The organism is Nocardia sp. Tas62D01 (genome assembly GCF_055232035.1).
Genome location: NZ_JBUYUZ010000001.1, coordinates 2164717 through 2619212, shown reverse-complemented (window position 1 = coordinate 2619212; position 454496 = coordinate 2164717). Strand labels below are relative to the sequence as shown.

Annotated in this window: 410 protein-coding genes, 3 tRNA genes and 27 pseudogenes (2 of these 440 only partly in view); 220 read left to right on the top strand and 220 right to left on the bottom strand. The window is 66.5% G+C overall.

Translation table 11 applies throughout. The features are described 5' to 3' along the window. Together ACV7NQ_RS12785 and ACV7NQ_RS12780 are read left to right on the top strand one after the other, a co-directional pair. Window positions 1-2552: the 3' portion of a DNA-directed RNA polymerase subunit beta' gene (locus ACV7NQ_RS12785; RefSeq protein ID WP_463359833.1), read on the top strand. It extends 1402 nt beyond the left edge of the window; only the last 2552 of its 3954 coding nucleotides appear in the window; its start codon lies beyond the left edge, outside the window; it ends in the stop codon at window positions 2550-2552. 173 nt (window positions 2553-2725) lie between these two features. After that, window positions 2726-3016 carry a glycerophosphodiester phosphodiesterase gene (locus ACV7NQ_RS12780; protein WP_463359832.1) on the top strand — a complete coding sequence of 97 codons (291 nt, stop codon included), beginning with the start codon at window positions 2726-2728 and terminating at the stop codon, window positions 3014-3016. Window positions 3017-3021: 5 nt separating this feature from the next. On the opposite strand, the pseudogene ACV7NQ_RS12775 reads toward ACV7NQ_RS12780, so the two are convergent. Beyond that, a pseudogene (locus tag ACV7NQ_RS12775) lies at window positions 3022-3267 on the bottom strand (aldo/keto reductase); the annotation flags it as partial. 100 nt (window positions 3268-3367) lie between these two features. On the opposite strand from ACV7NQ_RS12775, the gene ACV7NQ_RS12770 reads away from it, so the two are divergent. Then, entirely contained in the window at window positions 3368-4243 is an 876-nt protein-coding gene (locus ACV7NQ_RS12770) for a helix-turn-helix transcriptional regulator (protein WP_463359831.1), read from the top strand. A gap of 11 nt (window positions 4244-4254) precedes the next feature. Here the strand turns inward: ACV7NQ_RS12770 and ACV7NQ_RS12765 are convergent, their stop codons facing one another. The 9 genes and pseudogenes from ACV7NQ_RS12765 to ACV7NQ_RS12725 all read right to left on the bottom strand — a co-directional run bounded on the left by ACV7NQ_RS12765 (window position 4255) and on the right by ACV7NQ_RS12725 (window position 9507). Next, on the bottom strand, window positions 4255-4713 hold the full coding sequence (locus tag ACV7NQ_RS12765; RefSeq protein ID WP_463359830.1) for a hypothetical protein: 459 nt from the start codon (window positions 4711-4713) through the stop codon (window positions 4255-4257). A 42-nt stretch (window positions 4714-4755) separates the two neighbouring features. After that, window positions 4756-4902: a hypothetical protein gene (locus ACV7NQ_RS12760; RefSeq protein WP_463359829.1), complete on the bottom strand. Its 147-nt coding sequence runs from the start codon at window positions 4900-4902 to the stop codon at window positions 4756-4758. A gap of 437 nt (window positions 4903-5339) precedes the next feature. Next, complete coding sequence (locus tag ACV7NQ_RS12755; protein ID WP_463359828.1) at window positions 5340-6329, bottom strand: pirin family protein; 990 nt, start codon at window positions 6327-6329, stop codon at window positions 5340-5342. A 43-nt stretch (window positions 6330-6372) separates the two neighbouring features. Further along, window positions 6373-6684 carry a GNAT family N-acetyltransferase gene (locus tag ACV7NQ_RS12750; protein ID WP_463365645.1) on the bottom strand — a complete coding sequence of 104 codons (312 nt, stop codon included), beginning with the start codon at window positions 6682-6684 and terminating at the stop codon, window positions 6373-6375. 12 nt (window positions 6685-6696) lie between these two features. Then, window positions 6697-7167, bottom strand: a pseudogene (locus tag ACV7NQ_RS12745) (carboxymuconolactone decarboxylase family protein); the annotation flags it as partial. A gap of 84 nt (window positions 7168-7251) precedes the next feature. Then, window positions 7252-7545 carry a putative quinol monooxygenase gene (locus ACV7NQ_RS12740; RefSeq protein WP_463359827.1) on the bottom strand — a complete coding sequence of 98 codons (294 nt, stop codon included), beginning with the start codon at window positions 7543-7545 and terminating at the stop codon, window positions 7252-7254. Window positions 7546-7574: 29 nt separating this feature from the next. Continuing rightward, the gene (locus ACV7NQ_RS12735; protein ID WP_463359826.1) at window positions 7575-8591 is read right to left on the bottom strand and encodes an aldo/keto reductase; all 1017 of its coding nucleotides are present in this window, start codon (window positions 8589-8591) and stop codon (window positions 7575-7577) included. Beyond that, the gene (locus ACV7NQ_RS12730) at window positions 8588-9043 is read right to left on the bottom strand and encodes a MerR family transcriptional regulator (RefSeq protein WP_463359825.1); all 456 of its coding nucleotides are present in this window, start codon (window positions 9041-9043) and stop codon (window positions 8588-8590) included. Before ACV7NQ_RS12730 ends, ACV7NQ_RS12735 begins: the two co-directional genes overlap by 4 nt. 95 nt (window positions 9044-9138) lie before the next feature. Further along, window positions 9139-9507: a VOC family protein gene (locus ACV7NQ_RS12725; protein WP_463359824.1), complete on the bottom strand. Its 369-nt coding sequence runs from the start codon at window positions 9505-9507 to the stop codon at window positions 9139-9141. A gap of 58 nt (window positions 9508-9565) precedes the next feature. Here ACV7NQ_RS12725 and ACV7NQ_RS12720 point away from each other — a divergent pair, with 58 nt between their 5' ends. Then, on the top strand, window positions 9566-9769 hold the full coding sequence (locus ACV7NQ_RS12720) for a hypothetical protein (RefSeq protein WP_463359823.1): 204 nt from the start codon (window positions 9566-9568) through the stop codon (window positions 9767-9769). A gap of 17 nt (window positions 9770-9786) precedes the next feature. Here ACV7NQ_RS12720 and ACV7NQ_RS12715 read toward each other — a convergent pair whose 3' ends face one another. Continuing rightward, window positions 9787-10278 carry a SixA phosphatase family protein gene (locus ACV7NQ_RS12715; RefSeq protein ID WP_463359822.1) on the bottom strand — a complete coding sequence of 164 codons (492 nt, stop codon included), beginning with the start codon at window positions 10276-10278 and terminating at the stop codon, window positions 9787-9789. A gap of 143 nt (window positions 10279-10421) precedes the next feature. Here ACV7NQ_RS12715 and ACV7NQ_RS12710 point away from each other — a divergent pair, with 143 nt between their 5' ends. Further along, a complete protein-coding gene (locus ACV7NQ_RS12710) occupies window positions 10422-12092 on the top strand; it encodes an FAD-dependent oxidoreductase (RefSeq protein ID WP_463359821.1) in 1671 nt (556 codons plus the stop codon). Between the two features lie 66 nt (window positions 12093-12158). Here the strand turns inward: ACV7NQ_RS12710 and ACV7NQ_RS12705 are convergent, their stop codons facing one another. The 3 genes from ACV7NQ_RS12705 to ACV7NQ_RS12695 form a co-directional block, all read right to left on the bottom strand. Then, the gene (locus ACV7NQ_RS12705) at window positions 12159-12932 is read right to left on the bottom strand and encodes an acyl-[acyl-carrier-protein] thioesterase (RefSeq protein ID WP_463359820.1); all 774 of its coding nucleotides are present in this window, start codon (window positions 12930-12932) and stop codon (window positions 12159-12161) included. A gap of 529 nt (window positions 12933-13461) precedes the next feature. After that, complete coding sequence (locus ACV7NQ_RS12700) at window positions 13462-14589, bottom strand: transglycosylase SLT domain-containing protein (RefSeq protein WP_463359819.1); 1128 nt, start codon at window positions 14587-14589, stop codon at window positions 13462-13464. Next, window positions 14586-14882, bottom strand: a complete 297-nt coding sequence (locus ACV7NQ_RS12695; protein ID WP_463359818.1) for a type VII secretion target — start codon at window positions 14880-14882, stop codon at window positions 14586-14588. The genes ACV7NQ_RS12700 and ACV7NQ_RS12695 overlap by 4 nt, the downstream gene beginning before the upstream one ends. A gap of 148 nt (window positions 14883-15030) precedes the next feature. Here ACV7NQ_RS12695 and ACV7NQ_RS12690 point away from each other — a divergent pair, with 148 nt between their 5' ends. The 3 genes and pseudogenes from ACV7NQ_RS12690 to ACV7NQ_RS12680 all read left to right on the top strand — a co-directional run. Further along, the gene (locus ACV7NQ_RS12690; RefSeq protein WP_463359817.1) at window positions 15031-16005 is read left to right on the top strand and encodes an NADPH:quinone oxidoreductase family protein; all 975 of its coding nucleotides are present in this window, start codon (window positions 15031-15033) and stop codon (window positions 16003-16005) included. A 26-nt stretch (window positions 16006-16031) separates the two neighbouring features. Further along, window positions 16032-16472, top strand: a complete 441-nt coding sequence (locus ACV7NQ_RS12685) for a DNA glycosylase AlkZ-like family protein (RefSeq protein WP_463359816.1) — start codon at window positions 16032-16034, stop codon at window positions 16470-16472. After that, window positions 16445-16549: pseudogene (locus ACV7NQ_RS12680) on the top strand (hypothetical protein); the annotation flags it as partial. The gene ACV7NQ_RS12685 and the pseudogene ACV7NQ_RS12680, both read left to right, overlap by 28 nt. 157 nt (window positions 16550-16706) lie before the next feature. Here ACV7NQ_RS12680 and ACV7NQ_RS12675 read toward each other — a convergent pair. Further along, window positions 16707-17249 (bottom strand): Lrp/AsnC family transcriptional regulator, encoded by a 543-nt coding sequence (locus ACV7NQ_RS12675; RefSeq protein ID WP_463359815.1) that lies wholly within the window; start codon window positions 17247-17249, stop codon window positions 16707-16709. A 148-nt stretch (window positions 17250-17397) separates the two neighbouring features. On the opposite strand from ACV7NQ_RS12675, the gene hppD reads away from it, so the two are divergent. The 9 genes from hppD to ACV7NQ_RS12630 all read left to right on the top strand — a co-directional run bounded on the left by hppD (window position 17398) and on the right by ACV7NQ_RS12630 (window position 25468). After that, window positions 17398-18600 (top strand): 4-hydroxyphenylpyruvate dioxygenase, encoded by a 1203-nt coding sequence (gene hppD, locus ACV7NQ_RS12670; protein ID WP_463359814.1) that lies wholly within the window; start codon window positions 17398-17400, stop codon window positions 18598-18600. Window positions 18601-18664: 64 nt separating this feature from the next. Continuing rightward, window positions 18665-19192 (top strand): DUF3558 domain-containing protein, encoded by a 528-nt coding sequence (locus tag ACV7NQ_RS12665; protein WP_463359813.1) that lies wholly within the window; start codon window positions 18665-18667, stop codon window positions 19190-19192. A 26-nt stretch (window positions 19193-19218) separates the two neighbouring features. Further along, the gene (locus tag ACV7NQ_RS12660) at window positions 19219-19770 is read left to right on the top strand and encodes a DUF3558 domain-containing protein (RefSeq protein WP_463359812.1); all 552 of its coding nucleotides are present in this window, start codon (window positions 19219-19221) and stop codon (window positions 19768-19770) included. A gap of 271 nt (window positions 19771-20041) precedes the next feature. Continuing rightward, on the top strand, window positions 20042-20416 hold the full coding sequence (gene rpsL / locus ACV7NQ_RS12655; protein ID WP_019049359.1) for a 30S ribosomal protein S12: 375 nt from the start codon (window positions 20042-20044) through the stop codon (window positions 20414-20416). 1 nt (window position 20417) lies between these two features. After that, window positions 20418-20888, top strand: a complete 471-nt coding sequence (rpsG, locus tag ACV7NQ_RS12650; RefSeq protein ID WP_040739280.1) for a 30S ribosomal protein S7 — start codon at window positions 20418-20420, stop codon at window positions 20886-20888. A gap of 138 nt (window positions 20889-21026) precedes the next feature. Beyond that, window positions 21027-23129: an elongation factor G gene (gene fusA / locus ACV7NQ_RS12645; protein WP_463359811.1), complete on the top strand. Its 2103-nt coding sequence runs from the start codon at window positions 21027-21029 to the stop codon at window positions 23127-23129. Window positions 23130-23245: 116 nt separating this feature from the next. Beyond that, entirely contained in the window at window positions 23246-24436 is a 1191-nt protein-coding gene (gene tuf / locus ACV7NQ_RS12640) for an elongation factor Tu (protein ID WP_463359810.1), read from the top strand. Window positions 24437-24578: 142 nt separating this feature from the next. Continuing rightward, entirely contained in the window at window positions 24579-24896 is a 318-nt protein-coding gene (locus tag ACV7NQ_RS12635; protein WP_463359809.1) for an antitoxin VbhA family protein, read from the top strand. A gap of 32 nt (window positions 24897-24928) precedes the next feature. Further along, window positions 24929-25468, top strand: coding sequence for a Fic/DOC family protein (locus ACV7NQ_RS12630; RefSeq protein WP_463359808.1), 540 nt, complete (start codon window positions 24929-24931; stop codon window positions 25466-25468). Between the two features lie 41 nt (window positions 25469-25509). Here the strand turns inward: ACV7NQ_RS12630 and ACV7NQ_RS12625 are convergent, their stop codons facing one another. Next, window positions 25510-26163: a TetR/AcrR family transcriptional regulator gene (locus ACV7NQ_RS12625; protein WP_463365644.1), complete on the bottom strand. Its 654-nt coding sequence runs from the start codon at window positions 26161-26163 to the stop codon at window positions 25510-25512. A 5-nt stretch (window positions 26164-26168) separates the two neighbouring features. Further along, complete coding sequence (locus ACV7NQ_RS12620) at window positions 26169-26525, bottom strand: SPW repeat domain-containing protein (protein ID WP_463359807.1); 357 nt, start codon at window positions 26523-26525, stop codon at window positions 26169-26171. Window positions 26526-26699: 174 nt separating this feature from the next. Between ACV7NQ_RS12620 and ACV7NQ_RS12615 the strand changes: the two genes are divergently transcribed. The 3 genes and pseudogenes from ACV7NQ_RS12615 to ACV7NQ_RS12605 all read left to right on the top strand — a co-directional run. After that, a complete protein-coding gene (locus ACV7NQ_RS12615; RefSeq protein WP_463359806.1) occupies window positions 26700-27926 on the top strand; it encodes an NAD(P)/FAD-dependent oxidoreductase in 1227 nt (408 codons plus the stop codon). A gap of 83 nt (window positions 27927-28009) precedes the next feature. Then, window positions 28010-28771: a glutamate racemase gene (locus tag ACV7NQ_RS12610; protein ID WP_463359805.1), complete on the top strand. Its 762-nt coding sequence runs from the start codon at window positions 28010-28012 to the stop codon at window positions 28769-28771. Between the two features lie 74 nt (window positions 28772-28845). After that, window positions 28846-29625: pseudogene (locus ACV7NQ_RS12605) on the top strand (DNA alkylation repair protein); the annotation flags it as partial. 186 nt (window positions 29626-29811) lie between these two features. Here ACV7NQ_RS12605 and ACV7NQ_RS12600 read toward each other — a convergent pair. Together ACV7NQ_RS12600 and mftR2 are read right to left on the bottom strand one after the other, a co-directional pair. Continuing rightward, window positions 29812-30867: a 2Fe-2S iron-sulfur cluster-binding protein gene (locus tag ACV7NQ_RS12600; protein WP_463359804.1), complete on the bottom strand. Its 1056-nt coding sequence runs from the start codon at window positions 30865-30867 to the stop codon at window positions 29812-29814. Between the two features lie 61 nt (window positions 30868-30928). Further along, a complete protein-coding gene (gene mftR2, locus ACV7NQ_RS12595) occupies window positions 30929-31567 on the bottom strand; it encodes a mycofactocin system transcriptional regulator MftR2 (RefSeq protein ID WP_463359803.1) in 639 nt (212 codons plus the stop codon). A gap of 320 nt (window positions 31568-31887) precedes the next feature. On the opposite strand from mftR2, the gene mftA reads away from it, so the two are divergent. From mftA to ACV7NQ_RS12565, 6 genes and pseudogenes are all read left to right on the top strand, one after another. Then, a complete protein-coding gene (gene mftA, locus ACV7NQ_RS12590; RefSeq protein ID WP_463365643.1) occupies window positions 31888-31986 on the top strand; it encodes a mycofactocin precursor MftA in 99 nt (32 codons plus the stop codon). A gap of 14 nt (window positions 31987-32000) precedes the next feature. After that, a pseudogene (mftB, locus tag ACV7NQ_RS12585) lies at window positions 32001-32195 on the top strand (mycofactocin biosynthesis chaperone MftB); the annotation flags it as partial. A gap of 189 nt (window positions 32196-32384) precedes the next feature. Beyond that, window positions 32385-33614, top strand: a complete 1230-nt coding sequence (mftC, locus tag ACV7NQ_RS12580; protein ID WP_463365642.1) for a mycofactocin radical SAM maturase — start codon at window positions 32385-32387, stop codon at window positions 33612-33614. Window positions 33615-33847: 233 nt separating this feature from the next. After that, window positions 33848-35248 (top strand): mycofactocin biosynthesis glycosyltransferase MftF, encoded by a 1401-nt coding sequence (mftF, locus tag ACV7NQ_RS12575; RefSeq protein WP_463359802.1) that lies wholly within the window; start codon window positions 33848-33850, stop codon window positions 35246-35248. Between the two features lie 47 nt (window positions 35249-35295). Next, window positions 35296-36780, top strand: a complete 1485-nt coding sequence (mftG, locus tag ACV7NQ_RS12570) for a mycofactocin dehydrogenase MftG (protein ID WP_463359801.1) — start codon at window positions 35296-35298, stop codon at window positions 36778-36780. Window positions 36781-36898: 118 nt separating this feature from the next. After that, the gene (locus ACV7NQ_RS12565) at window positions 36899-37135 is read left to right on the top strand and encodes a hypothetical protein (protein WP_463359800.1); all 237 of its coding nucleotides are present in this window, start codon (window positions 36899-36901) and stop codon (window positions 37133-37135) included. A gap of 21 nt (window positions 37136-37156) precedes the next feature. Here the strand turns inward: ACV7NQ_RS12565 and ACV7NQ_RS12560 are convergent, their stop codons facing one another. After that, window positions 37157-38497, bottom strand: coding sequence for a helix-turn-helix domain-containing protein (locus ACV7NQ_RS12560; RefSeq protein ID WP_463359799.1), 1341 nt, complete (start codon window positions 38495-38497; stop codon window positions 37157-37159). Between the two features lie 260 nt (window positions 38498-38757). On the opposite strand from ACV7NQ_RS12560, the gene ACV7NQ_RS12555 reads away from it, so the two are divergent. The 4 genes and pseudogenes from ACV7NQ_RS12555 (at window position 38758) to ACV7NQ_RS12540 (ending at window position 40828) form a co-directional block, all read left to right on the top strand. Continuing rightward, the gene (locus ACV7NQ_RS12555; protein WP_463359798.1) at window positions 38758-38946 is read left to right on the top strand and encodes a hypothetical protein; all 189 of its coding nucleotides are present in this window, start codon (window positions 38758-38760) and stop codon (window positions 38944-38946) included. Window positions 38947-38950: 4 nt separating this feature from the next. Next, window positions 38951-39217: a hypothetical protein gene (locus ACV7NQ_RS12550; protein WP_463359797.1), complete on the top strand. Its 267-nt coding sequence runs from the start codon at window positions 38951-38953 to the stop codon at window positions 39215-39217. 91 nt (window positions 39218-39308) lie between these two features. Beyond that, a pseudogene (locus ACV7NQ_RS12545) lies at window positions 39309-39890 on the top strand (SDR family NAD(P)-dependent oxidoreductase); the annotation flags it as partial. Then, window positions 39779-40828, top strand: a complete 1050-nt coding sequence (locus tag ACV7NQ_RS12540) for a serine hydrolase domain-containing protein (protein WP_463359796.1) — start codon at window positions 39779-39781, stop codon at window positions 40826-40828. The pseudogene ACV7NQ_RS12545 and the gene ACV7NQ_RS12540, both read left to right, overlap by 112 nt. A 233-nt stretch (window positions 40829-41061) precedes the next feature. Here ACV7NQ_RS12540 and ACV7NQ_RS12535 read toward each other — a convergent pair whose 3' ends face one another. Continuing rightward, window positions 41062-42306 (bottom strand): TetR/AcrR family transcriptional regulator, encoded by a 1245-nt coding sequence (locus ACV7NQ_RS12535; RefSeq protein WP_463359795.1) that lies wholly within the window; start codon window positions 42304-42306, stop codon window positions 41062-41064. Window positions 42307-42388: 82 nt separating this feature from the next. Between ACV7NQ_RS12535 and ACV7NQ_RS12530 the strand changes: the two genes are divergently transcribed. Next, window positions 42389-42580: a hypothetical protein gene (locus ACV7NQ_RS12530; protein ID WP_463359794.1), complete on the top strand. Its 192-nt coding sequence runs from the start codon at window positions 42389-42391 to the stop codon at window positions 42578-42580. A 6-nt stretch (window positions 42581-42586) separates the two neighbouring features. Here the strand turns inward: ACV7NQ_RS12530 and ACV7NQ_RS12525 are convergent, their stop codons facing one another. From ACV7NQ_RS12525 to ACV7NQ_RS12500, 6 genes are read right to left on the bottom strand one after another with little or no spacing between them, the layout of a single operon-like run. Then, window positions 42587-44524 (bottom strand): acetoacetate--CoA ligase, encoded by a 1938-nt coding sequence (locus ACV7NQ_RS12525; RefSeq protein ID WP_463359793.1) that lies wholly within the window; start codon window positions 44522-44524, stop codon window positions 42587-42589. Between the two features lie 30 nt (window positions 44525-44554). Further along, window positions 44555-45379 (bottom strand): HpcH/HpaI aldolase/citrate lyase family protein, encoded by an 825-nt coding sequence (locus ACV7NQ_RS12520; RefSeq protein WP_463359792.1) that lies wholly within the window; start codon window positions 45377-45379, stop codon window positions 44555-44557. Then, window positions 45376-45888: a MaoC family dehydratase gene (locus ACV7NQ_RS12515; RefSeq protein ID WP_463359791.1), complete on the bottom strand. Its 513-nt coding sequence runs from the start codon at window positions 45886-45888 to the stop codon at window positions 45376-45378. Before ACV7NQ_RS12515 ends, ACV7NQ_RS12520 begins: the two co-directional genes overlap by 4 nt. Further along, on the bottom strand, window positions 45885-47045 hold the full coding sequence (locus ACV7NQ_RS12510; RefSeq protein WP_463359790.1) for an acyl-CoA dehydrogenase family protein: 1161 nt from the start codon (window positions 47043-47045) through the stop codon (window positions 45885-45887). Before ACV7NQ_RS12510 ends, ACV7NQ_RS12515 begins: the two co-directional genes overlap by 4 nt. Then, window positions 47042-49117, bottom strand: a complete 2076-nt coding sequence (locus ACV7NQ_RS12505) for an acetyl/propionyl/methylcrotonyl-CoA carboxylase subunit alpha (RefSeq protein ID WP_463359789.1) — start codon at window positions 49115-49117, stop codon at window positions 47042-47044. Before ACV7NQ_RS12505 ends, ACV7NQ_RS12510 begins: the two co-directional genes overlap by 4 nt. Before the next feature lie 5 nt (window positions 49118-49122). Continuing rightward, window positions 49123-50721 carry a carboxyl transferase domain-containing protein gene (locus tag ACV7NQ_RS12500; RefSeq protein ID WP_463359788.1) on the bottom strand — a complete coding sequence of 533 codons (1599 nt, stop codon included), beginning with the start codon at window positions 50719-50721 and terminating at the stop codon, window positions 49123-49125. Window positions 50722-50814: 93 nt separating this feature from the next. Between ACV7NQ_RS12500 and ACV7NQ_RS12495 the strand changes: the two genes are divergently transcribed. Continuing rightward, window positions 50815-51408, top strand: a complete 594-nt coding sequence (locus tag ACV7NQ_RS12495) for an SACE_7040 family transcriptional regulator (RefSeq protein ID WP_463359787.1) — start codon at window positions 50815-50817, stop codon at window positions 51406-51408. Between the two features lie 27 nt (window positions 51409-51435). Here the strand turns inward: ACV7NQ_RS12495 and ACV7NQ_RS12490 are convergent, their stop codons facing one another. Beyond that, window positions 51436-52182, bottom strand: a complete 747-nt coding sequence (locus ACV7NQ_RS12490; protein WP_463359786.1) for a 3-hydroxybutyrate dehydrogenase — start codon at window positions 52180-52182, stop codon at window positions 51436-51438. Further along, complete coding sequence (locus tag ACV7NQ_RS12485) at window positions 52179-53630, bottom strand: MFS transporter (RefSeq protein WP_463359785.1); 1452 nt, start codon at window positions 53628-53630, stop codon at window positions 52179-52181. The genes ACV7NQ_RS12490 and ACV7NQ_RS12485 overlap by 4 nt, the downstream gene beginning before the upstream one ends. A gap of 142 nt (window positions 53631-53772) precedes the next feature. On the opposite strand from ACV7NQ_RS12485, the gene ACV7NQ_RS12480 reads away from it, so the two are divergent. Then, window positions 53773-54696, top strand: coding sequence for a LysR family transcriptional regulator (locus ACV7NQ_RS12480; protein WP_463359784.1), 924 nt, complete (start codon window positions 53773-53775; stop codon window positions 54694-54696). On the opposite strand, the gene ACV7NQ_RS12475 is transcribed toward ACV7NQ_RS12480, so the two are convergent. Beyond that, on the bottom strand, window positions 54693-54977 hold the full coding sequence (locus tag ACV7NQ_RS12475; protein WP_463359783.1) for a hypothetical protein: 285 nt from the start codon (window positions 54975-54977) through the stop codon (window positions 54693-54695). The two genes, ACV7NQ_RS12480 and ACV7NQ_RS12475, sit on opposite strands and share 4 nt — an antisense overlap. A 331-nt stretch (window positions 54978-55308) precedes the next feature. On the opposite strand from ACV7NQ_RS12475, the gene ACV7NQ_RS12470 reads away from it, so the two are divergent. Together ACV7NQ_RS12470 and cobM are read left to right on the top strand one after the other, a co-directional pair. Further along, a complete protein-coding gene (locus tag ACV7NQ_RS12470) occupies window positions 55309-55734 on the top strand; it encodes a PPOX class F420-dependent oxidoreductase (protein WP_463359782.1) in 426 nt (141 codons plus the stop codon). 14 nt (window positions 55735-55748) lie between these two features. Next, window positions 55749-56504 carry a precorrin-4 C(11)-methyltransferase gene (cobM, locus tag ACV7NQ_RS12465; RefSeq protein ID WP_463359781.1) on the top strand — a complete coding sequence of 252 codons (756 nt, stop codon included), beginning with the start codon at window positions 55749-55751 and terminating at the stop codon, window positions 56502-56504. 79 nt (window positions 56505-56583) lie between these two features. Here cobM and ACV7NQ_RS12460 read toward each other — a convergent pair whose 3' ends face one another. Further along, complete coding sequence (locus ACV7NQ_RS12460; RefSeq protein ID WP_463359780.1) at window positions 56584-56745, bottom strand: hypothetical protein; 162 nt, start codon at window positions 56743-56745, stop codon at window positions 56584-56586. 778 nt (window positions 56746-57523) lie between these two features. Between ACV7NQ_RS12460 and ACV7NQ_RS12455 the strand changes: the two genes are divergently transcribed. Then, the gene (locus tag ACV7NQ_RS12455) at window positions 57524-58450 is read left to right on the top strand and encodes an NHL repeat-containing protein (RefSeq protein WP_463359779.1); all 927 of its coding nucleotides are present in this window, start codon (window positions 57524-57526) and stop codon (window positions 58448-58450) included. Window positions 58451-59366: 916 nt separating this feature from the next. Then, entirely contained in the window at window positions 59367-103010 is a 43644-nt protein-coding gene (locus tag ACV7NQ_RS12450) for a non-ribosomal peptide synthase/polyketide synthase (RefSeq protein WP_463365641.1), read from the top strand. Between the two features lie 30 nt (window positions 103011-103040). On the opposite strand, the gene ACV7NQ_RS12445 is transcribed toward ACV7NQ_RS12450, so the two are convergent. From ACV7NQ_RS12445 to ACV7NQ_RS12435, 3 genes are read right to left on the bottom strand one after another with little or no spacing between them, the layout of a single operon-like run. After that, complete coding sequence (locus tag ACV7NQ_RS12445; RefSeq protein ID WP_463359778.1) at window positions 103041-103619, bottom strand: ATPase; 579 nt, start codon at window positions 103617-103619, stop codon at window positions 103041-103043. Between the two features lie 30 nt (window positions 103620-103649). Then, window positions 103650-104132: an anthrone oxygenase family protein gene (locus tag ACV7NQ_RS12440; protein ID WP_463359777.1), complete on the bottom strand. Its 483-nt coding sequence runs from the start codon at window positions 104130-104132 to the stop codon at window positions 103650-103652. Continuing rightward, window positions 104129-104689, bottom strand: coding sequence for a peroxiredoxin-like family protein (locus tag ACV7NQ_RS12435; RefSeq protein ID WP_463359776.1), 561 nt, complete (start codon window positions 104687-104689; stop codon window positions 104129-104131). The genes ACV7NQ_RS12440 and ACV7NQ_RS12435 overlap by 4 nt, the downstream gene beginning before the upstream one ends. Window positions 104690-104761: 72 nt before the next feature. On the opposite strand from ACV7NQ_RS12435, the gene ACV7NQ_RS12430 reads away from it, so the two are divergent. Beyond that, window positions 104762-105373, top strand: a complete 612-nt coding sequence (locus tag ACV7NQ_RS12430) for a TetR/AcrR family transcriptional regulator (protein ID WP_463359775.1) — start codon at window positions 104762-104764, stop codon at window positions 105371-105373. A 50-nt stretch (window positions 105374-105423) separates the two neighbouring features. Here the strand turns inward: ACV7NQ_RS12430 and ACV7NQ_RS12425 are convergent, their stop codons facing one another. Further along, on the bottom strand, window positions 105424-106563 hold the full coding sequence (locus tag ACV7NQ_RS12425) for a GDSL-type esterase/lipase family protein (RefSeq protein WP_463359774.1): 1140 nt from the start codon (window positions 106561-106563) through the stop codon (window positions 105424-105426). Window positions 106564-106673: 110 nt separating this feature from the next. Here ACV7NQ_RS12425 and ACV7NQ_RS12420 point away from each other — a divergent pair, with 110 nt between their 5' ends. Next, window positions 106674-107150: a MarR family winged helix-turn-helix transcriptional regulator gene (locus ACV7NQ_RS12420; RefSeq protein ID WP_463359773.1), complete on the top strand. Its 477-nt coding sequence runs from the start codon at window positions 106674-106676 to the stop codon at window positions 107148-107150. 1 nt (window position 107151) lies between these two features. On the opposite strand, the gene ACV7NQ_RS12415 is transcribed toward ACV7NQ_RS12420, so the two are convergent. Then, on the bottom strand, window positions 107152-107823 hold the full coding sequence (locus tag ACV7NQ_RS12415) for a TetR/AcrR family transcriptional regulator C-terminal domain-containing protein (RefSeq protein ID WP_463359772.1): 672 nt from the start codon (window positions 107821-107823) through the stop codon (window positions 107152-107154). Between the two features lie 96 nt (window positions 107824-107919). Between ACV7NQ_RS12415 and ACV7NQ_RS12410 the strand changes: the two genes are divergently transcribed. Further along, window positions 107920-108942, top strand: a complete 1023-nt coding sequence (locus tag ACV7NQ_RS12410; RefSeq protein WP_463359771.1) for an NAD(P)-dependent alcohol dehydrogenase — start codon at window positions 107920-107922, stop codon at window positions 108940-108942. Between the two features lie 185 nt (window positions 108943-109127). After that, window positions 109128-109292: pseudogene (locus ACV7NQ_RS12405) on the top strand (alpha/beta fold hydrolase); the annotation flags it as partial. 386 nt (window positions 109293-109678) lie between these two features. Here ACV7NQ_RS12405 and ACV7NQ_RS12400 read toward each other — a convergent pair. The 4 genes from ACV7NQ_RS12400 to ACV7NQ_RS12385 all read right to left on the bottom strand — a co-directional run bounded on the left by ACV7NQ_RS12400 (window position 109679) and on the right by ACV7NQ_RS12385 (window position 114789). Beyond that, window positions 109679-111817, bottom strand: coding sequence for a 5-oxoprolinase/urea amidolyase family protein (locus ACV7NQ_RS12400; RefSeq protein ID WP_463365640.1), 2139 nt, complete (start codon window positions 111815-111817; stop codon window positions 109679-109681). Continuing rightward, window positions 111769-112377: an urea amidolyase associated protein UAAP2 gene (locus tag ACV7NQ_RS12395; protein ID WP_463359770.1), complete on the bottom strand. Its 609-nt coding sequence runs from the start codon at window positions 112375-112377 to the stop codon at window positions 111769-111771. The genes ACV7NQ_RS12400 and ACV7NQ_RS12395 overlap by 49 nt, the downstream gene beginning before the upstream one ends. Before the next feature lie 8 nt (window positions 112378-112385). Beyond that, the gene (locus ACV7NQ_RS12390) at window positions 112386-113138 is read right to left on the bottom strand and encodes a DUF1989 domain-containing protein (RefSeq protein WP_463359769.1); all 753 of its coding nucleotides are present in this window, start codon (window positions 113136-113138) and stop codon (window positions 112386-112388) included. Between the two features lie 100 nt (window positions 113139-113238). Then, complete coding sequence (locus ACV7NQ_RS12385; RefSeq protein ID WP_463359768.1) at window positions 113239-114789, bottom strand: amino acid permease; 1551 nt, start codon at window positions 114787-114789, stop codon at window positions 113239-113241. 223 nt (window positions 114790-115012) lie between these two features. On the opposite strand from ACV7NQ_RS12385, the gene ACV7NQ_RS12380 reads away from it, so the two are divergent. Continuing rightward, window positions 115013-115681: a TetR/AcrR family transcriptional regulator gene (locus tag ACV7NQ_RS12380; protein ID WP_463359767.1), complete on the top strand. Its 669-nt coding sequence runs from the start codon at window positions 115013-115015 to the stop codon at window positions 115679-115681. Between the two features lie 3 nt (window positions 115682-115684). Here the strand turns inward: ACV7NQ_RS12380 and ACV7NQ_RS12375 are convergent, their stop codons facing one another. The 6 genes and pseudogenes from ACV7NQ_RS12375 to ACV7NQ_RS12350 form a co-directional block, all read right to left on the bottom strand. Then, window positions 115685-117157, bottom strand: a complete 1473-nt coding sequence (locus ACV7NQ_RS12375) for a TerD family protein (protein WP_463365639.1) — start codon at window positions 117155-117157, stop codon at window positions 115685-115687. A gap of 86 nt (window positions 117158-117243) precedes the next feature. Further along, on the bottom strand, window positions 117244-117774 hold the full coding sequence (locus ACV7NQ_RS12370; protein WP_463359766.1) for a hypothetical protein: 531 nt from the start codon (window positions 117772-117774) through the stop codon (window positions 117244-117246). Between the two features lie 119 nt (window positions 117775-117893). Further along, a pseudogene (locus ACV7NQ_RS12365) lies at window positions 117894-118188 on the bottom strand (Dyp-type peroxidase); the annotation flags it as partial. 51 nt (window positions 118189-118239) lie between these two features. Further along, window positions 118240-118566: a cupin domain-containing protein gene (locus tag ACV7NQ_RS12360; RefSeq protein ID WP_463359765.1), complete on the bottom strand. Its 327-nt coding sequence runs from the start codon at window positions 118564-118566 to the stop codon at window positions 118240-118242. A 183-nt stretch (window positions 118567-118749) separates the two neighbouring features. After that, window positions 118750-119253, bottom strand: a complete 504-nt coding sequence (locus ACV7NQ_RS12355; RefSeq protein ID WP_463359764.1) for a dihydrofolate reductase — start codon at window positions 119251-119253, stop codon at window positions 118750-118752. Then, window positions 119250-120053 carry a thymidylate synthase gene (locus ACV7NQ_RS12350; protein ID WP_463365638.1) on the bottom strand — a complete coding sequence of 268 codons (804 nt, stop codon included), beginning with the start codon at window positions 120051-120053 and terminating at the stop codon, window positions 119250-119252. The genes ACV7NQ_RS12355 and ACV7NQ_RS12350 overlap by 4 nt, the downstream gene beginning before the upstream one ends. A gap of 49 nt (window positions 120054-120102) precedes the next feature. Between ACV7NQ_RS12350 and cobF the strand changes: the two genes are divergently transcribed. From cobF to ACV7NQ_RS12330, 4 genes are all read left to right on the top strand, one after another. Then, on the top strand, window positions 120103-120846 hold the full coding sequence (gene cobF, locus ACV7NQ_RS12345; protein WP_463359763.1) for a precorrin-6A synthase (deacetylating): 744 nt from the start codon (window positions 120103-120105) through the stop codon (window positions 120844-120846). Between the two features lie 169 nt (window positions 120847-121015). Further along, the gene (locus tag ACV7NQ_RS12340) at window positions 121016-121882 is read left to right on the top strand and encodes an Fpg/Nei family DNA glycosylase (protein WP_463359762.1); all 867 of its coding nucleotides are present in this window, start codon (window positions 121016-121018) and stop codon (window positions 121880-121882) included. A 133-nt stretch (window positions 121883-122015) separates the two neighbouring features. Continuing rightward, window positions 122016-122621, top strand: coding sequence for an MspA family porin (locus tag ACV7NQ_RS12335; protein ID WP_463359761.1), 606 nt, complete (start codon window positions 122016-122018; stop codon window positions 122619-122621). A gap of 35 nt (window positions 122622-122656) precedes the next feature. Further along, window positions 122657-123472 (top strand): MspA family porin, encoded by an 816-nt coding sequence (locus ACV7NQ_RS12330; RefSeq protein ID WP_463359760.1) that lies wholly within the window; start codon window positions 122657-122659, stop codon window positions 123470-123472. A 67-nt stretch (window positions 123473-123539) separates the two neighbouring features. Here ACV7NQ_RS12330 and ACV7NQ_RS12325 read toward each other — a convergent pair whose 3' ends face one another. The 4 genes from ACV7NQ_RS12325 to pdxR are packed head-to-tail and all read right to left on the bottom strand — an operon-like array spanning window position 123540 to window position 128140. Further along, window positions 123540-125051: a carboxylesterase/lipase family protein gene (locus ACV7NQ_RS12325; protein WP_463359759.1), complete on the bottom strand. Its 1512-nt coding sequence runs from the start codon at window positions 125049-125051 to the stop codon at window positions 123540-123542. A gap of 14 nt (window positions 125052-125065) precedes the next feature. Then, window positions 125066-126508: a dihydrolipoyl dehydrogenase family protein gene (locus ACV7NQ_RS12320; RefSeq protein ID WP_463365637.1), complete on the bottom strand. Its 1443-nt coding sequence runs from the start codon at window positions 126506-126508 to the stop codon at window positions 125066-125068. A gap of 8 nt (window positions 126509-126516) precedes the next feature. Then, a complete protein-coding gene (locus ACV7NQ_RS12315; RefSeq protein ID WP_463359758.1) occupies window positions 126517-126762 on the bottom strand; it encodes a DUF2630 family protein in 246 nt (81 codons plus the stop codon). Between the two features lie 10 nt (window positions 126763-126772). Further along, window positions 126773-128140: a MocR-like pyridoxine biosynthesis transcription factor PdxR gene (gene pdxR / locus ACV7NQ_RS12310; RefSeq protein WP_463359757.1), complete on the bottom strand. Its 1368-nt coding sequence runs from the start codon at window positions 128138-128140 to the stop codon at window positions 126773-126775. 81 nt (window positions 128141-128221) lie between these two features. On the opposite strand from pdxR, the gene ACV7NQ_RS12305 reads away from it, so the two are divergent. Both ACV7NQ_RS12305 and ACV7NQ_RS12300 read left to right on the top strand, forming a co-directional pair. Then, window positions 128222-128911, top strand: a complete 690-nt coding sequence (locus tag ACV7NQ_RS12305; RefSeq protein ID WP_463359756.1) for a pyridoxamine 5'-phosphate oxidase family protein — start codon at window positions 128222-128224, stop codon at window positions 128909-128911. 10 nt (window positions 128912-128921) lie between these two features. Beyond that, the gene (locus ACV7NQ_RS12300) at window positions 128922-129224 is read left to right on the top strand and encodes a PucR family transcriptional regulator (protein ID WP_463359755.1); all 303 of its coding nucleotides are present in this window, start codon (window positions 128922-128924) and stop codon (window positions 129222-129224) included. A gap of 97 nt (window positions 129225-129321) precedes the next feature. Here ACV7NQ_RS12300 and ACV7NQ_RS12295 read toward each other — a convergent pair whose 3' ends face one another. Together ACV7NQ_RS12295 and ACV7NQ_RS12290 are read right to left on the bottom strand one after the other, a co-directional pair. Then, window positions 129322-130617 (bottom strand): hypothetical protein, encoded by a 1296-nt coding sequence (locus ACV7NQ_RS12295; RefSeq protein ID WP_463359754.1) that lies wholly within the window; start codon window positions 130615-130617, stop codon window positions 129322-129324. 5 nt (window positions 130618-130622) lie between these two features. Then, complete coding sequence (locus ACV7NQ_RS12290) at window positions 130623-131393, bottom strand: crotonase/enoyl-CoA hydratase family protein (RefSeq protein WP_463359753.1); 771 nt, start codon at window positions 131391-131393, stop codon at window positions 130623-130625. Between the two features lie 62 nt (window positions 131394-131455). Between ACV7NQ_RS12290 and ACV7NQ_RS12285 the strand changes: the two genes are divergently transcribed. Both ACV7NQ_RS12285 and ACV7NQ_RS12280 read left to right on the top strand, forming a co-directional pair. After that, a complete protein-coding gene (locus ACV7NQ_RS12285) occupies window positions 131456-132097 on the top strand; it encodes a TetR/AcrR family transcriptional regulator (RefSeq protein ID WP_463359752.1) in 642 nt (213 codons plus the stop codon). Between the two features lie 16 nt (window positions 132098-132113). Beyond that, complete coding sequence (locus ACV7NQ_RS12280) at window positions 132114-133733, top strand: acyl-CoA dehydrogenase family protein (protein WP_463359750.1); 1620 nt, start codon at window positions 132114-132116, stop codon at window positions 133731-133733. Between the two features lie 187 nt (window positions 133734-133920). On the opposite strand, the gene ACV7NQ_RS12275 is transcribed toward ACV7NQ_RS12280, so the two are convergent. After that, window positions 133921-135108 (bottom strand): aminoglycoside phosphotransferase family protein, encoded by a 1188-nt coding sequence (locus ACV7NQ_RS12275; RefSeq protein ID WP_463359749.1) that lies wholly within the window; start codon window positions 135106-135108, stop codon window positions 133921-133923. A gap of 20 nt (window positions 135109-135128) precedes the next feature. Next, a complete protein-coding gene (locus tag ACV7NQ_RS12270) occupies window positions 135129-135452 on the bottom strand; it encodes a GTP-binding protein (RefSeq protein WP_463365636.1) in 324 nt (107 codons plus the stop codon). A 447-nt stretch (window positions 135453-135899) separates the two neighbouring features. Between ACV7NQ_RS12270 and ACV7NQ_RS12265 the strand changes: the two are divergent. Next, a pseudogene (locus ACV7NQ_RS12265) lies at window positions 135900-136073 on the top strand (DNA alkylation response protein); the annotation flags it as partial. Between the two features lie 17 nt (window positions 136074-136090). Here the strand turns inward: ACV7NQ_RS12265 and ACV7NQ_RS12260 are convergent. Further along, entirely contained in the window at window positions 136091-136495 is a 405-nt protein-coding gene (locus tag ACV7NQ_RS12260; protein WP_463359748.1) for a nuclear transport factor 2 family protein, read from the bottom strand. Between the two features lie 71 nt (window positions 136496-136566). Between ACV7NQ_RS12260 and ACV7NQ_RS12255 the strand changes: the two genes are divergently transcribed. From ACV7NQ_RS12255 to ACV7NQ_RS12245, 3 genes are all read left to right on the top strand, one after another. Continuing rightward, a complete protein-coding gene (locus ACV7NQ_RS12255) occupies window positions 136567-137490 on the top strand; it encodes a LysR family transcriptional regulator (protein WP_463359747.1) in 924 nt (307 codons plus the stop codon). A gap of 37 nt (window positions 137491-137527) precedes the next feature. Continuing rightward, complete coding sequence (locus tag ACV7NQ_RS12250) at window positions 137528-138217, top strand: nucleoside/nucleotide kinase family protein (protein ID WP_463359746.1); 690 nt, start codon at window positions 137528-137530, stop codon at window positions 138215-138217. Window positions 138218-138322: 105 nt separating this feature from the next. After that, window positions 138323-138739: an SRPBCC family protein gene (locus tag ACV7NQ_RS12245; RefSeq protein ID WP_463359745.1), complete on the top strand. Its 417-nt coding sequence runs from the start codon at window positions 138323-138325 to the stop codon at window positions 138737-138739. Window positions 138740-138749: 10 nt separating this feature from the next. Here the strand turns inward: ACV7NQ_RS12245 and pgi are convergent, their stop codons facing one another. Then, window positions 138750-140387, bottom strand: coding sequence for a glucose-6-phosphate isomerase (gene pgi, locus ACV7NQ_RS12240; protein WP_463359744.1), 1638 nt, complete (start codon window positions 140385-140387; stop codon window positions 138750-138752). 110 nt (window positions 140388-140497) lie between these two features. On the opposite strand from pgi, the gene ACV7NQ_RS12235 reads away from it, so the two are divergent. Next, window positions 140498-141952, top strand: coding sequence for an NAD-dependent succinate-semialdehyde dehydrogenase (locus ACV7NQ_RS12235; RefSeq protein ID WP_463359743.1), 1455 nt, complete (start codon window positions 140498-140500; stop codon window positions 141950-141952). A 128-nt stretch (window positions 141953-142080) separates the two neighbouring features. On the opposite strand, the gene ACV7NQ_RS12230 is transcribed toward ACV7NQ_RS12235, so the two are convergent. After that, window positions 142081-142374 (bottom strand): chorismate mutase, encoded by a 294-nt coding sequence (locus tag ACV7NQ_RS12230; protein ID WP_463359742.1) that lies wholly within the window; start codon window positions 142372-142374, stop codon window positions 142081-142083. 386 nt (window positions 142375-142760) lie between these two features. Here ACV7NQ_RS12230 and pcrA point away from each other — a divergent pair, with 386 nt between their 5' ends. Further along, window positions 142761-145310, top strand: a complete 2550-nt coding sequence (pcrA, locus tag ACV7NQ_RS12225; RefSeq protein WP_463359741.1) for a DNA helicase PcrA — start codon at window positions 142761-142763, stop codon at window positions 145308-145310. Between the two features lie 424 nt (window positions 145311-145734). Here pcrA and ACV7NQ_RS12220 read toward each other — a convergent pair whose 3' ends face one another. Both ACV7NQ_RS12220 and ACV7NQ_RS12215 read right to left on the bottom strand, forming a co-directional pair. Continuing rightward, window positions 145735-146787 carry a M23 family metallopeptidase gene (locus ACV7NQ_RS12220; protein ID WP_463359740.1) on the bottom strand — a complete coding sequence of 351 codons (1053 nt, stop codon included), beginning with the start codon at window positions 146785-146787 and terminating at the stop codon, window positions 145735-145737. Between the two features lie 273 nt (window positions 146788-147060). Further along, window positions 147061-148224 carry a M23 family metallopeptidase gene (locus ACV7NQ_RS12215; protein WP_463359739.1) on the bottom strand — a complete coding sequence of 388 codons (1164 nt, stop codon included), beginning with the start codon at window positions 148222-148224 and terminating at the stop codon, window positions 147061-147063. Here ACV7NQ_RS12215 and ACV7NQ_RS12210 point away from each other — a divergent pair. The 3 genes from ACV7NQ_RS12210 to sucD all read left to right on the top strand — a co-directional run bounded on the left by ACV7NQ_RS12210 (window position 148216) and on the right by sucD (window position 150860). Further along, a complete protein-coding gene (locus ACV7NQ_RS12210) occupies window positions 148216-148377 on the top strand; it encodes a hypothetical protein (RefSeq protein ID WP_463359738.1) in 162 nt (53 codons plus the stop codon). The genes ACV7NQ_RS12215 and ACV7NQ_RS12210 overlap by 9 nt on opposite strands. A gap of 390 nt (window positions 148378-148767) precedes the next feature. After that, window positions 148768-149934 (top strand): ADP-forming succinate--CoA ligase subunit beta, encoded by a 1167-nt coding sequence (sucC, locus tag ACV7NQ_RS12205; RefSeq protein ID WP_463359737.1) that lies wholly within the window; start codon window positions 148768-148770, stop codon window positions 149932-149934. Window positions 149935-149945: 11 nt separating this feature from the next. After that, entirely contained in the window at window positions 149946-150860 is a 915-nt protein-coding gene (sucD, locus tag ACV7NQ_RS12200; protein ID WP_463359736.1) for a succinate--CoA ligase subunit alpha, read from the top strand. Between the two features lie 57 nt (window positions 150861-150917). Here the strand turns inward: sucD and ACV7NQ_RS12195 are convergent, their stop codons facing one another. Beyond that, window positions 150918-151862 (bottom strand): undecaprenyl-diphosphate phosphatase, encoded by a 945-nt coding sequence (locus tag ACV7NQ_RS12195; protein WP_463359735.1) that lies wholly within the window; start codon window positions 151860-151862, stop codon window positions 150918-150920. A gap of 101 nt (window positions 151863-151963) precedes the next feature. Between ACV7NQ_RS12195 and ACV7NQ_RS12190 the strand changes: the two genes are divergently transcribed. From ACV7NQ_RS12190 to ACV7NQ_RS12145, 10 genes are all read left to right on the top strand, one after another. Next, complete coding sequence (locus tag ACV7NQ_RS12190; protein ID WP_463359734.1) at window positions 151964-152314, top strand: hypothetical protein; 351 nt, start codon at window positions 151964-151966, stop codon at window positions 152312-152314. A gap of 188 nt (window positions 152315-152502) precedes the next feature. Next, window positions 152503-153570, top strand: coding sequence for a DUF5336 domain-containing protein (locus ACV7NQ_RS12185; protein ID WP_463359733.1), 1068 nt, complete (start codon window positions 152503-152505; stop codon window positions 153568-153570). Between the two features lie 101 nt (window positions 153571-153671). Continuing rightward, on the top strand, window positions 153672-155060 hold the full coding sequence (locus ACV7NQ_RS12180; protein ID WP_463359732.1) for a cell division protein PerM: 1389 nt from the start codon (window positions 153672-153674) through the stop codon (window positions 155058-155060). A 60-nt stretch (window positions 155061-155120) separates the two neighbouring features. Continuing rightward, on the top strand, window positions 155121-155267 hold the full coding sequence (locus ACV7NQ_RS12175; RefSeq protein WP_463359731.1) for a hypothetical protein: 147 nt from the start codon (window positions 155121-155123) through the stop codon (window positions 155265-155267). An 88-nt stretch (window positions 155268-155355) separates the two neighbouring features. After that, the gene (gene purN / locus ACV7NQ_RS12170) at window positions 155356-155988 is read left to right on the top strand and encodes a phosphoribosylglycinamide formyltransferase (RefSeq protein WP_463359730.1); all 633 of its coding nucleotides are present in this window, start codon (window positions 155356-155358) and stop codon (window positions 155986-155988) included. A gap of 77 nt (window positions 155989-156065) precedes the next feature. After that, entirely contained in the window at window positions 156066-157643 is a 1578-nt protein-coding gene (gene purH, locus ACV7NQ_RS12165; protein ID WP_463365635.1) for a bifunctional phosphoribosylaminoimidazolecarboxamide formyltransferase/IMP cyclohydrolase, read from the top strand. Window positions 157644-157690: 47 nt separating this feature from the next. Then, complete coding sequence (locus ACV7NQ_RS12160; RefSeq protein WP_463359729.1) at window positions 157691-158191, top strand: hypothetical protein; 501 nt, start codon at window positions 157691-157693, stop codon at window positions 158189-158191. A gap of 96 nt (window positions 158192-158287) precedes the next feature. Beyond that, complete coding sequence (locus tag ACV7NQ_RS12155) at window positions 158288-159190, top strand: DUF4158 domain-containing protein (RefSeq protein ID WP_463359728.1); 903 nt, start codon at window positions 158288-158290, stop codon at window positions 159188-159190. 399 nt (window positions 159191-159589) lie between these two features. Continuing rightward, window positions 159590-160303 carry a hypothetical protein gene (locus tag ACV7NQ_RS12150; RefSeq protein WP_463359727.1) on the top strand — a complete coding sequence of 238 codons (714 nt, stop codon included), beginning with the start codon at window positions 159590-159592 and terminating at the stop codon, window positions 160301-160303. Then, window positions 160290-160775, top strand: coding sequence for a hypothetical protein (locus ACV7NQ_RS12145; protein WP_463359726.1), 486 nt, complete (start codon window positions 160290-160292; stop codon window positions 160773-160775). The genes ACV7NQ_RS12150 and ACV7NQ_RS12145 overlap by 14 nt, the downstream gene beginning before the upstream one ends. A gap of 336 nt (window positions 160776-161111) precedes the next feature. Here the strand turns inward: ACV7NQ_RS12145 and ACV7NQ_RS12140 are convergent, their stop codons facing one another. The 5 genes from ACV7NQ_RS12140 to rpmB all read right to left on the bottom strand — a co-directional run bounded on the left by ACV7NQ_RS12140 (window position 161112) and on the right by rpmB (window position 163035). After that, window positions 161112-161573 (bottom strand): hypothetical protein, encoded by a 462-nt coding sequence (locus tag ACV7NQ_RS12140; protein WP_463359725.1) that lies wholly within the window; start codon window positions 161571-161573, stop codon window positions 161112-161114. A 449-nt stretch (window positions 161574-162022) separates the two neighbouring features. Beyond that, window positions 162023-162277 (bottom strand): 30S ribosomal protein S18, encoded by a 255-nt coding sequence (gene rpsR / locus ACV7NQ_RS12135; RefSeq protein WP_463359724.1) that lies wholly within the window; start codon window positions 162275-162277, stop codon window positions 162023-162025. A gap of 35 nt (window positions 162278-162312) precedes the next feature. Then, window positions 162313-162618, bottom strand: coding sequence for a 30S ribosomal protein S14 (rpsN, locus tag ACV7NQ_RS12130; RefSeq protein WP_463359723.1), 306 nt, complete (start codon window positions 162616-162618; stop codon window positions 162313-162315). Next, the gene (gene rpmG / locus ACV7NQ_RS12125; RefSeq protein WP_280449278.1) at window positions 162618-162788 is read right to left on the bottom strand and encodes a 50S ribosomal protein L33; all 171 of its coding nucleotides are present in this window, start codon (window positions 162786-162788) and stop codon (window positions 162618-162620) included. Before rpmG ends, rpsN begins: the two co-directional genes overlap by 1 nt. Window positions 162789-162798: 10 nt before the next feature. Continuing rightward, window positions 162799-163035, bottom strand: a complete 237-nt coding sequence (gene rpmB, locus ACV7NQ_RS12120; RefSeq protein WP_227996914.1) for a 50S ribosomal protein L28 — start codon at window positions 163033-163035, stop codon at window positions 162799-162801. A gap of 101 nt (window positions 163036-163136) precedes the next feature. On the opposite strand from rpmB, the gene mrf reads away from it, so the two are divergent. From mrf to rpmF, 3 genes are read left to right on the top strand one after another with little or no spacing between them, the layout of a single operon-like run. Further along, the gene (gene mrf / locus ACV7NQ_RS12115; protein ID WP_463359722.1) at window positions 163137-164447 is read left to right on the top strand and encodes a ribosome hibernation factor-recruiting GTPase MRF; all 1311 of its coding nucleotides are present in this window, start codon (window positions 163137-163139) and stop codon (window positions 164445-164447) included. Continuing rightward, window positions 164444-164728: a type B 50S ribosomal protein L31 gene (locus tag ACV7NQ_RS12110; RefSeq protein WP_463359721.1), complete on the top strand. Its 285-nt coding sequence runs from the start codon at window positions 164444-164446 to the stop codon at window positions 164726-164728. Before mrf ends, ACV7NQ_RS12110 begins: the two co-directional genes overlap by 4 nt. A gap of 1 nt (window position 164729) precedes the next feature. Continuing rightward, entirely contained in the window at window positions 164730-164903 is a 174-nt protein-coding gene (gene rpmF / locus ACV7NQ_RS12105) for a 50S ribosomal protein L32 (RefSeq protein WP_463359720.1), read from the top strand. A 149-nt stretch (window positions 164904-165052) separates the two neighbouring features. Here rpmF and ACV7NQ_RS12100 read toward each other — a convergent pair. The 3 genes and pseudogenes from ACV7NQ_RS12100 to ACV7NQ_RS12090 form a co-directional block, all read right to left on the bottom strand. Further along, window positions 165053-165276: pseudogene (locus ACV7NQ_RS12100) on the bottom strand (hypothetical protein). A gap of 529 nt (window positions 165277-165805) precedes the next feature. Further along, the gene (locus ACV7NQ_RS12095; protein ID WP_463359719.1) at window positions 165806-166330 is read right to left on the bottom strand and encodes a hypothetical protein; all 525 of its coding nucleotides are present in this window, start codon (window positions 166328-166330) and stop codon (window positions 165806-165808) included. Beyond that, entirely contained in the window at window positions 166327-166623 is a 297-nt protein-coding gene (locus ACV7NQ_RS12090; protein ID WP_463359718.1) for a glycoside hydrolase family 25 domain-containing protein, read from the bottom strand. Before ACV7NQ_RS12090 ends, ACV7NQ_RS12095 begins: the two co-directional genes overlap by 4 nt. A 202-nt stretch (window positions 166624-166825) precedes the next feature. Here ACV7NQ_RS12090 and ACV7NQ_RS12085 point away from each other — a divergent pair, with 202 nt between their 5' ends. Further along, the gene (locus tag ACV7NQ_RS12085; RefSeq protein WP_463359717.1) at window positions 166826-167638 is read left to right on the top strand and encodes a VOC family protein; all 813 of its coding nucleotides are present in this window, start codon (window positions 166826-166828) and stop codon (window positions 167636-167638) included. A gap of 56 nt (window positions 167639-167694) precedes the next feature. Here the strand turns inward: ACV7NQ_RS12085 and ACV7NQ_RS12080 are convergent, their stop codons facing one another. Genes ACV7NQ_RS12080 through ACV7NQ_RS12060 form a run of 5 tightly spaced genes read right to left on the bottom strand, consistent with a single transcriptional unit; the run spans window position 167695 to window position 172700 of the window. After that, a complete protein-coding gene (locus tag ACV7NQ_RS12080; RefSeq protein ID WP_463359716.1) occupies window positions 167695-168510 on the bottom strand; it encodes an MHYT domain-containing protein in 816 nt (271 codons plus the stop codon). Beyond that, window positions 168503-169117: a GTP-binding protein gene (locus ACV7NQ_RS12075; RefSeq protein WP_463365634.1), complete on the bottom strand. Its 615-nt coding sequence runs from the start codon at window positions 169115-169117 to the stop codon at window positions 168503-168505. The genes ACV7NQ_RS12080 and ACV7NQ_RS12075 overlap by 8 nt, the downstream gene beginning before the upstream one ends. Continuing rightward, on the bottom strand, window positions 169107-169484 hold the full coding sequence (locus tag ACV7NQ_RS12070) for a DUF742 domain-containing protein (RefSeq protein WP_463359715.1): 378 nt from the start codon (window positions 169482-169484) through the stop codon (window positions 169107-169109). Before ACV7NQ_RS12070 ends, ACV7NQ_RS12075 begins: the two co-directional genes overlap by 11 nt. A gap of 7 nt (window positions 169485-169491) precedes the next feature. Beyond that, window positions 169492-169899, bottom strand: coding sequence for a roadblock/LC7 domain-containing protein (locus ACV7NQ_RS12065; RefSeq protein WP_463359714.1), 408 nt, complete (start codon window positions 169897-169899; stop codon window positions 169492-169494). Further along, a complete protein-coding gene (locus tag ACV7NQ_RS12060; protein ID WP_463359713.1) occupies window positions 169896-172700 on the bottom strand; it encodes a sensor histidine kinase in 2805 nt (934 codons plus the stop codon). Before ACV7NQ_RS12060 ends, ACV7NQ_RS12065 begins: the two co-directional genes overlap by 4 nt. A 348-nt stretch (window positions 172701-173048) precedes the next feature. On the opposite strand from ACV7NQ_RS12060, the gene ACV7NQ_RS12055 reads away from it, so the two are divergent. The 8 genes from ACV7NQ_RS12055 to ACV7NQ_RS12020 all read left to right on the top strand — a co-directional run bounded on the left by ACV7NQ_RS12055 (window position 173049) and on the right by ACV7NQ_RS12020 (window position 181239). After that, complete coding sequence (locus ACV7NQ_RS12055) at window positions 173049-173735, top strand: response regulator transcription factor (RefSeq protein ID WP_463359712.1); 687 nt, start codon at window positions 173049-173051, stop codon at window positions 173733-173735. A gap of 12 nt (window positions 173736-173747) precedes the next feature. Then, window positions 173748-175229 carry a HAMP domain-containing sensor histidine kinase gene (locus ACV7NQ_RS12050; protein ID WP_463359711.1) on the top strand — a complete coding sequence of 494 codons (1482 nt, stop codon included), beginning with the start codon at window positions 173748-173750 and terminating at the stop codon, window positions 175227-175229. A gap of 93 nt (window positions 175230-175322) precedes the next feature. Further along, window positions 175323-176768, top strand: coding sequence for a S1C family serine protease (locus ACV7NQ_RS12045; RefSeq protein ID WP_463359710.1), 1446 nt, complete (start codon window positions 175323-175325; stop codon window positions 176766-176768). A 131-nt stretch (window positions 176769-176899) separates the two neighbouring features. Next, complete coding sequence (locus ACV7NQ_RS12040; protein ID WP_378688601.1) at window positions 176900-177394, top strand: MogA/MoaB family molybdenum cofactor biosynthesis protein; 495 nt, start codon at window positions 176900-176902, stop codon at window positions 177392-177394. 693 nt (window positions 177395-178087) lie between these two features. Next, window positions 178088-178765, top strand: a complete 678-nt coding sequence (locus ACV7NQ_RS12035; protein ID WP_463359709.1) for an MspA family porin — start codon at window positions 178088-178090, stop codon at window positions 178763-178765. Between the two features lie 62 nt (window positions 178766-178827). Continuing rightward, window positions 178828-179508 (top strand): MspA family porin, encoded by a 681-nt coding sequence (locus ACV7NQ_RS12030; RefSeq protein ID WP_463359708.1) that lies wholly within the window; start codon window positions 178828-178830, stop codon window positions 179506-179508. A 324-nt stretch (window positions 179509-179832) separates the two neighbouring features. Beyond that, entirely contained in the window at window positions 179833-180507 is a 675-nt protein-coding gene (locus ACV7NQ_RS12025; RefSeq protein WP_463359707.1) for an MspA family porin, read from the top strand. A 63-nt stretch (window positions 180508-180570) separates the two neighbouring features. Next, window positions 180571-181239 (top strand): MspA family porin, encoded by a 669-nt coding sequence (locus ACV7NQ_RS12020; RefSeq protein WP_463359706.1) that lies wholly within the window; start codon window positions 180571-180573, stop codon window positions 181237-181239. Window positions 181240-181515: 276 nt separating this feature from the next. Here ACV7NQ_RS12020 and ACV7NQ_RS12015 read toward each other — a convergent pair whose 3' ends face one another. The 3 genes from ACV7NQ_RS12015 to ACV7NQ_RS12005 all read right to left on the bottom strand — a co-directional run bounded on the left by ACV7NQ_RS12015 (window position 181516) and on the right by ACV7NQ_RS12005 (window position 183202). Then, window positions 181516-182151 (bottom strand): SAF domain-containing protein, encoded by a 636-nt coding sequence (locus tag ACV7NQ_RS12015; protein ID WP_463359705.1) that lies wholly within the window; start codon window positions 182149-182151, stop codon window positions 181516-181518. 79 nt (window positions 182152-182230) lie between these two features. Further along, window positions 182231-182527: an FmdB family zinc ribbon protein gene (locus tag ACV7NQ_RS12010; protein ID WP_463359704.1), complete on the bottom strand. Its 297-nt coding sequence runs from the start codon at window positions 182525-182527 to the stop codon at window positions 182231-182233. A 69-nt stretch (window positions 182528-182596) separates the two neighbouring features. Beyond that, a complete protein-coding gene (locus ACV7NQ_RS12005) occupies window positions 182597-183202 on the bottom strand; it encodes a 5-formyltetrahydrofolate cyclo-ligase (protein ID WP_463365633.1) in 606 nt (201 codons plus the stop codon). Between the two features lie 109 nt (window positions 183203-183311). Here ACV7NQ_RS12005 and ACV7NQ_RS12000 point away from each other — a divergent pair, with 109 nt between their 5' ends. The 5 genes from ACV7NQ_RS12000 to ACV7NQ_RS11980 all read left to right on the top strand — a co-directional run bounded on the left by ACV7NQ_RS12000 (window position 183312) and on the right by ACV7NQ_RS11980 (window position 188062). Beyond that, window positions 183312-184283, top strand: a complete 972-nt coding sequence (locus tag ACV7NQ_RS12000; RefSeq protein ID WP_463359703.1) for a UTP--glucose-1-phosphate uridylyltransferase — start codon at window positions 183312-183314, stop codon at window positions 184281-184283. Window positions 184284-184435: 152 nt separating this feature from the next. Next, entirely contained in the window at window positions 184436-185695 is a 1260-nt protein-coding gene (gene glp / locus ACV7NQ_RS11995) for a molybdotransferase-like divisome protein Glp (RefSeq protein WP_463359702.1), read from the top strand. Between the two features lie 12 nt (window positions 185696-185707). Continuing rightward, window positions 185708-186358 carry a GNAT family N-acetyltransferase gene (locus ACV7NQ_RS11990; protein WP_463359701.1) on the top strand — a complete coding sequence of 217 codons (651 nt, stop codon included), beginning with the start codon at window positions 185708-185710 and terminating at the stop codon, window positions 186356-186358. Between the two features lie 414 nt (window positions 186359-186772). Next, entirely contained in the window at window positions 186773-187903 is a 1131-nt protein-coding gene (gene sepX / locus ACV7NQ_RS11985) for a divisome protein SepX/GlpR (protein WP_463359700.1), read from the top strand. Window positions 187904-187989: 86 nt separating this feature from the next. Further along, window positions 187990-188062: transfer RNA gene (locus ACV7NQ_RS11980), tRNA-Ala, on the top strand. A 192-nt stretch (window positions 188063-188254) separates the two neighbouring features. Here the strand turns inward: ACV7NQ_RS11980 and ACV7NQ_RS11975 are convergent. From ACV7NQ_RS11975 to ACV7NQ_RS11945, 7 genes are all read right to left on the bottom strand, one after another. Next, window positions 188255-188590, bottom strand: a complete 336-nt coding sequence (locus ACV7NQ_RS11975) for a YnfA family protein (RefSeq protein WP_463359699.1) — start codon at window positions 188588-188590, stop codon at window positions 188255-188257. A gap of 279 nt (window positions 188591-188869) precedes the next feature. After that, on the bottom strand, window positions 188870-189337 hold the full coding sequence (locus tag ACV7NQ_RS11970; RefSeq protein ID WP_463359698.1) for a TetR/AcrR family transcriptional regulator: 468 nt from the start codon (window positions 189335-189337) through the stop codon (window positions 188870-188872). Between the two features lie 162 nt (window positions 189338-189499). Beyond that, on the bottom strand, window positions 189500-190447 hold the full coding sequence (locus ACV7NQ_RS11965) for an NADP-dependent oxidoreductase (protein WP_463365632.1): 948 nt from the start codon (window positions 190445-190447) through the stop codon (window positions 189500-189502). A 154-nt stretch (window positions 190448-190601) separates the two neighbouring features. Beyond that, window positions 190602-191012: a hypothetical protein gene (locus ACV7NQ_RS11960; RefSeq protein WP_463359697.1), complete on the bottom strand. Its 411-nt coding sequence runs from the start codon at window positions 191010-191012 to the stop codon at window positions 190602-190604. Between the two features lie 192 nt (window positions 191013-191204). Further along, window positions 191205-191624, bottom strand: a complete 420-nt coding sequence (locus tag ACV7NQ_RS11955) for a hypothetical protein (protein WP_463359696.1) — start codon at window positions 191622-191624, stop codon at window positions 191205-191207. Between the two features lie 717 nt (window positions 191625-192341). Further along, window positions 192342-192731 (bottom strand): DUF3592 domain-containing protein, encoded by a 390-nt coding sequence (locus ACV7NQ_RS11950; RefSeq protein WP_463359695.1) that lies wholly within the window; start codon window positions 192729-192731, stop codon window positions 192342-192344. Between the two features lie 115 nt (window positions 192732-192846). Continuing rightward, window positions 192847-193707, bottom strand: coding sequence for a DUF2637 domain-containing protein (locus ACV7NQ_RS11945; RefSeq protein WP_463359694.1), 861 nt, complete (start codon window positions 193705-193707; stop codon window positions 192847-192849). On the opposite strand from ACV7NQ_RS11945, the gene ACV7NQ_RS11940 reads away from it, so the two are divergent. The 3 genes and pseudogenes from ACV7NQ_RS11940 to ACV7NQ_RS11930 all read left to right on the top strand — a co-directional run. Further along, window positions 193706-195871, top strand: a complete 2166-nt coding sequence (locus ACV7NQ_RS11940; RefSeq protein WP_463359693.1) for an acyltransferase family protein — start codon at window positions 193706-193708, stop codon at window positions 195869-195871. The two genes, ACV7NQ_RS11945 and ACV7NQ_RS11940, sit on opposite strands and share 2 nt — an antisense overlap. A 71-nt stretch (window positions 195872-195942) precedes the next feature. Continuing rightward, window positions 195943-196335: an alpha/beta-hydrolase N-terminal domain-containing protein gene (locus ACV7NQ_RS11935; RefSeq protein WP_463359692.1), complete on the top strand. Its 393-nt coding sequence runs from the start codon at window positions 195943-195945 to the stop codon at window positions 196333-196335. An 869-nt stretch (window positions 196336-197204) separates the two neighbouring features. After that, window positions 197205-197624: pseudogene (locus ACV7NQ_RS11930) on the top strand (response regulator); the annotation flags it as partial. Here ACV7NQ_RS11930 and ACV7NQ_RS11925 read toward each other — a convergent pair. The 3 genes and pseudogenes from ACV7NQ_RS11925 to ACV7NQ_RS11915 all read right to left on the bottom strand — a co-directional run. Beyond that, window positions 197611-197838 (bottom strand): annotated as a pseudogene (locus tag ACV7NQ_RS11925) (response regulator transcription factor); the annotation flags it as partial. The pseudogenes ACV7NQ_RS11930 and ACV7NQ_RS11925 overlap by 14 nt on opposite strands. A gap of 431 nt (window positions 197839-198269) precedes the next feature. Next, the gene (locus tag ACV7NQ_RS11920) at window positions 198270-198578 is read right to left on the bottom strand and encodes a DUF3467 domain-containing protein (protein ID WP_463359691.1); all 309 of its coding nucleotides are present in this window, start codon (window positions 198576-198578) and stop codon (window positions 198270-198272) included. A gap of 99 nt (window positions 198579-198677) precedes the next feature. Next, window positions 198678-199187 (bottom strand): hypothetical protein, encoded by a 510-nt coding sequence (locus ACV7NQ_RS11915; protein ID WP_463358445.1) that lies wholly within the window; start codon window positions 199185-199187, stop codon window positions 198678-198680. Window positions 199188-199784: 597 nt separating this feature from the next. Between ACV7NQ_RS11915 and ACV7NQ_RS11910 the strand changes: the two genes are divergently transcribed. The 3 genes from ACV7NQ_RS11910 (at window position 199785) to ACV7NQ_RS11900 (ending at window position 201555) form a co-directional block, all read left to right on the top strand. Then, entirely contained in the window at window positions 199785-200195 is a 411-nt protein-coding gene (locus tag ACV7NQ_RS11910; RefSeq protein WP_463359690.1) for a hypothetical protein, read from the top strand. Between the two features lie 256 nt (window positions 200196-200451). Then, window positions 200452-200622, top strand: coding sequence for a hypothetical protein (locus ACV7NQ_RS11905; protein WP_463359689.1), 171 nt, complete (start codon window positions 200452-200454; stop codon window positions 200620-200622). Window positions 200623-201402: 780 nt separating this feature from the next. Beyond that, complete coding sequence (locus ACV7NQ_RS11900) at window positions 201403-201555, top strand: hypothetical protein (RefSeq protein ID WP_463359688.1); 153 nt, start codon at window positions 201403-201405, stop codon at window positions 201553-201555. A 69-nt stretch (window positions 201556-201624) separates the two neighbouring features. Here the strand turns inward: ACV7NQ_RS11900 and ACV7NQ_RS11895 are convergent, their stop codons facing one another. After that, complete coding sequence (locus ACV7NQ_RS11895) at window positions 201625-202110, bottom strand: hypothetical protein (RefSeq protein WP_463359687.1); 486 nt, start codon at window positions 202108-202110, stop codon at window positions 201625-201627. Between the two features lie 341 nt (window positions 202111-202451). Between ACV7NQ_RS11895 and ACV7NQ_RS11890 the strand changes: the two genes are divergently transcribed. Beyond that, window positions 202452-202901 (top strand): hypothetical protein, encoded by a 450-nt coding sequence (locus ACV7NQ_RS11890; protein WP_463359686.1) that lies wholly within the window; start codon window positions 202452-202454, stop codon window positions 202899-202901. 322 nt (window positions 202902-203223) lie between these two features. Here the strand turns inward: ACV7NQ_RS11890 and ACV7NQ_RS11885 are convergent, their stop codons facing one another. The 5 genes from ACV7NQ_RS11885 to ACV7NQ_RS11865 all read right to left on the bottom strand — a co-directional run bounded on the left by ACV7NQ_RS11885 (window position 203224) and on the right by ACV7NQ_RS11865 (window position 207054). Further along, window positions 203224-203784: a hypothetical protein gene (locus ACV7NQ_RS11885; RefSeq protein WP_463359685.1), complete on the bottom strand. Its 561-nt coding sequence runs from the start codon at window positions 203782-203784 to the stop codon at window positions 203224-203226. A 427-nt stretch (window positions 203785-204211) separates the two neighbouring features. Then, window positions 204212-205438 (bottom strand): IS110 family RNA-guided transposase, encoded by a 1227-nt coding sequence (locus tag ACV7NQ_RS11880; protein ID WP_463359367.1) that lies wholly within the window; start codon window positions 205436-205438, stop codon window positions 204212-204214. A gap of 261 nt (window positions 205439-205699) precedes the next feature. Beyond that, window positions 205700-206044, bottom strand: a complete 345-nt coding sequence (locus ACV7NQ_RS11875) for an ester cyclase (protein ID WP_463359684.1) — start codon at window positions 206042-206044, stop codon at window positions 205700-205702. Then, window positions 206041-206478, bottom strand: a complete 438-nt coding sequence (locus tag ACV7NQ_RS11870; protein WP_463359683.1) for a MarR family winged helix-turn-helix transcriptional regulator — start codon at window positions 206476-206478, stop codon at window positions 206041-206043. The genes ACV7NQ_RS11875 and ACV7NQ_RS11870 overlap by 4 nt, the downstream gene beginning before the upstream one ends. Before the next feature lie 255 nt (window positions 206479-206733). Continuing rightward, entirely contained in the window at window positions 206734-207054 is a 321-nt protein-coding gene (locus tag ACV7NQ_RS11865) for an alpha/beta hydrolase (protein ID WP_463359682.1), read from the bottom strand. Here ACV7NQ_RS11865 and ACV7NQ_RS11860 point away from each other — a divergent pair. From ACV7NQ_RS11860 to ACV7NQ_RS11845, 4 genes are all read left to right on the top strand, one after another. After that, window positions 207045-207446: a helix-turn-helix domain-containing protein gene (locus ACV7NQ_RS11860; protein ID WP_463359681.1), complete on the top strand. Its 402-nt coding sequence runs from the start codon at window positions 207045-207047 to the stop codon at window positions 207444-207446. The genes ACV7NQ_RS11865 and ACV7NQ_RS11860 overlap by 10 nt on opposite strands. 707 nt (window positions 207447-208153) lie before the next feature. Then, entirely contained in the window at window positions 208154-209257 is a 1104-nt protein-coding gene (locus ACV7NQ_RS11855; RefSeq protein WP_463359680.1) for a CapA family protein, read from the top strand. Between the two features lie 957 nt (window positions 209258-210214). Next, on the top strand, window positions 210215-210727 hold the full coding sequence (locus ACV7NQ_RS11850) for a hypothetical protein (RefSeq protein WP_463359679.1): 513 nt from the start codon (window positions 210215-210217) through the stop codon (window positions 210725-210727). A 438-nt stretch (window positions 210728-211165) separates the two neighbouring features. Further along, entirely contained in the window at window positions 211166-213028 is a 1863-nt protein-coding gene (locus tag ACV7NQ_RS11845; protein WP_463359678.1) for an ABC transporter ATP-binding protein/permease, read from the top strand. A 24-nt stretch (window positions 213029-213052) separates the two neighbouring features. Here ACV7NQ_RS11845 and ACV7NQ_RS11840 read toward each other — a convergent pair. Further along, a pseudogene (locus ACV7NQ_RS11840) lies at window positions 213053-213133 on the bottom strand (heavy-metal-associated domain-containing protein); the annotation flags it as partial. 497 nt (window positions 213134-213630) lie between these two features. Next, window positions 213631-215103 carry an AIM24 family protein gene (locus ACV7NQ_RS11835; protein ID WP_463365631.1) on the bottom strand — a complete coding sequence of 491 codons (1473 nt, stop codon included), beginning with the start codon at window positions 215101-215103 and terminating at the stop codon, window positions 213631-213633. Window positions 215104-215408: 305 nt separating this feature from the next. Between ACV7NQ_RS11835 and ACV7NQ_RS11830 the strand changes: the two genes are divergently transcribed. Beyond that, on the top strand, window positions 215409-217520 hold the full coding sequence (locus tag ACV7NQ_RS11830) for a prolyl oligopeptidase family serine peptidase (protein WP_463359677.1): 2112 nt from the start codon (window positions 215409-215411) through the stop codon (window positions 217518-217520). Between the two features lie 60 nt (window positions 217521-217580). Here ACV7NQ_RS11830 and ACV7NQ_RS11825 read toward each other — a convergent pair. Continuing rightward, a pseudogene (locus ACV7NQ_RS11825) lies at window positions 217581-217797 on the bottom strand (UTRA domain-containing protein); the annotation flags it as partial. 11 nt (window positions 217798-217808) lie between these two features. Between ACV7NQ_RS11825 and hutI the strand changes: the two are divergent. Both hutI and ACV7NQ_RS11815 read left to right on the top strand, forming a co-directional pair. Further along, a complete protein-coding gene (hutI, locus tag ACV7NQ_RS11820) occupies window positions 217809-218990 on the top strand; it encodes an imidazolonepropionase (protein ID WP_463359676.1) in 1182 nt (393 codons plus the stop codon). A 227-nt stretch (window positions 218991-219217) separates the two neighbouring features. Next, a pseudogene (locus ACV7NQ_RS11815) lies at window positions 219218-219547 on the top strand (arginase family protein); the annotation flags it as partial. Window positions 219548-219634: 87 nt separating this feature from the next. On the opposite strand, the gene ACV7NQ_RS11810 reads toward ACV7NQ_RS11815, so the two are convergent. Continuing rightward, window positions 219635-219844, bottom strand: a complete 210-nt coding sequence (locus tag ACV7NQ_RS11810) for a TOBE domain-containing protein (protein WP_463359675.1) — start codon at window positions 219842-219844, stop codon at window positions 219635-219637. A gap of 350 nt (window positions 219845-220194) precedes the next feature. Here ACV7NQ_RS11810 and ACV7NQ_RS11805 point away from each other — a divergent pair, with 350 nt between their 5' ends. Beyond that, window positions 220195-220848: a hypothetical protein gene (locus ACV7NQ_RS11805; RefSeq protein WP_463359674.1), complete on the top strand. Its 654-nt coding sequence runs from the start codon at window positions 220195-220197 to the stop codon at window positions 220846-220848. A gap of 359 nt (window positions 220849-221207) precedes the next feature. On the opposite strand, the gene ACV7NQ_RS11800 is transcribed toward ACV7NQ_RS11805, so the two are convergent. Next, the gene (locus ACV7NQ_RS11800; RefSeq protein ID WP_463359673.1) at window positions 221208-221933 is read right to left on the bottom strand and encodes a uracil-DNA glycosylase; all 726 of its coding nucleotides are present in this window, start codon (window positions 221931-221933) and stop codon (window positions 221208-221210) included. Between the two features lie 26 nt (window positions 221934-221959). Then, complete coding sequence (locus tag ACV7NQ_RS11795) at window positions 221960-222148, bottom strand: hypothetical protein (protein ID WP_463359672.1); 189 nt, start codon at window positions 222146-222148, stop codon at window positions 221960-221962. 230 nt (window positions 222149-222378) lie between these two features. On the opposite strand from ACV7NQ_RS11795, the gene ACV7NQ_RS11790 reads away from it, so the two are divergent. The 7 genes and pseudogenes from ACV7NQ_RS11790 to ACV7NQ_RS11760 all read left to right on the top strand — a co-directional run. After that, the gene (locus tag ACV7NQ_RS11790; protein ID WP_463359671.1) at window positions 222379-222822 is read left to right on the top strand and encodes a GyrI-like domain-containing protein; all 444 of its coding nucleotides are present in this window, start codon (window positions 222379-222381) and stop codon (window positions 222820-222822) included. Next, window positions 222819-223268 (top strand): effector binding domain-containing protein, encoded by a 450-nt coding sequence (locus ACV7NQ_RS11785; protein WP_463359670.1) that lies wholly within the window; start codon window positions 222819-222821, stop codon window positions 223266-223268. The genes ACV7NQ_RS11790 and ACV7NQ_RS11785 overlap by 4 nt, the downstream gene beginning before the upstream one ends. 254 nt (window positions 223269-223522) lie before the next feature. After that, window positions 223523-224200, top strand: a complete 678-nt coding sequence (locus ACV7NQ_RS11780; RefSeq protein WP_463359669.1) for a hypothetical protein — start codon at window positions 223523-223525, stop codon at window positions 224198-224200. Next, window positions 224197-226350 carry an Rv1355c family protein gene (locus tag ACV7NQ_RS11775; RefSeq protein ID WP_463359668.1) on the top strand — a complete coding sequence of 718 codons (2154 nt, stop codon included), beginning with the start codon at window positions 224197-224199 and terminating at the stop codon, window positions 226348-226350. The genes ACV7NQ_RS11780 and ACV7NQ_RS11775 overlap by 4 nt, the downstream gene beginning before the upstream one ends. A gap of 43 nt (window positions 226351-226393) precedes the next feature. Then, entirely contained in the window at window positions 226394-228256 is a 1863-nt protein-coding gene (locus tag ACV7NQ_RS11770) for a putative bifunctional diguanylate cyclase/phosphodiesterase (protein WP_463365630.1), read from the top strand. 111 nt (window positions 228257-228367) lie between these two features. After that, window positions 228368-229495 carry a glycosyltransferase gene (locus tag ACV7NQ_RS11765; RefSeq protein WP_463359667.1) on the top strand — a complete coding sequence of 376 codons (1128 nt, stop codon included), beginning with the start codon at window positions 228368-228370 and terminating at the stop codon, window positions 229493-229495. 323 nt (window positions 229496-229818) lie between these two features. Then, window positions 229819-230140, top strand: a pseudogene (locus ACV7NQ_RS11760) (Rossmann-fold NAD(P)-binding domain-containing protein); the annotation flags it as partial. Here ACV7NQ_RS11760 and soxR read toward each other — a convergent pair. After that, window positions 230109-230594, bottom strand: coding sequence for a redox-sensitive transcriptional activator SoxR (gene soxR, locus ACV7NQ_RS11755; protein ID WP_463359666.1), 486 nt, complete (start codon window positions 230592-230594; stop codon window positions 230109-230111). The pseudogene ACV7NQ_RS11760 and the gene soxR sit on opposite strands and share 32 nt — an antisense overlap. A 111-nt stretch (window positions 230595-230705) precedes the next feature. On the opposite strand from soxR, the gene arcA reads away from it, so the two are divergent. Continuing rightward, window positions 230706-232007, top strand: coding sequence for an arginine deiminase (gene arcA / locus ACV7NQ_RS11750; protein ID WP_463359665.1), 1302 nt, complete (start codon window positions 230706-230708; stop codon window positions 232005-232007). Window positions 232008-232014: 7 nt separating this feature from the next. Beyond that, on the top strand, window positions 232015-232374 hold the full coding sequence (locus ACV7NQ_RS11745) for a GntR family transcriptional regulator (protein ID WP_463365629.1): 360 nt from the start codon (window positions 232015-232017) through the stop codon (window positions 232372-232374). A gap of 5 nt (window positions 232375-232379) precedes the next feature. Here the strand turns inward: ACV7NQ_RS11745 and ACV7NQ_RS11740 are convergent, their stop codons facing one another. After that, window positions 232380-233981: a dolichyl-phosphate-mannose--protein mannosyltransferase gene (locus ACV7NQ_RS11740; protein WP_463359664.1), complete on the bottom strand. Its 1602-nt coding sequence runs from the start codon at window positions 233979-233981 to the stop codon at window positions 232380-232382. 280 nt (window positions 233982-234261) lie between these two features. Here ACV7NQ_RS11740 and rsmI point away from each other — a divergent pair, with 280 nt between their 5' ends. Next, window positions 234262-235131 carry a 16S rRNA (cytidine(1402)-2'-O)-methyltransferase gene (gene rsmI, locus ACV7NQ_RS11735; RefSeq protein WP_463359663.1) on the top strand — a complete coding sequence of 290 codons (870 nt, stop codon included), beginning with the start codon at window positions 234262-234264 and terminating at the stop codon, window positions 235129-235131. On the opposite strand, the gene ACV7NQ_RS11730 is transcribed toward rsmI, so the two are convergent. After that, window positions 235089-235397 (bottom strand): NAD(P)-binding domain-containing protein, encoded by a 309-nt coding sequence (locus ACV7NQ_RS11730; protein WP_463359662.1) that lies wholly within the window; start codon window positions 235395-235397, stop codon window positions 235089-235091. The two genes, rsmI and ACV7NQ_RS11730, sit on opposite strands and share 43 nt — an antisense overlap. Window positions 235398-235552: 155 nt before the next feature. On the opposite strand from ACV7NQ_RS11730, the gene ACV7NQ_RS11725 reads away from it, so the two are divergent. Beyond that, window positions 235553-236305 carry an isocitrate lyase/PEP mutase family protein gene (locus ACV7NQ_RS11725; RefSeq protein ID WP_463359661.1) on the top strand — a complete coding sequence of 251 codons (753 nt, stop codon included), beginning with the start codon at window positions 235553-235555 and terminating at the stop codon, window positions 236303-236305. Between the two features lie 92 nt (window positions 236306-236397). On the opposite strand, the gene metG is transcribed toward ACV7NQ_RS11725, so the two are convergent. Next, on the bottom strand, window positions 236398-237963 hold the full coding sequence (gene metG / locus ACV7NQ_RS11720) for a methionine--tRNA ligase (protein ID WP_463359660.1): 1566 nt from the start codon (window positions 237961-237963) through the stop codon (window positions 236398-236400). 692 nt (window positions 237964-238655) lie between these two features. After that, window positions 238656-238952 carry a DUF6968 family protein gene (locus tag ACV7NQ_RS11715; protein WP_463359659.1) on the bottom strand — a complete coding sequence of 99 codons (297 nt, stop codon included), beginning with the start codon at window positions 238950-238952 and terminating at the stop codon, window positions 238656-238658. Between the two features lie 405 nt (window positions 238953-239357). On the opposite strand from ACV7NQ_RS11715, the gene ACV7NQ_RS11710 reads away from it, so the two are divergent. After that, window positions 239358-239708, top strand: coding sequence for a hypothetical protein (locus tag ACV7NQ_RS11710; RefSeq protein ID WP_463359658.1), 351 nt, complete (start codon window positions 239358-239360; stop codon window positions 239706-239708). Here ACV7NQ_RS11710 and ACV7NQ_RS11705 read toward each other — a convergent pair. Continuing rightward, entirely contained in the window at window positions 239668-240372 is a 705-nt protein-coding gene (locus ACV7NQ_RS11705) for a MerR family transcriptional regulator (protein WP_463365628.1), read from the bottom strand. The two genes, ACV7NQ_RS11710 and ACV7NQ_RS11705, sit on opposite strands and share 41 nt — an antisense overlap. Window positions 240373-240470: 98 nt before the next feature. Here ACV7NQ_RS11705 and ACV7NQ_RS11700 point away from each other — a divergent pair, with 98 nt between their 5' ends. Continuing rightward, the gene (locus ACV7NQ_RS11700; RefSeq protein WP_463359657.1) at window positions 240471-240950 is read left to right on the top strand and encodes a DUF6194 family protein; all 480 of its coding nucleotides are present in this window, start codon (window positions 240471-240473) and stop codon (window positions 240948-240950) included. 85 nt (window positions 240951-241035) lie between these two features. Here the strand turns inward: ACV7NQ_RS11700 and ACV7NQ_RS11695 are convergent. Continuing rightward, a pseudogene (locus ACV7NQ_RS11695) lies at window positions 241036-241283 on the bottom strand (transposase); the annotation flags it as partial. Window positions 241284-241389: 106 nt separating this feature from the next. On the opposite strand from ACV7NQ_RS11695, the gene ACV7NQ_RS11690 reads away from it, so the two are divergent. Next, the gene (locus ACV7NQ_RS11690; protein WP_463365627.1) at window positions 241390-243123 is read left to right on the top strand and encodes a pyruvate dehydrogenase; all 1734 of its coding nucleotides are present in this window, start codon (window positions 241390-241392) and stop codon (window positions 243121-243123) included. A 239-nt stretch (window positions 243124-243362) separates the two neighbouring features. Further along, window positions 243363-243992 carry a hypothetical protein gene (locus ACV7NQ_RS11685; RefSeq protein WP_463359656.1) on the top strand — a complete coding sequence of 210 codons (630 nt, stop codon included), beginning with the start codon at window positions 243363-243365 and terminating at the stop codon, window positions 243990-243992. Window positions 243993-244114: 122 nt separating this feature from the next. Here ACV7NQ_RS11685 and ACV7NQ_RS11680 read toward each other — a convergent pair whose 3' ends face one another. Then, window positions 244115-245263, bottom strand: a complete 1149-nt coding sequence (locus ACV7NQ_RS11680; protein WP_463365580.1) for a lipase family protein — start codon at window positions 245261-245263, stop codon at window positions 244115-244117. Window positions 245264-245833: 570 nt separating this feature from the next. Here ACV7NQ_RS11680 and ACV7NQ_RS11675 point away from each other — a divergent pair. Further along, a complete protein-coding gene (locus ACV7NQ_RS11675) occupies window positions 245834-246007 on the top strand; it encodes a hypothetical protein (RefSeq protein ID WP_463359655.1) in 174 nt (57 codons plus the stop codon). A gap of 395 nt (window positions 246008-246402) precedes the next feature. Here the strand turns inward: ACV7NQ_RS11675 and ACV7NQ_RS11670 are convergent, their stop codons facing one another. Then, entirely contained in the window at window positions 246403-247017 is a 615-nt protein-coding gene (locus ACV7NQ_RS11670; protein WP_463359654.1) for a carboxymuconolactone decarboxylase family protein, read from the bottom strand. An 84-nt stretch (window positions 247018-247101) separates the two neighbouring features. On the opposite strand from ACV7NQ_RS11670, the pseudogene ACV7NQ_RS11665 reads away from it, so the two are divergent. Next, window positions 247102-247972: pseudogene (locus ACV7NQ_RS11665) on the top strand (sigma-70 family RNA polymerase sigma factor). Between the two features lie 192 nt (window positions 247973-248164). On the opposite strand, the gene ACV7NQ_RS11660 reads toward ACV7NQ_RS11665, so the two are convergent. From ACV7NQ_RS11660 to ACV7NQ_RS11650, 3 genes are all read right to left on the bottom strand, one after another. After that, entirely contained in the window at window positions 248165-249421 is a 1257-nt protein-coding gene (locus ACV7NQ_RS11660) for a cytochrome P450 family protein (protein WP_463359653.1), read from the bottom strand. Between the two features lie 286 nt (window positions 249422-249707). After that, window positions 249708-250463: a hypothetical protein gene (locus ACV7NQ_RS11655; protein WP_463359652.1), complete on the bottom strand. Its 756-nt coding sequence runs from the start codon at window positions 250461-250463 to the stop codon at window positions 249708-249710. Further along, on the bottom strand, window positions 250409-251032 hold the full coding sequence (locus tag ACV7NQ_RS11650; protein ID WP_463359651.1) for a transposase: 624 nt from the start codon (window positions 251030-251032) through the stop codon (window positions 250409-250411). Before ACV7NQ_RS11650 ends, ACV7NQ_RS11655 begins: the two co-directional genes overlap by 55 nt. Before the next feature lie 538 nt (window positions 251033-251570). On the opposite strand from ACV7NQ_RS11650, the gene ACV7NQ_RS11645 reads away from it, so the two are divergent. Then, window positions 251571-252398: a TatD family hydrolase gene (locus ACV7NQ_RS11645; RefSeq protein WP_463359650.1), complete on the top strand. Its 828-nt coding sequence runs from the start codon at window positions 251571-251573 to the stop codon at window positions 252396-252398. Between the two features lie 234 nt (window positions 252399-252632). After that, on the top strand, window positions 252633-253763 hold the full coding sequence (locus tag ACV7NQ_RS11640) for a transglycosylase family protein (protein ID WP_463359649.1): 1131 nt from the start codon (window positions 252633-252635) through the stop codon (window positions 253761-253763). Here ACV7NQ_RS11640 and ACV7NQ_RS11635 read toward each other — a convergent pair. Beyond that, the gene (locus tag ACV7NQ_RS11635; protein WP_463359648.1) at window positions 253760-253972 is read right to left on the bottom strand and encodes a hypothetical protein; all 213 of its coding nucleotides are present in this window, start codon (window positions 253970-253972) and stop codon (window positions 253760-253762) included. The genes ACV7NQ_RS11640 and ACV7NQ_RS11635 overlap by 4 nt on opposite strands. 36 nt (window positions 253973-254008) lie before the next feature. Between ACV7NQ_RS11635 and ACV7NQ_RS11630 the strand changes: the two genes are divergently transcribed. From ACV7NQ_RS11630 to ACV7NQ_RS11620, 3 genes are all read left to right on the top strand, one after another. Next, a complete protein-coding gene (locus ACV7NQ_RS11630) occupies window positions 254009-254155 on the top strand; it encodes a hypothetical protein (protein ID WP_463359647.1) in 147 nt (48 codons plus the stop codon). 71 nt (window positions 254156-254226) lie between these two features. Next, on the top strand, window positions 254227-255108 hold the full coding sequence (gene rsmA, locus ACV7NQ_RS11625) for a 16S rRNA (adenine(1518)-N(6)/adenine(1519)-N(6))-dimethyltransferase RsmA (RefSeq protein WP_463359646.1): 882 nt from the start codon (window positions 254227-254229) through the stop codon (window positions 255106-255108). A 209-nt stretch (window positions 255109-255317) separates the two neighbouring features. Then, window positions 255318-255479, top strand: coding sequence for a hypothetical protein (locus ACV7NQ_RS11620; protein ID WP_463359645.1), 162 nt, complete (start codon window positions 255318-255320; stop codon window positions 255477-255479). 176 nt (window positions 255480-255655) lie between these two features. Here ACV7NQ_RS11620 and ACV7NQ_RS11615 read toward each other — a convergent pair whose 3' ends face one another. The 3 genes from ACV7NQ_RS11615 to ACV7NQ_RS11605 all read right to left on the bottom strand — a co-directional run bounded on the left by ACV7NQ_RS11615 (window position 255656) and on the right by ACV7NQ_RS11605 (window position 256918). Further along, a complete protein-coding gene (locus tag ACV7NQ_RS11615) occupies window positions 255656-255883 on the bottom strand; it encodes a hypothetical protein (protein WP_463359644.1) in 228 nt (75 codons plus the stop codon). Beyond that, the gene (locus tag ACV7NQ_RS11610; protein ID WP_463359643.1) at window positions 255883-256089 is read right to left on the bottom strand and encodes a heavy-metal-associated domain-containing protein; all 207 of its coding nucleotides are present in this window, start codon (window positions 256087-256089) and stop codon (window positions 255883-255885) included. The genes ACV7NQ_RS11615 and ACV7NQ_RS11610 overlap by 1 nt, the downstream gene beginning before the upstream one ends. Window positions 256090-256306: 217 nt before the next feature. Continuing rightward, a complete protein-coding gene (locus tag ACV7NQ_RS11605) occupies window positions 256307-256918 on the bottom strand; it encodes a TetR/AcrR family transcriptional regulator (RefSeq protein WP_463359642.1) in 612 nt (203 codons plus the stop codon). Between the two features lie 77 nt (window positions 256919-256995). Here ACV7NQ_RS11605 and ACV7NQ_RS11600 point away from each other — a divergent pair, with 77 nt between their 5' ends. Next, the gene (locus ACV7NQ_RS11600) at window positions 256996-257748 is read left to right on the top strand and encodes an SDR family oxidoreductase (RefSeq protein ID WP_463359641.1); all 753 of its coding nucleotides are present in this window, start codon (window positions 256996-256998) and stop codon (window positions 257746-257748) included. A gap of 50 nt (window positions 257749-257798) precedes the next feature. Further along, window positions 257799-258734 (top strand): 4-(cytidine 5'-diphospho)-2-C-methyl-D-erythritol kinase, encoded by a 936-nt coding sequence (locus ACV7NQ_RS11595; RefSeq protein WP_463359640.1) that lies wholly within the window; start codon window positions 257799-257801, stop codon window positions 258732-258734. A gap of 1076 nt (window positions 258735-259810) precedes the next feature. On the opposite strand, the gene ACV7NQ_RS11590 is transcribed toward ACV7NQ_RS11595, so the two are convergent. Together ACV7NQ_RS11590 and ACV7NQ_RS11585 are read right to left on the bottom strand one after the other, a co-directional pair. Then, window positions 259811-260380 (bottom strand): SMI1/KNR4 family protein, encoded by a 570-nt coding sequence (locus ACV7NQ_RS11590; protein ID WP_463359639.1) that lies wholly within the window; start codon window positions 260378-260380, stop codon window positions 259811-259813. A 420-nt stretch (window positions 260381-260800) separates the two neighbouring features. Continuing rightward, entirely contained in the window at window positions 260801-261736 is a 936-nt protein-coding gene (locus tag ACV7NQ_RS11585; protein ID WP_463359638.1) for an FAD-binding protein, read from the bottom strand. Window positions 261737-261949: 213 nt separating this feature from the next. Here ACV7NQ_RS11585 and ACV7NQ_RS11580 point away from each other — a divergent pair, with 213 nt between their 5' ends. Further along, window positions 261950-262930 (top strand): transposase, encoded by a 981-nt coding sequence (locus tag ACV7NQ_RS11580; protein ID WP_463359637.1) that lies wholly within the window; start codon window positions 261950-261952, stop codon window positions 262928-262930. A gap of 157 nt (window positions 262931-263087) precedes the next feature. On the opposite strand, the gene ACV7NQ_RS11575 is transcribed toward ACV7NQ_RS11580, so the two are convergent. Continuing rightward, window positions 263088-263549, bottom strand: a complete 462-nt coding sequence (locus ACV7NQ_RS11575) for a transposase (protein WP_463359636.1) — start codon at window positions 263547-263549, stop codon at window positions 263088-263090. 339 nt (window positions 263550-263888) lie between these two features. On the opposite strand from ACV7NQ_RS11575, the gene ACV7NQ_RS11570 reads away from it, so the two are divergent. After that, window positions 263889-265676 (top strand): ABC-F family ATP-binding cassette domain-containing protein, encoded by a 1788-nt coding sequence (locus ACV7NQ_RS11570; protein ID WP_463359635.1) that lies wholly within the window; start codon window positions 263889-263891, stop codon window positions 265674-265676. A gap of 86 nt (window positions 265677-265762) precedes the next feature. Here ACV7NQ_RS11570 and ACV7NQ_RS11565 read toward each other — a convergent pair whose 3' ends face one another. Beyond that, the gene (locus ACV7NQ_RS11565) at window positions 265763-266662 is read right to left on the bottom strand and encodes an Abi-alpha family protein (protein ID WP_463359634.1); all 900 of its coding nucleotides are present in this window, start codon (window positions 266660-266662) and stop codon (window positions 265763-265765) included. Further along, entirely contained in the window at window positions 266653-267969 is a 1317-nt protein-coding gene (locus ACV7NQ_RS11560; RefSeq protein WP_463359633.1) for a hypothetical protein, read from the bottom strand. The genes ACV7NQ_RS11565 and ACV7NQ_RS11560 overlap by 10 nt, the downstream gene beginning before the upstream one ends. Before the next feature lie 370 nt (window positions 267970-268339). On the opposite strand from ACV7NQ_RS11560, the gene ACV7NQ_RS11555 reads away from it, so the two are divergent. Together ACV7NQ_RS11555 and ACV7NQ_RS11550 are read left to right on the top strand one after the other, a co-directional pair. After that, the gene (locus tag ACV7NQ_RS11555; RefSeq protein WP_463359632.1) at window positions 268340-269218 is read left to right on the top strand and encodes an Abi-alpha family protein; all 879 of its coding nucleotides are present in this window, start codon (window positions 268340-268342) and stop codon (window positions 269216-269218) included. A gap of 141 nt (window positions 269219-269359) precedes the next feature. After that, window positions 269360-269968, top strand: coding sequence for a nuclear transport factor 2 family protein (locus ACV7NQ_RS11550; RefSeq protein ID WP_463359631.1), 609 nt, complete (start codon window positions 269360-269362; stop codon window positions 269966-269968). A 1-nt stretch (window position 269969) separates the two neighbouring features. Here the strand turns inward: ACV7NQ_RS11550 and ACV7NQ_RS11545 are convergent, their stop codons facing one another. Beyond that, window positions 269970-271613, bottom strand: coding sequence for a peptide chain release factor 3 (locus tag ACV7NQ_RS11545; protein ID WP_463359630.1), 1644 nt, complete (start codon window positions 271611-271613; stop codon window positions 269970-269972). Window positions 271614-271954: 341 nt separating this feature from the next. On the opposite strand from ACV7NQ_RS11545, the gene ACV7NQ_RS11540 reads away from it, so the two are divergent. Both ACV7NQ_RS11540 and pth read left to right on the top strand, forming a co-directional pair. Next, on the top strand, window positions 271955-272557 hold the full coding sequence (locus ACV7NQ_RS11540; RefSeq protein ID WP_463359629.1) for a 50S ribosomal protein L25/general stress protein Ctc: 603 nt from the start codon (window positions 271955-271957) through the stop codon (window positions 272555-272557). 24 nt (window positions 272558-272581) lie between these two features. Next, on the top strand, window positions 272582-273163 hold the full coding sequence (gene pth / locus ACV7NQ_RS11535) for an aminoacyl-tRNA hydrolase (protein WP_463359628.1): 582 nt from the start codon (window positions 272582-272584) through the stop codon (window positions 273161-273163). 261 nt (window positions 273164-273424) lie between these two features. On the opposite strand, the gene ACV7NQ_RS11530 is transcribed toward pth, so the two are convergent. The 3 genes and pseudogenes from ACV7NQ_RS11530 to ACV7NQ_RS11520 all read right to left on the bottom strand — a co-directional run bounded on the left by ACV7NQ_RS11530 (window position 273425) and on the right by ACV7NQ_RS11520 (window position 276551). Then, window positions 273425-275071 carry a fatty acyl-AMP ligase gene (locus tag ACV7NQ_RS11530; protein WP_463359627.1) on the bottom strand — a complete coding sequence of 549 codons (1647 nt, stop codon included), beginning with the start codon at window positions 275069-275071 and terminating at the stop codon, window positions 273425-273427. Window positions 275072-275209: 138 nt separating this feature from the next. Beyond that, window positions 275210-275341: pseudogene (locus tag ACV7NQ_RS11525) on the bottom strand (ribonuclease Z); the annotation flags it as partial. A 25-nt stretch (window positions 275342-275366) separates the two neighbouring features. After that, window positions 275367-276551: an aminotransferase class V-fold PLP-dependent enzyme gene (locus ACV7NQ_RS11520; RefSeq protein WP_463359626.1), complete on the bottom strand. Its 1185-nt coding sequence runs from the start codon at window positions 276549-276551 to the stop codon at window positions 275367-275369. Window positions 276552-276723: 172 nt separating this feature from the next. On the opposite strand from ACV7NQ_RS11520, the gene egtA reads away from it, so the two are divergent. From egtA to egtD, 5 genes are all read left to right on the top strand, one after another. After that, a complete protein-coding gene (gene egtA, locus ACV7NQ_RS11515; RefSeq protein WP_463359625.1) occupies window positions 276724-278064 on the top strand; it encodes an ergothioneine biosynthesis glutamate--cysteine ligase EgtA in 1341 nt (446 codons plus the stop codon). Between the two features lie 61 nt (window positions 278065-278125). Then, window positions 278126-279469, top strand: a complete 1344-nt coding sequence (gene egtB, locus ACV7NQ_RS11510) for an ergothioneine biosynthesis protein EgtB (protein WP_463359624.1) — start codon at window positions 278126-278128, stop codon at window positions 279467-279469. After that, a complete protein-coding gene (locus ACV7NQ_RS11505; protein WP_463359623.1) occupies window positions 279466-279591 on the top strand; it encodes a hypothetical protein in 126 nt (41 codons plus the stop codon). The genes egtB and ACV7NQ_RS11505 overlap by 4 nt, the downstream gene beginning before the upstream one ends. Further along, a complete protein-coding gene (gene egtC / locus ACV7NQ_RS11500) occupies window positions 279584-280441 on the top strand; it encodes an ergothioneine biosynthesis protein EgtC (RefSeq protein WP_463359622.1) in 858 nt (285 codons plus the stop codon). The genes ACV7NQ_RS11505 and egtC overlap by 8 nt, the downstream gene beginning before the upstream one ends. Beyond that, a complete protein-coding gene (gene egtD / locus ACV7NQ_RS11495; RefSeq protein ID WP_463359621.1) occupies window positions 280438-281409 on the top strand; it encodes an L-histidine N(alpha)-methyltransferase in 972 nt (323 codons plus the stop codon). Before egtC ends, egtD begins: the two co-directional genes overlap by 4 nt. Window positions 281410-281413: 4 nt before the next feature. Here the strand turns inward: egtD and ACV7NQ_RS11490 are convergent, their stop codons facing one another. The 6 genes from ACV7NQ_RS11490 to ACV7NQ_RS11465 all read right to left on the bottom strand — a co-directional run bounded on the left by ACV7NQ_RS11490 (window position 281414) and on the right by ACV7NQ_RS11465 (window position 286075). Further along, window positions 281414-282046, bottom strand: coding sequence for a DUF2461 domain-containing protein (locus tag ACV7NQ_RS11490; protein WP_463359620.1), 633 nt, complete (start codon window positions 282044-282046; stop codon window positions 281414-281416). Between the two features lie 217 nt (window positions 282047-282263). Beyond that, the gene (locus ACV7NQ_RS11485) at window positions 282264-282950 is read right to left on the bottom strand and encodes a hypothetical protein (RefSeq protein WP_463359619.1); all 687 of its coding nucleotides are present in this window, start codon (window positions 282948-282950) and stop codon (window positions 282264-282266) included. A gap of 119 nt (window positions 282951-283069) precedes the next feature. Next, a complete protein-coding gene (locus ACV7NQ_RS11480; RefSeq protein WP_463359618.1) occupies window positions 283070-283330 on the bottom strand; it encodes a hypothetical protein in 261 nt (86 codons plus the stop codon). Window positions 283331-283462: 132 nt separating this feature from the next. Further along, window positions 283463-284443 carry a ribose-phosphate diphosphokinase gene (locus ACV7NQ_RS11475; RefSeq protein ID WP_463359617.1) on the bottom strand — a complete coding sequence of 327 codons (981 nt, stop codon included), beginning with the start codon at window positions 284441-284443 and terminating at the stop codon, window positions 283463-283465. Further along, entirely contained in the window at window positions 284443-285930 is a 1488-nt protein-coding gene (glmU, locus tag ACV7NQ_RS11470; RefSeq protein ID WP_463359616.1) for a bifunctional UDP-N-acetylglucosamine diphosphorylase/glucosamine-1-phosphate N-acetyltransferase GlmU, read from the bottom strand. The genes ACV7NQ_RS11475 and glmU overlap by 1 nt, the downstream gene beginning before the upstream one ends. A gap of 74 nt (window positions 285931-286004) precedes the next feature. Beyond that, window positions 286005-286075 (bottom strand) — tRNA-Gln (locus tag ACV7NQ_RS11465). Between the two features lie 301 nt (window positions 286076-286376). On the opposite strand from ACV7NQ_RS11465, the gene ACV7NQ_RS11460 reads away from it, so the two are divergent. From ACV7NQ_RS11460 to ACV7NQ_RS11430, 7 genes are all read left to right on the top strand, one after another. Beyond that, on the top strand, window positions 286377-287030 hold the full coding sequence (locus ACV7NQ_RS11460) for a TetR/AcrR family transcriptional regulator (protein ID WP_463359615.1): 654 nt from the start codon (window positions 286377-286379) through the stop codon (window positions 287028-287030). Between the two features lie 215 nt (window positions 287031-287245). After that, complete coding sequence (locus ACV7NQ_RS11455) at window positions 287246-287893, top strand: TetR family transcriptional regulator (RefSeq protein WP_463359614.1); 648 nt, start codon at window positions 287246-287248, stop codon at window positions 287891-287893. A 93-nt stretch (window positions 287894-287986) separates the two neighbouring features. Further along, complete coding sequence (gene mfd, locus ACV7NQ_RS11450; protein WP_463359613.1) at window positions 287987-291601, top strand: transcription-repair coupling factor; 3615 nt, start codon at window positions 287987-287989, stop codon at window positions 291599-291601. Continuing rightward, window positions 291598-292329 carry a nucleoside triphosphate pyrophosphohydrolase gene (locus ACV7NQ_RS11445; RefSeq protein WP_463359612.1) on the top strand — a complete coding sequence of 244 codons (732 nt, stop codon included), beginning with the start codon at window positions 291598-291600 and terminating at the stop codon, window positions 292327-292329. Before mfd ends, ACV7NQ_RS11445 begins: the two co-directional genes overlap by 4 nt. Before the next feature lie 923 nt (window positions 292330-293252). Next, on the top strand, window positions 293253-293534 hold the full coding sequence (locus tag ACV7NQ_RS11440) for an NlpC/P60 family protein (RefSeq protein ID WP_463359611.1): 282 nt from the start codon (window positions 293253-293255) through the stop codon (window positions 293532-293534). 186 nt (window positions 293535-293720) lie between these two features. Continuing rightward, a complete protein-coding gene (locus ACV7NQ_RS11435; protein WP_463359610.1) occupies window positions 293721-294068 on the top strand; it encodes a DoxX family protein in 348 nt (115 codons plus the stop codon). A 1017-nt stretch (window positions 294069-295085) separates the two neighbouring features. Beyond that, entirely contained in the window at window positions 295086-296075 is a 990-nt protein-coding gene (locus ACV7NQ_RS11430) for a phosphodiesterase (RefSeq protein WP_463359609.1), read from the top strand. Here ACV7NQ_RS11430 and ACV7NQ_RS11425 read toward each other — a convergent pair. Further along, complete coding sequence (locus ACV7NQ_RS11425) at window positions 296023-297447, bottom strand: stealth family protein (protein WP_463365626.1); 1425 nt, start codon at window positions 297445-297447, stop codon at window positions 296023-296025. The genes ACV7NQ_RS11430 and ACV7NQ_RS11425 overlap by 53 nt on opposite strands. An 875-nt stretch (window positions 297448-298322) precedes the next feature. Here ACV7NQ_RS11425 and ACV7NQ_RS11420 point away from each other — a divergent pair. Together ACV7NQ_RS11420 and ACV7NQ_RS11415 are read left to right on the top strand one after the other, a co-directional pair. Then, entirely contained in the window at window positions 298323-298808 is a 486-nt protein-coding gene (locus tag ACV7NQ_RS11420) for a hypothetical protein (protein ID WP_463359608.1), read from the top strand. A gap of 75 nt (window positions 298809-298883) precedes the next feature. Next, entirely contained in the window at window positions 298884-299459 is a 576-nt protein-coding gene (locus tag ACV7NQ_RS11415; RefSeq protein ID WP_463359607.1) for a TerD family protein, read from the top strand. Window positions 299460-299517: 58 nt separating this feature from the next. Here ACV7NQ_RS11415 and ACV7NQ_RS11410 read toward each other — a convergent pair whose 3' ends face one another. From ACV7NQ_RS11410 to ACV7NQ_RS11385, 6 genes are all read right to left on the bottom strand, one after another. Beyond that, complete coding sequence (locus tag ACV7NQ_RS11410; protein WP_463359606.1) at window positions 299518-300918, bottom strand: MATE family efflux transporter; 1401 nt, start codon at window positions 300916-300918, stop codon at window positions 299518-299520. Next, complete coding sequence (locus ACV7NQ_RS11405) at window positions 300915-301949, bottom strand: PLP-dependent cysteine synthase family protein (protein WP_463359605.1); 1035 nt, start codon at window positions 301947-301949, stop codon at window positions 300915-300917. The genes ACV7NQ_RS11410 and ACV7NQ_RS11405 overlap by 4 nt, the downstream gene beginning before the upstream one ends. Window positions 301950-301988: 39 nt before the next feature. Further along, complete coding sequence (locus ACV7NQ_RS11400; RefSeq protein ID WP_463359604.1) at window positions 301989-303587, bottom strand: type III PLP-dependent enzyme domain-containing protein; 1599 nt, start codon at window positions 303585-303587, stop codon at window positions 301989-301991. Then, window positions 303578-304588, bottom strand: a complete 1011-nt coding sequence (locus ACV7NQ_RS11395) for an ornithine cyclodeaminase family protein (protein ID WP_463359603.1) — start codon at window positions 304586-304588, stop codon at window positions 303578-303580. The genes ACV7NQ_RS11400 and ACV7NQ_RS11395 overlap by 10 nt, the downstream gene beginning before the upstream one ends. Continuing rightward, window positions 304560-305741, bottom strand: coding sequence for a TauD/TfdA family dioxygenase (locus tag ACV7NQ_RS11390; protein WP_463359602.1), 1182 nt, complete (start codon window positions 305739-305741; stop codon window positions 304560-304562). The genes ACV7NQ_RS11395 and ACV7NQ_RS11390 overlap by 29 nt, the downstream gene beginning before the upstream one ends. A 512-nt stretch (window positions 305742-306253) precedes the next feature. Beyond that, on the bottom strand, window positions 306254-306622 hold the full coding sequence (locus ACV7NQ_RS11385; protein WP_463359601.1) for an antibiotic biosynthesis monooxygenase family protein: 369 nt from the start codon (window positions 306620-306622) through the stop codon (window positions 306254-306256). Between the two features lie 73 nt (window positions 306623-306695). On the opposite strand from ACV7NQ_RS11385, the gene ACV7NQ_RS11380 reads away from it, so the two are divergent. The 9 genes and pseudogenes from ACV7NQ_RS11380 to ACV7NQ_RS11340 all read left to right on the top strand — a co-directional run bounded on the left by ACV7NQ_RS11380 (window position 306696) and on the right by ACV7NQ_RS11340 (window position 314366). Then, a complete protein-coding gene (locus ACV7NQ_RS11380; RefSeq protein ID WP_463359600.1) occupies window positions 306696-307178 on the top strand; it encodes a MarR family winged helix-turn-helix transcriptional regulator in 483 nt (160 codons plus the stop codon). Window positions 307179-307381: 203 nt separating this feature from the next. Continuing rightward, window positions 307382-308107: a lytic transglycosylase domain-containing protein gene (locus tag ACV7NQ_RS11375; protein ID WP_463359599.1), complete on the top strand. Its 726-nt coding sequence runs from the start codon at window positions 307382-307384 to the stop codon at window positions 308105-308107. A gap of 129 nt (window positions 308108-308236) precedes the next feature. Then, window positions 308237-309523 (top strand): phosphopyruvate hydratase, encoded by a 1287-nt coding sequence (gene eno, locus ACV7NQ_RS11370; RefSeq protein WP_463359598.1) that lies wholly within the window; start codon window positions 308237-308239, stop codon window positions 309521-309523. A 16-nt stretch (window positions 309524-309539) separates the two neighbouring features. Then, entirely contained in the window at window positions 309540-310184 is a 645-nt protein-coding gene (locus ACV7NQ_RS11365; RefSeq protein ID WP_463359597.1) for an FtsB family cell division protein, read from the top strand. Then, entirely contained in the window at window positions 310181-310711 is a 531-nt protein-coding gene (locus tag ACV7NQ_RS11360) for a DUF501 domain-containing protein (RefSeq protein ID WP_463359596.1), read from the top strand. The genes ACV7NQ_RS11365 and ACV7NQ_RS11360 overlap by 4 nt, the downstream gene beginning before the upstream one ends. 51 nt (window positions 310712-310762) lie before the next feature. After that, window positions 310763-311710, top strand: coding sequence for a Ppx/GppA phosphatase family protein (locus ACV7NQ_RS11355; RefSeq protein WP_463359595.1), 948 nt, complete (start codon window positions 310763-310765; stop codon window positions 311708-311710). A gap of 116 nt (window positions 311711-311826) precedes the next feature. Next, a pseudogene (locus ACV7NQ_RS11350) lies at window positions 311827-313332 on the top strand (APC family permease). Between the two features lie 124 nt (window positions 313333-313456). Then, window positions 313457-313530, top strand: a tRNA-Leu gene (locus ACV7NQ_RS11345). Window positions 313531-313661: 131 nt separating this feature from the next. Then, window positions 313662-314366 (top strand): hypothetical protein, encoded by a 705-nt coding sequence (locus tag ACV7NQ_RS11340; protein WP_463359594.1) that lies wholly within the window; start codon window positions 313662-313664, stop codon window positions 314364-314366. Here ACV7NQ_RS11340 and ACV7NQ_RS11335 read toward each other — a convergent pair. The 4 genes and pseudogenes from ACV7NQ_RS11335 to ACV7NQ_RS11320 form a co-directional block, all read right to left on the bottom strand. Then, window positions 314363-315238 carry an LLM class F420-dependent oxidoreductase gene (locus ACV7NQ_RS11335; RefSeq protein ID WP_463359593.1) on the bottom strand — a complete coding sequence of 292 codons (876 nt, stop codon included), beginning with the start codon at window positions 315236-315238 and terminating at the stop codon, window positions 314363-314365. The genes ACV7NQ_RS11340 and ACV7NQ_RS11335 overlap by 4 nt on opposite strands. 250 nt (window positions 315239-315488) lie before the next feature. Then, window positions 315489-317678, bottom strand: a complete 2190-nt coding sequence (locus tag ACV7NQ_RS11330) for a GAF domain-containing protein (protein WP_463359592.1) — start codon at window positions 317676-317678, stop codon at window positions 315489-315491. Window positions 317679-317752: 74 nt separating this feature from the next. Then, window positions 317753-317992: pseudogene (locus ACV7NQ_RS11325) on the bottom strand (VIT1/CCC1 transporter family protein); the annotation flags it as partial. A gap of 52 nt (window positions 317993-318044) precedes the next feature. Next, complete coding sequence (locus ACV7NQ_RS11320) at window positions 318045-319019, bottom strand: aldo/keto reductase (RefSeq protein ID WP_463359591.1); 975 nt, start codon at window positions 319017-319019, stop codon at window positions 318045-318047. Window positions 319020-319227: 208 nt separating this feature from the next. On the opposite strand from ACV7NQ_RS11320, the gene ACV7NQ_RS11315 reads away from it, so the two are divergent. Then, window positions 319228-319653 carry a response regulator transcription factor gene (locus tag ACV7NQ_RS11315; RefSeq protein WP_463359590.1) on the top strand — a complete coding sequence of 142 codons (426 nt, stop codon included), beginning with the start codon at window positions 319228-319230 and terminating at the stop codon, window positions 319651-319653. Here the strand turns inward: ACV7NQ_RS11315 and ACV7NQ_RS11310 are convergent. Next, window positions 319631-321250 (bottom strand): protein kinase domain-containing protein, encoded by a 1620-nt coding sequence (locus tag ACV7NQ_RS11310; RefSeq protein WP_463359589.1) that lies wholly within the window; start codon window positions 321248-321250, stop codon window positions 319631-319633. The genes ACV7NQ_RS11315 and ACV7NQ_RS11310 overlap by 23 nt on opposite strands. 331 nt (window positions 321251-321581) lie before the next feature. On the opposite strand from ACV7NQ_RS11310, the gene ACV7NQ_RS11305 reads away from it, so the two are divergent. From ACV7NQ_RS11305 to ACV7NQ_RS11290, 4 genes are all read left to right on the top strand, one after another. Beyond that, window positions 321582-322316, top strand: a complete 735-nt coding sequence (locus ACV7NQ_RS11305; RefSeq protein WP_463359588.1) for an MIP/aquaporin family protein — start codon at window positions 321582-321584, stop codon at window positions 322314-322316. Between the two features lie 97 nt (window positions 322317-322413). Next, on the top strand, window positions 322414-323868 hold the full coding sequence (locus tag ACV7NQ_RS11300; protein ID WP_463359587.1) for a catalase: 1455 nt from the start codon (window positions 322414-322416) through the stop codon (window positions 323866-323868). Window positions 323869-324064: 196 nt separating this feature from the next. Further along, window positions 324065-325210, top strand: coding sequence for a hypothetical protein (locus tag ACV7NQ_RS11295; RefSeq protein ID WP_463359586.1), 1146 nt, complete (start codon window positions 324065-324067; stop codon window positions 325208-325210). A gap of 10 nt (window positions 325211-325220) precedes the next feature. After that, window positions 325221-325772 (top strand): hypothetical protein, encoded by a 552-nt coding sequence (locus tag ACV7NQ_RS11290; RefSeq protein ID WP_463359585.1) that lies wholly within the window; start codon window positions 325221-325223, stop codon window positions 325770-325772. Between the two features lie 371 nt (window positions 325773-326143). Here the strand turns inward: ACV7NQ_RS11290 and ACV7NQ_RS11285 are convergent, their stop codons facing one another. From ACV7NQ_RS11285 to ACV7NQ_RS11270, 4 genes are all read right to left on the bottom strand, one after another. Beyond that, window positions 326144-326857, bottom strand: a complete 714-nt coding sequence (locus ACV7NQ_RS11285; protein WP_463359584.1) for a DsbA family oxidoreductase — start codon at window positions 326855-326857, stop codon at window positions 326144-326146. Window positions 326858-327269: 412 nt separating this feature from the next. After that, a complete protein-coding gene (locus ACV7NQ_RS11280) occupies window positions 327270-327845 on the bottom strand; it encodes a TetR/AcrR family transcriptional regulator (protein WP_463359583.1) in 576 nt (191 codons plus the stop codon). After that, the gene (locus ACV7NQ_RS11275; RefSeq protein ID WP_463359582.1) at window positions 327838-328689 is read right to left on the bottom strand and encodes an alpha/beta fold hydrolase; all 852 of its coding nucleotides are present in this window, start codon (window positions 328687-328689) and stop codon (window positions 327838-327840) included. Before ACV7NQ_RS11275 ends, ACV7NQ_RS11280 begins: the two co-directional genes overlap by 8 nt. Window positions 328690-328756: 67 nt before the next feature. Next, window positions 328757-328942, bottom strand: a complete 186-nt coding sequence (locus tag ACV7NQ_RS11270; RefSeq protein WP_463359581.1) for a GPP34 family phosphoprotein — start codon at window positions 328940-328942, stop codon at window positions 328757-328759. A 29-nt stretch (window positions 328943-328971) separates the two neighbouring features. On the opposite strand from ACV7NQ_RS11270, the pseudogene ACV7NQ_RS11265 reads away from it, so the two are divergent. Next, window positions 328972-329052: pseudogene (locus ACV7NQ_RS11265) on the top strand (RNA polymerase sigma factor SigF); the annotation flags it as partial. A gap of 15 nt (window positions 329053-329067) precedes the next feature. On the opposite strand, the gene ACV7NQ_RS11260 reads toward ACV7NQ_RS11265, so the two are convergent. The 4 genes from ACV7NQ_RS11260 to ACV7NQ_RS11245 are packed head-to-tail and all read right to left on the bottom strand — an operon-like array spanning window position 329068 to window position 330706. After that, the gene (locus ACV7NQ_RS11260) at window positions 329068-329541 is read right to left on the bottom strand and encodes a DUF5994 family protein (RefSeq protein ID WP_463359580.1); all 474 of its coding nucleotides are present in this window, start codon (window positions 329539-329541) and stop codon (window positions 329068-329070) included. A gap of 3 nt (window positions 329542-329544) precedes the next feature. Further along, window positions 329545-329988 (bottom strand): DUF5994 family protein, encoded by a 444-nt coding sequence (locus ACV7NQ_RS11255; RefSeq protein ID WP_463359579.1) that lies wholly within the window; start codon window positions 329986-329988, stop codon window positions 329545-329547. Between the two features lie 40 nt (window positions 329989-330028). Further along, a complete protein-coding gene (locus ACV7NQ_RS11250; RefSeq protein ID WP_463359578.1) occupies window positions 330029-330202 on the bottom strand; it encodes a hypothetical protein in 174 nt (57 codons plus the stop codon). A 36-nt stretch (window positions 330203-330238) separates the two neighbouring features. Then, window positions 330239-330706, bottom strand: coding sequence for a hypothetical protein (locus ACV7NQ_RS11245; protein ID WP_463359577.1), 468 nt, complete (start codon window positions 330704-330706; stop codon window positions 330239-330241). A 115-nt stretch (window positions 330707-330821) separates the two neighbouring features. On the opposite strand from ACV7NQ_RS11245, the gene ACV7NQ_RS11240 reads away from it, so the two are divergent. Beyond that, complete coding sequence (locus tag ACV7NQ_RS11240) at window positions 330822-331550, top strand: TetR/AcrR family transcriptional regulator C-terminal domain-containing protein (RefSeq protein WP_463359576.1); 729 nt, start codon at window positions 330822-330824, stop codon at window positions 331548-331550. A 43-nt stretch (window positions 331551-331593) separates the two neighbouring features. On the opposite strand, the gene ACV7NQ_RS11235 is transcribed toward ACV7NQ_RS11240, so the two are convergent. From ACV7NQ_RS11235 to ACV7NQ_RS11220, 4 genes are all read right to left on the bottom strand, one after another. Next, window positions 331594-332844, bottom strand: coding sequence for a fatty acid desaturase family protein (locus tag ACV7NQ_RS11235; protein ID WP_463359575.1), 1251 nt, complete (start codon window positions 332842-332844; stop codon window positions 331594-331596). Window positions 332845-333034: 190 nt separating this feature from the next. Further along, on the bottom strand, window positions 333035-334342 hold the full coding sequence (locus ACV7NQ_RS11230; protein ID WP_463359574.1) for a glycoside hydrolase family 130 protein: 1308 nt from the start codon (window positions 334340-334342) through the stop codon (window positions 333035-333037). Beyond that, window positions 334342-335349: a glycosyltransferase gene (locus ACV7NQ_RS11225; protein ID WP_463359573.1), complete on the bottom strand. Its 1008-nt coding sequence runs from the start codon at window positions 335347-335349 to the stop codon at window positions 334342-334344. Before ACV7NQ_RS11225 ends, ACV7NQ_RS11230 begins: the two co-directional genes overlap by 1 nt. Next, complete coding sequence (locus tag ACV7NQ_RS11220) at window positions 335346-336557, bottom strand: glycosyltransferase (protein ID WP_463359572.1); 1212 nt, start codon at window positions 336555-336557, stop codon at window positions 335346-335348. Before ACV7NQ_RS11220 ends, ACV7NQ_RS11225 begins: the two co-directional genes overlap by 4 nt. Window positions 336558-336923: 366 nt before the next feature. On the opposite strand from ACV7NQ_RS11220, the gene ACV7NQ_RS11215 reads away from it, so the two are divergent. Then, a complete protein-coding gene (locus ACV7NQ_RS11215; RefSeq protein WP_463359571.1) occupies window positions 336924-337898 on the top strand; it encodes a glycosyltransferase family 4 protein in 975 nt (324 codons plus the stop codon). Window positions 337899-337903: 5 nt separating this feature from the next. Here ACV7NQ_RS11215 and ACV7NQ_RS11210 read toward each other — a convergent pair whose 3' ends face one another. Both ACV7NQ_RS11210 and ACV7NQ_RS11205 read right to left on the bottom strand, forming a co-directional pair. Then, the gene (locus ACV7NQ_RS11210) at window positions 337904-339244 is read right to left on the bottom strand and encodes a serine hydrolase domain-containing protein (RefSeq protein WP_463359570.1); all 1341 of its coding nucleotides are present in this window, start codon (window positions 339242-339244) and stop codon (window positions 337904-337906) included. Between the two features lie 139 nt (window positions 339245-339383). Further along, window positions 339384-339812, bottom strand: a complete 429-nt coding sequence (locus tag ACV7NQ_RS11205; RefSeq protein WP_463359569.1) for an SDR family oxidoreductase — start codon at window positions 339810-339812, stop codon at window positions 339384-339386. On the opposite strand from ACV7NQ_RS11205, the gene ACV7NQ_RS11200 reads away from it, so the two are divergent. Then, window positions 339802-339993: a hypothetical protein gene (locus ACV7NQ_RS11200; RefSeq protein ID WP_463359568.1), complete on the top strand. Its 192-nt coding sequence runs from the start codon at window positions 339802-339804 to the stop codon at window positions 339991-339993. The genes ACV7NQ_RS11205 and ACV7NQ_RS11200 overlap by 11 nt on opposite strands. Here ACV7NQ_RS11200 and ACV7NQ_RS11195 read toward each other — a convergent pair. After that, window positions 339916-340128, bottom strand: a pseudogene (locus ACV7NQ_RS11195) (SDR family NAD(P)-dependent oxidoreductase); the annotation flags it as partial. The gene ACV7NQ_RS11200 and the pseudogene ACV7NQ_RS11195 overlap by 78 nt on opposite strands. A 575-nt stretch (window positions 340129-340703) precedes the next feature. On the opposite strand from ACV7NQ_RS11195, the gene ACV7NQ_RS11190 reads away from it, so the two are divergent. From ACV7NQ_RS11190 to ACV7NQ_RS11170, 5 genes are all read left to right on the top strand, one after another. Continuing rightward, window positions 340704-341342, top strand: coding sequence for a transposase domain-containing protein (locus tag ACV7NQ_RS11190; RefSeq protein ID WP_463365625.1), 639 nt, complete (start codon window positions 340704-340706; stop codon window positions 341340-341342). A 20-nt stretch (window positions 341343-341362) separates the two neighbouring features. Further along, window positions 341363-342223, top strand: a complete 861-nt coding sequence (locus ACV7NQ_RS11185; RefSeq protein ID WP_463359567.1) for a transposase — start codon at window positions 341363-341365, stop codon at window positions 342221-342223. Window positions 342224-342681: 458 nt separating this feature from the next. Continuing rightward, window positions 342682-344958, top strand: coding sequence for a DUF4328 domain-containing protein (locus tag ACV7NQ_RS11180; RefSeq protein ID WP_463359566.1), 2277 nt, complete (start codon window positions 342682-342684; stop codon window positions 344956-344958). Between the two features lie 372 nt (window positions 344959-345330). Next, on the top strand, window positions 345331-345900 hold the full coding sequence (locus ACV7NQ_RS11175) for a helix-turn-helix transcriptional regulator (RefSeq protein WP_463359565.1): 570 nt from the start codon (window positions 345331-345333) through the stop codon (window positions 345898-345900). Between the two features lie 248 nt (window positions 345901-346148). Beyond that, window positions 346149-346271, top strand: a complete 123-nt coding sequence (locus ACV7NQ_RS11170) for a hypothetical protein (RefSeq protein WP_463359564.1) — start codon at window positions 346149-346151, stop codon at window positions 346269-346271. 44 nt (window positions 346272-346315) lie between these two features. On the opposite strand, the gene ACV7NQ_RS11165 is transcribed toward ACV7NQ_RS11170, so the two are convergent. After that, window positions 346316-347026, bottom strand: a complete 711-nt coding sequence (locus tag ACV7NQ_RS11165; RefSeq protein ID WP_463359563.1) for a TetR/AcrR family transcriptional regulator — start codon at window positions 347024-347026, stop codon at window positions 346316-346318. Window positions 347027-347124: 98 nt separating this feature from the next. On the opposite strand from ACV7NQ_RS11165, the gene ACV7NQ_RS11160 reads away from it, so the two are divergent. Both ACV7NQ_RS11160 and ACV7NQ_RS11155 read left to right on the top strand, forming a co-directional pair. Further along, entirely contained in the window at window positions 347125-348735 is a 1611-nt protein-coding gene (locus tag ACV7NQ_RS11160; RefSeq protein ID WP_463359562.1) for an FAD-dependent monooxygenase, read from the top strand. 173 nt (window positions 348736-348908) lie between these two features. Beyond that, window positions 348909-349190 carry a hypothetical protein gene (locus ACV7NQ_RS11155; protein WP_463359561.1) on the top strand — a complete coding sequence of 94 codons (282 nt, stop codon included), beginning with the start codon at window positions 348909-348911 and terminating at the stop codon, window positions 349188-349190. A 21-nt stretch (window positions 349191-349211) separates the two neighbouring features. Here ACV7NQ_RS11155 and ACV7NQ_RS11150 read toward each other — a convergent pair whose 3' ends face one another. The 4 genes from ACV7NQ_RS11150 to ACV7NQ_RS11135 all read right to left on the bottom strand — a co-directional run bounded on the left by ACV7NQ_RS11150 (window position 349212) and on the right by ACV7NQ_RS11135 (window position 351737). After that, window positions 349212-349733, bottom strand: a complete 522-nt coding sequence (locus ACV7NQ_RS11150; RefSeq protein ID WP_463359560.1) for a hypothetical protein — start codon at window positions 349731-349733, stop codon at window positions 349212-349214. Window positions 349734-349936: 203 nt separating this feature from the next. Beyond that, a complete protein-coding gene (locus ACV7NQ_RS11145; RefSeq protein ID WP_463359559.1) occupies window positions 349937-350599 on the bottom strand; it encodes a DUF305 domain-containing protein in 663 nt (220 codons plus the stop codon). 84 nt (window positions 350600-350683) lie between these two features. After that, window positions 350684-351094 (bottom strand): DUF6153 family protein, encoded by a 411-nt coding sequence (locus tag ACV7NQ_RS11140; RefSeq protein WP_463359558.1) that lies wholly within the window; start codon window positions 351092-351094, stop codon window positions 350684-350686. Window positions 351095-351161: 67 nt separating this feature from the next. Then, entirely contained in the window at window positions 351162-351737 is a 576-nt protein-coding gene (locus ACV7NQ_RS11135) for an AMIN-like domain-containing (lipo)protein (RefSeq protein WP_463359557.1), read from the bottom strand. A 139-nt stretch (window positions 351738-351876) separates the two neighbouring features. Here ACV7NQ_RS11135 and ACV7NQ_RS11130 point away from each other — a divergent pair, with 139 nt between their 5' ends. From ACV7NQ_RS11130 to ACV7NQ_RS11120, 3 genes are all read left to right on the top strand, one after another. Continuing rightward, window positions 351877-352212: a COG4315 family predicted lipoprotein gene (locus ACV7NQ_RS11130; RefSeq protein WP_463359556.1), complete on the top strand. Its 336-nt coding sequence runs from the start codon at window positions 351877-351879 to the stop codon at window positions 352210-352212. Between the two features lie 124 nt (window positions 352213-352336). Beyond that, window positions 352337-353485, top strand: coding sequence for a class I SAM-dependent methyltransferase (locus ACV7NQ_RS11125; RefSeq protein ID WP_463359555.1), 1149 nt, complete (start codon window positions 352337-352339; stop codon window positions 353483-353485). Window positions 353486-353657: 172 nt separating this feature from the next. Continuing rightward, complete coding sequence (locus tag ACV7NQ_RS11120) at window positions 353658-354521, top strand: Bax inhibitor-1/YccA family protein (protein ID WP_463359554.1); 864 nt, start codon at window positions 353658-353660, stop codon at window positions 354519-354521. 64 nt (window positions 354522-354585) lie between these two features. On the opposite strand, the gene ACV7NQ_RS11115 is transcribed toward ACV7NQ_RS11120, so the two are convergent. The 3 genes from ACV7NQ_RS11115 to ACV7NQ_RS11105 form a co-directional block, all read right to left on the bottom strand. After that, a complete protein-coding gene (locus ACV7NQ_RS11115; RefSeq protein WP_463359553.1) occupies window positions 354586-355806 on the bottom strand; it encodes an acetyl-CoA C-acetyltransferase in 1221 nt (406 codons plus the stop codon). Window positions 355807-355875: 69 nt separating this feature from the next. Continuing rightward, window positions 355876-356766 (bottom strand): SGNH/GDSL hydrolase family protein, encoded by an 891-nt coding sequence (locus tag ACV7NQ_RS11110; RefSeq protein WP_463359552.1) that lies wholly within the window; start codon window positions 356764-356766, stop codon window positions 355876-355878. A gap of 65 nt (window positions 356767-356831) precedes the next feature. Then, on the bottom strand, window positions 356832-357293 hold the full coding sequence (locus tag ACV7NQ_RS11105; RefSeq protein WP_463359551.1) for a hypothetical protein: 462 nt from the start codon (window positions 357291-357293) through the stop codon (window positions 356832-356834). Between the two features lie 152 nt (window positions 357294-357445). On the opposite strand from ACV7NQ_RS11105, the gene ACV7NQ_RS11100 reads away from it, so the two are divergent. Then, a complete protein-coding gene (locus tag ACV7NQ_RS11100) occupies window positions 357446-358837 on the top strand; it encodes a cystathionine beta-synthase (RefSeq protein WP_463359550.1) in 1392 nt (463 codons plus the stop codon). Window positions 358838-358949: 112 nt separating this feature from the next. Here the strand turns inward: ACV7NQ_RS11100 and ACV7NQ_RS11095 are convergent, their stop codons facing one another. Continuing rightward, window positions 358950-360116 carry an acyl-CoA dehydrogenase family protein gene (locus tag ACV7NQ_RS11095; RefSeq protein ID WP_463359549.1) on the bottom strand — a complete coding sequence of 389 codons (1167 nt, stop codon included), beginning with the start codon at window positions 360114-360116 and terminating at the stop codon, window positions 358950-358952. A 62-nt stretch (window positions 360117-360178) separates the two neighbouring features. On the opposite strand from ACV7NQ_RS11095, the gene ACV7NQ_RS11090 reads away from it, so the two are divergent. Further along, window positions 360179-361324 carry a cystathionine gamma-synthase gene (locus ACV7NQ_RS11090; RefSeq protein ID WP_463359548.1) on the top strand — a complete coding sequence of 382 codons (1146 nt, stop codon included), beginning with the start codon at window positions 360179-360181 and terminating at the stop codon, window positions 361322-361324. 106 nt (window positions 361325-361430) lie between these two features. Here ACV7NQ_RS11090 and greA read toward each other — a convergent pair whose 3' ends face one another. Both greA and ACV7NQ_RS11080 read right to left on the bottom strand, forming a co-directional pair. Then, window positions 361431-361925: a transcription elongation factor GreA gene (greA, locus tag ACV7NQ_RS11085; protein ID WP_463359547.1), complete on the bottom strand. Its 495-nt coding sequence runs from the start codon at window positions 361923-361925 to the stop codon at window positions 361431-361433. Window positions 361926-362246: 321 nt separating this feature from the next. Beyond that, a complete protein-coding gene (locus tag ACV7NQ_RS11080) occupies window positions 362247-362702 on the bottom strand; it encodes a DUF4307 domain-containing protein (protein WP_463359546.1) in 456 nt (151 codons plus the stop codon). 105 nt (window positions 362703-362807) lie between these two features. On the opposite strand from ACV7NQ_RS11080, the gene mca reads away from it, so the two are divergent. From mca to ACV7NQ_RS11065, 3 genes are all read left to right on the top strand, one after another. Continuing rightward, on the top strand, window positions 362808-363692 hold the full coding sequence (gene mca, locus ACV7NQ_RS11075) for a mycothiol conjugate amidase Mca (RefSeq protein WP_463359545.1): 885 nt from the start codon (window positions 362808-362810) through the stop codon (window positions 363690-363692). Then, window positions 363692-363961, top strand: a complete 270-nt coding sequence (locus ACV7NQ_RS11070) for a hypothetical protein (RefSeq protein WP_463365624.1) — start codon at window positions 363692-363694, stop codon at window positions 363959-363961. Before mca ends, ACV7NQ_RS11070 begins: the two co-directional genes overlap by 1 nt. A gap of 423 nt (window positions 363962-364384) precedes the next feature. Then, window positions 364385-364957, top strand: a complete 573-nt coding sequence (locus tag ACV7NQ_RS11065; protein WP_463359544.1) for a TIGR03086 family metal-binding protein — start codon at window positions 364385-364387, stop codon at window positions 364955-364957. A gap of 33 nt (window positions 364958-364990) precedes the next feature. On the opposite strand, the gene ACV7NQ_RS11060 is transcribed toward ACV7NQ_RS11065, so the two are convergent. The 3 genes from ACV7NQ_RS11060 to ACV7NQ_RS11050 all read right to left on the bottom strand — a co-directional run bounded on the left by ACV7NQ_RS11060 (window position 364991) and on the right by ACV7NQ_RS11050 (window position 366458). Continuing rightward, window positions 364991-365551 (bottom strand): GyrI-like domain-containing protein, encoded by a 561-nt coding sequence (locus ACV7NQ_RS11060; RefSeq protein ID WP_463359543.1) that lies wholly within the window; start codon window positions 365549-365551, stop codon window positions 364991-364993. Window positions 365552-365613: 62 nt separating this feature from the next. Further along, a complete protein-coding gene (locus ACV7NQ_RS11055) occupies window positions 365614-366111 on the bottom strand; it encodes a VOC family protein (protein WP_463359542.1) in 498 nt (165 codons plus the stop codon). Next, window positions 366108-366458: a hypothetical protein gene (locus ACV7NQ_RS11050; RefSeq protein ID WP_463359541.1), complete on the bottom strand. Its 351-nt coding sequence runs from the start codon at window positions 366456-366458 to the stop codon at window positions 366108-366110. Before ACV7NQ_RS11050 ends, ACV7NQ_RS11055 begins: the two co-directional genes overlap by 4 nt. On the opposite strand from ACV7NQ_RS11050, the gene ACV7NQ_RS11045 reads away from it, so the two are divergent. Further along, the gene (locus ACV7NQ_RS11045; protein WP_463359540.1) at window positions 366457-367050 is read left to right on the top strand and encodes a DinB family protein; all 594 of its coding nucleotides are present in this window, start codon (window positions 366457-366459) and stop codon (window positions 367048-367050) included. The genes ACV7NQ_RS11050 and ACV7NQ_RS11045 overlap by 2 nt on opposite strands. A gap of 296 nt (window positions 367051-367346) precedes the next feature. Here ACV7NQ_RS11045 and ACV7NQ_RS11040 read toward each other — a convergent pair whose 3' ends face one another. After that, on the bottom strand, window positions 367347-367787 hold the full coding sequence (locus tag ACV7NQ_RS11040) for a VOC family protein (RefSeq protein ID WP_463359539.1): 441 nt from the start codon (window positions 367785-367787) through the stop codon (window positions 367347-367349). Window positions 367788-368465: 678 nt separating this feature from the next. Next, window positions 368466-368921 (bottom strand): Ig-like domain repeat protein, encoded by a 456-nt coding sequence (locus ACV7NQ_RS11035; RefSeq protein WP_463359538.1) that lies wholly within the window; start codon window positions 368919-368921, stop codon window positions 368466-368468. 554 nt (window positions 368922-369475) lie between these two features. On the opposite strand from ACV7NQ_RS11035, the gene ACV7NQ_RS11030 reads away from it, so the two are divergent. After that, on the top strand, window positions 369476-371014 hold the full coding sequence (locus ACV7NQ_RS11030) for a plasmid pRiA4b ORF-3 family protein (protein ID WP_463359537.1): 1539 nt from the start codon (window positions 369476-369478) through the stop codon (window positions 371012-371014). Continuing rightward, window positions 371014-373332: a 2OG-Fe(II) oxygenase gene (locus ACV7NQ_RS11025; protein ID WP_463359536.1), complete on the top strand. Its 2319-nt coding sequence runs from the start codon at window positions 371014-371016 to the stop codon at window positions 373330-373332. The genes ACV7NQ_RS11030 and ACV7NQ_RS11025 overlap by 1 nt, the downstream gene beginning before the upstream one ends. Before the next feature lie 81 nt (window positions 373333-373413). On the opposite strand, the gene ACV7NQ_RS11020 is transcribed toward ACV7NQ_RS11025, so the two are convergent. Continuing rightward, window positions 373414-373779 carry a YybH family protein gene (locus ACV7NQ_RS11020; protein ID WP_463359535.1) on the bottom strand — a complete coding sequence of 122 codons (366 nt, stop codon included), beginning with the start codon at window positions 373777-373779 and terminating at the stop codon, window positions 373414-373416. 98 nt (window positions 373780-373877) lie between these two features. Between ACV7NQ_RS11020 and ACV7NQ_RS11015 the strand changes: the two genes are divergently transcribed. Further along, on the top strand, window positions 373878-374771 hold the full coding sequence (locus ACV7NQ_RS11015; protein WP_463359534.1) for a LysR family transcriptional regulator: 894 nt from the start codon (window positions 373878-373880) through the stop codon (window positions 374769-374771). Between the two features lie 40 nt (window positions 374772-374811). Here ACV7NQ_RS11015 and ACV7NQ_RS11010 read toward each other — a convergent pair whose 3' ends face one another. From ACV7NQ_RS11010 to ACV7NQ_RS10990, 5 genes are all read right to left on the bottom strand, one after another. Then, window positions 374812-375132, bottom strand: a complete 321-nt coding sequence (locus ACV7NQ_RS11010) for a helix-turn-helix transcriptional regulator (protein WP_463359533.1) — start codon at window positions 375130-375132, stop codon at window positions 374812-374814. Next, on the bottom strand, window positions 375129-375278 hold the full coding sequence (locus tag ACV7NQ_RS11005) for a type II toxin-antitoxin system RelE/ParE family toxin (RefSeq protein WP_463365623.1): 150 nt from the start codon (window positions 375276-375278) through the stop codon (window positions 375129-375131). Before ACV7NQ_RS11005 ends, ACV7NQ_RS11010 begins: the two co-directional genes overlap by 4 nt. Window positions 375279-375830: 552 nt before the next feature. After that, on the bottom strand, window positions 375831-377186 hold the full coding sequence (locus tag ACV7NQ_RS11000; protein ID WP_463359532.1) for a DUF2786 domain-containing protein: 1356 nt from the start codon (window positions 377184-377186) through the stop codon (window positions 375831-375833). Between the two features lie 251 nt (window positions 377187-377437). Beyond that, window positions 377438-377860 (bottom strand): nucleotidyl cyclase domain-containing protein, encoded by a 423-nt coding sequence (locus ACV7NQ_RS10995; protein ID WP_463359531.1) that lies wholly within the window; start codon window positions 377858-377860, stop codon window positions 377438-377440. Window positions 377861-377948: 88 nt separating this feature from the next. After that, entirely contained in the window at window positions 377949-379223 is a 1275-nt protein-coding gene (locus ACV7NQ_RS10990; RefSeq protein WP_463359530.1) for an ATP-binding protein, read from the bottom strand. 181 nt (window positions 379224-379404) lie between these two features. Between ACV7NQ_RS10990 and ACV7NQ_RS10985 the strand changes: the two genes are divergently transcribed. Both ACV7NQ_RS10985 and ACV7NQ_RS10980 read left to right on the top strand, forming a co-directional pair. Beyond that, entirely contained in the window at window positions 379405-379575 is a 171-nt protein-coding gene (locus ACV7NQ_RS10985; protein WP_463359529.1) for a hypothetical protein, read from the top strand. Between the two features lie 255 nt (window positions 379576-379830). Beyond that, the gene (locus tag ACV7NQ_RS10980) at window positions 379831-381927 is read left to right on the top strand and encodes a thioredoxin domain-containing protein (RefSeq protein ID WP_463359528.1); all 2097 of its coding nucleotides are present in this window, start codon (window positions 379831-379833) and stop codon (window positions 381925-381927) included. Between the two features lie 44 nt (window positions 381928-381971). On the opposite strand, the gene ACV7NQ_RS10975 is transcribed toward ACV7NQ_RS10980, so the two are convergent. From ACV7NQ_RS10975 to trhA, 3 genes are all read right to left on the bottom strand, one after another. Beyond that, window positions 381972-383486: an adenylate/guanylate cyclase domain-containing protein gene (locus ACV7NQ_RS10975; RefSeq protein WP_463359527.1), complete on the bottom strand. Its 1515-nt coding sequence runs from the start codon at window positions 383484-383486 to the stop codon at window positions 381972-381974. Continuing rightward, window positions 383483-383605: a hypothetical protein gene (locus ACV7NQ_RS10970; protein ID WP_463359526.1), complete on the bottom strand. Its 123-nt coding sequence runs from the start codon at window positions 383603-383605 to the stop codon at window positions 383483-383485. Before ACV7NQ_RS10970 ends, ACV7NQ_RS10975 begins: the two co-directional genes overlap by 4 nt. A 107-nt stretch (window positions 383606-383712) precedes the next feature. Continuing rightward, a complete protein-coding gene (gene trhA, locus ACV7NQ_RS10965; RefSeq protein ID WP_463365622.1) occupies window positions 383713-384336 on the bottom strand; it encodes a PAQR family membrane homeostasis protein TrhA in 624 nt (207 codons plus the stop codon). A gap of 206 nt (window positions 384337-384542) precedes the next feature. Here trhA and ACV7NQ_RS10960 point away from each other — a divergent pair, with 206 nt between their 5' ends. Further along, complete coding sequence (locus ACV7NQ_RS10960; RefSeq protein ID WP_463359525.1) at window positions 384543-385331, top strand: isoprenyl transferase; 789 nt, start codon at window positions 384543-384545, stop codon at window positions 385329-385331. Window positions 385332-385397: 66 nt separating this feature from the next. Beyond that, window positions 385398-385751 carry a hypothetical protein gene (locus ACV7NQ_RS10955; protein WP_463359524.1) on the top strand — a complete coding sequence of 118 codons (354 nt, stop codon included), beginning with the start codon at window positions 385398-385400 and terminating at the stop codon, window positions 385749-385751. A gap of 12 nt (window positions 385752-385763) precedes the next feature. On the opposite strand, the gene coaA is transcribed toward ACV7NQ_RS10955, so the two are convergent. Next, window positions 385764-386696, bottom strand: a complete 933-nt coding sequence (coaA, locus tag ACV7NQ_RS10950) for a type I pantothenate kinase (protein ID WP_463359523.1) — start codon at window positions 386694-386696, stop codon at window positions 385764-385766. A gap of 172 nt (window positions 386697-386868) precedes the next feature. On the opposite strand from coaA, the gene ACV7NQ_RS10945 reads away from it, so the two are divergent. Beyond that, window positions 386869-388065, top strand: coding sequence for a DUF885 domain-containing protein (locus tag ACV7NQ_RS10945; RefSeq protein ID WP_463359522.1), 1197 nt, complete (start codon window positions 386869-386871; stop codon window positions 388063-388065). 78 nt (window positions 388066-388143) lie between these two features. On the opposite strand, the gene ACV7NQ_RS10940 is transcribed toward ACV7NQ_RS10945, so the two are convergent. Further along, on the bottom strand, window positions 388144-388593 hold the full coding sequence (locus ACV7NQ_RS10940; RefSeq protein WP_463359521.1) for a nitroreductase family deazaflavin-dependent oxidoreductase: 450 nt from the start codon (window positions 388591-388593) through the stop codon (window positions 388144-388146). Window positions 388594-388604: 11 nt separating this feature from the next. Next, window positions 388605-388811, bottom strand: a pseudogene (locus ACV7NQ_RS10935) (PaaI family thioesterase); the annotation flags it as partial. Between the two features lie 114 nt (window positions 388812-388925). Here ACV7NQ_RS10935 and ACV7NQ_RS10930 point away from each other — a divergent pair. Together ACV7NQ_RS10930 and glyA are read left to right on the top strand one after the other, a co-directional pair. Then, the gene (locus tag ACV7NQ_RS10930) at window positions 388926-389492 is read left to right on the top strand and encodes a TetR/AcrR family transcriptional regulator (RefSeq protein ID WP_463359520.1); all 567 of its coding nucleotides are present in this window, start codon (window positions 388926-388928) and stop codon (window positions 389490-389492) included. Window positions 389493-389658: 166 nt separating this feature from the next. Then, window positions 389659-390954 carry a serine hydroxymethyltransferase gene (gene glyA / locus ACV7NQ_RS10925; protein ID WP_463359519.1) on the top strand — a complete coding sequence of 432 codons (1296 nt, stop codon included), beginning with the start codon at window positions 389659-389661 and terminating at the stop codon, window positions 390952-390954. Between the two features lie 403 nt (window positions 390955-391357). On the opposite strand, the gene ACV7NQ_RS10920 is transcribed toward glyA, so the two are convergent. From ACV7NQ_RS10920 to ACV7NQ_RS10905, 4 genes and pseudogenes are all read right to left on the bottom strand, one after another. After that, the gene (locus tag ACV7NQ_RS10920) at window positions 391358-392071 is read right to left on the bottom strand and encodes an HNH endonuclease family protein (RefSeq protein WP_463359518.1); all 714 of its coding nucleotides are present in this window, start codon (window positions 392069-392071) and stop codon (window positions 391358-391360) included. Between the two features lie 113 nt (window positions 392072-392184). Beyond that, window positions 392185-392922, bottom strand: coding sequence for an ESX secretion-associated protein EspG (locus tag ACV7NQ_RS10915; protein WP_463359517.1), 738 nt, complete (start codon window positions 392920-392922; stop codon window positions 392185-392187). After that, entirely contained in the window at window positions 392922-394217 is a 1296-nt protein-coding gene (locus tag ACV7NQ_RS10910) for a PPE domain-containing protein (protein ID WP_463359516.1), read from the bottom strand. Before ACV7NQ_RS10910 ends, ACV7NQ_RS10915 begins: the two co-directional genes overlap by 1 nt. 245 nt (window positions 394218-394462) lie before the next feature. After that, a pseudogene (locus tag ACV7NQ_RS10905) lies at window positions 394463-394630 on the bottom strand (FAD-dependent oxidoreductase); the annotation flags it as partial. A gap of 132 nt (window positions 394631-394762) precedes the next feature. Between ACV7NQ_RS10905 and ACV7NQ_RS10900 the strand changes: the two are divergent. Continuing rightward, window positions 394763-395503: a TetR/AcrR family transcriptional regulator gene (locus ACV7NQ_RS10900; protein ID WP_463359515.1), complete on the top strand. Its 741-nt coding sequence runs from the start codon at window positions 394763-394765 to the stop codon at window positions 395501-395503. A gap of 20 nt (window positions 395504-395523) precedes the next feature. Then, a complete protein-coding gene (locus ACV7NQ_RS10895) occupies window positions 395524-395946 on the top strand; it encodes a limonene-1,2-epoxide hydrolase family protein (protein WP_463359514.1) in 423 nt (140 codons plus the stop codon). Between the two features lie 12 nt (window positions 395947-395958). On the opposite strand, the gene ACV7NQ_RS10890 is transcribed toward ACV7NQ_RS10895, so the two are convergent. Further along, on the bottom strand, window positions 395959-396231 hold the full coding sequence (locus tag ACV7NQ_RS10890) for a hypothetical protein (RefSeq protein ID WP_463359513.1): 273 nt from the start codon (window positions 396229-396231) through the stop codon (window positions 395959-395961). Between the two features lie 309 nt (window positions 396232-396540). On the opposite strand from ACV7NQ_RS10890, the gene ACV7NQ_RS10885 reads away from it, so the two are divergent. The 3 genes from ACV7NQ_RS10885 to ACV7NQ_RS10875 all read left to right on the top strand — a co-directional run bounded on the left by ACV7NQ_RS10885 (window position 396541) and on the right by ACV7NQ_RS10875 (window position 399663). Then, entirely contained in the window at window positions 396541-397953 is a 1413-nt protein-coding gene (locus ACV7NQ_RS10885; RefSeq protein ID WP_463359512.1) for a PhoH family protein, read from the top strand. A gap of 243 nt (window positions 397954-398196) precedes the next feature. Further along, window positions 398197-398694 (top strand): LGFP repeat-containing protein, encoded by a 498-nt coding sequence (locus ACV7NQ_RS10880; RefSeq protein WP_463359511.1) that lies wholly within the window; start codon window positions 398197-398199, stop codon window positions 398692-398694. 111 nt (window positions 398695-398805) lie between these two features. Then, window positions 398806-399663: an acyl-ACP desaturase gene (locus ACV7NQ_RS10875; protein ID WP_463359510.1), complete on the top strand. Its 858-nt coding sequence runs from the start codon at window positions 398806-398808 to the stop codon at window positions 399661-399663. A gap of 48 nt (window positions 399664-399711) precedes the next feature. Here ACV7NQ_RS10875 and ACV7NQ_RS10870 read toward each other — a convergent pair whose 3' ends face one another. Next, the gene (locus tag ACV7NQ_RS10870; protein WP_463359509.1) at window positions 399712-401130 is read right to left on the bottom strand and encodes a class II fumarate hydratase; all 1419 of its coding nucleotides are present in this window, start codon (window positions 401128-401130) and stop codon (window positions 399712-399714) included. A 217-nt stretch (window positions 401131-401347) separates the two neighbouring features. Beyond that, window positions 401348-402391 (bottom strand): class II fructose-bisphosphatase, encoded by a 1044-nt coding sequence (gene glpX, locus ACV7NQ_RS10865; RefSeq protein WP_463359508.1) that lies wholly within the window; start codon window positions 402389-402391, stop codon window positions 401348-401350. A 148-nt stretch (window positions 402392-402539) separates the two neighbouring features. On the opposite strand from glpX, the gene ACV7NQ_RS10860 reads away from it, so the two are divergent. Beyond that, window positions 402540-403106 carry a DUF4245 domain-containing protein gene (locus ACV7NQ_RS10860; protein ID WP_463359507.1) on the top strand — a complete coding sequence of 189 codons (567 nt, stop codon included), beginning with the start codon at window positions 402540-402542 and terminating at the stop codon, window positions 403104-403106. Between the two features lie 93 nt (window positions 403107-403199). On the opposite strand, the gene ACV7NQ_RS10855 is transcribed toward ACV7NQ_RS10860, so the two are convergent. From ACV7NQ_RS10855 to ACV7NQ_RS10840, 4 genes are all read right to left on the bottom strand, one after another. Next, window positions 403200-403544 (bottom strand): VOC family protein, encoded by a 345-nt coding sequence (locus tag ACV7NQ_RS10855; RefSeq protein ID WP_463359506.1) that lies wholly within the window; start codon window positions 403542-403544, stop codon window positions 403200-403202. Between the two features lie 14 nt (window positions 403545-403558). Continuing rightward, complete coding sequence (locus ACV7NQ_RS10850; RefSeq protein ID WP_463359505.1) at window positions 403559-403804, bottom strand: exodeoxyribonuclease VII small subunit; 246 nt, start codon at window positions 403802-403804, stop codon at window positions 403559-403561. Further along, on the bottom strand, window positions 403801-405015 hold the full coding sequence (xseA, locus tag ACV7NQ_RS10845; protein ID WP_463365621.1) for an exodeoxyribonuclease VII large subunit: 1215 nt from the start codon (window positions 405013-405015) through the stop codon (window positions 403801-403803). Before xseA ends, ACV7NQ_RS10850 begins: the two co-directional genes overlap by 4 nt. 122 nt (window positions 405016-405137) lie before the next feature. Beyond that, a complete protein-coding gene (locus ACV7NQ_RS10840; RefSeq protein WP_463359504.1) occupies window positions 405138-405785 on the bottom strand; it encodes a lipid droplet-associated protein in 648 nt (215 codons plus the stop codon). Window positions 405786-405989: 204 nt separating this feature from the next. Between ACV7NQ_RS10840 and ACV7NQ_RS10835 the strand changes: the two genes are divergently transcribed. Continuing rightward, window positions 405990-407000 carry a 4-hydroxy-3-methylbut-2-enyl diphosphate reductase gene (locus tag ACV7NQ_RS10835; protein WP_463359503.1) on the top strand — a complete coding sequence of 337 codons (1011 nt, stop codon included), beginning with the start codon at window positions 405990-405992 and terminating at the stop codon, window positions 406998-407000. 52 nt (window positions 407001-407052) lie between these two features. Here ACV7NQ_RS10835 and ACV7NQ_RS10830 read toward each other — a convergent pair whose 3' ends face one another. Both ACV7NQ_RS10830 and ACV7NQ_RS10825 read right to left on the bottom strand, forming a co-directional pair. Continuing rightward, window positions 407053-407913: a DUF6542 domain-containing protein gene (locus tag ACV7NQ_RS10830; RefSeq protein ID WP_463359502.1), complete on the bottom strand. Its 861-nt coding sequence runs from the start codon at window positions 407911-407913 to the stop codon at window positions 407053-407055. Window positions 407914-408001: 88 nt separating this feature from the next. Continuing rightward, a complete protein-coding gene (locus ACV7NQ_RS10825; protein WP_463359501.1) occupies window positions 408002-409159 on the bottom strand; it encodes a DNA recombination protein RmuC in 1158 nt (385 codons plus the stop codon). Window positions 409160-409436: 277 nt separating this feature from the next. On the opposite strand from ACV7NQ_RS10825, the gene ACV7NQ_RS10820 reads away from it, so the two are divergent. Beyond that, complete coding sequence (locus ACV7NQ_RS10820) at window positions 409437-410621, top strand: exonuclease SbcCD subunit D (RefSeq protein WP_463359500.1); 1185 nt, start codon at window positions 409437-409439, stop codon at window positions 410619-410621. A 238-nt stretch (window positions 410622-410859) separates the two neighbouring features. After that, entirely contained in the window at window positions 410860-413988 is a 3129-nt protein-coding gene (locus ACV7NQ_RS10815; RefSeq protein WP_463359499.1) for an AAA family ATPase, read from the top strand. Between the two features lie 18 nt (window positions 413989-414006). On the opposite strand, the gene ACV7NQ_RS10810 is transcribed toward ACV7NQ_RS10815, so the two are convergent. The 6 genes from ACV7NQ_RS10810 to ACV7NQ_RS10785 all read right to left on the bottom strand — a co-directional run bounded on the left by ACV7NQ_RS10810 (window position 414007) and on the right by ACV7NQ_RS10785 (window position 419961). Further along, the gene (locus tag ACV7NQ_RS10810) at window positions 414007-414429 is read right to left on the bottom strand and encodes a PIN domain-containing protein (RefSeq protein WP_463359498.1); all 423 of its coding nucleotides are present in this window, start codon (window positions 414427-414429) and stop codon (window positions 414007-414009) included. Continuing rightward, window positions 414426-414746 (bottom strand): type II toxin-antitoxin system Phd/YefM family antitoxin, encoded by a 321-nt coding sequence (locus ACV7NQ_RS10805; protein WP_463359497.1) that lies wholly within the window; start codon window positions 414744-414746, stop codon window positions 414426-414428. The genes ACV7NQ_RS10810 and ACV7NQ_RS10805 overlap by 4 nt, the downstream gene beginning before the upstream one ends. A gap of 160 nt (window positions 414747-414906) precedes the next feature. Further along, window positions 414907-415458 carry a methylated-DNA--[protein]-cysteine S-methyltransferase gene (locus tag ACV7NQ_RS10800; RefSeq protein ID WP_463359496.1) on the bottom strand — a complete coding sequence of 184 codons (552 nt, stop codon included), beginning with the start codon at window positions 415456-415458 and terminating at the stop codon, window positions 414907-414909. Between the two features lie 146 nt (window positions 415459-415604). Beyond that, on the bottom strand, window positions 415605-417278 hold the full coding sequence (locus tag ACV7NQ_RS10795; protein WP_463359495.1) for a DNA-3-methyladenine glycosylase 2 family protein: 1674 nt from the start codon (window positions 417276-417278) through the stop codon (window positions 415605-415607). A 134-nt stretch (window positions 417279-417412) separates the two neighbouring features. Further along, a complete protein-coding gene (locus tag ACV7NQ_RS10790) occupies window positions 417413-417583 on the bottom strand; it encodes a YbdD/YjiX family protein (RefSeq protein ID WP_463365620.1) in 171 nt (56 codons plus the stop codon). A gap of 86 nt (window positions 417584-417669) precedes the next feature. Further along, window positions 417670-419961, bottom strand: coding sequence for a carbon starvation CstA family protein (locus tag ACV7NQ_RS10785; protein WP_463359494.1), 2292 nt, complete (start codon window positions 419959-419961; stop codon window positions 417670-417672). A 269-nt stretch (window positions 419962-420230) separates the two neighbouring features. On the opposite strand from ACV7NQ_RS10785, the gene ACV7NQ_RS10780 reads away from it, so the two are divergent. The 3 genes from ACV7NQ_RS10780 (at window position 420231) to ACV7NQ_RS10770 (ending at window position 423468) form a co-directional block, all read left to right on the top strand. Then, on the top strand, window positions 420231-421571 hold the full coding sequence (locus ACV7NQ_RS10780) for an ABC transporter substrate-binding protein (RefSeq protein WP_463359493.1): 1341 nt from the start codon (window positions 420231-420233) through the stop codon (window positions 421569-421571). Window positions 421572-421666: 95 nt separating this feature from the next. Next, a complete protein-coding gene (locus ACV7NQ_RS10775; RefSeq protein ID WP_463365619.1) occupies window positions 421667-422545 on the top strand; it encodes a carbohydrate ABC transporter permease in 879 nt (292 codons plus the stop codon). A gap of 98 nt (window positions 422546-422643) precedes the next feature. Then, entirely contained in the window at window positions 422644-423468 is an 825-nt protein-coding gene (locus ACV7NQ_RS10770; RefSeq protein WP_463365618.1) for a carbohydrate ABC transporter permease, read from the top strand. A 52-nt stretch (window positions 423469-423520) separates the two neighbouring features. Here ACV7NQ_RS10770 and ACV7NQ_RS10765 read toward each other — a convergent pair whose 3' ends face one another. Then, window positions 423521-424153, bottom strand: a complete 633-nt coding sequence (locus tag ACV7NQ_RS10765; RefSeq protein ID WP_463359492.1) for an NAD(P)-dependent oxidoreductase — start codon at window positions 424151-424153, stop codon at window positions 423521-423523. Window positions 424154-424232: 79 nt separating this feature from the next. On the opposite strand from ACV7NQ_RS10765, the gene ACV7NQ_RS10760 reads away from it, so the two are divergent. The 6 genes and pseudogenes from ACV7NQ_RS10760 to ACV7NQ_RS10735 all read left to right on the top strand — a co-directional run. Further along, window positions 424233-424832: a TetR/AcrR family transcriptional regulator gene (locus ACV7NQ_RS10760; RefSeq protein WP_463359491.1), complete on the top strand. Its 600-nt coding sequence runs from the start codon at window positions 424233-424235 to the stop codon at window positions 424830-424832. 196 nt (window positions 424833-425028) lie between these two features. Next, window positions 425029-426123 (top strand): redox-regulated ATPase YchF, encoded by a 1095-nt coding sequence (gene ychF / locus ACV7NQ_RS10755; RefSeq protein WP_463359490.1) that lies wholly within the window; start codon window positions 425029-425031, stop codon window positions 426121-426123. A 217-nt stretch (window positions 426124-426340) separates the two neighbouring features. After that, a complete protein-coding gene (locus ACV7NQ_RS10750) occupies window positions 426341-426781 on the top strand; it encodes a hypothetical protein (RefSeq protein WP_463359489.1) in 441 nt (146 codons plus the stop codon). 158 nt (window positions 426782-426939) lie between these two features. Beyond that, entirely contained in the window at window positions 426940-427701 is a 762-nt protein-coding gene (locus tag ACV7NQ_RS10745) for an alpha/beta fold hydrolase (RefSeq protein ID WP_463359488.1), read from the top strand. Then, the gene (locus ACV7NQ_RS10740) at window positions 427676-428512 is read left to right on the top strand and encodes a hypothetical protein (protein WP_463359487.1); all 837 of its coding nucleotides are present in this window, start codon (window positions 427676-427678) and stop codon (window positions 428510-428512) included. The genes ACV7NQ_RS10745 and ACV7NQ_RS10740 overlap by 26 nt, the downstream gene beginning before the upstream one ends. 189 nt (window positions 428513-428701) lie before the next feature. Then, window positions 428702-428890: pseudogene (locus ACV7NQ_RS10735) on the top strand (ATP-binding protein); the annotation flags it as partial. Window positions 428891-429417: 527 nt separating this feature from the next. On the opposite strand, the gene ACV7NQ_RS10730 reads toward ACV7NQ_RS10735, so the two are convergent. Next, window positions 429418-429981, bottom strand: a complete 564-nt coding sequence (locus ACV7NQ_RS10730) for a hypothetical protein (RefSeq protein WP_463359486.1) — start codon at window positions 429979-429981, stop codon at window positions 429418-429420. A gap of 82 nt (window positions 429982-430063) precedes the next feature. Between ACV7NQ_RS10730 and ACV7NQ_RS10725 the strand changes: the two genes are divergently transcribed. Then, window positions 430064-430261, top strand: coding sequence for a hypothetical protein (locus tag ACV7NQ_RS10725; RefSeq protein WP_463359485.1), 198 nt, complete (start codon window positions 430064-430066; stop codon window positions 430259-430261). A gap of 518 nt (window positions 430262-430779) precedes the next feature. Here the strand turns inward: ACV7NQ_RS10725 and ACV7NQ_RS10720 are convergent. Both ACV7NQ_RS10720 and ACV7NQ_RS10715 read right to left on the bottom strand, forming a co-directional pair. Then, entirely contained in the window at window positions 430780-431049 is a 270-nt protein-coding gene (locus tag ACV7NQ_RS10720; RefSeq protein ID WP_463359484.1) for a Txe/YoeB family addiction module toxin, read from the bottom strand. Continuing rightward, on the bottom strand, window positions 431042-431299 hold the full coding sequence (locus ACV7NQ_RS10715; protein WP_463359483.1) for a type II toxin-antitoxin system Phd/YefM family antitoxin: 258 nt from the start codon (window positions 431297-431299) through the stop codon (window positions 431042-431044). Before ACV7NQ_RS10715 ends, ACV7NQ_RS10720 begins: the two co-directional genes overlap by 8 nt. Before the next feature lie 899 nt (window positions 431300-432198). On the opposite strand from ACV7NQ_RS10715, the gene ACV7NQ_RS10710 reads away from it, so the two are divergent. Beyond that, on the top strand, window positions 432199-432447 hold the full coding sequence (locus ACV7NQ_RS10710; RefSeq protein ID WP_463359482.1) for a hypothetical protein: 249 nt from the start codon (window positions 432199-432201) through the stop codon (window positions 432445-432447). A 56-nt stretch (window positions 432448-432503) separates the two neighbouring features. Here ACV7NQ_RS10710 and ACV7NQ_RS10705 read toward each other — a convergent pair whose 3' ends face one another. Then, the gene (locus ACV7NQ_RS10705) at window positions 432504-432722 is read right to left on the bottom strand and encodes a hypothetical protein (RefSeq protein ID WP_463359481.1); all 219 of its coding nucleotides are present in this window, start codon (window positions 432720-432722) and stop codon (window positions 432504-432506) included. Window positions 432723-432789: 67 nt separating this feature from the next. Between ACV7NQ_RS10705 and ACV7NQ_RS10700 the strand changes: the two genes are divergently transcribed. Further along, entirely contained in the window at window positions 432790-433413 is a 624-nt protein-coding gene (locus ACV7NQ_RS10700) for a YdcF family protein (RefSeq protein ID WP_463359480.1), read from the top strand. Here the strand turns inward: ACV7NQ_RS10700 and ACV7NQ_RS10695 are convergent, their stop codons facing one another. Then, entirely contained in the window at window positions 433414-434928 is a 1515-nt protein-coding gene (locus tag ACV7NQ_RS10695) for a serine/threonine-protein kinase (protein WP_463359479.1), read from the bottom strand. A 318-nt stretch (window positions 434929-435246) separates the two neighbouring features. Next, window positions 435247-435729, bottom strand: a complete 483-nt coding sequence (locus ACV7NQ_RS10690; protein WP_463359478.1) for a MarR family winged helix-turn-helix transcriptional regulator — start codon at window positions 435727-435729, stop codon at window positions 435247-435249. Between the two features lie 74 nt (window positions 435730-435803). On the opposite strand from ACV7NQ_RS10690, the gene ACV7NQ_RS10685 reads away from it, so the two are divergent. Further along, entirely contained in the window at window positions 435804-437261 is a 1458-nt protein-coding gene (locus tag ACV7NQ_RS10685) for an MFS transporter (protein ID WP_463359477.1), read from the top strand. A gap of 80 nt (window positions 437262-437341) precedes the next feature. On the opposite strand, the pseudogene ACV7NQ_RS10680 reads toward ACV7NQ_RS10685, so the two are convergent. Continuing rightward, a pseudogene (locus ACV7NQ_RS10680) lies at window positions 437342-437476 on the bottom strand (alpha/beta fold hydrolase); the annotation flags it as partial. Window positions 437477-437557: 81 nt separating this feature from the next. Next, entirely contained in the window at window positions 437558-438526 is a 969-nt protein-coding gene (locus ACV7NQ_RS10675; protein WP_463359476.1) for a helix-turn-helix transcriptional regulator, read from the bottom strand. Window positions 438527-438613: 87 nt separating this feature from the next. Between ACV7NQ_RS10675 and ACV7NQ_RS10670 the strand changes: the two genes are divergently transcribed. Further along, entirely contained in the window at window positions 438614-439270 is a 657-nt protein-coding gene (locus ACV7NQ_RS10670) for a TIGR03086 family metal-binding protein (protein ID WP_463359475.1), read from the top strand. 111 nt (window positions 439271-439381) lie between these two features. On the opposite strand, the gene ACV7NQ_RS10665 is transcribed toward ACV7NQ_RS10670, so the two are convergent. Genes ACV7NQ_RS10665 through ACV7NQ_RS10650 form a run of 4 tightly spaced genes read right to left on the bottom strand, consistent with a single transcriptional unit; the run spans window position 439382 to window position 443046 of the window. Then, window positions 439382-440374: a glycine betaine ABC transporter substrate-binding protein gene (locus ACV7NQ_RS10665; protein ID WP_463359474.1), complete on the bottom strand. Its 993-nt coding sequence runs from the start codon at window positions 440372-440374 to the stop codon at window positions 439382-439384. Next, a complete protein-coding gene (locus ACV7NQ_RS10660) occupies window positions 440371-441213 on the bottom strand; it encodes an ABC transporter permease (RefSeq protein WP_463359473.1) in 843 nt (280 codons plus the stop codon). Before ACV7NQ_RS10660 ends, ACV7NQ_RS10665 begins: the two co-directional genes overlap by 4 nt. Next, window positions 441210-442403, bottom strand: coding sequence for an ABC transporter ATP-binding protein (locus tag ACV7NQ_RS10655; protein ID WP_463359472.1), 1194 nt, complete (start codon window positions 442401-442403; stop codon window positions 441210-441212). Before ACV7NQ_RS10655 ends, ACV7NQ_RS10660 begins: the two co-directional genes overlap by 4 nt. Next, window positions 442396-443046 carry an ABC transporter permease gene (locus tag ACV7NQ_RS10650; protein ID WP_463365617.1) on the bottom strand — a complete coding sequence of 217 codons (651 nt, stop codon included), beginning with the start codon at window positions 443044-443046 and terminating at the stop codon, window positions 442396-442398. Before ACV7NQ_RS10650 ends, ACV7NQ_RS10655 begins: the two co-directional genes overlap by 8 nt. 655 nt (window positions 443047-443701) lie before the next feature. On the opposite strand from ACV7NQ_RS10650, the gene ACV7NQ_RS10645 reads away from it, so the two are divergent. Both ACV7NQ_RS10645 and ACV7NQ_RS10640 read left to right on the top strand, forming a co-directional pair. Further along, window positions 443702-444847, top strand: a complete 1146-nt coding sequence (locus ACV7NQ_RS10645; RefSeq protein WP_463359471.1) for a hypothetical protein — start codon at window positions 443702-443704, stop codon at window positions 444845-444847. Between the two features lie 191 nt (window positions 444848-445038). Further along, window positions 445039-445752, top strand: a complete 714-nt coding sequence (locus tag ACV7NQ_RS10640; RefSeq protein WP_463359470.1) for a DUF1906 domain-containing protein — start codon at window positions 445039-445041, stop codon at window positions 445750-445752. 1 nt (window position 445753) lies between these two features. Here the strand turns inward: ACV7NQ_RS10640 and ACV7NQ_RS10635 are convergent, their stop codons facing one another. Together ACV7NQ_RS10635 and ACV7NQ_RS10630 are read right to left on the bottom strand one after the other, a co-directional pair. Beyond that, the gene (locus ACV7NQ_RS10635; protein ID WP_463359469.1) at window positions 445754-446161 is read right to left on the bottom strand and encodes a hypothetical protein; all 408 of its coding nucleotides are present in this window, start codon (window positions 446159-446161) and stop codon (window positions 445754-445756) included. Between the two features lie 129 nt (window positions 446162-446290). Beyond that, window positions 446291-447094 (bottom strand): Rv1157c family protein, encoded by an 804-nt coding sequence (locus tag ACV7NQ_RS10630; protein ID WP_463359468.1) that lies wholly within the window; start codon window positions 447092-447094, stop codon window positions 446291-446293. Between the two features lie 324 nt (window positions 447095-447418). Between ACV7NQ_RS10630 and ACV7NQ_RS10625 the strand changes: the two genes are divergently transcribed. Continuing rightward, the gene (locus ACV7NQ_RS10625; protein ID WP_463359467.1) at window positions 447419-448699 is read left to right on the top strand and encodes a mannosyltransferase; all 1281 of its coding nucleotides are present in this window, start codon (window positions 447419-447421) and stop codon (window positions 448697-448699) included. A gap of 9 nt (window positions 448700-448708) precedes the next feature. Here the strand turns inward: ACV7NQ_RS10625 and ACV7NQ_RS10620 are convergent, their stop codons facing one another. Both ACV7NQ_RS10620 and ACV7NQ_RS10615 read right to left on the bottom strand, forming a co-directional pair. Then, window positions 448709-448999, bottom strand: coding sequence for a 4a-hydroxytetrahydrobiopterin dehydratase (locus ACV7NQ_RS10620; protein ID WP_463359466.1), 291 nt, complete (start codon window positions 448997-448999; stop codon window positions 448709-448711). Between the two features lie 20 nt (window positions 449000-449019). After that, window positions 449020-449196, bottom strand: a complete 177-nt coding sequence (locus tag ACV7NQ_RS10615; protein WP_463359465.1) for a hypothetical protein — start codon at window positions 449194-449196, stop codon at window positions 449020-449022. 150 nt (window positions 449197-449346) lie between these two features. On the opposite strand from ACV7NQ_RS10615, the gene typA reads away from it, so the two are divergent. From typA to ACV7NQ_RS10590, 5 genes are all read left to right on the top strand, one after another. Then, a complete protein-coding gene (gene typA / locus ACV7NQ_RS10610; protein WP_463359464.1) occupies window positions 449347-451245 on the top strand; it encodes a translational GTPase TypA in 1899 nt (632 codons plus the stop codon). Between the two features lie 63 nt (window positions 451246-451308). After that, on the top strand, window positions 451309-453039 hold the full coding sequence (locus tag ACV7NQ_RS10605) for an ABC transporter family substrate-binding protein (protein WP_463365616.1): 1731 nt from the start codon (window positions 451309-451311) through the stop codon (window positions 453037-453039). Further along, window positions 453036-453911, top strand: a complete 876-nt coding sequence (gene mshB / locus ACV7NQ_RS10600) for an N-acetyl-1-D-myo-inositol-2-amino-2-deoxy-alpha-D-glucopyranoside deacetylase (protein ID WP_463359463.1) — start codon at window positions 453036-453038, stop codon at window positions 453909-453911. The genes ACV7NQ_RS10605 and mshB overlap by 4 nt, the downstream gene beginning before the upstream one ends. A 179-nt stretch (window positions 453912-454090) precedes the next feature. Beyond that, on the top strand, window positions 454091-454249 hold the full coding sequence (locus tag ACV7NQ_RS10595; RefSeq protein ID WP_463359462.1) for a hypothetical protein: 159 nt from the start codon (window positions 454091-454093) through the stop codon (window positions 454247-454249). Further along, a protein-coding gene (locus ACV7NQ_RS10590) for a hypothetical protein (RefSeq protein WP_463359461.1) crosses the window boundary here: on the top strand, window positions 454246-454496 show its 5' portion. The gene runs 193 nt beyond the window's last position; only the first 251 of its 444 coding nucleotides appear in the window; the start codon lies at window positions 454246-454248; its stop codon lies off the right edge, out of view. Before ACV7NQ_RS10595 ends, ACV7NQ_RS10590 begins: the two co-directional genes overlap by 4 nt.

Genomic DNA, 454496 nt, shown 5'->3' with positions numbered 1-454496 from the left:
ACATCAAGTCCGCCAAGCGGATGGTGGAGCGTCAGCGTCCCCAGGTGTGGGATGTCCTCGAAGAGGTCATCGCCGAGCACCCGGTGCTGCTGAACCGTGCGCCCACCTTGCACCGCCTCGGCATCCAGGCCTTCGAGCCGCAGCTGGTGGAAGGCAAGGCAATCCAGCTGCACCCGCTGGTCTGTGAGGCGTTCAACGCCGACTTCGACGGTGACCAGATGGCCGTGCACCTTCCGCTGTCCGCGGAGGCGCAGGCCGAGGCCCGCATCCTGATGCTGTCCTCGAACAACATCCTGTCGCCGGCCTCGGGTCGTCCGCTGGCCATGCCGCGTCTGGACATGGTGACCGGTCTGTACTACCTGACCCGCAAGGTGGACAACGAGATCGGCCAGTACCAGGCGGCCACCAAGAGTGCCAACGAGCACGGCGTGTACTCCTCGCCTGCCGAGGCACAGATGGCGGTCGACCGCGGTGAGCTGACTGTGCGGTCGCAGATCAAGGTGCGGCTGACCGAGCAGCGTCCGCCGCGCGAGATCGAGACGGAACTGTTCCCGGACGGCTGGAACCGCGGCGACGCGTGGCTGGCCGAGACCACCCTCGGTCGGGTGCTGTTCAACGAGTTGCTGCCCGCGGACTACGCGTTCATCAACGAGCAGATGCCCAAGAAGCGTCAGGCGACGATCATCAACGATCTGGCCGAGCGCTACCCGATGATCGTGGTCGCGCAGACCGTCGACAAGCTCAAGGACGCGGGCTTCCACTGGGCCACGCGTTCGGGTGTGACGGTCTCGATGTCCGACGTGCTCGTGCCGCCGGAGAAGACCGAGATCATGGAGCGCTACGAGGCGCTTGCCGATCAGATCGAGAAGAAGTACCAGCGTGGTGCTCTCGATCACACCGAGCGCAACAGTGCCCTGGTGAAGATCTGGCAGGAAGCGACCGAAGAGGTCGGTACGGCACTGCGTGCGCACTACCCGCCGGACAACCCGATCATCACGATCGTCGAGTCGGGCGCGACCGGTAACTTCACCCAGACTCGTACCCTCGCTGGTATGAAGGGCCTGGTGACGAACCCGAAGGGTGAGTTCATCCCGCGGCCGATCAAGTCCTCGTTCCGTGAGGGCCTGACCGTTCTCGAGTACTTCATCAACACCCACGGTGCCCGTAAGGGTCTGGCCGACACCGCGCTTCGTACCGCCGACTCGGGTTACCTGACCCGTCGTCTGGTGGACGTCTCGCAGGACGTCATCGTGCGCGAGCACGACTGTGGCACCGAGCGCGGCATCATCGTGCACATCGCCGACAAGCAGGCGGACGGCTCGCTGATCCGTGACGCGCATGTGGAGACCTCCGCATACGCTCGCACCCTGGCATCGGATGCGGTGGACGCCAAGGGCAACCTCGTCATCGGCAAGGGCGCCGACCTCGGCGACCCGGCCATCGAGGCGCTGCTCGACGCGGGTATCACCGAGGTGAAGGTCCGCTCCGTGCTGACCTGCACCACCGGCACCGGCGTGTGTGCGACCTGCTACGGCCGCTCCATGGCGACCGGCAAGCTGGTCGACATCGGTGAGGCCGTCGGCATCGTCGCCGCGCAGTCCATCGGTGAGCCAGGTACCCAGCTGACCATGCGTACTTTCCACCAGGGTGGTGTCGCAGGCGAGGACATCACCGGTGGTCTGCCGCGTGTCCAGGAGCTGTTCGAGGCCCGCGTGCCGAAGGGCAAGGCTCCGATCGCCGAGGTCAGTGGACGGGTCCGGATGGAGGACGACGACCGCTTCTACAAGATCACCATTATCCCGGATGACGGTGGCGAAGAGGTTGTCTACGACAAGCTCTCGAAGCGTCAGCGTCTGCGTGTCTTCAAGCACGACGACGGCACAGAGCGTCTGCTCTCGGACGGTGACCACGTCGAGGTCGGCCAGCAGCTGCTGGAAGGCGCGGCGGATCCGCACGAGGTGCTGCGCGTGATGGGCCCCCGTCAGGTGCAGATCCACCTGGTCCACGAGGTCCAGGAGGTCTACCGCTCGCAGGGTGTGTCGATCCACGACAAGCACATCGAGGTCATCGTGCGCCAGATGCTGCGTCGCGTGACGATCATCGACTCGGGTGCCACGGAGTTCCTGCCCGGCTCGCTCACCGAGCGTTCCGAGTTCGAGAACTCCAACCGTCGCGTCGTCGCCGAGGGCAACGAGCCCGCGGCAGGTCGCCCGGTGCTGATGGGTATCACGAAGGCATCGCTCGCGACGGATTCGTGGCTGTCGGCGGCGTCCTTCCAGGAGACCACTCGAGTCCTGACGGACGCGGCCATCAACTGCCGCTCCGACAAGCTCATCGGCCTCAAGGAAAACGTGATCATCGGCAAGCTGATCCCGGCAGGTACCGGCATCAACCGCTACCGCAACATCACGGTGCAGCCGACCGAAGAAGCCCGCGCCGCCGCGTACGCGGTGCCGTCCTACGACGACACCTACTACAGCCCGGACAGCTTCGGCCAAACCACCGGCGCCGCAGTCCCGCTCGACGACTACGGTTTCAGCGACTACCGCTAACCCGGTAATCCGCAACAGCATTCGGCCCCCGCTCCTTTCGGAGCGGGGGCCGATGTGCGTTCTGGCCACCGCCCATCCAGTCGTCAGCCGAGGAAACGGGTCTGCCCGGTGTATCGCCGTGGCTCGGCGGGATCGATATCGACTATTTCCCGGGCACGCTGCAGGAGAAGTATGTGGCCGCAGCGGCATCCTTCGGTGCGGCCGCGGTATCGCCGGTGCACGGCGACCCGCAGGACGGCACCGTCGCCGACCCGGGCTATCAGCCGTTCACGACTGCCGAACTGGTCCAGGCCGCGCACCAGCGTGGCATGCGGGTCATACCGTGGACGGTCGACGATCGGGGCACCATGACCGCGCTGCTCGATCTGGGAGTGGACGGCATCATCACCAATCGGCCGGATCTGTTGCGCGCCATCCTGTCCGAGTACGGCTACCAGCTCCCTGAGGCTTATCAGCGGCCCTGATGTACCACGTCCTCGCGGGGGCGTTCGGCAATGGCCTTGCCGATCAGAATCTCGTTGTGTCCGGCGCCGTAGAAGTCGCCGGTGTCGATCAGATTCGCGCCGGAGTCGATGGCGGCGTGGATGGTGGCCAGCGATTCGGCGTCGTCGGCGGCGCCATACATGCCGGACATGCCCATGGCGCCGAGTCCGATGCGGCCGACGGCCGGTCCGGTGTTGCCGAGCTGAGTGGTGGAGATCTTCGATGTGGTCATGGGATAAGCCTGCGGCTCAGCCAGGGATTGCGGCAGAGATCGTTTATCGGAGGAGCGGCGATCCCTGGTTCGGCGACCCGGCTTCGGGGAAAGTAGAGGCATGGACCGATCCGAGTTGGCCGATTTCCTGCGTCGCCGCCGCGAGCAACTGACACCGGCGGATGTCGGGCTGCCTCCGGGTGTCCGACGTCGCACTCCCGGCCTACGCCGGGACGAGGTGGCGCTGTTGGCGGGGATGTCCACCGACTACTACACCCGGCTGGAACAGTCCCGCAGCCCGCGGCCGTCCACCCAGGTGCTTGCGTCGCTGGCGCGAGCGCTGCGTTTCAGCAGCGACGAACGCGACCATCTTTACCACCTGTGCGACCACGCGGCGCCGAATCGCGAGCTGACCGACAAGCATGTCGGTCCTGGGATCATGTACGTGCTGGCGAAGCTGGACGACACCGCGGCCACGGTCATCACCGACCTCGGCGAGGCACTGGTGCAGAACCGGATGCACACGCTGCTGGTCGGCGACAATTCGAATCGGCGCGGCTGGGACCGGTACTACGCGTGGCGCTGGTTCCTCGAGCCGCAATCGCGCGCCATCTTCCCAGAGGAGGACTGGGATCGGCTGGGCCGCAAACACGTCGCGGATCTGCGTGCCACCGCTGCGCGGCGCTCCGGCGACGCGGACGTCACCGAATTCGTGAGCAGATTACGTTCCGAGAGTCTGGAATTCGAGCAGCTCTGGAACGAACACGAAGTGGCGGTGCGGATTACCGACACCAAGCGGATCGTGCATCCGCAGGTCGGCCTGATCGACACCGTCTGCGAAACCTTGCTGACGCCGAACGCCGCCCAGCGGTTGCTCGTCTACCTGCCCCGCCCGGGGACCGACGCAGCGGACAAAATGGATCTGTTGCGCGTCATCGGAACCCAGACCCTGACGTCCTCTCACGACGACGCGCACGGCGGCCTCACCCGGTCTTGACGGCGCCGCCGTCAGGGATTGACGTTGAAGTAATCCATGGCGGCCGCAATCGCGGGCTCGCCGCCGCCGACCGAGAGCCCGGCGAAGGTGCCGATGACGCCGCCGACCACGGTGGTGATGGGCACCGTGATGAAGTCGAAGACGAAAAGGCCGAGGGGGAAACCGAGTACGAAGCCGATGGCGGCGCCGATGGCCGCCCCGGTCAGCACCTGCGGCATGGACTTTTCGACCTCGGAGAAGAATCGCACCTGGGTATTGACGTCGCGCAGTGGCTCTTCCGAGGAGCTGATGGGGGTCAGGGACAGACGGGTGCCCGCCTCATCGATGACCGGCGCCAGCTCGATGCGCTGGCCGCCGATCTTCAGCGCCGTCGGCAGCGCGGCGACGACCTGGCCGTTGCGATCGGTCAGCGAGACGACCTTGTTGTCGCGGACCAGATCGAATCGACCATCCTGAATGGTCGTCACCACGGCGTGGCGGTTCTCGGTGGCCGCGACGTGATAGCCGATTTGCTAGAACACCCCGACCAGATCGAGCGGTACATCGGCGGTGGTCTGCAAGGGCGGGTTCGGCGCCGGTTCCGCCTGGGCAACGCTGGCGGTGATCGCGGTGGCTCCGAGGGCCAGCAGTGCCGTCGCGGTAATTCTGGTGATCCTCATCGTGCTCTTCTCAGCGCGCCACCCGGATTTCGATGTCCGGTTGTCCGCCGACGAAGATACCGGCCCGAGCCCGCCTTCATAAGGGGGTTCAGCCCCAATTGATCATCTTCTGACGAAAGTACTCAACCCTTCCGAGATCCATTTCGAGCGGATCTTCGACGCGCCCCGCGAACGCGTATGGGCCGCCTTCAGCCGGATCGAACAGCTGGTCCAGTGGTGGGTCGCGGCAACCAACTCGATGTTGCAGTCCGGATGGAAGAGGGGCTCAACGCGGGCTACCGCGTGTCGGACGCGCTGCTCGCCGAGGGTGCTCGAGCGGCTACCTGTCATCGGCGAATTCCGATGCATCTCAGCGATCTTCGACGCTAGTTATGCGAATGATCCGGCCCTGCCGCATTTCCGAGGCGGGGCCGGATCATCGGATCGCATCGGTGATATCAGGCCGAGGCCGGTCCGACCCGTCGCTTGCGCGGCTTCAGATGTAGCCCCGGCAGCGGTGGCGCCGGGATGCGCTGCTCGGGCGGGTGTCCGGCGATGTCGGCGAAGCGCTCGACATCCCGTTTCTCCCAGTCGTTTCGGGCCGCGACGATCTCCTCATGGCTGCGGCCGACGAAGTTCCACCACATCACCAGGTCTTCGCCGAACGGATCGCCGCCGATCAGTGCGAAGTGGGCGCCGGAGGTGCTGGTGAGGCGCAGCTCGGCACGCTCGTTGCCCAGGTAGAGCAGCGGGCCCGCGGCGACCTCGGCGCCTGCGGCGGTGAGGTCGCCCTCGATCACCATCAGCGCGTGCTCGAAGCCGGGCTCGAGCGGGATGGTGGTATCGGTGCCCGGTTCGACGTGCACGTCGGCGCCGACGAGGGGCGTGTAGGCGATCGCGGGTGAGGTCAGGCCGCCGAGCGAACCGATCAGCACGATGGCCTGGACGCCGGGCGCCTCGTAGACCGGCAGTTCGCGATGCTGTTCGAAATGCGGGTCGATATGGGTTCGGTTGCCGGGCAACGCGATCCACAGCTGCAACCCGTGTCCGGCGGGCGAGCCCTCAACCTTGTATTCGGAATGCGCGATGCCTCGCCCCGATGTCATCAGATTCAGCTGACCCGGCTGGATCTCGGCATCCGAGCCGACCGAATCACGATGCCGGATGCGCCCGTCGAACGGCCAGGTGACCGTTTGCAATCCGATATGCGGGTGCGGATCGATATTCGGCGACGCCCCCGTATCGGTGACCGTCGGCGACCCGAAATGATCGAGGAAACACCATGCTCCGACGGTCGGCAGATCACGTTGCGGCAGTACGCGTTCTACGAAAACGCCACGCACACCGCCCAACGGCACCTCGCGTGCCGGGAAGAACTCGGCCACCGGACCCGGACACGGCCCGGCCTCGCAGAGCGTCTCCGCGGGATGCGGATCGAGATCGCTCACGGCATCGCCGTTCCGGAGATCGCTGTGTCGATGGTTCGCTCGCTCACCCAGTAATACCCTTCCCGACGACGTGCTCGTCGTACTGCGGGTGCTTGTCGAGGTAGGCCTTGATGAACGGGCACAGCGGTCGGATCACCCGGCCGCGCGCGATCACATCCTCGACCGCCTGCTGGGCCAGGATGCTGCCGAGGCCCTTGCCGGAGAAGGCGCCGTCGACCTCGGTGTGGATGAACACCGTCTCGTCGTCGCGCTCCTCGTACTCGCCGAACCCGGCCAGCTCGCCGCCGTAGAACACCTCGTAGCGGTTCTTCTCGTCGTTGCGGACGACCTTGCTCTCCAGAGCCGATTCAGTCATGTTCGTCTTCTCCTTCCGCGCCCGTACCGGGTGCCTGCTCAGGATCGACACGCGGTTGAACGCTCCGATGGTCGTCGCCACCCAGACGACGGTGGAAACCTGATCATCCGACAAATGCTGCCGGGCAAAAGCGTACTCACGATCCAACACCGCCTCGCCGGGCAGTGCGGTGGTGAGTTCGGCGAGCGCCAGCGCCGCGGCTTGCTGTGGCGTGTACAGCTCGGTGCGACGCCAGGCGGGCAGCACCGCGAGTTCGCGCTCGGTGGCGCCGGCCGCGACCGCGGCGCGATGGTGCACATCCAGGCAGAATGCGCAGCCGTTGATCTGGGAAACCCGGAGGTTGATCAGTTCGATGAGCTTGCGGTCCAGGCCCGCCTGCGCGCCCGCGGCGCGGACCGCGCTCGCGACGGTGTTGAGTGCGCGAAACGCTTCGGGTGTTTGCTTGTCGATCCAGACACGGGCGTCTGGGGCTCGAGACTCCATGAGCCCGGATAGTAGAGCAGCACGGCGATCGTTCGGACTGTGGTCCGGATCGCCGTGCTGCCTGGGGTGTTCGCTGTCGCGGGTTCAGGAGATCTCGCTGAACCGCCGAATCTGGGAGGGCTCGGCCAGGATTTCCTGCAGCGCCGCGGCGCCCCGCTTCAGATGCGGGGTCTCGAAATGCTCCGCAAGGGCGGCGGCGTCGACCCACTCCTCGAGCAGCACCATCCGACTCGGATCGGTCGGGTGCAGGTAGAGCTCGTAGCGTAGACAACCTGCTTCGGCGACGGTCGGCGCGACCATGGCCTCCAATGTGTCACGCAGGTCGGCATCCCGCCCCGGCTTCGCGATGAATCGGACATTGAGTGTCAGTGTGGACACAGGTGCCTCCTGATCTGTTGTGCTGGTTGTTATTCCCGGCCTGCGGAGGTGAAAGACATATCCGCGTAGCGGTTTCCGCCGACCTTGCCCGCGATCGGCTCCAGCGCCGCCAGCTCGTCGGCGGTCAGCTTGATGATCACCGCGGCCACATTCTCCGCAAGCCGGGTGCGGCTGCGGGTACCCGGAATGGGCACCACCGACAGGTTGTGTACCAGCGACTGTGCGTGCGTCCAGGCCAGCGCGACCTGGGCGAGCGTGCCACCTCGGGCTTCCGCGATGGTGCGCAGCGGCTCCAGCAGTTCGACGTTCTGGGTCGCGTTGTCACCGGTGAGCCGTGGGAACGACCGCCGGATATCACCTTCCTGAAGAGCCCCGGTCGCGGCGAACGCACCGGTGAGGAAGCCGCGACCCAGGGGTGAGTACGGCACGAAGGTGACACCCAGATCGGCGGCGGCGGGCACGACGGTGCGCTCGACATCGCGGGAGAACAGCGACCATTCGGACTGTACGGCCGCGATCGGGTGCACCGTGTTGGCCGCACGCAGTTCCGCGCCGGTCACCTCCGACAGGCCGATTGCCCGAATCTTGCCCTGCGCAACGAGTTCTGCGAGCACGCCGACGGTTTCCTCGATCGGAACCTCCGGGCTCTTGCGGTGCATGTAGTACAGATCGATGGTGTCGATGCCGAGCCTGCGCAGGCTGGCGTCCACCGCGCCGCGGATGTAGGCGGGGGAGTTGTCGATGCCGCGATAGGTGGGGTCGTCGGCCTTGCGGACGATGCCGAACTTGGTGGCCACTACCACCCGATCCCGATTGGTCTTGACGAAATCGCTGAGGAATTCCTCGTTGTGGCCCGAGCCGTACATGTCGGCGGTATCGAACAACGTGACACCGAGTTCCAACGCCCGATCCAGGGTCGCCCGCGATTCGGTGAGGTCGGTGGTTCCGTAGAACTCGCTCATCCCCATGCAGCCCAGCCCCTGGGTGCCTACCTGAATGCCGCTGACGCCCAGCTCGGTGCTGGGAAGAGTGTCGATGGTGGTCATGCCCTGATTCCTTCGCTGTCGTGCGTGGCCGGTACTGCCGGTCGGATCGCCGAGGTTTTGCCCTCGTAGACATCGATCTTGTAATCCAGCACCGCCACGGTCTGTCGAAGTTCATCGATCTTGGCGAGCACCTCGGCGCGGGTATTGCGGAACATCTCGAGCCGTTCCGGGTAAGTGAATTCCCCGGCCCGCACCAGTTCGGCGTAGCGGACCATGTCCGCTACCGACATGCCGGTGGCTCGTAGCTTGCCGATCAGCGCAAGCCACTCCAGGTCGCGGTCGCTGAAACGCCGATTGCCGGTGTGATCGCGCCCGATGTAATTCATCAGCCCGATCCGCTCGTACCAGCGCAGTGTGTCCCGGCTCAGCCCCGACCGCTCGGCGGCATCACCGATCGAATACCGCGGCTGCTCTCGGTCGCTGACACCACCCTGACGTGCGGTTTCGTTCACTGCACTCGCCCTTCTCGTTGAACACCGACGACGCTACCCACCTGGAGTGCGCTCCAAGCAAGCTCCATTCTGCCGCGGCGAGTGCAGGCTGCGGTTCAGTCGCGCTTGGGCAGTTCCTGGACGGCCCACTTGTTGCCGTCGGGGTCGGCGAAGAAGGTGAACAGTCCCCAGCCCATGTCCTTGACCGGTGTCGCTTCCACGCCCACCGCTACCAGCTGTTTGTAGGCTTCTTCCGCGCTGGCGACGACGACCTGCATGCCCTCGACGCTGCCAGGGGCCGCCTCGGTGATGCCGCGGCCGATACAGATCGAACAGCCGGAACCGGGCGGGGTCAGCTGCACGAAACGGATGTCGGCGGTGGGGCTTTCGTCGAAGTCGGCGTTGAATCCGATCTTCGTATAGAACTCCTTGGCCAGGTCCACATCGGTTACCGGGATCGCTACGAGCTCAATTTTCCAGTCCATCTGCTGAGCATCCCACCGACCCCCGACATGGTGCGGCTTTCCGGCCTACCCTTGGGGCATGCCAGGTAAGGACATCGATCGGGTCAGGGCGCGTTCGGCCTTGGCCACGGTCAAGGAAAGCCCGGTGATCACCGCTATCGCGGTGGCACCGTTCGTCGTGGCGCTCGGGCTCGTGTGGTGGCTGGTCGGCGGGTTCGCCGCGTTCGTGCTGCTGATAGTGCTCGGCGCCATCGTGGTCGTCGGCGGCAAGCTGCTGCACTGATAATCCGGGCGCGCGGGTCAGCGTGGAATGTGGAACCGCACCAGTTCCCCGGTGCCCGGGTCCACGTCCGCCCACGGGCGGTCGAATTCGAGCACCGCGAGTGCCGACGTGGGGAACTTCCGGCTGAGGTCGACCGCGTGCGCCGAATCGCGGTTGCCGGCCAGCTCCCATGCCGTCCACGGCATTCCGGGCGCATGCCCGATCACCAGCAGCGTCGATACGTCCTCGTCGCTGAGTCGAACCAGTTCGATGAGGGTCCGCGGCGACGCCTCGTAGATCCCGGCCTCATAGACGACCGGTGCGTCGATGCCGGTGGCGGCCAGCGTTTCGCGGGTGCGTGTCGCGGTCGAGCACCGCACCGCATCGATCGGCGGCTGCGTGTCACGCAACCACTGTCCGGCCAGGCCGGCCTCGCGCCGACCACGCGGAGCGAGCGGGCGTTCGTGGTCGGCGACACCGTCGGGATACGCCGATTTGCCATGCCGCATGAGGATCAGAGTCCGCACCATGGGGATACCGTAAGGCCTCCAGGCGCGAGGTCTCGACCACACTCGAGGCAGACTGAAAGCGGCGTCACAACGCGCGACGCTCCTGCCCACCTCAACCCACTGGGTGGCTACAGCCCACGCACATTTTCGAGGATCTGCACACTATGGCCTACGTAATCACGCAGCGTTGTTGCAACGACGCCAGCTGCGTCTCCGAGTGCCCGGTCGATTGCATCCGTCCCACCCCGGATCAGCCGGACTTCGCGACGACCGAGATGCTCTACATCGACCCCGACACCTGTATCGATTGCGGTGCCTGTGTCGATGCGTGCCCGGTGGATGCCATCTTCTCCGAGGACGATCTGACCGCGTCGATGGCCAGGTATCGCGACATCAATGCCGCCTACTTCCAACGCCACCCGCTCGAATCGAACTTCGATCCGATCGTGACGCCCGCGCGGCCGCCGAAGGAGCTGGGCGTGCTGCGCGTCGCGATCGTCGGCGCCGGGCCGGCGGCCTGCTACGCGGCCGACGAACTGCTGCGTCGCGCCGACGTGGAGGTCGAGATGTTCGACCGGCTGCCGACGCCGTGGGGCCTGGTGCGTGCGGGTGTGGCCCCCGACCATCCGGTCACCAAGACCGTCTCGAGCCTGTTCGAGTCCGCGTTCCGGCGCGAGGCGCTGCAGTACTACCTCAATGTGGAGGTCGGCACCCACATCAGCCACGACGAACTGCTGGCCCACCACCACGCCGTGGTGTACGCCGTCGGCGCCGCCACCGATCGCCGCATGGGCGTCCCCGGTGAGGATCTGCCGGGCAGCCATTCCGCGACCGAGTTCGTCGCCTGGTATAACGGCCATCCCGACTACGCGGACCGGCAGTTCGACCTGTCCGGCGAGCGTGCGGTGATCGTCGGCAACGGCAATGTCGCACTCGACGTCGCGCGGGTGCTGACCGTCGACCCGGACGAGCTGGCCAAGACCGATATCGCCGACTACGCCCTGGACGCGTTGCGCAACAGCAACATTCGCGAAGTGGTTGTGCTCGGTAGGCGCGGACCGCTGCAGGCGGCCTACACCTCCTCGGAGTTCCTGGCGCTGGCCCACCTGAAGGGCATCGACGTCATCGTCGACGAGGCCGATCTGGCGCTCGATCCGGGCAGCCAGGCGCTGCTGGACGATCCGGACGTCGAGCCGTCGCTGCAGCTCAAGTACGCCCTCGCCAAAGAGTACGCCGCGGGTCGGCGCGATCCGGCGAACAAGCGGATCATCTTCCGCTACCTGGCCTCGCCGACCGCGCTCACCGGCGCCGATCACGTCGAGTCGGTCGAATTCGTGCACAACGAATTGGTGAGTGAGGGTGGCCAATCGGTGGCGCGGGCGACCGACCGCACCGACAGCGTGGACGCCTCGCTGGTGCTGCGTTCCATCGGCTACCGCGGCCAGCCGGTCGGCGATCTGCCGTTCGACCAGCGCCGCGGCGTGGTGCCCAACGAGCACGGCCGGGTGCTCGGCCCCGACGGCATTCCGGTCCCCGGCGTGTACGTCAGCGGCTGGATCAAACGCGGTCCGCGCGGCGTCATCGGCTCCAACCGCATCGACTCCGAGGAAACCGTGGAGCAGTTGATCGCCGACTTCACCACGGGCAAACTCGCTGTGCCGCAGGCCGATCGGGCCGCGCTCAAGGCGCTGCTCGGCGAGCGGCAGGCCGATCTGGTCGACCGGGAAGGCTGGAAGGCGATCGATCAGGCGGAGAAGGCCGCGGGCAAGAGCGCGGGCCGTCCCCGGGTCAAGTTCACCACCCGCGTTGATCTCCTGAAGGCCGCGCGCGGCTGAGCTCCTCCGAACACACGACCGGCTCCGTTCTGCTGAGAACGGGGCCGGGTTTGTTATCGGTGCATGTCAGACAGGTAGTGGCATGATGCGGACGACAGTGGTGGTCGTCCCGCCGACCACGAACCAGAGTCGCAGCACCGGCCTGCCGGACCGGTCACCCGGCTCATAGCGGCTGCGCACCGTCACGTGCTGGCGCGCGAGCACCGGCGCCACATACTCGATCACCGCGCGGTGCGGGGCCGCGAGCAGCTTGGGATATTCGGCGAGAAACTGCTCCACCGCCTGCCAGTAGCAGGCATTGTTGACGTGGTTGTATTGGTCGATATCGGTGGCCCGGACCGGAAACGGCATGTCGGTATCGGACTCGGGCGGCGTGGTGTCGGTGAGATAAGGTCGCCAGCGCAACCGGTGCTCGGCGGTGGTCTGCGCCAGATAGGCCAGACCCTCGTCGCTGATCCGCGCGGGCATGTTGTTCGACTCGCTGATATTGATCCAGAAGCCCTCGGTATCGATCAACCCGCCGTTGTGGCTGGTGATCCGCACTCGCATGTTCGCCCACCTGGTCGACATGCTCGAACACCACCGCAGCAACTGCACCCGATCGGGCCACTGAATCGGCCGGATCACGTCGATGACGGTGCGCCGGACGATCCAGTTCGGATCGGTCCGGTTGAGAAACGTCTGCTCCAGTTGCTCACCGGCTATATCCTGCAGATAACGGGCGACGGCATCGAACCGCAAGCGGTTGTACGGATCTACATCGCCAGCCCGGATGGGCCACGCCGAAGCAAAACCCATGCCCTCCTGGGGAAGCGGGGCGAGTGGCTGATCGACTGACACTGGTGCTCCTCGCGCTGCACGTTGTGCCGCGTTCTCGTGCGGTGCTTATTCTGAGATGACTTTACGGGGCGTACGTCACAGCCCTCGCGTCGAGCCGTCTCTACTCCGCGATATGTAGTCCCAGCAGAAGAACGAGCCCTGGCCGCAGCCGGAATCCACCGTCTATCCGACCTAACCGCATGGATCGAACGTGATCTTGCCGCCCTGCACGGCGTAGGCCCGACCGCCATCACCAAGCTGCGCGGCGCTCGCGGAACGGGACCTGACCTTCGCCTGAGGCTGTCGGGCGTCCCCGATTCGCCCAGGACGCGTGCGAGCCAACCCGGTACTATCCCCCAACAAGTACTGAGGGCAGGGTACTGGTGAAGCCGGTCGGGCCGCATGATCCACGGATGGCCGGACGCCATAGTCTTATCGCGGTGATCGGCCTTATCGCGATGATCGGCCAAGGCGCGATGGGGCGGGTACTGCAACGAGCGGCGGCTAGTACGCTCTGCTCGCCAACAGCCAGGCGCAACCCGATGTCAGGTCAGTAGCCCTGATACGCGCCGCCCGACCGCATCGAGACCAAACCCGGAACATTGTGCACGGACCCGTAGCGGTCGGTCGCATACCGCACACCGGCGACGATGTTGTCCACGGGATTCCAGATATCGTCGTGGCCGGGCGCTTTGTGCGCATTGAAGGTGGAGTCTATGGTCTGCATCAAGCCCTTCGACGGTGTGCCTGCCGCGGCATTGGAGTCCCAGCCGTTGAATGCCTGTGGGTTGTCGCCGGACTCGTGCTCGATGATCTCCGAGATGTCGGCGACAAGGTTGGGATCGCTGGTGTCGTAGCCCATGTCCTTCAGCACTTTCAGCGCCTCTTGGATCCACTTCGCTTTGTCGCCGGTCGGCGGGGGCCCAACTGGACCTCCTGAGGTGGGGCTGCCTGAATACGGCGTTCCGGACGCGGAATTGCTGCCGTTGTGATTCCCGCCCATCGCATGGTTGGGCTTGCTTGGTGTGGAAGGCGACGGGTTGCTGACGGCGGCGGGGGAAGTGGAGGTGGGGACCGGGGCGGTGCCGGATTTCGAATCGCCGAGCCTGTCGTATGCGGCTTGGAGGTTGCCGACGGCCTGGGTGACTTGCGTTTTCGTCTGTTCCGCAACACCTTCCGCCTGTGCAAGTGCGTTGGTGATCTGCACCTGCCAATCTGCCGCGTCCCGCTGAATTCGCAGGCTTTCGTCTACGCGTTGCTGACCGTTCATCAGGGCGCAGGCCTTGGCGATCCGGTCGTCGGCGGTGACGGTTCCGTTGGCCTCGACCTTGAAGCCCGGCAAGGCTTCCGCTCCGTTTGGTGTGCCACTCGGATTGGCGGCCAAGTCGCGCAGTTGCAGCACCTTGGTCTTCGCGTTCTTCAAGTTCTCCACCTGTGAGGTGAAGGCAGTCTTCAATTCGAGCAGTCTTTGGCTCACGTCGGACGCCCGCGACTTCTCGGTGTCCATCCGGGTGTTTGCCGCGTCGGCGGCAACCCCGGTCCACCCCAGTGCGCGAGTTCGGTCGGATCCATCGCGGACCACGCCGTCGAGGTTGGTCGAGATCATGCCCGCACGATCACCCGCGGTGGTCAGATGGTCCGGCTCCCACTTCTCTACGTCGGCAATGGTGAGAGTCATTGGACCTGCAGTCCGATCGTGCGGAGCTTCGCTGCGAAGTCGTCCTCGGCCAGTTCGTATGCCCCCGCCGCGTTGTGCATATTGTCCGCGACCGTGGTGAGTCGGTCGCTGATCCGTTGCAGGCAGTGGTTGACCACGTCCGTCGTCTGTTGGACGGTGCCGCCGAAGTCGGTGCCCGGCAGTGCGTTGCTCGCGACGCCGAAGCCTTCACCATCGTTGAGCTTGTGGATATTGCCCGCTTCGGTGCCGAGGTTCGTCGCGAACGATTTCAACGTTTCCGGATTGACCTGCATGTTAGGAAATCCCCCTTCCCGCCCGACCTTAAGTCGCGGCCAGCATAGCAAAACCGGACCCTCTGGAAGAGACCCTTCGGGCCCGGTTAGGTTGGTCACAGCGTCGTCGGCGGGTCCCGCGTCGGCGAGTGGACAGAGAGGTCGGCATATGCGCGCAGCCCAGGTCAGCAAGCTGGAGGGACCGGAAGCGGTCGAGGTCGTCGAGATTCCGGAGCCCGCGGGGTATCCGGGAGGAGTGGTCATCGACGTGCACGCGGCCGGGGTGGCCTTTCCCGATGTGCTGATGACGCGCGGGCTGTATCAGATGAAGCCGGAGTTGCCGTTCGTCGTCGGTGGCGAGGTGGCGGGCATCGTGCGCGAGGCGCCGGAGGGTGCGCGCGTCAAGCCGGGTGACCGGGTGGTCGCGTTGACGATGCTCGGCAATGCCATGGCGGAGGTGGCGGTCGCGCCCGCGCAGATGGTGTTCCGGTTGCCGGACAACGTCTCGCTGGAGGCCGGGGCCGGCATTCTGTTCAACGATCTGACCGTGCACTTCTGCCTGCGCAAGCGCGGCAGGCTGGCCGAGGGCGAGACCGTGCTTGTGCACGGCGCCGCGGGCGGTGTCGGCACCTCGACGCTGCGGATGGCGGTCGCACTCGGCGCGGGCCGGGTCATCGCGGTGGTCAGTACCGAGGCGAAGGCGGAGGTGGCCCGGGCCAACGGCGCCACCGATGTGGTGCTCACCGACGGCTGGCTCGCGGCGGTGAAGGAACTGACCGGCGGTCGCGGTGTCGACATCGTGCTCGACCCGGTGGGTGGTGATCGTTTCACCGACAGCATTCGCTCGCTGGCCTCGGCCGGTCGGCTGCTGGTGGTCGGCTTCACGGCGGGGGAGATCCCCATGGTGAAGGTGAACAGGCTGCTGCTCAACAACGTCGAGGTGACCGGCGCGGCCTGGGGCGAGTGGGTCATGACCCACCCCGGCTACCTCACCGAACAGTGGGAAGAGGTCGCGCCGCTGCTCGCCTCCGGCAAGATCGCGCCGCCGGAGCCGGTGCTGTATCCGCTGGAGCGGGCCGCCGAAGCCGTTGCCTCGCTGGACAACCGCACGGCCACCGGCAAAGTCGTCGTCACGCTGCGCTGACCGAACCGCCGTACGGTGACCGAATCATGAAGCTGTCCAACCGGGTACTGAACCGGATCCTGCTCGCCCGCCAGCATCTGCTGGAGCGTTCGTCGCTGACCGTGCCCGAGATGTGTGATCATCTCCTCGGCCCGCAGGTGCAGGATTCGACGCCGCCGTTCGTCGGATTGTGGAGCCGCATCGCGGATTTCGACCCGAAGACGGTGTCGGCGGGCCTGGAGGATCGTTTGCTGGTTCGCATCACTGTGATGCGGGCCACGATTCATCTGGTCACGCCTCCGGATGTGCTGCGTATCCCACCGCATGTGCAGCCGGAGCTCGAAAAGATCCCATTCCGTATGGGTTTCAATTACGGCGCGATGATCGGGCTGGATCCGGAACAAGTTCGCAAGCGCGGCGAGGCGGTGCTCGGTGGCGCGCCTTCGGTCCGGCCACCACCATGGACATGCAGACCTGGTCGAAGCTGACCGGCATGAAGGAGGCGGTCGAGCAGTTCGGCGACCGGTTGCGCACCTACACCGACGAGCGCGGCCGTGTCCTCTACGACGCCGCCGACGGCGAACTGGCCGACCCCGAAATGCCCGCGCCGGTCCGGCTGCTCGGCTGGTACTCGGCTGGTACGACAATGCCGTGCTGTCCCACGGCGTGGGCGACCGCAGCACACAGCGAGCACGAGCATAGACGGTGTCTCGCCGCCCGGCTCAGCGCTCGTGCGCGTCGTGATACGCGCCCGCGTCGCGATACGCGGGCGCCTTGGTGGAACCGGTGGGCGTCAGGGTGCGCAGTAGCGGCAGCGTGCGCCGCGGCACCACCGTCGACAACACGATGACACTGTGCGAGCGCACCACCGAAGTGGTCCGGTCGATGCTCAGCAATACCGACTGCAGCCCGGCATGCGAATCGGCGCCGAGTCGGCACAGCACATCGCCGGAGCCGGTAGTCGCATACGCCTCCAGCACACCGGGAATCGCGTCGAGTTCCGCGGCCACCGTGTCGAGCGCACCCTGCGCGATCTCCAGCGTGACGAAGGCCTGCACCTCGAAACCCGCTGCGGTGACATCGATCTGCGGGTCATAGGAGGCGATGACCCCGGATTCCTCCATCCGCCCGATCCGCGATTGCACAGTGGCCCTCGCGACCCGGGTTCGGCGCGACAGTTCGAGGATGCCCGCCTTCTGATAGTCGTGCATCGCGGTGAGGATGGCGAGATCGAGTTCGTCGAGTTTCGCCTGCGTATTCGGCATGACGGTCTCCGTTCGGGCGCGGGCTCTGCGTCGATAATGCTATTCAAATTGTCCAGCATCCTAGGGGACTTGCTAGCCGAATCCGCCAGAGTGTCTATTGAAATCCATCGCTATTGCCTACTGGCGAGGGTGGCGATTTCCTTGGACCATGACCATCGAGCACATGCCGAATCACCGGCCGACGGCACTACCCACCGACGGCGAGCTGCGCAGGCTCGTCGGATTGGTGGAACATGACAACAGCGTCGATCCGTTCCCCGTCATCGGCTGGGACGCCCTGGTCTGGGTGGTCGGCAATGCGACACAGACCGCGCACTTCCTGGAGTCGGCCTTCGGCATGCGGCTGGAGGCATACGCGGGCCCCGAAACCGGCAATCGCGACCACAAGGCGTTCGTGCTGCGCAGCGGTGCGGCCCGGTTCGTGATCACCGGCGCCGTCGATCCGGACAGCCCGCTCGTCGCCCACCACGACCGGCACGGCGACGGCATCGTCGATATCGCGCTCGAGGTGCCGGACGTGGACCGCTGTGTCGAATGGGCACGCACCCATGGCGCGACGATCCTGGTCGAACCGCACGACGACACAGACGAATTCGGCACGGTCCGCTCCGCCGCGCTGGCCACCTACGGGGAGACCAGGCACACGCTGGTCGACCGTTCCAAGTACTACGGGCCGTATCTCCCCGGCTACATCACCCGCCGCTCCAACTTTCAGCCGAGGCCGGGGACGCCGGTTCGGCTGTTCCAGGCGATCGACCACGTCGTCGGCAATGTCGAGCTCGGCATGATGGACCGCTGGGTCGAGTTCTACCGACGCGTCATGGGTTTCACGAACATGGCCGAGTTCGTCGGCGACGATATCGCCACCGACTATTCGGCGTTGATGAGCAAGGTTGTCGCCAGCGGCAACCACCGAGTGAAGTTCCCGCTCAACGAGCCCGCGGCGGGCAAGAAGCGTTCGCAGATCGACGAATACCTCGAGTTCTACCGTGGCCCCGGCGTTCAGCACATCGCGCTGGCCACCAGCGACATCCTCAGCTGTGTGGACACGCTGCGCCGCGAGGGCGTCGAATTCCTGGAGACCCCGGATGCCTACTACTCCGATCCCGAACTGCGCGCCCGCATCGGCCACGTCCGCGTGCCGGTCGAGCAGCTGCAGCGCCGCGGCATCCTGGTCGACCGCGACGAAGACGGCTACCTGCTGCAGATCTTCTGCAAACCGCTCACCGATCGCCCGACCGTGTTCTTCGAATTGATCGAGCGGCACGGCTCACTGGGCTTCGGCAAGGGCAACTTCAAAGCGCTGTTCCAGGCGATCGAACGCGAGCAGGACGCCCGCGGCAATCTCTGACCGATTGGCCTGCGCGAACCGCGACGCTGGAGGCGGCGCAATCAGACGCAGTAGAGTTCACGGCATGCGGATCCCGACGGCCATCGTCTCCGGTATGGCCCTGGCATTGGTGTTGTCGGCCTGTGGTTCGAACGGCAACTCCGATTCCACCGACGCCCCGCTGCGCCCGCCGCCGAAGGTAGCCACGCTCGGTCCGTTCGTCGGGGAGTGCGGCCATGTCACCGACAACGAGGTGCACGACCTGGCCGGGCTCACCACGATCGCACAGGTGTTCAAGAATTCGGTCGGCTGCAACTGGCAGTCGGCCGGACTCGCTTCGCCGAGTGTCACTTTCGCCTCCTACCGCGGCAGCCCGATCGACCGCGAGAAGGCATGGGTGTCCAGCGTCGGCCGCAATCCGGACACCATCGATGTCGGCGGCCGCAAGGGTTTCCAGGCGCTGGATCCCAGCGGCTCGGTCTGCGACCTCGCGGTCCAGCTCAACGACGACTTCTTCGAATGGTCCATGTCCTACGGCCTGTTCGGGGCGACCGGCAATCCGTGCGACAAGACACGCAAACTGGCCGAGCTGACCGTGCAGAGGTTGCAGTGAGGCGGGCCGCGGTGAGGGGATGGAGCATGAGTCCACGTCCGGTCCTGCGGGTGACCGCCATCGCGGCCACCGCGCTCGCGGTTGCGGTCGCGGCGGGCTGCGGGAAGACGGTGTCCGGTTCGGCGCAGCCCGCGGGCGGCAGCACCTCGATCAATACGAATTTCGACAAACTGCTGCGCGAGTGTGACGTGGTCGCGGTCGATCAGATCGGTGCGGCGGTGGGTAATGCCACCGATGTGGAGGGGTCCTTCAATGGCGCGGTGTGCATGTGGAACGTCATCGACGCACCGGGCGGGCTCGCCATGGTGACCCTCAACTGGTACGAGCTCGGCTCGCTGAACAACGAAAAGACCAACAACGATAAACTCGGCTACACGACGAACAACATCACCGTGCAGGGACAGCGGGGGTTGCAGACTCGGCGCCCCAACGATCCGGATTCCTGCGGTGTCAGCGCCAGTGCGGCCGATACCGGCATCGTCGGTTGGTGGATCAACTACCGACCTGGCTCCGGGCACCCCGATCCCTGCGCGGGAGCGCAGAAGCTGGTCGAGTTGACCTTGAATCTCGCCAGGTAGTAGTGGCGGTAACCACCCCGCTTTGACCCTGTGTCGCGACCGCGGGTATCGTGGATCGCTGTGCCCGGAAGCATGCGGGCAAGTTCGTGCGTGGACGTAAGCCAGCGAAAGCGGCTGACCTTCCCGGCGTGCCCGGAAAACCGGTTCTGCTTCGCGCGCGACACGCCCGACCTCGGGACGCGGGAAACGCGGCTGGGTGTGCGGGTGAAAGCTCGATGACCAAGACATGAAGTTCCAGACACCGCGTTAACTAATTAAGGAAAGCCGGTCTATGCCAACCATCAACCAGCTGGTCCGCAAGGGTCGTCGCGACAAGGTCTCCAAGACCAAGACCGCGGCCCTCAAGGGGAGCCCGCAGCGCCGTGGCGTGTGCACTCGCGTGTACACCACGACCCCGAAGAAGCCGAACTCCGCGCTGCGTAAGGTCGCGCGTGTTCGCCTGACCAGCGCGGTCGAGGTCACGGCCTACATCCCGGGCGAGGGCCACAACCTGCAGGAGCACTCGATGGTGCTCGTGCGTGGCGGTCGTGTGAAGGACCTCCCGGGTGTCCGCTACAAGATCATCCGTGGCTCGCTCGACACCCAGGGTGTGAAGAACCGCAAGCAGGCCCGCAGCCGTTACGGCGCCAAGAAGGAGAAGAGCTGATATGCCACGCAAGGGCCCCGCACCCAAGCGTCCGCTGATCAACGACCCGGTCTACGGGTCGCCGCTGGTCACTCAGCTGGTCAACAAGATCCTGCTGGACGGCAAGAAGTCCACCGCCGAGCGCATCGTCTACGGCGCGCTGGAGCAGGCGCGCGAGAAGACCGGCACCGATCCGGTCGTCACCCTCAAGCGCGCGCTGGACAACGTCAAGCCTGCACTCGAGGTGAAGCCCCGCCGCGTCGGTGGCGCCACCTACCAGGTGCCGGTCGAGGTTCGTCCGGGCCGCTCCAACACCCTGGCGCTGCGCTGGCTGGTCAACTACTCGCGGGCTCGCCGTGAGAAGACCATGGTCGAGCGTCTGGCCAACGAGCTCCTCGATGCCAGCAACGGCCTCGGCGCTTCGGTGAAGCGTCGCGAGGACACCCACAAGATGGCCGAGTCCAACCGGGCCTTCGCACACTACCGCTGGTGACGTCTGCCCGGCCCGTCGTTACTGGGTCGGGAGGCACAGCCGGATGCGGCACTTACCTGCCGTTTCCGACGTTGACATAGAGACGACCACAGGGTCGTCCCCGAAAATCCCAACTAGCTACGAGCGGGGAAGATTTCCGTGGCACAGGACGTGCTCACCGACCTGAACAAGGTCCGCAACATCGGCATCATGGCCCACATCGATGCGGGCAAGACGACCACAACTGAACGCATCCTCTTCTACACCGGCATCACCTACAAGATCGGTGAAGTCCACGATGGCGCGGCCACGATGGACTGGATGGAGCAGGAGCAGGAGCGTGGTATCACCATCACCTCCGCGGCTACCACGTGCTTCTGGAACGACAACCAGATCAACATCATCGACACCCCCGGGCACGTCGACTTCACCGTCGAGGTGGAGCGTTCGCTGCGCGTGCTCGACGGCGCCGTCGCGGTATTCGACGGCAAGGAAGGCGTCGAGCCGCAGTCCGAGCAGGTGTGGCGTCAGGCCGACAAGTACGACGTGCCGCGGATCTGCTTCGTCAACAAGATGGACAAGCTCGGTGCGGATTTCTACTTCACCGTGCAGACCATCAAGGACCGCCTCGGTGCCAAGCCGCTGGTGATTCAGCTGCCGATCGGCGCTGAGGACACCTTCGAGGGCATCGTCGACCTGGTGGAGAACAACGCCAAGGTCTGGCGCGGCGAGACCAAGCTCGGCGAAGAGTACGAGGTCGTCGAGATCCCGGCCGATCTCAAGGATCGGGCCGAGCAGTACCGCCAGGAGCTGCTGGAGACGGTCGCCGAGTCCGACGAGGCGCTGCTCGAGAAGTTCTTCGGCGGCGATGAGCTCTCGATCGATGAGATCAAGGGCGCCGTCCGCAAGCTGACGGTCAACTCCGAGATCTACCCGGTGCTGTGTGGCTCCGCGTTCAAGAACAAGGGCGTGCAGCCCATGCTCGACGCGGTCATCGACTACCTGCCCTCGCCGCTGGACGTGGAGGCCACCACCGGCCACGCGCCCGGCAAGGAAGAGGAGCTGCTGACCCGCAAGCCGAGCGCCGACGAGCCGTTCGCCGCCCTGGCGTTCAAGATCGCCGTGCACCCGTTCTTCGGCAAGCTGACCTACGTGCGCGTGTACTCGGGCAAGGTCGATTCCGGCGCCCAGGTCATCAACTCGACCAAGGGCAAGAAGGAGCGTCTGGGCAAGCTGTTCCAGATGCACTCCAACAAGGAGAACCCGGTTCCGGCGGCATCCGCTGGTCACATCTACGCGGTGATCGGCCTCAAGGACACCACCACCGGTGACACCCTGTGCGATCCGCAGAACCAGATCGTGCTCGAGTCCATGACCTTCCCGGACCCGGTCATCGAGGTCTCCATCGAGCCGAAGACCAAGTCCGACCAGGAGAAGCTGGGCACCGCGATCCAGCGTCTCTCGGAAGAGGACCCGACCTTCTCGGTCAAGCTCGACCAGGAGACCGGCCAGACCGTCATCGGCGGCATGGGTGAGCTCCACCTCGACATCCTCGTCGACCGTATGCGTCGCGAGTTCAAGGTCGAGGCGAACGTCGGCAAGCCGCAGGTGGCCTACCGCGAGACCATCACCAAGAAGGTCGAGAAGCTCGAGTTCACCCACAAGAAGCAGACGGGTGGCTCCGGCCAGTTCGCGAAGGTCATCATCGCCCTCGAGCCGTTCATCGGCGAGGACGGCGCGACCTACGAGTTCGAGAACAAGGTCTCCGGTGGTCGCGTTCCGCGCGAGTACATCCCTTCGGTGGACGCCGGTGCGCAGGATGCCATGCAGTACGGTGTGCTCGCGGGCTACCCGCTGGTGAACCTGAAGGTCATCCTGCTCGACGGCGCGTACCACGACGTCGACTCGTCGGAAATGGCCTTCAAGATCGCCGGCTCGCAGGCCCTGAAGGAAGCGGCCCGTAAGGCCGGTCCGGTGATTCTCGAGCCGCTGATGGCGGTCGAGGTCATCACGCCCGAGGAATACATGGGCGATGTGATCGGCGACCTGAACTCCCGCCGTGGCCAGATCCAGGCCATGGAGGAACGCAGTGGTGCCCGTGTCGTCAAGGCGCTGGTTCCGCTCTCGGAGATGTTCGGTTACATCGGTGATCTGCGGTCGAAGACCCAGGGCCGGGCGAACTACTCCATGGTGTTCGACTCGTACGCGGAGGTTCCGGCCAACGTGTCGAAGGAGATCATCGCCAAGGCGACCGGCGAGTGATACCGATCGGGGGCAAGTGCAAGACTTGCCCCCGATCAGCCGGGAGTCAGCACGACCCCCATTTATAACCGCACTGCTGCAACTGCACGCACCAACAAGTCCAGGAGGACACCACAGTGGCGAAGGCGAAGTTCGAGCGGACGAAGCCGCACGTCAACATCGGCACCATCGGTCACGTCGACCACGGCAAGACCACGCTGACTGCAGCGATCACCAAGGTGCTGGCTGACAAGTTCCCGGATCTGAACGCCGCGTTCGCGTTCGATCAGATCGACAAGGCGCCGGAGGAGAAGGCTCGTGGTATCACGATCAACATCTCCCACGTCGAGTACCAGACGGAGAAGCGCCACTACGCGCACGTCGACGCCCCGGGCCACGCTGACTACATCAAGAACATGATCACTGGTGCGGCGCAGATGGACGGTGCCATCCTGGTGGTCGCCGCGACCGACGGCCCGATGCCGCAGACCCGCGAGCACGTGCTGCTCGCCCGTCAGGTCGGCGTGCCCTACATCCTGGTCGCGCTGAACAAATCGGACATGGTCGACGACGAGGAAATCCTCGAGCTCGTCGAGATGGAGGTCCGCGAACTGCTGGCTGCACAGGAGTTCGACGAGGACGCGCCGGTCGTGCGTGTTTCCGGTCTGAAGGCGCTCGAGGGCGACCCGAAGTGGACCGAGTCGATCGTCGAGCTGATGAACGCGGTCGACGAGTCGATCCCGACTCCGGTTCGTGAGACCGAGAAGCCGTTCCTGATGCCGGTCGAGGACGTTTTCACGATCACCGGTCGTGGCACCGTCGTCACCGGTCGTGTCGAGCGCGGCGTCGTCAACGTGAACGAGGAAGTCGAGATCGTCGGCATCCGCGAGAAGGTCACCAAGACCACCATCACGGGCATCGAGATGTTCCGCAAGCTGCTCGACCAGGGCCAGGCGGGCGACAACGTCGGTCTGCTGGTTCGTGGCATCAAGCGTGAAGATGTCGAGCGTGGCCAGGTTGTCGTGAAGCCGGGCACCACCACCCCGCACACCGAGTTCGAGGGCCAGGCCTACATCCTGTCCAAGGACGAGGGCGGCCGGCACACGCCGTTCTTCAACAACTACCGTCCGCAGTTCTACTTCCGTACGACTGACGTGACGGGCGTTGTGACCCTCCCCGAGGGCACCGAGATGGTCATGCCCGGTGACAACACCGAGATGTCTGTCAAGCTGATCCAGCCGGTCGCCATGGACGAGGGCCTGCGCTTCGCGATCCGCGAGGGTGGCCGCACCGTCGGCGCCGGTCGCGTCACGAAGATCATCAAGTGATTCTCTGAATCGCTGAGGAAGGCGCCGCTCCTTCGGGGGCGGCGCCGTTCGCGTTTTCAGGACGGGCTTCCAGCCATCTGGTCTGGCGCTCCAGCTTCGCACCCCAAAGGCGATTGTGTACACACTCGGGTACACTATTGGGATGTTGATCGAGACCCTGTCAGTACGTGAGGCACGCGAGCAGCTCTCTGGAGTACTGGAGCGGTTTCGCCGCGGTGACCGCACTCCAGTGGGCGTTGGTTCCCGCCGCAGAACCGAGGCGGTGGTGGTGCCGGTCGAAGTATTCGAAGAATTGACTGCGGAACGTGCTCAGTCGGTACGGCAAGCGTCGGCTTCGATTCGGGCCGAAGGGCTTTCACCCAGTTCGGATGCCGATGCGATCCTCCAACAGTGGGCCCAGGGCGAGCTCAGCACAGTCCAGATGCGTGAGCGCGTGCGGCGCTTGCACGGCCTGCGGTGACGGTAGATCCATACATAGATCCCAAGTCGGGCGTGCTGCGCAACAGTCTTGGGATTCTCGATGCTGATCTGCTGCGCCGGGTCGAATCGGATCTGAGCCTTGCTGCGCTGGCGGACTTGGGAACCCGGATTCTGCCGGGAAGTTACGATCTCGTTCATCTTCGGGCGTTCCATCGGGAGATCTTCGGTGACCTGTTCTCCTGGGCGGGCGAGATCCGGGTGGTGGGAATCGCGAAGTCGGATCCGTTTTGCCTGCCGCAGCATATTGAGCCTTACTCGGCGGATGTGTTCAGCGGGCTTGCGAAAGAGCGGTATTTGCGAGGATGTTCGCGTGATGAGTTCGTCGAACGGCTGACGCACTACTTCGCTGAAGTAAATGCGATCCATCCGTTTCGCGAGGGCAACGGGCGCACACAACGAGCTTTCTTCCGGCAGCTCTGCTATGAGGCAGGATGGGGCATCGACTGGTCTTCACTCAATCGCGACGACAACGTCCAGGCCTCGATCGCATCGTTGCGCGGCGACAATGATCCGCTCCGCGACCTTCTCGACTCGTTGATCAGGCCGGTCTGAGCGAGATCGGCGGTCTTGGCGCCATGGACGAGGGTCTCTATTCAGCCGAGTTGCGTCATGCCCGCCGCAACAACCTGGGCCACATTGAAAAGCTCATCCGCGGTGGGCAGTGGCACACCGTCGAGCGCATGCAACCGGTCGGTGCTGGCAATTGCGAACATCGCCGAAACCCACGCGGCCGCGCAGGCGCGCAATGTGCCGGGCGCAATCGGTGCGGTAGTGCTGGCCTGCAGTACGCGGGCGGTGACATCGAGCAGTTGGTCGCGCAGGCGGCGCAACTGGCGACGGACGTCGGGATGGGTATCTGCCTCGCGCCACATGATGACGCGCAGCACCGAGGAATGGTTGTCGCGCAGATTGAGCGCGGCATCGAGATTGACCAGGCTGGCCGCCGGATTACCTGGCGCCACCACCGTGCCGATGTCGTCGATCGGATGCTTGGGCACCCGTTCGGCCATCAGCGCGGACAGAATCGAATCTTTGGTCGGAAAGTAGTAGAAGACAAGCCCTTTGGGGACGCCGGCGGCACCGGCGATGGTGGCCGTCGCGGTCGCATCGAATCCCTGTGCCGCGAAAAGCTTCTCGGCCGCATCCAGAATGAGCTGACGGGCGTCGCCATCCACTTTGGCGCTACGGCGACGCCCCGCCCCTTCCCCTTGTCGCTCGGCTCCTGCCCGTCGGTGCGGCATGGGCACCTGCATCAGTGGTGCGGAACCATGTCGTGCAGACGCCCCGACACCGCCGGCAGCGCCGCTACCGCGACCACCACCGTCACTATTCCAACTGCCCATGCGGTCCAGGATGCGCTGCGGTACGCGGTGAAGTCCATTGCCCAGGGGGAAATGAACAGCAGTGCGCCGAACAGACCCATCGCGTAGTCGGTGGCCTGCATCGCGGGCCGGTACAGCTGCGCGAGGCCGGTCAGGGCGATGAGCGCGCCCAAGACGATCAGCGACCATTGGCCGTTGTTGTTCGTCTCCACCCACAGGGGTGACAGCGCGGCAAAGACACCGAGCACGACGGCCAGGAAATCCTGTGCGCGACTTTCGGTGAACATGGTGTGCCTCCTCAGGCTCTGAATTGTTCTCCTGCCTTGATTCAACTCTGATTGACCGCCCGATCAATATCGATACGGCCACGATTGCGCACCGATCGGCTGCCACCCGGCCTGGTCGGGGAAGTGACGGCCCTCACTGTGGGCCGAGACCAAACGGAAGTTAGGGTGAGCTGCGTGTCACCTTCAGTTACGGATGTCCAGGGCCGCACCGGGCCGATCGTCATCGTCGGCGCGGGCCTGGCAGGCTTGCGCACCGCCGAGGAACTGCGCCGGGCCGGATACGAGGGGGAACTGATCCTCGTCGGCGAGGAGTCGCGGCTGCCCTACGACCGGCCGCCGCTGTCCAAGCAGTTCGTGCGCGGCGAAACCGACGACACCACGCTGCGGCCCGAAGAGTTCTTCGTGCAGAAGCGGATCGAGCTGCGGCGCGGCACCGCCGCGGTGGGTGTGGATACCGCGGCCAGGCGGGTGGGGCTGGCCGACGGCAGCACGCTCGACTACGCCCAGCTGATCATCGCGACCGGCCTACAGCCGCGCCGCCTGCCCGGGCTGCCGGATCTGAAGGGCGTGCACGTGCTGCGCGGGCACGCCGACGCCGCCGCGTTGCGGGCCGAATTGGCAAGCGCCGGTAGTGCACTGGTGGTCGGCGCCGGGTTCATCGGCTGCGAGTTGGCGGCGAGCTTCCGCGCCGGCGGAGTGGCGGTGGTGCTGGTCGAGCCCCAGCCGACGCCGCTGGCCTCGGTGCTCGGCGAGCAGGTCGGCGAATTGGTCGCTCGGATGCATCGCGCCGAGGGCGTCGATCTGCGCTGCGGCATCGGCCTGGACACCTTCTTGGCCGACGACGCCGAGCGCGTGCTTGGCGCCAAGCTCTCCGATGGTACCGAGGTGGCCGCCGATCTCGTGGTCGTCGGTGTCGGGTCACGCCCGGTGACCGAATGGCTCGCCGATTCCGGCATCGCGCTGGCCGACCCCGCGACGGGCGGTGGTGTGCTCGCCGACGAGGTGGGACGCACCTCGGCCGACGGGGTGTGGGCGGTCGGCGACGTCGCCGCGTGGCTGCACGAGACCGGGCAGCACAAGCGGGTCGAGCACTGGACCAATGCGGGCGAGCAGGCGAAACTGCTGGCCTGCGCGCTGCTCGGCGCCGAACCGCCGACCGCGGCGCGGGTGCCGTACTTCTGGAGCGACCAGTACGACGTGAAGATTCAGGCGCTCGGCACGCCGAGCGCCGCGGACCAGGTCGAGATCGTCTCCTACGACGGCCGCAAGTTCCTGGCCTACTACTCCCAGGCAGGCAACCTCACCGGCGTGGTCGGTGCGGGCATGACCGCGCAGGTGATGAAGGCGCGGGCAAAGATCGCGGCGGGTGCCCCGGTGGCGGAACTGCTCGGCACGAGCTGACAGGCGGTGGCCTCGCTTCGCTCGTCCAAGCGCAAGAGACTGCGGGCGGACTGCGTCCGGCTGCGCCTACTAGGTTGGTCGGTGTGATCGTCGCGCTCATCGATTCCGGCCTCGGGTTGTTGCCCACAGCCGCCTGGCTTCGCAAGCTACGACCGGATGTGGACCTGCTGCTGCAACTGGATCCGGATGGCGCGCCGTGGGGGCCGAAGCCCGAGCAGTGGACGATCGACCGCGTGGTCGGTGCCGCCCGCACCTCGATCGAGTTGGGTGCGGAGGTCATCGTGATCCCGTGCAATACCGCAAGCGTCACCGCGCTGGAGCACGTGCGCACCGCGGTCGGTCCCGAGGTGCCGGTGATCGGCACCGTGCCCGCCATCAAGCCCGCGGCCGCCATCTGCTCCTCAGTGGCGGTATGGGCCACGGCCGCGACCACTGCCAGCAAGTATCAGGCGGACCTGATCGACCGCTTCGGCGGGGACGCGAATGTCGTCGGCGTAGCCTGCCACGGCCTGGCCGACGCCATCGACGGAGGTGATCTGGTCGCGGCTCGCGAGTCGATCGAACGGGCCGCCGCGCAGAGCCCCGCCGACGTCGGGGGTGTCGTCCTCGGCTGCACCCACTACCCGCTTGTCATCGATGCCATCGTCGCCGCACTACCCGATGGCGTCCGGCTCTTCGACAGCGCGCAAGCCGTTGCCGCACAGACGATTCGACGGATGGAAGCGCTGGGACGGCCGACCACGGGCAACGGTGATGTCCGAGTGCTCAACAGCGGCACGCCGGGCGAACTACCGGCCAGCGCAGCGGCTTTCGAGTCCGGCCGAATTCTGGGCGCGCGCGGTTGATTCGACGCGCTCCTCACACCTGCGGGAACTCCCCCGGCGATTCGTGCCGCGCCCCAGAGTCCGCGCGGTGTTGAATGACCTTGCTTGCTCGACGATCGGATGTAGGAGGTTCGCTGGTGGCCGACGTCGTCCCCACTGCCGCGCAGGTCCAGGCGGCGCTGGCGACGGTCGCCGATCCCGCCGATGCGATCCATCTGCAGCGGTTCTTCAAGACCGGGCCGGAGGAATACGGCGAGGGTGATGTCTTCATCGGCGTCCGGGTGCCCGCGACCCGCTCGATCGTGAAAGGTTTTGCGGCACTGCCGCTCACGGAGATCGATACGCTGCTCGACAGCCCCGTGCACGAGGAACGGCTTGCGGCATTGATCATCCTCAATGCCAGGTTCGCCGCCGCGTCCAAGCCGCGCACCTTCGACGACAAGGCCCGCGCGGCGATGCTGGAGCTGTATCTGGCCGCCGTGCGCCGCGGTCGGGTGAACAACTGGGATCTGGTCGACGTGTCCGCCGAGAACATCATCGGCCCGTGGCTGCTGGGCAGGTCGCGCGAACTGCTGTTCGAGTTGGCGGCGGCCGATTCGCTGTGGGAGCGGCGGGTGGCTCTGTTGTCGAGCTTCGCGTTCATCAAGGCAGGCGACGCGACGACCACCTTCGAGCTGTGCGAGCGATTGTTCGACGACCGCCGCGACCTCATCCAGAAGGCGCTCGGCTGGATGCTGCGCGAGATCGGCAAACGCATCGACGAAAAGCTACTGACCGATTTCCTCGACCAGCACGCCGCCGAACTGGGCCGCACCGCACTGAGTTACGCCACCGAGCGCCTGGACGCAGTGACCCGGGCTCGCTACCATGCACTGATCGCCGCACATCGTTCGCATCGACGCCGTCAAAGTAACCACCACGCGCGAGTCTTACGAGCGCGGTTCGTGGCTGGCTTGTGTCCGAGTGCCGAAGCGCATGCGACGAAGTCGCGAGTCTCGCACCGCTCGGACGCGAGCCTTCGGGGCCGCGAACACGCAGCGCCGCAGGCGCTGCAAATAAACTTAGAACTGGATTTTGAGGTGATCGGTGACTGGGCGGGCCTGGCAGCCGAGGATGTAGCCGTTCTCGATGTCCTCGGGGTCGAGGAGTTCGGAGTTCGCCATTTCGACCTTGCCTTCCAGCACTGTGCAAGCGCAGGAACCGCATTCGCCTTCTTGGCAGGAGTAGGGCACGTCCAGGCCCTTGGCCAGCATAATATCGACCAGGGTCTGCTTGCGCGGCCAGGACAGCTCGTGCACTTCGCCGTCGAGTTCGACCTCGACGATGGCCGCGTCGGCGGCTTCCGCGTCGGTGACCTCGACCGGCGCCTGGTCGGCAAATGGGTCTCCGGCAAGGGAATTGAAAATTTCGGCGTGGGTGCGCGAGCGTGGCACCTCCAGCCTGCCGAGCGCGTCGTGCACGCGATCCATGAACGGTTTCGGTCCGCACATGAAGGCGTTGTAGCTCGCGTAGGGCGCGACCAGGGTGGCCAGCGCGTCCGGCGTCGGCAGCCCCTGCAGGTACTCCAGCCAGTGGATCACGGTGAGCCGCTGCGGATGCTTGTCCGCAAGCTCGCGCAACTCGGCCGCGAAGATCACCGATTCGTGATCGCGGTTGGCGTAGACCAGCACGATCTTGCCGCTGCCGCGGGCCAGCGCGGATTTCAGGATCGACATCACCGGGGTGATGCCGCTGCCGGCGCCGAACAGCAGCAGGTCCTCGTCGAGGTCCTTGGGCGTAAAAACGCCCGAGGGCGGCAGCACTTCGAGCTGGTCGCCCGCCTTGACGTTGTCGCACACCCAGTTCGACCCGTAGCCGCCAACGGTGCGCTTGATGGTGACCTTCGGCCGGTCGTCGGTGTAGGGCGAGCTGGCCAGCGAGTAGCATCGCGCCACCGAGCCGGTGAGGTCGCTGGGGATGCGCAGGGTGAGGAACTGGCCCGGTTGGTAGCTGAAGCGCTCGCGCAGTTCCTCGGGCACGTCGAACACCAGCGAACAGGTGTCGGGCGTCTCGGTGATGACCGCGGATACCCGCAGCACGACCGAACGCGAACCGTGTGGAACTTCGACGGTGGTCATGTCGTCCTCTCGAACGTGGCGCGGTCGGCGCGAGCCGACAAAACTAGAACGTGTTTCAGTTTCATCGTACGTCGGGGTTCGGCTGCCGGACAAGCTGGGCCTCCAGACCGGCTACCAACACCTCCATGCCGAAGTCGTACACGTACTTCCCACGCAGGTCCGCCATGTACTTGGTGGCGCGCTCCACCACATCCGGCAGCGCCACATCCGACAGCGGCGAGCGGTCCCTAGGATTCACCCGCCTGCGGCCGAACAGATAAGTGTGGATCGTCGCGTACGCGGCGAGCACATTGCGGTCGGTGAAGCCCGCTTCGAACAGGATCTCCATCAAGGCCGCGATCAGGTCGAGCTGTTTGCCGAGCATTTGTTCGATGAGCACGTCGCCGAGGCCGGGGTGCTTGCGCAGCTTCTCATCGATCTGGTCGATGAGGTCGCGTAGCCGGTGCTGCCACGGCCCGGATTCGGGCGGTGGCTTGCGCACTCCGGTCAGCGCCGCGGTGGCGACGAGGTCGAGCAACTCCCGTTTGTCGGCGACATAGTAGTACGGCGCCATGGGGGACACGCCGAGTTCACGGGAGAGTCGCCGCATGGACAGCTTCTCCACGCCGTCTTCGCGAACCACCCGGAGCGCGGCCTCGACGATCTCGGACTCCGACAGAGTATTGCCGCCCCCGCTCGCCTGCATTCGTCCGACTCCCATGCCACCTCTACCACCGCGGGCATCGATCGCCCGTCACGTCCTGTTCAGCTGCCTGCCACCCGAAGTCTAGAGCGCGCCGTCGACTGTCGGCCGGGCTGCGTTCGACTCGGCGTGCAGGTCACGATTTCACGCCTCCGGGGAGCCGTCCCGCGCAGTGCTTCGCAAGGAAATCGCGGTTACCTGTTCCATTTTGTCAGTGCATGACGTTATTGTGTGGGCGCGGCTACATCAGGTAGTCGCGGACACCGATCGTCATCTCGGAGGTAGGCATGCCGGAATACGGATCGCTCGGGCACACCGATACCGACAGCACCGGACCGATTGCTTCGGTCCAGGAGCGGTCGACAGAGGAAGCCCCGCTGATCGAGGAGACCCTCATCGAAGAGGTCTCCATCGACGGCATGTGCGGCGTCTACTGATAGGCGCAGCGACCATGCTCGATCTCGATACCCGATGGGAGCTGCATCCGCGGGTTGCGCTGCGGCCGGAGTCATTCGGCGCGCTGCTCTACCACTTCGGCACGCGCAAGCTCTCCTTCCTGAAGAGTCCACAGATCCTCGAGATCGTGCGGTCGCTGCCCGCGCACGCCTCGGCGCGCACCGCGCTGCGGGCGGCGGGCCTGTCGGATGACGTTGCCGGACCGTACGTTCGGGCGCTGGCTCAGCTGGCTGATTCCGACATGATCGGCCCCGCTGCGCCGAGCGGGACCCGTGCCGCATCGGGGATCGCTCAGGTGGCATCATCACGCAGCGCCGCTGTGGCGGCGGACAGCGCACTTGGTGTGCCGGAGGCGCACGCCGACCGGTCGGATGCGGGGGTGGTCCCGCCGTCCGCCGGCGGCGTGCGCCTGATCGACCGATTCGAAACCGGTCTGGCCGCCCCGATCTGTCTCACCTGGGAGCTGACCTACGCCTGCAACCTGTCCTGCGTGCACTGCCTGTCCTCCTCGGGCCGCCGCGATCCGCGCGAGCTGAGCACCGAACAGTGCAAAGCGCTGATCGACGAGTTCGAGCGCATGCAGGTGTTCTACGTGAACATCGGCGGCGGCGAACCCACTGTGCGACACGACTTCTGGGAGCTGGTCGACTATGCGACCGCACATCACGTCGGAGTGAAGTTCTCCACCAACGGAGTTCGCATTACGCCCGAGGTCGCGGCGCGACTGGCCGCCAGTGACTATGTGGACGTACAGATTTCGCTGGACGGCGCCGACGCGGCGGTCAACGACGCCGTGCGCGGTCCGGGTTCCTACGACATGGCGATCCGGGCGCTGGAGAACCTGGCGGCGGCCGGGTTCAAGGACGCGAAGCTGTCGGTGGTGGCGACCCGCCACAACATTGCCCAGCTCGACGAATTCAAGGCGATCGCCGAAAAGTACGGCGCCACATTGCGATTGACCAGGCTGCGGCCCTCGGGACGCGGCGCGGACGTGTGGGACGAGCTGCATCCGCTGCCGGAGCAGCAGCGGGTGCTCTACGACTGGCTGGTCCGCAATGGTGACGGCGTGCTCACCGGCGACTCGTTCTTCCACCTGTCCGCGTTCGGCTCGGCGCTGCCCGGCCTGAACATGTGCGGCGCGGGCCGGGTCGTGTGCCTGGTCGACCCGCTGGGTGACGTGTACGCCTGCCCGTTCGCCATCCACGATCGGTTTCGCGCCGGAAATGTGGTGGCGGACAGCGGTTTCCGCAACGTGTGGCTGGAATCGGAGCTGTTCGCGGAGCTGCGCGAGCCGAGCGGTGGCGGCGCGTGCTCGAGCTGTGCGCATTACGACTCCTGCCGCGGTGGCTGCATGGCGGCGAAGTTCTTCACCGGACTGCCCGCCGATGGACCGGACCCGGAGTGCGTGCAGGGCTACGGCGAGGCGGCACTGGCCGACACCGGGCGGATGATCCCGCGCTCGGCGGTCGACCACTCCCGGCGGACGCCCGCCCGCAAGCCGGGTTCGCGCAAGTCCGGCCCGATTCCGCTCACGCTGACGGTATCTCGACCCGCCGTCACGCCGGAACGACGCCCGTCGCGCGCCTGCGACGAGAGTCCACTGGCGTGATAGCGAATTGTTAGCCAGAGATGCTCTATTGGTGTGCTAGGCGGTGGATGTCGATCAGCGAGCCAATGATTGCCCTTCTGTTGCTGGGTGTTCGCGCCGGGTCGCCAGCGACCTTTCCGCGAACACTCGGTGACGGGAATTTCGGGTTGGTGCCGACGGATTCGCGCGGAATATCTGTCCTTTTTTCCGCGTGGATGATGCTTGTGCGCGAATCTCCGCCTAGGATGCCAGGAATGCGCCATGATCGCCTGCCCGACGGATTCGGGGTGCGGATCGATCCACGGGTACGCGCATACTCCGGGGGCCGCATCCTGATCGGGGGTTCGCCAGCCCGGTTGCTGCGACTTGCCCCGGAGGCCGCCGAAATGATCGGCGGCGGGTACCTGGAGGTCACCGGCCCGAAGTCCGCCGTCGTTGCCAGACGGCTGCTCGACGCCGGAGTCGGTAATCCGCGTCCCCGGCTGTTGCCGTCACCCGAAGACGTGACCGTGATCGTCCCGCTGCACAACAACGCCGACGGACTTGTCCGGCTGCTCGCGGTGCTGCGCGGCCACAACGTCATCGTCGTCGACGACGGTTCCGACCAGCCGGTGCGGATCCCGAGCAATCGGGGCACCCGATGCCGGGTGACCGTGCTGCGCCACGACCACAAGCAAGGCCCCGCGGCCGCGCGCAATGCCGGATTACGGGCCGCGACAACCGACTTCGTCGCCTTCCTGGACTCCGACGTGGTGCCGCGCAGTGGCTGGCTCGAAGTGATGCTCGGGCACTTCAGCGATCCGGAGGTCGCGCTGGTCGCCCCGCGGATCGTCGCGCTGGACCCGGAGTCGAACGCGCTGGCCCGCTACGAACACACCCGCTCCTCGCTCGACCTCGGTCGCCGTGAGTCGGCCGTGCAATCGCGCGGGCTGGTGTCCTACGTGCCGAGCGCGGCGCTGCTGGTGCGCCGCAGGGCCCTGCTGGCCGAGGGTGGCTTCGACGAGTCGATGCAGGTGGCCGAGGACGTCGATCTGTGCTGGCGGCTGGAGGAGGCGGGCTGGCGGCTGCGCTACGAGCCCGCCGCGCATGTGGCGCACGATCATCGAATTTCGTTCCGCTCTTGGTTCGGTCGAAAGCTGTTCTACGGCACCGGGGCCGCCTCACTGGGCGAGCGGCACTCCGGAATGGTGTCGCCGCTGTCGGTGCCGTCCTGGACGGTGGTTGCCGCCATGCTGTTCGCCACGCTGTCGAAGTGGGGGCTGTTCGGCGGACTGATCACCCTCGTCACCGCGCTGGTCCGGCTACGCAGGGTCTTCGCGGAACTGGACAACCCGACGCGCATTGCCGCCATCTACCTGTCGCGCGGATTCTTCGCGGGTCTATGGCGTTTGGCTTCGGCGATGTGTCGGCACTATTGGCCGGTCACCATGCTGGCCATGCTGGCGTCGGGGCGGATTCGGCGCGTCGCGGTGACCATGGCCGTCGCCGACGGCCTTGCCGACTGGTTCACCCATCGCGATGCCGGCGGGCTCGATCCGTTCCGCTATGTGGCCTACAAGCGGATGGATGACATCGCCTACGGAACCGGGCTGTGGCTCGGCGCGTTTCGCGCGCGCAGTCTGGAAGCGCTCAAACCCACTACGCCGTCCAACTGAATCGAACCGCTGATGCTCTGTTGTCGAACGCGCTGAAGTTGAAGTAAATGGTGGACACTCTGATCGTCGGTGGTGGCACGGCGGGCTGTGTGCTCGCGGCCCGGCTGAGCGAGAACCCGGACCACTCCGTGCGCCTGCTGGAGGCGGGCCCGGTGTGGGCCACCGCGGCAGAGATCCCCACCGCACTGTTGGACCCCGCGCATATGCCGATCGGTCCCGAGTTGCCCTGGCTGCGGACCTATCCGGTCACCCTCGCCGCCGATGGCGCGGGCAACGACATCGCGGGAGACATTGTGCGCGGCAGGGTGATCGGCGGCTCCGGGGCGATCAATGGCAGCTACTTCGTGCGTGCCACCGCGGCGGACTTCGCGGCCTGGAGTCGCGAGCTCGGCGCATCGACGGCCTGGAGCTTCGACTCGGTGCTGCCGGTCTACCGGCGACTGGAGCGCGACCACGATTTCGGTGATCGGCCCGGACACGGCCGCGGCGGCCCGATGCCGGTGCGGCGGACCGCCGCTCCGGTACCGCTGAGCGTCGAATTCGCCGCGGCGTGTGCCACGGCGGGCATCGCCGCGATTGCCGACCTGAATGGGTTGCCAGGCTCGGAACCGTCCGAGGGGGTCGGCCCGGTGCCGTGCAATGTCGAGAACGGTATGCGCGTCAGCACCGGATCGGCGTACCTGTTGCCCGCGCTGTCACGGTCCAATCTCACCGCGGTCGGCGGAATACAGGTGACCCGCATCAGATTCCGTGGCGCCCGCGCCGTCGGGGTGGACTATCTGCGCGATGGCGAGCTTGCGACGATGTGGGCCGATCGGATTGTTTTATGCGCGGGCGCAATCGAATCGGCGGCACTGCTGCTGCGCTCCGGCATCGGCAACGCCGAGCACCTTCGGGCGCTCGATATTCCCGTGCTGCACCCAGCCCCGGTCGGAGCCTGCTTCGGGGACCATCCCGAGATCGGCGTCGAATACCGGCTCGATCCGGCACTGCCCACACCGGACACCCTTCCGCTGGAATATGTGCTGAGCCTCGACGAAATCGAAATCCGTCCGTACACCGTGTCGTTCACGCCGCAGACGTATCGGCTCGGGGTTGCGCTGATGCGGCCGCAGGCCGAAGGGGTCCTGCGGCTGCGTTCGGCCGATCCCGCCGCGGCACCGCGCATCGATCACCGCTACCTGTCGGCCGAGCGTGACCGGAACCGCTTGCGGGAGGCGGCCGCGACTGCGACCGAATTGCTGCACCGTATACCGGCGGCGCGAGTTTCGAATCCGATGCCGGATTCCGCGGGCCCGGCCACCGATATGTGGTTGCGGGCGAATCTGGCGACCTCGCAACACCTGTCCGGTACCTGCCGGATGGGTCACGCCGGCGACGAGCGCGCGGTGGTGGACGAACTGTGCAGGGTGTACGGAGTAACCGGACTATCGGTGGTGGATCTGTCGATCGTTCCAGTGTTGCTGAGCCGCGGTCCGCAGGCTACGACGGTGATGATCGCCGAGCACGCAGCCGAATACCTCACAGCGTGAAGTGAAAGACAAGTAGGTCACATTTGTGGCGTCGTCTGAGCGCCCCGGCCAGACTGGAAACACACCGATCAACAGGGTCTTGCGTGCGCAGTCATCCGAACCGAGGATGATATAAGGCATGACAACCCGCCGAATTACCTTGACCCTTCCCGAGGGACTGGTCGCAGCCGCCGAATACGCCGTGGCGGCGGGCCACGCCCGTTCGGTGTCGGCCTATATCGCCGATGCCGTCGAAACGGGTACCGCCCGTGCTTTCTTCGCCGAACCGGCCGTCAGGCCGTCGCGTCAGATCGACGTCTGGCTGGCCGGCGTGATGCGAGGCCAGCGACAGCGAGGCACGCGCAGCCGCGTGTGACGCGGCCCTGGCCGGTATGCGCTACGTCTGCGCCGCGTCGTAGACGATTCGGGCCTGTTGGTGCCAATCCGATACGGCGCGGCCGCGCATGGCGGCCAGCGACGCTTCGAATTGCTTGGCGCGCTTGGTGACTGTGAGGCCGACATAGGTGTGGCCGTTCGTAATCGCCTGGGTGGCAACCGAGCACGCCTCGTCCACCTCGCCCGAGCCGAGCAGCGCGGTGGCGTGCTCGAACTGCACCAGCGCAGGCTCCATGGTCTCCTGTGGGTCGTACAGCGACATGGCGCGGGCGGCGGCCCGTTCGGTTTCCTCGGCGCGGCCGAGGCGGGAGTAGCCGACGGCTTGATAAAACGCGAGTTTTTCGGGTCGGAAAGAAAAGATGCCGACCGGAAGGTCCGCGGGGGCGATGCCGTCGAGTGCTGCGGATGATTTATCTATGCAATAAGCGAATTGGGTAGCGTCGCCGAGGCTTGCGTGCGCACGCGCTGCCATTCCCCACAGCCAAGCGACCGCAGGACCGTGCCCCGGATTTTCTGCGAGGCGCGGGGCGAGCAGGTGTAAAACTTCCTTCGGTTTATCGCTATAGGTCGGTAAATATGTCAGACCGGCCAATGCGATGTCTTCGGAATAGCGGTCGCCGATGTCTTGAGCGGCGTGAATAGCGGTGGTATACCACAGTCGGGCCTCGCCGAAATGCCCTTCGTTGAAGAGGATTTCACCGACGACATTGGCGAGTCGGCCCGCCGTGCGGACCAGCCGGATCTGGTGGTGGGTGGCCTGCCGTTCGGCGAGACAGCCACGCACGGTGCGGAATTGGTCGAGCGAGGTGTGCAGCAACTCGTGCGGCGGCACCTGTACCACCCGGGCGCCGAGCGTGTCGGTCGACTGCTCGAGCAGACCGAGCCTGCGCTCGCCGATCGACCCTGCATCGAGGGTTGCCAGCATCTTCTCGGGCTCGTTCGCCACCAGGTCCGCAGCCCGGCCCGCTAGGCCAGCGCCCATGTAGGCCAATAATTCTCGCCGTCTCACGTCGTCATCCTCGACTTCCTTGTCGAGCCCGATGTCCCTACCGAGCTTGATGTTCCGAACGAGCGCCGTGCTCGTATCTTCGGTTTCGCGGGCCGCGACCCGGTCTACCGTGATCGTTCGCTCGAATCGCGCGACAACGACCGAATCGGCCTGCGACAGTGCCCCATCGAGTAGTCGCCTGCTTGCGGCATGCATCCGGGTTGTCCGGCCGTTTTCCCACAAGACCACGGTGCGCGGGGTGACACCCACTAGGCGCGCGAACTCATAGCGGCTTCGCTTCATCGCCGCACGAAGCGCACGGACGTCGTCGCCCGTCCAGTCGACCTCAACCATAGGTCCCGACTCCCTCGCACCAGGTTGATTCAATCGGAAATTACTCGCATTTACTGCTTTCAGGACTGTTATACGCCGAATCGCAACGCGCACGCTGGAACAGCACCCGGCACCGGGCTTGTGCCCCAAACCCTTTCGGGGGCGCCGGCGTTACGGTACTCGGCGCACGGTCCCGACTCGGTCCGATCCAGCCGAGTCGAGCGCGGGTTCCGACGGCGCCTGCCGGTGCCGGGCGCATTTACTTTTCGTGGAGGTGAACGATGGACATACTGCATACGGATATCCGGGAATTGTGGCTGGTCCACAGCCGCGATTGCGCACAAGAGCCGGTGGGGCTCACCTACGAAAGGGCCCGGTTCATTCTCACCGTCCACGCCGGCCACGGGGCCCGCTGCAGCCAATATCTAGTGTCCTCGGCCTACTGCTTCCGGCGAGCCGGCGAGAAGTGAACCGATGGGCCCCCTGCTGAGCATGCTCGGCGGATGCGGCGCGCTGGTGTCGTTGATCGGCATCGTCGGCTCGTGCCTGCCGCGCGACTGCGGCGCCCGCGAACACCACGCCCCGGCTGCCCCTTTCACCGTCGACCAAGCGCACCGCATGATGCAACAGCATCGCGCCTGCCGTGCGGAAGCCTGCCCGACCAAGGGCGCGGCCTTCCGCGCCCTGGTCGCCGCGGGCCGCATCGTCCCCGACACCCGCGCCGACGGCTACGCGCTCTGATCGACATTCGCGCTCGCTTCCGATCTGCTCGAGCGGGAACCCCGCATAGCGCACGAACGGACTCGCGAGCGTCGCCGCGGCCTACGACGGCTCGTTCCGGCTGAACGTGATCACCGCCGTGCTGCTGACCGAAGCGCTGGCCCCGCATCTGGCGCGTCCCGGCGGCCGGATCGTTTCGGTCAGTTCGATCGCGGTCTGCGCGGTCCCGGCCCCTACGGTGCGGCCAAAGGCGGCATTACACGGCTGGTCATTGGGACTCGCCCAAGAACTAGCGCCGCAGGGTGTCACTGTAAGCGCGCCATCGATGTGGAAGCGCAGCTGCGGCGCCGCCGGTAGACGTCGCTGCGTTCGTCATATCGAACTGCAAGAGCTGGAGCGCGGTCGGACGCGAAGTCATCCTCGTGACCGATGCGAAGATCAGGTGAATCCCGGGGTCGAGCCCCGATGCGCCGCGGCGGCTCATAGCCTTCAGGTATGCGCCGTCTTCCGATCGTTGTGGCCACAGCCGTGGTTGCCCTGCTCGCCGGGTGCTCGTCGGGCCCGAAACCTACGGCGCCGGGGGTGTCCGACAACCGAAAGCAAGTGGTGCAGGCCGACATCGACCGCATGGTGGAATCCGGTGTGGCGGGGGCGATCGCGACAGTCACCGAGAACGGCAAGACCGTCGTGCTGACCAGTGGGGTCGCCGATCGCGGCACCCGTGCGCCGATTCCCGCTGATCCGCCGCAGCAGGTGCGGGTCGGCAGCATCAGCAAGTCGTTCACCAGCTCGGTGGTGCTGCAACTGGTGGGGGAGGGCAAGATTCGGCTCGACGAGCCGATCGACACCTACCTGCCCGGCCTGCTGGTGGGCGACGGAATCGATGGCCACGCGATTACCGTGCGCCAAATCCTGCGTCACCAAAGCGGTCTACCGGAGCTGACCCTGGACCCGCGAATCAACGAGTACAAGGCGGTGTTGGAGAACCGCACGATGACGCCCGAGCAGGAGATCTCGATCGCACTGCAGCGGCCCGCGGTATTCGCACCGGGCACGCGATGGGGGTACAGCAATACCAACTACATCGTCGCGGGCATGCTCGTCGAGCGAGTGACAGGCGCGAAGTACGCCGATGAGCTGGACCGACGGATCCTGAAACCGTTGTCGCTCGGGGACACCTACCTACCGGGCACCGGCGAGCGGGATATCCGCGGGCCGCACCCGAAGGGCTACGCCACCGTCGACGGCGTGGTCACCGACGTGTCGCGGATCGAACCGTCGGTGCCGTGGTCGGCGGGCGGGATGGTCGCCACCGGCTCGGATCTGAATCGCTTCTACTCGGCGCTGCTGGCGGGACGGGTGGTGCCCGCCGCCCAGTTGCGGGAGATGCGCACGGGCGTGCCGAGGGGACCGGACATCGGCATGGACTACGGGCTCGGCATCGGCTACACCCACTTGCCCTGTGGCGCAGAGTATGTCGGGCACACCGGCGGCATCTACGGATTCCGCACCATCTCCGGCGCCACGCCGGACGGGCGCGCGATCACCTACACGTTCACCCAGGCACCCGAGTCCCTACTCGACATGGTCGGCATGTTGAGTCATGCCCTCTGCCCATTGCCTGCCAGATAGAATCTACATAAACATCTTTGCGTGAACGTACAGCTCGATGAGCGTGGTGAGCGCCTGTTCGGGGCTGTCGGAGGCGGCGATGGCGGGTCCGATGGCCGCCGAAACGCGTTCTGCCGGTTCATTGTCTCAGACACTGGCAGCATTTACGGTAACATCAAGGGCTGGCCGGAATGACGCGATGCGAGGCTTGCGATGGGTTGTGCAGCGACCGCCGCCTTGGCGCTCGGTCGGAATCAGGACCGGGCGGGACGTCCGAAGAGCACCAGCTGCATCAGCAGGCGCACCCGCCCGGGCGAGGCGATCGGCTCGGTGCCGAAGGACCGGCCCAGGTCGACAACCAGGGCGAACGCGGCATGGATCAGGAACCTGGCCTCGGCGGGGGACAGCTCCGGGCGCACCTCCCGCAGCAGCCGCGCCCACTCTTCGACGCTGAGCCGCTGGATATTGCGCAGTACCGCCCGCTCCTCGGCCGGAATATGCTGGAACTCCGTGTAGTACACGAAGGTCAGCGCGCGCTCGGCAAACGAACCGTCGACATACTGTTCGATCAGCGTGGTGAGGGCCGCCTCGGCGTCGACCGCGGCCGCGACTGCCGGACCGATCGCGCCCGAAACCCGCTCGGCGGCACGCCGAAACGCGGCGGCAAGCAGATCGCTCTTGCCCCGATAGAAGCGATACACCGCCGAGGCGGCGGAAAGCCCTGCGGCAGTGGCGATCTCCTCGACGCTGACATTCGGATAGCCGCGATCGTGGAAGAGCTCGACGGCCTTGCGCAGCAGCAGTTCATGTTTGAACGAATCCGGAATCTCCACCGATACCGGTTCCGTCACGGCTTGCGCTGGGGGAAGGTCTGCCTCGCTGATCGCTAGACTGGCCGAATTCAGCAGGCGGACAAGGGGTTTCGTTGGCAATGTGGCGTGGTGGTCGGCGATACTGGTGATCGCGCTCAGCATGGCGGCGCGCAACACCCGTACGTCGTTCTCGCCGCGCGCGGGCCGCAGCGCGGCGAGCTGATCACCGAGCGCGCGCACCACAGTCAACTGCTGCTCGTTGAGGACCTCCTGATCCTCAGGCTCGAGATAGCGCACCTCCCAGCGCACCAGCGTGACGGTGGCGCGATTCTCGATGGTCACCCCGATCAGCGAATCGAGCACGTGACCCAGCCGGTGCTCGGCCGTCCAGTCCGCCGCCACCTCGGGCAGCTCGACCGACTCCGTCATGGCCTTGCCCACCCGCAGCAATTCCTCCCGGAACAGCGCGTACTTGCTCGGATAGTGGCGGTACAGCGCCGCTGAACTGATCCCGAGCCCCGAGGCGATATCGTCCATACTGACGCCGTGGTAGCCGAGCGCACCGAACGCGGCAGCCGATGCCGCCGCGATCTGAGCCCGCCGGTTCTTTGGCCGACGCCGAATCTCCCGCGGTGCCGAGTCGCCGCTGACCGCCTTGCGCGCCGTACGGCGATTGTCGACACTCATGTGAACATCGTAACGACCTGGCCGCTCTCGTGATTTCCCCAGGTCGCGGCGGGCCACGTAGATTCATGTCATGAAGAGCACGGTGACAGTGGAATTGGGCCCGACCGCAACGGCTTACCTGATTCGCAAGGCGCACGAAGAGTCCGGCGGGGACATGTCGGCCTGGTTCGACAAGGTATTGCGGGATATGGCGGAGGTCGAACGGATCGAGTCGGAACTGATGACCCCCGCCCTCGGCATGCCGAAGATCATCGACGACCGTCCGAACGGCTGAGCCGCCTTACTTCGGACGTACTGCCGCGTACCAATCGAGGAGGTCGGGGTCGTCGACGGCGCTGCGTTCTACGACGCGAGCGGGGTCGGCGCCCTGGAAGAGCTTCTTGATCGGGACCTCGAGCTTCTTGCCGGTGCGGGTGTGTGGAATACCGGGGGCGACCACGATTTCATCGGGGACGTGGCGTGGCGAGACCTCGGTGCGGATGGTGGTGTTGATGCGGGTCGTCAGGTCGTCGGTGAGTTCGGTGCCGGGGGTGAGGACTACAAACAACGGCATCCAGTAGCCACCGTCGGGCTGTTCGGCGCCGATCACCAGGGCCTCGGTGATTTCCGGGAGGCGCTCGACGGACTGGTAGATGTCGGCGCTGCCCATGCGGATGCCGTGACGATTGAGCGTGGAGTCGGAGCGGCCGTGCACGACGACACTGCCGCGGTCGGTGATGGTGATCCAGTCGCCGTGGCGCCAGATGCCGGGGAACATGTCGAAATAGGCTTCGCGGTAACGGATTCCGTCGGGATCGTTCCAGAAGCGCACCGGCATGGATGGCATGGGCTTGGTGATGACGAGCTCGCCGACCTCGTCCCGAACCGGATTCCCCGCGGTATCGAAGGCATCCAACGCGACGCCGAGATAGGGGGCGGACAGTTCACCCGGCCAGGTGGGCACCGTGCGCGCGCCGCCGATGAAGGCGGAGACCACATCGGTGCCGCCGCTGATCGAGGCGACCTGTACGTGCTCACCGACGTTGTCGCCCAACCAGAGTGCCGAGGACTGTGGCAGCGAGGAACCCGTGATGCCGACCTGCTGGAGTGCGGACAGATCGTGATCGGTGCGCGGCACCGCGCCCGCCTTGATGCAGGCCAGAACGTAACCGGGGCTGGTGCCGAGCACCGTCGCTCGCACCTCGGCGGCGATGCGCCACAACGCATCCGGTGTCGGATAGGTGGGGCTGCCGTCGTAGCAGACGATGGTCGCGCCGACCAGCAGCCCAGCGATCTGAAAGTTCCACATCATCCAGCTGGGACTGGTGTACCAGAGGAAGGTGTCCTCCGATCCGATATCCGCTTGCAGGGCCACGGCTTTGAGATGTTCCAGTACCACGCCGCCGTGACCGTGCACGATGCCCTTCGGCAGTCCGGTGGTGCCGGAAGAGAACACGATCCACAGCGGATGGTCGAAGTCGACCGATTCGGTCTCGATGACGGCGGTATCGTTCTCGGCCTTGATCGCCTCGCTCCAGGACACCGTGTCCGGAACCTCGAGCCCCAGCGCAGCGACGGCAACAGTGGCCTTCAGCGTGTCGAGTCCGGCCTGTAGCGCCGCGATGTCGTCACGCTTGTCATGGGCCTTGCCGCCGAACCGGTAGCCGTCGGTGGTGACCAGTACGGTCGGCTCGAGCTGCCTGAGCCGATCCAGCGCGGCCTTGGACGAATAGTCCTGCCCGCAGGCGCTCCACACGGCGCCGATGCTCGCGGTGGCCAGGAAGGCGATGATCGTTTCGGGGATATTCGGCAGGTATCCGGCCACCCGGTCACCGGCCTGTACCCCGAGCGAGCGCAGGGTGCGCGCGAATGCCGCAGTGCTGTCGATCAATTCGGTCCAGGACACCTCGCGCAGCGGGCCGTCCTCGGTCACCTGCACGATCGCGGGTCGGTCGGTGCGGAACCGGCGCACCACCTGGTCGACATAGTTCAGCCGGGTACCGGGAAACCATTGCGCGCCCGGCATTTCGGCACTCGCCAATACCTCGCCGCCGGTCTCGCCGAGTTCGAAGTAGTCCCACACCGACTGCCAGAATCCGGCGAGGTCGTCCACCGACCACTGCCACAACGCGCGGTAATCCGGTACGGCCACACCGGTGCGCCCTTCGACGAATCGCGCGAAGTCGGTAATCCTGGCATCGGCGATATCCCGTTCGGTGGGCACCCATTGTGGTTGCACCGCAGTACCTCCTGGCTTATATCTTCTGAATCAGCTGTGACTGTCCGCGCGCCGTACGATGTGCTCGGCGTGCCGCAGCACGGGGGCGTCGACCATGCGTCCTTCGAAGGCGAACACGCCCCGATGTTTCGGCACCTCGTCGAGCACCCGCCGCGCCCAGTCCACCTCGTCTGCCGAGGGTGTATAGGCTTCCCGGATAACGGGCACCTGACTGGGATGGATGGCCACCTTGATGTCGAACCCGATGGCGACGGCGTCGAGGGATTCCGCCCGCAGGCCGTCGAGATCGCGAATGTTCAAATACACCGAGTCCAGCGCGAGCTTGCCGTAGGCCTTCGCCGCGAGCAGCGTGCTCGACCGAACATGCCGCGCCACATCGCGATAGCTGCCGTCGGCGTGCCTACTGGAATTGCCGCCGAGTCCGGCAACGAGATCCTCCGAGCCCCACATGACCCCGATCGCATTGCGCGCCATCACCGCCCGCCCGACCGCGAGCGCGCCGAGCGGCGATTCGATCAGCGCGATCACCTCGTAGTTCGACAGCGACGTAATCTGTTCGGCCGATTCACATTTGGGCAACATGATGCGCCGGTACCCGGTGTTCGCAAGCGCGGCCAGATCGAGCGCGAGCTCCTCGGTCCCCACGGCATTGACCCGCACCACGGTGGTTTCGGGATCGAGCGGCGATTCGATCAGCGCCTCGCGTGCCGCGATCTTGTCATCGGCGGCCACCCCGTCCTCGAGGTCGAGGATGACCACATCGGCTGCCGCGGCGGCCTTTTCGAAGCGCTCGGGCCGATCCGCCGGGCAGAACAACCAGGCCGGACCGGACGGGTACCAGATCGGCCCGATCATGACTGCCCGGTTTCGGGCCGCAGCCGGATCATGGCGTTGCGGACGGCGACGCCGACGATCACTCCGTGCTGATTGCGCGCGGTGTGACGGAAGGTGACGATGCCGGTTCCGGGCCTGCTCTTCGACACCCGCTTGTCGAGCACCACGGTTTCGGCGTACACGGTGTCGCCATGGAACAGCGGCGCAGGGAAGTTCACCTCGGTGAAGCCGAGATTGGCGACGGTGGTGCCCTGTGTCAAGTGCGCCACCGCCAACCCGACCATGGTGCCGAGCGTGAACAGCGAGTTGACCAGGCGCTGATGGAACGGCTCCTGTGCGTCGCTGTAGGCCGCGTCGATGTGCAGCCCCTGCGGGTTCATGGTCAGCATGCTGAACAGCACGTTGTCGGTCTCGGTCATGGTGCGGCCCGGCCGGTGCTCGTAGACGACATCGGTCTCGAGCTCCTCGAACCACAGTCCGGTCTGCACCACCCGGCGCGGGCCGTCGGTATTCACAGCTGATTCACTCACAGTCCCAGCTCCCGTCCGATCAGCATCAACTGCACCTCCGTTGTGCCCTCTCCGATTTCGAGGATTTTGCTGTCGCGATAGTGCCTGGCGACAGCGTATTCGTTCATGAACCCGTAGCCGCCGAAGATCTGGGTGGCGTCGCGGGCGTTGTCCATGGCCGCCTCGCTGGCCACCAGCTTCGCGATCGAGGCTTCCTTCTTGAACGGCTTGCCCGCCAGCATCAGCGCGGCGGCGTCATAGTAGGCCGTGCGTGCGGCATGCGCGCGCGCCTCCATCCTGGCGATCTTGAACGCGATGGCCTGATTGCGGCCGATAGGGCGGCCGAACGCCTCGCGGTCCTTGGCGTAGCGGACGCTCTCGTCGACGCAGCCCTGCGCCGCACCGACCGATAGCGCGGCGATGGCGATGCGGCCCTCGTCGAGAATGCGCAGGAAGTTCGCGTAGCCGCGGCCGCGCTCGCCGAGCAGGTTCTCCTCCGGGACCCGGACGTCGGTGAGGCTCAGCGGATGGGTGTCGGAGGCATTCCAGCCCACCTTGTTGTAGGCGGGCTCGGCGACGAAACCGGGGGTGCCGGTGGGCACCAGGATGGTGGAGATCTCCTTCTTGCCGCCCGCCTGCCCGGTCACCGCGGTCACCGTCACCAGCCGGGTGATATCGGTGCCGGAGTTGGTGATGAACTGCTTGCTGCCGTTGATGACCCACTCACCGCTGTCGAGGGTCGCGGTGGTTCGGGTGCCGCCCGCGTCGCTGCCCGCGCCGGGTTCGGTGAGCCCGAACGCGGCCAGGGCGCGACCGCTGGTCAACTGTGGCAGCCACTCCTGCTTCTGCTTGTCGTTGCCGAAGCGGTAGATGGGCATCGCGCCCAGCGAGACACCGGCCTCCAGGGTGATGGCGACGCTCTGATCAACCTTGCCCAGTTCTTCCAGGGCCAGACACAGCGCGAAGTAGTCGCCGCCCATACCGCCGTACTCCTCGGAGAACGGCAGGCCGAACAGGCCCATCTCGGCCATGCCCGCGATCACCTTGTATGGGAAGGTGTGGTTCGCATCGTGTTCTGCGGCCACCGGCGCCACCACTTGCTGCGCGAAATCGCGCACCGTTAATGCGAGGTCGCGGTAGTCCTCGGGCAGCGTGCCCGTGGACAGGAAGTCGGTCATGCGGGGGTTCCTTCTCGCTCAGCGGTATTGGTGGCAGTGGGTGCGGCCGCATCGGCCTGGGACGGCGCTGCCGTGACGCGCGCGAGCGGCTGACCCAGCCGCACCTGGGTGCCGGGCTCGACGAGAATTTCGACGGTCCCGGCGATCGGCGCGGTGAGCGAGTGCTCCATCTTCATCGCCTCGACGACGACAACGGGTGCACCGGCTGCGACCACGGCACCGGATCGAACGGGTACCGCGATCACCGAACCTGGCATGGGACTGAGGATCTCGGCTTCGCCGACGTGTGCACCGCCGTCGCGCACCTTCACCTCCGCCAACTCCCGCAGCGCCGCGACGCCGGTGGGTCCGGCCACCCAGAGCTGACCGTCGTGCTCGGCGACCCGGTACTCGCGCCGCAGACCGGCAAGCGTCAACGTGAGGGCCCTGGCGCGTTCGGTGCTCTCCGCCGTGAAAGTGGCTGACAGCGTGGTGGATTCGCCGTCGCCGACGTGTACGACGGCGGCGTCCGGAGTGCCCGACAGGTACACGTGTTCCACGCGATCACCACCGGCCAACCGGATCGGTGTCGGCGCCGCCACCCCGATCCGCCACCCGGAGGGCACTTCCCAGGGATCGCCCGCGGCGGTGGGCCAGCGTCGCAGCCAGTGATACGTGGCGGCCGCGATGAATTCGTCGTCGCCGACGGCAGCGGGCTGGAAATCGGCGACCCGGCGATCCAGCAGTCCGGTATCCAGCTTCCCGATAACCACATCCGGATCGGCAAGCAGGAAACGCAGGAACTCGATATTGCTGGTCACGCCGAGCAGCACCGTATCGGCCAGTGCCCGATCGAGTTTTGCGAGCGCCGCGGCGCGATCGTTGCCGTGCGCGATGACCTTCGACAGCATCGGGTCGTAGTCGCTGCCGACCACGGTGCCGATCCGCAAACCCGAATCCACCCGCACGCCAAGACCTTCGGGCTCGGTGAGATCGAGCACGGTCCCGCCGGTCGGCAGGAATCCGCGCCCTGGATCCTCGGCATACACCCGGGCCTCGATGGCGTGCCCGATGAGCCGAATTTCCTCCTGCTCCACCATGAGCTTCTGCCCGGCCGCGATGCGGACCTGACATTCCACCAGATCGACGCCGGTCACCAGTTCGGTGACCGGATGTTCCACCTGCAGGCGGGTATTCATCTCCATGAAGAAGAACTCGTCCGGCCGGTCGGCGGAGACGATGAATTCGACCGTGCCCGCACCGACATAGTTCACGCTGCGCGCGGTATTGCATGCTGCCGCGCCGATGCGCGCTCGCGTCTGCGCGTCCAGCAGCGGCGAGGGCGCTTCTTCTACTACCTTCTGATGCCGCCGCTGCAGGCTGCATTCCCGTTCGCCCAGGTGGATCACGTGGCCGAACTGGTCAGCCAGGATCTGCACCTCGATGTGTCGCGGACGCGTGACGAACCGCTCCAGGAACAACGTGTCGTCCCCGAACGCCGCGCCGGCCTCGCGGCGGGCGCTGGCGAGCGCGTCCGGAAGTTGTTCGGGCGTTTCGACCAACCGCATGCCCTTGCCGCCACCGCCCGCCGACGGTTTGACCAGCACCGGATAGCCGATATCGACGGCCGCGGCAATCAGCTCATCGTCGGTCAGCCCCGGCCGGGCAATACCGGGTACCACGGGCACATCGAACGCGGAGACGGTGTTCTTCGCCGCGATCTTGTCGCCCATGATCTCGATCGCCCGCACGGGCGGCCCGAGGAAGACAATGCCTGCCTCGGCCAGCGCCGCGGCGAAAGCGGCGTTCTCCGAGAGGAATCCGTATCCGGGATGCACCGCCTGCGCTCCGGTACGCACCGCGGCGGCCACTACCTTGTCGATGGCGAGATAACTCTCCCTGGCGGGCGCCGGTCCGATCCACACGGCCGTATCGGCTTCGCGCACATGCCTGGCCTCGGCATCGGCGTCGCTGTACACCGCGACGGAACGAATGCCCAAGTCGCGCAAGGTGCGAATGACCCGCACCGCGATCTCGCCGCGATTGGCGACGAGGACGGTGTCGAATTCGACGGGATGAGACTTGTTCGGCATCGCGCTCACATCCGGAAGATGCCGTAGGAAACGGGTTCGAGCGGCGCCTGCGCACACACCGAAAGGGCAAGGCCGAGCAAGGTTCTGGTGTCGGCAGGGTCGATCACGCCGTCATCCCAGAGTCGGGCCGTCGAATAGTACGGGTTGCCCTGGTGCTCGTACTGATCCCGAATCGGCGCCTTGAATGCCTCCTCGTCCTCGGCCGACCACGGCTGGCCCTTGCTGTCGAGCTGATCGCCACGCACTGTGGACAGCACGGACGCGGCCTGCTCGCCGCCCATCACCGAGATACGGGCATTCGGCCACATCCACAGGAAGCGCGGCGAATACGCGCGCCCGCACATCGAATAGTTGCCCGCGCCATACGAACCACCGATCACCACGGTGAGCTTCGGCACCCGCGCGCACGCCACCGCGGTGACCATCTTGGCGCCGTGCTTGGCGATACCGCCCGCCTCGTAATCGCGTCCCACCATGAACCCGGTGATGTTCTGCAGGAACAGCAGCGGAATCTTGCGCTTGTCGCACAGCTCGATGAAATGCGCACCCTTCATGGCGGATTCGCTGAACAGCACGCCGTTGTTGGCCACGATGCCCACCGGATGTCCGTGGATATGGGCGAAGCCGGTGACCAATGTCTTGCCGTACTCGGCTTTGAACTCGTGAAAGTCGCTGTCTCCGTTGATGCCACCATCGACGAGCCGATGGATCACCTCGCGGACGTCGTAGGGGATGCGCAGATCGACGGGCACCACGTCGTAGAGCTCGGATTCCAGTGCGGCGGGCGGAACCGTCGGCAGTACTACCCACGGGCTCGCCGGACGTGGACCGAGGGTGGCGACAATGCGGCGCACGATCCGCAGTGCGTCCTGATCGTCCTCGGCCAGATGATCGGTGACTCCCGAAGTGCGCGAATGTAATTCGCCGCCGCCGAGTTCTTCCGCGGTCACCACCTCACCGGTCGCCGCCTTCACCAGCGGCGGCCCACCGAGGAAGATGGTGCCCTGATTGCGCACGATCACGGCCTCGTCGCTCATCGCCGGCACGTAGGCGCCGCCCGCGGTGCACGACCCGAGCACCGCCGCGATCTGCGGAATTGCCTTGGCGCTCATGGTCGCCTGGTTGTAGAAGATCCGCCCGAAATGCTCCCGGTCCGGGAACACCTCGTCCTGATGCGGCAGGAAGGCGCCGCCGGAGTCGACGAGGTACAGACACGGCAGCTGATTCTGCAGCGCGACTTCCTGTGCGCGCAGATGCTTCTTCACCGTCATCGGGTAATAGGTGCCGCCCTTGACCGTGGCGTCGTTGGCCACGATCACGCATTCCCGCCCGGACACCCGCCCGATGCCGGTGATGATCCCCGCGCCAGGACACTCGTCGCCGTACATCCCGATGGCGGCCAGCGGCGACAGCTCCAGGAACGGGCTGCCTGGATCCAGCAGCTGATCCACCCGCTGCCGGGGGAGTAGCTTGCCGCGGGCGACATGACGCTCCCGCGCCTTCGCGGGCCCACCCAGCGCCGCGGTCGTCAGCCGTTCGCGCAGGTCGTCGGTCAGCGCTTGGTGCGCCGCTCGGTTGTCGACCGCGTACTCGGTAACCGCCATCACGCCATCCTGCCATCCAGTTAGTAGCTGATAACTGGAATTCAGGTTAATCTTGATTAACTGAGATGTCGAGGCCGGGTGAAAGGAGCCAGTGTGACCAGCACCGACTCCGTTGTACCGACACGTAGAGAGCAGCTGAAGGCGGAGCGTCGCAGGCAGCTGATGGACGCGGGCGCCCGCCTCATCGCCGAACGCGGCTTCCTCGGCATGCGCCTCGACGATCTCGGCGCGGCCGTCGGCATCAGCGGCCCTGCCGTCTACCGCCACTTCCCCAATAAGGAAGCGCTGCTGGTCGAGTTGCTCGTCGGCGTCAGCGAGCGGTTGCTCGACGGCGGCAAGGCGGTGGTGGCGCGGACGGGCACGGCGGAAGAGGCGCTGACGGGCCTGGTCGACTTCCACCTCGATTTCGCGTTCGGCGAGCCCGAACTCATTCGGATCCAGGACCGCGACCTCGACAACGTTCCGATCGCCGCCCGACGCCAACTCCGCCGCACCCAGCGGCAGTACGTTGAGATCTGGGTCGGCGTCCTGCGCGAACTGCATCCGGACCTCCCGGAGGAAACCGCTCCCGTCCAGGCCCACGCGGCCTTCGGCCTGATCAACTCCACGCCACACAGCGCAACCGCCGCCTCCGCCACCCGTGCCCGCCCGATCCTCCGTCGGATGGCGCTGTCCGCACTGGGGTAAGACCCCGGTGGGCAACGCCCGCCGGATTCACCGCGCGCTCCACCCGCCGTCCATGGTGTAGGCCGCGCCGGTGACCATGCCCGCACTCGATGAGGCGAGCCAACCGACCAGTGCCGCGACCTCTTCCGGCTCGACGAGGCGTTTGATCGCGCTCTCGGTCAGCAGCACTCGCTCGAGCACCTCCTGTTCGGCGATCCCGTGCGCTTTGGCCTGATCGGCAATCTGCTTGTCCACCAACGGAGTTCGAACGTATCCGGGATTGACGCAATTGCTGGTCACCCCGTGACGGCCGCCCTCCAGGGCGGTCACCTTCGACAGCCCTTCCAGCCCATGCTTGGCCGTCACATACGCCACCTTGTACTCGGACGCACGCAAACCGTGCACCGAGGAAATATTGATGACCCGCCCGAACCCCTGCCGATACATGTGCGGAAGTGCTGCCCGAACGAGCAGAAACGGCGCCTCGACCATGAGGGTGAGCAGTTTCCGGAACTGTTCCGGCGCGAACTCCTCGATCGGGCTGATGCTCTGCACCCCGGCGTTGTTCACCAGGATGTCCACCTCGAGCTCGAGCTCTTCGAGGGCGCCGACATCGAGGAGGTCCACCGCCCAGGCTTTTCCGCCGAGTTCATCGGCCAGCGCCTTCGCGCCGACGTCGTCGATATCGGCGATGGTGACATGGGCGCCGCGCGCGGCCAGCTCCCTCGCGCAGGCCGCGCCGATGCCGCTGGCACCACCGGTGATCAATGCGGAACGTCCGGTCAGATCCGTCATTTGAGTTCCGCTCCTAGTGCTTCGGCCGGACCCGGCATGGTGCGCGCAGTTTCGGCCCGTGTCGAGGTGGACGCGGTTGGCGCTGCAGCCGTGAGGCTTTCGGCATCGGCGATGTCGATGCTTTCCAAGGTGACTCCCTTCGTTTCACGGGCGAAGACCACCGCGACTGCGGTGATCGCCGCGGCCCCGGCCAGATACCACGCAATCGGGACCGCCGAACCGAACCTGTCGAGCAGCCGCACGGCGATGATCGGCGCGAGCGAACCGGCCACGATCGAGGTGACCTGATACCCCAGTGACACACCGGAATACCGCATCCGCGTCGGGAACATTTCCGCCATGATCGCAGGCTGCGCGGCGTACATCAGCGCGTGGAACACCAGGCCGATAATGATCGCCGACAAGATGACCACGTTGTGCCCGCTGTCCATCATCGGGAAGGCGAAGAAGCCCCAGGTTCCCGCGGTGATCGCGCCGACGAAATAGACCGGCCGCCTGCCGAACCGGTCACTGAGCCGCCCGGCCAGCGGAATGGCGATGAGGTGTACCGCGTGCGCGGCCAATAGCCACCAGAGGATCACCTTGGTATCGGTGCCGACGTGCACCTTGAGATAGGTGATGGTGAATGTGACAACGAGGTAGTACATGATGTTCTCGCCGAAGCGAAGTCCCATGGCGGTGAAAATCCCACGGGGATAACGCTTCAACACCTCGAAGACGCTGAACGAGCTGGCCCGGATCTTTTCAGCCTGCTGCAGTGCCTCGAGGAAAATCGGTGCGTCGGTGACCTTGGTGCGGATGTAATAGCCGACCAGCACCACGACCGCCGACAGCCAGAACGCGACCCGCCAGCCCCAGCTGAGGAATGAAGCGTCCGACAGCGTCGAGGTCAAGGCCAGCAGCGCGACCGTGGCCAACATATTGCCCACCGGAACGCCTGCCTGCGGCCAACTCGCCCAGAAGCCGCGACTCTTACTCGGACTGTGTTCGGCGACAAGCAGAACCGCGCCGCCCCATTCGCCGCCCACCGCGAAACCCTGGATGAATCGCAGCGTGACCAGCAGTGCCGGCGCCCAATAACCCACCTGGCCGAAGGTCGGCAGACAGCCCATCAGGAATGTCGCGCTGCCCACCAGCAGCAGGCTGAATTGCAGCAGCTTCTTGCGGCCGTAGCGGTCGCCGAAGTAGCCGAAGACAATGCCGCCCAGCGGGCGCGCGGCGAAGCCGACTGCGTAGGTGATGAAGGCTGCGAGGATCGCGTCGAGGTCGCTGGTGCCCTTCGCGAAGAACACCTTGCTGAAAACCAGCGTCGCGGCGGTGCCATAGAGGAAGAATTCGTACCATTCGACGACCGTGCCTGCCATGGACGCGGCAACCACTCTCCTGAGGCCCGTCGGTACCCCGCCGGGATCGTTACCCGTGGGCCGCAAGGCGTTTCGCACGCTCATCGAACTTCTCCTTCATGACCGGGGCCACATCTGCACCTCAGATGTGACGGCCCCCACAATTTCGTGGCCAAAACGAGTGTTGGTGCAGATATCTGCGGTCGCAATGACCAGTAATGCAGTAGGTATCTGCGAGAATGCAGATATGAGCCCGGCCCCTTCGGGACCCCACCGCCCCAGCGCGGACGATCTGCTTGTTCTACTGGCCGTCGGCCGGTCGGGCCGTTTTGTGTCCGCGGCCGAAGAACTCGGCATCAACCACACCACGATCTCGCGACGGATCGCCGCACTGGAGCAGGCCCTCGGCGGCCGGGTGCTGGCCCGCGCCACCGGCGGCTGGGAACTCACCGACCTCGGGCGGGAGGCCCTCGAGGCGGCCGAAGCCGTCGAGTCGGCCGTCAAGTCGCTCACCGCCGACGCGAGCGGCACGCGGGTGCTGGAAGGAGTCGTCCGGCTTTCGGCCACCGACGGCTTCAGCGCCTACCTGGCCGCGCCGGCGGCCGCCGAGGTGCGGCGGCAGCATCCGAAGATCGCCGTCGAAATCGTCGCGACGACCCGGCGCGCGTCGCAACAGCGTTCGGGACTGGATATCGAGGTGGTGGTCGGACAGCCGCAGGTGCACCGCGCCAAGGCAATTCGCCTGGCCGATTACTGTCTCGGTCTCTACGGTGCCCGCGACTATTTACGGGAGTACGGAACTCCGGCGGACGTCGATGATTTGGCGAAGCATTCGCTGGTGTATTTCATCGATTCCATGCTGCAGGTCGACGACCTCGATGTGGCCTCCAGTTTCGTGCCGACAATGCGGGAATCGGTGACTTCGACCAATGTTTTCGTGCACGTCGAGGCGACGCGGGCGGCCGCGGGCCTCGGTCTACTGCCGTGCTTCATGGCCGACCGCCACGAGGACCTGGTGCGGGTGCTCGGCGACGCGATATCCATCCGGCTCGGCTACTGGCTCGTCACTCGAACCGAGACGCTGCGCAGGCCGGAAGTGGCGGCAGTGGTCGACGCGATTCGGGTCAGGGTGCATGAGCAGCAGAACGCGCTGCTCGGATTGCGGCCCTAGTTCTCGGTGTTGGTTGTCGTTGAACGGGCGTGGTGGTCGGCCAGACCGACGGCGTCGAGCAATATCGTTGCCTTGGTGCGGGTTTCGCGGCGGCGGGCCGGTGCGGTGAGCAGGCGTCGGCTTCCAGAAGAAGATGCCGCACTTACGGGGATACGGGCTGGACAGTGGACCGTCGCCGAGATGTTCACCGAATCCAGTGGCATATCCGCGACGCGTGGCAGGCAGCCGCACAGGGTCGCTTGCGCGAGCACCCCACAGCCGAAGAACTCTGCGCCGACCAATTGTGGCCTGTCGGCTGGGTGGGCGTCGGAGGCGGAGGAAGCGACGTCGAGCCCTGGGATGGGGGATGACCCAGGTGTTGCTGTCGGACAATCACCTGGGCCTGATCAGCCTCGATGGAATCGTCGTACCGCCCAGGCCTTTTCGGGCCTGGAAAGCCGAACGCCGACGGTGAAGAACATCGGTAAGCCGTGTGCGGGAGAACCGCATGTGACGGGCGGAGGCTGGAAACGGAAGCGATACCGGCCAAGGTCGAAACGAAAGCTTTCTGAGGGAAACCACAGCCAGGAGCGCACAGACCTAAAGCCCTGGCGTGGCTTTAGGGTGTGATTCATGGCCTCTCTGTCGGATCCCCGAGTGCACGACTTCCTCTCCTACGGCACCCGCACGGGCAAGGTGGCGTTCGTCGCCGCCGATGGTCGGCCGGTCGTGACGCCGGTCTGGTTCGTCGTCGAGGGCGGCGGGCTGGTGTTCAACACCGGCAAGACCTCCGCGAAGGGCAAGGCGTTCGCCCGCGACCCGCGCATCGCGGTATGCGTCGACCTGGAGGAGCCGCCGTATAGCTCCATCCAGATCCAGGGCACCGTCACCCTGTCCGAGGACCTCGACGAACTCCTCCGCACCGCCACCGAAATCGCCGGCCGCTACATGGGCGCCGACCGCGCCGAGGAATTCGGCAAGCGCAACGGGGTGCCGGGCGAGCTCGTGGTGCGCGTGCGCCCGACCAGGGTCATCGCCCACTTCGACGCGACGGCCTGAATAGACTCACCCGCATGACCGTGCACTTCATCGGGGCCGGGCCGGGCGCCGCCGACCTCCTGACCGTGCGCGCGGTCAACCTGCTGCGAACCTCTCCGGTCTGCCTGTACGCCGGCACCTACCTCGACCCGGAGGTGCTGGCGCACTGCGCCCCCGACACCGAACTGATCGATACCCAGTATCTGGACATAGACCAGATCATCGACCACCTGGCCCGCGCCAACGCCTCCGGCAAAGACGTAGCCCGCCTGTGCTCTGGCGACCCCTCGATCTACTCCGCCCTCACCGAACAGACCCGCCGCCTGGACGCCCTCGATATCCCCTGGGATGTCACCCCCGGCGTCCCGGCCTACGCCGCCGCGGCCGCCCTCCTCGGCACCGAACTCACCGTCCCCGAATTAGTTCAGTCGGTCGTCCTCACCCGCACCCAAGCCCGCTCAACCGCCATGCCGGACTCCGAATCCCTGGCCAACTTCGCCCACACCGGCGCCACCCTGGTGCTACACCTGGCCATCACCCGAATCCGCACACTGGCCACCGAACTCATCTCCGACTACGGCCCCGACTGCCCCGTCGCGGTGGTCTATCGCGCCAGCCGGCCAGAGCAACAGGTTCTGCGCGGGACCCTGACGGACATCGCAGACCAGGTCGAAGCCGCCGGTCTACGGCAAGCTGCGATCATCCTCGTCGGTCGAGCCCTCACCGACTCACTGTCCTGCGCCCAGTCGCACCTGTACGACCCTGCTCGTAATCGTCACGTTTCGACCTGATCGACGACGGGCGTGACACCACCACCGAAGCGCCCGTCAAGGTGCCGCGCGGTCGCGTCGCGTGGAATTCGGGAACTGATCACACCACCGATCCGTCATCCACGTCCATCCACCATTCACTCGGTCCTGCTTTGTCATGAAACGCTCCCGCGCCATCCTGATCGAGCACGGCGAGCCGACAGCGTGCCATTTCTTCGGGTTCGGCTGCGCTGATGACAGCACCCATCAGGACATCGGTCACGCCGAATTGTTTCCACTCGGAGCAGAATCCGGCGAGTCGCCCGTACCCGACATGGCCGCCGGCTTGCAGAAGAAGATGCCGCACTTACGGGGATACGGGCTGGACAATGGACCGTCGCCGAGATGTTCACCGAATCCAGTGGCACATCCGCGCTGCGTGGCAGGCAGCCGCACAGGGTCGCTTGCGCGAGCACCCACAGCCGAAGAAGTCTGCGCCGCAACGATCTACGACGCTTGTTCCGGCAATCCCGTGACCTCGTGTAGGTGATCTTTGGACGACGTCGCACGTCGGCAACCGGCAGGTTGCGACAACTCCTGATTCAGTGGAGTGATTCCTTCGACGTCTGGTTCGTGAGGCGGTGTTTCGTGGAAAGCGCCCGCCCGCAGGTGCATCGGTGGATTGCTGCGGAGTTGCTACTGCCGACGCGGTTTTGAAAAGCTCCTGGTCCTTGACTTCGTCGATGACGCGGATATGTTGATGCGGCACTGTAAGAGGATCGTCCGGAAGATCGGCTTGCCCGTGGTGCAAGAGTCCGCGTGATGTAGCGGGCGACGGTGTGTCGATCGACCGACTTTTACTCCTGGCAGTGCGGACCGCCGTAGCGGCCCGTACCGAGATTGTTCGCATCTCTCACCCTCACCGAGTGAGGTTCGCTCTGCCTGCACTGGGTCGCCGTGCGACCTGTTCGGTAGTGGAAAACTCAGCGTGCCGTTGGCGGACCGCCACGGCCCGCGCCTCTGACCCGTTTTTCGAAGAGACAGTTAGCGAGGAGAATAGCGTGAACCTGCATTTCCGCCAGACCCGAGGTGGGCGACCTGTTTCCCGCCTCGCAGCCGCGGCACGGTCCATAGGTAGGGCGCTGGCCCTCACCGCAATGGCACCGTTGGCGGTCGCGACAGTGATCGCGGTCGCGGCTACTGGCCCTGCCGCCGCAATACCGACGGCCGGCACGGTTTATATCGTCGAAACCAACGGCACGCTCGTTTCGGTGCCGGCGTCCGGCGGCGCGACCACCACCGTGGCCACCGGCCTGGGCACCCCGGTCGGTATCGCCACTTCCGGAAGCACCCTGTTCATCGCCCAAGCCAACGGCACGGTCGTTTCGGTGCCGGCGTCCGGCGGCGCGACCACCACCGTGGCCACCGGCCTGGGCATCCCGGTCGGTATCGCCGTTTCCGACAGCACCCTGTTCATCGCCCTGGCCAACGGCACGGTCGTTTCGGTGCCGGCGTCCGGCGGCGCGACTACCACCGTGGCCACCGGCCTGGGCATCCCGGTCGGTATTACCGTTTCCGGAAGCACCCTGTTCATCGCCCTGACCGAGGGCACGGTCGTTTCGGTGCCGGTGTCCGGCGGCGCGACCACCACCGTTGCGACCGGCCTGAGCAATCCGGTCGGTATTACCGTTTCCGGCAGTACCCTGCTCATCGCCCTGGCCAACGGCACGGTCGTTTCGGTGCCGGCGTCCGGTGGCACGCCGCTGCCCGTAGTCACTGGCCTGGGCACCCTGGTCGGCATTACCGTCTCCGACAGCACCCTATTCATCGCCCTGGCCAACGGCACGGTCGTTTCGGTGTCGATTTCCGGCGGCGCGCCGCTGACTGTCGCCACTGGCCTGAGCGCCACGGCCGGTATAGCCGCGGCGGCGTCTGGCAGCGGGTGCTTTGGTTCGGTGTGCCTGAACACCGGTTCCGCTGGCTGCTAGCCTCGGGTATTCACCCAAATAAGACACCCTCTAAGGGGAGTCTGCGTCGAACTCGGCTGTCACCAGATGTCCGCGCCGGTCGACCGCATTGTGACACCCGTCTGCAATCGTTGACACAGATCGCACGGTTAAGCGCGGCGTGATAGCCCCCCACACAGCAGCCAGCCCAACGTTGCATCGGGCTGGCTGCTGTCGTATCCGCTGGGGGCTGTGAAAATAACGGTGTTTGGGTCTGTCCAGTTCATCCGACACTCCCCACCTTAATCCGATCGGCGGTTTATTCGGTTGCGACAGAACCGAGTTCGAAGCCATACCAACTTCGCGGACCTGTGGACCATCGACGTGCAGAGGACCGGGGGACCGATGTCTGGTTGCCCGATGAGATGCCCTGCGCCAGTCCTCGAGCATCCGTCGCGCAGGTCCCTGGGGATGCGTCGCGGGTGGTATGCCGAATCAGGATAAGACAGCCGCCACTCCGGGTAGCTAACCGGGCGCCTAGCTGTCGCGTGGACCTTCATCGAGGAAGCGGCTGCCTCGTTCCGCCCGGAACCTCCGCTCAACGGCCCTTCGCAAGCAGTGTGAGAAGGGCAACATATTGCTAGCAAACTTGCGATGACGCTGCTGCCTGGAGTGATGTTTCTCTGCTATGGAAGTTGGTTGGTCGGATGCCGCGGGCGACGGTAGATTGTTTCGGTGATCAGCAGCGATGTTCCCGGCGAAGCCGGTCGGTGGGTTGTGGTCATGGTTGGGCCAATGTAACGAGATCGGCCTGATCGACAGATAGTGCCAATGGACATTTTTGCCTGATGATATGAGAACTGAACCCGGAGACGCAGGCGACACGCTTGGATAGGTGAGCGTCTTGTCCCGGTTTGTCGGGGAGCGCTTGCGTGGTGTTCCAGAAGCGAGGTTACGGTTGGACCGGCTGGATTTCGGCGGAAACGGCGAAACTGGTGACGCATGGGAACGCACTTCGCAGGCAGATGTGGAGTACTTCCCGCTGTCGCCCGCACAGCTGGGCATTTGGTATGCGCAGCACGTAGACCCGCAGGTTCCGATCAATATCGCCCAGTATGTCGATCTGCTGGGCGATATTGATCTAGCCGCGCTGGAGCAGGCGAGCATCGACGCGGCCAACGAGTCGGGTTCGGGCTGGCTGCGGATCGTCGAGCGCGATGGTGAGCCGATGCAGACGGTGGATACGTCGCAGGATTCGGCCCTGGTCTACATCGATCTGCGCGATGAAGCTGATCCGGAGGCCGCGGCCGCGGAGTGGATGCGCGCGGAGTACAGCCGTCCGCTCGATATCGTCAATGACCGCCTGATTCGGGCGGTCGCCCTGCGGATCGAGGACCAGCGCTGGTTCTGGTACGCGCGCACCCATCACATTGTGCTCGACGGCTTCGGCGCGATGACCTACATGACTCGGACGGCGGAGCTCTACACTGCGGCGGTCAACGGCACCGAACCGTCGCCCGCCAAGGCCACCGATCTGCGCACGCTGTACGAATCCGAGATGGCCTACCGGGAGAGCACCCGTTTCCAGGCCGACAAGGAGCATTGGGCGCAGCGCGTCGCCGGCCTGGAGGAAGGCTCCAGCCTGGCGGGTCGTTCGGCGCCGCCGGCTCCCGTCAACGGGATTTCGAGCGCGGCGTTGTCGCCGGAGCAGGACGCGCTGCTCGCCGACGCCGTGACACGCCATGACAACTCGCCCGCCGGTCTGCTGATTGCGGGCTTCGCGGCGTACCTGGCCCAGCTTACCGGCACCGAAGACGTCATCCTCAGCCTGCCGGTGACCGCACGGACCACCGCGGCCATGCGTCGTTCCGGCGGCGTGACCTCGAACATCGTGCCACTGCGTTTGCAGGTCGGGCACGACACTACCATCGCGGATCTGCTGCGTGCGGTGCAGGTGGAGGTCTCCGGCGCGCTGCGCCATCAGCGCTACCGGCACGAGGACATTCGCCGCGATTCCGCTGGCGACGGCGTGGTGACCACGGAGTTCTTCGGACCGTGGGTGAACATCATGCTCTTCCACAACGAGGTCGTGCTCGGCCCGATGGTCGGTGAGTTCAATGTGCTCTCGACCGGCAGCATCGAGGACCTCGGTGTCAATTTCTACCAGTCGGTCGCCGGCACCCGCTCGCACATCGATTTCGAGACCAACCCGAACCTCTACACCCGGGACGAAGCCGCGCAGCATCATTCGCGGTTCCTGGAGTTCTTCGGCACGTTCCTGGCGGCCGACGCCGACGCGAAGGTGTGGGGCCTGGAAGCCACCACCGAGGACGAGCGCACGCTGACCCTGCTGGAGTGGAACGACTCCGAGCAGGACGTGCCGGACACCACGCTGGCCGCGCTGCTGGACGCGCAGATCCCGCTGACGCCGGACAATATCGCGCTCGATTTCGAAGGCGCGACGCTGAGCTACGCGGAGTTCTCCGCGCGGGTCAACCGGCTGGCCCGGTTCCTGATCGCCGACGGTGTCGGCTCGGAATCGCTTGTCGCGCTGGGTATGCGGCGTTCACTGGAGCTGGTCATCGGCATGCACGCGGTGCTGAAGGCCGGTGGCGCGTATGTGCCGATCGATCCGGATCATCCGGCCGACCGCACCGCCTACATTCTCGACAGCGCCGACCCGGTGTGCGTGCTCACGCTGTCCTACGAGGAGCTCGAGCTACCCGATTCGATGCGGCGGGTCGAGATCGACACTCTCGACGTCTGCGCGTACTCCGATGCGCCGGTGACGGATTCGGATCGGCTCGCGCCGCTGCGCCCGGACAACACCGCCTACGTCATATACACTTCGGGCTCCACCGGCCGCCCGAAGGGCGTGGCGGTCACCCATCGCGCGATCGTCAATCAGCAGCTGTGGATGCTCGACGAGTACCGGCTGACCGCGGCCGACGTGTACCTGCAGAAGACCGCGACCACGTTCGACGTGTCGCTGTGGGGCTACTTCCTGCCGCTGATGGTCGGCGCGAAGCTGGTCATCGCGTCTCCGGACGGCCACCGCGATCCGTTGTATGTCGCGGACATGATCCAGCGCCACGGCGTGACGGTCACCGACTTCGTCCCGTCGATGCTGACGGTGTTCGTCACGCATGCCACCGCGGCCCAATGCGCCACGCTGCGCGCCGTTTTCGTGATCGGTGAGGCGCTGCCGCCGGAGACCGCCGCCAAATTCAGGGAAATCACCACTGCGGCTGATGGTCGCTTCGCAGGCTCCGCTCCGGCTGGACTGCACAACCTGTACGGGCCGACCGAGGCCGCGGTCTCGGTCACTTACTGGGAGGCCACAGCCGCCGACACCGTGATGGTGCCGATCGGCATCCCCGAATGGAATGTCGAAGTCTACGTACTGGATTCGCGACTGCGACCGGCCGCGATCGGCGCACCGGGCGAGCTGTACCTGGGTGGGCGGCAGCTGGCTCGCGGCTACCGCGGCCGTTCCGATCTGACCTCGGACCGGTTCGTCGCCAACCTCTTCGGTCTCCATGGCGACCGCATGTACCGCACCGGCGACCTGGTGCGCTGGAACTCCGCGGGCACCCTGGAATACATCGGCCGCACCGACTTCCAGGTGAAGTTCCGTGGCCAGCGAATCGAGCTCGGTGAGATCGAGACCGATCTGCTCGCGCATCCCGCGGTCAGCCAGGCCGCGGTGCTGGCTGTCGATACCGCGACCGGTCAGCAGCTGGTCGCGTATGTGGTTCCCGCGCTTGGACATTCGGTCGAATCGGTCGAGCTGACCAGGTTCGTGGCCGAGAAGCTGCCCAGCTACATGGTGCCCGCGGCGATCATGGTGCTGGCGGCGTTCCCGCTCAACACCAGCGGCAAGCTGGATCGTAAGGCGTTGCCGGAGCCGGTGTTCAGCGTGGACGCGGCCGGATTCCAGGCCCCGCGCACCCAGGCCGAACAGATCGTTGCGGGCATCTTCGCCGACGTGCTGAGCCAGGACCGCATCGGCATCGACGACAACTTCTTCGATCTGGGTGGCAACTCGCTGGTCGCCACCCAGGTGATCGCCCGCATCGGGGCGGCGTTCGGCATCCAGATCGGGGTGCGCGCGCTGTTCGAGACCCCGACCGTGGCCGGCATCGCCGCGCGCACCGAAACCGCTACGCCCACCGACGGTTCCCGTCCGCCGCTGGTCGTGCAGCAACGCCCGGAGCGGGTGCCGCTGTCGCTGGCGCAGCAGCGGATGTGGTTCATCAACCAGTTCGACCCGACCGCGCCCACCTACAACCTGCCGTTCGTGGTGCGGTTGCGCGGCCGCGTCGATGTCGCGGTGTTGCAGCCCGCGCTGACCGATGTGCTGGCGCGGCAGGAATCGCTGCGCACCATCTTCCCGGAGTCCGGTGACGGCGCCTACCAGCAGGTGGTGCCGATCGAGGAGGTCGATCTCGGCCTCTCGGTGCAATCGATCGACGAATCCGAATTGCATGGCGTGCTGCTGGAATTCGCGGCCACCGGGTTCGATGTCTCGCACGAGCTGCCGATCCGGGTGCGGGTCTACCAGATCACCGGTGGCTCGGCGAACGGGACGCCGGACTACGCGCTGGCGTTCGTCGTGCATCACATTGCGGCGGACGGCTTCTCGTTCGGTCCGCTGGCCCGCGATGTCGCGACCGCGTACCTGGCGCGTGCGGCCGGGCAGCCGCCCGAATGGGCGCCGCTGCCGGTGCAGTACCGCGACTACAGCATCTGGCAGCGCGAACTGCTCGGTGCGGAGTCCGATCCTGGTTCGATGACCGCCCGCGAGATCGCCTACTGGCGGCGCGCGCTGGCCGGACTGCCCGATCAGCTCGACCTGCCGACCGATCGGCCGCGCCCGTCGGTGCAGAGCTTCCGCGGCAGCTCACTGCGTTTCGAGATCGACGCCGACCTGCACAGCCGCCTGGCCGCACTGGCTCGTGCGCAGGGCGTCAGCCTGTTCATGGTCATGCACGCCTCGCTGGCCGTGCTGCTGGCCCGACTGTCGGGTACCAGCGATATCGCCGTCGGCACCCCGATCGCGGGCCGTGGCGAAAAGGCTCTCGACGACCTCATCGGCATGTTCGTCAACACCCTGGTGCTGCGCTCGGATGTCGACGGCAGCCAGCCGTTCACCGAGTTCCTTTCCCGTACCAGGGAATCCGATCTCGCGGCATTCGCTTACGCCGACGTCCCGTTCGAGCGGCTCGTCGAGGTGCTCAACCCGACACGCTCGCAGGCGCGGCATCCGCTGTTCCAGGTGATGCTGTCGTTCCAGGAAATGTCGCACGGCGCCATGGAGCTACCGGGGCTGTCGGTCACCGCCGACGAACTGGAAGTCGACATCGCCAAGTTCGACCTGCAGTGGACCATCACCGAAGAGCGTGGCGGCCAAGGCGAACCCGACGGCATGACCGCGGTGATCTCCTTCGCCACCGACATGTTCGACGCCGAGACGGTGTCGTCGTTCGCCGACCGCCTGCTACGGATCCTGCGCAGCGTCGTCGACAACCCTGCGGTCGCCGTGGGCGATATCGATGTGCTCGATTTGACCGAGCGGCACGATGTTTCGCGGCGTTGGGTGTCCTCCGGCGCGGACAGTACCGCAGGCCGGTTCGCCGATCCCGATCTCACCCTGGTCGGTTTGTTCGACGTGGCGGCGGCGACGTACCCGGACAATGTGGCGGCGCGCCTCGGCTCCGAATCGCTGACCTACTACGCGTTGGATCGGCGCGCGAACGCGTTGGCGCGCAGGTTGATCGCGGATGGCGCCGGGCCGGAGTCGCTGGTCGCGGTGATCCTGCCGCGTTCGCTGGATCTGGTTGTCGCGTTGCTGGCTGTGGTGAAGACCGGTGCGGGTTATGTGCCGGTCGATCCCACCTATCCGGCCGATCGCATCGCCTACGTGCTGTCGGATTCGCGTCCGACGAGCGTGATCGTCGATTCGTCCGTCGAGGTGACCGTCCCCGACGAACTGCCGGCGGTCGTGCTGGACGAATTCACCGTGGAGTCTGCCGAATTCGACGACGCACCGATCACCGACCTCGATCGGACCGCGCCGCTGAACCCGGGCAACGTCGCCTACGTCATCTACACCTCCGGTTCGACCGGTCGCCCGAAGGGTGTGGCGGTCGCGCATCGGAATGTGGTGCGGCTGTTCGCGAATACCGACGCGGACTTCGGTTTCGGACCCGATGACGTGTGGACGTTGTTCCACTCCTATGCGTTCGACTTCTCGGTGTGGGAACTGTGGGGACCGCTTTTGTTCGGCGGCTCCCTGGTCGTGGTCGATTACTACACCTCGCGTTCGCCGGAGCAGTTCCTGGACCTGCTGCGTGACGAGCAGGTCACCGTGCTCAACCAGACCCCGTCGGCGTTCTACCAACTCGCCGAGGCGGAGCGGAGCGCGTCGGCGGAGCTGACCCCGCTGGCACTGCGCTACGTGGTGTTCGGCGGCGAGGCGCTGGAGCTGCGCAGGCTCTCGGATTGGGTTGCCCGCCACGGTGATTCGTCGCCGTTGCTGGTGAACATGTACGGCATCACCGAGACCACGGTGCACGTCTCCTATCGCGCGCTGGATGCGGCGACTATCGCCGCCGCCTCCGGCAGCATCGTCGGTCGGGCGATCGCGGGCCTCGGCGTGTACGTGCTCGACAACCGGCTGCGACCGGTTCCCGTCGGTGTCGTTGGCGAAATGTATATCACTGGACCGCAATTGGCTCGCGGCTACCTCGGTCGCCCGGACCTGACCACCACGCGCTTCGTCGCGAACCCGCTCGCTGAACCCGATTCCGTCGGCTCGCGCCTCTACCGTTCCGGCGACTTGGCGCGTTGGAATCGCTTCGGTGAGCTCGAATACCTGGGTCGCGCCGACGATCAGGTGAAGGTCCGCGGCTTCCGTATCGAACTCGGTGAGATCGAGTCCGCGGTGCTCGCCCAGGAGGGCGTGGCGCAGGCGGCGGTCATCGTGCGTGAGGATCAGCCGGGCGGCCAGCGGATCGTGGCGTACGTGGTCCCCGAGCCCGGCATCGAACTCGACCTCGACGCGGTGCGCGACGGTGCGGCCGAGCGGCTGCCCGCGTACATGGTGCCCTCGGCATTCATGCGACTCGACGCGATCCCGTTGACGGTCAACGGAAAACTGGATCGGCGCGCGCTGCCCGCACCGGTATTCGAGGTCCGCGAATTCCGCGCACCGACGACCCCCATCGAGGAGATCGTCGCCCAGGTCTTCGCCGACGTGCTGGATCTGCCCCGCGTCGGCGTCGAGGACGACTTCTTCGACCTCGGCGGCAACTCGCTGATCGCCACCCAGGTGGCGTCCCGGCTCGGCATCGCGCTCGACACCAAGGTGCCGGTGCGCATGCTGTTCGAAGCGCCCACGGTCGCCGCGCTGGCCGCTCGCGTCGAAACGCATGCGGGCGACGGCGCCCGCAAGGCGCTGGTCGCGAGGGAACGGCCCGAGGAGGTGCCGCTGTCGCTCGCGCAGCAGCGGATGTGGTTCCTCAACCGCTTCGATACCACCCTGGCCGTCAACAACATTCCGGTCGCTATCCGGCTCTCCGGCGACCTCGACGTCGCCGCATTGCAGGTCGCGGTCATCGACGTGATCGACCGGCACGAGTCGCTGCGCACCGTCTTCCCGGAGACCAACAGTGGCCCGGTGCAGGTGGTTCTCGATGCGGCGCAGATCGTTCCGGACCTGACGCCCTACCGGGTCACCGAGGAGACGCTGGTCGAGCACCTCATCGACCTCGCGTCGATGGCCTTCGACGTCACCAACGAAGTGCCGTTGCATGCGCGCCTGTTCGAGATCAGCGAGACCGAGTACGTGCTCGGCATGGTGGTGCACCATATTTCGGCCGACGGCTGGTCGATGGCGCCGCTGTCGCGCGATGTCATCGTCGCGTACGCCGCCCGCACCTCCTGGGAGGTGCCGACCTGGGCCGAATTGCCGGTCCAGTACGCGGATTACACGCTCTGGCAGCGCGAGGTGCTCGGCTCGGAGACCGATCCGAGCTCGCTGATCTCCACCCAGATCGGCTACTGGCAGCGCGAACTCGCCGATCTGCCCGACGAATTGGTGCTGCCGTCGGATCATCCGCGTCCGGCCGCCGCCTCCTACCGTGGCGGCACCTACGCGTTCGTGATCTCCGGCGAGACCCAGCGGGCGCTGGTCGAGCTGGGCCGCCGGTACAACGCCTCGCTGTTCATGGTGATGCACAGCGCGCTGGCCGTGCTACTCGCACGTGCCAGCGGCACCTCCGATATCGCCATCGGCACGCCGGTGGCAGGCCGCGGTGAGGCCGCGCTGGACGACCTGATCGGCATGTTCGTCAACACCCTCGTGTTGCGGACGGACATCGACGGCGCGACGAGTTTCGCGGACCAGCTCGCCCGGGCCAGGGAAACCGACCTGCACGCCTTCGCGCACGCGGACGTGCCGTTCGAGCGACTGGTCGAGGTGCTCAACCCGGCCCGCTCGCAGGCGCGCCACCCGCTGTTCCAGGTGATGCTGGCCTTCCAGAACTCCAAGCAGGCCAGCCTGCAGCTGCCCGGACTTTCGGTGAACGGCATCGATTACGACCCGCAGCTGGCCAAGTTCGACCTGCAGCTGACGTTGCAGGAGACCCAGGAGCAGGGCGAGGCGGCCGGGATGTCGGCCGAGTTCTCCTATGCGCTCGATCTGTTCGACGAGGATACGGTCGCGGCGCTCGCGCGCCGCCTCGATCGGATCCTGGCGACCATCATCGCCGATCCGACCACGCCGGTCGGCGATATCCAGCTGCTGGACGATCAGGAGACCGCGCTCGCGCTGATCGGCTGGAACGACACCGCGCACGAGATCGGTTCGGGCCGCACCCTGGTCGACGGTTTCGCCGCGCAGGCGCTGGCGACTCCGGACGCGATCGCGATCGTGGATCCCGCGACCGGCACATCGTTGACCTATGCCGAGTTCGGCACCCGCGTGCACCGGCTGGCACGCCGCCTCATCGACGCCGGGGTAGGCCCGGAAAAGCTTGTCGCCCTTGGTCTGCGGCGTTCGGTCGACCTGGTGGTCGCCGTATATGCGGTGCACGAGGCGGGCGGTGGTTACGTGCCGCTGGACCTGGATCAGCCGACTGAGCGCGTGAGCTATGTCCTCGAGTCGGTGGCACCAGTCTGTGTGCTGACGACCTCGCGTGACAACTTCGAGAGCGGTGGCCTGCCCACGCTGTCGATCGATGAGCTGGACCTGTCCGCATATTCGGACGAGCCGGTTGCCGATGCGGAACGGATCGCGCCGCTGCGGCCGCAGCATCCCGCGTACGTGATCTTCACGTCGGGTTCCACGGGCCGTCCGAAGGGTGTGGCGGTGCCGCATTCGGCGGTGGTGAACCAGGTCCGCTGGATCACCGGCGAATACGGCATCGACGCCGGCGACATCGTGCTGTTCAAGACGCCCGCCACGTTCGACGTGTCGGTGTGGGAGTTGTTCGGTCCCTTGTCCACCGGTGGCCGGATTGTGGTGGCGAGCCCGGACGGCCATCGTGACCCGCAGTACCTGGTGGATGTGATCGCGGCCGAGCGGGTAACCATGACCTCGTTCGTGCCGTCGATGCTGACCGTGTTCGCGGGCGGCGTGGATGCCGCAGGTGGCAGAAGTACAGCGCTGGAGTCGTTGCGTGCGTTGCTGGTTGCCGGTGAGGCGTTCACCGGCGACGCGGTGGCCGCTATCCGGCGGGTCTGCCCGGCGCAGCTGTACAACCTGTACGGCCCGACCGAATTCGCCGTGCACGCAACGCATGCGCCGGTGGCCGACGGCGTCGTCGGCGCGGTGCCGATCGGCCTGCCGGTCTGGAACGCGCAGGCGTACGTGCTGGATGCTCGCCTGCACCTGGTCGCGCCGGGTGTCGCCGGTGAGCTCTATCTGGCGGGTGCGCAGTTGGCGCGTGGCTACTTCGGTCGCACGGATCTGACCGCGGATCGCTTCGTGGCCAGCCCGTTCGGTGCTGCCGGTTCGCGGATGTACCGCACCGGTGACTTGGTCACTCGCGATGCGAGCGGCGCCATCGTGTACCTCGGGCGCACCGACTTCCAGGTGAAGCTGCGCGGTCTGCGCATCGAGCTCGGTGAGATCGAAACCGCCTTGACCGCACACACTTCGGTGGCCCAGGCCGTTGCCGTGGTGCGCTCGGATGCGCGCACCGGTGATCAGCTGGTCGGCTATGTGGTGCCCGCCAATGGCGGCACGATCGATATCGAGGAGCTGCGGGCGCATCTGTCCGCGCAGCTGCCGTCCTACATGGTGCCCGCCGCGATCGTCGTACTGGACGCCATGCCGTTGAACCCGAACGGCAAGCTGGATCGCCGTGCGCTGCCCGAACCTGTCTTCGAGGCACGGGAATTCCGCGCACCGTCCACACCGATCGAAGAGATCATCGTCGGCATCTTCGCCGATGTGCTCAGCCACCAGCGGATCGGCATCGACGACAACTTCTTCGATCTGGGCGGCAACTCGCTGGTCGCCACCCAGGTGGTGGCCCGGCTCGGCGCGGCATTGGACACACAGGTTCCGGTGCGGCTGCTGTTCGAGGCGCCGACCGTCGCCGCGCTCGCCGAGCGCGTGGAGACCAATGCCGGCGGCGGTGCGCGTCCGGCGCTGACCGCGCGAACCCGGCCCGAATACCCGCCGTTGTCGCTTGCCCAGCAGCGGATGTGGTTCCTCAACCGTTTCGACGCCGACTCGGCCGCCGACAACATTCCAGCGGCAGTTCGACTGCACGGCCATCTGGATGTGGCCGCGCTGCGCGGCGCCATCGCCGATGTGATCAAGCGCCACGAATCGCTGCGCACGATCTACCCGTCCCGGGACGGTATCGCCTACCAGCAGGTGCTCTCGGCGGCGCAGGCGACACCGGCGCTGCAGATCGTCGCGGTCGCCGAAGACGAGATGGCAAGCGCCCTCTACGACTTCATCGGCCGTGGTTTCGACGTCACCACCGAGTCGCCGGTGCGGCTGCGTCTCTACCAGGTGGAGCGCGCACCGCTGAGTAGCAACAGGTGGCGCGACAACACCCAGGACCATGTGCTCGCCGTCGTGGTGCATCACATTGCGGCGGACGGCTTCTCGATGCGTCCGCTGGTCCGCGACCTGATGTCGGCCTACATCGCGCGCAGCTCGGAATCCGCGCCGGTTTGGCCGCCCTTGGCGGTGCAGTACGTCGATTACGCGCTCTGGCAGCGCGAGACGCTCGGCACCGAGGACGATCCGACCTCGCTGATTTCCGAGCAGCTCGGCTACTGGCGCGATGCGCTGGCCGGACTGCCGGAAGAACTCCGTCTTTCGCCGAAGCCGCGGCCGGTCGTCGCGTCGTATCAGGCGCGCACCCGCCGATTCCGGCTGCCCGGCGAACTCCTCGCGGCGCTGAACGCGATCGCGCACGAGCACGGCACCACGCTGTTCATGGTGGTGCACAGCGCATTCGCGACACTGCTCGCGCGGTTGAGCGGCTCCGACGATATCGCCATCGGCGTCCCGGTGGCCGGTCGTGGCGAGCAGGTCCTCGACGACCTGGTCGGCATGTTCGTCAACACGCTCGTGCTGCGCACCCGGGTCGAGGCGACCGAATCCTTCAGCGATCTGCTCGAGCAGGTGCGGGAACGGGATCTGCAGGCCTTCGCACACGCCGACGTGCCGTTCGAGCGACTGGTCGAGGTGCTCAACCCGGCCCGTTCGCAGGCGCGGCATCCGCTGTTCCAGGTGATGCTGTCGTTCCAGAACCTGGGCCGCACCTCGCTGGAGCTGCCCGGTCTCGCGGTCTCCGAACTCGGTATCGACCAGCCGACCGCCAAGGTCGACCTGCAACTCACGCTGAGTGAGACGCAGGGTGCGGATTCCGAGATGGAAGCCGAACTCCTCTACGCCACCGACCTTTTCGACGATCGGTTCGCGAACGCCTTCGCCGAGCGTTTCGTCCGCGTGCTGCGCGGCGTCACCTCCGCACCGGCCATCATGGTGGGCGATATCGACCTGCTGGACGACGCCGAGCGGACGCTGGTGCTCGACCAGTGGAACGACACCGAATTCCCGGTGGACGCGGCACTGACCTCGCCGGTCGGTGATGCCGCCGCGACGTTGGTTTCGCTGTTCGAGGCGCAGTTGGTACGGACCCCGGACGAGTACGCGGTCACGTTCGAGGGCACAAGTCTGTCCTATGCCGAGTTCGCCGCCCAGGCGCACCGGTTGGCGCGTTGGCTGAAGCAGAACGGTGTGGGCCCGGAATCGTATGTGGCCCTTGGCATGCGGCGTTCGATCGACTTGGTCGTCGGCATGTACGCCATCAATGCCGCGGGTGGTGCGTATGTGCCGCTGGATCCCGATCATCCGGTCGAGCGCATCGACTACATCCTCGAGACCGCGCGACCGGTGTGCGTGCTGACCTCCGGCACCGATCTGGAGACCACGGTGTCGCGGCAGGTGCGCATCGATGAGCTGGATCTGTCCGAATTCTCGGACGCGCCGCTGACCGACGCGGACCGGCATCGGCCGCTGCGGCCGGGCAATACCGCCTACGTGATCTTCACGTCGGGTTCGACCGGCCGCCCGAAGGGTGTCGCGGTCAGCCATGCCGCGATTGTGAACCGGCTGGTGTGGATGCACGCCGAGTACGGCCTCGCGGCCGATGACGTGGTGCTGCAGAAGACTCCGGCTACCTTCGACGTGTCGGTGTGGGAGTTCTTCTGGCCCTTGCAGGTCGGTGCGCGACTGGTGGTCGCCAAGCCCGACGGTCACCGCGATCCGGCGTACCTGGCGCGGTTGATCACCGACGAGCAGGTCACCACGGTGCACTTCGTGCCGTCGATGCTGTCGGTGTTCCTCGCTGAGGATCGGGCCGCCGAATGTACCAGTCTGCGTAACGTTTTCGCCTCCGGTGAGACGCTGCCCGCCGTCGCCGCGCAGCGACTGCGGCAGCTGACCGGCGCGCGCCTGCATAACCTGTACGGCCCGACCGAGGCCGCGGTCGACGTCACCTTCCACGAGGTGACCAACGCCGACACCAGCTCGGTGCCGATCGGCGCTCCGGTGTTCAACACCCGGGTCTACGTGCTGGATTCGCGCTTGCGTCCGGTGCCCGCCGGGGTGCCGGGTGAGCTGTACCTGGCGGGCGCCCAGCTGGCGCACGGGTATGTGGGCCGCCCGGACCTGACCACCGAGCGGTTCGTCGCGAACCCGTTCGGCCCGGCCGAGCGGATGTACCGCACCGGTGACCTGGTCACCTGGACGGCACAGGGCGAGCTGGAGTACTTGGGCCGCACCGACTTCCAGGTGAAGCTGCGTGGTTTGCGCATCGAGCTCGGCGAGATCGAATCCGCGCTCACCGCACAGGACGCGGTGGCGCAGGCGGTCGTGCTGGTGCACTCCGGCGAGCGGACTGGCGATCAGCTGGTCGCGTACCTGGTCGGGAACCCGGACCGCGCGATCGACATCGACACGGTCAAGAACACCCTCGGCGAGCAGTTGCCCACCTACATGGTGCCGTCGGCGTACATGGTGCTCGACGAGTTCCCGCTGAACGCCTCCGGCAAGCTGGATCGCAAGGCGCTGCCCGAACCGACGTTCGCGGTCAAGGTCTTCCGCGCCCCGACCACACCGGTGGAAGAGATCGTCGCGGGTACCTTCGCCGAGGTCCTCGGCCTGCAGGGCAGCGGCCACGCGGTCGGCTTGGACGACGACTTCTTCGAACTCGGCGGCAACTCGCTGGTCGCCACCCAGGTCGCCGCCCGGCTCGGCGCGGCGCTGGACACCCAGATCCCGGTGCGCGCACTGTTCGAGGCATCGAATGTCGCGGCGCTGGCCGCGTTGGTGGAATCGGCCGCCGGACAGGGTGGCCGGGCCCCGCTGACCGCGCAGTCACGTCCGGAGCTGGTCCCGCTTTCGCTGGCTCAACAGCGGATGTGGTTCCTCAACCGCTTCGACAACCGCACCGCGGTGAACAACATCCCGGTCGCCATCCGGCTCACCGGCGATGTCGACATGGTCGCGCTGAACGCTGCCATCGGTGATGTGCTTGCTCGCCACGAGGCGCTACGCACCATCTACCCGGAAGTGGAAGGCACTGGCTACCAGCGCATTCTGCACGCCGACGAGGTGCGCTTCGAACTGACGGCCGAGACCGTCACCTCGGCCGTGCTGCACGCCCGGATCGTCGAGTTGGCCAGTGTGCACTTCGATGTGACCAGCGCGGTGCCCTTCCGGGCGAACCTGCTCAGCATCGACGCACGCAATCATGTCGCGGTGCTGGTCATGCACCACATCAGCGGTGACGGCTTCTCGCTGCGCCCGCTGCTGCGCGATGTGGTGGTGGCCTACACCGAGCGCAGCCGCGGTGAGGTCCCCGCGTGGACTCCGCTGGAGGTCCAGTACGCCGACTACGCGCTGTGGCAGCGCGAGGTGCTCGGCAGCGAGGACGATCCGGAATCCGTTGCCGCGAGGCAGCTCGCGTACTGGACCGAGCAATTGGCGGATCTGCCCGATCAGATCGAGTTGCCCGCCGACCGGTCGCGACCGGAGATCGCCTCCCATGCCGGTGGCACGCACAACTTCTCGGTGGACGCCGAATTGCACACCGCGCTGGCCGAACTGGCCCGCGCGCGGGGGGTCACCCTGTTCATGATCGTGCACGCCGCATTGGCGGCGTGGGCGGCGCGGCTGTCCAACAGCACCGATATCGCCATCGGCACGCCGATCGCCGGGCGGGGCGAACGCGCGCTCGACGATCTGGTCGGCATGTTCGTCAACACGCTGGTGTTGCGCAACGAGGTCGATCCGGCCGCTGAGTTCGGCGATCTGCTGGCGCAGGTGCGTCGGACCGATCTCGCGGCCTTCGCGAACGCGGATGTGCCGTTCGAGCGGCTGGTCGATGCCATCAGCCCGGCCCGCTCGCAGGCGCACCACCCACTGTTCCAGGTTGCGCTGACCTTCGAGGCGGCCTCTGCCGCTGATATGGGCATTGTCGCGTTGCCCGGCGTCGACCTCTCCGTGGTCGAATTCGATGCAGGCACCGCGAAGTTCGATGTGCAGCTGACCGTCGGCGAGGCCGCCGACGGTGCACTCGGGATGTCCTGGAACTACGCGACCGAGCTGTTCGATCCGGAGACGGTGGCGTCGTTCGCCGATCGCCTGGTCCGGATCCTGCACAGTGTGGTCGAGGATCCCGAGATCGTCATCGGCGATATCGATCTGCTCGGTGAGGCCGAGCGGCTCAACCTTTCGCAGCGGTGGGTTTCCTCCGGTGCGGACGGTGGCGTGGAGCGGTTCACGGCGGCGGGTGTCACCCTGATCGACCTGTTCGATCAGGTGGTGGCCGCACATCCGAACAACACCGCGGCCAAGTTCGGCATCGAATCGCTGACCTACAGCGAGCTGGACCGGCGCGCGAATGTGTTGGCGCGCAGGCTGATCGCCGACGGCGCCGGGCCCGAGTCGCTGGTCGCGGTGATTCTGCCGCGCTCGCTCGACCTGGTGGTCGCGCTGCTGGCAGTGGTGAAGACCGGTGCGGGCTATGTGCCTGTCGACCCGACCTACCCGGCCGATCGCATCGCCTACGTGCTGTCGGATTCGCGTCCGACCAGCGTGATCCTCGACTCCACGGTCCACGTGACGGTGTCCGCCGAACTGCCGACCGTGGTGCTCGACGGGTTCGCGGTGGAGACCGGCAATATCGAGGACGCCGACGACGCACCGATCACCGATGCGGACCGCAATGTGCCGCTGAACCCGGACAGCGTGGCGTACGTGATCTACACGTCCGGTTCGACCGGTCGCCCGAAGGGTGTCGCGGTCGCGCATCGGAATGTGGTGCGGCTGTTCGCCAATACCGATCGCGAGTTCGGCTTCGGCGCGGATGACGTGTGGACCCTGTTCCACTCCTACGCCTTCGACTTCTCGGTATGGGAACTGTGGGGACCGCTTTTGTTCGGCGGCTCCCTGGTCGTGGTCGATTACTACACCTCGCGCTCGCCGGAGCAGTTCTTGGAACTGCTACGCGCGCAACGGGTTACGGTGCTCAACCAGACGCCGTCGGCGTTCTACCAACTCGCGGAAGCGGATCGGAATGCCGCGCCGGACGCGGTGCCGCTGGCGCTGCGGTACGTGGTGTTCGGTGGCGAGGCGCTGGAGCTGCGCAGGCTCTCGGATTGGGTTGCCCGCCATGGTGACGGCGTCACCGGTCGTGCCGCGGTGTCCGCGCCGCTGCTGGTGAACATGTACGGCATCACCGAGACCACCGTGCACGTCTCCTACCGTGCCCTCGATGCCGCCACCATCGCAGCCGCCTCCGGCAGCGTGGTCGGTCGCGCCATCGCAGGACTGCGGGTGTACGTGCTCGACAGCAGGCTGCGGCCGGTCCCGGTCGGTGTCGCGGGCGAAATGTATGTCGCGGGACCGCAATTGGCTCGTGGGTACCTCGGCCGCCCGGACCTGACCGCCACCCGCTTCGTCGCCAACCCGCTCGGCGGGGCCGACGCGGCAAACTCACGCCTGTACCGTTCCGGCGACCTTGCGCGCTGGAATCGCTTCGGTGAACTCGAATACCTGGGCCGCGCCGACGATCAGGTGAAGGTCCGCGGCTTCCGTATCGAACTCGGTGAGATCGAGTCCGCGGTGCTGGCCCAGCCGGGCATCGCCCAGGCGGCGGTCATCGTGCGTGAGGATCAGCCGGGTGATCAGCGGATCGTGGCCTATGTGGTCTCGGAACCCGATGTCATTCCGGATCTCGACGTCGTCCGCAGTGGAGCGGCGCAGCAGCTGCCGTCGTACATGGTGCCCTCGGCGCTGGTGCGGCTGGAGTGGATTCCGTTGACTGTCAACGGAAAGCTCGATCGGCGCGCGCTGCCCGCACCCGCGGTGCAGGCGCGTGGTTTCCGCGCACCGGTCACCCCGGTGCAGGAGACCGTGGCCGCGGTATTCGCCGACGTGCTCGACCTGCCCAGGGTCGGCGTCGACGACGACTTCTTCGACCTCGGCGGCAACTCGCTCATCGCGACCAGGGTCGTGTCGCGCATCGGCGCCGCTCTCGGCACGACGGTCCCGGTGCGGGCGCTGTTCGAGGCGTCGACCGTGGAAGCGCTTGCCGCACGGGTGGAATCGCATGCCGACGGCGCCGCGCGGGCCCGCCTGGTGGCGCGGCCGCGTTCGGCCGACGAACTGGTGCCGCTGTCGTACGCGCAGCAGCGCATGTGGTTCCTGAACAAGTACGACACCACCTCCGCGGCCTATAACCTGCCGGTCGCCATCCGGCTGTCCGGCGCACTCGATGTCGAGGCGCTGCGGCTGGCGGTCGCCGATGTGGTGCGTAGGCACGAATCGCTGCGCACTCGCTACCCGGAGCACGGCGGCACCCCGGTCCAGGTGGTCGTGCCCGCCGAGGACATCGCGCTCGACCTGCACCCGGTCGCGGTCGACCCGGCGCAGCTGACGGCCGCGGTCGTCGAGTTCGTCACCACCGGATTCGATGTGGCCGAACAGGTTCCGCTGCGGACACGGCTGTACATCGCGGGCGCCGACGAGTATGTGCTCGTCGTCGTGGTGCACCACATCGCGGCGGACGGCTTCTCCATCGGTCCGCTGACCCGCGACGTGATGACCGCCTACACCGCGCGTGCCGAGGGCAGTGTGCCCGGCTGGACGCCGCTCGCGGTGCAGTACGCTGACTTCGCGGTCTGGCAGCGCGAAGTGCTCGGCGCCGAGCACGATGCCGAGTCGCTGATGTCGCGTCAGGTGGCGCACTGGCAGCGTGCGCTGGACGGTGTGCCGGACGAACTGCCGCTGCCGGCGGATCGGGCAAGGCCCGCGATCGCCTCGTACCGCGGTGCGACATTGCAGCGGGAATTGCCCGGTGAACTCATCGCGGCGCTGGAAGACATTGCGCGCCAACGCGGCGCGTCACTGTTCATGGTGATGCACAGCGCGCTCGGGGTTTTGCTGGCGTGGCTCTCGGGTACCGAGGACATCGCGGTCGGCACCCCGATCGCTGGACGTGGCGAGCAGGCGCTCGATGACCTGGTCGGCATGTTCGTCAACACGCTGGTGTTGCGCACCGAAATCGAGCAGGCCGAGTCGTTTACGCAGCTGCTGGACCGGGTGCGGGCGACCGACCTGGATGCCTACGGCAACGCGGACGTGCCGTTCGAGCGGCTCGTGGACTTGCTCGCACCGGAACGCTCGCAGGCCCGCAACCCGCTGTTCCAGGTGATGCTCGCGTTCCAGAACCTGGATCGCAGCTCGCTGGAGCTGCCCGGGCTTTCGGTGTCGGCGCTCGATCTCGAAGAGAACATCGCGCGCTTCGACCTGCAGTTCACGCTGTCGGAGCACGATTCGACCGGCATGACCTTGGCGCTCACCTACGCCACCGAGCTGTTCGACGAAGCGACTGCCGCGGACATCATGCAGCGCTGGCAGCGGGTGCTCGAGGCCGTCGCCGCCGATCCCGCGATCGCGGTGGGTGCCATCGAGGTGCTGGATGCCGCCGAGCGGGCCGATCTCGTCGCCCGTACCGGCGGCCCGGCCGCGCCCGCGCGCACCCTGCCGGAGCTGCTGGCCGAGGCCGCTGGGCTCGATCCGCAGGCGCCAGCCGTGGTGTTCCAGGGGACGAGTCTGTCCTACGCGGAGCTGGACGAGCGGTCGAACCGTTTGGCCCGCATGCTGATTGCCGAGGGCATCGGCGCCGAGGATCTGGTCGCCGTCGGCGTGCCCAGGTCCGCGGACTCCGTTCTCGCTGCCTGGGCGGTGTCGAAGACCGGTGCGGCTTTCGTTCCGGTCGACCCGAACTATCCGGCCGAGCGTATCGCGCACATGGTCACCGATTCCGGTTCCCCGCTCGGCCTGACCGTCGCTTCGGTTTGCGATGGCCTGCCGGAATCGGCGCGCTGGCTGGTGCTCGATGACCTCGATCTCGACGGGTTCGACGGCGGGCCGATCACCGACGCCGACCGGGTCCGGCCGCTGCGGCCGCAGCACCCGGCCTATGTCATCTACACCTCGGGTTCGACCGGTGTGCCGAAGGGCGTCGTGGTCACCCACGCCGGTCTCGCGAACTTCAGCGCCGAGCAGATCGAGCGGTACGCGCTCGACTCCGACTCCCGCGCACTGCATTTCGCGTCGCCGAGCTTCGATGCCTCGATCCTCGAGCTGTTGCTCGCGGTCGGTGCGGGTGGCGCGCTCGTGGTGGTGGCGCCGGGCGTCTACGGCGGCGAGGAACTGTCCGAGCTGATCCGCACCGAGCGGGTGACGCACGCGTTCATCACCCCCGCCGCGCTGGCCACCTTCGACCCGAGCGGCCTCGATACGCTGCGGGTGCTCGTCGCGGGCGGCGAGGCATGCCCGCCGGAACTGGTCGCGAAATGGGCGGTGCCGCTGGCGGACGGCTCGACCCGAAAGTTCCACAACGCCTATGGCCCGACCGAGGCCACCATCGTGACCAACCTCAGCGATCCGCTGGTGCTCGGCGAGACGGTGACCGTCGGCGGCCCGATCCGCGGTATGCAAGCGCTGATCCTGGATGGCCAGTTGCGGCCGGTGCCGGTGGGTGTTACGGGTGAGCTGTACCTGTCGGGCATTCAGCTGGCGCGCGGCTACCACGCGCGGGCCGCGTTCACCGTCGATCGGTTCGTGGCCAACCCGTATGCCGACGGTCAGCGCATGTACCGCACCGGCGACGTGGTCCGCTGGACCCGCACCGGCGAGGTCGAATACGTAGGCCGCTCCGACTTCCAGGTAAAGGTGCGCGGCTTCCGTATCGAACTCGGCGAGATCGACGCCGCGCTCGCCTCGCACGAAGCCGTCGACTTCGCAGTCACCGTCGGGCACAAGAGTTCCGTCGGCGCCGTCTCGCTGGTGTCGTATGTGGTTGCCGCGCCAGGCAAGTCGATCGACGTGGCCACGCTCACCGCACACATCGAGGATAGCCTGCCCGCGTACATGGTGCCATCGTCGGTGATGGTGATCGACAGGGTGCCGTTGACGCCGAACGGCAAGCTGGACCGGAAGGCGTTGCCGGAGCCGGTGTTCGCGACCGAGGTCGTGTTCCGTGCGCCGCGCACGCCCGTTGAGCACACCATCGCCGAGATCTTCGCCGAGGTGCTCGGCGTGGAGCGGGTCGGTGTCGACGATTCGTTCTTCGCGCTCGGCGGCGACAGCATCGTGTCGATCCAGCTGGTGTCGCGGGCACGGGCGCGCGGTGTGGTGTTCTCGCCGCGGCACGTGTTCGAGCAGCGGACCGTGGCCGGGCTTGCTTCAGTCGCTGAAACCGCGGAAGGCGCCCATGCTAGGCAGCCGGTGCTGGCCGAATTGGCCGGTGGCGGCGTCGGTCCGATGCCGCTGACGCCGGTGGTGCGGTTCATGGCGGAGCGGCGCGGTTCGTTCGGTCGCTTCAACCAGACGATGGCGCTGGAACTTCCGGTCGGCATCGACCGTGCGGGCATCGCGAAGACTGTTGGCGCGGTCATCGACCGGCACGACATGCTGCGGGCCCGGCTCCACCGCGGAGCTCGCGGAGCGGTCATCGAACCCAAGCACGACGGCGATGACTGGATCGTCGAAACCGCGGCGCCGGGCACCGTCGACGCGGATGCGCTGATCGACCGGACCGAGTTCGATGCGGGCGTCGATGATGCCGAGCTCGTCGAGATCGCCGCCGCGGCACTGGATGCCTCGTTGGATCGATTGGATCCGGCTGCGGGCGTGGTGGTTCGGTTCGTGTGGCTGGAGCCGTCGGGCAGCGGCCGCAGTGGCCGACTGATCGTCGTCGCGCATCACCTTGTCGTGGACGGTGTTTCCTGGCGCATCCTGGTGCCTGACTTCGTGACGGCCTGGGGTCAGCTCACCACGGGCCAGGCGCCCGAGCTCGTCGCGCCCGTCACCTCGATGCGGGCTTGGGCCGACGCACTGCGGCGCGAGGCCGAAAGTGCCGAGCGCGTGGCCGAACTCGACTATTGGCGTTCGGTGGTCGGCGCGGTGGAACCGCTGCTGACCGATCGTCCGATGGATCCGGAGGTCGATACCTCCGGCGTCACCGACAAGCTCCAGGTCGAGGTATCCGCCGAGGTCACCAAGGCCCTGCTCACTACCGTCCCGGCCCTGTTCCACGGCGGCGTCAACGACGGTCTGCTCACCGCGCTCGCCCTGGCGGCCGCGAAGTGGCGGGCCCGCCGCACCGGCGCCCGGTCCGACGATTCGCTGCTGATCCGACTGGAAGGCCACGGCCGCGAAGAGGACGTCGTGCCCGGCGCGGACCTCTCCCGCACCGTCGGCTGGTTCACGGCGATCTTCCCGGTCCGATTCGACCTGTCCGGCATCGATGTCGACGCCGCGCTCACCGGCGGCCCGGCGCTGGGCAAGGCCGTCAAGGCGGTCAAGGAGCAGCTGCTGGCCGTGCCGGACAAGGGCGTCGGCTACGGCCTGCTGCGCTACCTGAACGGCCGGACCGCCACCGAGCTGCCCACCGACCTACCCGGCCAGGTGAGCTTCAACTACCTGGGCCGCGTCTCCGACGGGGATGTTCCCGAGGCGCTGCGTGGCTTCGGTTGGATCCCGGCCGCGGAACTCAGCGCGCTGGGCGGCGCCTACGACGCGGATATGCCCGCGATGGCGCCGCTGGACATCAACGCCATCGTGGTCGGCGACAAGCTGACCGCGAATATCGGCTACCCGTCGACCCTGCTGGATGCCGCACAGGTGCGCGAGTTCGCCGATCTGTGGACCACCGCACTGGAAGCGGTTGCCCGGCACGCTAATTCGGCTGGCGCGGGAGGCCACACCCCGTCCGACTTCGCCCTGGTGCGCAGCACGCAGCGCGATATCGATAGCTGGGAGCAGCGTTTCCCGGCGCTGGCCGATGTCTGGCCGCTCTCGGCATTGCAGGCCGGTCTGCTGTTCCACGCCCGCCTGGCCGCCGGCTCGGTGGACGTGTACACCGGGCAGGCGGTGCTGACTCTCACCGGCCGGGTCGACACGACCCGACTGCGGTCGGCAGCACAGGCTTTGGTGGATCGCTACGAGAACCTGCGCACCGCGTTCGTCACCGATAACGACGGCAATGCGGTTCAGGTGGTGCTCGACAGCGTCCGGGTGGCGTGGGCCGAACACGATCGCATAGCGTCCGGTGAGTCCGATGACCTCATCGCCGCCGACCGCATGCGGCGCTTCGATCTGACCGCGCCGCCGCTGATTCGGTTCACGCTGATCCAGGTCGCGCCGGACCGTTGGCAGTTCGTGGTGGCCAACCACCACATCCTGCTCGACGGCTGGTCCATGCCGCTGCTCATGCGGGATCTGCTGGTGCTCTACGCGGCGCACGCCGATGTCAGCATGCTGCCCGCGGTGCGCTCCTACCGGAACTTCCTGGAATGGACCGCGCAGCAGGATCTTTCGGCCTCGGTGGAGGTGTGGCGCGACGCGCTGAGCGGCGTCACCGAGCCGACGCTGCTGGCTCGGCCCGACGCGGGCCGCGAAATCACCGCGCTGTCCGGCGAATACTTCTTCGACCTCGACGAATCGGCGACCACGCGGCTCAGCGCCCTGGCCAGCTCGCTCGGCGTCACGCCGAACACCGTCCTGCAGACCGCGTGGGGCATCCTCGTCGGCCGCATGACCGGCCGCGACGACGTCCTGTTCGGCACCACCGTGTCCGGCCGCCCCGCGCAGCTGACCGGTGTCGAATCCATGGTCGGCCTGTTCATCAACACCGTCCCGGTGCGGGTGCGCTTCGATCCGTCCGAGTCTGTCCGGCAGCTGCTGACCAGGACCCAGGGCGAGCAGGCGGATCTGCTGGATCATCACTACGTCGGTCTGGCCGAAATCCAGTCCGCCGCGGGCATCGGCGGGCTGTTCGACTCGCTGGTGGTGTTCGAGTCCTACCCGGTGGATGCCGAGGGCATCCAGGCGCAGGCCGCGGATATCGACGGCATGGCGGTCGTCGGCCTCGACGCGGCCGACGCCACGCACTACCCGTTGACCCTGATCGCGCAGCTGGACACCCGGCTGCGGATCCGCGCGGGCTACCTGCGCGACCTGTTCGACGAACAGACCGTCCGCCGGATCGCCGACCGTCTGGTCCGGGTGCTCACCACCATGACCACCGAACCCGGTGTGGCCGTTGGTGATATCGAACTGCTGGACACCGCCGAGCGTGACCTGGTCGTGGCCGGTTGGAACGACACCGCGCACGAGGTGGATGCGCAGGTGACGCTCGTCTCTATGTTCGAGGCGCAGCTGGCGAAGTCGCCCGACGCCACCGCGCTGACGTTCGATGGGACGAGTCTGTCCTACGACGAGTTCGCGGGCCGGGTGTATCGTCTGGCGCGCTGGCTGATCGAACGCGGCGTCGGCGCGGAATCGTATGTGGCCCTTGGCATGCGCCGGTCCATCGATCTCGTCGTCGGTATGTACGCGGTCACCGTGGCCGGTGGCGCGTACGTGCCGCTCGACCCGGATCATCCGGCCGAGCGCACGGAATACATTCTTGACACGGCGGATCCGGTGTGCGTGCTGACCTCCGGCGACGATCTCGAGATCGACACCGCGCAGGTGCGCATCGATTTGCTCGACCTGGACGGCGTGTCCGACGAGCCGGTGACCGACGCGCAGCGACGGACCCCGCTGCGGCCGTCGAACACCGCGTACGTGATCTTCACCTCCGGTTCGACCGGTCGCCCGAAGGGTGTCGCGGTCAGCCACGGCGCGATCGTGAACCGCCTGGTGTGGATGCAGGCTGCCTACGGGCTGACCGACACCGACGCGGTGCTGCAGAAGACGCCCGCCACCTTCGACGTGTCGGTGTGGGAGTTCTTCTGGCCGTTGCAGATCGGCGCGCGCCTGGTGGTGGCGAAGCCGGACGGGCACCGGGATCCGGCCTACCTGGCCGAGATCATCTCGACTGAACGCGTCACCGTCACCCACTTCGTGCCGTCCATGCTCGCGGTGTTCGTGGCCGAGGCAGCCGCGGCGCGGTGCGCGTCGCTGCGACTGGTGTTCGCCTCCGGTGAGGCCTTGCCGCCCAAACCCGCGCACCGGTTGCGCGAGCTGACCGGCGCGGCGCTGCACAACCTGTACGGCCCGACCGAGGCCGCGGTCGACGTCACCTTCCACGAGGTGACCGGCGCCGATGTGGACACCGTGCCGATCGGTGCGCCGGTGTTCAACACCCAGGTGTACGTGCTGGATTCGCGGTTGCGGCCGGTTCCGGTCGGTGTCGCGGGTGAGCTGTACCTGGCCGGCGCCCAGCTGGCGACCGGCTATGTCGCACGCGCGGATCTGACGAGCGATCGCTTCGTGGCGAATCCGTTCGGCCCCGCCGGTGCGCGCATGTACCGCACCGGCGACCTGGTGGCCTGGACGGTTGGTCGCTCCGCAGGCTCCCCTCCCGCAGGCGGACTGGAGTACGGTGAACTCGAATATCTAGGCCGCACCGACTTCCAGGTGAAGCTGCGTGGTCTGCGTATCGAGCTCGGTGAGATCGAATCGGCACTGACGGCACTGGCGGAAGTCGCGCAGTCCGTCGTGGTGGTGCGCAGTGATCTGCACACCGGCGACCAGCTGGTGGCGTATGTCATTGCGGCGCCCAAGGTTCAGATGGACATCGAGACCATCCGCGAGGACCTGGGCAGGCAGCTGCCCTCCTACATGGTGCCGTCGCTGGTGATCGTGCTCGACGAGTTCCCGCTCAATGCCTCCGGCAAGCTGGACCGTAAGGCGTTGCCCGCGCCGGTGTTCGAGGCCGCGGTGTTCCGCGCGCCGACCACACCGGTCGAGGAGATCATCGCGGCCACCTACGCCGATGTGCTCGGGCTGGAACGCGTCGGCCTGGACGACGACTTCTTCGCGCTCGGCGGTAACTCGCTGAGCGCCACCCAGGTGGCCGCCCGGCTGTCGGCCGCCCTCGACACCGATCTCGGTGTCCGTGAGCTCTTCGAGGCGTCCACCGTCGGTGCGCTCGCGGCCCGCGCGGAGACCCGCGCAGGCGCCGGTGCGCGGGCTGCGCTGGTCCCGCAGCAGCGTCCCGATCGGGTGCCGCTGTCGTTGGCTCAGCAGCGGATGTGGTTCCTGAACCGCTTCGATCCGGAGTCCGCCGTCGACAACATCCCGGCCGCCGTGCGGCTGTCGGGCCTGCTGGACCGGCAGGCGCTGCAGATCGCGGTCGCCGACGTGCTCGCGCGGCACGAATCGCTGCGCACCTTCTATCCGGAGGTCGACGGCACCGCGTATCAGCAGACCGTCCCGACCGGCAAGGTGATCCCCGACCTTTCCCCGATCGATGTCACCGAAGCCGAACTGCCGCTGCGGCTTTCGGAAGTCGTGCGGACCGCCTTCGATGTCACCGCCGAGGTGCCGTTCCGGGCCCGGCTGTTCGAGATCAGCCCGACCGAACACGTGCTCGCCCTTGTGGTGCACCACATTTCGGCCGACGGATTCTCGATGGGTCCGCTGACCAGGGACGTGATGACCGCCTACGCCGCGCGCGTCGACGGCGGCGAGCCCGCCTGGCGGCCGCTGGAGGTGCAGTACGCCGACTTCGCGCTGTGGCAGCGCGCGGTGCTCGGTTCCGAGGACGACGCGGATTCGGTGATCGCGCAACAGGTCGCGTACTGGTCGAACACCCTGCGCGGCCTGCCCGACCAGCTCGACCTGCCCGCCGACCGGCCGCGTCCGGCGGTGGCGTCGGGCCACGGTGCGACGCATGCCTTCGAGATCGAGGCCGAAACCCACGGCAGGCTCACCGAACTCGCCCGCACCAGGGGCGCGACGCTGTTCATGGTCGCGCATACCGCGCTCGCGGTGCTGCTGGCGCGGCTGTCCGGTGCGGACGACATCGCGATCGGCACCCCGATCGCGGGCCGCGGCGAGCGCGCGCTCGACGACCTGATCGGCATGTTCGTCAACACCCTGGTGCTGCGGACCCCGATCGACCGCGACGCGACCTTCACCGACCTGCTTCGGTCGGTGCGTGCCACCGATATCGCCGCGTTCGGGCATGCGGACCTGCCGTTCGAGCGGCTGGTCGAAATCCTGAATCCGGCGCGTTCGCAGGCGCGTCACCCGCTGTTCCAGATGATGCTCGCCTTCCAGAACCTCGGCCGCAACAGCCTCGAGCTGCCCGGATTGACCGTCGGCGGTGTCGATCTGCCTATCGACGTTGCCAAGTTCGATCTGCAGCTGGTGCTTTCGGAGAATAACGAGGCGCCGGGCAGCACGTCGAACGGCGCCGGTGCGGCCGTCCCGCCATTCGGGATCAGCGCGGAACTGATCTACGCCACCGACCTTTTCGACCGCAAGACGATCGCCGAGTTCGGCCGCCGCTTCAACCGGCTGCTGAAGGCCGTTGCGGCCGAACCGGATCGGGCCATCGGCGATATCTCGCTGCTCGACGAGCGGGAAACCGATCAGGTGCTGCGCGGCTGGAACGACACCGCGCACGAGGTCGAGCCCGCGACGCTGGTCTCGATGTTCGAGGCACAGGCCGCACGCACACCGAAGGCGCTCGCGCTGACCTTCGAGGGGACGAGCCTGTCCTACGGCGAGTTCGCCGGACGGGTGAATCGGTTGGCGCGGCACCTGATTTCGCTGGGTGTCGGTCCCGAGTCCCTGGTCGCGCTCGGCATGCGGCGGTCCATCGATCTGGTGGTCGGCATGTACGCGGTGCTCGAGGCGGGCGGCGCGTACGTTCCGCTCGACCCCGATCAGCCCGCCGAACGCATCGGCTACGTGCTCGATACGGCCGATCCGGTGTGCGTGCTGACCACCTCGGGCGACGAGTTCGAGCTCGAGGGGCAGACCGCTGTCATCGAGATCGATCAGCTGGATCTGTCGGCCTACTCGGTGGAGCCGGTGGCCGGCGCGGAACGGTCGACGCCGCTGCGGCCATCGAACACCGCCTATGTGATCTTCACCTCCGGTTCGACCGGTCGCCCTAAGGGTGTCGCGGTCAGCCACGGCGCGATCATGAACCGGCTGGTGTGGATGCAGGCGGAGTACGGCCTGGATCGCGGCGATGTGGTGTTGCAGAAGACGCCGGCGACCTTCGACGTGTCGGTGTGGGAGTTCTTCTGGCCCTTGCAGGTTGGCGCGCGCCTTGTCGTCGCCAAGCCCGACGGTCACCGTGATCCGGTGTATCTGGCCCGGGTGATCGCCGAGGAGCAGGTCACCACGGTGCACTTCGTGCCGTCCATGCTGTCGGTGTTCGTGGAGGACGAAGATCGGGCCGTCGAATGCGTAGATCTGCGCAATGTTTTCGCCTCCGGTGAGGCGCTGCCCGCGGTCACCGCGCAGCGGTTGCGCGACCTGACCGGCGTCTGGCTGCACAACCTGTACGGCCCGACGGAGGCCGCCGTCGACGTGACTTATCACGAGGTCGTCGATGCCGACACGGTATCGGTGCCTATCGGCGCTCCGGTGTTCAACACCCAGGTGTACGTGCTGGATTCGCGGCTACAGCCGGTTCCGGTGGGTGTCGCGGGTGAGCTGTACCTCGCCGGCGATCAGCTGGCGCGCGGCTATGTGGCGCGTCCGGATCTGACCGCGGATCGCTTCGTGGCCAACCCCTTCGGCGCCGATGGCGCGCGGATGTACCGGACCGGTGACCTGGTCGCCTGGACCCGGGCCGGTGAGCTGGAGTACCTGGGCCGCACCGACTTCCAGGTGAAGCTGCGCGGTCTGCGCATCGAGCTCGGCGAGATCGAATCCGCGCTCACCGCACACGAATCGGTGTCCCAGGCCGTCGTGGTGGTCAACTCCGACGAGCGCCTCGGCGACCGGTTGGTCGGCTACGTGGTGCCCGCCGGAGCCGAACCGGTGGATACAGCCGCGGTCCGAGTACACCTGGCCGCGACGCTTCCGTCGTACATGGTGCCGGCGGCGATCGTGGTGCTGGATGCCATGCCGCTCAACGCCAACGGCAAGCTGGATCGGCGCGCCCTGCCCGATCCGGTCTTCGAGGCCAAGGAGTTCCGCGCACCGTCCACGCCGGTCGAGGAACTCGTAGCCAACACCTTCGCCGACGTGCTCGGTCTCCCGGCCGACGCGGAGCGCCCGGTGGGCCTGGACGACGACTTCTTCGATCTGGGCGGCAACTCGCTGATCGCCACCCAGGTGGTCGCGCGCCTCGGCACCGCGCTGGGCACCCGGATTCCGGTGCGCGCGTTGTTCGACGCGCCGACCGTCGGCGCGCTGGCCGCACGGGTCGAGGCGCACTCGGGTACCGGCGGACACCGCGAACTGGTGGCCGGGCCGCGCCCCGCGATCATCCCGTTGTCGTTGGCGCAGCAGCGGATGTGGTTCCTCAACCGGTTCGACAATCAGACGGCGGTCAACAACATTCCGCTCGCCGTCCGGCTGACCGGTGTCCTCGATACCGAGGCGCTGCGTCAAGCGGTCGCGGATGTGGTGGACCGGCACGAGGTGCTGCGCACCGTCTACCCGGAGACCTCCGACGGCCATGGCGTGCAGGTTGTACTGCCCGCCGGGCATGAGCTGCCCGACCTGTTCCCGATCGAGGTGTCCGAGGCCGAGATCGCCGAACGCGTGAGCGAGCTGGTCCTGACTGGATTCGATGTCACGGCCGAAGCTCCGATGCGCGCCAAGCTGTTCCGGATCGCCGGTTCGATGGATGGCTCGCAGCCTGCGACGCATGTGCTGGTGTTCGTGATGCATCACATCTCGGGTGACGGCTGGTCGGTGCGGCCGCTGGCCCGCGACGTGATGGTCGCCTACTCGGCGCGTTCGCGCGGTGAGGCGCCCGCGTGGGCGCCGCTGCCGGTGCAGTACGCCGATTTCGCGCTGTGGCAGCGCGAAACGCTCGGCTCCGAAGACGATGCGGCGTCGTTGATCTCGCAGCAGGTCGAGTTCTGGTCCAAGAGTCTGGCCGGGCTGCCCGATCAGCTGGATCTGCCGTCGGACCGTTCCCGTCCGCCCGTCGCGTCGAATCGCGGTGGCGTGTACGAGTTCACGCTCGACGCGCAGTTGCTGCGCGAGCTCAACAAGCTTGCCCGGGCACAGGGTGCGAGCTTGTTCATGGTGGTGCACGCGGCCTTCGCGGCCTTGCTCGCACGCCTGTCCGGCAGTGACGACATCGCCGTCGGCACCGCGGTCGCGGGCCGTGGCGAGGCCGTGCTCGACGACGCGATTGGTATGTTCGTCAATACGTTGGTGCTGCGCACGCCGGTCGACGGCGCCGAATCGTTCGCCGATCTGATGGCGCGCACCAGGGAAACCGATCTGGCCGCCTTCAGCCATGCGGACCTGCCGTTCGAGCGGCTGGTCGACATCCTCAACCCGGCGCGTTCGCAGGCGCGGCATCCGCTGTTCCAGGTGATGCTGTCGTTCCAGAACACCGGGCAGGCGTCTTTCGAACTACCCGGTCTCGAGGTCGCGAGCGTCCCGCTCGATGTGGTGACCGCCAAGTTCGATCTGCATCTGAACCTGACCGACCGCTTCGGCTCGGACGGCTCCGCCGACGGCATGACCGCCGAGTTCGCCTATGCGACGGACATGTTCGATGCGCGCACCATCGCAAGCGTGGCGCGGCGGCTGGTTCGCCTGCTGAACGCGGTGGTCGCGGATTCGGCTGTCGCGGTAGGTGACATCGACCTCCTGGACGCGCCCGAGCGCACCCGGGTGATCGAGCGCTGGAACGACACGGAATACGACGTCGTCGCGGCCTTGGGCGATCGCGCCACGGGCTCCGCTGCGGGGACACTGGTGTCGATGTTCCAGGCGCAGGCCGCCCGGACCCCGAAGGCGACCGCGCTGACGTTCGAGGGGACGAGTCTGTCCTATGCCGAATTCACCGCTCGGGTGAATCGACTCGCGCGACACCTGATCTCGCTGGGCGTCGGACCGGACACGATGGTCGCGCTCGGTATGCGCCGGTCCATCGAGCTGGTGGTCGGCATGTACGCGGTGAGCGTCGCGGGTGGCGCCTATGTGCCGCTGGATCCGGACCATCCGGCCGATCGCACCAATTACGTGCTCGAGACCGCCGATCCGGTCTGCGTGCTGACGACGGCGGGTGACGGCTTCGACGCCGGGATCACGATGGCGATCGAGATCGATGGACTCGATCTGTCGGCCTACTCGGACGCCGCGGTGACCGATGCGCAACGGCGAGCACCGTTGCGCCCATTCAACATCGCGTACGTGATCTTCACCTCCGGTTCGACCGGTCGCCCGAAGGGCGTCGCCGTATCGCACGGCGCGATCGTCAACCGGTTGGTGTGGATGCAGGCCGAGTACGGCCTGGATCGCGGCGACGTGGTGCTGCAGAAGACGCCCGCGACCTTCGACGTGTCGGTATGGGAATTCTTCTGGCCGTTGCAGGTCGGTGCGCGCCTGGTCGTCGCCAAGCCCGACGGTCACCGTGATCCGGTGTATCTGGCCCGGGTGATCGCCGAGGAGCAGGTCACCACGGTGCACTTCGTGCCGTCGATGCTGTCGATATTCGTGGAAGACGACCGGGTGGTCGAATGCGTGGATCTGCGCAACGTCTTCGCCTCCGGTGAGGCGCTGCCCGCGGTCACCGCGCAGCGGTTGCGTGAGCTGACCGGTGTCTGGCTGCACAACCTGTACGGCCCGACCGAGGCCGCCGTCGACGTGACCTTCCACGAGGTCATCGATGCCGACACCGTGTCGGTGCCGATCGGCGCTCCGGTGTTCAACACTCAGGTGTACGTGCTGGATTCGCGTCTGCACCCGGTTCCGGTGGGTGTCGCGGGTGAGCTGTATCTCGCGGGCGAGCAGTTGGCCCGGGGTTATGTGGCGCGTCCCGGCCTGACCGCGGACCGGTTTGTGGCCAACCCGTTCGACGCTGACGGCGCCCGCATGTACCGCACCGGTGACCTGGTCACCTGGACCGCGAACGGTGAGCTGGAGTACCTGGGCCGCACCGACTTCCAGGTGAAGCTGCGTGGTCTGCGCATCGAGCTCGGTGAGATCGAGTCCGCCCTCACGGCGCTGGATTCGATCGCCCAGTCGGTCGTGGTCGTTCGCTCCGACGATCGTCTCGGCGACCAGTTGGTGGCGTATGTGATTGCGGCCGCAGGGCGTTCGGTGGATATCGACGGGGTGCGCGCGGAGCTCGGCGCCGAGCTGCCCGCGTACACGGTGCCCTCGGCGTTGGTGGTGCTCGAGGAGTTCCCGCTCAACGCCTCCGGCAAGCTGGACCGTAAGGCATTGCCCGCGCCGGTCTTCGAGGCCAAGGTGTTCCGCGCGCCGTCCACCCCGATCGAGGAGATCGTGGCAGGCGTGTTCATCGACGTCCTCGGCGTAGCCCGGGTCGGACTGGACGACGACTTCTTCGAGCTCGGCGGCAACTCCCTGCTGGCGACCCAGGTAACCGCACGCATCGGCGCCGCGCTGGACACGCAGCTGGCGGTCCGCGACCTGTTCGAGGCGTCGACCGTCGGTGCGCTGGCCACCAAGGCCGAGCAAAATGCCGGATCCGGCCGGATCCGGGCGCGACTGGTGGCAAGCGAGCGGCCAACGGTGGTTCCGCTCTCGCCTGCGCAGCAGCGGTACTGGTTCCTCAACCAGTTCGACACGGACACCTCGGCGGTGGACAACATTCCACTGGCCGTGCGGCTGTCCGGCGCGTTGGACGTGGCCGCACTGGAGCACGCGATGGGTGATGTGTTCGCGCGCCACGAGGTGCTGCGGACCACCTACCCGAGCTCGGTCGACGGCCCGCACCAGGTGATCCTGCCCGCGGCGCTGACCGCGCCCACGCTGACCGTGGCCGATATCGACGCGGCCGATCTGATCGGCACGGTCATCGATTTCGCGCTCACCACCTTCGATGTCACCGTCGAGGTGCCGTTGAAGGTCGCGCTGTTCCGGATTGCCGCCGACGACCACGTGCTGGCGTTCACCGTGCACCACGTGGCGGCCGACGGCTACTCGATGGGCCCGCTGGCCCGCGACGTGATGGCCGCGTACGTGGCAAGGGCGCAGGGCGAGGTGCCGCAGTGGCTCGCGCTGCCGGTGCAGTACGCCGATTACGCGCTGTGGCAGCGTGCGGTGCTCGGTTCCGAGGAAGACCCGGAATCGCTGGCCGCCAAGCAGGCCACCTACTGGAAGACCACACTGGCCGGTCTGCCGGATCAGCTGGAGATTCCCACGGACCGGCCGCGTCCGCCCGCACAGTCGTTCCAAGGTAAGGCGATTCGCTTCGAGATCTCGGCGGACCGGCATGTGCGCCTGCGGGAACTGGCGCGGGCCAACAATGCGTCGTTGTTCATGGTTGTGCACGCGGCATTGGCGGTGCTGCTTGCCCGGTTGTCCGGGACCGATGACATTGCGGTGGGTACACCGATCGCCGGTCGTGGTGAGCGCGAACTCGATGATTTGATCGGTATGTTCGTCAATACCTTGGTGTTCCGCACCAAGGTTGATGGTGGTAAACGATTCAGTGAGCTGCTTGCGGATGTGCGGGAGCGAGATCTGGAGGCGTTCGCGCATGCGGATGTGCCGTTCGAGCGGCTGGTCGAGGTCCTCAACCCGGTGCGTTCCACGGCGCGAAACCCGCTGTTCCAGGTGGGTCTGTCGTTCCAGAACGTCGCTGAGACGACGTTCGAGCTGCCCGGGTTGACTGCCAGTGCAGTCAATTTCGATTTGCAGATGGCCAAGACCGATCTGCAGGTGACCCTGTATGACCGGTACGCCGAAGACGGCACCCCCGCGGCGATCGTCACCGAGTTCACCTACGCCATCGATTTGTTCGATGAGGCGACTGTGCAGGGGTTCGCGGATCGCTTCGTCGTAGTGCTGGATGCCATCATTGCCGACGCCGCGGTGCCGGTGGGTGAGATCGACTTGCTAGCGGTCGCGGAGCGGGAACGCATTGTCCTTGGCTGGAACGACACCGCGCACGAGGTGGCGCCGGAGTTGCTGCTGGATGGGTATCGGCGGGCCGCGGCGGCGTATCCGGATGCGGTGGCCGTGTCGTTCGAGGGTATCGAACTGACCTACCGAGAATTCGACGAGCGGGTGAACAGGCTTGCGCGGCTGTTGATTTCGCGGGGTGTTGGCGCGGAGTCGCTGGTTGGCCTTGCGGTTCGGCGTTCGCTGGACCTGGTTGTCGGAATGTATGCGATCGTGGCCGCGGGTGGCGCGTATGTGCCGTTGGATCCCGATCACCCGGCCGAGCGCATCGAGCACATCCTGGATACGGCGCGGCCTGCCTGCGTGCTGACCACGACGGCGGACCAGGTTCCGGTGTCGCGGGCCGAGGTGGTCTTCCTCGACACCGTCGATCTCGACCCGTACTCGGGCGAGCCGGTCAGCGCCGGGGAACTGCTGCGTCCGGTGTCGCAGGCGAATCCTGCCTATGTGATCTTCACGTCGGGTTCGACTGGTCGGCCGAAGGGTGTCGCGGTTTCGCACGCGGCGATCAACAACCAGATCGAGTGGATGCTCGCGGAGTATCCGCTCGGCGCCGACGATGTGTATTTGCAGAAGACAGCGACGACGTTCGATGTGTCGTTGTGGGGTTATTTCATGCCGCTGCGGGCGGGGGCGAAGCTGGTCGTGGCCACTCACGATGGTCATCGGGATCCGGTGTATGTGGCGGAGATGATCGCGACCCATCGGGTGACTGTCACCGACTTTGTGCCGTCGATGTTGGCGGTGTTCGCGGCGCAGTCGGTGTTGGGTTCGTGCTCGACGCTGCGGGATGTGTTCGTGATTGGTGAGGCGCTGCCGCCGGAGACGGTGACGGCGTGGGGGGCGGTGTCGGATGCGGCGCTGCATAACCTGTATGGGCCGACCGAGGCCGCGGTGTCGGTGACTTATTGGCCCGCGGGCGGGCGTGACGAGCGTACGGTGCCGATCGGGTTGCCGCAGTGGAATGTTCAGGTCTTCGTATTGGATTCGCGGTTGCGTCCGGTGCCAGCCGGGGTGGCGGGTGAGCTGTATCTTGCCGGTGATCAGTTGGCGCGTGGTTATGTGGCGCGGCCGGACCTCACTTCGGATCGGTTTGTTGCCAATCCGTTTGCTGAGGGTGAACGGATGTATCGCACGGGCGACCTCGTCGTGTGGCGCGAGCAGATCGGTGACCTTCCGCATCGGCTCGAGTACATCGGGCGCACCGATTTCCAGGTGAAGTTCCGTGGCCAGCGGATCGAGTTGGGCGAGATCGAAACGGCGTTGCTGGCCCAGCCGATGGTGAGCCAGGCGGTGGCGCTGGTGGCTGGATCGAGCCTGGGCGATCAATTGGTGGCTTATGTGGTGGCGCAGCCGGGGCAGACGGCCGAGCAGCGCACGCTGCTGGCCGCTATCTCGGAAGCTCTTCCGGCGTATATGGTGCCGGCGGCCATCGTGGTCTTGGCGGCATTCCCGTTGAACGCCAGCGGCAAGCTCGACCGAAGGGCATTGCCTGCGCCGGAATTCACCGGCCGGGAATTCCGTGCTCCCGCAACACCGGTCGAGGAGATCGTCGCGAGCGTATTCGCCGACGTGCTCGGAATCCAACGGGTCGGCGCGGACGATGATTTCTTCGCGCTCGGCGGCAACTCGCTGGTTGCCACTCAGGTGACCGCACGGCTGGGCGCCGCACTGGACACGCGTGTTCCGGTGCGGTTGCTGTTCGAGGCCCCGACCGTCGCGACCTTGGCCATTCGGGTCGAGCAGCAGGCGGGTACCGGTGGACGTTTGGCGCTGGTGGCGGGTCCGCGGCCGGAGCGGATTCCGTTGTCGCTGGCACAGCAGCGGATGTGGTTCCTCAACCGGTTCGACACCCAGTCGGCGGCTTACAACGTGCCGATCGCGGTGCGGTTGACCGGTTCGCTGAATGTTCCCGCGCTGCATGCGGCGATCGTGGATCTGGTGGGCAGGCACGAGATCCTGCGCACGGTGTATCCGGCGGTCGATGGCGACCCGGCGCAGGTGATTCTGCCGGCGACTCAGGCGACTCTGTCGCTGGAGATGCGATCCATCGCTCCTGCGGATATTGAATCCACTGTGGTGGAATTGATTTCGATGCCGTTCGATGTCACCAGGGATGTGCCGGTGCGGGTCGCGCTGTTCGAGATCGAGGGCGCCGGAACAACTCCCGAATACGTGATCGCGATGGTTGTGCACCACATCGCCGGTGACGCCTCGTCGGTCGGGCCGCTGGTGCGAGATTTGATGACCGCCTATGTATCGAGGTCGATGGGGGAGGCGCCGAACTGGTCGCCGCTCGAGGTGCAGTACGCCGACTTCAGCATCTGGCAGCGCGAACTGCTCGGCCGCGAGGACGATCCGACTTCGTTGATGTCCAGCCAGGTGGCCTACTGGCGGACGGCGCTTGCGGATCTGCCCGAACAGTTGGATCTGCCCACCGATCGGCCGCGACCGCCGACGCAGTCGTTCGCGGGTGGCACCGTGCAGGTCGGCATCGACGCCGATCTCCATCGCGGTTTGATGGAGTTGGCGCAATCGGAGGGCGCGACGCTGTTCATGGTCGTGCACACCGCACTCGCGGTGCTGCTCGCGCGGTTGTCGGGTACCGACGACATCGCGATCGGTACGCCGATGGCGGGGCGTGGCGAGGCCGCGCTGAACGATCTGATCGGGACGTTCATCAACACGCTGGTGTTCCGCAGTCGTGTGCAATCCGGTGAGGCGTTCACCGATCTGCTCGAGCGTCAGCGCGATCTGGACATCCAGGCGTTCGCGAGCGCGGATGTGCCGTTCGAGCGGCTGGTCGAGGTGCTCAACCCCGCGCGGTCGACCGCGCGGCATCCGCTGTTCCAGGTGGGATTGTCATTCCAGAACCTAGCCGTGACCACCCTCGAATTGCCGGGGCTTTCGGTGTCGGGTGTGGACTTCGATGCCCGGATCTCGCAGTTCGACCTGCATCTGATCCTCACCGACACCTACGACGAGTCGGGGACGCCCTCGGGCATCGCCGGTGTGTTCACCTACGCCATCGATTTGTTCGATGAGGCGACTGTGCAGGGGTTCGCGGATCGCTTCGTCGTAGTGCTGGATGCCATCATTGCCGACGCCGCGGTGCCGGTGGGTGAGATCGACTTGCTAGCGGTCGCGGAGCGGGAACGCATTGTCCTTGGCTGGAACGACACCGCGCACGAGGTGGCGCCGGAGTTGCTGCTGGATGGGTATCGGCGGGCCGCGGCGGCGTATCCGGATGCGGTGGCCGTGTCGTTCGAGGGTATCGAACTGACCTACCGAGAATTCGACGAGCGGGTGAACAGGCTTGCGCGGCTGTTGATTTCGCGGGGTGTTGGCGCGGAGTCGCTGGTTGGCCTTGCGGTTCGGCGTTCGCTGGACCTGGTTGTCGGAATGTATGCGATCGTGGCCGCGGGTGGCGCGTATGTGCCGTTGGATCCCGATCACCCGGCCGAGCGCATCGAGCACATCCTGGATACGGCGCGGCCTGCCTGCGTGCTGACCACGACGGCGGACCAGGTTCCGGTGTCGCGGGCCGAGGTGGTCTTCCTCGACACCGTCGATCTCGACCCGTACTCGGGCGAGCCGGTCAGCGCCGGGGAACTGCTGCGTCCGGTGTCGCAGGCGAATCCTGCCTATGTGATCTTCACGTCGGGTTCGACTGGTCGGCCGAAGGGTGTCGCGGTTTCGCACGCGGCGATCAACAACCAGATCGAGTGGATGCTCGCGGAGTATCCGCTCGGCGCCGACGATGTGTATTTGCAGAAGACAGCGACGACGTTCGATGTGTCGTTGTGGGGTTATTTCATGCCGCTGCGGGCGGGGGCGAAGCTGGTCGTGGCCACTCACGATGGTCATCGGGATCCGGTGTATGTGGCGGAGATGATCGCGACCCATCGGGTGACTGTCACCGACTTTGTGCCGTCGATGTTGGCGGTGTTCGCGGCGCAGTCGGTGTTGGGTTCGTGCTCGACGCTGCGGGATGTGTTCGTGATTGGTGAGGCGCTGCCGCCGGAGACGGTGACGGCGTGGGGGGCGGTGTCGGATGCGGCGCTGCATAACCTGTATGGGCCGACCGAGGCCGCGGTGTCGGTGACTTATTGGCCCGCGGGCGGGCGTGACGAGCGTACGGTGCCGATCGGGTTGCCGCAGTGGAATGTTCAGGTCTTCGTATTGGATTCGCGGTTGCGTCCGGTGCCAGCCGGGGTGGCGGGTGAGCTGTATCTTGCCGGTGATCAGTTGGCGCGTGGTTATGTGGCGCGGCCGGACCTCACTTCGGATCGGTTTGTTGCCAATCCGTTTGCTGAGGGTGAACGGATGTATCGCACGGGCGACCTCGTCGTGTGGCGCGAGCAGATCGGTGACCTTCCGCATCGGCTCGAGTACATCGGGCGCACCGATTTCCAGGTGAAGTTCCGTGGCCAGCGGATCGAGTTGGGCGAGATCGAAACGGCGTTGCTGGCCCAGCCGATGGTGAGCCAGGCGGTGGCGCTGGTGGCTGGATCGAGCCTGGGCGATCAATTGGTGGCTTATGTGGTGGCGCAGCCGGGGCAGACGGCCGAGCAGCGCACGCTGCTGGCCGCTATCTCGGAAGCTCTTCCGGCGTATATGGTGCCGGCGGCCATCGTGGTCTTGGCGGCATTCCCGTTGAACGCCAGCGGCAAGCTCGACCGAAGGGCATTGCCTGCGCCGGAATTCACCGGCCGGGAATTCCGTGCTCCCGCAACACCGGTCGAGGAGATCGTCGCGAGCGTATTCGCCGACGTGCTCGGAATCCAACGGGTCGGCGCGGACGATGATTTCTTCGCGCTCGGCGGCAACTCGCTGGTTGCCACTCAGGTGACCGCACGGCTGGGCGCCGCACTGGACACCCATCTTCCGGTCCGCGACCTGTTCGAGGCATCGACCGTGGAGTCGCTGGCCGCCAGGGTCGAACGCAACGCCGGATCAGGCAGGGCCCGGCCAGCGCTGGTCGCCGGTCCGCGGCCCGAACGCATTCCGCTCTCACCCGCGCAGCAGCGGTACTGGTTCCTCAACCAGTTCGACACGGCCGCTTCAGCGGTGGACAACGTTCCGTTCGCCGTGCGACTGTCGGGCGCGCTGGACGTGGCCGCGCTGGAGCAGGCGATCGGGGATATCCTCACCCGCCACGAGTCGCTGCGGACCACCTATCCGCAGTCCGACGATGGGCCGTACCAGGTGATCTGGCCCGCGGGGCAGGCTGTGCCCGCGCTGCGCGCCACCGATGTCGCCGAGTCGGATCTGATCCGTACCGTCATCGAGTTCGCGATGACGACCTTCGACGTGACCGTCGAAGTGCCATTGAAGGTGGGCCTGTTCCGGCTGGCTCCGGACGAGCATGTGATCGCGTTCGTCGCCCACCACGTATCCGCCGATGGCGCGTCGATGCGGCCGCTGGCCCGCGATCTGATGGTCGCCTATGTGGCCCGCTCGGCCGGTGCGGCACCGCAGTGGGCTCCGCTGCCGGTGCAGTACGCCGATTACGCGCTGTGGCAGCGCTCGGTGCTTGGCTCCGAGGACGATCCGGAATCGCTTGCGGCACAGCAGATCGCGTACTGGCAGTCGGCGCTGGCCGGGCTGCCGGATCAGCTGGAGCTGCCCTCGGACCGCCCGCGCCCGCCCGCGCAGTCATTCCGCGGCAGCGCGATTCGTTTCGAGATCCCAGCGGATACGCACGCCCGCCTGCACGAGTTGGCGCGGGCCGGTAACGCCTCGCTGTTCATGGTCGTGCACGCGGCACTGGCGGTGCTGCTGGCCCGCCTGTCGGGCACCGACGATATCGCGGTGGGTACCCCGATCGCGGGTCGCGGCGAACGCGAACTCGACGATATGATCGGCATGTTCGTCAACACGTTGGTTTTCCGTACGACTGTTGAGCCTGGCGACACCTTCGCCGATCTGCTCGCGGATGTTCGGGAGCGGGATCTGCAGGCATTTGCGAATGCCGATGTGCCGTTCGAGCGGTTGGTCGAGGTGCTCAACCCGGTGCGCTCGACCGCGCGCAATCCGCTGTTCCAGATGGGCCTTTCGTTCCAGAACCTGGCCGAGGCGAACTTCGAGCTGCCCGGGCTGTCGGTGAGTGCGGTCGACTTCGGCGCGCAGCTGGCCAAGACCGACCTGCATGTCACCGTTTTCGACCGCTACGCCGAGGACGGCACGCCGGATGTGATCCTTGCCGAATTCGGTTACGCCACTGACTTGTTCGACGAGTCTACGGTGCGCGGGTTTGTCGACCGATTCGTGCGAGTACTCGATGCGGTCATCGCCGACGGCTCGGTGGCCGTAGGTGAGATCGATCTGCTGGCGGTGCACGAGAGCGAGTGCATTCTCAGCGGGTGGAACGATACGGCGCATGAGGTCGATTCGGCCGCGACGCTGGTATCGCTGCTGGACGCGACCGTGGCGGCGACGCCGGATGCGATCGCATTGGTCGCCGATGTGCCCACCGGCGGCAAGCTGCAGCTGACCTACGCCGAACTTGATTCGCATGTGAATCGACTGGCGCGGTACCTCATCGGGCGCGGTGTCGGGCCGGAGGACCGGGTCGCGTTGGCGATCCGCCGGTCAGTCGACCTCATCGTCGCGATGTACGCGGTCGCCAAAGCCGGTGCGGCCTATGTGCCGGTCGATCCGGATCAGCCTGTGGAGCGGATCGGTTACATCCTCGAGACCGCCCGTCCGGTGTGTGTGCTGACCACCGGTCGCGAGGGATTCACCTCCGCGACGGTCGATTCCGTGGTGATCGATGAATTGGACTTGTCGCCGCACTCGGATGCCCCGGTGGTCGCGGACGAGCGGCTCGGCGCGCTGTCTGCCGCGAATACGGCGTATGTGATCTTCACGTCGGGTTCGACTGGTCAGCCGAAGGGTGTCGCGGTTTCGCATGGTGCGATCGCGAATCAGTTGCTGTGGAAGTCGAGTGAGTTCGGTCTCGGTGTCGAGGATGTCGTGTTGCTGAAGACGGCGGCGACGTTCGATCTTTCGGTGTGGGAGTTCTGGTCGGCGGCGGTGTGTGGTGGTGGGTTGGTGATCGCGGCTGCCGATGGGCATCGCGATCCGGTGTATCTGAACGAGTTGATGCGTGACACGGCCGTCACCACGTTGCATGTGGTGCCGTCGATGTTGGATGCGTTGCTGACCGAGTCGGGCGGGCGCCTTGCGGAGTCGTTGCGTCGGGTGCTGGCTATTGGTGAGGCGTTGCCGGCGGCGACTGCGCAGCGGTTCCGGCGTGATAACGCTGCTGAATTGTTCAATTTGTATGGTCCGACCGAGGCGGCGGTGTCGATTACCAGTCACCGGGTCGGTGCCGCGGATTCGGTGTTGGTGCCGATCGGTGTGCCGGAGTGGAACAGTCGGGTGTTCGTGTTGGATGCGCGGTTGCGACCGGTTCCGGCGGGTGTGGCTGGTGAGTTGTATTTGGCGGGGGCGCAGTTGGCGCGTGGTTATTTCGGTAGGCCGGATCTGACGGCGGAGCGGTTTGTGGCGAATCCGTTCGAGCCTGCTGCTCGGATGTATCGCACGGGTGATGTGGTGGTGTGGAATGCTGCTGGTGAGTTGGAGTATCGGGGTCGTACCGATTTCCAGGTGAAGATCCGTGGGTTCCGTATCGAGTTGGGTGAGATCGAGGCCGCACTGCTGCGGCAGACCGCGATCATCTCGGCGGCGGTGCTCGCGCGCACCGATCCCGGCCTCGGCGATCGTCTCGTCGCCTACATCGTTGCGGCCACCGCAGGCGAGTTCGACGAGCAGGCACTGCAGTCGGCGCTCAGCGCGGAACTGCCGTCTTACATGGTGCCGAGCGCGTTCGTGGTGCTCGACGCCCTGCCGCTGAACGCCAACGGCAAGCTGGATCGAAAGGCGCTGCCGGAACCGGCCTTCGAACAGGCCGTCTTCCGCGCGCCGGTGACCAAGGTCGAGCGAACGGTGGCGAGCGTGTTCGCCGACGTGCTCGGTGTCGAGCAGATCGGCGCCGACGACGACTTCTTCGCACTCGGCGGCAACAGCATCCTGTCGATCCAGCTGGTGTCGCGGGCCAAGGCAGGTGGCGTGCTGTTCTCCGTGCGTGATGTTTTCGACCAGCGCAGCGTCGCCGGGCTCGCGGCGATCGCCACCTCGATCGCCGATGCCGAGCAGTCCCGACTGCAGGAGTTGGCCGGCGGCGGTGTCGGCGAGATCCCGCTGCCGCCGAGCATCGCGGCGGTGTTGTCGGATGAGGTTGCCTACCAGCGATTCTCGCAGGCGACGACACTGCGACTGCCAGGCGCACTCGATCGGGCATCCCTGATCGTGGCGATCGCGGCGGTCGTCGACCAGCACGATGCCCTGCGCACGCGCCTGCGTCGAGTGGACGAGGACTGGGTCTTCGAAGCGCTCGACAGCGGTCCCGATATCGACGGACTCGTGCACGAGGTACTGGTCGACGACGCGGAACTGGCGCGGACCGTAGATGCCGAACGCAGCGCCGCTGCCGATCGACTCGATCCGGCGAACGGTGTCATGGCGCAGTTCGTGCGGCTGATCTTCACAGACGAAAACCGTGGCGACGAACTGCTGATCGTCGCCCACCGCTTCGCGGCGGACGGTCCATCGTTGCGGATCCTGGTCGCTGATCTGGCGCAAGCGGCCGCACAGCTCACCGCCGGGCTGCCGGTCGCATTGCCCGCTGCCGGCACCTCGCTGCGCCGCTGGGCGCATGGGCTGGCCGACGAGGCCGCCGCTCGTGCTGCCGAACTGCCATTCTGGCAAGAGGTTTCGGCGACGGCGGATCCGGTACTCGGGGCGCGTCCGTTCGACCCGGCGATCGACACCGTTGCCACGGTGGCACGAGTGCAGGTCGAATTGCCTGCCGCTGTCACGGATTCGGTGTTGACCATGATTCCGGAGCTGTACCACGGCGGCGTGTCCGACGGGCTGCTGTCGGCACTGGCCATGGCGCTGGTGCGCTGGCGCGGGCAGGACGGCGCAGTGCTGATCCGGCTCGAGGGTGACGCCCGCGCCGCGATGCGTGGCGCGGAGCTGTCGCGCACAATCGGTTCGTTCACCACCGCCTACTCGGCCCGGCTGGATCTGGGTGAGGCCGATCTGGATAACGCGTTCGCCGGTGGAAGTGCGGTGAGCGGCATCGTCAAGACCGTCAAGGAACAACTGCTCGCCGTCCCAGACCAGGGTGTCGGCCACGGTCTGCTCGGTCTGCTCGACGTCGGTCAGGTCGGTTTCCGCTTCCGTGGCCTGCCGCCGATCGCGATCGCCACCGAACGGGATGCCGAGGCGCCCGCCAACGGTGTGGTCGATATCGAGGCGAACGTCGTCGACGGTGTAGACGGCCCGAAGCTGGCTGCCACGTTCGCCTTCCCGACCAGACTGCTGAGCGCGGAGCAGGTGCAGGAGCTGGCGGATCTCTGGGTCGCCGCGCTCACCGCGCTGGCCGAGCACGCGCAGCGGCCGGATGCCGGTGGCCTCACGCCGTCGGATTTGCCACTGGTGCAGGTCGGTCAGAGCGATATCGAGCGATGGGAGCAGGCATACCCGGGGCTCGAGGAAGTGTGGCCGGTCTCGCCGCTGCAATCGGGTCTGCTCTTCCACGCGCTGATGACCGCGGCCACCGTGGACGTCTACACCATGCAGGCCGTGGTGCACCTGAGCGGAACCGTGCAGATCGACCGCCTGCGCGCGGCCGCAGAGGCCATCCTGGATAGGTACCCCAACCTGCGCACCGCTTTTGCCACCGACTCCGACGGCCAGGCCGTGCAGGTGGTGCTGGATCGACTCGAAGTGCCGTGGCGCGAGGTCGATCTCACCGATCTGCCGGAAGGCGAACGGGCGGGGGAACTTCGGCGGCAGTTGGTTGCCGATCGGGCGACCCGGTTCGACATGAGTGTCGCGCCGCTGGTGCGTTACACGCTGTTGCGCACCGGCGCCGAGCAGTGGCACCTGGCCATCGCCACCCACCACGTCCTGCTGGACGGCTGGTCGATGCCGCTGCTGATGCGGGATCTGCTGGTGCTGTATGCGGTCCACGGCGATCAAGCCGCGCTGCCGCAGGTGGCGTCCTACCGCAGCTTCCTCGACTGGCTCGCCGGGCGTGATGTCGAGACGTCGCTGCGCACCTGGGCGCAGGCGCTCGACGGCGTCACCGAGCCCACCGAGCTGGCGCCACCGTCCCGTTCGGCCGAAACCTACGAGACCCGCAAGCACGTCACCGAGATCGACGCCGACCGGACCAAGCAGCTGTCCAAGCACTGTGCCGAACTCGGCATCACGGTGAACACTGTGGTGCAGGCGGCCTGGGGCATCCTGCTCGGCCGGCTTACCGGCCGCGACGATGTGGTCTTCGGCGCCACGGTGTCCGGCAGGCCGGCCGAACTGCCCGACGTGGAATCGATGGTCGGTCTGTTCATCAATACGCTGCCCGTGCGGGTGCGCATCGATGATCACGCGACCGTCGACGATCAGCTGAAGCGGTTGCAGCGTGAACAGACCGAACTGCTCGACCACCACTACGTCGGGCTGACCGACATCCAGCGGGTGGCCGGCGCCGGCTCGCAGTTCGACACCCTGGTGGTGTTCGAATCCTATCCGATCGACCGTGAGGCGATCGCCGCGGCGAGTTCGATCGACGGCATGTCGGTCACCGATGTCAGTGTCGAGAGCGCGGCGCACTACCCGCTGACCCTGCAGGTGACCGCCGAGGCGACGCTCGAGTTCACACTGGAGTACCTGGTCAGCAGGTTCACCGCCGATGAGGTGGAAACCCTGTCCGCGCGGCTGATTCGGGTGCTCGCGGCGCTGCTCGGCGATCCCACCGGGCTCGTCGGCGCCATCGACATCCTCGACAGCGGCGAACGCACCCGCCTGCTCGCCGAATCCGGCAGCACGGCAGCCGCGTCGCCGGACGTCGGGCGGGTCGGTGCTCGGACGGTGGCCAGGGTGCTCGCCGAAGTCGTCGAGGCGGACCCCGAGGCGCCCGCGCTCCTGGTCGACGGCGACGAAATCGCCTACCACGTCCTGGATCGCCGATCCTCGCAGCTGGCCAGGGTGCTCATCGCGCGCGGTGCGGGCCCCGGTGACATCGTCGCGGTGGCGCTGCCGCGCTCGGTGGACGCGGTGGTCGCGGTGTGGGCCGCGCAGAAGGCGGGCGCCGCCTGCCTGTTCGCACAGTCGGTCACCGAGATCGAGGACGCGGGAGCCGGTTTCGCCATCACCCTCGATCCGGTGGATTCGGGTGCGGTGTGGTGGCTGGTGCCATCGGATCCGCAGGTGCAGGCCGAATTGGCCGCCGCACCAGCGCATCCCGTCTCCTACTCGGATCGGGTCCGCCCGCTCGCCGAGGAGCATCCCGCCTTCGTGCTGGTCACCGACGGCACACCGGTCGTGCTCAGCCAGGCCGAGGCACTCGGCAGGGCCGGCCAGGTCCGCGACGAGTACGGCATCGACTACGAGTCGACCACGTTCACCACTGCGGCCTCCGGCCCGGCGGCCTTCGTGGAGTTCCTGGTCGCGGCAACGGCAGGCGCCCTCTCGGTCCTCCCGACCGGCGGCGATATCGCCGATGACCTAGCCGATGGCGAGGTCACCCACTGGTTCGTCAGCCGGGGCGAGCCGACCGACGCGGCCGACCCGGAGATTCGAATCGTGGTCGCAGAGTAGCCGATACCGATATGCTCCGCGGCGTGCCCGCTACGCCGGGTTGGCGTGTTCCTCGGCGAATATCTTGCGGCACACCGGCGCACAGAACACGTAGTCGACGCCGTCGTGGGTGAGGGTGAGCCGGGGTGTGGCGAGTTCGACGGTCATGCCGCAGACCGGGTCGATCGAATATCCCTCCGGCGCTTCGGCTCGGTTGCCGGAGTGCTGGTAGTCGGCGGTCATGAGCTTGGCGAGGTCGGTGCTGTCGGTCACCTGGCCGAGGGTGCCGACGGAGTGCTCCTTGCGCCCGACGATCTGCACGACACAGTGAGGTTCGTGCAGTAGCCGGTCCGGGTCCGGCTCGAACGCGACGATCGTGCGGGTGACCTTCGGGATCATGGTCGGACCGAATTCGGCGGCGTTGCTCCATGATCCGGGCACGGTGAGCCGGACCAGATAGCGTGGCGCGGCCTGGCGACTCGGCCCACCGGTCGCCCAGGTCTCCGGTTGATGCACGACCACGTGCGTCAGCTCGCGGACCTTGTCCATCACCGCGTCCGGGGCGGAATCTTCCGTGGTCAGCTCCCGCAACAGCCGCTCGGCGAGCTCACTCTTGCGTTCGGCGGTCATTGTCGGATCGGAGACGAACAGCTCGACACATCATGGGCGTGCTTCTTTCGCGGGTAGCAGAGTGAGGGTGACGATGAGAAGGAAAGCCGCCACGGCGCAGGCGGTTCGGGCGAAATGGAAGGCTTCCCAGCGGCTGAGGATCTCGGCATAGTCGTCCGGCGCGGACGTCACTGCCCATACCTTGATCTTCTGGTTGATCGGCACGTTGCCGAACCGAGTGATCAGAAACGAGGCCACGGCCGATCCCGTTGCGGTGCCCGCGATCCAGCGCTCGCGCGAGCGGGTGAGGAACGCGAGGACGAGACAGCTCGCGATGGTGAGGCCCATCAGGGTCTGCATGACGATGCCGTTGACGGCCATCAGCGCGGTGTGAAAGGTGAACCGCACATCCAGCGGTACCCTCCGGAACGCGTAGACCACGTTGACCGCGCCGTACCCGAATGCCCCCGCCAGCAGTCCGCCGGTCAGCAGGGCGAATGCTCTTGTAAGCGCAGCCGTTTCGACGTTCTTCAACGGCGCGGCTCCCGAGTGGGCACCAGTGCGAGCAGTTCGTCGACCGACCACTGGTCGTCGGCGTGCCGACCGAGTTTGCTTGCCGGCACCGTGCCGTCCGGTGCGATGAGGAAGTCACCGGGGAGGCCGAGGCGGCCGCCTTCCGGTTGGGGCGGGGGAGCGGGCTTGTCCTTGCGTAGCACCGGCGGCAGCGCGAGTGCGATACCTCGGACCATGGTCGGCCAGGCGCGCGGGTCGAGTAGTGCGCGTGGTGCGGACTCGATTCCGAACTCCTGATACAGGACGCGGGTCGGGTCGGCGATCAGCGCGAACGGCAGATCGCCTTCGTACTTGCGCAATTCTTCGGCGCTGGAATGGAATACGACGACCTCACGGACGTTGGCGGCAAGGATCTCGTTGTGCCGCGCGGCGATCGAACGCAGATGCAGATTGCACACCGGGCATCCGGCGAATCGGCGGAACTGTAGATGGATCAGGCAATCCGAGTCAGGAATCTGCACCGGGTTACCGGAGATGGTGGCCAGCTCGCGTGGGGTCACGGTGGATGGCAATGGCATGGGAAGCTCCCTTCGTAGGTGTACGTCGTACGCCTACGACAAGTAGGCGCGTGCCTTGTACGCTGTCAACTCATGCCACGTCCTCGTTCGCTGACGAAGTCCGACCTAGCGACCGCCGCGCTCGCGGTGATCGACCGTGACGGTCTGTCCGCGCTCACCATGCGAGCGGTGGCCAAGGAACTGCGCATGGCCACCATGTCGCTGTATCGCTACGTCTCGACCAGGGACGAGCTGGAACTGTTGGTGGTCGACCAGGTGCTGATCGCGATCGAAGTGTCGACGTCGCCCGAAGCCGACTGGCGCTACCGCGTGCTGATCCTGCTCGACCGGATGCGAGCCGCGATCTCCATCCATCCGGCGACGGTGCCGCTGGTGCCGCGCCACCGGAAGAGCTCGACCGCGACGTTGCGCTGGATGGAAGCCATGCTGTCCGTGCTCGCCGACGCCGGATTCGCCGGTCGGGACCGAGTGATCGCCCAGCGCACCGTGGTCGCCTACCTGCTCGGGTTCCTGGAGAACGAGCACTTCGCATCGATCCGTGGACCGGAGACGGCCGCTATCGCACAGTTGTCCGCCACCGACTACCCCTTCCTGACGCAAACGGCGGCGCAGGCCCGCACGATGTCGGTCGACGACGAATTCCACGGTGGTGTCGCGATTGTCCTGCGTGGCCTCACGCCGTAAATGCCGAAAGCCGTTGCCCTGGGGGACAACGGCTTTCGATACGTCGGTGATCAGCGGACGAGGGCGGCGATATCGACCGTGGCTGCCATCGCACGCGCTCCGGCATCGTTGAGGTGCATGCCGTCACCACCGTCGAATTCGGGGCGAATGAAATCGGGGTTGTCCGGATCCTCCACGGCGCGTGCGACATCGAAGACCGAGTCGAAAACGTCGGTGCCGCACAGCCATTCGTTCACGCGGAGGCGGGTGGGGAGGCTCTCGGCGATCGGGAGATCCGGGAAGGTGCAGCCGCCGTATGGGCCGATGGTGGCGGCGTGGATGGGCAGGCCGGCGGCGTGGGCGCGGCGGGCCAGTTCGGTGAATCCGGCGATGAGGTCTTCGGCGGTGGCCGAGGGTTGGCCGATCATGCCGCCCAGGATCAGGTCGTTGATACCGAAGTTCAGCAGTACCTGGGTAACGCCCGGCACGGTCAACGCATCGCGGTCGAATCGGGCGAGGGCGTGCTCGCCGACTTCGTCCAGCAGCAACCGGTTTCCGGCGATGCCCTCGTTGACCACCCAGCCGTGGTCGAGGCGGTCGTTGAGGGCGTCGACGGAGCGGCTGTTGGTGCCCAACGAGGTGCCGACGCCCTCGAACCAGGAGTCGCCGAATGCGACTGCGATCGGAATGCCGACGGGCGCAAGGACATCGATGCCGGTCACGTAGAAGCGGAGGGTGAGCTGCTCGGCGTCGGGAAGTCCGGGCGCGCAGACTTGGTTGCCATCGGCGACGAAGGCGTTCTCGGCGGGCATGTGCGAGAAGGTCGCGAGGCCGGTTTCCTCGGGCAGGTAGAGGCTCAGGCTCAGATCGACGCCCGCGGTGACGGCCAGGTCGATCGGATCGCTGATCACCTCGGCGCCCACCGGGATCGTCACCCGCTCGGCGCCGTCGAAGCGCACCACAGTGTCGGTGTCGAGCGCGATCTCATCGTCGGCCTTGCGCAGCGCGACCTGTGCGGCGCCGATCGTGAGCGGGGCGCGCCCGTAACGGTTGGTCAGCCGCACCCTCAGCCGCTCACCGCCGCCGGCCAGGTGCAGCACTTGGCGCACCGTCTGATCGGCGAACCCGCGCGGTTCGGTGAACTGGATCTGCCCGTACGGGCTCAGCACTGCGGATCGGAATCCGGCAACCCAACGGGTAGTTGTCGACATCGGGACCTCCAGTAGTTGACGTGAGGAATATTGCGTACGCATATATCTACTCCTGTGTATTCCTCGTGTCAACAGTCCGCGAATCAAACAATTGAGGGTAGGTTCGAGGTATGGACACGAAGGATCTCTTCGACGATCCGCGCATCACCGCCATGGGGCTGCTGTACGAGGCGCACGAGGGGCTCGTCGCCAAACTGGAGCCGATCTGGAAGGAGAACGGCCTGTCCGGGCTGGATGCCAATGCGCTGATTCGGTTGAGTCGCTCGCCTGGCCGGCAACTGCGGATGACCGACCTTGCCGCGCAGACCAATCTGTCCACCAGCGGTGTCACCCGACTGATCGATCGGCTACAGCGCGGTGGGCTGGTGCGGCGTGAGCCCGATCCCGCGGATCGGCGCAGCTGCTACGCGGTGCTGACCGCGGCGGGCGCGGCCCGGATCGCGCGGGTACTGCCCGCCTACATTGCTGGCATCGAGCGCTGGTTCGTCGGGCTGCTGACCCGCGATCAGTTGGCGGACTTGGCCGCCGGGCTGCGCATCATTCGTGACACGGTCAGTCCCGAGGCGGCCGCGCTCGGTACGGAGTAGTTCACACCGGCGGGTCGGACCGCAGCCGCTCCAGGCCGTCGAGGATCAGCTCGAGCCCGAAATCGAAGTCGGCGACACCATTGTGGGCGCCGGAGATGACCAGCTTGGCCAGTGCGTTCATGTGGGGGTGGCTCTCGGCGGGGATGAGCGGCAGGAATTGCTGTGCGGCCGAGGTGTATTCGGCGGGCGCGAGCGGAAAGTTGAGTTCCTGCAAGGTGAATCCGTAGATGTGGCTGTCCATCGCGTTCCAGGCGCGGTCGGCCTGCTGGTAGGTGAAGCCCGCCTCGTGCAGGCAGCCGACGGTGGCATCGATGTAGCGCAGCATCGCCGGGCCGACATTGATGCGGGAGCCGATGAGGCCCGTCGCCCAGGGGTGGCGCCGCAGCGTCTCGTGCGCGGAGGTGGCCCGCTTGCGCATAGCCGACTTCCAGTCGCGGTCGACCTTCGGCACCTCGATCTCGGCGACCACCAGGTCGACAATGCCGTCGAGCAGGTCGTCCTTGTTGGCGACGTGGTTGTAGAGCGACATCGCCTCGACGCCGAGCTCCTGCGCCAGCTTGCGCATGGACAGCGACTCGAGGCCGTTCGCGTCGGCGAATCGAACGGCGGTGCGCAGTACCCGATCGCGGCTGAGTGGGGTGCGGGCCGGCCCGGTGGCCGAGGTCTGGGGCATGGCCTCTCTTCCTTGACGGACTTACGGCGTAAGCGTACTGTTCCTGGTGGGCGACTTACACTGTAAGTGTGCCGAACCCCGGTGAGGACAAGTTCCATGGTTGAAGTGCACGATCCGCAGGCACGGGCAAAGGCCGAGGTCACCACCATGAACGCGATCGTGGCACCGTCGTATGGCTCCAGCGAGGTGCTCCGCTATGAGGTGGTGGACCGGCCTGTCGTCGGCGATGACGAGGTGCTGGTCCTGGTGCGCGCCGCCGCCGTCTGCAAGGGCGACGTCCACCTGCTGACCGGCAAGCCGTACCTGATCCGTGTGGGTTTCGGGCTGCGACGGCCCAAGCATCGGATTCCAGGACAGGACGTAGCCGGTGAGGTCGCGGCGGTCGGCCGCAATGTCACCGAATTCCAGGTCGGCGACGAGGTCTACGGCAAGACGCCCGGGGGCGGCTTCGCCGAGTATGCCCCCGTACCGGCGCGCCTTCTCGCGCCCAAGCCGAGCGCCTTCACCTTCGAACAGGCTGCGGCCGTTCCGGATTCGGGTATGACCGCCCTACAGGGTTTGCGCGACGTCGGGCGACTTCGCCCCGGCCGGTCCGTGCTCGTCAACGGCGCCTCCGGCGGCGTCGGCAGCTTCGCGGTTCAGATCGCCAAGGCGCTCGGCGCCGACGTGACGGCCGTGTGCAGCACCCGTCACATCGAGGCGGTCCGCAAGATCGGCGCCGACCAGGTAATCGACTACACCACAGCGGATTACACTCAGCACGACCGCCGCTACGACGTCATCTTCGACCTCGTCGGCAACCGGTCGCTGAAGGATTGTCGTCGCGTTCTCACCCCCGAGGGAGTATTCATCTCCTCGGCGGGTTCCCCCGGCGGGAACTGGCTCGGCCCGGTCATCTGGATCGGAAAAGTCGTGCTGACAGGCATTTTCGCCACCCAGACAATCAAGTCGTTTCTCATGCGCCCAACCCGCAGCGACCTGGACTTCCTGTCCGAACTCGCCGAAAACGGCACGCTGCGTCCGCTGATCGAACGGCGCTATCCCTTGGCCGAGACCGCAGCCGCGCTCGCCCACGTCGCCGCTGGGCATGCCCAGGGCAAAACGGTGATCGTAGGCTGATCACTGCCTGCCCCTTCGGTCACCGGCTACCGGGTCCGTCGAAGCCGCGTGCATGCCTCATGCATGCGGCGTGCAAGAACCGCCCGACAGTCTGTAGTCACAACGAGCGGATTCGTACCTGCCCGACGCTACGCGAACTGGACTGCGGCTACTCGAGCGCGGCGGTAAGGCGCGGTGAGCTCGCGGCCTTCCACCTGGTCATTCCGTCGCTGCCGGGCTTCGGTTTCTCCGGACCGGTCACCGACCCCGGCTGGACCGTCGGAAAGATCGGCGCGGCATGGGCGGAGCTCATGCGCAGGCTCGGCTATGAGCGTTACGGCGTGCAGGGTGGTGATTTCGGTGCCGCAGTAGTCCGTGGGCCTGTTCCGGCATGTCGTCGCCGGAAGAGCCCCACAATCGTTGAGAGGACCATGGCCAGCGGGAGTAATCGCAGTGAGTGAACCGAGACGGCTGACGTAGGAACAACGCGAAGACTTCTGGCGGCGCTGCGGCTGGTCTCCGGATCTGCCCGGGGCCGAGCGCCGCCAGATCGAACAACGGTGGGACGACGAGTCGATCGAGCTGGCGGAGTTGTTGGGCTGGTGACGCCGGTCATGGGTCGCAGACCTATCCCGCCCAGGCATCGACGATCACGGCGTGGGTCGATGACGACTTCGTCGAGCGCGTGGTCATCGGCAGGTGTGGCCGGGCGTGCGGCTGGAACGGTCCGGTCGCTCCCACCATCATGACCTGACCGTCAGGGCTTGGTCTCCGTCAGTTCTCCGGCCAGCCGCCATGAGTTCCGCTCCTCGGCGAATGCCTGCGCCTGCACCGCGCGGAATTCGTCGATGGATGTGGCGTTGTCGGCGAGGAACTTTCGGTACTCCGCGAGGCGGAAGTCGCCGTCTTCGGCTGTCACCTCCACGTTGCCCGCGGCGAAATCGGCGCGCAGGTCGAGGAGTTCGTCGGCGCCGACGGGGTACCAGCGGATGCGATCGAAGTAGCGCAGCAGCCACGGATTGTCGTCCGGGTCGGTGCCGGGATGGCCGTGCTTCCAGACCTGGGTGGTGCGGCCGACGAACTGGTAGCCGCCGGGGCCCTCCATGCCGTAGATGCACAGGTAGGCGCCGCCGATGCCGACCGCGTTCTCGGGGGTCCAGGTGCGGGCCGGGTTGTATTTGGTGGTGACCAGTCGGTGGCGGGGGTCGGTCGGCGTCGCTACCGGGGCGCCGAGATAGACGTCGCCCAACCCGAGGACCAGGTATTCGGCGCCGAAGACGGTGTCGTAAGCGTCCTGGACCGAGCTCAATCCGTTCATGCGCCGGATGAATTCGATGTTCCACGGGCACCAGGGGGCATCGGCACGCACGCCGTGCATGTAGCGGGTGATCGCCTCCCGCGTCGACGGATCGTCCCAGGAAAGGGGGAGATGCACGGTGCGGCTCGGCACGATGAGTTGGTCGGAGGCGGGGATGTTGTCTTCGGCCTCGGCCAGCAGGTCGAGCAGTACGGGGACCGGCAGGATGGCCGGATCGACGCGGATCTGCAGCGAGCGGATGCCGGGCGTCAGCTCCGCTACCCCGCGCACCGCGGCGGCCAGCAGGTGCTGGTGCAGCGCATGGACCCGGGCTCGCAGACCCAAATCCAGTGTCATGGCACCGTATTCGACGAGGACGCCGTCGTCGCCCGCGCGACGGTAGGTCACGCCGGTCTCGTCGTCGACGTCGGTGCGGCGCAGCACGCCATCGTCACCATCGCCGCCGGTCGAGATCACCGTGGACCAGGCGGCGCGCCTCGCCGGGCCCAACTCGCGGACCGAGGCAGCGCGCTCGCTGCGGATCGGGACGAAACGCACGGCGTCGCCGGGGGAAAGCTGGCCGAGCTTCCAGCGGTCGGCGGCGACCACGGTTACCGGGCAGACGAAACCGCCGAGACTGGGGCCGTCGGGTCCGAGCAGGATCGGGGTATCACCCGTGAAATCCAGTGCGCCAACCGAATACGGTGTGTCGTGAATGTTCGAGGGGTGCAGGCCCGCCTCTCCGCCATCGGTCCTGGCCCACTCCGGCTTCGGGCCGATCAGCCGGACTCCCGTGCGGTCGGAGTTGAAGTGCACCTCGTAGTCGGTGCCGATGAGGGTGTCGAAATCGGCGCGGGTGAAGAATTCCGGTGCGCCGTGCGGACCCTCGGTGACCGCCAGCTCCCAGCGTCGGCTCATGACCGGTTGCTCTTCCATCGGCACCGCCATCGCGACCCGGCCGACATGCGATGCGAGCGGCAGCATTTCACCGACCCGCAGCGCATTGCCCGCGCTGCCACCGAACCGTCCGAGCGTGAAAGTTGCTACGCTGCCGAGGTATTCGGGGAGTTGAATGCCGCCCGCGATGAGCACGTAGCAGCGCATACCGGGACCGCGGACAGCGCCGACATCGAGCACGCCGCCCGCCGGGACCCGAACCGTGCGCCACTGCTGCACGCGGACCCCGTCCACGGTGACGTCGGCGGGCGCACCAGTGACGCACACCCAGGTCGGCTCGGCGAATTTCAATGCCGGACCGCCGAGCGTGCACTCCAGTCCCGCGGCGCCTTCATCGTTCCCCAGTACGCGGTTACCGAGCCGGAACGACAGATCGTCCATCGGCCCTGACGGCGGCACGCCGACATGCCAGTACCCGATCCGTCCCGGCCAATCCTGGACGGTGCTCAGCGTTCCCGGACGTACAACCTGGACCTGCGCCGTTCCGGACGGTTCCGTAAACCTCTGGTCTACGCCTGAGTCGTTCGCTCGGGCCGTCGTTCGAGTCGAGATGTCATCGCTGGTGTCATCACTCACCGATAGTTCGGCCAGGGTCATCGGGTCACCACCATGCGGACCGGGGTGGGGTCGAAACCGTTGCAGGGGTTGTTGATCTGCGGGCAGTTCGACACGAGAACGAGGGTGTCGATTTCCGCGCGGAGGGTGACTTTCTTTCCGGGAGCAGACAATCCGTCCACGATGCCGAGGGTGCCGTCGGCTTCCACCGGGACATTCATGAACCAGTTGATGTTCGACACCAGATCCTGTTTGCCGAGGCCCCATTTCAGCGCCTCGGCGAGGAAGTTCTCCACGCAGGCGTGCTGGTGGCGGGTGTGGTGGCCGTAGCGGAGGGTGTTGGACTCCTGGGAGCAGGCGCCCGCGATGGTGTCGTGATTGCCGACCTCGTCGGCGACGACGGTCATCAGGGCGGTGCCCGCGTCGGTGCGCAGCACGCTGCCGGTGGTGAGGAAGATATTGCGCTGCGCGGTGATGGTGGCCTGGGCGCTGTAGCGGTCGGTGTGGTCGGCGGCGGAATACAGCAGGCAGTCGACGGCCTGATTGCCGTGCAGGTCGATGATCTCCAGTTGATCGCCCGCCCGGACCACCGTGGACCATGGCGCCTCGGCCGGAACGGTTTCGTCGAGCACGATGGTGCGCGTCATGGCCGAGTTCATGCCGTTGCCTCCAGTGTCAGCGCGGCCGTCCAGACCTGTTCGGTGTTCTGCACGGCCCGTTGGTATTCCGGGTCGGTGTTGTGCGTGACGGAGAGTTCCTCGGGTGCGGACCAGGCGACGATGTCGAGATCCGTCGCGGGCCGGTCGTCCAGCGGGTGCGCGGTGTTGGCAATCAGCGCGATGACAGGCAGATGCACCAGCAACTCGACCGATGCGCCCGCTCCGGCGCTGCCGGTGGCGGTGAGCGTGCCATCGGATTCGACACGGACACCGCGGAAGAACGACACCGTCGGTGCGATATCCCGCGGCTGCAGACCCTGTTTGGTTCCGGCGAGCCGCAGCAGTCCGCGCGCCTGCGCCGTTGGCCCGCACAGGGTGTCGTGGTGGCCGGAGGTGTCGGCGAGCACGGTGGCCAGTACCCGCCCCTGGTCGGAAAGAAGCGGGTGCCCGTCCGCGAGGTAGGCCTGCCACGGCACCTTGACGGTATCGGCGACATTGAGCCGCTCCCATGGTGATTCGGCGCGCAACAACAGCAGGTGTGCGCACGCGGCGCCGAGCGGATCGCTCAGCCGAACCCGAGTTCCACGGCCGAGCACCACATTGGCGTACCCGCCTGCCGGAACACGCTGGGCCCAAGTGATTTTCGCGGCCGCTACGTCGTCGGGCAGCAACGGCCCTGCGATGGCGGCGGCGGCCGCCTGAGATCGGGCGTGTTCGCGTGCGCCCATGGTGGAGGCGGTGCTCGTCATGATTGCTCACTTTCGGTGTGTACGGGTGCGGTTGGTTCGGCGCTGCCGGGACGGTGCGCGGTGGTGGGCGGTCCCGCACCCACCACCGCACACATTCGGGTCAGGCGGGTTGCACGGCGGGTTCGGCGCTCTGGACCCGGCGGGGCCCGGCATTGACGAACCGATGCACCACCACGCCGACCGCGATCACCAGCACCACGAAAAGCGGTGCGGCCCACAGCATCCACCAGCTGCCGCCGCTCGGTGTGTAGACCTCGGCGCGCGGCCAAGCCAGGTTCACCGCCATCGCGATGCCCCACACCACCGCGAGCAGGTTGATCGGAATGCCGAAGCGACCCAGGTTGAACAACCCCGCTTCGGCGTTGTCGCGACTCCAGCCCTTGCTCCGCCGCACCAGCAGCGGCACCGTGACCAGCAGGTAGGCCAGGTACAGCGTGACGATGCAGACGCTGGCCAGCGTCGCGAAGATCGCGGCGTTGCCGAGGTTGAGCACCAGCAGACCGATGCCGAGCGCCCCGATGATCACCGCGGGCAGCACCGGGGTGCCGTAGCGCGGGTGTACCGCGGCGAGCCGCCGGGCGAATGGCAGCGTGCCATCGCGTGCCATCGAGAACATCAGACGCGAGCCCGCGGTCTGAATGGCCAAGGTGCACACCGTGATCGCCACCGCGACACAGCCGAGCAATACCTTGCCCGCCGGGCTGTCGAGCTTCGAGGTGATGACGTAGGCCAGGCCGTCGGTGCCGAGCGCACCGTCCGACAGGCTCGGCGCCGACATCAGTGCGCCGATGATCAGCAGCCCGCCGCCGAGCGCGGACACCGAAAGCGCGGTGAGGATGGTGCGCGGCGCGACGGTGCGCGGGTTCTTGGTTTCCTCGGAAAGCTCACCGGCGGAATCGAATCCGACCATGACGTAGGCGGCCATCAGCCCGGAGACGAGAAATGCGGCCCAATACGGTCCCGGCGCAGCCTGATCGGTCTGCAGCACCACGCCGGGACCGCGCTCGGTGTGGGTGAAGAACAGCGCGATGATCGCGAGGACGCCGGCGATCTCGACGGTGACGCCGATCGAGTTGATCCGGGCCATCAGGTCGATGCCGATCACATTGATCGCCGTGGTGATCACCAGCAGGATGCTGCCGAGCAGCACCGCGTTGGTGGCACCCGAGGACGAGGTGAGTGCGGTGTCTTCTCCGACGAGCTGGAATCCGCTCCAGATCGAGGGCAGCACCACCTGCAGCGCGATCGCCGCCGCGGCGGCGGTGACGATCTGCGCGATGACCATCATCCAGCCCGCGAACCAGCCGACGACTTCACCGCCCAGTCGGCGCGACCACTGATAGATGCAGCCGGAGATGGGGTAGCGCGCGGCGAGTTCCGCGAAATTGAGGGCGACGAGCAACTGCCCGGCGAACACGATCGGCCAGGTCCAGAAGAACCCGGCGCCGCCGAACGAGTAGCCGAGGCCGAAGAACTGGAAGATCGTCGTGAGGATCGAGACGAAGGAGAAACCGGCCGCGAACGAGGCGTAGCGGCCGAGCCTGCGGTGTAGCACCGGCTGATAGCCGAAACAGGCGAGGTCGGCACTGTCGGCGCTGAAGTCCGGTGGTGCGGCGGGGGTGGGTGCGGGCGAATCGACTTTAGTGGCCATGGGAGGAGTCCTTCGGCGAGCGGCCAATACCTATCAGATGACAGTTTTGCGTTCGCGATCGCGCATTCGGTGTCCGATGTGTATCGCTTGCGGGAACCCCGGTAACTTCTGCGTTGCCCAGATTTCTCTCGAGTGACAGAAACCTCTCCAGCCCGGTCCGGACGGCCGAGGTGAACCCCACTGCGCCGAATCCGGCCCCCGAACGCGATGCCAGAATGAGCGGGTGGCGAACCTCGGGCCCGGCCGTCCCCGTCTCGATCAGCGACCTCGTCGCGGTCGGACGCCGCGCGCCGAGATCCTCGACGCCGCCGGTGAACTGTTCACCACCAACGGCTACGCCAACACCTCCACCCGCGCGATCGCCGACGCGGTGGGGATCCGACAGGCGTCGCTCTATCACCACTTCGCGGCCAAGGACGACATCCTCGACGCGCTGCTCGCCGAAACCATCGCCGCGCCTTCAGAACTCGCCGAACGGCTGCGCGTCGTGCCGGATCCGGTGCCCGCGCGGTTGTATGCGCTCGCCTGGTTCGACGTGCGCCAGTTGTGCGCTGCTCGCTGGAATCTCGGTGCGCTGTACCTGCTTCCGGAGCTGCGCACCGCGCGCTTCGCCGCCTTCCGGCTGCAGCGTGACGAATTACGTGGGCACTACGAGACTTTGGCCGCAGCGGTGATCGCGGAGGCCGGTGGCGCCGGGATATCGGACGCCGAGACGCTGCCGTTCCGGCTCGTCGAGACGGTGATCAGCATCCGCTCCGACGAGGTCATTGCTCCGGCCTACGCGGAGCGTTCGATCCCCGATGCGGTGCTGCGTATGCTCGGCTGGCCCGGCGACCTGGACGACCTGCGTCGCGCTGCGGGTACGCTCCTGCAGCGGCTGCAGGCGGCCTGAGGTTCAGCCCTTGCCGCCGGACGCCTGGAACTCGAAGCCCCAGCCGTAGATTCGGGCGATCTCTCGGATGCCGCTACCCGGGCCCGCGGACGGCCGGATGAACGTGCCATCGCGCCGAACCACCAACTCGCCGTTGAGGTTCTCGATGTGAGCGAGGATCACGTCCCGGGAGTTGTCCATGCAGCCGGACATGGTCATCTCGATCGGGACCGAGTTGATCGGGTACAGCGTGGCGGTCGCCTGCACGCCGCGGAAATCGGGCGCGCCCTCGTAGATGGAGGCGAACACCAGGATGCGGCGGAATTGGGCGGTGAAATCGAGGTTGATGTCGAGGTTTTCGCCATTGGCGCCGCTGCCGGTCCGGTCATCCTGGTCGAGCCGGATGAACGGCGGCCGGTCCAGCGCACCGAACGAGCGGTCCAGGGCGCGCACGGAGCCGATCCGTCCGTCGGCCAGCTCCCAGAAGCAGCTGAGGTCGAGATCGAGAGTGCCGCCGCCGCGCTTCCTGCTGAACAGGCCGCCGCCACTCGGGGCGGCCGCGCTCGTCCAGTTCAGGTTCACCCGCATGGTGCCCGAAGTCGCGCCCTGCTTGGTCAGCGAGACCGAGGGCGATTCCTTGCTCAGCGAGATCTTGCTCAGGTTGACCGGTGCACCCGTCGGTTGCGGCGCCGCAGGCTGCGGCGAGTAGGGCTGCTGTGGCGGGTACGGCGGAGTCGGCGCGCCATACGGCTGCTGCGGTGGATAGGGCTGCTGCGGTGGATAGGGCGGTGGCGGGGTCGGCGCGCCGTACGGCTGTGGCGGCACCGGCACCGGCACCGGTGGCGGTGGCGGTGGCGCTAACTGGGGCGCGGGCGGTGTGAATTGGTGCGGCGGCGCGGGCGGCGGTGCGAACTGCTGCTGCGGTGCGGGCGGTGGCATTGGCGGTGGCGGTGTGAATTGCTGCGGCGCGGCGGGCGCCGGTGCGTCGTCGACCGAGATGCCGAAATCGGTTGCCAAACCGGCAAGCCCGGAGGCGTAGCCCTGACCGACCGCGCGGAACTTCCATGCGCCCTGGCGGCGATAGAGTTCGCCGAGTACGAACGCGGTCTCGGTGGTGGCGCCGACACTGTCGAAGCGGGCCACCTCGGCGCCGTTCGACGGGTCGAGCAGCCGCACGTAGAGGCCGTTGAACTGACCGAAGGTGCCGCCGTCCGAGGACGCGGCGATGACGATGGTGTCGATCTGCGGTTCGACCTGAGCCAGGTTCACCGACAAGGTGTCCAGCACGGTCGGGCCCTGCTGCTTACCTTCGTGCCGGACCGCGCCGGAGGAATGCGTCGGCTGGTTGTAGAAGACGAAGTCGTTGTCCGACCGGACCTTGCCCGACACCAGCAACAGGGCGGAGGCATCCGCATCGGGAACCCCGGGCCCTGATTGCCACCCCAGTTCGACGCGGACCGCGGACATCGGCACCGGAACGTTGGCGCCCTTCATCATCGACACAGTGGTCAACGTATCGGAAAGGGGCCGACCGCGTCATACCTGCCGCGTGGCGCCGCGCCGTCGGTGTCACGGCGGGGTGATCAGTGGGTCGGCGGCGCGATCTGCCAGTGCTGGTTGAGCCCGCCCGCGATCTCCGGAAGCACGGTCACCGGAACCCGCTTCCGGCGCAGCATCTCCCGGATCTCGGTGACCTGCTCACGCTTGCGCATGTCGTAGGCGCCCGAGACCGGTCGACATACCGGCGGAATGGACAGCAGCACCAACTCGCCATGCCGTTCGTCACCGCCGGACAGATCGAGCGCCAGCGACCAGCGCGCCCGCTCGTCGAGCGCGAAGCGCCCGGCCACCACCCGATCCCAGTCGATGCTGGATTCCCGCCACGGGGTGCGACAGTAGATCGCGCCGTCGGTGAGCACGACGGCGTCCCTGGCGAACAGCGCGACCAGGATGGCGATACCCGCGACGGGGCCGGCGAGCAGCCCGGTGAACACCCGGTTGAGGCCGAAACCCGTGATGATCGAGCCACAGACGAGCACGGTGACCGCGATACCGAGCACGCCGTACAGCACCGCTCGCTGGGTGGGAACCACGCCCGCGCGCACCATGGTCATCTCGCTTCCTGCCTACTGCGCAACCACCGTACCGGACCGCAGTGCGACCTCACGAGTCCAATGTGACCGCGGCCTCCGCGGTGTACACCAGGAACGTCAGGCTCTGCTGGAAGTACGTAATGGAACAGCAGGTCACCCGGAGTGGCGGGCCTGGTGGCGCGCGCCCTGGTAGCCGGGGAATTCGTGCAGCTCGGCGGGCCGCGGACCGGCGAAGAGCCGATCCCACGCCGCGGAGCCGATGGAAGTCACGCAGGTCAGTCCGGCGCCGGGTAACCGGAATCCCACCGAGCGGCGCAATCCGGCCAGGTCGGCGAGCAGGTCGCGCACCTTCTGCTCGCCACCCTCGTCGATGGTGGCGACGAGGAAGATCGCGGCCGGTGTGAGCGGTTCGAGGACCGGCTGCGGCTCACCCATGATCAACAGCCTAGGTGGCTCCGCCGCCCATAGCAGCGCAGCGATAGGCGCCTATTTGGCGACGGTCAGCAGGAACGCGACGTCGTCGACGGCCTTGACGCTGTGCCTGGCCTTGGGCACCACCAGCAAGTCACCGGCCGAGCCCTTCCATTCGTTGGTGCCGCTGATCAGCGTCAGCGTGCCGCTGAGCACAAGCAGGGTCGCCTCGCCCGCATTGTCGTGTTCGGCCAGGCTCTGACCCGCCGACAGGCCGACCACGGTCTGACGTAGCGAGTTGGCGTGACCGCCGTAGATGGTTTGCGAACTGCGCCCGCTCGTGGCGGTGGCGGCCAACTTGAGCTGTTGGCGAGCAACCGCAGTCAGCGATTTCTTTTCCATGGACCGCCTTTCACAGATCACATCACCCGGATCAGGGCTGGTGACACGGGCTTATCCTGGAGTATGCCCGACGGCCGCGCGCTGCGGGCCGTGTTCGGCGGCCCCGCCTGCATGCGGCGTGTTTGCCGCCACCGAGCCGACCGAACCGCGCGACTGCGACTGATCGATGCGGGAGTTTGCCGATTAGTCGGATTCTTTGCGGGTGTAGCGGCGAACCCGGTAGCGCAGGCCGGTGGTCGACTCCTGCCACGGCGTGGTGTCGACGTCCTGCCATTCGGGGCCGATGGTTGGTGCGTAGGCGTCGCCGTCCACGGTGGTGTCCACCTCGGTGACGAGCAGATCCGTGACGAAATCCATGGCGGCGCGGTAGATCTGGCCGCCGCCCGCGATCCACACGGTGTCGGGGCCGCTCATGGTTATGGCCTCGGACAGCGAGCCCGCGCGTTCGGCGCCTTCGGCGGTCCAGTCGGCCTGTCTGGTCACCACGATGTTGCGACGGCCGGTCAGCGGACGGAATCGGGGTGGCAGCGAATCCCAGGTGCGGCGGCCCATCACCACCGGATGGCCCATGGTGACGGCTTTGAAATTCGCCATATCCTCGGGCACGCGCCAAGGAATGGTGTTCTCGAATCCGATCACCCCGTCGAGGGTTTGCGCCCAGATCAGTCCGATGGTGCGGTCGTTCACACCGCCACCGGGGCCTTGATGGCCGGATGATGCTGGTAGTCGACCACTTCGACGTCCTCGTACGCGTAGTCGAACAGCGTCGGCGCCGGGCGCAGCCGCAGTGTGGGGAACGGGTACGGGTCGCGGGTCAGCTGTTCGGTGACCTGCTCGACATGGTTGTCGTAGATGTGGCAGTCGCCGCCGGTCCAGATGAAATCACCGGGCTGCAACTCGGTCTGCTGCGCCACCATGTGGGTGAGCAGCGCGTAGCCGGCGATATTGAACGGGACGCCGAGGAACAGGTCGGCGCTGCGCTGATACAGCTGGCAGGACAGCTTGCCATCGGCCACATAGAACTGGAAGAACGCGTGGCATGGGGCCAGCGCCATCTTGTCCAGCTCGGATACATTCCAGGCCGAAACGATCATGCGGCGCGAATCCGGGTTGGTGCGCAACGTCTGCAGCACCTCGGAGATCTGGTCGATGTGGGTGCCATCCGGGGTGGGCCAGGACCGCCACTGCACGCCGTAGAGCGGGCCGAGTTCGCCGTTGGCGTCGGCCCATTCGTCCCAGATGGAGACACCGTGCTCGTGCAGCCAGCGCACATTGGAATCGCCGCGCAGGAACCAGAGCAGCTCGTAGACGATCGACTTCAGATACACCTTTTTGGTGGTGATCAGCGGGAAGCCCGCCGAGAGGTCGTAGCGCAGCTGATGGCCGAAGATGCTGCGGGTGCCGGTTCCGGTGCGGTCCGCTTTCGCCGTCCCGGAGTCCAGGACCAGTCGGAGCAGGTCCTCGTATTGGGTATCGCGAGCATTGATGGCCACGCCTGGAAAGCTTACTGATCCCCGCGCCTGGCAAGCTCGGGCCATGCGCAAGCTCTACGTGATCGGCATCGGTGCCGGCGACCCGGACCAGGTGACGGTGCAGGCCATCAAGGCCATGCGGCAGGTCGAGGTGTTCTTCGTCATCGGCAAGGGCGCCGAGAAGCAGGAGCTCGTCGATGTGCGGACCGCCATCCTGACCGAGCACGTCGAGACCGCCTATCGGATCGTGGAGATCGCCGACCCGCCCCGCGACCGCACGCCGTCGGACTACCAGGGCGTCGTCGAGGACTGGCACGACCGCCGCTCCGGGCTGCTCGAAGATGCCTTCGCGCAGGTGGATGGCGTCGGCGGGATTCTGGTGTGGGGCGATCCGTCGCTCTACGACAGCACCCTGCGGATCATCGAGCGGGTGCTCGATCGCGGGGCGCAGGCCTTCGATTACGAGGTGATTCCCGGCGTCACCAGCGCACAGGCGCTGGCTGCCCGTCATCGAATAGTGTTGCACCGCATCGGCGAACCGGTGCACATCACCACCGGCAGGCGGTTGCGCGAGCAGGGCCTCGGACCCGGCTCCAACCTGGTGATGCTCGACGGAGATCGTGCCTTCACCGAGGTTCCCGGTGACGACGTGCGCATCTGGTGGGGCGCCTACCTCGGCATGCCCGACGAGACCCTCATCGAGGGTCCGCTGCGGGAGGTCGAGAAGGAAATCGTCCGCCGCCGTGGCGAACTGCGCGCCGAAAAGGGTTGGATCATGGACATTTACCTGCTTCGAGCGGGCGAATAGGTCGCAGCCTGCCTGCGGCCTTGACCTCGCCAGTACCGGCGCGGTTTCCAAGGCGTGGATGGCATCCAGCGCGCCGAGGCGTTCGGTGATGCGCGCGCGGCGTAGAGCTCTGCCGTCCGCGTGCTCGCAGCACGGTCGAGTGTCGGTGCGTCCAGGTAGCCTGGGATCCGTGCCTGAGCTACCTGAAGTGGAGGCGTTGGCGCAGTTCCTGCGGGAGCACGCGGTCGGCGCTGTGGTGGGGCGTGTCGATGTGGCGGCGCTGAGCGCGGTCAAGACGTTCGACCCGCCGGTGACGGCGCTGTCCGGGCGCGATGTGACCGGGGCGGACCGGTTCGGGAAGTTCCTCGGGTTGGACTGCGGCGGCCTGTGGTTGATCACGCACCTGTCCCGCGGCGGCTGGCTGCGCTGGATCGACGAGCCGAGCGCGACGCCGCCGAATCCCGGCAGGGGCCCGTTGGCGCTTCGCGTGCACTTCTTCACTACGGAAGGGGCAACACCGGCCTTCGATCTGACCGAGGCGGGCACCAAGAAGCGACTGGCCGTCTATATCGTCGAGGACCCCAAGCTGGTGCCCGGTATCGCCAGGCTCGGCCCCGACGCCCTCGTAGTCACCGAGGAACAGTTCGCCGAAATCCTGCATGGCACCTCGCAGCGCATCAAAACCGCGATCATCGACCAAACGCTGCTGGCCGGAATCGGCAACGCCTACTCCGACGAAATCCTGCACACCGCCCGCGTCTCGCCCTTCACCAATACCAAAACGATGTCGGCGGAAACCATTTCGGCGCTATACGCGGCCATGCGCGCGGAACTCACCGACGCGGTACAGCGATCCGTCGGCCAAGACGCCGCCCGCCTCAAGGGCGAAAAGCGTTCCGGCATGCAGGTACACGCCCGCACCGGCATGCCGTGTCCGGTCTGCGGCGACACCGTCCGCGAGGTCTCCTACGCCGAGCGCTCGTTCCAGTACTGCCCCACCTGCCAGACCGGGGGCAAGATACTGGCCGACCGCCGCATGTCCCGGCTGCTCAAGTAACGCGCTGCACCGCCGGAGGCATGCTCGATATGACCCACTCGGCCTCGGATGATCTACACGGCTGATTCCCAGCCGGCGTTCACTTTTGTGTGCCAGGTTTGGCGTACCTGTTGCCGGTTGAAAATGAGGTTTGATGAGGTTTGATAATGGTGTTGGCCGATGGTCGGCCGGTATCGGCGTGGGACTGACAGTCCTGATGCTTGGATGCGGGGTTGCGCACGCGGACACGGTGGTGCCGCTGCCCGACGGCCGGGAAGCACTGACGACGGCAACGGGTATTCCGGTGGACCTGACCCGGACCGGTGAGATCGCGGTCATCTCGCAGTCGCTCGCCGCCAACGGCATGTCACGCACGGCGCAACTGTCCGCAACCACGTACGCCACGACCCCGGGCGCGACCTCCGGCACCTTGGATACCGGTTACCTGATCGGCTGCCAGGTGGATCTCACTGGCGGGTTGTCGCTCGGCGGTGATATCTACGCGACGCCGGGCTCGGTGTCGCCGGAAATATACCCCAGCATCAACCTGAAGCCGGGCGGCGTCGCGGTGGTGAAGTTCGGCACCAAGAAGCTCGACCCGGCTGCGGGTGCCGTCGGCGTCGCCTACCGCAACCGCGGTATCCAGCTCAATGGGTGCGGCGGGTTCGCGCAGGCTCGCGCGTTCAGCGCCCTGACCGTGACCAACGACAAAGGTTCGGCCGAAGTGACCTTGTACGGCGACCCGTTCAGCGTCGGGTGAGCGGCGTGATGAGATCGAAAGAGAGGTACATCGCGATGCGCGATTCACTGTGCACTGCAATCGTGGCGTGCTCCTTCCTGCTCACCGCGCTGGTGGCGGCCGGTGCGGCACGAGCCGACACTCCAGTGACACTCCCCGATGGACACGACCAGTTCACCACTCGCGATGGGGTCGTCGCCTCCGTCGACCGCACCGGTGAGCAGGCCACGATCTCCGGGTCGATGGCCGCGAGTCCGCTCTCCCGCAACGCCTGGGTGTCCGGTGTGACGTCAGTACATATCGCGGTGCCGGCTGGGATCAGTGTCACCGGCGGTCGTATCGAGACCGGTTACCTCGTGGGTTGTCAGGTCGATCTGGGCAGTGGCACGCACGCGGAGGGTAGCGGCGATACGCAGGGCCAGTCGAAAACCGGCTCGCCTGCGGGGCCCGACAGCGGCGACGGCAACGGCGGCGGCGGCAACGGCGGCGGCGGCAACGGCGGCGGCGGCAACGGAGGTGGTGGCGGCGGCGGAGCTGGTGCCGGCGGCGGCGGCGGTGGTGGCGGCGGAGGCGGAGGTGGGGGACTGACAGTCGGCGGGTACGCCGGCGGAACCGCCGACAGTTCGGGGGTATCTCCCTTCGCCGATCCCTCCATGAGCCTTCAGTTGAAGCCGGGCAAGGTGGCCACCTCGAAGATCGAGGACTACACCTTCCAAGGCACGTCGGGCATCACACAGTATGTGAACCACACGCTGTCCGTCGACGGCTGCGCCGGCGCTGCCGAGGCTCGCGCATACACCACGGTCACGGTGCACGACAACGTCATGGACGACTCCGAAACCCTCTGGGGCCAACCTTTCAGCATCGGCTAGTGGCCGGGCAGCCGGTGGTGTGCCCGAAATAAGGTGCACGGCAAGCAGTGTCGCGATCGGCAGCCATCTAGGTCAGCGTCGGGACCCGGATGCCTTGCCAAGCAACGCGTTTGGCGCTGTCGGGATCGCTTTCCAAGCGGGTGATTTCGTCGATGATCAGTGTGCTGCGCCGGTCCTCGGTGTAGGCGGGCCAGGACGGGAGGGGCACGCCGGTGCGGGCGAAGGATAGCCAGTTGTCTTGGAATTGGCGGGTTACGGCGCGCAGGCCGCGACGCCCGCCCGCTGCCGTGAGGGCGCGGCCGAACGAGGAGTCGGCAGCGCCGAAGACGGGGATCAGGTCGGTGGCGTGGGTGGCGCCGACTCCGGCGAGATGGAATGCGCGCGGGGCGAAGTCGTAGCGGTAGGCGTAGGTGGGGGCGTTGCGGCTGTGGCCCTCCATGGCCGTGACCGAGGGGCGCCAGAAGACGTAGTCGCCGCCCGCGCGCACCGCGACTTTCGGCTGAGGATAGCCGGGATATGCGGCGATGACCCGGGATTCGAGGTCGTCGCCCGCGCGGGAGAGCAGCTTGTGCAGCCGGTCGGGGGTGGTCGGCAGTTCGTCGCCGAATTTCGCGAACAGGGTGCCCTCGTCGCGATTGGTGCCGATGATCAGCGGCACCCGGTGTGCAGTGCCCGCGGTGATCGCATCGATCGGGGCCTGTGGCAGGTAGGTGCCGTCGACGATCGGCGCGATGGGGAACAGTCCCCGATTTTCGCGCAGTATTCGGCCGCTGGTCTTGCCGACCGCGCGACGAAGGTCGTTCGCACTCGCCGTGATCAGTGCCTTGGCCGCGGTGTCCGGACTTGCGCCGAGGGCATCGACGCAGTGCCGGGCGAAGGCGCGGGCGTCGTCCGCGTTCATCCCCCAGTCCGCGGGCGGGCTCTGCGCGATCCCACGGTGGAACAACCCCTCGGCCGCGGGCGTGGCCAGCAACGAGAGCACCGCGTGCGCGCCCGCCGATTCACCGAAGATGGTGACATTGCCGGGATCACCGCCGAAGGCGTCGATATTGCGCCGCACCCATTCCAGCGCGGCGACCTGATCGCGCAGCCCGAGGTTGGCGTCGAAAGGACGCTCGGGCGTAGCGAATTCACCGAAGTCGACATATCCGAACGCGCCCAGTCGGTAATTCAGCGACACCACGACGACATCGCCGCGCACCGCCAGCCGCGCACCGGAATACAGGCTCAGCGCCGTGGTGCCGCTCAGGTATCCGCCGCCGTGGATGAACACCATTACCGGGCGCGGTGTCGCGGAGCGCTCGATCGGCGCGACGACATTCAGTGTCAGCGAGTCTTCACTGGTCGGGTGGTAGCGGCGCGGCCCGATCCGTGCACCGGAGCGATGTTGCATGGCGGCGGGCCCGAAGGTGGTGGCCTCACGAACACCGGTCCACGGCCGCACCGGTTGCGGGGCCCGAAATCGCAGGTCCCCCACCGGCGGTGCCGCGTAGGGAATGGATCGCCAGCGTGCGACGCGGCGGCCGCGGCGGCCGCGAACCACTCCGTCCGCGGTCGTGATGTCTGTCGTTGCCACCATCCTTCCGATGGTAACTACGTGCGGCGTGCTTCCAACAGACGTAGCCAGAGTTCACTCACCGTCGGGTACGCCGGCACTGCGTGCCACAGCGTTGCCAGCGGTACCTTGCCGACCACCGCGATGGTCGCCGCGTGGATGAGCTCGCCGACCTCGGGGCCGACGAATGTCGTGCCGAGGATCGTGTCGGCGGCGATATCGATCACCAGTTTCGCGCGCCCGGAATAGTCGTCGCGCGCCAAAGACGATCCGGCAACGGCGATATCGATCTCCACCGTTTCCACGTCGTATCCGGCTTTGCGTGCCGCCGCCTCGGTGAGCCCGACCGAGGCGACCTCCGGCGCGGTGAACACCACCTGCGGGACCTGCTCGTGATCGGCGGTCGCGGCGAAGCGCGCCACCGATAGCGCACGCCCTTCCGCCCGTGCGGCGATCACGTCCCCGCACACCCTGGCCTGGTATTTGCCCATGTGCGTCAGCGCAACACGCCCGTTCACATCACCCACCGCGTAGAGCCAGTCACCATCGATGCCGCGCGCGGTCAACTGGTCATCTACATCGACGGAACCATCGGGCAGTCCGACAGTTCCCAAACCGAGATCCCGCGTTGCCGGTCCGCGCCCGGCGGCCACGATGATCTCGTCGGCCTCGAATCGCGCATCGTCCGGATCGACCAGGTCGCCGCTCAGGTGGATGGTCACCGGCCCGCCGTGGATCCGCCCCTCGCCGGTGTCCTTCGCGTCGGCGCGCTGCACCCGCGCGGGTGCGGTGCGGAAGCGGACCCGAACGCCCGCATCGGCGAGTCCGGCCGCCACCCGCTCTCGCGCGAACGGTTCCGCGTTGCCGAGCAGCGAATCGCCGCGAACCAAGAGCGTGACTTCCTCGGCGCCGAGCGCGGCAAGCCAGGTGGCGGCCTCACAGGCGACCACGCCGCCGCCGACGATCACCACCCGCCGAGGGACCTCGTGCAGGTTGGTGGCATCCCGCGAGGTCCACGGCAGCGCGTCGCGCAGGCCGGGGATATTCGGGACATTGGCCTTGGTTCCGGTCGCAAGCACCACCGCGTGCCTGGCGCGCAGCAGCTGACCGTCGACCTCGACCAGTCGCGTGCCCGCGAGCCGGCCGATACCGCGGATCACATCGATCCGGTTGTCGTTGGCCCACTGCACCTGCGAGCTGTCGTCGTTGTAGTGGGTGAAGCTGTCGCGTCTGCTCAGCACCGCGTCGACATCGAGTCCGCTCGCGGTGACCCCGGCCATCGCCTGCGCGCCGGAGAGGATGTGTGCGGGCCGCAGCAGTGCCTTGCTCGGCATGCATGCCCAGTACGAACATTCGCCGCCGACCAGTTCGCGCTCCACGATCGCCGCGGTACGCTCGCTACCCGCGATGGCGTAGGCGGCCGCGTTTTCCCCGGCCGGCCCACCACCGATCACGATGACGTCGTACTCGGTGGCATCCAGCACCGAGGTCACTGCAGATAGCCCTCGACCTGACGGGCCGAGCTGACCTGTGCGTCCTCCGGCGCGCTGCCCTGATCGATCCGCGCCCGCCGCTGCCGCAGCAGGTCCCAGCACTGATCGAGCATCACTTCGAGTTCGGCGAGCTGCTGTCGCTCGGTCACCGGATCGACCTCACCGGCCGTCGCCTTGGACCGCAGATCGTGCTCGCGGTCGACCAGATTCTTGATGCGCGCCAGGATGTCCTGTTCGGTCATGGTGACCATGCTACGACCGGGCCAGGCAATCTCCGGCGACGGGAACAGCGGCGGCCAGATCCGACCAGCCGAGCGCGGTATACCCGAGCGCGACGCCGAAGGAGCGCGCAACCCCGATGTGGTGACGGGCGAGCCCGTCGAGCGCCACGCCACGCGCCCGGCCCGCGGCGACCGCCCGTTGCTCCGCCTCGGCCGATGCCAGCGGCACCACGACGTGCGATCCGGCGTCGTCGCCGACCACGTCCAGTCCGCGACGGCGAAGTTCGTCGACGACCAGCGCGCGCCGCGGTGGCAGTGCGCGGCGCAACCGGCGCAAGTGTCGTGCCAGGTCCCCGTGCTTGGCGAACTCGACGAACACCTGTTGCCCCGCCGGGCTCGGTCCGGTTCCGGTCCGCTCCCGGTAGGCGAGCACCACATCGGCGATCTCGGGCGCCGCGACCAGCCAGCCGACGCCCAGACTCGACGACAAGATCTTGCTTGTCGTGCCCAAATGCACGACGACGTCCGGCGACATCGCGGCCAGCAGCGGCAAAGGCGCTGTGTCATAGCGCAATTCGCCGTCGTAGTCATCCTCGATGATGGGTACCCCCGCCCGCCGCGCGAATTCGACGAGCTGAACCCGCCGGGCCGCGGGCATGCGCGCACCGATCGGAAACTGGTGTGCCGGTGTGCAATACACGGCCTTGATGCCGGGCGGCAGCCGATCGACGCGTAGTCCTTCGGCATCCACCGGTACTGGCAGCACCTGGACCCCGGCGGCGAGGAAGGCGCCCGCCGCGCGTTGATAGCCGGGATCTTCCATCGCGACAGCGTCACCGGGGCGCAGCAGGGCGGCCGCGAGTTCGCCTACAGCAGAGCTGGTTCCGGCGGTAGCGAGCACCACGGTGTTGCTGCTCGCTCCGAGCCCGCGATGCCGCAGCAGGTGTTCGGCGATGGCCGAGCGGAATTCCGGTTCGCCGCCGCGTTCCTTGCGCACGATCGGGGCGGTGTCGGCGGCGGCCCGCCAGGCCCGGCGCCAGGCGGGCTGGTCGATGGCCTCGATGCAGGGCGCGCCGGGGCCGAGGTCGAGTAGTTCCGGGTGGTCGGTCGAGCCGGGGAGGGCGCTCGGCCGGGTGCGGGTCGCGGCGGGCGTGGTGGTCAGGTAGGTGCCGGATCCGCGCTTGCCCGCGATCCAGCCCTCGGCATGCAGCTGGTCATAGGCCGCGGCGATGACCGTGCGGCTCACGCCGAGCCGCTGGGCGAGGGACCGGGACGACGGGAGGCGATCGTCCGCGCGCAGCATGCCCGTACTCGCCGCGGCTCGCAGACCCTCGGCGACCTGCACCGACAGCGGCTGTGCCGCGTCGCGGTCGAGCACGAGCGGGAGTTCGTCGGGCACCGGTGGCCTCCAGAATTGGACTGTACGAATTTCCGTGAATTGGCTATTTCAGAATGCCACTTCTGACCTCAGGCTAGTGATATGACCAAGTCGACCAGTTCTCGGCCCCCACTATCGCCGACCCCGCGCAGCACGCCGACCCGATTGAAGGACCGCGCCAGGACCGACCGGGCCGACCTGGACGCGGTGCTCGACGCCGGACTGGTCTGCCACCTCGGTGTCGTGCTCGACGGCACCCCGGTGGTGATCCCCACCGTGTACGGGCGCGACGGCGACACGCTGTATCTGCACGGCTCCACCGGCGCGGGCAATTTGCGTGCGGCGCTGGAGGGAGATGTCTGCATTGCCGTGACCCTGGTCGACGGCATCGTCTACGCCCGCTCGGCCATGCACTTCTCGATGAACTACCGGTCCGCAGTGGTGCGCGGCCGTGCGGTCGAAGTGACCGACGCCGAAGAGCGGCTGCACGCGCTGCGGGTGGTCGTCGAGCACTCCGCGCCGGGCGCCTGGGATCGGGTGCGCCGGCCGAGCAAGAAGGAACTGGCCGCCACGAAGGTGCTTGCGCTCGACCTCACCGAGGCGTCGGTGAAGGTCAGGGCCGCTGGTCCGAGTGACGATCCGGAGGATGTAGAGACCGGCGGCGTATGGGCGGGCGTGCTGCCGGTGCGTCAGGTGTGGGACGCGCCGGAGTCGTCGACGGATCTGGAGCCGGGCATCCTGGTGCCGCGGGACGTGCTCGACAGGTTGGATGTCGCGGTCGTCACGCCCTGACCGGAGACCGATGCGTAGTCGCGCGGATTCCGGGCAATGCCAACTTGCCCGGCCCGGTCCTGCCCGCTCCTGGCTGCGCACCCTGCTGGCACCGCTGGGGGATCAGCCGCATCTCCTGGACGCCTTACGCGCCCTCGTCGCGCACGATTACAACCGCCAACAGGCCGCCGCAGCCCTTGTCGTACACCGCAATACGCTCAACTACCGCCTCAACCGCATCGCCACCGTCACCGGCTACGACCCTGGTCGCCCGGAGCACGCCCAACTCTTCGCCGCCGCATTGACAGCCCATGATCTCGGCGCGGTGGATTGAGCGGCAGCGTCGGGTAGCCGCCTACATCTGCTTCGACCTGCGCTCCGACCTCGGCTGCCGTGGAACGAATTGGCGAGTCGGATAGCGCAATCGCCGATTACCACATGGTGAGCGGCAGCTGCAGGCTCGCGGTCGTCTTGCGGGCGAGGTCCCGGAGCGCGGTCGGTGAATTGATCCGGGCGGGGTCCAGGCTCACCACGGATAGGACGTAATCGTCGGCGATGCGACACAGATAGCCGGACAGGCGGGTACGCGGCAGCGTGTCAACGGCGAGGCCGGGATGTATTGCGCGAGCGGCGACGCCGGTGCAGCGATGCGGGCCGAGCGTGCGTAGCGACGAGGGGAGGGTTCCGATGTTGGAGCACAGGATGTCTCGCTCGCCTGCGCCCTTGGACAGGGCGTAGGCCCAGCGGTCTGGGACTACCTGGAGCAGTTCCTCGGGCATCCCGCCCGGGCTGGACAGGCGGCGCTCGTAGGCGATTCGGGACTTCTCGCGAATCGTTGCCGGGGTATCGGCGCGGACGATGACGATCTCGGTCATCGCGAGATCGTTGTCGACCCGGGGTTCGTCGCGGGTATCGACCGGGAGGCCGGCCTCGATCGTCTCGTCGGGGAAACCACTGGCCCACAGCATGTTCGCGATCACCGAGATGAACAGACTATTCGCGGTCCCGCCCTGTGCCGCAGCCGCTCGGTCCCAGTCGGTCACCGCGAATTGCAGAATCGCACTGTGTACCGGTGAGCTGCCGGGGCGGGTGCGGTCACCGCGTGGCGCGGTCGGATCGGGTCGTTCCGGAACGCCGTGGCGTAGGGCGCGGGCGGTGCCGCCCAACACGATCGACCACTGACGCCGGGCATCGGCCCAATCTGATTCCAGCGCAGCCGAGTTCGGGGGCATCGAGGCGTCGTCGGTGGGTACCCGGGTGGCGGTCGACGCGGCCCGGTTGAGGGCGTCGTCGACCGCGACCGCGAGTGCGCGTCCGTCGGCGAGGGCGTGCGAACAGGTCAGGCAGACAACCGATCCGCCGTCGTCCAAGGATGCGGCCGACAGCCGCCAACCGGGTTCGAACTCCGGATCCAGTTGTGCGCCTTTGCTATCGGCCCAGTCGAGCAGAGTGTCGACCGGGATCGGCTGATCGGCGAAGTCGAGTGGATGGGCCCTGACGTTGCGCCGCCATGAACGGCGGGCGCCGGGCACGCGCGCGCGAACCACTCTGCGCCCCAATGGCCCGGTGCGTAGGCCGGTATGGACCTGTTGCAGCAGTGCGGGATCGATGCGGTCGGCGGTCCGCCACAGCCCCTGCAGTGCGATCGGCGTGCCGAGGCCGCGGTGGGTGCGCAGGAAGATCTCGTCGACGACGCTGAGTCGATTCGTGGCGCCGAGTCGACTCATCGGTTTCAGCTGCGAGCGCCGTGCCGGCCCGCGCCCGCGGCGAAGCGCTGGGCGCCCTCGAGGGCGCCGTCGGCGAGTGCGGCCATGCCGTGCCGAAACTCGTTGCGCATGGCCGCTTCCTCGTCGAGTCCGTCCTGCTCCAGCATCGACAGCCGGTCCGAGCGCAGGCAGGTCTGCGGCAGCACGGCCAGTTGGGCGGCGACCTCCTCGGCGACCCGGCGGGCGTCACCGGTCGGCACCACCCGGGTGACCAGGCCCATCTGCAGCGCCTCGGGTGCGCTGACGGCGCGGCCGGTGAGCACCAAGTCCATCGCGCGACCGGTCCCGATGATGCGCGGCAGCCGCACCGTGCCGCCGTCGATGAGAGGCACGCCCCAACGGCGACAGAACACGCCGAAGGTGCTGTCCTGCTCGGCAATTCGCAGATCGCACCACAGCGCCAGCTCGAGTCCGCCCGCCACCGCGTAGCCGGAGACCGCGGCGATCACGGGCTTGGACAGCTTCATTCGGGTAGGACCCATCGGGCCGTCCCCGTCGTCGGCGGCACGGTTGGAGGTCTCGGTGCCGAGTGCTTTGAGGTCCGCGCCCGCGCAGAAGGTGCCGCCCTCTCCCCACAGCACTGCGACCGACGCGTCGGGATCGGCCTCGAAGGCACGGAAAGCATCGGCAAGCGCGGCGGCCGTCGGTCCGTCGACCGCATTGCGGGCCGCGGGGCGATGCAGGATGACGGTAGTCACGGGTCCGGCATGTTCGACACGGACGGTTAGCTCGCTCACGCCTCGACCATACGACGTTAGACGCCTTGTGGGAAGAAGTGAATCCATGATTCACTTCTTGCGTGGTGTACCGCAGAACCCCCGCCGTGCAGGCCCGCCTCGATGCGCAGGCCGCGCTGATCGTGCAGGCCGCGACGAAGGTCCTCTCCAGGGAGGGCTTCGCCGGGCTGTCCATGGCGGCTGTCGCGGCTGAGGCCGATGTGGCCACCGGAACGGTCTACAAGCACTTCGCGAGCAAGTCCGAACTGGTGAGCGCGGTCTTCCGGAAGGTCGTCGCCCGCGAGGTCACCGCGGTTACCGCGGCCGCCGTGGAACCGGCCTCGCCCGATTCCGGTGCGTCGGCGGTCGAGCGCGTCACCGCCGCTGTGGAAACCTTCGCTGGACGCGCGCTGAAGAACCCCAAGCTCGCCTATGTGCTGCTCGTCGAACCCGTCGACGCGGCGGTCGACACCGAGCGCCTGCACTTCCGGCGCGCCTTCGCCGAAGCCTTCGAAACGGCGATCGTGGAGGGCGTGTCGCGCGGCGAGCTGCCCGCACAGGACGCACGAACCAGTGCCGCCGCCCTCGTCGGCGCGATCGGCGAGGTGCTGGTCGGTCCACTGGCCGAGGCGCCGCACGGCGAATCCGTTGTCCCCGAACTCGTTGCCTTCGCGATGCGCGCGCTCGGCGTGCGCGATGATCAGAGCGCCTCGGGCGCTCGATAGAAATAGGAGTTGTCCGATGCCGACGCATGAAGTCTTCAATCAGGTTCCGAACATCGTGCCGTTCGATGTCTCGCAGAACCCGGCGCTGCTGGAGGGTCTGCACCGCGAGGGCGCGGGCTGGGCCGAGCCGGAGGTGCGTGAGCTCGGTGCGCTCGCAGGCGGACCCGCGGCCCAGGAGTGGGGTCGGCTCGCCAACGAATACCCGCCGGTGCTGCGCACCCACGACCGCTACGGTAATCGCATCGACGAGGTCGAATTCCATCCGCACTGGCACGACCTGATGAATGTCGCTGTCTCCCATGGTCTGCACGGCTCGCCCTGGCTCGACGACCGGCCCGGCGCGCACACCGCCCGAGCCGCCAAGTTCTACACCTGGGGTGTCGCTGACGCCGGGCACATGTGCCCGATCTCGATGACCTACGCGGTGGTGCCCGCGCTGCGCCACAACAAGGAGCTCGCGGCGAAATATGAACCGCTGCTCGGCTCCCGGACCTACGACTTCGGCCTGCGTGAGCCATCGTCCAAGGCCGGTCTCATCGCGGGCATGTCTATGACCGAAAAGCAGGGCGGCTCCGACGTCCGGGCCAACACCACCACCGCGACACCGCAACCCGACGGCAGCTACCGGATCGTCGGGCACAAGTGGTTCACCTCCGCGCCCATGTCGGACCTGTTCCTCACCCTGGCGCAGGCGCCCGGCGGTCTGTCCTGTTTCCTCCTGCCCCGGGTGCTGCCGGACGACACCCGCAATCCCATTCGGATCCAACGACTCAAGGACAAGCTCGGCAACAAGTCCAACGCGTCCTCGGAGGTCGAATACGAGAACGCCACCGGCTGGCTGGTCGGCGCGGAGGGCGCCGGGGTCAAGACCATCATCGAGATGGTCAATATGACCCGTCTGGACTGCGTGATCGGCTCCTCCACCGGCATGCGCGTCGGCGCGGTCTACGCCGTGCACCACGCGCGGCACCGGGAAGCCTTCGGCAAGAAGCTGATCGATCAACCCGCGATGGCAAATGTGCTGGCGGACTTGGTGATCGAATCCGACGCCGCCACCACCGTGATGATGCGCCTGGCCGGCGCCACCGACCGGGCGAGCCAGGACCCGGCCGAGGCGGCGCTGCGCCGAATTGCCTTGGCGGTCACCAAGTACTGGGTGTGCAAGCGCGCACCGTCGCATGCGGCCGAGGCGCTGGAATGCTTCGGCGGCAATGGCTATGCCGAGGAGTCCGGGATGCCGCGGCTGTACCGCGAGGCGCCGCTGATGTCCATCTGGGAAGGCTCCGGCAACGTCGCGGCGCTGGATGCCCTGCGCGCCATGGGTCGTCAGCCCGAGACCGTGGAGGCGTACTTCAACGAGGTGTCGCTGGCGAAGGGGGCGAACCCGCGCCTGGACGACGCGATCGCCCGGGTCGGCAAGGAACTGTCCGACCTGAGCGACATCGAATACCGCGCGCGGCGCGTCGTCGAGCTGATGGCACTCGTGCTGCAGGGTGCGCAGTTGGTCCGGCACGGCCACCCGGCCGTCGCCGACGCCTACTGCGCCACCCGGCTCGGCGACGACTGGGGCATCGCATTCGGCACCTTGCCTGTCGGGGTGGACACCGGCGCCATCGTCGAGCGCGCATTCGTCTGATGCGGCTGGTCGCTCGGGTGGGCCGAGCAGGTGTGCGCCGTCGAGCGCGCGTTTGTCTGTTCCCGGCCGGTCATTCAGGCCGGCCGGTCCAGCGCTCGTTCGACCAGCGCGGTATCGCAGTGCCCGACCACTTCCTTCAGCATCGCCAGCGCAGGCCCGATCGAGCGGGTCCTGACGAAGTCAGCCGTCAGGACAGACTGTCGAGCGACTCGAGATCCACGACCGCATGCGACATTCGCTCGATATTCGCCCGCGATACCGCCTCGGGCTGCATGTCCGGCTCCAGCACGCCGACACCGAGTGTCAACAACCAGAAGAACAGTCCGTGGAACAACTGCTGCCGATATCCGAGCCACAACTCGTCCTGTGACAGTGCCGGGCCGCCCGACTTGGTCAGCTGATCGGCATAGATCTGCAGCAGGTCTTTCTCCCACGCCCGGCGATCCTCGACGGTGAGTGCCGAGGCCAGCGCGTAGGCGACATCGAGACCCCAGTGGCCTTTGGTTATGCACTGCCAGTCGTACAGGCCCATCCGCCCGTCGCCGTTGATGTACCAGTTACGTGAGTGCACGTCCGAATGCAGCAGCGTGGCTGGACCGCTGTTGTGCAACTCGAGTGAGCGGAGAAACGCAGGCCACAGTTCGTTTCGCCGCGCGAGAAATTCCGGAGGACTGACATCGGCGGCACGGTCGACGCCCACCACGCTGCGGGTGCGAAAGCGAATCAGCCGATTCACGTCCAGCTGCCACGTTTCGGCGTCTTTGATAATCCTGAGGTCGGTAGCGAATCGTGGGCTCTGCCAGAACGTTCCGTGCACCGTGCCGAGCAGCCGGACAATATCCTCCGCCTGCGCACGGTCGATATACACCGTGGTCGGATCTCCGAACGTGCACCCGCGGGTTTTCGATACATCCTCGAGCAGGAACATAGACCTGCCGGACCGGTTATCGAAACTGGCGAAATGCCCTAGCGGCGCCTCGATGTCCAAGTCGGGGCGGATCACGTTGTAGAACAACGTCTCCACAGCGTTCGCCTCGGTCGGAGTGGTGACCAGGCGAGACAGAAAAGTCGGTGTGGACTTCGTGAACACATCGACAGGGAGTCCGGCGGCGGATCCGGCGGCGTTGTAGTGGATCGTCACGGCGCGACGGCTGGTCGAGCCATCACTTCTGCTGCCCAGCGTGAAACTCGATACTTCAGCGCCCGGCACATCACGGCACAATGCTTGGGTGAGCCACTCGGCGGTGAAAAACTCGGGCGATCGGGGAACCTCCGTCAACGCGGTCGGCCGAGTCGGCCGCAGTCGCTCCCCGATCGCATGCGTCGCGATTCGTCCGGCTATCCCTAGCACACGGGTCTTGGTCAACTTACTCATGGATTGTTCTCCTAGCTCCTTCAGGCGTGATCGGCCGTCGCGAGAGCCATCAGATGCTCCAGCAGACGGACCAGGACGAGCTTGGCCGAATCCCGGTTTCGGGCATCGCACAGCTGTACCGGGACATGAGGGGCGATATCCAGGGCAGCGCGGACCTCGTCTTCGTCGTAGATGTCTGCCCCGTCGAAGCAGTTCACCGCGACGATGAAGGGGATGTCACGAGACTCGAAGAAATCCACTGCGGCGAAGCTGTCCCGCTTCCACCGTGTGTCTGCCAGTACAACCGCGCCGAGCACGCCGGCCGACAACTCTTGCCACATGAACCAGAACCGGTCCTGCCCCAGCGTGCCGCTCGTCGCACAACCGGCCGGGCCTGGAGAATCAATGTTGTTCCTCGATCCGCTTTGTTACTACTTGTTCACGATCGCCCGCTGTCGGGCCCAGATGACCCTCGGCGGACCAGGTGCCTCGCCGCGCCGGGCCGACGGTCGTCCCTGTGCTGGTGGTGGATTGCCACGGTTGTCTTCTCGGCGTTCGGCACTGATGGTTCGCAGACTGTTCGAAGAGCGGTGGCCAAAGGGTAACGGAGCCTCACCTTTTGGAAGTTGAGACCGCCTCAAAATACTGAGAGTGATGGACGGTAGTCAAGAAAGCTGTTGGTAGTCATTGTGATGTAAACATTCATCCGGGTTCCGCGTAATTCCCTGGCGCTAGAGCGCGCCACGGCGTCCTCGCCGAGTGCGGCCACAAGCCAGCGCCGGGCCGCGGTCGCGTTGGTAAGCGTCTCCAGCATCATCGAACTCATGGCGCTGATTCTCCAGGGCGCCCAACTGGTCCGCCACGGCCATCCCGCGGTCGCGGACGCCTTCTGCGCCACCCGATTGGGCGAGGACTGGGGCATCGCATTCGGCACCCTGCCCTCCGGCGTGGACACCACGGCCATCATCGAACGCGCCTTCGTCTGATCGTCACTGTCTGATAGTCACCGGACCGGCTGGTCGAGCACGCGCTCGACCAGCGCGGTATCGCAATATTCGACGACCTCGGCAAGCTGGCCGTCGGCGATACGGAAGATGAAGCAGTAGATCTGGTTGTATGCCTCGCCGCGCGTGGTCGTGGCGTGGGCGCGGGCCTGGACGATCACGCGGTCGTCGGTGGCGTGGATAGCGTCGGCGGTGCTGCGGTAGTCGGTGAACTGCGCCATCAGCGGGCGCAACAATCCTTTCAGGACAACATCTTTCGGTCCCCAGCTACCGGCCCACGACCAGTTCCCTGGGAACACCCACCGGAAGTCGTCGGCCATCGCCTCGCTCATCGCACGCGTATTGCCCTGCGCCATCTGGTCGAAGATGTCCTCGACCAATTTCTTGTTCGCTGCCGCACTCATACCGACGACGCTAGGGCCGCCACACCTATGCGACAAGCGATGGTCTCGCATATTTGGTATGACTACTTCGCATGGGTGACTTCACGATCGTCGGGCTGCGAGTGGTCCGCGAGGCGGCGATGTCCGGTTCCTTCTCGACCGCCGCCGAAAACCTCGGCTACACGCAGTCGGCGGTGTCCCGGCAGATCGCCCTGATGGAACAGGCCGCCGGGCGGGCGCTGTTCGAGCGGCACGCCCGCGGCGTGCGGCCGACCGCGGCGGGCCGGATCGTCGTTCGGCATGCCGATGCGGTGCTCGGTGAACTTGGCACCGCCCGCCACGACCTCGACACCCTCGCCGCCCGGCCACCCGCGCTGCTGCGTGTCGGAGCGTTTTCCACCGCGATGGCGGTGCTGGTCCCTCGGGCCATCGCGGTGCTGGACGACCGGCAGCCACACGTGCGGGTATCACTGCGGGAGGGAACCAGCCCGCGGCTGGTCACCGCCGTTGCGCGCGGTCGACTGGACATGGCGGTGGTGACCGAGACCGGAAAACTGCCAGCGGATGTCGGTTTCGAGCCGCTGCTGGACGATCCGCTGCTCATTGCGGTCGCGCCCGGCCACGCCCTCGCGGATCGGGTGAGCGTCGCGCCCGCGATGCTGCGCAACGAGCGCTGGATCGCGGGCAGCGCCGAGGCGAGCAGCACACTGCTCGGTGCGTGGACCGACGCCGGCTGGGATCCGGATATCGCGTTCGTCGCCCGCGACTGGTTCGCCAAACTGGGTCTGGTCGCGGCAGGCATGGGCAGCACCGTCGTCCCCGGAATCGCCGCGCCCCTGCTCCCGGCGAGCCTCTCCCTGGTCCGCATCGACCATCCTGCCGCGGTCCGTGCGACGTCGGTCATCTATCGCCGCGGCGACAATACGGATCGGCTGCGGCAGACGTTCACCGAAGCGCTGCACGACGGCGCCGTCGAATTGTCCGCGCAGGTTCGGCAGCGGCTTCGAAAGCGATAATGCCACGGCCGCACCCGGTCTGAGTAAGGTTGCTCCGATGACCGGCGTACCTGTCGAAATGCCGTTGAGCGCGCTTGTCGAGCGGGTGCTGACACGGGCCGCCGCGGGTACCGGCCGGTATGTGCTCGGCATCGCTGGTCCACCCGCCGCCGGCAAGTCCATGCTGTCGGTCGGGGTCCGTGACGTGTTGAACGCGTACGCCGGGACGTCGATCGCCGAGATCGCCCCGATGGACGGCTTCCACCTACCCAACGCGGTGCTGCGGGCCTCGGGAAAGCTTGCGCGCAAAGGGGAACCGGACACCTTCGATGTCGCCGGATACCTCGAAACGCTGCGCCGCCTGCAGGGCACGCCGATAGGCGAGCCGGTGCCCTGGCCCACCTTCGACCGCGCCATCGAGGAACCGACCCCCGGCGGCGTGGTCTTCGATCGGCACACCATCGCGATCACCGAGGGCAACTACCTCCTGCTCGACGATCTGGAATCGGGTCCGTGGTCCGGTGTTCGGAAGCTGCTCGACGACAGCTGGTACCTGGACGCCGACCGGAATGTCATCGAGAAACGGTTGATACGGCGACATATTCACGGCGGCAGAACCGTTGCCGCCGCGAAGGCCAAGACACACCTGAGCGATCTACCGAACGCCGACCTCATCGTCGGCACCAAGACCCGCGCCGACCTCGTCCTCCAGGTCCGCGATGGACGTTATTGCGCTATGTCCGCGTGAGCTCGTCCGGGCTGCCGTCAGACCGACCGTGACATGTCATGCCGTCGTGATCGGTGACATGATCGCGCGGCGAGCGTTCGAATCGAAGTACCTGGGAGCGGCATCATGTGGGAGTACGAGCACAGTGTGGTGACTTCGGTCGCGCCGGAAGCGCTGTGGCATCGCTGGTCGGATATGGCCGCCTGGCCCGAATGGAACGACGGCATCGAGAAGATGCAGATCGATGGCCCGTTCGAGGTCGGCACCACCTTCACGATGACCCCGCCGGACGGCGACGCGGTTCGGATGCGGCTGGTGGAGATCGTGGCGGGGGAGTCGTTCGTCGACGAAATGGACGGTGGCGACTTCCGGGTCGTCACCGTGCACCGGCTCGAGCCCGCGGACGACGGGCGCACGCGGGTGGTCTACCGGACCGAGATCGTCGGCCCAGCCGCCGATCAGGTCGGTCCCGAATTCGGCCCGCAGATCACCGCCGACTTCCCCGAAGTGGTTGCGGCGCTGATCGAAACGGCCGCGGGCTGACCAGTGTCCGTCAACGGTTGGCGCGATACCAGCGGATCAGTGCGTCGGTGGAGGAATCCGCCTGGGGCTCGGGGTCTTCCGGGGAGGTGAGCAGCGGAGCCACCGCGAGCGCCTGCTGCTTGCCGAGTTCCACACCCCACTGGTCGAAGCTGTCGATGCCCCAGATGGTGCCCTCGACGAAGACCTGGTGCTCGTAGAGGGCGATCAGCTGGCCCACCGTCGACGGGGTCAGCTGCGGGGCGAGGATGCTGGTGCTCGGGCGGTTGCCTGGCATCACCTTGTGCGGCACCACTTTCGGGTCGGTGCCTTCGGCGGCGATCTCCTCGGAGGTCTTGCCGAACGCGAGCACCTTGGTCTGTGCGAACAGGTTGCTCATCAGGATGTCGTGCATGCTGCCGGTGCCGTCGCGGGTGGGCAGATCATCAGTGGGACGGGCGAATCCGATGAAGTCCGCGGGGATCAGGCGGGTGCCCTGGTGCAGCAGCTGGTAGAAGGCGTGCTGGCCGTTGGTTCCTGGTTCGCCCCAGAAGATTTCGCCGGTCGAGGTGGTCACCGGGGTGCCGTCGGCGCGCACCGACTTGCCGTTCGACTCCATCGTCAACTGCTGGAGGTATGCCGGGAAGCGGGCCAGATCGTTCGAATAAGGCAGCACCGCACGGGATTCCGCGCCGAAGAAGTTCGAGTACCAGACGCCGAGCAGGCCGAGCAGCACCGGACCGTTCGCCTCGAGCGGCGTGGTCGCGAAATGCTGGTCCACGGCGTGCATTCCGGCCAGGAACTGGCCGAAGCGCTCCTTACCGATCGTCGCCATCACCGACAGGCCGATGGCCGAGTCCACCGAGTAGCGGCCACCGACCCAATCCCAGAAGCCGAACATGTTCGCGGTGTCGATCCCGAACTCTGCGACGCGTTCGGCGTTGGTCGATACGGCCACGAAGTGCTTGGCCACGGCGTCCTTGCCGAGTGCGGCCACCAGCCAGCGCCGGGCCGCGGTCGCGTTGGTCAGCGTCTCCAGCGTCGAAAACGTCTTGGACGCAACGATGAACAGCGTTGTCGCGGGGTCGAGTCCGTCGAGTTTCGCGACGATATCGGCCGGGTCGACATTCGAGACGAAGCGCGCGCCGATACCGGCGTCGGCATAGTGGCGCAGCGCCCGGTATACCATCTCCGGCCCCAGATCGGACCCGCCGATGCCGATATTGACCACCGTGGTGATCTGCTCGCCGGTGGCGCCGCGCCATGCGCCGGATCGCAGCGAATCGGTGAATTTGCCCATCCGCCGCAGCACCTCGTGAACCTCGACAACGGCGTTGACGCCGTCCACGATCAGCGACTCTCCGGCGGGCCTGCGCAGCGCGATGTGTTCGACCGCGCGGTTCTCGGAGGTGTTGATGTGCTCGCCGCGGAACATCGCGTCGCGCCGCTCGGCGACACCGGCCTCGCGCGCCAATTCGACGAGCAGATCCAGGGTTTCCCGAGTGACGCGGTGCTTGCTGTAGTCGATGTGCAGGTCTGCCACCTGGACGGTCAGCTCGCGGCCGCGTTCGGGATCCTCGGCGAAGAATTCGCGCAGGTGCCGTCCGGCGACCGCGCTGTGGTGATCGTGCAGTTTCCCCCATGCCGCCGATGCGGTGATGTCGCTGCTCACGTTCGCCGAGAGTACAAGCACTCGACCCCGCGCGCAGGAAAGGACCGGAAACTTCGGTGGGTGTTGGGCTGTCGGCAATCGGGGTCGAGCGGTCGGCATAGGCTGGCGTCATGGTGTCCGAGACCGAACTTCTTCAATCAGTACCGACGCAGTTGTGGATCGGCGGGCCGGTCGATGCCACCGGGGGAGGCACCTTCGAGGTGCGCAATCCGGCCACCGGGGAGGTGCTGACACGGGTCGCGGATGCGACGCCCGAGGATGCGGTGCGCGCGCTCGACGCGGCCGTCGCGGTGCAGGAGAAATGGGCCGCGACCGCCTCGCGAGAGCGCGGCGAGATCCTGCGCGCGGTGTTCGAGGCGATTACCGCGCGGGCCGAGGAATTCGCCGTGCTGATGACCCTCGAAATGGGCAAGGCGCTGCCGGAAAGCCGCAACGAGGTGCGCTACGGCGCGGAGTTCTTTCGCTGGTTCAGCGAGGAGGCCGTGCGGGTGCACGGGCGCTACCTGCACGCACCGTCGGGGACCGGCCGGATCATGGTGCACAAGCAGCCGGTCGGGCCGTGCCTGGCGATCACGCCGTGGAACTTCCCGCTGGCCATGGGCACTCGCAAGATCGGTCCGGCGCTGGCCGCCGGTTGCACGATGATCGTGAAGCCCGCCTCGGCCACGCCGCTGACCATGCTGCTGCTCGCCAAGCTGTGTAGCGAGGCCGGGCTGCTGGACGGCGTGCTTTCGGTGATCACATCCAGCCATTCCGGTGCGGTGACGCAGCCGCTACTCGATGATCCCCGGCTGCGCAAGCTCACCTTCACCGGATCCACCGAGGTCGGGAAGAAGCTCGTCGAGAAGTCGGCCAACGGGCTGTTGCGCACCTCGATGGAGCTCGGCGGCAATGCGCCGTTCGTGGTGTTCGACGATGCCGACGTCGATGGGGCCGTGCAGGGCGCGATGCTGGCGAAGCTGCGCAACGGCGGTGAGGCGTGCACCGCGGCCAACCGCTTCCACGTGCAGAACGGGGTGCTCGAGGAGTTCACCAACAAGCTGGTCGAGGCGATGTCGAGCACCGTCACGCTGGGGCCGGGCACCGACCCGAGCACCACTCTCGGCCCGTTGATCAGCGAGGACCAGCTCAACATCGTGAGCGACCTCGTCGACGACGCGGTATCTGCGGGCGCGCAGGTCCGCCTGGGCGGCAAGGCCCTGGGCGGCCCCGGCTGGTTCTACCCCGCGACCATCCTGAGTGAGGTGCCGCCGCACGCCAGGATCCTGCGCGAGGAGGTCTTCGGCCCGGTCGCCCCCATCATCGGCTTCGAGACCGAGGCCGAAGGCCTGGCCGCCGCCAACGACACCGAATTCGGTCTGGTGAGCTACGTCTACACCCGCGACCTGGATCGCGCGCTGCGCGTCGCCGAGGGCCTGGAAAGCGGCATGGTCGGCGTCAACCGTGGCGTGATCTCCGATCCCGCAGCGCCCTTCGGCGGCGTCAAGGCCTCCGGCTTCGGCCGTGAGGGCGGCATCGAGGGCATCGAGGAGTACCTGTCCACCAAGTACATCGCCCTCACCTGAGGGGCGTCCCGAGAGTGGAAACGACCGCCCCGGGGGTGTGAACACCCGGGGCGGTCTTGGGGAATGCGGTGGTCTTGCGATCGCCGCACGAGTTCGGGGGCCGCTGGGCGGCCGGAGTGGGCGGCGAGTCAGTGACCGAGTCGGCCGCGGCCGAGGCGCAGCAGCAACATTGCGAGGGTGTGGCCTTCCTGGCCGAGTTCACTGAAGCGCTCGAGCACCTTCATCTCACGACTGTGTACGAGTCGGGGTCCGCCAGAGGCCATGCGAGTACGACCGATGATCCGCGAGATCTCGGTGCGGCGTTTGATGGCGTTGAGGATCTCCGCGTCGAGCGTGTCGATCTCCTTGCGGAGCTTCTCGATCTCCGCCTCGGAGTGCGGGGGAGCCGAGTCGGACCCGGTCGTCGTGGCAGGCGTGCTCATCATTCATCTCCTCGTGTCAGAACATGGATCGGCTGGTGCGCCCGGCTCGTTACCGATCGGTTCTTTCACCGCGCAAAGGACCTGGTTGGGTCCTGCATTGTTCCCCCCGGAAGGTGCACTCAGCTATCAGGTCCGCGATCACGATATTCGGCAGGTAGCCGAATCGGATGCATTCCCGGAGCGCAGATCATGTGGCCAGTCTGCCACGGGGGCGAAGCATTGCAAAACACTTCTATTCGTGAAACTGCTGAGAACAATCACACAGATTTGCCCTTACGCGGGGACCGCGGCAGTTCACTCGCCGTTCGCCGGGACGATGTCGAACAAACATCGACGCGAACGGGGACTTCACCTCTGTCGGTGGCCGCCGGTAGCGTTGATGGACGATGGACATCACGGTGGCTCCCCAGATGCAGGCCGGGCAGACTCGGCACCAGGACTCAGCCCAGAAACTGCAGGTCGACGATGGTCGTGCCGTGGATCCGGGGCAGTCTCCGGAACAGCGCCGTCTCGAACGGGAGCAGCGCCACGCCGAGGAGGCCGAGCTGCTACTCGACGGTCTCAATCCGCAGCAGCGCGCCGCGGTCGTGCACACCGGCGCGCCGCTGCTGATCGTGGCGGGCGCAGGTTCGGGCAAGACCGCGGTGCTGACCAGGCGGATCGCCTACCTGCTCGCCGCCCGCGGTGCGACGCCGGGGCAGATCCTCGCCATCACGTTCACCAACAAGGCTGCCGCGGAGATGCGGGAGCGGGTGATCGGGCTGGTCGGCCCGCGCGCCAACAACATGTGGGTTTCGACCTTCCACTCCAGTTGTATGCGCATCCTGCGTATGCAGGCGGCGCTGCTGCCCGGCCTGAATTCGAATTTCTCCATCTACGATGCCGACGATTCGCGGCGACTGCTCACCATGATCAGCCGGGACTTCGACCTCGATGTGAAGAAATACTCGGCGCGACTGTTGGCGACCGCCATCTCGAATCTGAAGAACGAGCTCATCGACCCGGCCAAGGCCACCGCCGATGCTGAATCCGACGAGAGCGAATTGCCGGGTCTGGTCGCTCGGGTTTACACCGAATACCAGCGGCGCTTGCGCGCGGCGAACGCGCTGGACTTCGACGATCTGATCGGCGAAACGGTGGCGCTGCTGCAGAACCACCCACAGGTCGCCGAGTACTATCGGCGCCGGTTCCGGCACGTGCTCGTCGACGAGTACCAGGACACCAACCACGCGCAGTACGTCCTGGTGCGTGAACTGGTCGGGCACCACACCGAAGCCGCGGCCGAGCCGGACGCGGTTGCGCCGAGCGAGTTGTGCGTGGTCGGTGACGCGGACCAGTCCATCTACGCCTTTCGCGGCGCCACCATTCGCAATATCGAGGAATTCGAGCGTGACTTCCCCGATGCCGAAACCATTCTGCTGGAACAGAATTACCGCTCCACCCAGCACATCCTGTCCGCCGCCAACGCGGTGATCTCCCGCAACGAGAACCGGCGCGACAAGCGGCTGTGGACCGACTCCGGCGAGGGCGATCTGATCACAGGCTACGTCGCCGACAACGAACACGACGAGGCGTCGTTCGTTGCCCGCGAGATCGACCGGCTGGTGGACGCCGAGGAGGCCACCTACGGCGATGTCGCGGTGTTCTACCGCACCAACAACAACTCCCGTGCGCTGGAGGAAATCTTCATTCGGATGGGCCTGCCGTACAAGGTGGTCGGCGGCGTGCGATTCTACGAGCGCAAGGAGATTCGCGACATTGTCGCCTATCTGCGCGTGCTGGAGAACCCCGACGACGCGGTGAGCCTGCGCCGGATCCTCAACACCCCGCGCCGTGGCATCGGTGACCGCGCCGAGGCGTGTGTCGCCGTGCATGCCGAGCAGCGCGATATCGGTTTCGCCGCGGCACTGCGCAATGCCGCCGACGGCAAGGTCGCGCTGCTGAACACCCGCGCGCAGCGGGCAATCGCCGGGTTCCTCGACCTGCTCGAGGAGATTCGAGCGGCCGGCGTGCAGGCGGAGCTGGACTTCCCGGATGTCGGGAATGTGGTCGACGCGGTGCTGGAACGCACCGGCTACCGCGCCGAGCTGGAGGCATCCGACGATCCGCAGGACGGCGCCCGACTCGACAACCTGAACGAACTGGTCAGCGTCGCACGCGAATTCAGCTCGGAGGCATACAACAACGCGGCGGCGGCCAGGGAAGAGGGCCTGGTGCCGGAGGCGACCGATGGCGAACCGGAGCCTGGTTCACTGGCGGCCTTCCTGGAGCGGGTCTCGCTGGTGGCCGACACCGACCAGATCCCCGACGAGGGCGCCGGGGTGGTCACGATGATGACGCTGCACACGGCCAAGGGCCTGGAATTCCCGGTCGTGTTCGTGACCGGCTGGGAGGACGGACAGTTCCCGCACATGCGGGCGCTCGGCGATCCCACCGAGCTGGCCGAGGAACGCCGCCTCGCCTACGTCGGCATCACCCGGGCGCGGCGCAGGTTATATCTGACTCGCGCGGTGGTCCGCTCCGGCTGGGGTCAGCCCGTCTCCAACCCGGAATCCAGATTCCTGCAGGAGATTCCGAGCCACCTGATCGATTGGAAGCGGCTGGAGCCGAGTGGCTCTCCGCTGACCAGGAGCATCCGTCGTCGCGGTGACGACGACGGAGCGGAACGGGACTGGACACGCGGCGACGGCTGGAACGAGCAGCGTCCCGGCGTGCGGGATCGCGGTCCGCGCCGTCCCGCTCCGGGCGGCGCCACCCGCAACAACACCAATCTCGTACTCGCGGTGGGCGATCGGGTCAGCGACGACAAGTACGGTCTCGGCCGGGTAGTCGCGGCCGAAGGATTCGGACCGCTGGCCACAGTGACCATCGACTTCGGTACCGCGGGCAAGATTCGGCTGATCCCGCAGTACAGCCGGACGCTGGTCAAGCTCTGAATTCCAGCTGGCTCACCACCTGAGCGCAGACCTCGCAGTGGTCGGTGATCAACTGGCCACGGCTGTCGCACCGGCGCTGGCCTGGAGCCGATTGGTACCGCACCGATCGGCGCTGTGTTCACCTGCTCTGGTCGCGTTCGCCGAAACCGGTGAATCTGCGGCCGTTCTGGAAGCCGTGGTTCGCGGACCCGGTTCGGCCCGGCCACCAGAATTCCGTTCGGCAGTATGACGTCTGGGTCGAGACCGCGGGAAGCGTGCCCTTGATCACCCACGGTCGTCATCCCGTCGCAGACCGGGACTATGCGCCGAGTCCCGGATGGAGAGTTCTGCGCGGCCCCGGTGTCGAGGCCGACAGCGAGCGAGGCACGCGGCCGCTACGAATCACGAGAGGGGTCGCGCAGTTCCAGCCGGGTAGCGGCGAACCTCAGTCGCGTTCGGGGCCCAGGCTGATGCCGCGGGTGGCGAGCCACGGGAGGGGATCAATCCTGTTGGTGCCGTTGAGCCAGACCTCGAAGTGGCAGTGCGGCCCGGTGGACTCGCCGCGGTTGCCGACCGTCGCGATCTCGTCGCCCGCTGTCACCTGCTGGCCGACGGACACCAAGGCAGTGTTGATGTGGCCGTAGACGGTGATGGTGCCGTCGTCACCGCGCAGGCGCACCCACATGCCGAATCCGGCGGCCGGGCCCGCATCGATGACGGTGCCGTCTTCGACCGCATAGATCGGGGTGCCGATGGGTGCGGCGACGTCGACGCCAGGGTGTAGTACGCCCCAGCGGGCGCCGTAGCCGGAAGTGAAGGTGCCCGAGGCGAACTTGGTGAACAGCGGCCGCATCTTGGCGGCCTCCTGGTCGGCGAGCTGTTGAGCGTAGTCGGCGCCGTTGTGCAGCAGATCGGTGAACTGCCCGATATCGGTAGGTCCCGAAGCATTGAGCAGTTGCGGAGCGGCGGTGCTGTTGTCGGGTTGAATGGGATCAACCGCCTGTGCCTGACCGAGCGCTTGAAATTCGACGGTCGGTGCAGGCTTCTCCACCCGTGCCCCGATGCCCTGCCCCGCGGCGACGACCGCGCCCGCGGCGACCGCGACGACCGCGGCGCGACCCTTCAACGCAGTGGGCGGCGGTGGCAGTCGGTGCGCGCCGCCGCGTCGACGCGTGCTTCGCGTCGGCATGGTGGGCGACTCGGGGCGGGCATCGGCCGGTTCCGGATGCGGCGTCTCATCCGTGCGCCAGGAACCGTCGAAGCGCTGCTCGTCGCCGGGCCACGAATCATCCAGCGGCCACGAATCATCCAGCGGCCATGAGTCATCGTGTGACCACGAGTCGTTCGCCGCCCAGCTAACGACAGGCCCGCTGCTGTCGTCGAATCGGCCTGGCTCTTGGGCGTATTCGAGATAGCCGCGAGATTGCTGATTGCGGTCGAAAGGCTGCTGAATCGAACGTTCGCGTCTGTCGATATCACGCCGCGAGTGACTGCTCAACGGCGTGACCGCACTGCGTCGCAGGAATGTCCGAAATGTCGTAAATCGGAAACATTCTCGATTATGCCAGGTCCGCGGACCATCGAGCGGAATGTCGGAGTGTCCTCAACGCGCATCGAGCTTTTCGTCCTTCGGGTCGCTTCCGCTGCTGGGCCATCGATCGAACCGACGGTAACGAATTGATTGCTTAGCCGCAATAGCGCGGCACCGCATATAGCCACGGAGACAACCGATTTCACGGGTACCACAACCTGGTAGGAGGCATGAGCGCCGCTAGTCTCGCTGCGGGCCGAGGCTGATGCCGCGGGTGGCGAGCCAGGGTAGCGGATCGACCTTGTCGGCACCGTTGAGCCAGACCTCGAAGTGGCAGTGCGGGCCGGTGGAGAAACCGCGGTTGCCGATGGTGGCGATCTGGTCGCCCGCCATCACACGCTGGCCCTGCGACACCGTGGCGGTGTCGATGTGCCCGTAGATGGTGACGGTGCCGTCGTCGTGCAGCAGGCGCACCCACATGCCGAATCCGGCCGCAGGGCCCGCCTCGATCACGGTGCCGTCAGCTACCGCGACGATCGGGGTTCCGATCGGGCCCGCGATATCGACACCGAGGTGCTGGACGCCCCAGCGGGCGCCGTATCCGGAGGTGAAGGTGCCGGAGGCGAACTTGGTGAACAGCGGCCGCAGTTTCGCGGACTCCTGTGCGGCCAGATCGTTGGCGTACTTCTGACCCTTTTGCAGGATGTCGTTGAACTGGACAAGGTTGCTCGGTGTCGAGACGCTGAGCACCTGCGGCGAAACCGGCGAGGCGGTGGGGTCGGTTACGCTGACCGACTGCGCAGCGATCTCGTGGATCTGGCCGGCGGCGTCGTAATCGATGGCCTGCGAGGGCTGTTCGGGCGAGGCGAATGCGGCCTGGCCTGCGGCGACGACCGCACCCGCGGCGACCGCGACCACCGCGGCGCGGCCCTTGAGCGCGGTCGGCGGTGCGGGCATCCGGTGCGCGCCACGGCCACGCTGCGTGCGGCGGGCCGGTATCGCCGTCGGAGTGGCCAGGGATTCGGGTTCGTCGTCTTCGAGCGCCCAGGAATCGTCGGCGTCCGGACCCCACGAGTCGCTGGTGTCGGATGTCCACGAATCGTCGTCTTCGGGCGTCCACGAGTCGTCGGATGTCCAGGCGCCGGCGTCGGACCACGAGTCCTGCTGCGACCACGAATCCTGCTGGCGCCATGAGTCGTTGGCGGACCAGGAGTCGTCGTGGCGGTCAGCGGCTGCGGTGCGGACGTTGTATCCGGCATGCGCGGCAGCGGCGGGCGAAACGTATCGGCCCGACGCGGAGTGCCGGTACTGGTCGGGGTATGCGCCGAAGGGCTCGTCGTCGGACCGATAACGATGTCCGGCGTGAGCGCGATTATGGGGCGGCAGGGTCGAGCGATGGTTCATCGGCTGTGCCACATCGTGGAGCTGGAGAAGTTCGCGGTGTCGAGGGGCCTGCCCAGTGCGGGCGTCGACCGGTCAGCTGCGGAACGGCTCTCCGTCTGCGGAGTGCTGTGCTGCGTCAAGCTTGCCGTCCTCCTAGTCGTGACCGTGCTGTGACATCGACCGCGTTGACGGTAACGAAACGATTGCGGGGTCCGCAAGCGCTGCAGGCCCTCAATTCAAACATGTGAGATTGATCACTGTAACAGCACGGAATATCTCACTGCGCTACGGGAACGCGAGAGAGGTCGTTCGGCGACGGCCTGTAGTAGAACGGCACGGCTCCCGGGTTCGGCGGCTCTACCTGGCGTACCGACGCAACCTACTCGTCAGTAGTCTTGGCCAGCGGTTTTCCCGGCCTGAGCATCGCCCGTGACCTGCGCCACTTAGGATGAACGTGGCCGATTGACGGTCCATGTGACTGGTTAGAGTCCGACTCGACCCGCTTCCGACGTCGGGCCGCCAACAAAGACGTTGTCATAGCAACGCAGACGAGACGGTGAGTACATGGATCTCTTCGAATACCAGGCGAAGGAGCTCTTCGTTAAGCACGGAGTGCCCTCGTCCGAGGGCCGCGTGACGGACACGGTCGAGGAAGCCCGCGCGATCGCGGAGGAAATCGGCAAGCCGGTCATGATCAAGGCGCAGGTCAAGGTGGGCGGCCGTGGCAAGGCGGGTGGCGTCAAGTACGCCGCCACTCCCGACGACGCGCTTACCCATGCGCAGAACATCCTCGGCCTGGATATCAAGGGCCACATCGTGAAGAAGCTTCTTGTCGCCGAGGCCAAGGACATCGCGGAGGAGTACTACATCTCCTTCCTGCTGGATCGTTCCAACCGCACCTACCTGGCCATGTGCTCGGTCGAAGGCGGCATGGAGATCGAAGAAGTGGCCGCGACCAAGCCGGAGCGGCTGGCCAAGGTTCCGGTCGACGCCGTCACGGGTGTCGATCTCGCGTTCGCCCGCTCGATCGCCGAGCAGGGCCACCTGCCCGCCGACGTGCTGGACGCCGCGGCCGTGACCATCCAGAAGCTGTGGGAGGTGTTCGTCGGCGAGGACGCCACCCTGGTGGAGGTCAACCCGCTGGTCCGCACCCCCGACAACGAGATCCTTGCCCTCGACGGCAAGGTCACCCTCGACGAGAATGCCGCGTTCCGGCACCCGGACCACGAGGCGTTCGCGGACAAGGACGCGACCGACCCGCTGGAGCTCAAAGCGAAGGAAAACGACCTCAACTACGTCAAGCTCGACGGTGAGGTCGGCATCATCGGCAACGGCGCCGGTCTGGTCATGTCCACCCTCGACGTGGTCGCCTACGCGGGCGAGAACCACGGCGGCGTCAAGCCCGCCAACTTCCTCGACATCGGCGGTGGCGCTTCGGCCGAGATCATGGCCGCCGGCCTCGATGTCATCCTGGGCGACACGCAGGTCAAGAGTGTGTTCGTGAACGTCTTCGGAGGCATCACCGCGTGTGACGCGGTCGCCAACGGCATCGTGAAGGCGCTGGAAATCCTTGGCGCCGAGGCGAACAAGCCGCTGGTCGTCCGTCTCGACGGCAACAAGGTCGACGAGGGCCGCAAGATCCTGGTCGATGCCGCGCATCCGCTGATCACACTTGCGCAGACAATGGACGAAGGCGCCGACAAGGCCGCCGAACTGGCAGCGGCCAAGTAAGGAAACCGGAAATGTCTATCTTCCTGAACAAGGACTCGAAGGTCATCGTCCAGGGCATCACCGGCGGTGAGGCCACCAAGCACACTGCCCTGATGCTCAAGGCCGGCACCCAGGTCGTCGGCGGCGTCAACGCGCGCAAGGCGGGCACCACCGTCGCGCACACCGACAAGGACGGCGCCGCGGTCGAGCTGCCGGTGTTCGGCAACGTCGCCGAGGCCGTCAAGGAAACCGGCGCCGACGTCTCGATCGCGTTCGTGCCGCCGAAGTTCGCCAAGGACGCCATCATCGAGGCCATCGACGCGGAGATCCCGCTGCTCGTGGTCATCACCGAGGGCATCCCGGTGCAGGACACCGCGTACGCGTGGGCCTACAACCTGGAGAAGGGCAACAAGACCCGGATCATCGGCCCGAACTGCCCCGGCATCATCACCCCCGGCGAGTCGCTGGTCGGCATCACTCCGGCCAACATCACCGGCAACGGTCCGGTCGGCCTGGTGTCGAAGTCCGGCACCCTGACCTACCAGATGATGTTCGAACTGCGTGACCTCGGCTTCTCCACCGCCATCGGCATCGGCGGCGACCCGGTCATCGGCACCACCCACATCGACGCCATCGAGGCGTTCGAGAAGGACCCGGAGACCAAGCTGATCGTGATGATCGGCGAGATCGGCGGCGACGCCGAGGAGCGGGCCGCGGCCTACATCAAGGCCAACGTCACCAAGCCGGTCGTCGGCTACGTGGCGGGCTTCACTGCCCCCGAGGGCAAGACCATGGGTCACGCGGGCGCCATCGTGTCAGGTTCGGCGGGCACCGCCCAGGCCAAGAAGGACGCGCTGGAGGCCGCGGGCGTGCAGGTCGGCAAGACGCCGTCCGAGACCGCCGCGCTGGCGCGCGAGATCCTGGAGAGGGCAAGCATCACCGCCTGATCTGCGATAGTCGAAGGCCGCCTTCCGCATCGGAGGGCGGCCTTTTCGCATATTCGGTCAGAGGAATCTGATCACCGAAAGCAGGCCGAACGCCAGGCTGTACACGGCGAAGGGCAGCAGCGAGTTGGTCTTGAAGTAGCGCTCCAGGAAGCGGACCGCGAAGTACGCCGCCGCACCCGCGACGATCGACCCGACGAGTACCTGCCCGAGAATCCCGTTGCCCTGCGGACCGGCGAGCGTGGGTAGCTTCAGCACGCCCGCCGCCAGGATGACCGGGGTAGCGAGTAGGAAGGCGAATTTCGCCGAGTCCTCGTGATCCAGGCCGCGCAGCAGACCGCCGACCATCGTCATGCCCGAGCGGCTGATGCCCGCGAACAGCGCACCGGTCTGGGAGGCGCCGATGATCAACGCGTCCTTGGTGCTCAGTCCCGCCAGCCTGACGGTGCTGTCCGCCTCGGGTTCCATCTCGTATCCGCGGCCGATCGCGGCGCCGTGAGCCTCGGCCTCGGCGAACCTGCGGCCGTACTCCGACAGCGTCGGCTGGTTGCGGCGGCGCAGGCCCTCGCCGACGATCAGCACAATGCCGTTGAGCGTCAGGAATATGGCTGCCGCAAGCGGTTTCGCGAACAGCGTCCGCAGCGGGTGTTCGAGCAGCAGGCCGAGGATGCCGACCGGCACCGTGGCGAGCACGATCAGCCAGGCCAGGCGCTGGCTGGAGGTCTCGATCCGGCGAGTTCGTAAGGTTGTGACGAAGCCGACGATGATGTCGGCCCAGTCGCGCCAGTAGAACACCAGCAGCGCGAGTGCGGTCGCCACGTGCAGGCCGACGACGAATGCCAGGTACGGGGTGCCCGAATCGGAGTCGCCCTGGGTCACCAGATCGCTCCACGAACCGCCCAGCCACGCGGGCACCAACACGGAATGACCGAGGCTGGAGATGGGAAAGAGTTCGGTTATGCCTTGGAGTGCGCCGATGACGACGGCTTGGGTGTAAGTGAGCATCGCTGACAGCCTCGCACGGCCAGGTGACGGATGCGTCGGCGAGTCTGGATTTCGGTGGCAGCGGTCGGTCGGTCCCGGTCCTGCGCTGCCATGCTGGTGGCGTGGACGTGCTGGTGCTCGGCCCAGTGCAGGTGCGGGCGGGCGGCGAGAGTGTCGCCATCGATCGACCGCTGGAACGCGCGGTGCTGGTGCGGCGGCATTGGCGAACGGGGTTCCGGTGCCGGATGGGCGGCTGGCCGCGGACCTGTGGGGCGACGCCGTCGAGCGTCCGGTGCAGCGGCTACGGGTGGTGGTGTCGCGGCTGCGGGCGGGGCTCGGGCCGCACGCGGAGGTCGTCGGGCGCACACCGGCCGGGCACCACGCCACTGCAACCAGCGCATGGAGAACGGCGAATGGCAGGACTACGACTGCAGGGCAGCTACGGCGCCTACTACCTCATGCCCCGCTACTGAACTTCCCGCTACTGGAACGAGGGGCACGAATCGTTATGGAGTCGGGATCGTTATGCGATACCAGGCATGGGAGGTGTTATCCGGTCGTCCGGCCGGTCCGTTAAGGGTGACCTGGGCCAGCGAGTGCAGTAGCGTCAGACGATATCCAGCCATCAAGAAACGTACGACTCGACCTAGGAGACGACGACATGTCCTACCCGACCGGAGGCTCCGGGTACAACACACCCGCGACGCCCTCCGCACCTTCCAGCCTCGGCCAGTCGGCGGGTAGTACCGGCACCGGGTCGAGCACGTCCGGCTCGGCCGCGAAGGGTCTGCCGTTCCTGCTGGTGGCAGGGGTGGCCGGGCTCGGCGTAATCAACTTTCTGCTCGGGTTCCTGCCTTACGCGGCGCGGGAAGTCGTCAACCCGGTCAACGGCGCGAAGATCGCCGGCGACAGCGCCAACTCCTTCCAGGTCCCGCTGACCAGCCTGCTTGCGCTGCTGCTGCTCGGCGGTGTGCTCGCGGGTCTGTCCCTGCTGCCGAAGCAGAGCTGGACCGGCGCCGCCGCCGCGGCGTCGATCGCTGGATTCGTCGGGCTGGTGTTCCAGTCGTTCAACCTGTCCGACGGCGTCCAATTGAAGTGGGGCGCTTACGTGGTGCTCTTCCTCGCCTTCGTGCAGGCCGCGATCGCGGTGGTCGCGGTGCTGTTCGAGGCCGCCATTCTGACACCGCCCGCGCCCAAGCCCGCCACTGCGCAGGGCCCGCCGAGCGGTTTCGGCCAGGGCGGGTACGGCCAGCCGTCGGCGTTCGGGCTGGGCCAGCCGTCGGTGTTCGGTAGCCAGCCGGGCCAGTCCGGCTACGGTTCGAGCCAGCCGGGACAGACCTACGGCCAGCCGGGTTACGGCAGCCAGACCGGCCCGCAGTACCAGCCGCAGCAGCCGTCCTACGGTCAGAGCCAGCCTGCCTACGGCCAGGGCCAGCCGGGCCAGGGCTACGGCCAGCAGCCGTCCTACGGCCAGCAGCCAGGTTACGGTGCGGCACAGCAGGGTTCGCCCTACGGCGCGGCCGGTGGCGCGCAGCAGCGCCCGGACGAGGCCGCCACCCAGCACTTCGGCGGTGCGCAGCCCGGCCAGCAGTACGGTGCGCCGAGCTACGGCCAGGGTCAGCCGGCGCAGTCGGGCCAGCAGAGTGGCCAGCCCTTCGGCTCCGAGCAGGGTTCGGATCCGGCCTCGGACGCCACCCAGGCGTTCCGTCCGTCGGACGACAAGAAGTAAGTTCCGCCGCTCTCCCGGCGCGCAGCCGGTGCGCCGCCCATCCGAATGGGCGCGGCGCGCCTTACCCGCTCGCGCCGGGGGAGCTGCCACGCTGAATTTCTATGAGCTCCCCGAGATCCTCTCTTGTCCGCCGGACCACCGGGTCCCGTGGCGCGCCGGATCCCTCGACGCGCGGCCGACGGGGCGCCGATCCGGATCCGTCGCGGAAGCCGCGCAGTGGTCCTCCGGCGTCCGGCGATGCCGACGAGGCCGGGTTTCTCTCGCTGACGCCGGAACGAGCCCGGGTCTTGGTGCTCGTCGCGGCGCGTCCGACGACCATCGTGCTGACCACCGTCATCGTCGTCGTACTGCTCACGCTGCTGGCTTCGGGCAGCAGCCTGGCCGGTACCTCCGGCGCGATCGCCGCGGGTTGGCTTGCGGCGCACCAGGTTCCGCTGGTGATCGGCAAGACATCGCTGGGTCTGCTGCCGCTGCTGCCGACCGGCCTGCTGGTCTGGCTGGCCGGTCGGGAATGCGCTCGCGCGGTCGAACCGAACAGTTCCCGCGCCGATCTCGGTTGGATCCTGGGGGCCGCGCTCGGTGGCCCATTGCTGGTCACCGCGGTCTGCCTGGCGGTCGCCGAGGACGCCTCGGGTGTCGTCGCGCTGCAACCGCCGAACACCCTTGCCGCGTTCGGCTGGGTCGGCGGATTGCATCTGGTCGCCGCGGCGGGTGGCATCGCGAGCCGCGATCGGCGCAGGCTGTTCACGATGTTGCGGCTGCCGGACTGGGCGATCGCGGGCACTTTCGGCGCGGGCCGGACCGTCGTGCGGCTGTTCACGGGCGCCACCGCGGTCACCGTGGTGTCGTTTGTCGCACACTGGTCCCGGATCGGTGACACGTACCAGACGGCGGGCAATGCCGCCGGGGTGATCGGGCTGAGCCTGCTCTCGCTCGCGTATCTGCCGAACGTGGTGGTGCAGGCGGTGAGCGTGCTGGTCGGGTCGGGCGCGCAGTTCGGTGCGGCCTCGGTCGGGCTGGTTTCCGTTGTCGGCGGGCCGATTCCGGCGGTGCCGGTGCTGGCGGCGGTGCCGACCGGTCCCGCATCCGGTTGGTGGCCTGTACTGCTGCTGATTCCGGCCGCGGTCGGTGTGCTCGGCGGGCTGGACAGCGGACGGACCTCCACCGACCGGATCACCGCGCCGTGGGCGACGCTGACCGCGGCCGGGCTGGCCACGGTGGTGCTGACCCTGCTCGGCGCGGTCGCGGGCGGTGCGCTCGGCACCTTCGGACAGGTCGGTCTCGACCTGCCGATCTTCACTGTGGTGACCTTCGCCTGGCTGGCCATCGCGGGCTATGTCGGGCTGGCGTTCGCGCGCTGGTTCATCGTTCCAGTGGGCGCGCCGGTCACCGACTACGCCGAGCACGACGACTACTACCCAGACGACGAGTACGACGACTACCGCGACGACGACTACGCCGATGACGATTACCAGGCCGATGACGAATAGGCGGCGGACGACCACTATTTCGACGACGGATACGGCGGTTACGACGGCCCGGACCTGGAGGTGGAACTGGACGGCGAACTCGTCGACGAGCAGCCCGCCCTCGTCGTGACCGGTTCGACGCCGGGCGGCAATACCATCCCCGATATCGTCGATGCCGAAGTGGTCGAGCCGGACCTGCCCGAAAGTGACCCGGTGGACGGTCGTTAGGCTCTATCTCGGCGGCGTCGCAAACCGCCGCCCGCCTTTTCGACCGACACGCAGGAGTAGAGCGCTGACGTCCTCGCATGCTCAGTGGGTGCCCACCACGGCCCCGGCCACGGTCGTCGTGCTGGCCTCCGGCACCGGGTCGTTGCTGCGCGCACTCATCGATGCCGCGGCCGCGCCCGACTACCCGGCGAAGATCGTCGCCGTCGGAGTCGATCGGACCTGTGCCGCCACCGAACATGCGGCCGCCGCCGGTATCCCCGATTTCCGGGTGGCGCTGAAGGACTTTCCGGACCGCGCCGCCTGGGACGTCGCGCTGACCGACGCGGTCGCCGCATACCAGCCCGACCTGATCGTCTCCGCCGGCTTCATGAAGATCCTCGGCCCGGCCTTCATGGCCCGCTTCGGTGGCCGGATCATCAATACCCACCCCGCGCTGCTGCCCGCTTTCCCCGGCGCGCACGGGGTGCGTGACGCCCTCGCCTACGGCGTGCGGGTGACCGGGTCGACCGTGCACCTGGTCGACACCGGCATCGACACCGGCCCCATCCTCGCGCAGGAGGCGGTCGCGGTGCTGGATGACGACGACGAGGCCACCCTGCACGAACGCATCAAGGTTGTCGAGCGACGGTTGCTGGCGGAGGTTGTCGCCGCCGTCGCCACCAGAGGCATTGTCTCCGACGGACGAAAGGCAGTTATCCCAGATGAGCGAGTTCTCCGGTGAGTGAGCGCAGCGAACGCGTGAATAACTCAGCTGAGCGCAGCGAACGCGTGAATAACTCAGCTGAGCGCAGCGAACGCGTGAATAATTCAGCTGAGCGCAAGTCGATCAGCCGCGCATTGGTCAGTGTCTACGACAAGACCGGGCTCATCGAGCTCGCGACCGGGCTGCAGGCCGCGGGCATCGAGCTGGTGTCGACCGGGTCGACCGCGGGCAAGATCGCCGACGCGGGCATTCCGGTGACCAAGGTCGAGGACCTGACCGGTTTCCCGGAGACCCTCGATGGCCGGGTCAAGACGCTGCACCCTCGGGTGCACGCGGGCATCCTCGCCGACACCCGCAAGGCCGAGCACGTCGACCAGCTGGTGGAGCTGGGTGTCGAGGCGTTTCAACTGGTGGTGGTGAACCTATACCCGTTCACCCAGACCGTGGCCGGCGGCGCGAGCAACGACGAGTGCGTCGAGCAGATCGATATCGGCGGGCCATCCATGGTGCGTGCCGCCGCCAAGAACCATCCCTCCGTCGCGGTCGTCGTCGACACCTGCGACTACCGCGATGTGCTCACCGCGGTGCAGTCCGGCGGCTTCACCCTGGCCGAGCGGACCGCGTTGGCGGCCAAGGCATTCCAGCACACCGCGAGCTATGACGTCGCGGTGGCGAGCTGGATGACCAGCGTGCTGGTGCCTGCCGCGGGCGAGCCCGCATCGAGCCCGTTCCCCGCCTGGATCGGTGGCAGCTGGGAACGCGCCGCGGTGCTGCGCTACGGCGAGAACCCGCACCAGGCCGCCGCGCTGTACACACAGAACGACGGCAGCAACGGTCTTGCACAGGCGAAGCAGTTGCACGGCAAGGAGATGTCGTACAACAACTACACCGACGCCGACGCCGCCTGGCGCGCCGCCTTCGATCACGCCGCGCCCGCGGTGGCAATCATCAAGCACGCCAACCCCTGTGGCATCGCGGTCGGCGCCGATATCGCCGAGGCGCACCGCAAGGCGCATGCGTGCGATCCGGTGAGTGCCTACGGCGGTGTGATCGCGGCCAACGGTGAGGTCACCGTGGAGATGGCCGAGCAGGTCGCCGAGATCTTCACCGAGGTGATCGTCGCACCGTCCTACGCCGACGGCGCCGTCGAGGTGCTGCAGCGCAAGAAGAACGTGCGCATCCTGGTCGCCGAGCCCCCTCGGCTCGGCGGCGCGGAGCTGCGTCCGATCAGCGGTGGCGCCCTGCTGCAGCAGCGCGACATCCTGGACGCCGCCGGTGACGATCCGGAGAACTGGACGTTGGTCGCGGGCGAGGCGGCCGATGCCGAAACCCTTGCCGATCTCGAATTCGCTTGGCGCGCTTGCCGTGCCGTGAAGTCCAACGCGATCCTGCTCGCCCACGACGGCGCCTCGGTTGGCGTCGGCATGGGCCAGGTCAATCGGGTCGACGCGGTCGGTCTCGCGGTGCAGCGCGCCGGTGACCGCGCCAAGGGCTCGGTCGCCGCGTCGGACGCCTTCTTCCCCTTCTCCGACGGCCCGCAGCAGCTCGTCCAGGCCGGTATCCGGGCCATCGTGCAGCCCGGCGGCTCGGTCCGCGACCAGGACACCATCGACCTGGCCCGCGAAGCCGGAGTCACCCTGTATCTCACCGGTTCGCGCCACTTCGCGCACTGAGTCCGGTCTTACTCGAAAAGGGCGGATCCCATTGGGGTGCGCCCTTTTTGCTGCGCGACATCGACGCACCGCAGCACCGAAACCCCGCGGATCGACGGGGGCGCAGCGGCGGGCACCGTCGGCAGCGGCGGCGGCCGGGTCCGGAGGATATCGTGGTCGACTTCTGGAGCCGGGCGGGCATCCCGCGGCTGCCGCTGACGTTCTCCGGAATCGGCCGCACCGTAACGGATCTCATCGCGGCGGGGCATCAGGTCAGGACTGCGGCCTTCACGTCGACCTACTTCGTGACCGGCGGCCCGGCCAAGGTCGGCGATTTTCCCGCGCCGGTCGCCTACGAACTGTGGCACCCCACCGTGTTCGTCGACCGCATCCGGCTGACACCGGAGCAGAACGCGCGCAACCTCGGCGCCGGTGTGTATGTGTGGTGCGAAGATCCGACGGTGCGAACCCCCGCGCAGATCGTCGCGTCGATCACGATGTCGCTGCGGGTGATGGCGCAGAAAACCTGGGGTCCTACCCGTTCGGGTAGCTATCCCGAGTTGGGGTAGGAACCGAATACGCCGGAAAGGGGCCGCGACGGCGTGGGATGGTGAGTTCTGATTAAGGTGGGCGCGTCCGGGTTGTGATCATGCTGGGGTGTCGGGTTGGCGTCGATCGATCGCACGGCTTACCCGCGGTTCAAGCGCGCGGTGTCGGTTCGCGAGTTGGTTGAGGCGTTCACGCCTACCGCTGATGAGATCACTTGGGCGCGAGGCAAGACGCAGAGCGAGCAACATTCGCTGGCGCTGCTGGTCCGGTTGAAGTTCCGGGCCGTGGTGGTCGATCATGTACGCGGCGTGTTGGGGCTGCCGAAGACGGTGGCCGCGGATACCGATGCGGCCCGCACAGCCAAACGGCACCGTCAGTTCGTGCGTGACCGCCTGGGGGTGAAATATGAGGCGGCCAGAGTGCGGGAGGCAGCAGAGCAGGCGATCCGCGCGGCGGTACAGACCAAGGACAATCCGGCCGATCTGATCAATGTGGCGTTGGAGGAGCTGGTTCGGCAGCGCTGCGAGCTGCCGGGTTATACGACGCTGGACGCGATGGCCGCCAGGGTCCGGGCCGGGGTGAACGGCGGATTCTTCGGGATGGTCGCGGCCCGGCCGGACCGGGCGCAGCGGATGCGCCTGGAGCGGATGCTGGCAGTGGATCCGGCGATGCGACGCAGCGAGTTCGACCGGATCAAGACACCAGCGCAGGCCCCCGCCCTGGGCAAGTTCAAGGCACGATTGGCGCACTTGCAGGAGCTGGACGGGATCGGCGCGACCGAGCGATGGCTGGACGGGGTTCCGCCTGGCAAGGTCGCCCACTTCGCGGGCGAGGCCGGCGTCGCCAATGTCGACGATATGCGCAAGACCGGCGACGACAAGCGTGTGACGTTGCTGATCAGTCTGCTGCACCAGCAGCGGGTCCAGGCGCGAGACGAGGTGGTGACCATGTTCTGCAAACGCATGGCCGCCCTGCACAAGAAGGGCCGCGAACGTCTGGAACAGCTGCGATCGCCATGAGGACGTGTGATTCCTGATCGATTGTCCGGCAAGGCATTCGGCAGCAATGACGCACGCAGCGAGGTGGTCGATTGCAGGGTCGTCGTTCGACAGCAAAGGGCTGTCGGGTCGGATCGAATCACTGGGTTGGGCGGGTCCGCACCTGCTCGAGCGGATATTGCAGGCGGAGTGGGTGCCCGTATATGGTGGCGTGGTGATTTTCTCTTATGGAAAGGGCGCCGTGCGCCCCTGCCGGTGATCCCCGGCGAGTGGCTGGTTTCCGGGGATGCGGATGGCCAGACCACTTTTCTTGCTCACGCACTCAGCCTCGGTGCCTTGTATGGTCCAGGCCCGTGGCCCCAGGGGGGCCGCCCGCTTCCGGACGATCCACCTACCGCGCGGGCATTCCCGAATTCGACTGTGCTCGATGGTGTCCTGACTCATCATTTCGAGACTTCTACCGCAATCGAACCCGACGACCAACTCCGCGCCGACCTGACCGCACTCATCGGACGCATGGACACCGCGCTCGAACTCGCGCTCCTCGCCGCATTTCCCGCAGCTCTCGCCGCCGACGTGCGCGTTGTCGCGCAGATCCTGCCACCAGGACGCTTACCGCTGATTCGGAACGGCCGCTCTGTATGGGTCCAAGGCGAGCACCTCACCCTCCCGTACTGCCTGGCCAACCCCGAACCAGCCGACGACATCTCAGCCCGGCTGTCTGCGACGCAGACCGAGATCCTGCACTGCCTCTACAGCCGCCATTCCAACGGCTACGTCCGCCAACGCCACCTCAACCAGATGATCGATGCCACCGACCCGTGGATGGTTCCTTTCGTCGTCAAGCTTGTCGGCGAATACGTGCTCGACATCGTCATCGACATCAAGCAGGGACTCACCGATGTGGTCACAGTCGAGACTGCCCAGCACGAGGCTTACGGACGGTTCGCTGCCACCAACCCCGAGTTTCTCCACTTGACCAGCCAACGTGTCGCCAGCTACTGGCGCTGCTACTACGGAAACCGATACCCGCACCGCTACTACCCCGGCCGCATCGTCATCGACGAGCTGCACGAAGCCGCAGCCGCGTACCGATACACCGGCGAGACCGGATTTCACCATGGCCATCAATAAGATCCAGTTCGACATACAAGTCCAGTTCCCCCGCCCACGCCGCTGGCTGCTCGCCGGCATCCTTCCGATCGTGCGACGTGACCGGGTCATCCCACGTGTCGACGGTGTGCCACTCACCGATCTGATCGACAGATTCGAGCTCGAGGCAGGCATGCAGCCCGCAGGTGGGGCATACGGTGGCCTCATCCCGGCGTACTCTCGGTCCCTCCGGATGGATGACCACTTCCACGGAAGGTCCACCATGGCAACGGGATCGAAGACACCCTTGCTCGTGTGTGAATGCGGCGAGTGGGGCTGCTGGCCGCTCCTGGCCGAGATTACTGTCACCGACGACCTTGTGACCTGGGATCGCTTCGGGCCCTATCGCCCAACACGCGACTATGGCACGTTCGGTCCATTCCGGTTCGACCGCAACCAATACGACGACGCACTACGGGACCTGAGTAGGCCAATCAGCTCGGACATCGCGTGAACACGATTCGCCGCATGTCTCGCTGCTCGCATCTCCGCTGTTCCGTACCAGAACGCGAAGCGGCCTGATCTCCGGACGGAACGGTGTATCACCGATCCCCGCGGAGAGATGAACGGCCCCTTTCCGGCGTATTCGGTTCGCACCCCGAGTTCGCGGCGCTGTCGGATGCGGTCGCCGAGCCCGCGCCGCGAGCGAACACATTCGACATCTCGACACTCCGTGAAGCGCTGGTGAAATCAACCGCCGAGCCCATTCAGCGCCGAGATGCCCTGCGGAGCTGAACTTTTGCCTGCGCCGGACTCGATACGTCGCTGGTTCTTACACCGCGCCGAGTGCCTACACCGCGCTCAGGACCTGCCGGTTCCCCAGCGGCGCCTTCAGCGGCACCTCGAGTGTGCCGAACACCGCGATCATGGTGCACATCCGCCCGGTCGCATCGGCGCGAGTGCCGGAGCGCAATTCGATGGTGACCGTCGAATCGGTTTCCGTGGTGCTGACGTCCACGCCGTAACACTCGGGCGAGCCGGTCTGGAAGTTCACCGCGATCCGATCGTCGGCCACCCGCTTCCAAGAGGTGAACGGAATCGGATGCGCTCCGACGATGGTCGGATCGGCGACGAAGAGCCTGCCGGTGTTGTCGCCCGCATCCTCGGTGGGCGTGGTCGGCGCCGCTGTCGTCGTCGAGGTGGTCTTCTGTTGTGCGGCACCATTATCGGAGCCGCCGCACCCCGCGACAGCGAGGCCGACCAGCAAGACGGTGGCGGCAACAGCGGGGCGCGTGCCCGACATCCGGTACATGGGCACCACCCTAGTTGACTCGTCTCGCATCTCGCAGCTACCGACAGAATTCACGGTGTGCGCTGTGCGGCAATCCAACACAGCGATGAACACCACACAGTGAACTTTCGGCGAACCGTGCACGTAATCCCTCCGCGGGACGCTCGGGCAGTAGATTCGGCTCCGATGCGCGCCATGGCGTTACGACGGGCGTCGATGTCGGATGCTTGGCACACTAAATCTTCGAAGGGAAGAAGGCGGGCGACACGCTGCGCGTAGGTGAAGAACTCGGGCTCGGCCAGACTGTGGAGGGCGGTGCTTACACCCTCACCCTGCAGACCGGCACCGGACGGTGTCCGTCGACAGCCGTGCGCCTGGACGAGCGCAGCCGAGGCCATCGCTTTTCGGGCGCGGCCGGACGGTGTCCGTCGACAGCCGTGCGCCTGGACGAGCGCAGCCGAGGCCATCGCCTATCGGCTTGTGAACGGCAGCAACGCCATCTCGCGGGCATTCTTCACCGCGACGGCGACCTGACGCTGCTGCTGTGGGGTGAGCCCGGTGACCCGGCGGCTGCGGATCTTGCCGCGGTCGGAGATGAACGTGCGCAGCAGATTCACATCTTTGTAGTCGACGATCTCCACGCCCGCGGAGATGAGCGGGTTCTTCTTGGGACGTCGGGCCTGCTCGGCGCGAACCTTCTTCGAGGGTGCTCGCTTGACTGCCATATGACGGGGTTCCTTCTCACGAGAACAGTGGTTGTCTACCAGCTCGATTTGTGCACACCGGGCAACTCGCCCCGATGGGCCATCTCGCGCACTCGCACACGGGAAAGTCCGAACTTCCGGAGATGACCGCGCGGTCGTCCGTCTGCGGCGTCCCGATTGCGCAATCGTACCGGACTGGCATCGCGTGGCAGCCGTTGTAGCGCCGACTGCGCCATGGCCCGGTCGGCATCGGAGGTGGCCGGATTGCGGATGCGCTCCTTGAGTTCGGCGCGCCGGGTGGCGTAGCGCGCGACGATCTCCCTGCGCTGTTCGTTGCGCGCGATCTTCGACTTCTTGGCCATCAGCGTTCCTCGCGGAAGTCGACGTGCTTGCGCACCATTGGGTCGTATTTGCGCAACACCATCCGGTCCGGATCGTTGCGCCGGTTCTTCCGGGTGACGTACGTATACCCGGTTCCCGCAGTGGATTTCAGCTTGATGATCGGCCGGATCTCGGTCGACTTCGATGCCATATTGGTCCTTTCAGATCTTGTCGCCGCGGGCCCTGATACGGGCCACCACGGCCTCGATCCCGTCCCGGTCGATGGTCTTGATGCCCTTGGTGGAGACGGTCAGCGTGATGCGCCGGTCCTCGCTGGGCAGGTAGTAGGTCTTGCGCTGAATATTGGGATTCCAGCGACGGCTCGTCCGCTTGTGCGAGTGCGATACGGACTTGCCGAACCCCGGCTTGCGCCCGGTGACCTGGCAATGGGCCGACATGCGGGCTCCCTCCGGTAGATGACAATCATTTTCGACAATGGCTGCCCGACACTGTACCGTCGGTCTTTGGCAAATGAAAATCATTATCGAAAGGGGTTGCTGTGTCTGAGTCCGACAGAACGCCCGTAGTGGTGATCGCCGGATTCTCCGGACGCGCCACAGTGGGTGTGGACCGTGCGGCCGAGGCGCTGCGCGCGACGCCGGGCACGGTCACCATTCGGCACGACCTGAGCGGGCTGCGTGAGGGGATCGTGCATCGGACGGTGCGCATCGGCGACCACGAGACGTCGGCCGTGCTGGAACTCGCGCACGGCTGTGTCTCGTGCACGCTGCGCATGGATCTGCTGCCCTTGCTGTGCACGCTCGCCGCCCGCGATTCGGTGAATCGCATTGTGCTCGCACTGGATCCGGCGTTCGAGGCCGAGGCGGTCTGTCAGGCGATCGAGAATGTCGTCGTCACCGGAGTGGTCGGTCGGGTCGACGGACCCGCCGGTCGCGACGTGCGCATCGAGGCCGTACTGACCTGTCTGGATGCCCAGGCGTGGCTGGCCGACGCGACGGGCGACGAGACGCTCGCCGAGCGCGGTCTGGCCGCCGCCGACGACGACCGGACCGTCGCGCAGCTCGCGGTCGGGCAGGCCGATTTCGCCGATGCCGTTGTGGCACTGGGACATCCGGGTGATCCACTGGACCAGGTGCGGCTCGGTGCGGTGCTGGCCCGGCTGGTTCCCGACGCGCCCGTGGCGTGGGTGACCGACCATCACGGTCTCGACCCGGCCGAGATCGAGGCGCTGCTCGCGCGGATCCCCGCGCACTCCCGCCGCGGTCGGATCTTCGACGCGCACGCGCCGCTGTTGCGCGGGCAGCCGCCGCTCGGTGCGGACAACGGTGTGACGCTGGTCGAATTCGCCGCGAGTCGTCCGTTCCATCCCGTCCGGCTGCACGAAGCGCTCGACGTGTTGTTCGAGGGAGTGGTGACCGCGCGCGGACGGATGTGGCTGGCCACCCAGTCCGACGAGGTGGTGTGGCTGGAGTCGGCGGGCGGCGGCCTGCGGGTCGGCGGCGCCGGACGGTGGCTGGCCGCGATGAGTCAAGCGGAGCTGGCAAGCGCCGATCCCGACCGATGCGCGATGGCCGCGTTGCACTGGGACGACACGTTCGGCGACCGGGACACCTCGCTGGTGATCCTGGTGCACGACGCCGACCCCGCCGATATTCGCCAGGCCCTGCACTGGGCGCTCGTCGAGGACGACGAACTGCGGTTGTTGGAACACGCCCCCGAGCTGGTCGCGCAGTGGGAAGACCCGTTCGGCGAGTGGCACACCGACCCGTGCGACACCGGTGAGTCGACCGGGCTGCCCGTCGAGGGCAGTGCTGGACAGTCGAAAAGCCCGAGAGGAGAAGCGAAATGAAGACCGGGATACATCCGGACTACCACCCGGTGGTGTTCGAGGACGCGAGCACCGGCAAGCAGTTTCTGACGAGGTCCACCTCCACCAGCACCCGCACGGTGGAGTGGACGGACGGCAACACCTACCCGCTGCTGATGGTGGACGTGACCGCCGACTCGCATCCGTTCTGGACCGGAGCGCACCGCGTGATGGACACCCAGGGCCGGGTGGAGAAGTTCGAGCGCAAGTACGGCAAGCGGGCCCGCGCCGGCGCGCCCCGGCACGAACGAGGGGAGGGCTGACATGGCGGTGCCGAAGCGGAGGATGTCGCGGTCGAACACCCGCAGCCGTCGCGCACAGTGGAAGGCGACCCCACCGGACCTGGTGCCGGTCAGCGTCGGAGGCGTTGTGCGCAAGGTGCCGCGCCGGTTGCTACAGGCGGTGCGCCGGGGCCTGATTGATCTCGATCGGATCTGACGTACGGCCAGCGGTTTTCGGCTCGACGCATGCCGGGTCGTAGCTGCTCCGGTGACGATCACGGTGCGAGTCTTTCCAGCGCCCGTTCGCGGCCCGCAAGTCATCAGGGGGCCGCGAACACGCAGCGCCGCAGGCGCTGCAAATCAGACTTAGCCTTCTTCGGCGGCCAAGTCTGCCAGGATGGCCGCGAGCCGGAAGAACTTGTTGTTGCCCAGGTCGGCAAGCGTCTCGATCTTCAGGGCGTCGAGCAGTGCTTGTCGTGCGCTTCGGTGAGGCCTGCCAGCGTCGCGGGCGGTGCGGCGAGGTTCTCCGCGAACGACTTGTTCTCGTACGCCTTGTCCAACGCTTTGTCGAGCACCACATTGACAGCCATGTGATGAACCTGGATAAGCGGCGGCCGGACCCGTCCGTCCGAGCCTTCGTGCCAGCCGACGACAACTCGATCGGTGCTGGCTTGGGTGGTGAATGCGCGGGGCAGTTTTTTTGCAGGTCATTCGACCGAATTCGGTAAGTCGGCCCGGGATGGAAGGCGAAGTTCAGGCTGTGCGACGCCGGATGGGCAATTAATTGGCTAACGATGCGTCCTGCACCACGTGGCAATTTTCCGGAATGCTCGATTGCGACGGGGTAGCCATCTGGTGAATTACGTACTGAGGGTTGGTTTTTGGGCGCTGTAAAAGTCTTGGCGAAGTGATGATTTCGTGTTCCCGCACCGGTACCCTCGTCCGAGAGGGCGGGTTCTCCTGGACCCCCGGGAGAACCCGCTCATCGCCAAGCTTCCGGCCCATCGGGCCGAGCCCCTTCACTCGAATTCCTTGTCGCGCCGTGGATTCCTGGGCTCTGTGGAATTCCTGGGGCTCCGTGCAGGTCGCCCGCCACGAGGTGCCGGGACAGTGCGATGGTCACTCACCGGGTCCGAGTTCCGCCAATTTTCCGGTCCTCGATGACTCACCCGGAGCTTTTGAATGTCCGGGCAAGGGCAAATCCGGCAACAGGGACTCCAGTCGCGCCAACTGCTCGCCGACCAGCGCGGCCGGACCCTCGATCAACGACAGCGGCCACGGCCAATGCCGTCCGCTCAACCGCTCGACCTGCTCGACCAAATCGGCCGTCGTGGTCTCCAGATCGCCGATCTCGGTACGCAATTCGCCGATTTGCGTACGCAACCCGGCCGACTCACGCTCCAGATCATCGATCCGGTGCAACGCTGCGGCCAAGCCGTCTACCAGGGTCAAGCTGTGACCGTCGGCATCGGTACCCAGCTGCGGCCAGCCCGCCAATCCGGGCCCGCGGAGCTGGACCTGAATATCGCGCAGCACTGCCTCTTGTTCCGGCGTCACGTCTGGTTCCTCCTGTACGAAATCCCACTGGCCGAAATCGTCCGTCTCGGCCACGTTCACATCGCAGAGCACCCCGCCGACCGTCACCTGGCGCAGCGTCGGTCCCGGCGGCCACCACAGCGCAGTACCTGCGCCAGCCCGGCGCGGGCGTCCACGATCCCGGTTCCGTGGCCGTCGAGCATACGGGCGGCGGTGGTCTCCCAGTTCGACACGATCGAAACCCTGTCGGCGCGCAGATCGTCCGCCTCAGCCGGAGTCAGCAGCTTTCCGGGCAGCGTCGGGCCGCCGTCGGACAGGTGGCGCACCACGAAGTCGAACCCCGCCGCGCGGATCATCGCACCCCCTGGACGTCCCGCGGCGTAGTCAAGACCGAAACGCATGTCACTCACTGTAAGTCGGTCGGGCACGGAAATCGGCGGCATTGCCGAACCGGTGAAAACTGTCGGTCCGAGCTGGTTGACTGTGGGTGGTTCGCGTGGTCGCCAGGTGCTGGGAAACAGGGTGTGAACATTGCGGAGCCGCGGGATGGCGATTGCTCGGCCGTTTGTCGATAGGGAAACTCAATCGGAACGGAGATGTCTGATGCCCATACGCAACGAGGCTTGGCAACCGGGGACGCCGGCCTGGATCGACTGTCAGGTCGAGGATCCGGTGAAGGCGAGCGAGTTCTACGCGGAGCTGTTCGGCTGGGAGATCCAGGACGGCGGACCGGACGCGGGCGGCTACCTGATGGCCGCGCAATCCGGTGTGGCAGCCGCCGGAATCGGCCCGAAGCCCGACTCGATGCAGAGGATGCCGTCGGTCTGGACCACCTACTTCGCGGTCGAGGACGCCGACGCCAGCGCCGAGCAGGTGACCGCGGCCGGTGGCCAACTGATGGCGCCGCCCTTCGACGTGCAGGAGTTCGGCCGTATGTTCGTCGCCGCCGACCCCAGCGGCGCGGTCTTCGCCGTCTGGCAGGCGAAGAAGCACAACGGCGCCGCCGTCTACAACGAGCCCGGCGCCTACTGCTGGAATGAGCTGCACACCCGCGACCTGGCCACCGCGAAATCGTTCTACACCGACGTATTCGGTTTCAGCTACACCGATTTCGACTTCGGTACCTCGCAGTACGCGGCCTTCACGCCGCCGGACCGCACCGAGGCGGTCGGCGGGTTGAGCGACGATTCGACCACCGTGGCCGACTCGATGCCCGACTACTGGCTCGTCTGGTTCCAGTTCGATGACGTCGATGCCGGCATTGCCAAGGCGGTCGAGATGGGCGGCACGGTGCTGCAGCCTGCGGCGGACTCGCCGATCGGCCGGTCCGCGGTGCTCGCCGCGCCCCAGGGTGAGTCGTTCGGCATCATCGATCCGAATAAGCGGGTCGGCAAGATGCCCGCACCGACCGCGTAAGCACAACGGCCCGAGCATGATCGGGCGGCCCGAGTTCGCCGCCCGATCAGCGGCGCTTAGTGCGCTGCCGCCTGGAGCCCGGCCCGGCGCGCGGCTTCGGCGGCGGCCGTCGTGCTGTCGCGCCGATCCGGTGCGACGAGCAGCGCCGTGATCGGCACCGTGAGGGCGAGCGAGCCGATGACGAACATCGGGAAGACGAAGTCGAAAAGCTGCAATCCGGTCGGCGACTCGGCGCTCGGATCGACGGTGAGATCGATCGCGGCGGTACCGGCGTAGTACATGGCCGCTACGCCTATGCCGAACAGCAGCGTGGTCGCGGCCCGTGCCATCGGAAAGTGGAAGGACTGAATGGACCACAGGGTGGCGCTCGCGGTGATGATCGCGATCACCGTCGCCACCGCGGCCGGCCACGGTGAAATCTCGACCGAACCCTGGATACGGATCGATCCGATGCCGAGATAGAGCGTCAGGCCGGTGCCGAGGCCCATGACCAGGCCACCGGCGATCAGCCGTGGCAGCCGCAGCGTGCGACCGATGATCACCAGCCCCGCGAACACCGCGACGAAGGCCGCCACCATGGACGAGATCAGCCTGCCCGAGTCGAACCGCACGTCGGTGCCGGGCACGCGCAGGCCCAGCAGCACCACCGAGGTTGCCAGCCAGATCCCGACCCCGCCGATCGACACCGCGGCCGACGCCAGCCACACCGGCCGAAATCGGACCGAGCGCGCACCGTGCAGGATGCAGGCCACCCCGACCACCGCGCCGAGGACCGAGATCCCGAGGGAAAGCCCGGCAACCCAGTACCCCATGGAGAACTGGTCTATCGTGGCACCGCCGTTCCCGAGTGAGAACAACCGGTCCTCATGCATTCGAGGCGGATCCTTCCAATTCCAGAGCCTTCAGTTGGGCGATCGCATACTCGGTGACCGCGGCCAGCGCCTGGCGCACCTCCATGGCATTGCGCGCGTCGATGTCCACGATCGGTACGCCCTCCCGCACCGAAAGCGCCTCGCGCAGTTCTGCGATCGGGAACCGGGGCGCGTCAGGGAAGCGGTTCACCGCGATGAGGAACGGCAGTTTGCGCGCCTCGAAGAAGTCGACGGCGGCGAAGCTGTCCTCGAGTCGCCGGGTGTCGATGAGCACCACCGCGCCGATCGCGCCGCGGATCAGGTCGTCCCACATGAACCAGAACCGGCGCTGTCCCGGTGTGCCGAACAGATACAGCACCAGGTCGCCGGGCAGCACGATGCGCCCGAAATCCATGGCGACCGTGGTGGTTTCCTTCTCCGGGGTATCGGCGAGATCGTCGATGCCGTCGGAGAACCGGGTCACCATGGCCTCGGTCCGCAGCGGAACGATCTCCGATACCGCGCCGACGAACGTTGTCTTGCCCGCTCCGAAGCCGCCCGCGACGACGATCTTCGTCGAGGCGACACGGGTCTCGGCTTCGCTCGGCGCAAAGTTGTTATAACGCACGGAGTCCACGCAAAGTCCTCTCCATCAGTGAACGGCGCTCGTCAAAACTCGCCTCTTCGGTAAGGGTCGAATGCACCCGCAGGGTTCCGTCGACAACCAGGTCACCGATCACGACCCGGACCATGCCGAGCGGTCGATCCAGGTGCGCGGCGATCTCGGCGACCGACAGGCGGTGGGTGCCCAGCCTAAGGATCTCCGTGCGAATGTCGCCGGTCGGCCAGTCGAGATGGGCAGTGTAGGACAGGGTTTCGATGACAGCCTCTAGCGGCAGGTCGATCGCGGGCTCGGTGCGCCCGGAGGTCAGCGCATACGGTCTGACGCGAGTTGTCGGTCGATTTTGTGGTCCGGGGCCGTTGGGGCTGGACATCTCACCCTCAGACAGCGGTACGGGCGGTGGCCGCGACGACCGAACCCACTCGATCGACCAGCAGGGCCATCTCATAGCCGATGCGGCCGATGTCGTGCGACTTATTGGCGAGCACGGCCAGGTGCGAGCCGTTGCCGACGCTCATCACCAGCAGATAGCCGCGCTGCATCTCCACGATCGACTGCATCACCTTGCCGCCGTCGAACAGTTGCGCGGCGCCGCTCGACAGACTGGCCAGCCCCGCGGTGACGGCGGCAAGCTGCTCGGCCCGGTCGCTGGGTAGGTGCGGGCTGGTGGCCTGCAACAAGCCGTCCGCCGACACCAGGACCGCGTGCGACACCCCGGGCACATCCCGGGTGAAGCGGGTGACCAGCCAGTTCAAGTTCTCATCGGTGGTGCTGTTCGCGTTGGTCATCCAAGCCCTCCGTCGTTGTACTGGGCATCGGCCCGCCCACTGCGGACCCCACTGAGATGCCTGGTGAGGTTGCTCCGGATTTCCTCCGGATCACGAGCCCCTGTGTCTTCGGCCGGTGTGAGGCCACCCGGCACCAACTGCGCTCCCGGGCGCCGAATCGGCAGGCCGCCGACGGTGCGCGAGGTGGTGGTCGGCCGGGCGGCGTCCTCCGCGGCCATCCAGCCCGCGTCCGCGGCGGGCGAGGACCAAGTGGTCTCCGACGGCTGTGCGGCTGCGGGCTCGACCAGCCATTCCGAGACCATTCGCTGATAGATCGGCGTCGGAGATTCGCCTGCCACCGGCTGTAATCGCGAGGAGGTGACCGTCGCGGATTCCGGTGCGGCGGCGGGCTTTCTGGTCGGCAGTGGCGGCCGCCCGCCCGCCGTTACGGTCGCGGGCTCCCTGGTGACGACCGGGTTGGAGCCGGTGGTCGCGTACGGGTCGGCTCCGGCCCACACGTCCTCCGCGGCCGGGCCGAGCGGCACCTGCGGCTCGACATCGATGACGGGCATGGATCCGGTATCGACGACCGGCGACGGTTCGGTGGGCGGTTGTTTCTCTTCGTGCGCCGCCGGAGTCGGCGGGCCGAACGGCGTGACCCGGGGCAGCTCGAGGCCCGCGGTGTCCTCGATGGGATGTTCGGCGAACATGTCGGGCAGGCCCTCAGGGCTGTTGCCATTGCCGATGGGCACCGAAACGGTGGGCTGCGGATCGGCGTCGGCCGCTCGAATGGCCGGACGGCGTTGCGGCAGACCGCTACTGGTCACCCCGTAGCGCGGCGCGTCGCGCTGCGGCAGGCTCGGCACCGGAACCAGGGTGCGCGGCTGCTGCGCCTGCGACTGTATCGGCGCGGCAGGCAGCGCCGGCATTGCGCGCGCTTCGAGCGCCTTCTGCGTCGGCTCCGGATCCATCGGCGGTGCGACGAGCGCGCCGGGCAGATGCACGCTGGCGGTGATGCCAGGCTGCTGTGCCATCGTCGAGGTCCGGCGCAGGCTGACCGTGATGGTGTGCCGCTTGGCGAGTCGGCCGACGACGAAAAGACCCATGCGGCGGGCGGTTTCGACGGTGACCTCACCACCGGAGGCGAGCTGGTCGTTGGTGGTCTGCAGGTCCTCGAGGGACATGCCGAGGCCGCGATCGGTGATTTCGATCAGGTAGCCGCCGTCCACGGCGCGCGCGACCATCACCGCGACCGGGGTGGTCGGCGGCGAGTAGCGCAGCGCGTTGTCGATCAGCTCGGCAAGCAGGTGCTCGATATCGACGGCGGGCTCGCCGGCGACGATGCCGTCCGGTACCGCGCCGATCTCGACCCGCTGGTAATCCTCGACCTGGGAGACCGCGCTCCACAGCATGTCCGACAGTGGCACCGGCTGCAGCTGGCCGCGGCGCAGTGCCGTGCCGGCCAGAACCAGCAGGTTGTCGCCGTTACGGCGCATGCGGGTGGCGAGGTGGTCGAGACGGAACAGGCTCTGCAGCCGCTCGCCGTCGTCCTCGTCGTGCTCCAGGTCCTCGATCAGCGCCAGTTGCTGCTCGACGAGCGATTGGCTACGGCGGGAAAGGGTTTCGAACATGTTGCCGATCTGCAGTCGCAGTCGGGCCTGCTCGGCCGCCAGGTTCAGCGCCTGCTCGTGGATTTCGTCGACCGCGCGGGCCAGCTGGCCGACCTCGTCGGTGGTGTGCACCGCGACCGGGGTGATCTCCGGTGTCGCGCCACCGCTGCGCACGACGGCGAGTTCCTCGGGCAGCTTGACGTGCGCGACCTCGAGTGCGTCGCGACGCAGCCTACGGACCGGGACGACGAGGGTGCGCGCGACGGCGAGGGCCAGCGCCAGCCCGGCGAGCAGCATGCCGATTACGATGGTGGTCTCGCGCAGCGCGTTGTTCTGGGCCTCGGTGGTCCGGGCCGCCAGCGCCTTATCGATGGTGTCGGTGAGCTGGGCGGTGGTCTTCTCGTAGGTGTCGGCGCTGGCCTGAAGCGAGTCGAGCACAGCCGGATTGGACGTCGGGTCGCCCGCGTTCTGGCTGAAGGCCGCCAGTCGGGTCGAGACCGCGTCCAGCAGCGGGCGCACATTGGCGGCGTTGTCCGGGAGGATGGCGCTGTAGGTGTTGATCATGGTCATTTCGGCGCCCGCCGAGGTGAGCACCCGGGGCCGCACGCTCGGATTCTTGCCCGCATCCGGCGATCCGATCAGCATGCGCTGCTGGGTGAGTACGCGCCGGGCCGTCTGGATCGCACCGGTCTGCAGGAAGTATCGCTGGATGACGAGATCCTCGACCGAGGGCGACATCGCGAGGGCGTTGCCGATGCGCACCGCGATTTCGTCAGCCTGCTCACCGACCATCGCGGGCGAGCCGTTACGCAGGCTGTTGCGCATGGTGGTGCCGGTGGCGACAGCCGAGGCGAGCTCGGCGGTGACGCGGGTGCCGACCTTGGTGCTCTGTAGCGCGGTTTCGAGATCAGCGAGCGTCTGATCGAATTTCGTCAATGCCGCGTCGGTCGCCGGGTCGGCGGTGTTGCCCCACGAGGAGGTCGCGGCCACCGCGAGTTGCTCGGTAGCAGTACCGAACTGGCCGATCGGTCGGATGATGATGGCTTGTTCGGTTGCCGCGTCCAACTGCGACATGGTACGCAACTCGTTGTTGATACGGAGTACGGCGAACACGGTGGCCAGCAGCACCGGGAGCACCAGCACGATGCCAACCTTGCGAGTGACCGACCAGTTGGACAGACCGAGTTGCCAGGACCGCGGTGCAGCTTCCATCCGCTTCCGTTGCCTCCGCTTCACGAGTGGCCCCCGGATGGCGCGTGGCTGTTCGGTTTGATTCAAGCCGCTGAGAACCAACTGGAGGTCTTCTTTTTACGCAGGGAACATACCGCGCAGAGTGAGCCACGGCAATCTGGGGCACTCGGTCTGATATTTGGCGGAATATGGCTGTACATAACATGTTTCAAGCCCAATTGGTTCCCACACCCGGCAAATTCTGAGCAAGGTCAGGAAAGCCGCTGGTCACTCGATCAGCCCCGCATCGGTGCACCGTATCAGGCCGGCGCGGCGTGTCGGATCCTGCCCTCTCAGTCGACTCTCAGTCGGTGCCGTCAAACTGGTGGCATGCGCATTCTGGTAGTCGACGACGATCGCGCCGTCCGTGAATCACTGCGCCGGTCGCTGACCTTCAACGGCTACTCCGTCGATCTCGCGGTAGATGGCTTGGACGCGTTGGAGAAAGTGGCCGCGCAGCGACCGGATGCACTCGTTCTCGATGTGATGATGCCACGGATGGATGGGCTCGAAGTTTGCCGACGCCTACGCAGTACCGGCGACGATCTGCCGATTCTGGTTTTGACGGCGCGGGATTCGGTTTCCGAGCGGGTAGCCGGACTCGATGCCGGTGCCGACGATTATTTGCCGAAACCATTCGCGTTGGAGGAATTGCTGGCTCGGCTGCGGGCACTGTTGCGCCGGCGGACGCCCGATCTCGGCGAGACCTCGGAGACCATGACGTTCGCTGATCTGTCGCTGGATCCGGTGACACGCGAGGTCGCCCGCGATGAACGCGCGATCAGCCTTACGCGCACCGAATTCTCACTTCTGGAAATGTTGATGGCCAATCCGCGTCGGGTACTGACTCGCAGCCGCATCCTCGAGGAGGTCTGGGGCTACGATTTCCCGACCTCCGGCAATGCCCTCGAGGTGTATATCGGATACCTGCGTCGCAAGACCGAGGCCGATGGCGAACCACGGCTTATCCACACGGTGCGCGGTGTCGGCTACGTACTACGCGAAACACCCCCGTAAGCCGCGCGGATCATGGCACGAACTGTTCCGAAACACCCCGCGGTCGCCGCGCTGGGCCAGCAGCGCCCGCCGGACTCGGCGGAAATGCGCCCACCCATGCCGCTGACCAGATCGGTCTCGCTGCGCTGGCGGGTGACGTTGCTCGCTGCCTCCGTCGTAGCCATCGCCGTTGCGGTGACCTCGATCGCGGCCTACGCGATGGTGGCTCGCGCGCTGTACGCCGATGTCGATGCGCAGTTGAAGGCCCGCGCCGCCACCATGATCAACAACAACTTCGAGACCCTCGGATTCCAATCGATCGTGTTGGCCGGTTTGTACTCCAACGACGTCGGCGTCGCGCTGATCTACGGCGACGACAAGCCGTATATGCCGCCGCAGCCGACGATTCCGCCGGTGGGCACCCAGGAGCTCGCGGTCGCCGACGGTCAGCTGCCGTCGTCGCTGCGAACGGTGAGCAACCAACGCGTGCTCGCGATGCCGACGCATTCCGGTGCGACGCTGATTATTTCGCAGCGGTTGGAGCCGACCCGAGAGGTGCTCGACAGGCTGGCGTGGTTGCTTTTCGTGGTGGGCGGTTGCGGTGTCGTGTTGGCGGCGGCGGCGGGCACGGCGGTGGGTCGCACCGGATTGCGTCCGATCGCGCGATTGACTGCCGCGACCGAACGGGTTGCCCGCACCGACGACCTGACGCCGATTCAGGTGACCGGTGACGATGAATTGGCCAGGCTCACCGAGAGTTTCAACACCATGCTGCGCGCGCTCGCCGAATCCCGGGACCGGCAGCGCAGATTGGTCGCCGACGCCGGTCACGAATTGCGCACTCCGCTCACTTCGTTGCGCACCAATATGGAACTGCTGATCGCATCCAGTCGTCCTGGCTCGCCGCGGATTCCGGAAGAGGACATGGCCGAGTTGCGCTCGGATGTGATGGCGCAGATCGAGGAGTTGTCCACCTTGGTCGGGGATTTGGTCGATTTGGCGCGCGAAGACGCACCCGAAACCGTTTACGATCGTATCGATCTCGGCGAAGTCGCCGAGCGCGCACTGGAGCGGGCGCGGCGGCGCCGTGGCTCGATCGAGTTCAGCGCGGAGCTGCGGCCCTGGTTCGTCTACGGCCACGAGGCGGGCCTGGAGCGGGCCATCCTCAATGTCCTCGACAACGCCGCCAAATGGAGTCCGGCCGGTGCGCAGGTGCGCGTCACCATGCGCGAGGCCGGGCGTGGGCTGCTCGAGCTGACCGTCGACGACACCGGTCCCGGCATTCCGGCCGCGGAGCGGGAGCTGGTGTTCGAGCGGTTCTACCGGACCACGGCCTCGCGCTCGATGCCCGGTTCCGGTCTCGGTCTTGCCATCGTCAAACAGGTGGTGACCAAGCACGGCGGCACCATCACCATCGATACCTCGCCCCGCGGCGGCGCTCTGATCCGTATCGTGTTACCTGGTGAAGGTGGCCCGTCCGTGCCGGGTTCGGCCATCGACGGATCGGATCGGTAGCCGAAACACTCGGAAAACTGATAGCACGGTCTCAGTCGGCTCTAAGCCGTCGCCGTCAAGCTGGTCGGTGGACGTGAGGAGAAACGAGAAACCATGACCGAGGGTTCCAAGAACCGGCAGGGGGAGTCGGCAGCTGCGGGTGCCGCCCCTGACCCGCATTCGACAGAGCAGATCCCGGCCGTACCGGCGGGCCGGACGGACTCGCCGTATCCGCCGCCCTGGGGTGGGCAGCAGCAGGCACCGTACTACCCGCCGTATCAGTCCTCGCCTTATCACCCCGCACCGCAGCCGGGTGTCCAGTACACCCAGCCCTTCCCGGGCCGCGAAATGGGGGCCGAGTACAACGCCTCGTCGTTCGATCCGCCGATCCCGCCGAGCGGGATGCCGGGTGCGGCCTTCGGCGCACAGCCGCAGCCGGGTCCGGCACGGCGTCCGATCCGCACCGGGCTCGTCATGGGCGCGATCGCGCTCGCACTGGTCAGCGGTGGCGTCGGCGGTGCTGTCGGTGCACTTGTCAGCTCCTCGGACACCGGCCACTCGGTGGTGAAGAACGCGCTGGACGCACCGACGCCCAACGTCAATAGCGTGGCCAATGCGCCGGCGGGCTCCACCCAGGCGGTGGCGCAGAAGGTGCTGCCCAGCGTGGTCATGATCAAGGTGGCCAGCAATCGGGCCCAAGGTGAGGGCTCCGGCGTCGTGCTGTCCTCCGACGGCCTGATCCTGACCAATAATCACGTGGCCGCCGGTGGCGGCGCCAACGCCACGATGGAAGTCGTGTTCGCCGACGGCAGCACCGCGCCCGCGACCATGGTCGGCGCCGATCCGGTATCGGATCTGGCCGTCATCAAGGTCACCGGCAAGACCGGGCTGACCCCGATAGAGCTTGGCGCCTCCTCGAACCTGCAGGTCGGTCAGCCGGTCATTGCCGTCGGCTCGCCGCTCGGCCTGGCGGGCACGGTCACCACGGGCATCGTCTCCGCGCTCAATCGGCCGGTGTCCACCCAGGGTGACGGCACTCCGAATGCCTCGGTGAACCCGGTGATCGACGCGATCCAGACCGACGCGGCGATCAACCCGGGCAACTCCGGCGGCGCGCTCGTCGACGGCAGCGGCAAGCTGATCGGCATCAACACCGCCATCGCCAGCCTGGGCGGCGAGGCCTCCGGCCAACAGAGCGGCTCGATCGGCCTCGGCTTCGCCATCCCGGTGGATCAGGCGCGCCGGGTCGCCGACGAGCTGATCAAGACCGGCCACGCAACCTACGCACAGCTCGGTATCACGCTGAAGGCGCAGGACACGGTGGCCCGAGTGCTGGAGGCGACGCCGGACGGCCCGGCCGCCAAGGCCGGCATCCCCACGGGCGTCGTAGTGACCAAACTCGACGACCGCACCATCGACTCGGGTGACGCACTCATCGCCGCGGTCCGTTCACACCAACCGGGAGACAAGGTGAGAGTGACCTACACCGACGACCAGGGCAATAACGCCAAGACCGTCGAAGTGACCCTCAGCGGTGCACCCGCGGACGGCGGCCGATGATGCGCGTGCTGCCCGGACGCTGGACACCTCGCATCGAGATCGTGGACGCCGACGCCGAGCTGCTGGCCGTGGATGCCGAGCTTCTGGGCGCGGGCGCCCGGCTTCTCGATGCGGGCGCTACGGTGAGCACCATGGAAATCGATGCTCCTGTGGCGGGGCGCGCACTGGTGGTGGTCGTCGACGATCGAACGGCGCATGGAGGTGTGGATTCACTCGGCCCACTGGTCACCGAACTGCTGACCGAGGCGGGTTTTCTCGTGGACGCTTCGGTGACCGTGCAGGCCGACGAGGTTGAGATTCGTAATGCGCTGAACACCGCGGTGATCGGTGGCGTCGATCTGGTCATCTCCGTCGGTGGCACCGGTATGTCCCCGCGCGATGTCACGCCGGAGGCCACCTCGCAGGTGCTTGACCGGGAACTGCCCGGCATCAGCGAGGCGTTGCGCTCGTCCGGACGCGTCGCGGGTTCGCTGGACGCGGGCCTCTCACGCGGTCTCGCAGGCATTTCGGGCAGCACCCTGGTGGTGAACCTGCCCGGCACCCGATCGGCGATCCGGGACGGGATGGCCACGCTTGGCCCGCTCGCCAGTCGAGTGATCGGCGAACTGTCTGGATTGGCCGAATAATCTCGGCCGCCGACTCTTCTGAAGACCCTCGCCCTGCCGCGCGCCGGGCGAGGGATTCCGCGCGTCTGGCCGAGATCTTCGGCGACACCCTGCCGGACACCACGCGCGACGAACGCGACCACGACTCCGAGGTGAGTTCGCCCTCCGATGACTGGCTGCGTGCACAAGTGCCGCCGCACCACGGCTGAGGCTCATCTACTGCCAAGCTACGTATAACGGACAAATGGCCATCGTTACTTCACGGTGATTGCATCCGGTCAAAATTATTTCGGCGGTTTCTTACGGCCTTGGCCCGTATCTGACGGGTGGCATTCATGTGACGCTGGCCGTTCCTGCCCGCACATCGGCGGATATCTTTCAGCTGTTTATGCACGTCAAGCTACATGTGCATAGCTCAAATATGAGCTAGATCACATCGATCTTTACGAAACCTTACATTGCCCCACCGGTACCAAGCGTTTAATGTTCGCCACGAGCCACCCACATGCTGGACCTTGTAGGCCCGGAGCGGTACGTACGTACGTGTCGACCCGGTGGAACCAGGCTCGGGTTCCGTGCCAGCCGAGCTTTGCGCCGAAATAACAGCCGGTTACATATCGGCAACAATCGGGGCACAAACTGAGCTGGGCCTGAGAGGACCACTGACCAGCCTCGATGGTCGAGGTTGACTGTTTGAACCTGATGAGGGGAAGTATGAGCGAGAACCGCACCAACGGTCTGCGCCGCGGTGCCCGCGTCGCGGGCGTCGGCGCTGCCGCGGCCGTGGCCATGGGCCTGCTTTCGACCGGTGCCGCAAATGCCGACACCTTCGTGCCGTTGCCGGACGGCCAGAAGTTGAGCCCGGCGGGCGTCACGGTCACCCGCACTGGCGAGCACGCCCTGATTTCGCCGTCCCTGGCGGCTAATGGCGCCGGACGTGTTGTTTGGGTTTCGGGCAATGCCATCGCCGATGTGACCGCGACCCCGGAAGGCACGGTGGGCCCGAACAACGGCGGCAACAATGCTCCGGGCACCAACAACTCCTCGACGCACGGCGCGTCGCAGATCAACACCGGCTACATCGTCGGCTGCCAGGTCAGTATCGCCGATGACGCCATCTCCGCGGGCATCTCCGGTGGCATCAACCTCAGTGGTGGCAGCCTGGGCGGTTCGATCGGCCTCAACCTCGGCCCCGGCGAGGTCAAGTTCGTTCAGATCGACTTCAAGGACATCTTGAAGCCGGGCCACTACTCGGTCGAGTACCAGGATGTCGAGATGGATATCCAGGGCTGCGCGGGCTACGCCCAGGCGCGGGCGTACACCGTCGTCGAAATCATCGGTGACCACTACTCGAAGACCACCCTCTACGGGGCGCCGTTCAGCATCGGCTGACGTCGGTCTAATCCAACGAACACTCTTCTCGCTGAAGCGAACTCAACCCCTGAGGGACAAACATGATCAACCGTAAGAACGTGGCGCGGGTGGCCGGTGTCGGTGCCGCCGCCACCATCGCCATGGGCCTGTTCTCCACCGGCGCCGCGAACGCCGACACCTTCGTTCCGCTGCCGGGTGGTGAGATCTCCAAGACGCTGTCGGACGGCACCGTGGTGACAATCCGCCTGGTGGGCGAGTCCGCCAACATCAATCCGTCCATGGGCTCCACCCCGGTCCACCGCAACGCGTGGGTCTCCGGTAGCGCGCAGGTCGAGCTGTCCGGTGCCACCAGCGCCACCGGCGGCAGCATTTACCCCGGCTACACCGTGGGCTGCCAGGTGAACATTGCCGGTGGCGGCGCCAGCGGTGGTGTCGACGGTTCGCTCGACTGGAGTAGCGGTTCGAACGTCACGCCGAGTGTCGGTGCCACCAGCGGCGGCAACCTCAGCCTCGGCCCCGGCCAGTCGCAGTCGTTCTACATACTCGATCTGGAGCAGGCTGACGACTTCGGCAACCAGATTCACAAGACGCGCAGCATGTTCAAGGGTGACAGTGGCTCGGTCACCTGGGCCGATGAGACGATCGGCCTGACCGGCTGCGCCGGCTACGCCCAGGCGCGCTCGTTCGTGAGCGTCGAGATCTCGACCGATAACGTCACCACCTGGGTGACGTTGTGGGGCAAGCCGTTCAGCCTCGGCTGAGTCTGCGCGGGTAGCAAGCCCGCGGCACACGAAACGGACCCGTTGCTTTCGCAACGGGTCCGTTTGGCGTGCAGACCCCTTGGTGCCCAACATGATTGCCGATCGTATTGGTTGATGCCTGATTTGTAACGTATTTTGAAGAAATCCCTGAGAGTTGACCAAGAAACTAATAACATTAGGCCCACCCAAGATCGTTCATCAACGAGACGGTCGGCAGTTCCCCTGTTGGACAGAACATTCCAGCAAGCTCGGCTGACCTGAAAGGGAAGACTCTCGGCCTCGGCAGCCATCGAGGCCGACCGCTAGAACCTGATGAGGGGAAGTATGAGCAACAACCACCCCGCCCTGTTGCGTCGCGGCGTCCGTATCGCGGGTGCCGCCGCCACCGCAACAGTGGCTATGGGACTCTTCTCGACCGGCGCTGCCAACGCCGATACTTTTGTGCCGTTGCCGGACGGCCAGAAGATCGGTCCGGGCGTGACCATCACGCGCAACGGCGAGCACGCGCTGATCTCACCATCGTTGGCCGCCAATGGCGCCGGACGTGTTGTCTGGGTTTCGGGCAATGCCAACGCCGATGTCTCCGTCACTCCGGAAGGCACGGTGGGCCCGAACAACGGCGGCAACAATGCTCCCGGCACCAACAACTCCTCGACGCACGGCGCGTCGCAGCTGAGCACCGGCTACATCGTCGGCTGCCAGGTCAGTATCGCCGATGACGCCATCTCCGCGGGCATCTCCGGTGGCATCAACCTCAGTGGTGGCAGCCTGGGCGGTTCGATCGGCCTCAACCTCGGCCCCGGCGAGGTCAAGTTCGTTCAGATCGACTTCAAGGACATCTTGAAGCCGGGCCACTACTCGGTCGAGTACCAGGATGCCGAGATGGATATCCAGGGCTGCGCGGGCTACGCCCAGGCGCGGGCGTACACCGTCGTCGAAATCATCGGTGACCACTACTCGAAGACCACCCTCTACGGGGCGCCGTTCAGCATCGGCTGACGTCGGTCTAATCCAACGAACACTCTTCTCGCTGAAGCGAACTCAACCCATGAGGGAAAATCAATGATCAACCGTAAGTACGTGGCACAGGCAGCCGGTGTTGGCGCTGCGGCCACCATGGCCTTGGGCCTGCTGTCCACGGGTGCGGCGAACGCCGACACCTTCGTTCCGCTGCCGGGTGGTGAGATCTCCAAGACGCTGTCGGACGGCACCGTGGTGACAATCCGCCTGGTGGGCGAGTCCGCCAACATCAATCCGTCCATGGGCTCCACCCCGGTCCACCGCAACGCGTGGGTCTCCGGTAGCGCCCAAGTCGAACTGTCCGGCGCCAATGGCGGCAGCATCTACCCGGGCTACACCGTTGGCTGCCAGGTGAACATTGCCGGTGGCGGCGCCAGCGGTGGTGTCGACGGTTCGCTCGACTGGAGCGGGAGCCAGGTCAAGCCGAGCGTCGGTGCGAACAGTGGCGGTAACCTCTCGCTCGGCCCGGGACAGTCGCAGTCGTTCTATGTACTCGATCTGGAGCAGGCTGACGACTTCGGCAACGATATACACAAGAAGCGCAGCGTATTCAAGGGTGACAGTGGCTCGGTCACCTGGGCCGATGAGACGATCGGCCTGACCGGCTGCGCCGGTTACGCGCAGGCGCGGGCGTTCGTGAGCGTCGAGATCTCGACCGATAACGTCACCACCTGGGTGACGTTGTGGGGCAAGCCGTTCAGCCTGGGCTGAGTCGCGCCGGTTACCGATCCGGAATATAGAAACGGGCCCGTCGCTTCCGCGACGGGCCCGTTTCGTGTTCTCGGACAAGCAAATTCAGGATTCGTGTCGTCCGCGCGCTGTCCCTGCCTTCGACGTGCAGGTCGCGAATCTGGCGCAGCACATTGGAATCGGTAAGGTCCGGTTCGCTTCGAGCCGAAGCGCTCCTTGGCGTGGGTGGCGGGCAGCACCAGCACGAAGTACAGGATCGCGGGGCCGCTGTCGAGATGCCAGGTAGTGCCGCATTGTTCAATGGAATACGACGGTGAGCGCGGTCCGCAGCGAGGCGGCGGCGACCGTGGTCGCGTGTTCGGCGTCCATCGCCACCAGCACGACCCGCTCCGCCGTGCCGCGTCGGTCACCGGGGCTGGACACCAAGACCACCGCGGCATCGGTCGCCAATGTCCGGGCCGGGCGCGCGACGGGACCATTCTGTTCCTCGCCGCCGACGACATCGACCCGGTCGCCGGCCCGCAGGATCTCGGCCACCGCGGTATCGGCGAGGCGAATGGGGACGATTCGGGCGTCGCGGGCTCCGGTAGCGACCGACGCCAAGCGTGGACCGACGATGCGCAGGTCGGTGAAGACCTCGCCGGCGCGCATCGCCCCGGTCATGGTCGCGCCGAGGAGTGTGGACATATCGGTCACCGCGCCGTCGGGCAGCGTGCCGGATTCGTGAGTGGCTGAACGCAAATCGTCGGCCTCGAGCATATGGCCCGGCGGTAGATCACGCCCGGCGACCACGACCCGTGCGCGTTCAGAGCCGGGATCGCCGCGCAAGAAAAGCACCGCGGCCAATGCGGTCAGAGCTGCCGCGAGCAGTCGCCTGGCGAGTAGCGCATCGGCCCAGGGTGGCCGATTCCAGTCGGCGAAGGATCGAGTCATGGCCGGATCCTATGGCCACAATCACATCCGCCCGGCCGGGAAAACGGCTAGCTGTGGATAACTACGAGCTGGGGATAACTCAGCTGGCGACGGCCGTGCTGGTGGAGGTGGAGCTGCTGTCGGACGAGCTCGAGTCCGAGCTGGTCGAGCTGCTGGAACCGCCATCGGACTTCGCGGGCTCACTCGCCGTCGAGGCGCCGCCGCGGCTGTCGGTGCGGTAGAAACCGCTGCCCTTGAACACGATGCCGACCGAGTTGAACAGCTTGCGCAGCTTCCCGGAGCACTCCGTGCAGACGCTCAGCGCCTCATCGGTGAAGGACTGAACGATGTCGAAGCGGTTGTCACACTGGGTGCACGCATATGAATAAGTTGGCACAGGATCCTCCGCACGGTTCGTCAATCTGGCACTCTACAGCCGACACTGCCAACGCCGCCAATCGGTGTTTCATTCCCTGATCATCCCACCCGCGCGCTGATCGCCACCGAGTCGACGCAGTCCGCCGTGCGGTGTCAGTGCCCAGCCCATGCGTAGGTCGTGAGGTTCCTCGGGTAGCCGGTCGACGAGTTCGTCGTCGCGCACCACCGCGACCAGCCGAGCGTCGGGGCGGGCCGCGGCCAGCGTCCGGTCGTAATAGCCCGCGCCACGTCCGAGCCGGACGCCACGGCGGTCCACCGCCAGCGCGGGCACCAGGATCAACCCGGCCCTGCTGACCTCCGGTGCGGCCAGCACCTCGCCGGTCGGCTCCAGCAGTCCGAACCCGGCGGGTCGCAAACCGTCCGTGCCGGTGTATTCGGCCCAGCTCAGCGGGCCAGGGGGACCGGTGACCGGCAACAGCACCCGGGCGCCGCCCGTCCGCAGCGCGTCGAGCATGGCCGTCGAACCAGGTTCACCGCGCACCGGGACGTACGCGCAAACCCACTCCGGAAGATCGAGCCTGCCCGCCGCCTCGGCCAGCGCGATTGCCTCGATGTGCTGGTCAGCGGCCACGATCGCGGCCCGTCGAGTGCGAATTTCGGTGCGCCATGCATGTTTGTCACGCTCACCGGGCATCTCCACAGTGATCACCTTAAGCTCACCGGGACCCCGGTCGGCTCTAGGCTGCTTGGGCGCTGTGCCCAACGGGCGTTTGGACGCTGTGATGGATGGATAGGGTAGGCGTATGACAGCTGTGTCGGACAAAAAGACGGCCGGACAGTCCGCGAATGACGCGGTGGTGTCGTGTTTCCGCACGGCCGTCGTGCCGGCGGCCGGGCTCGGGACGCGGTTTCTGCCTGCGACCAAGACAGTGCCCAAGGAACTGCTGCCGGTGGTGGACACCCCCGGTATCGAGTTGGTGGCGGCCGAGGCGGCCGACTCCGGCGCGGACCGGCTGGTGATCGTGACCTCGCCCGGTAAGGATGGCGTGGTCGCGCACTTCGTCGAAGATCTGATGCTCGAGAGCACGCTGGAAGAGCGCGGCAAGTTCCACCTGCTGGAGAAGGTGCGCAAGGCGCCCGGCCTGCTCGATGTCACCTCAGTCGTCCAAGAGGAACCGCTCGGCCTCGGCCATGCGGTCGCGCAGGCCGAACGCGTCCTCGACGACGACGAGGACGCCATCGCCGTGCTGCTGCCCGACGACCTGGTGCTGCCCTGCGGCGTGCTCGATGTGATGAGCCGGGTGCGCCGCAAGCGCGGCGGCACCGTGCTGTGCGCCATCGACGTACCGAAGGACGAGGTCAGCGCCTACGGGGTGTTCGATGTTGCGCCCGTGCCCGACGCGGTGAACCCGAATGTGTTGCGCGTCAACGGCATGGTGGAAAAGCCCGCGCTGGTCGATGCCCCCTCCACCTTCGCGGCCGCGGGCCGATATTTGTTGGACCGCGCCATTTTCGACGCGCTGCGCCGGATCGAGCCGGGCGCGGGTGGTGAGTTACAACTCACCGACGCCATTGCCCTGCTCATCGAGGAGGGACATCCGGTTCATGTGGTGGTGCACCGTGGGTCGCGCCACGATTTGGGCAACCCTGGCGGTTATCTTCGTGCTGCGGTCGATTTCGCTTTGGAACGAGAGGAATACGGCCCCGCCTTGCGGGAGTGGCTGCAGCATCGGCTGAGTTCGGATTGGGATCCGCAGCTGACGACGTACGACTAACGCGAGCGGGCGTCGGGTTTCGCCGATAGTGGACCGTCGGGTACGAATGATGGTTCACCGGCGTGCGCACCGAACCCGGTTGCGCTGGCTCGCAATCGCGCGGCCGCGGTGGCGGAATCCGGGTTGGGTGCGAAGAGATCAGGAAGGGCTGGATGCGCTCGGTTGAGGATCAGCAGATCAAGGTGACCGCTGCGGCGGTCGCGCCCCGGCCGGTCCGTGTCGCGATCTCCGAAGCCCAGGGCCTGCTGTGTGCCGAGGACGTCGTCACCGAGCGGCCGCTACCCGGCTTCGATCAGGCCGCGATCGACGGCTACGCGGTGCGTAGCGTCGACGTGGCCGCGGCCGGTTCCGATATCCGCAACGAGGACGGCGATCTGGTCGATCTCACGCTGCCGGTGGTCGGCGAGGTGGTCGCCGGTTCGAAGCAACCGAGCAGGCTGCAACCACGCCAGACCGTGCGGGTCGACACCGGCGCGCCGCTGCCGACATTGGCGGATGCAGTGCTGCCGCTGGATTTCACCGACGGCGGCCGGGCCAGGATCAAGGTGTACGAGCCGGTGCGTTCCGGCGACTATGTGCGACGGATCGGTGACGACGTGCAGCCCGGCGATGTCGCGGTGCGCGCGGGCACCATCATCGGTGCGGCGCAGGTCGGGCTGTTGGCGGCCGTCGGCCAGGACAAGGTGCTGGTGCATCCGCGGCCGCGGCTTTCGGTGATCTCGGTCGGCGGCGAGCTTATCGATATCGATCGCACGCCGGGACCCGGCCAGGTCTACGACGTGAACTCCTACGCATTGGCCGCAGCCGCCAGGGACGCGGGCGCCGATGTGAACCGCGTCGGCATCGTGAGCGCGGATCCGCGCCGACTACGCGATGTGGTCGAGGGCCAGCTGGTGCGTGCTGAGGTCGTGGTGGTCGCGGGCGCGGTCGGCGGCTGGGCCTCCGAACAGGTCCGCGAGGCGCTCGAGGGCCTCGGCGAGCTGGAAATCGCGCGGGTGGCAATGCATCCCGGGTCCGTGCAGGGCTTCGGGCGGCTCGGCCGCGACGAAGTGCCGACCTTCCTGCTGCCGTCGAATCCCGTTGGCGCGCTGGTAGTTTTCGAGGTGATGGTGCGACCGCTGATCCGAATCGCCTTGGGGCGCAGGCATCCGATGCGCCGGATCATCCACGCCAGGACCATTACGCCGATCACCTCGATGGCGGGCCGCAAGGGCTACCTGCGCGCGCAACTCATGCGCGACGAGGCCACGGGGGACTACCTGGTGCAGCCGCTGGGCGGCGGCGCGGGCTCCTCCTCGCATCTGCTGGCCACCCTGGCCGAGGCCAACAGCTTGATCGTGATAGATCCGGACGACACCGAGATCCGAACCGGTGACGAGGTCCGTGTCGCTTTCCTCGCACAGCGCGGCTGAGGCGTGGAGACGATGAACGTTTTCCGGGTCACGCAGCATCCGGGATGGCCCGCACACCTGGGACCGGTGCGCGTCGCGGCCGGGCAGGTGACGCTGCGGCCGGTGCGGTTGCGCGACGCCGCGGCTTGGAGCCGGATCCGGCTGCGCGACCAGGCGCACCTGGAGCCGTGGGAGCCGACCGGCCGCGGGGCGTGGGAGGCGCGCAACCACGCGTCCAACTGGCCGTCGCTGTGGTCGAGCCTGAAGGCAGAAGCCAGGCGGGGCGCGATGATTCCGTTGGTGATCGAGGTGGACGGCACCTTCAGCGGACAGCTGACCATCGGCAATATCGTGCGCGGCGCGCTGCGTTCGGCGTGGATCGGTTATTGGGTGGCCAAGGATCTCAGCGGCCAGGGCGTAGCGACGGCCGCGTTGGCGCTCGGGTTGGATCACTGCTTCGGACCCGCCGGACTGCATCGGGTCGAGGCGACGGTGCGTCCGGAAAACCTCGCCAGCCAGGCGGTACTGCGCAATGTCGGTTTCCGTGAAGAGGGTCTGCTGCGGCGTTACCTCGACGTCGATGGCGCGTGGCGCGATCACCTGCTGGTCGGCCTGACCGTCGAGGACGTGCTCGGAACCGTCGTCGACCGCTTGGTCCGCGACGGTCGAGCAACCCTTCCCTGAACGACGATGCGGCCGCAAACTTTTTCCAGTGCACGACGCGACATCTGATTTCTGGGTAACACGGCGGGTACGTCCAGAACTTGCGTCAGCAGGAGGCCCGAAACGATACCCGTGAGGCGCCCGGCGACCGGCAAGAAACGCGGAGCAGTCGGGGAGCCTGTGACAGGTGTGGCAGATGTGCACGGCGCGCCTGATGGATGTCGTCGCGACACGGAATTAACCTACGGACATCGGTGGTGCGCCTTGCGTCATCGGCAGGGAGCCTGCGAGGCGTCCGACGGCAACGCCGACACGCTTGGTGGCGAACGGGACGTCCGTCCGAGTGCGCTTTGCGGCGAGCGAACGCACCGCGATGGGGACGCCGGTCGAAGGCCGAACGGACAACCCAGGCGGGGACGGAGGTGCTGAGGCGAGATGCCGAATTCGATTCTGTGGATCGGCCTGGTCGTGCTATGGGTCTTCGTTCTGTTTCCGATACTCGCCGACCGGCACCCCAGAATTCGACAGACGACCGACGCGGCGCTGGCGACCCGCGTATTGCACCGCGGAGGTTCCAAGCGGCGCACGAAGAGTGGGCCGGCCGCCGGACACGACAGTGACCCGGACTATCGGCCGACCCGCGTGCAGAGAAAGCATCCCCACAGCGATGATGCGGAGGACCGGATGACAACACCGGCCGACGAGCCCGTCACGGAGATCGACGAGACCACGGTGCACACCCCGCCCGAATCCCGGTCCGCGGCATCCGATTCCGAGATCACCGATGTCGAAATCGACGATACCGATAATGAACTCGACCATGCGGATGCCGAAATCGACGATGCGGACACCCAATTCGACGGCGTCGACGCCGAACTCGATACCGAATCGGACAGCATCGACGTCGCTGCACCCGGAACCGCTGCGAAGCTCGACGCGGCGGCCGATGATGGCGTCGTGGTCGAAGAGCGCACCGACCCGGCAGCTGCCCGGATCCCCCCGGCGCGGGCGGCGGAGCCCGCACGCGTCGTCGATACCGATGACGACCCCGAATCCGATTCCACCGACCCGGATTTCGTCCCGACCCGGCGCGGCCGCGGCGGCTACGACCCGGAAGCCGACGCGATCGCCCGCGCGGCCCGCTACACCTTCCGGCAGCGCGCCGTGCTCGGACTCGTCCTCAGTTCCATCTTGTTCGGCGCCCTCGGCGTCGCGGTGTCACCACTGTTCTGGTGGGCCTGCGGCGTCTCCACCGTCGTGCTGGTGACCTACCTGGCGTACCTGCGCAAGCAGGTCCGCATGGAAGAGGAGATCCGCCGTCGCCGGGCCGCCCGGCTCGGCCGCGGCCGCAGCGAGCACGCCGAAGCGGAGGCGCCGCTCACCGAGAAGCAAACCCAGCAGCGCGCCATGGACCGCGACACCGCCCGCGCCCTGCGCCGCCGCTCCGCGCTGCTCGAGGCCGACGACGAAGACCCCATGTTCGAACACCTGGAAACCTTCGACGCGGCCACCGCCCGGGCGGTCCGCAACCGCACCGGCGACATGCGAAGGGCCGCCGGTGAGTAACCACATCCGCCCAGGTCACCCACACGATTCGGAGACTCCGTCCACCGCCTGATACAGTGTCACAGCGCGGTTCCCCGGAGCCGCACGGGGCTATAGCGCAGTTGGTAGCGCGTCTCGTTCGCATCGAGAAGGTCAGGGGTTCGATTCCCCTTAGCTCCACAAATTCACACGGATCGTGCTGTTGATCAGGGATTTTGCTGTCTTTCAGCTATGGGACCAGCTTCGGTCGGGTGTCACATATCTCCTGGTCAGCGCTTATTTTCTTGTTCTAGTTGGCTCCCTAGGGTGTGTTTTCGTTCCGGCTCGGTGTTGATCACGTCGGAAGGCTGGAAGCCTTCTGGCGTCGTCGGGTTATGCGCCGCGCGGTGCGTACATGATGATCGCGACGCCGACGAGGCAGACCAGAGCGCCGGTGATGTCGAAGCGGTCGGGCCGGAATCCGTCCAGGGCCATGCCCCACAGCATCGAACCGGCGACGAACACACCACCGTAGGCGGCGAGGATGCGACCGAATTGCGCATCGGGTTGCAGGGTAGCGACGAACCCGTACAGGCCCAGGGCGACGATCCCGCCACCGATCCAGGCCAGGCCGCGGTGTTCGCGCACGCCTTGCCAGATCAGCCACGCCCCGCCGATCTCGGCGACAGCGGCCACGGCGAACAGCAGGATCGAACGCAGCACGGTCATGGCAGTGACCCTAGAAGATCTTGGTCAGTGTGTGGTGGCGGAGGCACAGCCACACCCCGGCCCGACGGGCAGATAATCCGCATCGCGTCCGTGCCACCGCGGGCTTAGCCTGCCGCGAACATGCCTTGCAGGTGCGCCACTTCGGTCTCGGTCAGTGGGTGTCCGATGGCGTGGCGCCAGACGACAGTCATGTGCAGCGCGGTGACGTCAGGCGACGCAGGAAGGGTCCCGGTTCGCGTGAAGTACAGCCCCGCCGACACGAGTATGTCGGCGAGCAGCTCAAGGTTTGCCGCTCGAGAGACGCGAGCGTCGGGATTCCCCTGGAGGCCTCGGAGTATCGGCTCGACGTAGAGGTGTCGGAGCCTCGACCTGAGTGGCGCCGCATCCTCCTCGAGTGCTCACCTCTTCGAGCAACAGCCACAGGCTGCGCTCGGGTGTGATCAGGGCGAAGAACTCCCGAAGAGTCATCCAGAGCCCTTCGACGCCGGGCGCGGTGCGCCAGATCTCACGAGCATGTTGCCGGCCTTCGTCAGCCATGTCCTCGAGGAGGACAGACACGAGATCTCGCTTGTTCTCGAAGTGGAGATAGAAGGTGCCGTGTGCGCGGTTGGCTCGCTGGGTGATCTGAGCGACCGACGTACGGGCGTAACCCACTTCGCGAAGCAGCGAGCTTCCTGCCTCCAGAAGGGCCTGGCGCGTCTGCTCGTTGCGTTCCTTCTGGGTCCGCCGCACCGTTGTGTCTCCCACGCTCGCGTCTGTTCGTGTGCTGCTCGATGAGTTCTGGACCGGAAGACTGGATCGGGCCACCAGGACGGCAACATCGGTGCGTTCACTATAGAGCTTGGCTGAGCGGTGCGAGGCGGTCAGCGACTGCCGAGGCGTCCGTCGAGCTTGGCCCGGGCTGTTGATTCAGGCCTGGTCCTCCGCCAAGCGGATGATCGCCTTTCCGGTGTTTGTACCGGTCAGCATGCCGGTGAACGCTGTGGGAACTGACTCGATTCCTTGAGTGATCGTCTCTGGGTTCATCAGTCGGCCGCTTTCCAGCCACGCTCCCACCTGAGCATCGAAATCCTTCCGAAGGTCCTCGTGATCGAATGCGATGAACCCCTGCAGACGGAGCCGTTTGGCCACGACCTTGATGGCGTCCACGGGGACCGCGCGATGCTCGACCGCGTTGTAGGTCGAGATGGTTCCACATATCGCCACCCGCCCGAAGTCATTGAGCACGTCGACCGCCGCGGCCAGGTGATCCGACCCCACGTTGTCGAAGTAGACGTCGAGTCCCTCGGGGAACGCGCTCTGCAACTGCTTCAGCACGGGACCAGCCTTGTAGTTGAACGCCGCGTCGTATCCCAGCTGGTCGACGAGGTACTTCACCTTCTCGATGCTCCCTGCACTCCCGACGACTCGCTTGGCGCCGGCCAGCAAGGCGAACTGCCCCACCATGCTGCCGACGGCACCTGCCCCGCCGGAGACGAAGACAGAGTCCCCAGGCCGGAAACCTGCAATGTGGAAGAGTCCGATGAAGGCCGCGAAGCCGGGCCCTCCCAGGACGCCAAGATAATAGGAGCTCGGGTACCGGCCCTTGTCGACGACGCGAGCCGCCTTGGCGTCAACGACTGCATGCTCTCGCCAGCCGGCTTGATGCACGAGCCAGGATCCCAGAGGAACATCATCGCTCCGCGTCTCGATGACCTCGCCGACGGCGCCGCCGGTCAGGGCCTCCCCGAGCTCGAACGGGGGGACGTAGGACGGCACGTCATCCATCCGCGGCCGCATGTAGGGATCGACTGAGAGGACAAGATTCTTCACCAGACACTGACCTGGCTGCAGCGCCGGCAGGTCATGCTCGACCAGCTGTCGGGGACGCGCGAGTCAGCGGAGTCGCTTCAACAAGGCCCTGGCCTGCTGGCAACGCATCACCCGCCAATACCCCAGGCTCTTCGCCCACTGGGCATGGGTCCACACCGCCTGGTGACCAGGATGACAGGAGCCGGGTAACGGGAGACTGTTACGCCCGGATCTGTGGGAGCCCAGGGGTGAGATCCCCCTGGGCCACCCGACCTAAGTGCTGGCCGACTCGGGCGAGTGACCAACCCCGGTTGTAGAAGTGGACGGCTTCGTCGATCTGCTCGGCGGACAACCCCCGGCGGCGCATCGGCACGCTGTGACGGTGCAGGATCTCGCTGACCGTCCGTCGCTCGATACCGAACCGGGTGCCCAGCTGGTACACCGTCTCCCCGCTCTCATATCCGGCGATGAGTTCCCGGACCTGATCGGAACCGAGTTGGCGTGCCCGGCTGGGTTTGGGTCGATCGGCGGGCGGCGGAGCGGGTGTGGTGGGGTCTGGAAGCTTCCGGCGCAGGGTTTCTAAGGCTTCTACCTGGCGCTTTGTGTTGTAGTAAGCTCCCCCAAGGTCCACCAACGCATTTGGACATGCAACGACGAATTGTTCCGGTTTCGTTATGAAGCTCGGCTCGGTGGTGTTCGGCAGGCCGAACAGCGGAAGTCGCGCCGTGTCAACGTCCCGGTCGGACTCCTGATGGCGCTCACTGATTTTGGCTTTGCAAGATGTTGCGGATGTTCGAATCCTTGTTACGTTCCCGGCCGCAATTCATCCCATGCTGTCCAGGGCGCGGGCCATGGCCAGTACGGAGACTATGAGCCCACTGATGAAGGTGACCGTCGACACTGCGAGAGCCGAACCGACCCGGACCCGGCGGCGCAGTACCAGATAGACCGCCGCGGCCATGAAGAAGGCGAAAAATGAGAAGACGAAGCCTAACCACGCACCCACGCCCATCAAGATCACGCACCCCACCGTGGCCAGCGCTGCGCCCCGACCGCCGAAGTCACGGCGAGTAAGCAAATAGGTAACGGTACCGGGCAACGCGGTCATTGCGACGAGCCAAGACAAGGCCTCAAGGATTGGTGGGTGTTGCGGCAGCATCCCAATGACGTCGACTCCGGCAACTCCAATAACTGTGACGCCGAGCGCCAGCGCCAGCGGCATCATCGCTGTCCGATTGATCATGTGGTGATGTCCTGTTTCCAGTGGCGTGAGCCGGCCAGAGGAGGTGAGTCGGTGCCGGACAGTTCGGCCAGCCATCGGGTAGTTGCCGTGATCGACCAGTCCGCACCGATCACCACCACTGGCGGGCCCGTGGTCTGCCGGTGCGGAGGCGACGGCGTGCCATCGACCGACATCGCGTCGTGCGGCAGCGCGAGGGCCCTCGTACACAGCGACAATGAATCTGTACCGCGGTGACAGACGTGCACCAAGTGCCGAGGCAACCGCTGCCGCTCAGTACCGATTTCCACCCGGTCAATGTATCGGTTGGCACGAAATCCGTTGCCGCGACGATGATTTTGTTCAGGAAACCTTCAGCACGCCGACGGGTCGACTACTACTGTGAGTGTCCTGTCATGCCGAGGACCGGATACTGCGGTCTATTCCAGCCTCTGATGCCTGGGCGCTGTCGACTGTCAGGGTTTGGTTGATGTTTCATGTTGTTGAAGCCAGTGCCGGTAGGTCTCGTGCCGAAACTGGTAGACGGTGCCGGTTACGCGCAGCAAACCGGTACGGCGAGCCCAGTCGAGAAATGGTCCAGGCCGAGACGGAAACACCGAAGTGGACCGGAAGACAAGCGTCGCAACGAAGTATCGCGTAGCCGCAAGCCCGCCGACCTACCCAGGACCGTCTGGATCAACCAGCCCTGAAGGAACACAGGATTCGTAGCCTGACCGGGTCTCACTGGGTTTGCCAGAGCATCAGGATCCCGAAGAAGATGGACACGGTGCCGGCTACGGCCGGGAACCACAGGGCGGACAGCAGTTTGGAAGCCAGGTCGAGGCGTCCGCTTTTCGGCACGCCGGGGAGGTAGACCACCGGAGCCCGGCCGCCGACGGGGAGGCCCTTGGTGCCGGAGACCGCTGCCTGGAACTCGTGCACAGTGCCCTGCGCATCGACGAATTGGACCACCGCGTGATAGCCCCCGTCCGTACCCTGTTGCCTGCGGTGGCGGACTACCACTCCTTCGGTACGGACCCCCTCGCGTCGCAGGCGGCGCTGGTGTACCGCCTCGCGGACGGCGTACCCGAACAGCAGGAGCCCTGCGACTATTGCCAACAACGACCCCACTGCGCATCCTCTCCTTTGCATTCCACGGTTTTCGCCGCGCTTTCACCTATATCAGAGGACGTTCGGAGTTGATCGGGTGCCGGGAACGCCCAGCAGCGACAAAAAGTACGGCCATCTACGTGAACAGCAGAATCCGCAACTCCGGCACGCCAAGGTGCACGGAACACGGGTCATTGGATCGTGGCCACCGATCTGCCCGCGTCCCTTCGACTGCTCGGTCGTGTAATACGCCCACATGCGCTGCTCGGGCAGTCGGCTCGGTAGGCGGGCGAGACCAGGCCGGGACCGACGCGAGACGCACCACCGATGCCGTCTCGTCCGTGGTCTCGTTCGTCCCGTCGGTCTCGTTGGCGGTCTCGTCCACAGTCTCGGCACGGTGCCGCTTGAGCGCGCGGTTGAGCAGCTCGACCGCGAGCAGCAGTGCCAGCGGCGGGCACGCTGCCACCGCGACGCTGAACACGCTCAGCTTCGGCGCCGCAGCGATGTTGGCGCACAACGACAGGCAGATCCCGAACACGAACGCCAACCCCGCTGCCCACCGGCCGCCCGCGCGGTGGCCACGGCCGGCCTTCCACAGCTCAACCGTCGCCAGGGTCAGCAGCCCGTCCACGATCAAAGGCCAGATACTGGCCGTCGTGTCATCCTCGCCGTAGCGCAGTGCGAACTCCCGATCCCAAGTCCTCCCAGCAATTTTCGGACCGGACGAATCGCGCCGCCGCCACGCCAGATAGGCCAGATGATCCTCGACATGCTGCGCCGAGTGCCATCGCCAGAGCACGGCGACGCTCCTGCCGCTCCCGGCGCTAGGGTCGTAGCCCGTCAGCTGCTGTGACGGCCAGCTATCGCGCTCAGTAGTGGTGGAGTCGACCGCACCCAGCGTGGCAGTGGCCAGGACGGTGGCTCTTCTAGCCAGGATGCCCGGCAAGCGGCGAGTCGTCGCGACACAGCCGGCGAGACCGATAACAATGCTGCCCATGACGGCCACGGTCGGAAGCGGGTTGGGAAATCGGCGGGCAGGCCGGGTTCACAACGCGTCGCCGCGGCGAGGATTTCGGCCCGACATCGAGGGATTGCGAGCGGTCGCAGTACTGGCGGTCGTGCTTTTCCATGCAGGTGTGCCGGGGATCGAGGGCGGATTCGTCGGTGTGGACGTTTTTTTTGTCATTTCCGGCTTTCTCATCACCGGAATCCTCTGCCGCGAAACGGCGGCCACCGGCACTATCGGGCTGGCCAGGTTCTACGGCGCGCGCGCCCGCCGGCTGCTGCCCGCGGCGGGCATCGTGCTGGTCGCCACCGCGATCGCCGCGGCCGTGGTGCTGCCGCCGCTGCAGGCCCGTCAAGTCCTCGGCGATGGGATTGCCAGCGCACTGTATGCCGGGAACTATCGGCTCGCCCTGCACGGCACCGACTACCTTGCCGGCGACGCGCCTCCGTCGCCGTTTCAGCACTTCTGGTCGCTCGGAGTGGAGGAGCAGTTCTATCTGGTGTGGCCTGCGCTCATCATCGCGACGGCCTGGCTCGTGCGGCGGCGCCGAACCGGTTCGGCGTCACCACTCCCGTACCTGATCGTCCTTGCGGTTGTCGCCGCGCTCTCTTTCGCGATCTCGCTGATCTGGACCGGCACGCTGCCACCGTGGGCGTTCTTCTCGCTGCCCGCACGGGCCTGGGAGCTGGCCGCCGGCGGCATGGTGGCGCTCTCGGCCGTCGTATGGTCCCGGTTGCCGAAATCGGTGGCTGCCGCCGCCGGATGGGTCGGGTTGGTCTTGATCGGCGCGGCCTGCACTCACCTGATCGGGAAGGCACCATATCCCGGCACCGCGGCGCTGGTGCCCGTCCTGGGCGCGGCCCTGGTGGTCGTATCCGGCTGTGCCGAACCACGACTCGGTGTCGGTCGCGTTCTGGCTGTGCCCGAGATGCGGGCGATCGGCAAAGTGTCCTACTCCTGGTATCTATGGCACTGGCCGGTGTTGGTGCTGGCACCGCAGGTGCTCGACCACCCGCTCGGGCTGGTCGGCTCACTGGGCGCGGTCGCCATGGCCAGCGGACTCGCCATGCTCACCCAGTGGTTGGTCGAGAATCCGGTCCGCTTCGCGGCCTCGTTGCGAAGTTCGGCCAGGCTCAGCCTCGCTTGTGGCGGCGCGAGCACCGCAGTCGCCATCTGTGTGGCGCTGGTGCTGCTCATGCTCGTGCCCGCCCCGGTCGGCCATGGCTTGGCGGCACAGGCCCTCACGCTCACAGCACCCGCTTCACCGGCCACTCCCACCCCCAACCCGCGCGACGAGGCGGTCGGGCAGCTGGTGGCACAAACGCAATTCGCGATTGCTGCATCGGCGGAAATCCGTGATGTCCCTTCGAATCTCACCCCTTCACTCGCCAACGCGGCCGGCGACAAGGCAGAGGTGTTCGTCAACGGCTGCGTACGGTCCTGGCGTGATGTGGGCCAGGCCGAGTGCGCCTCCGGCGATACGGACTCGGCCACAACAGTAGCCTTGGTCGGCGATTCACATGCCGCGATGTGGAGTCCGGCGTTCGAGCAGATCGCTGTATCGCGGCACTGGCGGCTGGAAACCATGGCCAAGATCACCTGCCCACTGCTGGACCTGCCCATCATCAGCCCCTATCTGGGCCGGGAGTACACCGAATGCGAGCAATGGCGCGGCCAGGTCCTGGCCCGGCTGCGGGTCGAACGCCCGCGGCTGATCGTGGTGAGCATGTCGCGGCGCTATGGTGGCGACTTCGGCTTCGTCTCCTATGACCGGGCATGGGTCGACGGCCTGAACCGCCTAGTTGCCCAGCTGCGAGCGACCGGCTCCGCCGTCCTCGTTCTCGGGGCGATCCCCGATCCACACGCCATCGTGCCATCGTGCCTGTCCGAGCATATCGACGATGCCTCAGCATGCACCCCCGCGCGGCCGGTCGCGGTGAACGATGCGGGCATCGCGGCCGAGCAGGCGGCGACCACGTCCGGCGGCGGGCAGTACGCCGACCTGACCTCGCTGTTCTGCACCGCCGCCCGCTGCCCCCTGATCGTCGGCAACAACCTGGTGTACCGCGATGACAATCACCTCACAGTCAGCTACGCCCAGACCCTCGGACGGGTCATCGGCGCGCTCGCCGACCGCGCGCTTGCCCATGGCTGAACTCCCCCGGCATGCGTCGCCGCGAGGTTCGCGAAAACGCATTCCGCGCACCCACCAGCGGCGGTTCTGCGGTGTCATATGCCTTGTCGGCGTGGAGCTTTACGGGTTTGCGCCGACGCGGTCCGCGCCGCGACCGCACCGCCGGGACCGCCTTTACCAGTAGCCGCAGCGCCTCGGCGTCGTTGGTGTTGGCCGCCGAAGCATTGACGGGCAACCGAACCGGCCGAACTCGACGGGCCGTTGCCGCTGCGGCCGGTCGGATGGCGCGCCCACGTATCGGCACCACTCCGGGCATCGGGATCGGCGTGCTCGTATCGCTTACGCCGGGCCTGCTGCGTCGCACTCCGGGAGCGCAGGCCATGCTGACCGGGCTGCTGGCCGCGATCGGGCTCGGGACTGCGGGCATTGTTCAGTTCCTGTTGCGCCGCTTCGGTTTCGACGTCCATTGCGCGCTGCTGGGGTAGCGGCAGCCGGTGCTGGCGGTGACCGCGCTGCTCATCGTCGCGACGGCCGTGCATACCGAGCATTGGCAGAACAAGTTGCGGGCGACCATGGGGACTGCCGCCATCGGACCGGACTATTGGCTGCGATGTGATCGTCGGCGTGCTTGCACTGTTCGCGCGTGGGATCGGTTGGGTGCTATGGAAGCTGTCCCCGAATTACTCTGGCGCGCCCCGAACCTCACCGACACCCGCCCGACGCCCTCATCCCCAATGGCTCCCGCTCGGACCGGACAGCGGGAGCCTACCGGGTCTCGGCGCGGCCTGGTGCGCGGTCGTCGACGACCGCGCACCCGTTGCGGTGCAGCATGATTCAGCACCATGGCAGACACCTCGGACGCAGGTTTCGGGTCCGGATATTGCGGTTCAAGCTCTGATACGACAGCCCGGTTTCGGTGGCTTCGGCTTCGGGGGGGCAGGATGTCGGAGAGCAGGTCCCCGGCGTGTCTACTGAGAGCTGTCTTCTGCGACAGTGCCTCGATCAGCGGGGACCTGCGTGGCGTCGCGAAGAAGACTTCGGTTCTCGTTGTGGCACAGAGTGTTCGATGACACGCGAGCTCCATGCCACGGTCTCGGGTCAGCATGCGGCGCCAACGCGCCAGGCATCGACGCCCAGCGATCGAGGAGGGTGACGATCTCGCACGGCGATCGGCCCGACCGTCAGGTAGCGGGACTTGCGGTCGAGTAGCGAGGTCGGGCTCCCGACGACGTCGATCTACCTCGTCATCGGGCAATCCCAGCAAGGAACCCGGGCGTGCTCTCCGGCGCTGTATCTCAGAAACTTTCCAGGTAGCGGGAATGTGCGCAGGGAGCATGCTGAGGACACTGGCGTCATGGCGCGACCGGAAAGGCTGTTGCGATGCTTCATCGTCGATGACAGTCGGCACTTCGTCGACGCAGCCCGGAGCCTGCTCGAGCAACAGGGGGTCCTGGTCGTCGGTGTGGCGTCGACGAGCGCCGAGGCGCTCCGGGGTGTCGAAGAACTGCGACCGGACGTCACGCTGGTCGACGTCGATCTCGGCCAGGAGAACGGCTTCGACCTCACTGAGCGACTCCACCGGGACGGAGCCTCGGCATCGGTGATACTGATCTCGACCAACACCGAGCAGGACTTTGCCGACCTGATCGCGGCGAGCCCGGCGGTGGGTTTCCTGTCCAAATCCGACTTGTCGACCGACGCCATCCGGGACCTGCTCCGCAGTGGGGATGACCGGGATGACAGCGATCCCGCGATTCCGGTCAGCGGGCCTCGAGAAACGCGACTACCGCGAGGACCCGGCGGTGGTCCTCACCGGTCTCCGGGAGATTCAGCTTGGTGAGAATGCTGCGCACATGCTTCTCGACGGTCCCCTCGGTGACCCACAGCCGGTGGGCGATGCCGACGTTGGAACGCCCCTCCGCCATCAAAGCCAATACCTCCTGCTCCCGCGCGCTGAGCGCGGAGAGCGGGTCGTTGCGCCGCGAGCGTGTGAGCAGACTCGCCACACCCTCGCGGAGCAGCACGTCGTCTTCGGCCAGAATCACCCGCAACCGAGTCGGCACCAGGTTCTCACCCTCCATCCGAACAGTGTCGACCTGGTCGTGGACATGATCACCGCCGAGGTGTGCGCGCACCGCCATGTCGTCGACGGTCAGGCCGTGGCGGTGTTGGGCTTGCCTCAACTCGTCCCCGAATGCGGCCGCGCTCGTGGGTCGATCTTGGGGACTGCCTGCCGTCGCATGGTCGCCCTCGTTCCACTGAAGAAGACCACACTCGCGTCGTGCGAAAACGGCGGCTATCCATGCCTAGCGGTTTGGCCGAGCCGCGAACCGGAACAGAGCGAGGGACCTACCTACTTACTTACCTACGCGGTCTTGCCAGGATCGTGATGGGGCTGGATAGGAGCATCTAATCTGGGTTATTCTCCGAGGTGGACGATCGCGCCGAACTGGTGCTCGTAGTTGCTCATGCTGTCGTTCAAGATCTGCATCAGCTGGAAGATCAGCGCCGGCGGGAACTTCACCCGCGACACCACTTGAGCCGGTTGCCGCACTATCGGCCGACCGGCGTCGTCGACACCCGGGTCGGTCGGCAGGTACACGAGGAAGTCCAGAGTGAAGTCGGTCCGGTTGTACCAGCAGGTGAACCCGTTGGCGTAGACGCCGACGCTCAACGCCTCCGGCACGATCACCTCGACATCGGCTTGCGGCCCATGCGGTTCGCTCATCTGCGACGACCTTTCACCGGTCGATGAAAGGGGACACCACCCACATGCGGGCGGTAGCCCCTTTCGTCGATACGTCGTTCAGTGACGGAACATCGGCGGCTAGCGTGACTGCTTCTCGAGTGCCTGCTGGCGAAGCTGATGCAACTGCATTTCCCACTGCCCGGACCGGTCCTGGCTACGGGTGGCCTGATCCTCGGACTGCTGGGCCAGCTGGCTGGCCTGGTCGGCCTGGTCCTGCGCCGATTGAGCCCGTTGGTTGGACTGGTTGGCCTCGCTTTGTGCCTGCTGGGCCTGGTTTTGTGCCCGGTCGGCCTCGCTCTGGGCTTGCTGGGCCTGGTTCTGCGCCTGGATGGCTTGTTGGCGGGCCTGCTGGGCCTGCTGGTTGGCCTGGCTGGCGTCGTTCTGCGCCACCTGCGACTGGTGGTGAACCTGACGCGCCTGCTGTTGCACCTGCCGGGCAAGGTTCTGCGCCTGATGGGCGTACTGACGAGCGCTTTGGGCTTCCTGCCGCGCCTCATCGACACCGAGCCGCAGCGTCTCGATGTCCCGAATGTTCTGGATGTCCTGGGCGTCGCCACGCTTCGCCTCGGCCGTCGTTTCTTGTGCCATGTGAGCTTCCCTCCAAAAGTTGGTTGAGTGGACAGACTCGTTGGACCGGACTCATTCTTACCGGAACAACAGCGGTTGGCAACTATTCCGCAACTATCTAGAAATGACGGCGAGGCACACCGAACCCGGCCCGTTACCCCTGTGCCTCATCGTCGTGTTCCGATCACGTCACCTAGATGGGACAGATATGAGGGGCCCTGTCGGGTCGATACCTGGACCGTCCCCGGTACTCCGGACGACCCGCATCGCCGTTCGGCGTAGACCCGGGCCCGCCCGACTTCACGTTCGCCGGTCCCGGCCGGACGGGCCTTCCCGTGTGCATGCAGCCGCGCCACCCCGCCGTGGCCACCACCCGACACACCACGAAGCTACCGTACGGCTACCGCGTGGTGGGCAGGAACCGCGATAGCGTGCGATGGTCGTGCTGTTCGTTCACCCCCAGACGGCTGCTCAGTGAAGACAAGACCCGCCGGGTGCTCGCAGGCCTCACACCTACCGCCCGCCCGGCGGGTCTTGGCACGTACCGGATGCCGCTCGAGTGGGTGGACACCCTTCACCCGGTGACCGGCGGGCACCACGGAGAGAGGGGGTGGGCGGGTGACGGAGTTCGCGGACCGGGTGAACCGGCTGGTCCGGCGGTGGGAACAGGTTCACCGCACCCGGCTGGGCAACCACGGCCTAGCGGTGCGGCTGGCCGCGGCCGGGTATCCGGTGACGGGACAGTACATTTCGCAGTTGCGTCACGGCCGCCGCGCCCACCCGTCGGTGGCGTTGATCGGCGCGCTGACACGGGTCTTCGATGTCGATCCCGGCTACTTCGACCACGGTGACCCGGGCCCGGTCCCCACGGATGCCGCGGTCGTGGCCGCGCTCGACGATCCGGGGCTGCGGCGGCTGGCGTGCGCCGCGGCTGGACTGCCGCCGCCGGCCCTGCAACTGCTGATCGTCTTCGCCGAGAAGTTCCGTATCGCCGACGGCCTCGGTCCCGGCCCGACCGCCGACCTGTGACCACGCCATCACACGGTTCATCCGTACTCACCCCGCCACGCACAATGGGTCCCTGGGGGCAGAGGTGTCGGATGGGGCCCCAGCGCGGTCGGTTCGACAAGACAAAGTAGTGAGCCCCGGCCTCGGGAAGCCGGGGCCGACTCTACGATGCGGGTCCGGCTATCACGGTCTCGGAGCTATCCCCGCCGGCCGACCAACTCCCACAGCCGCGCGTGTCGCCGCGATCGTGTGTCGCGGCGCGATAGCCTGCTTGTCTATGGTGGCTGTCGGTGATCTGGTCAGGCTGCACGCCGGTGGCCAGTGGGTGTTCCGGGTCATCGAACTCGACGGCGAATACGCGGCGATCTCGGCACTCGACGAGTCCTGGCCCAGCCACCACCCCGTGCGAGTGCCCACACTGAGCCTGGTTCCCGCCGGCGAGCGGTAACTCGCCGAGCCGACACTCTGCAATCGAGGCTGCACGTCCGCGGCGCTGATGTCGGCCCCGGTGACTTCCCGGAGGTGACTGTACTGGGTGGCCCATCGTTCCAGGTAGGGTACGGCGCAGCCGAAAAGCCGGAGGTTGCGCAAAGTTGCCCGAGCGGAAGTTCCCGCCCAGGGCCGACTTCGATGTCGACCCTGCCGACGCCGTTGTCGGGGGCGGGGTGTCCGGGTGACGCCGTCGGCACCCGGACCTTCGTTCCTGCACGACAACTAGCATGGCCGAGTAGGTATAGGCCCCCGCATCGGTATCGAAAGATGATGCATGTGGGCTATACCGATGAATCCTGAATTCGTTTCTCGGTGAACCGGGCACTGCACCACAACACCTTTCGGCGTGTCAGGAGGTCACGCCACCAGTCCGTTGACAACCCAGATTTCGCCACCTATCCCTGGATGGCCTGTGCTCGGCGTGTTCGGACTACCTGGCGAACCGCAGCTCGGCAGCGTGGCGGTTCGTCACGTTCACGCGGAACGGACATAGGTGAGGGCGTGGAAGCGGCGGCAGCGGGAGGGGAAGGAATGGCATACAGGAGGTGTGCCATTGGGTGAGGGGAGTCGGTGGTGTTCGTGGTGCGGCGGGGATAACCCGCCCACCGGCCGACCCGGGAAACCGCGACTTGTCGGTGCCTGGGGTGACCATTCGAGGTATGGCGCCTCGCGCATACGACCAGGGCGGCCCGCTGATCGCGCACCCGGCCACCCTCGACGACGAATGGAACATCGAATGCGGCCACTACCTGAGTCCGCCCGCGGCATCGACCAGCCGTTGGCGACCTTCGCCGCGTCGGGCTTCCACCACGGTCTGGCCGCGGTCGACGACGGGTGCGTGCGGTACTTCGCCGACGCCACCACCCGAATCGAGGCCATCGACCGATGACCAACTTCCGCCGAGAAACTGAACAGCCCCGGGGCTGTTCGGTGTCCCGGCCAGAGTGAATACGTCGTGCTACGTTGAGATCTCGGCCTGCCATGCGGGATGAGTCACGTAGACGCCGAGGATCGATTCAAATGCGGCTTCGTCGGCATCCTCGCTGTCACACGGCGACGGTGTGTAGGGGTTATAGCCGCCCGGCGCCGACCAGACAGGCTCGACCTCGAGCGGTGGCAGACCGAGTTGATGGCGTACCGCGGCGGCGACTGCGTCGGGGGTAGCGACGTTGGGCAGATCGAACAGGGCGCGGTCGGTGGGCTCGGTCTCTGTCGGCGGGCGCGTCGGGTCGAAAGTGGACCAGCTCCATCCCTCGCTCTCGCGCCACCCCACCACGAACTCGTCGCCGCGTGCGGCCTCGCCCAGGGTGAAGCCCATGTCCCGGTCCTCACCCGGGCCATAGTCGTAGTACATGACCGTGAGGCCAGCGCGTTCGAGGGCGTCGATCACCGCGAAACCGTAGGGGCAGTGGGCCTCGCGCGAGGGCAGCAGCTCAGGGGTCATGGGGCCAGTATCGCCCTACTCGCCGACAGATTCGGGCATCGAAACGAGGCAGATTCCGACTGCCGATTCAGCGCGCCGACAGGCCGGCGCGGCGGCGCGAGCCATCCGCTCGGAGTGGATCGCCAAGGCGTGCCGATCCCGGGCTGCTGGCCGAGGCCGCCCGCGCACAGGCCGAATGGGAACGGGCACACCCGGCCGAGGCCACCAAGGAGCGTGCCGCCGAAGCCGCCCGCAACCTCGAAGCCGAAGCCGAGTAGGAAGTCTGGCACCAAGCCGCGGCGGCCGCGCGACGCCGCGGTGGCGACCAGGCCGAGCCGACTGCCGAGGAGCGGGCTTGCATCGTGCCGTTGCTGCGTCCCCTGCTGGCGGGGCAGCAGCCGTATCGCTACATCGATGAAACCGATCTGCGTTGGGCGTTCGGTGAGCGCTGGTACCGGGCTGGATATCTGCTGGGCAGTGAGGTGAATCTGGCGGCGCGCTGCCGAATCGACTTCTTCGCCCATTGGGAGGGCGAGCCATATCGGCTGGGCGTCGAGGTGAAGACCGCTGGCCAGAAATCCGTTGTGCGGCAACAGCTCACCCGATATGCACAATCGGGCGCGTTCGATTCGCTATTGCTGCTCACCACCGACAAGGCGTTGGCCGGCACCTGGTATCCGCAGATGAAGACACCGCTGCTGATTGCGCACCTGTACGCCACCTGGGATCCGACCGTCCCGCGGGTGCGCTTCGCCGCGGGCGGCGGCGGGGCCAGGAGAGGACATCGACTCCCTTCGCCCGATCGGTTCTGACGCCACAAGCCCCGACCCTTGCCGTGGCGTTGGACCGGTCCCACACTCCAGCCCGAAAACCTGTGAGGCAGAAGCCTACTCGGGGGTCGGGACAGTCGCGAGAAAAGTCACGCTAAGGAGGAAGCGCTCCCGCTCGACCCGCCTCAACGCCCCGACCCGGCCGTAGCCGGGCACGCCCTCGTAGTCACGCCGACATGAAATCGCCAGCCACACAACACCGTTCAGAGCGTCCCCTTAGCGTGACGCTTCTCGCGACTGCTCCTCAACCCCCGTTAGCCACATCAGGTGATGGCTGAGACCCACGAGTCCGCGTGCGCCGACGTCAGGCGCTGGGCACGCGTGCGCGGCCGACCGGGAAGGACACCAGAATGGGGTCGCCGGGACGATGCGCCTCGATGACACCGAGTTGAGCCTTGAGCCCGGCTAGACCGGTTAAGCGACATTCCCCAGCAGGGGTGCCGACAAGGAACAGTTCGACCTCGCAGTCCGCGACTGTGTCGGTGGGCATCGAACGGTCGAGGGTGGCCGCGATCGCTGTGATGGGCTCGAGCCCGCGGTCCTGAAACTCGGGCCCAGCGTCGGAGGGCACGTACAGCCAGGTGAGCACATCCGGGCCGGAGCACTCACCTAAGAAGTCCCAATCGCGCGCAGCGAGCATGCCGCCCAGGGCGACGAATGCTCGGAGATCGGGTTCAGGCAGCTCGTAGCCGAGATCGGTGCGTAGAGCTTCCGCAACGGAGAGCGGCGGCCGCTTCTGGTGCCAGATGTTCTTTTGGATCGACGCGATGAGTTCGCGCGCCGTCTCGGGGGTGATCCACTGCATGTCCCGCTCGGATTGGCGAGCCCTACGACGCGCCTTCTTCTTCTCGTTCGCCCACGGCATGAGGAAAACCTATCTGCGGAAGCTACCCCTACCAGGGAAGACACGCCGCACAGCTAGGTTCGCTAGCATCGCTAACTAGCTGACGTGAAGTGACTTACGCGTCATATGAGCAGAACAGCGCCGAGTGAGGTTCTTCCGAACAGTGGACACCGTGAGGACGGCGGCCGGATCGCTCTCGGATTCCCAACCCTGGACACCGTCAATTAAGGCTCGACAGACGAGAAACGGCGCGGAGGCTGCCTTTCTTCCGTTGCTGACACGGCGTGGTGACCGGCAGGTCTCGAAACCAAGGTCTCGCGACACCGCCGATCCGGTTGTGGCCGTTGAAAAGAACCGAGGGTAGGTCCCTGGCCCGAGCCGCAAAGTAGATCCGGCCGGGTGCGCTTCCTCGTGTCAGACATCCCAGGAGCTTGGGTGTCAAGGAAATTCAAGCTGCGAGGTGCTGGTGGCGGTGTGACCAGGCCGCTTGCTGGCTGTAGGGAGTCTTGGTTTTCAGGCAGCCGTGCAGGATGCCGACGAGCCGGTTGCCGAGCTGGCGGAGAGCGGCGTTGTAGTTCATGTCGCGGGCTCGTAGCTCGTCGTAGTAGGCGCGCGCTCCGGGGTCGTGCAGGATCGCCGCACCGGCCTGCATGTGCAGGGCGTCGACGAGCCGATCGTTGTGGACGAACCGGGCGTGGACGGTTTTGGTCTTGCCGGACTGGCGGGTGATCGGGGCGGTGCCGGCGTAGTTCTTGCGGGATTTGGCGTCGGCGTAACGGCCATCGGCGTCGCCGAACTCGGCAAGCACCCGGGCGCCGGTGATCACGCCCATGCCGGGTTGGCTGAGGTAGACCTCAGCGTCCGGGTGCCGGCCAAAACACGACCCCACCTCGCCCTCGAGGATCTTGACCTGCTCGTTGAGGGTGCGCAGGACCGCGACCGTCGCGCGGACCGATGCCGCGTAGGCGCCGGCCACGATCTCGGCCTGGCCCAGGTGCTCACCGCGCAGCGCCGCCTGGATCGCGGCGGCCTTGGCGGGGATATCGCGGCGTCGTGCCCGCTTGAGCGCGGTAGTGATCTGGCCGATCGTCAACCGTGCCGCAGTGGCGGGATCGGCGGCCTTGCCCAGCAGTTCGAGGGTGTCGGCACCGGCGAGCCCGAGCGGCTTGTAGGCCTCGAGTGCCGCCGGGAAGTACTCGCGCAGCGCCGTGCGCAGCCGCAGCATGTGCCGGGTGCGTTCCCAGATCAACGTCTGATGCGCGCGGGCGGCGACCTTGACCGCCGCGGCCTCGTCGGAATCGGCGGCGACCTGACGCAGCTGGTGGCGGCGGGTGCGCAGCATGTCGGCCAGGGTCTTCGCGTCGGCCTTGTCGTCCTTGGCGCCCGACAGCGACAGCAGTTCCCGATGACGGGCAGCGGTTTTCGGGTTGACCCCGTACACCTGGTAGCCGGCCGCGACCAGCGCCCGCACCCACGTGCCGCGGTCGGTCTCGATGCACACCAGCACCTGCCCGGGATCGGAATCCTGTGGCAGGAACCGGGCGATCAGCTCATGCAGCCGGGTCATGCCCTCGACGCCCTCGGGTAGCCTGGCTGCCTTCAGGGTCTTGCCTTGTTCGTCCTGCACCTCCACGTCATGGTGATCTTCGGCCCAGTCGTCTCCGACGAACAGCATCGTGTGCTCCTGAATCTGCCGGTTCGGTCATCAGCAGCCGACGGGAGACCCAGCGCCCTAATGGACCAGTGCTCACACCAAAGGTGTTGGTGGGCACGACATCCCATAAGTTGTTTCGCTCCCGGCCACCGGCAAGGGCACGGTCTGACACAAGAACTCGAAGCTCAGGGTGCGTAAGTGCTCACCTGCCGGGGCTACCGGCACCGAGTCTGCCCTACCGACCGACCCGGTAGCTCCCATTAGGATGCAGGCGTTCTCGAATCAGCTGTCGCGGCGCAGGGACGACAGACCCCAGAGTTCGGCGATGCGACCATCGCGGATTGTGAACATCTCCAGCATGGTCGGTGGGTGCTGGCCTGGGATGCCGTGCACGCTGGTGCGTACGGCAACGCGATTGCCTTCGACGATCATGTTCTCGACGACGACGCGGGCGTCGGGGAAGGTTTGGTGGAATCGTTTCCATGACCGGGTGACGCTGCTCGGCCCGGTGGCATCGAGCGGGTGGCTGTAGAAGTCCTGGGTGAAGATTTCCTGGGTCGCGGTGTAGTTGCGGGCGTTGAATGCCTCGTACATGCGTTGGGCGGTGGCCCGCGGGTCGACTGTCATGGCTGTTCCTTCGCGGTGGTGACGTTCGTGCGGACACGCTGTAGCAGGTCCATGACGGTCTGCTGGTGCTCGGCGCTGATGCCGTCTAGCAATCGGTGCTGGTAGGCCCGGTGGGCGCGCTCCAGCTCGCCGGCGAGCCGTTCGCCGGTCGGGGTCAGCGCCACCAGGGTGTACCGGTTGTTGTCGGGATCAACGCGCCGGGCGACGAGTCCGTCGGCCTCGAATTCCTTGACCAGTCGGGTGATGCTCGCGGCATCGATTCCCAACGCCTGCCGCAGGTCGCTGTGGTTTGTCTCGCCTTGCCACCGAAGCCGCATCAGAAGTTGTAGCCGCTGCGCATTGATCCCGACCTGGCTCGCGAAGGCCTGACGTAACTCCGTTGAGGTCGTGCCGAGTTCATGGAAGAACTTGTCCTCGTGCGTAGAATCGTCCACCTTACGATTGATACCATCAACTCTTGATTTCATCAAGAATTGATGCTGTCGGGCCGCCCCCGGCGTGGCCGGTACCGCGCATAGTTTCCAGAGTCGACCAGTCCTGGCCAGGCCAAAGTGCCGGGTCGACCATTCGAGTTACCGCGCATAGTGCGCTGCTATGTGCGGTAACTCCTAAGCGCTACTTTCGGTGCCGATTTTCCTGCTCTGCCGTTACGCCGCCGTCCCATCGACATCCGTTCGCGGTTGCAGATCTCATGGCGCCGATTTCCGTCGCCATGGGGGACGAACACCCGGGGGTGGAACGTCCTGTGTGGCTTCGGGGGTCTGGCTCAGAGCCATGGCGCTGGGGGCGTCCGGGGTGGAGGGGCAGAACGCGGAGAGGTAGACGATGCGGTGGATGGCCTCGGGTATGGCGTTGCCGACCAGGCCGATCGTGATGCCACCGAGGCTGTGGCCGACCAGGACGACCGGGCCGTGCCGGCGCACACTCTGCACCACGTCGATGACATGGGCAACGTTGTCCTCCACCGTGATCTCGGCCAGTGGCGACGGGCCGGCGGTGAATGCGGCCATGTCCTGAGGCGCCTGGTAGGACAGAGGTAACGAGGCGTCGAGAGTGCCTCAACGTCGTGCACGAGTTGCGGGAGCAAGGCATCGGGATCAAGACGTTGCGTGATCCGATCCCGATCGACACCGCCGACGACTCACCCATGGCCGAAATCGCCGTCGCGCTGCTGGCGCTATTCGCGCACATGGAGCGGGTGTTCTTGCGCGAACGAGCCGCCCACGCCCGCGAAGTCGCCGCCGCGAAAGGCAAACAACCCGACCGACCGCGCAAGCTCACCGACGGCCAACTCGCCGCCGCACGCGCCGCCCTCGCCGCCGACCAGCCCATCGAGCAGGTCGCCGCCGCATTCGGCGTTTCCCAGTCCACGCTCTACCGCTACCTTGCCACCGAAGGATAGGTGCGCGGGTCGTCGTCCTCGGCGCGAGGCTCATGCCACCGCAGGCCTGGCCCCTTCACAGAGACCAAGCCTGCGGTGTTTCGACCAGTGTCGGCTCGTGACTCAGGCCCCGGCCTAAACGAACAGACTGCCACTCGGCTCCGTCGCCTCTGACCCCGACACCCGGGGCCGGGGTGCCCGTCGACCCAGGTGAGCAGGGGTAACCTCGGCGATGCCTCGATCTCCCGTCGAGGCATCGGCCCCACAGCCACTTCGGTCCCCGGCCCTGCACCGGGGCCGAAGTGCTGCGGTCAGGCTGCGGATGCCAGGCGTTCGATGTCCATGGTGGTCACGAGTTTGGTGCGGCCGCTGCTGCCGTGGCCGGGGTCGTCCGGACCGCGACGTCGGTCGCGCCGAGATGTGCGGCCGCGGCATCGAAGCGTCCACGAACCGGCTCTGCTCGATGTCACGCTGGCGGCGGTAGGCGATCACCAGCGCAACGACACCGCCTACCCGGCGACGATGGTCAACGAGACACGGGTGATATCGATCGGCGCCGCCTTCGCTTCGCTGGCGGGCATGCCAGAACCAGCCACCTACGGCGACGTCGCCGGTCTCATCGCACGAACCGCCGCTGTGCTGAGCGATCTCGGCGTGCGCCGCGGCGACCGGGGACAAAGTGCATTTCCACAGGTGAACTCTCTGTCCAGCGGATCGACAATGGTGGTATGGCGACGGTCCTGCTGGGCGGTGACGTCATGCTGGGCCGCGGTGTGGATCAGATCCTGCCGCATCCCGGCGATCCGACGCTGCGCGAACGGTATGTCGACGATGCGCGGACGTATGTGGAGTTGGCCGAACGCGTGCACGGCGCATTTGCCCGTCCCGTGGATTTCCGACGGCCGTGGGGTGATGTCCTGCCGATCCTCGCGCAGGTCGACCCCGAGGTGCGGATGATCAACCTGGAAACCGCGATCACCGCCGACGGTGTGTTCGCCCCCGCCAAGGGCATCCACTACCGGATGAACCCGGACAACCTGCCGGTGTTGACCGTGATCGCACCCGTCGTCTGCGCGCTGGCCAACAATCACATTCTCGATTTCGGTCTCGACGGGTTGGCGGACACCCGCAAAGCGCTCGATACCGCGGGCATCCATCGCGCCGGAGCGGGCGCGGATCTCGACGACGCCCAGGCTCCGGCGATATCGGATCTCGAGGACGGACGCCGGGTGGTGATCGTCTCGGTCGCCGCCGGATCGAGTGGCGTTCCGGAATATTGGGCGGCGCGTCGCGATCGGCCGGGGCTGTGGCGGGTCGGCGATTCGCCGAGCGTTCGGGCCGCCGACGAAGTGGCGGCAGAAGTGTTGGCGCACAAGCGCGATCGCGATATCGCGATCGTCTCCGTACATTGGGGACCCAACTGGGGCTACGGGGTGGCACTGAGCGAAAAGCAGTTCGCGCATCGGTTGATCGATGCCGGAGTCGACCTGGTGCATGGGCATTCCGCGCATCATCCGCGGCCGATCGAGATCTACCGGGGCAAACCGATTCTGTACGGGTGCGGCGACGTCATCGACGACTACGAGGGCATCCACGGTTATGAGCGGTACCGCACCGATCTTCGTCTGCTGTATCTGGTGTCCATCGATCCCGGTGCGGTGGAGGTGCGAATGATTCCGCTGCGGGTACGGCGTATGCGCCTCGAGTCGGCAGCGCGTAGCGAATCCCGATGGCTGTGCGAGACGATCGAGCACATCAGCCGCGGCTTCGGCACCCGCGTCGCACCGCGGCCCGACGACCTACCCGTGGTGTTCAACGCCGCACAACGCTGAGATGGCGGCGGAACCAGTCGCGGGCCGGATCCGCCACCTGCTCGAGTGTGCCGGGCTCCTCGAACAGATTGCCGTGAGCGTTTGCGTTGCGGATTGGGTGGACTTCGGCCCGCCAAGCGAGCACGTCGACCTCCGAGCCGGTGGCGATCCCGGTCGACGCTCAACGTCTACAAGATTCTGAACCACCGCAAGAGGTTCGTCCCCGCCGCAAGGGGAATCTTCGCGGGAATTTCTCGGCCAAGGGCTTCCCGCGCCACCGTAGCCGCCATGGATGCCGTGCTGGGAGCAACCCGAGCCGGCGTGTTCAACCACGTCACCGGCACCGTTGAGAAACTGCTCGGCCGTGCGCCGCGCAGCTTCGCCGAGTTCGCCACCGAATTGGGCTGATACGTTCCCGGCCGGTGGTTCCGAGGCAAGAGCCTCGAGCCTCGAGCCACGAACGCCGGAGTCGACGAGTTCTTCACCGTTCGGGCAACAGCCGATGATCTCCCAGCTATAGATGCCGCTGGGGTCCGATGCCGATGCCGGACTCCACAGTGGTCATCGTGTCCTTTGTCGTTGTCAGCGATCACGGTGTTCCGCGGATTGCTGGGCGATGTGGCGACGAGCGACCACGCTTTGGTCCGTGGCGTCGGACAGTGCCCGGCGCGACCCCGGCCAACACCCACTTTCGACGTCACCGACCATCAGCGGATTCCGGCTCCGGACCGACCGAACGAGCGCGGTCGGTAGGCGGCACCTGCGGATGTCTAGTCATGGGCTAGGCCGCGCCGGTTTCTTCGCCGGTGAAGGTGAGCTGGTTGTGCTACGGAGGCTCGCTGTGGTCCGGGCCGCTATAGTGGTGCCGATCCTCGCCTGTTGGGCTCGTGTTACGTGAAGGTTGTCGACTGATGCTGTTCGCTTGTGCCAGCGGATCGTCGTTTCCGTGGCGCGGCAGTGTCGACGGGGTGGTGGTGTATGCGGTCGGCTGATCGGGTCCGGGGTGGTCTGGCCGGGGTGACGTGCGGTGTGCTCGCCATTGCCGCGCACGGATTCGAGGGAGATCTGCCGCACTCGGCCGCGTTGGCATTGCTACTGCTGGTGAGTGGTGTGGTTGGTACTGCTATCGGGTCGCCGACCGGTCGCGGCAGGGTGCGACTGTTTTCGATGCTCGCGCTAGGGCAAATCTCCGGTCACCTTGCGTTATCTGCTGCAGGCACCACGCATGTGCACCGAGAGGTGGAGGGCGTAGGGCGCGAGGGATGGCTGGTGCTGGCGGCGCACGGGGTGGCAACGCTGCTGTGTGCGCTGCTGATCGTGGCGGCAGAACGCGTATACACGGCCGCATCGACTGTTGTGCGGACGCTGCTCACCCGATTCGAACCGCTACCGGTGATCGGCGACGGGGCTGTGCCTGCACCGCCTGTGGTGCACCGATGCCGGGAAGTGCTGCTGCGCGCGGCAATTTCGAGGCGGGGGCCTCCGGTGTAAGGAGTGTCGCGGTCGTGTTCTGCTCCTTGTGGGGGAGTGTCGGCACGGTTACGTGTGCCCCCACTGGCTGGACCCCGTAGGCGGGCGTCGTCAGTGCGGGTGTGTGTGGTCGGACGTTTTCATTGTCGGACGCGCGTCGAATAGTGGTGCATCGATGGCGGGGTTTCGGTGCCGTTCGACATTGGGGTCTTCGGCGGACCCGTGGCCGTGATCGGCGCGATCTGGCTGTTCAACATCCTGAACGCCTTGCAGAACCAATTCATCCCCTGGGTAGCCGACCCGCCATCCGGTCAACTATTCCGAGTTCGCCTCCCGCGACGGCTCGTCTGGTCGCTGTTCCCGTCCTTGCCGGATGCGTGCGGGTAATGGCTCGAGACCGACTCCCGCTCAGCGGAGCAGACTCCGCCAACCCCGCTATAAAGATTCGATAGGAAGCGTATGGAAACGTCGAGGGATTGGGCCGATGAGTTCCAGCAAACCCTGAAATGGCTGCTCATCGCGTACTCGGTCACCGTGGTCGTCTTCGTCGTGATCGCCGCCGTGGTGTTCTTGTCGACGAAATGGGGGCGGCAGTTCTGGGAGCTCGTTGGAGCCTATTTCGTCGGTAAAGGTGCCTGGCGCACAATCCTTTTCGTCGCCGCCGTGTTGTTCAGCACGGTTCTTGCTGTCCGCGTGACGGTGTTGTTGTCGTATCAGAGCAACGACATGTTCTCGGCTCTGCAAGCGGCGGCCGAGGCATTCACTTCGGGTGATGCGCGCACTCTCGCCGCTGCTGAGCACAAGTTCTGGATCTCGATGATCGTGTTCGCGATCCTTGCGGCGATCCATGTGGTGCGTTCGCTCATTGACTTCTATATCGGGCAGGCCTTCGACATCAGGTGGCGGAGATGGCTGACCGAGCGGGTGACCACCGATTGGCTGGACGAGCGTGCCCACTATCGGGGCCGGTTCATCGACAACACCATCGATAACCCGGACCAGCGCGTGCAAGAGGACATCACCACCTTCGTGCAGCAGTCCAGGGCGCTCTCGATGGGTGGCGTGAGCGCGGTCGTCTCGGTGGTGTCGTTCACCCAGATCCTGTGGGATCTATCGGGTCCGCTCACGATCGTCCATACCGAGGTACCCCGGGCGATGGTGTTCCTTATCTTGATCTACGTGCTAGGGGCGACGGCGATCGCATTTTGGATCGGGCGGCCGTTGATCCGGCTCAACTTCCTGTATCAGCGCGCCACCGCGAACTTCCGGTACAGCTTGGTGCGGATGCGGGACAACTCCGAAAACGTCGCGTTCTATCGGGGTGAGGAAACCGAGCGTCGTGGAATCCTGGGGCGGTTCGCCGCAGTGTTGTCGACCTACTGGGGCGTGGTGTACCGCTCGCTGAAATTCCAGGGCTGGAATCTGGGAGTCGATCAGGCGGCGGTGGTGTTCCCGTGGATTCTGCAGGCGCCCAGGTTCTTTCAGGGTGCGATTACTCTCGGCGGTATTCAGCAGTCGGCTACCGCATTCGGCGAGATCCATGCCTCGCTGTCGTTCTTCCGTGAGTCCTACGACCAGTTCGCCGCGTACCGGGCATCGCTCATCCGGCTCGACGGACTGATGGCAGCCTCCGACGAGTCGCGTGGACTACCCAAGGTCGATACCGCCGACCTCGATGCTGCGTTCGAACTGGTCGGGATAGACGTGCGCCGGCCCGATGGCGAGGTGCTGATCGATGATCTGAACCTGCGGCTGGGTCCGGGCGATGCGCTGGTGGTGAAGGGCCGGTCTGGGAGTGGGAAGACGACACTGCTGCGCACGCTTGCGGAGATGTGGCCGTGCGGGGACGGACTGATCCGGCGGCCACCCGGTAACGGCACCCTGTTCGCGTCGCAACTTCCGTACCTGCCGCTGGGCGATCTGCGTGCCGCGGTCTGCTATCCGGCCGATCCGTCCAGCATCCCGGACGACCGGATACGCGAGTTGCTGGACAAGGTGTACTTGGGTCACCTGGTGGATCGGCTCGACGAGGAAACGGACTGGGCAGAAATCCTGTCGCCCGGTGAACAGCAGCGAATTGCGTTCGCCCGCATCCTGCTTCTCGAACCCCAACTCGTGTTCCTCGACGAAGCAACCTCGGCAGTCGACGAAGGTCTGGAACATTCGCTTTACCGCATGATCCGCACCGACGCACCCAACACGATCCTGGTCAGCGTCGCCCATCGCAGCACTGTCGACCAATTTCACACACAGCGACTGGAACTCGACGGTAACGGCCCATGGCGCGTGCAAGGCATAATGCCGACACTGTCGACCATCTGAGGGGCCCTTGATGTTGAGGTCCACGGTCACCGAATGGACATCGGATATCGCGGAGATGGCCTTCTCCATCGTGTCGACGCATCCTTGACAATGCAGTCCGTCCATGGAAAACGTGCCTACCGACATGTTGATTCCTAAAGAACGCGGAGTCTGGTCGGGCCCCTATGGTCCTCGTCAACCGTTCGGGTCGGCCCGGGGCGATGTGCTGAAGCGCAACCTGTGCCGCTGCAGCGGCTACCGGGCGATCGAAGATGCGGTGAACGGCGTGGTCGAGATCGAGGTCGCCCTGCCGGGCCAGGCCGTCGGCACGAGCGTCGGAGCTCCGGCTGGCACTGAGGTGGTGACGGGCCGCGCCGACCGTCCTGCTGTTCGGACTGGCCGTCCTGATCGGATTGGTGGATATTCTGCGGCCGGCGCGGGCGACTGCCTCGGTGGATGTCCGACCCCCCCTACCGGCGACGGCGCCACGATCGGAGCCGGTGCAATCAGCGGTCGAACACCAGGGATGTCCGGGCCGCCCGGCCACGGTGGTTAGCCCTGCGAGGGGGTTGTCGCTCGGAAAGGCCCGGTCCGCGCGGACCGGGCCTTTTGTGTCCGCCTGGCTATCCGAAGATTCCGCCGAGCACGCCGCCGCTCTGGCCCGCTTCTTGGCCGCCACCGGTGCCGCCGATGAAGCCGCCGGGGGGCAGCTCGGAGGGCTGGACGATGACGAAGCCGTGGCCGGAGAAGGACAGGGTGAGTCCTTCGCCGGTGCTGCGGCCGATGAGCCTGCCGAGGCCGAACGAGTCGTTGCGCTTGATACTGGTGTTCAGGCTCGACGACCAGGCCACCGCTGCCTGTGGGTCGGCGTAGGTCGGCTGGTCGACGTTGAGTACCACCGGGCTGCCGTGTGTGGTGATGGCGATGCGGCCGCGGCCGGTGAAGACGCAGTTGAAGAAGCCGGCGTTGCTGGCGAATCCGGCCGCGCCGTGCACTCGCTGGATGTTGTAGGACAGTGCGGTGTCGAAGGCCAGCACGTTGGCGCCGTTGATGGTGAGGCCGTCGGTGCCGTCGAGGTCGACGACGTGCACGTCGGCGGCGGCGTTGGCGAGGAACAGATCGCCACGGCCGGAGACCCGCATCAGCGGCACGCCCTCGCCGGTGAGCCGCTGCTGGATCGCGCGGCCGATGCCGCCCGAGCCGAGCGCCTTGAAGTGCAGGTCGCCCTGGTAGGCGACCATCGATCCGGCGCGCGCCATGGTCTCGCCGTTGACGGCGACCTTGATCATCTTGCCGCCCTGTTTCTGGATCCCGACGCCGTTGACTTCCGCGTGGCTCGGGTTGAACAGTTCGCTCTGCATCGGCAGTGCTCCTTGTTGAGATGCTGACATCGATCGGGGCGGCGGTACCGGTGGGTACGTGGGCGCCGACGGATATCCGGCAGGTGGCTGATTCGACGGTTGCGCCGTGGGAGATGCGGGTTGATACCCGGGTGCCTGAGGTGCTGCAGGCGGGTACGGCGGTGGCGGCGCCTGTCGGTACCCGGATGCCTGGGACGCGGCGGGCGGGTACGGTGGCGGCGCCTGTTGATACCCCGGTGTCTGGGGCTCGGCGGCTGCGGGCGGGCTCGGCGGCGCGGCGGGCTCGTCGTCATCGATATTCACGCCGAACGCCACCGCGATGCCCGCCAGGCCGTTGTCGTAGCCCTGACCGACCGCGCGCACCTTCCAGCTGTCGCCGCGGCGGTAGATTTCCACGCACACCACGGCCGTTTCGGTGCTCAGCCCCGTCATCGGGAAAGTCAGTGTCCCCGAATCGGATCCGATCGTCGCGAGCAGCGAGCCAGCACCTGAGAAGGTAGCCGGGCCACTGCCGTCAAGACTGGCGGTGACGACGACCCGGTCGACATCGGCGGGCAGCGCGGTGGTCTGCACGTCCACCATGTCGCCCGCGCCGCGGCCGTGCCGGTAGGTGACACCGGGACCGGCGGGCTGGTTGAAGAACACGAAGTCGGCGTCGGACCGGACGCGGCCATCGGCGCCGAGTAGCAGCGCCGACACATCGACTCCAACGGAGCAGGTGACGGTGACCGTCATCCGGTCGGCGGGCGCGGGGCGGTTCTCGCCGCGGGCAAGCGCGGTCACGGCGGACCGTCCCTGCGGCCCGCGATTTGTCCGAATGGCATGGAATTCACGGTCTCAAGTGTGTCCCGTGTCCGGGCCGCGCGCTAGGCGAATGCGACTCTGCGGAGTGTCCGCATACTCGATAACCTGCCGTGAGTGGCACATCATGGTGGGGCCTTCTCGGAGTTTCCTGCAGCCATGTGTCACTCGTGGGTGGCGCGGGGCATTTTGGTTACTCTGGCGGGCAGATGATTTGGCCGAGAGCGACTTCAGGGGGGATGGTGGGTAGTAGGGGCGTGCGGCGGGGGATTGTGGTGGCGCTGGCGGGGGTGGTTGTCGCGGCGTGTGGTGGGGCGGCGGCGCCGACCGACTCGTTTCGTTGGTTGGAGGAGCTCGACAGTCCGCGAGTTCAGTCGTGGGTCGGTGCCGAGAATGCCAAGACGCTCGACGTGTTGCAGAACGACCCGCGATTCGCCAACAACCTGGCGCAGGCGACGGAGCTGGGTATGGCCCCCGACCGCATCCCGATGCCGAGTGTGCGCGGAGGGACGATTGCGAACTTCTGGCAGGACGGCGGCCATGCGCGCGGTATCTGGCGGGAAACCTCCGTTGCCGATTACGAAACGCCGCAACCGAATTGGACCACGTTGCTGGACCTGGACGCCCTGGCGACGGCGGAAGGTAAGAACTGGGTGTGGAAGGGCGTCGACTGCGATCCGGTCACCGACACGCGTTGCCTGGTCCGCCTGTCCGATGGCGGCGAGGACGCCGTGACGGAGCGCGAGTTCGACCGGTCCACCCGTCAGTTCGTGCCGGACGGATTCGTCCTGCCGCGCGGCAAACAGAATGTGGCCTGGGTCGACGACAGCACTCTGTTGGTGTCGCGGGAGTGGCAGCCGGGTGAAACGACCACCTCGGGCTATCCTTACATCGTCAAACAGTGGCACCGCGGCCAATCCCTCACCGACGCAGTCGAACTCGCGCGCGGCGACAAGAGTGACGGCCTCGGCACGTCACCATTGCTGCTGGACAATGGAACCGGCCGTCGACTGAATTTCGTGCTGCGCGGCCAGTCCTTCTTCGACCATCAGGTCAACCTCGTCACCGGGTCCGGGGTGGTGCGGCTTGCGCTGCCACCGAAGTCCGACCTGGAGGGTTTCGTCGGCAACCATCTGCTGGTGTCCCTGCGCCAGGACTGGACCACGGGCGGAGCGACATTCACGGCCGGGTCGCTGGTGTCGCTCGACGCGGACAAGGTGACCGAGGATCCGCAGCGGCTGCGGGCCACCCCGATCTACGTCCCGGGCCCGTCGGAAACCCTGCAGAACGTACTGACGACCCGCGACCGCATCGTCGTGACATCGTTGAACGACGTGCGTGGCCGCGCCACCATCTACACCCCGCAACCCGACGGTTCGTGGTCCGCATCACCGATTCCATTGCCGGACAAAGCAACTGTCAACGGCTTTGATGCCGATTCGACCGGCGCCATCGCCTATCTGCAAGTCACTTCTTTCCTGACCCCGACCACACTGTGGAGCGTGGACACCGCGACCGGACGGCTGGCGGCGGTGAAAACCACCGCACCGCAGTTCGATTCATCCCGATACGTGGTCGAGCAACAGAAAGCCGTCTCCGCCGATGGCACCGCGGTGCCTTACTTCAGCGTGCACGCCGCGGGGATGAAGCTCGACGGCGCCAATCCCACGGTCATGTACGGCTACGGCGGCTTCGGTCTGTCCCAAACGCCTTACTACGATGGCGTTCTCGGCAAGCTCTGGCTGGATCGCGGGGGCGTGTTCGTGCTGGCGAATATCCGCGGCGGCGGCGAATTCGGCCCCGCCTGGCACGAGGCCGCCCGCACCACCAACCGGCAACGCGCCTTCGACGACTTCGCCGCCGTCGGCAAGGACGTGATCGCCCGCAACGTCACCAGCCCACGGCATCTCGGTATCCAGGGCGGCTCGAATGGCGGCCTGCTGATGGGTGTCGAATTCGTCCAACATCCGGACATGTGGAATGCGGTGGGCATCCAGGTCCCACTGCTGGACATGCTGCGCTACGAGCAGATCGCCGCGGGCGCCTCCTGGGTGGACGAATACGGCACCGTCGCCGACCCCACCGGGCGCGCCTTCCTCGAATCCATCTCGCCCTACGCCCAATTGAAGTCCGGAGTGAAATACCCGGAGCCGTTCATCTGGACCACCACCAAGGACGACCGGGTCGGCCCCCAACACGCCCGCAAATTCGCCGCCCGCCTAGCCGAACTCGGCGACCCCTACCTCTTCTACGAGGCCACCGCGGGCGGCCACGGCTCCGGCACCAACATCGACGAAAAGGCCCACACCGCCGCCCTCGAATACATCTACTTGATGCGCCAACTCATGTAGGGCCTGCTTCGTGAGATGTAGCTGTCACGGTGAGCACGCTGCGGTGGCCTCGTCCGGCGCTCAGTGGCTGCTGAACGTCCCTTCCAGCCGGTTTCTGGAACCGGGGTGGATGAGGCGGGCGGCGCTGACCAACCCTCCCGCCGACCAGGTTCGACGACGAATCAGCAGGCAGGGTTCGGCGCGTTTGATGCGGAGCAGGCGGCATTCGTCGGCGCTGCCCAGCACCGCCTCGACGAATGTGCTCGCCGCGTTCCAGCGGAGCGACTTCGCTCAGATAGGCTGAGCGCCGTGGCGTCCACTGTGCTCACCGGCATCGGCACTCTCGTCACCAACGATCCCGATCTCGGCGCCGGACCGCTCGGCGTGATCCATGATGCGGCAATCGTTTTCGATGAGGGTGCGGTCGTGTGGGTGGGTGCCTCCCGCGCTGCGCCGAGCGGCGACGAGGGCCACGATCTCGGCGGGCGGGCCGTGCTGCCGGGATTCGTGGAAAGCCATTCGCACCTAGTGTTCGCGGGCGACCGCGCCGAGGAGTTCGGTGCGCGGATGTCCGGAACTCCCTATTCGGCAGGCGGAATCCGCAACACCATCGCCGCCACCCGCGCCGCGACCGACGACGAGCTGCGCGCGAACACCCGGCGCTTGATGAACGAATCGCTGCGCACCGGCAGTACGACCGTCGAATGCAAGACCGGGTACGGACAGTCGGTGGAGCACGAGCTGCGCAGCACCACGATCGCGGGTGAGTTTACCGACGAGGTCACGTTGCTCGCCGCGCATGTTTCGCCGCCGGAGTATGCGGGCCGCGCCGACGACTACGTGCGGATGGTCTGCGACGAGATGATCGATGTGTGTGCGCCGCATGCCAAGTGGATCGATGTGTTCTGCGAGAAGGGCGCGTTCGATCGCGATCAGGCGCACGCTGTACTCACCGCGGGTATTGCCAAGGGGCTGGTGCCGCGGGTGCACGGCAACCAGCTGCGGACCGGTCCCGGCGTCGCGCTCGCGGTGGAGGTGGGCGCCGCATCCGTCGATCACGTCACCTATGTCACCGCCGCGGACATCGATGCCCTGGCTCAGAGCTTGACGGTGGCGACTCTGCTACCGGGCGCGGACTTTTCGACCCGCAACAAATACCCGGACGCGCGGGCGCTCATCGATGCCGGTGTGACGGTCGCGCTGGGCGCCGATTGCAATCCTGGTACCTCGTACACCACGAGCCTGCCCTTCTGCATCGCTATCGCGGTGCGGGACATGCATATGACGCCTGAAGAGGCGGTGTGGGCCGCGACCGCGGGCGGAGCCAGGGCATTGCGGCGCGATGACATCGGCAGCCTGCGACCCGGGGCGAGGGCGGATGCGATCATGCTGGACGCACCTTCGTATCTGCACCTCGCCTATCGGCCGGGAGTTCCTTTGATTCAGCGGGTGTGGCGGGCCGGTGTCTCGGCCTTCGCCGCTGCCCGATGAGTCTTTACGGGTAAGCCCTGCCGACCACATCACGTCGGGCATGTGGTGTTGCGAAGGCAGCGGCATCGAACATCTGCGCTGGCATCACGTGGTGGAACCATATACCGCGCAGCCCGAGCCGGCCGCTGCGTATTCATCGGCTTTGCCAGTGACGAAGGCGTGCACCGATCCGGGCCTTCGACGCGGGCACGGTGGCGGTCGCCGACGACTTGGCAGGAGGCCGGCGCGACGACGAATGCGGCACGGGAAACCTTGGCGCCATACACGATTTCGTGCAGGACTTCCTCGACCGGGTCGATCTCGTCTATCTCACTATCGATCTCGACGTGCTCCCCGCCGCGGTGGCGCCCGGGGTCAGTGCGCCGACGGCTTTCGGCGTGCCGCTGGAAACGATTCAGCTGGTCGCCGACCAGCTCACCACGAGCGGGAAGCTCTCGGGATGCGATGTGGTCGAGCTCAACCCAGGTTTCGATGTCGATAATCGCACGGCGCGGACGGCGGCTCGGCTCATTCACCGCGTCGTCACCAACCACATACGGCCACAGCAGCTTTCATGAGACCAACGGCGGATGGTCGACACCGACGTGGCCGAACAGGCACTCGCCGCCGAGGCCGCGTCACCCCGGCAGGCCACCTAGCCCCGACTACTCGACGCCGAGCGAGACTTCGGTCGATTTGATGAGCGCTTTGACCAGCGAGCCATTGGCGAGTCCGAGGTCGTCGGCCGCGTCCCGCGTAATCGAGGAGGTGATTTCATCCCCTCCGGTCAGTAGGATGCGCACCACGGCCATCGCTTCGCCGCGAGTGACCGAGATGACCGTTCCATCGAGCTGGTTTCGAGTGCTCAGTCGCATGGTCGCGAGCATACGCAGCACAGTGGCGGCCGCGTGGGATCCGCGGCCGGTGTCGCTACCGAACTATCGCAGCGCGATCACCGAGTCCGGCTTTCAGACGGTCGATGACTGCGGTCTCCACTCAGGTAACCGCCACAGACGGGGAACCGCCGAGCGCACAACAGTCGCAGGTCAGCGACGAAAACGGCTGCTCCGGCTGCGGCCATCCTCGATCCTCGTCACGCCGTTCGGTTGCGACTCGGCCATTAGTCCGACATTGTTCGCGCAGGTGTGCAATCTTGTTATTGCACAACGGCATAAGAGGGACCCGAGGCGCTGCGGAGGCATCGGTAAAAGGGGTGTGGCGAATCATGGCGTCGTCGAACACGTTCGATCCCGACGGCGGCATCGTCGCGCGCCGTGCCAGCCTTCGTCGAGGTCGGGGCAGGTCGGCGGCGCCACTGTGGCCGGGGATGATTCCGCCGCCGCGCGCACAGCGTCGGCTCCCGCCTCCCGGAGGCCGTTCCTGGCTGGTACTGGCGACCGCGCTGGTCGCGTCACTGGCGACCGTGGCCGTGGTGCTGGTCTACACCGCCGCGGCGACCAGCCCGCGCCGATCGGTGGCCACAGTCACCGACCCGGTGCTCGGCGGCGGACCCGGCTGCGAGCCGACCCGGACCGATCAGCTGGTGCGCGGCAACGGCACCGGCTCGACCGCATCGGGACCGGACGTGATCCTGGCCTTCCAACACGCCTACTACGTGGTCCGATCCGGCGCGGCCGCACGGTCACTGACAACCCCGGACGCCACGGTGTCTTCGGTCGAGCTGATCGACAAGGGAATCGCATCCATTCCAGCAGCCACCGAACACTGCGTCCTGGTGACTCCCATGCTCGACGGCCGCTTCGACGTCGTCATCACCGAGATCCGCCCCAACACCCCGGTGCGCACCTACCGCCAGTTCGTGACCGTCACCGACAGCAACGGCATCTTCGCGATCAACAAGATCACACCGCCGAGCTGACGACAGCGTGGGCGTCGGCGCTCAGGATTCGGCAGCCGGGAAGAGCCGGTGGATGGTCTGAGCCGCCGCCAGCATGCGGGAGTCCTTCGGATCGGTGAGGTCCATGCCGGTGAGTTCGTCCAGGGTGCGTAGCAATATCCGAATCCGGCGTCGGGGCAGCAGATTCGTGACGGTGCTCGACCGATTGTCCTGCGGCAGCCGGTGGTCCTGATGGATATGCCGCCTCGCTATCGGCGCGCATGCTGTTCGGGCTGCTCATTCGGTGCACGGCAGCAAGCGAATTGGCAATCCGGAGTGCGTCGGTTGCCGGTGCGATTGCTGTCGCTGCGCAATCCGCTGTCCTGACCACGGGCGCGCGATCAGTGCGGGGTTGCTGTGGGCAGGCCCGCGGCGGTCGCGGCGGTGGCCAGGACTGCTTCGAGCATGGCCGGGGTGAGTCTGCCGGTGAAGGTGTTCTGCTGGCTCACGTGGTAGCAGCCGAAGAGCCGCAACGGTTCTCGGGTGTCGTCGGTCGGCGGCAGGGCGATCTGCACGCCGTGGCCGAACTTCGGACGGGGGCGGGGGATGGTCCAGCCGGCTTCGGCGAGGACGGGGAGCAGCGCTTGCCAGCCGAAGGCGCCGAGCACGACGACCGCGCGCAATGTCGGTGTGAGCAGGTCCAATTCGGTGCGCAGCCAATGGCTGCATCGGTCTTGTTCGTCGGGGGTCGGCTTGTTGTCCGGTGGGGCGCAGTGCACCGGCGCGGTGAGGCGGACTCCGGTCAGCCGCAAGCCGTCGTCGAGGTGGACCGAGGTCGGTTGATTCGCGAGGCCGACCGCGTGCAGTGCGGCGAAAAGGACGTCACCGCTACGGTCGCCGGTGAACATGCGGCCGGTTCGATTGCCCCCATGGGCGGCCGGGGCCAGGCCCACGATCAAGAGGCGAGCGTCGGGCGGGCCGAAGCCGGGAACCGGTCGGCCCCAATAGGTTTCGTCACGGAAGGCGGCGCGCTTCTCCCTGGCGACCTGTTCGCGCCAGGCGACCAGCCGCGGGCAGGCGCGGCAGTCCGCGACGGTGGTGTCCAGCTCGGCGATGGTATGGCACACGGAAACTCAATCACACGGGCGGCGGGTCAATGCGGCGAGAGAGCGCCGGAGAGGTGGTCGTAGGCGATGTGCGCGTGCGTACGCCGGTCGGCGGTGTTCGTCTCCCGGTTGGACAGCTCGGGGTTCTGGTGGAGGTGATGTCGCCACTGTATGACCTGATCGGCTACTTCGGCCGCGCGCCTGTCCAATTCGTCGTAGATCTTGCCTGTATTCATCCCGACTCCATTCTGCGCCACATGATCAACGGGGACGAAGAATCATGTCCACTATGCATTAGTAATCAGGGGTTCGCATCTAGGTCGTCCGTCCAGGTAGATATCCCGGTGAGCTGCGGATAACGACCAGGACATGTGATCGTTACCACCGGGTCCGGGTTGATAGCATGTCCTTCCTAGCCGACCGGATGCGGGCTTCGCCCCCGGATTCATCTCGAAAGAGTCTTTCCATGCAGTTTGAAATCGTCGAGCGAGACGAAACGTGGGTTGCCGGGTTGCCGGTGCGCAGCCCCAAACGTGCGCTCGGAGAACTGCGTGACCATGATCTCGAGGCGGCCTGGGCCGCAGTGCTACATCAGGAGCTCGGTGGCCCGCTGGCCAGCGCGTACACCGACTACACCGGCGAGCTCGGCACCTACAACACCCAGATCGTCGGCTACGAATGCTCGTCCTTCGACGACGTCACCCGGGGTCACCTCGTCGCACGGCTGCCGCGCGGCAGCTACGCCCGGTTCTCCGCGGTCGGTAACTTTCCGCAGGTGATGACCGACCTGTGGACGCAGATTGCCTACGCCGAGGAACACAACTACATCAAACGCGCCTACACCGGGGACTTCGAGTGTTATCCGCACGCCTACAAAATCGATCTCTACCTGGCGGTAGACCCGCGATGACCTATGCGATCGTGGTGCGTGGCGAGGCGATCTACAGCGGCCTGGTGGTGCCGCGGGTGCGGCCCAGCTTCAAGGTCAGCAACAGCGACCTGATCGAATTCCTCAAGGACCGGCTGCGCGACCGCACCGACGGGCCCGGACAGAGCGCGGACCATCCGATGTACACCGTGTACGTGCCGGATCCGGCGGGGAACTTCAATGCCGTCGTCTGCTTCGAATATCCGGAACCCGACGTGGTCCCGGTCGGCGATGTGCTGGTCAAGGTGCCGAAGGGCGTGTATGCGCGCTTTGCGCCCAACGGGGACTACCACGATCCGGTAGAGGATGTGTGGGCCCAGGTCGATGACGCGACCGCATCCGCCGAGATCACCCGTGCCTACCGCGAGGAGATCGAGGTCTGGCGCAGCCAGGAGACGGTGGAGCTTTTCATCTCGATCCTGGCTTAGTTTGCCAAAAATTAACCAGAGTAGTACCAACCAGTCTCCCTGTTGTGGGTCATCTTCAAATCGAGTGGTCTGACCTGCACCGATTATTCGAATTCCGACCAGTTTTCGGAAGATTAGCCAGACATCTGGTCAATTCCTTTCGGATGACGGATACTTCCCTAGGCAACTCACCCGAACGGCGGCCTATCGGGTGATGGCGCTGGACCGGCTCGATGACCGCGCATGGGCGCGGTAGCAACGAAGTAGGGAACACCATGACTGTCGAAACAATCGCAGTCGGCCCCGGGGGCACGCGGGATGCCGAGGTGTTGCGCTTTCGGGACATGCACTCCGGATATGTCTTCCATATCGCCACTCCGGAGGTGCATCCGGATCTGTGGCGCCGATACTTGGGCGGTGCGGTGCGGGTTTACCGTTATTACGATGTCGACCGCGCACTCGAATACGACCGGGTGGAAACCGGCGGTTCGGCCGGATTGTTGTGCACGGCCGTGGATCCGTCTGGTGCGGTCGTCGCCGGCCTGCGTGCGCAAGGGCCGTACCTGGTCGCGGACGAGGTGCACGCGCTCGGTGCCTGGGCGGCGCGGCCCGGTGAAAGTGAGCTGCGCGCGATGATTGCCGATCGGATACCGAAGGGTGTTGTCGAGGTGAAAGCTGTGTGTAATCGGTCCGCGCTCGGTTCGGCGGTGTCCCGCTGCGTGGTGCACGCGGCCTGGCTGCTGGGTGCCCGATTCGGCTTTGTCAGCACTGCCTCGCACGGCATTGAACGGTATCGGTCCAGTGGTGGCCGAGTGGCATATCGGTCATTTGCCACCAAATTGCAGAGTTCGCTGATCACGCTCGAGCGCGCGGCGCTCGAAGCCTGGCATGCGCAGCCGCACTGCGGTCCTCCTACCGGGGAGCCGTGGATCGGAGGACGGGCACAGGCATGAACGGTGACCCCGGTCCGGTCGCGGACTATCGGCCGCTGATTCTGGACGAGAACGCCCCGGACGATGTCTCGATTCTGGTGCAGTTGCGGAAGTCGCCGCAGGTTCGCATCGTCGACCTGCGCGACGTGCTGCGTGCTGAGCTCGCCACGGTGCGCACGCCCCCGGCCGACCTCGGCGGTCCGGAATCCGATCGTTGGGTCTATTACCCGTGGCGTCGCACTCTGGTGGGATTGTCCGGCGAGCGAACGTATCGGGCGATCCGTCTCGACCGGAATCGGAACAAGCTCACCCGAGTCGAGCAGGAACGCTTGGCGGGCTTGGTAATCGGAGTTGTCGGCCAGAGCGTCGGCCACGCCGTCGCCTACACGCTGGCATTGGAAGGCACCTGCGGACTGCTGCGGCTGGCCGATTTCGACGACATCGAGCTCTCCAATCTGAATCGGGTGCCGGGCAGCCTGTTCGACATCGGCGTGAATAAATCGATCGTGACCGCACGTCGGATTGCCGAGCTCGATCCCTATCTGCCGGTCGAGGTGCGCACGACGGGTGTGTACGAGGACTCCGTGGACGATTTCCTGACGGGGCTTTCGATCGTGATCGAGGAATGCGATTCGCTCGATATCAAATTCGCGGTTCGCGAGGCGGCACGCCGACATCGCATCCCGCTGCTGATGGATACCAGCGATCGCGGTCTGTTCGACGTCGAACGCTACGACCTGGAGCCCGATCGTCCGCCGTTCCACGGTTTGCTCGGCACCACCGAGGGCGCTGATCTGCGCGGGCTGTCCACCCGGGACAAGGCGCCGCATGTCATGCGGATCCTCGATCCGAAGGAACTGTCCGCTCGGATGGCGGCGAGCCTGGTCGAGATCGATGAAACCGTCACGACCTGGCCGCAGCTCGGCGCCGATGTGCAGCTCGGCGCGGCAATCGTGGCGGTGGCGGTGCGCCGGATCGGGCTCGGACAGAAACTGTCGTCCGGTCGGACCCGCATCGATGTGGAGCACAGCCTCGACGAGCTGGCCGAGCCGGACCGGGTCGATGAGCAGCTGAGCGAGGCGGACTCGGCCGCGGGACCGTCGGAACTTGGTCGGACCGCTGTCCAGAATGTCCTCGAATGCGTCCAGCGCGCGCCGTCCGGTGGCAACACCCAGCCGTGGTCGCTGCGGGTCGACGCGGACGAAATGCGAATTGATCTGGTGCGCAGCCGGTCATCGGCTCTCGATATCGGCTACCGCGGCAGCGCCGTGGCGATCGGCGCCGCACTGCACAATGCCCGAGCCGCTGCTGCGGCGCACGGCATTCTCGGCGAACACGAACTCATCGAGAGCGACACCACTGCGCTGGCCGCGGTGCTGCACCTCGGCACCGGTGACGACGCGTTGCTGGCCGGTGACTATCCGGGCGCGCTGACCCGTGAGACGAACCGGCGTCTGGGCACCGGTGCGCGGATCGGTGACCGCGCCCTGGCCGATCTCGCCGCGGCCGCTGCGGCCGAAGAGGCAACAGTGCGGATCGTCACCGAGCGGTCCGACCTCGCGGCGGCGGCAGCGGTGCTCGGCGAATCCGATCGAATCCGCTACCTGACCCCGCGCCTGCACCAAGAGATGTTCGCGGAACTGCGGTGGCCCGGGGACGATCCGCGCACCGGGATCGATATCAGCAGCATGGAATTGGCCGCCGACGAGCAAGCGAAACTCCGGATCGGGGGTCGCCAGGATGTGATGAGCCAGCTGCGCGAATGGTCCGGCGGTGCCGCACTCGGCGGGTACACCCGCGATCGGGTGCTGTCGAGTTCAGCGGTGCTGGCAGTGACCTTCCCGCGTCGCCAAGGGCCAACGGCGCCGCGGCTGGCCGATTACGCCCGCGCGGGCGCGGCGGTGCAGCGCGTCTGGATCGAGGCGCAGCGGCTCGGGCTGGCCGTGCAACCGGTCTCGCCGCTGTTCATGTACGCGCGGCACCCCGACGAGTTAATCGCGGTTTCCCCGGATTTCGCGGATACACTAGCGTCACTTCAGGGCCGTTTCCTGAACCTGCTTGGAGTGCCCGGACATGAGATCATGGCATTGGTGCTTCGCCTGAGTTACGCGGCGGCAGCCACGGTCCGGAGCCGGCGGCTTCCAGTGCCGGTCGCGGGCGACCGCAGCTAGCACGATCGGAGAAAAGGTGCCTCGGCGAACGCTCGACTCACTGGTGACCCAGGTTGCCTCCGAGTTGATAGGCGTCGACGCCACGACGATGGTGGCGGCGAGTGAGCGCGTGCTGGCCAAGTTGGTCGAGCATTTCGACGTCGATTTCAGCTATTTGCGGCATACCGATCGGGAGCGCCGGGCCACCATTCTCGTTGCGGAGTGGCCCCATCGCAGCGATGTCCCGGATCCCGATCCGCTGAGGGTCGTACAGTTCGAGAACGCGGATTCCGTGTTCCGTCAGCTGGAACACGCGACCGAGCCGATCGTTGTGCGGCCAGGGGTGCATTCGGCCGACTATCAGGAGACGATCCGGCGGTCCTCGGGCATCCCGCTTGTCGCGATGGCCGCGGTGCCGCTGCTGTCCCGAAACGAGTCGACCGGCGTGCTCGGCTTCATCAAACAGGGCGATCGGAACTGGAGCACTCGGGAACTCAACGTGCTCAAGGCGATTGCGGCGTTGTTCGCGCAATTGCAGGCGCGGGTGGTCGCCGAGGAACGGCTGCGATATATCGCCCTGCACGACGATCTTACCGGGCTGGCGAACCGGCGCGCGCTGCTCGAGCACATGGAAGAGCGATTACGTTCGGGTAGCCCCGGTCCGGTGGCTGCGTTCTTCCTCGACCTCGATCGACTCAAGGCGCTCAACGATTTCCTCGGGCACACCGCGGGCGACAATTTCATCCGCACACTGTCGACGCGGCTGCGGGAGAATCTGGACCCGAACGACATGATCGCCCGGCTCGGTGGTGACGAGTTCGTCATTGTGCCCGCCAAACCGATGGACGCGGTGGCCGCGGAGTTGGAGGCGACCAGGGTCCAGCAGCTCATCGGGCGACGGGTGACCGTGGGCGGGGAGTCCGTGAGCCGCGGCGCGAGCGTCGGTGTTGCGGTGGGTTTTCCGGGGGAAACCACCGTGGCCGATGTGCTGCGCCGGGCCGACCATGCGCTGCTATCGGCCAAATCGGGCGGCGGCAACGGGGTCGCGGTCTTCACCGACGCCATGCGCGCGCAGTTCGAACTGCAGGACGACGTGGAGCTCAACCTGCGTGGCGCGGTGTCCGACGGGTCACTGGTGCTGCACTACCAGCCCGAAGTCGATCTGCGGACCGGCCGCATCGTCGCGTTGGAGGCGCTGGTTCGCTGGTTGCATCCGACGCGGGGTCTACTGCCGCCTAGCGCATTCGTCACGGTGGCCGAGGCCACCAATCTGGCGGGTGAGCTGGGCCGTTGGGTGATCCGGTCGGCGTGTGCCCAGTTCGCCGAGTGGCGAAGGCGGGGACTCGCGGCGAATGTGGTGATGCGCATCAACGTGTCGCCGGTCCAGCTGGTCAGCCTCGACTTCGTGGAGCGGATCGAAGACATCCTGCGGCTGTTCGGCATCGACGGCAGCTCGGTGTGTCTGGAGATCACCGAGCACGTGGTCGTGCAGGATCTGGCCCGCACCCAGGTCACCCTGCGCGGTCTGAAGCGGATGGGTGTGCAGATCGCCATCGACGACTTCGGCACCGGCTACAGCTCGCTGTCGCATCTCAAGGCACTCCCGGTGGATGCGGTGAAGATCGATCGCGGGTTCGTGCAGCGCCTCGGCGCCAGCACCGATGACCTGGCGATCGTGAAGTCCATTATCGGTCTGGCTGGGTCGTTCGGTCTCGGCGTGGTCGGCGAGGGCGTCGAGACGCCCGTGGCCGCGCGCACCCTGGTCGGCCTGGGTTGCTACCGGGCGCAAGGCTTTCTGATCGCCCGTCCGATGCCCGCCGATGAGGTCGAGCCGCACCTGGCGGTGGGCCGCATCCCCTTGGATCTCGACCTGCCTCGCGTCGGCCGTAGCACCAGACTCGACCCGGGCGGCTACGTCGGGAAATGATCGGCCGCAGGCTCCCGACCGTGTGGCCCGAACCTGCTGGTTAGCCGGTTCTTTCACGGGCGTTCACGCGCCGTTGGGCGCATCGGTCCCGATCCGCTGGACGATCGGCGGGTGCGCATCGTGCAGCTGGCGAACTTCTATGGACCGCGCTCCGGTGGGCTGCGTACCGCACTGCACCACCTCGGCGAGGGCTATGTGTCCGCGGGACACGAGGTGGTGCTCATCGTGCCGGGGCCGCGGCGGACCGAGGAGCTGTTGTCGACCGGTGCTGTGCGGATTACCTTGCCCGCCTTGGGCATTCCCTGGACCGGTGGATACCGGGCGGCGAACCCGCGGCGGGTCGCCGACGTGCTTACGGGTTTGCGCCCGGACGTCCTCGAGGTGTCCGATCGGCTCACGCTGCGCGGATTCGGCCGCTGGGCGCGACGGCGCGAGGTGGCGAGTGTGATGATCTCGCATGAGCGGCTGGATCGGCTGCTCGGTCAGGTCATGCCCGGTGCGGTAGCGCGCCGCTGCGCCGACGTGGCCAACCGGCGCACCGCCGCGGAGTACGACATCGTGGTGTGCACAACGGAATTCGCCCGCGCGGAGTTTTTGCGGGTGGGGGCGCGGAACGTCGAACTCGTGCCGCTCGGGGTGGATCTGGAGGTGTTCAGTCCACGCAGGCGCGATAACGCGCTGCGTGCGGATCTGGGGGCGGCCGGGCATCCGCTGCTGGTGCACTGCGGCAGGCTCTCAGTGGAGAAGAGGGTAGACCGCAGTATCGAGGCGGTCGGTGCGCTGCGCAAGGCGGGTGTGGAGGCCAGGCTGGTGGTCGCGGGGGAGGGCCCGCGGCGTGAGGCGCTGGAGCGGCGGGCGAGGGCGCTGCCCGCGCTGTCAGGGGGACGGCCTGCCGTGCATTTCACCGGGTTCATCTCAGATCGGGCGATGGTGGCGAAACTGCTCGCCACCGCCGATATTTCGCTGGCGCCCGGTCCGCACGAGACGTTCGGACTCGCGGCGCTGGAGGCGCTGGCGGCGGGTACGCCGGTGGTGGCGAGCCGGTCCTCGGCGCTCGCGGACATCGTCACCGCGGAGTGCGGCGCGGTCGCCGCCGATCATCCGTCCGCCTTCGCGCAGGCGGTCACCGACGTGCTCGCGCTGCCCACCGCCGGGCGAAGGAAAGCGGCACGCAGCCGAGCCGAGCAGTTCACCTGGCCCCGAGCCGTCGCCGGAATGCTCGCGGTTCTCGGCCGATAGAGCGCCACTGTGCCGAGACCACGACGAGTTCGACTACCAGGAACGCGTGCTCGGTTCGCGGGCAATCGGCGTGTTGAATGTGCTGCTGAGGCGGTGAAGCGCCGCCTCCGGTCGACCGATCGCCGCGCCGATTGCCGGAGATCGGGCGGGGACGATCGGAGTATCCTGACCGATTCGCTGGTTGAGACGAGGTTCGGAGTGCGAGTGTTTGGTGGCGGGCGTGTGGGCCGCAGGACGGTGCTCAGCGCAAAGGTGTTGGTGACGGGTGCGGCCAGTGGGATCGGGCGGGCGACCGCGCTCGCCGCTGCGGCGGAAGCCGGGAGCGCCATGGCATTTCGGTCCATCTGGTGGTGCTCGGCGCGGTGAACACGCCGCTGGTGCAGTCCTTCGAGCTGGTCGGGATCGACAAGGACGACCCGCGGGTGGGCCGCCTTATCGGTGCGTTCACCAAGCATGCGGCGGCGCCGGAAGATGTTGCGGCGCATATCCTTCGCGGCATCGAGCGCAACCGGTTCCTTGTTTACACCTCGTTCGATACCCGGTTCGGCTATTGGTGGGCGGCGGAAATTTTCGTTTCCGTATGAGTTCGTGATCCGCCGGGCCAGCGATCGGTTCAGCAGGCTGCTGGCTTCGAAGGGCAATTGAGCTGCACGTCGAGAACTCGGGCGCCGGGCCCCTGTTCGCCGAGTCGGTCGTGTTCGTTCACCAGTCGGCAGCTGCCGAGTGACAGGCAGCCGCAGCCGATGCAGCCGGTCAGGTTGTCGCGCAACCTGGTCAGCTGGGTGATGCGGTCGTCGAGATCCGCACGCCACGTGGTGGACAGGGTCTCCCAGTCGCGGCGAGTGGGGGTGCGGCCCTCCGGCAGTTTGTCCAGCGCAGCCCGAATGTCGCTCAGCGGGATGCCCACCCGCTGCGAGATGCGGATGAAGGCGACGCGCCGCAGCGTCTCACGCGCGTATCTGCGCTGATTACCGCTGGTGCGACGACTCGAAATGAGACCCTCGCGTTCGTAGAAGTGCAACGCGGAAACCGCTACTCCGCTACGCTCGGACAGCTGCCCGGGGGTCAGTTCCTTTGCTCGCCAATCGGTTGTCGACATCCACACTCCTCCATTCACCTGAACAATACTTCAGGTTAGGGTGTGCTGGGGTGAGAATTGGACACACCGCAATTGCGTGCTCTTACGCTCTCGGCGAACTACGGTCGGAACATGGGAGCAGACGCTGTGCAAGTGGGGCCCGGAGACGATCCGGAAGGAAGCGAACACGACCGCGCCGACGACCCGGGTGGGCGCCTCGCGGTGACCTCCGAAGTCGGCACTTTGCGCACCGTACTGCTGCACCGTCCCGGCGACGAATTGCGCAGGCTCACGCCGCGCAACAACGATCAACTGTTGTTCGACGGCATCCCGTGGGTGGAGCGGGCCCAGCAGGAACACGACACCTTCTCCGGCGTGCTGCGCGAGCGCGGCGTCGAGGTATTGCTGCTGGCGGATCTGCTCGCCGAGACCCTTGCCGTCAGCGGAGCGGCCCGTATCCAGGGCATCTCGGCCGCCGTGGACGCGCGCCGGCTCGGGCACGCGCTGGCCGACGAGCTTGCGGCGTTCCTGCGCGGCGTCCAGGCCAGGGAACTGGCAAACGTGCTGATGGCCGGGATGACCTTCGACGAACTGCCGTTCGGTCCGGACGCCACCTCGCTGGTGCGGCGGATGCACCACGGCGGCGATTTCGTCATCGATCCGCTGCCGAATCTCTTATTCACCAGGGACTCGTCGTTCTGGGTCGGGCCGAGGGTCGCGATCACCGCGCTGGCGCTGCCCGCCCGGATGCGGGAGACCTCGCTGACCGATCTCATCTACGCGTTCCATCCGCGCTTCCTCGGGGTGCGCCGGGCCTATGAATCACATACCGCGCCGATCGAGGGCGGCGATGTGCTGTTGCTCGCACCCGGTGTGGTGGCCGTCGGTGTCGGTGAACGCACCTCGCCCGCCGGGGCGGAAGCGTTGGCACGCAGCTTGTTCGACGACGAGCTTGCGCACACCGTGCTGGTGGTGCCGATCGCGCAGAACCGCGCGACCATGCACCTGGACACGGTCTGCACGATGGTCGATACCGATGCCATCGTGATGTACCCAGCAGTGCGAGACTCGCTGTGCGCGTTCACGATTCATCGCGAGGACGACTACAGCGGGCGCTACCGCGACAGCGGGGTGAGCATGCGCGGTCCGGACCCCTTCCTACCCGCCGCGGCCGAGGCCATGGGCATCGGCAAGCTACGGGTCATCGACACCGGCCTCGATGGGGTCACCGCCGAGCGCGAGCAGTGGGACGACGGCAACAACACCCTGGCGCTCGCGCCCGGCGTCGTGGTCGCCTACGAACGCAACGAGATGACCAATACCCGGCTGACCGACTCGGGCATCGAGGTGCTCCGGATCCCCGGTTCCGAACTGGGTTCCGGACGCGGCGGCCCGCGCTGCCTATCCTGCCCACTATCCCGACATGACGTGTGAGACCGCCATGTTCGCCATCACCGTCACCCAAGATTCCCCCGTCCCGCCCTACGAGCAGCTCCGGCTGGGTGTCATCGCACAGGTGCGCTCGGGCGAACTCACCGCGGGCACCAAGATCCCGACCGTTCGAGCGCTGGCCGCCCAACTCGGCCTTGCGCCGAACACCGTCGCCCGCGCCTACCGCGAACTCGAGGCCGACGGTGTCGTCGAAACCCGAGGCAGACAGGGATCATTCATCGCTTCCTCGGGTGATCCAACCAAAGACGCGGCAGGCCGTGCGGCCACCGACTACGTCGCCGCCATCCGGCGGCTGGGCCTCGACGACGAAGCAGCGCTGCGCTACGTGAAATCAGCCCTGGACAGTTAGCTCCGCTAGCGCCAGCTCGGCAGCCACAGATGGTCGTGCCAGCTGCCCGGCGTGATCGCCATGGCGGTGAGGATCGGCCAGAGCCAGATGAGGTTGGCGATCACCAGGCCGAGATAGATACAGACCGCGAGTAGTCCCAGACTGCGGCGCTCGTTCGGTGCTTTGGGCAGGAAGGTGCCCGCGGGACTGCGGCGTATCGGGATACTTCCGGCGGGGCCGAGGATGTCGCCGAGCACCAGCGCCACGCCCATCACCAGGAACGGGGCCAGCGCGACGGCGTAGAAGTAGTACATCTGCCGATCGAGGGTGAAGAACCAGGGGATCAGGCCCGCGCCGTATCCGACGAGCACCGCGGCGTAGCGCCAGTCGCGGCGCGCCACCGTGCGCCACAGCGCCCAGCCGAGCATCGGGAAGGCGATCCACCAGATAGCCGGGGTGCCGATCAGCATCACGGCTTTCACGCATTGAGTTCGACCGCAGCCGGTGACACCGTTGTCGGCGTAGTAGTAGAGCATTGGACGAAGACCCATCGGCCAGGTCCACGGCTTGGATTCCCACGGATGGTGGTTGCCCGCCGAGTTCGTCAGGCCCTCGTGGAAGCGCAGCGTTTCGCCGCTGTAGAACCAGAGCGAACGCAGCGCGCTCGGGATCCACGACCACGGTCCGCCACGGCCGACCTGGTTGCCCACCGCATACCGATAGACGCCGTCCTCGCTGGAGAACCAGGCCCAGTAGGTGGCGAGATACACCCCGAGGGGGACAAGCACCAGCGCGTACAGAGCGGGCCCGACATCCCGCAGCGCCGTGCCGAACCAGGGGCGGCGCACCCCGTAGGCCCGCCGCGCCACGAGGTCGAAGCAGACGCTCATGAGGCCGAACGCCAGGACGAAGTAAATGCCGGACCACTTGGTGCCACAGCTCAGACCGAGCAGCAGGCCCGCCCCGAATCGCCACCAGCGCACGCCCAATCGCGGACCCCACGGACTCGCATCGATGCGACCCTCGGCGTCGGCCCGCGCGATCTGCGCTCTCACCTCGTCTCGGTCGACAATGAGACAGCCGAAGGCAGCGGTGACGAACAGCGCAAGGAAGATGTCGAGCATGCCGATACGCGAGGAGACGAAGGTGACGCCGTCGGCGATCAGCAGAATGCCCGCGATCGCGCCGATCAGCGTGGAACGCGCCATCCGCCGCACGATCCGGATCACCAGCAGCACGAGCACCGTGCCCGCCAGCGCCGCGGAAAACCGCCAGCCCCAGCCGTTGTAGCCGAACATCCACTCGCCGACGGCGATCAGTTGCTTGCCGACCGGGGGATGCACCACCAATCCGTAGCCGGGATTGTCCTCGACCCAGCCGCCGGTGAGCATCTGCCAGCCCTGCGGCGCGTAGTGCTTCTCATCGAAGACCGGGGTGTAGGCGTCGGTCGGGTAATCGAGGTTGGTGAACCGCGTGACCGCCGCGATCGCGGTGAGGAATACGGTGACCGCCCAGCCGCGCAAGGTATCGAGCGGCCCGAAATCCGGCGACGGCCGCAGGGGCGCGGGGCTCGACCAGGTGGGTACGGCCCCGGGTGCGGTCGCGCGCTGGTCGGTCACCTGGGTCACGCCCCGATCGTATGCTGTGCGCGCCGTCGAGACGCGCATCGGTGAGCGTGCCGCCGCGTGAATCACAGTGTGGCCGGCCGACACGCCCGCATATCGAAGGTTCGCGATGCGCGACTCGCTGCGGGACCGACATCGGCCGATGCGGTGGTCCCGGACGGTATCGGCGCGACGCCGCGTTCCCGGATCGGTGGGCGTGATACAGCGCGACGATGTCCGGTCGATACGCTGCTAGGCGGGGCGAATGATCTGGATGGGGCGATGTGGTCGAGGTAGGAGCGCGGTGACGGACGAGGCGGCCGACGAGCGGACAGCGGGCAGGTTGGTGCTCGCGGCGACGCCGATGGGTGACATCGGCGATGCGTCGCGGCGACTGCGCGACGCGCTCGGGTCCGCCGACATCGTCGCGGCCGAGGACACCCGACGGACGCGGTCGCTGGCCAAGGCGCTCGAGGTGGAGATCACCGGACGCGTGGTCAGGTTCGACGATCACGTGGAGAACGCGAAGATCCCGGCATTGCTCGCCGACATCGAGGACGGGCGGACCGTGCTGTTGGTGACCGACGCGGGCATGCCGTCGGTCAGCGACCCGGGCTACCGCATGGTCGCGGCGTGTGTGGAGCGCAACCTGCCCGTGACCTGCCTGCCCGGCCCGTCGGCGGTGACCACCGCGTTGGCCCTGTCCGGACTACCGGTGGAACGGTTCTGCTTCGATGGCTTCGCACCGCGCAAGTCCGGCCAGCGTCGAGAGTGGTTGCGCACCTTGCTCACCGAGCAACGGGCGTGCGTCTTCTTCGAGGCCCCGCACCGCATCGCCGACTGCCTGGCCGACGCGGTGGAAGTGCTCGGCCCCGATCGCCGTGGCGCCGTGTGCCGCGAACTGACCAAGACCTACGAAGAGGTCGTCCGCGGCACCCTCGCCGAACTCGCCGCCTGGGCCGTCGACGGCGCCCGCGGCGAGATCACCGTGGTCCTCGAAGGCGCCCAACCGAAGTCGGCCGACCCCGCGGACCTGGTCGAGGAGGTCGAATCCCTGACCGTCCAGGGCATCCGCCTCAAGGACGCCTGCGCCGAAGTCGCCGCCGCCTCCGGCGCTTCCCGCCGCGAACTCTACGACGCCGTCCTCGCCGCTCGCCGCGACGGCGAGGAATAGTTCGCCACGCGCTGGAGAGTTGTCACCGCTTCGGGCAGCACCCGCCGTGGCACCGAGATCACCACGACCTCACCGGATGCGACGGCTTCGGCGGGCGTGCCGACCGTCACCGAGGGGCCGATCGAGGCGGCAAGTGCCGCAAGGGTTTCCGGATTGCGGCTGAAGGCGAGCATGAGTTCATGCCCGGCCCCGGCCAATTGGCGGGCGATACCGCCACCGATGTGCCCCGCACCGACGATGCCGACCTTCATACCGCTGGCGATCATTCAGGGTGGCCGTACCGGCCGCCTGCCTTCCGATACGGGTCGGCGGGCACGCGACAGGAGATGACTCTGCCAGCCGAACCGGTACGCCGCTCGCCTTCGGCGGAGCGGATATGGCGAGCCGATCGCCTCGGCGCTCGCCTGACACAATTGGTTGTATGACCTCTTTGGAAGGCAAGGCCAAGGCATTTCTAGAGCTCCATCGCCCCGGCGATCCCGCAGTCTTCCCGACGGTGTGGGACGCGTGGTCGGCGAACCTGGCCGTAGCCGCCGGTTTTTCCGCGCTGACCCTGGGCAGTCACCCGGTGGCGGAGTCTGTCGGTCGCAGTGACAAGGAAGGGATGACCTTCGCCGAACTGCTGACCAGGGTGCGTCAGGTCACCGACGCCGTCGAGGTTCCGGTGTCGGTAGACATCGAATCCGGGTACGGGCTCGAGCCCGCCCAGCTCATCGAGGGCCTGCTCGAGGTCGGCGCGATCGGCCTCAATATCGAGGACACCGTGCACAGCGATGACGGCCGCCTGCGCGGCGCCGAAGAGCACGCCGCCTTCGTGCACGGGCTGCGTCAATACGCCGACGCGGCAGGCGTCCACGTGGTGGTCAACGCCCGCACCGACATGTTCCTGCGCCAGGACGGCGACGAGTCCGACCGCGTCGACCGCGCCATCGCCCGCCTGAAACTGGCCGCCGAAGCGGGCGCCGACGTGCTGTTCCCGGCAGGCCGCCACTCCGACACCGACCTGCGCCGCCTCACGAGCGAGCTGCCGCTCCCGGTCAGCGTGGTCGCCCTACCCGGCGAATTCGACAAAGCAGTCCTCGCGGACCAAGGCGTGGCCCGAATCAGCTTCGGCCCCTACCTCCAAGCTGCCCTCACCGCCGAAGCCAACCGCCTCCTGGCCCGCTGGACCTAGCTCCGCCCGACGAGTGGTACATGACGCCAGAGCGCCTCTCGGCGTTTGCCGCAGCCATGTGCCACTCGCCGGTGCCTCAGCTGGTAGTGCGGCTAGGTGTCGGTTTTTGGTTCTACGTAGCGGGGGTAGACGGCTTCCGGTGCGGGTAGCGGGACGCCGGGGGCGATCGGTGTGGGGATGTCGGCGAAGGTGCGGTTCTGCTGTGCGAGCAGGTCGAGGATCTTGGCTGCCGAACCGGGCATCACCGGCTGTACCAGGATGGCGACAATGCGCAGTACCTCGAGCGTCACGTAGAGCACCGTGGCCTCGCGGGCGCGGTCTTCCTCGGTGCCGGACTTGGCCAGCGTCCACGGCGCCTGGGCGGAGAAGTACTTATTGGCCTCGCCGAGGGTCAGCCAGATCGCTTCCAGCGCCAAATGCATTTGCTGGGCATCGAATTCGGCGCGGCAGCGCTCCAGCAGGCCGTTCGCGCGATCGAGCAGCGCGCGGTCCTGGTCGGTGAACTCCCCGGGGGTCGGCACCGCACCGTCGCAGTCACGGGCCACCATCTTGAGGCTGCGCTGCACCAGGTTGCCGAATTCATTGGCCAGATCGCTGTTGATCCGGCCGACGATCGCCTCGTGGCTGTAGCTGCCGTCCTGGCCATAGGAGATTTCGCGCAACAGGAAGAAGCGCACCTGGTCGAGCCCGTAGGAGTCGACCAGGGCCAGCGGGTCGACCACATTGCCGACCGACTTGGACATCTTCTCGCCCTTGTTGAACAGGAACCCATGCACGAAAACGCGTTTCGGCAATTCGACACCGGCCGACATCAGGAACGCGGGCCAGTACACGGTGTGGAAGCGGGAGATGTCCTTGCCAATGATGTGCACATCGGCGGGCCAGAACTTTTGGAACGCAGCGGATTCCGTGTCCGGGAAGCCGACGCCGGTGATGTAGTTGGTGAGCGCGTCCACCCACACGTACATCACGTGATCGGGGTGTCCGGGCACCGGCACGCCCCAGTCGAAGGTGGTGCGCGAGATGGACAGATCCTTCAGCCCGGCCTTCACGTAGCTGGCGATCTCGTTGCGCCGCGTTGCGGGCGCGATGAATTCGGGATGCTCCTCGTAGAGCGCGAGCAGCTTGTCCTGGTAGGCCGACAGCCGGAAGAAGTAGTTGGACTCCTCGGTCCACTCAACCGGCGTCTTCGACTCGGTGGAGACGCGCGTGCCGTCCTCGAGCAGCGTGGTCTCTTCGTCGGTGTAGAACGCCTCGTCGCGCACCGAGTACCAGCCGGAGTAGGTGCCCAGGTAGATATCGCCGTTGGCGAGCATCCGCTCCCACAGCGCGACGCTGGCGACCTGGTGGTCCTCGTCGGTGGTGCGGATGAACCGATCGAAGGAGATATCGAGCGTCTTGTCCATCGCCTCGAACACGTCCGAGTTGCGCGCCGCGAGTTCCTCCACCGGAACGCCCTCGGCGATCGCGGTCTGCTGCACCTTCTGACCGTGCTCGTCGGTGCCAGTCATGAAGAACACGTCGTACCCGTCGAACCGCTTGAACCGGGCGATGGCATCCGCCGAGATGTACTCGTAGGCATGCCCGATATGCGGCGCACCGTTCGGGTACGCGATGGCCGTGGTGACATAGAAGGCGGGGCGGTCAGCTGCGCTCATGGTGTGTCTATTCCAACACGCAGAACGGGGTGAACTCGACTCGAGTGCGTGTTCATGGCATCACAGGTTACATCCATCGGCGCTCCTCGGTACCAGCGGATGGGCGGATCTTCTGGGCAAGCGGGTGCGGCTGCCCGGTCTGGCGACATCGTCCCAGAGGCTCGCGATTCGCATTCACGAGCCGGGTTCGCGGTGTTCGAGGCTGAGGACCGGATGATGCTGAAGGCGGCCATGGGTGACTTCGACATGGTGCGTGTGGAGATCGCTGCGACCCCGCACCGACGACCTGGCGGTCGCCGTGCTCGACGCGGACGACGAACCCGCCGATCTCATTTGCCACGCCGTGCTGATGGCACACCGTCGCGTCAATCACCCGCCAATGGCTGACGATAACTCAACGACCTGACCCAGGACAACGCGTAGGCTCTCGGCTTCGCCGAGTCAGCCACGGAGCTGGTCACGATGCGAGGCCCGATTCCGGGCACGGTTCTGCATGTTGTCTATCACCCGGACTGTGTGCCGGGGTCGAAGTTCGGGGGTGGGTGTATGGCTGAGGGTATTGCGGCGACAGCGTTCGAGATCGCTTGTGCGGAAGGCTATCCGGTCATGATCCCTGATCGCGCAGACTAAAGGGGCGAGCCGACAACGCGCTGGGCCCCGGCCATGCGCCGGGGCCCTGAAGTCCTTTCGCGCTAGGCGCGAGCTGGTGTGAGGTCACCACCGATGTGCGCCTCGGATAGGAAATCGGGGAGTGAGACAGACAGCCGCGCGCTGACTTCACCAAGCCCGGACATCAATGCCTGCACCGGTTCCGAGCCGGTTGCTTGGATTGTCATCGGCGCCGGCTGTAACCCCTCGATCCGTAGTCGACACACGTAACTCGATCCGGTCGACGAAAACGGCTGCGGCTGACCGACTGTTACGAGGACGCATCGTCCGCTCCGCTGAATCTTCCTGGTAACCAGTACTTTTCCAACACCGACCGTCATAGCGAAATAGTATGGCTGACGTCGGGGCTCTGCCCTAAAGGCATCGGCGTGTCCGACACCCGGCGCGCCCTTTGTACCTGGGTAGCCGGCCCTCTACGGTGTGCACCGAGCGCGTCATGGTCGACTTCAGCTCCACGTCCGCGGCTTTCGCGCATCCCTACATGTCCGCTTACGTCTGCGTTCAAGGGCGGTATCCATGCCTGAATCTCCTCGATCGATCCCATTCCGGTGGAGGCGGACCCGCGATGGACGGAAGAGGGCAGGATCATCGGGTGATGCGAAGCTCTGCGCCAATGCCTGCGTCGATGATCACGAGCGCCCAGTTCGATGCATTCGATATCCCGGTCCACGGCGACCTGGCTGCCGCGACAGTGACATCGGTGCGGGTCCGTTCGGGGAAGCGGCATGTTCCGGGACGCTGCCAGCACGTCGGCGCATCCGGCGGTGAGCAGGTCGCGGTCCTCGGGCCAGGTGGCCCAGCGGATTGGCGATGATGCCGTTGACGGGCTGCTGGACCGCGCGGTGGGCGTCGTGGCCACCGAGACCCCGGTCGGGGAGGTAAGCGTACTGCTGCGACGAATTACGGCGGGCGCAGAATCCCAGGTGACGGTGTTCGCCCGTCGAGACAAGGTCGATCCGTGGGAGCTGGCCGCCGGGGTGTGGTTGCGGGCGCACCGCCAAGGCGCAGACCAAAGTCCTACTGGGGGTTTCGCGGTCATGGATGCGAGTCTGCGGCAAGCAAGATCACAGCACTGAGCGCGGCGGCGGCGTCGAGAAGAGCATGGGAGCGAGCCGCGATGCTCGTGTCCCGGGCTGCCAGCGCGGCTGCGACGTCCTCCGATCGGTGTCCGCGCGGCAGGTTCGGCAGCAAAGCCCGGAGGGTGTCGATGCGGTATCCGGCGCTGCGTAGTTGGTGGACAACCCGAGCATCCCGAACTTGGGCCGGCGAGTACTGTCGCGTCCCTTGGGTGGAGACGCGGTCAGGAACAACAAGCCCCTCGGCGTCCCAGTGCCGCAAGGTCGACGGGCGCACTCCGAGCGCGGCGGCGAGTTCGGATACGCTCATCGAGTCCGATGGGCGTACGTTGTCGATCGGCTCGACAGAGATCGCCTCGGCCGCCTCCTTGGCGAGCGCAAGGTCCGTACGCTCTCGGGCGAGTCGGGCGTGTGCCGCATCGAGGAGGGCGAGCACCTCCGAGAGCGGGCACTCGTGTACGGCACGAACGATCCGCTTGGCCTCGACCGGACCGACGCCGGCTGCCAGCGCGCGATAGGCCAGCGCGGAACGTAGGTGAATCTCTCCGTACCTGCGGTAGCCCGCAGCCGTGCGCGTCGCCGTCGGTAGCACTCCGTCACGCTCGAGATTGCGTACCTGTTGCACGGAGTATCCGACACGTCGCGCGACATCGACTGTGCGCATGGCCGACGAGTTGAGAGTTGACACCGTGTCGTTCCTTTATCTCCCGGCTATCTCCGGCTCGAAGTCTCCATAAGCACATTAATGAAACGCTGGAGAACATGACCATCGACGAGATCATCAGTTTCGTAGGCAACCTCGATAGAGTCCTGGCCGTCAGCCCGGGCCCCGACGACGGCTCACCCGAGATCAGCTGGGGCGATACGTTCTTCTACTACTCTCCGAGTGGTGTCGTGCCGAAAGCGACTCAGCCCTTCGCGACGATCGTGACGAAAAATTACCCGGGCGACGAGAAGTCACGCCTGGACCGCCCAGATGCGTTCCGCGTCAACATCGCCGCTGGGAAGGAATCCTTCATCCACTGGACCGGTCACGCGCCGCGCGAACCAGCCATCGACATCGACATCGATCCCAGCGTCACCGATACCGTGATCGCACACCCCGTCTACGGCTCCGTTGGCTGGCTCGCGGTGGTGAATCCGGGCCAGCGGGCCGGCAAGGCAACCCACGACCTGCTTCGCAAGGCCCATCACCTCGCACGCTCGCGCTACGAGCGACGTGCTGGGTCAACGAGCAGCTGATGAAGAATGTCGCCGAGACCGGCAGACGGTCATCGGCGACCAAGCCGACACTGCCGCAGCGAACTGCCATGCTTAACGTGTCACCGGATGCTCCGGCGCAGACCGCACGCGACCAGTCGACCATGCCCTGGCTGCCGAGTTCGTCGAGTACCGCACGATGGCGCTTGCGCCACAAGCCTGCCTTGGCCCATTCGGTGAACCGGCGATGCGCGGTGGGGACCGTGACCCCGAACGACGGTGGCAGATACGCCAAGCGCATCCACTGGTCAGGACATACACGATGGCGGTGAGCACCGCGCGGTCCTCCACCGGCGGTGTGGCTCCGCCCTCGGGCGACCTCGTCTACGACGGCGAGGCCGAGATCGACCTCGGCGGCCACACCGCGATGGATACTGGAAGCAAGGACCGGACGCTGTCACCGCAGGCGAAAGGATTACGCATGGCCACCGTTGCCGGGCAGTTGGTCCAGATGCTGCACAAGGCCGGCGTGCAACGGGTCTACGGTGTGGTGGGCGACAGCCTCAACCCGATCGTGGACGCGATCCGCCGTACCGACGGAATCGGCTGGGTGCACGTGCGACACGAGGAAACCGCGGCCTTCGCCGCCGCGGCCGAAGCTCAGGTCACCGGTCGGCTGGCCGTCTGCGCGGGTAGCTGTGGCCCCGGCAATCTGCACCTGATCAACGGCCTCTACGACGCTCACTGTAGCGGCGTACCCGTGTTGGCCATCGCTTCCCACATCCCGTCGAAGGAAATCGGCACGAGCTACTTCCAGGAGACCCATCCGGATCGGCTGTTCTTCGAGTGCAGCCACTACAGCGAAATGATCTCCCAGCCCGATCAGATGCCACGGCTGCTGAATATCGCCATGCAGACCGCGGTCGGCCGGGGCGGGGTCACAGTCCTGACCATCCCGGGCGACGTCGCCGCCCGCGCTGCGCCGGTGTCTACTCCGGCCTCCGTGCAGCTCACCACCGCTTCGCCGGTGGTGCCGCCGGATGATCGGATCGCCGAGTTGGCCCGGATGCTCGACGAATCCGGGAAAGTGATGCTGTTCTGCGGTGCTGGCTGCCGGGACGCCCACGACGAGGTGATGCAGTTGGCGGGAGTCCTCGCCGCACCGGTGGGCCACTCGCTCGGCGGCAAGGAGTGGATCCAATACGACAACCCGTTCGATGTCGGTATGAGCGGGCTGCTCGGCTATGGCGCCTGTTATGACGCGATGCAGGCCGCCGACCGAATCATGTTGCTGGGCACCGATTTTCCCTACGACGACTTCCTCCCACAAGCGCGCACCATACAGGTGGACATCGACCCGGCTCGGCTGGGCCGACGCACACCGCTCGATCTGGCCGTGCACGGCGACGTCGCATCAACGATCCGCGCGGTCCTGCCCTTGCTCCGCAAGCGAACCGATCGGTCGTTCCTGGACGCCATGCTGACCGAGCATGTCCGCAGCCTGCAGCGCGTGCTCGATGCCTACACCACCAACATCGACCACCGCACACCCATCCATCCCGAGTACGCCGCCGCGATCCTCGACGACGTCGCATCCGGGGATGCGGTGTTCACCGTCGACACCGGCATGGGCAACGTGTGGGCCGCCCGCTACCTGACGCCCAACGGGCGGCGTCGGGTGATCGGCTCGTTCCGGCACGGCAGCATGGCCAACGCGCTGCCGCACGCGATCGGCGCCCAGCTGGCCTATCCGGACCGACAGATCATCTCCATCTCCGGCGACGGCGGGCTGTCCATGCTCATGGGTGACTTGCTCACCCTGGCCACCTACCACCTGCCGGTCAAGGTCGTCGTGTTCAACAACGCGTCACTCGGCATGGTCAAGCTGGAAATGCTCGTCGAAGGCATCCCCGACTTCGGCACCGACTATCCTCAGGTCGACTTCAGCGCGATCGCCGCAGGCTGCGGAATCCCTTCGGTCCGAGTTGAAAAGCCCACCGAGATTCGCGACGCACTGACCGAGGCGTTACACCGGCCCGGCCCCGCACTGGTCGAGTTGATCACCGACCCCAACGCGCTGGCCATCCCGCCCAGGATCACCGCGGCCCAGGTCCGTGGCTTCGCCCTCGCCGCAGGCCGCACCGTCCTGGATGGCGGCGTCGGCAAGATGATCGAGTTGGCCCGCACCAACCTGCGCAACATCCCACGCCCCTGATCCCCGTCGTGTGCCGCCCTGGCCGGGCCGCCGGCACCTACGGGCCGATCGCTCCGCGGTCGATCCGCCCGGCCACGGTGTCCCGTTGTTCCGGTCCTCGGCTGCGGGGTAGAAGAACTGCTGGATCCCCGAGCGGGACACCGTCGCGGCACCCCCGCCAGCCGACGCCGCCCCGCAGTGGTCGGCGAGGCCCGGCTGGTCCTGCCGCGGAGCCGCGACGGCAGGTCGATGCCGCCGAGGTGAACTGCCACCGATGCGGGAAACCGCTGCCAGGCAAGCGCCGGAGAGATCAAATCTATTGCAGCAAAGGGTGTTCCGCGCTGGCTTCCTACTACCGGCGCAAGAACGGTGAACCGGTTCCGCCGCGCTGGCAGCACCCGGCACTGACGGCCGACGACCCCGTGCTGCGGGCCGCCACGCAGCACGCCCACCAGCTCAGCCAGGACCGAGGCTGGACAGGTCCACCACAGGCTGCGTGCTCGACGGGTTGGTCACGGTCCTGGACGGGCGGCCCGCCGGTCAGCGGGTGCTGCTCAGCGAGGTCCGCTCCCGCCCGCATCGCTGGGTGTCTCGCCCCCGGCTCATCGAAGTCCTCACCGATCTACGTCTATTTTGGTTGCGCCCGGCCATTTCTCGAACAGTGGGCAACCCACTACGACCATCTGAGGGAAGTCACCCGCGCCGACATCGGCGCCGCGCTGGGACCGCTGCACCGCACCGTCAGCCAGAACTTCGTGAACTTCCGCACGCAGCGCATCGGGTGCAGCGTCGACCGGATCAGCGGCGACCGCATCCTCCACGGAGCCCTCACCGCAACCCCCACAGCCCTCGAGGGGCCGCGGGTATATTCGCCGATGAAGATGAAGTAGCAGTCGGCCCTGTTGGCGGTGTGTTCTCACTGCGTCGCATCGGGGCTTGGTGGATTCTCAGGTGATGACATAGCCGATGGGCCTCGTTTGCCGGATTCGTGCTCGATTGGGCTGCCGATCCGTCAGCAGGTGGTGGGCGCATGCTCGCCGCGCACCCGGCCCTCCATCCACATCAGTACCTCGGGTGCGCCCAGTATCGCCCCCGACACATGCTCGGGCGCGGGCACCTGCAGTGTCTGCACCGGCACCCCGGCCGCGCACCAGCGGCGGTCGGTGTTGTTGATCGCGTCGATCGGGATCAGCGGGTCGGTCGGCGAATGCCATTCGAATACTGGCGTTTTCGGCACCCCGTCGTAGAGTTCCAGGCTGTTTTCCTCCAACACCGACCGAGCCTCACGGATGTCGACGATCGAGGTGCCGTCCCGGTATGCGCCGGCACTGCCGTCGGTGCCGATGTTGATGATCTCGGCGGTGCAACTGTTGGCCATGGCGTCGCGGACTGCGAGACCGCGCTCGTTGAGGTACGAGCTGACCGGCAGCCGGTCCGGGTACTCCCGCTCCAGGCCGATCGCCGCTGCCATGGCTAGCCCGAAGGCGGGGTGCGGGTCGAAGCCCAGCGTCTCCGCCATTGTCACCAGGTTCATCGGGGCACCGCCGACGGCCGCGCCCGCAAGCTCCAGTTCCGGTGCGTATGACGGCTGCAGCGCAGCAGCCCATGCGGTGGCCAAACCGCCGCCGGAGTAGCCGGTCAGCACCACCGGGCTGTGCTGCGCGGCGAGTTCGGGCAGCCGTTTCATCGCCCGGACGCCGTCCAAGACGATCTGTCCACCCAAATGTGCGGCCCCCAGGGCAAAGTAGGGACCGAGATGGTCCGGCAGCGCCACAGTCCAGCCCCGCGCGAGTAGCACATTCAAAGCAGGTGCGGTCGACAGCAGGTTCATATCGCCGGAGTACAGCAGGTGCGATACCGCGCAGTCGGTGCCGAGCGCATTGATGAAGTGCTGGTACGACAGTAGCGGCGCGTCTGGTTGATGACCGGCGGGGGTGATGACCGTGGTGGTCGCCGCGATCGGCGCGCCGCGCGAGTTGGTGGATCGGAATTGCACCAGCGTGATGCTGGCACCGGGGAACATGGGCAGCGGCGGCAGGGCCCGCGCATTGAGCACATCACCGGGCTGGTGCACCGCCAGATCCGCCGGGGCGGCGTAGAAGGGGTCCGGATCGGGCCGCGGATAGATCGGTTCCGCGGTTGCCGGCGTCGCCGGCAGCAGCCCGAGTGTGACACAACCGAGCGCAGCGAGGACCCGGGCCGGACCACTGCGCCTGCTGCCCAGGAGAAGGAATTGACGAGTCACGACCTAGACCTCCGCGGATAGTTCGTAGTTCGCAGCATTCGTTGGACCAGCGAGCTCCATTCGAAGCGCGAGATCATGGGCAAACATTCAGCGAACTTCATGGGGAGAGCTGCACATGCCGCGGCCGTGGCACTGCCAACCCAATGTCGCCCGCAGGAACCCGTCACTTCCGGCGGGCTGAAGCCGCTTGAGAAGATCCCGAGTTCGCGCTCTGTAGCATCTTAAGCAGCGCAAACGCTGACATGACACACAACGGCTAGACGAGCCTCACTAGTATCCGACACGAAAAGAAGCGGCAGATATTCAGGCAGCTTCCGGTCGTAGACGATTACGGTACCAAGCCGGACTCGACACTGTGGCAACTTTGCTGCAACTTCGAGGGCTACTTGCACCCATCCGAGAGCGGGCTGGGAATTTTCGGGATCCGTTTTCGCGAATGACCTTCTCGAAACCTCCTACCGGGCGTTTCCGCTCTGCGCCGAGATCATGAAACTGATCACCGGCCCGGTGGTCGTCGAGCGCCTCGGCGACGGTGCGCTTGGTCAGCAGCGTGTTCTCCACCCGCCGAGGCCAAGCACGCAGCTCGGCAACCAAAGGGCCGGGTTCGCCGCCGACAGCGCCGGCGATCCCGTCGGCGAATCGAAAACCCGGCGGGAGTGATCGACGTGGTCGGCGACCGCCCGCAGCCGAGCATGCACTGTGAAATACATGAGCCTCCTTGCGGGACAGAACATTTCGCAGTACGCCGAGAACCGGGAACCTTCGGTGCCTCCGGCCGGCGCGAGGTCGGCCGGAGGCTCGGGGGTTCAGGCGGCGGTGTCGGCTTGTCAGCTGAATCCGTGTCGTTTCCGTGTCGTGGAGTCGAGCTCGCTACGGATCCACTGCAATCTGTGACGCACGGGCTGCACCCGCATGCCAGGAAGCCATTCCTCGTCGGCTGATTCCCTGTCCAGGTGGCGGCATCGGGCGCTGAACCGGCTGGACTTTCCTGCGCCCTCACCGGGGCCAGGACCCGGGTCGTAGTCGCCCTGCTCGGGTGGGCAAGATGGGTTCGGTCACTGAGGTTCTGTCTGTTCGGTTGTCGCGGCGACCGGCACTGCGCACACCATGCCGTTGCTGAAGCCTGCCGCGTCGATGCCGAGGGCCGCGTTGAAACGGCCGCGCAGGTTCTCCAGCGCGATCAGAAAGGTGATTTCCACCAATTGGGCGTCGGTGAAGTGCCGCTGCAACGCCTCGAACAGCTCGTCGGACACCTCCACGGGCGTACGACTCATCCCGACCGCGTAATCGAGCACGAGCTTGTCGAGATCGTTGAACAGTTCGCTGGATCGATACGCGGGCAGGGCCAGCAGTTCGTCGTCACTCAGACCCCACCGACGCGAAATCTGTGAGGCGAGGTCGATGCAGAATTCGCAGCGGACGAGAGTTGCCGTCTTCAACTCGGCCAGCGCATCGATCCGACGATCCAGCCCACGCAGTGTGGCAGTGGCCTGCTCGAGTTTGCTGTACCCCCGCAGCAACCTGGGCACATGCGCAAACATCTCCAGTGGCTCGATCATGTGCTCGGGTTCTCGACCGGTGAGCCGCGCGAAATGTCGACGCGTGAAACGATACGCAATCCGGGTCATCAGCCCGGCATCGTGAGCGGAAACTCCAGCAATGCGTGCCATGTGATGCTCCTTGTCGACAAGTGACATATCGGGTGGTCGTGGTTCGTCATTTGATATGACGGAACGCGGGCGGAGGATGTGTCTGTGGGCGACAGGGACTGGCTGACCGAGAACTTCGAGCGGTACCGGCACCATCTGCGTGCGGTGGCCTGCCGAATGCTCGGCTCGACGACAGAAGCCGACGATGCCGTACAGGAAACTTGGGTGCGGCTGAACCGCTCCGGGGCCGACAGGGTCGACAACCTCGGCGGATGGTTGACCACGGTCCTCGCCCGGGTTTGCCTGGACATGCTGCGCTCGCGCACGGCGCGGCGCGAACAACCGCTGGACGGCCACACGTTCGAACAGCTCACCGGGGCGGTTAACCCCGAGGATCAGGCGTTGCTCGCAGACTCGGTGGGGCTGGCGATGCTCGTCGTCCTCGACACCTTGGCGCCCGCCGAACGGGTCGCGTTCGTGCTGCACGACATGTTCGAGGTGCCTTTCGACCAGATCGCCGCCATCATGGACCGGTCCCCCAACGCGGCCAGGCTGCTCGCCAGCCATGCCCGCCGCCGTGTCCGCGGCCGCCCCGCTGCTGCGCACACGAACCTGTCCCGCCGCCGCGACGTGGTGGACGCATTCCTCACCGCCTCCCGCACTGGCGACTTCGACGCCCTGTTCACGCTGCTCGACCCCGACGTGACTGTCCGCGCCGACCACGCGGCCGCACCGACGGGCGCGCCGACACAAGCCTACGGAGCAGCGACTGTTGCCCGGCTCGCGGTCGGTTTCGCCCGGCTCTCCCGGTATGCGCAACCGGTGCAGGTGAACGGAACCGTGGGAGCCGTCGTCAACCCACCAATCGTTCGCACCCATGACTTTCGCGATCGCCGGCGGGAACATCACCCGAATCGACATCGTCGCCGACCCAGACCACCTGCGCCGGCTCGACCTCACACTCCTACCGGGGTGAAGTATCGAAACGGGACCGACGTCGCCGATCGGAACGGGCAACAGTGAGCGCGGCAGCCGCGCGGTTCGGATACACCGCTGGGGCAAGAGCGGCGTGGGGTTTTTGGTGCATGGGTTGCTCGACTGTTAACCCAGGCTTCTGGGCACAGAACCGGACAACACTGTCGAGGAATCCGGTGATCACCGGAGATTCTCAGTACGTGTGCAACGGAGAAGAGGGGGGGAAAGTGACCGGCAGAGCCGCCAAGGCCCGGTGGAAGGGACCAGGCCGCCAGGTCAGTGTGCCGTCCGGTGCGGCCAGCTGCATCTCGGGCAGCGCATCGAGAATCTGATCGATGGCGTCCTGAGCGATCAGGTAGGCCAGCGATTGCGCGGGGCAGGCGTGCGGGCCGAGGCCCCATGCCAGATGCGCGCGATTGCCCGTGTGCTCCTCGGCCCGGATCGCGGGGTCGTTGTTGCAGCCGGCCATGCTGACGACGACCGGCTGATGTGCGGGCAGCCAGACGTCGTCGATGAGGATCGGCTGACGGGGGTAGGTAATGAGGTGGTTCGCCACCGGCGGGTCGTTGAACAAGACCTCGTCCAGGGCGTCACGGGTGGACATGCTCCCGCTCATGACACTTCCGCCGAAGCGGTTGTCGGTGAGGATCAGCAGCAGCGTGTTGACGATCAGGTTCTGTTGGAATTCGACCCCCGCGCCGTAGAGGCTCGCCACCTGGTAGACCATCTCCAGTGCATCGAGTTCGGTCGGATGCCGCAGCAGTAGTGAGGTGATGTCGTTGCCGGGATCGGTCCGTTTGAGGGCCACCAATTCCAGCATCGCCTCGGCGAGCATCTTGTCGCCGTTCTCGGCGTCGATCCCCTCGAACATCGCGGCCATACCGGTCGCGACCCGTTGTCCTATCTCCGGAGGGCAGCCGAGCAGGGCATTGGCGACCGCGAACGTCAGCGGGAACGTGTACTGGCTGATCAGATCGGCTGTACCGGTCTGGCAGAAGGTGTTGATCAGCGGGATGGCGATCTTCTCCACAGTGGCATGGAAAGCGTACAGATCTATCTCGTTGATACTCGCGGTAGTGGCCTGCCGGTAGCGCAGGAAGTCCACTCCAGCGCTTCTGCTCGCGATGGGACGTCCCTCCATAATCGGCAGGACAGGGCAGTCAGCCGGGATGTTCTTCTGCCAGGTGCGCGGATCGGCCGGGAAGTGCTCGGGATCGTTGAGGATCCGCACCGCGGTCTTATACCCGACGACCAATGTGGCGGGCACGCCCGGCGCCAGCTCCACCGGCGCCAAAGAGCCGTACTGCCTTCGCATTTCACGGTATGCGCGGTGCGGATCGGCGGCGAATTCCGGCGAGTACAGCGGCATCCGCGGACCGTCGGAAGCGGTCGGCGAGCCGTGGACGACCGGGCAGGACGGGGCGTGCGCTCGGGACTGCGGCGTGCTCAAGAATGGAACTCCAGACTGTTCGTGTGTACGGCGGGTGATGCACCACGCGTTCCGTGGAGCCGCGTTACCGGACATCAGGCCACGAGTTGGACGGATAGTTGCATCATCTCGTACTCGATCGGGGTGCGCACGCCGAGGGCGGAGTGTCCGCGGCGGTCTTGGCGCAGGACACTAGTAGGACTTTGTCAGGTCGGGAATGTGTGGTGGCATAGTGGGCAGGAGACGATCCAATAGGCAAGTGCGCGTTGGATTTTGCGCAGGATGCCGTAGAGCTCGATTTTCGCGGTTATGCGGCTGCTTGTGCCCAGGCGTGCTGGACTTCCATGATTTCCTGGGTTGTCGCTGGTCGGGGTGTGGTGGGCATAAATCGGGTGGCGATGATCTGGCGTCGGAGCTTGGTGAGCATGTCCAGGGTCGAGGGTTCGGTTTTGCTCCGGTACCACGGTGCGGCGCCGCGCCGGCGGGTCGCGTCGTCGGGGTCGTGGCCGGCCACGGCGTACCAGATGATCAGGATGCTGTGGCAGAACAGTCCGAAGGGAACCGTGCGGGTGACGGCATTGGGGATCCGGTTGCGGGTTTCCCCCACGCCGAGAATGTTTTTGACGTCGAAGAACGTGACCTCGATGGCCCAGCGGGCCGCGTAGCGGGCGATGATCTCTTCGGTGGTGGCGGTGAGGTCGGTGGTGATCAACGCGATGTCATACCCACGGGCGGTGCCGGCTTTGGTGCGGCGCCTGGTGTCGGTGACGAGGGTGACCCGGACCGGGTCTGTGCGCCACGTCCCGAACCACAGACACACGCGGTCAACGATTTTCACGGTGCTGGTGGTGCCGTACCGCGACACGTTCACCGTCTTCCACGTCGCCGCCGCGATATCGGCCGGTGTGCCAACCCTGGTGCCCTTCAACGCGGGTCGGCCACGTTTACCCGTCCGGGGTGGGGCAAGCTCGTAGAACACGGCGTTGGTCTTGGCTCGGGTGGTCATCGTCATGGCGTCACCGAGGCCGGCGAACGCGCCACAGCCGTACGCGGAATCACCCACCAGGTCGATCCTGCGATCGGCGAACCGTTCGGCGAGGACGTCAAGCAGGTCACGGGACAGATCAGGCTTGCCGGGCCGCCTTTGACCGCCAACGCGGCCAGGACCGGTAACGCGACCGGACGTGAACAGAACGGCAACCTCACCACGATCGCCATGACCACCCAGTTGTTGCCGAACCCGAGTTGGGTCTTGCCCGCCGCGGACCCGTCGTGGAACCAGCCCGCCGCGTGGACACGCTTGCCCCGACGGCGAAACAGGGTGTCATCGACCGCGACCGTGATCGCCGAACCAGCCGGAAGTAACTGGGACACTATCAGTTCGGCCACCACGAGGCCGACCTGCTGGGGGTTCCAGCGGGCGGTGGCGAAGAACCGGTGGGCTCGGCTGTGGTGCCACAACTGCGCCAACCCGGCCCCGGTGAGCATCCCGCACACCGTCCGCCCCGCCGGTTGGGCCAGCAACCCCGCCACCATCATCGTGAACGTCTCGAAAGTCGGTGCGGTGAAACACATCCGGAAGCCGACCAGCACACGCGTCAGCGAGCCCGGTAGGGTGGGGACCTGGAGCATCAGCGGAACACTCTATCTTCAGCGACGGGGTTGTTACAGCACCGCTGATGCTCCACCCATCAAACCCAAACCGATTGCGCGACACGCTGTTACGCGGTGGGTATCCTCAAGACAACCCCGCGGTCACCGCCCCGGGGGTCGGGCCGCCAGACCCTGCTTCACCGCCCTGGCCAAATCCCCGAAAAGTGCGAAAGTCGAGCGTAGAGGGTCAGTCCTGCGGGCGAGCGGCGGACCAGAGAGCCGCGTTGTGGTTGGCAGCCCTCCCGTGCGTTGGCGGTCCGAAACATCGCTGGAGCGCGGTGGAATCACGGGCGACAGTGGGATCGCTGTCACAGGACCCACCTCCGCAGAGGATAAAACCGCAGGTGGTGGCGTAGTACGCGTGCGGTGTCAGATCGATGCCCTATCGCGAAGGCGGGGGGAGCTCGCCCCAAGAAGGGATTGGAATGTCTACTGTAATGCGCGTGGTTTCCAATGCTCACGTGAATATCCCCGGACGCGCCGCTACTGCCGTGCTCCTGTCCGCAGGTGTGCGCCGATGAGCGGCAAGCGTCCGGCCCCCGATTTGCCGGAACCGCTTGCGCCCCTGGTCGACGCACACACGCACCTGGATGCCTGCGGCGCTACGGACGCGGAATCGACGGCCGTGATCGTGGACCGCGCAGCGTCGGTCGGGGTCGGTCAGGTGGTCACCGTCGCCGACGATCTGGCCGCCGCGCAGTGGGCCGTGCGGGCCGCGAACTGGGATGCCCGCGTGTACGCCGCCGTCGCGCTGCACCCGACGCGGGCGAACGCGCTCGACGATGCGGTGAAGGCCGAGCTGGAGCGGCTGGCCGGCGATCGGCGCGTTGTCGCGATCGGTGAGACTGGTCTCGACTATTACTGGCCGGGCAAGCTCGACGGCTGCGCCGATATCGAGACGCAAATAGAAGGCTTCCGCTGGCACATCGACCTTGCGAAGCGAGTGCGCAAGCCGCTGATGATCCACAACCGCGAGGCCGACCACGACCTGCTGATGGTGCTGCTGGACGAAGGCGCACCGGAAACCGTGATCTTCCATTGCTTCTCGTCGGATACCAATATGGCGCTGTCGTGCGTGGCCGAGGGATACATCCTCAGCTTCTCCGGAACGGTGAGCTTCAAGAACGCGCATGAATTGCGGGAGGCCGCCAAGGTGGTGCCCGATGATCAGATTCTGGTGGAGACGGATGCGCCCTATCTGACGCCACATCCGTTCCGTGGTGCGCCGAACGAGCCGTATTGCCTGCCGTACACAGCGCGGGCGCTGGCCGAGTTGCGCGGGCAGGATCCGGCGGAGTTCGCGAAGATCACGACCGCTAATGCGCGGCGCGTGTATGGGATCTGAGGGTTTGGTGTAGCCGGACAGTTCCGGCTGAGAACTGCCGAATTCTGCAATGGGCGCGGAAAGTTGTCCGTGCTACCCGGCCCACCCTCGGCAAACAAAAATGTGTCCTACGTCACTATCGCCGTGCGTTCCGTGATCTACCTGCGACGTCTATATCAACTCGTGATCTCGAAATCCCCCGCTCGAAAGACTGCGCTTGTCGACCCCTGACTCATTCGTTATCGTACTGTGACCATGTCTCCATTCACGAGGATCAACCAGTCGCGCTCGCCGATGCTGTACGCGGCGGTGGCGGCGCTGCTGGTGACGCTGATCGTCGGCGCCGCGATGGCGATCGTGAACCGCAAAACTGTGACGGTGGTCGTCGACGGTGAGAAGTCGACGCAGACCACCATGTCGCGCAATGTCGGCGGCGTGCTCAAGGCCGCCGGATTCAATGTGAACAACCGCGACCTGGTTCAGCCCACGCTGGCCTCGACCATCGGCGACGGCGCCACGATCAAGTTGAACCGGGCCCGTGAGGTCGCGCTGTCGGTGGACGGCAAGCCGCAGAAGGTCTGGTCCACCGGGCTGACGGCGGGCGACGTGCTCGACCAACTGCACCTGCCGGCCGACATGTTCGTGTCCCCGGCGCGCAACGAGAAGCTTCCGCTCGAAGGCGCCGCGCTGAGTGTCTTCAGCCCGCGCTCGGTGTCGCTGCTCGATGGCATCGGCGCACCGGTCGATGTCCGGCTGGCCGCACCGACGGTCGGCGAATTCCTCAACGCGGCGGGCATTCCGCTGATCGAGCAGGACACCGTCGAGCCCGCGGCGACCACCGCGCTGACCGACGGTCTGCGAATCACGGTGACGCGCAAGCGAATCGAGAAGCGGACCGAGACGGTGCCGCTGGATCCACCGGAGAACGTGATCGAAGATCCGACGATGAACATGAGCCGCACCGTGGTCGAAACCCCGGGCGCGCCCGGCGTCCAGGACGTTACCTTCGCGGTCACCATGGTCAACGGCAAGGAAGTGAGCAGGCAGCCGATCGCCACGAATGTCACGGTGACCGCGCAACCGAAGACCGTCCGTAAGGGCGCCAAGCCCGGCACCGAGGTGCCACCGGTCCGTGACGGCGCGATCTGGGACGCGCTCGCCCGCTGCGAATCGACCGGTAACTGGGCGATCAACACCGGCAACGGCTACTACGGCGGCATCCAGTTCGACCAGAACACCTGGGAACGCCAGGGCGGCCTCAAGTACGCGCCACGCGCCGACTTGGCCACCCGCGAAGAGCAGATCGCGATCGCCGAAGTCACCCGCGCCCGCCAGGGTTGGGGGGCGTGGCCCACCTGTACCAGCCGCCTGGGCATCGGCGACTAGTCTCCTCGGGTTTTTCCTCCCAGGGCGGGCAGGCCGCGCGACGCCTCCGACCTCGACTTCCGCGGCACCATCGCGATCGACCCGGAGTCGGATGTCGAGAAGGTGCTGCCGCTGACCGGACCCGCCATCCCGGTCATCCCGCATACCGACGGCGCGATGAGCTTCTTCGTCAGCATCCTGGCCGGGCTGCGTTCGGCCCGCCCCGACATCGATGTCAACGCCTACCTGACCCGCTGGGCCGCTCCGTGCTCGATAACATCGGCACCAAGTGCCTGGACGGAATCATCGACCGCGTGCAAGGCCTCGGCGTCGGTCAGCTGCTGGCCCAGCCGCTGGCCGACGAACCCATCCCCCGATTGCTTCCGAGAGTGGGTGACGTGTGTGGCGGCTGAATTGGTGCGCGAGTCGGGAGACTCGTCCCGGGCGTGTCAGCAGTGCGGACGTGGGTTGGTAGGTTCTTGAGGTGTCCGAACCCGATATTTCCGCTCGTGGGAGCGCTGCGCTGCTGGGGCCCGCCGAGGTGCGGGCGTTGGCCGAGCGGCTCGGCGTGCGGCCGACCAAGCAGCTCGGGCAGAACTTCGTGCACGACGCGAACACGGTGCGGCGCATTGTGGCCGCGGCGGGCGTCGGCCGCGAGGACACGGTGCTCGAGGTCGGGCCCGGGCTCGGATCGCTGACGCTGGCGCTGCTGGATGTGGTCGATTCGGTCGTCGCAGTAGAGATCGATCCGATTCTCGCGCAGCATCTTCCGGTGACGGTCGCGGATCGGGCGCCGGAACTGGCCGGGCAGCTGCAGGTTGTCGAGGCAGATGCGTTGCGGGTCAACGCGAAAGACCTGCCCGCGGTGCCGACCGCGCTGGTGGCGAATCTGCCGTACAACGTGGCGGTGCCGGTGCTGTTGCATCTGCTGGCCGAATTGCCCAGCATCACAACATCATTGGTGATGGTGCAGGCCGAGGTGGCCGACCGACTGGCCGCCGAGCCGGGTGGTCGGATCTATGGGGTGCCCAGCGTCAAGGCGGGCTTCTTCGGCACCGTGCGCCGCGCGGGCGCGGTCGGCACCCAGGTCTTCTGGCCGGTGCCGCGCGTCGAGTCCGGCCTGGTGCGCATCGAGCGCTACGCCGAACCCCCGTGGCCGACCGACGAAGAACACCGCCGCCGTGTCTTCGCCGTGGTCGACGCCGCATTCGCCCAGCGCCGCAAGACCCTTCGTGCGGCACTGGCCGGTTGGGCCGGATTCCCCGCCGAAGCCGAACGCCGCCTCGTCGCCGCCGGCATCGACCCCACTGCCCGCGGCGAAACCCTTGACACCGCAGCGTTCGTCCGCCTCGCCGACCAGGCGTAGGCTCGCGTCGATTGCGAACTCAATCGAGCGGTGATCGGCGCATGCGGACATCAGTGACCGCCACCCGAATGCGGGTGGCCGCCGGATGTGGATGGCGCTGTGGATGATTCGGTCGCCGGAGCCTCGGCGGTGAACGCCGCGGTGTGTACGGAGCCGCTGTGGGAGAAGTCTAGATACAGCCGATACACGCCCGCACTCGGGGCCTGTGCATGGAAGGAAACCTCGGGACCGGGTGGGGTTCGGCCGACCTCGCCCTGCGGGTGCACGTGCAGGTAGGCCAGGTCGTCGGCGCGCAACGCGACCAGATGCGCACCAGACCGCCCGGGCCGGTGCCGCTGGTTTCGGGTACGAAGTCGGCGAACACCCGATAGCTGCCCAGCGCCGCCCAGCTCCAATCGTTCGACCAGGTGCCCGCGCTGTCCGTGGTCGGATGCGCGTGCCGATATCCGGTCGTGTCCGACCGGGCGACGATCAGGTGCAGCTTCTTATCGTGCTGCGTGGTGAATCCGGTGACCGGACCCCCGTCGGGCCCGGTGATCCGGAAGCGCTATGAACCGGCTTGGTTCGGTGCCGCGGGGGCGGTCAGGTCGGCCAGGGTGTAGCCGGATCGACTGTTCGACAACCCCATTGCCTCGGCCTGCCTGGTCGGCGGCATCGTCCCGTGGTCCGGTGCCTGCCCGGCCGGATCGCCCACAAATGCGCAGATTCCGAGCGTGACACCGAACAACGCGAAGAGTCCGCCACTGACCGCGGCGAACCTCAGCCGGTCCTGCATCAGACGGCGACCTCGTAGCCCGCCTCGTCCACCGCGGCGACGATATCGGCGTCGGCGAGCGGAGCGGTGCTGTCGACGCGGACGGCGCCGCTGGCGAGATCTACATCGACACTGGTCACGCCGTCGATCTTGCCGATCTCCTCGCGAACCGAGCTGACGCAATGTCCGCAGGTCATCCCCGTAACGGTGTAAGTGGTGGTGGCCATGTCCGGCTCCTTCGCTCGTGGTTGATCATACGGGCCAGGGGTATCCCCCACGTGAACGAACATACCCCCAGTGGGTACCCGGCGCAAGTGTGAGTTGCTCGGTCGCACCGGTCGTTCCGTTCAATAGTCGTCCCCGCGGTTCCCATGGTTCCGGCCGTCGCCTCGCTGGTTCGGCGAACGGCCCGGAACCCGGTCACCGATGCGCTGGCAACTTGGCTCAGGTGATCGCCGGAGTGGCGGCGGGCCAACCCTCCATTGCCATCTCGGCGACGCGCCGCAACTGGACCGAGCTCGCTCCATCCTGTGCGGCTTGGGACATGCCCTGCATGACCGTGCCGATATATCGGGCGAGGGTGGGCGCGTCGGTGGATGGCGGAAGGAGGTCTGCGTCGATATCCGCCTGGATTCGGGCGGTGAAGGTCTCGATGTTCTTGTTGCGCATCCCGCGCAGCAGTTCGGCGACGTCGGTACTGGTGGTGTTGAGTCCGGCGCTCATCACCAGGCAGCCGTGTGGGCAATCTGGCCTGGTGTACTCCGTCGCGGCCTCGCGCAGAATACGTCGCACCGTCGCTTCGGCCGTTGGTTCCTCGGCGAGCGCGCGTGCGACGAATCCGCCATAGCGTGTGCCGAAGGTCTGCACGACCTCGTTGAACAGCGTTGCCTTGTCGCCGAACGCGGCATACAGGCTCGGGGTGCCGATCCCCAGCGCCGTGGTCAGATCGCCGATCGAGGTCGCCTCGTATCCGCGCGCCCAGAACAGCCGCAATGCCTTCTCCAGCGCCGCATCCCGGTCGAAGGAGCGGGGTCGCCCTCGGGTCGGTGCACTCATGAATCTCATTCTATAGCGGTCGCTAGATAATGTGCTAACGTCCGTTCTGTAGTGATCGCTAGAGAAAGGAACCCGTCATGGGTGCACTCACGGGCAAGACGGCACTGGTCACCGGCGGCAGCCGCGGCATCGGCCGGGCCATCGCGGAACGATTGGGACGGGACGGGGCGCGGATTGCCGTGCACTACAACCGCAATGAGCAAGCGGCGATGGACACCGTCGCCGCGATCGAGGCGGCGGGCGGATCCGCCTTTGCCATCCGAGCGGAACTCGGCGTGCCCGGTGACGCCGCGGCGCTGTGGTCGGCGTTCGACGCGCACGCCGAGGGCGTGGACATCATCGTCAACAATGCGGGTGTCGGCGACGTCCGCACGCCCATCGGCGACACCGACGAGGCCGCGTTCGACCGAGTGTTCGCGGTCAACGCCAAGGCGCCGTTCTTCGTCACCAAGCACGGGCTGGACCGGCTGCGCGACGGCGGCCGAATCATCAATACCTCCACCGGCCTCACCCACGGTTTCGCGATGCCGCAGCTGATCGCCTACACGATGAGCAAGAGTGCGATCGATGCGTTCACCGCCAACTTGGCCAAGGAACTCGGCTCGCGCGGGATCACCGTGAACGCCGTCGCGCCCGGCATCATCGACACCGATATGAACGCCGCCTGGCTGCGTAACGCCGAGACGGAGGCGATGGTGGCCGGGTACTCCCCGTTGCACCGCGTCGGCCGGCCCGCCGACGTCGCCGATGTGGTGGCGTTCCTCGCCTCGGACGACTCCCGCTGGGTCACCGGCCAGTGGATCGACGCCACCGGTGGCGCCCTCTTGTAACTCATCTCGGGCCACGCACTTGTCGGAGGCTCCCGATAAGCTTGAGCACCGTGTTGTCAGTTGTGCCCAGCCCCGTCATCGTGCGCGCCCCGTCGAAGGTGAACCTCCATCTTGGCGTCGGTGACCTGCGCGCGGACGGCTACCACGATCTGACCACGGTTTTCCAAGCCCTATCGCTCAGCGACGATCTGGAGATTTCCCCCTCGGCCTCGCTCAGTGTGCGGGTCAGCGGCGAGGGCGCGGCGGACGTGCCGACCGATCGCACCAACCTCGTATGGAAGGCGGCCGTCCGCCTCGCCCATCTGGCCGGCTGCGCTCCGCTGGTGGAAATCGCCATCAACAAGGGCATTCCGGTGGCGGGCGGAATGGCGGGCGGCAGCGCGGATGCCGCCGCCGCACTGGTGGGTCTGAACGAACTGTGGGATCTCGGCCTGACCCGCGACGAATTGACCGCAGTCGCAGCCGAACTCGGTAGCGATGTCCCTTTCGTGCTGCATGGCGGCACCGCGATCGGTACCGGCCGGGGCGAACGACTGCTTCCGGTGTTGTCCCGCAACACCTTTCACTGGGTCCTCGCGCTGGCCAAGGGCGGCCTGTCCACCCCGGCCGTTTTCGCCGAACTCGACCGGCTGCGCGAGCACGGCACCCCGCCGCGCCTCGGTGAACCGCAACACCTGATGCAGGCATTGGCCTCCGGCGACCCGAAACAGCTTGCGCCCCTGCTGGGTAACGACCTGCAGGCCGCCGCTGTCTCGCTGAAGCCGGAGCTGCGCCGCACCCTCCGTGCGGGTGTCGGCACGGGGGCACTCGCCGGACTTGTCTCCGGCTCCGGCCCCACCTGCGCATTCCTGTGCGACAGTGCGGAAGCCGCCGTCGCGGTCGCCGCCGAACTCGCGGGCGCCGGTGTCTGCCGCAGCGTCCGCACCGCAAGCGGCCCGGTCTCCGGTGCGCGCGTCCTCAGCGGCGAGGTCCCCGGCAAGCGCTGACGCTTCGGGCGTACCGCCCGGATTGGTCCCATGCGTCTGCTCCCTTGACGACTGGTTTCGTAAGGACATGGGTAACTCCATGTACTCGCATCGAACTAGCTTGCGATTGGCGTGGTTGTCAAGCTTAGGCGTCGTTGGCTCGTTTGGGCTCTGAGCTGTGACGATATTGAACCCAGACCCGGATGTGTGTGTGATATGTGTCATTGCCGTTGGCGTGGTTGGGTGTTGTTGGCTGACGTCAAGCATTAAATGGCGGAATTAATGACAATCAGCGACGGTCCGCCAGCAACCACCTGCGGACATGCGACCCCCAGCTATAGATGGCGGTTCCCAGGTTTTGTTGGCGGCTGGGAGTGGGCACTACTTCGTGGTGGTGGGGCGCGGTCGATCGTTTCAGCGAGTGAGGTTGCGAGGGTGTGAAGTTCGGCCTTGAGGCTGTGGTAGTGAGGGAAGGGGTGGCTGTTCTGCATGAGGTGCCATATGGTGCCGCGCCGTCGCGTCCACGCTCGTTGGGTATCGGGGGGTTGAGCAGCCCCGATAGGTCTCGGGGCGAAGTGGTGTTCTCCGGATGTCAGCTGGACCCATCTGGCGTTCCGATCGCCGAGTTCCGGGCTGTTGTGAGCCTGTGGTGGGCGGTAGCCGGGATATCAGGTCGTTCCAGGTGGTTTCGCTGATCGACCAGGTTGCCAGGGCTCGGCGTCGGCGCTGGTAGTTCACCAGGTGGGGTGAGGTGTCGAGTTCGTCTGCCAATGCGTGCAGTGCGGCGTCGAATTGATGGGAATCCGGCAGATCGCGGACCCCGCGATGGATCTGTGTGGCGCTGGTGTATTGCTTTTCGGTCGGATTGATTCCGAGGAATTGGGCGGCGTCACCGAGGGATCCGCCAGCGATCATCTGAATCAGCCGGACGGACACGGTGCGGCGCAGCAGCGTGGTGCTGATCCCGTCGAAGCTTTTGAAATGCGTGTCGCGCTCTCGGGCGCCCCGGATCTCGACGATAGTGCTGCTGCTCTTCTGGATCGCGATCCTGGTGCTGTACCTGGAGGTGCATCGCCCGGGCTGAACGGCCCGGTCGGTCAGGCGAGATTCTCCATCGCGAGCGTCACCAGGGCGGCGAAGTGGGCGTTTTCCTCGAGTTCGCCGCCCTCGCCGGGCCACCACTCGTACGCGGTCCATTCGCCGTCTGCCCCGGCGCTGTCCGCGTGCAGCAGCCAGTTACCTCCGGTGCCACCGTCGTCGAACCCGATCAGCAGGCACCTCTTCAGCACCGCGAGTTGGTCGGCGAAGTGGTCCAGGTCCGCCCATGCCTCCAGCAGTCTGGCTTCGAGGTCGGCCATCCAGCCGATCTCCTCGACTCCGAGCAGGTCGAGGTTGCCGATGGTGCTCCAGCCGTTGCTGGTCTGCAGGAAGTTCCGGTACGACGGCGGCAGCCGGACCCCGAGCCGCTCCTCGGCCGCTGCGATCGCCTCCTCGCTGGCCGGCTCGAAACCGAGCCATCCGGCCGCCCGTTGGGCAGGGCTCACCATATAGTGCGCCGTGCCGTTCAGCTCCGCTTTGCGGAGATAGTTCGAGTTCAGGAACTGTGTGCTGTAGTCGTGCAGGAACGCGCGCCACTCGGTGAGGGGCGACGATGCCGAGAGAGCCATGCTGGAAGTCCTTCTGTCAGGCTATGTTTCGCTGACATCCTCGCATGGCCTCCGGCGCTCCGCATTGGGTGAACCTCAGGCTGGAACCACTACCCGCGCAGCGTGTTCGGCGATGATCCGGCCGAAGACCAGACCCTGCCCGATCGTCGCTCCGCGCCTGGTTAGGACGGCGAATTCTGACGGCGTTTATCGGGTTGTCGGACGGCACCGACAGCCACGTCGGCGCAATCCGGGATCGGCGAATTCCGACGGCACCGAGCACGACATCCGCCGCGCTCGACCTGACGACGTGGCAGCGACCAGCACCGGCGCAGCACAACCGACAGCACGGGACGTGCCGTCCGAATTCGCCGATACGACAGGGGCTGTCGGGGCGGTGCCGTCCGATTCCACCGTCCTGACGCGTCCGAATCCACCGATCTAGCCACGCGCCCGGGTATGTCTCGCCGAACACATTCGCTGCGGTGTGTTTCCCAGGGCGTACAGTCCGTCGATCATGCTGTCGTCCTCGCGGTGTACCCGGCCGTGCCGGTCGGCCCGCAGGCCACCGCAGGTGCCCAGATCGGACAGCACCACACGCACGGCATACAGCGGCCCCGACACCGGTCGCAGATTCGGATTCGGCGTCACGGTCGGGTCGCCGTAGTAACGGTCATAGGCGCTCGCACCGCGGCCGAAGTCGTGATCCACACCGCTGCCGGCGTTTTCGTTGAATCGCGCGACCGTCCGGACGAAGGCGTCCTCGGGCAGGCCGGCCGAGCGCGCCAGTTCCGCGGGCGTCGAGCCGCGATGCGCGATGCCCGCGTCGTACCAGGACCGCGGGATGGACATGCGCGGATACAGCGCTCCGGCGAACACGTAGCTGTTGCGATAGCTCTGGTCGAATACCAGCCACATCGCGCCGACCGGGTTTCCCGCCCATTCCCGGGCCTGCAGGGCATGGCGCATGGCGATGTCGTGGTCGAAACCACCCGTGGCCACCACGATGCCGCGACGCGCGGTCACCTCGAGGGTGCGTCCGTCCTGCTCCAGCACCGCCCCGGTGACCCGATCGGCATCGCCCGCGAGCTTGACCAGCGTCGTCCGGTCCAGACGGGGATCCCCGCGCGCACCACGCCGACGAAGAGCCCGGCGGCCAGGGCCTGGCCGCCGGGCATGTACTCCCTGCCCAGCAGCTGTCCGCCGATGCCTTGGATCGCCCGCTTCAAGATCGTGGGGATCCCGCGACCCGGCTTGCGCGCGAAGAGGTTCATCCACTTGTAGTCCGCCCCGGGTCACCGGCATCGGCACCGGCGCCAGCAGATCCTCCCACCGGCAGCAGTCCGAACGCAGCACGGCCCCAACGACTTCGACCACCAGCACCCTCATTCATAGGCGGCACCCAACAAGCCGGGAACTGTAGCGTCCTCATAGACGAAGCGAATGGAATCGGAGAAATTCATGACCGCTTGATGTTGCAAACCCCCCACTGACCGGCTGTGTACGCAGCCGCCAAGAACAGCTGGGAACTCCCGCCAACAACAGCTGGAAACCAGCACCGGCCACGACTACTCGCAGCCGGGTAAGCCGGTGATCGACTGGCACGACCCGGCGGCGAAGGACGCCCTGGTGTCGGCGCTGGTCAACGACGCGAACGCGCTGGTCGAGGCGTTGAGTCAGAACAAGCTCGACGACGACGCGGCCGAGTTGGTGGCGTTGTTGGCACTGATCGCGGGCCAGGACGTGGCGCCCGCGCCGGGCAGCGACGGCACCGACGGCCGGTGGCGCATCGCCCGAAAGGTGGCTCCCGAACGGGTGATCTCGACGGTCGACCCCGAGGCGCGCCATACCCGCAAGTCGCCGCGTAACTGCCGTGACGGGTATCGGGCGCACGCTGTGGCCGAGCCGGAGACCGGGATCATCACCGATGAGGAGCTGACCCGCGCGGCCGGGCCGGACAACAGCGAGGCCGCGACGGCCTCCCGATTCCTGGCCGGTGAGGGCAACTCGTGCCAGTGGTACGGCGACTGCGCTTACGGCACCGGCGATCTACGCGGCGACATCGCCGACGCTGGACACGAGGCGGTGATCAAGCCGTCACCGCTGCGCGCGCCGGTCGATGGCGGGTTCACCAAGGACGACTTCGCGATCGACGCCGACGCCCGTACCGTCACCTGCCCGGCCGGAAACACCCGTCCGGTCTCGGCCAAGACCCGGACCGCGACGTTCGGGTCGTTGTGCCGCGGATGCCCGCTGCGCCACCGGTGCACCACCGACAAGACCGGCCGCAGCATCACGCTGCACGAGCGGGAGGTGTTGCTGCGCACGGCTCGCCGGGAATGGACACAGCAGCCGGATCTGCGGCAGCGCTATCGCTGGACCCGCCCGAACGTGGAACGGGTCTTCTCCCAGATCGCCAGCCGCAGCCGGCGGCGGATCAAGCTCCGCTACCACGGGACCGGCCGCACCAACGCCTGGCTCAAGACCCGCACAGCCGCTTTGAACCTGCGCAACCTCACGGGCAGAGGGCTGTCCCTGGTCGCCGGCCGATGGGTCCTGGCCACCACCTGAGCCGCCACCCGGGCTGGAACCCACACCAGAACAGACCCGACCCGCGAAACGAACCGCCCCCAACAGGCCATCGAGCCTCCCAGCGATCCCGTGCCGGGTTCCGGCGACTACCTCGCCAGAACCACCCACCCACCAACGCCCCTTGTTCAGCGGCCTCCTAGTATCCCGCGCCAGGAATTCGTTGCAGATATGACGCGAGTCGGTCCAGGATCTCGTCGGCGGTCTTTGTCCAGGTGAACGGTTTCGGATCCTCGTTCCAGTGGGCGATCCAGTCACGGATGTCGCGTTCGAGGGCCTGGATGGACCGGTGGGCGCTGCGGCGCAGTTTCTTGTCCGTCAGCAGCCCGAACCAGCGCTCGACCTCGCCCCGCCAGGAGGAATAGGTGGGAGTGAAGTGCATGTGGAAACGCGGGTGCGCGGCAAGCCATTTCGCGATGATGGGCGCCTTGTGGGTGCTGTAGTTGTCGCAGATCAGGTGCACGTCGAGGTCGGCCGGGACTTCCTTGTCGAGCTTGGTGCGGAACTTCTTGAACTCGATGGCGCGGTGGTGGCGGTGGATGTGGTCATCGCGGTGCGCAGCAACGCGGCATCGCAGAGTCAGAACCCGCCGCGCAGCCACTACCAGACCAGTGTCAAATCGTGTGCAGCCTGCCAAGTGCCACAGCCTGACGCACGTTTATCGAATTTTTGACAAATAGATGACAAATAGCCGCAGGTCAGACGGTATTTTATCACCATGACCTGCGGCTTTGGTTTGGTATGAACATTGGTAACTCGCCGGGTACGCCCGAGGGCGCCCAGAACCGGCCACGGACTCAACCGTCAGCCCGCAATGGAACTGTCGGCGCACCCAACGATCGGCAAAGACGCCGAGAGGCGGGCGAGCATGCCCGCAGAGACGGGACAGTACGCTTGCCGGGGGCTAGCACTGGCCCGTCGGCAAGGCACGGAAGGATCCATGTCCAACCTGATCAACCTCGAACAGGTCTCCAAGAGCTTCGGGATCACACCACTACTGGACAACGTCTCGCTCGGCGTGCACGCGAGCGAGCGCATCGGCGTGGTCGGTCTCAACGGTGGTGGCAAGACGACGTTGCTGGAGGTGCTCACCGGCCTCGAGCCGCCCGACAGCGGTCGGGTGAGCCGGGTCGGCGGACTGCGTATCGCGGTGGTGACCCAGCGTGGCGTGCTGCCCGTAGGCGCGACGGTCGGTTCCGTGGTGCTTGCCGGGCTTGCCGACGATGAGATGACCGACGATGTGGCCGAACACGAATGGGCCGCCAATCCGCGTATCCGCTCGGTGATGGAGGGGATCGGGATCGCAGGGCTGGGTCTCGAGACCTCGATCGATAATCTCTCCGGCGGTGAGCGGCGCCGGGTCGCGCTGGCGGCGGCGTTGGTCCGTGACCTGGATCTGCTCGTGCTCGACGAGCCGACCAACCACCTCGACGTCGAGGGCGTGCAGTGGCTGGCCGTGCATCTGCTCAATCGCCGTAGCGCCTTGGTCGTGGTGACCCACGATCGTTGGTTCCTCGACACCGTCGCGACCAACACCTGGGAGGTCGTCGGCGGCAAGGTCGAAAGTTACGAGGGCGGCTATGGCGACTGGATCTTCGCTCGCGCCGAGCGCGCCAGGCAGGCCGACGCCTCCGAAGCGCGGCGCAGCAATCTGGCCCGCAAGGAACTGGCCTGGCTGCGGCGCGGCGCGAAGGCTCGCACCTCCAAGCCGCGCTACCGGGTGGAGGCGGCCGAGGCGCTGATCGCCGACGTGCCGCCGCCACGCGACAGCGTCTCGCTTGCCGCGTTCGCCCGAAAGCGGTTGGGGCGGGTCGTCGTCGAGCTGGAGGACACCACACTCACCACTCCGGACGGCCGAGAGTTGGTGCGCGACTTGACCTGGCGGCTGGCGCCGGGTGAGCGGGTCGGTCTGGTCGGGGTCAACGGCTCCGGCAAGACGACCCTGTTGCGCACCCTGGCCGGGGAGGTCGAACCGGCCGCGGGCAAGCGCATTCAGGGCCAGACGGTGCAGATCGGTTGGCTGCGTCAGGAACTCGACGACCTGCCCACCGAGATGCGGGTGCTGGAGGCGGTGCAGCAGATCGCGCAGCGAATCATGCTGGGCGACAAGGAAATATCCGCGGGTCAGCTGGCCGAGCGGCTCGGGTTCAGCCCGGCCCGCCAGCGTACCCCAGTCGGCGACCTGTCCGGTGGCGAGCGGCGCAGGCTGCAGCTGACCCGCATCCTGATGGCCGAGCCGAATGTGCTGCTGCTCGACGAGCCGACCAACGACCTGGACATCGACACCCTGCAACAGCTCGAGGACCTGCTCGACAACTGGGCGGGCACCCTGGTGGTGATCAGCCACGACCGCTACCTGATCGAACGCATCTGTGACTCGACCTGGGCGCTGTTCGGCGACGGCAAGCTCACCAACCTGCCCGGTGGCATCGACGAGTATCTGAAGAAGCGTGCCGCACAGGGCGCTACCCCGACCCGCATCGACACCAAGTCCGCCGACGCACCCGTCACGGATGCCGCGGCCCAGCGTGCCGCACGCAAGGAATTGTCGCGACTGGAACGCACCATCGAGAAGCTCGACGAACGTGAGCGACGCCTGCACACCGCCCTCGCGGAAGCTGCCACCGACCCGGACAAGCTCGTCACGCTCGGCGCGGAGCTGAAGCAGGTGCTCGCCGAAAAGGACGCCGCGGAGGAACGGTGGATGGAGTTGGCCGATGGTGCCTGAGATCACCCCCGGCCTAGCCGGACAGTTTCGCCGACACCCGCCGGAACCTGCCCGATCCGGCCGAAAGTGTCCGCGCAGACCCGGATCTAGCTGGTCCCGGAGACCCGCCCGTCCTGCACCACGACCGGCAGGCACGTCTGCACGAAATCGGCGCCGAACCCGGTGAGCGCGATGCTGCGGTAATGCACCTTGGTGCCGAACCCGGACCGCTTGAGTACCTCACGCACCGGGGACTGCGCCTCTAGCAACTGGTACCGGTTCGGGTTGCCGACGGGCTCCTTGACGAACTCGATGAGCCCCAGCCTGCGTAGGTTGGGCAGGTACTGCTGGACGCGGTTCGGAAAGCGCAGTCCAGCGTGCTCGCCGATCAGGTTGAGCCCGGACATGATTCGCTCCGCGCCGAGCCCGCGTGGGCGTCCGGTGCGGATGTCGATCGACGGCTGCGGGCCGTCGAGGTGCAGGAAGCGCAGGATGCGCGCCTCGTCGGGGGTCAGGTCGGACAGCATCCTGGCGAAGGCGGGGTGGGTGTCCTGATGCTCGCCGTGAGTACTCGCCGACAACCGCAGCAGCGCGGCGCCCTGTTCGCGCAAGGTGGGCAGGGCCGCCGGATCCGGCGGCTCGGGAGTGGCGGGCAGCCGCAATGCCCGGCGCACCGCGTCCCGGACTTCGGCCTCGGCCTCGGCGAGGACCTCGCGTGGCGGCGCACCGGCCACGCTGCCCCGTACCACGGTGGCGCCGACGCCGAGCGCGGTGTCGAAGCTCCACGCGGCGACCTCGGAGGCGGCCGTCACCGCGACCCGCGCCACTCCGGTTGCCGCGCGGACTGTCTTGCGCACCGAACCGGATTGTCTTGCTCGCGTTGGTGATTCGCTGGCAAACGGGATTTCCGTGACGGGCCGTTGCGCGATCTCGGTGGAGGGCTCGGCCCCCGCACCGGTCTCGACGGCCTGGATATCGCCGCCGCCGTCGGGTTCCGTCACCACCATGTTGTTGCCACTCCCGTTCCGAAGATCAGGATATGAGCGTATCCGGCAAACAGGCCGAGCACACCGCCATGGACGAAAAGCAGCCATTCGTCCTGTCTGATCGCCGAGCGCAGCATGTCGACCAGGTCATTCGGCGACAGAGCGGACATTTGCTTGGAGATGTACTCGCCGATCTGCTTGCCCTGACGGACGTTGAACTCCGGATCGGCGAAGGCGATCGGTGCGATGTTCATGGCCTCGGCGGTGAGCGTCGACTGCAGCGAGTCGTACTCCCGGCTGCCGAGCACGAACTTGACCGCGGACCTTGCTGGCCCGAGCGCGCGGTCGGTGGCCGGCCGAAGCGTGTCCTCCAGCATCTGCATGGTCCGGTCCGATCGTGGGCCGTTGAGCAGTTCGTCGCCGATGTTGGCGACCGTCATGACCTGGGTGGAGACCAATTCGGCGTAGCCCGCGGTGATTTCGTCCTGGCGCTTGATCAGCAGACCCTGCCGCCACGGGCACCACCACTTCGGGTACGCGGGCGCGAAGATCATATTGATGCCCACCCAGTTGACCACCCAGCCGATGATGATCCCGCCGATCGGAAGCACCGCCAGCGACGACCAATCCGTCAGGTGCAGGATCGCGACGAGCACGGCGCCCATCGGTGCGCCGAAGTAGAAGCCGAAGTTGATCATGAACCGCAGCTCTTTGGCTCCGAGCACCTGGAACAGCTGGTTGAGCAACTGCGGGCGAGCCTGGAAGTAGCGGATGACCATCTGCTTGACGTCGAGCAGCTGATCGATATTGGCGCCGAGTTCCTCGGTGAGTTCACGCAGGATGTCCGGCAGTTGCTGGCGCACGCGGTCGTGGATCATGTCGCGCACCTGGCTCGGCAGGTTGTACCAGAGCTGGGGATGTTCGCGGCGCAGGATTTCCTCGACGATGTCGTGGATTTGATTTTGCGCGATATTCGTCAAATGTTCGGCGAGCGCGTCGGGCTCTATCTCTCGGTAGAAGTCGGCGACGCTACCGAGTTTCGCGAGCCCTTTGTCGACGGCAATGCTCGCCATCTTGTCCGCACGCGAGGGTACGATGCCCTGCCAGCCGATCCTGTCGTCATAGCTCAGCAGCGGCAATACTTGAATTCGTTTGGGTAGGAACGGAAAAAGCGCGCGTAGGCCCGGTAGTCGAAAGCCGTGGAAGGCGATCGGCTGGAACAACATGAGCACGCCGGTCCAGTTGGTGATGTAGCCGATGATGCCGGTGAAGAGCGGAATCGTGATCAGTTCCAACACAATGGACGGGTGGAACACACTCTCTAACACGACACCCTCCTGCCGATATACCGGTGATCGCCGCTTCACCGGGACCCCAAAGTAGCATCCTGTCGGCAACTGGACCCTACTGTGAGGTACGAAATGTGGTCCACCTCGACTGCGCTGGGCCAGACACTATTGTCTGAGACATCAGTCACAGCGTGTGTCCAGAATGTCGTATTGTCCATGGTGACCGGAGACAATGACGACCACCACATCCCACTCGCGACAGGTAACGGGTGCTTGGGGTTTGCGACCGGCGCAGGGGCTGGTCGTAGCGGGTAGCCCACCCGGCTGGCGAGTTGGGCATACCTGGAAGGCTGTCGGGCAATAATCTGTGGGCGGACTCGTTCACTTGGGCAATACATCGGAGTAGGACGTGGTAGACGACAGGACCGGACACGACGTGACCCGGGCCGGTTCCCGCGCCGTGGAGCGCAGCTCGGATGTCGAACAGCGGCAGATCAGCGATGAGGCACGGCTGATCCGCGGCGTGTTCCGGGCGGCAGGGCTCGCGGCGGGCACCGTTGTGCGCGGCAGTCAATGGGCGGTGAATACCTCGTACGAGGTGACCAAGGAGATCACGCAGGCCGCGTTGGACGGCGAGTCGTCGGCCGATATCGCCGAACGGACCGGCAATGCGCTGCGGTCGATCGCGCGCAGCGCGCTTGGCGTGACCGAGGGTTCGGTGCGCGAAATCGTCAGCTACGTACCGACTTCCAACGGTCCGGCCCAGCAGCAGGCCATCGGTCTCGGCACGCCGCTGCATTCGGCGTCGGTCGAGGAATTGCGCCGTCGAGGTGACGCGCTGCTTGCTCGTTCGGCGGACGTCTACTTCTCCGAGGACGTGCATCCGGCCTACGACCGAATCCTCGACGAACTGGCCCCCGACGAGGCGCGCATCCTGCGGTTCATGGCGCTCAACGGCGCCCAGCCCTCGGTCGACGTGCGGACCAACCGGCCGCTTGGCATCGGCTCGGAGTTGGTGACCGGCAATCTCACCTCGGTCCCGGAGCAGGCGGGTGTGCGCTATCCGGATCGGGCGCGCACCTACCTGATCAACCTCAACCGGCTCGGATTGACGCTGACCTCGGATGATCCGGTGGTCCTCAGCCGCTACATGGTGCTGGAAGTGCAGCCCGAGGTCGAGGTGGCGCTGAAGAAGGCGGGGCGGGCGCCGAAGATCGTGCGCAAGAGTCTGCGGCTGACCGAGTTCGGCGAGGATTTCTGCCGCACCTGCTTCACGATCGGATATTGAGCCGCTCCCCGCGTTCACCCCGCGAATTCGCCCCTTTGCCCCGGCGAAAGCCGGGGCGCAGGCCGTCTGCCTGCGACGGCACGGTGATAGCAATCTGATACAAATCTCGTAAATCCCGGATTCGGATGGGATTGTTGAGGGATGGAGCAGGAAGCCGGCGGGCAGGAGCGTAGCGACCCGGGAAGTGGTTCGGCCGCGCAGGAGCGTAGCGACCGGGGGACGGACGCCGTCTCCGCCATCAGTCGGTTGAAGTTCCGATATTTGCGGACCCTCGACACCAAGTCGTGGGAAGAGTTCGCCGACACCATGGTGCCGGAGGCGACCGCCACCTATAGCGAATACCTGCAGTTCGAATCGCGCGACGCGTTTCTGGCTTTCATGCGCAACACCCTCGGCCCGCACGTCATCACCGAGCACAGATGCGATCACCCGGAGATCGATATAGACGGGGACACCGCCATCGGCACTTGGTATCTCGCCGACACGGTGCTGATCCCCGAGAACAATATGCTGCTACGCGGCGCGGCGTTCTACACCGATCGCTACGTACTCTGCTCCGATGGCCGCTGGCGCATTTCGCACACCGGCTACGAGCGCACCTACGAGGTGGTTCTCTCGCTCAGTGATCTACCGAGCCTGCGGCTCACCTCCAGCCGGTGGGGTCTGTTCGCGCGCGAAGACGGAGTAATAGCCTCGGTTGAACGCGATCCTGGCACCGCGCCGTTGCGGCGCGAACCGGAAGCCGGCTGACTCAGTCAGCCGCGGCGACCAGCGGTTCGAGGGTGAGGGAGGGGAATTCCTTCTCGATGTACTGCAGCCGCCACTTGTCGCTGAACAGCGCGAGCAAGGCGCCGTCGCTGCGGGTGAAGACCTCCACCCCGCGTTGACGGCCGAGCTCGGGTGCGGAGACGGCGTCGGTGCGCCGGGCCAGCGTGTAAGCCAGGTTCTCCATCCGGGTCTCGACATTGAACTCGGCCTGCATTCGGGCGGTGACCACCTCGAACTGCATCGGACCGACCGCCGCGAGCACGGGGGATGCGTCGCCGCGAATGTCGTTGCGCAGCACCTGCACCACGCCCTCGGAATCGAGCTGGTCGATGGCCTTGCGGAACTGCTTGTACTTGCCCGCGCTCTCGGCGCGCAGCACCGCGAAGTGCTCCGGCGCGAAGGACGGGATCGGCGGGAACTCCACCTTCTTGTCTACGAACAGCGTGTGCCCCGGCGCCAGCGCGGTCGCGTTGACCAGGCCGACCACATCGCCGGGGTAGGCAGTGTCGACGGTGGAACGCTCCCGGCCGAACACAGTCAGCGCGTACTTGGTCGCGAACGGCCTGCCGGTCTGCGCGTGCGTGACCACCATGCCGCGCTCGAATTCACCCGACACGATCCGCATGAACGCCAGCCGGTCGCGGTGTGCCGCGTCCATGCCGGCCTGCACCTTGAACACCACCGCGCTGAACGGGTCGATGGTGTTGCGCGGCGTGCCCGCCATGTCGGCGCGCGGGCCGGGCGCCGGCGCCAGCGACACCAGCGTTTCCAGCAGCTGCCGGACGCCGAAGTTCAGCATCGCCGAGGCATAGATGACCGGTGAGGTCTGACCGGCGAGGAACAGTTCCTGATCATGGTCCTGTCCGGTGGCCGAGAGCAATTCGCTTTCCTCGGCGGCAGTGGTCCACGCCTCGCCCTCGCGTGCCTCCGCGGATTCCGGGGTCAGCGACTCCTCAGGTGCGATGGTCGCGCCGCCCGCGGTGCGGGTGAAGTGGATGTACTCGACCGCGGCCCCGTCGGGGCCGCGGCGCAGCAGGCCGCGGAAGTCACCGGCGATGCCGACCGGCAGGAACAGCGGCGTCGGGGTGAGCCCGATCCGCTCGTTGATCTCGTCGAGCAGTTCCAGTGGCGCCTGGCCGGGCCGGTCCCATTTGTTGATGACGGTGATCACCGGGATGCCGCGGTGGCGGCACACCTGGAAGAGCTTCAGCGTCTGCGGCTCCAGGCCCTTCGCGGCGTCGATGAGCATCACCGCGGCATCGACGGCGGTGAGCACCCGGTAGGTGTCCTCGGAGAAATCGGAGTGGCCGGGGGTGTCGACCAGATTGATCACGTTGTCGACATCCGAGCCCGCGGCACGGTAGTTGAACTGCAGCGCGGTTGAGCTGACCGAGATGCCGCGCGCCTTCTCCATCTCCATCCAGTCCGAGACCGTGGAGCGTCGACCGGCCTTGCCGTGGATGGCGCCCGCTTCGGAGATCATCTTCGCGTGCAGCGCGAGCGCCTCGGTGAGCGTCGACTTGCCCGCGTCGGGGTGGGAGATCACCGCGAAGGTGCGGCGTCGGGCGACCTCGGCGGGCAGGCCGCGCGGAGTGGGCGCGACGACACCCTCAATGGAGGCGGTCAACTTCAACACCCTTTCGCAGACGGCCGGTCGGCAACCGCTCCAGCGTACGCGACCGACATGGCCGTAATACGACGCGCTGATCTGTTCGAGCGACCTGCGAGCAGTCGCTAGCGGTGACCACCCGATTCAAACTGCGCATGACCACTGCGCTATGGTGTTCGGGTTGTCTCGGCGAGGGTGACCGCAGACCTGATGCGCTCACCGTGATCGACGCGGCTCGGCTTCCGGCCGTCCTCGTTCGGTCTTCGCCCGACGAGTTGACCACCCCGAGCCAGGGCAGAAACAGTCCCTGGTGAGCACTGTTGATAAGCCCGGAAGAGCCGTAGGGAGTAGATCCAGTCATGTCCGACGCCAACGTTCTCGAAGCCGCCGTTCGCACGGAGTTCGGAAAGGGCGCCGCCCGCCGCACCCGCCGTTCCGGCAACGTCCCCGCCGTGCTGTACGGCCACGCCGCCGACCCGCAGCACCTCTCTCTCAACGCGCAGGCGTTCGCCGCTATCCTGCGTGAGCACGGCACCAACGCGCTGCTGAACCTCGTCATCGACGGCAAGAAGCAGCTCGCGCTGACCAAATCCGTTGTCGTGCACCCGATTCGCCGCTATATCGAGCATGCCGACCTGCTGATCATCAAGCGGGGCGAGCGCGTCACCGCCGACGTGCAGCTGGTGCTGACCGGCGACGCCGCCTCCGGCACCCTGGTCACCCAGGAGACCACCACGCTGTCGATCGAGGCCGACGCCACCAAGCTGCCCGAGTCCATCGAGGTGTCGATCGAGGGCATCGAGGCCGGCACCCAGATCGCCGCCTCGGGCATCGATCTGCCGCAGGGCGTCACCCTGGTCGGCGATCCGGAAGCGCTGATCGTCAACATCATCGCCGCCCCGGCCTCCGCGCAGGAGACCGAAGCGGCCGGCCTCGAGGAAAAGTCCGCGAGCGCCGAGTAAGAACCCCCGCGGATCGGTTCTTCCGTGACCGAATCCACGACCGGGCCCGTGCTCGTTGTCGGACTGGGTAACCCAGGTCCGGAATACGAGCGCACCCGGCACAATGTCGGCTTTCTGGTCGCCGACGTGCTCGCGGAGCGCGTCGGCGGCCGTTTTGCCGTGCACAAGAAATCGGGCGCGGACCTGTTGCAGGCCCGCCTCGACGGCCGCCAGGTGCTGATCGCCAAGCCGCGCTCGTTCATGAATCTGTCCGGTCGACCGGTCGCCGCGCTGGCCCGGTTCTTCTCCGTGCCGCCGACCGAGGTGATCGTCGTGCACGACGAGCTCGACCTGCCCTTCGGTTCGGTGCGACTCAAGCGCGGCGGCGGCGAGGGCGGGCACAACGGGCTTCGCTCCGTCTCCAGCGCCTTGACCACCAAGGACTACCTGCGGGTGCGCTTCGGCATCGGCCGCCCGCCCGGCCGCCAGGACCCCGCGGACTATGTGCTCAAGCCGTTCTCGGCGCCCGAACGCAAGGAGGTCCCGGTGCTCGTCGAGCAGACCGCCGACGCTGTCGAGCTATTGCTGCGCGTCGGTCTGGAGACCGCGCAGAATCAGCTGCACTGAATTCCATCGGCCGTGCCTGCGTACGCGCTGTTTGCCGCGGGCCCAATTCCCGACCCGAATATGCCGACCGCGAGGTCATTCGGGGAAGTGGTACCGGGTCTGGGTGAAGTACTCGCCCTTGCCGAAGGCGAGGACCTTGGCGGGGGCGATGCCGAAGACGTACGCCGCGCGTCCCTCGCCGTCGTTGAATCCGCCGTCCAGGACGGTGAAGTCCCAGTCCAGCTTTGTTTTCCGCAGCGCGGCCAGTTCCTGTGGGGTGGCTTAGTGCAGGTGGATGGCGGTGGCGGCGCGGCGGAGCTTGCCCGACGAGGTCTTCGGGAGTGCGCCGGGGCCGAGGACTGCGACGGTGCGTGGGCGAGCACCGACTTCGGTGAAGACGGCGTGCACGATTTCGTGTTCGATGCGTTTGACCTCGTCGGAGTTCTGATAGTCGTTGCTTTCCACCACCACCGCGAAGCTTTCGCGTTTCTCGCCCGCGTCCAGACGCACTGCGACGGCGTTGCCGGGGCGGACGCCGGGAACGCGCATGGCGGCGCGCTCGATGTCGGTGGGGTAGATGTTGCGGCCGCCCATGATGATGACGTCTTTGATGCGGCCGCACACCACAACCAGGCCCTCTTCGGTGAAGTAACCGATGTCGCCGGTGTCGAGCCAGCCTTCGTCGTCCTGCGCGGTGCGGAAGCCGTTGACGGTGATGTAGCCGGATGTGACTGCGGGGCCGCGCAATTCGATCACGCCCACCGAGCGGGTCGGCAGCGATTGGCGTTCGGCGTCGACGATCCGGCCCTCCAGCTCGTCGACGAGGTAACCCAGGGTCGGCAGCCTGCGGACGTTGCCGTGGTGCGCGTGCTCGTCCGGCACCGGCACCGCCTTACCGAGCGCCTCCAGCAGATCTGCGTCGATGACGTCGAGCACCTGCCCGTGGCCCGGATCCGGAACCGACACGGCCAGCGTGGTTTCGGCCATACCGTAGACCGGGGTAAGCGCCATCGGGTTGAGCCCGAAGCGTTTTCCGGCCGCGGCGAGCGCGTCCATGGTGTCCGGGTCCACCGGCTCGGCGCCGTTCCACATGTATCGGACGCTGCTGAGGTCGATCGACCCTTCCTCGGCCTGCTTCAGCCGGCGCGCCAGTAGCGAGTAGGCGAAATTCGGCGCCGCCGTGACGGTGCCGCGGTATCGGTCGATCAGCTCGGCCCACAGCAGCGGCCGCATCAGGAAGTCCAGCGGCGTCACGGACACCACTTCGGCGCCGAATTGCATAGGGACGCTGAGAAATCCGACCATGCCCATGTCGTGGAAAAGTGGGAGCCAGCTGACCATCACATCGTCGTCGAGCTGGAATTTCACCCGGTTGAACATGGCGTAGGCGTTGACGAAGAAGTTTCCGTGCGTGATCCGCACGGCCCTGGGTGATCCGGTCGAGCCGGAAGTCAACTGCTGCAACGCGATATCGGATTCGTCGGTCGGCACGGGGTCGGTGTCCGGGCCGTCGTGCAACTGGTCGATGCGCACCACTGTGATGCCGCGATCGCGCAGCAGCGGTTCCGCGGCCTCGAAGGGCGCGCCGAGCACCACAGCGCGCGCGTCGATCATGTGCAGCACGGTCTCGGTGTCGCGGGCCCAAATCACCAGATCGGTGCGCGGGGTCGGCTGGTGCAGCATGGTGATCGAGGCGCCGCGCATCCAGATGGCCTGGCAGGCCGGTGCGATATCGACCGGCATACCCGCTAGCACGCCCACGGCGTCACCGTGCTCGATCCCCGCCTCGGCCAGGCCGCCCGCCATTCGTCGCGCGATCCGATGTAGCTCGCCCCAGGTCTGGCGCGTTGGGGCGCCGGGTTCCCCGGTAACCAGCCCACGCGTGGAGGTTTGGGCCGTCGCGTACATCTCGTCGGTGAACCTGCTCAATGGTCGACTCCCTCGTCACCAACACAAGTGGCCGGACCTGCTCGCCCAAGCCTGCCGGCCGATTTCCCGGCCTGCATCAACTATCCCGCCAAATCGCCGCGGCGTTAACCCGCTTTTCGATTGTCAGCGGTATGCGCTGGTCAGCGCAATGCGGGTGATATCGGTGACCGACAGTCCCGCGTACGTCATCTGCCGCTGGGTGCCCTCGCCGGGATCGAAGAGCAAGCCCTCCTCGCCCCACCGCAGCAGGTACCCGTTGTGGTTGCGTTGTTAGTTCGCGTGGCGACACGTGTCCTCAGAGCGTGGCGACGGCGGCCACGAAACGGTCCAGTTCCTCGAAGCTGACGAAGCAGTGCGCAGAGGCGCGCACGACGGATGCGAGGCCGCGCGCGGTCATGTCGAGCAATGTGGAGCCGGCATGGCTGACCGTCACCGTAATGTCTTGCGCCGCAAGGCGGTCGCGGACCTCGTGGGTGTCGACGCCGTCGACGGTGAACGAGACGATGCCGTTGTGCCGGATGCCGATGTCGCGGACGGTCACGCCGCCGATTTCCGGCAGTGCCTTGCGCAGGTATTCCGCGCGGGCCGCGATGGCGGCGTAGACGTCGTCGGGACCGAGGTCGAGTAGGTAGTGGACAGCGGCGCCGAGACCGAGGCGGGCGGCGACATCGGATTCCCAGAATTCGAAGCGGCTCGCGTCGGTGGCCAGGGTGTACTGGTCGGGGGCGCTCCACTGCGCGCTGTGCAGGTCGAGGCGTTCGGGCACCATCGACTCGGCCAATTCCGGTCGCAGGTAAAGGAATCCGGTGCCGCGCGGGCCGCGCAGCCACTTGCGGCCGGTGACCGAGAGCGCGTCGACGTCGAGTTCCACCACATCGATCGGGAGCTGACCGGCGGACTGGCAGGCATCCAGCAACACCAGCGCACCGACCGAATGTGCGATCCCGGTGGCCTCGGCGGCCGGGTTCACCAGTCCGCCGTTGGTCGGTACGTGCAGCACCGACACCAGCTTGACCCGCTCGTCCACCATGGTGGCGAGGGCGTCGAGGTCGATTTGGCCGCTGCCGTCGCTGGGAATCTGCTCGACCGTGGCGCCGGTGGCCGCGGCGCGTTGCAGGGCTGCGATGGCGTTGCTCGCGTAGTCGGCGCCACAGATGAGGATGCGATCGCCGGGCGCCAGGGGGACCGAGTAGAAGAAATCGGCCCAGGAGCGGGTCGCACTATCGCTCAGCGCGATGCTGGTCGGGGCGGCGTTGATGAGGGCGCCGATCGCGGTTTTCACGGCGGCGAGATCGTCGAGGCGTTCGTTCGCCGCGCGGTAGCCGCCGACCTCGGCCTCGCGCCGGAGATGGTCGACGACCGTGTCGGTGACGACCCGCGGTGGCAGCGAGGATCCCGCGCTGTCGAGGAAAACGAGCCCGGGCCCGGAACCGGACCCACAGCCTGGAGTGTCGGCCCTTACGCGGTTGTCGTCCAGCATGTCGACGACAATATCCGGTGCGGAGTTCGACTTCTTGTCGCTTTCTTGTCGGTGTGGCTCGCTACCCTTTTTTGGGTCGGCATTCGCGGAATACGACCCGCAACCCCGGCGATACACCAACCATGGCGGAGAAAAATCCGCGGTGGTACGGACTCACACGGTGGAGGTTGGCATGGCAGTCACACTGGAGCATCCGGAGTCGGCCAATGCCCTCGAACACGGGGAACTGTCCTCGCGGGCGGCAGCGGAGGCCTATGTCGGAGGTGTCTGTTTCAAGTTGGGACCACCGACGCTGATCGGCGCCGAACTGGAGTGGCTCACCGTGCAGGGTGAGTGTTCGACGTCAGGCCGATCGGCCGCCCCCCGCCCGCAACTGGCTGCACTCGCAGAAGCACTCGGACCGTACGCACCGCGGTCCATAGCCCCCGATTCACCGGCACTCTCGTTGCCAGGGGGCAGCCGGGTCACCCTCGAACCCGGCGGTCAGATCGAACTCTCCAGCGCCCCGTTCGCCGCTGCCACGCAGCTGTGCGAGGGTTTGCGCACCGACGCCCGGATGCTGCGGGATCTTCTCGAATCCCGATCCATCCGAACGGTTTCCGCCGCCGCCGACGCGGACCGCCGCCCTAAACGGGTGCTGCAGTTGCCGCGCTATCGCGCCATGGAACAGTCCTTCGGCGGCGTCGGCCCTTTCGGCAAACTGATGATGTGCAATACCGCCGCGACCCAGGTCAGCGTCGACGCGGGCGCCGATCGCGCGGAGGTGACCGCCCGCTGGACCGCCCTGTACACGGTGGGTCCGGCGCTGCTTGCCGCGTTCGCTTGCTCGCCCGCGCTGCGCGGCGCGCCGGTGGGTGCTTGGGCCTCCCAGCGCATGCGAACCTGGCTGCGCCTGGACCACACCCGCACCCGACCGCCGGTCCAGGCATGGCCGGATCCGGTCGCGGACTACGGGCGCTGGGCGTTGGACGTGCCGCTGCTGTGCGTGCGTAGAGCCGACGGCGCGGTGGGACCGGATGACGGCGGCCGTGATCGCGACTGGTCCGCGCCGCCGGGCGCCTCGTTCGCGGACTGGTTGTCCGGAGCGTTGGACGACGAGGTGGGCCGCCGCCCCGAGATCGGCGATCTCGACTACCACCTGACCACGTTGTTCCCGCCGGTGCGTGCGTCCGGGCACCTGGAGATCCGCTACCTGGATGCGCAGCCCGAGGACGACTGGACGGTCCCGATCCATGTCGTCGACGCGCTCATGTCGACTCCGGCCGTCGTGGCCGAGGCGACCTCGGTGGCGCAACCGCTCGCCGGGGGCTGGCTGCACGCGGCCCGCTGTGGGCTGGCCGACCCGGAGATCCGGTCCGTGGCGGTCGAACTGCTGACCCTGGCCGCCGCGCACGCGACGACCCCCGAGGGCGCCCGTGAGATCGAAGCCGTGGCCGAACGATGTCGCCGCGGTCGTACCCCGAACGACGAACTCGTCTCGGGCGGTGCGGATACGAACGGGGCTCGGTCATGAGCACGGCGACGACGCCACCGACGCACGAATCCGACCAGAACGAGTTCCGGAGAGCAGCCTCGTGACCATTCATCACCCCGCCACCGACAACTCCGATACCGAACGGATTCGGGAGCGGATCGCCCAAGTCCTCACTCGCGCAAGGGATCGCACCCTCGCCCTCACCGACAGCATCGACGAAGCCGAGCTGATCGCCCAGCATTCCCGGCTGATGAGTCCGCTGGTATGGGACCTCGCGCACATCGGCAATCAGGAGGAGCTGTGGCTGGTGCGTGATGTCGGCGGCCGCGAGCCGGTGCGTGCCGATATCGATGAGCTGTACGACGCGTTCAAGCACACGCGCGCCAACCGCCCCGAGTTGCCGCTGCTCGATCCCACCCAGGCCCGCGGTTACGTCGGCACCGTGCGCGACAGGGTGTGGGATGTGCTGGACCGCAGTGCATTACGCGGCCGCACGCTCGTCGACGGCGGCTTCGCCTTCGGCATGATCGCCCAGCACGAGCAGCAGCACGACGAGACGATGCTGGCCACCCATCAGCTGCGCACCGGCGCCGCGGTGCTTTCCGCGCCCTCCGCGCCGATGGTGACCGCCCCGGTCGGTGGCGAAGTGGTCATTCCCGCGGGCGAGTTCACCATGGGCACTTCGACCGAACCCTGGGCGCTGGACAACGAGCGTCCGGCGCATCGAGTTCATGTGCCCGCCTTCGCTATCGACGCCGCGCCGGTGACCAATGAGCAGTACCTGTCCTTCATCGCAGACGGCGGCTACGACCGGCCCGAGCTGTGGTCCGAACCAGGCTGGTCGCATCGGCAGGAGGCGGGTCTGGTCGCGCCGCAGTTCTGGCAGCGCGATCCGGCCGGGCAGTGGTGGCGCAGGGTTTTCGGCGTCATGACACCGCTGCGTGCGCGGCAGCCGGTGCTGCACGTCTGCTGGTTCGAGGCCGAGGCCTACGCGAACTGGGCGGGCAAGCGACTACCCACCGAGGCCGAATGGGAGAAGGCAGCCCGGTTCGACCCGGCCACGGGTGCGTCGCGCCGCTACCCATGGGGCAACGCCGAACCCGATTCCACCACCGCCAATCTCGGACAGCGGCATCTGGAACCCGCCGATGTCGGGGCTTACCCGGCGGGTGCCTCCCCGGCCGGTGTACACCAGCTGATCGGCGACGTATGGGAGTGGACCGCTTCGGGTTTCGACCCGTACCCGGGCTTCCGCGCCTTCCCGTACGCGGAGTACTCCGATGTGTTCTTCGGCGGCGACTACCGAGTGCTGCGCGGCGGCTCGTTCGGCACGGATCCGGTGGCCTGCCGCAGCACATTCCGCAACTGGGACCACCCGATTCGACGCCAGATCTTCTCGGGCTTCCGCTTGGCCCGTGACCTCGGGCGTGGTGAGGGCCGATGAGCATCGCAGCGACTGGGGCCCGCGGAACGAGGCGAGAGCGATCCCGCCGTCTCGGCGACAGTCGGGATCTACTGCTGGGCAACGATTTCCGCAAGGGCGACAACGGAGCCGCCGATGTGTAGGCATCTCGGCTACCTCGGACCACAAGTTCGCGTGGGTGACATGCTCACGCTGGGTAGCCATTCCCTACGCACCCAGGCGTGGGCGCCGAAGGACATGCGCGGCGGCGGCACCATCAATGCCGACGGGTTCGGCGTCGCCTGGTGGCGGGACGGCGAGGACGACTCGGTCACCGTCAGCCGCTACCGCAATGCCGCGCCGGTCTGGACCGACCCGGCCGTGGAAGAGATACTGCCGCAACTGGAATCGTGGGCAGTGCTCGCCGCGGTGCGGTCGGCCACCGTCGGCATGCCGGTGGAGCGGGCCGCGTGTGCGCCGTTCACGCACGGCCGCTGGGCGTTCAGCCACAACGGCATGGTTTCGGACTGGCGACGCACCCTGTCCGCCGTCGCCGCCGAATTCGACAGCACCGCAGCTGAACTCGGTGCCGGTCTGTTCGAACCGACTCGACTGCTCGAGACCGAATCGGCCACCGACTCGGCGGCGCTCTGGGTCATCCTGCGCGGCCTGCTCGCGACCGGCGCACCCGATGGCGAATGGGGCGCCGCGCCCGCGGCGCTGCGCCTGCTGGTGTCCGCCGTGCTCGCGCACGCCCCGGAATCTCGACTCAATTTCCTACTCGGCGACGGCGCCCAATTGTGGGCGACCACCTGGCATCATTCGCTGTCGGCGCTGGTCACCGACGATTTCGCCATTCTCGCCTCCGAACCCTTCGACGACGACCCCCGTTGGCAGCCGATCCCCGATCGAAGCCTGGTCTCCGCACGACCAGGTGCGCTGTCGGTGGACCCCCTTCCCTCCGCACCCGCGTCACTCGAGTACGACGTGATACCGAAAGGCACCCCGCTATGACCGCACCGACGCTGGAGATCCACCTATCCGACGACGACCTCACCTCGGCGTTGCGGGCGGACGCCAGGCTCGGCCTCACCGCGGACCCGAAGTGGTTGCCACCCAAGTGGTTCTACGACGCCCGCGGCAGCGAACTGTTCGAGCAGATCACCGAACTCCCGGAGTACTATCCAACGCGCACCGAACGCGCCCTGCTGGACCGGGTGGTCGGCGAAATCGCGCGCACCGCCCAGGCCGAGGTCCTGGTCGAGCTGGGCGCAGGTTCGGCCGCCAAGACCCGGCTGCTGCTCACCGCGCTAACCACCGAGGGACCGCTGAAGACCTATGTCCCGCAGGATGTCTCGTCGTCGGCGCTGCGTGCCGCGGCCGACGAGATCGCCGTGGAGTTCCCCGGCCTCGCCGTGCACGGTGTCGTCAGCGATTTCACCGACACCTTGCACAACCTGCCCGGCGGCGGCCGCCGCATGATCGCCTTCCTCGGTGGCACCATCGGGAACCTGGCTCCCGCCGAACGTGCCGAATTCCTCACCAGCATCCACGACGTGCTGGAACCGGGCGAACAACTCATGCTCGGCGCGGGCCTGGTCATCGATCCCGCCGTCCTGGTCCCCGCCTATGACGACGCTGCAGGCGTCACCGCCGAATTCAACCGAAATGTATTGCACGTTCTGAACAACCGTCTCGACGCCGACTTCGAACCCGACAGGTTCGCGCACGTCGCGCACTGGGATGCCGAGCACGAGTGGATCGAAATGCGCCTGGAGGCAACCGAAGCCATGACAGTCACCATCCGGGATCTGGACCTCACCATTCAGTTCGCCGCAGGCGAGCAGATGCGCACCGAGATCTCGGCCAAGTTCCGTGTCGAGGGTCTGAACGCCGAACTGGCCGCCGCGGGCTTGCGCACCGCACAGGTGTGGACGGACCAGGACGACCGCTTCGCCCTCGTCCTGGCTGTGCGAAACTAGCGCGTCAACCCACCACGGCCGCAAGCCATTCGATCAAGGGCCGCATCGTCTCCCAGGCGGTGCGGATCTCCCTGGCGGCGCGTGGCTTGTCCAGCCAGGTGGGTGCGCCGAACTCCTTGCCGCAGGTGAGTGATTTGTGGCGGAGCAGGTCGATGCGGGGATGGTCGGCCTCGTAGCCTTTCGGCTTGGTCTTCAGTTTGTCGCCGCCGATCCCGTACCCGGCGGCGGTGAGCTTCGCGAGGATCGCCTCGAGTTCCGCGCCGCGCACCTCGTCGTCGATGGTGGCGCGCAGCTGGGCGACCTGGGTGGGAGAGCCCGAATAGAAGCCGCCGCCGATGTACAGCCCGGCCGCGCCGATCTGCATGTACCAGCCGACGCCGGGCGCGGTGCTGACCACCGCGCCCTGGGTCGTCTTGTACGGCGACTTGTCCTTGGCGAAGCGGACGTCGCGGTATGGACGGAAGATCTTCGCGGCGCCGAACTCGGGCTCCAGCTGCGCGGCCAGCGCGACCATCGGCGCACGCACCGCCTCGTCGTAGACGTGCTTGTGCGCGTTCCAGAAGGTCTTCGAGTTATCGGCCTCGAGGTCCTCGTAGAAATCCAGCCCCGCCAAGGGGAACCCACCGAACTCGCTCATGCCGACACCTCGCTAACGCTCGGCGCCGTCACGAGCGACCGCTCGGCTGTGTCTATTGTTCGCTCGCTGCGCTCGCTCATGCCGACACCTCGCTAACGCTCGGCGCCGTCACGAGCGACCGCTCGGCTGTGTCTATTGTTCGCTCGCTGCGCTCGCTCATGCGAAAAACGTACGTTCTCGGCTCGTCGCCCGCGAGACCCGGTCGGTGGCTGCCCGATCAGTCCTGTTCGGGGATCATGTCGCCGCTGAAGACAACGAAGCTCAGCACCAGGCCGACGACCAGCGCGATCCCGGACACGATGGCAGCCCATTTGCCGAGGGATTCGCCCTTGTTGTGGCCGATGACACCCAAGATGATGCCCGCGGGGCCGAACAGGATCGGGCAGAACAGCAGGCTGATCGCCGCGCAGACGAAGGCGATGATCGACAGCTTCTGCGGTCCCGATCGCGGAGGGAGTCCGGGGCCGCCCTCCGACCCGGACCACTGCCCACCGGCGGGTTGCGAGGTCGCCCCGGCATCCCACGACGGAGCTTGCGCTGGGGCGCCCGGCGAATGGGACCCTCCCGCACTCCGGGGCTGAGCTGCCTGGTCCGGCGGGGGTGTCCCCGAACCGAACGGCCGCGGTTGTGGTTGGGCCCCCGGCAGTGGTGCGTCGGGTTCGGCCGCGGTGGAGTGCCACGGCTCGCTGGAGGCGGGTGTGGCCCACTCGGTACCCGAAGGCCGCAGCGGCTCAGGCTCTTTGGTGCGGGATTCGTCCGCCGGCTGTGGCGCATCGCCGGTGGGTTGGGGCGCGGCGCCGGGTTGCGGCGCGGCGGCCTCGCTGTCGGGCGGTTGTGGTGCGTTGGCCGTCGGTTGTGCCTGGGGAGACTTGTCGCCGTGCTCGGGATTCTGCGGCGCGGTCATAGCACCCTCCTCGTGTCGTCCGGTCGCCGTCTGCGGGGTACCACGGTGGAGCCGGCCCTATCACGATTACGCCGGAATCCCGGGCGCGTCGGGCCTCGCCTGCTCGGTCGACGCAGACGTTAGAGGTCGGAGTCGTCGACGATCTCCATGGCCGCCGCCTCGGCGGGCCGCTCGTCCTCCTCGGCGTCCTCGGCGGACCGACCGCGCAGAGTCCACTCCTGCTGGAGCTCCTCACCGATGCCGAGCCTGCCGTCATCATCGTTCTCGTGATTGCGAATCCGCAGGTCATCGGGCGGATTCTCGACATTGCGCTCGTACTCGCGGATCTCGTCCGCCTGGTCGTCATCCCCCATGTCCATGTCCAACGGTTCACGATCCATACGTCCAGTATCCCCCGGCACCCCGATGGCAAACGGGACTTGACACAAAGGATTGGCCAGGGGCCACCTGCCCCGCTACGCGCAACGGCCCGGGCTATCCGCCCGGGCCGTTGCGTCTATCCGGCTTGCGAATCAAGCATTGCCGTTGAAAAGGCCGGTGACCGAGCCGTTTTCGAAGACCTCGCGGATGGTGCGGGCCAGCAGTGGCGCGATGGACAGCACGGTCAGCTGCGGGAACTTCTTGTCCTCGCTGATCGGCAGCGTGTTGGTGACCACGACTTCCTTGGCGCCACAGGCCGCGAGGCGCTCGGCGGCGGGGTGGCTCAGCACGCCGTGGGTGGCGGCGATGACCACGTCACCGGCGCCCGCCTCCTCGAGCACCTTGACCGCGCCGGCGATGGTGCCACCGGTGTCGATCATGTCGTCGATCAGGATGCAGGTGCGGCCCTCGACGTCACCGACCACGCGGTTGGCCTTGATCTGGTTGGGCACCAGCGGGTCGCGGGTCTTGTGGATGAACGCCAGCGGCGAGCCGCCGAGCGAGTCGGCCCACTTCTCCGCGACGCGCACGCGACCGGAGTCGGGGGAGACCACGGTGATGTGCTCGAGGCTGTAGTTGTTGCGCACGTACTCGGCCAGCTGCAGCTGGGCGTGCATGTGATCGACCGGGCCGTCGAAGAAGCCCTGGATCTGATCGGTGTGCAGGTCGACGGTGATGATGCGGTCCGCGCCCGCTGTCTTCAGCAGGTCGGCGACCAGGCGCGCGGAGATGGGCTCACGGCCGCGGTGCTTCTTGTCCTGACGGGCGTACGGGTAGAACGGCAGCACCGCGGTGATCCGCTTGGCCGAACCGCGCTTGAGCGCGTCGATCATGATGAGCTGTTCCATCAGCCACTGGTTCAGCGGCGCCGGGAAGCTCTGCAGCACGAAGGCATCGGACCCACGCACCGACTCCTCGAACCGAACGAAGATCTCCCCGTTGGCGAAGTCGCGCGCGGTCTGCGGCGTGACGTGGACATCGAGCTCCTTGGCGACCTGCTCGGCCAGCTCAGGATGAGCGCGCCCCGAGAAGAGCATCAGGTTCTTCTGGTTGTCGGTCCATGACGCGGTCACTACTCTTTGCCATCCTTTTGCTCGATTGCCTGACTCGACATCTCGTTGGCCGCGATGGCTTCCGCCGCCGCGTGCGCCGCAGCAGTTCCGGGACGGTACCGCTGGACCCAGTTTTCGATATTGCGCTGTGGCCCACCGGACACCGCGAGTGCCCCCGGTGGAACGCTTCTGCGCAGTACAGTACCCGCAGCCGTATAGGCGCCGTCACCCACCGTGACCGGCGCGACGAACAGGGTGTCGCTTCCGGTTCGGACATGCGAGCCGACCGTGGTGTGGTGCTTTGTCACTCCGTCGTAGTTCACGAAAACGCTCGACGCACCGATGTTGCTGTGCTCACCGATGGTGGCATCGCCGACATAGGTGAGGTGCGGCACTTTCGAATGCGCGCCGATTGTCGCGTTCTTGGTTTCGACGAACGCGCCGAGCTTGCCGGAATCGCCGACCACGGTGCCCGGCCGCAGGTAACTGAACGGGCCGATACGCGCACCGGGACCGATCATGGCCTGGTCACCGTGGGTGCGCACGACACGAGCGCCGTCGCCGACGACCACATCGGTGAGCGTGGTGTCTGGCCCGATCTCGGCGTCCTCGCCGATATCGGTGACGCCGAGCAGCTGCACACCAGGACGGATCACCGCGTCCCTGGCGATCTTCACGCCGGCATCCACCCACGTGGTCGCGGGATCCATGATGGTGACGCCGGCCCGCATATGCCGTTCCAAAATGTACCGGTTGAGCGTGCGCGCCGCATCCGACAGCTGCACCCGATCGTTGACGCCGGTGACCTTGGCCGCGTCGACGAGCCGGGCGCCGTGCACCGGGTGGCCCGCCTCGCGCGCGAGGCGCAGCACGTCGGTGAGGTACAGCTCGTGCTGCGCGTTGGCGGTGGACAGTCGGCCGATCATGGTCCGCAGCACCGCGGCGTCGAACGCGTACACACCCGAGTTGACCTCGGTGATCGCGGTCTGTTCCGGTGTGGCGTCGGCATGTTCGACGATCTCGATGACCTGACCGTCGGCATTGCGCACGATACGGCCGTAGCCGTTCGGGTCGTCCGGCACGAAGGTGAGGACGGTAACCGCGGAGCGTTCGGCGTAGCTGCGGTGCTCGTCGAGCAGCGCGGACAGCGTGTGCCCGTCCAGCAGCGGCACATCGGCGGAGGTAACGAGCAGGTCACCGGTGAAATCGGCGGGCACCGCCTGCAGTGCGCATTGCACCGCGTGCCCGGTGCCGAGCTGTTCTTCCTGAATGGCCGAGACGATCTCGCGGCCCAGATCGGTGGCGACGGCGCCGACCGCGGCGCCTACTTGTTCGCGGTCGTGTCCAACCACGGCTATGAGGAACGCGGGCTCGATCTCGTCAGCCGCATGCAGCGCGTGCGCGAGCATGCTTCGACCGGCCAGCAAATGCAGGACTTTGGGGGTCTTCGACCGCATCCGTGTCCCGGCACCGGCTGCGAGAACGACGACGGCGGTCTGCTGTGGCATGGATCTCCCTCGGCTGCCTGTCATCGTGCTGGCCATCGCGTGCGGGGCCAAGGATAGGCCATCGTGCCGGTAAGCTCCGCCGCCAGGACTCGAACCTGAACTATCTGAACCAAAATCAGAGGTGCTGCCATTACACTACGGCGGATTATCACACCGGCGGATCGGTAAACCCGCCGCTGCGCCTAGGCACGGGAAAGATCCTTGCACACTAGTCCGCCTCCCCGCGAATGCTGCCCCGTCTCTGGCGCGTATTCGGGCCGGACTCGGTCGCGGCGCGAGGGACGTTGGCGGCCGGCGGGGAGGGGCGCGACGAGCTAGCTCGCCCCAGGAGTTACCCATGTTCATCGGCTGTTGAGTTGACGAAACGGGGGCGACGGGGAACGTGAGCGAGCTGTCTGGAACAGTTGATACACATGGTCGTGCGCGAGGGAGGCGGAGGAGCAGCGATGTCTTCGGGTGAGCCGCACAAGGTGCCCCGGCCTCGGATGACGGGCACGCAGCGGCGGCAACAGTTGATCGAGATCGGTCGCGCGCTGTTCGCCGAACGAGGCTACGACGCGACATCGATCGAGGAGATCGCGCAGCGAGCCCAGGTCTCCAAACCCGTGGTGTACGAACACTTCGGCGGCAAGGAAGGGCTCTACGCGGTCGTGGTGGACCGGGAGATGTCGATGCTGCTCGACATGATCACCTCCTCGCTCACCCAGAACCGATCGCGGATCCGGCTCGAGCAGGTCGCGCTCGCGCTGTTGACCTACATCGAGGAGCGGACCGACGGCTTCCGAATCCTGGTGCGCGATCAGCCGGCGGCCACCGCCGACGGACGCTTCTCCAGCCTGCTGAACGAGGCGGTCAATCAGGTATCCCACATCCTCGCGGGGGATTTCGAGCGCAGGGACTTCGATACGAGCCTCGCGCCGATGTACGCGCAGGCATTGGTCGGGATGGTGTCCACCGCGGCGACCTGGTGGCTGGATGAACGCCAACCCTCGAAAGAGGTTGTCGCAGCACATCTGGTGAACCTCTGCTGGAATGGACTCAGTAACCTCGAGGCCGATCCGCAACTGAGTTCGGAATGGCGCACCAACACGGGTGCCTGACCGGCTCGGAGAACCGAGTGTCGTTGGGCGTGGCACCGGTTGGTAACCAGCAAATTGCGACGGAGGTCCGATCGAATGCTCGAATTGACTGGCGGGCGCCCACCTGGTGGTACGGTTCACCCATCCTCTTGGTGCTGTTCGGACGGTAAGTCGGTCTTGTTCGTGATGTCGGTCTACTTCAGGATGGCTGGTTTTAGGGATGACAGGCGGATCTGATGGCTAGGCAAGCGCGTGCGGAGATTACCCGCGATTCCGTCCTTGCGGGCGCTGCCGATGTCTTTCTGCGCTTGGGATATGCGAACGCGAGCCTGAGCGAGATCATCGCGCAGTCGAACGTGACCAAGGGCGCCTTGTACTTTCACTTCGGCTCGAAGGAAGAACTCGCGCGTGCCGTCGTCGATCAGGGCAACGAGCGGCTGGTCAGCTCGTGCCAGGGTTTCTTCGATCCCCGAGTGCCCGCGCTGGAGGCATGCATCGGGATCACCTATGTGGTGGCGGATCTGTCGATGAACGATCCGATGGTCGGCGCGATGCTCAAGTTGAACCACCAGATCGGCGACTACCGCGGCGCCCAGGGTGACAACATCGCCAAGACCTGGGGCGACACCTACCGCGTGCTCTCTGAACGTGCCGTCGCCCAAGGCGATCTGGAGCCGGAGCTCGATCCCGAGGTGATCGGGGTGCTGCTGCAGGAGCTGACCGCGGGTGTGCACATCATCGCGGTCGGCACCGATTCGATCGATCAGATGGCCTCGCGCATGGAGCGCATGTGGTTCTTCCTGCTGCCCTCGATCGTGCCGCAGGAGAAGCTGTCGTACTTCCGCGAGTTCGCCGCGCGTCGGTTGCGCCGCTACGTGCCGTAGTTCCTGTCCTCGGTGGTGGCGGTTCGGTCTGTCGGTGGTGATGATTAGACTCGGTTGGCCGTTTGAAAAGCCCGCCTGAGCTCAGGAGTCCGCATGTCCACCGATCGTCCACCATTGGCGGGACTGGCCGCGGTGGCCGGTGCCGACGCCGCGCTGCGGACCGTCGCCGACCTGGTCGGGAAATCGCCGGTCGAGCTGGTCGCGCCGTCCGCGGTGCGGCCGTTCGTGGCGGCGACGATCGCCGGGCGCAAGCCGCTGGTGGTGGTGACCGCGACCGGGCGGGAGGCCGACGATCTGACCGTCGAGCTCGAGGAGATGCTCGGCGCGGCCGTCGCGCAGTTCCCGTCCTGGGAGACGCTGCCGCATGAGCGGTTGTCGCCGGGCGCGGACACCGTCGGGCGCAGGCTCTCGGTGCTGCGACGGCTGGCGCATCCGGAAGACCCGACCTTCCCGGAGCCGCTGCGGGTCGTGGTGACCACCGTGCGCTCGCTGATGCAGCCGATGGCGGCCGGGCTCGGCGATATCGAGCCGGTCGTGCTGCGTGTGGGCGCCGAACTCGATTTCGACGGATTGCTCACGCGCCTGGTCGAATTCGCGTACACCCGTGTCGATATGGTCGGCAAGCGCGGCGAGTTCGCGGTGCGTGGCGGCATTCTCGACCTCTTCCCGCCCACCGCCGATCATCCGGTGCGGGTGGAGTTCTGGGGCGACGAGGTGGCCGAGCTGCGGCCGTTCGCGGTCGCCGACCAACGCTCGCTGCTGGACGTCGCGGTGGACGTGGTCGTCGCGCCGCCGTGTCGCGAACTGCTGCTGACCGAGGCCGTGCGCGATCGCGCCGCCGAGGTCGCCGTCGACAACGCCGCCGATGCCGCGCTGGTCGAGATGCTGGAGAAGCTGGCCCAGGGCATTCCAGTGGACGGTATGGAGGCGCTGCTTCCGGTGCTGGAGCCCGGCCGATTGCGGCTGCTCACCGAGGTGCTGCCCGATGGAACCCATCTGCTGCTGTGCGATCCGGAGAAGATCCGCACCCGGGCGGCCGATCTGGTGCGCACCGGCGAGGAATTCCTGGAGGCATCCTGGACCGCGGCCTCATTCGGCGGCGACGCGCCGCTCGGTGCGCACGGGATCGATCTCGCGGCGTCGGGCTACCGCGCGCTGCCGGAGATCCACGACAGCGCCAACGAGCACGGCCTGCCCTGGTGGAGTCTGAGCCCGCTGACCTCCGGCGATCCTGCCGAGGTGGTGCTTCCGGTGCTGGCCGGACCCGCGGCCCGCGGCTCGGACGAGCTGGTCGCGACGATCTTCGCGTCGCTGCGTGCGCACGTGGCGACCGGTGGCCTCGCGGTGGTGGTCGTCGCCGGTCACGGCACGGCGCAGCGCATTCTGGAGCGGCTCGCCGACGCCGACGTGCCCGCCGCGGCATTGGAATCCGGTGCGGAGCCGACCGCGGGCGTGGTCGGAGTGCTCTGCGGTTCGCTGCACGACGGGTTGGTGTTCGACGACGCAGGACTCGTCGCGGTGGCCGAATCCGATCTCACCGGCAACCGGGTCACCGCGCCCGGCGAGGGCAAGCGGCTGCCCGCCAAGCGGCGCAATCAGGTCGACCCGCTGGCCTTGAACGCGGGCGACATGGTGGTGCACGACCAGCACGGCATCGGCCGGTTCGTGGAAATGATCGAGCGCACCGTCGGCGGGGCGCGCCGGGAGTACCTGGTCATCGAATACGCGCCGGGCAAACGTGGGCAGCCGGGCGACCGGCTGTTCGTGCCGATGGAATCCCTCGACCAGCTGTCGCGCTACGTCGGCGGCGAGATGCCGAGCCTGTCCAAGCTCGGCGGGTCCGACTGGGCGAATACCAAACGCAAGGCGCGCAAGGCCGTTCGCGAGATCGCGGGCGAGCTGGTGCAGCTGTACGCGGCGCGGCAGGCGGCGCCGGGGCATGCGTTCGCGCCCGACTCCCCGTGGCAGAAGGAGATGGAGGACGCGTTCGCGTTCACCGAGACGGTCGATCAGATGACCGCCATCTCCGATGTGAAGTCCGATATGGAGAAGCCGGTCCCGATGGATCGGGTGGTGTGTGGCGACGTCGGTTACGGCAAGACCGAGATCGCCGTGCGCGCCGCGTTCAAGGCGGTGCAGGACGGTAAGCAGGTCGCGGTCCTGGTGCCGACAACGCTTCTCGCGCAACAACATCTGCAGACCTTCGCCGAACGCGTCGCCGGATTCCCGGTCACCGTGAAGGGTCTGTCGCGCTTCACCGACCCGGCCGAGTCCCGCGCGGTGCTCGACGGCCTGGTGGACGGCGGCGTCGACATCGTGGTCGGCACGCACCGTTTGCTGCAAACCGGCGTGCGCTGGAAGGATCTCGGCTTGGTGGTGGTCGACGAGGAGCAGCGTTTCGGCGTCGAGCACAAGGAACACATCAAGGCGCTGCGCACCCACGTCGACGTGCTGACCATGTCCGCCACCCCGATTCCGCGCACGCTGGAGATGAGCCTGGCGGGCATCCGTGAGATGTCGACCATCCTCACCCCGCCGGAGGAGCGTCACCCGGTGCTCACCTACGTGGGCGCCTACAACGACAAGCAGGTCACCGCCGCGATCCGGCGCGAGCTGCTGCGCGACGGCCAAATCTTCTACGTGCACAACCGGGTGTCGTCGATCGACAAGGCCGCCAAGCGGATTCGCGATCTGGTCCCGGAGGCGCGGGTGGCGATCGCGCACGGCCAGATGAACGAAGACGCGCTGGAGAGCACCGTGCAGGGCTTCTGGGAGCGCGAATTCGACGTGTTGGTCTGCACCACGATCATCGAGACCGGCCTCGACATTTCCAACGCCAACACGTTGATTGTGGAACGCGCGGACGCCCTCGGCCTTTCGCAGCTGCACCAACTGCGCGGACGGGTCGGCCGCAGCCGGGAACGCGGCTACGCCTACTTCCTGTACCCGCTGGAGAAGCCGCTCACCGAGACCGCCTACGACCGGCTCGCCACCATCGCACAGAACTCCGACCTCGGCGCGGGCATGGCGGTGGCCATGAAAGACCTCGAAATCCGTGGCGCCGGAAACGTGCTCGGCGCGGAGCAGTCTGGCCACGTGGCGGGCGTCGGGTTCGATTTGTATGTGCGCCTGGTCGGTGAAGCGGTCGAGGCATACCGTGCCGCCGCGGACGGCAAGCCGATCACCACCGAGGAGATCAAGGAGGTCCGCATCGACCTCCCCGTCGACGCGCACATTCCACCCGACTACATCGCCAGCGACCGGCTCCGCCTGGAGGCATACCGCAAACTCGCTGCGGCCCAGGATGATCCGGCTCTGGCGCAAGTGGTCGAGGAACTCGTCGATCGCTACGGCCCGCTCCCCGTTGAGGTCGGCCGCCTGGTCTCGGTGGCCAAGCTGCGGCTGCTGGCTCGGGAATACAGCGTCACCGAAATCGCCGTCACTGGAACCACATTGAAGGTTTCGCCGCTGAGCCTGCCCGATTCCAAGCAGATGCGCCTCAAGCGCCTGTATCCGAGCGCGGGGTACCGGGCAGCCAGTGGCGTGGTCCAGCTGCCACTGCCTCGGGTGGAGGACAGTGTTGGCGCTCAGCGGGTTCGTGACATGGTGCTGCTCCAGTTCGTCGCCGACCTGCTCCTCGCGCTGGACGGGAAGGCCCAGGGCGCAGTCGATCTCACCGTCGCCACCGAGGTCTCGGCGGCGCGATGAACTCGTCGGACCACGTCGATTCGACCAACGGCAGTGCGGTTATCGACACCGCCAGGCTGGCTGAGGGATTGGCGGAGGCCGTCGAGGTGATGGACCGCCTGTGGGACTTCGGCGGCTGGGAAGTCACTCAGACCCACGACTCGTTGCGCCCCTACCTGCTCGAGGAAACCTACGAACTCCTCGACGCCATCCAGCACAACGACGCCGAAACCATCAAGGAAGAGCTCGGCGACCTGCTGTTACAGGTCCTCTTCCATTCCCGAATCGCCGAGGCGGCAGGGGAGTTCACCGTCGACGACGTCGCGGCGGCACTGGTTGCCAAGCTCGTCAACCGCAGCCCGCATCTGGTCGATGCGCCCATCGACCCAGACGCCACCGTGGCCGAGAAGATCGCTGCCCAGGAAAAAGCCTGGGAGGAACGCAAATCCACAGAGAAGTCCCGCCGCTCCTGCCTCGACGGCATCGCCATGGCCCAGCCCGCCCTGGCACTGGCTGAGAAGATTCGCGTGCGCAGTGCCAAGGCTGGCCTCCCGGACGATCTCGTCGCGGACGCACTACGCATTGTCCATCTCGGTGGTCCCGACAGCGCTGAAGAACGCCTCCGCAAAGCGGCTCTGGCCTTTGCCGCCGCGATCAGTGCCGCCGAGGATGCCGCCGAAGCGGAGCGTGGCGAGCGCGCGCCGCTGACCGCCGCCGACTGGTACAGGTATTGGCCCGCTGGGCAATAGCCCGCGCGTTCGCTCTGTGAGCGGTACGGCTCCTCGCGATCACCGCGTCCATGTGCCGTTCGTGAGCTTTTCTGGTCGCTGATCCGGTGACTCGCGCTGCCGGGCCGCGTGGCCGATCTGGTTCTCTCCGACGCGGGATTCGGCGCTGGAAACGGCTGCCGATGTAGAGCCGGCGTGGCGGATCATCGGTGTCTGGCGAACCGATTTTCGCCCGTCGTTTCGACTCTGCGATCTGCGGCAAGTATGCAGGTAGTAAGCATTTATCTGATAGCTGATGAGTGGGATTTGTTGGGCGATAACGCGATCGCTTGAGTCTAGTTATTGTTTCGTTATCTCTATTCGGTGTGTTGGTACGGCTGGTTTGCCGAATTTGCTGGATGATTTGATATCGGATCCGCTGGACTTTCAATGCATGTGTTTCGAAATCCTTTCGAGGCCTTGATGAGTCCCATTTTCGGCCATCTGGGCCCCGATACGAGAATCGGAGGACCGCGTCATGGCATCTGTTCATCGAAAACCTTGGCAGGCGGCAACGGGCTGGACTGTCACAGCCGCCGCAGGAGTTGTCTATCTGTTGTGCACCGCCGCACCCGCGGCAGCCCAACCGGTTTCGGTTCCGGGAATGGGAATGGTCGAGGTACCGAATGATCTCCCGATCCCCGCTGGTCTTGCCGGAATCGAGTTGCCGACTCCCGCCGGCGTTTCCGCGGCCGTGCGGCCGATCCCTGCTCGGCTGACCGACTTCGAGTCGCCGACTTCCACGGACGGTCCCGAAGCGGTACGTCCGATCCCTGCCGGGCCGCTCAGATTCGAGTTCGCGCCTCCCACCGGCGTTCCGGGAATCGAACTCCCGAGCCTGGCTACCCTGCTCGGATTCGAGTTCCAAAGTCCCCCAGGCATTCCGGGAGTCGACCGTCCGCTACGTGACACCCTCGACAATACCTCAACCACCGGCACGAGTCGGGGCGGCGAAGACCACCGGTGAAGTCGCCGTCGATGCCGTGCGCTCCAAGCTCGGCTCGCGGTGCAGCAGCGGTGGAACGGGCCCGGACGCCTTCGATTGTTCCGGTCTGGTGCAGTGGTCCTACGGCCACTCCGGCCGCTACGCGGGCGATGGCATGATCATCCATGCCTCGACCTATGGCGGCGGTGTGGAACTCGCACCGGTTTCGTCGATGCCGGTCGCGGGAGCGCGTCGCTTCTGATCGCCGGGCCAAGCGATCCTGGCCGACGAGTGGCGCCCCGGCGTGCGGTTTTCCGGGATTCGCCGCAACCGGGTGCCACTCGTCGGTGGCGCTGGAACTGTCGGCCGACATGCGGTTGTCACACTCTCGGATCGGGCTCCGTCTTCTGGGTGTACGTCCACCAGAACTCGATGAGGAGCTTTTCCGATGTCTACCGCTTACGTTGTCGTCACTGTCCTGGCCGCCGCTTGGGTCGGCTTTTCCGCGGGCTCGATCTTCTTCCGTGCTTCGTGGGTGGTGGAACCCTTGGCCGAGTACGGCGTTCCGCAGTCGTGGTGGAACTGGCTGGGTGTGGCCAAGGCCGCGGGTGCGATCGGGCTGATTGTCGGTCTGTTCGTGCCGGTGATCGGCGTGTTGGCGACGATCGGTGTGGTGCTGTACTTCGCCGGGGCCATCGTCACCATCATCCGGGCGCGTTCCTACGCGCACATCCCGTTCCCCCTGCTGTACATGATCCCGGTGATCGTGGCCGCTGGGCTGGGTGCCGCCGCCTGAGTACCGACGCGCACCGGTGGCGGTAACGTGCTCGACTCCGCCCGCGCCATCGCCGACGACCTCGACCTGCCGATGATCAGCTGCGCCACCACTGCTTCAGCGATGCGCGGCGCCGCGCGCTTTCGGTGATCTATCCCGACACAGGCGAATTCGAGGCGTATCAGTTGGTGCGCCGCAACCCGGCGCCGGTGCTGGTCGTCACCTCGCAATACGCGCGGCGGCGCGTCGACCCGTGGTGCCCCCGCACCCGGCCGAACTCTGTTATTGCACAATGCTTTCCGATGGGCTCCCAGGCTCAGGCCGCCGTCCGCAACCACACCGTCACCCCGCACTGGAGCGCATCGTCGAAGCCAACACCCTCCTGTCCGGTCTCGGCTTCGAATCCTCCGGTCTCGCCGCCGCCCACGCGATTCACGACGGCCTCACCGCCGCCCGGGGAATGCGACCGTACTTGCACGGTGAAAGGTCGAGTTCGACGTCCTCACCCAGCTCGTCCTGGAAGGCGCAGCGTCCAGCGAGATCACCACCGTCCTCGACTTCTGCACCGAAGTAGGTTCCCCACCACACTCGCCGCCCTCGGCCTGCCCGATGCCGACCCGGAAACCCTGTCCGCCATCGCTACTTGCGCCACCGCCGCAGGTGAAACCATCCAACAACGAACCCCCTTCGTCGTCGATGCCACGATGGTCCTGGATGCGCTGCGCACCGCGGATGCCCCGGGGGCGAACTGAACCGAGTCCCGCCGCGGTCCGCAACTGCTCTGACAGTCGATGCAAGGGCGACTTCGGCACGGCGGTGACTACTCTCACATCCCGATTTCGACGACGAATCAGAGGCGTCGTCGGCGTAGCGTCACTCGCCGGTCAGCGCACCGCCGATGCTTTCGGCGGGGTCGAGCACGCCCAATCGGTGAAATCTTGACACCGAACCCACACCTCCCCGCAAGCATATCGTCACCGTACGTCGGGAATCCCGTTGGTACGCCTTCGCTATCCTGGCGTTGGAAACCGAAAGCCAATGGCGGGCAAACCGCCGGGGAGGACGCTCGGTCCGGTGCCCATCAGCAGAGTCGCGGAGCACCCGCGACCGAATCATGTGTTGTTCCATTTCAGCGACACCCATCTGGTCGCCGGTGACGGCGAACTCTATGGCGCTGTCGACGCGGAACGCCGGCTACGTCAGCTGCTCGACCAGGCCGCGGCCAGCAAAATCCGGCCGACCGCGATCGTGTTCACCGGTGACCTCACCGACAAGGGTGAGCCCGCCGCCTACGACAAATTGCGCGCGCTGGTGGAGCCGTTCGCGCGCCGCCTGCACACACCCATCGTCTGGGTGACCGGCAACCACGACGATCGAGGCGCGCTGCGCCGCCGGTTGCTCGGTGAGCGCGGATCGACCGCGCCACTGGACCGGGTGCACATGATCGACGGCCTGCGCATCATCGCCCTGGACACCTCGGTGCCCGGCCACCACTACGGCGAGATCACCGACGCCCAGCTGGATTGGCTGCGGTCGGTGTTGGCCGAGCCCGCCCCGTTCGGCACCATCTTGGCGATGCATCACCCGCCGGTCCCGTGCGTGGTCGATCTTGCGGTCACCGTGGAGTTGCGCGATCAGCGCAGGCTCGCTGACGTGCTGGATGGCAGCGACGTTCGCGCCATCCTGGCCGGGCACCTGCACTTCTCCACGAGCGCGACCTTCGCGGGCATCCCGGTGTCGGTGGCCTCGGCGACCTGCTACAGCCAGGATCTCGGCGTCGCCGAGGGCGGGTTGCGCGGCAGGGACGGCGCGCAGGCCTTCAACTACGTGCACATCTACCCCGACACGGTGGTCCACTCGGTGGTCCCGATCGATCGCGGATCGACCGTCGGCACGCCGTCTACGCCCGAGGAGGCCGCGCGCACGCTGGCCGACGAGGGCATCGTGATCCCGCCCGCCGCCCGCATCCCGCGGGTTATGCGGCGCCGGGCGCAGACTCCGGAATCTGACGACGAGGCAGTGCACTGACCCGCTCCCACGGCGCCCGGTCGGGGAAGTAGCCGACCAGGAATTTCGAGACCGCGCACACCCGTTCGGCCTCGGTGATCTCGGGAAAGCTCCCGTCGTTGAGGCAGAAGAAGTCGACGTCGCGGCGCGCGGCGAGCCCGTCGAGCAGCGCGAGTCCGGTCCGGCTCGTGGTATCGACGTATCGCATCCGGGCCGACTCCTGCGGCACGGCGCGGCCGGAGAGCAGGGCGTAGTAGTGATACAGCGAATTGGTCACCGAAATGTCGGTGGCCGAACGGAATCGGCTGGTGCGGGTGCGCGCGAAGTCGTCGGCGAACTCGGCCTCCATCTCTAATAATACGCTGCGGCGCAACGGAACCGGCGTGTGCTCGAGATGCCGGGTGATGACATGACCGAACTGCGTGGCGAGCAGCTCCCGGTTCACCCGTGCCGCATTCTCGAAACCGCTGCGGCGCTCGTTGTTTCGGCCCGGCCCGATCCTGGTGCCGGCCTCGATGAACCGGCTCACCCCGGCCGGGGTGAAGAACATCGACGGACGCACCGGGCGGGCGAAGAACATGTCGTCGTTGGAGTACAGGAAGTGCTCGCTGAGCCCCTCGATGTGCTGCAACTGGCACTCCACCGCATGCGAATTGAAGGTCGGCAGTCCGCTGGTGTCGCTGAAATGCTCGACCGCCCGCACCACCGTGACCTTCGGGTGTGCGCTCAGCCATTCCGGCACCGCGGAATCGGTGGCGATGAAGATGCGGCGGATCCACGGCGCGTTCTTATATACCGACCGCAGTGCGTATTTCAGCTCGTCGATCTGCCGGATCCGCGCGTCGGCGTCGTCACCCTCGCCGACCACGACCTGCGCGAGCATTCCCGCGCGGCGGGCACGGAACTCCGGATCGGACCCGTCCACCCAGGAGTACACAATGTCGATGTCGAAGCTGACATCGGTCGGCTGCGGCGCGAACATATCCGTCAGCGTCGGCCAGCTGCGCTCGAACAGCCGCACCGCGGTCTGCTCGACATCGGCGAGGTCGAAAACCATGCGCGTCAAGGCATTCGGCCGCGGGCATTCGACGGTGTCGCCGTGGTACTGCCACAGTTCGAGGTCCACGTGATGCGCCGGGTCGGCGTCGCGGCCGAGCCGTAATACGTTGTGCTGCACGTCCGTACACGCGAAACCCGCGGCGATCGCGGTCGCCGTCACGCGCTGCACCATCGTTCGGTGCGCCGCGTCGGCGGCGAGTACGAGCCGATGCCCGCAGTCACGCACCAGCAGGAACGGCACCTCCGCCGCCGCCAGTTCCGCCCGCAGATATCCGAGGTCGTCGATGAGCGCCGTCGACACCAGCAGATTCCCGGCCGTCGGCCGGATCACCATCTCCACAGCCCCCTGATACTCCATATCCACCATTTCCGTCTCCACATCTCTGTCCGCAGATCGATAGGTCCACATCCGCTGCGCGCCGGGACTTCAGGTATGCCGCATCGGGCCGGGCGACTCACCCGAGCGGAGTCCTGCCGACGTGGTTACGTCGACCGGGACACCGCGTCCGACGCGGCCGCAGTCAGAAATTGGGGACGGTGCCGTAGCGAAGCAACGTATTGACGGGCCGATATCCAGACGATCGGTAAACCATTCGTTCTCACCTCACTTACAGCGGGACGCCATCGCGTCGCGGGGGAGTGCTGTGGCGTGCGCTCGGTGTGTCGACCGAGCGTGAACGGGACGCAGCACGCTTGGCCGGACAATCATCGGCCGGCGAAGAAACAGGAAGAAGCCCAGATGAACAGGGCGTTGCTAGAAAATGATGCATCGGCGACGACGTGCCGTCAATCCGGACGCACTGCCTGTCCATGCCATTACGCCGCCTCTGGCAGGTAAACGGCCAGTTTTTCAGTGAGGATAGCCTCACCATATTATCTCGAGAGGGGCGATACCGGTGTGCGTCGTCATTCTGTTCGGATCTGAGATGGCACGGCGGAGGCTGCCGCCGACAGCATCGCGGACGTGCTCGCCGCCAACCACGACGCTTCGGTGTACGACATGTTCGACTTCGATCGAGGATCTCGATGTGCGCGACTTCCGAGACAGTGGCTCCGCCTGTTGACGGACTCCCATCTTGCTGCGCCTGATCTTCAGCTGAGAGCAGTTCGGACAAAGGTCGCAGCGCCAGCGGACGAGTGGCACAGCACCTTAGACTGCTATCAGCGCGGCAAAACCCGTCGCGCGTATTGATTCATGAGGTGACGAAGATGGCAGCCGGAGCGAGCCCTGCGCAACGTCAAGACCACTCGACCGACGATCATCCCGTACTGAATGTGCTACCGGAATGGCCCCAGGAAACCATCGCGGTATTGGTCACGACCGATCCCGCGCCGCACGCGATTCCGGTGTCCTGGCCCGTTCGCGCCGGTGACCGGCGCATCATGATCAGCCTCAAGTTCGATCGTGGTTCGCTCGCTCGGCTGCGCGAGCGGCCCGATGTGGCACTGCTGATCCTCGGTGGCGGCAATGTCGCGCTGTGTGCCCGCGGCACCGCGCGGGTAATCGCGGAAAAGATGCCCGACGCGCTCGAGTATGTCGCCGTCCGAATCGATGTCGAGGTGATCGACGATCATCGACAGTCGGCGTTCGCGGTGGCCGACGGCATCCAGCGGACCGTGCTCGACCCGAGTGAGCTGGAGGCGCTGCGTGGGCGCGTGACAACGCTGCGCACATGGGCCGAGGACCAGAACTGAACCGGAGCACCAGCTCCGGCACAGAGTAATAATCGTGGAGAAAGGCGGCGCGAACGCGCCGAGCGGAAGGGAATCATGAGCGTCACATTGGCCAAAGGCGGAAATGTTTCGCTGTCGAAGCAGGCACCGAACCTCACCAGGGTAGCGGTGGGACTCGGCTGGGACGTACGCACCACCACCGGGGCCGACTACGACCTCGATGCGAGCGCGCTCGCCACCGGACCGAGCCTGAAGGTGCTGTCAGACCAGCATTTCGTGTTCTACAACAACTTGCGTTCGCCCGAGGGCACCATAGAACACACCGGTGACAACCTCACCGGCGAGGGCGAGGGTGATGACGAGACGATCAATGTCGACCTGGCCGCGACGCCGCCGACGATCACCAACATCTTCTTTCCCGTATCGATCCATGACGCCGATGCACGCGGCCAGTCCTTCGGGCAGATCCGCAATGCGTTCATCCGGGTCATCGACCAGACCACCGGCGCCGAACTGGCTCGATACGACCTCACCGAGGATGCCTCGACCGAGACCGCGATGGTGTTCGGGGAGCTGTATCGGCATGGCAATGAGTGGAAGTTCCGCGCCGTCGGTCAGGGCTACGCCTCCGGGCTGGCCGGGATCGCGCGCGACTACGGCGTCAATATCTGACGTGATGTGCGACGACGGCCGGGCACAGCGCCTTCGCTGACCTGGCCGTTCTCGTGCGCTAACCGGGGCTGGCGAGCCTCTTGGGCAGCAGGTGCGGATGTGCGCGCGCCTTCGTGTCGAGCAGGGCGAAGTACCGGCGCAGCATGAGCACGGCGGTGGCGGCCAGGCCGGCGGTCAGTCCCCACCAGACGCCTGCGGCGCCGAGCCCGAGGGGGAAGGCGAGCAGCAGCGCGGTGGGCAGACCCACCAGCCAGTAGCCGACCAGCGAGAGCCGGAAGCCCGCGTTGGTTTCATTCAGCCCGCGCAGTAGGCCGGTGCCGATGTTCTGTGCGGCGTCGCAGAATTGGAGCACGATGCCGATCAGCAGCAGATCGCGGGCCAGTTCGATGGTTGCGGTGTCGCCGGGTTCGAGGAACGGCCGCAACACCACGGTCGGGGCCACGATGTAGACCAGCCCGGTGATCGCGGCGACCACTGCCGCGTGCCGCAGTGCCAGCCAGGCCAGCGCGCGGGCGTGACTGTACTCATCGCGCGCGACGGCATGGCTGACCAGGATCGAGGCGCCGTGCGACAGGCCGATCGCGACTTGGAAGACGATGTAGATGATCTGGTAGACGACATTGTGCGCGGCCAGCGCTGCCGGGCCGATGCTGCCCATCACCAGGGCGAGCACCGAGAACATGCCAGCTTCCGAACCGTAGGTGAGGGCGATCGGCATGCCGAGCTTCAGCTCGGAGCCGATGGTCGCCCGGTGTACCGGCCACGGCCGAACCGCCAGCGTGGCACCGAGTTCGGCGTCGTGGTGCACCATCGCCCAGAAAACGCCGAAGGTGATCAGGAAAACCAGCGAGGTCGCGATGCCGATACCGGTGAGGCCGAGTGCGGGCAGTCCGGCCCAGCCGTGGATGAAGGCAAGCGCCAGCACGAGATTCAGCGCCACCGAGCCGAGCGTCACCAGCAGTAGCGCCTGCGGGCGTTGCATCCCGACGGTGTACTGGCGCAGCACCTGGAACCACAGGCAGGGCAACAGCCCTGGCGCCAGCGCGACCATCAGCGGCCGTGCGTCGGCGAGCACCCCGGGATCCTGCCCCAGCCAGCGCATCGCCCAGCCGAGCCCGATCAGCAATGCGCCACCGAGGATTCCGGCGATCGTCGCGATCAGGAAGCTCGACCGCACTACCGCGCGGACTTCATCGTCCGCGGATTCGCCGCGCTTGCCCGCCGAACTCACCGCACTCGCGATCTGATTACCGGTCGCGGTGATCAGCCCGACGCACATGGTGCGGATCTGGTTGAACAACACGATCGCGAGACCACCCGCGGCGACCTCGCGCACGCCGAGCGTGCCCATCAGCACGATATTGGTGGTGGACACCGCGATCTGCGCCAACTGCGTCAACGCGATCGGCGTGGCAAGCACGGTCAGCCATCGACTGTCGGCCAGGGGCATATCGCTCATCGCGCCTCCAGGAGCTGATCACTTCGGGCGGCGGCAGCGTAGCGGTCCAGCATCGCAAGCACGTCGCGTTCGGTGGCGGCGTCGAGCAGGTCGCGGTCGTTCATCCAGTCGTCGTCGAAGACGGTGTCCAGGTACTTCTCGCCGCCATCGCAGACGATGGTGACCACGGTCGAACCAGGTGGGAATTCCTCGAGCCGGGTCAGTGCAGCGTGCACGGAGCCGCCCGCCGAGCCGCCGATCATCAGCCCCAGCTTGGCGGCGATGGCGCGGGTGGTGGCGAAGGCCGCCGCGTCGGAGACCTTCACGCCCTCGTCGAGCAGCGAATAGTCGACGGCAGTGCCGATGGTCGCACCCGGCGGGGTGCCCGTGCCCGATTGCCAGTAGGGGCCGCCGAGTCCACCGAAGGCGATCGAGCCGACCGGTTCCACCCCGATGACCCGCGGCGTGCAGCCGAGTTGACGTAGCCGGGTCGCGGTGCCGAACAGCGAACCGCCGGTACCCACCGCGGACAGCAGGATGTCGACCCGCTCCACGTCCTCGAGCAATTCCTCGGCCACCGCGTAATAGCCGACCGCATTGGCATCGTTATTATGCTGTTCGGTGAAATACGCGTCCGACAACCCCGCGGCCAGCGACTCCGCGAGGTCCTCTCGTGCCGAGGTGGCCAGGTTGTCGTCGCCCTCGTCGGCGACGAATACCAATTCCGCTCCCATTGCCCGCATCGCGCGCAGCTTGTCCTTACATGCGTGATGATCGACCACGGCACTGAAGCGGTACCCACGTTCGGCAGCAACTACCGCAAGGCCGAGCCCGGTGTTCCCGGATGTGGATTCGATGATATGCCCGCCACCGGCCAGCAACCCCCGCCGCTCCGCATCGAGCACCATCGCGCGCGCCATCCTGATCTTCGCCGCACCCGTCGGGTTGAACTGCTCGAGCTTGAGCAGCAGCCGGGTGCCGGTCGCGGTGGTCGCGAGTTCGAACAGCGGGGTGCGACCGATCAGATCCGTCACGCGCGTGACGAGCGGCATGGATGTCTCCTCGTTCGGGTCTAGTCGGAAGGGAGCCGGTTATCCGGCGTCGAGCGTCCAGCGCAACCGTTCGCCTGGTGCGTCGTGCAGCACGACTTTCGGCGGGATCGGCAGTTCGTGAAAGGCCGACTCGTTCGAATCCATTTGATAGCCAGCGGTATTCGGGTAGATCAAGAGATCGCCCACCTCGGCGGGCCGAGGGAGTGGCACGCGCCGCCAGCTGAGCATGTCGGATTCCAGACAGGTAGCGGCGCCTACGCAGGTCGGTGTGAGTTCTCGGTCTTGGCGCGGTGGCCACAGGATCGGGTCGGGGAGGTATTCGCTGTCGAACCACTGCTCGGACAGGCTCAGGCTGCTGCCGTCGACGGTGAGCAGGCGGTAGGGCTGTCCGTGTGCGTGCCGGGTTTTGCTGCCCCGCACGCGGAAGACAGTGGATCCGGCGCGGTCGAGCAGCGCGCGGCCGGGTTCGATCGCCAGACGAATAGCGTTGTCGCGCAACCGCTGTGCCAATCCGCGGTGCTGCAGGATGGCGGTCAGCATGGCTGGGCCCGGAGCGGGGAAGTGGTAGGGGTAGTACGAATCGAAGGATTTGCTCGCGTGGAACCACTGGCTGTTCGTGTCATCGGTGAACGCGGCCCAGGCGTCCGCCGTGACATAGTCGACGCCGAACCCGCCACCAATCGAGATGGTTGTTGCCGGGTGACCGAGCGTCCGCGCGTCCTGGCACCGCGCGATCAGTTCGTCTGCCTGCTCGGCTCGCGTGACGGCGTCGTAGCCCGAGAGGTGGAAGCTGAAGCCCTCCAACCGAATCGACTCGTGCCCGACCGTGCCGGAGGAGCCGATGACCGGCATCGCCCGGTCCAGTTCCCCGCCGGTCATCCCGAATCGACTGGTCGATGCGGCGGGCAGCACCCGAAGCAGTACCCGGGCCGGTGCGGATGGGCTCGCGAGCGCGGCCAGCCGGTCGAGTTCATCGAGGCCGTCCATGGCGATCAGTGCGCCGTGCCGAATCGCAAGCCACAGCAGGTCATCGGACTTGGCCGGGCCGGTGACCATCAGCTCGCCGCCCCGAACACCCTGTGCCAGCGCGGCAATCAGCTCGGCGGTGCTGGAAACATCCACGCCTGCACCGGCTTCCGCACACGCCCGCGCGACGCACGCGGCTTTGTTCGCCTTCTTGCCGTAGAAGGTGACACCGTCCACACCGGCCCGCTCGAACGCGTCACGGAAGCCACGGATATTGCGCGCGACCCGATGCGGATACATGAGGTGGAACGGGCCGCCTACCGCAAATGCGATATCGCCCAGCAGATTCGGATCGTCCATCACCCGGCACTCCGACTCGTCGATGAGCGCGGACATGGGTGCGGCGAGGATCGTCGGCTGCTTTCGGCTCGGCGTTGCCCCCGTCGGGACGTAGGCCCTCTTCTCCGGCGCCGAGTCCTTGCCGAAAGCTCCATCGCCGCCGACCGACGCGGGCGCGATCCTCGCCGCGCCCGTTGTGTCGGCCCATTGCGCCACCCCGCAGCCCGGCTCCGGCGCGCAGGCACCTGAGCGCGTGGAGTGATCAGGATCGACGGTGTCATCGAGACCCGTTGTCTCGGTGTCCAACTGGGCTGCACCCGGACCTAGTCCCACAGCGGCACCTCCGTCCCGCGGCCCTCCGCGATGGCGCGTTCGGCGAGCGCGTGCGCGACGGCGATGTCGGTGAGCACCAGGCCGCTGTTGTAGACGAAGACGCGTTCGTCGTCCGAGCGGCGGGCGACGGCACGGCGGCTGAGGATTTGCGGCAGCTCGGCGTCTACCTGGCGCAGCTTTCCGTCGGGGCCGATCATATCGGTACCGGTCAGCGCCATTTGTTCGGCGCTGGTCGCGATGACGCGGTCGGCGTTGATCAGCGTCGAGGGGGCGAGTCCGTATCCGACGAGCACCGCGACCGAACCCGGTGCGAGATCCTCGGATTCGATGGCGACCTCGGTGCCGGGGCCGGCGGTCGCCAGCACCACGTCGGCAGCACCCGCGGCCGCACGGGGATCCTCGACCGTTTCCAGCAGGGCGTGCGGGTGGTAATCGGCGAGCTGGCGGTGCACCGCCTCCAGCCCCTCCGGGTGCGTTCCGTAGAGCATCAGCTTGCGCAGCTGAGGGTTGGCGGCGAGCAAGTGCGGCAGCGCGTTTCGGCCCTGCGTGCCGGTCCCGATCAGCAGCACGCTCTCGGCGCCGCGGCGCACGGTTTCGCGGACCAGCAGCGCCGAGACCGCGGGTGTCCGCAGCGCGCCGACCCTGGCGCAGTCCATCATGGCGATCGGCGCACCGGTGCTGTCGTCGTAGAGCGTGATGGTCGTGTAATAGCGCTTGGTGCTGCGGTCGTGGCCGGGATCGAATTTGTAGGAGGTCTTCATGGCCACCACCCGGCGGCGGCCGTCACGGCCGAGCATGGCGTAGGCCACCGACCAGCCGTCCGGATTCGCGACGCTGAGCTTGCGCGGGTTGTCCGAATCTCCCGCGGCGAACGCGAGATACGCCTCTTCCACGGCGCGCACGACATCGCCCGGCGTAATGGGGACGTCGGCGAGATCGCTGCGGCTCAGTACGCGCAGCGGTGTGCGCCGGTCACGGGTGTTCAACGGGTCCTCGATCATCAGCTGTATCCCGGCCTGCCGCTCGAGTGACTGCTGCTCCGACGGTCGCGAGCGGGGCGGTGCGGTCCGATCGGAACGGGGCGACGATCCGTTGCCCATAGCCATTCTCGTCGGCCTCGGCGCCGCGGCGCCGACGTTCGGGCAGGCGGATGTTCACCCGCTTGAGCCATCGGTCGGTGCCGTCGTAGCGCGCGGTGAACGGTACCCGACCGTGCACCGCGACGTCATTGTCCACCAGCAGCATTTGGCCGGGGGTGAGCGAAGCGGTGACGCAGACTCGTTCCAGTTCCGCGGTCAGCTGCGCATAGGCGCAGCGGAAATCGGGGTCGGCGTCGTCGAGCGGGGTGTAGGCGGGGTCATATCGGAGCGTGAGATCCGCAGTGCCACCGGGTGTTTCGGTGCTCCACAGCGTCGGCAGCGGCGTCGGCGCGTACTGCTCGTGGCCGCGACCGTAGGACACGTCGGGCAGGATCGGCAGTGTCGGCGTGCCGAGCAGCCTGCGCTGCTGCGCGGTGAGATCGGTGTGGCGGACCGAGGAGACCGTGGTGCCGACGCCATCCGGATTGCGCAGGCACGCGAGCATCAGCAGGTTGGCCCGGTCCGGGTGGAAGGCATCCTCGGTGTGCGGGCTGAGCAGTGTTCTGCTGCTCGCGCCGGACTGTTCATGCTCATGGCCGGGCGACGGCACGATGTTATTGACCAGCCGTCCGCCCTGTTGGCCGTGCCAGCCGAATGGTTCGCCCGCGCTCCTGGCCAGCAGCAGCATGACGATGTCGAGCTGGAACGAGCTCGCACGTCGCGCCAGATCGCCACTCCAGCCGGCTGCGTCCCCCCAACTCGGCGGGGTCGGGCCGAATTCGGCGTCGGTCAGCGGCAGCTTGCTGACAATGGTGGCGCCCGCCGCGGTGGCGGGCGGGCGCATGGCCAGCCGCACGTCGTCAGGCAGTTCACCGATCCGGCCGTCGATCTGTTCGATGAGCGCGGGGTCGGTCAGCGTGCGGGCAATATGTTCTGCATCACTTTTACGTGAATCGAGGGAGATGCATATCTCCATCGCGAGCTCGCGCACCACGCGACCGGCGGCGGCGGATAGCTCGCGTTGTTCGATGTCCTGCGGGTGAGGCGTCTTACGTTCGGCGAGAACGCTTTTCACCAGAAGTTCCCTTCTTCGCATCTTGTCGAAAAGCAGGCGGTGACGATTCGAACTGCGAAGCTAGCGCCCCTCGGCGCCTTAAGCAAGGCTTACCTAAGCGAGTCGCAAAAGAATAGCGAAGCCGCATCGTGGGGGCTATGTGTCCCCGCGCTAGGTCGAAGCCGAATCGCGGCGTCGTTTGCTGGGTGAAACCCGGTGAGCCGCGATCATCATTAGGCTAGCCTGTCCTAGCCCTTATCGCTATGGTTCGCGATCGCGCCCGGGCAATTCGAGGAAGGCAGCACGATGGGGTGGAACCGTCGGCAACTCCTGCGATCGGGTTCGGCAGACGCAGCCACTCGTCGAGCATGCGACGTCGAGCCTCTTCCGAATCCGATCCGGCCACAAGGCGAAGCGTTTGTAAACAGCGAAGGCCCGGTCAATGGGACCGGGCCTGAACTGTCACAACAACCGGCGTGCCGTCCGCAATCGGTCACAACACCGGAGGTCCGGGCGCGGCCCGCAGCTGACGATCACGGCAGCGGGTCGCCGGGGAACACGTCGATTACGGTCTGGTAAGGCATCGGACGGGCGGTGACGTCGAGTTCTGGATCGTCGTTCATGTGCTGAATCGACGCCTGCCACTCCGGGTTTCGTCGGGCCTCGTCCAGCGCCGTGCCACTCTCCCACTCCGCAACGTTGATATAGGTCAGCGCGGCCTTCTCGCTCACCGCTCGGAGCATCCGAGCCCGGATGAACCCCTGCGCGGTCGCCATGAACCGCGCATTGTCCTTCCATCGGCTCAGGAACCGGGCCTCCTGGGTCATCGGCACCGAGAACGCGTTGATCAGAGTCACCGGCGTGTCGACGCCAGCCTTCGTGTGTTGCGCTGGTCTAGTCATACAGCCACTCTATCCGCCCTTCATATGATTGTCACTTATGATGACTAATCGACCTGATTGCTAAGCTGGCTCGGTGCTACTCGACGACCGCAGCGTGTTCCTGCTCTCCCAGATCGGACATCACATAGCGGACCAGCTCGCACACGACCTGACTCCGCTCGACCTACATCCAGCCCACTTCGGGATCCTGTCCCACCTTCGCGACGCGGACGGCCGCAGCCAACAAGAGCTGGCCGACCTGCTCAACATCCATCGCAACGCGATGGTCGGCCTCATCGATGACCTCGAGGTCCGCGGCCTGGTCCAGCGCACCCGCCACCCTGTCGACCGACGCGCGTACGCCCTCCACCTCACCGATCGGGCGCGCGCCGTCCTGCCCGCCGCCGAAGCCGTGGCCGACGCGTTGGAAGCGTCGACGTTGGAACCACTCGACGACGCCGAACGCGACCAACTCGCCACACTGCTGCACCGCATTGCCGCACACGCTGCACTACCCCCCGGTGTCCACCCCGCACTGCACCGACGCCACGGACGCCGGGGTCAACAAGCCAGCTGACGGACACCACCGGGCCGGATCTGGCGGGGGTGGGCCGAATACGGTTACTGCGCTTACATTCCCGCTACTTCTGGGGTCGCCCGGGCTCTACGGATCTCGCGCGGCGGCGCGGCCTATCGGCCGCTCGCGATGCCCACTCGAACCGAACGTGACTCCTGACGCAGATCCGGCGGAGTACTCCGCCGGATCTGGATGATGGAGTGATGCTCCTGAAGATGATCGGCGTCGTGGCGGCCGCAATGGTGGCCGTCGTGCTCGCCGGTTGCGGGGCCGATCGCAACCTGACGCCGATTCCCGAGGGCATTCCGCCCGGGCCCGGGACGCCGTTGCCTGCCATCGATCTGGACGCGCCGGGTCGCACGGCCGCGCAGTTGCGGGGCTGGGCCGATGAGCAGGCCGACCGGCTCGGTATACCAACGGTCGCTCTGGAGGCGTACGGGTACGCGGCGGCGGTCATGACGCGGTCGCGGCCCGACTGCGGCATCGCATGGACTACCCTCGCGGGGATCGCGAGCGTGGAAAGCAAACACGGCACGCACAGCGGATCCGAGGTGGACGCGGACGGCACCGTGCGCCCGCCCATCATCGGTATCCCGCTGGACGGTTCGCACGGCGTCGCGCTCGTCCGCGACACCGACGGCGGCACCCTCGATGGCGACCCGGTCTACGACAGGGCCCTCGGCCCACTGCAATTCATCCCCGAAACCTGGAAGCGCTGGGGTGTCGACGCCAACGGCGACGGCGTGATCGATCCGCAGAACATCGACGACGCCGCCCTCACCGCCGCCCGCTACCTCTGCGTCAGCGGCGGCGACCTGACCTCCGAGGGTGGCTGGCAGCGCGCACTGCTCACCTACAACCAGTCCAACGCCTACCTGCTGACGGTCCGCAATCGCGCCGCCGCCTACAGCGTCGGCCGCCACGTGTGAGGTTTTGTGCGGGGGATGGGGGCGCGCCGACCGGGGCGATGTGGCAGACCGGGTGCGGGGCGTTAGGCTCGCAGGCGCACGGCCTTCCCGTGTTACCCACCGTGCCAGCAGCCGAAGGAGTGTCGTTTCGTGGCCACAATCGAACAGGTCGGAGCGCGCGAGATCCTGGATTCTCGCGGCAACCCCACTGTCGAGGTCGAGATCGCTCTCGACGACGGTACCCTGACCCGGGCAGCGGTGCCCTCGGGTGCCTCTACCGGCGAGCATGAAGCCGTCGAACTGCGTGATGGCGGCGACCGCTACGGCGGCAAGGGCGTGCAGAAGGCCGTCGAGGGTGTGCTCGACGAAATCGCGCCCGCCGTCATCGGCTTGGACGCCGTCGAGCAGCGCACCGTCGACCAGGTGCTCCTCGACCTGGATGGCACCCCCGACAAGTCGCGCCTGGGTGCCAACGCGCTGCTCGGTGTCTCGCTCGCCGTGGCCCGCGCCGCCGCCGAATCCTCGGGGCTGGAGCTGTTCCGCTACCTCGGTGGCCCGAACGCCCACGTCCTCCCGGTGCCGATGATGAACATCCTCAACGGTGGCGCACACGCCGACAGCGGCGTGGACGTGCAGGAATTCATGGTCGCCCCGATCGGCGCCGCGACGTTCAAGGAGTCGCTGCGCTGGGGCGCGGAGGTCTACCACGCACTGAAGTCGGTGCTGAAGTCGAAGGGCCTGTCGACCGGTCTCGGTGATGAGGGCGGTTTCGCGCCCTCGGTGGCGGGCACCAAGGAGGCGCTCGACCTGATCAGCGTCGCCATCGCGAAGACCGGCCTGAAGCTGGGCATCGACGTGGCGCTTGCCCTCGATGTCGCGGCCACCGAGTTCTACACCTCGGGCAGCGGTTACAAGTTCGAGGGCAGCGTGCGCTCCGCCGCCGAGATGACCCAGTTCTACGCCGAACTGTTGACCGCCTACCCGTTGGTGTCCATCGAGGACCCGCTGTCGGAGGACGATTGGGACGGCTGGGTCGCGCTCACCGATGAGATCGGCGACAAGATCCAGATCGTCGGCGACGACCTGTTCGTCACAAACCCGGAGCGTCTGGAAGAGGGCATCGCCAAGGGCGCGGCCAACGCGCTGCTGGTAAAGGTCAACCAGATCGGCACGCTCACCGAGACTTTGGATGCCGTGGAACTCGCGCACCGCAACGGCTACAAGACGATGATGAGCCACCGGTCCGGCGAGACCGAGGACACCACCATCGCCGACCTTGCCGTCGCGGTCGGCAGCGGCCAGATCAAGACCGGCGCACCGGCGCGCAGCGAGCGGGTGGCCAAGTACAACCAGCTGCTGCGCATCGAGGACGCGCTCGGTGACTCGGCACGGTACGCCGGTGACGTGGCATTCCCGCGGTTCGCATTCGAGGGATAGTCAACAGGGGTTTGGTATGACGGAGCGACGTGCGCGTGGAACCAGTCCGGCGGGACGCGGGAACCGCCGCACGTCGCATGCCGTCAGACCCCGCCCTGCTGATACCGCGCACCGGCCCGCTGCCGCGCGCACCCCGCGCAAGCGATCGGATTCGGCGGACAAGAAGAAAGCCGGGCCACAGCAGATCGAGCCGCGTGGCGGTGCGCACGAGGACAAGCACGAGCGCACCATCCTCGGCCTGCCCACCGGCAAGGCGGTAATCCTTGCCATCGTGGTGTGTGCGCTCGCGCTCACCCTGGCCGTGCCGCTGCGCACCTACTTCACCCAACGGTCCGAGGCCGCGCAACTCGCGCAGCAGCGCACCGAGTTCGAAGCCGATCTCGCCAAGTTGCGGGATCGCCGTGCGCAGCAACAGGATCCGGCCTACGTTCGGTCCGAGGCCAGGGACCGGCTGCGACTGGTGATGCCCGGCGAGACGCCCTACATCGTGCAGGTGCCCGGCATCGAGGCGCCCGCCTCGCCGACCGCGGCCCCCAAATCGAAGGCGCCCGACCCCTGGTACACCGAACTGTGGCGCAGCGTCTCCCAACCGCAGACCCCGCCCGTCGCCCCGGAGCAAACCGCACCGCCGCCAGCGCCCCCGCCAGAAGGACCCAGGTGACCGCACCGACCGAGCGCGATCTCGAGATCATCGCGCAGCAACTGGGCCGCGAGCCGCGCGGTGTGCTCGCCGTCGCATACCGCACCCCTGATGGTCTGCCTGCCGTGGTGAAGACCGCGCCGCGGCTGCCCGACGGCACACCGTTCCCGACCCTCTACTACCTGACCGATCCGCGGCTGACCGCCGAGGCGAGCAGGCAGGAATCGGCGGGCGTGATGCGCGAGATGACCGAACGGCTGGCCGTCGACCCGGAATTGGCCGCGGCCTATCGCGCCGCACACGAGAGCTACCTCGCCGAGCGCAACGAAATCGAGTCGCTCGGCACCGATTTCACCGGCGGCGGTATGCCGGAGCGGGTGAAATGCCTGCACGTATTGATCGCGCACGCGTTGGCGAAGGGCCCCGGGGTCAATCCATTCGGCGACGAATCGGTGGCACTGGCCGCCGAACACGGCTTGCGGGGCACCGCAATTCCGGCCGACTGGGCGAATTACGAGCGGACCGAAATTCCGGCGGACGGGATCTGAAAACTATTGGTGCTGAGTGAATATCGGCCCTGAAACGAACGGAGCACAGCTATGAGTGACCGGGTAGCGGCCGTCGACTGCGGCACCAATTCGATCCGACTACTGATCGCCGACGTGCTCGATGACGGTCGACTCGCGGACGTGCACCGCGAAATGCGCATCGTCCGCCTCGGCCAGGGCGTGGACGCGACCGGCTCGCTGGCTCCGGAGGCCATCGAACGCACCAGGATCGCACTGGCCGACTATGCCGCGCTGATGCGCCAGACGGGGGTCAGCCGGGTGCGGATGGTCGCCACCTCGGCTACCCGCGACGCCGCCAACCGCGAGGACTTCTTCGCCATGGCCCGTGCCGAACTCGGCACCGTGGTGCCGGGCGCGGAGGCCGAGGTGATCACCGGTGACGAGGAGGCGCGCCTGTCGTTCACCGGCGCCGTCGGCGAACTTCCCAGCGCCGCAGGGCCTTTCGTTGTCGTCGACCTGGGCGGCGGCTCGACCGAACTCGTCGTCGGCGACAGCGAGGGCGTGTGGGCCGCCTACTCCGCCGATATCGGCTGCGTCCGGATCACCGAACGCTGCCTGCCCGGCGACCCGCCGACCGCCGAACAGATCGCCGCCGCACGGGAATTCGCCGCCGAGCGACTATCCGAGGCGTTCGCAAGGGTGCCCGTCGAAGGTGCGCGCACCTGGGTCGGCGTGGCAGGCACCATGACCACGCTCGCCGCCGTCGCCCTCGATCTGCCCGAATACGATTCGGAGAAGGTACATCTCACCTGCTTGACCCTCGATGAGGTGCGCGGGGTCTGCGATCGACTCATCACCATGAACCACGATCAGCGCGCCGCCCTCGGCCCCATGCACCCCGGCCGCGTCGACGTCATCGGCGGCGGCGCAATCATCACCGAGGTGCTCGCCGACGAATTGTCCAGTCGTGCGGGCATTTCCGAACTGATCGCCAGCGAACACGACATCCTCGACGGCATCGCGCTGTCCATCGCCTGACCGTTCGGCGCCGGACTGCCCGGCATCAATCCACCTGATCGGACGGCGCCCAGGTATTGCACGCCGAGGTGGAGTTGTTCTGGAAGCCGGCCTCGGCCCCGCGCAAGGAGACCAGGGTGGCGATTTCGCGACCAGATCGTCGAAACGCTTTGTTCCGCACCAAATCGGTAGAGCAATCAATCCGAGATACCGACGAGCCGGACTCGAAACTACGCAAAGACCTGACCGCTTGGGATCTTACGGTTTTCGGCGTCGCCGTTGTGGTCGGTGCGGGTATCTTCACCCTCACTGCGCGCACCGCGGGAACCGTTGCCGGGCCGTCGGTTTCGCTCGCCTTCGTCTTCGCCGCCATTGCGTGCGGTCTGGCCGCGTTCTGTTATGCCGAGTTCGCCTCGACCGTCCCGGTCGCCGGCAGCGCGTACACGTTCTCCTATGCCACTTTCGGTGAACTCGTCGCGTGGATCATCGGCTGGGACCTGATATTGGAGTTCGCGCTCGCGGTTTCGGTGGTGGCCAAGGGTTGGTCGCAGTATCTCGGCGAGGTAATGGGATCTCGGTCGCCGAACGTGCACCTCGGCTCTATCGACTTCGACTGGGGCGCGGTACTGCTCATCGCGGTGCTCGCCGTGCTCCTTGCGCTCGGCACCAAGGTGTCGTCGCGGGTGTCGGCGGTGGCGGTCGCCATCAAGTTGGCCGTGATCGCGCTGGTGCTGGTCGTCGGCATCACCTACATCGATTCGTCGAACCTCTCGCTTTACATCCCGCCGTCGCAGCCGGGCGCGGCAGCGGAGGGGCTGCACCAGTCGCTGTTCTCGTTCCTGACCGGCGCGGGCCACAGCACATTCGGCTGGTACGGCCTGCTCGCCGCGGCCAGCCTGGTGTTCTTCGCGTTCATCGGATTCGACGTGGTCGCTACCACCGCGGAGGAGACGAAGAACCCGCAGAAGGCCGTGCCCCGAGGCATTCTCGGCTCGCTGCTCATCGTCACCGTGCTCTACATCGCGGTCTCGCTCATCCTCACCGGAATGGTGCCCTACACCGAGCTCTCCAGCGGCAACGCCACGCTTGCAACGGCTTTCGCCATCCACGGCGTCACCTGGGCGAAGAACATCATCTCCATCGGCGCCCTCGCCGGCCTCACCACCGTCGTCATGGTGATGTTCCTCGGCCAAACCCGCGTCCTGTTCGCCATGTCCCGCGACGGCCTGATGCCGCGCCGCCTGGCCCGTACCGGCAAGCGCGGCACCCCGGTGCGCCTGACCGTCATCGTCGGCATCGTCTGTTCCGTGCTCGCGGGCTTCATCGACTTCGGCACCCTCGAAGAGATGGTCAATATTGGCACCCTCTTCGCCTTCGTCCTGGTCTCCCTCGGCGTCCTCATCCTGCGCCGCACCCGCCCCGACCTCCCGCGCGGCTTCCGCGTCCCCCTCGTCCCGCTGATCCCCATCCTCGCCGTCCTGGCCTGCCTCTGGCTGATGCTCAACCTGTCGGTAGAAACCTGATTCCGCTTCCTGATCTGGATGGCCCTCGGCCTGATCGTCTACTTCGCCTACGGCCGCCGCCACTCCGTCCTCCGCGCCACCCCCCCTGCCGAACCCCTCCCACCCGACTCGCCAGAGTAAAGCCGAGCTCCCCAACGAGTGGCATATGGTTGCGGGACACGCCGCCGAATCCCGCAACCGTGTGCCACTCATGCGCCTACGGTGGATTCCGGTACGCCAGTACGAGTCGGTACGCTGACCAGATGCCCCCATAGCCCAACTGGCAGAGGCAGCAGACTTAAAATCTGCAAAGTGTCGGTTCGAATCCGACTGGGGGCACTGTGTAGATGCACACTGTGCATGCGTGACCGGGTGATCCTTCGCCTCTTCGCTCCGGATAGGTTGGTGTGGACCCGGGCACGGACGATCGCCGCCACCGGCGCACCGGTTGCTGTAACGGGCGCACACGCGTGGCGGCACCCGCCGCTGGTTGTGACGGTCCGGAGCGAGATGTCAGCGCGGGCAGCGCCACTGCCTGGGCCTGCTCGCGCAGAGCGATCAGTTGCTCGACAGCGGCGGGCGGAGCCGGCGGTCCGCGCAACGCGGGGGTCGTCGCGGCGGCAACGGCGCCGTTCGTGGCCTATTTCGACCACGACGATCGTTGGCTGCCAACGCATCTGGCGATCCTGCTCGGACTGCTCGAAGGCGGCGCTGCGCTCGCCGCGACGGGATGCGTCCGGATCGACGAGGCAGGTAGGGAGCTGGGCCGCAGCGGCTTGACCGATCTGATCTGGCATCCCGAACTGCAGACCACCAACGCGATGTTCGAGCCGTCCCGAGTCAGCCATGCGCGAGCGCTCCTGGCCGAGGCCGGTGGTTGGACAACGGTGCATGCCCGCTACGAGGACTGGGATCTGTGGTTTCGCTCGGCGCGACACGGTGACGGCTTCGCGATCACCGCAGGCCGCACGGCGGTGCTCGCCATCAGCCCGGGCTCCCGGCGTAACGGGCTGCGTCCGCCTCAGGCGGTGGTGCTGGACCGGGTCGACAGCCGCGGCCGTCGCCGAAGCTGTCGTCCACGCCATCCCGTCGGAGGAGCACCGGACTGCCGCGCGCGGCCTATCTCGCGGAAATCTGTGACTGGACCATCTCGCCGTGGTGTTGGCGTGCGCTAGCCGAGTTCCGCGAGCTGCGGGACGGTCGGCGCCATGCCGTCGATCCAGGCGGCAGGAGATCCGGTGGTTGGGATGACAATGACGGCGTGCACGCCGAGCTTGGCGTAGTCGGCCATGTGCCGGACGAACTCGTCGCGGTTGTCCGGATTCGGCCGCGGATTGTTGGCCATGATGGTTTTGCGGATCTCGTCGTAGTCCCGGCCGACGTCGTCGCAATGCCGTCGCAGCACGTCGAGCTTGTGCTCGACGTCCTCGGGCGAGGAACCGAAGAGGTTGCATGCGTCCCCGTATTGCGCGACCAGCCGTAGCGTCTTGCGCTCCCCGCCACCGCCGATGAGGACCTTGGGCCGGTTGATCGGCTGCGGCGAGCAGAGCGTCTCGGTCAGCTGGTAGTGCTTGCCGTCGAACGGCCCATTGTTCTGCGGGTCCCACATCTGTCGGCAGATGCGCAGCGTCTCCTCCAGTCGTTCGAACCGTTCGGCGATCGGTGGGAACGGCACGCCGAGCCCGCGGTGCTCGCGTTCGAACCACGCGGCGCCGATACCAAGCACAGCCCGTCCACCAGAGAGCACATCGAGCGTTGTGACGATCTTGGCGAGCAGACCCGGATGCCGATAGGTCACGCCAGTGACGAGCAGGCCGAGGTCGATGCTGGAGGTATGCGCGGCCAGGTAGCCGAGCGTGGTGTAGCCCTCCAGCATGTTCGACTCTGCCGGAAGGCCGGTCGGCTCGATCTGGAAGTAATGGTCCATAAAGGACAGCCAGGTCGCACCGGACTCCTCCGCCGCTGCGCCCACCCTGGCCAGCTCACCGGCGATGGCAGTGGTGCCACCGTCGATGTCGAATATAGGTACGTGAAAACCGAGTTCCATGAAGATATCCCTTGTGTAGATAACCGTTGCCCAGCACGCTAGGTCCTGGAGCGCACTCCAGGTCAAGTCGAGCGGACGTCAGCCTGTCGTGGGCTGGCCGAAGTGCACGTCCTCCGGCAGGATCATCACCGCTCGAGCGTAGGGGTCGGTGATTTCGGGCAGCTGGGTCAGGGCCGCGCGTAACTCGCGCATGCGCGCGGCCGGACTCGGGCGAACTCTCGGCCTCCTCGGATCGCATGGTGCGAGCTGATCACTGATACTCGAGTGGGATCGTCACGAGCAATGACGTCCCGTCTCCGGTGTGACTCGCGATCTCCATCTGGCCGCCGAGTGCCTCGACGCGGTCGATCAGGCCGATGAGTCCCGACCCTCTGCCGGAGTCTGCCCCTCCGATTCCGTCGTCTCGAATCGAGAGACGCAGCGTCGCACCCTCGGCTTCGACGCGCGCGTTCACCCGTGACGCTCGTGCATGTTTGGCCGTGTTCGTGAGCGCCTCTGCCACAATGTAATACGCGGCCACTTCGGCAGACGCCGGCAACCGTCGGTCGACATGAAGATCGAGTTCGACCGGGACGGCGGAGCGGCGGGCGAGCGTCTTGACCGCAGGCCCGAGGCCGCCCTTCGACAGGATCGCCGGATGGATGCCCCGGGAGATCTCTTGTAGATCCTTGGACACTCCGGTCAGCCCGGAAACGATGTGAGAAATCTGCCCCCTGAGCGCGTCGAGTTCGGTTGGCACCGAAGCCTCCGCCGAGCGGAGTTCCAGCCCCAGCGAGACCAGCCGCTGTTGCGCTCCGTCATGCAGATCGCGTTCGAGGCGGCGCCGGGCGTCATCGGCAGTCGCGACGATCCGGGCTCGAGACGCGGTGAGTTCGGCGTGGGCCTCGGCATTCGCGATCGCGGTCGAGACGAGCTCCGCGAAGTCCGCGACGCGTGCCTCGGTGTCGGGTGGCAGGGGCTCGGGTCGTAACGAGCCGACGATGGCCGCACCCCACACGCGGCCGCGTACCACGATCGGCGCTCCGGCTGCCGCACGGAGCCCGGACTCACGGATTTGCGCGGCAGCCGAACCGGAAGCGTTCTCGTAGCTGTCCATCCGGGCGGGGCGTCCGGTGTCTGACACCATCGCCGGGACGCTCTGACCCTCGAGGGAAAACCGAGCGCCGACCGGCATCTTCGTCAACCCGGGCTCGTCGCAGGCTGCGACGAGGATGCCTGTGCCGTCGGGCTGGTAGCGCCACAAGGAGGCGTATTGCACACCCAGACAACGGGCCAATTCCTCGGCCACCGCCGGGAACACCTCGGAGGAGGTGACCCCGCGCGCGACCAGCGTCGCAACCCGTCGCAGCGCAGCCTGTTGCACGGCGAGCACCCCGAGTTGGTCACGGCTTTTCTCGATTATCCGCTGCGCCTCCCACAGCCGGTCCTCCTCGCGCCGTTGGTCGGTCACGTCGCGGGCAGCCCCGTAGAGCAAACCTTGATAGGGTACAACGTTGTACTGGAGCCGGCGCTCGGCGCCGTCGTTGCAGGCGAAGCGGCTTTCGAACTGAAAGGGCTCCAGGCCGCGGGACACCTCGTCGAGCACGTCGCGCGCGCGACTGCGATCCGCCGGACGGACGAAGTCGAGAAACGGCCGCGACATCAACTCTTTGCTCGAATACCCGAGTGTCCGCTCGAAGGCGCGGTTGACCCGCTTGAAGTACAGGGGTCCAGCGATGAAGAGCAGGTCAGACGAGAGATCGAAGAGCTGCTCCAGCTCCATGCGGCTCGTCACCAGCGCATGGGTGATGGCTTCGCGGTCGCGCGCAGCGGCAAGCAGGGTTTCCAGCGTCGGCACCACCCGCTCCCGCAGGCGCTGCTTCATCGGCGTCGGCAGATCGGCGGGGACCAGCAGCGTTCCGAGGTGGACGGCATTGTCGCGCAACGCGATCGCGCAGCGGCGCTGATCAGCGGGGACCACATCGAGTTCGAGTTCCGCAAACGGCAGCCCGAGCGCCTGAGCCAGGCGGTGTGCGGCCACGTCCAGCGCAGAGCGCAGATCATCGGTGCGCAACATCAGGCCGGCCAACTCGGCGGCCAGGTCCGCCTCCTGATGGCGTTGATCTGCATCAACGGCCCGTGTCCTCGCGAGGCCTGTGAGGGCGTGGGCCGACAGCGCAACCACAAGGAAGATTGCGATCACCACCCAGACCTGCACCTGGATCAGTAGGGAGCTCACGGCGGGCCAGTTTCGGAAACAGACGAAGGCGAGGGCACTGGCCACCGCCGTCGTCACCGTCAACCCAAGCCCCCAGCCGGTCGCCACGACCAGGACGCTGAGCAGGTAGACTACGCCAAAGGCGCCATCGGGAGCGATCCGCGTGAGCAGGTACACCACCAGGGTCTCCGCCACGATGAGACCGGCGGCGACCGCGATTCCCAGTGGGAGGGGCGGAGCCACACCGTCGGGGTGCCTCACAGTCCGGTTCCGACGATCTGACCGATGCCGTAGGTCACGATCATCGCGAGCGCTCCGCCGAGCGCCATCGAGACCGCGCCCGCCACAAGCCCAGCGAATCCGGCGGTAAAGATGGTCGCCGCGTCCGTCGTGGCCGCGGCGACGCCCACAATCAGCCCTGCCGTGGACACGATTCCGTCGTTGGCCCCAAGAACCCCGGCATGTAACCAGTTCAGATGGTCGGCGAGGTTGGCGCCATGTGGCTCGGTCGCGACATGCCATGCCTCGCTTCGGACTTCAGTGTCGTCGTATCGCATTATGTCCCGCTGACGGTCAGGCGCTCGGCGACCCGTCCCATGCTGCCCGTCATCACACGCTGTCCGGGGTCGGGCCGGCCACCGGCGTGGCGGAGGCCATGATCGTGTCTATCTCGGCGAGGTCGGCGTCGCTGAGGAAGACCTCCGCAGCACCGAGACTGTCTTCGACATGATTCGCGTGCCGGGCACCGATGATGGCGACATGCACGGCAGGGTTTGCCAGCGTCCATGCGATAGCCAACTGGCTGACGGTAATGCCACGGTCGGCAGCGAGCTTCTCCAAGGTGCGCACCGTCGCCAGGTTGCGGCGATAGCTCCCGCCGCTGAAAACTGCGCTGCCGCTGCGCCAGTCATCGCCCGGGAACGTCGTTTCCGGGGTCAGCGTGCCGGTCAGCAAGCCGTGTGCCAACGGTCCGTAGACCAGCACACCGATGTCCTGTGTGAGGCAATACGGCAGCAGCTCCCCTTCGATCTCACGGCGGAATAGGTGGTATGGGGGCTGGACCGTCTCGACCGGCAGTGTCGCGGCGAACTCCGTCATCTGCGCGACGTCGTAGTTGGACACGCCGACGTGGCCGATCTTGCCTTCGGCGATCAGGTCGAGCAGTGTGCCCGCTGTCTCGGCGGCCGGTACGGCCGGGTCGGGCCAGTGCACTTGGTACAGGTCGATGTGGTCGATGCCGAGGGCGGTCAGGCTGGCGTCCACGCCCCGGCGCAGCCACTCGGGGCTGCCGTCACGGACGAGGCCGAAAGCGGTCCTGCGTAACCCGCCTTTGGTGGCGATTACGAGTTGGCTGCGGTCGCGGGTGAGTTCGTCACGCAGGGCCTTGCCGAGCATCCGCTCGGACGCACCGAACCCGTACGCCTGCGCGGTGTCGAAGAAATTGACGCCCAACTCGCGGGCGCGGCGGATCGCGGTGATGGCCGCGTCCTCGTCGAACCGACCCCAGTCTCCTCCGAGCTGCCACGTGCCGAATGCGATGCGGGAGACTCGAAGTCCACTTCTCCCCAATGTCGTTGTCTTCACGTCGCTCTCCCAATGTCGATACGAACCATCGCTGCCAGAATTCCGCTTCGATGAGCCCGTGTCGCCACCGCTGACGCCCATCGGTGCTGGCGGTCAGCTGGAATCTGTGCCTACCTGCCAGCTGCCATTGCGCCGGTCTGGCCGCTCGACCGCGAAGTTCCTGCTAGCGGGGATGCGCGCCGGCGGTGCGCTCGGAGAAACTGAGGTCATGGTGCCCCTGGTCGAGCTGTTGCGCTGCTTCATCGTTGATGACAGCGCCTACTTTCGCGACGCTGCGCGCGACCTGCTCGAGCGTGAGGGGATCACCGTTATCGGCGCGGCCTCGACCAGCGCTGAGGCGATCCGGGGTGTCGAGGAGCTGCGGCCGGACGTGACGTTGGTCGACGTTGATCTCGGTGCGGAGGACGGGTTCGAACTCGCCGAGTACCTGCACCGGAATGGGTGGCCTGCGCCGTCATCGGTGATAATGACCTCTGCCCACGCCGAGCAAGACTTCGCCGACATGATTGCCGCGAGCCCAGCGGTGGGCTTCTTGCCCAAGTTCGCGCTGTCGTCGGGCGCGATCCGTGACCTCCTCGCCGCCCGGGTCGTCGGCGATCCCGACGATCCGGTCAGCGAGCCTCGAGGTAGGTGATCACCGCGAGGACCCGGCGGTGATCGTCACCGGTCTCGGGCAGGTTCAGCTTGGTCAGAATGCTGCGCACGTGCTTCTCGACGGTGCCCTCGGTGACCCACAGCCGACGGGCGAGACCGGCGTTGGAGCGTCCCTCCGCCATTAGCGCCAGCACCTCCCGCTCCCGTGTGCTGAGCACACCGAGCGGATCGTCGCGCCGGCGGGCCGACACCAACTCCTGCACCAGAGCGGGGTCGACGACCGACGCTCCCTTGGCGATTCGCTGGAGGGTGTCGATGAAATCTTCCACGTCGGTGACCCGGCTCTTGAGGAGGTAGCCGATCCGCCGGCCGCTGGCCAGCAGCTCCATCGCGTCCTCGACGTCGGCGTGCGCCGACAGGACCAGGATGCCGGTCTCGGGGTGCTCGCCGCGGATTACCCGGGCCGCGTCGAGCCCTTCGGTGGTGTGGGTCGGCGGCATCCGAATGTCGGTCACCACCAGGTCCGGGGCTTTGTCCCGGACCAGCGCCAGGAGTTGTGCGGCATTTCCGGCCTGCCCCACGACGTCGAACCCCGAGCGGGCGAGCAGGCTCGCCACACCCTCGCGGAGCAGGACGTCGTCTTCGGCCAGGATCACCCGCAAGCGAGTCGTCACCGGGCTCTCGTCCTCCATCCGGGCGGTCTTGTGCTGGTCGCGGGCATGATCAACACCGTTGTCCGTGGGCACGGCCATGTCGTCGACGGTCAGGCCGTGGCGGCGTTGGGCCTGTCTCAACTCCTCCCCGAGTTCGGCCGCGGTCGCGGGCCGATCCCGGGGATCGCCTGCCATAGCATGGTCGATGGCGGAGTAGACGTCACTGGGAATGTGTCTGCCCTCCAGGTCGGGAATCGTGGTGCTGGTGGTCCGCAGGAACTGAGTGACCACCTGCTCCCCGCTGCGGCGTTCGACGGCCACGTGGCCGGTGAGGACGCAGAAAAGGGTGGCGCCGAGACTGTAGAGATCCGATGCCGGAGTCGGGGTCTGGCCGTGGAGTACCTCGGGTGCGGTGAACGCGGGTGATCCCGTGATGAGACCCGTGGTGGTCTCGAAGCCACCTGCGATTCGTGCGATGCCGAAGTCGGTCAGCTGGGGCTCGCCGTATTCGGTGAGCAGGATGTTCGCGGGTTTTATGTCGCGATGGAGGGTGGCGAGCCGGTGTGCTGTCGCGAGAGCACCGGAAATCTTGACCCCGATGTGCAGCGTGTCCTGCCAACTCTGGGGGCCGGCATTGAGGATCAGCGCGCCCAGGGAATCCCTCGGGAGATACTGCATCACGATGTAGGGCAAACCCGACTCGGTGGTACCGACCTGAAAAATGTTGACGATATTCGGATGTCCGGACAGTTTGCCCATTGCGCGCTGTTCGCGGAGGAATCGTTCGAGGTTGTCCGGGTCGAGGCCGGAGGTGAGCACCTTGATCGCCACAATGCGGTCCAATGAGTGCTGACGGCAACGGTAGACCACTCCGAAGCCACCATGTCCGACTTCGTGAGCATCATCGAACCCCGCCGCGGCCAGCTCTGCCGCGATCGCCAGGGTCGGATCAGGCCGCGTTGGCTGTGGTTCGAATTCGGCCATCGTCGACCTCGACGTTCTCCGTCCGCAATCGAGCACCCATCCCATCACCTCCGGATCACTCCGAGCATACCGTCATCAGCTGCGCACATAAGAGCGGCTGATGACACGGCATCAGGGTGAACGCGTCGCCGACCTCCGCCCTCGGCGCTGCGCTGCAATGCTCGGGTCCCTGTCGGGGAAGCGACCGCCGATCGTACGGGCCGGAGTTGCAGCTAGCAGGTACACGCACAGTAGGGGTAGCGGTGCACCCTATTGGAGGCCAGCATCGAAGACAAAGGCATGCGACGAGACGATTCTGTAAGTCCCACAAGACAATTCGAGGAGTCTCGACATGGTCATATCCCAAGAAACCATCGAAGTCCCCACCCGCGCATCAGCAGACACCGCATCAGCAGACACCAGCGAGGTGACCACGGCCCGTCGTATCCGCGCGACGTACGTCGTCGAGGCGATCGGGACATTCTTTCTAGTGTTCACCGTCGGGGCTGCCGCAGGCAGTGGCAGCCCGCTCGCTCCCCTGGCGATCGGCGGGATCCTGATGGTGATGATCTACGCCGGCGGGCACATCTCCGGTGGACACTACAACCCGGCGGTCACCTTGGCCGTGCTGGTGCGGCACCGGATCGGCATGCGGGATGCCGCCGGATACTGGATCGCCCAGTTCGTGGGCGGGCTCCTCGCCGCGGTGGTCATGCGCGAGGTCGTCGATCCGCCGCAGGTCGCGACCACGGCGACCATGACGCTGACCGGTCACATCCTGGTGGCTGCGTTCGTGGTGGAGCTGTTGTTCACCTTCGCCCTGTGCTTTGTGGTGCTCAACGTCGCCACCAGCAAGAGCCACCCGGACAACTCGTTCTACGGGCTGGCCATCGGATTCACCGTGGTGGCAGGGGCATTCGCGGTCGGCGGGATCTCCGGTGGCGCGTTCAACCCGGCGGTCACGTTCGGCGCTGCCGTGATGGGGATGTTCGCCTGGTCGACGCTGTGGGTGTACCTGTTGGCCCAACTCATCGCCGCCGCCGCCGCCGGTGCCGTCTTCCTTGCGCTCAACCCTGACGACAAATGATCACGCCGCTGGACGGCTCACCCAGGCTCCGAGCTTCCGGCTTCACCAGCCGGCGGCCAAGACGCACCGTTCCATCCATCGACCGAGAGATACGACAATGACCAGCACACACCGCGCACCGACGACGACGGATGCCGGTATCCCCGTGGAGAGCGACGAGCACTCGCTCACCGTCGGCCCTGACGGTCCGATCCTGCTGCACGATCACTATCTGATCGAGCAGATGGCGCAGTTCAACCGCGAACGGGTGCCCGAGCGCCAGCCGCACGCCAAGGGCAGCGGCGCCTTCGGCCGATTCGAGGTCACCCACGACGTCAGCGCCTACACCAAGGCGGCGGTGTTCCAGCCCGGCACCACGACCCGCTTGGTGATCAGGTTCTCCACTGTGGCCGGCGAGCACGGCAGCCCCGACACCTGGCGTGACCCGCGCGGCTTCGCGGTGAAGTTCTACACCACCGAGGGCAACTACGACATGGTCGGTAACAACACCCCGGTGTTCTTCCTGCGTGACCCGATGAAGTTCCAGCACTTCATCCGGTCACAGAAACGTCGTGCCGACAACAATCTGCGTGACCACGACATGCAGTGGGACTTCTGGACGCTGTCGCCGGAGTCGGCGCATCAGGTCACCTGGCTGATGGGCGACCGCGGCATCCCGCGCACCTGGCGGCACATGAACGGTTACTCCAGCCACACCTACATGTGGATCAACGCGGCGGGCGAAAGATTCTGGGTCAAATACCACTTCATCAGCGATCAGGGCGTCGAATGCCTCACGCAGGAAGAGGCCGACCGGCTGGCGTCGACCGACACCGATTACCACACCCGCGATCTCTGGGAAGCGATCGAGCGCGGCGAATATCCGAGCTGGACGCTGAAGATGCAGATCATGCCGTTCGAGCAGGCCAAGAACTACCGGTTCAATCCGTTCGACCTGACCAAAGTGTGGCCGCACGCCGACTACCCGCTCATCGAGGTCGGTCGGATGACCCTGAACAGCAACCCGACCGACTACCACTCCGAGATCGAGCAGCTGGCCGTCGAGCCCAGCAACCTTGTGCCGGGCATCGGGGCGAGCCCGGACAAGATGCTGCTGGGCCGGATGTTCGCGTACCCGGATGCCCACCGCGCCCGGATCGGCGCGAACTACAACCAACTGCCCGTGAACGCACCCGAGTCGCCCGTCCACAGTTACAGCAAGGATGGCGCGATGCGTTACCACACCGTCTCAGATCCGGTGTACGCGCCGAATTCCAAGGGCGGGCCCCGCGCGGACACCCACCGTTACGGCGAACCCGCAGGTTGGCATACCGACGGGGAAATGGTGCGTACCGCCCACACCCTGCGAGCCGAGGACGACGACTGGGGACAGGCCGGCATCCTCGTCCGCGACGTGTTCGACGACGCCGAACGCGAACGGTTGGTCGATAATGTTGTCGGCCACCTCCTCAACGGAGTGACCGAGCCAGTCCTGCAACGCGCCTTCGAGTACTGGCGCAATGTCGATAAGGACCTGGGCGACCGAATCGAGGAGGGCGTCCGCAGTGCTTGACCCGTTACTCAGATGATTCTCCAGAGTGCATACAGCTCAGGAAGATTGATCACGCAGGTTCGGAGCATATGCCGGCGGTGTGGGCCGTTCGAATCTCCTGCAATTCCAGTGACACCGAGGCGGCTGAGGTGGCCGCTCGAGATACGCGGACTCCCTCCATTGCGGTCGACGATCAGCGCTGGCAGGCTGATTGTTTGTGGACCACGCACCGGATTTGCCGGCTGCAGGCGATTCGCTCGGTCGACAGCTGGATGGCCGAGGCCATCTTCGGATACTGGCGTCGAGCATCCTCGAGCGGCTGGACGAGCACGTCGACTCGTTGGTCGCCCGGCTGCGTGATCAGATGCCCGAATATGCAACGGTGCCGGCGGCAGAAATGCGGACACACACTGTGGCAATCCTCCGGTCCGCCCTCGAGCAACTGTCCGTGACGGCCACCGCACCCGACGCCGGTCGCATCCATGCGTTGGCGGAGTTCGCACGACGACGTGTGGAGCAGGGCTTCCCGCTCGAAGCGCTCACCCGAAGCATTCAGATCACCGCACGGTTCGTGTTGGCTGCGTTCGACGAGGAAGCGGCGAAACGTGGACTTCCCCCTCAGGTCGTCCTGGACGCTCACGACATGGCGTGGCAGTTCGCCAATGACGCCGCCGGAGTCATCGGTGAAGTTCGGCACGAGATGGCAGTTGAGGGCGCGCGGCGTGAAACCGAGCAGCGAGCGGACTTCTTGCGCGCACTGCTGCACGGGCACATCTCGGCCGCTCGCGTCGCCGTCGAGGCCCGCACGTTCGGTTTGGACCCATCCGCGAAATACCAACCGTTGTGCGCTCGACCGGCCGATGGACGTGACGGTGCCGCCCTGACGGCGGTGGTGCAGCGTACGAGCGCAACACGCGAGCACCAACCCGTTCTCGCCGTCGTCGACGGGAACCTGGTGGCCGTGGTGCCACGACGCCCGGTGGTCGGGGACCGATGGCTGGTCGCCGTCGCGGAACCGGCACTGCTCACCGACCTCGCCCCTTCGTTCGACGAAACAGTATCGACTCTCGAAGTCGCACAGACCTTCGGGATGACCGGGGTGGTCACCATCGCGGACCCCGGGCCTCTCCCACTGGCGAGGCTGGGAACCGACACCGTCGCACAGCTCGAACGCCAACACCTCCGCACACTCGACGACGGTCAACCGGGTCGCCGGGACGTGGAGAACACCGTGTGGGCATTCCTCGAACACGACCCCGCCCATCGCCGTGTCCGACGTCGTGACCGTTTTGGCTCACCGTGCCAAACGGGCATGTCCACATGCTGTTCGGTCGAACATGGCCCACCCACGGTCCAGCCATGAGCATGGGAACATGACTTTCTCCGCCCACTACGACTTCAACACCGGCCTCTCGCAACTGCGGCGTGCTGCCAGCCGCAATGACACAGCCAGGGCTGATCAGGACGAACAGACCTTCACAGCAGTGGGGTGGGCTAGCGCAACGACCGGCGAGCACGCGCCAGAACCTGCGACGTGGTCGGGCGGCCCCGTTGGCGATCTGATCGTGGAGCACGTCAACGCTCTGCATGCCACACAGTTCACAATTACGAACCCGCACTCCGCTGAGTTCGCGGCCAGGGTAGATGACGGAACCCGCGGAGAACGGTGGAGGCTGAGCTGGCTGCCAGAAAGGATGCTGAACCGCAAGCAAGTGTTCAGCGCAATGGTTCTCGATGAGATTCTCATCGCTCACGAACTCGACAGCGGCACCATGTTGCAGGTCATGAGTGCCCTGGCTGCCGATCTCGCGATGCCGCTGCACCAGCTCCTCGGCCGCCTGTCCTTCATCAAGATGGAAGACACCGAACCGCGCGGCATTGCGGATCGGCAACCTCGAGCCCAGCGGTACCGGGGTGCGGGTTGATGGCGCCGTCGTGCGGCAGAAGGACTTCGCTGAAGGGCGCCCGCCAGCGGCTCGGCATTCTCGGCCCATGAGTGTGTTGACCGCGGTTGTCGATGGGAAATGGCTCGATGTCGAACGCGTGATCGGTGCCGTGCCGGTGAGGTTCGTCTCTTACCTGTGCGTTGACGTCGATTGTCTTGCGTAGCAGCTGATTTCAGATGCCCAGGGTGGCGGCACGCGCTCGGGGGAGAATAAGTCCGCCCGGACGCCAGTGTCCCCTGATGCTCGAGCACGTCAGTGGCGTGAGCGGAGGCGTCGTTCTGACTGTAGCGGCCTGGTTGCCCGTCAATCCGATGGTGTGGCGCAGCGTCGAGGCGGAGCGGACACACAGTTCAATCGCGTGCCGGAAGTTCGCATCCGTCCGGGCCGCAGACGTCCGTTCCCCCCACCATTTGTACGGCTGGTTCGCGTTCGGCCCAAGCCTGGTTCAGGGCCTGGGTGAAGACTGTGGGTGGCTGTGCTCCGGACACGCCGTATTTGTGGTCGAAGACAAAGAACGGGACGCCGGTCGCGCCGAGTCTCGCCGCTTCCCGCTCGTCGGCGCGCACGGCATCGGCGTAGGCGTCGGGGTCGGCGAGCACCGCGCGGACGCCCGATTCGTCGAGTCCGGTCGCGACGGCGATCTGGATCAGCCGCTCATGATCACCGAACAGGGACTGTTCCTCGGCGAAATTCGCGCGGTACAGGGCGTCGAGCAGCGCGTCCTGCTTGCCCTGCGTCAGTGCGTAGTGCAGCAGACGGTGCATATCGAAAGAGCTGCCGTAGTCCCGGCCTTCGGCCAGATACGGCAGGCCGATTTCGGCGGCCTGAGCACCGATCCCGCGTTCGTTGGCCGCCGCCTGCGCCTCACTGATCCCGTACTTGCGCGCGATCTTCGATATCACCGGACCGGCTTCGTCGGCGGGCAGCGTCGGATCCAACTCGAACGAACGATGCACCACCTCGACGTCGTCGCGGTGGGCGAACTCCGTCAACGCCTGCTCGAATCGCTGCTTGCCCAGGTAGCAGAAGGGACAGTTGATATCGGTCCAGATCTCGACATGCATGGTGTTGGCAACGCCCGGGCTAACGCATCTGTTCCCGACCCCCGGGCCCCGCGCGCCCGTCCGAAGTCGACGAACGACAGCACCGCGCGAAACAGGTTTCAGGACAGAGGGATTGGCCGCGGTTGCTGCCACGCCTCGATGACGGAGTCGAGCTGCCCGTCGGGGCGAGGAAAGGTGTTGAGCTGCGATAGAAACGGGGTACTGGAATCGAGGTCGTGCAGGGTGATCATGAATCCTTCTGATCGTCGAGCGGTCGGCGATCCGGATGCCGTGGAGGCGGAAGCGGTTGTGCTCCTGCGCAACTCGGCAAATCTGCGCGTCCGCGATGCCAATACTAAAGGGCGAGGCGATGCGTAAGTGATCTCCCGCTCTTCAGGACGGTGCTGCTGTCCGGCCATTCTGGCGTGGGAGATCATGCGCCGGTGGAGCCCGCGCGCAGTCCGCGGTCGATGAAGTCGATCATCCAGTCGAAGCTGACCTCCGGGTCGCCGGTCCACTGGAAGCCATTCGAGGCCTGCAGGGACGCGAATCCATGGAATGTGCAGCGTAGGGTACGCAGTGCGAGGTCCATCTCGGCGTCGGGGATGCCGTAGCCACGCAGCACCGCGGCCATCGAATCGAGCACGCGGGTGCTCGGTTCCAACAGGGGATCGTCGGGGCCGGTGAACTCGGCGCCTACGGTGGCGGTGTAGCGGCCGGGGTGCGTGATCACATAGGAACGGAATGCGCGCGCGAAGGCCGCAAGAGCCTGCGCGCCGGACATGCCGTGCATCGCATCGCGGATCGCGCGGTCGAGTTCGGTCATGGCCAGCACCGCGATGCCGTGCTGTAGGTCGGCCAGGCTGGCGACGTGCTTGTAGAGGGAAGGTGTTCGGACGCCGAGCTTTTCGGCCAGCGGACCCATCGCGAGATTGCCGAAGCCGACGTCGTCGGCGAGTTGCGCACCCGCACGGACGACATCGGCTTTGCTGAGTCCGACCCTAGGCACGCGCCTGCTCCGCGAGGAACTGCAGCGCGAGTTCGGCAACCCGGTCCGGCGAATCCGCGTGCGGGTAGTGCCCGGAGCCCTCCGACAGTGCGACGGTGCCGAGGTCCGCGGGCATGAGCGCCACGATGGCATCGCCCTCGGCCTTGGGGTCCGGGAAGTCGGGGTCCTCGGTGCCCATGATGATCAGCGCGGGGCTGCTGATCTTCGGCAGTTGCGCCTCGGCGTCGGCCGGCGTGGACTTGCCGGTCTTCAGGAACTCCGCGAACCGGCCGGGTTCGCGCAGCTTCGCCGACAGGTCGGCCATGTACTGGTCGTAGTCGGCGGGCTTGATCGGGTAGGCGATGTTCAGGTAGCTGATCCACTGCCCGAGGCTCTTGAAGATCATGGCGGCCATCAGCCGCGTCATGCCCTTGCGGTAGCGCGAGACGGTGAACACCGCGCCGGCGGCGAACTTCTGGGTCTTGGTGAACGGGTTGAGTTCGATGATAGCGCTGACCAGTTCGGGCGCCTGTGCCGCCGCGATGGTGGCGGCTCCGCCGGAGATGGAGTGGCCGATGATAACCGCAGGACCGCCGAGGTGGCGGATCAAGGCCAGCAGATCGCCCGCGACGTCGGTGCGCGAGATGGCGTCGCTGCCGTCGTGCGACTTCCAGTTCATGCTGGATTCCCCGTGTCCACGAAGGTCCGCAGCCGCGACCCGGTAGCCCGCCGCGACCAGCTTCGGGGCAAGGAACCGATAGGCCTGCCGATGGTCACCGATGCCGTGCGAGAGCACCACCAGCGGACCTTCGCCCGCTACCTCGTAGGCGATCTGTCCACCGTCGATGGTCAGGTACTCGGTCATGTCGAACTCCCGTAGAGCTTGTAGCTAATGACGATAGCTCAAAAGCTAATCCAATTAGCCTTTGGTGTCAACACCGAGGCCGCCATCCCGGCTTGGGCTCGCAGACTTCGGTCAACCGCAGCGCCCCGTCCAATGTGAGCTCCACGATGGCGGCGCCCGCCAGCGCGGCATTTATCCGGGTGCTGTCCACCGATTTCTTGCCGGTGTCGTCGTTGAGGGCGAGCAGCAGAAACTCCTCCGCCAGCGTCAACATCGTGATCCTCTGTCTGTCACGCCGAGCACCTCGGCGTCTCGCAGATGCATGTCTCGCGCATCCTGTCCAAAATGCTGGAGTCGTTGCGCGAGCAGGTATTACGCGACTGAATGCTCGAGCGCGGCCTAGTCTTTGACCGATCGCGGTTGTCCCGCGGCCAGCCGCATCTGTCGATTGGCGAGTTCGGGCGGGGTGTCGAACGGGATGACGAGCAGGGCCAGCGCGGCGCCGTGCGCCCCGTGCAGATGCATGATGCCGGCGGCTTGCTTGCTGCCGGGGCCGTACATTTGGATGCCGTCGTCATCGTCGATGCGCCGTTGAGTGAGGCTCACCGAATTCCAGTCGAAGCCGACGCGCACGGTATACCCGAGGCGCGGGGTGACGACACTGATCAGGTCGTGTAGTTCGGCGGTGAGGTTGGCTGTCCATGGCCACCACGCGCCGTCGACACTGCCCGAGCGGGCGCCGCGTGTCCCGAGCAGCACACGCGGGGTGCGGGTGGGTCGTCCGAAGGGTTGCCGGTTTTTCTGGAGCGGACCGGGCGCCTTGCTCATATCGAAGTGGTTGGTGATCGGACGCTTCATTGCACGAATGGTCATGATCTACTCCTCGTGCCAGCCCGGTGGACTGGCTGCCGGTTGGAGATCGACCGCTGCCATCAACGCCGTGTGGGCGGTGTCGTCGTCGGTGGTCGACGCGATCACCTGCAGCACGATCATGGCGCCGTCGCTGCCGAAGACGTACATCGTGTTGCGCGATCGGAGGGGGTAGGCGTCGAGTTGAACCGCGCGATCTCGCACGGTCATCTGCTGGGGTGTGCGTGACCAACCGTCCGGGTCGTAGACGATTCGCTGCACGGGGCCGAGCCGAATCGCCAAGACGGCCAGTAGATCTGGAAGTTCGGCCGTGAGTTCGCCGGAACGGGGCCACCACGCGCCGTCGATATAGTCGGCGTCGTTGCCCTTCGGCTTCAACCTCAGCCGCGGTGTGAACTCGGGCGGGGTGAGGTGTCGAGCGGAACGCGGTCGAAGCTGTACTGGCGTCATGATGGCGCTCCTGTCTCGGCCGCGAAAGAGGGCCGTGGGGTCAGTGTTCGTAGTACTTGCCGAGTCTGCGGGCCGCTTGCTCGGCACTACCGGTGGCGTGATCGAGGCGCTGCTCATTGCGCAACGGCGGGTATTCGGTCGCGCGGCCGAAGAATCGGTTGATGGTGTTGTTAGCGGCCTTGGCTTTGCGGGCTATCGTCTGTCCGACGGTCATCGTGGTTGTCCTTGTCTTTGGCGAGATGGGGTGCGGTTACCAGCGGTGGTCGCTGCGCGGGGGGTCGGTCGGCGGACGGCCGTTCGGCGTTGGCCTGAGCAGTTGGCCGACGTCGCCGCGTCGCGGGGGCTGATCGGGTTGCTGTTGACCGCCGTAGGGCTGTTGCTGCGGGTTGCCGAACGGTTGTTGCCCGCCCGGGCAGCCGTTGCGGCCCTGGCCCGCCATGGCGGGGCCGCGGCGGGATGCTTTGAGTTCGCGGCGGGCGTTGGCACCCAGCCGGGCGGTACGGCGGGCGCCGGCGAGTAGCGTGCTCAGCCCGGCAAGCCCAACGCCGCCGACGACGATGCCGTAGAGGAACAGCAGGCCGGTGGAGCCGGTGACGTGGTAGCCGAATACGGCGAAGTTGTCGGTTAACGCGTGGGTGCTGCCGCCGTTTGCGAATACTCCGGTGACGCCGACAATCACGGCGGTGACCAGAACGACGAGCCCGACGATGACGGTCATGGCGATACTCGGATCTGTTGGTCCTTCCATTAGACGCCGCCGAACACGTGGTGTCAACAATGTAGGTCTACACTTATGACAGCTAGTGCCTATTTCGATGGAAGGGACCTCCGTGATGGACGATTCGCCGACGTATCGCACGAATTCCAAATCCGGAGCCGACCACCCGGACCGCGGCAACGGCCAGGTCACCAGGGACCGTGTACTGGCGGCCGCGCTCGAGATCGTCGATCGCGATGGTGTCGACGGGCTGTCGATGCGTCGGCTGGCCGATGCGGTGGGCCGGGACCCGATGGTGATCTACCGGCACGTGCCGAACAAGGCCGCAGTGCTCGATGGTGTCGCCGAGGTCGTGTTCGCACAGCTGTCCGTCGATGCGACCGATACCGACTGGATCGCCCAATTGCGCACCGTCGCACGCGAATTCCGCCGCCTGGCGCTGGTGCATCCGCGGGCGGTGCCGCTGCTGGTGACCCGTCCGTTGGCGACGCCACTCGGCCTGCGTCCGCGAGCGGTGGTGCGGCCACTGGAAGATATCCTCGCGCTGCTCACCGCGGCGGGGTTCTCCGGAGGCGACGCATTGCACATCTACCGTGCCCTGTTCGGGCTCCTGTACGGCCATATCCTCAACGAGCTGCAGGAAATCGTGGAACGTCCCGACGAAACCGACGAAGTGCTGCGGCTCGGGCTGCACCGGCTCCCGATCGCCGAATTCCCACTGCTGCGTCAACTCGCACCGATCCTGGCCGCCTACGACGGCGCTGCCGAACTCGAACGCGGCCTCGACATTCTGCTCGCGGGGCTCTCGGCCACTCTGCCTGCTCGGGCGGAAGATCCTGAATGACCTCAGTGCGGTCGCGTGCGGATTGCCGCCGATAACTCTCACGCTACGCCCGCAATCGGTCCGCAACCCTGCCGACGAAGTGTCGGCGGCGGCTTCGATCCTTGATCGCGGTGCGCAGCCCACGCCGGGGGGTGGCGGGGTCTGCGTCGGACGCGGCGCGTTCGATGTCCCTGGCGAATCGCCGTTCGGACGCGGTCTCGGGTGCGTCGTCGGAGGTGGCGGTCAGGAAGCGGTCCGGGAGTGCGAGTTTGTGGATGGTGCGCAGCGTCAGCAGGTATTGGCGGGTCAACGATCCGGTGGTGTAGGGCAGATCGTATTTGTCGCACAGCGCGCGCACCCGCTGGGCGATCTCGGCGTACCGATTGCTCGGCAGGTCCGGGAACAGGTGATGTTCGATCTGGTAGCATAGGTTGCCGCTCATGAACGCGAGCAGCGGTCCCGCGTCGAAGTTCGCCGTGCCGAGCATCTGCCGCAGATACCACTCCGGCTTGGTCTCGTGCTCCATGACTTTGGCGGTGAATTTTTCCGCGCCGTCGGGGAAATGCCCGCAGAAGATCACCAGATAGGCCCACACATTGCGTAGCACGTTGGCGGACGCGTCCGCGGCCAGCGTGCGGCGCCACCGCCGCCCGCTGAGCACGGGGAACAGTAGGTAGTCCTTGCCGATCTGGCGGGCCAGCTTCCCGACCATCGCCCTGGTCTGCGCGGTCTTCAGCGCCGGGGTCGCCATGCGGTCCTGTTCGGCGTACAGCCCATGCAGGGCGATACCCCACTCGAAGGTGGCCGCCAGCAACAGATTTCGCAACGGCTGCAGGAGATGACTAGGGCGCCATGGCTCGTCGCGGGTCACCCGAATGACACCGAAGCCGATGTCGTCGTCCATGCCGAGCACATTCGTGAAGATGTGGTGGCGATAGTTGTGCGAATAGCGCCACTGCGCCGATACGCCCGCCATGTCCCATTCCCAAGTGCTGGAATGGATTTCGGGGTCGTTCATCCAATCCCATTGGCCGTGGCAGACATTGTGGCCGATTTCCATGTTCTCGATGCTCTTCGCCACCGCCAGCCCGGCGGTCCCCAGGATCCAACCGGCTTTGCTCCGACTGCCACCGATCAGCAACCGCGACGCGGCGTCGAGTGTCCGCTGGAAGGCGATCGTGCGGCGGATATAGGCCGCGTCCCGTTCGCCGCGCTGCTCGGTGACGTCACGACGAATCGCATCGAGCTCACACCCGAGCGCCTCGACGTCGGCCGCGCTCAGATGCGCGTACTCCTTGATTTCAGTGATTGCCATTCAAGGTCCTCGAGGTTGTGGTGAGATCGGAGCCCCGATCGGGTGGGCGAGCTCAATCGGGTGGAGCCCAATGACTGCGGGTGGATCTGCCGGAATTCCAGTACACGCTCGCTTTTACGTCCTGTCAACGCTGTAGGTCAACACCCGTAATCTACGGTGTGAATTCCTGGTGAAGCGCGGATGGGGCCGCTCAATTGAGGCCGACTTCGAGGAGTTGCCGCAGTAAATCGGGCAGCGGTACGAAGGCGAATCCGATCGCCGAGTCGCTGCGGCCGTAGGGCAGCACGAGGGTGTCCTGATGGACCAGCGCGCCGCAGGAGTACACGACGTTGGGTACGTAGCCGTTGCGTTCGGCTTCGGTCGGCGCAAGCAGCGGCCGACGCAGCGCACCGAGGACTCGGGTCGGGTCGTCGAGGTCGAGCAGGATCGCGCCGATGCCGTAGGTGCGCATCGGTCCGACGCCGTGGGTCAAAACCAGCCAGCCCGCGGTGGTTTCGATCGGTGGACCGCAATTGCCGAGCTGGATCAGCTCCCAGGGCTGGGTCGGCCGATAGATGGTGACCGGATCGTCCCACACGCGGGCGTCCGGCGAGCTGACGATGCTGATGCTTTCCCGATCCCACCGCGACACCATGAGATAACGGCCCTGGACTTGGCGCGGAAACAGCGCCATCCCTTTGTCTTTGGCTCCGGCGCCGTCCAGGCTGGTGCTCTCGAACGTGACGAAGTCGTTGGTGCGCAGCAGCCGCGGCGCGACATGCGCGCCATCGAAAGCGGTGTAGGTGGCGTAATAGGTCACCGTGCCGTCCGCCGCGCAGAACCGGGTGAAGCGCGCGTCCTCGATGCCGTGGCTCTCATCGGGGCTCGCGGGGAAGACAATTCGTTCCGACAGCGGGCGATCGGCAGAAAAGGTCAGGGTGTAGTCACCGGACACCACCGCGGTAGCCCGCCCTGCCTCGACGAACAGTGATCGCTCGTCGAGGCGAACCGCATCACCGTGTCCGAGCACGCCGGTCCGGAACTCGATGCTCGAAATATGTCCCTCGCCGAGGGCGCGCAGGCCCATGACGAAACGCAATTCGCCGGGGGCCGTGCCGGATTGGTCGGGGAGCGCCACGATGGACGGATTGAACAGGGCCGCAGCTTCGACCGCGTACTCCTGAGTGAAGCACGCGCCGATGAGCTGTCGGCGTTCCACTGTCAGCTTCGTCCGCGGTAGCCGGTGCTCGACGAGCTCGCAGTGCGCGGCGAAGGTCGCGCCGATATCGCGATGCCGGTCGCCGAACCGGCTGATCAGGTCGGTTAGGGTGGCCAGCACGGCGTCTTCGGTGAGGTCGAGCACCCGACCGATGATAGCGTCGGCGCGCGAAATGCCCTGTCCGAGGATCTCCTGACCGGGCAGGAAGAGTCTGGCCAAGACCCGGCGCGCGTCGGGATAGAGCACTTGGTCGCCCCGCCGTGCGAGTTCGGCCGTGCTCGCCACCACGGGGTCGGCCATTACAGCGCCCGCTGCAGTCGGCGGGCTTGTTGCTGAGTGGAGATCAGCGCGAGTGTCGACTCGGCGCCTTGGTTTTCATTTCTGCCGGTCGGCTCCAGTCCATCGCAGCAGCCGCCGCTGACTGGGTCGAGCAGCGGTGTAACGACATCGTTGGCGCCGCGGAACCAGGCTTCGCACAGCAGTACCGCGTCCTTCCACCGCTGGTCACCGGTCTGGTCGTAGGCGCGTGCGCAGGCGTCGGCCAGCGTCGCGACCTCGATGGGCTGTTGATCGAAGCCCGGTCGCAGCTCTCCGGTCGTCCAGCCGTCGACAGGGGTGACCGAAAGGTGGTCGCCCGCAGTTTCCACCTCGAGCAGCCAGCGCAGCATCACGAGACCATCGGCGTGGGTGCGCTCCTCACCGAGAGCGGCGCCCGCCACGAGGATCGCCTCGGCCAGTACCGCGTTGGCGTAATCCAGCCGCGGTTCGGGCCACCGCCAGTGCAGTTTGCGGGTGGGCGGGCCGATCAGCGCGCTGGCACTGGCCAGCAGTTCACGGGCGCACTGGTTTCGTGGATAGACCTGTAGCACCTCGGCAGCGCCGAGGGCCGCGAATGCCATCGCGCGAGGCCATTGCGAACGTCGTCGCGCGCCGACGGTGAAATGCGCCAGGGCAGCCTCGGCGAGGTCGGGCCGTCGGGCGACGACGGAGCCGAGCGCCCACAGTCCGCGGCCCCAATGGTCTTCGAGGCTCGGCTCGTCCTGCCAGCTCCGGTCGGCGCCGCGACGATTGTGGAAGCGGCCGTCCTCGGCGAGTGCGTCGATGACGAAGTCCAGATACACCTGGATGAGGGCGAGCAGTTGCTCGTCGGGATCGGGCTCGCGGACGGCGACGACGAGGGCGCGCGCGACATCGTCGACGCAGTAGCCGTTCTCGATGCGCGGTTCGGTGAACTTGGCGTGCTCGAAGATTCCGCAGTCATCGCTGAGTCGGAACAGATGTGCGTAGGAGATGGTGATGGTGTTCATGCCGTGGCCACCTTCGTATCGGCCCGCAACGTTTCCGCGGCGAGCTCATGGTATTTCCGGCCGACCGAGGACCAAAGTAGTTCGGGCGCAATCCGATTCGCTTCGGTGCCCATCCGGGCCGCGAGGCCGGGCTCGGTAAAGACGCGCCGCAGCGCGGACGCGATGGCGTCGGGTGACTCGCGATCGACCAGCAGCCCGGCACCGCTCGAGAGCAATTCCTGCGCATGCGGGAAGGCCGTCGATATCACCGGCTTGCCCGCCGCGATGGCCTCGATCAATACGCCGGAGGTCACCTGTTCACGCGAGTCGTAGGGCAGCAGGACGACATTGGCCTGCCGGATCAGCCGGTACAGCTCGGTGCGCGAAAGGTAGCGGTCGTCGAAGTGCACCGCGTTGGTGACGCCACGTCGATGGGCGCGGTCGACAAGGCCGCTGCGATAGGACTCTCCGTGTCGCTCCAGCACCCTGGGATGGGTCTGCCCGACCACCCGGTAGTGCGCGGCCGGTCGGAGGTCGGCGATCTGGGCCATCGCGTCGATGCCCCATTCGATACCCTTGCCTTTGCCGAGCAGGCCCCAGGTCAGGATCACCGGTGTCCGGGAGATCGGCTGATGCCGGTCGCCGCGCTGCCCGGCGCGGTTGTCGGCGGCGCCGTGTGGAATCACCTGGATCTTCGCCTGGTCGACCGTGTAGTGGTCGATGAGTCTTTGCCGCGCGGTGTTCGTCATCGTGACGACGGCGGCACAGATGCGGGCGAGCTCTTCGAGAATCACCCGTTGCCGGGAGGTCGGGGTGACCAGCACGGTGTGCAGCACCACGATCGCCGGAACTCGAAGTGCGCGAACGGTTTCGAGAACGTCTATGCCGTCTCGACCGCTGAAGATGCCGTACTCGTGCTGGATGATCGCCACGTCGTAGCGGTTGAGCGCGGCGGCGGCGGTGGCCGCGCCACGGCGGGCGCTGCGCACCCACTGATGGCTGACCTCAGGCGGTGGAGTCTGCTCCAGGGTGTCGACGACGGCGACGACGCCGACGGAGTTCGGTCCGACCGTGCTCGGTCCGCCGACCGGGCTGCGGCTGAAATCGACGGGCGGGTATATGGCCGCGCTGGTCGCGGTCAGCGAACCGACCAACGCACCGGTGAAGGTCGCCAACCCGCACTGGGTGGGTGGATAGGTGCTCAAAATTCCGTAGGACCGAACTGACACAATGTCAGCCTTCCTGCTTCGGAGGCAGCGTCGACGTGTCGCTGTCTGTGGCCACTCAATTGGCCGATCGTGCTGCGCTGGAGCGCTTGAGAATCCGCTCCGGACAACGACACGGGCGGATCGACCACTAGGACCTGATCTTAACACCCAGGTCATAGGCTAGGTGGGCATGGTAAGGTCATGTATTCAGGTCCGCACCGTCACTCGACGATTCTCGCGGCAAATCTCGCCAGTAATCGAGGATCTATGAAAATCGGCGTTATTGCATCGTGCGCGCACCGCTCGCCACCGAAAAACTATGGACCGTGGGAACAAATCGCTTCGACCTTGACCGAGGGCTTCGTCGTCCGCGGTCACGATGTCACATTGTTCGCAACGGCGGACTCCGTGACATCGGCGCGGTTGGTCGCTCCGGTGCCGTCCGGGTACGAGGAGACGACCGACGCTGATGCGAAAGTAGCTGAGGCACTGCATAATTCGACCGCGTTCGAGCACGCGGGCGAGTTCGACGTGCTCGCCAACCACTTCGATTTCATGCCGCTGACCTACAGCCGCCTGGTATCGACCCCGATGATCACCACGATCCACGGCTTTTCCTCGCCGAAAATCGTGCCCGTTTATCGGGCCTTCGGCGATATCGCGCACTATGTCGCGATCAGTGACGCTGATCGCCACGCGGATCTGCGCTACGAGGCGACGATTCATCACGGAGTTGATTTATCGGAGTTCACATTTCGGCCGGAGTGCGGCGCGTATCTGCTCTTTCTGGGCAGAATCCACCCGGAAAAGGGCACGCATCTGGCGATCGAGGTGGCGCGGCTTGCCGGGCTGCCGTTGATCATCGCCGGTGTGATTCAGGACGAGGAGTACTTCCGCGCCGCGGTCGAGCCGCATCTCACCGGTTCGGCCGTGACCTACGTGGGTCCGGTGGGTCCGGCGCGGCGCGATGAACTGCTCGGTGGCGCGCGAGCGCTGCTGCACCTGATCGGTTTCGCCGAACCGTTTGGACTGTCGGTCATCGAATCCATGGCGACCGGCACGCCCGTCATCGCGACGCCATTGGGATCGATGCCGGAGATCGTCCGGCATGGTTCGACGGGCTTCCTCGTTGCCGATGTCCCCGCGGCGGTCGCGGCGGTCGCTGAGATCGGCACGCTCGATCGCCGGTTGTGCCGGGACGACGTAGAAGCACGCTTCAACGCGGATCGGATGATCGACGCCTATCTCACGCTGTTCGAGCGGATCACGCGACTGCCGAGGCGATTCGTCGGATCGGCCGTCCCGCCGCCTTCCGGGCAGTCGATCGGTTCGCCCGGGTTGTTCTCGCACGCCGGGATGTAATGGCGCTATCGGATTCCGGGTGTCGCGGGGTCGGGCCCGGCGCAGCCGACGACGAGGCAGCCGGGCGGCCAATTGGCGAACGGCGGTGCGGGGGCCTGCCCGAGGCAGAGCAGGGGGCCGCAATCGGGGTAGGCCATCGGGCCGATGCCGAGGGCGCCGAGGGTGACATCCGGGTTCGAGATCATCGGGTCGGTCATGCTGGTATCCGGTTGCGGCACATAGGGTCCCGGGTCGGCCAGCCTCGGTTCGCGGAAGGCTCCGGCGACGGCGCGCAGCACATCGTGCGGGAAGCTCACCAAGCTGCCCGGGATGGTCACTCCGGTCCAGCCGATTAGCAGACCGAGGCTCGGCACCATGTAGTTGTCTTGGCGCATCATGCCCGACATCTTCGCCGCATCCGCTGGTAGACCGGGGAATTCATTGCCGCAGCCCGGCCCGTTGACGACAAACAGGAATCCATAACACGGATGGGACGGCGACGATCGGGTCGCCTGCGCGAGATAATCGGAGGAGATGACCTGATCACCGTGCCACGCACCGCGATTCACGACCAGCAGTCCGAGCTTGGCGAAATCATCGGGTGGTAGAACGAGATGCGCGTAGCCGTAGGTGTTTCCGCTGCGATCCCGGCCCCAGAAGTAGTCGGTCTCGTGAATGCCCAACGGGTCGAACAGTTTCCGTTGGGCGAAGGACTGGAAATCCTCCCCGACGGCCTGCTGCACCACGTACGCGAGCAAATCGACGGCCCGCTGGCTGTATCGGTACACCGTGCCCTGTGGGCTTTCGATCGGCATGGCGAGCGCCTGCGCCACCACATTCGGATCGAGCTGCGCCAACCCGGTGATGCCCTCGGATGCCACCGCGACCTGCATGCCCGACGATTCGGTCAGCAGATTTCGGACCAGGATCGCGCGATGCGCGGCGTCACCGAGTCCGGGCGGCAGATAGGCGTCGATCGGGTCGTCCAGCCGCAGTCGCCGCTCGTCGATCGCGATCCCGGTGACCATCGAGACCACGCTCTTCGTGCTGCTCCACAGGTTCCACGGCACCGTGCCGGTCTGGGCATTCTTCGGCCCGGTGGCGATCAAACAGTTGTTCCGGAACACCTGGATATTCCGGCGCGTCGGGTCGGCGGCAAACGCCATCGCCCGCCCCAGCGCGTCCGCATCGATCCCTACCTCGTCGGGCGTCGCGGTCTGCGGTGTGCGCCCATCGGTGACCGCACACCGCTTCTGCTCGCCCGGCGCGGCATCGGCCGCGCCACCCGGCATCCCGACACCCTGAAACAGCGCGACGGTGGCGATCGAGGCAACCACAATTCTTTTCAGCGAACAAGACACAGGCACTCCAGCCACCAGGATCAGGTGAGGCCATCGTCTCGAACCGCACCGCGGATCACCAGACCACATTGCTGGGGGCCGCCCCAAAACTGTTCGCCGACAAGGCGCCGGCCAGGGCGGCGGCTGTGAATAATGCGACGGAATGTCAGCCCTGTTCGGTGGGGACGACTATCAGCTCGGCGACGTTTACTCGGCGCGGGGCGGCGACGGCGTAGGTGATTGCGTCGGCTATGTCGGCTGAGGTGAGGGTTTCCAGTTGGGAGCGCCATTCGGCCAGGCCGGCGCGTTGGGTGTTGTCGCGCATACCGTCGCCGAGTGCGGTGGTGACGAAGCCGGGTTCGATGTTTTTGACGCGGACGCCGCGGGAGCCGAATTCGGCTCGTAGGTTGCGGGTCAGGTGGGCTACGGCGGCTTTTGTCGCGTCGTAGACCCCGTAGCTGGGGAAGACGGTGTGGCCGCCGACGGAGCCGACGTGGACCAGGTCGGCGGGCTTGCCGTTGCTTGCGGCGGCGATCAGGTCGTCGATGAAAGCTCGTCCGGTGTAGAGCAATCCGGTGATGTTGGTGGCGACCATTTGGTCCCACTCGGCGGTGTGGGCGGATTCGAAGGGGGCCGAGCATGACGCCCGCGTTCGCGACGACGAGGTCGATGGGGCCGAATTCGGCTCGGACGGTAGCCGCGGCGTCGAGTACGGATTGCTGGAGGGCGACGTCGGTCTGGACGGCGATCGCGCCGGCGCCGATTTCGGCGGCTAGCTCTGCCGAGGCGGTCTTTGCGCCTGCCGAGGCGACCTTCGCGCCTTCGGCGGCGAGCCGTTGGGCGGTGGCGGCGCCGATTCCGCTGGACGCTCCGGTGACGACGGCCACGCGGCCTTCGAGGGTGTTTGTCATGACAACAACGATCGCGGGAGGTCACGGCCTCGTGCCAGGCTACCGCTTTCCTGGTAGTGGCACGGCCACCCAGGATGTGCGGTGCGCGCCTACGCTCGAGATCATGGACTCCGACAACCGACTCGGCGCCTTCCTGTGGGCACGGCGGGAACTGGTGCATCCCGAGGAATTCGGGATGCCGGGCGGTGGTCGACGGCGAGTGTCCGGGTTGCGGCGCGAGGAAGTCGCGATGCTGGCCGGGGTGAGATGTTTGTTACACACTCCTTCAGTGCTGTTTTCGGACTCCAGAGGCCAGACACGTCCAGTCGACAGGACCTTGATATCAGACACTGACTTCGTAGCCCAGCAGGTACGCCGAGCTGCGAAGACGAGGGATCACCGGCTACATTGACCTTCGCCCTGCTCCATCAATACCGACGCCTGGCTGTCTGCTGGGAACGCCGCACCGAGATCCACTGCGGGTTCTTGGATCAATGCCACTTAGCTTGACGTGTTTTCGCAGGTCATCGGCATGATTGCGATGTAGTGCCAGCTGGTTGGTCTGTGAGACTGGTTGGTGTGGAGCGTTTTTGGGCGTGTCGGTGCCGGATCGTGTCGGTGCTGGGGTTAGCGTCGCCGACGTGGTGGATGTGGGTGCGGTGTCGTTGATCGATCAGGTGTCGTTGGGTGTGTTGACCGCTGTGGTGGACCGTGATGCGGTGGAGATGGCGATTTCCGAGCACGGCAAGGCGCCCAAGCGTCGTGGTGGGACGTTGCCGCCGCATTTGGTGATGTATTTCGTGGTCGCGTTGGCGTTGTTCGCAGGTGTGGACTACGAGGGGGTGATGCGGAAACTGGTTGGGCCGCTGCGGCTTTGGCGTTGTTGGGATCCGAAGTGGAGTTTGCCGACCTCGGGTGGGATCACCCAGGCCCGGCAGCGGCTGGGGTTCGAGCCGATGAAAACACTGTTCGAGCGGATCGCGGTGCCGGTGGCGTCGCGGCTGACCCTGGACGCGTTCTACGCGCGACGCAGGCTGGTCTCGATTGATGGCATGGTGTTCGACGTGGCCGACACCGAGGCCAACGCAACGGAATTCGGTAAACCGAGCAAGGGAGTGTTGCCACAGGCACGGGTGGTGACGTTGACCGAATGCGGCTCGCATGTGAGCCTGGGCGCGGTGATCGGGCCGGTCGTGGGCAAGGGCACCGGTGAACGCACCGCGCGGCCGAACTGATCTGGTTACTCGAACCCGGCATGATGTTGGTGTGTGACCAGGGGTTCTACAGTTTCAAACTGTGGTGCCAGGGCGCCGACACCGACGCCGACCTGTTGTGGCGTCTCGGTGACATTATGGACCTGCCGATCGTGGACCGCCTCGGTGACGGCTCCTATGTGACACTGCTTTTCGCGCCCAAAACCCCGGCGAAAATGCGGGCCGAGCTGCTGGAGGCGGCCATAGCCGGGGAGGAGTTGGACTGGGACCGGACTCGTTTCGCCCGCGTCATCGAGTACGAGATCACCGACCGTGGCGAAGGCGGTGAGCTGATCTGCCTGCTCACCACCATCCTCGACCCGCACGAGGCACCCTCGCTGATCCTGGCCGAGGCCTATCACCAACGCTGGGAACACGAAGCCGCGAACAGGCAAATCAAGACGCAGCTCCGCGGCCCCGCCAAAACCCTGCGCTCGCAAACCCCGGACATGGTCCGCCAGGAAATATACGGATTCCTCATCGCCCACTACGCGATCTGCTCGCTGATCTGCCGGGCCGCGGTCGAGACCGGCATCGATCCCGACCGCGTGAAGTTCACCCAGACCGTCCGACTCGCCCGCGACACCATCGCAGGCCCGGACGGTTTTTCCCCTGACCGCCAACTCGAGCTCCACACCGAACTCGCCGAACAGATCACCGCAAAACGCCACCTCAACCCCCGCCGCCACCGCTCCTACCCCCGCGTCGTCAAACGCGCCAGACACAACAGCTTCCGAGTAAAACGCAAGGCAGACAAGGGAACCCGTCACACCGGACCCGCTACCATCCGGCTGGCCAACCAAAGCTGCATCACGCCGACACAACGACGACCATCCGCAAAACCGCCGGTCACAGCTCTATAGGGGGCGAGCTAAGCGGCATTGGTTCTTGGATCTCGGTGCGGGACTGATCTGTTGGCGCGGCACGGCACGGGCCAACCCCGTGAGGTCGATATTTGCATCGAGCGCGAAGTTCCGGGCGCTGAATCCGCAACGCCGGTATCCGATTCTGCTCACGTTGTTGGCGCAGCCGGGCACCGATGTCCTCGACGACGTGGTGCAGCTTGCTCCTCACGCTTCTGCTGTTGACATCCCGTGACAGGATCTATTGACGCTGGTGACGAATCCACAGAACGGCAGCTCGCCGAAAATCCAACGACGTTGCTGAACGGTGCTGCACGGCAGTCATTTTTCGCGTCGTATCCGTGGTGCAGTGAGAGACAACGTCAAATTGTCAGTGTGTAGGCGACATGAAAATGTGGGACGGTTTGTGGCGGCGGCGGGTGACTGTTGCCGTCGCTGGAACCGAAAGGAATTGGACCATGTCGATGGGGTGGGGCGCCGCGATCGCGCGCGACGGTAGGCACTTCCGTCCGATCGGAGTGCTCGGGGTCTGGGCGATCGTCCTGGTCGCGGGGGCTGCTGTCATGATGTTCGTCAGTGCGATCGTCGACTGGACGACCCTCGCGGACTTCGAGAAAAGCTGGGGACAGCCGACAGAGACACGCATGGGGTGGGGGTCCTACACCTGGGCCGGAATCGCCGAGCTACTCCTGCAGATCGGCGCGGGAATCGTCGTCATCATCTGGCTGTGGCGCGCGCGCCGCAACGCCGAAGCGATGTGCGCCGCACGGCATCGACGTTCTATTGGCTGGGTGATCGGCGGCTGGATCTGTCCGGTGGTCAACCTCTGGTTTCCGCACACGATCATGTCCGACGTGTGGCGCGCGAGCGACCCGCGAACGCCGCCGGATGTGGCGGATCTGCGTGGCCGTCCCAGCGGCGCGTGGGTTACAGCGTGGTGGCTTTTCTTACTGGCCGGCTGGGTACTCGCTTTTGTGGCGTTGGTCTTGAACCTACCGGAGTCCAGGACGGAAACCACCGGTGATTACGTCATATACGGGTATGCCCCGATTGGCGGGTTCGGTCTGATAGCAGTGGAACTGGTCCGTGCAGGCGTGCTCACGGCCTCGGCACTCTGCCTGGGAGCCGTGATCATCCAGGTACAACGCTGGCAGCAGGCTCGCGCGACTCACCACCCCAGCCGCCCGGGCATTGGTTCGGCACAGACGACTCACATCCCGGCGACCACACAGCCGCCGACTTCGCCGGCGGGCAGTGCTTCAGCGACTTCCGCGGTCACCGAGGCGCCCCAACCAACTCGTGGCCCAGTACCGTTCGGCAAGTCCGGCCTACCCGTCGCCGAGCCGTCCACGCAGCCCGGGTCACACACCCTGCCGTTGCGGGACCTCGACCCGTCGACGATCGGCCCGTACACGCTCGTCGGGCGACTCGGCTCCGACGTCGACGGCGACGTCTACCTCGGCCACGCCGACGACACGACGGTCACCATCCGGGCAGTGCACCCTGACCGCGCCACCGGTACCAGCGACCGCGACGAGCTTGCCCGTATATTCATCACGGCCCTAACCCTGCACAGCGACTTCACCCCGGCGGTCCTCGACGCAGACGCCGATGCCCCGCGACCGTGGATAGCAACCGAGTATCTCCCCGGACGATCACTCCACGACCTTGTCACCGAACGCGGACCGCTACCGCCACCGGCAGTCCAGAACATCGCCACCGGTATTGCGCACGCACTATCCGCCATCCACGATGCGGGCCTGACACATGGTGCCGTGACCCCGCATTCGGTGATCATCACCGAAACCGGTCTCCGCGTAACCGATTTCGGCATCCGGACGCCACACGCCAAGCTGTCGGCATTCACCGCGCCGGAACAACTCACCGGCGAACCGGGCGGACCGGCATCCGACGTGTTCTCCCTGGGCGGTGTGCTGGTTTACGCGCTCACCGGCCGCCCCCCGTTCGGAGACACGAACGCCGCGACACTGCTGCACCGTATGACAACCCAGCCACCCGATCTCACCGGCATACCCGAAACCAGGCTCCGTTTCGTCATCACCGGCTGCCTCACCGAACACCCAGGCACTCGACTCACCCCAGCACAAATACTCGGGCAGCTCGAACCCACAGCATCCCCGGTATCACCCCAACCACCGTCAACGCCGCCACCCTCGACGAACAGCACTGTCGCGCCCAGCCGCGTCAGGGGCGGCCGCGTCCTCACAATCGCCGTCGCGGCCTCCATAGCTGTCCTGGGGGCTATCGCCATCGCCGCCGTGGCGATCAGTCGATCCGACGAAACCGATCGATCCGCAAGCAACCCGGCGTCCACATCTGCAGAACCGTCGAAGCCATGGGGTGATTCGCAGTGGATCGCGGACATGTTTCCGAAATTGATCCCCACCACGCCGACGTCAACGGACGCGTACCGGGGCGTCAAGTGCCATAACGATAAGTACAGCGACATCAGAATCACGTGCGCCGACAGTTCGTCAAGCTTCACCATCAACTGCAGCCGTGGTCAGGACCTGCGCCAACAGGGCCCCGGAGCCACTCTCATCGAACGACTACAGCGTCAGTCCGGAACCGTCGGTCTCTCGTGGGGAATCTACAGCAATCTCATGATCTGGTTCGAAGACCCACCGCGCAGACAATGTTGGATAGGGTCCACCCGCAACTCAGGCCATTCGGATGAGGAACTTTTAGATTGGTGGCGGTCCGCGCCCCTGTAGCTTCGGGTCTATGGCACCTGGCCCCCAACCCGTGACGATTCAACATACAGAGATCGAGGTCCGGCCTCCCGTCAGCGTTCGTCTGCCTGGGGATCGCGCCGTAGTGATCGGCTTGGCGGACCGGGTGCTGGGCAACGGTGGACTGCGGACCTGGCGACTACGAGACTTCTCTATGTAGAGCAAAGGAGAGAGGGGCTGACGATCGCAGTGGTGCGCCGAGTGCTATCTGAACGTGTAGGTCGAAGTGGTGGTCCGCCCGCACCGTTCGCGCTCTTGACTTGGCGTCGGACACCTATGAAGTCCCGACGCCAGGCGGGATCATGTCAGTCCGCATCGGCTAGCGGATTGTCCGCAGCTCCTGCTGTGTGGAGTGTGGAGGGGGTACGACTCGCCGGGATGAGCGCCGACTATTACATCCGGCTCGAACAGGGACGCGACAAGTATCCGTCCGAGCAGGTTGTCGACGCGTTGGCGCGGGTGTTCTCTCTCGATGAGGTGGGTGTGGCGCATCTGCGTGAGCTGGCACGGCCGATCCCGCGGCGTAAGCGGGCGGCCCGACGGCCGGAGCGGGTCGGCCCCAGCCTGCTGCGACTGATGCGGGCATGGCCGCACACTCCGGCATTGGTGCTGGGCCGATATCTGGACGTGCTTGTTGCCAATCCGCTCGCCGCCGCCGTCAACTCGTGTTCGGTGCCCGGCGTCGACCAGGTCCGGATGATGTTTCTCAACCCGGAGGCCCGCAATATCTATCCGGACTGGCCGACCGTCGCCGCGGAGACCCTGGCCACCCTGCGCGCGTGCGCGGGCACCGATCTCGATGACCCGCGGCAGACCGAACTCGTCGGAGAATTGTCGTTGAAGAGCGACGATTTCCGTCGGCGCTGGGCCAGGCACGGCGTCCGAGGAAAGACCAACGGGATCAAACACTTCGCAATCCTCTAGTCGGCGAATTGGCACTGTCCTACGACACCTTCACCGTTAACGGCGCCCCCGGCCAGCTGCTCATCGTCTACCACCGGCGAACCCGGCTCGGACTCGGAGCGTTCGATAGCGTTGCTGAGCAGCATGATTGCTGCTCAAAGTCCCACTATCGTCGCTGGGTCCGACCAGGATTCGCACCACACGCCGGTTCGGGCAGACCGACCGCTGTCGTAACCAGCCGGGCTTATCCCCATTCCGCGGACGGCTAGGTGGAAATGCGGACCGATGCCTCGCATCGGCACGAATACCAGCGTGAAAAGTCCTGGCTGGTACTGCCATTGCCGTATAAGCGCAATTCGGTTGCCGAGGTGCATCCGGAGTTGGCTGGCTGATCGCGCCGCGTTCGTCGGTTGGCGGTGGCGGGCACGCGCTGCCGTCAGCTGATATCGCGGGCGGCGATGCCGTCGAGTACGCAGTCCAAACCGAAGGTGAAGCGCTGGTCGGGGGTGGTGTCTTCGGCTTCGGTGACGCGGCGGGCGAAGTAGGGGTAGGCGTTGCCGGCGATGACGTCGCGGATGTAGGGGGCGACGGCGGCGCGCCATTCGTCCTTGGTGTGGCCGGTGCGGCGTTGGGCCTGCGCTTGGGCAAGGTATTGGGTGACGGCGCCGAAGACGTAGGCGTGGACGGTGTCGACGATGGCGGCGGCGACGGTGATGTCGGGGGTCAGGGGGATGGCTGCGGCGAGTGCGATGTCTTGCAGGCGTAGGGAATTCGCGCCGAGGGTGGGCCGGCCGGTGAGTTCGGCGGCGAGCCAGGGGTGGCGGATCATGGTGGCGCGGATGTGGTTGGCCACGGCGGTGAGATCGGTGCGCCAGTCGCCGGACAGTCGCGGCGGTTCCGCTTCGCCGTAGACCGCGTCGATCATGAGATCCAGCAGGTCGTCGCGGCTGGCAACATAGCGGTAGAGCGAGGCGGTGCCGGATTCGAGTTCGGTGGCGATCCGGCGCATCGACACTGCGTCGGGTCCCTCGCTATCCGCGAGACCGATGGCGGTGCGGACGATCTGTTCCACGCCGGGGGCCTGGCGACGCGGGGTTCGCCGCTCCTTGGCCCACACCACAGCGGGGGTCTGCGCTGACTTCGCCACTATGTCCTCCTTCGGCACCAGCCGTTCTTGCGAACATCGTAGCAGTATGGATACGCTGTATCCGTATCGAATACACTGTAGCCATACAGGGAGTTGTCATGTCCCAGACCAAAGTTCCCGTGCTGATCGCGGGCGGCGGCTCGGTCGGCCTGTTCGCGGCACTGCTGCTCGCTCATCAAGGGGTGACCACGCACGTGGTGGAGGGCCAACCGGGTCCGTCGATCCACCCGCGCGCGACCGGGCTCGGCCCGCGCACCCTGGAATTCCTGCGTGAGCTGGGGCTGGCCGACGCGATCGACGCGGTGGCGGTCGATATGTCGGCGGGCAGTCTCGGCAAGATTTCCGCGGCGACCCTGGCGTCGCTCGAGCCGACCGACCTTCCGGGCGCCGCGCCCACCCGTGCGGGCTGGCCCGCCGAACGGGTCAGCCCGGCCACGATTCGCGGTACCTGCCCACAGCATCGACTCGACTCGGTCGTGCTGCCCGCCGCGCGGGAACGGGGCGCCACGGTTCGATATGGGACTCGGCTACTGTCCTTCGAGCAGGACGCCGACGGCGTCACCGCGCACCTGGACAACAGTGAGACGATCCGGGCGGACTACCTGATCGCGGCCGACGGTGTGCACAGCGGCGTGCGCAAGGCGCTCGGTATCGGCACGTCCGGCCCTGGGGCCCTGGGTAATCCGAAGATAAATATCCTCTTTCGCGCTGATCTGCGGCCGTACACGCAGGGGCGTTTCTTCGTGGCGTGCGACATCACCACCCCCGATGCGCCGGGCATGTTCGTGACCGTGGACGGCGCGAAAGAGTGGATCTTCCATACCGATTACCGTCCCGAGGACGGTCGGTCGGTCGATGACTTCACCCCTGAACGCTGCCGCGCGCTGATCCGCGCTGCCGTCGGTGACCCGGATCTCGAGGTCGAGGTGCTCAGTCGATTGTCCTGGCGTGCGCTAGGACTGGTCGCCGATCGCTTCCAGGACGGGCTGGTGTTCCTAGTCGGCGATGCCGCGCACGCCGTCCCACCGCTTGGTGCGTTCGGCCTGAACACCGGCGTCGCCGACGCGCACAACCTGGTATGGAAGCTGGCGGCGGTGCTGTCCGGACAGGCGGGTCCCGCGCTGCTCGACACCTATCAGGCCGAACGGCGACCGGTGGCGTCGACCACCTTGGAGCAGGCGCTGCTGCGTCTGAAAGCACCACGGCTGCACTGGGATTCCAGCACCGGGGCCGCCGTGGAACGCGCGGCGCTGGGGATGATCAACGCCCCCGTTGTGCACATGGGCTACCGCTACGACTCCACCGCCGTGATCGAGCCACTGTCACAACTGCCGTCCACCGAGGACATCGAGCTCGTGCTGGACGGCGCCCCCGGGTCTCGGCTGCCGCATGCCCTGGTCGAGCAGGACGGCAGGCGCGTGTCCACGCTCGACCTTGTGCACTCCCGGTTCGCCCTGTTTACCGGCAGCGAAGACTGGGTGCGTGCCGCGAAAGAGGTTGCCGACCGGCTGCGGCTCCCACTCGCGGCCATCGCGATCGATACGTCGAGCGACTGGTCCCATAAGGTCGGACTCGCCGAGGATGGCGCCGTGCTGGTGCGACCCGATCAGTTCATCGCGTGGCGGTCGCCGACCCTGGCCGCCGACCCGACGGACGATCTTGTCCGAGTGCTGGAGCAGGTACTCGCTCGGACCGTTTCCGCAGGGTAGGCAACACCGCTTCAGATCGGTCCGGATGCTCGCGGGGGAGACCCGTTCGGGCGCAATCACTTCCGCGACGCCAGCGGCTCGGCACGCGGCCGCCGTCGGGAACTGATCGGCGCCGCGGTCGCGGCCCGAGGACGCCGGGGTCGTTGGTGCATCCCACTGTGACGATCACATTGATGTCCAGGTCGGCGAGTCCGTCCAAGTTCCTCGCGGAGGCCGAACGCGGTCGCTACGCCGGACCCGCCCACATTACACTGGAGTTGTTCGCGCGCAACGCATTACGACCGGGGTTGAGCGCTGAACGAGCGGCCGACATCATGTATGCGATCACCACCTGCGACGTCTTCCGATCGCTCATCGAAGATCGGGGCTGGAGCGCGGCCGCCGCCGAATCCTGGGTCGCCGAAACCTTGGCGCAGGTGTTGCTCGCGCGCCAGCGGCTGCGCGGCCGAAAGTAACTGTGCTGAAGGAGGATTGCGTCAGTGGCCGGTGCAGGCCTGGAGTGCGGCGTCCTTGGTGACATTGAACTTATCGATGCTGGTGTTGAGGGTGTCGGTCGGCGCTCGCTGCGCGAGAGTGTCGGCGAGCCCGTTGGTGTCGTCGCGGTAGTTGCGTAGCGGAGTCGCGATGTCCGATGGCACCTCGTTGGTCACCTTCACCTCGACGTTGTGCGCATTGGCGTGCAGCGTGGTGACGGCGACATCGGCCTTGGCGTTCACATCGGGATCGTCGAGGCCGCGGTCGTTGCTCGCGTTGATGTAGTCGTTGAAGGAGTGCACCGAGTTGGTGTTCGCGGTGCGCAGCGCGGTACAGGCCGACCCGGTCGCCTGATCCGCCGCCGCCGCGCGCGAGGCCGATACCTCGGAGGTGTATGCGGCGAGGTCGGTCTGGTTGACCTCGGCGGTGCCGGCTACCTGCTTGGAGCAGGCGCCGATCGTGATGAGACCCACGGAAGTCGCGGCCATGGCGGCGGCCAGGCCCGCACGTTGTAGTCGACGCATCGTCGGATCCCTCTCTCCCCTCCGAGTTTCCGGCCGCTGGAGGTGGGAAGGAGGCCGGATCTTCCGACCGTACTTGCTGACGCCGGGCGACGTCAGCCAACTGCGCCGATATCGATGACGAACCGATACCGGGCGTGTCGCGGGCGCTACCGCGACCCGCACCGAGACCACTGGTCGTGTGGTCGCGGTGCGAGTCTTCCGCGTCAGCTCTGGCCGAGCATGGTGCGCATCGTGGCGATTTCCGCTTGCTGAGCGGAGATGATGGAGCTAGCCAATGCCTTCGCGTCGGGGTTGACGCCGTTGGCAAGTTCGGTGTTCGCCATCGCGATCGCGCCGTTGTGGTGGTCGATCATCATTTCCATCCACTGGCGATCGAAGTCGGCGCCGGATGCCGCCTGCAGCGCGTTCATCTGCTCAGGTGTCATCATGCCCGGCATGGACGGTGCGCTGGACATGCCCGGCATGCCCGCCATGCCCGGCATGTCATGCGCGCCCGGTGCGGGGGGTGCGGGCTTCCCGAAGCTCTGCAGCAGTGTGCTGATCTGCTGCATTTCCGGAGCCTGCGCCTTTTCGACGTTGGCGGCGAGGGTCAGCAGCGGTTGGTTCTGGCTGTGGCTCGGGACGAGCTTTGCCATATCGACGGCCTGCGCGTGATGCGGGTACATCATCTGCAGGAACGTCACATCGGCGTCATTGAAATCGGTTCGCGCCGCGGGCTTTCCGGGAGTGGCCGACATACTCGACGACGAGCCGTGATCCATGCCGGGCATGGAGCCGGGGTCGTTGCTACAGCCCGCGGCGAAAAGCGCTGCGGCGGTGCTGGTTGCGGCGATAGCGACGGTGATGCGGGTACGGGTGATGAACATGTCTGTGCTCCTGGGGAAGTGCGAATGACCGGGTGGACAGGGCAAGCCGCGACCGTGCTCGGTGGTACGGACGCGGTGGACATGTCAGATCCGCAGAATCGACAATTCGGCCAGTGACGGGACCGTCCATGGTGGTGCGCGTTCGCGCCTCGGCCGCTGGCCCCGCGGTGTCGAGACACCGCCGCCGGGCCGATCGACGGCGATTCGATAGAGCAGCACCAGCATCAGCGCGACAGCGACGGCGGTAAGGATGAATACGCACGCGTGCATGCCGCCGTGTGTGTTGCCGCATCCGTCACCGTCGCAATCCGTTCCGGTGGCTACGCCGTGATCGTCGGCGGGCATGGCCTGCACGACCTCGGACATCGCGTGATGGCCGCGCGGGGTGATCGCGAATACGCCCGCGTGCATCGCGACGATGCCGACCAGCAGCGCAAGCACGCCGAGCAACCGGGTGAGCCCGGATGCCCGCGGGGGTGCGTGCTGCTCGATCACGGCGCCCATTCTAGGTAATGCGGATCGAAGGATCGCGATACCCCCGGTCCGTATCGGTGTCGCATGCCTACGGCGCTGCGATATCGATGACCAGCCGGGTCGGGTTGGTGAGCGTGCTGACGGAGAAGGCGGGGCGTTCGGCGTTCACACCGATGAACGATTGGGTGGTGCCCTCGAAGACGTCGGTCCGGTAGACGCCCGCGATCCCGGGCACGCTGGGATCGGTCGCCGGGTCCGGTCCCGAATACGGCGTCACGCCACTGTCGAACGGGTACGCCGAGCCGGTGATCTGGACCTCGAGGATCGAGCGGCCCGCCACATCGATCACCTTGCCGCTGCCGTCCTGGATGGCTCGGTCGGCGTACTGCACGATCCAGCCGGGGGTGCCCGCTCCGCCGAACTCGTAGACCACGCGATCGAAACCGGGCTGGTGGCCGATTCGAATGCCGCTGACCGTGACGGCCGCGTCGTGCGACGGTGCGCCGCGCTTGGGCAGCGCGTCGTGCGGCGCGGCCGTGGACGAGTCGGTGAACGTGCTGGTGGTGGTCGTCACGGTGGTGGCGTTCAAGCCGGACCCACCGCCGCCACAACCCGCGACCAGCGCCGCCGTTGCGGCGACGAGCAGCACCATCCGGTTACGCATGTTGCTGATGTTACGCAGCGTTCCACACTTCGGTGGTGAACCGACACCCGGTGTGGTGAGTGCCGCGGGAGAGACCCAGCAGAGGCCTGCCGCTACGGGCCGCGGGGCATACCGGCGGTTCAACTCACCCTCGTCCGCAATGGCACTGTCCAACAAGCATGTTTCGGGAGCCGACGGGCGGTCGCTGTATTGGTTCGACGAGGACACCGCGATCCCGTCGGTGTCGCACTGCGTCGGGGAGTGTGCCGGAAAGTGGCCGGGGCTGACCGTGCGGCGCGATCAGATGGTGTACGCGGCAGGCGTCGACCGACAGCTGATCGGGTGCATCCAACGTGCCGACGGCGCATATCAAGTCACGCTCGGCGGTTGGCCGCTGTACTACTACGCGAATGACATGACGGCCGATGAGCTGCTGGGGCATGGCGTCGACAACCTGTGGTTCGCGGTGGCGCGGGACGGCGGCAGGGCGGTTTAGCGTCGAGTTGAATCTGCTTGTGCCACTGGATCTTACGGACATGGTCGCGCTGCCGTATGGGCCCGGGTTGCCGATTTGCCGGGGTGGGTGCGACGTTTCGGCAACGATCTAGCACACTTGACGTGTGTTAGATATCGAGGACGTACTCGGCCGACTGCGGCGGTATCCGGATGTGGAGGCACTGAACCTCTACGCCGTGGATGCCGCCGATCGGCTGATCCTCGATGTTGCCGATGACGCGATCGCGACGGCTGGTAGCGGAAAGGTAGCGATCATTGGTGATGGCTACGGTGCGCTGACCCTCGGTGCGATCGCCGGATACGATCTGCGTGACGTCCGGGTGCATCAGGACTTGCTCACCGGTGAACTCGCGCTTGCCAACAATGCCCGAATGCTCGGACTCGCGGATCGCTACTCCGCGCACCCACTAACTGACCAGTTGCTGGCGGATGTGCGGGTGGTGCTGCTTCGACTGCCGCGTGGGCTGGCCGGGCTGGCCGAGGTCGCCGATGCCATCGCGCGCTACGCCGATGCCGACGTCGAGGTGTTCGCGGGCGGCCGCGACAAGTACCTGACCAAGTCGATGAACGATCTGCTCGCCCAGTCGTTTTCGGACGTGCGCGCCAGCCGCGGCCGACAGAAGTCCCGAACCCTGCTGGTGCGGGGGCCGAAACCGGTTGGCGAGCTGCCGTTTCCGGTGCGCGAACGGCTCGACGATCTGGACATCGATGTCGTCGCGCATGGCGCCGCCTTCTCCGGCGCCCGCCTCGACATCGGGACCAGATTCCTGCTGGAGCACCTGAAATGGATGAAGCCGGATGCCCGCGACGCCATCGATCTCGGGTGCGGCACCGGCATACTGGCGGTCGCGCTGGCCAAAGTGCGGCCCGGCATCGAGGTGGTCGGCACCGATCAGTCGGCCGCCGCGGTGGCCTCGGCGCGAGCCACCGCCGAAGCCAACGGCGTGGCCGATCGGGTGACGGTGGTGCGCGACGACGCCATGTCCTCGGCCGCCGACAACAGCGCCGATCTGGTGCTGTGCAATCCGCCGTTCCACGTCGGCGCGGCCGTGCACACCGGCTCGGCGATCAAGATGTTCGCCGAGGCCGGTCGGGTGCTGCGGCCCGGCGGCGAACTCTGGACTGTCTACAACACCCACCTGAACTATCGGGGTGTGGTCGAGCGGATGGTCGGGCAGACCGAGGTGATCGGTCGCAATCGAAAGTTCACAGTGACGCGGTCGGTGAGTGGGCTGCACGACGTGCAGCGGTAGTACAGTCCGAATTGTCTGTGTAAACGAGTTGCTGGAGCCCAGCTCCGGGAACTCGGCACGGCTGATACGCGTTGGACGGGCAGTTGGATATCGAGCAACCGGCTCGAAGTCGAGACGGCTCGGGACCGACGGCCACGGCGACGTGGGCCACGACTCCAGAAAGGCATTCACGGTGCGCACGACAAGCAATCCGGTTTTTCGCAATCTCCCTCGGCAAGAGGGCGGTGGATACGCCAACTTTGGATCAGGGGTAACGGGCGCGGGCCAGCTGGGCCAGCAGTTCGGTAACCAATACGGCAACCAGTACGGCCAGTATCAGCAGCCGTACCAGCAGGTCCCGGCCACCCGCGCGATGACCATCGACGACGTGGTGACCAAGACCGCCATCACCCTCGGTGTGCTTGCGGTGTCGGCGATCATCTCTTACGGCCTGACCAATGCGAACACCTCGCTCGCGCCGTTGTTCGTCATCGGTGGTGGTCTCGTCGGCCTGGTGCTGGTGCTCATCGCGACCTTCACCAGGAAGATGGACAACCCGGTCCTCGTGCTGTCGTACGCGGTGTTCGAGGGCCTGTTCGTCGGCGCGCTGTCGTTCATGTTCACGAATATCAAGTTCGGCGGTGTCGGCGGCAGCGCGATGATCGCGCAGGCCGTACTCGGCACGTTCGGTGTGTTCGCGGGCATGCTCGTCGTCTACAAGACCGGCGCGATTCGCGTCACCCCGCGCTTCACCAGGATGATCGTGGGCGCCATGATCGGCGTGCTGGTGCTCGCACTGGGCAACCTGGTCGCTAGCTTCTTCATCTCCGGCGGCCTCGGCCTGCGTGACGGTGGCCCGCTTGCCATCATCTTCAGCCTGGTGGTCATTGCCATCGCCGCGTTCAGCTTCCTGCTCGACTTCGACGCCGCCGATCAGCTGATCCGCGCACAGGCGCCGGAGAAGGCGGCCTGGGGCATCGCGCTCGGCCTGACCGTCACCCTGGTCTGGCTGTACGTCGAGATCCTGCGCCTGCTGAGTTACTTCAACAACGATTAGCGACGCCCTTGAAACGGCTCCCTACCCGACCGGGTAGGGAGCCGTCCGACCGGTTTCGCGAGTGTCAGCTGAGCCGCTCGATGACCATGGCCATGCCCTGGCCGCCGCCGACGCACATGGTCTCCACGCCGAACTGCTTGTCGTGGGTCTGGAGGTTGTTGATCAGCGTGGTGGTGATGCGGGCGCCGGTCATGCCGAACGGGTGGCCGAGCGCGATGGCGCCGCCGGAGACGTTCAGCTTGTCCTCGTCGATCTCGAGTTCGCGGGCCGAACCCAGCACCTGCACCGCGAATGCCTCGTTGATCTCGAACAGGTCGATGTCGTCGACCGTCTTGCCCGCCAGTGCGAGCGCGCGCTTGACCGACTCGATCGGGCCGAGGCCCATGATCTCCGGGGACAGGCCCGAGACACCGGTGGACACGATGCGCGCCAGCGGGGTCAGGCCCAGTTCCTCGGCCCTGGTGTCGCTCATGATGACCAGCGCGGCGGCGCCGTCGTTGAGCGGGCAGCAGTTACCCGCGGTGACGGTGCCGTCCGGACGGAACACCGGCTTCAGCTGGCTGACCGCCTCATAGGTCACGCCGGCGCGCGGGCCGTCGTCCTTGGAGACCACGGTGCCGTCGGGCAGCGTGACCGGGGTGATCTCACGCTCGAAGAAACCGGCCTTGATGGCTTCCTCGGCCCGGTTCTGCGAGCGCACGCCCCAGCGGTCCTGGTCCTCACGGGTGATGCCGGTGAAGGACGCGACGTTCTCGGCGGTCTGGCCCATCGCGATGTAGACGTCCGGGAGCAGGCCGTCCTCGCTCGGGTCGTGCCAGATGCCCGCGCCGACCTGGGCGGCCTTCGCGGTGCGCTCCTGCGCCTCGGCGAAGAGCGGGTTCTGGGTGTTCGGCCAGCTGTCGGCGGAGCCGTTCTTGTAGCGGGACACCGTCTCCACGCCTGCGGAGATGAACACGTCACCCTCGCCCGCCTTGATCGCGTGGAACGCCATCCGGGTGGACTGCAGCGAAGAGGCGCAGTAGCGGTGCACGGTGGTGCCGGGCACGAAGTCGTAGCCGAGCTGCACTGCGACGATGCGGGCGATATTGAAGCCCTGCTCGCCGCCGGGGGAACCGCAGCCGAGGATCAGGTCGTCGATCTGGGCCGGGTCCAGAGCAGGCACCTTGTCGAGCGCCGCGCGCACGATCTGCGTCGTCAGATCGTCGGGCCGCATGTCGGCCAACGAACCTTTGGCGGCTCGGCCGATCGGAGAGCGGGCGGTCGAGACGATGACGGCCTCGGGCATGAAGACTCCTTTATTGGACGGCAAGTGTTTGCGGCCGGACGTTGTCCGAGCGCGGCCTGCGACCGTTTGTTACTTGTGCGTTCCTATCGAATCTACGTCGCGTCCTGCCGGGCGCGAAGACGGGGTCATCTCGTGCAGCGCGTCGATCAGGGCAGGAAGCAGCAGTGCCGCAGCCAGTTCGTAACCGGCTGCCGAGGGATGGAAACCGTCGGCGGCGAACATCAATTCGGGAGCGGCGCGGAACTCGGGTGCGAGCAGATTACCCATCGCCACCGGACGCCCGCCCGCGACGGTGGTGGCCACGGTCTGGGCCCGGGCCAGCCGGACGCTCCAGTTGTGCACCAAAGTCCGCAGCGGCTGCGGAATCGCGGTGACCGTACCCAGATTCGGGCAGGTGCCGACCACCACGATGCTGTCGGCGCGGCGCAGCCGGGCCACCGCGCTGGCCAGCCTGCGCGCCGATGCCCGGATGGCGTGTTTCTTGGTGATGTCGTTGGCGCCGATGAGGATCACCGCGATATCCGGGGGCGGCCCGGCCACGAACATCGCATCCACCTGGCCCGCAAGGCCTTTGGAGGTGGCGCCGGAAATCGCCTTGGTACTCAACCGGATTCGCTGCCCGGTGGCCTCGGCGAGACCGCGAGCGATGCGCACACCGGGGACCTCCTCGGCGGTCAGGCAGCCCACCCCGCCCGCCGTGGAATCACCGAAGATCATCAGGTGCAGGTCCGCGTGCAGACCGGTACGCCAAGGCTGCGGCGCCATACACCCCGCGGTGTAGATGCCATCGGCCTCCGGCGGTTTCGATGTGTCCCGCCCGATGACGCCGCGCGCGACACCGGCCTGCGCCATGAGAAGTCGATACGCGGCCCACGATGCGGTACCCGCCCCGGAACCTGCCAACACGGTTGCGGCGCTGGTGACAGCCGCAGTCCGCCAGCTGATCCGAGGTGCGCTCACGAGACAGATTTTACGGACTGCGGCGGCAGAGACAACGCTCGCCGCCGCAGTTTCATACCGATGTCTCAGGCAGGCACGTCGAAGGAGCCGCGGGCCGGGACGCTGGCGTTGTTGGTGGTGACGACGACCTCGATGTGGCCGGGACCGGTGTCCTGGAACAGGGCGTACTGAATGCTGCCGTAGATGCCGGTGACCACGGTGTTGTCGTAGGTGCCCACCGCGCCGGTGTTCATGTTGCGCCAGGCGACGGTGGTGCGGACCTCGCACAGCGGGGCCAGCGGGTAGGCGCCGGGACCGATACCGGAGACCGGCAGCGCGCGGACGTTGATGATGGCGCGGCCGGGCCATTGGGGGCTGGTGTCGGCCCAGGTCCTGATGCTCGTCCAGCAGAGTCCGCCGCTGGCAAGCGTGGGCACCTGCGGGAACTCGACGGTCGTCGCGTTCGCCTGTGCCCCGGATCCGACGATCACGGCCAGCGCCGATCCGGCCAAAACCGCAGCGGCACGGGCGATGTTCGGCTGCATCATGGATGAGATCCTAAGGGGGAGGTCAAGGCTTTGATGGCAGCGCGTCGTGCGGCGCGGCCGTGGCGTGCCGGAATTCACAGCGAACGGCCGCGACGGGGTCCGGTGAACATGGCGGTGGTCTGCCCAGACAACGTTTCTGCAACGATGGAGCTATGCGCATCGCGGATCATGTCGTGGACCTCATCGGTAATACGCCGTTGGTCCGGTTGAACTCTGTGGTGGGACCGAACGCCGGAGTGGTAGCGGCCAAGATCGAATACCTGAATCCCGGCGGCAGTTCCAAAGACCGGATCGCGGTGAAGATGATCGACGCGGCCGAGAAGTCCGGGCAGTTGAAGCCCGGCGGCACCATCGTCGAACCCACCTCCGGCAACACCGGCGTCGGCTTGGCGCTCGTCGCCCAGCAGCGCGGCTACAAGTGCGTTTTCGTCTGCCCGGACAAGGTCAGTGAGGACAAGCGCAATGTGCTGCGCGCCTACGGCGCCGAAGTCGTGGTCTGCCCGACCGCGGTGCCTCCGGATCACCCGGACAGCTACTACAACGTCTCCGACCGACTGGTCCGCGAGATCGACGGCGCATGGAAGCCCGACCAGTACTCCAACCCGGGCGGACCCGAGAGCCACTACGAGACCACCGGCCCGGAGATCTGGCGCGACACCGACGGCAAGGTCACCCATTTCGTGGCGGGCGTCGGCACCGGCGGCACCATCACCGGCACCGGCCGCTACCTCGAGGAGATCTCCGGCGGCAAGGTGAAGATCATCGGCGCCGACCCGGAGGGTTCGGTGTACTCCGGCGGCAGCGGCCGCCCATACCTGGTCGAGGGGGTCGGCGAGGACTTCTGGCCGTCGGCCTACGACCCGGCCGTCCCCGACGAGATCATCGCCGTCTCCGATGCCGACTCCTTCGATATGACCCGCAGGCTGGCCCGCGAGGAGGGACTGCTGGTCGGCGGCTCCTGCGGTATGGCAGTGGTCGCGGCCATCGAGGTCGCCCGCAGGGACCCCGATGCGCTCGTGGTCGTGCTGCTGCCCGACGGCGGCCGCGGCTACCTGTCGAAGATCTTCAACGACCAGTGGATGAGCTCCTACGGCTTCCTGCGCGAGCGGCTCGACGGCAGCACCGCCGAACCGTCCTGCGGCGATGTGCTGCGCGGCAAGTCCGGCGCGCTGCCGGACCTGGTGCACACGCATCCGTCGGAGACGCTGCGCGACGCCATCGAGATCCTGCGCGAATACGGTGTCTCGCAGATGCCGGTCGTGGGTGCCGAGCCTCCTGTCATGGCAGGCGAGGTGGCGGGCAGCGTCACCGAACGCGATCTGCTCTCGGCGGTCTTCGAAGGCCGTGCGCAGCTGACGGATTCGGTGGCACAGCATATGAGTCCGTCGTTCCCGTTGATCGGTGCGGGCGAGCCCATCTCCGCCGCGACCAAGGCGCTGTCCGATACCGACGCGTTGATGGTGGTGGACGACGGCAAGCCGGTCGGCGTGATCACCCGTCACGATCTGCTCGGTTTCTTGAGCACGGGCAGCATCGGCCACTGAGCGCTCGATAAACCCGGGGCCGTTGCCCGGATTGTTGTGTTTGCCGCAGTGTGGTGTCCGCGCGCGAAGCCATCGTGGCTATATTAGGGCTATCCCTCGGCGAAATGTATTGTCACCGAAACGCATTCGAATCGGTCAGGGCCTTGCCGAGCACCAGCTGATGCACTTCCGCCGTGCCCTCATACGTGAGCACCGACTCGAGATTGTTGGCATGCCGCAGCACCGGATAGTCCAGGGTGATGCCGTTGGCGCCCAGGATGGTGCGACACTCACGCGCGATCGCGATGGCCTCCCTTGTGCTGTTCAGCTTGCCCGCGCTGATCTGTTCGGCACGCACCACGCCCTGATCCTTCAATCGGCCCAGATGCAGGGCGAGCAGCTGTCCCTTGCCGAACTCCAGCGCCATATCCGCCAACTTCGCCTGGGTCAGCTGGTAGGCCGCCAGGGGCTTGTCGAATACCTCCCTGGTCCTGGCGTATTCGATGGTCGAGGCCAGGCAGTCGCGGGCCGCGCCGAGCGCACCGAAGATGATGCCGAAGCGTGCCTCGCTCAGACAGGCCAGCGGAGAACTCAGCCCGCGTGACTGCGGCAGTACGGCATCGGCGGGCAATCGGACATCGCTGAAATCCAGTTCCGCGGTGATCGAGGCGCGCAGCGACAGCTTGCGGTGCATCTCGCGCGCGGTGAACCCTGGCGTGCCCGCGGGCACGAGGAATCCACGCACGCTCTCGTCCTCGGTCTGCGCCCAGACGACCGCGACATCGGCGACCGAGCCATTGGTGATCCACATTTTCGAGCCGTTGAGGATCCAGTCCGTGCCGTCACGCTTGGCCCTGGTCCGCATGCCGGCGGGGTTCGAGCCGAAGTCCGGTTCGGTGAGCCCGAAGCAGCCGAGCGCGCGCCCCGCCGCCATTTCCGGCAGCCACCGCTGCTTCTGCTCCTCGGAGCCGTACTTGTGAATCGCGGTCATCGCCAGCGACCCCTGTACCGACACCATACTGCGTACCCCGGAATCGATCGCCTCGAGCTCCTGGCAAGCCAACCCATAGGTGGTGGCCGACATGCCCGCGCAGCCATAGCCCTCCAGATGCATGCCGAGCAGACCGAGCTTGCCGAGTTCCGGTGCGATCTCCCGAGCCGGGAAGGTGCCCACCTCGAACCAATCCGCGATATGGGGCCGCAGCCGCTGCGCCGCGAACGCAGCGACGGTATTCCGGATCTCGCGCTCGTCGTCGGACAGCAATGCATCGATCGCGAACAGCTCTTCGACAGTCACCATGGCCTCAGCCTAATGAGGCACACCAGCCAGTTGCCGAATTGGCCGCCATCTAGGCTGGGCGCATGATTGAGCTGGGATTCTCGACACGGGCCGTGCACGCCGGATTCGATCCCGATCCACAGACCGGTGCGGTGAACGTGCCCATCTACGCGAGTTCGACGTTCGCCCAGGACGGGGTGGGCGGGTTGCGCGACGGCTATGAGTACGGCCGCACCGGCAACCCGACCAGGACCGTGCTGGAAGCGAACCTCGCCTCGCTCGAATCGGGCCGCTACGGACGGGCATTCGCCTCCGGCATGGCCGCCACCGACTGCGCGCTGCGCGCCACGCTGCGGCCCGGCGACCACATCGTGATCCCGGACGATGCCTACGGCGGCACCTTCCGTTTGATCGACAAGGTGTTCAGCCAGTGGGGGATTGAGCACTCGCCTGCGCACGTCTTCAACGTCGACGAGATGCTCGCCGCGATCCGCCCGAACACCAAGCTGGTGTGGATCGAGACCCCGACCAACCCGCTGCTGAGCATCGGCGACATCCCGGCGCTCGCCGGCGTCGCACACACCGCGGGCGCAAAACTGGTGGTGGACAACACCTTCGCCACCCCATACCTGCAGCAGCCGCTGCTGCTCGGCGCCGACATCGTGGTGCACTCGACCACCAAGTACCTCGGCGGGCACTCCGATGTGATCGGCGGCGCGCTGATCACCAACGACCAAGAGCTCGATGCCGCCTTCGGCTTCCTGCAGAACGGCGCGGGTGCGGTGCCGGGCCCGTTCGACGCGTTCCTCACCCTGCGTGGCACCAAGACGCTCGCGCTGCGGATGGACCGGCACTGCGACAATGCCGAGACCATCGCCGAGTTCCTGACCCGCCACCCCGCGATCTCGCAGGTGATCTACCCCGGCTTGGCCGAGCACCCCGGTCACGCTATCGCGGACAAGCAGATGAAGCGCTTCGGCGGCATGATCTCGGTGCGGCTGGCCGGCGGCCCGGACGCGGCGCGCGACTTCTGCTCGCGGACGAAGATCTTCACCCTCGCCGAATCGCTCGGTGGCGTGGAATCGCTGATCGAGCATCCGGCCGCGATGACGCACGCCTCCACCGAGGGATCCGACCTGGAGGTGCCCGCGGATCTGGTGCGCCTGTCGGTCGGCATTGAGGACATCAGCGATCTGCTCACCGATGTCGAGCGGGCGCTCGCGGGCTAGGGACGGACATGACGAAGCGGCCGCACTCGATACCGGGTGCGGCCGCTGGTGTCTTCGGGGAGTACGGCCCGGCGGGGCAGCTGGGCGCAGCGCCTCGGCCGGGCTGTCAGCTGTGGTAGGGCTCGGCGCTGACCAGGGTGACCTTCATCGTCTTGCCGTTGGGGAGCGTGTACTCCCTGGTATCACCGACCTTGGCGTCGATCAGTGCGCCGCCGAGCGGCGAGGCGGGCGAGTAGGTCTCCAGCTTGGAGTCGTTCAGACCCTCTTCGCGAGTCGCGATGAGGAAGGTTTCGGTTTCGGACTCGTCGCCGTCGTAGTAGACCTTGACGACAGAACCCGGGAGCGCGACGCCCGCCTTGGTCGGCGCGACGCCGACCTTGGCGTTGTTCAGCAGTTCCTGCAGCTGGCGGATGCGGGCTTCCTGCTGGCCCTGCTCCTCACGAGCGGCGTGGTATCCACCGTTCTCCTTGAGGTCGCCCTCTTCCCGGCGTTCGTTGATCTCGGCAGCGATGACGGGACGGTTGGCGATGAGCGCGTCGAGTTCGCCCTTGAGCCTGTCGTGCGACTCCGGGGTCAGCCAGGTCACTTGCGTCTCAGTCATCTCGATCACTCCCTAGTAGTTGTTCCCGGCAGGCCGGGATTCCCTGATAACCGCTGCAGTACCCACACAGGGGGCGGGCACGCACCAGCCGACGGCTAGTGCCATCCTGGGGAAGTTCATCGAACCCCGACAGGCATCAGCCCCCGGCAAACTGGATACCCGGAACTGGTAGCGCTGGCCGCTAATGCAGCAAACACGGCTCCGAGCCCCGGAACCGTGTATCAGGCTATTTTAGCATGAATCACAAACACGCAGGTCGGAGTTTGTTTTGCCGTGGCGCGTATGCCGCGGCGGCCGAAATCGGCTCGGCCCGCCGGTAGCTCAGCCCGCGCGAAGATACGCGGGCACTCGATCGCTGCACGCGTAGATGTTGCCCGCCGATGGTCTCGACGACGAGCGAACCGTGGTCGACAGCACGATGGTGCCGCTGCTGGACGGCTCGACCAGCAGCTCGCGCCGGCCCACCTCGGAGCCCTCCTTGTCCATGGCCCGCACGAAACACACCACAGGCTGCTCCGGATCCTTGCGGGTGACCTTGAGTCGGATGGTCATCGTGGAATCGTTGTCGACGGTGTAACCGAGCTGTTCGGTCTCGATGTCCTGGGGCCCGTACTTCTGCCAGCCGACGTAGGCGACACCCAGTCCGAGCAGCACGACGACCACGCCGAGCACCGGCGCAATCCAGCGGCGTCTCCGACGTGGCGCGGTGCCGTACCGGTCGGCGCGCCGCTGTTCGGCCGCATCGCCACCGGCGGATTCCGGCACAGGCTCGGTCATCAGAAGTCGCTCCCGGGGGGTACGTCGGAACAAAAGTCTGTCGAATGGAACTATAGGGAACGAAGCCCAAGCACCCGCGAGCGAGAGCGATGAGGTGAACTAGACGTGAGTGGCCTTCGCCTCATGGCGGTCCATGCCCACCCCGATGACGAGTCCAGCAAGGGTGCCGCGGCGACCGCCCGTTACGCCGACGAGGGCAACGATGTCCTGGTCGTCACGCTGACCGGCGGTGAGCGCGGCAGCATCCTCAATCCGGCGATGGACATCCCCGGGGTGCTGGACCGGATCGAGGAGGTCCGGCGCGAGGAGATGACCGCCGCGGCCGCCGCGCTGGGTGTGCGCCAGACTTGGTTGGGATTCGTCGATTCGGGTCTACCCGAGGGTGATCCGTTGCCGCCGCTGCCCGAGGGCAGCTTCGCGCTGGTTCCGCTGGAGGAGGCCACCGAGGCGCTGGTGCGGGTGATACGCGAGTTCAAGCCGCACGTGATGACCACCTATGACGAGACCGGTGGCTACCCGCACCCCGATCACATCCGGTGCCATGAGGTGTCGATGGCCGCCTTCGAGGCCGCGGGGGATCCCGAGCGGTTCCCGGATGCCGGCCAGGCGTGGACGCCGCTGAAGCTGTACTACGACCACGGCTTCAGCCTGCAGCGGATGGAGGCGTTCGCGGCGGAGTTCGAGCGGAACGGGGAGCCGTTCCCGATGCAGGAGTGGCTGGATCGGATCCGCAAGTACGCGGTCGACCGCGGCGACGTGATGTCGCGGGTCACCACGCAGGTCGAGTGCGCCAAGTACTTCCCGCAACGTGATGACGCCCTGCGCGCGCACGCCACCCAGATCGACCCGAACGGCGCCTTCTTCGCGATTCCGCTGGAGATGCAGCAGCGGGTGTGGCCCACCGAGGAATTCGAGCTGGCCAAGACCAGGGTGCGCACCGCGATCCCCGAGAACGATCTGTTCGCCGGTATCGAGGATGACGACCAGTGATGTTGGCCCTGCTCGCACAGTCGCCCGGGACGCCCACTGGTCCGGAGTTCGGTAAGGCTTCGCCGCTGGGTCTGGTCATCATCCTGATCCTGCTCGCGGGCACGGTGCTGCTGGTGCGTTCGATGAATCGGCACCTGAAGAAGCTGCCGCCGACCTTCGAACCGGAGCACCCGGAGCCGGATCAGGAGGCCGACGAAGGCACTGAACCCGGGATCATCCGCCGGGAGGCCGAGGTCGTCGAGCCGGAAGGCCGCACCGAAAAGCCCTGACCTCTGCTGTGGCCACAACGGCCGTCCGCCTGCCGCGGACGGCCGTGTTACGTTTGCGGGCCCTATTTGTCATTGGTGTAGTCGCGGCACGATCGCTGCCTCGCCTCTCATTCCGCAGAGCCCTGAAAGTTGAGGCCGCATCCGATGGTGGACCAGTCGATGCGCACGCCACGAGCCTAGCGGCGGACCCGGAGTCGCTAGGGTCGGCTGGCGCGATTCCGGTAGCGGGCGGCGACCGAAGGGCCGGGCTAGAATCCGGCTCGCGTGCCACGATTGGGGTGGCAGCGGGTGCGATATCGATCTCAGCGCATCGAATTCGGCGGCGGTAATCAGGTTTTCGGCAATAGGTTCGTGCAGGTCGTGGTTTGGATGTCACCCCGTTGTGCTACCTATTCTGCGAACCCGCTGACCGAAGGAAGACAGATGGATTCTGTGATCGACCAGATCGACCGCGCTCTCGACATGACGGGCGCGATCGTCGCCACGGTGGATGACGATCGGCTTGTCGCGCCGACGCCGTGCTCGGACTGGGATGTGCGTGCCGTGCTCAACCATGTCGTCGGCGGCATACACCTCTTCGCCGCCGCGGTGACCGGGATGGATGCGGGGGCCGCGCACGAGGACGACTGGCTCGGCAGCGATCCGCAGGGCGCCTACGCGGCAGCGGCCGAGGTGGATCGGGCCGCGTGGCATCGTCCGGGGGCGCTGACGGGGACGGTGCACATCTCGTTGGGCGATCTGCCGGGCTCGGCGGCGGCGACCGTCCACCTCACCGAGTTGGTGGTGCACAGTGTCGACCTCGCGGTCGCCGTGCACCGGCCGGATCTCGCCGACGACGCGCTGTGCGCCGAACTGCTCACCACCATGCGGCAGATGGGCGGCATAGACGGCTTCCGCAAACCGGGCATGTTCGACGCCGAGGTTCCGGTGGCAGCGGAAGCTCCCGCGCACGAGCGGCTGCTCGGCTACGTCGGCAGGAAGTGGTTGAACTCGTAAGCCCTTGCCGCCGCGTAGGAGGTCTGGCGGCAGTCAGCCGGGCAGTCGGCGGACCGGGTGGCGCAGGATGGTTCGAGTGGTTGCCGCCGGGGCCTTGCGCGGATCCGACAGGTAGATCTCGTGATGGAGGCCGTTCATCGCGAGCCCTTCGGCGGTCATGAACGCGTCCATGCGCGCCAGCGTCTCCGGCTCGGTCGAGTAGGGACCAACATGCATCACCTGGATGGCCTCGCCCTCGGTCAACGACTCGAAGGTCGCATCGCTCACCATGTCCGCGGTGACGACATCGGGCATTCGGATCATCAACTTCCAGTGCCACTGGTCGCGCGGCACCGAGAGCGGAGGTTCATCGGAGTCCACCCACCACTGCCCCTCCAACTTCGGCACCACGAAGTCCGTGCCAGCCGCCCTGGCGATCTTCTTGGCGCCGTAGGCGGCCTGATACAACTCCGCCACCGCGTCGGCATACGCCGCGCCCGCGGGCGCACCGGAACCGGTGACCGTCACGTAGTTGTAAGCGTCGAACATACGCAGCGCGGGATCCCGCGGCGCGTCGTAATAGTGCTTATCGGTCTTGGCCAGATCGATCTTCACCAGAAGTCCTCCTATCGAAGTGCATGCTGGCAACCAGCCTGAACTCTCCATCGACGGGAGAGTCAAGACGAGCGTCCGGGCGCGTCACCCGGGTGGTAGGAGTTGTGCCCCGGACCGTGCCGACCCGGTCCCCAGTGCAGGCCGTAGCCGTTCTTGGTGAGGTGGTCGCCGTTGCAGCGCAGGAACACGAAGAAGTCGCCGACCGTGTCGGACCATCGGAAGCCGAGCAGGTCCTGGTAGAAGTTCTGCATCGACCCGAGTTCTGGGCAGTAAGCGGCCACGTGACCCAGCTTTGTCGGACGCAGCCGAAGGTAGCCCTGTACCCCGCTGGGTTCCTGCGCCGTCATGAGGTGCAGGGGCACGCCGGTGCCGGGCTCATTGAGCACGAGTACGTCCGGAGTGCCGGGGCCGATGTCGCTGCGGCGCTGGACGTCGTAACCGGCGTCCCCGAGTCGCCGTTGGGCGTCGTCGAGGTCCTCCCAGATCTCGTAGCCGACAACGGATCGGCCCTGTCCGGTGTTCCTTCTCAGCGGCAACGGTGGCGGCGAGGGTTTGTTCACTGCGGATGATGGTGTTCATTGAGCCTGCCTCGTGATGAGGGCGGGAGCCCGAGCTGAACGGCGTCCCCTTGGAGGCGTATGGCTTCGGCTCGTTTCGAGCGCAGGAACGACCGGGTCAGGTCGAGGCCCTCGATTTCACCGTGCCAGCCTTCGGTTGCGGCATGCTGGCATGCGCCGGGGATATGACGGAGCGCCTCGCGGCGCACCACGCTCATGCCGATGTGCGTGTGATCAATCGTCTCCGTTGAACAGAGCTGACCGAGCGGACCGCGTGTCGAGTGGATGCTGTTGGCTGAGACGGAAAATGAGTCGGGGATGGGAGGGTGCTTTGGCAGAGTGCTCGACATGACTGCCTCCGGCCCCAAAGCGGATCTGCACCGTTACCTGCGCTATGCCCGCGAAGCGATGCTGTGGAAGCTCGACGGCCTGTCCGAGTACGACGTGCGTCGCCCGATGACCCCAACCGGCACAAACCTGCTCGGCTTGATCAAACACCTCGGTACCGTCGAGTTCGACTACTTCGGTGACACCTTCGCCCGCCCATACGACGAACCCCTCACCGAACACGACTTCGAGGCCGATCCCACGGCCGACATGTGGGCCACCCCCGAACAGTCGCGCGAGGACATCATCGGGTTCTACCGTCGGGCCTGGGCGCATGCCGACGCCACGATCGACAGCCTCGACCTCACCGCCGAAGGCTCGGTCCCCTGGTGGTCCGAGGACCAGCGGACCGTCACGCTCCATCAGATCCTGGTACACGTAGTGGCCGAAACCAACCGGCACGCCGGACACGCCGACATCATCCGCGAGCTCATCGACGGCGTCGCCGGCCTACTCGACGGCAACGACAACATGCCCACCAGCGACTCGACCTGGTGGCAGCAATATCGAGCCGAGCTGGAGAAAACCGCAAAACAGGCCGCCGAGCCCCGCTGACCGATGAATCCCAGCCTTCTTGAAAGCCTGTTCACCGGCGCTCGCTACGAGAAGTAAGGCAGCCTCGACGTTTACCCGCCCCGTAGCGAACGGAGCCCCGTATCGTGCGTTCGGTAGTCCCCGGATGCAGGCTTCTGAACCTTTATCCGGCACAGCATCTCGGCCAACGGCCGAACACACGGAAATGCCGCGGAGAGCGCGGTCAGCGGATGAGATCCACTGCGGCTCATGACATCAGCACATGCCGATGTGCGTGCTTGGTCCCAGACGGGTTGCGGCGAGACGGCACCCTGGCCTCAGCTGAGCTGCTCGGCCAGCCCGACAATGATGCCCTCAGGGCCACGCACGTAGCAGAGCCGATAGCTCTGCTCGTACTGCTCCAGATCGCCGACGAGTTCGGCGCCGTGGGCGCGTAGGCGAGCCACGACGTCCTCGATGTCGTCGACAGCGAACATGATGCGACGAATGCCCAGCGTGTTTGCCGGCGCGTTTTTCGGCTCAGCGCTGATCGCCTTCGGCGTGTGGAACATCGCCAGCTCGACCCGACCGTGACCGTCCGGCGTCCGCAGCATTGCGACGTCCTGCCGGACGTCGTCGACCGCAATGACACGTTCCACCCAACGTCCCTCGACTGGCCCCTTGCCCTCCAGCTCCATACCGAGTTCGACGAAGAACTCAATAACGGCGTCAAGGTTCTCGACAACGATGAGGACGTTGTCCATCCGCTGAATCGCCATGGCCCTATCTCCTCCATCAGTAGGCCCAACGTAGGCTTTGGTGGGCACGACAGTAGTGACGTCCGCCGAGACGGAAACTCATCGCCAGGCGAGTGTGCGGCGAAGCATGCGTGATAATCAGCATGGGGTTGCCGACACGGCGAACCCACGACATCTTCTCCAAATACTTGGGGGCACTCAGTCCCACGCGATATCCGCGACTTCGCCGAACAGCGACGGCGAACGGGGCCGGGACGAGAGCGGTCGGTGAGCGAAACGTCCGCTCATGCCGCATATCGCGTGTTCTCACGTCGGTTAACCGTCCATATATGCGGCGATGAGAGTCCGGTCGCCGAGGACCTCGTGCCGGATCGTGTTGTACAGGATGCGGAATCGGTGTACCTCCATGTCCAGAGCATCACCGTCTGGGATCACGCCGCGGCGGAGAGTTCGTACTTCAGCGTGCCGAAAACCGTTCGACCACACTGTTGTGAGATCGTCTGAGCTGGCCTTGGGCTCGGGATGCGGCCGGGAACGGCCGAAGCTGCTGCGCTGCTGACCGCCGGAGCTGGACCACTGGTGGTGCCCAAGCGTACGGTGCGCAGCCTGACGATCACAGCCGCTGAAACGCGTTAGCCGACAGACGCTCCGGTGAATCGGCAGTTCCGCCGACGGCAGTCGAGGGTTCGCCGGCAGCGGTCAGAGACAGAAGCCGCCGATGTTGATGCCAGGGGTCACCGTCACCACTGCGCCGCCCGCGATCGGCAGGAATTGCAACTGGCTGTCGAAGTAGCCGGCGGTGATCGCGTTCTGGCCGGAGGTGGCGGGTGTCCACGAGACGCTCGCGATGCCGCCGGATACCGGAGCGGAGCCCAGCACGAGGTTACTGGCGGAGGAATCAACGTCGAAGAATTCGACGGTGCCCTGCGGTACTGCCGAGCCGTCGGGCTGCTTCACTGTCGCCGTGACCGTTACAGGGCAGCCGGTTCCGATGACATTCGCCGACCCTGTCACGGATCCGGTCAGGGCCACCGTAATCGTCGGTGCGGTCAGTGCGGAGGCATTGGGCGCGAACATCATCGGGACCGCCAGGCAGGCAGCCAGTGCCGACGCGGCGACGATGCCCCGAGTATGTGTGGCTCCGAATTCGATCATGGTGCCGCCTTCTTCTATGGTGTGTTGTCCGAGCTGTCGGCCGTCATTCTTACGGAAAGCGGCGAGCTATGCACAATGGGTGCATTCGGAGCCACCATGCCCGCCGACCGGTGCTCCAAGGCGTCACGGAGGTCCGGTCCGCGACGGCCGCTGGTCGTGAGACAGATATCGCGGTCAGCCATACGGACCCAGCGCGGCGGTAACCAGGCAGCTCAACCGATCTCTTGCGTCAAGGTTGTGGCAGAACTCGGTGGGGCGGAGGGTTGGTCACCCGCTGCGTGCGACCAGCGGGCCAGAGGCTCCTGCAACGCCTGACCGTTCTCCACTACGACCGTGATTTCGAGACCATGGCCGGGGTGACAGGGCAGCCGGCACAGTGGATTTCCGCGCCGGGATCGATCAGCTGACCGGTCCCGGCCTTGTGGTCCGTCGTGTCGTCGGAGTGGCGGCCGGGGCTGGTGCCTTGGTGGCTAGTTCGGGGCAGTTGGGCTTCGCTGTGCCGGTCCGCCCCAAGGCATTACCATCGGCGGGTGTCTGCGGATCTGTCTCCCCACGTGCGTAGTTCTCCCGTTTTCGCTGCCGCCGAGGCCGTCGCCGATTGGGTGGGGTCCGGTCGCCCGATTACGCCCGGTGGCGCGTTGAAGCCCGCGTCGGTTCCGGAGCTGGCAAAGCGTCTGCGGGTGCGGTGCCCCGCGAAAGTCCGTCGGGCGAGCGATGTTCCGCTTGTCCATCGCCGATGGCTGGTGGCCGTGGCCGCGGGGATGATCGCCTGCTCCGGGTCGAGGGCGGTCCGCGTCGATCCGGCGCCCGAACCGGGCCCGCGCGATTGGCTGGCCGCATTGGAAGATGTTGTGCGCGCGCAAGTTTACGATCCATGTCAGGCCGACGCCCGCATCGTCTGTCAGGTGACGCTTGCCGCGTTGAGGGCGAACCCGACCTCGATCAGGGATCTGCCCAACCTAGTCTTCGACGCGATGCGCGAACGTGGTGACTGGGACTACAACGCCTATCGGCTGGCAGGCGCTGAGCAGCATCCGGTGGACACGGTCGTAGAGATCCTGCGCGACTTCGGCGCGCTCGACCATCGGCAGTCGGCCACACCGCTGGCCGAGTACGCACACGCCGAACTCACCAGGCGACTCCCGCCACCGATCAACGCCGATCTGCCGGCGGCGACCCTGCTGACTGTCCTGGCGGGTCTTCCCGAGGAGGAGATATGGGAGCACGCCCACCGATGGCTGGCGATGCGGCGGGTTTCCGGCAGCGAACCGCTGCGGGAATTGCTGGACGCTGCCGAGACCGCGACACCGGCGGGCCGATTCAGCGCCGTGGAGATAGCCTCCGAATACGGTGTGCCGGAACTCTGGCATGAGCTGCGTGAGCACCGAATGCTCGGCCCGCACGCCCGATACGCGCTCGCCCGGCTCGGCGAGGGCCCCGATGTGGCCGATCGGGATCTGTATTGGGTCGCCGTCGACGATGCCCTAGCCAGCCTCGATCGGTACGGCGCCGTGGACGCCAGGTATGCGCTGCTGGCTGTCGGCGAGGACGGCATCCTCGCGTCCCTGCGAGAGTGCGGCCATCCCGAGGTCGATCGGCTGTGGGAGGCCGTTGGTACCGATTGGCCTCCGATCCCGTCTTACCAATTGAAAGTCTCACTGTCCGGGGGCGTTTGGCGTCGGGTGCGGGTCCCGGCGAACATGTCTCTGGGCGAGCTGCACTATGTGATTCAGGTGCTGTTCGACTGGGGCGACGATCATATGCATGTCTTCGCCGCAACCGGTCGCCGATACGCGGACCCATTCCACAATCTGGAAGAGTGCGGCGACGAATTCGCCTACCGGGTCAACCGCGCCCTGCCCACACCCAAGTCGAAGATCACCTACACCTACGACCTCGGTGACTGTTACCGCCACGAGATCGTCCTCGAGGAGATGGATTCCGCCGAAATCGCCCATTCAGTCTGCGTTGGCGGACGCGGCGATCATCCGCTCGAGGACTACAACCCCGATTACCCGGTCGACCCTGTGCCGTTCGACCAGGAGGCCGTGAACCGGAAACTCCAGAAGCTCGCCAGGGCGGAGGTGCACTGATGTCGAAGGAGTCACGGTCGGTGACCTCGCCGCGCGCGGAGATCGCCGAAACACTGGCGCAGATCCACGGACCCGGGTCGTTCTGTACCCGGCGCACTGCGTCGGCAGACGATTTGCTGATCGAGGTCAAAGGTGTTGGGGAACTGCAGGTTCCGGTGCAAGCCGAGCAAGCCCGTGAGCTGTTGCAGGTGGCCCGGCCCGCACGCTACGGGTTGCGGGAGGAGACGTTGCTCGACCCGGCGGTGCGTGATACGTGGGAGATTCCCCGCAGCCGGGTGAAGATCGACAAGCGGCGCTGGAATCGGACCCTGCGACCGATCCTGACGCAGGTCGCCACCGATCTCGGTCTGCCCGATGGGGTGCGGCTGACCGCCGAGCTGCATTCCATGCTGGTGTACACGCCCGGCCAGTTCTTCCGTCCCCACCAGGACTCGGAGAAGTCCGACGGCATGGTGGCCTCCCTAGTGGTGACGCTGCCCGGCACGTTCGCCGGCGGCTCACTCGTCGTCGAACACGGCGGTGAACGAATGGAATGCCGCTGGGCGAAGGACGAACTGTCGTTTGCCGCGTTCTACGCCGACTGCCTGCACGAGGTTCGGCCGATCCGTTCCGGCCACCGGATCGTGCTGACCTACAACCTGATGCTCGCCGACGGGCACTCCGTTTCGCCGCGTCCGGCGTCCGCGGCCGATACCGCGATAGCCGAACGGCTGCGCGAGCATTTCCAGACGCCGAGCGCGGCGCGTTGGGGTTACCGGGCCGGTCTGCCGCCTAACCGGTTGGTGTATCTGCTCGATCACCAATACACCGAACGGGGTCGTAGCTGGTCCAGACTCAAGGGTACGGATGCGGCGCGAGCTTCGATGCTGCGAACGGCGGCTGATCGCGTGGACTGCGACGTCGCGCTGGCGCTGGTGGACGTCCGCGAGACTTGGGATTGCATTGTCGAGGACTTGGATGACTGGGGCTACCGCCGCCGATATGGCCGCGCCGATACGGGTTCTCCGCAACTGGACTATCTGATCGACTCGGTGGTCACTCTCGAATCGTGCGTCGATTCGTCCGGCCATCCGGCCGCCCCGCTGGTCGACACTGTCGGCGACGGCGAAGTGTGTGCGACGACGCCCTCTGCGCAGCTCGAGCCGTACGATTCGGAATACGAGGGCTACATGGGCAACTACGGCAATACGATGGACCGCTGGTATCGGCGCGCCGCCGTCGTTGTCTGGCCGCGGTCGTGCGCCTTCGCGGTACACGCCGAAGCATCGGCGGGGTGGGCGCTGTCGACCGTCGCAGAGCAGATCGGCAGTGGCGACGTTGCTACCGCCCGCGTGTCGGCGCGAGTGTTGGAGTCGTTCTGGGCCAAGACCGCTGGAGGCACCCAGACACCAGCTGTCATGACCACCGCATTGCGGGTGGCGACCGGCCTCGACGACGCGAGCTCAGCGTCGATGCTGCTGCGGCCCATGCATGTCGAGTCGCTCGCCGCCGATCACGCACCGGATCTGGTTGTGCTCGCCGCGCACTACGGCGACGAATGGACCGATGCCTTGCTCGCCACCTGGTGTGCGGAGATGCCTCTGAACGACTACCTCGGTGATGAGCGCCGCCGCCCCTGGACCGCGGCGGCGCTCGCCCCACTGTGCAAGGGATTGCAGGCAGCGGATCACTCCGTCGGCACGCGACTCGCACACCACATCCTGTGCCGGACCTGGGCATGGCTCGGCACCGAAATCACCCGAACGCTCCAAACTTCTCGGCCCAGCTCCCGTGACTCACGACAGGCCGCAGTGGCCGAACCGGTAGCCGGGTTCTTCGCCGCCGCCGAGACCATCGCGGCCGACGATCTGCGAGACGCCGCCGTATCGGCGCTCTGCGCGGACGATGAGCTGCTGGGCTGTGTTGTCGGGATACTGCGCCAGGTCTCGAGCGGGGCACGGGGAGATACGCGGCTCCCGGCGGCTCTGGACGACCTCCGACGGCACTGCGTCGGTCGACTCACCGTCCGGCTCGCGTTGCCGCCGCGCGCCGCCGGCGACTGGTCGATCCCGGCACCCGCGGGCGGATGCTGCGACCTGTGCACGACACTGTCGGCCTTCCTCGCCGACCCGGATCAGCGCGAGCTCGCGTGGCCGCTGAAGGAGGACAGCCGCCGCCACATCCACAGCCGGATCGACTTCAGCGAGCTTCCGGTCGATCACCGAACTGTCCGAACGGGCAGGCCGTTCACTCTCGTACTCACCAAAACTGAGGCGCTCTTCGAGGCCGAGAAGCAGGCCCGCCGTCGCGAGGAGGCCGATCTCGCATGGCTGCGGTGAGAATGGGCAGGCGACGCGGCCATGACACGAAGACCGGGGTGGTCGAAGACACGGCGCTCTATCTTGTCGAGGTGCACTGCCTCAATGGGCAGGGGGGACAAACTCGGGCTGGTCGAGCAGGCGCAGCCAGCTTCCGTCAGGCTGGCGCCGGACGACCTGCGCGCGAGCACCGGCACCGTCCTTCGGCGGGGTCGAGGCGAGGGCGATGTCGCCGCTGATCAGCGTCGGCAGTGGTGGTTCCTGCTCGAAGTGGGCGCGGTTGGCCAGCACCTTCTCCCATAGTGCGCGGATCGCCTCCCGGCCGACCGTCTGGCCCCCGGGCGGGTAGGCCAGCACCGCGTGCTCTTCATACAATGCAGCAACTCCGGCCGCATCACCGGCATTGGATCGTTCGACGAACAAGCGGGTGATGTCTTCGGGGCGCATGGCCTTTTCGTACTCCGACATGGATTCCTCCTGACGTTGGACTTCAGCACTTCTCAGCGTGGTCACCCACTAACCAAAAGTCCAACAGATGGATCTGCTGGAAACTAGAATTTCCAGTCATGGACCTGAGACAGCTGGAGTACTTCGTCGCGGTCGCCGAGGAGCAGAACTTCACCCGCGCGGCCGAGCGCGTGCACATCAGCCAATCCGGCGTCAGCGCCCAGATCCGCCAGCTGGAACGGGAACTCGGTGCCGAACTGTTCGACCGGTCGACGCGCATTGCGACTCTCACCGTCGCGGGAAAGGCCGCGCTCGAACACGCTCGCGCCACGCTCGCCGCCGCGGAAGCGGTCGGCCAAGCGGTGGGCGAGGTGGCCGACCTTATCCGGGGCACGCTCACCGTCGGGATGGTCATCGGCTGCACTGTCACGCCGTTGTTCGACGCCCTCGCCACGTTCCACCTGGCGCATCCCGGTGTCGAGATCTCATTGCTGGAGGACAACTCCGAGCGGCTCGTCGACGCGGTGCGCTCCGGCACCCTCGACCTGGCTCTCGTCGGAACCGCCACCGCCACCCCAGACGGGCTGCACGCGCTGACGATCATCAGCGAACGGCTCGTTGTGGCCGTCCCGGCCGGACACCCCCTGGTGAAACAGCGCCGGGTCACCCTGCGCGACCTGGGCGCCTACCCGATCGTGTGCATGCCACCTGGCACCGGCCTGCGCACGGTATTCGACCAAGCCTGCGCGGCACAGAACCTCCAACCTGTGATCACGCTGCAGGCCAGCGCCGCGGACGCCATCGCAGACCTCGCCTCCCGCGGACTTGCCATCGCCATCCTCAGCGATTCGATGGCCGCGCACTACCGCGGCCGACTCACCGCCCGCACCATCGACGACATCGAAACACCGGCCCTGCTCACCCTGGTTTGGAAGGCCACGCGCAGCCCCGCGATACGTGAGTTCCTCATGCACAGCCGACGAGCATTCACAAAGCCTGCCGCTGGCGACTAACGAGTTGTTGGCTGCGCGCGACGCCACTCCTGCGGGAACCTCAGGCGGCAGGGCTGGCCGGCATCCTCAACAGATGACCGCCGATATCGGCAAGTAGCTCGAGCTTGCCGCCGAGCGCGGCAACGTAGGCGGCGATGGCGTCCACGGTGGCGACCTCGCCGCGTTCGATCTGCGAGACGCGACCGGGGCTGACACCCATAATTTCCGCCAGCCCTGCCTGCGTGAAGTTCAGTCGTTTCCGTTCCTCGGCAAGCTGGTATCCCCACTGTTCGGCCATAATTGCACCGCGTCGCCGGGCGGCCTCGTCCTCGCCGACCCGCTTGCGGTAGGCGTCCTTATCCCATTTGCTGAAGTTGCTCATCTTTCGCGTTCCTCCTCGGCTTTTTCCTTCAAGTAGATTTCGTAGAGTGTCTCGGCCCGGGGAATGGCTTGCTGGTACCAGGCGTTCCATTGGCCTGTTTTGTCGCCGCCGATCAGGAGAATGGCCGAGCGCCAAGGATCGAACACGAACAAGATTCGGATCATCGTTTGTCGGGGCCGCAGCTCTTTGAGGTTCGAGCTTCGATCCGGTGAGGGTGTCTACCAGCGGTCGTCCCAGGGTCGGCCCGTGTTCGGATAGCACGTCGACTGCCGACTCCACGTGTGCAGTGGCGTCCGGATCGCTGCGTCGCAGTTCGTCTATCCATGCTGCAACCTCGTCGGTCTGGTAGATTTCCCAATCCACCGTAGGACTATAGCATTTGCTATAGCAGGTAGTTGTGCCGACAGTGGTCACCATGTGATGGCCCACGAGTCGGTGCAAGGGCGGACGGGCCGCGATGTGGTGTGCGCGGTCGCATGTCATCGGCCGGGCGGGTTGTGTGTGGATCGTGTTCTGTGCTCGCCGAGTGTGAGGGGCTGACACTGTGAACCGATTGGTCGGTGCGAGTTCGTCCGAAGCTTCGGGCTGTTCCGATGGACGTGCTCTGGCGGCTCGGGCCATGAATTCGGGTCGGGCCGACAACGCACGCTCGAGCTGCCCGCGTGTTCGAGAATTCGCGGGTTGACGAGCTGTTCGGCTCAGGTTGCTGTGGCGCCGACTTGCGGTTGGACGGTGAGGGAGGCTCGGTCGGCGGCTTGGCGACCGGTGGTCCAACCGTGGTAGTCGTATGCCATGGACCGGCGGCTCGCGTGCTGCACCGGGAACAGGCGATGGAATTCGGCGTCGACCGCCGCGTCGCGGGCGGCGAGAATCGGCACCAGGGAGCGTCCCGCCCGCTGCTCGTCGGCCTCGGCGTCGTCGATCACCTGATTCTCGACCTCGGTGAGGCGTTCACCGATGCGTTCGCTGTAGGCGATGAGGAAGGACCGGCGGAACCCGGAAGTGCGGGTCTGTAATCGAGTGCCGACCGCGGCCATGGCCCGGGTCGACTGCACCAGCAGCGAAAAGAACAACAACTGGGTCTGCTCGCGAGCGACCGGTGTGCCGACAATCGTTGCTATGCCGTGCCGTTCGCTGACGATCGTGCGTACTGAATTCACATTCGCCACTACGTGGAGCAACTGCATCTTCTGGATCGCGTATGGGTTGTCGAGGTGGATGCGTACGCCGCGGATATCGAAGGTCGGTGTGGGTGCGGTGGCCGCGAGCATGGCCGCGTCGATTGCGTAGCGGGCCATGAGTTCCTGGGCTTTCGCGGTGAACGTCTCGGCTTCCTCGGGGAAGTCGGTGGCTTCGGCCTTGGTGAGCAGGCCGCGAATCTTGTTGAGTTTCTTGGTATCGGCGTCGGTTCCGGGATCTGCAACGTCCAGCCGGCGCCGCGGCCACTGCGAGGGCGGCGGGATCATCGGGTTCCAGGCCGGAAGCGTGGTCCACAACCCGAGCAGGCGCAGTACTGTCGACCATCCGGCCGTGTCCGCGGAGATTCCGGCGACCCGACGCCAGGCCGTGGACTCGCTCGTGCCGACTCGGGCGGCGAGGTCGGTGTCCGCCTCGCTGATGGCGTCGATCTGACCGACCCAGCTTAGTGGGGCGCGCACGGCGGTGTCGCGGGCGCGCGCGTCCAGGAGGATCAGCGTGGTGGCCAGCTGGGCTTCAGGCTTGCGCAGCGCCCGCCGCGTCGCATGCAGGATGTCGGCCGGCTGCCAGCCGCCTTCGTAGCAGCTCGACAGCACGGCGAACACAAGGTCGGTGGTCATCGAATCGACGAGACCGGACTGTTCGAGAGCATGATGGGCGAGCACGGAAGCGTTTCCGGTGACGTCCTGCTCATCGCCCTCGGCTGCCGCACGGCTGCCGAACTCCAGTGTCGCGGTAAGGATTTCGATCAGTGTGAGATCTTCGGCGACGCGGCGGCCGCCGTCCCGCCGGCCCCCGTGCCGGGCCTGCTTGCGCTGCCGGTTCACTCGTCGTTCTCGCGCTGTGCGTTTGCCCATTTCCGTAGTATGCCCAACCGCACCGACATGACGAAAAGGGCTCGGCATATACTGCGCGCTGCTGCTGTGCTTGGCGTGCCGCCCCTCTCCGGCCGAGATCAATAATGTTGTGCCGCAGGATAAAACAGCGCACATTTGCGATGCTGCCGAATACCGGAAAAGGATACGGGTTGTGGACGAATCGCAACTCGAACAGGTACGACAGCGCTGGAGCAAGTCTCTCACCGAAACTGATCGCGCGCGCATTGGGTTTACGGCCGTCGGAGGTGACTCCGCTGGTTCGGAAGATCGCTGCGCAGGCCGCCGAGGCGGGACCGGGCAGGGTCCTCGGTTGCTGGGTCAACGCGGGCTGGAGTGCGGGGCTGGGCGGTGTCACGGAATGCCCGCAACGCGATCGGCGCGCCGAAGATGCACAGCGCCGCGTCACCCTCGAACTTGTTGACCAGGCCGTTGTTCTCCTCGGTGGCCGCGACCACGATCGAGAGCAGCCGGTTGAGCTTGGCGACGAACTCCTGCGGCGCCAGCCCGTTGGACAGCTCGACCGAGCCGGTGACATCGACGAAAATCCGGTCGGTCCGATTCCCCTCTGCGTCTGAGTGAGTTCGTCGTACATCAACTGAGCTCTTGCCCCGGCGACCGGACACATGCTTGAAGGAATGTACGTCCCTACACATTTCGCTGCTGACGAGCAGGCCGTACACGACCTGCTCACCCAGCGCGGTGCTGCCGAGAAAGGCCGACCGCGGCGTGTGGTGCCCATGTTCAGCCGAGGGTTGTCCACAGTCGATCGAGGGGCAGGACGTGCAACTTGTCTTCGTAGGTGTAGGACTTCTGGCCGAGGTTGATGACTGCGCCGCCTACGAAGGCGCTGCCCAGTTTGTCGCGGAGCATCCGGAGTCCTTCGAAGTCGCGGTCAGTTACAGTGCCTGCCGCTTTGACCTCGATCGCGGCGACCGACCCTGTGACGGTCTCGATGACGAGGTCGACCTCTTGCTGATCTCGGGTTCGAAAGTGGGAGAACTCAACTTCCTGTTGCGCCCAGCCGGCCTGCTTGATCAGCTCGTTCACGGTGAAGGTTTCGACGAGGTGGCCGAACTGGCTGAGTGTCGCGGGGATCCGGCTGGACAGTTTCTGTTCTGTCAGTCCTGTGAGGTACGCGGCGAGGCCGGTATCGACAGCATGGACTTTCGCGCTGCGAATGGTCCGTTGGGTAGCTGATCGGGTGAATGGTTCGATGCGATGGATGAGGAAGACCGCTTCGAGGAGACCGAGATAGTCTTTGACCGTGGTCGAGTCGAGTCCGACAGCGTCGGCGATGTTCGCGATGTTGACTACTTGGCCGGTCTGGCCTGCGAGTCTTTGAAGCACTTGTGGCAGTACCTGCCGCTGGCGGACTTTGCGGATCTCCATGACATCGCGCTCGACGACAAGGTTGACGAAGTCTCGGAACCACCGATCACGGGAGCGACCAGGTTCGCGGGCCAGAGCGAGTGGGAACCCTCCGGCCAGTATGGCTCGCTCATAGTCGGAGCGGGTGCTCGTAGACGAGTTTGCAGTCACCAGTGATGCAGGGTCGCTGATCAGTGCATCCAGAGCCATTTCGCGGGATCCTGCCAATTCGCCCTGCGAGAGCGGCCACATCGTCACAACATGGGCTCGGCCGGTCAGTGATTGCCCGGCAGCCGGGAGCGACCCATAGCGAGTCGAGCCGGTCAGTATGAAGCGCCCAGCCCGTAGATCTTTGTTGAGTTCGGCCTTGATGGCGTCCAGGAGCAACGGAACATGCTGGAATTCGTCGATACAAACCGGTGTGGGACGGTCTGAGGCGACGAATAGCGCAGGGTCGGCCGACACGGCTCGTCGGGTCTCCAGATCATCGAGATCGAGGACCTGCAGGCCCGCGGTCCTGGCACACGCGGAGAGCAAGGTGCTTTTGCCGACGGTGCGGGCGCCGGTCAGCACGACTACCGGTTCGTCGTGGACCAGCTCGGCCAGCACTCCCTGCAGGTGACGGGTGATCAGCTTGGGCTCCGCCATGTGGATCCTCTCTAATCGGAGATCTGCCAGTGAGATAATCCCACATTCGCGACACTGTAATCCCAGAATTGCCAGGTATTTAGTCCAAGATCTGCCGGAAGCTGCTGACCGCCCGAGTGCGGCACACACGTGGCGTCGTACCGGTTGGGTCTGCCACCGGTTAGGTTGCAGGACATGGGTTTTGAAGAATGAGGTGGGCCGGTGGTGCCACCCTGGTGCGAGATCGCCTTATCTGCTCGCCGCGGTCACTCACGCACGCCGGAAAGAGCCCAGCGCCATCGCGTTCAACGCCGTACTGCTGATCGCTCTGGTCGTGGTGGTCTGGGGAAGGTTCGGCCCCTACGCCTTCTGACCCGGCGACACACACCACCAGCCAAGGCAACGAACCGCCATCTGCGCCGGTGACTGCGGTGTCGATCGCGGAGGCGTCGGTGATCTCGCCGAGCACGATCTGGACACGGTCTCCCCAGACGCAGGGGATCTTGTCCGGGTTGCGGGCGTGATGGCCTACTAGTGGGTGTGATGTTCGTGCAGTCGCATGTCATCGGCTGCGCGAGGTTGCGTGTGGATCGCGTTGTATGTACGCCGGGTATGGGAGGCTGGAAGCGTGAACCAATTGGTCAGCGCGACATCGCCTTATCTGCGTCAACATGCCGGAAACCCGGTGGATTGGCGGCAGTGGGATGCTGACGCGCTGGCCGAGGCGGCGGCGCGGGATGTGCCGATTCTGCTGTCGATCGGGTACGCGAGTTGCCACTGGTGCCATGTGATGGCGCACGAGTCGTTCGAGGACGAGGCGACCGCGGCGCTGATGAACGAGAATTTCGTGTGCGTGAAGGTGGATCGGGAGGAGCGGCCCGATCTGGATGCGGTCTACATGAGTGCCACCGTCGCGATGACCGGGCAGGGCGGCTGGCCGATGACCTGCTTCCTCACCGCGGACGGCGAACCGTTCTACTGCGGCACCTACTACCCGAAGCTGCCGCGTGGCGGGATGCCGTCGTTCACCCAGCTGCTGACCGCCATTACCGATACCTGGCAGCACCGGCGCGACGAGGTGAACAAGGCGTCCGCACAGGTGACCGAGGCATTGCGGGCGCAGGCCGCCGGGCTGCCGGACGCCGAATTCACCATCACCGCCGAATTGCTCGACCATGCGGTGGCCGCGGTGCTGCGCGATGTGGACGATAAGCACGGCGGTTTCGGCGGTGCGCCGAAGTTTCCGCCGTCGGCGCTGCTGGAGGGCCTGCTGCGCAGCTGGGAGCGCACCGGTGACCCGGCCGTGCTTGAAGCGGTGACCCACACCGCCCAATCGATGGCCCGTGGCGGCATCTACGACCAGTTGCGCGGCGGCTTCGCGCGCTACTCCGTCGACGACGCCTGGCTGGTACCGCATTTCGAGAAGATGCTCTACGACAACGCCCAATTGCTGCGCGTCTACGCGCATTTGGCGCGCGGGACCGGATTCGCGGCCCCTGGACAGACGATCCCCGCGCAGCCGCTCGCATTGCGCGTCACGCACGAGATCGTCGAGTTCCTGCTCGCCGATCTGGGTACCGAACAGGGTGGTTTCGCCTCCGCGTTGGACGCCGACACCCATCTGGAGCCGGGCGGGCCGGGCGTCGAGGGCGCGACTTATGTGTGGACCCCCGCCCAGCTGGTCGGCGAACTCGGACCCACCGACGGTGCCTGGGCCGCACAGGTTTTCGGCGTGACAACCGCAGGCAACTTCGAGCAGGGCACCTCGATACTCACCCAATACACCGACCCGGATGCCATCGACGCCGGGGTGCCCGTCGACCCTGATGCCCCCGTACGCTTCGAGGGCATCCGAACCACGCTGCGCGAAGCGCGAGACCGCCGCCCGCAGCCGGACCGCGATGACAAGGTCGTGACCGCGTGGAACGGAATGGCGATCACCGCACTGGCCGAAGCGGGAGCCGCGCACGCACGCCCGGAATGGGTTGCGGCCGCGACTCGTTGCGCGCGGTACCTGCTCGCCGAGCACGTCGTCGATGATCGAGTGCTGCGGGCATCCCTCGGCGGCGTAGCGGGCACCGCGCCCGGCGTGCTCGAGGACTACGCGTGGTTGGCCGTCGGACTTCTCGCCCTGCATCAGGCGACCGGCGAACCGAGCTGGCTGGAGGACGCACAACCCCTGCTGGACAAGGCAATCGAACATTTCGCCGACCCCGGCTTACCTGGCAGTTGGTTCGACACCGCCGATGACGCGGAAACTCTCATCACCCGGCCGCGCGACCCGGTCGACGGGGCCACCCCGGCGGGCGCTTCCGCCCTCGCCGAAGCCCTGCTGACCGCAAGCGCCGCAAGCGATCCGGCCCGCGCACTGCGCTACCGCGAACTGGCCGACCAGACCCTCACCCGCGGCGCCGTAGTGCTCGCCCGCGCGCCGCGCTCGGCCGGACAATGGCTGACGGTCGCCGAGGCGGCGCTGCGCGGTCCGATTCAGGTCGCGGTCGTCGGCCGCAGCGGCGCCGAAGACCAGCGGAAATTGCTCTCTGCCGCCCGGGAATTCGCCCCCGGTGGCTCGATAGTAATCGCGGGAGAGCCGGACTCGGTGCCGCTACTGGCCGACCGGCCCCTCGTGAACGGCGCGGCCGCAGTGTATGTGTGCCGCGGCTCCGTCTGCGACCTCCCGGTGTCGACCTACACGCAAGTGCAGGCGGCCCTCACTACTCAGTGAAAAACCGGCCTGGTTGCCGAATCTGAAGGCCGAAAGACCACTATTCAGGTTGGCGGCGACGTCATCGCGGTCACCGCCGCGGAGGTGTCGGCGTCGGTCCAGCACGGCGTCGGTTCCGCCATGCCGCGCAGCAGGATGTTCTCGTAGAGTGTCCATTTCGACCGCTCGTGCGGCGCCGCGGCCTCGATTACCGCGCCGCTCACCAGGATGCGGCGGGGGACTTTCTTGGCCTCGGTGGTCAGGCGGGCGGCCTCGTTCACGGCGTCGCCGATGACGGTGTATTCCAGGCGGGTGTCGGTGCCGACGTCGCCGGCGAAGACCGGGCCGCGGGCGACGCCGATGCCGATATCGAGCTCCCCGGTGGCGAGCACCTCGTCGCGGATGCGGCGGGCCGCGCGCAGAGCGGGGGTCGCGTTGTCCCGCAACGCGATCGGCGCGCCGAAGATGCACAGCGCCGCGTCACCCTCGAACTTGTTGACCAGGCCGTTGTTCTCCTCGGTGGCCGCGACCACGATCGAGAGCAGCCGGTTGAGCTTGGCGACGAACTGCTGCGGCGCCAGCCCGTTGGACAGCTCGACCGAGCCGGTGACATCGACGAACAGCGCCGACACCACGCGCACATCGCCGGTCAGGTCCACTCCGCCCGCGAGCGCGCGTTCGGCCACCTCGGCGCCGACGTGGCGGCCGAACACATCCCGCATCCGTTCGCGTTCGCGCAGATTGGCGGCCAGCTCGTTCACCGAGTTCTCCAACCGCCCGATCTCGCTGGTGCTGCCCACCGGCACTCGGACGTCGAACTCGCCCTTAGTAATCCGATCCAACGCGCGCCGCAGTATACGCATCGGCGCGGCGACCGCGCGGGCGAGGAACGCGGTGGCCAATGCGCCGACCCCGATGCCGACGCCGGACAGGTAGATGGCGGTCCGGATGCGGTCGGGTGCGCCTGAAGCCGGATCGGCGAGCACCACGATCAGCATGAGCAGCGGCATGGCCCCTGCCACCGCCCAGGTCACCACCACCCGGACCAGCACCGACGAACTCCAGTGCATCGCACCGCCGAGCACCGACGCCACCACCGGAATGGTCGGCCGAATCAGCCGGTCGACGATCAGGAATGTCAGCGCCGCCGACTCGAACGCGCCGAGGGTGAACAGCACCGCCGTTACCGCCGGGTCGTTGTGCGCGGTCAGATGGGAGAACATCGCGGCGGCCACGATCACGCCGGGGATCCACAGCGCCAGCGCCCGCGCGGTGATCGCGATCGGCAGATTCAGCAGCCGCCGCGCTTCCCGCTCGGTGGGTTTGCGCAACTCGTCGAGCCAGCCGAAGTACACGGACCGGTCGCGGATGGCGAGACCGACGCCGACCAGGAAGCCCACCGCGGGATAGATCCCCACCAGTGCCATGGTGTGCATCCAGTCCTCGCCGAGCCTGCCGAGGAATCCGCTGAGCCACAGCTCGGTGACAATCACCGCGAGGCCGCTGAGGTTGGCGGTGATCACCACCGCCGCCAAACCCCAGCGCGCCTCGAGCGCCCAGACGACGAGCTTGGCGATCACGGTGTGCGCACACCCGGTCGCGACGGCAGATTCATCACGATCGCCTTTACCGGCAGCACAACGCTGCCGAACGCAGCGACGAGGAACACGAACGAGCAGCATAGAACCAGTGCGACCACCAACGGCAGTTTCCCGACTTATTGCCATTGCCGGAACCGAGAAATGGGGACGTTCATGATGTTCGCTTTTCTCGTTCCGGTCCGATCAGCTGAGCCGTTCCGGCCGGTCAGCGCGGTATGACCAACCAGATCGCAACGTAATGGCACAGCGCCGCGAGCACCGTTGCGGCGTGGAAGAACTCGTGATGGCCGAACACCATCGGCCACGGATTGGGCCATCTTGTGGCGTAGAGGATCGCGCCACCGCTGTAGACGAGTCCACCGATCAGCAGCAGGATCAGCGGCGCGATGCCGACGTGCGAGTTCAGCTGACCGGCCACCGGCACGATGGCCCAGCCGAGCAGCAGATACAGCGGTACGCCGACCCAGCGTGGCGCGGTCGGCCACAGCAGTTTCAGCGCGACACCGGCCAGCGCACCGACCCACACCACCAGTAGCAGCGTCTGTCCGGTGCGCCCCGGCAGGCCGAGCAGGGCGAACGGGGTGTAGCTGCCCGCGATGAATAGAAAGATCATCGAATGGTCGGCGCGCTTCATCCGAATACGGGTTTGCGGGGTTGCCCAGGTGATCCGGTGGTAGACGGCGCTGATGCCGAACAGCCCGCAGACGGTCAGCCCGTAGATCAGGGTGGACCAGCCCGCCGTCGCCGAAACGGTGGCGGCCTCGGCGACCAGCGCGATCACGGCGACCGCCGCGATGCCGACGGCCCAGGTGTGAATCCAGCCGCGCATCCGGGGCTTGCCGAGCTCGGCCGCCAGCGATTCGCCCGCCGTGTCCGCACCTCCGAGTGGCGCCGCGGCGGCGGTGCCGATCGATTCGGACACGAGTTACCTCCTAGTGACACCCGCGAGTAACCTACGGTACCGTAAGTTTCGGCTCACCGCCGACTGTACGGGACCCACGGTCGCTGCCGGGATCCTGCCGCTGAGGCGTACTGTTGGTCGCCGTGGAGTTTCCGAGTCAGGTGCGTGGTTTGCCATACCGCATCTACGAGGCGCGGCTGTCCAAGCAGCTGGCCGGCAAACAACATCCCCGGCACGTCGCGGTGATGTGCGATGGCAATCGTCGTTGGGCCAGGGAGAACGGTTTCACCGATGTCAGTCACGGCCATCGGGTCGGTGCGCTGAAGATCGCCGAACTGGTCGGCTGGTGTGCCAACGAGGGCATCGAGATGGTGACCGTCTACCTGCTCTCGACGGAGAACCTGCAGCGCGATCCGGACGAGCTGGAGACCCTCTTCGAGGTGATCACCGATGTCGTCGAGGAACTGTCCGCGCCCGAGCAGAACTGGAGCGTGCGCATCGTCGGCTCGCTTGACGGGTTCCCCGAGCTGATCGCCAAGCGGCTGCGCACCGCCGCCGAACGCACCATCGGGCGCGACGGAGTGCACGTCAACGTGGCGGTGGGCTACGGCGGCAGGCAGGAGATCGCCGACGCCGTCCGCAAGCTGGTCCGCCAGGAGATGGCGGCGGGCGAGACGGGCGAGGATTTGGTGCAATCGATCACGGTCAACGCCATCGGCCAGCACCTGTACACCTCCGGCCAGCCGGACCCGGACCTGGTCATCCGCACCTCCGGTGAGCAGCGGCTTTCCGGCTTCCTGCTGTGGCAGAGCGCGTACTCGGAGATATGGTTCACCGAGGCTTACTGGCCGGAGTTCCGCCGGGTGGATTTCCTACGCGCACTACGCGACTTCGCAGCGAGACATCGCCGCTTCGGTATCTGACCGCTCGGCCACAGCTTCGCGAATCCAGTTCCGGCGCGTCGCTTCTCGCGTACCGTGCGGTCTCATGTGTACATCTCGTTCGAACTGAGCATCCCGCTGAGCGTCCACATGCTCAGCGATCTGGCCGTGGACCGGCATCGCTTCGAGGTCGAGGGCAACATCCACCTGCACATCACCGCCCGCACCGCGCGGCCGCTGCGTGTCGTCATCGACATCGCCGAACCCCGCCCGAGCGACGTCCGGATCAACGTGGCCACCGACACCAAGCGCGGGCAGCTGCTGCGCATCCTGGCCAGCGTCGACCACGAGATAAGGCGTTTCGTCGCCCGCTATATCGCCAAGGAGATTCGGAAACCGAATATCGCCGCGGCCCGCGATATCGACGTGGCGGCCCGGCTGGACGCGGCTTGGAAACTGTAGTGCGAACCGCGCTTACAGCTTGCGCAGTCGCAGCCGATTGATGCTATGGTCGGAGTCTTTACGCAAGACGAGAGTCGCGCGGGGGCGGGTCGGCAGAATGTTTTCCACCAGGTTGGGGCGGTTGGTCGAGTTCCAGATCTCCTGTGCCGCTGCGGTCCCTTGCTCGTCGGTGAAACCGGAGTAGTGGTGGAAATGCGCATCGGGGTCGGCGAATGCGGTTTGGCGCAGCGTGAGAAACCTTTGCACATACCACTTCTCGATGTCCTCGATGCGGGCGTCGACATAGATCGAGAAGTCGAACAGGTCCGAGACCATCAAGCGCGGACCGGTCTGCAGAACGTTGAGCCCTTCCACGATGAGAATGTCGGGCTGGGTCACGCAGTGGAACTCGCCTGGCACGATATCGTAGGAGATGTGCGAATACACCGGCGCACAGACTTCGGGGGCGCCGGATTTCACCTCGGTGACGAAGCGTAGAAGTTTGCGGCGGTCGTAGCTTTCCGGAAAACCCTTGCGATGCATGATGCCGCGCTGGGTCAGTTCCGCTGTGGGATAGAGAAATCCATCGGTTGTGACCAAATCCACACGCGGGTGGTGGTCCCAACGAGCCAGCAGCGCCTGCAGCACGCGGGCGGTGGTGGATTTCCCGACCGCGACGCTGCCTGCGACGCCGATCACAAATGGCACCTGCTGGTCGGGGTGTTTCTCACCGAGGAAGGTGGCGGTCGCGGCGAACAGTCGCTGGCGGGCGGCCACCTGCAGGTGGATGAGGCGAGCGAGCGGGAGGTAGACCTCGGCGACCTCTTCCAGGTCGATCTGTTCGCCGAGGCCGCGAAGGCCGATCAGTTCTTCCTCGGTGAGCACCAGGGGAGTCGACTTACGCAGGGTTCGCCACTGGCTCCGGTCGAATTCGACATACGGGCTCGGCTCGCTCATTCGTGCCACTTACCCGACGCTCCGTTCAGGCAAACACGCGTGCCTGCACTGTGAGATTCGGTCTAACTCTCGCCGCATAGCCGAATTCTGCTCTGCGTCAACATCGTGTGAAACACGGGGTGCTGCTACCCACTGGTAACCGAGTCGATGCCGGTGCTGTCAGCGGCTAATGTCGGCGGGCATGGAAGCGCATCCGCTCGTAACCGAGTACCTCCGGCTCGGCCTCGCTTTCGATCGCCTGGAGGAAGGCTTTGTCGACGCCTATACCGGTGATCCGGCGCTGCGCCGCGTGGTACGGAACGCGTCCGCGCCACAGCCACGCGAGCTGGCGCGTCGGGCCGCCGCGCTGCGCACCGAACTGCCCGCGGCCGGGCTTGCGCCGGAGCGTTCGGAGTTCCTGGATGTGCACCTGCGGGCGATGGAATGTTCGGGTCGCAAGTTCGCCGGGGAAGAGATCGGATTCGTCGATGAGGTGGCGGCGTACTTCGATGTCGACATCACCCTCGGCGATGTCGAGGACTATCGCGACGCGCACCGGCAGCTGGACGAGGTGCTCGCGGGTGATGGCCCGCTGGCCGAGCGGATCGCCGCACACCGCAAGGCCGACGAGATTCCGCCGGAACGATTGCCGGCGTGCGTCGAGGCATTTTCCAGCGCGCTGCGCGAGTTGGTGCGGGATCGCTATTCGCTGCCCGATAACGAGCACGTCAGCTACGAGGTGGTTGGTGACAAACCATGGTCAGGGTTCAACTACTACCTGGGCAATTACCAGTCCCGCGTCGCGATCAACTCCGATCTCGAGCAGCACATGGCGAGCCTGCCGCACCTGATCGCGCACGAGTCCTATCCCGGCCACCACACCGAGCACTGCCGCAAGGAGGCCGGATTGGTGTCGGCCGGGCACGACGAACAGACCCTGTTCCTGGTGAATACGCCGCAGTGCCTGATGGCGGAGGGCCTCGCCGACCTGGCGTTGGGCTCGATCGTAGGGCCGCGCTGGGGTAAGTGGGCGCAGGAGATCTATGCCGACCTGGGCTTGCGCTTCGATGGTGAACGCGCCGAACGACTCTCGACGGCCTCGGCCAAGCTGCTCGGGGTGCGCCAGGACGCCGCGCTGCTGCTGCACGACCGGCATCGGGACGCCGATGAGGTCGCCGAGTTCCTGCAGCGCTGGAACCTGTCCACCCCCGAACGGGCCCGCCAGTCCCTGCGTTTCCTGTCCTCACCGCTGTGGCGCGCTTACATCAGCACCTATGTCGAGGGCTACCGACTGCTCGGCGACTGGCTCGACCGCGCCTCGACCGGGGTTGATCGCGCCGACCGCTTCCGCCGCCTGCTCGACGAACCCCTCACCCCCGGCGCCCTCCGCCGCACGTAACCCGCAGCACCGCACCCTTCTCGGGCTTCGCACGCTATGTGGACGCCAAGAAGGGTGCAAAGGGTGCGGCGTCGGCCGTCAGGCTGCCGTGAAGGTGATTCGGACCGAGATGGGCTGGGTCTCCAGCGCTTTCATGGTCCACTCGGTGGCGGAGACCGGGATGCGGCCCCTGGCGAAGCTGCGTGCCCGCGCGACCACATCGTCGTCGGGGACGAAGGCCGCGGTGCCGGTGTACCAGCGCTTGCCCTGGCGCAGCCGGACGCGCGGGTCGGCGGCGATATTGCGAGCCCAGCCCGCGCGGTGGCCGTGTTGGGAAACGACCCAGGCGCCCTCGTCGTCGACGGAGACAGTGACCGGAACCCGGCGCGGCTGACCGGTTTTCGCGCCGATGGTCTCCAATTCGGCGATCAGCGCGGAGCGGATGCCGATGCGGTCCAGTAGTGCCACGGTGGGGTTGGCCAGGTAGCGGCCGATGAACCGTTCGCGGCGGAACTTGCGCAGGGTGGCGGCGGTGGTGGGTTCACTCATGGGGTTCTCTTTCATCGACGGAAGATGACGCAGGTGGTGGTGGCGTGCGCGACCAGGCGGCCCTGGTAGTCCACGACCCGGCCCTCGGCGGTGGCGGTGGTGCGGCCGACGTGGATGGTGGTGCCGGTCGCGGTGAGTCGGCGGCCGTCGGTCGGGACCGCGCGGATGTAGTTGACCTTCAGTTCCAGCGTCGAGTAGCCAACACCGGCGTCGAGAGTTCGGCGTAAACGGTCATGAGATCCCATCCTTCCGATGAACCGATCGGTCCACATCTGTCATAATTGGAGCATGGACCGATCGGTTCACGCAACCGTGAAGGAGGAAAGACGCCGATGACCGCAGGCCCACGCGCCCGGTTGATCGAGAGCGCCATCGAGCTGGTCCGCGAACAGGGCGTGCACGCCGCCGGGCTGGCCGCCCTGCTCGACCGCAGCCACGCTTCGCGCAACTCGCTGTACCAGCACTTCCCGTCCGGCAAGAGCGAGCTGGTCGAGACCGCGACCAAGATCGCCGGTGACCGGATGACCGCAGTCATCGACGAGGTCACCGCCGCCGGCCCGCCCGAACAGTGGCTCGCCGCGCTCATCGGATGGTGGAAGCTCGTCCTCGAACAGAGCTCCTTCACCGCGGGCTGCCCGATCGTCGGCGCCGCCCTCGCCGAATCGGAGCCCCGAGTGCAGGCGGCCGCCGGTGCCGCCCTCGGCGACTGGGCCGACCACCTCGCCACCGCCCTCACAGGCAAGGGCCTGCCCGCCGTCCAAGCAAAATCATTGGCAGGCTTCATCATCAGCGCCATCGAAGGCGCGATAGTCCAATCCCGCGCACTAAAATCCACCCAGCCACTAGATGACGCCCAAGCCCACCTGGTAACCCTCCTAGCCGCCGCAATTCCCCCCTAGCCACCCCCGCTTCTCCAGCGAACGCCTAACCCAAAGCCACATCGTCGAGTGGCACATGGCTGCGGCAAAGGTCGAGAAGGGATCACCAGGGTGTGCCACTCGCGGACGTTTCGGCGCGGGTGAACCCCGTGCCGGTGGGTGTACCAGCGGCCAATAGACTGGGCAGGTGACGCAGACGACCGCCTCTGTCAATACTCAGTCCCTCGGTGAGCTCGATCCGGAGCTTGCTGCCGCGATGGCAGGCGAACTCGCCCGCGAACGCGACACCCTCGAAATGATCGCCTCCGAGAACTTCGTGCCGCGCGCGGTACTGCAGGCGCAGGGCAGTGTGCTCACCAACAAGTACGCCGAGGGCTACCCGGGGCGTCGCTACTACGGCGGTTGCGAGCACGTCGACGTCGTCGAGACCCTCGCCCGCGATCGCGCCAAGGAACTCTTCGGCGCCGAATTCGCCAATGTGCAGCCGCATTCCGGCGCGCAGGCGAATGCCGCGGTGCTGATGGCGCTGATGGAGCCGGGCGACAAGCTGCTCGGTCTCGACCTCGCGCACGGCGGTCACCTGACCCACGGCATGCGGTTGAACTTCTCCGGCAAGCTCTACGAGGTGCACTCGTACGGTGTCAGCAAGGAAGACCACCGCATCGACATGGACGAGCTGCGCAAGACCGCGCTCGCCGCACGGCCGAAGGTCATTGTCGCCGGCTGGTCGGCCTACCCGCGGCACCAGGATTTCGCCGCGTTCCGTGAGATCGCAGACGAGGTCGGCGCCTACCTGTGGGTGGACATGGCGCACTTCGCCGGTCTGGTCGCCGCGGGCCTGCACCCCTCGCCGGTGCCGCACGCCGATGTGGTGTCCTCCACCGTGCACAAGACCCTCGGCGGTCCGCGCTCCGGCCTCATCCTGGCCAAGCAGGAATACGCGAAGAAGCTCAACAGCGCGGTGTTCCCCGGCCAGCAGGGCGGCCCGCTCATGCATGTGATCGCCGCGAAGGCCGTCGCCTTCAAGATCGCGGGCGGCGCCGAATTCAAGGAGCGTCAGGAGCGCACTCTGTCCGGCGCGAAGATCCTGGCCGAGCGCCTCGGCGGCGCCGACGTCAAGGGCAGGGGCATCAGCGTGCTCACTGGCGGGACCGACGTGCACCTGGTGCTCGTCGATCTGCGCAGCTCCGAACTCGACGGCCAGCAGGGCGAGGATCTGCTGCACGAGATCGGAATCACGGTGAACCGCAACGCCGTTCCGTTCGACCCGCGCCCGCCGATGGTCACCTCCGGCCTGCGCATCGGCACCGCCGCGCTGGCCACCCGCGGCTTCGGCGACACCGAGTTCACCGAGGTCGCCGACATCATCGCCACCGCACTGGCGGGCGGCTGCGATGCCGAGTCGCTGCGCGCCCGTGTCACCAAGCTGGCCCGCGACCTCCCGCTCTACCAGGGCCTGGAGGACTGGAACCTGCTCGGCTGAGCCACTCACCTGCTGGACGTCCGATAGCTATGTTGGCCGTTGCGGAAGTGTCCGGCCGGAGGACGCACCCACGGGCGGCGTCTATGTGGCCATCGGCGAGGCCGCACTCGGCCTCAAGCGGCGCGGCGCGACCTGCCCCGGTGCGAAGCGGTCACGATGCAGCGGTCGGACTTGGTGATCAGGCGGTTACCGAGCGGACCGCTGGTGAAGGCGTAGTGGATAGGGACGGCGCCGTCGGAATCGTGATTGCCTTGGCGGCGGCCAGTTTTGTCATTTTGTCCATCTCGTCGATCGCGACGTAGGCGAGGAGTTTGTCGTCATCCCGGCGCAGCAGGTACTCGTAATCGCTATCGGTGAGCAGTTCGCCTTGCCTCGTCGTAGAAGTTGACAGTTTCCGGGTGGCTCAGTTCGCCGGGCAGGCGTCGAGCATGTCACTGAGCGCATCGCGTTCCGGTGGCGTGACGTGCAGGGCGTAGCGGTTCTTCACCGCGATCCAGCGGCGGGCGTACTCACACCAATACTCGTGCCGGGGACGCCACAGGTCGGGACTCTTGCTGCCTTTGTCCTGATTGGCCTGCTTCTGCACGACGAGGAGATTGTCGACGTCGTTGGCGATGCGCTCGCGCCGATCCGCGGGCCAGTCCCAGGCCCCCGACCGCCACGCGTCGCCGAGCGGCACCAGGTGGTCGATCTCCAGCCCGGATGCCTCGAAGCGGTCGTAGGGCAGCGACGTGCCGGTATAGGGATCGTCCAGCATGCCGGACAACACCGTGCACGGATCGCGGTCGGCCATCCGTACCCCGCGCAGGTCGCGGCGCAACACCGCGTGACGGGCGGTACAGCCGTCAGACTGCACCGGTTCGCCACCGTGGCCCGCCCACCCGGGACCGAAAGCATTGCGGGCGTAGGACTCCCAGTGCTCGTTCCATGCCACCGTCAGGCCGGTCAACATCGACCGCGCCTGCGCCGAGCCGGGCGGGAACGCTGTGGCCGCGGACGGCCGACCACTCGACGAGACCGCCGCCGCCGACGCGGCGTCACGATGGTTGAGCCACAGCGTCGCCACCGCGGCGGCGACGCACAATGCCAGCACCAGCGTGGCCGAGGCACTGCGCACGAAGGCACTGGGGACGAACCGCCGCGACCTGCTTGCTCCCCGAGCGGAGCCGGATGCGCGGCGCACCGGCCGCCGTGTCCGGAAGCGGGGCGCGCGGAGCGGTTGTCGCAGGTCTATCCGTCCAACCGGGCTTTGCCGCGAATGATCGCCTCGTCCAGGTAGCGAGTGATATCCGCGCTGGTCGCAGGGCGAATCATCAAGGCGCGGTTGGCCGGGATCTCACAGTAGCGACCCTCGGCGGTGTCGATCCACCGCAACTTGCCGGTGCGCAGCGGCTCGGCGTTGCGCGGACCGAGTAGAACGGTGGCGGTGCCGCGGGCGTCGCAGCGCTGCCGCCAGAAACGGCGGTAGCGGTCCTGCACCGCGCGCGCCAGCGCGGTGCCGAACGAATCGGGGCGGTCATCGTTGAGATCGTCGAGCAGGTAGCTTCTTTCGGCGCCTGTGCCCACGGGCGGGTCGGGCAGCAGCCGGACCAACTCGGTGGCCAATTGGTCGACGCGGCAGCGGCGCAACCGCACCTTTCCTCCGTCCGCGGCGGGCGCCTGCACGGCGATGACGCCGGGACCGCCGCGAACCGCGCAGCCGATCGCCCGCATCTCGGCCGCGCCGCGGGTGTTGTCGATGCCGAATAGTTCGATGCGCCAATCGGGTTGGGCGAGTGCGCGCAGCGCGCGCTGCAGCGGCAGGCTGTCCTCCTGCGCCAGCTCGGCCCGAAACTGCTGCTGATACGCCTGATATTCATTGCGGCCGAGGAATCGACTGGTGAACCGAAACGGAAAAGGCATGCGGTCCATACCGGTTCCGAACCACGCGGCCGCGAATTGCTCGGCCGACAGCAGCCACTGCGCCATCATTCGGCCCCTAACACTGGCGGTACGGTCGGCTCGACCGTGCCGATGAGCTCGGTGCCGTGCTCCGCCGAGCGGAGGTAGTCCGGCGAGTCGTGTTCGTCGTCGTCCGCTCCGCCGCGCCGGACACGAGGCGGCGTCCCGCCCGAGTATCCCGCGGCATTGACCGCTCCGGTGCGGTTCGGTGCGCCGGAGACCGGTTGTGCCCCAGGGGTTCCCGGTGTCGCCCCCGGCTGTGCGGGGAACGAGGTCCCTGGTCGGGGTTCGCCGGCGTAACTCGGTGCCGGGCCGGGCGGGCTCGGTATACCCGGTCTGCTCGCCGGGCTGTCGAGGGAGACCGGGGTGACGGCGGTAGGCGCTGTCGAGGTCGCCGTGGCGAGCGGCTGTGCTGTGCTGGACGCCCAGTGCGCCGACAGTGTTGTCGGGTGCGTGGTGCTTGCGGGTGCGGTCGGCGCACCATTGTTCTGAGTCGATGCCGGTGAGACAGGCTGCGGCGCAGCTGCTTCCGGTTTGCCTGCCTCGCCCGGCTTGCTCTGCTCGGTCGGCTCGCCGTGTTCGCCGGGCGCACTCGGCTCGGTCGGCTGGCCGTTTTCGCTCGGCTTGCTCTGGTCGGTCGGTTGGCGGAGCTCGCCCGGCTTGCTCTGCTGGCCTGGGTGGTTCTGCTCGTCTGGCTGGCTGTGCCCACCCGGCTGGTTCTGGTTCTGCGTACCGGTATGGGAGGGGTCGGTGTCGACAACATTCGGCCTACCCGGCCCGATACCGGCATCCATGCCTCCGGTGTTGCCCGGCTGCGCGGCAATCGGGTGCACCGGCGGCGGCAGCGTCGGAATCTCCGGTGCGGTCGCCCCATACGGCTGGATGTACAGGGTGTTCATATCGTCGCGAGCCTGCTCTTCGGCGGTATTACGCGTCTGCGGATCACCCTGGGCGCCGGAGCCTTCCGCGACATCCGGCACCGCGGCCTTGAACCGCGCCGCCGCGGCGGACGCCGCCGAGAGCGGCTGCGACTGCTGGTCCAGGGACTGCCCGAGCTCATTCATCCGGGTGGCGTAGTCCCGAATGGCCGCTACGGCCTTGTCCGCGGCGGCACCCTGCCAATGGTGGTCTACCGCCTGCTGGATCGCCGTCTCGAATTGCTCGCCCGCCTTGGTCACCGCCGCCGCGATGGCCGACCACGCATCGAAGGCGCCGTCCAGCCCGGCCGGGTTCATCTGTTCCGACGCCTTTTTGATCTCCCCGTGCGAAAAGTTGTGCGCGTTCTCGGGATTGGTGATCGCGCCGCCGTCGGTTGCTCTCATGACCAGCCCTCCGCCCTTCCGTCAGTGCCGTCTTGACCCTATAGACGCACCCGACCCGGCTCCGGTTCCATCGAAACACAGCGGACCCTTCGGTGCAGACCCCGCCGAGGTGACCCGCACCGTCGGATCGTGTCAGTTCGCACCGGATCCGGCGACCAGCGTCGGGTAATCGTTCAGGTCGATATCGTTAGCGGCGTTGTCGCCGTACTTCAGCATGAGTTTGAACATGCGCGACTGCATGAACCGTCGAGAATGCCCATCCGCTCCAGCACGGTGAAGTGGGTCTTGCCCTTGAAGTCGATGGCCTGACCGCCGGCCCGCAGCGACGGCGCGCGCTCGACGATGGTGACGGCGAACCCGTACCGGTTCAGCCAGTAGGCCAGTGCGGGGCCCACGACGCCGACGCCGGAGATGAGAACGGTTTATTGCGCATGATGACTCCCTATAAATAATCTGCGTCCCATGGAATCTGTGTCTATCGGACGCGAAATAGAGTACAGTAGACACAGTTTCAAGTCAAGCCGTTTCTCCGGAAGGATGTGGTGATGCCGACACCGACCACTATCGAACTGCTGTGGGGCACCCAGCAGCGACCCAAACGCGGACCGAAGCCCGCGCTATCGCTGGAGGGGATCGTCGCCGAGGCCATCGCGCTCGCTGATGCCGAGGGACTGGCCAACCTGTCCATGCAGCGCCTGGCCGAGCGCCTCGGCTTCACCAAGATGTCGCTGTACCGCTATGTGCCGGGCAAGGCCGAGCTGATGGCGCTGATGCTGGACACCGGGATGGGCACACCGCCGGATATGGCTGCGGTGCAGGCGGATTCGACCGAAGAGCGCTGGCGGGTCGGACTGCGTCGCTGGGCCGAGGCGATCTTCGAGCGCTATCAGGCGCATCCATGGGCGATCGAACTGCTGGTCGGAGCGCGGCCCATCGGCCCGAATGAGATGGGCTGGATGGAAGCCGCGCTCGTCGCGCTCGCCGACACCGGACTGACCGGCCCGGAACTACTCGACAGCATCGTGCTGATCAACGGTCATGTCCGCAGCCTGGCCCAGCAGGTGCGTACCGCGGGCATGGCGGAGACGCAACAGCAGATCATGAGCCAATTCGCCGAGACGATGGCCGCGGCCGGCGATCGCTACCCCGCCGTCGCCGCCGCGTTCGCGCAGGACATCAGCAACTCCGGGAATCCGCCGTACACCTCTGCCCCCGGCAACGCGCTGAACTTCGGCATCGACCGCGTGCTCGACGGCCTCGCCGTGCTCATCGCCAGCCGCACCTGACGCGGCATACCATCGAAACCATGTCCGAACAGAGCGAATTGACCGAAGACGCGATCATCACGGTGCGCGAATTCTTCACGGCGCTGGGAATGGGGGCGGTGGAGGAGGCGCTGGAACTGCTGCATCCCGAGCTCGTCTGGAAGAACACTTCGTTACCCGATGTGGGCGTCGGCCTGGCCCGTCGCATCCTGCGCGGCCTCGATCGCGATCAGTTCGGCTTCGCCGTCGAGATGCATCACATCGCGGCCGAGGACGAGAACATCGTGCTCACCGATCGCACCGACATCCTGCGGGTCGGTCCGGTGCGGATGGCGTTCTGGGTCGCGGGCACTTTCGAACTGCGCGATGGCCGGATCATCCTGTGGCACGACCACTTCAGCTGGGAGAACTGCTTGCGCGGCACCACCGTCGGGGTGTGGCGCGCGATCTTCTCCCGCGGCTGACGGGTCGGCGGCTCAGGAGTGCTTCATCAGGTACTCGAGGTAGTACGGCCGCAACACCTCGGCGATTCCGCCGTCGCCGGCGTGGATGTAGTCGTCGATCATCGGAACCACGTACTTGATGTCGGCCTCGCTCTCGCCGAGATCGCCGGCGGCGGCCTCGGCGGCCGGGATCGCGGTGAGCAGCTGCCACAGGTACTTCAGGTCACCGTGGCGCACCGCCAGCTTCACCGCCCGATCGTGCAGCTCCTTGGACGACAGCTTCTCCAGATCCTCGTTACCGGCCATGTCTGCGACTCTATCCCCTGCCGCCGACGGCGTCGTGGGGTGGAACGGGAGAGGTGCACGTTAACGACATATTCACCGACACGCCTGACGGTCCGGAAGCGCCGAACCGGCGCTGCGCTGTAGCGTCGGTTGTGCGGGCCGCGTCGGTGTGGCTCGTACGGGAGGTCCTGAACCGTGACTGAGCTATTCAGTACGAGAGGGCCGGCGCCCGGCCCTCGTGGCATCTGACTCACGTCGGATTCCATCAGGACGGACCGGTCCAGCGAGATTGTTCGCGCGGGTGCCGCGCGGACGCTTAAGGAGCCCACCGTGACTGCTGCACGCTCCGTTTCCGCTTCCTCGGCGCGATCCCGCTCCGTGACGAAAGGAAATGCCGCCGCTGTTGTTTCGGAAAGCACGGGGGCTCGCCCCTCGCATTCCCTCGCATCCGGTCTCAAGACCTTCGTGATCGATACCTCGGTACTACTGTCGGACCCCTGGGCTGTCACCCGGTTCGGCGAAAATCACGTGGTGCTACCGCTGGTCGTGATCAGCGAGCTCGAAGGAAAACGCCACCACCACGAGTTGGGCTGGTTCGCCCGCGAGGCGCTGCGCATGCTCGATGACTTGCGTCTTCAGCACGGCAGGCTCGATCAGCAGGTGCCGATCGGCACCGAGGGCGGCACCCTGCAGGTGGAACTGAACCACACCGATCCCGCGGTATTGCCGGTCGGGTTCCGCACCGACACCAACGATTCCCGAATCCTGGCCGGTGCCCTCAATCTCGCGGCCGAGGGCCGTTCCGTGGTGCTGGTGTCCAAGGACATTCCGTTGCGCGTCAAGGCAAGCGCGGTCGGATTGAAGGCCGACGAGTACCACGCGCAGGACGTGGTCACCTCCGGCTGGGCCGGGATGGTGGAGCTCGACGTGACCACCGGACAGATCGACCAGCTCTACTCCGAGAACGTGATCGACCTGGACGAGGCCAGGGAGCTGCCCTGCCATACCGGGATTCGACTGCTCGGCTCCAGCTCCAGCGCGCTCGGCCGGGTCACACCGGACAAGCGGGTGCAACTGGTGCGCGAGCGCGAGGCATTCGGGCTGCACGGCCGCTCGGCCGAACAGCGCATAGCTCTTGATTTGCTGCTGGACGAGAGCATCGGCATCGTCTCGCTCGGTGGCCGGGCCGGCACCGGTAAGTCCGCGCTGGCGCTGACCGCCGGTCTGGAGGCGGTGCTGGAGCGCCGCACTCAGCGCAAGGTGGTGGTGTTCCGGCCGCTGTACGCGGTCGGCGGCCAGGATCTCGGCTACCTACCCGGCTCCGAGAGCGAGAAGATGGGCCCGTGGGCGCAGGCGGTCTTCGACACGCTCGACGGTCTGGCCAGTCGCGAGGTGATGGAGGAGGTGCTCGCGCGCGACATGCTGGAAGTGCTGCCGCTCACCCACATTCGTGGTCGCTCGCTGCACGATTCGTTCGTGATCGTGGACGAGGCACAGTCGCTGGAGCGCAATGTGCTGTTGACGGTGCTCAGCCGCCTCGGCACCGGATCGCGGGTGGTGCTCACCCACGATGTGGCCCAGCGCGACAACCTGCGCGTCGGCAGGCACGACGGTGTCGCGGCGGTGATCGAAAAGCTCAAGGGGCACCCGCTTTTCGCGCACATGACGCTCACCCGCAGTGAGCGCTCGCCGATCGCGGCGCTTGTGACCGAGATGCTGGAGGAGTACGGGCCCAATGCCTGATCGGGCAGCACCCTGGGCGTAGCAACCATCCAGGGTGTGTTTTACCTCATAGACTGTGGGTACTATCTGGCGCGTTACCTGTTCGAAAGCGGTCCGGCGAGTCGTTTCTCGATTCGCCGGTCCGTTGCCGGACTCGGCCTAGGCTACGCCCGGCGTCGCTGTGTTCGGGGACGTCTTGGATAGCCACTTTCGAGAGGATGGAAATTGCACCACTTCGCTCGGCGAACGGCTGGAATCACCGCGGTGTTGGCGGCATCGGCCCTCCTGTTGGCTACCGGCTGCAGCAAGGATGACAACAAGGATTCGAACGCCTCCTCGACCACCGCCATCTCGATGACCATGGAACACACCATGGAGCAAACCTCCGGCGCCGCGGAGGAGACGAAGATCGCCACCGAGGGCGGCGACATTGCCGTCTCCGGCATTACTCTCGAAAAGTACAACCGGGCCGGCGGTTCGACCGGTCCACTCGGCGCTCCACTGCAGGCGCAGGAGGATGCCCCGAACGGCGGTAAGTACCAGGACTTCACCGGCGGCACCATCTACTGGAACCAGGACATCGGCCCGCACATCGTGTGGGGCGAGATCCGCAAGGCGTGGGAAGACCAAGGCGGCGCCAACGGCAAGCTCGGTTACCCGACCAGCGACGAGAAGGACATCGCGGGCGGTAAGGAAAGCGATTTCACCGGCGGTACCATTACGTGGGTGGACGGCGACACCACCGTCACGCCGAAGCCCTGATCGTCTCCGGCGTCCGGGGCCACCGCGTTCCGGACGCCGATGTCCTCTGCTCATGACCGAATTCCCATCCGTAGATCCCCGCGCGGCGGGCCCACCAGCTAGGTTGTGTGAGTGCAAAATCTCTTGACCGACCGCGAGCTCTTGGAATCGCTTGCGGACGAGGTGGAACTGAATCTGCGTCGTCACATCGAGATCGCGGACGGCTGGCAGCCACACGATTACGTGCCGTGGGACGACGGCCGGAACTTCGGCTTCCTCGGCGGAATCGATTGGGAGCCCAACCAATCCGAGCTCGGTGAGACCGCCAAGCTGGCGTTGACCGTCAGCGTGCTGATCGCCGACAACCTGCCCTCGTATCACCGCGAGATCGGCAAGTACCTGCGCACCGGTTCCTGGTGGCGCTGGGTCGGTCGCTGGACGGCCGAGGAAAATCGCCACGAGATCATGATCCGCAACTACCTCATGGTCACAAGGTCGGTCGATCCGATCCAGCTGGAGCGGTTGCGGATGGACCATATGACCAAGGGTTTCCGGCGCCCGGCCCTGCATCTGCTCGAGGTGCTCGCCACCTGCGCGTTCGAGGAGGCGGCCGCCGCGATCCGGCATCGTAATACCGCCGCGCTCGGAGAGAACCCGATGGTGACCGCCATCGCCGAACGCATCGCGGCCGACGACGAACTGCAGTCGGTCTTCTTCGCCGACCTGATCGCGGCCGCCTTCGACCTGGTCCCGGATCAGACGATGCGGGCCGTGGCCGATCGGGTCGCCGACTTCAAGGTCCCGTCGGTCGTGCTGCCCGATGGTCGCAACAGCGACGACGTACTGGCCGAGGCGGGCATTTATGACCGCGCCAAGGAAGACGAGCTGGTGTTCGCTCCGCTGCTGAAGCGGTGGAACATTTTCGGTCGGACCGATCTCGGCGAGGAGGGCGAAAAAGCCCGCGCCGAGCTGGCGCACTTGCGCGACTGAGTGGTTGCCGGACGGCGTGCGAGCGGCGCGCACCGTCCTGGATCTGAACTATTTTTCCTGCTCCGTCGAAATTTCGACCTTGGCCATGGACAACACATCGAGACGGCGGTCGAGTTCCTCCTCGGTCAATTTCTCGTCGAGCAGACCGCGATCGATCACCGTCTGGCGAATCGTCTTCTTCTCCTTCACCGCCTCCTTGGCGACGGCGGCGGCCTCCTCGTAACCGATCGCGGAATTCAGCGGGGTCACGATGGACGGCGAGGATTCGGCCATGGTGCGCAGGTGCTCCTCGTTCGCGACCAGGCCGTGCACGCACCGGTCGGCGAAGAGCCGGGAGACGTTGGCCAGCAAGCGAATCGACTCCAGCACATTGCGGGCCATTACCGGGATGTAGACATTCAGCTCGAAGGCGCCACTCGCACCGGCGAACGCGACGGTCGCATCATTGCCGATTACCTGCGCGGCGACCTGGGTGAGCGCCTCGGGCAGCACCGGATTCACCTTGCCGGGCATGATCGAGCTGCCGGGCTGCAGATCGGGCAGCTGGATTTCAGCGAGACCGGTCAGCGGACCCGAGCCCATCCAGCGAATGTCGTTGGCGATCTTGGTCAGGCTCACCGCGACGGTGCGGAACGCGCCGGATGCTTCGACCAGTCCGTCGCGGGCGGCCTGCGCCTCGAAGTGGTCTCTGGCTTCCGTCAGCGCGTCGATGCCGGTCGACTTCACCAGCTCCGCAACGACTTTCGCGCCGAAACCAGCCGGTGCGTTGAGTCCGGTGCCGACCGCGGTGCCGCCGATGGGCAGCTCGCCGAGTCGCGGCAGCACCGACATGACGCGTTCGATGCCCGCCGCGACCTGGCGGGTGTAGCCGCCGAACTCCTGGCCGAGGGTCACCGGCACGGCGTCCATCAGGTGGGTGCGCCCGGACTTCACCACGGTGCGCCATTCGGTCGACTTGTCCAGCAGCGCGAGGCGCAGATGATCCAGCGCCGGGATCAGATCCTTGATGGCGGCCTCGGTGGCGGCGACATGCGTCGCGGTGGGGAAGGTGTCGTTGGACGACTGAGACATGTTCACGTCGTCGTTGGGATGCACGGTGACGCCGTTGGCCTTGGCGATCGAGGCGATCACCTCGTTGGCGTTCATGTTCGAGCTGGTGCCCGAGCCGGTCTGGAAGACATCGATCGGGAACTGGTCGTCGTGCTTGCCCTCGGCGATCTCATTGGCTGCGGCGATGATCGCGTCGGCCATTGTGGCGTCGAGCAGACCCAGATCGCGGTTCACCTTGGCGCACGCGGCCTTCAGCAGGCCGAGCGCGCGGATCTGCGCACGCTCCAGGCCGCGGCCGCTGATCGGAAAGTTCTCCACGGCCCGTTGGGTCTGCGCCCGCCACAACGCGTGCACGGGTACGCGGACCTCGCCCATGGTGTCGTGTTCGATGCGGTACTGCGTCTCCTCGGTCGTCATGGTTTCGACCCTATGCCGCACCCGCGCGTCATGGGGCTACCACCCTGAGGTCATACGCACACCCGCGGCGTGGCGCGCTGGGAATATTCGCGCGAAGGAGCGGCCAATTCGATCCAGCCGAGTGGCCGAAGCGCATACGACGCGGTCGCGAGTCTCGGCCGCTCGGATGCGAGCCTTCGGGGCCGCGAACACGCAGCGCCGCAGGCGCTGCCAATTGTTACGGTAGTGGCGGGTTCGCGTCTTCGTCGCCGATGAAATCGACCGAGGAGTACTCGCGCAGCTTGGTAAGGCGGTGGTAGGCGTCGATCATGCGGACGGTGCCGGACTTCGACCGCATGACGATCGACTGGGTGGAGGCGCCGCCGCCGTAGTAGCGGACGCCGCGAAGCAGGTCGCCGTCGGTGACGCCGGTGGCGCAGAAGAAGACGTTGTCGCCGGCCACCAGATCCTCGGTGCTCAGCACTCGGTCCAGATCGTGGCCGGCGTCGAGCGCCTTCTGCCGCTCGTCGTCATCGGTGGGCGCCAACATGCCCTGCAGTTCACCGCCCATGCAACGCATGGCGGCGGCGGCGATGATGCCCTCCGGGGTGCCGCCGATGCCGACCAGGATGTCGGTGCCGGAATCGGGTCGCGCGGCGGCGATGGCGCCCGCGACGTCGCCGTCGGAGATCAGTCTGATGCGGGCGCCCGCGTCGCGGACCTCCTGGATCAGCTCGGTGTGCCGAGGCCGGTCCAGGATGCAGACGGTGAGATCGGACTTCAGGAGGTTCTTGGCCTTCGCCACCCGGCGAATGTTCTCGCCGATCGGGGCTGCGATATCGATCACGTGGGCGGCGTCGGGGCCGACGGCGATCTTGCGCATGTAGAACACCGCGGACGGATCGAACATCGCGCCGCGTTCGGCGACCGCGAGCACCGCGATGGCGCCGGGCGAGCCCGTCGACATCAGCGTGGTGCCGTCGATCGGGTCCACCGCGAAGTCAACCTCGGGACCGTCGCCGTTGCCGACCTCCTCGCCGTTGTACAGCATGGGCGCTTCGTCCTTCTCGCCCTCACCGATCACCACGACGCCCTTCATGGACACGGAACTGACCAGTTGCCGCATGGCGTCGACGGCGGCGCCGTCGCCACCTTCTTTATCGCCGCGGCCTACCCAGCGGCCCGCGGCCATCGCTCCGGCCTCGGTGACCCGGACCAGTTCGAGCGCGAGGTTGCGGTCCGGTGCCTCGCGGCGGCTAGCTCCATGCGAAGATGCCGTCATTACGGTGTGCCTCCTACGGTCGTTGTACCAGTGATTCTCTCAGAAGCCTCACCGTTCCCGATCAGGTACTGCCGTTCCAGATCACCCGCTACCGACGTTCTGGTCATGCCACGGTCCGGGCGCGGCGCCCGGCGTGGATACTGGGACCGTGTCGTACCAAAAGCCACGCATCCTCAACGACTACCGGGACCTGCTCTGGTCGCTGCTCCCGTTGGTGCTGATCGTCGTGGTGTTCGCCGGGCTCGCCAGCCAGTGCAGCTTCGCCGCGAAGGGGCCGACTCAGGGAAAGATTCCGAATTTCGACGCGACGGCGGCGCTGACATCGGACGCACGCACCCTGCCCTTCCCGATCCGCAACCCCGGCCTGCCCGAGGGTTGGGCGCCGAACTCCGGCAGCCGCGACACCATCACTGGCGCCGGCGGCGGACCGGTCAGCACGGTGGGCTTCCTCACCCCGCAGGGCACCTACATGCGCCTGACCCAGAGCAGCGCGACCGAGGAATCCCTGTCCCGCTTCGTGCTCGGTTCGCGCTACGCCAGCGGCACCGAGCAAATCGGCGACCAAAAGTGGGTCGTCTACGCCGAGCCCGGCGAGGAATCCGCCTGGATCGCCGACTTCGGTGCCTCCCGCGTACTCATCGGCGGCGCGGGCAACGAGGCCGCCTTTAAGACGCTCGCCGGAGCAGTCGGCACCGCCCAGCCACTGAAGCACTGAAGCCCGTTCCGTCAGTTGCGTACACGCGCACAGTCGGCACAGTTCTCTATGGGTTGACGGATGTGGGAGTGCCTGAAATTGCCGTTGCTATGGTCATTGGTGGCTGACGACGTTCACGATATTGCCGCTGGGATCCCGGACGAAGAAGCGCCGGACGCCCCACGGCTCGTCACGCAGTGCGTAGACGATGTCGGCGCCGGCGGCGGCCAAGTCGGCGTGCACGGCTTCGACATCGTCGACCTCGACGCTCATATTCGGTTGCGGCTGTTCGGCTTCCGGGCCGACGAGCAGAACCTGTGCGGTCGGGTTGGACGGGGAGGCCATCGTCACCACCCAGCCGAGATCCATGGCCTCCTCGAAGCCGAGTTGCCTATAGAACTCGCGGCTGAGCTCCATATCATCAGTGCGAATATCGGGGGTCGCGCGGCGAATGGTCACGGCTACTCTTCGGCCTAGCTCTCTTCGGATTCGGTCTCGGACCCCGACAGCGCGTCCTCGACGCGTTTGCGGGCACCGGCCAGGTGTTCCTCGCAGCGGTTGGCCAGCGCCTCGCCGCGCTCCCACAGCGCGAGCGAATCGTCGAGGTCCATGCCGCCCTGCTCGAGCATCTTCACGACGTTGACCAGTTCGTCGCGGGCGCGTTCGTAGCCGAAGGTGGCGATCTCGGCGGCATCCTTGCCGGGGTCGGCCAAGGTCATGTCCTCTCTGTTCGGGGTCCGAGTTCCTGCGTGCCGAGGGTGGCGGCGGTCACGGCTCCGTCGGCGACGCGGATGCGCAGTTGACTGCCTGCCTGCGCGTCATCGATCGAGCGAACCACATGCCGCTCTGTGCCGTTCACGCGCTGCACGACAGCGTAGCCACGGGCCAGCGTAGCGGCCGGGCCCACCGCGGTCAGCTTCTCGCGCAGGTGGTGGGTGGTCGTGGATTCGTTGCGGATCAGGTGTTCGGCGGTGCGCCGGGAGGCCGCGCGCAGTCGTTCGATTTCCTCATAGCGGCGGTCGAGTTCGCGCAGCGGATCGGCGAGAACCGGCCGCGAGCGCAGCTGTACCAGGGCTCGGGTCTCCCGGTCGACCCAGCCGCGCAGCGCCGCTGCGGACCGGGCCCGCAAATCGCGCACCCCGGCCAGTTCGGCGACCGCGTCGGGCACGATGCGCTTGGCGGCATCGGTCGGCGTCGCGGCGCGCACGTCGGCGACGAGATCGCTGAGCGGGTTGTCGGGTTCGTGGCCTATGGCGCTCACGATCGGGGTGGTCGCGGCCACGATCGCGCGGCACAGTGCCTCGTCGGAGAAGGCGAGCAGGTCCTCGACGCTGCCGCCGCCGCGGGCCAGCACGATCACGTCCACGGCCGGGTCGCGGTCGAGTTCGCCCAGCGCCTCCAGCATCTGCGGGACGGCGGTCGGTCCCTGCACCGCGGTGTTGCGGATCTCGAAACGCACTGCGGGCCAACGATTCCTGGCCACGGTGAGCACATCGCGTTCGGCGGCGCCGGCCCGTCCGGTGATGAGCCCAATGGTCTTGGGCAGGAACGGGATCCGCCGCTTGCGCCGAGGATCGAATAGGCCTTCGGCGGCCAGCAGCGCCTTCAGTCGTTCGATACGGGCGAGCAGTTCACCGATGCCGACCGGGCGAATCTCGATGACGCGCAACGACACTGTGCCGCGGCCGGTAAAGAAGGAGAGTTTGCCGTACACCACCACCCGGCTGCCTTCCTGCAGCGGCACAGGCGATTTGCGGATGAGATCGGGGTCGCAGGTCACCGACAGCGACATGTCGGCGGACGGATCGCGCAATACCAGGAACGCGGTGCGAGTACCGGGACGCAGATTGATCTGGGTGATCTGGCCTTCGACCCAGATGCTGCCGAGCCGATCGATCCATTGCGCGACCTTGATGGCGACCGAACGCACCGGCCACGGTTGTTCGGCGGAATTGGCTCGCGCCGCTTCGGCCGGTGTGGCGGAATCAGCCGGACGGTCGGGTTGGCCGGAGGATTCCCGGCCAACCGTCGACGAAGCCGTCGGGGGTTCGGTCACTGGGCCTGCACGGTGGCGATTCGATTCGTCAGCATGGTGACGAACGGCGCCCTGGCTCGGGTCTGCCGCTCGTAGTCGAGCAGCGCGAAGAGGTCCTCGACGGTCAACATGCGCAGGCGGGCGCGCAGCTGGGCGAGGGTCATGTTCGCGTAGTCGTAGCGAGTGGCGACTTCCGGCTCGGTGATCTCCGGCACGTCGGTATCCGGCTCGCTGGCTTCGGTGGCAGGGATTTCCGGCTCGGTGATCTCCGGCTCGGCGGTGATTTCCGGCTCGGCGATGGTCTGCACGGACACGTGGTGTCCGTTGCTGTGGAATTCGGCGGGCTCGTCGGCGGCGTACAGGTCGAATCGGCTGGTCCTGGCGGGTACCGGGGTCTCGCGTGGGGTTTGCTCGGGCGCCGCGTCCTCATCGAACGTGGCCCACTCCGGCTGTTCCACGGGCCTATTGGTCAACTGCTCGAATACCGAGTCGCCCTTGAGAGCGAGGCTGGTCACGAACTGTTGGATGTGCATCGTGGTCTGCACCATCCGGCTGATCGCGGTAATCGGAAGATTCATTGCCGCCGTGGGTAGCCGACGGGTTTCTTCGATGGCGTAGACGGCGGCACCGGCGGCGACACGGGCCAGGAATGGTGGTCGAAGCATGGCCCTAGCCTGCCCGAAACGGTGTGTTATGCAAAGAATAGATGTATGGCGTCCGGACATTCGTCCGTCCGGGCGCGGGACGAATCGGCCGGAAACGGTGGCGCGCGTTGTCACAGACACATTGTTCCGCATGGCGCCGCCGGATCCACGCGCGGCACGCGACCGGCCGTCCCCCATTTGCCCGGCGCACGTAAGCTGATCGGCATGTCTTCGGCTATCCCCTTGAACGTCGGAATCGCCCGCTCGGCCGGTTCCGGATCTGCCGATGCCGACGGCGGCAGGCGAGTGCTACTCGCCGAGCCGCGCGGGTACTGCGCCGGCGTGGACCGCGCGGTGGAGACGGTGGAGAAGAGCCTCGAGAAGCACGGCGCTCCAATCTATGTGCGCAAGGAGATCGTGCACAACCGCCACGTGGTGGAAACGCTGCGCGAGCGGGGCGTCATCTTCGTCGACGAAACCGACGAGGTGCCCGAAGGTGCGGTCGTGGTGTTCTCCGCACACGGAGTCTCGCCCGCCGTGCACGAGTCGGCCGCGGCCCGCAACCTGCACACCATCGACGCGACCTGCCCGCTGGTGACCAAGGTGCACCAGGAGGCCAAGCGCTTCGCGCGCGACGACTTCGACATCCTGCTGATCGGCCACGAAGGGCACGAGGAAGTCGAGGGCACCGCGGGGGAGGCGCCCGAGCACGTGCAGTTGGTGGACGGGCCCGACTCGGTCGACCGGGTCACCGTACGCGACGAGTCCAAGGTGATTTGGTTGTCGCAGACCACGCTGAGCGTCGACGAGACGATGGAGACGGTCAAGCGACTGCGCGAGCGGTTTCCCTTGCTGCAGGATCCGCCCAGCGACGACATCTGCTACGCCACCCAGAACCGTCAGGTCGCGGTGAAGGCGATGGCGCCGGAATGCGATCTGGTGATCGTGGTCGGTTCGCGCAATTCGTCGAACTCGGTGCGGCTGGTCGAGGTCGCCCTCGGGGCCGGCGCCAAGGCGTCCTACCTGGTGGACTTCGCCCGTGAGGTGGATCCGGCGTGGCTGGAAGAGGTGCGCACGGTCGGCATCACCTCCGGCGCCTCGGTGCCGGAGATCCTGGTTCGCGGTGTGCTCGATATGCTGGAGGAGCACGGCTTCGCCGACGTACAGCCGGTCACGACCGCCAACGAGACCTTGGTCTTCGCGCTGCCGCGAGAGCTTCGCACCACTCGTAGCTGACGGCACGCCATCGGTTCGTCTTCCCGGCGCCGGCCGGGAAGAGCAGTGGCGGTTACAGATTTTCGGGCTTGCGCCGTTCGGTACGGCTCGAATCGCGTTCGCGGTAGCGGACATTCGGTTGTGGATGCGGCGGGATATCGGCACGCGCGCGAGCGGCCGACTTGCGGCTCGGCTCGGCGCCGGACCGTGGCGCCGCCGCGGCCGACCGGGCGGGGCCACGGCTGCTGCGCGGATATTTGGCGGTCGGGCGATCATCGGCCACCGGCTCGTCCGCACCGGCAGCCACCCGCGGCGGTAGGTCGGCGACCTGGCCCGCGGAGTGCCTGCGCAGCTGTGGCCCCTGCTGCTCGGCGTCGAGTGCGTCCGGCTCCGGCTGGGCGCGGCGGACGCGACGCCGGGTGGATTCGGCGGTCGTGCCGCCCTCGGTACGGTCTGCCCCCGCGCGTTTCGGTGCGTTGCGACCCCAACTCGTGCCGCGGCGGCCTTCCGCGGTGCGCGCCGCGGCGGCGCTGCGCCGCTGCAGCATGATCCGGCCTGCACCGACCGCGAGCACCAGCACCGTGGCCAGCGCCATTGTCGGGAACCGGTTTACCAGCGGGATCGCGAGATTGAGCAGGATGTCCTTGATCGAGGTAGAGCTGCGGCCGGTCAGCTGCTGATAGGCCAGCGGCACCGAAATAAACAGCAGCAGCGGCGGCAGCACCATCGTGGTGAACAGTCCGCGGTAGCGAACGACAAGCACCGCGATCAAACAGCCGACGACATACAGCGTGGCGAACGTGCGGGTTAGCTCGCCGCCGCCGCCGGCATCGATAAGGAACCCCAGAAACGTGCAAGCAACCGCGATCAGGACCGCCGCGCCGGCCGGGATACCCGGTACCGAAGGCAGGGTCGAACGATGCGGCGCGGGCACCCGGGATCGCACACGTTGGGAAGCAGCCACACTATGAACACTAACCGCCGCCGCGCCGGGCGGCGTTATGGCACGGCGGTTGTCCGGGCTAATCGTCGGCGTCGGCGAAGCCGACCGCACGCGGCCAGGAATCCACGCGATGGATTGCTGGAACCTCTTGCTCAGCTATTTCCAGGTCGTGCAGTTTGCGCGCGGTGACCATCACTCGCGACTCCACGGATGCGACGGTGTAGTTGAAAGCGTCCACGGCCTTACCGAGTTGCGCGCCGAGGCGGTCGAGATGTTTGCCGGTCATGCCCAGCCTCGCATACAGCTCCTTACCCAATTGCTGGACAGTTGCCATATCGCGGGTCAGCGCCTCCTGCCGCCAGCTGAACGCGACCGTGCGCAGCAATGCGATCAGGGTGGTCGGCGTTGCGAGAATCACGTTGCGACCGAATGCGTACTCCAGCAGACCGGAATCCGTCGTCAACGCGGCGTCGAGGACCGGATCACCCGGCACGAACAGCACCACGAACTCCGGCGTCGGATCGAAGGCGGTCCAATACGCCTTGTCGGCCAACTGATCGATGTGGGAGCGCAGCTGCTTGGCATGCCTGCCGAGCAGTTCGGCGCGCACATCGGGATCGTCGGCCATGGTGGCGTCGAGATACGCGGTGAACGGGACTTTGGCGTCGACGACGATCTGCCTGTTCCCGGCCAGGTGGACCACCAGATCGGGTCGTACCATGGCGGTCCGGTCGGACGTCTCGTCGCCGCGGCCGGCCCGGGTTACCTGGGTGTCGAAATCGCAGTGCCTGGTCATGCCCGCCAGCTCCACCACCCGCTCCAATTGGATCTCGCCCCACCGTCCGCGTACCTGCGGCGCCCGCAGCGCTGCGACCAGCTGACTGGTCTGGCTGGTGAGCTGGAACGAGGTGCGCTGCATGCCCGCGACCTGTTCGCGCAGGCTGGAATAGGCATTGATGCGGTGATGCTCGACCTGCTGGATGTGCTGGTTCAGCGCGCCGACCGCCTCGCGCAGCGGATCCACCATGGCGCCGATCGCATGCGAATGCCTGCGCGCCGCATCCTCATTGGCCGCCGTCAGCGATTGCCGCAGCAGCCGCTCGTTATCGGTGGCCGCCGCAAGTCTCGCCTCCGCGGCCGTCGCCCGATGACCGGCCCGCGCCGCATGCCCCAACCAGCCGAGGCCAACCCCGGCAGCGAACACCAGCATCAGTGCGACGAGCATCGGTGCGGTCATAGCGCCGATAGTGCCGCACCCCACCGACAAGAACCGAATTCATCGAGCAATCGGACAGCACCGTGTCGGAAAGCGGTCGTCGACGGTGGATCCGGGGTGCGATATCGGTCGCCGAGTCAAACCGGTGTCGTTGGCGGCTGCGCTGGATGTGTACGAGGCGGGCGGCGCCCCGGCGTGGTGGAAACACCGCCAACACGCCGTCTCGAGGCACTGCAAATCCGACATGCCCGGGGCGGCAATTGAAGTCTGTCGGTGCGATCGCCTACGGTTTCGCGACATGCGGATGCTGCACACCTCGGACTGGCACATCGGGCGCACGTTCCATGGGGTCGATCTGCTTGCCGATCAGGCGCGGTCGTTGGCTACCATCGCGGAGTTGGTGGCCGAGGAGTCGGTGGACGTTGTCGTGCTGCCGGGGGATGTGTACGACCGGTCCATCCCGAGTGCCGACGCGATCGCGGTGTGCAATCGGGGTTTCGAGGCAATTCGCGCGGCGGGCGCGCAGATCGTCGCCACCGCAGGTAATCACGATTCGCCCGCGCGGCTCGGCGCGGGCGCGAGCTTCGCGGCGGCGGGCGGGCTGTATCTGAGGACCACCGTCGCCGATGCGGACCGGCCGGTGCTGCTGTCCGACGCGAACGGCGAGGTCGCTTGCTACGGCATCCCATACCTGGAGCCCGACATCACCCGTGCCGAACTCGGTGTCCCGCAGGCACGTTCGCACGCGGAGATCCTGGACGCGGCCATGGGCCGGATCCGGGCCGATATCGCCGAGCGGCCCGGCGCCCGCACGGTGGTGCTCGCGCACGCCTTCGTCGTCGGCGGCGAGGCCACCGGTTCGGAGCGGTCGATATCGGTCGGCGGGGTGGAGACGGTGCCACTTTCGGCGTTCGAGGGCATCGACTATGTCGCGCTCGGTCACCTGCATTCGCCGCAGACGCTGTCGGAGTCGGTCCGCTACTCGGGTTCCCCGCTGCCGTACTCGTTCGCGGAGAACTCACACCGCAAGGCGGTCTGGATCGTCGACCTGGATGCCGCAGGGCTGCAATCGGTCCGGCGGCACGACCTGCCGCTGGTCCGCGGGTTGAGCAGGCTCACCGGCACCCTCGACGACCTGCTGGCCGACCCTGCCCACGTCGCCGCCGAGGAGCACTACGTCTCGGCCACCCTGACCGACCAGGTGCGCCCGGTGGACGCCATGCGCAAACTGCGCGACCGCTTCCCGCACGCCGTGCACGTGGAATGGTCGCGCCCGGAAGTCAACCCGGAATTGCGCTACCGTGAGCGTGTGCACGGTCGCCGCGACACCGAAGTAGCGCAGAGTTTCCTCACCGACGTCCGCGGCGTCCCCACCGCAAGCGAAATGGTGTGGCTGGAGCGCGCTCTCGCCGCGGCGGTCACCGAACCGGAGATGGTAACCGTCACGTCGGTGACCAACTCGGCTACGGAGCTTTCCGCGTGAACGGGCACTTCATCGCACCGCCGCATGTGACGCCTCGCATGCCGGTAGTAGTTGGCGCCGCGTGGGATGAATGTCACCGCAGCAAGCAATCCTGGCGGGTGGCCGCGACTGCGAGGAGATACTCGGGTTCGGCCACGCGCACCGAAGCTGTGGGCCCTGTCGGCAGGCGTTCGGGCCGCAACGGTTCGCATGTGAATTGTGCTGTGCTGCTGCCTGATCCGGTCGCCGGGGCTACCGCATGAGACTGCATCGACTGGAGATGACCGCGTTCGGCCCGTTCGCCGAGAGCACGGTGATCGACTTCGACGCGCTCGGCGCCGATGGGCTCTTCCTGCTGCACGGGCAGACCGGGGCGGGCAAGACAACGGTCCTGGATGCGATTGCGTTCGCGCTGTACGGCAAGGTGCCGGGGGCTCGTGGCGAGAGCAAGCGGCTGCATTCCGATCATGCGCCGGAGCAGACGCCGCCGCAGGTGGTGTTGGAGGCGACGCTCGGCGGGCGGCGGGTGCGATTGACGCGCATTCCCGAGTTCGAACGGCCCAAGCTGCGCGGCACCGGGATGCGCACCGATCCGGCCAAGGCGACCCTGGAATGGCTGGACGGACGGGGCGAGAACCTGTCGCGCATCCCGGATATCGGTGACGAGATCATCCGGCTGCTCGGTATGAGCGCCGATCAGTTCTTCCAGGTCGTCTTGCTGCCGCAGGGCGACTTCGCGCGATTCCTGCGGGCGGACAACGAGGATCGCGAGAAGCTGCTCGAAAAGCTCTTCGACACCGAACGATTCGGCACCGCAGAACAGTGGTTGGCCGACAAGCGTCGTGCCTCGGCCGCCGACGTGGCGGCCGGCAAGGACGGCATCAACCAGCTGATCGCGGAGATTCGCGGCGCGGTCGGGCTCAACCGGGCCGAATCCGTCGAGACGCTGGAGGCGGTGGCCTGGTCGCAGGATCTGCTGGCGACCGCGCGCACCGAGCTGATCACGGCCGCCTCGGAAGCCGAAGGCAGGCAACAGGAATCGGCGCGCGTGCGAACCCTCGCCGAGCAGCAGCGCCGCCTACTCGAGTTGCGGAACCGGATGATGGACGCCCGGCGACAACTCGACGAGTACACCGCAGCAACCGGCCACCGCGCCGACCTGCAGGCCGAACTCGAGCTGGCCCGGCGCGCCGCACCGGTCGCCGAGGCGATCGATGAGGCCCGCACCGCGGTCGTGCACGCGCGGCGCAAGGAGGACGAAACTTACTGCATCGCGGCACGATTGGCGGCATTGCTCGGTGCGCCAGCTGGTGCCGACATTGTCGGAATCGAACTGATCGACATCGAGATCGGCTCGGACGCAACACCTATCGTCGGCGAGCACGTGGAGGTCGATGCGGCCATCCGGCGGTGGAGCGGCCAGATCGGCGCGCTCGACGAGGTGAGCGCCGATGCGGCCACCGCAACGAAGCTGACCGCCGAACTCGCCACCCTGCGCGACGAGGACACCACACTGACCGGCCGGGCGGCCAAGCTGACCATTCTGCGCGAACAACTCCCCGGATCGATCACCACCATCGAGACCAGGCTGCGCGAGGCCACCGAAGCCGCGGCCACGCTGCCCGGTCTCACCGCCGAACGCGAACGGTTGCAGACCGCCGCCACGGCGGCGGTCGAACTCGCCGGGCACAGAACAAATCTCGACCACGCCCGCGTCGAATTCGAGTCGGCCCGCACCGCACACAACGACGCCAAGGAGCGGGTGCTCGACCTGCGCGAGCGCAGGCTGGCCGGAATGGCCGCCGAACTTGCCGGTCAACTGATGGACGGACAGCCGTGCACGGTGTGCGGATCCGGCGACCACCCCTCGCCCGCCCGCCCGGCCCCCAGCGCGGTATCCAAGGATGCCGAGGACGCGGCGGCCGACGCGGAACGCGCCGCCGAGGACACCCGTGACCGCGTGCTGTCCCGAATCACCACGCTGGAACGCGATATCGAGGCGCGCATCGCACGCGGTGGCGACACCGACCGTATCGAATTGGCCACCGCTCTGCGCGCCGCCACAGACCGCTACGAAGACGCCGCCGAACTGGCCGGACTGTCCGAAGGACTCACCGCCGAACTGTCTCGCCTGCGCACCGACGAGCTTCGCCTGCACGACGAACTCCGGGAATCCGACACCCGCCGCAGTACGGTCGCCGCCCGCATCGCGGCCACCACCACCCGCCTCGCCGAACTCACCGATCGGCTGCGCGCCGCAGCGGGCGCCGACGGAACGATCGATCGCCGTCGCGCCCGCCTGAACAACCTGATCGCCGATGCCACCGCCCTCCGTGACGCGCGCAATGACGTCGCGACGGCCAGGGAACAAGTCACGGTGATCGCCGACCGTGTCGAAAGCCTTGCGTTGGCAGCGGGTTTCGTGCTCGACTCAGATCCCGCGACGGACGGTGCTGTGTCGATGCGGGGCCGTTCCGATGCCGCAGGTGTCATCGAGGTGGCCGGAGCGGACGTGGCCATGCTGACCGCCTACGCACGCGTGGTCACCGCGGCCACGCGGACACCCCGGCGACAGGCGGAGATCGAGGCGGAGTTGGCGGCCGCCGACGGGGTTCGGGCCCACGCGGAAGCCGTTCTCGCCGAGCCGGATATCCAGGCCGCCGCCTCGGCCGATCCCGGTGATCTGGCGGAGTTGGAGGCGCTGGTTGCCGATGCGCAAACCCGGCTGAACACCGCGGTCGCCGCACACGCCGACGCAACCCGACGGGTGAGCCAGCTGGAACGGCTGAGCGGTCAGCTGTGGACCGCGGTGGATCGGATCGCCCCCGTGCAGCGCGCTCATGAAGAGCTCGCCGCTCTCGCCGAGGTGGTCGCGGGTCGGGGCGAGAACAACCGCCGAATGTCCCTGCGCTCCTATGTACTCGCCGCCCGCCTGGAAGAGGTCGCGCTGGCCGGTTCGGTCCGGCTGCGCCGAATGTCCGGCGGCCGTTACGAATTCGTCCACTCCGACAAGGCGGGCCCGCGCGGCCGCCGCGGCGGCCTCGGCCTCGACATCCGCGACGACTACACCGGCGCCATCCGCCCGGCGAAAACCCTCTCCGGCGGCGAAACATTCATGGCCTCACTGTCATTGGCACTCGGCCTCGCCGACACCGTCGCCGCAGAATCCGGCGGCGTCGTCCTGGACACTCTCTTCATCGACGAAGGCTTCGGCGGCCTGGACGCCGACACCCTCGACGCCGTCATGGGTGTCCTCGACGAACTCCGCGCCGGCGGCCGAGTCGTCGGCGTAGTCAGCCACGTAGACGAAATGCGCCAACGCATCCCCAGCCGCCTGCACGTCCTGCGAGGCCGCGCAGGGTCCCGCCTACAAACCACCGTCGCCTGACAACCCGCCCGGTTTCGCTCAGCGCTCGTCCGGATGGGTAACCGCCGATACTGAGACGAGGTCCGTCAAGCCTGCAAAGTCCTTTTCGTTGACGGTGAACAGAGGCAGTCGATGAACTGAGGCGATTGCCGCGATCATCAGATCGATCCTGCGAGGCTTCGGATTGCGACCGGCAGCAAGGACTGCGGCAACGATGTGCCCATAGCGCCGTGCTGCACGGGTGTCGAAAGGGAGTGGCTCGAACAACGCTTCCGCGTTCTGGAGACGTTCGATGCGTCGGGCTCGCTCCTCGCGGTCGTCGGTGTAGTGTGGTCCAGCTGCGAGCTCGGCCATCGTCACCGAACTCAGCAGCAACTCGGCGGGCAGTTCGTTAGGGTCCAGGTCATCGAGGAGGATCACCACATTCGTGTCGACCAGGCCACGTTCCGGGACGGATTTCACTCGCTGTCTCCGGCTGCGAATTCACCGCGGCGATAAGCGCGGTCGTACGGATCGTAGGTTGAATCATCGACATACTGGTCCACATCGTCACGCCAATCGGCCCCGGAGGACGTTAGGTCGGCGAATGCCGCGATGACCTCGTCACGCGGCACGGCGACACGTCGCCTGACGTTGCGGTGTGGAATCAGGTCTGCGACCGGAGTGCCGTCGACCGTGATGGTGTACGACCGCCCGGCGCGGACATCACGTAGCACCCGGCTCGCATTATTGCGGAGCTCACGTTGCGGGATCTCGGGAGGTTCGGCAGGGGCGGTCATGCATTCTATGCTACGCACCTACTACGCACCTACTACGCACCTACTACGCACCTACTACGCAACTGCTACGCCGGTCGTATTCTGGTGACCAACGACCATGGGCACACACCGACCGGCGGGCACCGCGACTTCCGGTATGAGGTAACCGTGTTACCCGCGACTAGCGCGCAACACTCTCGTGATCCAACAACCAGCGCTTGATGTCCAGGCCCCAGCGGAAGCCGCCGAGGGCGCCGCCGATGCGGAAGATGCGGTGGCAGGGGACGAAGAGGGCGGCGGCGTTGCGGGCACAGGCGTTGGCGGCGGCGCGGGTGGCGGCGGGGCGGCCGGAGATGGCGGCGTATTCGGTGTAGGTGATCGGGCTGCCTGCGGGGACCTTGCGCAGTACGTCCCAGGCGTGCATGAGGAATTCGCCGGACTGCTGGCGGACGGTGATGTCGTCGATCGCGGTGAGATCGCCGTCGTGATAGGTGGCGATCGCATGGGTCACCGCGCCGAGCGAGTCACGTTGGCGCAGTTCGGTGGGACGCAGACTCGGGTGGATCAGCCCGCGCAGGTTCTCGGCGTCGATGGTCCAGCCGGAGGCCAGTACGGCGCCTTCGGTGTCGATGAGGGCGGTGAACGGGCCGATCGGGGTATCGACGATGGCGAAATCCGCGGTGCTGGTGGTGGACTGGATCCTGCCATGGCGGGTCACGGTCGCGGTGGTCACGATGGACACTCGCTTTCGATTCGGCGGTCGTGGTGGGGGAGTGTTCGTTTCTGGGAGCGGATCGTGTTCGCAGTGAACATGATCTGGCAGTCGCTTGCGATTGCGCTGCGAAGGTGTCTACTCGCGATGGAATATGTTCGCCGCGTTCATGATTGGGTACGTACCTTCGCCTTGGCGGCAGATTTGGCCGCGGTAGTTTTCGGGGCAGCGCGAGCGGCCAGCGCCGCCTTCCACAGGTGTATGGACAGATACGAGCGCCACGGCGCCCAGCGGGCGGTGTCGGTGAGGTCGATGCCGAGCCGGGTGGCGCCCTGGCGCACCACCAAGTCGGTGTCGAGCAGGATGTCCGGGTCGGCGATCAGCCGCATGGTCACGTAGTCGGCGGTCCACGGTCCGACACCGTCGAGGGCCAGCAGTTCGCGGCGTAGATCAGCCGCGGTGCGGCCCTGGTGCAGTACGAGCTCACCCGACGCCAGGGCTTCGGCCGCGCTGACGATCGAGCGGATGCGCCGCGCCGGACCGGTCAGCACCTCCGCGCCGCGTTCGGCGACGGCCGTCGGGGTCGGGAACAGCAGCGGTATCGGTCCGTCGACCCGCTCGCCGAGTGCCTCGACCAGTCGCGCGGTATGGGTGGCGGCCGCGGACACCGAGATCTGTTGCCCGATCATAGTGCGCAGCAACAACTCCGGTCCGTCGAGGCAGCCGGGCACCCGGATTCCGGGCGAGAAGGAAGGCGGGCGACCGGCCCCGCGCGGGGCCACGCCGACGTTGAACGGCTCCTGTGCCGGCGCCGCACCAGCATCGGGGAACTGGTCCGCGGCATCGGGTGAGGGCTCCGCATCGGCGTCGCCGAGTGGCTTCGCGCCGCCGCCGTTGCGCCGACGTGCCGTAGCGGCCTCGGTCGCCCCCGGAACCACACCCAGCGCCTCATCGATGCCGACCGGATCGGCGTCCAGATCCAGTAGGTGCCGTAGTCGCGCGACGGTCGGTGCCAGGTCGCGCATGTCGTTCAGTGCCAACTCGGCACGCACGTGATCGCGTTGGAAACTCAGCCGTGTGGTCGCATGCCCGTGTGGAGTCCGCACGTTGCGGGTGTAGGCGCGGTCCTCCCACAGCTCCATGCCCGGCGCCACATGCGAGGACAGGAACCACTCCAACCAGCCTCGGTCCATCGGTTCCCGATACGGCAACCGCAGCGCCAGCGAGCCGTTGCTGGGCACGACCTGGTTGTTCCCGGAGCGGGTCGCCCGCTGCGCCTCGGTGCGCATGGTGGTGGGGCTGACCGCGAACACCTCGCGCACAGTGTCATTGAACTGGCGAATGCTGGCGAACCCGGCCGCGAACGCGATATCGGACATCGGCATGCCGGTGGTCTGGATCAGCAGCCGCGCGGTGTGCGCGCGATGCGCGCGCGCCAAGGCCAGCGGCCCGGCACCCAACTCGGTAGTGAGCACCCTGGTGAGCTGGCGCTGTGAGTAGCCGAGCGTCGCCGCCAGCGCGGGCACTCCGCCGCGCTCGATCACCCCGTCGCCGATCAGCCGCATCGCCCGAGCCGCCAGATCCGCGCGGGTGTTCCACAGCGGCGATCCCGGCGCCGCGTCCGGCAGGCACCGCCGGCACGCGCGGTAACCCGCCTGCTGCGCCGCGGCGGCCGTCGGCAGGAATGTCACATTTGTCGGCTTCGGTGTGATTGCCGGACACGAAGGGCGACAATAGATTCCAGTGGTCCGCACCGCCGTGAAGAACTGGCCGTCGAACCGGGAATCCCGCGTCGACACCGCCCGGTAGCAGCGCTCGAAATCCAATGCCGTGATCGTCACCCCAACCACAATGGCAGCAACCCCCGAGGTGTGCTAGCGGAAATCTGCCACATACACCTGGCTGGCGTCTCTACCTGGAAACGCTCGCATCGCGACTGCCACCCGTCCGCTGGCCAGGCGCAGAGGCGGGACAGCTAACAGCAGCGGTTGATGGGGTTACGGTCGGCATCCGCGTGCCGCGTGTGCCAGTACTCGCGTTCGGTCGGTATCTCGCGGCCAGGATGCACCCGCCGCAGATGCGCTACATACCGCTGGTAGTCCTGGCCGCCGAGCACCGAATCGAACCACCAACTCACCGCGTGAATCGCGGTGGCGCAGGCGTTTCCGACAGTGCGCAGCCGCGTGCGTGCCGGTCGGGCGGACCGTCCGGCACGCGATGGATCGGGTGCGGTCAATGCCCTCGGGCGTGTGCGGCGCCCGGCGCGCGGACCTGCCCCGATTCGATCAGGGCGTCCCATTCCTTCTGCACTCCCTTCTCCACAGAGGTGGCGATGAAGCCGCTTGGTGCGAAGATCTTCGACGGTTCATCGGGCGATTCGGTACTCGGTCCGCCGCCCGCGCGCCAGGTCCGCACGCAGACGATGACCCCGACCACCGCGACGATCAGCACCAGTACCGCGAAAATGATCGACAGGCTGCCCTGGATGAACGTGTTGCGCACGACCTTGTCCATGTCGTCGATGTTCTTGGCGGGCGCCAACAGCTTTCCGGCGGCACGGGCATCGCTGTATTGGCTGTGCTGCTTCCAGTAGCCCAGCTTCGGGTCGGCGGAGAAGATCTTCTGCCACGAGGCCGTCATCGTCACCGTCAGATCCCAGACCAGCGGCAGCGCGGGAATCCACGCCCACTTGACCAGGCCCTTCTTGATCACGATGGTCAGCACCACAGTCAGCGCGATCGCCGCGAGCAACTGGTTGGAGATGCCGAAGAGCGGATACAGTGTGTAGATGCCGCCGAGCGGATCGGTAACACCCATCAGCAGCACCGAACCCCAGGCCGCGACCACGATGGCCGAGCAGATCCAGGCACCGGGCCGCCACGACGGATCCTTGAACTTCTTGGCCGCACCACCGAGGTTGCCGAGCGAATCCGACAGCATGAAGCGCGCGACACGGGTGCCCGCGTCGATGGTGGTCAGGATGAACAGCGCCTCGAACATGATCGCGAAGTGGTACCAGAACGACTTCAGCCCCGAGCCGCCGAGGAACTGCGACATCACCTCGGACATGCCGACCGCCAGGGTCGGCGCGCCGCCGGTGCGCGAGATGATGGTGCCCTCGCCGACATCCTTGGCCGCCTGGTTGAGGTCGGCAGCGGTGATCGGACCACCGCTGAGACCGAGCCCGTTGGTGTAAGCGGCCGCCTTCTCGGCGGTGCCACCGGTGAGTCCGGCGCCCGCGTTCATCGCGAAGTACAGGTGCTGGTCGATGATGCTCGCGGTGATCAGCGCCATCACCGCCACGAACGACTCCATCAGCATGCCGCCGTAGCCGATCATCCTGGCCTGCGACTGCTTCTCCAGCAGCTTGGGTGTGGTGCCGGAGGACACGAGGGAGTGGAATCCCGACAGCGCACCACACGCGATGGTGATGAACAGGAACGGGAACAGGCTGCCCGCGAACGAGGGACCGTTGCCGGTGTGCGCGAACTCCGAGACCGCGGGAGCCTTCAGCACCGGCATGGTGACCGCTATGCCGATGGCGAGCAGGCCGATGGTGCCGATCTTCATGAACGTCGACAGGTAGTCGCGCGGTGCGAGCAGCAACCACACCGGCAGCACCGAGGCGATGAAGCCGTAGCCGATCAGCATCCATGAGATGGTGGTGCCAGACAGCGTGAACAGGTCACGGCCCCAACCGGATTCGGAGACCCAGCGGCCCGACGCGATGGCGAACAGCAGCAGCACGAACCCGACTACCGATACCTCGCCGACCCGGCCTGGGCGCACGAATCGCAGGTAGAGGCCCATGAGCAGGGCGATCGGGATGGTCATGCCGATGGAGAACACACCCCACGGGCTGCCGCCGTGCAGCTGGCCGTCCGGACCCTTGAACGCGGCGAGGGCCTGCACGACGACGATGCCGAGCACCGCGAGCAGGATCATCATGATCACCAGCACGGCGATGATCGCGGCGACCCCACCGATCGGTCCGAGCTCGTCGCGGGCCATCTGCCCGAGGCTGCGACCGCCGCGCTTGGTCGAGGCCCACAGCACCATGTAGTCCTGCACCGCGCCCGCGAAGACGACACCGACGACGATCCAGAGGGTGCCGGGCAGGTAACCCATTTGCGCGGCAAGCACAGGACCGACCAGCGGACCAGCGCCCGCGATGGCGGCGAAGTGGTGCCCGAAGAGCACCCGCCGATCCATCGGCATGTAGTCCTTGCCGTTTTCCAAGGCCTCGGCGGGCGTGGCCACGTCGTCGCGCGGCTTGATGACCTTGTATTCGATCAGCCTGGCGTAGAACTGGTAGGCGATTACATAAGTACAGACCGCCGCGATCACGATCCACACGGCGTTGACGTTCTCACCGCGCGCGATGGCGAGCACCGTCCATGCGACCGCGCCGAGTACGGCTATGGCGGCGAACACCGCCTTCTTGGCCGGCGTGATCGGGGACCGATCCTCCACGCCGACGGGCGGTAGATCAGGATCTGTCCGCAAGTATTCGATTGTCGCCATCGCCCTACTCCCCTGTAAAACGCGCAGGTCTTGCTGAAACACGTGTCAACTTATCCGATCGATGACGGCCATCGGGCACGTTTCCCGACTCTGTCAACTCACGTTAAATATTGTTCGTGTGTCGGCCGTCACCACGGTGTTGCCGGACGTATGCTGACATGCATTCGCGATGCTCCACATCCGCCCCGGAAGGGTCGACCCCTGTCCCCAGCCTGGCGGTTGGTGATCCGCTGCGTGCGTCCGGAGGAGGGCTGGTCTCCGCACCTACCATGTACCCACCCGCGCTGGATTCATCACCACCCGTGGCACCGGTCCAGCCCTTGAGCCGGCGCACTCTCCTTGCTTCGGCCCTGGCCGCAGCGCTGCTGGCTGCCGGGTGCGGCGCCGGCGACGACGCATTGACCTTCTTCTTCGGCGCCAGGCCGCAAGAGGCGCGGGTCCGGCTCCGGATCATTCAGGAGTTCCAGAAAACCCACCCGGAGATCAAGATTCGCACCATCGTGTCCGGCCCGGACCCGCTGCAGCAGATGCTGACCTACTGCGCGGGCGGCAAATGTCCCGATATCTTGATGGCCTGGGAGCTGTTGTACGCGAGCCTCGCCGAGCGCGGCGTGCTGCTCGACTTGAACACGCTGCTCGACCGGGATCCCGAATACGCCGCAGCGCTGCGCCGGGATAGCTTCCCGACGCTGTACGACACGTTCAGCTACGGCGGTGGCCAATACGCGCTGCCCGAGCAGTGGTCCGGGGTGTTCCTCTATTACAACCGGCAACTCTTCGCCGACGCCGGGCTGACACCACCGGCACGCTGGTCCGAGGCGTGGAGTTTCGCCGAATTCCTTGACGCCACCCGGACACTCACCCATCGCGAGCCCTCCGGCCGCACCCGGCAGTGGGGCTTCACCGATGCGTGGGTGCCGTACGTCTCCGCGGCCTGTTTCGGCACGAACAACGGCGCGGAGTGGTTCACGCCGTCCGTGGGTCCGACCCGGACCAATCTCGGCGATCCGCGGTTCGCCGAGGGATTCCAGTTCTACGCCGACCTCGCGGTGCGGCATCATGTGGCGCCGAGAGTCGCTGACCAGCAATCGGTTTCGGCGCCGGACCTGTTCCGGCGGGGCAAGGCCGGTCTGATGATGGGTGGGCACTGGCTCTACTCCGAATTCACCGGAAAGGACGACCTCGACGTCGACCTCACGGTGCTGCCGGTCGGTCCGCACGGTGGTCCAGGCTCGGTGACCGATGTGGGGTGCACCGGTCTGGCCATCGCCGCGGACAGTCCGCGCATCGAACAGGCGTGGGAATTCGTCAAATTCGCAACCGGACCGGCGGGGCAGGCCATTATCGCCGCCTCGGGTCTGTTTGCGCCCGCCTTGAAATCGGCCATGGGCTCACCGGGTTTCGCCGCGGCACACCGCGAAATCCGCAATCTCGAAGTCCTCACCGGCGGCCCGGCGAGCTCCCGTCCGCTGCCCGTCACCCCTGCCTGGGGCAAGGTCTCGGCCCTCCTGGAACGCGGCGGCAACCGAGTCCTCCGCGGCGCCGCAACCGCCGACTCCCTAAACGGCACCCTCACCTCCGACATCAACGCCCTCCTGGAGCCCACATGACCACCACATCGCGAGATCGTTCGTCGAGTGGCACATGGCTGCGGCAAAGGTCGAGAAGCGCTCTCCACCATGTGCCACTCGCCGGGCGCGGGCGGCTGGCGCGGCGGCGGGAGCGGGATGGGTGGTTGTTTGTGGCGCCGAATTTGGCTGCGGTGGGGGTGTTTATGCTTTTTCCGCTGGGGTTTTCGTTGTATTTGAGTTTTCATGCTTGGGATCTGTTCAGTCCGCCACGGTTTGTCGGGGTGGCGAATTATCGGCGGTTGTTCGGGGCCGATCCGCTGTTCGTGATCGCGTTGCGGAACACGGCGCTGTTCACGCTGTTCACGCTGGTGCCGACGGTGGTGATCGGGCTGGCGGTCGCCGCAGCGCTGAATCGAAAGTTGGCCGGTATCGGGATCTTTCGGACCATCGCGTTCCTGCCGCTGGTGGCTTCGACGGTCGCGATGGCCGTGGTGTGGCGGTTCATCTTCACCACCGACAATGGGCTGCTCAACATCATGCTCGGCTGGGTCGGCATCGATCCGGTGCCGTGGCTGACCGATCCGGATTGGGCACTGGTGTCGCTGAGCATCGTGACCGTCTGGAAGAGCGTGCCTTTCGCGACGGTCATCCTGCTTGCCGCTATGCAGGGTGTACCGGAGACACTGTATGAGGCGGCGAAGATCGACGGCGCCGGTGCGCTGCGGCGGTTCTGGTCGATCACGGTGCCGCTGATTCGTGGCCCGCTGTCGTTCGTCTTCGTGATCACGATCATCAACTCGGTGCAGGCGTTCGACCAGGCCTACGCGCTGACCGGCGGCAACGGCGGACCGGAGACCGGCACCTATCTGCTCGGAATCATGCTGTTCCAGAACGCCTTCGGCTTCTACGAGGTGGGCTATGCGGCGGCACTGGCCTGGGTGATCTTCGCGATTCTGTTGGTGGCGACGCTGTTGCAATTGTGGTTCTCCCGGCGCGGAGCGGTCGAATTGTGAACGTCTGCGGCGTTGTTCGCCGGTCGCGTCCCGTTCGACAGCAGAGCGAAGCCGAGCCCGTGGTGCGCGCAAAGGCGGGCAGCAGAGTCCAGCGCGCGATCCTGCGCCGCACCCTGCGCGGTGCCCTGATCTACGCGGCGCTCATCGGGATCGCGTGGTGTGCGCTGGCGCCCATCCTGTGGGCGCTGTCGGGATCGCTGAAACGCGACGGTGAGATTACCGAGCCGAGAGTGCTTCCCGCACAACCACAATGGTCGAATTACGGCGAGGTCTTCGATCTGCTGCCGATGGGCCGGATGCTGCTCAATACCGCGGTCTACGCGTTGTGCGTCACCGCCGGGCAGGTGTTCTTCTGCTCGCTTGCCGGATATGCCTTTGCCCGCTTGCGGTTTCGCGGCCGTGAGGTGCTGTTCCTCGCTTATCTCGGAACATTGATGGTGCCGCTGACGGTCACGGTGATCCCGCAGTTCCTGATCATGCGCGCCTTCGGCTGGGTGGACACCCCGTGGGCGATGATCGTGCCGGGGCTCTTTGGCAGCGCCTTCGGCACATACCTGATGCGCCAGTTCTTCCGCACCCTGCCCACCGAACTCGAGGAAGCCGCCATCATCGACGGCGCCACCACCTGGCAGGTGTACTGGCGAGTGCTGCTCCCGCACACCCGCCCCGCCGTAATGGTGCTGGCCGTCCTCACCTGGATCACCGTCTGGAACGACTTCCTCTGGCCCCTGGTCATAATCCAGCGCGACGAGATCGCCACCGCGACATTGGGTTTGGTTCGCCTGCAAGGTCAGTACTACACCCAATGGCCGATCCTGATGGCCGCCGCCATGGTCATTCTCGCCCCAATGCTTGTGCTGTACGCGATCGCGCAGAAGTCCTTCGTCAGTGGCATCGCGCAGTCGGGAATCGGTGGGCGCTGAGGGGATCGGCAAGTGCCCGGCGCACCGGTCAGCGTCCGAACAGCTGTCCCGGTCAGTTGGCGACGTTGACGTGCTTGTGGATCGTCTGCGGCGCCGCGGCCAGTTCGAGCAGGCAGGTTGCCAGGTCGTCGCGGGTGATTCGGATGCCGAACGTGACGTTGCGCTCCACCACGGTTCGATAGGAACCCTTCGCCGGATTGTCGGTGAGCTGCGGCGCGCGGACGATCGTCCAGTCGAGCGCACTGTCGCGGACTGCCTGCTCAGCCGCCGCCATGTCATCGAGGCTGTCGCGCAGCAGCGGGCGCAGGATGAGCGGTTTCACCACGAAGCGGGTGAACCAATCGTCGCCCGGGCCAGCGATTCTGGCGCTGTTGCTGATCATGATCAGGCGCTGGGCGCCCGCCATTTCCATCGCCTTGCCGATGGCGAGCGCGGCATCGGCGCAGACGGTGGTCGGGCCCTTCACTCTCGCCCCGACCGTGTCCAGCACCGCGTCGGCATCCCGGACCGCGTCGGCGATGTCGGCGGGATTCATGACATCGGCCACGACGACGCGCAGTCGCGGGTGGTCCGGGATGGTGTGGCTGCCACGAACCACTGCGGTCACCTGGTGTCCGGCGGCCAGTGCCTGCCGCACAAGGCGTCCGCCGGTGCCGCCGGTCGCTCCGACGATCGTGAGTCGCATGTCGAACCTCTGTCGGTGGGTGAGTATTTACTAACCTAGGATGGTGAGCATTTACCAACTTGTCAAATAAGGAGGTCTGGTGGGGACGCGCGATCGTATCCTGGACGCCGCCGCGGACATCATGCGCAACCGCGGCGTGGTCTATGCAACGACCAAGGAGATCGCCAAGGCGGCGGGGTATTCCGAAGCCGCGCTCTACAAGCACTTCAGCGACAAAGAGGACCTGATTCTCAACGTCCTCCGCCACCGCATGCCTGGGCCGGAGCAGTCGCCCGCCGAGCCGGGGGCGGCCACCGTCGAAGACAATATCGCGGCGATGGCGCGCGGCGCGCTGAGCTTCTATCAGCAGTCCCTCCCGCTGCTCGGTGGTCTGCTGGCCCAACCGCAGCGCATGGCGGCTCATCGCGATGCCATGAGCCGCCACGGTGCTGGCCCCGGCCAGGCGATCGCGAGTATCGCGGCGTATCTGCGTGCCGAACAGGAACTCGGTCGTATTGACGCCGACGCCGATGTGGATACTGTCGCGGCCCTGCTCGACGGGGCCTGCTTCCATCAGGCATTCCTGCGGTTCTACGACGCCGGACCGGATGCGACGCCCGCGCCCGACGAGCTGGCTCGCAACCTGGCGCGAACCCTCACGCGTGCACTCGGTCCGTCGGCGGGTGCGGCTCGCGGCTGATCCGACGCCGGCGAGATGTAGAACTCGGGCGGGCGCCCGCCGTCATCGAGGAGCGCGGCAACCTCGGCAAGGTTGTGCTGATTCCCTGACGGCTGCTGCCCGTATAGCCGGCAATGGGCTGTGCGGCAGCCCCGCGACGAGTGTTCGTGACGGCGTGGGCGCAGCGGCCGGGTGCGCCGCGTAGACTCTGTTCCTCGTGAGTCTCACCCTCGGAATCGTCGGCCTGCCCAACGTCGGAAAGTCGACGCTGTTCAATGCGCTGACCAAGAACGACGTGCTGGCGGCGAACTACCCGTTCGCGACCATCGAGCCGAACGTCGGGGTGGTGCCACTGCCGGATCCGCGGCTGGAAAAGCTCGTCGAAATCTTCGGTTCCGAGCGCATCGTGCCCGCTGTGGTGTCGTTCGTCGACATCGCGGGCATTGTGAAGGGCGCCTCCGAGGGCGCGGGTCTCGGCAACAAGTTCCTCGCCAACATTCGTGAGGCCGACGCGATCTGCCAGGTGGTGCGGGTATTCGCCGACGACGACGTGGTCCACGTCGACGGACGGGTCGATCCGGCCGCCGACATCGAGGTGATCGAAACCGAGCTGATCATCGCCGACATGCAGACCCTGGAGAAGGCGATCCCGCGCCTCGAGAAGGAAGCCAAGGTCAAGAAGGACCGCAAGCCGGTGCTCGACGCCGCCAAGGCCGCGCAGGCGGTGCTGGACGAGGGCCAGACCCTGTTCTCGGCGCGCGCCAAGCTGGATGGCGAACTGCTGAAAGAACTTTCACTGCTCACCACCAAGCCATTCCTCTACGTCTTCAATGCCGACGAATCCGTCCTCACCGACGATGCGAAGGTCGCCGAACTGAAAGCCGCTGTGGCCCCGGCCGATTCGGTCTTCCTCGACGCCAAGGTGGAAGCCGAACTCCTGGAACTCGACGCCGAATCCGCCGCCGAACTACTGGAATCCATCGGCCAGTTCGAACCAGGCCTGCACGCCTTGGCCCGCGCCGGTTTCCACACCCTCGGCCTGCAGACCTACCTCACCGCAGGCCCGAAAGAGGCCCGCGCCTGGACAATCCACCAGGGCGACACCGCCCCCAAAGCCGCAGGCGTCATCCACACCGACTTCGAACGAGGCTTCATCAAAGCCGAAGTAGTCTCCTTCACCGACCTCGTCGAGTACGGGTCGATGGCGGCCGCCAAGGCTGCGGGGAAGGTGCGTATGGAAGGTAAGGATTACGTCATGGCCGACGGCGACGTCGTCGAGTTCCGGAGCGGATTAGCCTCTGCGAAGAAGTAGGACACCTTCGGAAGGCGGTGCACCACCGGAAGTGCAGGCACAGATCGGAGCAGCAGTGGATGCGGGAACCTCCGGTAACTGGGCCAGGCACGCGCCTGAGGCCAGTCGCAGCATGAGGTCGTCATCAGTGAAGGCGACATCGATGTCCGCCGAGGTATCCATGCTCCACGATGCACACCATCGAGGCTTCTACTCGCGCCGTTCGTAGCGTGAGCGGATGCTCGGTGAGCACGCGATATGCGGCAGAAGCGGAGTGGCCCACGATGCGGATCGGATCGGTTCGGCAGACTCCCAGCAGATCCGCGACATTCTCAGCCACCCACTGCGCGGGATGGCTTCAGCAGAGACCGATGCTGATCAGCTCGGTAAGGCCACCATCATCGACGCCGCCGCGACACCCGTGTCCTCGAGGCTGGACGCATACCGCCCCGCCCGCCCGGCGCCGAGGATCTTCGCCACCACCGACGATGCACACGCGTACGGAACGAGGGTGTGGGGCAATGCCGTCAGCCGACTCGAATCCGCGCAACGGCAGCTGCTGGCGGACTACACAAGGGGGCTGCTCAACGGCTACCGCTGGGCTGGCGCAGTAGGCCTCGTCCAGGCCCACAGCAACCGCACAGGAAAAAACCAGTGGGATACAAGCTGCGGTGCCTAGTTTGGGCGTGTTGGATTTACGGCCACGCGGAGGGAGTCGGTCATGGCGCGCCATCGAGTTCGGCCACGGACAATCGGCAGCATGGACACCGTCGTGCTCGGTGCCCGGCGGCCGGGCTTCCGGCACAGGCAACCACTGACCACGGATTCGGCGAGCATATGAGCACCGCACACGTAGTCCTGCTGCACGGGCAGCCGGGGAATCGCTCGGACTGGGACGATGTCGTCGCACACCTGCGGACGTCGCTGCACGCGCTGGCCTGGGATCGGCCGGGCTACGGCGGCAACGAATCTCCGGCCGCGACACTGGAAGCAAACGCCACCTGGCTGCTCGATCGCCTCGACCTCGCGGGTATCCGCAATGCGGTGCTGGTCGGGCATTCCTACGGTGGAGGTGTCGCGCTGGCAGCGGCCGCACTGGCGCCCGAGCGGGTGCGGGGTCTGGTCCTGATCGCCAGTGTCGGTCCCGGATGCATGATGCCGTGGGACGGGGTGCTCGCCGCTCCGGTCGCCGGGCCGATGTTGTCGATGACGGCCTGGTCGCTGGTGCCGTGGATGGTGCGCCAGTACGAGGGCCGGTTGGCCCCGCGCCGGAGGGCCGCTGCCCCGGCGTCCTGGCAGGCCCTCGCGCACATCCGCCACGACCACGGTCAGGTCTGGCGCAGCTTTCTCACCGAGCAGCGCGAACTGCTCCGCGGTCTGGACCACTGGATCGATCGGCTGGACGGGAGTCCGCTACCGGTTTTGATCCTCGCCGACCCAATGGATAGGGTCGTTCCTGTCTCGACCGCCCGCGCATTGCACGACCGTTTTCCCCGTTCCCGGCTCGAGTTGGTCGGCGAGGGCGGTCATCACTTGCCGCGGCGGATACCCGGTGTCATCGCAGCGAAATTAGGTGAGTTTGTCGACACATTGGACTGAGCGGGTGCGCGCGGGCGCGCGCGGAAAAGTCCAGGCGTACTTGAAGTCCGATCATCTGCCGACGCTGCAGCCCCGGCCGATGTCTCCCGACCACGGCCTGGCGCGGCGGGTGCTCGACGAAGTGCGATGGTCGTTCACGCCGCCACTGCACTGGCTCGAGGGCGTCGGCGCCAACGTCGTGCTGTCGGTGCTGTATCTGCTTTTCTCGCCGCTGACCCACCCGCACCGGCAGTTCGGTTGGGTGGTGCTGGTCGGCACCTACTTCGCGACGTTCATCCTGGCCGATGTCACCACCACCAACGTGCTCGGCATGGACGCCCGCCGGGTCCGGGCGAGCCTGGCCGAAGGCATGTCGCTGCGCGGCATTCTGCTGACGAAAAACCTTGCCCTGCTGATCATCGTCGGCCTGCCGACGATGGCGCTGACCGCCATCCTGGCGCACTCGCTGCGGCCGAAGCCGTTCGCGGGGACACTGTCCTCGGTGGCGCTGCCGATGCTGTTCTGGCTCGGTGTCGGCAACATCATCTCGGTGCTGCTGGCTGTCGAGACCCGGACGCTGGTGCGGCGCTGGCGCGAGCGCCGCAGCCGGACGATTGTGCTGTGGATCGCGCACCTGACCCTGCCCTACGGGCTGTACTACCTGGTCGCCCCCATCGATGGCACCCAGCACGACCCGCTGTTGCGGCTGCTCCCACATCTCGACCGCAACCTGCGCTTCGTCTTCAACGCCTGTGTCGGCCTAGTCGTTTGGATCCTAGGTACCGTCATCGCCTTGGTGATCGTCCGCCGCCGCGGCTTGCGTGTGTACTGATTCCAGCCGGTCCCCCGCAGTCAGTTCCCGTTGCGGTTGAGCACTGCTAGTTAGTGGACTGCTCGCCGCGTCACTTGGACACGAGCGCCTGGGCGCGGCGGTAGCACGGGCATCGAGTGGTCGAATCGACCAGGTCGGGCTTGCGCGCTTAGGCGTCCAACTGATCTGGGCTCGGCTGCGCTGGCGGCATCGACGGTGATCACGAGCAACCGCGAACCCCCGGAGATTCTCACCATGATGGCCGACCCACTGCTCGCGCAGTCGGCGATGGACCGGCTGCAATCGGCCGCCTACGAGCTGGTCGTCGAGGGCGAGTCCTACCGTCAACGGCGGAAGCCACGCCGCGGCAAACCAGCCGAACCCAGCGCCTCGGATTGACCAGCAGCCCGGTCATCGGCCACGCATCTGCATACGGCCCGCGACCGGACGCAGCCCGGTCCCATGCTCATGGCAAACCGGTGGTCCCTTCAGGCTGGCAGCCGACAGATAAGGAACGCACCGAGGTCACCCTGCCGGGCTAGTTCCCTCTCACGGAGGGCGCGGTGGGCCGATCGAGGATTCCTGAACCCGCGACCCCTTTTCGTCATTCCACTCGACGTCTCCGACTCGCGGGGTGACTGGTTCATTCGACTCCGGTATCGGCAAACGCCTTCTCCCCGACCCAGTATCGGAATGAACACCTACCGACGTATTCCGAAGACTCGCGTAGAGGCAATGGGGGCCAACACGAAAACTAATCCGCACCAACACCCATCCGCGACGATCGCTGAGCTCCGCCAGGGCTGGGTTATCCGCCGGGCGCGCGTTCGGCATCGCGCGCAACGCCCGTTCCGACCGAGCGTAGACCGGTGGGGTTCTTGGCTGCCCTCACGTGCCCAGCACCGTGTTCGCTGGCCTGATAGCGCTCAGGTGGCGTCGCCGGGTTCCATCGTGTGCCGGTTCGCTTCCGCGAGTAGGTCCGCTGCCAAGTGTGCACAATGGTTCTTGGCATAACAGGACTTATGACGCAGCAGCATTTCGTTCAGCTGGGCAGCGAGGTCCTCGAAGGTGCGCCCTCTGGCGGCCGAGTCGAGGTCTGTGTCCGGGTCGAGGAGGGCATCGAGAGGGATTTTCCAATTCCACACACGCTCGCGGCGGTAGGTGCCGAGTTCAATGCTGAAGCGCTCGTAGTCGATTGGAAGGTTCTCGTCGCTGGACCCGCTGGGGATGTCGGTGTTGATCGTGACGGCTATCGCGCCATCCGGAAGGCTCTCCTCGACGTACAGAGTCTCCAACCAAGCACAGTTCAACGTGAGCAGTCGTCGCCGCCACTTAGTTTTGCGTGTCGAAGGCAGACAGGACACGTTCCACGACGTGGGGTGGGTGGCCATGGCGTTAGGGATCGTTCGGTGGATGTAGGCGGCTACGGCTGTACGAACGTCGGGGTATGCCGGGTGGCGTTGCAGCTCCCGGTACTTGTCAGCTGACATGAATAGTTACTTACCACGGGTTTCCGGGCTAAGTGTGCCGAAATCTGTTGGTGCTCAACAAATTGCCTGTCACGAAGTGTTGATGAGTGGACCGGTCTTCGAACTGTGTATTACGCCTGATCAACGGCCGAAATCATCACTGTTTCGGGATGATTCGAACAGTCTCGGGATCGAAGGTCTTCCGCCCTCGCGGCGCAGGGAAAAGGCGAACCTCGCAAAGCAGGTCGATGGTTGCGCGGCGGGCGGCCAGGTCGGCATCCTCGAACGCGGCGACCGGTGACGGCGCCAACAAAATGGACGACGCTGCGGACCCAGCTGTCATCGCGGGACTTCACCCTGTCGAACGCAGAGATGGGATTCTCGGTGTACGTCTCTACCAGAGTCCAGCCGCGGGATCCGATGATCTGCAGACAGTCCTCTCGCTGCCGTTCGACCGCGAGCCCTTCGCCCGAGCGGTCCAGGCTCACACGCAGGTAGATGGCGGCGGTCAACCGGGCCGACCCGACCACTTGTTCGCCGGGCATCCTTTTGGCCCTCGACGAAGGCAACCACACGATTTTCACAACCCACCGCCCGGGGAATTCAGGGCATCGAACCCCGGACACCAACAAACGTAGGGCACACTCATGCGGATTCTCATCTCCGGCGCCAGCGTCGCCGGTCCGGTGCTGGCGTACTGGCACACCAGACACGGCTTTTCCGTCAGCCGATGCGGGTCCGTTCGGTCGTCGCGTCCTCGGTGTGGACAGCTATCCAGCACAGCCGGACGCGGCATCGAATCTGTCACGGTTGCGCAAGTCAGTCGTCGTAGTGTCCGCCTACGCCGATCACAACAACTTCCGTGTCGGTGACGTAGTAGATCAAGCGATGCTCTCTGGTGATTCGCCTCGACCATTTCCCGGTGAGTTGGTGTTTGAGCGGCTCGGGCTTTCCGATACCGGTGAAGGGGTCGGCAAGCACTGCGGTGATCAACTTGTTCGCCGCCCGCAAAACCGTTCGATCGCGAGTAAGCCACAACGTGTAGGTTTCCCAGCCATAGGAAGTGAATACGAGCTTCCGGTCAGGCATCCGGGTCCAACAACTCTCGGGCTTCGAACTCTCCTCGTTCCGCATCGCGTGCGGACTCGAGCAGACGAACGCCGCCGTGGGTAGCGAGAACGTAAAGCGTCTCCTGGATGGAGTTCCAATCGGATTCGGAGACGAGCACCGCGTTCTCACCGCTCTTCGTCACGACGGTGACGGTGTCGTGGTCGTCGTTGACCTGCTGCACCAGCGAAAACAGCTGCTGACGCACGGTCGAAATCGGTAGCGCGGTCATACCAAACCCTTCGGTGAAGTCGTACGAGATATCGTACAATTTCGTGTTCTGAATCGCAACAGTGCCCGCGCTCCGAGTAGGGTTGGCTCGCCATCCGCTCGCAAAGGTTGTTCCGCTGCGGAATTCGGTCGAGTTCCGCTTCAACGTCTGATCCTCTCGGCGGTCCGCACCGTCGTAGATCCAAGCGCTACGAACGGGGCTGCCGTACCGTCGTCGACGTGACCTGGCTTGTGGGCGAAGCGAAGTCGTTGGCGGCTGAGCACCTCGCTGCATTTCCGCGGCGCTTGCGGCATGCGGGTGTGGTCGCTGCCCAAGGGAAGTGGTTGGCGTCGGCTTTCGCCCGGACGGAGACGTCCTGATCGCCGCGTGCCGGCTGCATGACATCGGGTACGCGCCGACGATCCGCGACACGGGTTTCACCCGATCGACGGTGCTCGGTTTGTGCGCTCGATCGGCTGGGACGAACGGTTGTGTGCCCTTGTCGCGTGCCATTCGTGAAGCGGAACTCACCAAATACTCAACGGCCGGTAGTAGCCGACGGGGGCCTAGTCTGGTCCGCTCGGAGGTCAGCTGGTCGGCAAGCGTCCTTCTCGACCTGGTTCACTCCGGGCGGTCTCACCAGTCTGGCGGTACACGATGCCACTGGCCCACCCGCCTGCGTACCGGCCTGGCGGGACGAAACCGGCCAGCAGAATCGACCCGGCAGGCGCAGCCGCATTCGGCAGCGCGCTATTGCGGCCCATCGGTGTATTGGGTTAGCTGTCGTCGCTGCGCGGGCGAGTAGGATACTGCTGGTCAGGCTGGGTTCGGGTTGATTTCTGGCCCGCTGCAGCCCACACGGGATTGGACGGTGAACAGCAAATAATTCATTGTGGAGCACCATTCTCGGAGGTTCGATCATGTTCCGTTTCTCGCTATTTCTCGCCACCGTCGCCGCCGGGTTCGCGACGGCACTGACCGCCACTGTCGCCGCAGAGGCCGCCCCCGGTGACCTCGATGCGCCCGGTACACCGTGCGGCCCCAACATGGTCATCAACACTCACGCAGACTGCGTCGCCATCGGCAGTTTCTGCACGCTGACCGACGGCATGGTCATCGGGACTATCGGCCAGGATGGACGCTGCGTCATCCCCGGCACGAATATCTGACCCGGCGCGTCGACTTCTCGGCGCGCGCAGCCGCTGCCTGAGCCCGCTGCACGCGTCTATACGAGCGAATGCTCGCTGATCAGCTCCCCGGTGAACGTTCCGTTGACCGGAATTTCGTGCACCGCAAGGAATAGCAACAAGTCGGCACAGAAGTCGATGGGGCCCAGCTGGATTCGTCGCGCGGCCACGAATTCGGTTGTCGGCAGCACGTACACATGCAGCACATCGCGCACCTGCGGCCAACCCAAGACTGATGGATCGAACAGGTCGCGCACCCGGCAACGATATCGAGGGTCAGCCGACTAACCTCGGCGAAGACGAGCTGGTCCGGAGGAGGTGGTCATGCGGCGAGGGGCATGGGGTACGGCTGGCGCGACCGCGCTTGCGGTGCTGCTCTGGGGTGAGGTCGCGCACTGGTGGGCATCCAGGGCGGGGTTGGGTGGCGGTGGTCCGACGGTGCCCGAGTCGGAGGCGTTGATCGTGCTGGGGTTTGCCAATCGCCGGGAGGATCGGGCGAACGCGCTCAATCGGTGGCGGGTGCAGGCCGCGCTTCGCTCGCTGGACGAGAGCGTGCCCGATAGTCGTCTGATCTTTTGCGGGGCGACGCGGCCTGGTGGGTCGGTGTCGGAGGCCGAACTCATGGCGCGCTATGCGCTGGGAGAGTGCGGGGCGTCGAGCGAGCAGATCCGGTTGGAGGAACAGTCACGGACGACATGGGAGAACATCCAGAACGCGATCCCGTTCATGGAGGACGCGGATTCGATCAAAGTCATCTCGAATCCCATGCACGCGTTGCGGGGTCGGCTGTATCTGGAATGCCAGCGTCCCGATCTGGCGCGGCGGCTTCGTCGCGGCGCTGACTACCGGTTCGGCGAGAAGTGCTGGATCAAACCATTTTTCGCCGTTTACGGTCTCTTGGACCTGGCTCGAACGCGTAAAGCCTTGCGGGAAAAAGGATGCGATTGATTACCGCTGTCGGGGGTAGAGCCGCACCACCGTGCCGTCGACGTCCGCCGCCAGATATGCGCCGCCGTAATCATCGGTCAGGTACACCATCACGGTCGGCTGATCGTTGTTGAAGGTCCAGGCGGGATCGACTATCACATAGCGGAGGGTCGGCTTGGTGATACCGAGTTTGGCCTCCGCTGTGCGCAACAGCGCGGGAAGGATGTCCCAGTCTATCGAGCGCAGCTTCACCGTGGCCGCTTCGGAGAGTTCGCCACCGGGCCCCTTGCGGCTGGCTACCCCGTTGCGGTAGGTGAATTCGTCGTAGATCTTCGGCTGGCCGACAACCGGGGCGCCGGCGTTGACGTAGCTCGGATAGAACGTTGCCTCGTTGAATTCCTGTCCGCCGGAGACCTTTTCCAGTGCGGTGATCGCCTGCCGGACGCCGTCGGGGGTGAGCAGGTCCGCGGCATCCTCGGGCACCGGGACACCGGGCGTCGGGAGGCCGGGGGGAAGGCTCATTCCGGACGGCTGGCTCGAGATTGCTTGAACCCCAGCCGAGTCGGGCCGCAAAGCCACCGTCACCGCGACGGTGACGGCAAGCACGACAGCGGCGGCCACGAGTCCCCCAACGATCGTGCGTCGATGTGACCGTGGCGCTGTGTGATCCGCGGGCACGCGCACCGACACGGACGGTGTTGCGACCGCGTCGGGTGCGGCGGTTGCCTGCAAGAGCATCCGGTCCACCTGGTCTGGACGCGGGCGCTGGTCCGGGTCGGGCACCAGCAGCGCCTGGAGGACAGTTGTCAGCGGCCCGGCGTGCTGGGGCGCCGGGACTTCGCCTTTCAGGACGGCCGCCAGCGTGGCGACAGAGGTGTCGCGACGCATCGGGTGATAGCCCTCCACCGCGACGTAGAGCACCAGTCCCAACGACCACAGGTCGGAGGCGGGATGACCCTCCTGGCCGCTGAGTCGTTCCGGCGCAACATAATCCAGTGAACCGACCACGCTGCCGGTAGATGTCAGGCCACTCAACCCATTGATCGCCGCGATGCCGAAATCGGTCAACACCGGTGAACCGTCCTCGCGCAGTAGCACGTTCGCGGGTTTGATATCGCGATGCAGGACGCCCACCGCGTGTGCGGCGCGAAGGGCGGCGAGTATCCCGCGGCCGACATGCGCCGCATGGCCCGGAGCCATCGGGCCCTGGGCGAGATGATCCGCCAGGGTGCGGCCGCGAACCAACTCCATGACGATCCACGGATGCGCCGCGGCAGGCGAATCCACGATGTGGTGAATGGCCACGACATTCGGATGGCCGATCCGGGCCAGCGCCCTCGCCTCCCGCAGCACCCGCTCCCGTTGCACGCCCGACGAACTCGCCGCACCGTCCGACTCGTCGGCCCGCACCTCCTTCAGTGCCACTTCACGATGCAGGGCAAGGTCATAGGCGCGCCACACCGTCCCCATGCCGCCGCTGCCGAGCGGTTCGAGCAGCTCGAAACGCCCGTCCACCACTGTCCGCCCGGAAACCACGGCGCAAGCCTATGGGCTTTGCACCAACTGCGCGAGACGCGGGCGCACTCGAAGATGCGCGAACCGCTCGGTCCGAACTGGAAAGCGCGCCACCAATTCGAATTCACCCCCTACACAACGGGCAGCCGCACCGGCTTGGCGGTACCTCCCGCGCCGCCTCACTCTGACACCGTTGGCGCACAATCGCTTCCGCTACGAGAAGATCAGCGCACGCTACAAGAGTTTGCCATTGAACCCTTGCGGCAGCAGCCTGCCGGCAACCTCGTGCGGCACCTCCCGCACGATGGCCGACCCACATCGAACCCCGACGTGTCCCCTTTACCTGGCGCTCGGCGGCCGCGGCCACGGGTTGTCCTCCGCGTGTTCGATCGACTCGTTGAACCTGGCGATGTACTTGCCGAGCTGCTCGATGTCCGCATCGGACCAATCGGCGACCACCGCTGCGATGCCCTCGTGGCTCTGCGCGCGGTCGGCGGCCACCAACTCCATGCCCTTGTCGCTGGCCCGGATCTTGCGGGCGATCCCGCCGTCTGGATCCGGCACCCGTTCGACCAGCCCGTGCTTCAGCATGGCGGCAACCTGTCGGTTGATTGTCGAGATGTCCAGCTGAAAGGCCTCCGACAACTCGCGCAGGCTGAGCGGCGAGTCGATTTCCAGTCTGGTCAGGATGAGGAACGCCGACCGGTCGAGCTGGAAGCCGGGTCGGCGCAGCAGAGACGAGGGGAAGTGCCGGGACAGCAGGGTCAGCTCGAAGACGAGGCGCGAGAGTGCATTGTTATCCGCAGGGCCGGGTTCGGACATGGACCAACACTATGTCGCCTGGATCACGGTCATACCAAATTGTGCACGATACATACGATGTGTACCGTGCATATGTGACTGTTGCTGCCGACGCGTCTCCGACCGTCTCTGGTTCCGACGACCGGCGCCGCCCCGCGCCAGGCCTGCTGATCGCTACTCTGGGCACCGTCGGTGTCGTCGTTTCGCTGATGCAGACGCTGGTTATCCCGATCATTCCGTCGCTGCCCGCGTTGCTGAGCACCTCGGCGTCCAACGCGTCCTGGGTCATCACCGCGACCCTGCTCGCCGGCGCCGTGGCGACCCCGATCAGCGGCCGGCTCGGCGATATGTTCGGCAAGCGTCGGATCCTGTTCGCGAATATTCTGTTGCTTATCGCCGGTTCGGTGGTCTGCGCGATGTTCTCCTCGCTCGTGCCGGAGATCATCGGTCGTTCGCTGCAGGGCGCTGCCGTCGGTGCGATTCCGCTCGGCATCAGCATCATGCGCGACGAACTGCCCGCCGAGAAGGTGGGTTCGGCGATGGCGATCATGAGCGCCACTCTCGGCGTCGGGGGCGCCATCGGCCTGCCGGTCGCCGCGGCGATCGCGCAGAACGCGGACTGGCACATGCTGTTCTGGACCGCTGCCGCGCTCGGCGTGGTCTGCGCGGCACTGGTTTTCATCTTCGTGCCGGAATCCCCGGTGCGCACCCCGGCCAGGTTCGACTTCGGTGGCGCGGTCGGCTTGTCGATCGCGTTGCTCGCCTTGCTGATCGGCATCACCAAGGGTGCGGACTGGGGTTGGGGCAGCGCCCGGATTCTGGTGCTGTTCGCGGTGGCGCTGGTGGTGTTCCTGGCGTGGGGCGCTTATGAATTGCGGCAGCGTTCGCCGCTGGTCGACCTGCGGGTCTCCGCGCGGCCCCGGGTGTTGTTCACCAACTTCGCTTCCGTCGCGGTCGGTTTCTCGCTGTACGGAATGTCGCTGACCTTCCCGCAGCTGCTGATGGCGCCGGAGCAGACCGGATACGGCTTCGGCCTGTCCATGGTCAATGCCGGTTTGGCGCTCGCGCCAACGGGATTCGTCATGATGATGCTGTCGCCGGTGTCGGCGCGACTGTCGGCCAGCAAGGGGCCGAAGGTCACCCTCGCGCTCGGTTCGGCCGTAATCGCGGTGGGCTACCTGTGCGCGGTGGTGCTGATGAACAGCGTCTGGGAAATCATGCTCGCGGCGGTGATCGTGGCGGGCGGTGTCGGCCTGGCGTACGCGGCGATGCCCGCGCTGATCATGGGCGCGGTGCCGATCACCGAAACCGCCGCGGCCAATGGCCTCAACTCGCTGATGCGCTCGATCGGCACGTCGACCTCGTCGGCCGTCATGAGCGTGGTGCTCGCCCACATGACCATCTCGCTCGGCGTGCATCTGCTGCCCTCGCGCGAGGGATTCCACACCACCTTCTTCATCGCGATGGCCGCCGCGATCGTCGGCATCGCGCTCACGGTCTGTATCCCGATGCGCAAGGCGGCGGATGCCGCGGACAAGGCCGGGCACGCCTGATCATCGGGCCAACCCGCCAGAACGACAACGGGCCGATCCTCAACGGCGAGGAATCGGCCCCGTTGTCGTCTACCGACCGGTTAAGAGATTTCGGCGGCGAATTCGGCGAAACGCTGCGAAATGCGTTCCGGGAATTCGCCATTGATGGCATGTGATGCCTCCGGCCACACCTCGACCTGGGCACCGGGGATCGAGCGGGCGGTCGTTGCCGCGCGCAAGTTCGCGCCGCCGCGCTGATGTGTTGTGCGCGAGCCTATCTGCCGTGCGTGCGGGCCTGCCAGGGCGAACGGATAACGCTACGGTGCCGATTCCACCGAGGCGGTGTAGCGGCGGGCCAGCGTGCGCAGGTGTGCGACCAGTTCTGGTGGGCCGTCGACCCGGAAGTCCATCATCAGCATGCTGAGGTAGATGGCGATGGTCTCCAGGGCGTCCGCGCCGGTCAGCAGGATGCAGGTGTCCGCGTCGACGGCCTCCACCACTCCGACGGCGGGATTGATGCGGGCGATCACCGTGTCGGCGGGCGCGAACACGGTGACGTGGGCGTGCACCTTCCAGCCGGCGCTTGCGATGTGACGCATGACGAAGGCGACCAGATCGTCCTCGGGCAGGTCGCGCGCGGCGAACCGGCGGGCGCCCGGTATCGCACGCGGCACCTCTGCGACGGGAATCGCACGCCAGGAATGGGTTTCGAGGTCGTAGCCGACCAGATACCAGCGGCGCTGCCAGTTGATCAGCCGGTAGGGCTCGACTTCGCCGGTGGCGCTGTCGATCTCGATCCGCACGGTGGTGGTGTCGCGGATTGAGCTCGCGAGGGTGGTCAGGACTTCGGCGGGCACAGGGGCATCGGGTTCGCGCGAGCCGGTGGTCGCCGGACCAATGGCGGTGGCATTGCGTAGTGCGATCACCTTGCGCTGCAAGCGTTTCGGAAGTATCTGGTCCAGCTTAGCCAATGCTCGAGATACGTTCTCGGTGATGTCGGCGATGCCGGTGGAGCCGTCCTCTGCCAGACCGATCGCCACCGCGACCGCGACCGCTTCGTCATCGTCGAGCAGCAGCGGCGGCATCGTCGTACCGCGGCCGAGCCGGTAGCCGCCGATCGCGCCGCGTTCGGCGTGCACCGGGTAGCCCAATTCCCGCAGTCGCTGGATGTCGTTGCGCAGAGTGCGGTCGGTGACGCCGAGGCGTTCGGCCAGTTCGCGGCCGGTGTGCGCGCGGTCCTGCAGTAGTGAGAGCAAGCGCAGGACGCGCGTTGTGGTGGGCGCCACATTTACCTCCAATTAATTAGGAACGAATCGAGCCTAATCGGCGCATAGGCTTAAGTCATCAGCAAGAAGCGCTACGCAGGGCAAGCCATGAACAGCACCACCATCCCCACCGACGCCACCACGACCCTCCGTCCCGTCTGGCGGAAGGTGGTCTCCGCCGCCCACGCGGCGCTGGACAATGCTGTCGCCGGAATCGTCGACGAGCAGTGGCAGTCGCCCACCCCGTGCTCGGAATGGACTGTCACGCAGGTGATTCAGCACGCCGCAGGCGACCAGCTGGCCTTCGCCAAGTCGCTCGGCATCGGAATCGGGCCGTCCTACAACCCCTTCGACCCGTCCGGCGCCATCGATGGTTTGCCCGCGGCGCTGGTGCGCGAAGCGATCGAGCAGACCTCCGCGGCCTGGGCGACCGTCGCCGACGACGTCGAGACTGTCCCGACCCCGCTGCCGCACGGCGACCTGCCGACTCCGGTCGCCGCGGTCATGTGCGCCCTCGATGCCGCCGTGCACGCCTGGGACATCGCGATCGCGACCGGACAGCCGTCCCCGCTGAACGAGGAACTGGCGGGCTACCTGCTCACCGCGGCCCGCACCGCGCATCCCGCGCCGGGCAGCGGCGTTGAGGCGGAAATCGTTGAGCCGCTGCGTCAGTGGGGCGCTTACGCGGCCGTTGTCGACGGCGAAGCCGGAGATACCGCGGTCGACGAGCTGCTGCGCTACCTGGGCCGCGACCCGCGGGCTTGATCTCGCAGGGTGCGTGGCAACGGGATGTGCGCCCGGGTGCGGCGGCGACGTTCGACGATGCGGGCGTCGCCCTGTGGCTCCTGGTGCAGCCCTGAGTATTTCGGCTGTCGCTCAACGAGCGGTGACGAACCCCTTGGCGACCATCCAGTCGCGAGCGACCTCGGCAGGCTCCCTGCCATCGACGTCGACCTGACGGTTCAGCTCCGTAATAGCCTCGTTGGTCAGCAATTTCGAGATGGGCGCCATGATGGTGGCGACCTGCGGGTGGGCGTCGGCGAAGGACTTGCGCATCACCAGTGCCGCATTGTATTTCGGGAAGAAGCCGAGGTCGTCTTTCAGCAGTACGAGGCCGAGGGCGGGGATGCGGCCGTCGGTGGCGGCGACGGAGCCGAAGCGGCACTGGTTGCTGTCGGCGGTCGCCTGATAGACGATCGCGTCCTGCACGATCTGTTTGTGGACCTTGCCGGTGTCGATGCCGTATTTGCGGGCCAATCCGGGGAATCCGTCTTGGCGCACATTGAATTCGGTGCCGACGCAGGTGGCGGCCGCCGCCGGGTCTTTGTCGATGAGTTTGGCATAGTCCGACAGTGTGGACACGCCGGTCTCCTGGGCGGTTTGCTTGCTCATCACCAGTGCGTAGGTGTTGTTCATCGGCGCCATATCGGTCCACACAATGCTGTGTGCGGCGAGGTCGGCGTCACGGACCGCCTCGAATTGTCCGACCTCGTCGGGAATGGGCTTCTCGTTGCCGAGATAGTTGATCCAGCCGGTGCCGGTGTATTCGTAGGAGAGATCGATCTGGCCGTGCAGTTGGGCATCGCGAACGCTGTTGGAGCCCTGGATATTTGTCAGGTCGCGCACCTGCGCGCCGGCCGCGGACAAGGCGAATTCGATGAGATAGCCGAGGATGTTCTGTTCGGTGAAGTCCTTTGACCCGACGGTGATCGCCACACCCTCGAGTTCGGGCACCGGCCGGATGCTGCCCGGACCGACCCGCAGCGGCACCGCGCTGCCGGATTGCAGGCCGCAGGCGGCAACCAGCGCGAGGGCGGTCGCGACGGCCGTTGCCGCGGCGCGCCTGCGCCATTCGAGCCGCCGGGTCACTTCAGACCCCTTGGCCCGAGGAACTGTTCGGCCAGCGCACCCAGCCAGTCGACCAGCAGCGCGAGTGCGACCGCGAGGACGGCGCCGACCACCAGCGTGACGTTGTCGCGCAGCTTGTAGCCGGTGTCGATCAGGATGCCGAGACCGCCGGCGCTCACCAGGAACGACAGCGTTGCGGTGCCGACGGCCAGTACCAGTGAGGTTCGCAGTCCGGCCAGAATGTAGGGCACCGCGAGTGGAAATTCGATGCGGCGCAATACCGTCGGCGTCGACATCCCCTGTCCGCGCCCGGCGTCGATGAGGGTCCGATCCACCTGCTGGTAGCCGAGGATCGTATTGCGAAGCACCGGAAGCAGCGAATAGAACGCGATCGGCGCGACGCCGATCCAGAAACCGGTGGTGCGGGTGGCGAGATAGCACAGCACGATCAGGCCGATGGCCGGTGCCGCCGCGCCGACATTGGCGATGCCGACGAAAAGTGGTGCCAGACGCCGATATCCGGGTCGGGTGAGCAGCGTGCCGAGCGGCACGGCCACAACGACGACGATCAGCACGACCGTCGCGGTGATCAGCACGTGCTGCCAGGTCACGGTGGCGATATTGGAGGCGCTGAGGCTCGCCTGCTGGGTGGTGGTGAGGTCACGCCGGAATGCCCACACCAGCACACCGGCGGTGAGTGCGAGGACGAGCACCGGCTGGACGAGCAGTCGAATGCGCTCGGCTCGGCGTTCGGCCGCGGGTGAGTGCCCTGTCCGCGCCGCGGCCGACGGTGACGGCGCGAGTGCTGTCGCTCCCGACGTCTGGGACGGAGACGTCTGGGACGGAGTGGGTGGCGTCATGTCGGGTCGTCCGATTCGGCGGGCGCGTGGGTCTGGCGCAGGGCCGACAGATGTCCGACGAGTGTGTCGATCGTGATCAGTCCGGCGTATTCACCGCGTCGTCCGGTGACCACCGCGGTCGCAGTCTGCTCGGCCAGCAAGGATTCCAGCGCCTCTTGCAATGTCGAACGCAGCGACAGTGGCGACCCGACCGGTAATCCGATGTCGCGCAACGAGTTCGCGTGCGCGAGGTGCTCGGCCGACACCCACCGCAGCGGACGCCGGTTCTTGTCGAGCACCAGCGCCCACGGCCACTCCTGCCCCGCGAGCTCGGTGCGCAGCGCGTCGACCGGGTCGGATTCGGCCGCGGTCGGGCACTGGCCAAGTTCGACATCCCCGACCTTGGTGAGGGTGAGCTGTTTGAGCGAGGCGGCCGCGCCGACGAACCCGGCGACAGTCTCGTCCGCGGGGTCGGCCAGGATCGCCGCCGGAGTGTCGTATTGCAGAATGCGAGAGTGGTCGCCCAGCACCGCGATTCGATCGCCGATCTTCACCGCCTCGTTGAAATCGTGGGTGACGAAGACGATGGTCTTGCCCAGTTCGGCCTGCAACCGCAACAACTCGTCCTGCAGCAGGCCACGGGTGATCGGATCGACCGCGCCGAACGGCTCGTCCATCAACAGCACCGGGGGATCGGCCGCCAGTGCGCGGGCCACGCCGACGCGTTGCTGCTGGCCGCCGGAGAGCTGCCGGGGATAACGGCCGCGGTAGGTGTCGGGATCGAGACCGACCAGGTCGAGCATCTCGTCGGTGCGGGCGGCGATCCGCTTGCGATCCCAGCCGATCAGACCGGGGACAGTCGCGATGTTCTTGGCGACCGTCATATGCGGAAACAATCCGGCCTGCTGGATCGAGTAACCGATACCGCGCCGCAGTCGGTCGCCGTCGACGGCCGAGACGTCGCGGCCGCCGATGGTGACCGTGCCCGATGTGGGCTCGATGAGCCGGTTGATCATCCGCATGGTGGTCGTCTTGCCGCAGCCGGAAGGCCCGACGAGGACTACGATTTCGCCGGCTGGAATGGTCAGCGAGACATTGTCGACGGCCGGATCGCGTTGTCCCGGATAGCGTTTGGTGACCGAATCGAGCACGATCCCGACGCCGGACACCGCCGATTCCGTGGTGTCGCTACGGGTTTCGGTGTCAGTCACGAATTCCCCTCGAGGTGGTGAGACGGCCGATGAGGACGTAGATCCCGTCGAGGATCAGCGCGAGCACCACGATGAGGATGGTGCCGACCAGGGCCTGCGGCACCGCATTCGGACTGCCGAGCCGGGCCAGGCCGGAGAAGATCAGATTGCCGAGCCCGGGGCCCTTCGCGTAGGCGGCGATCGCGAGGATGCCCATGATCATCTGGGTGCTAACGCGCATCCCGGTCAGGATCGACGGCCAGGCCAGCGGGAACTCGATCCGCGCGAGCACCCGCAGCCGATTCATCCCGACACCGCGCGCGGCATCGACGATCGCGGGATCCACCGACGACAGCCCGATGATGGTGTTGCGAAGAATCGGCAACAGGGCGTAAAGCACCAGCGCGGTGATCGTCGGTCCGACGCCGAGGCCGAGGAACGGAATCAGCAAGCCGAGCAGCGCGAATGACGGAACGGTGAGAATGGCGCTCGCCGTCGCTGTCGCCACCGACGAACCCAGCGGGCTGCGATGGACCAGCGCACCGATCAGCACCGCAACGATGGTGGCAAGCAAAACCGACTGGACGACCGCCGAAACGTGCAGATAGGAATCGGTGAGCAGCTGCGCCCGTCGGTTGACCACGAACGTCCACAATGTGTCCAGGTCGCACCTCCCCGCCGCCCGGTGTCCTGGGAGACTATCTCGGCTGCCGCTCGCCCGGACGGGATTCCGGGCGACACGGCGGACCGGGGTGCCACCCTCTCGGGTCGACGGGACGGTCACCGAGCGCCGTCAGGTCCGGATGACGATTGCCCCGCGCGACACCGATCGAAACAAAATAGTCGGTGCGGCCGCGGCGGGAACCGATCTGGGATCGTTTCACGCCGATCGCCTCCGGGGATCAGCCGCAGAGCGGTGACGTGCTGCTCTACGCCGAATCGAGCCCGTTTCACCAGCTCACGAACATCGTTGCTCGCGGCTGACCACGGCGTGGTGACCGCGATGGGTGGAAACGTGTTGGGCAGTATCCGGATTCATCGGTTCGCACTCGCCGAGGTGCCCGGAATCGTCGGATTCGGTCGGTTGCGACCTCGACGATGGTGAACGTCATTGGGCCCCCAGCCGATGTACACGCGTGTGCGCGGTCGGGCGGGTTGCTGGAACACCTAAAATGGACTGCGGCGGCGCCCGGCAGCGCCGTCAGGTCCCTGTCCTGCTACCCCCTCATCAGCAGGACAGGGACCACCAAACGAGCCGGGCCGGTCGGTCCGGGGTGCTGCGTGGCAGGTCGCGTACCGTTTCGGGGGTCCGTTGAAAGGTGAAGGTTTCGGAACATCTGATGCAGCCGACCGACCGCAGCGACGAACCCATCTGGATCGACTATGCCGATTTCGGGGAGCGTTTCGTCACCCACGCGGTGACGGAGGATCGGATCGTGGCCGCGGTGTCCGGCATGGCGGGGCGCGGCATGACGATCGGCCCGTTGTCCCTCGGCCCCGCCGGACTGGCCGGGTTCGTCGCGAAGGGCAAGGTCGGCGAGCCTGCCGTGCTGCGTAGCGGCCCGCACGTGACCTTCGAGGTCACCGTGCCCGTTTCGCTCTCGGTGCAGGTGCTGCTCGGTGGCCGGAAGCTGCGGCTGGAGGCGGTCGTCGAGATCGATCTGACGCTGCACGCGCGGACCGCCGAACCGCTGCTCATCGTCATCGAAATCCCACCGCTCACCGCCCACGACGTCAGTTTCGTGCTGCGCGCCAAGGCGATCGAAGCGGCCTGGGAATGGCTGCTCGATCCCATCGCCGGGGTGGTGGCGCGCGAGGTTGCAAATCGGGTGAACGCGATGCTCGCCGACCCGGAGGCGCGGCGAGCCCGGGTCTTCGATATCGAGGCCATGGTCAACGGAGTTCGCTCGACCCATCGCGTCGACGGCGAATTCGAGTGGATTGGTTACGACGAGTTCGGGCATCGGTTCTTCACCCGCATCGTGACCAAGGACCGCATCTTCGATGTGGTGGAGCGGATGGCGGGCCGTCCGATCGAGATCGGTCCACTGCGGACCGGGCCGCTCAACTCGGCCACCGTCACGGTGCGTGGCGCCATCCGGGTGCCGCAACTGGCGGATCGATCAGACGAGGCGGTGTCCTTCGACATGACGCTGCCGGTGAGCCTCGACATCACCGTCGATGTGTTGAAGGCCAACCGCTACCGGGCCGATGTCTATATCCCGCTGGTGCTGACCGCGCGGGCGGCCGATCCACTGCTGGTCGTGATCGATGTGCCACCGCCCGCGACGCACGATATCCGGCTGGAATTCAAGGCCGACGGGGTGTGGGCGGCCACGCTCGGCGCGCTGGCAGGCATCAAAAAGAAGGTGGCGGCACAGGTGGCCGGGGTGGTGCGCAAGGAGTTGGCGGACAGCTCCAGCCGGACCATCGACGTCGCCGCCCGCATCGACGGTATGGCGTGAACTGACCCCGATCTGCCCGTGTGAACTCCTGTGGCGGAATGTGATTTATGTTGCCAATGGGTCTAGCGGTTCAGATGTGAATATGGTGAAATGAGTGCACGTTCGAGGCTCCCGGCGCGTGAGTGACTTCTGGGGAAGGTGCGCCGGGCACGCTGCTATCCATGTCGAGGTTGGCGCGAAGGAGTCCTGCGATGCGTTCCATTCATGTATCCCGCCGGGAGCTGTTCGTCTATGCCGCGGCCACGGCTGCCGTAGGGATGACCTTTGGCGCGCCCCGCGGCTCCGCTGGCGGAACCCTCGGCACCCTGGTCGATTACGCCGGTGGCGTCCCTTCGGCCTCGGCGATCAAGGAAGCCGGGCATATGGGCGTGATCCGGTATGTATCGGATCGCCGCCCGGGCGCCGAATGGATGGAGGGCAAGCCGCTGCGTGCGGGGGAGGTCGACCAGCTGCACGCCCAGGGCCTGACGATCGTCTCGAACTACCAGTTCGGCAAGGGCCAGACCGCGGACTGGCGCGGCGGCATGGAGGCGGGCAAGAAACATGCCGCACGGGGGCTCGAACTGCACCTGGCCGCGGGCGGCCCGGAGAACCGGCCGATCTACGCCTCGATCGATGACAACCCGTCGCCGGTCGACTTCGCCGTCTTGATCGCGCCATACCTGCTCGGCTGGGAGTCCGTGGTCGGCAAGGAGAACACCGGGGTGTACGCGAACGCGCCGACCATCGAGTTGGCCCGCGTCGCCGGCATCGGTTCCTGGTACTGGCAGCACAATTGGGGCACGCCGAAGGGATTCGTACACCCGGCCGCGCACCTGCACCAGATCGAGATCGACCAGCGATTTATCGACGGCATCGGCGTCGACCTCAACAATGTCCTGCAGCCCGAGTACGGGCAGTGGTGAGTTAGGTCTGGCAGTGGCAGGTCGGTGCCAAGCGTAGTTCCGGCTCGTCATCGGGGACGACGCGCAGCGTGGGCCGATTCTCCGGCGCTTCGTGATCACCGAGCCAGGAGAACAGGGACCAGCGCGACAGCCCGGAGAATGCCGAGCCGACGCTACCGAACGAGCCCGAGGAGATCACCGAGCCGAACGACCCGACCGAGCCGATCGACAACACCGACCCGACGCTGCCGATCGAGAGGATCGAGTACGCGGAGCCGATGGACAGGATCGAGCCCTCGGAACGGAAAGACAGTATGGATCGCCGCGAGCGCTTGCTTCGGATCGACGGCCTGCGCTGGATCGGGAGCGGGGACGAATTCGTGCTCTCTATCGAATTATTGCGCCGCAGCGACACTTCGACGGTAGCCATAGCTTCGGTCTACCACAGGTGTGGTGAGGTTATGCACTATCGCGGGCGATTAGGCCGCATGTGTCGACCGGGCGTGGGATGACATGACGAAGCCCGGCGGTCCGGACGGACGCGCCGGGCTTCGACAAGTCAAGCGACGGTGAAGAATCCGAGCGTCGGCAGGAACGAGCAGGTGCGCGGAGCGGCGTCGTCGGCCTTGGTGGTCAGCGAGCCGGAGACCACCGCGACGATGCGGCCGAAGCCGGTGTCGGCGATCGCGGACAGTGTGGCCGGACCGTCGGGGTTGATCTTCGCCTCGTCGGTCAGCGGCTGGATGCCGGACTTGCGGGTGTCCAGGTTCATCCACTGGACCGTCATCGGCGGGTTCTGCACCGGAGTCGGCGATTTGGTGCCGAGCGCGGTAAACACGAACCCGGCCTGACCGGGCGTCGGTCCGGGCGGCGGCAGCTGCGCCGGGCCTGGCACGGCCAGCGCGGTGCCGATGGAATCGGCGCCGGGGCCGATGCAGCCCTTACCGATGGTCGGGTAGAGGAACTGGGCGATGGCCGGGCCGCCCGGCGGAATCTCCGGGCCGCCACCGCCGCTGCCGTCCAGGAATGTGATGATCTTTTCCAGGGTGGACTTGATCTGCGGGGGCAGGTTCAGGGTGGCAAGCAGCTTGCGGGCCTGATCGAGCAGGGCGGACTGCGGGCCGCCCGCGACCGGGCGGGTGGCTGCGATGTCGGCGGGGCCCGCGATAGCGCCGACGATGGCCGGGGCGAGCGCGGCGAGCACATCGACCGGGACGCCTTCGGGCACCATCGGGACATTGTTCGGAACTGCCGCAGGCGCGGGAGCCGGGGCTGCGACAGCTGTCATCGGCGCGGCAAGCGAAGCACTCGCCGTTATGGCGAGTACGGACAATGCGATCCGCGATCCTCGGGTGCGAAGCACTGGTCTAGCCGTCCTTAACCTCGGGTACATCTGGAGTCGATGCTGAAAAGTAATTGTTTCGGGGTCACTCTAGGGACACGGTCGCCGTGTTGTACAGCCGCAGTATCCCGATAGGCGCTGTGGACGAACAGTGTTATCAGACGGTAGCGCCGATTGATGTTACAGGAGTGAATGGTGATGCAAATGTTATCAGTGGTTCGAGGGCCCGGTGGGGCCGCTCGAGGCTGCGGTTAATCTAATCGGAGCCTTCAGATCTTGTCGCCGGACCCCCGAACATCCGTGGGTTGCGGGCCGACGACCCGCCTCTACTCGAAAGCCTGCGAATTGAACCGACGCCTACGGCTGGCTGTGCCGGTGCTGGGTCTGTCCGTGTCGGCCAGGCTGTTGTGGATGCTGCTGTCGAAGAACGGGATGAACCTGGTCGACCTGCACGTCTACGTCGACGGATCCGCCGCGCTGCTGACCGACCGGCTTTACGACTTCACCTACGCCGAGAAGACGCCGGACTTTCCGCTTCCGTTCACCTACCCGCCGTTCGCGGCGCTGGTGTTTTTCCCGCTGCACTTCCTGCCGTTCACGGTGATCGCGGTGCTGTGGCTGCTGGCTACCGTCGCCGCGCTCTACGGCGTGGTGTGGATCAGTCTCGAACTGATTCTGGGCGAGCAGCGGGTTCGCGAACCGGGCTGGCAGACCGCCGCCGTCGGCTGGACCGCGCTGGGCATGTGGTTGGAACCGGTGCGGACCACGATCGACTACGGGCAGGTCAATGTGTTCCTGGTGCTCGGCGCCATGGTCGCGGTGCGCAGCTCCCGGTGGTGGTTGTCGGGTCTGTTGGTCGGCGTCGTGGCGGGCATCAAGCTGACCCCGGCGATCACCGGGTTGCACTTCGTGGCGCGGCGTCGCTGGGCCACGGTGATCTGCTCGGCGCTGGTGTTCGCCGCGACGGTCGGGGTGAGTTTCCTGATCGCGCACGTCGAGGCGAAGCGCTACTTCGGCACGCTGCTCGGCGATGCCAGCCGGATCGGGCCGGTCGGCTCGGTGTGGAACCAATCGCTGCGTGGCACGCTCAGCCGCATCCTCGGCCACGATGTCGAATCCGGGCCGTGGTGGATCGCGGCCGTGCTGGTCGTGGCCGTGCTGACGTTGCTCGCTTGGCGCACACTGGGTTCCGACGACCGGATGGGCACCCTGATCCTGGTGCAGCTGTTCGGTCTGATGGTGTCGCCCATCTCCTGGTCGCACCACTGGGTGTGGTTGCTGCCGACGGTGCTGTGGCTGGTCTACGGGCCGCTGCGGCAGGTCGTCGGCGCCCGGATAATCGCGGCCTACTGGCTGGTGACGACGCTGATCGGCGTGCCGTGGGTGCTGTCGTTCTTCCAGCACTCGATCTGGACCATTCCCCGCCCGGCCGTGCTGTCCTGGCTCGGCGCCATCGATGCCGTGGGTGTGCTGGTGCTGTTGGCCTGGATGATCTGGCAGGGGCGAGCGGTGCTCGGCACGGATCTCGCCAACACCCGGGAACGGCTACGCACGTTCCCGAAGGTGTGGGCGGCCGATCGACACGTCGTCAGCGATCGGGCGCTGCGCCTCGCCGCTGGCGAGTAGCGGCCGGTCTCAGCTTGCCGCCAGCCGATCGATCTGATGGGCGAGCACCATGTCGCGGCCGGTCAGCCCGCCCGCCGAATGGGTCGACAGTGCGAAAGTGATTCGGCGCCAGCGGATATCGATATCCGGGTGATGGTCGGCGGCCTCGGCGACCTCGGCGACCTGCCGCACCAACTCGATTCCTTCGAGAAAGCTCGGCGCCTCGATCGTGCGGGTGATGGTGTCGCCCGTCTGTTCCCAGTCGGGCAGGTCGCTCAGTGCGTCGTTGATATCGGCGTCGGACAACAGTTCGGTAGCCATAGCCCTAGTATCCGCGCTGATCAGGCGGCGCGGGCTTTCTCGAGGCCCTTCTTCAGGTCCTTGCCGCAGCAGCCGTCGGCCTCCAGGCGTTTCATCCGCATGATGACGACAGGGCATTGCAGGCAGCGCGTCTTCTTGCGACAGCACTTCTTCTTGGGTTTCAGACTCGAAACCTGCTTAGCCTTGACCTTGCCCATGATTGGTTAGCATACCCTTAGTGAGGCGTTGGTCTGCAGTGCACCCGTTTACCGGTAGTCTGTTGCTGGCCGCAATGCCCGGTGAGTATCGATTCTCCACCTGTTTGCAGGGGTCGGCCCGCACCAACACCAACAGCAGGAGGATTAGGCGTGTCGTCTGCACGCGATTTTCGCAACGTCGCCATCGTGGCCCACGTCGACCACGGTAAGACGACGCTGGTCGACGCCATGCTGCGCCAGTCCGGAGCTTTCGCCGAGCGAGCCGAGCTCATCGATCGGGTGATGGACTCCGGTGACCTGGAGCGCGAGAAGGGCATCACCATTCTCGCCAAGAACACCGCTGTCCACCGGCACCACCCGGATGGCTCGGTCACCGTGATCAACGTCATCGACACACCCGGCCACGCCGACTTCGGTGGTGAGGTCGAACGTGGCCTTTCCATGGTCGACGGTGTCGTGCTGCTGGTCGACGCGTCCGAGGGGCCGCTGCCGCAGACCAGGTTCGTGCTGCGCAAGGCGCTTGCCGCGTCGTTGCCGGTGATCCTGGTGGTGAACAAGACCGACCGCCCCGACGCCCGCATCGAGGAGGTTGTCGAGGAGAGCCACGATCTGTTGCTCGACCTGGCTTCCGATCTGGACGATGCCGCCGCCGAGGCCGCCGAGCTCGCGCTGGACCTGCCGGTCCTGTACGCCTCGGGCCGCGAGGGCAAGGCGTCCAAGGAGCGTCCCGAGAACGGGCACGCACCGGACGCGGAGAACCTCGACGCGCTCTTCGACGTGCTGATGGAGAACATCCCGGCGCCCAAGGGCGACCCGACCGGGCCGTTGCAGGCGCACGTCACCAACCTCGACGCCTCGGCCTTCCTCGGCCGCATCGCGCTGGTCCGCATCTACAGCGGCGAGCTGCGCAAGGGTCAGAACGTCGCCTGGATGCACGCCGACGGCATCAAGACCGTCAAGATCACCGAGCTGCTGCAGACCATCGGCGTCGAGCGCCAGCCCGGCGAGGTCGCCGAGGCCGGTGACATCGTCGCCATCGCGGGCATCGCGGACATCATGATCGGTGACACGCTCGCCGATCCGGACAATCCGGTCGCGCTGCCGCGCATCACCGTCGACGAGCCTGCGATCTCGGTCACAATCGGCACCAACACCTCGCCGCTCGTCGGCCGGGTGCAGGGCCACAAGCTGACCGCGCGGATGGTGAAGTCGCGCCTCGATCAGGAACTGGTCGGCAATGTGTCGCTGCGGGTGCTCGACATCGGTCGCCCGGACGCCTGGGAGGTGCAGGGCCGTGGTGAGCTGGCGCTGGCCATCCTGGTGGAGCAGATGCGACGCGAGGGCTTCGAGCTGACCGTCGGCAAGCCGCAGGTGGTGACCAGGCAGGTCGACGGCAAGGTGCACGAGCCCTACGAAGAGCTCACCATCGACTGCCCCGACGAATACCTGGGCGCCATTACGCAGCTGCTTGCCGCGCGCAAGGGCAAGATGGTCCAGATGAACAACCATGCGGCCGGTTGGGTGCGGATGGAGTTCATCGTTCCGTCGCGCGGCCTGATCGGTTTCCGCACCGACTTCCTCACCGAGACCCGCGGCACGGGTATCGCCAACGCCGTCTTCCACGGCTACGCGCCGTGGGCAGGCGAAATCCGCGCCCGTCACACCGGCTCGCTGGTCTCCGACCGGGCCGGCTCGGTGACCCCGTTCGCCATGATCCAGCTCTCCGACCGTGGCCAGTTCTTCGTCGAACCGGGCGCGGACACCTACGAGGGCATGGTCGTGGGTGTCAACCCGCGCGCCGAGGATCTCGATATCAATGTTACCCGCGAGAAGAAGCTGACCAATATGCGTAGCTCGACCGCCGACGTGATGGAGACCCTCGCCAAGCCGCTGCAGCTGGATCTGGAAGCGGCGATGGAGTTCTGCGCGGGCGACGAGTGCGTCGAGGTGACGCCGGAAGTGGTCCGGGTGCGCAAGGTGATCCTGGGCGCGACCGAGCGCGGCCGCGAGCTGTCGCGACGGAAGGCTCGGGACCGGGCCGCGCTGTAAACCGGCAAAGGTAGAGTGCCGACCGTGAGTTCGGGGCCAAGACGCCGCGCGACGGTGCGCAGCATGCTGGTGATCATGGCGGCCTCGATAACGGTGCTCGCCGGCTGCACCGCGAACCCGCCACCGCCGATCGAAAGCACCGACAGCCCCAAGACGACGCCGGCCAAACCGGGCAAGAACACCGTTGTGGTGGCCATCGACGACATCGGTATCGGATTCAATCCGCATCTGCGTTCCGACCAGTCGCCCGCCACCGCGGCAGTGAGTTCGATGGTGCTCCCGAGTCCGTTCCGTCCGGTGCCGAATCCGGCCGTGCCCGGCGCCACCGAGTGGGTGCCGGATACGGCGCTGGTGGTGTCGGCCGATGTCACCGCTCAGGATCCGTTCACGATCACCTATCAGTTGCGCAACCAGGCGAACTGGTCGGACGGTGCGCCGATCGCCGCGGAGGACTTCCGGTTCCTGTGGCAGCAGATGATCACCCAGCCCGGCGTGGTCGATCCGGCGGGCTATCGGCACATCTCGGATGTGAGTTCCTCCGGCGGCGGCAAGACCGTCACCGTCACCATGACCGAACCGTATCCGGCCTGGCGCGAACTGTTTTCGAACCTGCTGCCTTCGCATCTGGTCAAGGACGTGCCCGGCGGCTTCGCCAATGGTCTTGTCGAGAAGATCCCGGTATCGGGCGGCAATTTCGACATCAAATCGGTCGACCGGGGCAGGGACGAAATCCTGCTCGAACGCAACGACCGGTACTGGGGTACGCCCGCCGCACCGGATCAGATTCTGTTGCGCCGCGGCGGAACTCCCGCGCAGCTGGCCGATTCGCTGCGCACCGGCGACGCTCAGATGACGCTGGTGCACGGGGGTGTCGCGACGCAGGCGCAGCTGGCGGCGATTCCGTCGGTCCGCACCGCGATCATGCCGCAGTCGCGCGAGCTGCAATTCGTATTGAACGGGCGCAGTGGCGATCTCAGCGATCCACGGGTCCGGCACGGCGTGCTCGCGCTGCTGGATCCGGCGCTGCTCGCCACCGTCGGCGCGCAGACCGGCGGCTGGGTCGAGCCGGTGCGCGCGCAGATCCTGACCCCCTCGGATCCCGGCTACGCACCGACCTCGCCGCCGCGGCCGAGTGCCGACGAAGCCTTCGGACTGCTCGGCGAGGCCGGATACGGCCGCGCGCCGGAACCGCCAGCGGTCACCTCGCCGACCTCACCCGCGCCGCGGCCGCGTCCGCTTGCGAAAAACGGTAAGTCGCTGGCGATTCGGATCGGCGCGGTTACCGGTGACAACACCGCGCTCGCGGTGGCGAATACCGCCGCCGACCAATTGCGCAGTGCCGGAATCGATGCCAGCGTGCGCAGTGTCGCAGCGGACTCGCTCTACGGCAAGGATCTGACCGACAGTGCGGTCGATGCGATCGTCGGCTGGGAGGTCGCGGGCTCGGACCCGGCCACCGTGCTGGCCTCCCGTTACGGCTGCCCGCCCGTGGATACCGGTGCGACCAATGGGAATTCGCAGGTCAGTGCCGAGGCGGCCAAGGCACCGAGCAACGTTTCGGGAGTGTGCGATCCGGCGCTGCAGCCCGCGATCGATGACGCGTTGCGCGGGGTCGACGTCCGCCGCGTGCTCGCCGATGCCGAGCCGAAGCTGTGGGGTCTGGCGACGGTGCTACCGATCGTGCAGGACAACGTCGTCGCCGCGTCCGGTCCGAGGGTGGACGGTGCGTCGCTGAGCGGTGCGATCCAGGTCGGCATCTTCGGCGACGCGGCGATGTGGCGCCGGATCCCATGACGGGTGGGTTGCTGCTGGTCCACGCCCACCCGGACGACGAATCCATCACCACGGGCGGCACCATCGCGCACTATCGCCGCTGCGGCGTGCAGGTGACGGTGGTGACTTGCACCCTCGGCGAAGAGGGCGAGGTGATCGGCGACGAGTGGGCCCAGTTGACCGCCGACCGAGCCGACCAACTCGGCGGCTACCGAGTGCTCGAACTGACGAGGGCCCTTGCCGCGCTGGACGCGTCGCCGCCGCGATTCCTAGGTGGCGCGGGCCACTGGCGCGACTCCGGCATGGCGGGCACCCCGGCTGCGGAGTACCCGGGGGCCTTCGTGCACTCCGGCGCCGCGGCGGTGGACACCCTGACCGAGGTGCTGCTCGAGCTACAGCCGCAGGTGGTGATCGGCTATGACCCGAGGGGCGGCTACGGCCACCCCGACCACATCACGGCCCACCAGATCACCACGGCTGCGGTGCACGCGGCGGCCGACCAAGGCTGGGACACCCCGAAGTTCTATTGGACGGTCACCGACGGCGACATGCTGCGCCTGCACACCGAGGCACTGGCGCGGCGGACCGTCGACGGGTTGCCTGGCGCGTTGCCGCCAGGTTGGCGGCTTCCCGCGCTCGGGGAACTTGCCAGCGTGCCGAGCCACACGGTGACCACGACAATCGACGTGTCCGATGCACTCGCCGCGAAACAGGCGGCGCTGCGGGCGCACGCCACGCAGGTGATGGTGGCGCCATCGGGCCGGGAGTTCGCGTTGTCCAACAACATCGCGCAGCCGGTGCTGCCGGAGGAGCACTACGTCTTGGTGCGTGGGCACCGGGGTGTCGTCGGCTCGGACGGTCGGGAACACGACCTTTTCACAGGCATTGCCTGAGGGTCGTCGATATCGGGCGCCGGGTACCGCTTCGCTCGGTGAGCCATCGCCGAGGAGAGCAAGGGCTACACGGGTGAATTCCAGGTGGTGGCCAACATCCCCGTCGACGGCGACTGAACTTCGGCCGAACCGATCGGGCGGGATCCATTCGGAAGACCGCCGGAATAGACTCGATAACTATGTACAACTGGGACCTACAAAACGCGATCGCGGGCTTCGTGGACAGCCTGCGACCGGGCGCGCAGCAACAGCACGATCTGTATATGTCGGTGCTATACGCGTTCGTCGACATGCAGAGCCAGCTGCTGACGCTCCTCGGCTTCCCGCCGGTCGCGTGACGGCCACCGTCGACAGCAACGCGGGTGATCGGACTCCGGCGGAGTCCAGCCAGGGCATTCCCCGACCCTGGATGGCATATCTCGGCCCGGTGATCATTGCCGTCCTCGTCATCGACGCGCTGATCACCCTGGCACTCGAGGTGCTCTACCTGCCGACCTACATCGGCACGGTCGCCTTCCCGCTGTCGGCCGTGCTGGCAGGCGTCATCAACGTCCTATTGGTGATGGGCGTCCGCTCGGTGACCCC

Bases quoted from the DNA above. Each gene is read 5' to 3' on its own strand.
- trhA (WP_463365622.1), bottom strand. From the start codon at position 384,336: ATGCGCGGCTGGATTCACACCTGGGCCGTCGGCATCGCGGCGGTCGCC.
- ACV7NQ_RS12230 (WP_463359742.1), bottom strand. From the start codon at position 142,374: ATGAGCACGCCTGCCACGACGACCGGGTCCGACTCGGCTCCCCCGCAC.
- ACV7NQ_RS12145 (WP_463359726.1), top strand. From the start codon at position 160,290: ATGGCCATCAATAAGATCCAGTTCGACATACAAGTCCAGTTCCCCCGC.
- ACV7NQ_RS12425 (WP_463359774.1), bottom strand. From the start codon at position 106,563: ATGTCGACAACTACCCGTTGGGTTGCCGGATTCCGATCCGCAGTGCTG.
- pcrA (WP_463359741.1), top strand. From the start codon at position 142,761: ATGGACATCACGGTGGCTCCCCAGATGCAGGCCGGGCAGACTCGGCAC.
- ACV7NQ_RS11885 (WP_463359685.1), bottom strand. From the start codon at position 203,784: ATGCCGTGGGCGAACGAGAAGAAGAAGGCGCGTCGTAGGGCTCGCCAA.
- ACV7NQ_RS11035 (WP_463359538.1), bottom strand. From the start codon at position 368,921: ATGATCGAATTCGGAGCCACACATACTCGGGGCATCGTCGCCGCGTCG.
- ACV7NQ_RS12435 (WP_463359776.1), bottom strand. From the start codon at position 104,689: ATGCCATTGCCATCCACCGTGACCCCACGCGAGCTGGCCACCATCTCC.
- ACV7NQ_RS11605 (WP_463359642.1), bottom strand. From the start codon at position 256,918: ATGAGTGCACCGACCCGAGGGCGACCCCGCTCCTTCGACCGGGATGCG.
- ACV7NQ_RS12375 (WP_463365639.1), bottom strand. From the start codon at position 117,157: ATGATGAAGGGCGCCAACGTTCCGGTGCCGATGTCCGCGGTCCGCGTC.
- ACV7NQ_RS11130 (WP_463359556.1), top strand. From the start codon at position 351,877: ATGGCACTGTCCAACAAGCATGTTTCGGGAGCCGACGGGCGGTCGCTG.
- ACV7NQ_RS12005 (WP_463365633.1), bottom strand. From the start codon at position 183,202: ATGCCCGGTGAGCGTGACAAACATGCATGGCGCACCGAAATTCGCACT.
- ACV7NQ_RS11365 (WP_463359597.1), top strand. From the start codon at position 309,540: ATGACGGAGCGACGTGCGCGTGGAACCAGTCCGGCGGGACGCGGGAAC.
- ACV7NQ_RS12070 (WP_463359715.1), bottom strand. From the start codon at position 169,484: ATGTCCAGCCCCAACGGCCCCGGACCACAAAATCGACCGACAACTCGC.
- ACV7NQ_RS12015 (WP_463359705.1), bottom strand. From the start codon at position 182,151: ATGACTCGATCCTTCGCCGACTGGAATCGGCCACCCTGGGCCGATGCG.
- ACV7NQ_RS12565 (WP_463359800.1), top strand. From the start codon at position 36,899: ATGACAACCCGCCGAATTACCTTGACCCTTCCCGAGGGACTGGTCGCA.
- ACV7NQ_RS12335 (WP_463359761.1), top strand. From the start codon at position 122,016: ATGAGGTTTGATAATGGTGTTGGCCGATGGTCGGCCGGTATCGGCGTG.
- ACV7NQ_RS10595 (WP_463359462.1), top strand. From the start codon at position 454,091: ATGTACAACTGGGACCTACAAAACGCGATCGCGGGCTTCGTGGACAGC.
- ACV7NQ_RS12235 (WP_463359743.1), top strand. From the start codon at position 140,498: ATGGTGTCCGAGACCGAACTTCTTCAATCAGTACCGACGCAGTTGTGG.
- ACV7NQ_RS11255 (WP_463359579.1), bottom strand. From the start codon at position 329,988: ATGACGCCAGTACAGCTTCGACCGCGTTCCGCTCGACACCTCACCCCG.
- ACV7NQ_RS11135 (WP_463359557.1), bottom strand. From the start codon at position 351,737: ATGCGTAACCGGATGGTGCTGCTCGTCGCCGCAACGGCGGCGCTGGTC.
- ACV7NQ_RS10940 (WP_463359521.1), bottom strand. From the start codon at position 388,593: ATGAGTGAACCCACCACCGCCGCCACCCTGCGCAAGTTCCGCCGCGAA.
- ACV7NQ_RS12600 (WP_463359804.1), bottom strand. From the start codon at position 30,867: ATGACCACCGTCGAAGTTCCACACGGTTCGCGTTCGGTCGTGCTGCGG.
- ACV7NQ_RS11705 (WP_463365628.1), bottom strand. From the start codon at position 240,372: ATGCGCACAGTCGATGTCGCGCGACGTGTCGGATACTCCGTGCAACAG.
- ACV7NQ_RS10815 (WP_463359499.1), top strand. From the start codon at position 410,860: ATGAGACTGCATCGACTGGAGATGACCGCGTTCGGCCCGTTCGCCGAG.
- ACV7NQ_RS11725 (WP_463359661.1), top strand. From the start codon at position 235,553: ATGACCTCTTTGGAAGGCAAGGCCAAGGCATTTCTAGAGCTCCATCGC.
- ACV7NQ_RS12660 (WP_463359812.1), top strand. From the start codon at position 19,219: ATGAGTCCACGTCCGGTCCTGCGGGTGACCGCCATCGCGGCCACCGCG.
- ACV7NQ_RS12760 (WP_463359829.1), bottom strand. From the start codon at position 4,902: ATGAGGATCACCAGAATTACCGCGACGGCACTGCTGGCCCTCGGAGCC.
- ACV7NQ_RS12280 (WP_463359750.1), top strand. From the start codon at position 132,114: ATGCCGACGCATGAAGTCTTCAATCAGGTTCCGAACATCGTGCCGTTC.
- ACV7NQ_RS11310 (WP_463359589.1), bottom strand. From the start codon at position 321,250: ATGGCCGAATTCGAACCACAGCCAACGCGGCCTGATCCGACCCTGGCG.
- ACV7NQ_RS11875 (WP_463359684.1), bottom strand. From the start codon at position 206,044: ATGACAGTCGACCCGCGGGCCACCGCCCAACGCATGTACGAGGCATTC.
- ACV7NQ_RS10915 (WP_463359517.1), bottom strand. From the start codon at position 392,922: ATGGCGCAGTGGCTGCTGTCGGCCGAGCAATTCGCGGCCGCGTGGTTC.
- ACV7NQ_RS10750 (WP_463359489.1), top strand. From the start codon at position 426,341: ATGCTCGGTGAGCACGCGATATGCGGCAGAAGCGGAGTGGCCCACGAT.
- ACV7NQ_RS11420 (WP_463359608.1), top strand. From the start codon at position 298,323: ATGGCAGCCGGAGCGAGCCCTGCGCAACGTCAAGACCACTCGACCGAC.
- ACV7NQ_RS12000 (WP_463359703.1), top strand. From the start codon at position 183,312: ATGACAGCTGTGTCGGACAAAAAGACGGCCGGACAGTCCGCGAATGAC.
- ACV7NQ_RS11955 (WP_463359696.1), bottom strand. From the start codon at position 191,624: ATGATCAATCGGACAGCGATGATGCCGCTGGCGCTGGCGCTCGGCGTC.
- ACV7NQ_RS12470 (WP_463359782.1), top strand. From the start codon at position 55,309: ATGGCCTCTCTGTCGGATCCCCGAGTGCACGACTTCCTCTCCTACGGC.
- ACV7NQ_RS11745 (WP_463365629.1), top strand. From the start codon at position 232,015: ATGTTCGCCATCACCGTCACCCAAGATTCCCCCGTCCCGCCCTACGAG.
- metG (WP_463359660.1), bottom strand. From the start codon at position 237,963: ATGAGCGCAGCTGACCGCCCCGCCTTCTATGTCACCACGGCCATCGCG.
- ACV7NQ_RS11160 (WP_463359562.1), top strand. From the start codon at position 347,125: ATGTCCCAGACCAAAGTTCCCGTGCTGATCGCGGGCGGCGGCTCGGTC.
- ACV7NQ_RS11355 (WP_463359595.1), top strand. From the start codon at position 310,763: ATGAGTGACCGGGTAGCGGCCGTCGACTGCGGCACCAATTCGATCCGA.
- ACV7NQ_RS12085 (WP_463359717.1), top strand. From the start codon at position 166,826: ATGCCCATACGCAACGAGGCTTGGCAACCGGGGACGCCGGCCTGGATC.
- ACV7NQ_RS12490 (WP_463359786.1), bottom strand. From the start codon at position 52,182: ATGACGGATCTGACCGGACGTTCCGCATTGATCACCGGTGGTGCCAGC.
- ACV7NQ_RS10825 (WP_463359501.1), bottom strand. From the start codon at position 409,159: ATGACCGCACCGATGCTCGTCGCACTGATGCTGGTGTTCGCTGCCGGG.
- ACV7NQ_RS11040 (WP_463359539.1), bottom strand. From the start codon at position 367,787: ATGGCGATTCAGCGGATGGACAACGTCCTCATCGTTGTCGAGAACCTT.
- ACV7NQ_RS11290 (WP_463359585.1), top strand. From the start codon at position 325,221: ATGACTTTCTCCGCCCACTACGACTTCAACACCGGCCTCTCGCAACTG.
- ACV7NQ_RS11250 (WP_463359578.1), bottom strand. From the start codon at position 330,202: ATGACCGTCGGACAGACGATAGCCCGCAAAGCCAAGGCCGCTAACAAC.
- ACV7NQ_RS10945 (WP_463359522.1), top strand. From the start codon at position 386,869: ATGGAAGCGCATCCGCTCGTAACCGAGTACCTCCGGCTCGGCCTCGCT.
- ACV7NQ_RS11460 (WP_463359615.1), top strand. From the start codon at position 286,377: ATGTCTTCGGGTGAGCCGCACAAGGTGCCCCGGCCTCGGATGACGGGC.
- ACV7NQ_RS11730 (WP_463359662.1), bottom strand. From the start codon at position 235,397: ATGATCGCCAGCGGTATGAAGGTCGGCATCGTCGGTGCGGGGCACATC.
- ACV7NQ_RS10730 (WP_463359486.1), bottom strand. From the start codon at position 429,981: ATGTCAGCTGACAAGTACCGGGAGCTGCAACGCCACCCGGCATACCCC.
- glpX (WP_463359508.1), bottom strand. From the start codon at position 402,391: ATGACGGCATCTTCGCATGGAGCTAGCCGCCGCGAGGCACCGGACCGC.
- ACV7NQ_RS12255 (WP_463359747.1), top strand. From the start codon at position 136,567: ATGGGTGACTTCACGATCGTCGGGCTGCGAGTGGTCCGCGAGGCGGCG.
- ACV7NQ_RS11600 (WP_463359641.1), top strand. From the start codon at position 256,996: ATGGGTGCACTCACGGGCAAGACGGCACTGGTCACCGGCGGCAGCCGC.
- ACV7NQ_RS12080 (WP_463359716.1), bottom strand. From the start codon at position 168,510: ATGCATGAGGACCGGTTGTTCTCACTCGGGAACGGCGGTGCCACGATA.
- ACV7NQ_RS12560 (WP_463359799.1), bottom strand. From the start codon at position 38,497: ATGGTTGAGGTCGACTGGACGGGCGACGACGTCCGTGCGCTTCGTGCG.
- ACV7NQ_RS11620 (WP_463359645.1), top strand. From the start codon at position 255,318: ATGGAAGGAAACCTCGGGACCGGGTGGGGTTCGGCCGACCTCGCCCTG.
- ACV7NQ_RS12505 (WP_463359789.1), bottom strand. From the start codon at position 49,117: ATGCCGAACAAGTCTCATCCCGTCGAATTCGACACCGTCCTCGTCGCC.
- ACV7NQ_RS11785 (WP_463359670.1), top strand. From the start codon at position 222,819: ATGACCTATGCGATCGTGGTGCGTGGCGAGGCGATCTACAGCGGCCTG.
- ACV7NQ_RS12675 (WP_463359815.1), bottom strand. From the start codon at position 17,249: ATGCCGAATACGCAGGCGAAACTCGACGAACTCGATCTCGCCATCCTC.
- ACV7NQ_RS11405 (WP_463359605.1), bottom strand. From the start codon at position 301,949: ATGCCGCTCGTCACGCGCGTGACGGATCTGATCGGTCGCACCCCGCTG.
- ACV7NQ_RS11645 (WP_463359650.1), top strand. From the start codon at position 251,571: ATGAGCGGCAAGCGTCCGGCCCCCGATTTGCCGGAACCGCTTGCGCCC.
- ACV7NQ_RS11850 (WP_463359679.1), top strand. From the start codon at position 210,215: ATGCGGTCGGCTGATCGGGTCCGGGGTGGTCTGGCCGGGGTGACGTGC.
- ACV7NQ_RS11090 (WP_463359548.1), top strand. From the start codon at position 360,179: ATGATTGAGCTGGGATTCTCGACACGGGCCGTGCACGCCGGATTCGAT.
- ACV7NQ_RS12030 (WP_463359708.1), top strand. From the start codon at position 178,828: ATGATCAACCGTAAGAACGTGGCGCGGGTGGCCGGTGTCGGTGCCGCC.
- ACV7NQ_RS11485 (WP_463359619.1), bottom strand. From the start codon at position 282,950: ATGACCGCGCCGCAGAATCCCGAGCACGGCGACAAGTCTCCCCAGGCA.
- ACV7NQ_RS11590 (WP_463359639.1), bottom strand. From the start codon at position 260,380: ATGGCTCTCTCGGCATCGTCGCCCCTCACCGAGTGGCGCGCGTTCCTG.
- ACV7NQ_RS10870 (WP_463359509.1), bottom strand. From the start codon at position 401,130: ATGACGACCGAGGAGACGCAGTACCGCATCGAACACGACACCATGGGC.
- ACV7NQ_RS11915 (WP_463358445.1), bottom strand. From the start codon at position 199,187: ATGGCACAAGAAACGACGGCCGAGGCGAAGCGTGGCGACGCCCAGGAC.
- egtC (WP_463359622.1), top strand. From the start codon at position 279,584: ATGTGTAGGCATCTCGGCTACCTCGGACCACAAGTTCGCGTGGGTGAC.
- ACV7NQ_RS11690 (WP_463365627.1), top strand. From the start codon at position 241,390: ATGGCCACCGTTGCCGGGCAGTTGGTCCAGATGCTGCACAAGGCCGGC.
- ACV7NQ_RS12420 (WP_463359773.1), top strand. From the start codon at position 106,674: ATGGACACGAAGGATCTCTTCGACGATCCGCGCATCACCGCCATGGGG.
- mftF (WP_463359802.1), top strand. From the start codon at position 33,848: ATGCGCCATGATCGCCTGCCCGACGGATTCGGGGTGCGGATCGATCCA.
- ACV7NQ_RS11155 (WP_463359561.1), top strand. From the start codon at position 348,909: ATGTCCAGGTCGGCGAGTCCGTCCAAGTTCCTCGCGGAGGCCGAACGC.
- ACV7NQ_RS11855 (WP_463359680.1), top strand. From the start codon at position 208,154: ATGGCGACGGTCCTGCTGGGCGGTGACGTCATGCTGGGCCGCGGTGTG.
- ACV7NQ_RS12180 (WP_463359732.1), top strand. From the start codon at position 153,672: ATGAGCTCCCCGAGATCCTCTCTTGTCCGCCGGACCACCGGGTCCCGT.
- ACV7NQ_RS12520 (WP_463359792.1), bottom strand. From the start codon at position 45,379: ATGATCGGGCCGATCTGGTACCCGTCCGGTCCGGCCTGGTTGTTCTGC.
- ACV7NQ_RS12035 (WP_463359709.1), top strand. From the start codon at position 178,088: ATGAGCGAGAACCGCACCAACGGTCTGCGCCGCGGTGCCCGCGTCGCG.
- ACV7NQ_RS10805 (WP_463359497.1), bottom strand. From the start codon at position 414,746: ATGACCGCCCCTGCCGAACCTCCCGAGATCCCGCAACGTGAGCTCCGC.
- sucC (WP_463359737.1), top strand. From the start codon at position 148,768: ATGGATCTCTTCGAATACCAGGCGAAGGAGCTCTTCGTTAAGCACGGA.
- ACV7NQ_RS10890 (WP_463359513.1), bottom strand. From the start codon at position 396,231: ATGGCCGGTAACGAGGATCTGGAGAAGCTGTCGTCCAAGGAGCTGCAC.
- ACV7NQ_RS11430 (WP_463359609.1), top strand. From the start codon at position 295,086: ATGGCGGGCAAACCGCCGGGGAGGACGCTCGGTCCGGTGCCCATCAGC.
- ACV7NQ_RS11000 (WP_463359532.1), bottom strand. From the start codon at position 377,186: ATGGGCAAACGCACAGCGCGAGAACGACGAGTGAACCGGCAGCGCAAG.
- ACV7NQ_RS11070 (WP_463365624.1), top strand. From the start codon at position 363,692: ATGTTGGCCCTGCTCGCACAGTCGCCCGGGACGCCCACTGGTCCGGAG.
- ACV7NQ_RS11975 (WP_463359699.1), bottom strand. From the start codon at position 188,590: ATGACCGTGCTGCGTTCGATCCTGCTGTTCGCCGTGGCCGCTGTCGCC.
- ACV7NQ_RS11050 (WP_463359541.1), bottom strand. From the start codon at position 366,458: ATGTCGAGCACTCTGCCAAAGCACCCTCCCATCCCCGACTCATTTTCC.
- ACV7NQ_RS12275 (WP_463359749.1), bottom strand. From the start codon at position 135,108: ATGAGTAAGTTGACCAAGACCCGTGTGCTAGGGATAGCCGGACGAATC.
- ACV7NQ_RS11435 (WP_463359610.1), top strand. From the start codon at position 293,721: ATGTCTACCGCTTACGTTGTCGTCACTGTCCTGGCCGCCGCTTGGGTC.
- ACV7NQ_RS11780 (WP_463359669.1), top strand. From the start codon at position 223,523: ATGACTGTCGAAACAATCGCAGTCGGCCCCGGGGGCACGCGGGATGCC.
- ACV7NQ_RS11385 (WP_463359601.1), bottom strand. From the start codon at position 306,622: ATGACTAGACCAGCGCAACACACGAAGGCTGGCGTCGACACGCCGGTG.
- ACV7NQ_RS12140 (WP_463359725.1), bottom strand. From the start codon at position 161,573: ATGTACCGGATGTCGGGCACGCGCCCCGCTGTTGCCGCCACCGTCTTG.
- ACV7NQ_RS10840 (WP_463359504.1), bottom strand. From the start codon at position 405,785: ATGCTTCGACCACCATTCCTGGCCCGTGTCGCCGCCGGTGCCGCCGTC.
- ACV7NQ_RS11945 (WP_463359694.1), bottom strand. From the start codon at position 193,707: ATGGGCAGCATTGTTATCGGTCTCGCCGGCTGTGTCGCGACGACTCGC.
- hppD (WP_463359814.1), top strand. From the start codon at position 17,398: ATGACCATCGAGCACATGCCGAATCACCGGCCGACGGCACTACCCACC.
- ACV7NQ_RS12390 (WP_463359769.1), bottom strand. From the start codon at position 113,138: ATGACGAGCACCGCCTCCACCATGGGCGCACGCGAACACGCCCGATCT.
- ACV7NQ_RS10660 (WP_463359473.1), bottom strand. From the start codon at position 441,213: ATGACGCCACCCACTCCGTCCCAGACGTCTCCGTCCCAGACGTCGGGA.
- ACV7NQ_RS11260 (WP_463359580.1), bottom strand. From the start codon at position 329,541: ATGACCATTCGTGCAATGAAGCGTCCGATCACCAACCACTTCGATATG.
- ACV7NQ_RS11065 (WP_463359544.1), top strand. From the start codon at position 364,385: ATGGATTCTGTGATCGACCAGATCGACCGCGCTCTCGACATGACGGGC.
- ACV7NQ_RS11270 (WP_463359581.1), bottom strand. From the start codon at position 328,942: ATGTTGACGCTGGCGGAGGAGTTTCTGCTGCTCGCCCTCAACGACGAC.
- ACV7NQ_RS11010 (WP_463359533.1), bottom strand. From the start codon at position 375,132: ATGAGCAACTTCAGCAAATGGGATAAGGACGCCTACCGCAAGCGGGTC.
- ACV7NQ_RS10990 (WP_463359530.1), bottom strand. From the start codon at position 379,223: ATGGCGGAGCCCAAGCTGATCACCCGTCACCTGCAGGGAGTGCTGGCC.
- ACV7NQ_RS10995 (WP_463359531.1), bottom strand. From the start codon at position 377,860: ATGTGTAGGGACGTACATTCCTTCAAGCATGTGTCCGGTCGCCGGGGC.
- ACV7NQ_RS11905 (WP_463359689.1), top strand. From the start codon at position 200,452: ATGGTGGCTGTCGGTGATCTGGTCAGGCTGCACGCCGGTGGCCAGTGG.
- ACV7NQ_RS11650 (WP_463359651.1), bottom strand. From the start codon at position 251,032: ATGCTCCAGGTCCCCACCCTACCGGGCTCGCTGACGCGTGTGCTGGTC.
- ACV7NQ_RS12370 (WP_463359766.1), bottom strand. From the start codon at position 117,774: ATGACCATGGTGCGCGCGGGCGTGGTTCCCACCCAGCGAGCGGTGCTG.
- ACV7NQ_RS11375 (WP_463359599.1), top strand. From the start codon at position 307,382: ATGCTCCTGAAGATGATCGGCGTCGTGGCGGCCGCAATGGTGGCCGTC.
- ACV7NQ_RS12700 (WP_463359819.1), bottom strand. From the start codon at position 14,589: ATGACTCTCACCATTGCCGACGTAGAGAAGTGGGAGCCGGACCATCTG.
- rpsR (WP_463359724.1), bottom strand. From the start codon at position 162,277: ATGGCAGTCAAGCGAGCACCCTCGAAGAAGGTTCGCGCCGAGCAGGCC.
- ACV7NQ_RS10690 (WP_463359478.1), bottom strand. From the start codon at position 435,729: ATGTCCGAACCCGGCCCTGCGGATAACAATGCACTCTCGCGCCTCGTC.
- ACV7NQ_RS12750 (WP_463365645.1), bottom strand. From the start codon at position 6,684: ATGACTGAATCGGCTCTGGAGAGCAAGGTCGTCCGCAACGACGAGAAG.
- ACV7NQ_RS11490 (WP_463359620.1), bottom strand. From the start codon at position 282,046: ATGAGCGAGTTCGGTGGGTTCCCCTTGGCGGGGCTGGATTTCTACGAG.
- glmU (WP_463359616.1), bottom strand. From the start codon at position 285,930: ATGCCACAGCAGACCGCCGTCGTCGTTCTCGCAGCCGGTGCCGGGACA.
- ACV7NQ_RS12695 (WP_463359818.1), bottom strand. From the start codon at position 14,882: ATGCAGGTCAATCCGGAAACGTTGAAATCGTTCGCGACGAACCTCGGC.
- ACV7NQ_RS10895 (WP_463359514.1), top strand. From the start codon at position 395,524: ATGTCCGAACAGAGCGAATTGACCGAAGACGCGATCATCACGGTGCGC.
- greA (WP_463359547.1), bottom strand. From the start codon at position 361,925: ATGACTGAGACGCAAGTGACCTGGCTGACCCCGGAGTCGCACGACAGG.
- ACV7NQ_RS11805 (WP_463359674.1), top strand. From the start codon at position 220,195: ATGGCGTCGTCGAACACGTTCGATCCCGACGGCGGCATCGTCGCGCGC.
- ACV7NQ_RS12040 (WP_378688601.1), top strand. From the start codon at position 176,900: ATGGAAATCGATGCTCCTGTGGCGGGGCGCGCACTGGTGGTGGTCGTC.
- ACV7NQ_RS11335 (WP_463359593.1), bottom strand. From the start codon at position 315,238: ATGGAACTCGGTTTTCACGTACCTATATTCGACATCGACGGTGGCACC.
- ACV7NQ_RS11715 (WP_463359659.1), bottom strand. From the start codon at position 238,952: ATGACGGTCGGTGTTGGAAAAGTACTGGTTACCAGGAAGATTCAGCGG.
- ACV7NQ_RS10785 (WP_463359494.1), bottom strand. From the start codon at position 419,961: ATGGCGACAATCGAATACTTGCGGACAGATCCTGATCTACCGCCCGTC.
- ACV7NQ_RS11550 (WP_463359631.1), top strand. From the start codon at position 269,360: ATGGAGCAGGAAGCCGGCGGGCAGGAGCGTAGCGACCCGGGAAGTGGT.
- ACV7NQ_RS12300 (WP_463359755.1), top strand. From the start codon at position 128,922: ATGCGTAGTCGCGCGGATTCCGGGCAATGCCAACTTGCCCGGCCCGGT.
- ACV7NQ_RS10605 (WP_463365616.1), top strand. From the start codon at position 451,309: ATGCTGGTGATCATGGCGGCCTCGATAACGGTGCTCGCCGGCTGCACC.
- ACV7NQ_RS11240 (WP_463359576.1), top strand. From the start codon at position 330,822: ATGGACGATTCGCCGACGTATCGCACGAATTCCAAATCCGGAGCCGAC.
- ACV7NQ_RS11570 (WP_463359635.1), top strand. From the start codon at position 263,889: ATGTCCAACCTGATCAACCTCGAACAGGTCTCCAAGAGCTTCGGGATC.
- ACV7NQ_RS11105 (WP_463359551.1), bottom strand. From the start codon at position 357,293: ATGATGCAGCCGAACATCGCCCGTGCCGCTGCGGTTTTGGCCGGATCG.
- ACV7NQ_RS11675 (WP_463359655.1), top strand. From the start codon at position 245,834: ATGAAACTGATCACCGGCCCGGTGGTCGTCGAGCGCCTCGGCGACGGT.
- soxR (WP_463359666.1), bottom strand. From the start codon at position 230,594: ATGTCGACAACCGATTGGCGAGCAAAGGAACTGACCCCCGGGCAGCTG.
- ACV7NQ_RS10930 (WP_463359520.1), top strand. From the start codon at position 388,926: ATGACCGCAGGCCCACGCGCCCGGTTGATCGAGAGCGCCATCGAGCTG.
- ACV7NQ_RS12770 (WP_463359831.1), top strand. From the start codon at position 3,368: ATGGACCGATCCGAGTTGGCCGATTTCCTGCGTCGCCGCCGCGAGCAA.
- ACV7NQ_RS11790 (WP_463359671.1), top strand. From the start codon at position 222,379: ATGCAGTTTGAAATCGTCGAGCGAGACGAAACGTGGGTTGCCGGGTTG.
- ACV7NQ_RS12635 (WP_463359809.1), top strand. From the start codon at position 24,579: ATGTTGATCGAGACCCTGTCAGTACGTGAGGCACGCGAGCAGCTCTCT.
- ACV7NQ_RS11835 (WP_463365631.1), bottom strand. From the start codon at position 215,103: ATGACGGTCACCGTCACCTGCTCCGTTGGAGTCGATGTGTCGGCGCTG.
- ACV7NQ_RS12325 (WP_463359759.1), bottom strand. From the start codon at position 125,051: ATGGTGGCAACGACAGACATCACGACCGCGGACGGAGTGGTTCGCGGC.
- ACV7NQ_RS12055 (WP_463359712.1), top strand. From the start codon at position 173,049: ATGCGCATTCTGGTAGTCGACGACGATCGCGCCGTCCGTGAATCACTG.
- ACV7NQ_RS11145 (WP_463359559.1), bottom strand. From the start codon at position 350,599: ATGTTCATCACCCGTACCCGCATCACCGTCGCTATCGCCGCAACCAGC.
- sepX (WP_463359700.1), top strand. From the start codon at position 186,773: ATGCCGAATTCGATTCTGTGGATCGGCCTGGTCGTGCTATGGGTCTTC.
- rpmF (WP_463359720.1), top strand. From the start codon at position 164,730: ATGGCGGTGCCGAAGCGGAGGATGTCGCGGTCGAACACCCGCAGCCGT.
- ACV7NQ_RS12295 (WP_463359754.1), bottom strand. From the start codon at position 130,617: ATGAGTCGACTCGGCGCCACGAATCGACTCAGCGTCGTCGACGAGATC.
- ACV7NQ_RS11615 (WP_463359644.1), bottom strand. From the start codon at position 255,883: ATGCAGGACCGGCTGAGGTTCGCCGCGGTCAGTGGCGGACTCTTCGCG.
- egtD (WP_463359621.1), top strand. From the start codon at position 280,438: ATGACCGCACCGACGCTGGAGATCCACCTATCCGACGACGACCTCACC.
- cobF (WP_463359763.1), top strand. From the start codon at position 120,103: ATGCGCAAGCTCTACGTGATCGGCATCGGTGCCGGCGACCCGGACCAG.
- ACV7NQ_RS12415 (WP_463359772.1), bottom strand. From the start codon at position 107,823: ATGCCCCAGACCTCGGCCACCGGGCCGGCCCGCACCCCACTCAGCCGC.
- ACV7NQ_RS11080 (WP_463359546.1), bottom strand. From the start codon at position 362,702: ATGACCGAGCCTGTGCCGGAATCCGCCGGTGGCGATGCGGCCGAACAG.
- ACV7NQ_RS11480 (WP_463359618.1), bottom strand. From the start codon at position 283,330: ATGGATCGTGAACCGTTGGACATGGACATGGGGGATGACGACCAGGCG.
- ACV7NQ_RS11425 (WP_463365626.1), bottom strand. From the start codon at position 297,447: ATGGTGATCCGGCCGACGGCCGGGAATCTGCTGGTGTCGACGGCGCTC.
- ACV7NQ_RS11865 (WP_463359682.1), bottom strand. From the start codon at position 207,054: ATGGCCGCATTCACCGCCGGCCCGTCGCCACTGGCCGAGATCACGGTG.
- ACV7NQ_RS11810 (WP_463359675.1), bottom strand. From the start codon at position 219,844: ATGCGACTGAGCACTCGAAACCAGCTCGATGGAACGGTCATCTCGGTC.
- ACV7NQ_RS11395 (WP_463359603.1), bottom strand. From the start codon at position 304,588: ATGATCGAGGACCCGTTGAACACCCGTGACCGGCGCACACCGCTGCGC.
- ACV7NQ_RS12210 (WP_463359738.1), top strand. From the start codon at position 148,216: ATGGTTCATCGGCTGTGCCACATCGTGGAGCTGGAGAAGTTCGCGGTG.
- glp (WP_463359702.1), top strand. From the start codon at position 184,436: ATGCGCTCGGTTGAGGATCAGCAGATCAAGGTGACCGCTGCGGCGGTC.
- rpsG (WP_040739280.1), top strand. From the start codon at position 20,418: ATGCCACGCAAGGGCCCCGCACCCAAGCGTCCGCTGATCAACGACCCG.
- ACV7NQ_RS10635 (WP_463359469.1), bottom strand. From the start codon at position 446,161: ATGGCTACCGTCGAAGTGTCGCTGCGGCGCAATAATTCGATAGAGAGC.
- ACV7NQ_RS11505 (WP_463359623.1), top strand. From the start codon at position 279,466: ATGAGCATCGCAGCGACTGGGGCCCGCGGAACGAGGCGAGAGCGATCC.
- ACV7NQ_RS11445 (WP_463359612.1), top strand. From the start codon at position 291,598: ATGAACTCGTCGGACCACGTCGATTCGACCAACGGCAGTGCGGTTATC.
- ACV7NQ_RS10910 (WP_463359516.1), bottom strand. From the start codon at position 394,217: ATGAGAGCAACCGACGGCGGCGCGATCACCAATCCCGAGAACGCGCAC.
- ACV7NQ_RS12710 (WP_463359821.1), top strand. From the start codon at position 10,422: ATGGCCTACGTAATCACGCAGCGTTGTTGCAACGACGCCAGCTGCGTC.
- ACV7NQ_RS10615 (WP_463359465.1), bottom strand. From the start codon at position 449,196: ATGGGCAAGGTCAAGGCTAAGCAGGTTTCGAGTCTGAAACCCAAGAAG.
- ACV7NQ_RS11895 (WP_463359687.1), bottom strand. From the start codon at position 202,110: ATGACCCCTGAGCTGCTGCCCTCGCGCGAGGCCCACTGCCCCTACGGT.
- ACV7NQ_RS12215 (WP_463359739.1), bottom strand. From the start codon at position 148,224: ATGAACCATCGCTCGACCCTGCCGCCCCATAATCGCGCTCACGCCGGA.
- ACV7NQ_RS12090 (WP_463359718.1), bottom strand. From the start codon at position 166,623: ATGCGTTTCGGTCTTGACTACGCCGCGGGACGTCCAGGGGGTGCGATG.
- ACV7NQ_RS12555 (WP_463359798.1), top strand. From the start codon at position 38,758: ATGGACATACTGCATACGGATATCCGGGAATTGTGGCTGGTCCACAGC.
- ACV7NQ_RS11860 (WP_463359681.1), top strand. From the start codon at position 207,045: ATGCGGCCATGTCCTGAGGCGCCTGGTAGGACAGAGGTAACGAGGCGT.
- ACV7NQ_RS12445 (WP_463359778.1), bottom strand. From the start codon at position 103,619: ATGACCGCCGAACGCAAGAGTGAGCTCGCCGAGCGGCTGTTGCGGGAG.
- ACV7NQ_RS10710 (WP_463359482.1), top strand. From the start codon at position 432,199: ATGTTCCGTTTCTCGCTATTTCTCGCCACCGTCGCCGCCGGGTTCGCG.
- ACV7NQ_RS12725 (WP_463359824.1), bottom strand. From the start codon at position 9,507: ATGGACTGGAAAATTGAGCTCGTAGCGATCCCGGTAACCGATGTGGAC.
- ACV7NQ_RS12620 (WP_463359807.1), bottom strand. From the start codon at position 26,525: ATGTTCACCGAAAGTCGCGCACAGGATTTCCTGGCCGTCGTGCTCGGT.
- ACV7NQ_RS11900 (WP_463359688.1), top strand. From the start codon at position 201,403: ATGCGGCCACTACCTGAGTCCGCCCGCGGCATCGACCAGCCGTTGGCG.
- mftG (WP_463359801.1), top strand. From the start codon at position 35,296: ATGGTGGACACTCTGATCGTCGGTGGTGGCACGGCGGGCTGTGTGCTC.
- ACV7NQ_RS10765 (WP_463359492.1), bottom strand. From the start codon at position 424,153: ATGCGACTCACGATCGTCGGAGCGACCGGCGGCACCGGCGGACGCCTT.
- ACV7NQ_RS12385 (WP_463359768.1), bottom strand. From the start codon at position 114,789: ATGGCCACTAAAGTCGATTCGCCCGCACCCACCCCCGCCGCACCACCG.
- ACV7NQ_RS12665 (WP_463359813.1), top strand. From the start codon at position 18,665: ATGCGGATCCCGACGGCCATCGTCTCCGGTATGGCCCTGGCATTGGTG.
- ACV7NQ_RS12395 (WP_463359770.1), bottom strand. From the start codon at position 112,377: ATGACGCGCACCATCGTGCTCGACGAAACCGTTCCGGCCGAGGCGCCA.
- cobM (WP_463359781.1), top strand. From the start codon at position 55,749: ATGACCGTGCACTTCATCGGGGCCGGGCCGGGCGCCGCCGACCTCCTG.
- ACV7NQ_RS12060 (WP_463359713.1), bottom strand. From the start codon at position 172,700: ATGGAAGCTGCACCGCGGTCCTGGCAACTCGGTCTGTCCAACTGGTCG.
- ACV7NQ_RS11455 (WP_463359614.1), top strand. From the start codon at position 287,246: ATGGCTAGGCAAGCGCGTGCGGAGATTACCCGCGATTCCGTCCTTGCG.
- ACV7NQ_RS12550 (WP_463359797.1), top strand. From the start codon at position 38,951: ATGGGCCCCCTGCTGAGCATGCTCGGCGGATGCGGCGCGCTGGTGTCG.
- ACV7NQ_RS12535 (WP_463359795.1), bottom strand. From the start codon at position 42,306: ATGAGTGTCGACAATCGCCGTACGGCGCGCAAGGCGGTCAGCGGCGAC.
- sucD (WP_463359736.1), top strand. From the start codon at position 149,946: ATGTCTATCTTCCTGAACAAGGACTCGAAGGTCATCGTCCAGGGCATC.
- ACV7NQ_RS12480 (WP_463359784.1), top strand. From the start codon at position 53,773: ATGAGCCCGGCCCCTTCGGGACCCCACCGCCCCAGCGCGGACGATCTG.
- ACV7NQ_RS11095 (WP_463359549.1), bottom strand. From the start codon at position 360,116: ATGGTGACTGTCGAAGAGCTGTTCGCGATCGATGCATTGCTGTCCGAC.
- ACV7NQ_RS12500 (WP_463359788.1), bottom strand. From the start codon at position 50,721: ATGGCGGTTACCGAGTACGCGGTCGACAACCGAGCGGCGCACCAAGCG.
- ACV7NQ_RS11285 (WP_463359584.1), bottom strand. From the start codon at position 326,857: ATGCATGTCGAGATCTGGACCGATATCAACTGTCCCTTCTGCTACCTG.
- ACV7NQ_RS12410 (WP_463359771.1), top strand. From the start codon at position 107,920: ATGGTTGAAGTGCACGATCCGCAGGCACGGGCAAAGGCCGAGGTCACC.
- ACV7NQ_RS12025 (WP_463359707.1), top strand. From the start codon at position 179,833: ATGAGCAACAACCACCCCGCCCTGTTGCGTCGCGGCGTCCGTATCGCG.
- ACV7NQ_RS10835 (WP_463359503.1), top strand. From the start codon at position 405,990: ATGTCTTCGGCTATCCCCTTGAACGTCGGAATCGCCCGCTCGGCCGGT.
- ACV7NQ_RS11640 (WP_463359649.1), top strand. From the start codon at position 252,633: ATGTCTCCATTCACGAGGATCAACCAGTCGCGCTCGCCGATGCTGTAC.
- ACV7NQ_RS11410 (WP_463359606.1), bottom strand. From the start codon at position 300,918: ATGAGCGATATGCCCCTGGCCGACAGTCGATGGCTGACCGTGCTTGCC.
- ACV7NQ_RS11185 (WP_463359567.1), top strand. From the start codon at position 341,363: ATGATGTTGGTGTGTGACCAGGGGTTCTACAGTTTCAAACTGTGGTGC.
- ACV7NQ_RS11540 (WP_463359629.1), top strand. From the start codon at position 271,955: ATGTCCGACGCCAACGTTCTCGAAGCCGCCGTTCGCACGGAGTTCGGA.
- rpsN (WP_463359723.1), bottom strand. From the start codon at position 162,618: ATGGCCAAGAAGTCGAAGATCGCGCGCAACGAACAGCGCAGGGAGATC.
- ACV7NQ_RS11880 (WP_463359367.1), bottom strand. From the start codon at position 205,438: ATGCTGTTCGTCGGAGACGACTGGGCCGAAGATCACCATGACGTGGAG.
- ACV7NQ_RS12685 (WP_463359816.1), top strand. From the start codon at position 16,032: ATGAAGCTGTCCAACCGGGTACTGAACCGGATCCTGCTCGCCCGCCAG.
- ACV7NQ_RS10780 (WP_463359493.1), top strand. From the start codon at position 420,231: ATGTACCCACCCGCGCTGGATTCATCACCACCCGTGGCACCGGTCCAG.
- ACV7NQ_RS11670 (WP_463359654.1), bottom strand. From the start codon at position 247,017: ATGGCACGCATTGCTGGAGTTTCCGCTCACGATGCCGGGCTGATGACC.
- ACV7NQ_RS10725 (WP_463359485.1), top strand. From the start codon at position 430,064: ATGAGTGGACCGGTCTTCGAACTGTGTATTACGCCTGATCAACGGCCG.
- ACV7NQ_RS12250 (WP_463359746.1), top strand. From the start codon at position 137,528: ATGACCGGCGTACCTGTCGAAATGCCGTTGAGCGCGCTTGTCGAGCGG.
- egtA (WP_463359625.1), top strand. From the start codon at position 276,724: ATGGCAGTCACACTGGAGCATCCGGAGTCGGCCAATGCCCTCGAACAC.
- ACV7NQ_RS10640 (WP_463359470.1), top strand. From the start codon at position 445,039: ATGCGTTCCATTCATGTATCCCGCCGGGAGCTGTTCGTCTATGCCGCG.
- ACV7NQ_RS12430 (WP_463359775.1), top strand. From the start codon at position 104,762: ATGCCACGTCCTCGTTCGCTGACGAAGTCCGACCTAGCGACCGCCGCG.
- ACV7NQ_RS11180 (WP_463359566.1), top strand. From the start codon at position 342,682: ATGTCGATGGGGTGGGGCGCCGCGATCGCGCGCGACGGTAGGCACTTC.
- ACV7NQ_RS11415 (WP_463359607.1), top strand. From the start codon at position 298,884: ATGAGCGTCACATTGGCCAAAGGCGGAAATGTTTCGCTGTCGAAGCAG.
- ACV7NQ_RS12315 (WP_463359758.1), bottom strand. From the start codon at position 126,762: ATGACCGAACAGGACATCCTGGCGCGCATCAAGAATCTGGTCGACCGC.
- rpmG (WP_280449278.1), bottom strand. From the start codon at position 162,788: ATGGCATCGAAGTCGACCGAGATCCGGCCGATCATCAAGCTGAAATCC.
- ACV7NQ_RS10820 (WP_463359500.1), top strand. From the start codon at position 409,437: ATGCGGATGCTGCACACCTCGGACTGGCACATCGGGCGCACGTTCCAT.
- ACV7NQ_RS12050 (WP_463359711.1), top strand. From the start codon at position 173,748: ATGGCACGAACTGTTCCGAAACACCCCGCGGTCGCCGCGCTGGGCCAG.
- ACV7NQ_RS11100 (WP_463359550.1), top strand. From the start codon at position 357,446: ATGCGCATCGCGGATCATGTCGTGGACCTCATCGGTAATACGCCGTTG.
- ACV7NQ_RS11795 (WP_463359672.1), bottom strand. From the start codon at position 222,148: ATGAATACAGGCAAGATCTACGACGAATTGGACAGGCGCGCGGCCGAA.
- mshB (WP_463359463.1), top strand. From the start codon at position 453,036: ATGACGGGTGGGTTGCTGCTGGTCCACGCCCACCCGGACGACGAATCC.
- ACV7NQ_RS10745 (WP_463359488.1), top strand. From the start codon at position 426,940: ATGAGCACCGCACACGTAGTCCTGCTGCACGGGCAGCCGGGGAATCGC.
- rpsL (WP_019049359.1), top strand. From the start codon at position 20,042: ATGCCAACCATCAACCAGCTGGTCCGCAAGGGTCGTCGCGACAAGGTC.
- ACV7NQ_RS11635 (WP_463359648.1), bottom strand. From the start codon at position 253,972: ATGTCGGGGCGGGCCGAACGCAGCCCGGCCAGGATGCTGACGAAGAAG.
- ACV7NQ_RS11775 (WP_463359668.1), top strand. From the start codon at position 224,197: ATGAACGGTGACCCCGGTCCGGTCGCGGACTATCGGCCGCTGATTCTG.
- ACV7NQ_RS12110 (WP_463359721.1), top strand. From the start codon at position 164,444: ATGAAGACCGGGATACATCCGGACTACCACCCGGTGGTGTTCGAGGAC.
- ACV7NQ_RS11920 (WP_463359691.1), bottom strand. From the start codon at position 198,578: ATGAGCGAACCGCATGGGCCGCAAGCCGATGTCGAGGTGATCGTGCCG.
- ACV7NQ_RS12360 (WP_463359765.1), bottom strand. From the start codon at position 118,566: ATGGAAAAGAAATCGCTGACTGCGGTTGCTCGCCAACAGCTCAAGTTG.
- ACV7NQ_RS10720 (WP_463359484.1), bottom strand. From the start codon at position 431,049: ATGCCTGACCGGAAGCTCGTATTCACTTCCTATGGCTGGGAAACCTAC.
- ACV7NQ_RS12690 (WP_463359817.1), top strand. From the start codon at position 15,031: ATGCGCGCAGCCCAGGTCAGCAAGCTGGAGGGACCGGAAGCGGTCGAG.
- ACV7NQ_RS11245 (WP_463359577.1), bottom strand. From the start codon at position 330,706: ATGACCGTCATCGTCGGGCTCGTCGTTCTGGTCACCGCCGTGATTGTC.
- ACV7NQ_RS12305 (WP_463359756.1), top strand. From the start codon at position 128,222: ATGACCAAGTCGACCAGTTCTCGGCCCCCACTATCGCCGACCCCGCGC.
- ACV7NQ_RS11940 (WP_463359693.1), top strand. From the start codon at position 193,706: ATGACGGCCACGGTCGGAAGCGGGTTGGGAAATCGGCGGGCAGGCCGG.
- ACV7NQ_RS11610 (WP_463359643.1), bottom strand. From the start codon at position 256,089: ATGGCCACCACCACTTACACCGTTACGGGGATGACCTGCGGACATTGC.
- ACV7NQ_RS11150 (WP_463359560.1), bottom strand. From the start codon at position 349,733: ATGCGTCGACTACAACGTGCGGGCCTGGCCGCCGCCATGGCCGCGACT.
- ACV7NQ_RS11315 (WP_463359590.1), top strand. From the start codon at position 319,228: ATGGTGCCCCTGGTCGAGCTGTTGCGCTGCTTCATCGTTGATGACAGC.
- ACV7NQ_RS11700 (WP_463359657.1), top strand. From the start codon at position 240,471: ATGACCATCGACGAGATCATCAGTTTCGTAGGCAACCTCGATAGAGTC.
- mftR2 (WP_463359803.1), bottom strand. From the start codon at position 31,567: ATGGGAGTCGGACGAATGCAGGCGAGCGGGGGCGGCAATACTCTGTCG.
- ACV7NQ_RS10850 (WP_463359505.1), bottom strand. From the start codon at position 403,804: ATGACCTTGGCCGACCCCGGCAAGGATGCCGCCGAGATCGCCACCTTC.
- mfd (WP_463359613.1), top strand. From the start codon at position 287,987: ATGTCCACCGATCGTCCACCATTGGCGGGACTGGCCGCGGTGGCCGGT.
- ACV7NQ_RS12735 (WP_463359826.1), bottom strand. From the start codon at position 8,591: ATGACCACCATCGACACTCTTCCCAGCACCGAGCTGGGCGTCAGCGGC.
- ACV7NQ_RS12065 (WP_463359714.1), bottom strand. From the start codon at position 169,899: ATGACCAACGCGAACAGCACCACCGATGAGAACTTGAACTGGCTGGTC.
- ACV7NQ_RS11830 (WP_463359677.1), top strand. From the start codon at position 215,409: ATGGTGGGTAGTAGGGGCGTGCGGCGGGGGATTGTGGTGGCGCTGGCG.
- ACV7NQ_RS12045 (WP_463359710.1), top strand. From the start codon at position 175,323: ATGACCGAGGGTTCCAAGAACCGGCAGGGGGAGTCGGCAGCTGCGGGT.
- ACV7NQ_RS11565 (WP_463359634.1), bottom strand. From the start codon at position 266,662: ATGGTGGTGACGGAACCCGACGGCGGCGGCGATATCCAGGCCGTCGAG.
- ACV7NQ_RS12195 (WP_463359735.1), bottom strand. From the start codon at position 151,862: ATGCTCACTTACACCCAAGCCGTCGTCATCGGCGCACTCCAAGGCATA.
- ACV7NQ_RS12245 (WP_463359745.1), top strand. From the start codon at position 138,323: ATGTGGGAGTACGAGCACAGTGTGGTGACTTCGGTCGCGCCGGAAGCG.
- ACV7NQ_RS11305 (WP_463359588.1), top strand. From the start codon at position 321,582: ATGGTCATATCCCAAGAAACCATCGAAGTCCCCACCCGCGCATCAGCA.
- arcA (WP_463359665.1), top strand. From the start codon at position 230,706: ATGGGAGCAGACGCTGTGCAAGTGGGGCCCGGAGACGATCCGGAAGGA.
- ACV7NQ_RS11115 (WP_463359553.1), bottom strand. From the start codon at position 355,806: ATGCCCGAGGCCGTCATCGTCTCGACCGCCCGCTCTCCGATCGGCCGA.
- ACV7NQ_RS12020 (WP_463359706.1), top strand. From the start codon at position 180,571: ATGATCAACCGTAAGTACGTGGCACAGGCAGCCGGTGTTGGCGCTGCG.
- ACV7NQ_RS11045 (WP_463359540.1), top strand. From the start codon at position 366,457: ATGACTGCCTCCGGCCCCAAAGCGGATCTGCACCGTTACCTGCGCTAT.
- ACV7NQ_RS11520 (WP_463359626.1), bottom strand. From the start codon at position 276,551: ATGCTGGACGACAACCGCGTAAGGGCCGACACTCCAGGCTGTGGGTCC.
- ACV7NQ_RS12485 (WP_463359785.1), bottom strand. From the start codon at position 53,630: ATGAGCGTGCGAAACGCCTTGCGGCCCACGGGTAACGATCCCGGCGGG.
- ACV7NQ_RS11710 (WP_463359658.1), top strand. From the start codon at position 239,358: ATGTTCCGGGACGCTGCCAGCACGTCGGCGCATCCGGCGGTGAGCAGG.
- ACV7NQ_RS11230 (WP_463359574.1), bottom strand. From the start codon at position 334,342: ATGGCCGACCCCGTGGTGGCGAGCACGGCCGAACTCGCACGGCGGGGC.
- ACV7NQ_RS12720 (WP_463359823.1), top strand. From the start codon at position 9,566: ATGCCAGGTAAGGACATCGATCGGGTCAGGGCGCGTTCGGCCTTGGCC.
- ACV7NQ_RS11225 (WP_463359573.1), bottom strand. From the start codon at position 335,349: ATGAACACCATCACCATCTCCTACGCACATCTGTTCCGACTCAGCGAT.
- ACV7NQ_RS10620 (WP_463359466.1), bottom strand. From the start codon at position 448,999: ATGGCTACCGAACTGTTGTCCGACGCCGATATCAACGACGCACTGAGC.
- ACV7NQ_RS12510 (WP_463359790.1), bottom strand. From the start codon at position 47,045: ATGACCGACTTCCTGTCCACGGGCACGCTGCCCGAGGACTACCGCGAC.
- ACV7NQ_RS11205 (WP_463359569.1), bottom strand. From the start codon at position 339,812: ATGGTCGCCACCAACATCACCGGATTGCTCTACACCGGACGAGCTTTC.
- ACV7NQ_RS12715 (WP_463359822.1), bottom strand. From the start codon at position 10,278: ATGGTGCGGACTCTGATCCTCATGCGGCATGGCAAATCGGCGTATCCC.
- ACV7NQ_RS11015 (WP_463359534.1), top strand. From the start codon at position 373,878: ATGGACCTGAGACAGCTGGAGTACTTCGTCGCGGTCGCCGAGGAGCAG.
- ACV7NQ_RS11235 (WP_463359575.1), bottom strand. From the start codon at position 332,844: ATGGCAATCACTGAAATCAAGGAGTACGCGCATCTGAGCGCGGCCGAC.
- ACV7NQ_RS11020 (WP_463359535.1), bottom strand. From the start codon at position 373,779: ATGTCGGAGTACGAAAAGGCCATGCGCCCCGAAGACATCACCCGCTTG.
- ACV7NQ_RS10700 (WP_463359480.1), top strand. From the start codon at position 432,790: ATGCGGCGAGGGGCATGGGGTACGGCTGGCGCGACCGCGCTTGCGGTG.
- ACV7NQ_RS10670 (WP_463359475.1), top strand. From the start codon at position 438,614: ATGAACAGCACCACCATCCCCACCGACGCCACCACGACCCTCCGTCCC.
- ACV7NQ_RS10900 (WP_463359515.1), top strand. From the start codon at position 394,763: ATGCCGACACCGACCACTATCGAACTGCTGTGGGGCACCCAGCAGCGA.
- ACV7NQ_RS11845 (WP_463359678.1), top strand. From the start codon at position 211,166: ATGGAAACGTCGAGGGATTGGGCCGATGAGTTCCAGCAAACCCTGAAA.
- ACV7NQ_RS12185 (WP_463359733.1), top strand. From the start codon at position 152,503: ATGTCCTACCCGACCGGAGGCTCCGGGTACAACACACCCGCGACGCCC.
- ACV7NQ_RS12330 (WP_463359760.1), top strand. From the start codon at position 122,657: ATGCGCGATTCACTGTGCACTGCAATCGTGGCGTGCTCCTTCCTGCTC.
- ACV7NQ_RS11300 (WP_463359587.1), top strand. From the start codon at position 322,414: ATGACCAGCACACACCGCGCACCGACGACGACGGATGCCGGTATCCCC.
- ACV7NQ_RS10715 (WP_463359483.1), bottom strand. From the start codon at position 431,299: ATGACCGCGCTACCGATTTCGACCGTGCGTCAGCAGCTGTTTTCGCTG.
- ACV7NQ_RS11025 (WP_463359536.1), top strand. From the start codon at position 371,014: ATGTCGAAGGAGTCACGGTCGGTGACCTCGCCGCGCGCGGAGATCGCC.
- ACV7NQ_RS11990 (WP_463359701.1), top strand. From the start codon at position 185,708: ATGAACGTTTTCCGGGTCACGCAGCATCCGGGATGGCCCGCACACCTG.
- ACV7NQ_RS11275 (WP_463359582.1), bottom strand. From the start codon at position 328,689: ATGACCGAGTACCTGACCATCGACGGTGGACAGATCGCCTACGAGGTA.
- ACV7NQ_RS12260 (WP_463359748.1), bottom strand. From the start codon at position 136,495: ATGAGTGCGGCAGCGAACAAGAAATTGGTCGAGGACATCTTCGACCAG.
- rpmB (WP_227996914.1), bottom strand. From the start codon at position 163,035: ATGTCGGCCCATTGCCAGGTCACCGGGCGCAAGCCGGGGTTCGGCAAG.